Source organism: Microbacterium sp. NPDC090225 (assembly GCF_044772365.1).
In the GTDB taxonomy this organism is placed as follows: domain Bacteria; phylum Actinomycetota; class Actinomycetes; order Actinomycetales; family Microbacteriaceae; genus Microbacterium.
In genome coordinates this window covers 677,297-1,131,082 of record NZ_JBIVYS010000001.1, presented here as the reverse complement: position 1 = coordinate 1,131,082, position 453,786 = coordinate 677,297, and the positions used below count along the sequence as shown (strand labels likewise).

Here is a 453,786-nt window from a genome sequence, read left to right as displayed (position 1 = left end):
AGCAGACCGATCTCCTCCATGGGGGTCACGGTGGCGAACCAGGGCGCGAAGCCCTCGGCCTTCACGAGCGAGAAGAAACGATCGCGCGAGGAGCGGTCCATCACCGACGCCACCTCGGCGTACCGGGCCGCGGCACCGCTCGTGCGCTGCTCGACCGAGGGGGAGGAGGCGAGCAGAGTGGCCGCGGCCACCTGATCGATGTGGCGCATCGCGATGGCCGGCTCGCCGTAGCGGGCGAAGATGACCTCGCCCTGCTCGGTGAGCTTGAAGCGGCCGTCGACCGAGTGCGGCGGCTGGGCGAGGATCGCCGAGTTCGCGGGTCCGCCGCCGCGCCCGAGGGCACCGCCGCGGCCGTGGAACAGCGTCAGCTCGATGTCGGAGTCCTGCGCCCACTGCGCGATCTTCTCCTGCGCCTCGTAGAGCGCGAGGTTCGCGGCGACCGGGCCGACGTCCTTCGACGAGTCGGAGTACCCGAGCATGACCTCGAGGCGGTTGCCCGTCTCGGCCATGCGCGCCCGGAACTCGGGGAAGGTCACGGCCTCGGCGAGGATGCCGGGGGCCGCCTGCAGGTCGGCGAACGTCTCGAACAGCGGCACGACGTCCAGCACCGGGGCGTCGTCGCCGAGCGCGTGGCGGGCGAGGCGGTGCACGTTCGCGAGATCGGAGGCCGCCTGGGTGAACGAGACGACGTAGCGGCCGGCGGCCCGCAGACCGCGGTCGCGCTGGATCTCGGCGATCGCGCGGAAGACCTCGAGCACCTCTTCGGTCTGGGCGCTGATCGGCTCGTCCGACTCCAGCTCGGCCAGGGCCGTGGCGTGCACCTGCGAGTGCTGGCGCACCTCGAGCTCGGTGAGGTGGAAGCCGTACGTCTCGACCTGCCAGATGAGGTGCTGCACCCCGCCGAAGGCGTGGCGGCGCGCGCCGGAGGCGGCGAGCGACGCCTGCACCGCGCGCAGATCGGCGAGCAGTTCCTCGGGCGTGCCATAGCGCTGAGCGCCATCGCCCCGGCGCGTCGCCGCGACCCGGTGCGCGAGCAGTAGCAGCACGCGACGGTGCGGTTCGTCGGGGGAGCGTGTGGCCAGGGCCGCCGCAGCATCGGCATCGGCGCCGGCGAAGTCGTTCCACAGGGCGGTGACCTCGGCGCTGGGCGGCGTGGTCTCGGCGTCGAGCGTGAGCGTGCGGCCGATGCGCTCGAGAGCGCGCTCGAGACCGCGGAGCACGTGGTCCGAGGCGATCTGCGATGCCTCGCGGGTGACGGATGCCGTCACGAACGGGTTGCCGTCGCGGTCGCCGCCGACCCACGACCCGATGCGCACGAACGCCGGGACGACCGGTGCGCTGGCGCCGGACTCCTCGCCGCGGAGGGCGTCGTCGATGCGGCGGTAGACGTGGGGGACCGTCGTGAAGAGGGTCTCGTCGAAGACGCCCATGACCGTGCGCACCTCGTCGGTCGGAGACGGCTTCTGCGAGCGCAGCGGCGCGGTGCGCCACAGGGTGTCGATCTCCTCGAGCATGCGGCGGCGGGCACGGTGCTGCTCGGCTCCGCCCGCGCTCGCCGCATCGTGCTGCGTCAGCAGGTCGGAGAGACGGCGGATGCTCGACGAGACGGCGCGGCGGCGGGCCTCGGTCGGGTGCGCCGTGAAGACGGGGTGGAAGCGGAGACCCGCCAGGCGACGGCGCGCCTCCTCGTCGCCGACCTCGGTGCGCAGACGCGCGTAGGCGGTCGCGACGGTGTCGGCGGCATCCTCACGGCCGGGCTGCCCCGCCCGCTCGCGCAGCACGCGCACGCGCTGGTGCTCCTCGGCGAGGTTCACGAGGTGGAAGTAGCAGGTGAAGGCGCGGGCGACCTCGTCGGCGCGGGAGATCGTGAACGACTCGGCGATCGCCGAGGCCCGCTCGAAGGCGTCCGAGGTCGAGTCCTCGTAGGCCTGGATGGTCGCGAGGCGCAGTCGCTCGACGTCGTCGAAAAGATCGTCGCCGCCCGCCTCGCGCAGCACCTGTCCGAGGAGTCCGCCCAGCATGCGCACGTCGGAGCGCATCGCGTCCGGTATGCCCTGCCCCGCCTCGAAGCGCCCGATGACGCGGATGGCTTCGGTGTTGGTGGGCTCGGTGAAGACGTGTTCGGGGGTCACCCGTCGAGCGTATCCCGGTCGGCGGGGCCACCTCGAACGCATGACGGTCTGCGACGTCATGCAGACGCCTAACATGAGGGTGATGCGCATCTCGGTGAATCCCCTTCGCGGGCAGCAGTTCCCGGCCGTCCTCCTGCTGGTGGCAGCGGGGCTCGGTCTCCTTCTCGCGAATCTGCCGACGCACGACCCGATCGCCGCGGCGCTCGACGTGCATCTCGCGGTTCCGGGCACGAGCCTCGACCTCTCCCTCGCGCACTGGGTGTCGGACGGTCTGCTCGCCGTCTTCTTCTTCGTCGTGGCGATCGAACTGCGCCACGAGCTCACCCACGGCGAGCTCGACTCGCCCCGCAAGGCCCTCCAGCCAGCGATCGCGGCGACGGGCGGAGTGCTCGTCCCGATCGCGATCTACCTGCTGATCGCGGGCGAAGGGGCGACGGCATCCGGCTGGCCGATCCCCACGGCCACCGACATCGCGTTCGCGCTCGGAGTGCTGGCGATGTTCGGGCGTGGACTGCCCTCGAGCGTACGGGTGTTCCTCCTCGCCCTCGCGATCCTCGACGACATCATCGGCATCGTCTTCATCGCGGTGCTGTTCGCCCGAGACGTGCAGTGGGTGCTCCTCGGAGCGGCCGTCGTGGGTGTGCTGCTCTTCTGGCTGCTCAGCCGCCGGCTCGGAGCTCGCGGTCACTTCGCCATCGCCGTGACGATGATCGCCGTGGGCGTGGTGTGCTGGGGCCTCGTCGCGGCATCCGGCATCCACGCCACCATCGCCGGGGTCCTTCTCGGCCTCGTCATGGCCCCGACCCCGGCGTCGCGCAGTCGCCACGCCCTCGAACCCACGGTCAACGGTGCGATCCTGCCGCTGTTCGCCTTCGTCGCGGCGTTCGTCGTGATCCCCGCCGTCTCACCGAACGAGTTGTCCCCGGCGTTCTGGGGCATCGTCGTCGCCCTGCCGGTGGGCAAGATCATCGGGATCGGGGTGTTCGGGTGGCTCGCCATGCGCATTCGGCCACGCGGGACCGAGCCGACGCTCCATCTACCCGACCTCCTCGCCGCCGGGTCGCTCGGCGGCATCGGCTTCACGGTCTCGCTCCTCCTCGCGAACCTCGCCTTCGCCGACGACGCGGGCATCCGCGATCAGGCGATCCTCGGCGTGCTCGTCGGTTCACTGCTCTCACTGGTGGTCGCGGGCTTCACCGTCTCGTCGCGCGCACGCCGCCATCGCCGCCTCGCCGCGGCGTCCTGACCACCCTCCGACGGAACGAGGACACATGACCGGCAGGCCCGAGCAGTCGAACGCCGTCGACCCCCTCCGCGCGGCGGCCGACACCATGCGCGCCGTGCGCGAGCGCTGCGTGTGGTCGCAGCAGATCACGCACCGCGACCTCGTGCCCTACCTGATCGAGGAGTCGCACGAGGTGATCGACGCGGTCGAGAGCGGCACTCGCGACGACCTGCGCGAGGAGCTCGGCGACCTCCTGTGGCAGGTGCTCTTCCACGCGGCGATCGCCGCACAGGACCCCGACGACCCCTTCGACATCGACGATGTCGCCGACACCCTGACCGAGAAGATGGTGCGGCGGCATCCGCACGTCTTCGCGGGCGAGACCGCGACCACGCCCGAAGAGGTGCTCGTGCACTGGAACGCCGCGAAGGCGGCCGAGAAGCGCACGCGCACGAGCGTGCTCGACGGGGTGCCCCGGGGGATGCCGGCGCTGGCGCTCGCGCAGAAGCTCACCGGTCGCGCGGCAGGCGCCGGCGTCGAGGCTCCGGTGGCCGACGGCCCGTCGAGCGAGACCGAGCTCGGAGAGGCGCTGCTCGCCCTCGTGGGGCGCGCACGCGCCGAGGGCTGGGATGCCGAGCGGGCATTGCGCGAACGGCTCCGCGCCCTCGAGCAGGACGTGCGGTCCGCCGAGGGCTGAGCACCCCTGGACCGCTGAGTCGTCCCTGGGTCGCTGAGCAGCCCCCTGGGTCGCTGAGCAGCCCTGGGTCGCTGAGCAGCCCTGGGTCGCTGAGCCTGTCGAAGCGTCCCAGGCCCCGCAAGAGACCTGGAAAGATGGAGTCGTGGCTACTGTGAACCCGCCGCGCGGCATGCGCGACATCCTCCCCGCCGACAAGGCCCGCCGTGAGCGCGTGCTCTCCGTCATCCGCGAGCGCTACCGGGCGCACGGATTCGACGAGATCGAGACGCCGGTCGTCGAGGAGTACGCGCGTCTGCACGCCGGCATCGGCGGCGACAACGAGAAGCTCGCGTACAACGTGCTGCGCCGTGGGCTCGATGCCGACGCCATCCGCGAGGCCGCCGACGACCCCGCCGCGCTGTCCGACCTCGGGCTGCGCTACGACCTGACCGTGCCGCTCGCACGCTTCTACGCCAGCAACCGGGCGCAGCTGCCCGCGGTCTTCCGCTCGATCCAGATCGGCGCGGTGTGGCGGGCCGAGCGTCCCCAGAAGGGGCGCTACCGCCAGTTCGTGCAGTGCGACATCGACATCATGGGCGACGACTCCTCGCGGGCCGAGGCCGAGCTCATGGTCGCCTCGCTCGACGCCGTCGACGCTCTGGGGCTCGAGGGGGCGACGGTGCGCATCAACGACCGTCGCGTGCTCGACTGGATGCTCGAGAGCTTCGGCTTCGCCGAGGACGAGCGCCCCGGCGTGCTCATCACGATCGACAAGCTCGACAAGATCGGTCCCGACGGCGTCGCCGCCGAGCTGCGCGAGCGCTCCGCGACCCCGAGCGCCGTCGACGCCTTCGAGGCGTTCCTGCGCCGCCCGCAGACCCGCGAGTACCTGCCCTACGGCGAGGCGCAGATCCGCAAGGCGCTGCCCGCGGACGCCCCCGACGAGATCGTCGCCCACCTCGTGGGCATCGGTGAGGCCGTCGCGGTCGGCCGCGCGTCGGAAAAGACGGATGCCGCCGGCATCCCGCTCGTGTTCGACCCCTTCCTCGTGCGCGGTATGGGCTACTACACCGGTACGATCTTCGAGCTCGCGCACCCCTCGGTCGGCTACTCGCTGGGCGGTGGCGGTCGCTACGACGGCATGATCGGCCGCTTCCTCGGTCAGCAGGTGCCGGCGGTGGGCTTCTCGCTCGGGTTCGAGCGTCTCGTCGACCTCGTGACAGCGGGCGGCGACGACCGTGAGGAGGCGATCGTGCTGGTGCACGACGCCGACGTCCCGGTCGCCGAACTGCTCGCGCACAAGACCGCGCTGATCGCCGAGGGCGCGCGCGTGCGCCTCGAGCGCCGCACGAAGAACCTCAAGGCACTGCTCGAGCGGGCATCCGCCGACGGCTTCACATCGTTCGCGACGGTGTCGGCCGGTGCGGACGCCGTGGAGCGCAAGCCGCTCGCCTGACGGACCGCTCCGCCGCGTTCACGCGGCGTTCACGTCTTCGGGGTCGAATCGGGGCATGGGACGAACACGCCTCCCCATCCTCCTCGGCGCCACCGCACTGACCGCGGGCGTCGCGGTCGGCGGGCGGATGCTCCTCACCCGCCAGGCGGCGATCGCTCGGCGCCGGATCGGCAAGCCGCTGGGGGAGGACTCGCTGGATGCGGACCGCATCTGGCGACGCTCGCTCGACGGTGAGCCGATCGAACTCCTCGTGCTCGGCGACTCGCTCGCCGCGGGACTCGGTGCGGCGCGGCGCAAGGAGACCCTCGGCGGACGTATCGCCAAGGGCATGGCCCTGCGCCTGCACCGTCCGGTGCGGTTGCGCACCGCCGCGATCGTCGGCTCGGAGTCCCCGGATCTCGACGCGCAGCTCGACGGTCTCGCGGCGGGGTACCGGCCCGATGTCGCGGTGATCGTGGTGGGGGGAAACGACGTGACGCATCGTCTTCCGGTCGCGACATCGGTGCGGCATCTCGATGCGGCCGTCCGGCGGCTGCGGGCGCTCGGCGCGGAGGTCGTGGTGGGCACCTGTCCCGATCTGGGTTCGCTGCGTCCTGTGCCGCAGCCGCTGCGACGGATCGTGTCGAGCCTCTCGCGACGGCTCGCGATCGCGCAGACGGATGCCGCGCGGCTCGCCGGAGCCGAACCCGTCGACCTGCGGCGATCGGTCGGCCCGATGTTCTTCGACGAGCCGGAGCAGATGTTCAGCCTCGACCGATTCCACCCCAGCGCACTCGGCTACCGCCGCACGGCAGAGGCCCTGTTACCGGCGGTCTGCCGAGGAGCGCAGCGGTCGGTCAGGACGCGTCCTCGCTCGGCGTCGGGGTGAACGAGGCGGCCCACTCCGCGACGCGGCGCGAGCTCTCCTCGTCGGAGAGGTCCTCCACACGGCTCATGATCGACCAGCGCACGCCGAACGGATCGCGGATGCTCGCGTAACGGTCTCCCGAGACGAAGTGCGAGGGCGCTTCGCGCACCGTCGATCCGGCGTCGACCGCGCGCCCCACCACCGCATCCACGTCTTCGACGTACAGACCCATCGAATAGCAGTCGTCGTCGCCCTCCGGTGCAGGGACCAGGTGGTAGTCGGGGCTCGGCTCGCCGAGCTGGAGCAACCCCGTGCCGAAGTCGAGGTCGGCGTGCGCGACCACGCCGCCGAACTCGGTGACGTCGACGACGCGCGCCCCGAAGATGTCGCGGTAGAACGCGATGGCGTCGGCCGCGTGCGGGATCGCGAGGAAGGGGGTGAGCGAGGTCGCGCTGTGCGGGCGGCCGGCGGTGGTGTGGGTTCCGGTCACGCCGGTGGTGGGGATGTCGGTGGTCATGCGACGACCATACGGCGGTGCGGATGCTGTGCGCTTGAAGATCCGCGACAACCCGTGCCGGCCACGGGATCTAGGGTGGGCGCATGGTGGATCCGACTCGTGGCGTGCTGTATCCCGAGCGTCTGCCGACGTTCCACCGTCTGGCGCCCGACGGGGAGGAGGCCGAGCTCGTGGAGTGGTTCTGGATCCCGGAGTGGCGGCTCCCCGATGGTGACGTCTCCCGCCAGCACATCGTCGGATATCCCGGGGTGAATCTCGTCGTCGAGTACGACGGCGTCACGGTCTCGGGTGCAACGACCCGGGCGTCGTTCCGAGATCTGCGCGGTGAGGGATGGGCGGTCGGTGCGCTCCTGCGTCCGGCGGCGGTCGGGGCGCTCCTCGACGATCCGGCGGCGTTGGTCGACGGCATCCGCCCGTTCCCCGCGCCGGAGCTGTATGACGCGGTCGCGCAGGCGATGCGCTCGGGCGACGGGCATCGGGAGCGCGCGACCGAGGCGTTCGGTGCCTGGCTCACGGCGCGGGTCGGCGCGCTCGACGACGCCTCGCATCAGGCGAACGCGCTCGCGGTCGAGCTGCTGGGGGAGCACGGTGCGAGCTCGCCCGAGGAGGCGGCGACGCGGCTGGCCGTGTCGGTGCGCACGCTACAGCGGATGGCGCACCGCTACGTCGGGGTCGCTCCCGCGGCGATGATCCGGCGTCGGCGCCTGCAGGAGGCCGCGCAGCGCGTGCGCGATGATCCTTGCGCCGACCTCGCGGGGATCGCGGCCGAGCTGGGCTACGCCGATCACGCGCATCTCACCCGCGACTTCCGTGCGGTGCTCGGGTTCGCCCCGCGCGATTACCGATCGGATGCCGGCGGCTGAACGCGAGGTCCTCTCGTGCGCCGGACACGCAGCACGATGGCTCTCCCACCCACGCCGACGAGTACGACCGCAGTGCCGATGAGCGAGGCCAGCACCGGGAGCGTATTCACCAGCACCAGGCACCCGAGCGCGCCCACGACCTGCAGCGCGCGGGGGAAACGGCGGGCCGCGCCCTCCTGCCGGAAGGCCGCGGCGTTCGCGATCAGGTAGTAGAGCAGCACCCCGAACGACGAGAACCCGATCGCGTCGCGCAGATCGGCCACCAGGACGATCCCGATCACGACCACGCCGATCGTGATCTCGGCCCGGCGGGGCACCTGCCAGCGCGGATCGACCTTCGCGAGCACCGCGGGGAGGTCGTGTTCGCGAGCCATCGCGAGGGTCGTGCGCCCGATGCCCGTGAGCAGCGCCAGGAGCGCGCCCAGCGATGCGGTCGCCGCAGCCACGCGCACCACCGGCGCGAGCCACTCGCCGCCGGTCGCCGCGAGCACGTCGACCAGCGGGGCGGGGCTGGTCGCGGCATCCGCCCCCAGCGTGAGCATCACGACGGCCGCGACCGCGCTGTAGACGACGACCGCGCCGGCGAGCGCGAGCAGGATCGCGCGGGGGATCGTGCGCGCGGGGTCCACGACCTCCTCGCCCATCGTCGCGATGCGGGCGTATCCGGCGAACGCGAAGAACAGCAGGCCCGCGCCCTGCAGCACGCCGTACGCCGTCGCATCGGGAAGGGGAGGGGCAGCGCTGGCGGGCGATGCACCGACCCCCGCGGCGACGACGACCGCGAGCCCGATCAGCGAGACCACCACCAGGATGCGCGTGAGCAGTGCCGTGCGCGTCACCCCGAAGCAGTTCACTGCGACGAAGGCGGTGACGGCGACCACTGCGACGGGCGTCTCCCACCCGGCGGGGGCGGAATAGGCGGCGAACGTCATCGCCATGGCCGCGCAGCTCGCGATCTTGCCGATCACGAAGCTCCACCCGGCGGTGAATCCCCACCAGGGGCCGATCTCGGCGCGGGCGTAGGCGTAGGTCCCTCCCGCGACGGGGTGGGAGGCGGCGAGCTGGGCGGATGCGGTGGCGTTCGCGTAGGCGACGACCGCGGCGATCGCCAGGGCGACGGGAAGGCCCGCGCCGGCGACGCCGATCGCGGGCGCCCAGACCGAGAAGACCCCTGCGCCGATCATCGAGCCGAGCCCGATGAACACGGCATCGGAGAGTCTCAGTCGGCGGGCGAGGGGCATCCGGTCATCGTCGCATCGATCGGTGAACGACGGGTGACTCAGGTCACCGACGCGCCTCGGTGACCCGCTTCTTCTCGCGGATGTAGACCTCGCGCCGCACGCGCGCGACGACATCCCCCTCGCGATCGGTGATCTCGGTCTCGAACCACTCGAGCACCTTGCCGCCGCCGTGCGCCTTTCGCCGGATGTCCTCCGCGCGGGCCTGAGACACCGCGAACTCCGCGGTCAGCACGCCGCGCCCGGGCTTGATCAGGTCGATCTCGCCGCGGGTGTCCCACACGACGTAGTCCCGGCCGAGCTGGTGCATCACCAGCATGAAGAAGTAGGGGTCGGTCATCGCCGACATCGACCCGCCGAAGGCCGTCTTGACGTAGTTGCGGGTGAACACGTTGACGTGCAGCTCGACGGTCGCACGGGTCCAGTCGTCGCTGAAGCGACGGACGCGGATGCCGCTGAACAGATTCGGGGCCCACAGGCTCATGCCGATCGCGAGGCGGCGGGGAGTGATGCGCATGGCGCCAGTGTGGCCGAGTGCGCCCGGACGGACGAAGTTCGCTGGAGGATTGCGACAGTTGTTATAGTTCTCCTATAATTACTAGAGAAACAAGGAGGCGGGATGCTCATCAGGGTCGACATCGACAGCACACGGCCGCTGTACGACCAGGTCGCGGCCTCCGTGCGGGCCGACATCCTCGCGGGCACCCTCCGCCCCGGCGACCGACTGCCCTCCGCGAAAGAGGTCGCGGCGGCCCTCGACATCAACCAGCACACCGTGCTGCACGCGTACCAGGGGCTCCGCGACGAGGGGCTCCTCGACCTGCGTCGGGGGAGGGGTGCCGTCGTCGCCGCGTCCGCCGCGCCCCTCGCTGAACTCGCGAGCGATGTCGCAGAGCTCGTGCAACGCGCCGCCCGGCTCGGCGTCTCCTCCGACACGCTCGCCGCACTGATCCGTTCCCATCGCGCCGGTACGCCCGGCGCCGCAGGCCCCGAGGAGGTCACCCCATGACCACGCACCCATCCGCGCAGGCATCCGAGAGCCGTCGTGCCCGTGCGGCGTTCCTCGCCGTCGGTGTCGCGCTTCCCGTCGCGCTCGTCGCGATCGGCTTCGCCGTCATCGCCGCGTGGCTGCCCTCTCTGCCCGACCCCGTCGTCATCCACTGGGGTACCGCCGGGGCGGACGGGTTCGCCGCGCCGACCTCGTACTTCTGGCTGCTCCTCGCGGTCGGTCTCGTGCTGCCGCTCGCGCTCGCGCTCACCTCGTTCGGCGCGTCCCGCGGCAGATGGGGCGCGACGACGCGTCTCATGGGCGGCTTCGCGGCCGGGCTCTCGGCATTCGGCCTGACGCTGTGCCTCGGGTCGCTCGCCCTGCAGCGCGGACTCGACGATGCAGCCGACACCCCCGACGTGGGGCTCGTCCTCCTGCTCGCGTTCGTCGTGCTGGCCGCGGGGACGGTCGCGGGGTGGGCGGTCCAGCCGCGTGTCGTCGACGAGGGGGCCGGCGTGCTCGAAACCCGGCTCGACGTGCGGGTGGCCGACGGCGAGCGGGTCGTCTGGCTCGGCACCACGACGATGCCGAGGGCGGCGCTGCTGTCGATGGCGGGCCTCGCGCTCCTGCTCGCCGTGCTCGCGGCGTACATGCTCGCGGCGGGTGTCGCCGGCGGGTGGGTCGTCGCGATCAGCGTGATCGTGGTGGGCGGTGCGCTCGCCGCGTGCTCCGCGTTCCGCGTGCGCATCACGCCCTCGGGCTTCGCCGCGCGCTCTCTGGCCGGGTGGCCGAAGTCGGTGATCCCGATCGACCGGATCGTCTCGGCGCGCGCCGTCGATATCTCCCCGTTCGGCGACTTCGGCGGATGGGGATGGCGAATCGCCTTCGACGGCCGTCGGGGCATCGTGATGCGGCGTGGAGCGGCGATCGAGGTCGAGCGTCGCGACGGCAAGCCGTTCATCGTCACGATCGACGGCGCCGAAGAGGCGGCGGCGCTGCTTCAGGCGTACGCCGATCGCCATCGAACCGACCATGACCGATCCGACCGCTGACCGATCCCACCGCTGACCGAGAGGCCCCCTGATGTCCCGCGAGTATCCCTTCCCCACCCGGCGCGTGCCCTGGAGCGCGGTGATCGTGTTCGTCGCGCTCGCCTGCGGTCTCGCGTGGCTCGTCGCGCTACCGCTGTGGCTCGGCGCCGGGCTCGCCTCGCCGCTCACCCCGGTGCTGCTGCCGGTGATGATGTTCACCCCGGCGCTCGCCGCGCTCATCGTGACCTTCGCCCTGCGCGTGCCCGCCCCGGGCGGCCGTGCTCGATTCCTCGGACTCTGGCCGCTCCGCCCGGCGAAACGCGTCGTCTGGCTGATGGTGGCGGGATGGCTGGTCCCGCCCGTGCTCGTCGTGCTCACGATCCTCGTCGCCGCCGCCCTCGGGTTCGTGCAGATCGATCTCGCCTTCGGTGGCTTCGCGGCGCAGGTCGCCGCGCTGCTCCCGCCGGGCACCCCGGTGCCGCCGATCGAGATGCTCGTCATCGCGCAGTTCGCGATGATCCCGGCCGGCGCCCTGTTCAACAGCCTTCTCGCGTTCGGCGAGGAACTCGGGTGGCGCGGGTGGCTCCTCCCCGCATTGAGACCGCTGGGCACCTGGCCGGCCCTCCTCCTCAGCGGAGCGATCTGGGGGCTGTGGCACAGCCCGATCATCCTGCTCGGGTACAACTTCGGCCGCATCGATCTCACGGGCGTGCTGCTGATGGTCACCGGATGCGTCGCCTGGGGCATCGTGCTCGGATGGCTGCGGCTGCGGTCGGCCTCCGTCTGGCCGGCGGTGCTGGCGCACGGCGCGCTCAACGCGGCCGCCGGTCTCGTCGTGGTCGTCGCGGCCTCGACACCCGACATGGCGCTGGCCGGCCCGCTCGGGGTCGCCGGGTGGATCGTGATCGCCGCCGTCGTGCTCGTGCTCGTCGTCACCGGCCAGTTCCGCCATCAGCCCGAACTCGCCGACGCGCACGGCCGACTGCTCTCGGTACCGCGTGAGGAGGGCGTGAACGCACCCTCTTGACGGTGCCGGGTGCGGCGGGTTGGCTGAGGCCATGGAATCCACACCGCAGACCTGGTCGGACGCCGACGTCTTCCTCGCCGACACCCTCGTCGGGCACGACGACGCGCTGGAGGCCGCGCTCGCCGCGCAGCGTGCGGCGGGCCTTCCCGAGATCGAGGTCGCGCCCGTCGGCGGCAAGTTCCTCCATCTGCTCGCGCGCCTCAGCGGCGCGCGTCGGGTGCTCGAGATCGGCACGCTCGGTGGATATTCGACGATCTGGCTCGCCCGGGCGGTCGGCCCCGAGGGGCGCGTCGTGACCGTCGAGGCCGAGTCGGCGAACGCCGCCGTCGCGCGGTCGAGCATCGATGCCGCGGGCGTGGGAGAACGCGTCGACATCCGGATCGGGCGGGGTGCGGATGTGCTGCCGACTCTCGTCGGCGGGTTCGACCTGGTCTTCATCGACGCCGACAAGGAGTCGAACACGATCTACCTCGACTGGGCCGCGAAGCTCGGTCATCCCGGAACCGTGATCGTGCTCGACAACATCGGCCGGGAGGGCGAGATCGTGCGCGAGGACTCGAGCGATCCGAAGGTGGTCGGCACGCGCGAGGGACTGCGGATGCTCGGCACCGATCCGAGATTCGACGCGACCGCGCTGCAGACCGTGGGCATCAAGGGATGGGACGGGGTGGCGATCGCCCTGGTCGTCTGACGTTCGGCTGCCGTTCGCCCCGGGAGGGCTTCGGAGCGTCCGAGGGGGCGGGCTAGACTGAGCCTCGGATCGAAGACGCTCCACAACACTTTTCCCCCTGAACAAGGAGCACATCAGTGGCACTGATCGAGGCTGTAGGCGCACGTGAGATTCTCGACTCGCGCGGAAACCCGACCGTCGAGGTGGAGGTGCTCCTCGACGACGGCATCGTCCAGCGTGCCGCCGTCCCCTCCGGTGCCTCCACGGGTGCGTTCGAGGCGTACGAGCTGCGTGACGGCGACAAGAGCCGCTACGGCGGCAAGGGCGTGCTGAAGGCCGTCGAGTCCATCATCGACGAGCTCGGCCCGGCCCTGGAGGGCGTCGAAGCCAGCGAGCAGCGCATCGTCGACGAGATCCTCATCGAGGTCGACGGCACCGAGAACAAGAAGCGCGTCGGCGCGAACGCCATCCTCGGCGTCAGCCTCGCCGTGGCGAAGGCCGCGGCCGACTCGGCCGATCTGCCGCTGTTCCGCTACCTCGGGGGACCGAACGCCCACGTCCTGCCCGTTCCGCTGTTCAACGTCATCAACGGTGGCGAGCACGCCGACAACGGCATCGACATGCAGGAGTTCTTCCTCGCGCCGATCGGCGCCGAGACGTACTCAGAGTCCCTGCGCTGGGGCGTCGAGACCTACCACGTGCTGCGCAGCGAGCTGAAGGCGGCCGGCTACGCCACGGGCCTCGGCGACGAGGGCGGCTTCGCTCCCGACCTGCCCAGCAACCGCGAGGGACTCGACTTCCTCGTCAAGGCGATCGAGAAGGCCGGTTTCACGCCGGGTCGCGACATCGCGCTCGGCCTCGACGTCGCCGCGACCGAGTTCTTCACCGACGGCGTCTACCGCCTCGACAACAAGGACTGGGACGCCGAAGCCCTCACCGAGTACTACGTGGGCCTCGTCAACGACTTCCCGATCGTCACGATCGAGGATGCTCTCGCCGAGGACGACTGGGACAACTGGAAGCACCTCACCGAGGCGCTCGGCTCGAAGGTCCAGCTCGTCGGAGACGACCTGTTCGTGACGAACCCGGCCCGCCTGGCCGAGGGCATCAAGCGCGGCGTCGCCAACTCGCTGCTGGTCAAGGTCAACCAGATCGGAACGCTCACCGAGACGTTCGACGCGGTCAGCCTCGCGCAGCGCTCGGGCTACACGGCGATGCTCTCGCACCGTTCGGGCGAGACCGAGGACACCACGATCGCCGACCTGGTCGTCGCGACGAACGCGGGTCAGATCAAGGCGGGTGCGCCTGCTCGCAGCGAGCGCGTCGCGAAGTACAATCAGCTTCTGCGCATCGAAGAGGAGCTGGGCGACGCGGCGGTCTTCGCCGGCCGCTCGGCGTTCCCGCGCTACCAGGGCTGATCGCAGCTGAGACATCGACGAAGGAGGAGCCGTGGTACGACGACCGGCTCCTCCTTCGGCGTCTCCGGGGCCGTCCGCGACGGCATCCCCGAAGGGTCCCGTGACGAAGACCGCGAAGCGTCGCGGACGTGCGGCCGAGGCGAAGGTCGACGTGCGGGAGTGGGCCGCCGGCATCCGCCTCTCGGCGTTCTCGGTGATCATGCTCTCGCTCGTGGTCCTGGGGGCCTGGGTGCTCGTGCCGACGCTCGGGACGTTCATCGACCAGCGCCAGAAGATCGCGGCGCTCGAGGCCTCGGTGCAGGTGAGCGAGGAGCAGATCGCCGCGCTCGAGAAGGAGCGCGAACGCTGGGAGGACCCGGCGTACATCACCACGCAGGCCCGGGAGCGCCTCTACTACGTCAAGCCCGGCGAAGTCGTCTTCCTCATCGACAACGACCTCGAGGCCACCGATCTCCCGCGCGAGCAGGGTCCCGTGAGCGACACGCTCGAGGAGAAGCCGGCCGACTGGATGCCGCAACTCCTGCGCACCCTGGTCTCGAGCGGTCTGAGCGACACCGCTGCCGTCACGCAGTGACCCCCGCTCCGAGCATCCTCTCGGCAGCCTCCCCTACGCTGGTGGGGTGACCACGCCGCCTTTCCCCGCGCCCACCGCCGCCGAACTCGCCGTCGTCTCGGCACAGCTCGGGCGCCCCGTCCGCGGCGTCGTCGGCATCGCCGCACGCTGCACGTGCGGTAACCCGACCGTCGTCTCCACGACGCCCCGGCTCCCCGACGGCACCCCGTTCCCGACGTTCTACTACCTGACGCACCCGGCCGCGACGGCCGCGATGTCCACGCTCGAGGCCACGCAGGTGATGCCCGAGTTCGCTGCGCTCCTCGAGAGCGACGACGACGTGGCCGCGGGCTATCTCTCCGCGCACCGGTCCTACCTGTCCGACCGCGCGCAGTTCGGCGAGGTCGCCGAGATCGAGGGGATCTCGGCCGGGGGGATGCCGACGCGCGTGAAGTGCCTGCACGCGCTGGCCGGCCACGCGCTCGCGGCGGGTCCCGGAGTCAACCCGATCGGGGATCTCGCTCTCGCCCGATCGAGCTGGTCGCCCGAGGTGTGCCGCTGCGAGGTGCCCGGAGCGGCGCTCCGCGACAAGACGGATCCGTCGGCGTGACGGTCCGGCGGACGCTGCGCACCACCGCCGCGGCGGCGCTGGTGGCGGTGTCCGTCCTGCTCCTGGGCGCGACGGCGACTCCGACTCCGGGACCGGGCGCCGGTCCCGTGCCCGATGACCCCACGGATCCGGTGCGCGCGCAGGAGTACTGGCTCGACGGTGCACGGATTCGCGAAGCCTGGCAGACCACGCGGGGTGAGGGCGTCACGATCGCGGTGATCGACACCGGGATCGGCAAGGTGCCCGAGGCTTTCGGCGACGCGGTCGTCGGCGGTACGGACGTGTCGGGAACGGGATCGCCCGACGGCCGCACCGCGCTGGGTGCGGTCGACGGCAATCACGGTTCCTGGGTCGCGTCGCTCGCCGCCGCCCGTGGTGCTGCCGACGGCACCGGCATGATCGGGGTCGCCCCCGAAGCGAATCTCCTGTCGATCTCCGTCGGCTTCGGTGCCGCGGCCGCCGTGCCCTTCAGCGAGCAGGTCGCCGAGGCGATGCGCTGGGCGGTCGATCACGGCGCCGACGTGATCAACCTCTCCTTCACCACGAACACGCTCGACTGGGATGAGAGCTGGGACGACGCATTCCTCTACGCCTTCGACCACGACGTCGTCGTCGTGGTCGCGGCCGGCAACCGGGGGAGCGGCACGAGCATCATCGGTGCTCCGGCGACCATCCCGGGCGTGCTCACGGTCGGCGGCGTCGACCAGACCGGCACGGCCAGCGTCGAGGCGTCGACCCAGGGCATCACGATCGGCATCTCGGCCCCGAGCGAGGGGCTGCTCGGAATCTCGGCCGACGGCAGGCTCGCCTCCTGGAACGGCACCAGCGGTGCGGCGCCGATCGTCGCGGGCATCGCCGCGCTGATCCGGTCGGCCCATCCCGACATCAAGGCCATCGACGTGATCAACCGCATCATCAAGACCGCGATCCCGGTGCCCGGTGTCACGGAGGTTCCCGATCCGCTCTACGGTTACGGACTCGTGGATGCCGCGGCGGCGATCTCCGCCGATCTCGCCGCCGTCGACAAGAACCCGATGGGGGATCTCGCCGAGTGGGTGCGGCTGTACCGCCGGGCCGCCGCGACCGATCCCGAGCCGGAACCCGAGGCGACGCCGGTGCAGGTTCCGCCGCTCCCCGCCGCCGATGCGCCGACCGAAGCGGGTTCTCCGCTCCTTCCCAGCGCCGATTCACTGCGCTACGGTACCCTGCCGCTCGTCGCACTCACAGTCCCTGGTATCCTGGTGGGGCTTGGCGTCACCGCAGCTGCCCGGCGCATCCGATCGGCGCGCGTTCGACGTACGCCACATTCCTGACTCCGAGGAGTTGTCCCCCTGTGCCTCAGAACAGCACTGTGCCCAAGATTCTGATCGTCGGTGGAGGCTACGCAGGCTTCTACAGCGCATGGAAGCTCGAGAAGCACCTGCGCAAGGGCGAAGCCGACGTCACCATGGTCGACCCGCTGCCGTACATGACGTACCAGCCGTTCCTGCCCGAGGTCGCCGCAGGCTCGATCGAAGCGCGTCACTCGGTCGTCGCGCACCGTCGCCACCTCAAGCGCACGAACGTGATCACCGCCAAGGTGACCAACATCAACCACGCCGAGAAGGTGGCCACGATCACGCCGCCGTCGGGTGAGCCGTACGAGTTCGCCTACGACCAGATCGTCGTCACCGCCGGTGCCGTGTCGCGCACGTTCCCGATCCCGGGCATCGCCGACAACGCGATCGGCCTCAAGACGATCGAAGAGGCCGTCGCGATCCGTGACCGCGTCATGTCGAACTTCGACAAGGCCGCGTCGCTGCCCGCCGGTCCCGAGCGCGACCGCCTGCTGACGGTCGTGGTCGTCGGTGGCGGGTTCGCCGGTATCGAGGTCTTCGCCGAGCTGCGCTCGCTCGCCTCGTCCCTGGTCGGCAAGTACCCGCAGCTGAGCTTCGAGGACACGCACTTCCACCTCATCGAGGCGATGGGCCGCATCATGCCCGAGGTCTCGCTGCCCACGAGCGAGTGGGTGCTCAAGGATCTCGCCAAGCGCGGCGCGAACGTGCACCTCGACACGCAGCTCACGGGCGCGGTCGACGGCAACGTCGAGCTGTCGACCGGCGAGGTCATCCCGACCGACGTCATCGTCTGGACCGCCGGTGTCATGGCGAACCCGACCGTCGTGCGCGGCGGCGACCTGCCCGTCGAGGAGCGCGGCCGCATCCAGACCCGTGCAGACCTGCGCGTCGGCACCCCGGAGGCCTTCGTCGAGGGCGCCTGGGCCGCCGGTGACGTCTCGGCCGTCCCCGACCTCTCGGGTGGTGGCGTCGGCGGCTTCTGCGTGCCCAACGCCCAGCACGCGGTGCGTCAGGCCAAGCTGCTCGCGAAGAACCTCGTGGCCGTCCTCCGTGGTGAGGACCCCAAGGAGTACTTCCACAAGAACATGGGCGCCGTCGCCGGTCTCGGCCTCTACAACGGTGTCTTCCAGTCCGGGAAGATCGCCCTCAAGGGCTTCGTCGCCTGGGTCGCGCACCGTGGCTACCACGGTCTCGCGATGCCGACGTGGGAGCGCAAGTGGCGCGTGCTGTGGGGCTGGTGGAACAACCTGTGGCTCGGTCGCGACATCGTGAACCTGCAGACCGTGCAGAACCCGCGCTACGTCTTCGAGGAGTTCGCCGCTCGTCCGCGTCCGGCCGCTCCGGCCGCAGCGCCCGCCGCCGAGACGGCTCCGGCCAAGACGGATGCCGCAGCCGAGAAGGCCGACAAGGCTCCGGCTGACAAGGCTCCGGCTGACAAGGCTCCGGCGAAGAAGGCTCCGGCCAAGAAGCCCGCCGCGAAGAAGCCGGCTGCCGAGAAGGCCGCCGAGCCCGCCGCAGCGAAGTAATCCGCGTCATCGAACGCCCCGACTCCCGCCCGGAGTCGGGGCGTTCGTGCGTCAACCCGTATTCGCACGGGGCTCATAGGAGCGATCGCTACTCTCGAGCATGCAAGGGGAGTACTCCCGTCTGCGGTGGTGTCGTCATTACGGACATGTCGATGTGTCCCGGCCCACCGGCCCCGTCCGGGGTGGAGGAGACCTGGCGTCCGCCGTCGCGGACAGCCGTGGATCCCTCGTCTCCTCCCGTCGTGGTTCCCGTGGTCGTCCGCACACGACCCGAAGGAATCGCATCATGGGAAAGCTCTCCCGCCTCATCGGAATGGCCACGCAGGCGCTCGACCTCGACTCCGGTGATCGCCGCCGGGATCAGGCCGCGCCGCAGACCGCGGCTCCGCGACAGCCGGCGCGCGGCCACGACCCCTACTCGCCGCCGCCCGCGCCGGGAGCGTATGCCGACGCTCCGCGTGCCGGCGCCGCGGCCTCCGACGCCGACCGCGCGGCGATCGCGCGCTACGACTACCTGATGCAGACCGCCGACCCGCAGCGCATCGAGCAGATGCATCGCGAGGCGTTCGAGCGCCTCACGCCGGCGCAGCGCGCACAGATCGAGGACCGCATGCGCGCGGAGCTCCCTCCGCACGAGCGCCCGGCATCCGACTCGGTCGACAATCTCGCTCGGGCGGCCGGCCGCGCCGAGGCGGCGAAGCCTGGACGGATGCGCGGGCTGCTCTCGCGCGTCCGCGGTGGCGGTCGCGGGCTCGGCGCGGCGGGTGCCGTCGGTGGCGCGGCGGTCGGTGTCCTCGGCGCGGTCGCGGGCGGTGCAGTGCTGAGTACCGTCGCCGGACCCCTGCTCGACCAGGCGGCGAACCTGGGCGTCGACTTCACGGCTCTCGCCGAGGGCGTCGACCTCGAGGCGATCGCAGCGGGCATCGACGTCGACGGCTTCGCGGGCGCGGCCGAGGGCGTCGTCGGATCGGCCGGAGAGGCGGTCAGCGGGCTGGGCGAGACGGCGAGCGGGTGGGGCGACAAGCTCGGAGAGCTCGGGCTGCCCGACATCCGCGATCTGTTCGGGCGGTGATCCGCGACCACGAGGAGTGCCCCCGCTGGGACTCGAACCCAGACTGAAGCGATTTTAAGTCGCCTGCCTCTGCCATTGGGCTACGGGGGCCTCGTCGTGGCCAGCCTATCGAAGCCTCCGTGTGCGATCCGGTTCCGCGATCCGTGACCCTGAGTCCGAGAAGCCGTAGGGTGGGGGAGTGCTCGACCTCACAGCCGAACTGAGCCCCGATCCGCACCGAGCCGTGGTGGCCCCCGAATGGGAGGACTCCGCGAGGTACTGGCCGCGCCTGTCGGCCGCGACCGCGCATCTGCCGGCTCCGGTCGCGGTGATCGATCGCGACGCGCTCCGCTACAACGCCATGGACATGCTGGTCCGGGCGGGCGGTCTGCCGATCCGGGTCGCGTCGAAGTCGGTGCGCGTGCGAGCCGTACTCGACGCGGTGCTGGCACTTCCGGGATACCGGGGGATCCTCGCCTTCACGCTTGCCGAGGCGCTGTGGCTGGCCGAGACGCACGACGACATCGTCATCGGCTATCCCACGGTCGACCGGGCCGCACTCGCGCGGCTCTTCGCCGATGAGCAGGCGGCCCGGCGCGTCACCCTGATGGTCGACGACCCTGCGCACCTCGATTTCATCGACAGCGTCGCCGGTCCCGGTCATCGGCCGGAGGTCCGCGTCGCGATCGACGTCGACGCGTCGTGGCGCTCGGCCCTGCTCGGTCACATCGGGGTTCGCCGCTCGGCCCTCTTCAGTGCGGGTGAGGTCGCGGCGTTCGCCCGCGAAGTGGCGGCACGCCCCGGGTTCCGGCTGGTCGGGTTGCAGATGTACGACGCCCAGATCGCCGGGCAGGGCGACGACGCAGGGTCGGATGCTCCGCTCATCCGTCTCGTCCAGGCGCGTTCCCGGGCCGAGCTGCGGGAGCGCCGGGCCGCCATCGTCTCGGCGGTCGCCGAGGTTGCCCATCTCGACTTCCTCAACGGCGGCGGCACGGGTTCGCTCGAGTTCACGGCGAGTGACGAATCGCTCACCGAGGCGAGCGCCGGGAGCGGTCTTCTCGGAGGCCACCTCTTCGACGGGTACCGCTCGTTCCGACCCGCTCCGGCCTCCGCGTTCGCGTTCGACGTGGTGCGACGCCCCGCCGCTGACATCGCCACCGTTCTCGGCGGGGGATGGATCGCGTCGGGTCCGCCCGTCGCCTCCCGTCAGCCCCGACCGGTGTGGCCGGAGGGTCTGCGCACCCTGCCGAGGGAGGCCGCGGGTGAGGTGCAGACGCCGCTGCAGGGCCCCGCTGCCGCCGCGCTCAGCGTCGGCGACCGCGTCTGGTTCCGGCATGCGAAGAGCGGTGAGCCGGCGGAGCGCATCGATCGCTATCAGCTCGTCTCGGGCGACGAGATCGTCGACGAGCTGCCCACCTATCGCGGCGAAGGAAAGGCGTTCCTGTGACGAGAATCGGCGGCACCTGGCAGAACTGGGGGCGGTCGGCATCCGTCAAGCCCGTCCGTGTCGAGCGCCCGCGCACGCCCGAAGGGGTGCAGCGCGCCGTCGTGGCCGCCGCCTCGCAGGGGCTGACGATCAAAGCCGTCGGCGCCGGGCACAGTTTCACCGGGATCGCGGTCGCCCCGGGCGTGCTGCTCGAGCTCGACGATCTGCAAGGCCTGGTGTCGGCGGATGCCACGACCGGCCGGGTGACCCTGCTCGCCGGCACCCGACTGCATCGCATCCCGGGTCTGCTCGCACCGTTCGGCCTCGCGATGGAGAATCTGGGCGACATCGATCGGCAATCCATCTCCGGCGCGATCTCCACGGGCACGCACGGCACCGGCACCGGATTCGGCGGGCTCGCGACGCAGGTCGTCGGCGTCACCCTGGTGACCGCCGCCGGTGAGTTCCTCCGGGTCGACGACGAGCAGAACAGTGAGCTGCTGCCCGCCGTCGCGCTCGGACTCGGAGCGCTCGGCATCATCGTCGAGGTGACACTGCAGTGCGTGCCGGCCTTCGTGCTGCACGCCGTCGACGCGCCTGCACCGTTGGCGGACGTGCTGGCGACGCTGCACGACCGTGCGGCGGCATCGGATCACTTCGAGTTCTACTGGTTCCCGCACACCGACGTCGCGCTCACGAAGCGGCAGACCCGTCTCGACGAGTCGGCGGTGCGCAGGCCGCTTCCCCGCGTGGGCAAGTGGGTCGACGAGTCGCTGCTGTCGAACGGCGTCTACCGCGCGGTGTGCGCTGCCGGTCAGGTGGTTCCCGCCGTGACGCCGCCCTTCAGCCGGCTCGCCGTGAAGCTCACGGGCGACCGGGAGTACACCGACCTCTCGCACCGGGTGCTCACGCAGTCGCGCAACGTGCGCTTCCGTGAGATGGAGTATGCGGTGCCGGCGGAGCGGATCGTGCCGGTGTTCCGTGCCGTGCAGGCCCTGATCGCCCAGCGCGGGTGGCGCATCGAGTTCCCCCTCGAAGTCCGTTTCGCGGCGGAGGACGACCGCTGGCTGTCGACGGCCTACGGGCGCCCCAGCGCCTACATCGCGGTTCACCGGTATTGGCGAGCCGACCCCACGGAGTACTTCGAGGCGGTCGAACAGATCATGCACGAGCACGGCGGTCGACCGCACTGGGGCAAGCTGCACACCCTGAGCGCCGATCAGCTGCGCGAGAGGTATCCCCGGTTCGACGATTTCGTCGCGCTGCGCGACAGGCTCGACCCCGATCGGCTCTTCCGCAATCGGTATCTCGACCGCGTTCTCGGAGCCTGAAAGCATTCACAGGTCGGAGACGCGTCATGCCCAGTCCACGTGCAGGAGCGATGGATAGGATGAAGGAAACACGAGGAAGGGTGGGCCTCTGATGGAATGGCTCGTGCCGGTACTGATCATCGTCGGCGTGATTCTGCTGGTCGGAATCTATCTGTGGGCCACGTACAACTCGCTGGTGCAGTTGAACGTCCGCGTCGACGAGGCATGGAGCGGCATCACCGTCCAGCTCAAGCGTCGAGCCGATCTCATCCCCAACCTCATCGAGACCGTCAAGGGCTATGCCTCGCACGAGAAGGCCGTCTTCGAGAACGTGACCCGTGCGCGCGCCGAGACCCTCTCCGCCAGCGGACCCGGTGCCGCCGGGATCGCCGAAGGTCACCTGCAGCAGGCCCTGCGCAGCCTGTTCGCCGTCGCCGAGGCGTATCCGCAGTTGCAGGCCAGCACCAACTTCCTCCAGGTGCAGCAGGCCCTCGTCGACACCGAGGACAAGATCCAGGCCGCGCGCCGGTTCTACAACGGCGGGGTGCGCGAGCTCAACACCAAGATCAAGGTCTTCCCGAACAACCTCTTCGCCAAGGGGCTGGGATTCACTGAGCGCGAGTTCTTCGAAGTCGCCGACAGTGGTGCGATCTCCGAGCCGCCGCGCGTCCAGTTCTGACCGCGTTCCGTTCCCGCTCTCGTGAATGACCCTCACCACACGGTGAGGGTCATCTCGTCTCCGGAGAAGGCCACGTCGCCGCGGACCGCCCAGTTCTCGCTGCGATAGGTGGTCGTGCGGGGCGCACTGCCGTCGTGAGCCGTACCGGTGAGGGTCGCCACGAGCTTCCCGCCAGTCGCGGTGAAGCTCGCGCCATCGTCGGTGAGCACCAGGGTCGGCATCGTCTCGATGCGGAACGCGGCGTCGTCGACCGTGCGGAATTCCGTGCCCCACGGGATGCGGATGCCGCAACCGTCAGCGGGGAGGGCGGTTTCGGCTGCGCACGCCTCGAGGAGTTCGTCGAGTCGCTCCTGCGCTGCTTCCGTCGCTTCGGGGCGCAGCGATGCGTCGACCTCGACGTGGTCGGTTGCGCCCGGAAGCGCCACGACAGCGATCGAGCCCGTCAGATACGCGGTCGGCGCGGCCGCGACCGTGTAGACGGCAGGGATGAGGGAGAGCGCGTCGGAGGCTTCGAGCACTGTGTCTCCGATCGAGACGGCCGAGCCCACGGTCGTCGAGACCGTCACCTCGGCGAGACCCGATCCATCCGGCACCCACCGCCCGTCGGAACGAACGAGCGCGAGGTCGGCCTCGTGCTCGGTCTCTCCCAGCACGAACGACACGTGTGCCGTCGCGCTCGATCCCGTCTGGTCGACCGAGATCACGGTGGCCTCGGAGACGAGCGAATCCGCGCCGTCGAACGCCTGCAGCGCCTCGTCCGACACCTCGACCCCGGTGCCCTGCACGGCCGAGGATTCACCGGACTCCAGCGCACGGAGGTACGCGTGCGCGGCATCCTCGGCGGAGTCGGCCCGCGACTGCGACTGCCAGATCACGATGCCCGCGGCGACGAGGAGCACGAGCACGATCACGACGACGAACCACACCCAGGGCCGGGTGTTCCGACGCTGCGCGCAGGGGCGCCGATCCGTCGTGCTCTGGTCGGTCATCTCACGACCTCCCGTGCGTGGACGTGCCGACGCACGACGCCCCCGAGGGTGTGCAGTGCGTCGTGGATCGCGTCGGAGGCGTCGCCCCAACCCGACACCGACACGTGCTCGAGACCTTGCCAGGCGGCGGCGAGAGCGAGCTCGCGGGCGATCGGTTCGGCATCACCGGGCCGGGCCTGCGGCTCCCACCACACCGACTGCACCTGCAGCGTGGAGGACGAGCGATCGGCCTTGAGGTCGACGCGGGCGACGATGCGGTCGCCGACGACGACGGGAAGCGAGTAGTAGCCGTAGCGACGCTTCTCGGCCGGGACGTAGATCTCGATGCGGTAGTCGAGGTCGAAGGTACGCAGGGCGCGATCGCGGAACCATACGACGGGATCGAACGGGGTGAGCAGGGCGGCGGTCCCGACCGTACGGGGGAGGACGCTGTCTCGATGCCGCCAGGCGGGAAGCGGGCGCCCGGCACGCTCCCACCCGCGGACCTGCACGGGAACGAGCTCCCCGTCATCCGAGAGATCGACGATCGCCTGGGACACCGCGGCCCGGTCGCGGATGCGGTAGTAGTCCGCGAGATCGGACTGCGTCGCGACGCCGGACGAACGGGCGGCCCGTCGCACGAGTTCTCGGATCGCCTCGGAGCGGGGGATCGTCTGCGCGCGCACGTCGGCGGGGATCACGTGCTCGGCGAGGGCGTACGTGCGCTCGAATCCCTTGCGGCCGCTGATCGCCACGTCTCCCGTGCGCCAGAGGTGTTCGAGAGCGAGCTTGACGTCGTCCCAGTCCCACCACGTGCCGCGCTCGCGGGGCGCATCGTCGCGGAGGTCGACGGGACGCAAAGGGCCGCGGGTGCGCAACTCGTCCTGCACCCACGCCAGAGTGCGCGCGTTCTGGCTCGTCCAGGAGTCGGCACCCGACCAGCGTCGCCGGAAGTCGTCCATCCGGAACTGCCAGAGCGGCCAGTCCTCGATCGGGATGAACGTCGCCTCGTGGGCGAGGTACTCGACGTAGTGCGTGGCGCGAGAGAGGAACACGCGGTCGAGGAGGGACGGATCGTAGGCGCCCAGCCGGGAGAACAGGGGCATGTAATGCGACCGGGCGAAGACGTTGACCGAGTCGATCTGCAGCACGCCGAGCCGCTCCATCGCCCGGTGCACGTGCCGCGCGGAGACCGCCGTCGGTCGCGCACGGGTGAAGCCCTGAGCGGCGAGGGCGATGCGTCGTGCCTGGGTGGCGCTGAGGGTTTCGGTCACGACGGAAAGCGTAGCCCCGGCCGCCGACATCGCGAGCGCGCCTGCGCCCGCGAAAGGATGCGCCTGACGGCATACGGCATCGCCGTAGACTTGGGCGATGAGCGACGAGCAGCGACCGCGGTTGAGGGATCTCCTGCGTCCGCGTCCGGTCTCGACCGACCGGACGGTGACGACCGAGGCGGAGGAGGCCGTACCCCTCCCGTTGCGCATCACGGCGGGGTACGCGTGGCGTCTGCTCCTGATCGCCGCGGTCATCGCGGGGTTCATCTGGATCGTCATCCAGCTCAAGCTGCTCGTGATCCCGTTGATGGTCGGCATCCTCATCACCGCCCTGCTGTGGCCCGCGTTCGAGTGGATGCTGCGGCACCGGTTCCCCCGGTGGCTCGCCGTCGCCATCGCGATCCTCGGCACGATCGCGATCGTCACCACGTTGATGTGGCTCGTGGTCTGGCAGATCCGCGCTCAGCTCCCGGATGTGCAGGAGCGCACGGGGGCCGCGGTCGAGCAGTTCCGCCAATTCCTCCTCGAGGGGCCGCTGCATCTGACCGAGAAGCAGATCCAGGGCTACATCGACCAGGGCTTCGCGCTCCTCAACGAGCAGGCCCAGCTGCTGTTCAACGGCGCCCTCGCCGTCGGCACCACGGCCGCGCATGTCGTGACCGGGGCCGTGCTGTCGCTGTTCATCCTCATCTGCCTGCTCGCCGACGGCGCCGGGATCTGGCGGTGGACGCTCCGGCTGTTCCCGCGCAAGGCGCGGCCCGCCGCCGACGCCGCGGCCCGCAACGGCTGGTCGACGATCATCAACTACGCGCGCACGCAGCTGCTCGTCGCCGCGATCGACGCGGTCGGCATCGGCACCGGAGCCGCCCTCCTCGGCGTGCCCCTCGCTCTCCCGGTGGCGGTTCTCGTGTTCCTCGGGTCGTTCATCCCGATCGTCGGTGCCGTCGTCACCGGTGCGATCGCGGTGCTGCTCGCCCTCGTCTACAACGGCCCGTGGATCGCCCTGGCGATGCTCATCGTCGTGCTCGGGGTCCAGCAGCTCGAGGGCCACGTCCTGCAGCCGATCCTCATGGGGTCGGCCGTGAAGGTGCACCCGCTGGCGGTCGTGCTGGTGGTGGCCGGAGGATCCATGATCGGCGGTATCCCCGGCGCGCTGTTCGCCGTGCCGCTGGCCGCATTCGTGAACGTGGCCGCCGTGACCGTCAGTACGGGGTCGTGGCGAACCGGAGACCAACCAGATGCAGATCTGATCTGGAGCACAGTACCGCGACAGCGGAGACGGAGAAATCGATGAGCGCAGTCCCCAGCCTGACCGAGTTCGAGCACGCCGCTCAGAGTCTGGCTGAGGTGATCTCGCACACGCCCACGCTGCCCTCGCGCGCGCTGTCCGACATCCTCGGCGCCCCGGTGCTCCTGAAGATGGAGAACCTGCAGCGCACCGGCTCCTTCAAGATCCGTGGCGCGGCGTACCGCCTGTCGCGATTGAGCGCCGAGGAGCGCTCTCGCGGCGTGGTCGCGGCATCCGCCGGCAACCACGCGCAGGGTGTCGCGCTCGCAGCTCAGGCGCTGGGTATCCCCGCGACGATCTTCATGCCGCTGGGCGTGCCGGTGCCCAAGCTGCTCGCCACGCGCGGTTACGGCGCCGAGGTCGTGCTCGAGGGCGAGACCGTCGCCACCTCGCTGCGACTGGCCGCGGAGTTCTCCGAGCGGACCGGTGCGGTTCTCATCCCGCCGTTCGACCACCGCGACGTGGTGATCGGCCAGGGCACGCTCGGGCTCGAACTGCTCGCCGACGCCCCCGACGTCGATACGATCGTGCTCGGCATCGGCGGGGGAGGGCTCATCGCCGGCGTGGCCGCCGCGGTCAAGGCGCGCGCCGCCGAGCTCGGCCGTGAGGTGCGCATCATCGGTGTGCAGGCCGAGAACGCCGCGGCCGTGCCGCCGTCCCTCGAGGCCGGCCACCCGGTCGACATCGAGACGCGCCCGACCATCGCCGACGGCATCCTCGTCGCCCGGCCCGGTGCGATCCCGTTCGACATCATCAAACACCTCGTCGACGAGGTCGTCACCGTCTCCGACGACGACCTGGCCCGGGCCATCCTCATCCTCCTCGAGCAGGCGAAGGTCGTCGTCGAGCCCGCGGGCGCGGCGGGCGTCGCCGCGATCCTGTCGGGGAAGATCAAGGCCACGGGCACGACCATGGCCGTGCTCTCGGGAGGGAACATCGATCCGCTCCTGCTGCAGCGCGTCGTCTCGCACGGCCTCGCCGCCTCCGGCCGATACCTGACCATCCGCATCCCGCTGCCGGATCGTCCCGGGCAGCTCGCGCGCGTCTCCGAGTTGATCGCCGAGGCGGGTGCGAACGTCATCGAGGCGATGCACACCCGTCATGGGCACGGCCTGCAGATCAGCGACGTGATCCTCGAGCTCAGCGTCGAGACCCGTGGACCGGAGCACTCCGAGCACACGCTCGACACGCTGCGCCGCGAGGGCTTCGAGCCTCTCGTCGTTCCGGACTGACACCTGACGCAGAACGCCCCTCGGCCTACAGGCCGAGGGGCGTTCTGCGTGAGGGGTTATCAGCCGGTGTAGGTCTCGACGTTGACGATCTCGACCGCGATCGAGCGCCCGTTCGGAGCCTCGTACGACGACTTCTCGCCGACCTTCAGCCCGAGGATGGCCTGCCCGAGCGGGCTGGCCTCGCTGTAGACGTCGAAGTCGCTGCCGACCGCGATCTCGCGGCTGCCGAGGAGGAAGACCTCTTCACCGCCGGCGACGAGCGCCGTGACGACCGTGCCGGGCTCGACGACGCCGCGGCTGGCCGGAGCCTCGCCGACCTTGGCGGTCTTGAGCAGGTTCTCGAGGGTGCGGATGCGCGCCTCCTGCTTGCCCTGCTCGTCCTTCGCGGCGTGGTAGCCGCCGTTCTCCTTGAGATCGCCCTCTTCACGGGCGGCCTCGATGCGCTTCGCGATCTCGTCGCGGCCCGTGGTGGAGAGGTTCTCGAGCTCGGCGACGAGCCGGTCGTAGGCTTCCTGCGTGAGGAAGGGAACCTGAGCGTCCGTGGACATGACGAAGCTCCTTCTTTCGGTATCGCTCCCGCTCGCTGCGGGGGATATGCCAAGACGCCCCGGCACTTGCCAGGGCGTCGTCGTTCTGCGTCGAGTCTAAGCGACCCAGCAGGTGTTCACCAAACCTGTCGTGGCCTCGGCCACGGTCGGGATGGTGGCGGCCAGGGCCTGCGCATGGCTGTCGCCGGCGGGGATCTCGACGACCTTCCACCCGACCACGCCGAACTCCTCGTCGAGGGCCTCGACGATGCAGACCACGTCCTTGCCCTGCGCGCCCGTGATCTGGAACCTCACGTCGACGCTGTGCTCGTCGACCAGGGTGTACCCCAGATCGTCGGCGTCGACCTGGTTCATCGACTGCGCCACGATGCCCCAGCCGTAGCCTCCGACGAGCAGGATCGCGACGATCCCGGCGATGATCCAGGGGGTACGTCGCCGACGGGTGCGTCCGTAGCGTTCGTCGAGCTGCTCTGGGGTCGTCACGCTGCAGGTCTCCCGATCGTTAGGCTGGTGATACCAGGTTATGCGACCTGCGTACGAAAGGCCGATTCATGCTCGCTCTGTCCGAGACCCCGATGCCGACGCCCACGATGACCGTCGACCCGGAGTCCGTCACCCCCGGCTTCGTCGGGTTCGCGGCGATCGTCGTCGTCCTGATCGCCGTCATCCTGCTGATCTGGGACATGAACCGCCGCATCCGCCGCGTGCGGTACCGCGAAGAGGTGCGCGACGAGCTCGACGCCGAAGAGGCCGCGCGCGCCGCCGACGAGGCGACCGAGACGGATGCCGACCTGCCGATCGTGCGCGAGGGCGACGACGACCCTGCTGACGACGGCCCTGAGGGCGACGGTCCGCGCCGCGCCTGACCGATCAGGCGGGAACGCCGAGTGACGGCGACAGCGGCGCGAGGGCGATCAGCAGGCACGCCGTCCAGTGGCAGAGGAACGCCAGCACCGTGCACACGTGGAAGATCTCGTGGAAACCGAAGTGGCCCGGCCACGGGTTCGGTTTCTTGAGCGCGTAGACGATCGCGCCGCCCGTGTAGAGCAGCCCGCCCACGATGACGAGCACCATCATGGCGACGTTCACGTTGAGCAGGTCGACGATGTACATCACTGCGGCCCAGCCCAGCAGCAGGTAGAGCGCGACGTAGAGCCACCGCGGGGCGTGTATCCAGAACACTCGGAACAGGATGCCGAGCAGTGCGCCGCCCCACACCAGGAAGAGCAGCAGCGTGCCCTTCTCCGGCGGAAGGGCGAGCGTCGCCAGCGGCGTGTAGGTCCCGGCGATCAGCAGCAGGATGTTGGCGTGATCGATGCGCTTGAGCACGATCTTGGTGCGCGGTCCCCAGTTGAAGCGGTGGTACACGGCGGAGTTGCCGAAGAGCAGCAGCGACGACGCCATGAACACCGCGGCGGCCCACTTGGCGGGCGCTCCCTCCGAGAGCACGATGAGCACGACACCGGCGGCGAGGGCCACCGGGAAGGTGCCCGCATGGATCCACCCGCGCCACGAGGGCTTCACTTCGATCGCGGCATCGGCGGCCGCCGCCTCCATGAGAGGCAGCTGAGGAAGGTCGGGGCCGGAGTCTTCGGGAGTGCTCACGTGCACACTCTATGCGGGGTGGCATTCCGCCCGCCGTACATGTCCACAGCATCCGCTCCGGTGGCACGGAGGAGGACGCTGTAGCGTAGGAAGGTGATGTCACGGGATAACCAGGGGCGTGGGCCGCTGTACCGGCTCTACAGCAACCGGCTGCGCCGCCGCCTCGATCCGGCGTCCGTTCCGCACCACATCGCCATGATGATCGATGGCAACCGTCGATGGGCGCGACAGCTCGGTTACGCCACGGCCGCCCACGGGCATCGTGCCGGGGCGATCAAGATGCGCGAGTTCCTCGGCTGGTGCGACGAGCTCGGCGTGCGCGTCGTCTCGCTGTACCTGCTCTCGAGCGACAACCTCCTCAAGCGGGACTCGGCCGAACTCGCCGACCTGATCGAGATCATCGCCGATCTCGCGGAGAGCCTCTCGTGGGAGGGCAACTGGCGGGTCAAGCACGTCGGGCGCTCCGACATCCTTCCCGCTGACCTCGCCCGCGTCCTCGCCGATGCCGAGGAGCGTACGAAGGACCACACGGGTCTCCACGTCAACCTCGCGGTCGGCTACGGCGGTCGTAATGAGATCGTCGACGCCGTGCGCAGCATCCTGGTGACGCATGAGGCCTCCGGCGGCACGATGGAGGACCTCGCCGCGCAGCTCACGCCGGAGATGATCGGGGAGCACCTCTACACCGGTGGACAGCCGGATCCGGACCTCGTGATCCGCACCAGCGGCGAGCAGCGCCTCAGCGACTTCCTCCTGTGGCAGAGCGCCCACAGCGAGTTCTACTTCGTCGAAGCGCTCGGGCCGGACCTGCGCGAGGTCGACTTCCTCCGGGCGATGCGAGATTTCGCGGATCGCGACCGTCGCTTCGGGCGGTGACGGGGGTCCGAGAGGGAGTCGTCGCCGCGTCGGCATCGTGCCAGACTTACTCGGTGAGCACCATCCACGACTATCTGGCCACGTTCGACGTCGAACCCGGTTATCTCAACTGGGCCGCGTTCGGACCGCTGTCGCCATCCGTGCGCGAAGAAGTGTTCGCCGACGCCGACCTCCTCGGCAGCGGACGCCCCGCCTCGCTCGCGCTCGTCGCGGAACGCGTCGCGCAGGCGCGCGAGGTCGTCGCCGACATCCTGCAGGCGGATGCCGAGGACGTCACGGTGCAGCCCTCGTCGACCCAGGGCCTCGCGCACGCGCTCTACGGTGCGCGTGGCACCGTGATCGCCTCGACCGCCGAATTCCCCAGCGTCAGCCTCACCCTCGACCGCGCGGCGGCCTTCTCCCAGGGCGCGGTCGTGCCGCGCTGGATCAGCCCGGCCGACGGCCGCGTGACCCCGGATGCCGTCGCGGAGGCGCTCGACGACGATGTCACCGCCCTCGCCGTCAGCCACGTCGACTTCCGCACGGGTTACCGTGCCGACCTCACGGCGCTGCGGGACGTGATCGGCCCCGACCGTTTGCTCATCGTCGACGCCGTGCAGTCCTTCGGCATCGTCGACACGGACTTCCGCGTGGCCGACGTGGTCGTGGGTCACGGTTACAAGTGGCTGCGCGCCGCTCGTGGGACCGGCTTCGCCTGGTTCTCGGCTTTGGCGCGCGAGCGCATCGCCCCCGTGCTCAGCGGGATCACCGGCACCGAGGGGGAGGGGCTCGCCGTCGACGAGCGCCCTGCGCCCGCGGCATCCGCTCGTGCCTTCACCACCAGCGGGCCCGACACGCTCGCGGCCGGTCGTCTGGCCGTCGGTGCGCGCACCGTGCGCGATGCGGGCATCTCGGCGATCGAGGAGCATCTCGCGGGCCGCGTCGATGCCGTCATCGAGATCGCCGATCGGCACGCCATCGCCGTCGTCTCACCGCGCGAGCGGGAGCGACGCGCGGGGATCGTCGCCCTCGCGCCGGAGGAACCCGCCCGCCTGGCCGCAGCCCTCGCCAACGCCGGACTCGTTGTCACCGCCCGCGGTTCGGCGGTACGCGTCGCCCCGCACGCCGGCACCGACGACGAGACCATCCGGATGCTCGACGACGCGCTCGCCGGATTCGGCAACGAGACGTTCACCATCGCGTAACACATCGCTGGCGTGTCGAGCCGAGGAAATGTCGGCGGCTGGCCGTACCTTCAAGGCATCGGGCATGGTGCCCGTTCGGGTCGGCCATAGGCAAGCGACTCGTGACCCCCTGGTCGACTCGTTCGAATAGCCGGGATTCCCCGGGTCGGGAGTGGGTCGTGACCACACGTTCAGCGCAGCAGTCCACCAGCACCGCGCAGCAGTCCACCCGTCAGTCGAATCGACGGGCGTCGTCATCGGATCCGGATCAGGATCTCCGCACCTACGTCCTCGACACCTCGGTTCTGCTGAGCGACCCGCAGGCGTTCTTCCGATTCGCCGAGCACTCGATCGTGCTCCCCGTGGTCGTGATCACCGAGCTCGAGGGCAAGCGGCACGACCCCGAGATCGGCTACTTCGCCCGACAGGCGCTCCGGCACCTCGACGATCTGCGGATCGAGCACGGACGCCTCGACTTCCCGGTCGAGGTCGGGGAGGGTGGCACGCTCCGGGTGGAGCTCGCGAACACCGACTCCTCGGTTCTCCCCGCGGGCATCCGCCTCAGCGACAACGACACCCGCATCCTGTCGGTCGCGATGCATCTCGCCCAGGACGGTCAGGACGTCACGATCGTCTCGAAGGACTTGCCGATGCGGGTGAAGGCGGCGTCCCTCGGCCTGCGAGCCGAGGAATACCTCGCCGAGCAGGCGATCGACTCCGGCTGGACCGGCATCTCGACCCTGAATCTCTCGGGCGACGACATCAGCGACCTGTACGAGAGCGAGGTCGGCATCAGCGAGGAGGCCCGCGGTCTTCCGGTGAACACCGGTCTCATCATCCACTCCGAGCGGGGGTCCGCTCTCGGGCGGGTGACCGGGGAGGGCGAGTACAAGTTGGTCCGCGGGGACCGCGACATCTTCGGGATGCACGGGCGCTCGGCCGAGCAGCGGATCGCCATCGACCTGCTCACCGACCCCGACGTCGGCATCGTCTCGCTGGGTGGTCGTGCGGGCACCGGCAAGTCGGCGCTCGCGCTGTGCGCCGGGCTCGAAGCCGTGCTGGAGCGGCAGCAGCAGAAGAAGATCATCGTCTTCCGTCCGCTGTTCGCGGTCGGCGGGCAGGAGCTCGGGTACCTCCCGGGCGACCAGGGCGAGAAGATGGGCCCCTGGGGTCAGGCGGTCTTCGACACCCTCGGCTCGGTGGTCTCGGGCAACGTGATGGAGGAGGTCGTCGAGCGCGGAATCCTCGAGGTCCTGCCGCTCACCCACATCCGTGGCCGCTCGCTGCACGACGCCTTCGTGATCGTCGACGAGGCCCAGTCCCTCGAGCGCAACGTGCTCCTCACGGTGCTCAGCCGCATGGGGCAGAATTCGCGGGTCATCCTCACGCACGACGTCGGGCAGCGTGACAACCTCCGCGTGGGGCGCCACGACGGCATCGCCAGCGTGATCGAGACCCTGAAGGGGCATGATCTGTTCGCGCACGTCACGCTCATGCGCTCCGAGCGCTCCGCGATCGCGGCCCTGGTCACCGAACTCCTCGAGGGCGGTGAGCTGAGCTAACGGTTCGTCCCCGAGCGCCACGCCGTTCCAGTTCGGGGGCCGAGAATGCAGATGTCGGGCCGAATAGACGATTCGGTCCGACATCTGTCATGTCGGCCCCCGGCTTGGCTTGTCCGTCAGGCATGCTCACGAGTGCGAGTGACTGCCGCGACGATCGCAGCCTGCACCCGCGGCCAGTCGTGGATCACCTGGGCGTAGTCGAAGCGAAGAGTCTCCAAGCCGAGCCGTGACGCTGCTGCATCCCGTTGAAGATCTCTATGTCGGTGGGCGCCACTCGCGTGGTTCTCCTCACCGTCTATCTCGAGGATCAATCGGCCATCGATGAGGAAATCGACTCGCCCGACCCCGGATATGTCTACTTGGCACTCCAGAAGGATGTCGAGGAGGTGCAGGCGCAGGCGCACCAGCGACTCGAGACCGCTGTCGGCATCCGGTCGTGCAATGTCCACCAACCACCTCGCGCGTGCGGGGATCGCGGTGCGAATGCGAATGCGAGCCGCAGTGGAAAGCATCCGTTGACGCCATGCGGACTCGTACGCCGCGAAGAAGACCTCTTCGCCACCGCAGTGCAGAACGTGAATCAGAGCGGTCTCCACGTCGACGAGGCCGAGAGGTGGCGTCCCGTGGAAGAAGTGGCTGACGCATCGGCAGCCGAGATGCTCGTGGATTCGCCCGCGACGGCCGACCCAGACGTGCGGATGCTCGTCCTGGCCGAGTATCCAGATGCCGTGTTGGCGCAGCGCAGATCGACAGGTGAGCGCACCGCCGTGCAAGGCGGCCGTGCGGACACTCGCATCGAGCGAGGGAGCGGCGAAAAGTCCCGGACGAAGCCGCTGGATTCTGCCCGCATCGACGGCCTGTCCCAGCGCCGACCTGGTGATGCCGTACTGCTGAAGACGGGTGCCGCGAGCGAGCCCGCCGAGGGTGGTGAGGATGGCGAGGGGCGCAAGCATCCGCCCAGCCTTGCCTGGCGCCCGTCGGGATGAGCCGCGCTGTCGCCGAAACGGGGGAGAAGTCCTGAGCACGTGGTCATGTGCAGAGCACGTCGGGCCGCGCGGGCCGGGGGCCGGGAAGACAGTTGTCGGACCGATTCGGGGATTCTGCCCGGCATCTGTCCTTCGCGCCCCCGGAGTGGAGACGACCACGAGCGGGAACGCAAGAACGCCGGCCCCGAAAGGGACCGGCGTTCTCGCGTGGGCGGGCGGATCAGCCCGGGTGCGTCATCGACAGCAGGTCGAGCTTCTCGTCGAGCTGCTCGAGGGTCAGGTCGCCGCGCTCGACGTAGCCGAGGTCGATCACGGCGTCGCGCACCGTGATGCCCTGGGCGACCGCGTGCTTGGCGATCTTGGCGGCAGCCTCGTAGCCGATCAGCTTGTTCAGCGGCGTCACGATCGACGGGCTCATGCCGGCGAACGCGGCCGCGCGGTCGAGGTTCGCCTGCAAGCCGTCGATCGTCTTGTCGGCCAGCACGCGCGAGGCGTTGGAGAGCAGACGGATCGACTCGAGGAGCGCCGTGCCCATGACGGGGATGGCGACGTTCAGTTCGAACGAACCGGATGCTCCGGCCCAGGCGACGGTCGCGTCGTTGCCGATCACACGGGCGCACACCATCAGCACGGCCTCGGGGACGACCGGGTTGACCTTGCCGGGCATGATCGAGGATCCGGGCTGCAGATCGGGGATGTGCAGCTCGCCGAGACCTGTGTTCGGGCCGGAACCCATCCAGCGCAGGTCGTTGTTGATCTTCGTCAGCGAGACGGCGATCGTGCGCAGGGCGCCGGATGCCTCGACGAGGCCGTCACGGTTGGCCTGGGCCTCGAAGTGGTCCTTCGCCTCGGTGATCGGCAGTTCGGTCTCGGCTGCGAGCAGTGCGATGACCTTCTGCGGGAAGCCGAGCGGGGTGTTGATGCCGGTGCCGGTGGCGGTGCCACCGAGCGGAACCTCCGCGACGCGGGGGAGCGCCGACTGCACGCGCTCGATGCCGAGACGCACCTGGCGGGCGTAGCCGCCGAACTCCTGGCCGAGGGTGACCGGCGTCGCATCCATGAGGTGCGTGCGGCCGGACTTCACGGCGTCCTTCCACAGCTCGGCCTTGGCCTCGAGCGCCACGGCGAGGTGGTCGAGCGAGGGGATGAGCGTGTCGATGAGCGCCTGGGTCACCGCGATGTGCACTGAGGTCGGGAAGACGTCGTTCGACGACTGCGAGGCGTTGACGTGATCGTTGGGGTGCACGTCCGCGCCCAGGATGCGCGTCGCCAGCGTCGCGAGCACCTCGTTCATGTTCATGTTCGACGACGTTCCCGACCCGGTCTGGTAGGTGTCGACGGGGAACTCGCCGTCGTGGGTGCCGGCGGAGACCTGGTCGGCGGCCTGCGCGATCGCGTCGGCGATGGCGCCGTCGAGCGTGCCGAGATCCTTGTTGGCGAGCGCTGCGGCCTTCTTGATCCGGGCGAGGGCTGCGATCTGCGTCGACTCCAGCCCCTTGCCCGAGATCGGGAAGTTCTCGACGGCGCGCTGCGTCTGCGCCCCGTAGAGCGCGTTCACGGGCACCCGCACCTCACCCATGGTGTCGTGCTCGATGCGGTACTCGGTGTCGGTCATTCCGATCCCTCCTGCGTTTCGGGGTCGATCCCCACGGTGATGACGGGCACGGCCGTGCCCTCGGCCAGACGGTAGTTGGCGCCGACGATGCCCAGGCGGCCCTCGGCGACGGCGTTGCTGATGATCTCGGAGGACTGCAGCAGGTCGGCGACGGTGTTGCGCAGGTGCTCCTGGCCGACGAGCTCGGCGTCGATCTCGGCGACCGTCGTGCCGCCGCTCTCGGCGAGCACCTTGCGAGCGGCCGGGACGATCGGAGCGATGAGCTTCCAGATGTGCGGGGGCACGGGTGCCGCGTCGATCGCGGTACCGTCGATCGCGGCGCGCACGGCGCCGCAGGAGTCGTGCGCGAGCACCACGATGAGCGGCACGTTCAGCACGGCCACCGCGTACTCGAGGCTCGCGACGATCGACTCGCCGATCACCTGGCCGGCATTGCGCACGACGAACAGATCACCGAGTCCGAGGTCGAAGATGATCTCGGCGGCGAGGCGCGAGTCCGAGCATCCGAAGAGAGTGGCGACGGGGTTCTGGGCCTCGGCGAGACCTTTGCGGCGGGCGACGTCCTGATTCGGATGCCGCGGCTCCTCGTTCACGAAACGGCGATTGCCGTCGCGCATCTGCTTCCAGGCCGCGGCCGGGGTCAGGTCGTGCGTCATGAGGCCTCCGAGAGGGTGCGGATCTGGGGGGTGAGCGAGGCGGCCAGCTCGGCGGTGGAATCGGCCGACCGCGAGCCGTACAGCAGCACGTAGTCGTCGCCGGCCTGCGTGCCGAGGGCGTAGGAGATGTTCGAGGCCGAGTCGCCGGGGGAGAAGACGTCCCACTCGATGCCGTCGATCGTGACCGTGTCGGTGGGGGCCGTTCCTTCGAGGCGCTGCGGTGCCCAGCGGGAATCGGCATCGAAGGCCTGGGCGACCTTGATGAACCCGCGCTCGTCGTCGGCGGCAGGGGCGAGCGTGATGTCCCACACGACGGTGGCACCGCTCTGCAGCTCGGCCGCGTTCACGCGCCAGAAGTCGCCGAGCTCGGGCACGATCACCACGCTGTCCATCGTGTTCTCGACGTCGGCGGCGATTCCGGTGAGGTCGACGGAGGGCGCGGATGCCGGCTCACCGCGGGGGACGGCGAAGATGATCACGGCCAGCACGGCGAGGGTCGCCAGCAGTGCGGCGATGAGGCTGCGCACGGTCTGGCTCGAGCGGTAGGCCTTGCTCGATGCGGCCTTTCGGGCGGCCGTCTCCTCCGGGGTCTCGGGGCGTCCGAGTTCCGCGACGATGGGAGCGGGCTTGTTCATCGCTCGTCTCCGTCGTCGGCAGCGGCTCGGGCGGCCTCGAGACGGCGCTTGGCGCCGAGGAGCCACTCCTCGCAGCGAGCGGCCAGCGCCTCACCGCGCTCCCAGAGCGCCAGCGACTGCTCGAGCGTCGGCGCTCCCTGCTCGAGCTCGGCGACGACGGTGACCAGCTCGTCACGAGCGGCCTCGAACGTCAGCGTCTCGACAGGGGTATCGTTCAGCGCGCTCACTCCTCCATCCTACGGCGTGCCATCGCGATCGGTGAGCGGCTGCGGGTCGTGCGCGATCAGGACGCCTCGGCGACTTCGCCCTCGGATCGCGCGGCCACCGAACCCCGATCGACGGTGATGGTCAGGGCGCTTCCGGCCGGGGCATCCGCCGCATCGCGCAGGATCACGCCGCCCTCGAGATGCGCGATCGCGTAGCCGCGCGCGAGCGTCGCCGCCGGCGACAGCGCACGCAGGGATGCCCGTAGTTCGCTCGTGCGACGACCGGCCGCATCGAGGTGGCGCGTGAGGGTGTCACGACCGCGCGAGAGCAGCAACCACAGCTCCTGAGAGCGGGACTCGATGATCGGGTCGGGGGAGCGGAGCACGGGGCGCGAGCGCAGCTGTTCGAGCTGCGCGATGTCGTGCGACAGCCGCTGGGTGAGCCGCGTGGTCGCCCGGGAGCGCAGCTGCCCGATCAACGCGCGCTGCTCGCCGACATCGGGGACGACCCGCTTCGCGGCATCCGTCGGAGTCGAAGCGCGCAGGTCGGCGACGTCGTCGAGCAGGGGGTGGTCGTTCTCATGCCCGATCGCGCTCACGACGGGCGTGGATGCGGCGGCGACGGCGCGCACCAGACGCTCGTCGCTGAAGCCGAGGAGGGTCTGCGGATCGCCGCCACCGCGGGCGATGATGATCACGTCAACTTCGGGGTCCGCGTCGAGGCGGGCCAGGGCCGCGAGCGTGTCGGGCACGCAGCGCTCGCCCTGCACCGCCGCGTACTCGGTGCGGAAGCGCACCTGCGGCCAGCGCAGCTCGGCGTTGCGGTGCACGTCCTTCTCGGCGTCGGACCTCTCGCCCGTGATGAGGCCGATCACGTGCGGCAGGAACGGGAGTCGCTTCTTGCGCGACGGGTCGAAGAGGCCCTCCTGCCGCAGCTGCGCGCGCAGCTTCTCGAGGCGTTCGAGCTGATCGCCGAGTCCCACGTGCTTCATCGAGGAGACGGTGAAGCTGAAGTCGCCAGCCTTCACGAAGTAGTCGGCCTTGACGGCGGCGACTACGTGATCGCCGATGCCGAGATCGGAGGGGATGCGTCCTCGCACGCTCGACCACACGCGGATCGAGATCTGCGCGTCGGACTGCACATCCTTCAGACGCGCGAAGACGTTGCCGCCGCGCACGTTCCACGAGGTGATCTCGCCCTCGACCCACACCGTGTTCCAGCGCGCGACGAAATCGCGGATCGTGGCGTTCAGCCGGGCGATCGAGGTCGGTGCATCCACCGTGGAATCCCGGGGCGAGACGGCATCCGCCGGCGGGTTCTCGCCGGGACCGGTGGCTGCTTCGAAGACCGTCATCTGCTCTCGTCCCTGGGGTTGTCGTGCGGGGGAGGATTCCCGGCTTTCTCAGGGTGGACGCCGGTAGAATCGAGGGGTGACCTCGACTGCCGTGCATCTCCCCATCCCTCGCCTCCCACGCGTGCGTGCGGCGGCCGGGAGGCTTCAGGATAACGCGGTGGCCGGACGCAAGCGCGTGCTGCTCGCCGCGCCGCGCGGATACTGCGCGGGCGTCGACCGTGCCGTCGTCGCCGTCGAGAAGGCGCTCGAGCGCTACGGGGCTCCGGTGTACGTGCGCAAACAGATCGTGCACAACATCCACGTCGTCAGCGAACTCGAGGCCAAGGGGGCGATCTTCGTCGAGGAGGTCGACGAGGTTCCGGCCGGATCGCACGTGGTCTTCAGTGCGCACGGCGTCTCGCCGGCCGTCGTGAACGCGGCATCCGACCGGGGTCTGCACGCGATCGACGCGACCTGCCCCCTGGTCACGAAGGTCCACCGCGAGGCCGTGCGCTTCGCCCGCGACGATTTCGAGATCCTGCTCATCGGACACGAGGGCCACGAGGAGGTCGAGGGCACCGCGGGCGAGGCCCCCGATCACGTGACGATCGTCAACTCGCCCGACGAGGCCGACACCGTCGTCGTGAAGGACCCGAACAAGGTCGTGTGGCTGTCGCAGACCACGCTCTCGGTCGACGAGACGATGGAGACGGTCAATCGCCTGCGCACGCGCTTCCCGGAACTCCACAATCCGCCGTCCGACGACATCTGCTACGCGACGCAGAACCGTCAGGTCGCGATCAAGAAGGTCGCCGTCGGTGCCGACCTCGTGATCGTGGTCGGATCCGCGAACTCCTCGAACAGCGTGCGCCTGGTCGAGGTCGCGCTCGAGTACGGCGCGAAGGCCGCGTACCGCATCGACTACGCCGAGGAGATCCAGCAGGAGTGGCTCGACGGCGTCGAGACGGTCGGCGTGACGAGCGGGGCATCCGTTCCCGAGGTCCTCGTGCGCGAGGTGCTCGACGCGATCGGCGATGCCGGATACCGCGACGTCGAAGAGGTGAAGACGGCCGAGGAGGACCTCATGTTCTCGCTGCCGAAGGAACTGCGTCAGGATGCTTCGGGCAAGCGCGACGATCGAGCTCTGGGCGGACGCGCGACCGGAGGAGGCGCATAGCGTTGAGCGCCGCCGAGGCGCCGGAACCCACGCTCATCGGATCGGTGCAGCGGGCTCTCCGTCTGGTCGACATCGTCGCCAACTCCCCCCGTCCGCTGCCGACCAAGATGCTGGCGGCGATCACCGGGCTCACGCCCGGCACCACCTACAACCTCGTGCGCACGCTCATCCACGAGGGATACCTGTCGGCCGAACCCGACGGGCTCGTTCTCGGCGCACGGTTTCCGACCTTTCAGCGCGAGATCGACACGCGAGGCGTCTTCCTCGCCCGCGTGCGCGCGGCTCTGCGGTCGGTCACCGATGAGGTCGGGGCCACCGCCTACCTCTCGCGCTACGACGACGGGGAGCTGCACCTCATCGACATCGTCGATGCCGAGCAGAACCCCCGCGTCGAGTTGTGGGTCGGACTGCAGTCGAGCGGACACGCGACCGCGCTGGGCAAGCAGATCCTGGCGGAGCTTCCCGACGAGGACCGCTTCGACTACCTCTCCCGGCATCGTCTCGAAGAGCTCACTCCTCGGACCATCAGCGATCGCCGCACGCTGTTGACGCAGCTCGAGCACTCACCGGGGTGGACTCTCGACCAGGAGGAGTACGTGATCGGCGCGACGTGCGTCGCGGTCCCCGTGATCGCGCCGAACGTCACCGCCTCGCTGGCGATCTCGCTGCCGTCCGATCAGGCGATCGTCGACCGCGAACTGGTGTCGAAGTTGCAAAGGGCCGCGCGGCGGTTGTCGATGCAGCTCGGGGCGGATGCACTCGGTGGCCTCGAGCCGGGACCCGAGTTCACTATCTGAAAAACCTCAGTGGTGTTGGCTTCCGGCGTTGCCTATCCTTGTAGTCGTAGGCGTCTGTGCATCACGGCACTACGGGTTGCGAGCAGGTTCCCCAGTCCCTCGCGACTGACTGGGATGAGGATGCGTCCCCAGCGCACCTCGTCCGCGGCCCCGAGAAGTCCCCACTTCTCCGGGGCCGCCACCATTTTCGGCGGGATGCTCCGCTGGGAGCCCGGGACAGCCGTGGCCGTTAGCATGGCGGGATGACCGAACAGCGGCCCCAGTACGGCGAGATCGCCACTCCCGAGGAGCAGCGGCGTGCCGCCGGTCTCCCGCCTCTCTCCGAGCTGCCGCCGGTGGAACCCGCCGTCGCCGTGCCGGCCGCTGAGGCTCCGACGGATGCACCCCGGCGCGCGCACCCGGCGGACCGCTTCGTGACGATCGGCCTCCTCGCCTACGGGCTGGTCAACGTCGTGGTCACCGGCCTGCAGTACCTCGACCTTCCGAGCGTGATGAACCAGGTGTTGTCGGTCCTGGGCGCCTCCGGCGAGTTCACCAATTTCGCACAGGGCAGGGTCTGGGGGACGATCGCCTCCGTCGTGCTCATCGCCGGGTGGGCGCTGACGGCCACTCTGTCGATCCGTCGCCTGCGCCGCGGGAAGATCACCTGGTGGCTGCCCTTGGTCGGTGCCGTGGTGACGCTGGGCATCGCCTTGATCTGCATCGCGATCCCGATGATGGGAGACCCCGCGTTCATCGCCTACATGCAGGGCGGCACCGGCTCCTGATCGATCACGTGCTGCCGCTGCACGGACCAAAAAGAACGGGTGCCCCGCCTCGCGGCAGGGCACCCGTTCTCACGTTGCGGTGGGTCAGCTCTTCGACTGTCCGTACGAGCCGAGCTGGCGCGTCGACTCGATGACGCGTGCGGCCATCGCGGTCTCGGCGACCTTGCCCCAGGCGCGCGGGTCGTACTGCTTCTTGTTGCCGACCTCGCCGTCGACCTTGAGCACGCCGTCGTAGTTCTTGAACATGTAGTCGGCGATCGCACGCGTGTAGGCGTACTGCGTGTCGGTGTCGATGTTCATCTTGATGACGCCGTTCGCGACCGCCGTGGCGATCTCCTCGTCGGTCGAGCCGGAGCCGCCGTGGAAGACGAGGTCGAGGGGCTTCGGGCCGGTGCCGTACTTGGCGGCGACCTCTGCCTGGATGTCGCCGAGCAGCTCGGGGCGCAGCTTCACGCCGCCCGGCTTGTAGACGCCGTGCACGTTGCCGAAGGTGAGGGCGGCGATGTAGCGGCCCTGCTCGCCGAGACCGAGCGCCTGGACGGCCTGATCGACGTCGGAGAAGGTCGTGTAGAGGGCATCGTTCGAGCCTTCGTGCTGGACGCCGTCCTCTTCGCCGCCGACGACGCCGATCTCGACCTCGAGGATCGCGTTGATCGCCTTCATGCGGGGGAGGAGATCCTTCGCGATCTCGATGTTCTCGGCGAGCGGCACGGCCGAGCCGTCCCACATGTGCGACTGGAAGATCGGGTTGCGGCCGGCCTTCACCTCTTCTTCGGAGGCGGAGATCAGCGGCTCGACGAAACCGGCGAGGGCGTCCTTCGGGCAGTGGTCGGTGTGGAGGGCGACCGTGATCGGGTAGTTCTTGGCGACCTCGGTCGCGAAGCGGGCGAAGGCGAGGGCGCCGGTCGCGCGGCCCTTGACGGTGTGGCCGGCGAAGTAGTCCGCGCCGCCGGTCGTGACCTGGATGATGCCGTCGGAGCCGGCCTCGGTCAGCCCCTGGAGGACGGAGTTGATCGTCTGCGAGCTCGAGACGTTGAACGCGGGGTATGCGAAGCCGCCGGCCTTCGCGCGGTCGAGCATTTCGGCGTACTGATCCGGGGTGGCGACGGGCATGAGAACTCCTGCGGTAGATGAAGCCTGGGACAGCAGTCACTCTAGCCGGGAGCGCGGACGGATGCCGGGGGCCGACGTTCGACCCCCTCATGTGTCTCCTGCCGTTCTGTTAAGAAACGCGAATCCTTCACTGTCTCGACGGCGAAAACAGGGCACTTCGGCCACGACCGCTGGCTAGGCTGACCTCATGGTGAGTCTTACTGCTGATCTGAGCCCGCTTCGACCCGACCGCAACCTCGCGATGGAGCTGGTGAGGGCGACGGAGGCGGCGGCGATCCGCGCCGTGCCGTTCATCGGGCGGGGAGCGAAGGAGGCCGCCGACGGTGCGGCCGTAGACGCGATGCGCGCCTTCCTCGGCACGGTCGACTTCCAGGGGCGTGTGGTGATCGGCGAGGGCGAGAAGGACAACGCTCCGATGCTGTTCAACGGCGAGGTCGTCGGAACGGGACGCGGTCCGGAGTGCGACATCGCCGTCGATCCGATCGACGGCACCTCCCTCACGGCTGCGGGACGGCAGAACGCCCTCTCGGTCATCGCGGTCTCGGACCGCGGATCGATGCTCGACGCGTCGACCGTCTTCTACATGGACAAGCTCGTCACGGGGCCCGCAGGCGTCGGTGTCGTCGACATCCGCCTCCCGATCGCCGAGAACATCCGCCGCCTCGCCGGCGCTCTCGAGAAGCCCGTCGACGAGATCGTCGTGTCGGTGCTCAACCGACCCCGGCACGAGCAGCTCATCCAGGAGATCCGCGATGCGGGCGCGGGGACGCGTCTGATGAGCGACGGTGATGTCGCCGGTGGCATCAACGCGGCACGCCATGACGCGCGCACCGACATGTGCGTCGGCGTCGGCGGTAGCCCGGAGGGCATCGTCACCGCCTGCGCGATCAAGGCCCTCGGCGGACACATCCAGGGCCGCCTGTGGCCGCGTGACGACGACGAGCGCCAGCGCGGGATCGACGCGGGACTCGAGATGGATCGCGTGTACGAGGCGGACGATCTGGTGCAGGGCAACAACACGATCTTCGTCGCGACCGGTGTCACGGACGGGCAGCTCGTCGCCGGCGTGCGTCGCGAGCGCGGGTACGTCTACACCGAGAGCGTCGTGCTGCGCGGGGCATCGGGAACGCTGCGACGGATCGCCTCGGAGCACCTCGTCTCGAAGTGGTTGTGATCCTCGCTCGGTGAGGCGTCGAGGCTTCCGGCGCGAGTTGGGGGTCTCGGCATCGTTACCGACCCGGTATCCCTCTTGCGCGCCGGATCCTGCGATTCTGCGCGGGTCGTGTCAGACTTGAGCCTGGGTTTGTCGCCGAGGACGGAGCCATCTGGCACCGCAGGCACAGGAGGGCGAACACATGACCACGCCGCAGACACGCAGCTCGAAGGCCGCACCGACGAAGATCGTCACCACCAACACCGGACGCATTCTCCGCGTGAGCGCGGCAGATGCCGAGGGCAGCATCGCGGCGGCCACGCCTGCCGTTCCCGCCGCTCAGCCGGTCGTCGACCCGGCCCGTCGAGCCGATGTGCTCTTCCGCAAGCGCCGTGCCGAAGGTCAGGAGATGAGCTCCTGGTGGATGATCGGAGCCTTCCTCGCGACCAGCGGACTCGTCATCATCCTGCTCAGCGGCGTTCCGGTGTGATCGGAGCATCGATGCGGTCGCGGACCGCACCGATCTCTGCCTGAACGGTCTCTTCTCGTACCGGTTCCTCGACCAGTTCCGATGCCGTGAATCTGCGCGCGCTCGCGGTGATGGGCGCCGGCTGGGAATCCAGTGTGGTCGCGTCGATGCCGGGGAACTGGCGGGCGGTCACCAGGACTCGGGTCTCGAGCGACCCGGCGAAGCGGTTGTAACTGTCGACTGTGCGCTCCAGCGCGCGGCGGAGGTCGTCGGCATGTCCTGCGAGCGTGCCGAGGCGGTCGTACAGCTGGGTGCCGAGGTTCAGGAGCGTGCGGGCCTCGGTCGACACCTCCTGCTGCGTCCACGTGTAGGCCACGGTCTTCAGGACAGCCCAGAGATTGACCGGCGAGGCGAGTGCCACGCGTCGACCGAACGCGTAGTCGAGGAGGGTCGGGTCCTCGTCGATCGCGGCGGCGAGCAGTGATTCGCTGGGGAGGAAGCAGATCACGAACTCGGGGCTCGATTCGAGCCCCGCCCAGTACGCCTTCTTGGCGAGAGCATCGATGTGCGCGCGCACTGCCTTGACGTGCTTCTGCATATGCGCGCGGCGCTGAGCCTCGTGCGCATCGCCAGAGGGTAGCGCTGACGCCTCGAGGTACGCGTCGAGCGGCACCTTGGCGTCGACGGCGATCGAGGCGCCGCCGGCGAGACGGATCACCATGTCGGGGCGGCCCTGCCCGCGATCCGACGAGATCGTGGTCTGCAGGTCGAAGTCGACGTGCCGCGTCAATCCCGCCGCCTCGACCACGCGCCGCAGTTGAGTCTCGCCCCAGACACCACGCGTGGCGGTCGAGCGCAGAGCACCGGCGAGCGACTCCGTCGTCGCGCGCAGCGCCTCATCGGATTCCTGCGCTCGCCGCAACTGCTCGGCGAGCGAGCCGAACTGGGCGTGGCGCTCCTGCTCGATCGTCGCGACCTTCTGCTGCATCTGCTGCAGGCTCTCGCGCACCGGGGCGAGGGCGGTGAGCACGGCGTTCTGCTGCTGCACCCGCTGCGCCTCCGCACGCTGCTCGACGCGCGCGTGCTCGACGGCATCGCGGTAGAGGTCGTACTGGCGATCGCGATCATCACGCGCCGCGGCGAGCTGGGCCTGCACGCGAGCGAATTCGGCGGCGCCACGACCGGCGCGCAGGAACCAGCCCAGTGCCGCCCCGGCGCACAGCGCGGCGATGACGAGGAGAACGATCAGTGGAGCATCCATGTGCTCATGATGCCCTCGGCCTCCGACATTGCCGGGAGGCGGCCCGATCAGGCGACGGCGCGCTCCTCGCGGGCGACCGTTGCGCCGCCGAGCCGGAGCCCGAGCATCTCGGCCAGCATCTCGACGTCCGAGGCCGCGGCGCGACGCGCGGCATCGATCACGATCTGCGCGCAGGCACGTGCATCCGCCAGCGCGTCGTGATGTGAGAACTCGGCGAACCCGGCTGCTGCTGCCGCCTTCGGGAGCCGGTACGAGTCGAGCTGGTAGGTCTTGCGTGCGACCTGGAGGCTGCAGAGCGAGCGGTACGGCGGGCAGACGCCGCCGGTCGCCTCGGAGGCGCGGCGGAGCACGTTGAGGTCGAAGCCGGCGTTGTGCGCGACGAGCACGTCGGAGCCGGCGAAATCGCACAGGCGGTCGAACTGCTCGGCCCAGGTCGCGGCCGTGAGCACGTCTTCGGCCTGGATGCCGTGGATGCGGACGTTCCACTCCTGGAACTCGTCATGCCCGGGCGGGGGCTGGATCAGCCATCCGGCCTGCGCCACGACTTCTCCGCCGCGCACGCGCACGAGGCCGACGGAGCAGGCGGAGGCGGGGCTGGAGTTCGCAGTCTCGAAGTCGATCGCGGTGAAGTCCAGGGGCACGTATCCACTCTCGCCCGCGCGTCCTGTTCGCGGCGGGCGGCGCGCCGTATGCTGACGACATGGCGGACAACAGAGCGACGTCGTTCGGCGCGCAGGCGCAGGACTACGAGGCGGGGCGACCCGAGTACCCCTTCGACGCGGTGGCATGGATGCTCGAGATCCTGCCCGCCGGGGCGCAGCGCGTCGCGGACGTCGGGGCGGGGACCGGCAAGCTCACCCGCGCCATCGCGCACGCTCCGGGGGCGCAGATCGTCGCGATCGATCCCGACCCGGCCATGCTCGCCGCCCTGCGCGAGAACGTGCCGGGCGTGCCCACGTTCCTCGGCGCCGCCGAGTCCCTCCCACTTCCCGGCGACAGCCTCGATGCCGTCGTGCTCGGTCAGGCCTGGCACTGGGTCGACCCGGTCCGCGCCTCCGCCGAGATAGGCCGCGTGGTCCGCGCGGACGGCGCACTCGGACTGATCTGGAACATCCGCGACGAGCGTGTCGATTGGGTGCGCGAACTCAGCCGCATCATGCATCGCAGCGCGGCGGAAGAGGCGCTCGCCGCGGGTAATCCGGAGGTTGGTGCCCCGTTCGGCGCCCTCGAGAGCGGGGTCTGGGAGTGGTCCCGGCCGATGACGCGTGAACAACTGCATCGGATGGCCGCATCGCGCAGCGCCGTGATCGCCTCCGCACCTGAAGAGCAGGAGAACATCCACCGGGAGATGGACGTGCTGTTTGACTCCCTCGACTTCGCGGACGGGGTCATCGATCTCCCGTACATCACGAAGGCTTTCCGCGCGCGTCGCGGAGACAGGTGAACGAGCACGCGGTCGAGGGCGCCGCCCCGACGCGCCGCGACAACTCGGCACACCGGCGCCGTCGCGTGGTCGTGGTGCTCACCGTTCTCGCCGTGGTGATCGGTCTGCTCGTCGCCGACGGCATCCGTCGCTATGCCGAGGGCGAGGCGGAGCTGAGAACGGATCCGACGTTCTACGCGTCGCCGTCGCCGTCGCCGTCGCCGACAGCCGAACCCGGAACCGTCATCCGCAGTGAGGAGATCGCGAGCGCGCCGGCCGGATCGACCGCCTGGCGCGTCCTCTACGCGTCCCGTGATCTCGCCGGTGCCGAGATCACGGTGTCGGGCGTCGTGATCGTTCCGAACAGTCCTGCGCCCACCGACGGGCGCACCGTCGTCGCGTGGGCGCATCCGACCACGGGAGCGGCGACGAAGTGCGCTCCATCACTCGGGCTCGACCCCTTCGAATACATCGCCGGGATGCACGAGCTCCTCGACCAGGGCTACGCCATCGCCGCGACCGACTATCCGGGACTCGGAGTCGACGAAGCATCGTCCTATCTGCTGGCTGTGCCCGAATCGAACAGCGTGCTCGACATCGTGCGTGCTGCGGGTGACATCGAGGATGCGCAGATCGGCGAGAAGTTCGTGCTGTGGGGGCACTCCCAAGGCGGCCAGGCCGCGCTGTTCGCCGCGGAGAGGGCCGCGGCCTATGCGCCGGAGCTGACGCTCCAGGGCGTCGCGGTCGCCGCGCCCGCCGCCGATCTGACGACGCTAATGAGCGATGACATCGACGACGTGTCCGGTGTGACCATCGCGTCCTACGCGATCCCCGCTTACACCGCCGCCTATGCCGATCGCTTCGGGAAGGACGCCATCGAAGCGATCCTCACTCCGGCCGGCGCCGCCGCGACACCGGACATGGCCGCGCTCTGCCTCCTCACCGAGAACGAGAAGATCCACGCGATCGCCGGACCGCTCGTCGGGGGATACGTCACCAGCAATCCTGCGACGACGGAGCCCTGGCAGACGATGCTGCGCGAGAACAGCGCCGGAGGCATGCCCATCACCGTTCCGGTCTTCGTGGCACAGGGGCAGTCCGACGAACTCGTCGCCCCGGCCGCCACCGACGCCTACGTCGAGCATCTCTGCGCGCAGGAGACCGACGTGGCCTTCCATCGGCTTCCCGATGTCGATCACGGCCTCGCCGCTTACGCCGCTCTGCCCGAACTGCTGCTCTGGCTGGGCGAACTCGAAAGGGCAGCGCCCCAGGGCAACTGCCCCTGACCGCGGCGCCGGTCGCGACAGGTAGACTCGTTCCCCGTGGCTCTCACTATCGGAATCGTCGGCCTGCCCAACGTCGGCAAGTCCACCCTCTTCAACGCACTCACCAAGAACGACGTGCTCGCAGCGAACTACCCGTTCGCGACGATCGAGCCCAACGTCGGTGTGGTGAACCTGCCGGACCCGCGGCTAGACAAGCTCGCGGAGATCTTCGGCAGCGAGCGCATCCTGCCCGCTGCGGTGTCGTTCGTCGACATCGCCGGCATCGTGCGCGGCGCCAGCGAGGGGGAGGGGCTGGGCAACCAGTTCCTCGCGAACATCCGCGAGGCCGATGCGATCGCTCAGGTCGTGCGCGGCTTCGCCGACGACGACGTCGTGCACGTCGACGGTGCGGTGAACCCGGCATCCGACATGGAGACGATCAACGCCGAGCTGATGCTCGCCGACCTCCAGACCGTCGAGAAGGCGATCTCCCGGTACGAGAAGGAGGTTCGCGGCAAGAAGATCGACCCGTCGGTCCTCGATGCGGCGAACGCGGCGAAGGATGCTCTCGAGCGCGGTCAGCTGCTCTCGGTCAGCGGCCTCGACCTCGAGCCGATCCGCGAACTCGGGCTCCTCACCGTGAAGCCCGTCATCTTCGTCTTCAACGTCGACGAGGCCGTCCTCACCGACGACGCGCGCAAGGCGGAGCTCGCCGCGCTCGTCGCTCCGGCTCAGGCGATCTTCCTCGATGCGAAGATCGAGTCCGAACTCATCGACCTCGAGCCGGAGGACGCCGCCGAGCTGCTCGCGGCGACCGGCCAGGACGAGTCCGGCCTCGACCAGCTCGCCCGCATCGGCTTCGCCACGCTCGGCCTGCAGACGTACCTCACCGCCGGTCCGAAGGAAGCGCGCGCCTGGACGATCCCGCAGGGCGCCAAAGCTCCGCAGGCGGCCGGTGTCATCCACACCGACTTCGAAAAGGGCTTCATCAAGGCGGAGATCGTCTCGTTCGAGGACCTCGTCGAGACCGGATCGGTCGTCGAAGCCCGCGCCAAGGGCAAGGCCCGCCTCGAGGGCAAGGACTACGTCATGAAGGACGGCGACGTCGTGGAGTTCCGCTTCAACAACTGAGCGGGGTCGGCGCGATCAGCTGACCGCTCCGTGACGCCCGAGGTCCTGTCTCAGCACCTCGGGCCAGGCCTCGATGTCCTCGGGCGTGCGCGCAACCGTCAGGGTCGCGTGCGGGAGAATCTCGACGAGGGCTTCCGCCGTCGACAGCGGATGCCCCGGGTCGTCGGTCCACGCCAGGATCGATGTCGGCACCTCGATGCGGGCGACGGCCTCTGGCGTGGGCAGATCGCTGAATGCCGCACCCCGCAGGACCGACGGCAGAAGCGCCTCGGTGACGTCGGGCCCCGGATCGGGCACGGCCTCGGCCTCGGGCGAGGGTGCGGGGCCGCGCGTGCTCGCAAGATAGGCCTCCATGCCGTCGGAGTCGATGAGATCCGCCGCTGCTCGGTAGTTCGCGGCCTGAGCGGGTCGGGTGCCCCACGCCGTGGGCGGTGCCATGAGTGTGAGCCCGGTGAAGCGTTCCGGCTCGATCGTCGCTGCGTGCAGCAGGGTCGCGGTGCCCATGGAGGGGCCGACGCCGTGAATGCGCTCGCCGGGGAACCAGTGGTCGAGCAGTCGCAGAAGGTCGTCGGCGAGGGTCTGCCAGCGATAGTCCTCGGGAACCTTCCGCCCGGTCGACCGGCCGTGGCCGCGTGCGTCGTAGCGCAGCAGTCGCGTTCCGCTGAGTCCTCGGCCGAGGTCGAGCTCGAGTCCTCGGTCGCGGGCCCGGCTCGCGGTGAGGCCGTGCAACTGGACGACCGGGTGCCCGCCCTCATCGCTCATGGCGACGGCCAGCTCGGCTCCGGGCACCTCGAATGTGGGCATCAGACTCCTCGATCGACGACGGAACGAGTCCGCTCGGGCTGTGGTTGTGAGATCACATTATCCGGAGGATATGGTGCTCCCATGCGCCTGACCAATGTCTCGCACCTCCGTCTGCCCTTCGGACGGCTCTGGGGGTACGACGTCACCGCGTCCGCGCCCGGACGACGTCTCCCCGTGTCGTTCGACCAGCGGCTCCATGTCGGGGCGGGCGATCGCCCCGGATCGTGGATGGCGCTCTCCTTCCGGTTGCCTGCACCGATCCCTCGTGCGTCGATCGCCGACGCCTGGCTGGAGGTGATCGCTCGCCACGGCACGTTGCGCACAGCGTTCGCACCGGGTGCGGACGGCGAGCCGGAACTGCACGAGATAGAGATCGGTCCCGGAAGCTGGGTCGAGCATCAGGTCGGCTCGGGGCAGGCCGTCAACGACGCGTTGCGGGACGTCCTCGATGCGGCATGCTCGCCGTACCGGCATCCGTCGCACCGCCTCTGCGTGTTGGAGACCGCTGCCGGTCTCACGGTCGTGATCGCCGCGGACCATTCGCACGTCGACATGTGGTCGATGCTGGTGATCGCGCGCGACCTGCTGTCCGCGCTCGACGCCGGGCGCGTCGGTGCGAAGCCGACGTCGCGGCCGGCACCGGCATTCGTCGAACACACGCAGACCCTGTTGGATCGGGACGCGGCACCCGACCACGTGCGTCGGCGGTGGGAGGACATCATCGACGGCAGCGGCGGCGTGATGCCGCAGTTCCCGTTGTCGCTGGGTACTCCCGAGCCGCATCGTGAGCGCGTAGAGGTGCGAGATGTGTTCGATGTCGACGACGCCGCGGCATTCGCCGCACAGGCCCGGGACGACGGCGTCTCGACCCTCGCGCGCGCCGTCGTGGCGATGACCGCGGTGACCCGAGAACTGGCGGATGCCCCGCTTCGCGCCGTGTTCCCCGTGCACAGCCGATTCGAGGACACCTGGCACGACTCGGTCGGATGGTTCATCACCAACTCCGTCCTCGAGTCGGACGTCGCAGAACCGCGCGCGGCGGCGGCCGCAGTCAGAGAAGCGGTGCAACTCGGCGCCTGGCCGCTCGCGGACGTCCTCGCGCCGTGGGGCGGCATGCCCGTCGCCCCCGGGATGTTCGCGATTTCGTGGCTGGACCTGCGCAGGCTTCCCGTGCGCATCGACTCCGTCGGCCTCGACGCCCAGTACGTCAGCGCGGCGACCGACACGGACGGAGTCATGCTGTGGTTCATCCTGGATGAGTCGGGCCTGCACCTGAGATGCCGCTACCCCGACACGGCGGAGGCTCGCGCGAACGTCGGCGGATGGCTCGACCTCCTCGTCGCCCGGCTGCAGGCGGATGCGCGGTCGTCCGTGCGGGGACGCCTGCAGGTGGCGGGCCGAGAGTTTCGGCTCGAACGGGCGAATCGAGACGACATCGGGGCCATCGCCGCGCTGCTGCTCGACGATCAGTTCGGCCGGGATCGGGAGAGCGTCGAGCTCGAGCGCTACGAGGCGGCCTTCAGCGCGGTCGCGCGCGACGGATCCAACTACCTGGGGGTCGTCCGCGACAGCGACGATCACCCGGTCGCCACGATGCAGTTGACCGTCATCCCGGGCCTCTCCCGGGGTGGGTCGACCCGGCTCCAGATCGAGGGACTGCGCGTCGCTGCAGGGACGCGGTCACAAGGGCTGGGCGCGGCGATGCTCGAGTGGGCGCACGAATTCGGGCGAGTGCGCGGGGCCCGGCTGTCGCAGGTCACCACCGACGATGCGCGGGAGCGGACGCGCGCCTTCTACACCCGACACGGATACCAGACCGCTCATGTCGGGCTGAAGCGCGAGATCTAGCCGAGCCCTCCGCTAGAGCGTCCACACCGAGAGCATCTGCCAGCCCTCGGGAACCTGCGCCTCGAGCGAGCCCATGTCGTCCGCCGAGATCTCGCGGACGCCGCTCCGGCGATCGAACCGGGCCGTCGCCTCGATACCTTCCGCGCCCTTGAGCATGCGCACGGGAGCCGACACGAGATCGAACCCGTCCGGCGCATGACTCGAGATCTGCGCGTACACATCGTCGAGGGAGGTACCGGCGACCTCGACGGTGTGCGATTCGACGGGACGGATGAGAGCGGCGAGCATCACACCAGCCTAGATCGACGGGCCCGGGCGCACGGTCGTCACGCTGCTGACGGACGTCGCTCGATCTGCGGATGCGGGTATGCCGGGTCGCGGTCCTGGAAGCTGAGGATGCTCGGATTCTGCACCACGCCGTCGCGGATCTCGATCGCGCGGGCGAGCGTACTGCTCGCGTCCCAGGAGGCTTCGCCCTCCATCACCGCACGCAGGAACGGCAGCGTCGCCTCGCTGATCTCCCAGGTCGCCGAGTTCCACAGGTACGAAGGGCTGTGGTCGACGGCGTAGTAGACGATGCCCTCGCCGACGGTGAGTATCGGCTCGTCGAAGGTGGTGGGAGTCGCCCACTCGAATCCCATGCCCTCGTCGCAGGACACGTCGATGATCAGGCTTCCCGCTGCGAAACCGTGCAGATCTTCCGCGCGCAGATAGGTCATCGGTGCGGCGACGTCCTGCAGCGTGCAATTGACGACGATGTCGTGCGACGCCAGGAAGTCCGGCAGCAGCACGTCACCGGCATCCGTGGTGACCATGCTGAGGTGCGTGGCCCCGCTGCCATCGGTGTGCAGCTGTGTCATATGCGCATTGTGGATGGGAGAGCCGACGGCCGCTACTCCGCGCTGCGTGAGCACCTGAATGTCATGGATGCCGTGCGCGTTGAGCGCGGTGACCGCGCCACGCGCCGTCGCGCCGAATCCGATCACGACCGCGCTGAGGCGCGGGCCGTAGTCCCCGGTCGAGCCGACCAGGCTCAGGGCGTGCTGCACCGAGCAGTAGCCGGCGAGCTCGTTGTTCTTGTGGAACACATGCAGGCTCATGTCGCCCTGCGGCGTCCAGTGGTTCATGGCCTCGAACGCGATCAGCGTGAGGCGGTTGTCGATCGCGGTCTGGGTGATCTCGGCATCCTGCACGCAGTGCGGCCAGCCCCAGAGCGTGCGTCCGACCGGGATCGCGGCCACGTCGGCCGCCTGCGGCTTCGGCAGCAGCAGCACGTCGGCGGAGGCGAGGACCTCGGCGCGGTCGGCGACGCGCCCGACTCGCGACTCGATGTACCCGGGGGAGAGCCGGAAGTCGGAACCGTATCCGCGCTCGACGACCATACGAGCGCGCAGATCCGGGTCGATGCGATCGAAGTGGTGCGGGTGGATCGGCAGTCGTCGCTCGTTCTCCATGGAGGAGCCTGCGAGGAGGCCGAGTGAGAGCAAGGCGGTGGAGCGGGGTGCGGCGTCGGACAACGTGATTCCCATCATCGGAGAACCAGGGTCAGTTCCTTCTTTGACAGTACGCCCCGGGGATGCACGGCGGGGCCGCATGTGCGAGACCCGGCTTCGTGACTTCCGCGACCGCCCGGTACGCTGGGTTAGGCCCACCTCACCAAAGGAGACTGCCGCACTATGGCTGACATTCAGATCTTCGAACCCGCTGGACGCGCGATCCCTTTCACCGTCGAAGGTGAGGGCCCCGCACTGATCCTGATCGCCGGGCACGGTCTGAACGTCACCTACCTCGAGCTGCTGTCGCACTCCGTGTCGGAGGAGGACTTCCGGGTCGTGAGCATCGGCTCGCGTCGTCCCTCGGACACCGCGGCCACGATGCACGATCTCGCGCAGGACGTCGTCGACCTCATGTCGCACCTCTCGATCTCGGATGCCTGGGTCGGCGGGCACGCCTTCGGTGGTGCGGTCGCCCGCGTCGTCGCTCTCGACCACCACGATCGCGTCAACGGCGTGCTGCTGCTCGGCGTCGACGAGACCGGTCCCTCGGCCGAGGCGATCGCCGCGATCCCCGCCCCGGCCCGCGACGCCGAGGTCGATGCGTTGCAGGCCGCCGCGTGGGAGACCCCCGCCCCGCTCGCCGAAGGACTCCCGGTGCTCGTGGTGCAGGGAACCGAAGACCCGATCGCCCCGCTCATCAATGGCGAGAAGCTGCAGACCGCGGCCCCCGACCGTGTCAGCGTCGTGCCCGTCGAGGGCGGTGGATACCTCTTCCCGTTCACCCACATGGGGGCGACCTCCTGGGCGATCGAGGATTACCTCGACTGGGACTGACCTCTCGGGCTGAGAGGATGGTCTGATGACCGCCACGCTCGTCGCCCAGAACCTCTCCGGTGGGTACGGCCACCGCATCCTCTTCGAGGGCGTCGACCTGACGGTCGCTCCCGGAGACGTGATCGGCGTGGTGGGCGCGAACGGCGCCGGCAAGTCCACCCTCCTGCGCCTGCTCGCGGGGGCGGACGCCCCGATCGAGGGAAGCGTCGCGCTCGCTCCCTCCGACGCCTTCGTGGGATGGCTGCCGCAGGAGCACGAGCGCGTCGACGGTGAGACCGTCGCGGAGTACATCGCGCGTCGCACGGGCTGCGCCGAGGCGACCAGACAGATGGATACCGCGGCCGAGGCTCTCGGCGATCCCGCGCTCGCGGCACCCGGTGTCGACCCGGCCGACGCCTACTCGACGGCCCTCGACCGTTGGCTCGCGAGCGGCGCGGCCGACCTCGACGAGCGGCTGCCGGCCGTTCTGGCCGACCTCGGGTCGTCGAGCGGGGGAGCGCTGACGCCCGAATCGATGATGACCTCGCTCTCGGGCGGGCAGGCCGCCCGCGTCGGGCTGGCGGCCCTGCTGCTCTCGCGATTCGACATCGTGCTGCTCGATGAGCCCACCAATGACCTCGACCTCGATGGCCTCGATCGGCTGGAGGCGTTCGTGCGCGGGCTCCGCGGGGGCGTCGTGCTCGTCAGTCACGACCGCGAGTTCCTGGCGCGCAGCGTGACGAAGGTGCTCGAGCTCGACCTCGCGCAGGGCACCAACCGCCTCTACGGTGGCGGATACGACGCGTTCATCGAGGAGCGCGCGACGGTCAAACGGCATCTGCGCGAGCAGTACGACGAGTTCGCCGAGAAGAAGGCCGACCTGGTCGCGCGGGCGCGGACGCAGCGCGAATGGTCGAGCCAGGGCGTGCGCAACGCCATGAAGAAGTCTCCCGACAACGACAAGATCAAGCGCAAGGCGTCGATGGAGTCGAGCGAGAAGCAGGCGCAGAAGGTGCGCCAGATGGAGAGCCGCATCGCGCGCCTCGACGAGGTCGAGGAGCCCCGCAAGGAGTGGAAGCTCGAGTTCACGATCGGGTCGGCACCGCGATCGAGCACCGTCGTGTCGACACTGAGCGGGGTGGTCGTGCGGCAGGGGGCGTTCACGCTCGGACCGGTGACCCTGCAGGTCGACGCGGGCGACCGCATCGGGATCACGGGCCCGAACGGCGCGGGGAAGTCGACGCTTCTGCGAACCCTTCTCGGTACGCGCAGCCCCGACGAAGGGAGCGCGAGCCTCGGCAGCAGCGTGCAGATCGGCGAGATCGACCAGGCGCGTTCCCTGCTCGTCGGCGACGCGCCGCTCGCGGATGCCTTCGAACTGCTCGTGCCCGAGATGGCATCGGCCGACGTGCGCACGCTGCTGGCCAAATTCGGGCTCAAGGCCGACCATGTCACCCGCCCCGTCGATGGCCTGTCTCCGGGGGAGCGCACCCGTGCGGCGCTCGCGCTGCTGCAGGCCCGCGGTGTGAACCTGCTCGTGCTCGACGAGCCGACCAACCACCTGGATCTGCCCGCGATCGAGCAGCTCGAGCAGGCCCTCGAGTCGTACACGGGCACACTGTTGCTCGTCACGCACGATCGGCGGATGCTCGACGCCGTCGAGACGAACCGGCGCTGGAACGTCACCGACGGGAACGTCGCCGAACTCTGAGCGTCAGCGCCCCTGGCGCTTCTTGTACGGCTTGGGCTGGCCCTTCACGATCGGGGCGCGGCCTTTGCCCTTCGATGCCTTGGCCTTACCGCCCGCAGGGGCGAGGGTCTTCGCGGCGGGCGGGGGAGCAGCGGCGACGGCCGCTTGCGCCTCGACGAGGAAGAGTTCGCCGACGTGGGTGAGTCGCGGCGTGCCCTCGCGGTTGATCAGCGTGTGCCCGACCTCCTCCTCGAGCTTGTCGAGCGACGTGTAGAGCGAGGCGAGGGGGATACCGAGCGATTCGGCGGCACGCGGGAAGTGGAGCGTGTCGGCGAGGACGACGTAGCGGCGCAGGAGGGCGATCTTCATCAGATGTCGCTGAAGTCGTTGCCACCGGTGCTGACGCTGCTGACAACGTCGTCGGTGATCTTCAGGGTGAGGTACTCGATGCCGACCGCGCCGGGGGTGGTGAGCGATTGTGTTCCCGGCACCTCTCGCATGCCGATCCTGAGGTAGTCGGCGATACCGTCGCCGTTCTCGTCCCAGTCATCCTCCGCCCCGGCTGCCAGCGCTTCGGCTCGGGCGGAGCCGAGGGCGATGCCCTGCTCGGTGGTGAAGACGACCCCGGGAGCCTCGGCCGAGATCGTGAGGGTGGCCCGCGTGTCGGCGACCAATGCGCGAACCGACGCCCAATCGTAGGCGGTGTAAGCGGAGTCGTAGGGGCCGTCGACCGTCGACTCGTCGGGGGCGGTGCCGAACAGGTCGGTGAACGAGGCGACCAGACCGTCCACGTCGTCGAAGGGGACGAGCGCCCCATCATCGACCGACGCCCCGTCGAGGGAGATCACCACCACCTGGACGTCGGGGGTCGCGGATGGGGAGGGCGCAGGTGTCGCCGTCGGCGATGAGGTGGCCGCAGATTCGATCGGCGCGGAAGGTGCGCAGCCCGCGAGCATTCCGTTGGCCGCTGCGAGAGCGACCAACGAGAGGACGAGGCGGGACCGAGGATGCATCATGGCCTCAGATTATCGTCGGATCGGTCGGACACAGCGGATGCCGCGGCTCTGGTGAGCCGCGGCATCCGAAGTCTGTGGGTCAGGCGACCTGGGGCAGGACCGCGAACGACACGGCCCCTTCGTCGTCGACTCCCGCGTCGAGGATCTTGTCGTCGAGGGCGACGGCGGCGGTCTCGTCGAGGAACAGACGCGTTCCCGAGATCTCGACCACCTGGTCCTGCGGCTCGGGATCGGTGGTGACGAGCACGGCGAGGCGGGACTCGCCGCTCGGACCCTGGGCCTCCGTGGAGTGGATGCGGAGACCGGCATCCGGAGCCTCGCTCTGGCGGCTCACGAGCGTGGTGACGATGGCGGAGGCGTTATCGGTGAGGGTGAGCACGAGACTCTCCTTCCGGTTGGGGAACGCCGCGGTCGCGACGTGTCCGGGCCACGATGCCGAAATGCCAACCCGCTTTCAACCTCGACGCGCCGGTTCGGAGGAACCTCTCACCTGGGTAACAGCTTTCGCAGGAACACCTGCTCAGTGCCGTCCCCGTCCGGTATCCGTTCGCTCTCCACGTAGCCGCACGCCTCGTACAGGCGGATGTTCGCCTCGCTGCGGCTGCCGGTGAAGAGTTCGGCCTCCGGGGCCGTCGATGCCTGCTCGGCTGCTTCCAGGAGCGCCCGTCCGATTCCTTCTCCCTGCATATCGGGGGCGATCGCGATCCGTCCGATCAGCAGGAGATCGGAGCTGTCCCGGAATCGGATCGCACCGACCACCCGACCGTCGAGGCGGGCGGCGAAGCCCTCGCCCGCGGCGAGTTCCGCGCGCACCTCATCGAGGGTCTGTGTGAGCGGCGGCATGTCGGCACTGCCGTAGATCTGCGCCTCCGAGACGAACGCGGCGCGCTGAATCGTGAGCACTTCACCGGCGTCCTCCTCCCGAAGAGGGGAGATCTCGAGGGTCGGGCCCTCGTGCGGATGATTCGGCGATGTCTTCTCTCGTGCGGTCACCTGCCCACGTTCGGCGCACCGGGGGTGGAGTGTCAACCCCCTCGGAAAGGCGGACGTTGAACGATACCGTCGCGCTCAGGAGGTCAGAACATGGCAAGCAAGACCACGTCCACGCCGGCCGCGAAGAAGACCGGTACGAGCAAGCGCGGCGCGAAGACGACGCGCACCCAGAACGCGGAGAAGGGCTTCACCGCGTCGCCGACCCTGGCCGCGAACCTGCAATCGGTGCTCGTCGATCTGCTCGAGCTTGCCCTGCAGGGGAAGCAGGCGCACTGGAACGTCGTCGGTCGCAACTTCCGCGACATGCACCGCCAGCTCGACGAGATCATCGACGACGCCCGAGCGTTCAGCGACACCATCGCCGAGCGTATGCGCGCGCTGCATGCCGTGCCCGACGGCCGTAGCGCCACGATCGCGGGGGCGACTTCGCTTCCCGAGTTCCCCGCCGGCGAGGTCTCGACCACCGAGACGGTCGATCTCATCACCGAGCGCCTCGAGGCCACGGTCGGCACCCTGCGCGATGTGCACGATGCCGTCGATGACGAGGACCCGACCTCCGCAGATCTTCTCCACGCCATCATCGAACGCCTCGAGCAGTTCGCCTGGATGGTGAGCGCGGAGAATCGAGAGCCTGCGGGGCGCTGAAGGGAGCGGTCCGCACGGCCGCGCGTCAGGGGAGCGGCGCGTCGGGGTGCGGCCGGGTCAGTCCTTCGGGCTGTCGCCCGGCCGCACCGAGCGTCGGATGACGCGCGGCAGAACGATCCAGAGCGCGGTGACGGCGATGATCGCCGCGACGAGGGCGATGAGTCCCGCGGTGCGATCCACCGTGAAGTCGATGATGAGCGTCGTGACTCCGATCGTCAGCGCGCCGATGACGATGAGATCGATCTTCACGATGCGCGCGGCGATGTGCACGAGTTCGGGTTTGCGTCGTCGGCCGAAGAACACGCGGTGCATCCCCACCGGAGCGAGGGCGAGGATCGTTGCGATCGCGGCCAGCGCCACCAGCACGACGTACAGATCGCGCTGCAGCTCGTCCATGTCGGTGAAGCGCGGCTGGAAGGCGACGGCGAGCAGGAATCCCGTGAGGATCTGCGTGCCGGTCTGCATCACTCGTAGTTCCTGCAGCAACTCGTCCCAGTTGCGGTCGGCGCGTTCGTTGGGGGTCTCGTCGCGGCCGTCGGCGCGGTCGTCGTACTCGGCTGCAGACGCATCGGCACCACTCATGGCCTCAGTCTGTCGACTGCGTCGGATTCCTGTCCAGATGCTTGACCCGGAGGGGAGAATGACTGCATGACTCTTCCACCTATCCACGACTGGTGGCCGCAGCTCTCCGCCGACGCGCAACGCACCCTCCTCGACGGCGACCTGCCGCATCTGACCGACGCCGTGCGCGAGGAGATCCGAGAGATCACCGGTGCGGTGGTCGGCATGCAGGAGACCCTGTCGGATGAGGACCTCGACTATGCGCGCGCCGAGGTCGAGGCATCCGAGCAGTGATTCCTCAGCCGATGGGGGTATCGGTCGGCTGCTCCTCGCGCAGGCGCGGTTCGGTGCGGCGTTCGGGGCGCACGCCCGCCTTGTCGGCATAGAAGGCGCGGATGCGGTCCATGTCGGCGCGCACGTCGCCGGTGACCTCGATCGTCGGACCGAGCCCCGTCGTCATGGTCGTTCGGTCGACGAAGCCGAGCGTCAGCGGCATCCCGGTCTCGGTCGCGATGCGGTAGAAGCCCGACTTCCAGAAGTCGTTGCCACCGCGCGTGCCGTCCGGCGTGATCACCAGTCCGAAGACTTCGCCCGCGTGAACCTGGCCGACGACGTCGGACACGACCCTGCCCGGGTTCTCGCGATCGACGGGGACACCGCCGAGTCGTCGCATGATCGGGCCTTTCCAGCCGCGGAAGAGGCTCTTCTTACCGAGCCAGTGCACGTCGATCCCGAGTCGCCAGGCGATCGCGAGCATGAGGACGAAGTCCCAGTTCGACGTGTGCGGTGCTCCGATGAGGATCGTGGGCCTCGTGGGGACGGCGTTGTTCCCGACGAGCGTCCAACGGCTGAGGGCCCAGAAGAGGCGGGCTATCGAACGCGTGATCATGTCTCCACCGTAGGGGGAGTGGCTATCCCCCTGCTGGCGAGGTGGATGCTTCGGAGTCGCCCGCGAGGCGGATGAGAGCGGCCGCGGTACCCGGTGGAAGCCCCGGCACCGCATCGACGGGCACCGCGAGAGCCTGCAGCGCGCGGCTGAAGTAGTTGCGCAGGGATGCCGCGAGCGTGATGTCGACGATCTGCCGATCCGAGAATCCGAGATCGCGCAGCTCCTGGGAATCGGCATCCGTCATCGCGCGCGGCGCGGTCGAGAGGCGGGCGGAATATCGCACCACCGCCTGCTCGGCCGGGCCGAATCCATGATCGTCGTGGGCCGTGAACGCGGCGAGTCCCGCTTCGTCGAGCACTCCGACAGCGAGAGCACGTCGACCGTGCGCCAGCAGGCAGTGCGTCGAGCCGATCGCGCGTGCCGCGCCGAGTGTCGCGGCCTCGTACACGCGCACGCCGATCGACGGCACGATCGCTCGGATGATTTCCTCGAAGGCGGCGTACGCCTCGGGGTTCATCGCCATCGCCTGCGTATGGGCGTAGACGAAACCGTCTTCAGCGATGTCGTCGGCGTACATCTCGGCGGCGTGCCCTTCGACGGATGCCGCATCCGGGGGAGTGATGATCATCGCTGCTCCTTCGCCTCGGCGCTCGGGTTCACAGCGAACGTTACGCCGCGTGGGCGCGACGCAACACCCGGATCGACGCCGATCCCTCAGGACAGGCGTACGATCGAGGGATGACCGATCAGCAGGGAGACACCACCGAGCAGGACGCAGCCCTCGGGCTGGCGCCTCTGCCCGGAACCCTCAATCTTCTCGACGGGGATGCCGCGGGCCTCTGCAGCGGCGGCGTCTGCCATTTCCCCGCTCCGAAGAGGAGATAAGCGCCAGACGCCGCCACCAGCGTCAGTGACCGCCGTGGAACTCTCCGCCGGCGTCATCGGCCGGCTTCCGGACGAACGGGCTCAGCGCGACCGCCGCGAGCGAGATGATCGCCGCGATCAGGAACGCCATGCGTGCGCCGGGTGCACCCGCCAGAGCGGTCGAAAGCCCCTGCTCCTCGCCCGTGTGCAGGATCGCGGAGTAGGTGACGAGAAGCACGGCCACGCCGGCCGCCCCCGCCACCTGCTGCATGGTGTTGAGCACGGCCGAGCCGTGCGAGTAGAGCGAACGCTGCAATGAACCGAGCGATGCCGAGAACAGCGGCGTGAACGACATGGCGAGGCCGACCGACATCACGGCCTGCACGATCACGAGCACCCACCACTCGGTGTGCTCGCTGACGGTCGAGTAGAAGAAAAGCGCGGCCGAGACCAGGATCGTGCCGGGGATCAGCAGGGGGCGGGTGCCGCGTGCGTCGTAGACGCGACCCATGATCGGTCCGAGCAGACCCATCAGCACCGAACCGGGGAGCAGGATGAGGCCCGCGGAGAAGGACTCGAGGCCCACCACGTTCTGCAGGTACTGCGGGAGCAGAGTGAGCGTTCCGAACATCGACAGCGCGAGGATCGACATGATGATCACCGAGAAGGTGAAGTTCGTCGAGCGGAAGACGCGCAGGTCGAGCAGGGCGTCGTCGACGCGCTGGAGCACGAGCTGACGCCAGACGAACAGACCGAGCGACACGACTCCCACGACGAGCGCGACGACGCCCGTGGTCGCACCGGCGCCGGCGCCTTCGCCACCGAGCTGGCTGATGCCGAACACGATCCCGCCGAAACCGAGAGCGGCGAGGGGGATCGAGACGACGTCGAGGGGCATGCGACGGGTCTCGCCGAGGTTCGTCATCCAGCGGATACCCATGCCGAGGGCGATCAGGGCGATCGGGAGGATGATCGCGAACAGCGCGCGCCAGTTGAACACCTCGAGCACGGCGCCCGCGAGCACGGGGCCGGTCGCGGGAGCGAGCGAGATGACCATGCCGACGCGACCCATCATGCGGCCACGCGACTGCGGGGGCACGACGTTCATGATCGTCGTCATGAGCAGCGGCATCATGATGCCCGTGCCGACGGCCTGGATCACGCGACCGACCAGTAGCACGGCGAAACCGGGGGCGATCAGCGACACCAGGGTGCCGAGTGAGAACGAGATCATCGCGGCGATGAACACCTGCCGCGTCGTGAAGCGCTGCAGGATGAACCCGGTCGTCGGGATGACGACGGCCATCGTGAGCATGAAAGCGCTCGTGAGCCACTGCCCGAGCTCGGGCGGGATGCCGAGGTCGGTGTTGAGGTGCGGGATCGCGATCCCCATGGTGGTCTCGTTGAGGATCGCCACGAACGCGGCGACGAGGAGCAGCCAGATCACCCGCATGTCGGAACGCGCGATCGTCCCGTCGGCGGGAGCGGTGGTCGGGATCGACCCGGTGTCGACGGCAGACATACGGCCTCCAGGGCACAGGAAGAGAGAAAAGGGTGCGCGAGTGCGCCAGGATCATTCAGCGTAACCACAGGGTCGGACATTTCATTCCGAGTCGGCGATATATCTGCTGACGGCCGACACCGCGGCCCCGATGTCCCCGGCGCTGGCTACGCTGACCTCATGAGCATGGGCGGCGGAATGGGTGGGAGGCATCCCGGGGGTTTCCGGGGCGTCGACGAAGACGCGCAGCGCCGGATGAACGCCGAGGCGCCGCGAATCAGCGGCCTCGGTGCCCGCGTGGTGACGCTCTTCCGACCTTACAAATGGCGGATCGTCGTGACCGGCATCCTCGTCGTGCTGGGCGCGGGCATCGCCGTGATCCCGCCGCTGATCGTGCAGCGCGTGTTCGACGACGCGCTCTTCCCCGTCGACGGGGGCGGTCCGCACCTCGAGCTCCTCGTGTGGCTCGTCGTCGCCATGATCGGGCTGTTCCTCGGATCCGCGGCGCTCGGTGTCGGGCAGACGTGGCTCACCTCGACCGTCGGCAACAGCGTCACCGGTGACCTGCGAGTGCGCCTGTTCGAGCATCTGCAGGCGATGGAGCTGGGTTTCTTCACCCGCACCAAGACCGGCGTGATCCAGTCCCGCCTGCAGAACGACGTCGGCGGTGTCTCCGGCGTGCTGACGAACACCGTGACGAGCATCCTCGGCAACGCGGTCACCGTGATCGCCTCCCTCGTGGCGATGATCCTGATCGACTGGCGCCTGACCCTCATCGCGATCGTCCTCATGCCCTTCCTGATCATCGTGCAACGCCGCGTCGGACAGGTGCGCGCACGCATCGCGGGCGAGACCCAGGAGTCGCTCTCGGAGCTCACCTCGATCACGCAGGAGACGCTGAGCGTCTCGGGCATGCTGCTGTCGAAGGCGTTCAACCGGCAGCGCGCGGAGTCGCAGCGCTACCAGGCCGAGAACCGCAACCAGGTGCACCTGCAGGTGCGCCGGGCGATGAGCGGGCAGGGCTTCTTCGCGGTGGTGCAGGTCATCATGGCGAGCGTGCCCGCGATCATCTATCTCGTCTCGGGATATCTGATCGCCGGAGGCACCGGCGCGATCACCGCCGGCACCGTCGTCGCCTTCACCACGGTGCAGGCACGACTCCTGCAGCCACTCATGGGGCTCATGCGCGTCTCGCTCGATCTGCAGACCTCGTCGGCGTTGTTCGCGCGCATCTTCGAGTACCTCGACCTGGTGCCCGAGATCGAGGACGCCCCCGATGCGCTCTCGGTGGCGGAGGCTCCGGGGCCGCGCGGGCGCGTGGAGTTCCGCGACGTCGTGTTCCGCTACCCCGACGCGACCGATGAGGCGAGACCCACGCTCGACGGGGTCTCGTTCGTCGCCGAACCGGGGCAGCACGTGGCGTTCGTCGGTCCGTCGGGGGCGGGCAAGACCACGGTGCTCTACCTCGCTCCGCGTCTCTACGAGGCCCGCGGCGGCGCCGTGCTCTTCGCCGGCGCCGACGTGCGCACGCTCACGCAGGAGTCGATCATCGACAACGTGGGCATCGTGTCGCAGGAGACCTACCTCTTCCACGCGACGATCCGCGAGAACCTCTTGTACGCCAAGCCGGACGCGACCGAGGCGGAGCTGATCGAGGCAACGACGGCGGCGAACATCCACCACATCATCGCCGGATTCGAGAACGGCTACGACACGATCGTGGGCGAGCGCGGCTACCGGTTGTCGGGCGGCGAGAAGCAACGCATCGCGATCGCGCGCGTGCTGCTCAAGGACCCTCCCGTGCTGTTGCTCGACGAGGCGACGTCGGCTCTCGACACGGTTTCGGAGCGCGTCGTGCAGGAAGCGCTCGACGAGGCCGCGAAGGGTCGGACGACGATCTCGATCGCGCATCGCCTCTCGACCGTGATGGGCGCCGACGTGATCCACGTGCTCGAGGCGGGGCGCATCGTCGAGTCCGGCACCCACGCCGAACTGCTCGCACACGACGGTCTCTACGCCGAGCTCGCCGCCCAGCAGGTGGCCGCTTCCCGCGTGCTCGCGACCGAGGCGGCCGTCGAGATGACCGTCACCGGGGGCATGGCCACCGCACTGAGCGACCGTCGGGCCGATCGCGCTCCGGAGGACTCCGTGTCGGCCGACGCGGTCGAGACTCTCACGGCATCCGTCCCGCTGACGGCATCCGTCCCGCTGCTGGATGCCGCGAGCGGCGATCGGGTCTACCCGCCGCAGGAGTGACCGGCCGCGAGCGGATCGCGATCAGTGCGCCGAGAGACCGCCGTCGACGAAGAGTGAGTGCCCGGTCACATAGGCGGAGCCTGCGCCGGCGAGGAAGACCGCGGCGCCGGCGAAGTCCTCGGGCAGTCCGTTCCGACCGATCATCGTGCGCGCCGCGAGGTTCGCGACGGCCTGGGGATCCTGCTGCAGCCGCGCGTTGAGCGGCGTCAGCACGAATCCGGGCACGAGCGTGTTGCTCGTCACACCGGTGCCGCCCCAGGCTTCGGCCTCGGAGCGCATGAGGGATTCCACCGCGCCCTTGGACGCCCCGTAGATGCCGCTCGTGGCGAAGGCCCGGTGCGCCTGTTGCGAGCTGATGTGGATGAGGCGCCCGTAACCGCGCTCCGCCATTCCCGGCGCGTAGCGCTGGCCGAGAAGGAAGGGAGCGAGCGCGTTGACGGTCATGGTCGCGTCCCAGTCGTCCTCCGTGATCTCGGCGAAGGGCGGGCGGATGTTGATCCCGGCCGAGTGCACGACGATGTCCGGCTCGCCGAACGGCCGTGCCGCGTCCTCGGCGGCGGCGCGGATGCCGTCGCGGGAGCTGAGATCCCCGACGACACCGTCCGCGGTTCCGTCCGCGTCGCGCAGCGCGCGAACGGTCTCGGCGATGCGCTCGGCGCCGCGGGCGACGATGACGGTCGACGCGCCGGAACCGGCGAGGGCGGTCGCGATCCCGCGTCCGATCCCGGAACTGCCGCCCGTGACGATCGCCGTGCGTCCGGTGAGCGAGAAGAGGCTGTCGAGATAGGTCATGGGTTCTCCGGTACGCGTCACCAGCTGAGGGCGGCCGTGAGCGAGTGGTCGGGGGCGGCGTCGGCGAACTCGGGCAGCGCCTCGATCTCGGCGACGAAGCCCGAGACGGCCGCCGCGTAGGCGGGGTCGAGGTGCGTGCGGGCGATCTCGTGGAGCGGGGGCAGGTCCATCGCGACGATGAGTGAGAGGCGGGCGGCGACGGCGGCGTGGGCACCGGCATCCTGGAGCACGCGGATGCCGCCACGCAGGGCCGCGAGATAGTCGAGCAGCACGGGGAGTCGTGCTTTGCCCTGGGTGATCGAGGTGCCGTCGGCGCGGACCCGCCAGTGCGCGATCACGTCGGGGATCACGTCGAACGCCGTCGCCCGGGTGTACATCAGCTGTGCCACCACCTGATCCTCGTAGGCGACCCCCTCGGGGAAGCGCAGGTCTCCCCAGAAGTCGGTGCGGGTGAGCTTCGACCAGGCAACGATGTTCGCCGACGCGGCAGGGTGGTCGAGGATCGTCGTGCCGAGGCGCTGCGGATCGGTTGCTGCGGCTACCCACGGCTGCACGCGACCGGCGACGTAGGCGTCGCCCTGCGGGTGGGAGCGCACGTACGCTCCCACCACGAAGTCGCTGCCGCTCTCGACGAGGGTGCCGGTCAGGCGGGCGAGCGCGGTCGGGGCGAGTTCGTCATCGGCGTCGAGGAAGCCGAGGAGCGGCGTGTCGACGAGCTCGAGTCCGGCGTTCCGCGCGGCGCCGAGACCGTGGGCCTCGTCGCGGCGGAGCAGGCGGAAGCGCGAATCGTCGGCCGCTGCAGCTCGGAACACGTGGCCGGTGCCGTCGGTCGACCCGTCGTCGATGAGGATCGCCCGCCAGCGCTGTTCGGTCTGCGCCCGCAGCGAGTCGATCGCGGCGGGGGCGAAGGCGGCGATGTCCCGCCCGGGGACGATCATCGTCACGATCGGGTCGGGTGCGCTCACTCCCCGATTCTATGGCCGCGGGGTCAGGCGAGGACGGCGCGCACCGACTCCGCGACGAGCTGGGCGAGATGCTCCGGGGCGTCGTCGGGAAGCACTCCGCGACCGAAGGTGAAGCGCACCGAGGTCTGTGCGGTGGCGGGAGCGATCCCGCAGGCCAGAAGCACGGGGGAGGGCTCGTCGCTGCCCGCGGCGCACGCCGATCCGCTCGACGAGATGACCCCGCGTCGTTCGAGCTCCAGGAGCACCGACTCCCCGCTCGTGCCGGCGAACGTGAAGCTCGCGACTCCGGGAAGCCGGTGCGCGGGGTCTCCCGTGAGCGCCGCCCGCGGCACCGCCGCGAGGACCGCGGAGATGAACCGCGCCGTCGATCGCCCGACCCGTGCGACGGCGTCGACCCGCTCGGCCTCGGCCAGTTCGAGCGCCGTGGCCAGTGCCACAGCGCCCGCGACGTTCTCGGTTCCCGACCGACGCCCGCGCTCCTGCCCGCCACCGTGCAGCAGCGGTTCGAGCGGTACGCGCCCCCGCACGGCCAGTGCGCCCGTGCCCTTCGGGGCACCGAGCTTGTGTCCGGCGACGGACACGGCATCCGCGCCCAGCGCATCGAGGGGGAGCCACCCGGCTGACTGCACGGCGTCGAGATGCAGGGGAACCCCGGCAGCGCGGGTGACCGCGGCGAGGGCCGCGGCATCCTGCACCGTGCCGACCTCGTTGTTCGCATGGCCGACGCTCACGAGCGCGGTGTCGTCGCGCAGGAGACTCTGCACGTCGGAAGCCGAGATGCTCCCGAATCCGTCGACGGGCAGGAGTGACACCTCGATGCCGTGGAAGCGGTGCAGGAAGTCCGCGGACTCGAGGATCGACTCGTGTTCGATCCGCGAGACCACCAGATGGCGCTTGCCGCCCGCGAGGGCACCGAGCACGATGCCCTTCACTGCCAGGTTGTTCGCCTCGGTGCCGCCGGACGTGAACACGACATCTCCCGCGCGCATGCCGAGCACGCGCGCGACTCGACGTCTCGCGTCGTCGAGTGCGCTCGCCGCGGCCTCGCCCACCGTGTGGTGGCTCGAAGGGTTGCCGAAGACGTCCGTGAGATACGGCCGCATCGCCTCGAGGACCTCCGGGCGCACCGGTGAGGTCGCGGCGTGATCGAGGTAGAGCACCCGCGTCAGCCGATCCGCAGATCCAGACCGAGGTCGAGTGCGCGAGCGGAGTGCGTGAGCGCACCGACCGAGATCACATCGACTCCGGTCGAGGCGATCGCGGCGACCGTGTCGAGATTCACGCCCCCGGACGCCTCGATCGTGGCACGCCCGTCGATCAGGTCGACTCCCGTGCGGAGATCTTCGAGGGTGAAGTTGTCGAGCAGCACGGTGTGCGCCCCACCGTCGAGCACGGCCGGGATCTGGTCGAGGCGATCGACCTCGACGACCACGTGCGCGGTGTGCGGAAGGCGCGCGATCGCACCCCGCAGCGCCGTGGCGGTGTCGGCACCGGAACGGGTGAGGACGGCGAGATGATTGTCCTTCGCCATCACGGCATCCGACAGGGAGTGCCGATGGTTGCTGCCGCCGCCGGAGGCGACGGCATGGCGTTCGAAGGCGCGCAGTCCCGGTGTCGTCTTTCGGGTGTCGGCGATGCGGACGGGCGTCTGCGCGACCGCTCGGACGTAGTCTGCCGTGATCGTCGCGATGCCGCTCATGCGCTGGGTGAAGTTCAGTGCGACGCGCTCGGCGGTGAGGATGCTGCGCGCCGGGCCGGAGACGGAGGCGAGCACGGCACCCGAGGCGAACGCATCGCCGTCGCCGACGTGGAGGTCGACGGCCACCGAGGGGTCAGTGAGGGTGAAGGCTGCGGCGAAGACGGCACCGCCGCTGAAGACGCCGGGCTCCCGCGCGACGAGGTCCGCGGTGGCCGTGGCATCGGCGGGGATCAGCGCCTCACTCGTCAGGTCGCCCCACGGAGCGTCCTCCTCGAGGGCGGCGGCGACGACACGGGTGAGGGTGGCGGCGGTGAGCATCAGACTCCGATCAGGGCGGGTTCGCGGAAGTGGGCGCCGACGGAGGCGGGGCGCAGGAGAGCAGCGGATGCCGTCGCCTCGGCGAGCACCAGCAAGTTCGCGTCCTCGTGCGCGGCGACGTCGGTCGGGACGGCGAGGGCGGTGCGCCAGGAACGGATGGTCGCGAGCGCGTGCCGCAGTCCGTCGTCGGTGCGCAGCAGTCCTACCTCGTCCCACATCAGCCGCTGGAGAGCGGCGCGCGAGAACGGAGGTGCGGAGGGTGTCATTGCACCCTCGACGATCCCGTGCGGTTCCGGCATCCGTTGCCGGGGCCACGGCGCACCGATGGCCGCGGCGGCGCGGGCTCCGAACACGGCACCCTCGAGCAGCGAGTTCGAGGCGAGGCGGTTCGCCCCGTGCACGCCGGTGCGGGCGGCCTCGCCCACGGCGAAGAGACCGGGCATGGTGGTGCGCGCATCGAGATCGGTCACGATCCCGCCCATCAGATAGTGCGCTGCCGGGGTCACGGGAATCGGCTCACGCGCCCAATCGAAGCCGCATTCGCGAGTGACTCGGTCGATCGTCGGGAAGCGCCGAGTCAGGGTCGGGGCGCCGAGCATCGTGGCGTCGAGGCGGACGGGCGAACCCTGCTGGGCGGCCTGCTGCGCGATGGCCCGCGACACGACGTCGCGCGGCGCGAGTTCCCCGTCGGGATGGCTGTCGAACGTGAAGCGGCGGCCCGTGTCGTCGATCAGCGTCGCCCCCTCTCCGCGCACGGCCTCGGAGATCAGGAAGGCGGGATGCGCGTCGAGGATCGTCGGGTGGAACTGCACGAACTCGAGGTCGGCGACCGCCACGCCGACGCGCAGGGCGGCGGCGATCCCGTCGCCGGTGGTGCCCTCGGGGTTGGTCGTGTGCGCGTAGAGGTGCCCGGCGCCCCCGGTCGCGAGCACGACGGCATCCGCCCCGAACTCGCTCGGCTGCCCGTCTCGCAGCAGACGGATGCCGCGCACGGCAGGCCCGTCGACGATCAGGTCGACGAGGAATGCATGCTCGACGACCGTGATCGCGGCGCCGCGCACGGCGGCGGTGAGGGCTCGGGCGATCTCGGCGCCCGTGGCGTCGCCGCCTGCGTGCACGATGCGCGCGTGGCTGTGCGCGGCTTCGCGGCCGAGCAGGAGCGTGCCGTCGGGGGTGCGATCGAAGGCGGTCCCGCGGGCGATCAGCTCGGCGATCCGCGCCGCACCGTCCGCCACGAGCACCCCGACCGCCGCCTCGTCGGAGAGCCCGGCTCCGGCGGTCATGGTGTCGGCGGCGTGCTGAGCAGCCGAGTCTCCCGCCCCGTAGACACCCGCGACTCCGCCCTGCGCGTAGCCGGTGCATCCGTCGCCGAGCGCGCCCTTCGTCACCACCGTGACGGTGTGGCCGGCCTCGTGCGCGTGCAGGGCTGCGGTGAGGCCCGCGACGCCAGAGCCCACCACGATGACGTTCATCGCGCGCTCGCAACCACCGGCGGCTTCGCGGCGAGCATCCGCTCCAACGAGAGGCGCGCGGGGTCGGCGACATCGGATGTGACGGTGATGCGGTTCGGCGTGCGGCCCGCGACGAGCTCCTCGAGCACCCAGGCGAGGTAGCCGGGGTGGATGCGGTACATCGTCGAGCACGGGCACACGACCGGGTCGAGGCAGAAGATCTCGTGCTGCGGGTACTGCGCCGCCAGACGCTTGACGAGGTTGATCTCCGTGCCGATCGCGAACGTCGTGGGTTCGGTGGCCGCGTCGATCGCGCGCCGGATGTAGTCGGTCGATCCCGCCTCGTCGGCCGCATCCACGACCTCCATCGGGCACTCCGGGTGCACGATCACGCGCACGCCCGGGTGCTCGGCGCGCGCCTGCTCGATCTGGCCGACCGTGAACCGGCGGTGCACCGAGCAGAAGCCGTGCCACAGGATCACCCGAGAGTCCTCGAGGGTCGAGGCGCTCGACCCTCCGAGGGGCTTGCGCGGGTTCCACATCGGCATCTGCTCGAGCGGCACACCCATCGCCTTGGCGGTGTTGCGGCCGAGGTGCTGGTCGGGGAAGAACAGCACGCGGCGTCCCCGTTCGAACGCCCACTCGAGCACGGTCTGCGCATTGGACGACGTGCACACGATGCCACCGTGCCGGCCCACGAAGCCCTTGATCGCGGCCGAGGAATTCATGTAGGTCACCGGGATCACGGGTACGCGGCCGTCGTCGTCGGTCGCGTCGAGATCACCCAGCACCTCTTCGAGCTGCTCCCAGCACTCCTCGACCTGATCGATGTCGGCCATGTCGGCCATCGAGCAGCCGGCCGCGAGGTTCGGCAGGATCACGGCCTGATCCGGGCCGGAGAGCAGGTCGGCGGTCTCGGCCATGAAGTGCACGCCGCAGAACACGATCGCCTCGGCATCCGGTCGTCCCTTGGCCGCCGTCGCGAGTTGGAACGAGTCGCCCACGTAGTCGGCGTGACGCACCACCTCTTCGCGCTGGTAGAAGTGTCCGAGCACGACGACGCGGTCGCCGAGGGCATGCTTGGCGGCCCGGATGCGGTCGTCGAGCTCGGCTTCGTCGGCCTCGCGGTAGGCGCGGGGGAGTTCGCCCTGACGCGGGGCTCCGGTGGGGATCACGTCGCCCATCGAGGAGCCGGGGCCGTAGCCGGGGCGGGTGTCGAAGTCCCAGGGGCCGACGGCGAGGTCGGTGGTACAGGTCTCGTCGATCGACGCGCCGGTGACGATCGCCTGGATCGCGTGATCGACCGAGCCGTCGCGCGGGGGAACGGCGGGTGCGGGGACGAAGGTGATGCTCATCGGATGCTCGTTTCTTCGGGACCGAGGGGGCCGCGGGCGGCCAGTTCGACGTCGGTGTTGTCGCGGTACAGGCGGGCGGGACGGTGGCTGCCGGTGCGGAAGCGGTCGGTGGGGATGAGGTTCCCCGTCGCCTCGACCTGGCGCCGGAAGTTGGCGGGATCGAGCTGGCGACCGAGGATCGCCTCGTAGGCCTCGCGCAGGTCTGCCAGCGTGAACTCGGAGGGCAGGAAGCCGTGCGCCACGCGGCTGTAGCCGACCTTGCTGCGCAGGCGCCACAGGGCGTACTCGATGATGTCGGCGTGATCGAAGGCGAGTTCGGGGAGCGCATCGACGTCGAACCATTCGACGTTCTCGGGCGCGCGTCCGGATGCCCGGTGCGCGGCGCTCTGCGCGAGGACCTCGTCCTGACGCAGGAGCGCCCAGTAGACGATCGAGATGACGCGAGTGGGGGAGCGGTCGACGGCGCCGAAGGCGTACAGCTGCTCCAGATAGGACGGGGTGAGACCGGTGGTCTCGGCGAGCGTGCGCGCCGCGGTGTCGATCGGGGATTCGTCCGGAGCGATCCAGCCGCCGGGGAGCGCCCAGCGGTCGGCGAAGGGCTCGCGCGTGCGCCGCACGAGGGGCAGCGCGAGCGCGGGAGTGCCCGACGGCGACGGGCGCAGCGTCAGGATCACGGTGGATCCCGCGACGCGGATGCCGTCAGTTCGAGTCATAGGTACCTTAACCTCCGTGTCGATCTTAGTGTCATCGAGACACTTAGTGCCAATGGATGACGTTGGGTGGCGTCGAGTCCGAAACGTTATGCGAACGCGGAGAGAACTCTTGTCCCCCCGGACGGGGTTTGTTAGGTTACTGTCCTAACAAACCCCGTCGCTCGGCAGAGCAGCCGACGACGGCCACGATCCCCACCCCCGAGGATCGGCTCCACACCCGGAGCACCCCTCCTGCAGTGCAGCACCGAGAGGAATCAAGAATGATCCGTAATGGCAAGCGCAAGATCGCGCTCACCGCGGTAGCGGGGGCATCCGTCCTCGCTCTGGGCCTGACCGCCTGCGGTTCGGGCGGCAGCGGCGACTCCGACGCGAACGGCGACCGCGCCCTCCGTGTCTGGGCGGGCAGCCAGACCCCGATCACGGCCAACTACAACCCCTTCGCGCCCACCGTGCTCCACGGCGCGCTCGGCCCGATCTACGAGCCGCTGTTCTTCTTCAACAAGACCGCGGACACCGAGCCGGTCGGCCTGATCGGCGACACCTACGAGTACAACGAGGACGGCACGGTGATCACCGTCACCATCAAGCCCGACCTCAAGTGGAGCGACGGCGAGCCCCTCACCGCGGCCGACGTCGCGTTCTCGTTCGGGTACGAGGCCAACAGCCCCGACGCCAACGGGCTCGTCTCGGCCGAAGCCACCGACGACACCACCGTCGTGCTCACCTACGACAGCGCGCAGTACACCACCGAGTTCCAGCGGCTCGGTTCGACGTACATCCTCCCCGAGCACATCTGGAAGGACGTCGACGACTACGCCAACTTCGCCAACGAGGATCCGGTCGGATCCGGCGCCTACGTCGTCGACAAGACCACGAGCGAGTCCTACACCCTGGTCGCGAACGAGAACTTCCGCGACGCCGCCGACCTCGGCGTCAAGAAGGTGCAGTACATCGCGGTCGACAACAACCAGACCGCGCAGGACCTGCTCGCGGCCGGAAAGCTCGACTGGACCGGCATGTTCATCCCGAACCCGGATGACGTCACCGCGAACGGCGCGATCGACTGGATCAACACGCCGCAGGACCCGACGGTGCTCTACACCTGCTCCAACGCCGACCTCGGCTGCACCGGTCCGCAGACCGACGTCGCCGTGCGCCAGGCGCTCAACGCCGCCATCGACCGCGGCACCATCAAGGAGAAGGCGTTCGTCGACCTGACCGCCGAGATCTCACCCACCTACGCCCTGCTGCCGCGTGACGAGAAGTGGGTCGCCGACCCCGCGAACGAGCTCAGCCCGCAGGAGGCCAACGCCGCCGAGGCCGGATCGATCCTCGAGGCCGCCGGCTACACGAAGGGCTCCGACGGCATCTACGAGAAGGACGGCGTGCCCGTCGAGCTCAGCCTGACCTCGGTCGACGGCTGGACCGACTACAACGACGCCGCGAAGCTCATCGCCGAGCAGGCCGAGGCCGCGGGTATCAAGATCAACGCCTCGACCGTGCAGTGGCAGGAATTCTCCGACACCCGCCAGAGCGGCGAGTACCAGCTCATCGTCGGGGGAATGATCGGCACCTCGGTCGCCGACCCGTTCCAGATCTACCGCGACTGGTTCGGCGGCACGGCCGTCGCATCGACCGGCCCCGTCGGCGAGGAGATCCCCACCGGGCGCTGGAACTTCAGCCGCTACGACAACCCGACCGTGGACGCCGCGATCCAGTCGGCGATCAGCACGAACGACGAGGCGACGAAGAAGGAGCTGTACGCGACGATCCAGACCGAGATCGTCCGTGACCTCCCGTACATCCCGCTGGTGATCAACGCCACCCAGACCTTCTACAACACGAAGGACTACACGGGCTGGCCGACGGAGGACGACCTGTACGCGTTCCCGCCCTCGTGGGGCGCGATCGCGGCGGGCTACGTCCTGACGCATCTGCAGCCGGTCAAGTAAGCACCGACAACGGGGAAGCAGGAAGTCAAGGAAGACATACATGAAGTTCTATGCACGACGGATCGGGTTCTACGCCTTCACGCTGTGGGCCGCGATCTCCATCAACTTCCTGCTTCCCCGCATGATGCCGGGCAATCCTGCCGACATCATGATCGCCAAGATGCAACGCGCGGGCGGTGACGTCTCGGAGACGACCATCCGCAACATCAAACTCCTCCTCGGCGGCGACGACTCGTCGCTGTGGGAGCAGTACCTCTCGTACTGGGGGCGGATGTTCCAGGGCGACCTGGGCGTCTCGGTGACGAAGTTCCCGACCCCCGTCGCCGAGCTCATCGGTCAGGCGCTGCCGTGGACGCTGATCCTCGTCGGCACCGCCACCGTGATCTCGTTCATCCTCGGCGTCGTGCTCGGCGCCTGGGCCGGATGGAAGCGCGGCACGTGGGTCGATCACCTGATCCCCGCCACGACCGTGCTCCAGTCGATCCCGTACTTCTGGATGGCGCTCATCCTCGTCGCCGTGTTCGCCGTCGGTCTCGGCTGGTTCCCGATCTTCGGCGGCTACGACGTCTTCGACTTCCCGGACGGCCCGGAGCCGACCTGGGCGTTCTTCACGAACGCGGTCTCGCACGCGATCCTCCCGGCGGTCACGATCGTGATCAGCTCGGTGGGCGGATGGCTGTTCGGCATGCGCAACATGATGGTCTCGACCCTCGCCGAGGACTACGTGCTCACGGCCGAGGCGAAGGGGCTGCGTCCCCGGCGCATCCTCACCACCTACGCCGCCCGCAACGCGGCCATCCCGTCGATCGCGGGCTTCTCGATCACCCTCGGGTTCGTGGTCGCCGGGTCCATCGTCATGGAGCAGGTCTTCACCTACCCGGGCATCGGCAAGCTGATGTTCCAGGCCGTCACCAACAACGACTACGCGCTGATGCAGGGGCTCTTCCTCGTCATCACGATCACCGTGCTCGCCGCCAACTTCTTCATGGATCTCATCTACGGATTCATCGACCCGAGGGCTCGCCAGAATGTCTGACACCAAGCTCACCCCGATGCAGATCGTCAAGGAGCAGCCGACCGACGAGCCGGCCACCACCATGACCCTCGCGACCGCGACCGGCCGCCCGAAGCGGGGGCGCGGGCTGATGCCCACCCGCTCGGCGAAGTTCGTCACGGGCCTCGTGCTCGTGCTCGCGATCGCGCTGTTCGCGATCGTCGCGCCGTTCTTCACGCAGAACCCGCGCAGCACCGACAACGCGGCCCTGCAGCCGCCGTCGGCCGAGCACTGGCTCGGCACGACGAAGCTCGGCAACGACATGCTCGCGCAGCTCGCGATCGGCGCGCAGGGGTCCTTGCTCGTCGGGATCACCGCGGGCGGGATCGCGATCGTGCTGTCGCTGCTGTTCGGTGTGCTCGCCGGCTACCTCGGCGGATGGCGCGAAGACGGACTCGCCCTCATCACCAACGTGATGATCGTGATCCCCGGCCTGCCGCTCGTGATGGTGATCGCGTCGTTCGTGCCGCAGCGCAGCTGGCAGCTCGTGGCGTTCGTGCTCGGCATCACATCGTGGGCGGGCGCCGCCTACGTCCTGCGGCTGCAGACGCGTTCGCTCCGCACCCGCGACTACGTGTCGGCCGCGAAGGTGGCCGGTGAGCGGTCGTTCCGCGTGATCCTCGTCGAGATCATGCCGAACCTCCTGCCGCTGCTGACCGCGCAGTTCCTCTTCGCGATCATCTTCGCGATCCTCGGGGAGGCGGGCCTGTCGTACCTGGGACTCGGCCCGAACTCCTCGATCACCTGGGGCACGATCCTCAACGACGCCCAGTCCGGACAGGCGCTCGGCCGCGGAGCCTGGTGGTGGTTCGTGCCGCCGGGCGTGATGATCGCGCTCCTCGGAGCGGGGCTCGCACTCATCAACTTCGCCATCGACGAGATCATCAACCCGAAACTGCGCAATGCACCGGATGCTGCGCGCCGTGTGCGGCGGGCCGCCAAGACGAAGGGGGTCGTGGCATGAGCGACGCCGTCCTCACCGCCCGTGACGTCTCGATCGAGTACGAGGTCGACCCGCCGGTCAAGGCCGTCCGCAACGTCTCGCTGACCCTCCACCGCGGGGAGATCCTCGGACTCGCGGGGGAGTCCGGGTGCGGCAAGACCACCCTCGCGTACGGAGTGAACAGGCTGCTCAAGGCACCCGCGCTCATGACGAGCGGCGAGATCGTCTTCCACGACCGCGACGGATCGGACATCGACATCGTCGGCCTGCGCGACGACGGGTTGCGGGCCTTCCGCTGGGACAAGATCTCGATGGTCTTCCAGGGCGCGATGAACTCGCTGAACCCCGTGATCGATGTGCGGGCGCAGATGTACGACATCTTCGACACGCATCGCCCCGGTATGACGCGCGCCGCGAAGAAGGAGCGCGCCGAGGAGCTGCTCACGCTGGTGGGCGTCGACCCCTCGCGGCTGACGAGCTTCCCTCACGAGCTCTCGGGCGGCATGCGCCAGCGCATGATGATCGCGATGGCCCTCGCCCTCGACCCGCAGGTCATGATCATGGACGAGCCCACGACGGCGCTCGACGTGGTGGTGCAGCGCGGGATCATCCGCGAGATCATGCGGCTGCGCGAGAAGCTCGGTTTCGCGGTGATCTTCATCACCCATGACCTCCCGATGCTGATCGAGATCTCCGACCGCATCGCCGTGATGCTGCAGGGCGAGATCGTCGAGCAGGGAACCGCCGAGGAGATCTACCGCTCTCCCCAGCACGAGTACACGAAGCGGCTGCTGTCGAGCTTCCCCAGTCTGCGCGGAGAGCGCGGGGACTTCGTCCGCACCGGAATGCACGAGAGTCAGGAGCAGGTGCGATGAGCGCCCACACGGATGCCGGTGCCACCGCGCGCACGCTCGAGGCGCGGCACCTCACGAAGGACTTCCACCTGCGGTCGGGCGTCAAGACCAGCATCCTGCACGCGGTGAAGGACGTCTCCTTCACGCTCGAGACGGGCAAGACGATCGCGCTGGTGGGGGAGTCGGGCTCGGGCAAGTCCACGATCGCGCGCATGCTCATGAAGCTCGAGACGCCCACCAGTGGTCAGATCCTGCTCGACGGAACCGAGACCGGCACGCGCGGACAGGCACTCGCCCGCTACCGCTCCGACGTGCAGATGGTGTTCCAGGACCCGTTCGCCTCGCTGAACCCGTTCCACTCGATCGTCCACCACCTCGAGCGACCGCTGCGCATCCACCACCCCGAGCTGAGCGGGGCGCAGGTGCACGAGCGCGCTCTGGAACTGCTGGACCGCGTGCGACTGTCGCCCGCGAAGGGTTTCGCCGAGCGGAAGCCGCACGAGCTCTCGGGCGGGCAGCGCCAGCGCGTCGCGATCGCGCGCGCCCTCGCGCCGGGTTCGCGCTTCATCGTCGCCGATGAGCCGGTCTCGATGCTCGACGTGTCGATCCGTCTCGGGGTGCTCAACCTCCTCGCGGATCTGCAGCGCGAAGACGATCTCGGCGTGCTCTACATCACGCACGATCTCGCCACGGCCCGTCATTTCTCCGACGAGATCATGGTGCTCTACAAGGGCGACGTGGTCGAGCGGGGGCCGGCGGACGAGGTCATCCTGAACCCGCAGCACGCCTACACGAAGACGCTGCTGGGAGCCGCGCCCGAGCCCGAGAACCTCGGCCGTCTGCGCGACGAGGTCAGGCGGGAGCTCGCGGCGGAGACCCGCTAGACTGGGCGCACAATCGAACACGGGCCGAATGACCCCCGCGGGAGAGCCCCGGCGAACGCAGCCGGGCACCGAAGGAGCAAGCCTCCCCGCCAATCTCTCAGGTACGCGTACCGCGCGGTTCCGGCCACTCTGAAAAGCGATCCCGCCGGTCGGGGGATCCGCCGACGGTGAAAGCCCTGCGTCAGCGCGGGCGAAACTCTCAGGCCCATGACAGAGGGGGAGTTCCGAGGAACGGCGATGCCGTCGTTCCGCCCGTCTGCATCCGGGAGAACTCCATGTCCGATCCCCGTTACACCCCGCTCCGCGAGCGCCATGAGGCGCTGGGCGCGTCGTTCACCGACTTCGGCGGCTGGCAGATGCCGGTGCGCTACACCTCCGACCTCGCCGAGCATCACGCGGTGCGTCAGTCGGCTGGTCTCTTCGACATCTCGCACATGGCGGAGTTCCTCGTCACCGGGCCATACGCGGGGGAGTTCCTCGATTACGCGCTCGCCGGCCGCATCTCGGCGATGCCCGTCGGCAAGGCCAAGTACTCGCTGGTCCTGGCCGCCGACGGCGGGATCGTCGACGACGTCATCGCGTACCGCATCGCCGACGATCGATTCCTGGTGATCGCGAACGCCGGCAACCGCGGATTCGTCGACTCCGCCTTCGCCTCGCGCGTGCGCTCGTTCCCCTCGATCATCGAGCGGCAGCAGGAGCGCGCGGAGGGCGAGGAGCGCAGCTTCGCCGGATTCCTGGGCGACCGCGGCGTCGACGTGGAGGACGTCTCGGACTCGTTCGCCCTCATCGCGGTGCAGGGCCCGGCGGCGCAGGCGATCCTGGCCGACACGGCGGGCATCGACGCCCTCAGCGTGCCCTGGGACGAGCAGAAGTACTACGCCTGGGCCCAGGCGACGTTCCTCGATGAGCCCTTGCTCATCGCCCGCACGGGGTACACGGGTGAGGACGGCTTCGAACTCCTCGTGCGCGCCGACGATGCCACGGAGCTGTGGGACGCAGTCCTCGCCGCCGGAGAGCCGCACGGCCTCGTGCCGGCGGGGCTCGCCGCCCGCGACACCCTGCGGCTGGAAGCGGGAATGCCGCTCTACGGGCACGAGCTCACGACCGAGACCAAGCCCGCTCAGGCGGGGCTCGGCCGCGTGGTCGCCGCCGACAAGCCGAGCTTCATCGGCAAGGACGCGGTGGATGCCGCGGCCGATGCCCCCGTGCTCGTGGGGCTCGTCGCCGAGGGCAAGCGCGCGGGCCGTGCAGGCTACGGCGTCGTCGATGCCGCCGGTGCCCCGCTCGGCGAGATCACCAGTGGTGCGCTCAGCCCCACTCTCGGCCATCCGATCGCGATGGCCTACGTGACCCCTTCTTCCGCGGAAGAGGGAACCGCAGTATTCCTGGATGTGCGGGGGACGAGGATCCCCGCGACCGTGACCGCTCTGCCTTTCTACCGGAGGACGAAATGACCGATCTCAGCACCCTGCACTACACCGAGGAGCACGAGTGGATCGCCGTGGACGGCGACACCCTCACCGTCGGCATCACCGACTACGCCGCCGACAAGCTCGGTGATGTGGTCTTCGTCGAACTGCCCGCCGTGGGCACCGAGGTCGCCGCGGGCACCGTCGTCGGCGAGATCGAGTCGACCAAGTCGGTGGGCGAGCTGTACGCGCCCGTGACCGGCACCGTCGTCGAGGTCAACGACGCCGTCGTCGACGACCCGTCGCTCGTCAACGCCGAGCCCTTCGCGGGCGGTTGGCTCATCAAGGTCTCCGTCGCCGGCGGAGCGCCCGACGGACTGCTCGATCGCGACGCCTACGTCGCACTCACGGAGGGCTGATCCGCACGTGGTCTCTTTCGCCGATCGTCATATCGGACCCACGGCCGACGCGCAGCGTCGGATGCTCGACGCGCTCGGCATCGGACCGGACGCCGACCCCGAGGGGCCGCTCGAAGCGCTGATGACCGAGGCGGTGCCGTCGTCGATCTTCACGGCCGCGCCGTCGGAGTCCGCGCTCGCGGGCAGCAGCATCCCCGCCGCCGTCAGCGAGACCGAGGCGCTCGCGGAACTGCGCTCCCTCGCCGCGCGCAACACGGTGAACCGGCCGATGATCGGTCTCGGCTACTACGGCACGATCACCCCGCAGGTGATCCAGCGCAACGTGCTCGAGAACCCCTCGTGGTACACGGCCTACACGCCGTACCAGCCCGAGATCTCGCAGGGCCGCCTCGAGGCGCTCATCAACTTCCAGACGATGGTCGCCGACCTCACCGGGCTCTCGACCGCCAACGCGTCGATGCTCGACGAGTCCACCGCGGTCGCCGAGGGCATGCTCCTCGCTCGCCGCGCGTCGAAGGCGAAGACCGACGTGTTCGCCGTCGACGCCGATGCCCTTCCGCAGACGCGTGCGCTCCTCGAGAACCGCGCGGATGCCGTCGGCATCCGTCTCGTCACGGTGGACTTCGCCGCGGGCGAGCAGCTGCCGGCCGAACTGTTCGGCGTCTTCGTGCAGTACCCCGGTGCCTCCGGTCGCGTGTGGGACCCGTCCGCCGCGATCGACGCGGCGCATCTCGCCGGTGGCCTGGCGGTCGTCGCGGCCGACCTGCTCGCGCTGACCCTTCTCACCTCGCCGGGAGCCCTCGGTGCCGACGTCGCCGTGGGCACGACCCAGCGCTTCGGCGTGCCGATGGGCTTCGGCGGCCCGCATGCCGGATACATGGCGGTGCGTGCCGGTCTCGAGCGTCAGCTCCCCGGCCGTCTCGTCGGTGTGTCGGTCGACGCCGACGGCAAGCCCGCGTACCGCCTGTCGCTGCAGACGCGCGAGCAGCACATCCGTCGCGAGAAGGCGACCTCGAACATCTGCACCGCGCAGGTGCTGCTCGCGGTCATGGCCTCGATGTACGCGGTCTACCACGGGCCCGATGGGCTGACGGCGATCGCCCGGAGCGTGGCCGGCAAGGCCGGGCTGCTGCGTTCCTGGCTCGTCGAGGACGGCGCCGACGTCGTGCACGACGCGTTCTTCGACACGCTGCAGGTGCGTGTCCCCGGGCGCGCGGCCGAGTACGTCGAGCAGGCCCACCACGGCTACGGCATCCTGCTGCACGCGGCGGATGCCGACACCGTGGGCATCTCGGTCGACGAGACCACGACCGTCGACGAACTGCTGCAGGTCGCCCGCGTCTTCGGCGGCCGCACCGAGCGTGCCTTCGCCTTCGTCGGCGACGCGAACGCCCTGCCCGAAGGGCTGCTCCGCCAGGAGGAGTTCCTCACGCACCCCGTCTTCCACGCGCACCGCAGTGAGACGGCGATGATGCGCTACCTCAAGAGCCTCGCCGACCGCGATTACGCGCTCGACCGCGGCATGATCCCGCTGGGATCGTGCACGATGAAGCTCAACGCGGCCACCGAGATGGCGGCGATCACGTGGCCCGAGTTCGCGGGCATCCACCCGTTCGCCCCGGCATCCGACGTCGCCGGGTACCTCGAGCTGATCGATCAGCTCGAGGCGTGGCTGGCCGAGGTCACCGGGTACGACGCGGTGTCGCTGCAGCCGAACGCGGGTTCGCAGGGCGAGCTCGCGGGGCTCCTCGCGATCCGCGGCTACCACCTCGCGAACGGCGACGAGCAGCGCACGGTGTGCCTGATCCCGTCGTCGGCGCACGGCACGAACGCCGCATCCGCCGTGCTCGCCGGCATGAAGGTCGTCGTCGTCGCGTGCGACGAGCTCGGCAATGTCGACCTCGACGATCTGCGGGCGAAGATCCAGGCGCACGCCGGCGAGCTCTCGGCGCTGATGATCACCTACCCGTCGACCCACGGCGTGTACGAGCACGACGTGGTCGAGATCACTTCCGCCGTGCACGATGCGGGCGGTCAGGTGTACGTCGACGGCGCGAACCTCAACGCGCTGCTCGGTTACGCGCGCTTCGGCGACCTCGGTGGCGACGTCTCGCACCTCAACCTGCACAAGACGTTCGCGATCCCGCACGGCGGTGGCGGACCGGGTGTCGGGCCGGTCGCGGCCAAGGCGCATCTCGCGCCCTACCTGCCCTCGCACCCCCTCGCGCAGCGCGCGGAGCACGCGGGAGGCCACGTCTTCGCCGGCGGCGTCGTCTCGGGTGCCCCCTACGGTTCGGCGGGCGTGCTCCCGATCTCGTGGGCCTACGTGCGAATGATGGGCGGTGCGGGCCTGCGGCGCGCGACCGCCGCGGCCGTGCTCTCGGCGAACTACATCGCCGCTCGTCTGGGCGAGCACTACCCGGTGCTCTACACGGGCGAGAACGGGCGGGTCGCGCACGAGTGCATCCTTGACCTGCGCCCGTTGAAGGAGGCGACGGGCATCACCGTCGACGACGTCGCGAAGCGTCTGATCGACTACGGCTTCCACGCGCCGACCATGTCGTTCCCGGTCGCGGGCACCCTGATGGTCGAGCCGACGGAGTCGGAGGACCTGGCCGAGATCGAGCGGTTCATCGAGGCGATGATCCAGATCAAGGCCGAGGCGGATGCCGTCGCGGCGGGTCGCTGGTCGGCCGACGACAACCCGCTCGTGCACGCACCGCACACGGCCGTGTCGCTGATCGCGGGGGAGTGGACGCACGCGTACACCCGCGAAGAGGCCGCCTATCCGGTGCACGCGCTGATCGCCGGCAAGTACTGGCCTCCGGTGCGGCGGATCGACCAGGCGTACGGCGACCGCAACCTCGTGTGCGCCTGCCCGCCGATCGAGGCGTTCGCCTGATCCGATAACACGCCGACGGCACCGTTTCCTCCGGGAGACGGTGCCGTCGGAAGTTTTACGGCGTGTTGCCGTGTGTTTCGGCGATGTTTCAGATGGTCACCACTCAGTAACGGTTGATTAGCCGGGCGCGTCGGGCGCCGGATGCCGAGATACTCTGAAATATCCCTACGTGCTCGACGATGAGCGCGCAGTCAGAAGTACACGTCCTAGGAGGACACATAGTGAAGCGCAACAAGATCGCCCTTGCGGGCACCGCGCTGTTCGCGATCGGCGCCCTGGCGCTCGCGGGCTGCGCGAGCGGTGGTGGAAACGACTCCGACGGCGGCAGCGCCGCGGGCGAGGCGAACCCGGACGCCATCATCACCACGAACGGCTCCGAGCCGGAGAACCCGCTGATCCCGACCAACACCAACGAGGTCGGCGGCGGAAAGATCCTCGACGAGATCTTCGCAGGGCTCATCTACTACGACGCCGACGGCGAGCCCGTCAACGACGTCGCCGAGGAGATCACGACCGAGGATCCGCAGCACCTCACGGTCAAGATCAAGGAAGGCCTCACCTTCACCGACGGTGAAGAGGTCACCGCCGACAACTTCATCAAGGCGTGGAACGAGGGCGCGAAGCTCTCCAACGGCCACCTGTCGAGCTACTTCTTCGAGGACATCGAGGGCTTCAGCTACGACGAGGACTCCGAGCTCACGGGCCTGGAGCAGGTCGACGACTACACCTTCACCATCGCGCTGAACAAGCCGGCCTCCGACTTCGCTCTGCGTCTCGGCTACTCGGCGTTCTACCCGCTCCCGGACGTGGCCTTCGAGGACATGGACGCGTTCGGTCAGAACCCGATCGGCAACGGCCCGTACAAGATCGACGGCGACGACGCGTGGCAGCACGACGTGCAGATCGACCTCGTCCGCAACGACGACTACGACGGCGGCCGCAAGGCAGCCAACGGTGGCCTGACGATCAAGTTCTACGCGACGCAGGAAGCGGCGTACGCCGACCTGCTCTCGAACGAGGTCGACGTCATCGACGCGATCCCGACGAACTCGCTGGCCGTCTTCACCGACGAGCTCGGCGACCGCGCCGTGAACCAGCCCTCGGCCGTGTTCCAGTCGTTCACCATCGGTCAGTTCCTCCCGCACTTCTCGGGCGAAGAGGGCAAGCTGCGTCGTCAGGCGCTGTCGATGGCGATCAACCGCGAAGAGATCACCGAGACCATCTTCTCGGGCTCGCGCACCCCGGCCGCCGACTTCACCTCGCCGGTCATCGCCGGCTGGTCGGACTCGGTCCCCGGTAGCGAGGTTCTCGACTTCAACCCGGAGAAGGCGAAGGAGCTGTGGGCCGAGGCCGACGCCATCGCCCCCTGGGAGGGTGACTTCAAGATCGCGTACAACGCCGACGGTGGGCACGACGCCTGGGTCGACGCGGTGAGCAACCAGATCAAGAACAACCTCGGCATCAGCGCCTCGGGCGACCCGTACCCCACCTTCCAGGACCTTCGCACGAAGATCAACGACCGCACCATCACCACGGCTGCGCGTTCGGGCTGGCAGGCGGACTACCCGGGTCTGTACAACTTCCTCGGACCGCTCTACGCCACGGGCGCCGGTTCCAACGACGGTGACTACTCGAACCCCGCGTTCGACGAGCTCATCTCGGCCGGTATCAGCAACCCCGACTCCGACGCGCAGATCGAGGACTTCACCAAGGCTCAGGAGGTCCTGTTCCAGGACCTGCCCGCCATCCCGCTGTGGTACTCCAACGTGACCGGTGGATTCAGCGAGAACGTCGACAACGTCACGTTCGGCTGGAACTCCGTCCCGCTGTACTACGAGATCACGAAGGCCGGCGAGTAAGATCTAACGGCACTTCACCTGTGAGGCGGTGACGATTTTCGTCACCGCCTCACAGGCTTGTGTTCGCACGGTTTTCTTACTCCCCCTTCAGAAGGGACAGCGGATGCTCGGTTACATCCTGAGACGTCTCCTGCAGGTGATCCCGGTCTTCTTCGGGGCCACCCTGCTCATCTACTTCCTCGTGTTCGCCATGCCCGGCGACCCGATCCTCGCCCTGTTCGGCGACAAGACCCCCAACCCGGCGGTCGTCGAGCAGCTGCGCGAGCAGTACCACCTGAACGACCCGTTCATCGTGCAGTACTGGTACTACATCACCGGTGTGTTCCAGGGTGACCTCGGCAACACGTTCTCGGGCCGTCCGGTCTCCGACGTGCTCGCCGCGACCCTCCCGGTCACCGGCCGTCTCGCCGTCATGGCGATCGGCATCGAGTTCACTCTCGCGATCATCATCGGCACCGTCTCGGCGCTGCGCAAGGGCAAGATCTTCGACAACGTGTCGCTCATGGTCGCGCTCGTCGCGATCGCGATCCCGATCTTCGTCGTCGCCTTCCTCGCGCAGTACTTCCTCGCGATCAAGCTGGGGTGGTTCAAACCGACGGTCGGCGCCGACAACGACTGGGGTGGTCTCTGGCTCCCCGCCATCGTCCTCGGCTTCAGCCTCTATGCCGTGAGCATGCGCCTGATGCGAAGCTCCGTCATCGAGACCCTCAACCAGGATTGGGTGCGCACCGCCTACAGCAAGGGCCTCTCGCGCAGTCGTGTGATCCCCGTGCACGTGCTGCGCAACTCGCTGATCCCCGTGATCACGAACTCCGCCACCAACTTCGGCGTGCTGCTCGTCGGCGCGACCGTCACCGAGGGCATCTTCAACGTGCCCGGTGTCGGAAACACCCTGTTCCAGGCCATCCAGCGCGGTGAGGGGCCGACCGTGGTCTCGTTCGTCACGGTGTTCGTCATCCTGTACGTCCTGGTGAACCTGCTCATCGACCTGCTCTACGGTCTGCTCGACCCGAGGATCCGCTATGCCTGACCCCACGACCCAGAAGCACTACGTCGCTCCGGTCGAGACCGAGTCGATCGCGGTCGACGCGGTCCGTATCTCCGAGAAGCCCAGCAACCTGTGGCGCGACGCCTGGAGCGACCTGCGCCGTCGTCCGCTGTTCTGGTTCTCCGTCGTCCTCGGACTCGTGTTCCTGCTGATGGCGGTGTGGCCGACGCTGTTCACCGCCACCCCACCTGACTCCTGCGATCTGGCGAACAGCAACGGCGGCCCGGCTGCCGGGCACCCGCTCGGCTTCACGTTCCAGGGCTGCGACATCTACGCCCGCATCGCCTGGGGTGCGCAGACGTCTCTCGCGGTCGGACTCATCGCCACTCTGATCTCGTCGTTCCTTGGCCTGATCATGGGCGCACTCGCCGGTTTCTACGGCGGGTGGCTCGACGGTCTGCTGTCGCGCATCGGTGACATCTTCTTCGCGATCCCGTACATCCTCGCGGCCGTCGTCGTCATGACGGTGTTCCGCGACTCGCGTTCGGTCTGGACACTGGCCCTCGCGATCGGCGGGTTCGCCTGGGCCTCCACGGCCCGCGTCGTGCGCGCAGAAGTGCTGCGCGTGCGTCAGGCGGACTTCGTCATGGCCTCGCAGGCGCTCGGCCAGTCGAAGTTCAAGATTCTGCTGAACCACGTCATTCCGAATGCGATCGCGCCGCTGCTCGTCGTCTCGACCCTCGGCCTCGCGGCGGCGATCGTGGCCGAGGCCACGCTGTCGTTCCTCGGTGTGGGCTTGGGCAGCGACGTGATGTCGTGGGGTAACGACATCAGTGATGCCCAGGCGTCGCTCCGTGTCGCCCCGATGGCGCTCATCTATCCGTCGATCGCGCTGACCCTCGCGGTGCTCGCGTTCGTGACCCTGGGTGAGCTCATCCGAGACGCCCTCGACCCGAAGGCGAGGGCACGCCGATGAGCGAGCGCATCACCGATCAGGCGCCCCTGCTGAGCATCCGCGACCTCAAGGTCGCCTTCCGCACCCAGGAGGGTCTGCGCGAGGTGCTCCACGGCATCAGCTTCGACGTCTTCCCGGGCGAGACCGTCGCGATCGTGGGGGAGTCGGGCTCCGGCAAGTCCACGACCGCCACGGCGATCGTCAACCTGCTGCCGGGCACCGGCACGGTGACGGGCGGATCGATCACCCTCGAGGGGCGGGAACTCACGACGCTGAGCCGTACGGCCATCGAGAGCGTGCGCGGCCGCGACATCGGCTTCGTGCCGCAGGACCCGATGTCGAACCTGAACCCGGTGTGGAGCATCGGCTTCCAGGTGAAGGAGGCCATCCGCGCCAACGGCATCGCCCAGGGGCGTCAGGCCGTCAAGGCCCGTGCGATCGAGGTGCTGCAGCAGGCCGGTCTCGCCGACGCCGAGCGTCGACTGCACCAGTTCCCGCACCAGTTCTCGGGTGGCATGCGCCAGCGCGCGCTGATCGGGATCGGCCTCGCAGCCGACCCGAAGCTCCTGATCGCCGACGAGCCGACCTCGGCCCTCGACGTGACGGTGCAGCGCGTGATCCTCGATCACATGGCCTCGCTGACGCGTGACAAGGGCACCTCGGTGCTCCTCATCACGCACGACCTCGGCCTCGCGGCCGAGCGCGCCGACAAGATCATCGTGATGAACGGTGGCAATATCGTCGAGGCGGGGCCCAGCCGGCAGATCCTCGAGGACCCGCAGCACCCGTACACGAAGCGCCTCGTCGCGGCGGCGCCCAGCGTCGCCTCGCAGCGCATCCAGGCGGTCGTGGAGGACAGGGGGATCGAGACCCTCGAGGACCTCTCGGCCCTCCCGCCGACGGTGCGCGTGGCCGGACTCACGAAGGACTACAAGATCCGTCAGGGCGGCTTCCGCAGCGAGGCCTTCCGTGCGGTCGACGACGTGTCGTTCGAGATCCCCAAGGGCAAGACGCTGGCTCTGGTCGGCGAGTCCGGCTCGGGCAAGTCCACCGTCGCGAAGATGGTGCTCAAGCTCGAGGAGCCCACCGCGGGAACCATCGAGATCGACGGGCAGGACGTGTCGAAGCTGTCGAACGCGCAGGCGTTCGGTCTGCGCCGCCGCATGCAGCCCGTCTTCCAGGACCCGTACGGCTCGCTCGACCCGCTGCGCAACATCGGCAATACCATCGCCGAGCCGCTGCAGATCCACGGTGTCGGCGACCGCGCCTCGCACCGCGAGCGCGTGGAGGAGCTGCTCGACCAGGTCGCCCTTCCGCGGGCCCTGGCGACGCGCTACCCGAACGAGCTCTCCGGTGGTCAGCGTCAGCGCGTCGCGATCGCCCGCGCTCTCGCGCTCAAGCCCGACATCATCGTGCTCGACGAGGCCGTCTCGGCCCTCGACGTGCTCGTGCAGGACCAGGTGCTCCAGCTCCTGGCCGAACTGCAGTCGGAGCTCGGCCTGACCTACCTGTTCATCACCCACGACCTCGCGGTCGTGCGCGTGTCGAGCGACCTGGTGTGCGTCATGGAGAAGGGCCGGATCGTCGAGCAGGGCACCGTCGACGAGATCTTCGCCAACCCGCAGGAGGAGTACACGGATCGTCTGCTCCAGGCGATCCCCGGTGCGTCCATCCCGCTCGGCGGAAGCGGCGCGTGACCGCTGCCGATAAGCCCGAGGACGCGCGGATCTTCCGCGCGTCCTCGGGCACGGCCGTGCTCGTGACCTCGGGAGCGCTCGCTCTCTTCCTGCTCGGCGACACGGTCGTGCGCGGCAGCTGGACGCAGATGCTCCTGGTGGCACCCTGGGTGCTGCTCGGGATGTGGGTCGTCTACGAGCTCAGCTTCGTGTCGATGGTGCGCATCGACGGCCGAGGCGTCGTCGTGCAGAACATGCTCCGCCGCACCTCCTTCGGCTGGGCCCGCGTCCGCGACGTGGACTTCCGCTGGCAGCTGGAGTTCTCCCTCGACGACGACTCGCGCGTCAGCGCCTACGGCGGACCCGCCCGCGCGCGTCCCTCTCGTCGTGGTGCGGCCGAGGGTGAAGTATCCAAGGCCCCGGCGGGCATCCGTGATCTCACCGAGATCCGTGACCGCTGGGATGCGGCGAACGGGGCGGATGCTCCGATCCGCCGTGAGTGGGACGCACGTGCTCTCCTCGCCCTCGGTGCCATCGTGCTCTGGGCGATCGGTGCCGTGCTGATCGCGAACGCCGGCTGAGCGCGAGTTCGCGCCGGCCAGAGCCCTCGGGCGGTCAGCCCGGGAGGCCGAACAGCGTCGGCCACGTCGCCGCCGCCCACGGGTAGCCGACGAACACCGTCGCGTCGATGAGGAAGTGCGCGACGAGGAACGGCAGTAGGCGTCCGGTGCGCAGGAACAGCCAGCCGAACAGCAGCCCCATCGCGAGGTTGCCGATGAAGGCTCCCGGTCCCTGATACAGGTGGTAAGACGCCCGCAGCACCGAGGTGGCGATGATGATGGTCCACGGAGACCAGCCCAGCTGCTTGAGTCGGGCGAACAGGTAGCCGAGCACGACGAACTCCTCCTGCAGCGATGCTCGCGCGGCTGCCAGCAGCAGGATGGGGATCGTCCACCAGTGGGTGTCGAGTCCGCCCGGGTTCACCGCGACGAACAGGCCCAGTGCCCGGCCGGCGACGTACAGGCCGAGGCCCGGGATGCCGATGGCCAGCACGAGGAGTGCGCCGCGGCCGATGTCGCCGCCGACGCGGGTGCCGTCGAGGCCGAGACGGGCGAGGTGCGGTCGACGGCGCTGCCAGAGCAGGAAGCAGACGAGCAGCACCGGCACCAGCGAGAATCCGATCGAGAGCACCTGGTAGATCAGGTCGAACACCTCGCGGTCGCTGCGCGAGGGGTTCAGCGTCGCGGTCTGGTCGGCGAGGGGGGTGTCGTCGGTGAGCCGGTAGGCGAGCTGGACGATCGCGTAGATCGCCGACTGGCCGAGACCGAGGGCGAGCACGATCGCGATCTCCCACCACAGCCGCGGCGCGGACGGTGCCGCCGTAGGGTTCCAGAGCGGTCGGTCTGCCTGTTCGTGCCTCACTTTTCCGATGGTACGGCCTCCGTTCAGCCGGGGGTCCTGCGCGTGCGTTATCCTGGAACGTCGGTTTCCCGACTCCTCCCACTCCTCTTCTTAGGATTCCTGCATGGCTCACGCCCTCCGCTCTGACCTCCGCAACGTCGCCATCGTCGCTCACGTCGACCACGGCAAGACCACTCTTGTCGACGCGATGCTCCGCCAGACCGGCTCGTTCGGCGAGCACTCGCACGTCGAAGAGCGTGCGATGGACTCGAACGATCTCGAGCGCGAGAAGGGCATCACGATCCTCGCCAAGAACACGGCGATCACCTACAAGGGCAAGCACGCCGACGGCAAGGAGATCACGATCAACGTGATCGACACCCCCGGCCACGCCGACTTCGGTGGTGAGGTCGAGCGCGGTCTGTCGATGGTCGACGGCGTCGTGCTGCTCGTCGACGCGAGCGAGGGCCCGCTCCCGCAGACCCGCTTCGTGCTGCGCAAGGCGCTCGAGGCCAAGCTCCCCGTCATCCTGCTGGTCAACAAGACCGACCGTCCCGACGCCCGCATCGCGGAGGTCGAGGAGGAGGCCCACGACCTGCTGCTGGGCCTGGCGTCCGACCTCGTCGACGATGTGCCCGACCTCGACGTCGACGCCCTGCTCGACGTGCCGGTGGTCTACGCGTCCGGTCGTGCCGGCGCGGCGTCGCAGAACCGTCCCGCCGACGGCTCCCTGCCCGACAACGACGACCTCGAGCCGCTGTTCGAGGCGATCCTCGAGCACGTCCCCGCTCCGGCCTACGACGATGAGGCGCCGCTGCAGGCCTGGGTCACGAACCTCGACTCCAGCCCCTTCCTCGGCCGCCTCGCGCTGCTGCGCGTGTTCAACGGCACGCTGCAGAAGGGCCAGACGGTCGCCTGGGTGCGCTCCGACGGCACCACCAGCAACGCCCGCATCACCGAACTGCTCAAGACCCGTGCGCTCGAGCGGTACCCGGCCGAGTCCGCCGGCCCCGGAGACATCGTCGCGATCGCGGGCTTCGAGAACATCACGATCGGCGAGACGATCGCCGACCCCGAAGACGTGCGCCCGCTCCCGGCGATCACGGTCGACGACCCCGCCATCTCGATGACGATCGGCACCAACACCTCGCCGCTGATGGGCAAGGTCAAGGGCCACAAGCTCACGGCGCGCATGGTCAAGGACCGTCTCGACAAGGAGCTCATCGGTAACGTCTCGCTCAAGGTCGTCGACATCGGACGCCCGGATGCCTGGGAGGTCCAGGGCCGCGGTGAGCTCGCCCTCGCGATCCTCGTCGAGAACATGCGTCGCGAAGGCTTCGAGCTCACGGTCGGCAAGCCGCAGGTGGTCACGAAGAAGATCGACGGCAAGACCTACGAGCCCTTCGAGCACCTCACGATCGACACGCCGGAGGAGCACCTCGGCGCGATCACCCAGCTCCTCGCGAACCGCAAGGGCCGCATGGACAACATGACCAACCACGGCACCGGCTGGGTGCGCATGGAGTTCATCGTCCCGTCGCGCGGTCTGATCGGCTTCCGCAGCGAGTTCCTCACCACGACCCGCGGCACCGGCATCGCGAACGCGATCTCGCACGGCTACGAGCCGTGGGCCGGCGCGATCACCACGCGTCAGAACGGCTCGATCGTCGCCGACCGCCAGGGTGTCGTCACCCCGTTCGCGATGATCGCCCTGCAGGAGCGCATGTCGTTCTTCGTGCAGCCGACCGCCGAGGTCTACGAGGGCATGGTCATCGGCGAGAACTCGCGCGCCGACGACATGGACGTCAACATCACCAAGGAGAAGAAGCTCACCAACATGCGTGCGGCCAGCTCCGACTCCTTCGAGTCGATGACGCCGCCGCGTCAGCTCACGCTCGAGGAGAGCCTCGAGTTCGCGCGTGACGACGAATGCGTCGAGGTCACGCCCGAGTCCGTGCGTATCCGCAAGGTGAACCTCGATGCGAACACGCGTGCGCGCGAGACCGCTCGTCTCAAGCGTCAGGACGCCAACGCCTGATTCCGATCAGGACGCCGAGTCTTCGGCATCCGAAAAGGGCCCTGGGGCCGCAGAAATGCGACCACAGGGCCCTTTTCTCATGAAAAGCCCAGGTGAGACCTATATTCCTTCCAGCCTCCACGGAGGGTTCGTCCAGAAAGATGACACAGAATCGATGACTTGCGTCCGATGAGTCGGCTCCCGATGAGCCGCCCTGTCCGCAGGTCCGGGCGCTCGACGACCCGAAAGTCGATTCTTTGCTTCACCTTCAGAACACCCGTGCTTCCCGGCGCGCCCTCGAGGCCGCCACCGCCCACTCGGCCGTCCGTTCGCGCCGTCCGTTGCTGCTCCTCGGCACCGCCGTCGGCGCGATGCTCGGCATCACGCTGACCGCCGGACTCGTCGCGGGCCCGGCTGCCGGCGCCACCCACACCGTCGACGCATCGCCCTCGGCGACCACGGGCAACACGCCCGTCGAGGCGTCGGATGACGTCGCCGCGACCGCGACCGCGGCGACCGACGCCATCGACGCGGCCGATGCGCTCTCCGCCGAGATCGACGCCGCCGGCTTCGACCTGAGCGGAGTCGTCCCCGCCGTCGAGACCGCGCAGTTGCAGAGCAACGTCGACTCTCTCGACGGTCGCAAGGTCGTTCCGGCCGTCGAGCTCACGCTCACGACGGTCATCGCCCAGCAGAACACCGAGAAGGTGATCTCCCAGACCGCCGCACTCCAGTCGGCTTTCACCGCCGCGCAGGAGAAGAAGGCGGCGGACGAAGCGGCCGCCGCTGCCGCCGCACAGGCGCAAGCAGAGGCCGAGGCGGCTGCCGCCGCCCTCGCCTCGTCGAACACGGCCGAGGGTGCCAAGGCGACCGCGCGCGTCATGGCGGCCGACCAGTACGGCTGGGGCGACGACCAGTTCTCCTGCCTGAGCTCGCTGTGGCAGAAGGAGTCGAGCTGGAACTACCAGGCCTACAACCCGAGCGGCGCGACCGGCATCCCGCAGGCGCTCCCCGGCAGCAAGATGGCGTCGGCCGGCAGCGACTGGCAGACCAACGCCGCGACGCAGATCGCCTGGGGCCTGGGCTACATCTCCTCGGTCTACGGCACCCCGTGCAGCGCCTGGGGACACTCGCAGGCGATGAACTGGTACTGATCCCGCAGGCACCACCGAACGCCCCCGGCAGACCTCTTCTGCCGGGGGCGTTCGAGCGCTATCGTGGCGATCGACGGCTGGGGCGTCGTCGAACGCGAGGAGAGCCCGTGGACACGGCCGGATGGGACGACGTCCCGCAGCAGGTCTCGACCGGGGCATTGCCCGGGTGGGGAGACGTCGAGCGGCTGGTGGGCGACGCGCACGCACGCTTCGCCGAGGATTCGGACGGCACCGTCGCCGACTACATCCCCGTGCTCGCCGAGGTAGACCCCGAACTCTTCGGACTCGCCGTCATCGAGGTGGGCGGGGGAGTGCACGACGCGGGCGACGCGCAGCATCCGTTCTCGATCCAATCGATCTCGAAGATGTTCGTCTACGCCCTCGCGATCCAGGAGCACGGGCACGAGCGCGTCCGTGAGATCGTCGGCGTCAACAACACGGGCCTGCCCTTCAACTCGGTGATGGCGCTCGAGCTGAACGCCGGGCATCCGATGAATCCCATGGTCAACGCCGGCGCGATCGCGACCACCGCGCTCATGCCGGGTGAGACTTCCGCCGAGCAGTGGGAGCGCGTCCGCGACGGGCTGTCGGCGTTCGCCGGGCGAGCGCTTGGGCTCGACGGCGTCGTCTACGCCTCCGAGGCGCGCACGAACGACCGCAACCGGGCGCTCGGACGCCTTCTCACCAGTTACGGGCGCCTCGAGGGCGACCCCGACGAGGTCGTCGACGTCTACACCCGTCAGTGCGCTCTCGCCGTGACCGCGCACGACCTGGCGGTGATGGGCGCGACGCTGGCCGACGGCGGCGTCAACCCGATCACAGGGCAGCGCGTGGTCTCCGCGGGGGTGTGCCGTGACACGCTCGCCGTGGTCGCCTCCAGCGGCCTGTACGAGCGCTCGGGTGAGTGGCTTTTCGAGATCGGGCTTCCGGCCAAGTCCGGTGTCTCCGGAGGCATCGTCGCCGTCGCCCCCGGCAAGGGTGCCGTCGCGGGCTTCTCACCGCGTCTCGACGGCGCCGGCAACTCCGTCCGCTCGCAGCGCGCGATCGGCTACCTCTCCCGGGCCCTCGGGCTCAACCTGTTCGCGTCCGCCCCTGCCGCTGCACCCTCCGCTGTACTCGCCCCCGAGGAGTCCCGATGACCGAGTCCGTGCCGCAGACGGCATCCGTCGCCGTGAAGTCGTCATGGCTCCCCATGATCAGCCTGTTCATGGCGCAGGTGCTCATGTCGTTCAACGTCGCGGCCCTCCCCATCTCGCTCGGCGGAATGGTGAGCGAGTTCGGCGTGCCGCCCACCGTCGCGAGCACCACCATCGTCATGTACGGACTCGCCGTCGCTGCGCTCGTGATGACCGGTGCGAAGCTCGGCCAGCGCGTCGGGTGGGTGCTGATCTTCCGCGTCGTGATCGCGCTGTTCGCGGCGTCGTCGGTTCTCATGCTGATCGCGCCGAGCATCGGGTGGGCGATCGCGGGGCAGGCGGTGGCGGGAGCCGCGGCCGCGATCATCGTGCCCTCGATCGTCGCGCTCATCGCCGAGAACTACCGCGGCGCGCAGCAGGCGACGGCCATCGGAGCGATCGGTTCGGCGCGGGCGATCTCGGGCGTCACCGCCTTCCTCATCGGCGGCACGCTGGGCACGCTCGTCGGCTGGCGTCCGATGTTCTTCATCGTGCTCGGAATCGCCGTGCTCGTCTTCGCCTTCAGCTTCACGCTGCGCGGCGACCGCGGCGACCCCGGCATCCGCATCGATCTCGTCGCCTCGTTCCTCATCGGCGCGGCGATCGTGCTCCTCACCCTCGGCTTCAACAACCTCAACGGCTGGGGTGCGATCGAGGCGACCGAAGCCGCACCGTTCGACATCCTCGGTCTCTCCCCGGCGCCGCTCTTCATCGTGGCCGGCATCGTGCTGGGCCAGGCGTTCTTCCTGTGGACGCGTCGGCGGATCGCCGAGGGGCGCGTGCCACTGATCGATCTCAGCATCCTCCGCTCGTCGAAGGAGCGCGCGGCGGTGTACGCCATGTTCATCGTGGTCGCGCTCGAGGCATGCGTGAACTTCACGATCCCGCTGTACATCCAGATCGTGCAGGGCCGTACGCCCTTCGACACCTCGATCGCGATGATGCCGTTCAACCTCACCGTGTTCATCACGGCGACCCTCGTGGTGCGGTTCTACAAGCGGTACCCGCCGCGCGTGATCGGGGTGTTCGGGTTCCTGCTCACGACCGGTGCCCTCGTGTGGCTCTCGTACGTCGTGAACAACAACTGGGAGACGCTGCCGACCATTCTCGGGCTCGTGGTCTTCGGCATCGGGCAGGGTGCCCTCGTGACCCTCGTCTTCAACGTGCTCGTCACCTCGGCGCCGTCGTCGCTCGCCGGTGACGTGGGATCGCTGCGCGGGACGACCCAGAACCTCGCGTCGGCGGTGGGAACGGCGGTCGCCGGTGCGCTGCTCGTCTCCCTGCTGGGCCTCAGCGTCGGGCGTGCGGTCGTCGAGCACCCGGAGCTGCCGCCCGCGCTCGTCGCGCAGGTCGATCTCGACAGCGTGAACTTCGTGAGCAACGACGACCTGCGGGTGGTGCTCGAGCGCACCGATGCGACGCCCGCCCAGGTCGACGCCGCCGTGGCCGTCAACGAGGAATCCCGCCTGTCGACACTGCGATTGGGTCTGCTCGTGCTCGCCGGGATCAGCGCTCTGGCGATCCTCCCGGCCTCGCGCCTCCCGCGCTACAAGCCGGAGGAGATCCCGGATCCGTCGCCCGTGGCCGCGTCGGACTGAGCCTCAGCGCAGCTCGGAGATGAGCACGGCGCTCGTGCCCGGGGCCGTGGCCTCGAAGACGTGCGGGGCGTCGCCCGGGTAGGTGAGGTAGTCGCCGGGGTTCAGCAGCGCGGCCGTCTCGGCGGGGCCGACCCTCGCCTGCCCCGACATCAGGACCACGTGCTCGATGGTCCCGGGGTGGTGCGGGTCGGAGCGTCGAGCCTCGCCCGGTTCGGCGGAGATCAGATACAGGTCGCGCCGCGCGCCGGGGGGAGATGCGGCCAGGAGGGTGGCGCTGTATGCGGCGGCCGAGGAGGGCACGCCGGTGAGGTCTTCGCGGCGGATGAGGGTGGGCCCGCTCTGGGGCGGATCCACGAACACGGCGAACGGCACGTCGAGCGCGACGCCCAGCGCCCAGAGCGTTTCGACGCTCGGGTTCCCGGCACCGCTCTCGAGCTGCGAGACCGTGGCCTTCGAGACGCCGGCCCGCCGGGCGAGTTCCGAGACCGAGAGGGTCGCGGCTTCACGCTCCCGGCGCAGTGTGCGGGCGATGCGGGTACGGAGATCCTCCATGTGTTCATCATGTCAAACGATCGTTCGCTTGACTAGCCGTTGTCGGTTGTTCAGAATGATGATCATGTGTTCATCGCAGCGAACGATTTCTGTGGGGATCGCGTCGTGACCGCCGAACGCGAGGTCTGGCGCGAGGCCCTCGGTGTCGTGCTGGCGACGAGCGCGTACGGCATCTCCTTCGGCGCGCTCGCCGTCGCGGCGGGGCTCGACGTCTGGCAGACCTGCGTTCTGAGCCTGCTCATGTTCACGGGAGGCTCGCAGTTCGCCTTCGTCGGCGTCTTCGCCGCCGGCGGTCTCGCGGCGCTCCCTTCGGCGATCGCCTCGGCGGTGCTCCTCGGCGTGCGCAACGTCGCCTACGGCATGCGCATGTCGCCGGTCATCGGGGGAGGGCCCGCGACCCGTGCGCTCGCCGCCCACTTCACCATCGACGAATCGACCGCGGTCGCGATCGCCCAGAGCGATCCCCGCCTGCGTCGGGTCGGGTTCTGGGTCACCGGCATCGGGATCTTCGTCGGCTGGAACATCACCACCCTCATCGGCGCACTCGTCGGCAACGTGCTCGGCGATCCGAAGGATTGGGGCCTGGATGCCGCGGCGGCAGCCGCTTTCCTGGCACTGCTGTGGCCGCGCCTCCAGCGACGCCAGGCGATCGCGGTCGGGATCGCCGCCGCGGTCGTCGCCGCCGCGCTCACGCCCTTCCTCCTCCCGGGGTTGCCGGTGCTCGTCGCGGCCGTCGTCGCCGTGATCGTCGGGTGGTTCAACTGGCTGGGGCGCCCGGCATCCGATGTCGGCGGAGCGGATGCCGATGAGAAGGGGGCCTCATGACCCTGTGGAGCGCGATCCTGCTGGCTGCCCTCGTCTGCCTGTCGCTGAAGGCCGTCGGGTATCTCGTGCCGCCGAAGGTGCTCGAGGCGCCGAAGCCCGCGCGCATCTCCGACCTGCTGACCGTCGCCCTGCTCGCCGCGCTCGTCGCGGTGCAGACGCTCGGCGACGGCCAGGCGATCGTCGTCGACGCCCGCGTGCCGGCGCTGCTCGTCGCGGGAGGCCTGCTGTGGCTGCGGCAGTCGTTCCTCGTCGTGGTGTTCGCGGCGGCGCTCACCGCCGCTCTGCTGCGCCTGTTCGAACTCGCGGCCTGACCGCGCGTAGGATCGGAGGGTGCGGGTGAGTCGGTGGTCGAGAGTTCTGTCGTGGGTCGCGTCGGCCCTGGTCGGCGGCGTCTACGGTGTCGCCGGCACGATCGCGCACAGCCAGACCTGGGGCCCGATCCCGACCGGCATGATCGTCGGAGCGATCGCATGCGCCGCGATCCTCGTCGCCATCCGCGTGCTCACCCATGACCGCGGCTCCGCGGTCGCGGCCGGCCTCGGGATGGTGGGCATGCTCCTCCTGATCTCCGGCCGGGGACCCGGCGGATCCGTCGTCGTCGAGAACACGCTCGCGGGGCAGATCTGGACGTACCTGATCGCCGCGATCGTTCTCGTCGTCATCGCGTGGCCGTCGTTCCGGTCGGTGCCCGTCGCCACGGAGGCGGAGAAGTAGACTGGACGGGTGACGTATGTGATCGCCCTCCCGTGTGTCGATGTGAAGGACCGAGCCTGCATCGACGAATGCCCCGTCGACTGCATCTACGAAGGCGAGCGCTCCCTCTACATCCACCCGGACGAATGCGTCGACTGCGGCGCCTGCGAGCCCGTGTGCCCCGTCGAGGCGATCTACTACGAGGACGACCTGCCCGATGAATGGCAGGACTACTACAAGGCGAACGTCGAGTTCTTCGACGAGGTCGGCTCGCCCGGAGGCGCGGCCAAGGTCGGCGTCATCGCGCACGACCACCCGATCATCGCGGCCCTGCCGCCCCAGGGCGAGTAGGTCGGCGCCCGTGAGTGTCCGCGACCTCGCCGACTACCCCTGGGATGCCGTCGTCCCCTTCCGCGAGCGGGCGTCGGCGCACGCCGGCGGGCTCGTCGACCTCTCCGTCGGTTCGCCCGTCGACCCCACTCCTGAGATCGTCCGGCGTGCTCTCGCCGAGGCGACCGACGCGCACGCCTACCCGCAGACCGTCGGCACCCCGGCACTGCGCGAGGCGATCGTCTCCTGGTACGCCCGCCGGCGCGGCGTCGACGACCTCACGGTCGCGAACGTGCTCCCCACGATCGGCTCGAAGGAGTTCGTCGCGCTCCTACCGACCCTCCTCGGTCTGGGGGAGGGCGACATCGTCGTGCACCCCGAGGTCGCCTACCCGACCTACGACGTCGGAGCGCGCGTGGTCGGAGCGACACCGCTTCCCGCCGATGATCCGGCGGACTGGCCCGAGGGCACAAAGCTGATCTGGATCAACTCCCCGGGCAATCCCGACGGTCGTACCTGGACGGTCTCCGAGCTGGCCGCAGCCGTGCGCCGTGCACGTGAGTTGGATGCCGTCATCGCCAGCGACGAGTGCTACGCCGAGCTCGGCTGGGACGGTGACTGGGCTACCGAGGCGATCCCGTCGATCCTCGATCCCCGCGTGACCGGGGGATCGCGCGCCAACCTGCTCAGTGTCTACTCGCTGAGCAAGCAGTCGAACCTCGCGGGCTACCGCGCCGCGTTCGTCGCCGGATGCGCGCGCATCGTCGGTGACCTGCTGACGGCGCGCAAGCACCTGGGCCTCATGCCGCCCGAGCCCGTGCAGCACGCCATGGCGGTGGCGCTGGGCGACGACGAGCACGTGGCCGTCCAGAAGGAGCTCTACCGCGAGCGACGGGATCTGCTGCGCCCGGCGGTGGAGGCCGCCGGTTTCCGTCTCGACGGCTCCGAGGCAGGTCTCTACCTCTGGGTGACCGAGGGCCGTGACGCCTGGGAGTCGATGGCCCGACTCGCCGACCTCGGCATCCTGGCGGGCCCCGGCCCGTTCTACGGAGCGGCGGCGGCCTCGCACGTGCGTCTCGCGCTGACGGCGCCGACGGACCGCATCGCCGAGGCCGCGCGACGACTTCTCGCCGCCGGATCGTAGAGAATCTGTAGGTTTCCCCCTCTCAGCGTCGATCCGTTTGGCGGATGCGACAGTAGGCGCACGGGCCTACTAGGCTGTAAAGGCGATTCGGTCGTGACCCGACCTGGCGCTGTGCGCCGTGCGATCGCCCGCTCCGATGAGATCAGGTTCCAAGGATGACCGATCTGCTCGGGGCGAGACGAGACAGACTACGGGCAGAAACCCCAAGGAGGTCCGCGTGAGTGCAGCGGCAGACCAGCAGGCCACGGCGAAGCTGACGATCGGTGACACGACCGCCGAGTTCCCCGTGCTGCAGGGCACGGCGGGCCACAACAGCATCGACTTCTCGACGCTGACCCGTCAGACCGGCTACACCGGGCTCGACTACGGGTTCGTGAACACGGCGTCGACGAAGTCCGACATCACCTTCATCGACGGAGACAAGGGCATCCTGCGCTATCGCGGTTACCCGATCGAGCAGCTCGCCGGTCGCACCAGCTACCTCGAGGTCGCCTGGCTGCTCATCTACGGCGAGCTTCCGTCGGAGACCGAGCTGGCCGAGTTCGACGAGAAGATCCGTCGCCACACGCTGCTCCACGAAGACCTCAAGCACTTCTTCTCGGCCCTGCCGCACACGGCGCACCCGATGTCTGTGCTGTCGTCGGCCGTCGCCGCCCTCTCGACCTACTACGAGGGCCAGACCGACCCGCACAACCCCGAGCACGTCGAGATCAACACGATCCGCATGCTCGCGAAGCTCCCGGTGATCGCGGCGTACGCGCACAAGAAGAGCGTCGGCCAGGCCTTCCTCTACCCCGACAACTCGCTCGGCTTCGTCGAGAACTTCCTGAAGCTCAACTTCGGCGTCAACTCCGAGCCGTACGAGATCAACCCGGTCATGTCGAAGGCCCTCGAGCTGCTGCTGATCCTGCACGAGGACCACGAGCAGAACGCATCGACCTCGACCGTGCGCCTGGTCGGCTCGACCGGTGCGAACCAGTTCGCCTCGGTGTCCGCCGGCATCCAGGCGCTCTCCGGGCCCCTGCACGGCGGAGCGAACGAGGCCGTGCTCACGATGCTCGGCCAGATCCGCGACTCGGGTCAGAGCGTCTCGCGCTTCGTCGAGCGGGTGAAGAACAAGGAAGAGGGCGTGAAGCTGATGGGCTTCGGGCACCGGGTGTACAAGAACTACGACCCGCGCGCCAAGCTCGTCAAGGATGCAGCCGACGAGGTTCTCGCCTCCCTCGGCGTCACCGACCCGCTCCTCGACCTCGCGAAGGAGCTCGAGGAGATCGCTCTCGCCGATGACTACTTCCGCGAGCGTCGCCTCTACCCGAACGTCGATTTCTACACCGGCGTGATCTACAAGGCGATGGGCTTCCCCACGCGCATGTTCACGGTGCTGTTCGCCATCGGCCGTCTGCCGGGCTGGCTGGCGCAGTGGCGAGAGCTGCAGCTCGACCCGCAGACCAAGATCGGGCGCCCCCAGCAGCTGTACACCGGGTCGCCGGAGCGCTCCTACCCGAACCGCTGACACCACGCCGATGCCCGTCGTCAGCGCCGAGGCTTTCGTCCCGGTCGATCCGGCGACGGCGTTCGCGGTGTCGCAGACGACCGGTGCGGTGCGCCGGCGCTGGGACGGTTTCATCAGTGAGCAGCATTTCCTCGACGGTGCGCAGAGCGCCGCGAAGGGCGTGCGCACCTTCACGCGCCAGCGGTTCGGTCTGTCGATGGTGAGCCGCTACGTGTCGTACGCTCCGCCCACGAACGTGGGGATGGTCATGGAGGCCGGCCCCTGGTTTTTCGAGAAGCTGGGCGGTGGCTGGCGCTTCGTCGCCGCAGCCGACGGTTCGGGCACGATCGCGACGTGGAAGTACAACTTCTCGTGCCGCCCGGCTTGGCTCGCGCCGGTGGCCGAACGCGTCGGCGGGGTGATCCTCGGTTTCGAGATCCGGCGGCGCCTCGCAGGGTTCGTCGCCGGATGCACAGACCCCGAGGTCATCCGTTCCGTGCGGAACGGGACCCCGGGGTCGTAGACGTGCGGATGCTGCGGGTCAGCGTCCCTGCGAACCGCGGCCGCCCTGGCGGGACTGACCGCCCTGGCCGCCCTGGCGACCCTGGCCGCCCTGGCGGGCGAAACCGCCGCCCTGGCTCTGGCCCTGGCCGCCACCGGAACGGGGGCGACGACGGCGTGCGGGCGGGTTCGCCGCTCCGCTGCGCTCGCCACCGGCGGGACGCTGCTTGGAAGCCTGGCGCTGCGGGGCCTGCACCGGGACGGGGCGCACGTGCGGTGCGCGCTCCGGGACGAGCTCGGTCACGGCGCCGGCGGTGACGTCTTCGAGAGGAGCGACGATCGCGGCCTTGCGGAGCAGGTCCTTGACGTCGCGGCGCTGCTCGGGAAGCACGACGGTGACGACGGTACCGGCGGCACCGGCGCGGGCGGTGCGGCCCGAGCGGTGCAGGTACGCCTTGTGCTCCATGGGCGGGTCGACGTGCACGACCAGGTCGACGTTGTCGACGTGCACGCCACGGGCCGCGACATCGGTCGCGACCAGCACGCGCACGCCGCCGTCGGCGGGATCGGACGAGAACGCGCCGAGGTTGCGCTCACGCGCGTTCTGCGACAGGTTGCCGTGCAGGTCCACGGCGGGGATGCCCGCTGCGGTGAGCTGCTTGGCGAGCTTCTTCGCCTGGTGCTTGGTGCGGGTGAACAGGATGCGGCGACCGGTGCCGGACGCGAGCTCGCGCACGAGGGTCGTCTTGTTCTCGGTGGAGTCGACGACGAGCACGCGGTGCGTCATCTCGCCCACGGGGACGCTCTCCTCGTCGACCTCGTGGCTGACGGGGTTCGAGAGGAAGCGGCGGGCGAGCGAATCGATACCGCGGTCGAGCGTCGCGCTGAAGAGCAGACGCTGGCCGCCGGCCGGTGTCGCGGTGAGGATGCGCGTGACACCGGGCAGGAAGCCGAGGTCGGCCATGTGGTCGGCCTCGTCCAGAACGGCGACCTCGACTGCGCTGAGTCGCACGATCTGCTGCTTCATGAGGTCTTCGAGGCGGCCGGGGCACGCGACGACGATGTCGACGCCGCCGCGGAGCGCCTGCTCCTGCGGGCGCTGGCTGACGCCGCCGAAGACGGTGGTCACACGCAGGCCGGCGGCCTCGGCGAGGGGGGAGATGGTCGCGGCGATCTGCGTCGCGAGCTCGCGGGTCGGGGCGAGCACCAGGCCGCGGGGGAGACCCGCGCGGCGCTGCTTGCCGGACGCGGCGAGGCGGGCGACGAGGGGGAGCGCGAAGGCGATGGTCTTGCCGCTGCCGGTGCGTCCACGACCGAGCAGGTCACGGCCGGCGAGCGAGTCGGGGAGGGTGTCGCGCTGGATCGCGAAGGCTTCGGTCTTGCCGGAATCGGCGAGAACGGCGGCGAGTTCGGCGGGAACGCCGAGTTCGAGGAAAGTAGGCATGGATGACTCCGTCCGTACGCGAGAAGACACGCACGATAGTGGGCTGAGGTGGGCGACGGCGCTCGCAGGGGGCGTGCGCATCGGTTCGCCGTGCGAAAGGCCAGCAGATCGCTGGTGGTGGGAGCCGGGTGACTCGCTTCGGTCCTCAGAGACCCCGTGACGACGACGACGTTGGCGAGCTCGTGCTCGGGCAACGGACACAGTCTATCAGCGCCCGCTCCTCGGCGGCCGCAGGTGGGGATGACCGCGCGTCAGGCGTGCAGCGCCTCGTTGAGGGTGACGCCGACGCCCGCGCGACGCACGGCCTCGACCGCGCCGCTGATCGAGTTGCGGCGGAACAGCAGTCCGTTCTGCCCCGACAGCTCGGCGCCCTTCACGCTGGTGCGGGTGCCCTCGGCCGTCACAGGACCGTCGACGAGCACGATCTTGGTGCCGGCGGTGACGTAGAGGCCCGCCTCGACCACGCAGTCGTCGCCCAGCGAGATGCCGATACCGGCGTTCGCGCCCAGGAGCGTGCGCGACCCGATCGAGACGCGGTGCGAGCCCCCGCCCGAGAGAGTTCCCATGATCGATGCGCCGCCGCCGATGTCGCTGCCGTCGCCCACGACGACGCCCTGCGAGATGCGGCCCTCGACCATCGAGGCCCCGAGGGTGCCCGCGTTGAAGTTGACGAAGCCCTCGTGCATCACGGTGGTCCCCGGCGCGAGGTGGGCGCCGAGGCGCACGCGCGAGGCGTCGGCGATGCGCACGCCCTGCGGCTGCAGGTAGTCGGTCAGGCGGGGGAACTTGTCGAGTCCCTGCACCTGGATTCCCGCGCGCTGGAGCTGCGGACGCAGGCGGGCGGCATCGGCGGGGAGCACGGGCCCGGCGTTCGTCCAGGCGACGTTCGGCAGGTGCCCGAAGATCCCGTCGAGGTTCAGCTCGTTCGGGCGCACGAGCAGGTGCGAGAGCGCGTGCAGGCGCAGGTAGGCGTCGGCGGTCGAGGCCGGAGCGGCATCGAGGTCGATCTCGAGCCGCACGGGCTCGACGGTGACGTTGCGCCGCGCGTCGGGGCCGGTGAGTCCGTCGAGATCTGCCGCGGCATCCGAGGGCAGGGCGCCGGTGCCGAGCGCGGCGAACCAGGCGTCGAGAACCGTGCCGTCGCCGGCGATGGTCGTGAGTCCGATTCCCCACACGGTGCGCGCATCAGTCATGCCTCCACGGTACCGGCTCCCACGATACGCCCCGGCCCGTATGACCACCGTGCGGTTCCAGTGCGTCGAGGTCATAGGCTGGGGGCATGGTGCTCGATCTGACCGCATCCTCTCTCGACCTCACGCGCGCGATCTGCGACATCGCGAGCGTCTCCGGAGACGAGAAGACCCTGGCCGATGCGATCGAGCAGGCGCTCGCGCCGCTCGATCACCTCGAGGTGATCCGGCACGGCAACACGATCGTCGCCCGCACCGATCTCGGTCGCGCTCAGCGCGTGGCGATCGCGGGTCACATCGACACCGTCCCGATCAACGACAATCTGCCCACGCGTCTGATCGACGTCGACGGCGAGGCGTACCTCTGGGGCCGCGGCACGGTCGACATGAAGGCAGGCACGGCCGTGCAGCTCAAGCTCGCCGCCGAGCTCACCGACCCCGTCATCGACATCACCTGGATGTGGTACGACAACGAGGAGGTCGAGGCCTCCAAGAACGGACTCGGTCTGCTCGCCGCCGTGCGTCCCGATCTGTTCGTCGCCGACTTCGCGATCCTCGGAGAGCCGTCCGACGGCGAGGTCGAAGGCGGATGCAACGGCACCATGCGCGCGATCGTGCGCACGAGCGGCGTCCGCGCGCACAGCGCACGCGCCTGGATCGGCGAGAACGCGATCCACCGCGCGGCTCCCATCCTCACCCGCCTGGGAGAGTACCGGGCGCGCGAGGTGCTGGTCGAGGGCCTTCTGTATCGCGAGAGCCTCAGCGCCGTGCGTATCAGCGGCGGCGTCGCCGGCAACGTCATCCCCGATGCCTGCGAGGTCGAGATCAACTACCGGTTCGCCCCGAGCAAGTCGGCGGCGGATGCCGAGGCGCACGTGCGCAGCGTGCTCGCCGGCTTCGACCTCGAGGTCACGGATTCGGCGGAGGGTGCACGTCCCGGCCTCGATGCGCCGATCGCGCAGCAGTTCGTGGCCGCCGTCGGTGCGGAGCCGCGGCCCAAGTACGGCTGGACCGATGTCGCCCGGTTCTCGGCGCTCGGCATCCCCGCGGTCAACTACGGCCCCGGTGATCCCCATCTCGCCCACCACGACGAGGAGCGCGTCCCCGTCGCGCAGATCGACGCCGTCGAGCGGGGACTGCGGGCGTGGCTCAGCTCGCACTGAGCGCCGCGCGTCGGTGGGCGCAGATGCCGCTCCCGCTGCGCATCGCCGTCATCTATCTGCTCGCCCGGCTCGTCACGACGGGCTTCCTGCTGTTCGCGGCATCCGCCTCGACCTCGCTGTCGCGCTTCGGAGCGGATGCCGGTCTGGCCGACTTCGTGCTGGGCTGGGATGCGCAGTGGTACTGGCTGGTCGCGGAGAGCGGCTACCCATCGACGCTCGAGCTGACGGATGCGGGCACCGTCGTCGAGAACCAGTGGGCCTTCATGCCGGTCTTCGCCTACGCGGCGAAGGCGCTCGGGTTCCTCTTCGGTTCGTGGGGGGTCGGGGCGTTCCTGCTCTCGTTCGTGGCCGGATACCTCGCCTGCCTCGCCCTGCATCGGCTACTGCGCGATCGGATCGGATCCTCCGCGGCGCTGTGGGCGGTGGTGTTCTTCGCGGCGGGACCGCTCGCGGCGATGTTCCAGGTGGGATACGCCGAGACGCTGTTCCTGCTCCTGCTCTTCCTCGCGTTGGATGCGGTGATCCGGCGCCGATACGTCTGGCTCTACGTCCTGCTGCCGATCATGGCGTTCACCCGCCCCGGCATCCTCGCCTTCGCGCTGCTGCTGGGCTTGCACGGCATCGCCCGATGGGTGAACCGCCGCCGCGAACCGCTGACGACCGTCGAGATCGTGCACATCGTCTCCACGGCGGCGCTGGCGACCGTCGCCGGGTTCTCGTGGCAGGTGATCGCCGGTCTCGTCACGGGCGACACGGGGGCGTACCTCGCCACCGAGCTCGCCTGGCGGCAGCACTGGATCAGCGGGGGCGTGGCCGGGTTCGTACCCTTCGAGGGCTGGATCCAGGCGTCGCAGTTCTGGTTCGCGCAGTGGGGCATCCCCGCGTGGTGGGGGCCGATCGGACTCGTGGTGATCGTCGTCGCGACCGGGCTCGCGCTCCTGCGCTCGCCGCAGGTGCGGGCGCTCGGGCTCGATCTGCGGCTCTGGAGTGCGAGTTATCTGCTGTATCTGCTGGCCGTGTTCTTCCCGCAGTCGAGCACCTTCCGGCTGCTCCTGCCCATCAGTCCGCTCTGGGGAGCGGTGGCGGTACCGCGCTCACGGATCTGGCGGTTGAGCGTGTTGGCGCTGTGCCTCGTGGGTCAGGGCGTGTGGATCTTCTTCGTCTACGCGCTCGGGAACACGTTCTGGCAGGTGCCGTGAACATGAAGAATCGATGCATTTCTTCACAGGTGACGCTCAGGTCGCGGCGACACCGATAAACTCTTCCCATACCACCGAGGAAAGGAAGCCGCGATGGCAGCGATGAAGCCGAGGACCGGGGACGGCCCCATGGAGGCCGTGAAAGAAGGACGACTCATCATCGTGCGCGTTCCGCTCGAAGGAGGAGGCCGTCTGGTCGTCTCCGTGAACGACGCCGAGGCCAAGGAGCTTCACGACGTGCTGGCAGCCGTCGTGGCGCCGGCCTGAGTCACCCCGATCCGTCTCGACGGATCAACCGAAGGAGGCGGCGGATCATCTGATCCGCCGCCTCCTTCGTCTGTCGGGGAGCGTCAGTCGCGCTCGGCGACGCTGATCAACTGCAGCAGGCCCTCACCGGCGGATGACACGGTCGCCAGCACCGCCGACGACTCCTGGGTCTCCTGGATCAGCGAGCGGTAGCCCGTGGTGACCTCGTCGCGGGCGACCGGGTCGGCCACGCGGCCGCCGGCGAGAACGCGGGGGACGAGCACGATTCCGCCGCGACGGACGAGGCGCAGTCCGTGCTCGACGTAGTCGATGACGTTCTCGGGATCGGCGTCGACGAGAACGATGTCGTAGGCGTCCTCGTTCATGCGGGGGAGCACATCGGCGGCGCGCCCCGTGATGAAGCGGGCGCGGGTGGCCGGGATCTTCGCGTCGGAGAACGACTGGCGGGCCGCGGCGAGGTGCTCGGGCTCGTTGTCGATCGAGGTGAGTACGGCCTGCGGCGCGCCGCGCAGCAGCCAGAGTCCGGAGACTCCGGCACCGGTGCCGATCTCGACGATCGAGCGGGCGGCGGTCGCGGCGGCGAGCACGGCGATCTGCGAGCCGACGGCGGTGCTGATCGGCGCCGCTCCGAGCTCGACACCGTGCGCACGGGCGCGGGCGATCGCATCGGGTTCCCTGAGGGACTCACGGATGAAACGTGCGTTCGCGTCGTGTTCGCTCATGACCTGATCCTCCCGTCCACGCTGTGACTCCTCCCAGCGTATGGGCTCGGTGCGCACGCGGAGCGCAGGCGCGGCGGTAGCCTGGAGAGATGCAGTTCGGGTTGACCTTCGAGAAGCTATTGCTGATCGGTCTCATCGCGGTGCTCATCGTGGGTCCCGAACGTCTTCCGCGCATGGCAGAGGGCTTCGCCAAGGTCGTGCGCCGGGTGGGCGAGTACCTGCGCGATACGCGCACCCGCGTGCGCGATGAGATGGGGCCCGAGATCGACGACGTCGATTGGCGCAAGCTCGATCCCCGTCAGTACGACCCCCGCCGCATCATCCGCGACGCGCTGCTCGAGGAGCCGACTCCTCCGACGCACCCGATGGCAGCAGCCGTGATCGCCGAGCCCGAGCCGCGCACGCCGCCGCAGAGGTTCACTCCCGGCGAGTTGCCGCCCTTCGATCTCGAAGCCACCTGACCACCTGCCGCCGCCCGGCGGCAGGCCTCAGCTCAGCGACATCGGGAGGGGTCGGCCTGCGAGACCGCGTCCCTGTCCTGCGAGCGAGCGCGCGAGCGAGCGGATGGCCGTCGCTGCGGCATCCGGTTCGGCATCCAGCACCACCGGCGAGCCCACGTCGCCGCCGGCGCGCAGCGCGGGGCTGAGCGGGATCGACGCCAGGAGCGCGACGTCGGCACCGTCGGAGGACAGCGCTTCGGCGACGGCCGCCCCACCGCCCGTACCGAACAGATCGACCACGGTGCCGTCGGGAAGGGTGAGACCCGCCATATTCTCGACCACCCCGATCACGCGCTGACCGGTCTGGCGGGCGACGAGTCCGCTGCGGATCGCGACTTCGGCGGCGGCCGCCTGCGGGGTCGTCACCACGAGCACCTCGGCGTGGGGCAGCAGCTGTCCGATCGAGATGGCGATGTCTCCGGTGCCCGGAGGCATGTCGATCAGCAGGATGTCGAGGTCACCGAAGTGCACGTCGGTGAGGAACTGCGACACGGTGCGGTGGAGCATCGGCCCCCGCCAAGCGACGACGCCCTCGCCCTCGCGCAGGAACATGCCGATCGAGATGGTTTTCACACCGTACGCGACCGGCGGCAGCATGAGGTCGTCGATGCGGGTCGGCTGCGTGCCCACGGGGATGCCCAGCAACCCGGGGATCGAGAACCCGTGCACGTCCGCATCGACGAGACCGACCGCGAGGCCGAGGTCTGCGAGGGCGACGGCGAGGTTCGCGGTGACGGTCGACTTGCCGACCCCGCCCTTGCCGCTCGAGACCAGGATCACGCGGGTCAACGAGTCCGGGCCGAAGGGCATCTGCCGGGGCGCCCGGCCGTCGCGCAGCTTCTCGGTCAAGCGCTTGCGCTCTTCAGGAGTCATCACCCCGACCTCGACGTCGACGGCGTCGATGCCGGGAACGGATGCCGCGGCACGGCGCACGTCGGACTCGATCTTCGTCGCGGCGGGGCACCCGACGATCGTCAGGACGATCCCGACCCGGGCGCTACCGCCCTCCACGACGATGTCGCGCACCATGTCGAGGTCGCCGATCGGACGCCGGAGTTCCGGATCCGAGACCGCGGCGACCGCACGACGTACGTCATCGGCGGAGGTCATGCGCGCGGACGACGCGGAGGTCTCGTCGCCACCGGCCCCGTGGTCGGTGCGGGAGCGGGCGCCGACGCCTCGGGCTCCGCGTCGTGCTCGCCGAGGTCGGCGAGCAGCGCCTTGAGCTCCTGTCGCAGCACGTCACGCGTGACGACGTGGGCGTTGCGCTCCTCGAGCGCCATGCGCAGGGCCACGATCTCGCGGGCGAGGTACTCGGTGTCGGCGAGGTTCCGCTCGGCGCGCTGGCGGTCCTGCTCGATCTGCACCCGGTCGCGGTCGTCCTGCCGGTTCTGCGCGAGCAGGATCAGCGGCGCCGCGTACGAGGCCTGCAGGGAGAGCACGAGCGTCAGAGCGGTGAATCCGAGGGCGGCGTCGTCGAACCGGAGGCTCGTGGGTGACATCGTGTTCCACACGATCCACAGGATGCAGAACAGGCTGAGGATCAGCAGGAACGCCGGGGTGCCCATCGCGCGGGCGACCCACTCGGTGAACCGTCCGAACCGGTCGCGCGAGGTCGGACGCTGACGCGTCGTGCCGCGCCCGAGCGGGGCGTCGAGGCGGGGGGAGCGGGCCATCAGCGCACCTCCGTGGTCGTGTCGTCCGACACCTCGTCGACGTCGTGCGTGCGCCAGTCGTCGGGCAGCAGGTAGTCGAGCACGTCGTCGACGCTGATCGCGCCGACGAGCCGGTGCGCGGCATCCACGACGGGCAGTGAGACGAGGTCGTAGCTGGCGAGCAGGCGGGCGACCTCGGCGGCGGAGGCCGTGGCCGACACCGGCTCGAGGCTGTCATCGACGATCGCGCCGAGGCGCTCGTGGGGCGGGTAGCGCAGCATCCGCTGGAAATGCACGACACCGAGCAGGCGGCCCGTCGGCGTCTCGAACGGGGGAAGGGTCACGAACACCGCGGCCGCGAGGGCGGGGTGAAGCTCATGCCGCCGGATCAGTGCGAGCGCTTCGGCGACGGTCGCGTCGGCGGAGAGCACGATGGGCTCGGGCGTCATGAGTCCGCCGGCGGTGTCGGGGCCGTAGCGCAGCAGCATGCGCACGTCCTCGGCCTCCTCCGGCTCCATGAGCTCGAGGAGGTGCTCCAGGCGGTTCGGGGGGAGCTGGGCGAGCAGATCGGCCGCGTCGTCCGGTTCCATCTGGTCGAGGATGTCGGCGGCGCGCTCGTCGCCGAGCCGGTCGAGGATGTGCACCTGCTCGTCCTCGGGCATCTCCTCCATGGCGTCGGCGAGGCGGTCGTCGGACAGCTCTTCGGCGACCTCGATCATGCGCTGCTGCGGCAGATCGAGGAGGGTGTTGGCGAGGTCGGCCGCGTGCAGCTCGGAGTACGACGCGACCAGTTGCTCGGCGGACTGCGACTCCCCGGGTGCGCGCTGCTCGGTGACCTCGCTCCAGGCGGCGAACGTGGTCGACCCCTTCGCGAACGGTGAGGCGCTGGTCTTCGGCTTCCGGAGGAACAGCTGGCTGACGGCCCACTCGCCGAGTCGGTTCGGCTCGATGGCGACGTCTTCGATGACGGCCGTGCCGCTGCCATCGGCGAAGCTGACGCGGCGCCCGAGCATCTCCGCGAGGACGCGCACCTCGCCGGCGCGCGGCGAGAAGCGCCGCACGTTGATGAGGCCGGTGCTGATGACCTGGCCGGAGCGGATCGAGGTGACCCGACCGATCGACAGGAAGACGTGGCGACGGCCCGGGATCTCGACCACGAGTCCGATCACGCGGGGGGCCGCGGTACTTCGGTACACGATGACGACGTCTCGGACCTTGCCGAGCCGGTCGCCCACGGGGTCGAAGACGGCGCAGCCTGCCAGGCGCGCGGCGAATACCCGTTGTGTGCTCACTCGTCCAGCGTAGTCCGCGCGGCCCCCGGCGTCCCGCGGATCGACGCTCCGAGGACGCGCGCATCGCGGCGTGGGACAATGGGCGGATGAGCATGCTCAATCGACCCGTGAACAGCGCCGACACCGGAGAGATGGTCGCGTCGACCCGCGACTACGCGACCGCGCAGAAGACCGTGTCGACGCTGATCGCCGCCGAGATCCCCGCCCGTGACATCGCGATCGTGGGCCAGGGCGTCCGCACGGTCGAGCGGATCACCGGTCGCCTCGGCTACGCGACGGCCGCGCGTTCCGGCGCGGTGAACGGCGTGCTCATCGGGCTCTTCCTCTCGGCGATCCTGGTGATCGGCAACCCCGAGGTCCCGATCCAGCTCTTCCTGGGCTTCGTGCTCATCGGCGTGGCGATCGGCATGATCCTCAGCCTCGTGACGTTCGCGATCGTCCGCCGTCGTCGCGACTTCGCGAGTGTGACGCAGCTGGCGGCCGACCACTACGAGGTCACGGTGCTGCCGGCGTCGCTGGCGAAGGCTCGTCAGGCGCTGGGGACCGCCCGCCAGGCGCCCGTGCGCCCGCCGGTCGATCTCGACGAGCCCCCGCGCTACGGCGAGCGGATCACGCCGGGGAGCCAGGGCCAGGCGCCCGTGCCCTCCGGCGAACCGGTGATCCCGCCGCGGCCCGCCGCTCCGGTCGCTCCCGGAGCAGACGCGCCGACCGCGCCCGAGGGCGCCGAGCCCGGCGACACGGAGCAGGGCAAGCCCGCGAAGCCGGGCGAGGGCGACGCTCCCGCTGCAGGTACGCCCGAGCCCGCCTGATGCTCGCATCCGGACGCTCGTCGTTCGAGGTCGCCCTGCCCGCAGGTGGCACGCAGGTCTCGGTCGAGCGCACCCCGGGCGAGGGTCGTACGACGATCCTGATCGCGCACGGTGCGGGCGCCGGAATGGACCACCCGTTCCTCACCGGGCTCGCCGCGGCGTTGACGGAGGCCGGGTTCTCGACCGCTCGGTTCAACTTCCCCTACGTGGAGCAGGGACGGCGGATGCCGGGCCCCGCCGCGCACGCGATCGCGACGTGGCGCGCCGCCGTCGCCGCGGAGCGGGAGCTCGACCCGACGGCGCGGATCATCGCGGCCGGCAAGTCGTACGGCGGCCGGATGGCCTCGATGGCCGTGGCCGAGGGACTCGACGTCGACGCTCTCGTCTATCTCGGCTATCCGTTGCACCCGCCGGGCGCCCCCGAGAAGCTGCGCGCCGAGCATCTGCCGGCGATCGCCGTGCCCCAGCTGTTCATCGAGGGCTCGAACGACCCGTTCATCCAGCCGCTCACGCAGTTCGAGGAGGTCGTCGAGACCTGCCGGGATGCGCGCGTCGCCTGGATCGACGGCGGAGGTCACAGCTTCGAGGTGAAGGGGCGCAAGCGTCCGGCATCCGATATCGGTGCCGGGCTCGCGCCCCTCCTCGTGGACTTCGCCGCCCGGATCTGACTCCCGAGAGATCAGCTCTGGACGCGGGCGATCCAGGCCTCGATCTCGTCGGCCGTGCGGGGGATGCCGGCCGAGAGGTTGACGGGGCCGTCCTCGGTCATGAGGATGTCGTCCTCGATGCGCACGCCGATCCCGCGGAGCTCGGCGGGGACGGTGAGATCGTCGATCTGGAAGTACAGGCCGGGCTCGATCGTGAACACCATGCCCGGGGCGACGATGCCGTCGTAGTACATCTCGCGGCGGGCCTGGGCGCAGTCGTGCACGTCGATGCCGAGGTGGTGCGAGGTGCCGTGCACCATGTAGCGGCGGTGCTGGCCGCCGGCGTCGGCGTCGAGGGCCTCCTCGGCCGTGACGGGGAGCAGACCCCACTCCGCGACGCGAGCGGCGATCACGGTCATGGCCGCGGCGTGGATGTCGCGGAAGCGCACCCCGACCTTCGCGGCGGCGAAGGCGACGTCGGCCGCTTCGCGCACGGCTTCGTAGACACGGCGCTGCACATCGGTGAACGTGCCGGAGACGGGCAGCGTGCGGGTGATGTCGGCGGTGTAGAGGCTGTCGGCCTCGACACCGGCGTCGACGAGGATCAGATCGCCGGGCACCACGGCGCCGTCGTTGCGGGTCCAGTGCAGGTAGCAGGCGTGGGGCCCGGAGGCGGCGATGGTGTCGTATCCCTCCCCGTTGCCGTCCTCGCGCGCCCGGCGGTGGAACACGCCCTCGACGACGCGCTCGCCGCGCGCGTGCGCCACGGCGGAGGGGAGCTCGCGGATGATGTCGTCGAAGCCGGCGGCGGTGATCTCGACCGCACGTCGCATCTCGGCGATCTCGAAGTCGTCCTTGATGAGGCGCAGCTCGGAGACCGCACGGGTCAGCGCCTCGTCCTCATCGAGCACCAGCTCGCCCTCGGCCGGCGCGAACTCGGCCAGGTGCGCGGTGGCGAGGGCGAGGTCGGCGGCGACACCGGCCAGCGAGGGGCGCGGTCCGATCCAGAACTCTCCGACGGTGGCGTCGGCGTAGAACTCGGTCGTGGTGCGGTCGGCACGCTCGCGGAAGTACAGGGTCACGTCGTGACCGTCGTCGGTCGGGTCGAAGACGAGCACCGAGTCGGGCTCGGTGTCGGATGCCCAGCCGGTGAGGTGCGCGAAGGCGGAGTGCGCACGGAACACGTAGTCGGTGTCGTTGCTGCGCTGCTTGAGGGAGCCCGCCGGGATGACGAGGCGCTTACCGGGGAACGCGGCCGAGAGCGCGGCGCGGCGCACGGCGGCGTAGGGTGCCTGCTCGCGCGCGCCGGGAAGCGTCTCGGGACGCTCGGCCCACCCGGTCGAGATGGTGTCGAGGAAGCCCTGCGGGAACGGCTGCTTGCGATTCGTGTTGCTGTTCTCGACGTCGGGTTCGGCGATCGTGTCGCGTTCTGCTGCGGTGCTCATCCCTCAAGTCTCTCACTCGGGGATGCACGCCGCCTCTCAGCCGGCGGGCTCGAGCTGCACCACGAGGGCACGGTGATCGCTGCCGCCGGCGTCGTCGAGCACGACCGAACCGGTGGGCGTCCAGTTCTGCGAGGCCATCACATGATCGATCGGCGCGCCCGCCAACGGGGGCAGCGAGCTGGGCCAGGTTCCGACGACTCCGTTGCCGGTGCGCGAAGCGACATCGCGGCAGTACCCGATGTCACCGCCCTCGATGCCGAGACCGGCCATGTGGTCGATCGTCGCGTTGAAGTCGCCCGCGAGGATGAAATCGCCCGCGGGGCACTGGTCGGCGATCCACTGGAGATCGGACTGCCACTGCTGCATCTCCTCCACGCGGGGCGCCACGGCGTGCACCGCCACGACCGTCGGCCCGCTCCCATCGACCGGCATCAGCACGACGCTGGGCACCGAGCCGGTGTTGCTCGTGCCGTCCTGCGACGATTCGATGACCGAGTACTCCCCGAGGTCGGGGGAGACCAGGACGGTCGTCTGCCAGGACTGCGGGCCGTCGGGCACGTCGGGGCGGAACTGCACGTGGTGCACCCACATCGGATGCCCCTGCTCCCGCAGCATGAGCGCGATGCGCTCGCCCACGGCCTCGGTCGTCTCGGGGAGGGCGACGATATCGGCGCCCTGACCGAGGATCTCCTCGGCGATCTGATCGGCCGACACCGCCTCCCCGGCGGTGTTCCAGGTCAGAACGCGGACGCTCGTCTCCGTCTTGTCGGGCAGACCGGTCGTGCCGAATCCGCGCGTCGCTCCGATGATGCCTGTCGCTCCGGCTCCGAGCAGCGCGACGATGAGGATCGAGGCGGCGAAGCCGCGCAGGGGCCGGGCGAGGAGGAGCAACAGCGCGAGGAGTGCGATCACGACGAAGATGCCCAGCACGACGCCGCGCGCCGCGACGACCTGCGCGAAGGGATAGGTCTGCTCCAACCGGAAGAACTGCGGCCACACCACGACGGCCGTGGCGGCGGCGAACAGCACGGTGATCAGGATTCCGAGGAGGCGAAACATCCCCTCCAGCCTAGGAGCGCCGCCTGTGAAGTCCCTGCCGCGACAGGCCGGGCTCGGCGCCCGCGCGCCCGGCCTCCGCCGCGCTCGGTACGCTCGGAGGATGTCCCCTGAGCACTCCCGTCGATTCGTCGGTCCCGCCGACCTGCATCTGCACTCGAATCACTCCGACGGAACCGAGGCGCCGGCCGAGGTCGTGCGTCAGGCGCACGCTTACGGACTGCGCACGATCGCGCTCACCGACCACGACCGCACGACCGGCTGGGAGGAAGCGGCCGAGGCGACGGCGGCGCTGGATATGACCTTCCTGCCGGGGATGGAACTGTCTGCGAAGCACGAGTGGCGCAGTGTGCACGTGCTGGGGTATCTGTTCGATCCGGACGACGCGGCCCTGCGGGCGGAGACGGATCGCATCCGCGGCGACCGGATCGGCCGGGCCGAGCGGATCGTCCGCAGCATCGGCCGCGACTACGACCTGCATTGGGACGACGTTCTCGCCCAGACCACGCCGGACGCCACGGTCGGCCGACCGCACATCGCGGACGCACTCGTCGCCCGCGGAATCGTCCGCGACCGCACCGAGGCGTTCGACGGCATCCTGCATCCGCGCGAGGGTTACTACGAACCGCACTACGCGCCCGATCCGCTCACCGCCGTCCGGCTCATCACGGATGCCGGGGGAGTGGCGATCATCGCCCACCCGGTGACCTCCGGTCGCGACCGCATGATGCCGATGTCGTTCCTGGAGCGGCTGATCGATGCGGGGCTCGGCGGTTTCGAGATCGACCACCGCGAGAACACCGAGGCGGGCAAGACCCTGCTGCGTGACCTCGCCGCTCGCCGAGACCTCATCGTCACCGGCTCCAGCGACTACCACGGCAGCGGCAAGCCGAACCGGCCGGGCGAGAACACGACGAGCGACGAGATGGTGGAACGACTGATCGCGCGCGCCTCCGGTACCACACCGCGCTACCCCTGACGGGGCTTCCCGGGATACTGGCGGTCGACTCCCGGCGCTCTCGCCGTCGTCGTCGATACGCTCGCCCGATGCAACGCGCCACCTCGCTCGAGCGCCGCATCGACGCGGCCGCTCATCGACTTCTCCGCGACGCCCCGGCGAACGGCATCCGCTCGTTCCTCGTCGAGTTCGCCGTCTTCGTGCTCAAGCAGGCATGGGCGTGCATCTTCGGCGCGGCGCTCCTCGTCGTGATCGTCGCGGCGCGGCTCTGGTACCCCGATGACGCTCTCCTCGCCCGGAACGACGCCCTGACGATCGCCGCCGTGCTCATCCAGGTCGCGATGCTGGTGTTCCGGCTAGAGAGCGGACGCGAACTCTGGGTCATCCTGCTCTTCCATGTCACCGGCACGGTCATGGAGCTGTTCAAGACCGATGTGGGTTCGTGGGCGTATGCCGCCGACGGCATCCTGCGCATCGGCGGGGTGCCGCTGTTCAGCGGCTTCATGTACGCCGCGGTCGGCTCGTACATGGTGCGCGTCTACCGCCTGTTCGACCTCGGATTCACGCGCTACCCACGACGCTGGCTCACCGCACTCGTCGCCGTGGGGATCTACGCGAACTTCTTCACGCACCACTACTGGTGGGATGCACGCTGGGTGCTGCTGATCGCGGTCGTGGCGTTGTGGCTTCCGACGGTCATGCACGCGCGAGTCCGGCGACGCACGCTGCGAATCCCGTTGCTGCTCGCGTTCGCCGGTGTCGCGGTGTTCATCTACTTCGCCGAGAACATCGGCACCCTCGCCGGTGCGTGGGCGTACCCGGATCAGGCCGACGGCTGGCAACCCGTCTCGCCGAGCAAGCTCGTGTCGTGGTTCCTGCTCATGATTATCTCGGTCGTGCTCGTGACCTGGGTGTATCCGCCGAAGGTCCCGACGCAGGTCCGCGCCGAGAAATGACGAAGGGGCGGATGCCGCAGCATCCGCCCCTTCCTCAGAGAATGACTCAGGCGCCGGCGACCGGTGCCGCGCCCGCTCCGCCGGAACCTCCGCGACGACGACGGCGACGGCGAGCCGGGGCGGGCTTGCCGTCGTGGTGCTCCTTGCCCGCACCATCGTGCGTTCCGGCGCCCTCAGCGCTGCGATCGGCGGCGGGGGCGCTGTCGCCCTCGCCCGAGGCCGCAGGCGCCGCGCCCTCGGTGAACGTCGAACCGACGGGGTTCGATCCTCCGCGACGGCGACGACGGCGGCGCGTGCCGCCCTCGTCGGTACCCTCGGCCGCGGCATCCGCAGCGCGCTCGGGGCGCGGGGTGCGCGGGGGGCGAGTCGACTCCGCCTTCGGCGCCGAGACGAGACGGCCCTTCGTGCCGGCGGGGATGTCGAGGTCCTCGTACAGGTGCGGGCTCGACGAGTACGTCTCGACGGGCTCCGGCTGACCGAACTCGAGGGCGCGGTTGATCAGCGCCCACTTGTGCAGGTCCTCCCAGTCGACGAACGTGACCGCGATGCCGGTCTTGCCCGCGCGGCCCGTGCGGCCCGCGCGGTGCAGGTACGTCTTGTCCTCGTCCGGGATCGTGTGGTTGATGACGTGGGTGACGTCGTCCACGTCGATGCCGCGGGCGGCGACGTCGGTGGCGACCAGGACGTCCTTCTTGCCGGCCTTGAACGCCGCCATCGAGCGCTCGCGCTGATCCTGGCCCATGTCGCCGTGCACGCCGCCGACGTTGAAACCGCGGTCGCCCAGCTCGTCGACCAGTCGCTGGGCCGCACGCTTGGTGCGGGTGAAGATCACGGTCTTGCCGCGGCCCTCGGCCTGCAGGATTCGGGCGATGACCTCGTCCTTGTCGAGCGAGTGCGCGCGGTAGACGAGGTGCTTGATGTTCGCCTGCGTGAGGCCCTCGTCAGGGTCGTTGGCGCGGATGTGGATCGGGTTCGTCATGAAGCGACGGGCCAGCGCCACGATCGGGCCGGGCATCGTCGCCGAGAACAGCTGGGTGTGGCGCACGGCCGGCACCTTCTGGAAGATCTTCTCGATGTCGGCGAGGAAGCCGAGGTCGAGCATCTTGTCGGCTTCGTCGAGTACGACCTCGGTCGCGTTCGACAGGTCGAGCAGACGCTGGCCGGCGAGGTCGATCAGACGACCGGGCGTGCCGACGACGATCTGCGCTCCGGCCTTGAGCTGGTCGATCTGACCCTCGTACGCCTTGCCGCCGTAGATGGCGACGACGCTGGTCGAGCGGTTGCTGGTGAGCAGGTCGATGTCCTCGTAGACCTGCACCGCGAGCTCGCGGGTCGGCACGACGATGAGTGCCTTCACCCCGTGCTCGGGGTCGAGCCCGAGGCGCTGGACGACGGGGATGCCGAAACCGAAGGTCTTGCCGGTACCGGTCTTCGCCTGGCCGATGATGTCCTGGCCCGGGAGGCCGAGGGGGATGGTCTGCTCCTGGATGGGGAACGCGTCGACGATGCCCTTCGCAGCGAGTGCGTCGACGATGTCCTGATCGATCCCGAGGTCGGAGAAAGTAGTCACTGTATTCAGATTGCCTGTCCGGCGGTCGTGCTGAGACCGCCACGTTAACGATCCACGCCGTCTCTTGTGCCACAGGCGCGGGCCCCGCTCCAACGGCGGGGACACGCCCAGCCTACCGGAGGGGGCTCGAAGACCCGAGGAGGGCCCCGCCCCCGGGTATTGTGATCGTCGTGGCGAACTCGGTAGGGAGACCTCGTGGTTAAGTGGTTCTGGCAGCGCGACGACGCGCCGCGACGCACGCTCGCCCTGCGCAGCCGGGGCGATCAGGGCGATGCGACCCGCGTCGACTTCGCCGATCTCGCGCCCGAGCTCCCGCGCTTCCTCGGACAGGCCGCCTACCTGCAGCTGGGGTACTTCGAGACCCTCACCCGTCTCATCCGCGCGACGCCGGAGCTCGCCGAGAAGGAGGCGCTCTCCCGCGCAGCCGGCGCGGCACTCACCAAGCACCGCGGCATCGTCGAGGTGATCGCCGAGCGCGGCGACGACCCCACTCAGCTGATGCTCCCGTTCCGGGAGAACCTCGATGCGTTCCGCCGCAAGACGATCGGCGCGCGGCCGCGCGAGACCCTCCTGGCCGTCTACATCACGGCCGGGATGCTCGACGACTTCTATCTCGCCCTCGCGTCGAGCTATGGCGAGACCGGTCGCCGCATCGCCGAGATCCTGCGCGAGGACGACGCCCGCCACGAGATCGTCTCGATCATCCAGGAGACGATCGAGAGTGACGAGGAGTGGCGCTCGCTGCTGTCGATGTGGGCGCGACGCCTGGTCGGCGACACGATCCTCGTCTGCCGCTCGGCGTTGAAGCCCGAGGTCTTCGTGGCTCCGGACGACGAGCGCATCGAGCCGGTGTACACCGAGCTCATGGGTGCGCACGCGCGCCGTATGGATGCGATGGGCCTCGCGTCCTAGACGCACCCGCCTAGGACGCGCTGCTCTGCAGCTCTGCGCTGCTCTCGTGCATGCGCGTCGCCTCGAGACGGCGCGTGAGCCGCCAGGCGATCACGACGGGGATCGCGCCGATCACCCCGAACGAGATGTCGATCAGCTGCCACCCGAGCGGGATGCCGCGGACGCTGCCCGCGATGAGCGCGAGCGGCACGATGCCGATGCACGCGATCACCCCGAACTGGGTGACCCAGATGTTGCGCACGGGGTCGACGAGCGGACCGATGAACACGATCGCGATGACGAGGTGGGCGTACGCGAGCCAGTCCGTGCCGTAGGCGATGAAGGGGTAGCGTACGTCGGCGTCCGCGAGGGCATCAGCGACGCGATCGACCCAGCCGACGGCATCCGGCAACCACTGGGCTATCGGTGTCGCATGCAGGAGGTCGGAACCGAGGGCGAGTTCCAAGCGGAGGGGGAACGCGGTGACCCCGCTGACCACGAGCCCGAGGATCAGGATGCCGATGCACACCCGGATCCAGAACAGGAGGCGCCGCGCGCTCACGCCGGGCCGCGCCTTCCGCTCAGATGCCGAGGGCCGCGGACTTCGCCGCGTCCGAGCGACGCCGGGCCGCGACCAGAGCGAGCGTCGCGATGACGGCGACCAGGACGCCACCGATGATGCTGGCGAGCCACAGCCACACGTTGTCCTCACCGATTCCCGCCCACTGCAGCCCCGTGTAGAGCGCGGCGGTGACGACCGTCGCGATGCCCGGGGTCAGTGCGGCGCCGCGGAGATCGCGGCCGTCGATGAGGAAGTGCGCGGCGATGCCCAGAGCGCAGGCGGCGACGAGCGCGAGGAGGATGTACATCGCGATCAGGCGACGAAGCCGACCCGGCGCGACTCCTCGGTGCCCAGCTCGATGTAGGCGAGGTTCGCGGTGGGGACGATGTAGGAGTTGCCCTTGATGTCGGTGAAGCTGAGGTGCGCGGTGCTCTGGTCGAGCGCTGCCGCGACCTGGGTGCGGATCTCTTCTGCTGCGGTGGCGGTCTCGAAGCTCAGCTCGCGGCCGGTGTTGATGATTCCGATGCGGATTTCCACGCGTACTCCTTGGAGTGTCAGGACGATGTCGTCGTCCGAGGTCTGCGCCAACTCTACCCCGCAGGTGCGTCGCCGGATCGGCGCGCGGGAGCGGTTTCGCCCTGAGCGCACACGCACCCGACCCGCCGCGGGAGGCGATGTCGGCGCACGCCGCTAGCGTGGAGTGCATGACAGGGGATGCCGCGCAGCGAGCCGTGATCGACGCCGCGGCGACCGCATCCGGAGTCATCATCGGCGGACCGGGAACGGGCAAGACGCGCACGTTGATCGAGCGCATCGGTCGGCTGCTCGATCAGGAGGGTCTGCGGCCGGAGGAGGTGCTGGCCCTCACCCCGAGCAGGCAGGCGGCGACGGCGCTCCGCGACCGCATCGGTGTGCGCGTCCGCCAGGCGACACCGGGTCCGCTCGCGCGCTCCCTCGGCTCCTTCGCCTTCCAGATCGTTCGCGGAGCGATGGTGCACGCGGGTGCCGAGCCGCCCGCGCTGCTCACGGGCGCCGATCAGGACCGCATCATCGCCGAGCTCCTCGCCGGCGATGCCGAGGACGACCGCATTCGATGGCCCGACGCGCTCAGCGCATCGGTGCGCGCGTCGAAGGGGTTCCGTTCCGAACTGCGCGCCCTCATCGCCGAGTGCACCGAGCTGGGCGTGCTCCCGGCCGAACTCAAGGCATCCGGCGATCCGATCTGGGCGGCCACCGCCGACTTCGTCGTCGAGTACCGGTCGGTGCTCGATGCGCTGCGCTCGGCGCATCGTGATGCGGCAGACCTGCTCAGCGAGGCGAGCACGATCCTCCGCGACGCGTCTCCCGGCACGCTCGGCCCCCTGGCGCCGTTGCGCGTGGTGCTCATCGACGACGCGCAGGAGCTGACCCGCGGTGGCGTCGCGGTCGTGCAGGCGCTGCGTGCCCGAGGGGTGGCCGTCCTCGCGTTCGGCGATCCCGACATCTCCTCCGGCGCGTTCCGAGGAGCGAGCCCCGAACTCTTCGCCGATCTCGTCTCGGCGCTCGGGGACGTGCACGTGCTCGACGGCGCCCACCGTCAGCACCCGGCGCTCACCGCGCTCACCCGCACCGTGACGCAGGCGATCGGAGTCTCGGGACGGGTCGAACACCGGCGCGCACCGCAGACCGGCGCGATAGAGGGGGCGGATGCCGCGGTCACGTCCTTCCTCGCCCCGTCACCGCACGAGGAGTTCGATCGCATCGCCGGGGTCATGCGCGAATGGCACCTCATGCAGGGCGTCACGTGGGATCGCATGGCCGTCATCGCGCACGACACGCGTCAGGTGACGCTGCTCGAGACCGAGCTCGCCGCGCGGGAGATACCGACACGTGCCGCGGGCGTGCAGCGTCCTCTCGGCAGTGAGAGCGTCGTCCGTGACATCGTCGGCATCGTGCGCCTGGCGCTCACCCCGACGGCGGACCGCACCTCCGCAGATCTCGAGGAGGCCTTGCGCACCCCGTTCGGCGGCATGGATGCGATCGCGCTGCGTCGTCTGCGCGCACGACTGCGACACCTCGAGCTCGAACAGGGCGGCGCCACGCCCGCTCGCGAGCTCCTGCGCCTGGCGATGGCCGACCCCGAGCACTTCACGCTCATCGACGCCCCCGAGTCGCGCACGGCTCGGCGATTCGCCGAGACGATCGACGCCGTGTCGACCGCCGCGCGATCGGGGGAGACCGTTCACGATCTGCTCTGGCGGATCTGGGAGCAGTCCCGGGCCATCGACGGCCGACGTCTGCACATCGCATGGCGGGAGGTGTCGTCTCAGCCCGGTGGGGCGGAGACCGCGCGATCGCTCGACGCTCTCGTATCGCTGTTCGACGCGGCCAAGCGCTTCGTCGAGCGCACACCGAACGAGCGCCCCGAGACCTTCGTCCGCGACATCCTCGACAGCGAGGTTCCCGAGGACTCGCTCTCGACCCCCGATCGGCCGGGGCGGGTCACTCTGCTCACGCCGGCGACCGCGCTCGGCACCGAGTTCGACGCGGTCGTCGTGGCCGGTCTTCAAGACGGCGTCTGGCCGAACCTTCGGCTCCGAGGAGGGATGCTGCAGACGTGGCGTCTCCCCGACGCCGTGACGTCGATGCGCACGGGGGTCCCCACCGAGATCCCGGGCATCCTCGATCGTCGGCGCGGGGCGCTGCACGACGAGCTCCGACTGTTCGTCCGGGCCATCTCGCGTGCGCGGGCACGACTCCTCGTGACCGCGGTCGATGACGACGACCAGAGCCCGAGCCCGTTCTTCGCTTTCCTGCCGACGCCCGACGCTCCGGAGGATCATGCATCGGCCGAACATCCGCTCACGCTGCGCGGACTCGTCGCGCGCCACCGGCGCAGCCTCACGACGGCGGCCTCCGACCAGACGCGTCGTGTCGCGGCGGAGCAACTCGCGATTCTCGCTGCCGAGGGCGTCGCCGGAGCGGATCCGCGGGACTGGTACGGCGTCACGCCACCGAGCACCGACCACCCCCTGCGGGACCTCGCCGCCGACGGCGCGCGGGTGTCGCCCTCGAAAATGGAGTCCTACGAGGAGTGCGGCCTGAACTGGGTCGTCTCCGCTCTGGGAGGTGACACCGTGATGCCGCCGACCGCAGGGATCGGCACGATCATCCACGAGGCGATGGAGAAGGTGCCGGACGGCGATCTCGAGCAGATGCGGGCGATCGTCGCGGAGCACTGGCCCGAACTGGACTTCGAGACCGAGTGGATCGGGCGCAAGGAGCGGCGCCGCGCCGACCTCTACGTCGACCGGCTGCACACCTATCTCGGCGACGTGCGACGCGACGGCGGGCGGGTCGTCGGCAGCGAGACGCGGTTCGACTTCGCCGTCTCCCTGCCCGACGACGACGGCCTCCCGGTCGTGCACGACATCGACGTCGATGACAGAGGGGCGCGCGCGATCGTGAGCGGGTACATCGACCGGGTCGAGGCCTACCCGCCGGGGGCGGGGGAGCACCCCCCGGCACGAGGGCGAGGATGGACCGAGATGACCGCGGCGGGCGAGGGCGAGCGCGCAGTGGTCGTCGACCTCAAGACCGGACGCACCGACCCGGAGGCCGATGCGGGAGTCCGCGAGCACGCCCAACTGGCGGCCTACCAGGTGGCGGTCCAGCAGGGGCTGATCGAGGGTGCCCCCGCCGACGCACTCGCCGGGGCACGTCTCGTGATCGTCTCGAAGACCCTCGCCAAGAGCGACTACCGCATCGCCCACCAGCACACGCTCGACGACACCGCACGTGAGGCGTTCCTGCGGCGCGTGGCCGGTGCCGCCCGCGGGATGTCGGCCTCGAGCTTCACGGCGCAAGTCGAGTCGCACTGCGCCGACACGCAGCGCCGCATCCACCCCTGTCGGATCCATACGGTCCCGGCGGTGAGCGCGTGACCGGCTGGGGTGGCGGCCTCGGCCTGTCGGCGACCGACGTCGCGGCGGCCCTCGGCCAGCCCTCGCCCACGCCCGCCCAGCAGCGGGTGATCGAGGCGCCGCCCTCGCCGGCCCTCGTGGTCGCGGGAGCGGGCAGCGGCAAGACCGAGACGATGTCGGGTCGCGTGGTGTGGCTCGTCGCGAACGGTCACGTGCGGCGCGACGAGATCCTCGGACTCACCTTCACCCGCAAGGCGGCGGGCGAACTCGCCGAACGCATCGGCCACCGACTCGCCGTGATCGACGAGTTCGGTCGGCGCGGTCTGCTGCCGCACGTGCCGGAGATCGTGGCGTCGCACGCCCTGCGGCGGGTCGAGGAGGCGGTCGCGGGGCGTCAGCGCGACCTCGTGCGGATCCACGTGCTCGACGAGCTCGCGGATCGTTACGACACCGGCTGGGACCCGACGGCTCCCCGTGCCGCTGAGGAACTGATGATCCGCCCGCGGGTGTCGACCTACAACGCCTTCGCCGACGGCATCGTGCGCGAGCATGCCGCCCGGATCGGTCGTGACGCCGATGTCGCCATGCTGAGTCAGGCGGCGTCGTGGATGCTCGCGCGGGAGGTCGTCTTGCGCGCCGACCTCCCGGAGCTCGAGGGGATCGAGTACGCACTCGGCACGGTGATCGACGCGGTGCAGCGTCTTGCGGGGGATGCGCTCGACCACCGTGTCGATCTCGACGCGGCCGAGCGCATCGCACGCGAGACGGCGGATTCGTTCGAGCCGTACCGCGGCAACGGCGACGTCGAGAAGGCGGCGACGAATCTGCTGAGCCTGCCCACCCTCGCCGCCCTCGTGCGCGAGTACATCGCCGAGAAGGGGCGCCGAGGTGTGCTCGACTTCGCCGATCAGGTCGGTGGTGCCTACGACATCGTCGAAGCGGCTCCCGACGTGCGCGCCGAACTGCGCGAGCAGCACCGCGTCGTGCTGCTCGACGAGTACCAGGACACCTCGGTCATCCAGACCCGCTTCCTCGCCGAACTGTTCCACGACAGCGCGGTGATGGCGGTGGGCGACCCGCACCAGTCGATCTACGGCTGGCGCGGGGCGAGCGCCGACAACCTGTACGCGTTCTCGAGCGCCTTCGCACGCGAACAGGAGGCGCAGACCTACAGCCTCATGACCAGCTGGCGCAACGATCGCGGCATCCTCGACATCGCCAACCGCGTGCTCGAGCCGTTGCAGCGGCCGGGCCTCGACGTACCCCCGCTCGAACCGCGTCCCGGAGCGGGCACCGGAACGGTCGACCTGCGCTTCCCGTTCACGGTCGACGACGAGGCCGCCGATGTCGCTCGCTGGTTCGTCGAGCGACGGGCCGCGCACGATGCGCCCGCCGCCGGGCGCCCGCACACCGGTGCGCTGTTGTTCCGCTCCAAACGTCATATGCAGACCTTCGCCGCCGCGCTCGCCGCAGAGGGAGTACCGCACCGCATCCTCGGGCTCGGCGGACTTCTCGCGACCCCCGAGGTGGTCGACGTCGTCTCGACCCTGCGCGTGGTGCACGACCCGACCGCCGGCTCAGCGCTCATCCGCCTGCTCACGGGTCCGCGGTTCGGGGTCGGGGTGCCCGACATGGCCGCGCTCTACGATCTCGGCCGTACCCTCGCCGAACGCGACACCTCGATGATGCCGCTTCCCGAAGAGGTGCGCGTGCGACTGCGTTCGTCGCGCGGCGCCGATGAGGCGGTGTCGATCATCGATGCCGTCGACGTGGTCCGTGCGGTGCGCGACGACTACCGCCTGCTGGAGGGATTCACCCCTGACGGGCGATCGCGCATCCGTGCGGCAGGCGAGATGCTCGAGCGGCTCCGACGTGCGTCGTCGCAGCCGCTGACGGAGCTGTTGCGCCTGATCGAACTCGAGTTGCGCCTCGACATCGAACTGGCGGTGAACGAGACCCGGGGTCCGGCGCGGGTCGCCTCGACGCAACTCCGCGCGTTCTCCGATGAGGTGCGCGCCTTTCTCTCCGCCGACGACCGCGGCACGATCGGCAGCCTGCTCGCGTGGCTCGACAAGGCGGAGAGCACCGACGAACTCATGCCCCGGCCGGAGCCCCCTGAGCCGGGCGTGGTGCAGTTGTTGACGATCCACGGATCGAAGGGTCTGGAGTGGGACGCGGTGGCGGTCGTCCGCCTCGTCGCCGACGAGTTGCCCAGCCGGGTGTCCGACACCTCGGGCTGGTTCGGCTTCGGGGTCGTGCCGTTCGCCCTCCGCGGCGACCGCGACGCGCTGCCGCGATTCGACTGGGATCCCGGCGCCGCGGCCGACGGCGAGCTCGACCCGAAGAAGCGCCAGGCCCTCGCCCAGGCGTCGCTGTCGGGCGGGGCGACGAAGGCCAATCCCCAGGGCGGGGCGATCAAGCGCTTCAAAGACGCGTACCGCGCCTATCAGCAGCAGGAGGAGCGACGGCTCGCGTACGTGGCGTTCACGCGGGCGCGCACAGACCTGCTCCTCAGCGGCGCGCACTGGGCGGGGCAGAAGGCTCCGCGCACGCCGAGTCCGTTCCTGCTCGAGGCGATCGATGTGCTGGATCGCGAGCCCATCGAGCCGGTCGATCCCGACGAGAACCCGTACGACGGTCCCGGGGCGACGATCACCTGGCCGCTCGATCCACTCGGCGCACGTCGTCCGCTCGTCGAGTCGGCGGCGGAGATGGTGACGGAGGCAGCCGCGCGACCCGAGACGCTGGCTCCCGCCGAAGAGCTCGAGCGGCTCCTCGCCGAGCGCGCCGCGCGACTCCGCGGCATCGATGCGACGGCGCCGACGCGCGTCCCCGCCTCCCGCTTCAAGGACTACGTCACCGACTACGGCGGAACGGTCTCGGCGATCATCCGCCCGATGCCGGAACGTCCGTACCGACAGACCCGGCTCGGCACGCTCTTCCATGCCTGGGTCGAGCACCGGTCGTCGATGGTGGGCGTCGGTGCCCGGGTCGACGAGGCTCTCTGGGAGATCGACGAAGACGATGTGAGCGCCGAGATCGGACCGGCATCAGGGGAAGCGCCAGGAGACGCGGCGGATGCCGCCGACCTCGCGATCCTGCAGGCGACGTTCGAACGCAGCGAGTGGGGCACACTGCAGCCGATCGCGGTCGAGATCGAGATCGACTTCGCGCTCGGCGCCGGGCTCGCAGCGCCCGGGCGCGAAGGTGCAGACGAGCCGGCTGACGCGCACATCGTGATCTGTAAACTCGACGCCGTCTACCGCCGCGACGATCGCGGAGGCAGGATCGAGATCGTCGACTGGAAGACGGGCAAGCCGCCGAAGGGCGACGCGGAGCAGGACGAGCGGATGCTGCAACTTGCGCTGTACCGTCTCGCCTACCACCGCCGATTCGGGGTGCCGCTCGACGAGATCGACGTCGCGCTCTACTACGTCGCCGACGACCTCGTCATCCGCGGAGACCGGGTCTACTCCGAGTCGGAGCTCTTCCAACGCTGGAGTGCTGCGCGCGCCGCGCGCTGAGCCTCGTCGTCATCGCGTTCGTCGTCATCCGCATCGTCATCGACATCCGCCGGTGCGGTGAAGATATCGCCGACGCCCGTGAGGTCCTCGGTCTCGACGTCGACCATCGCGGCGCGACGCGCCGCTTCGGAGGTGTTCTCAGCCGAGATCGACTCCTCGTCGGACTCCTGCGCCCAGAGGTCATCGGGGTTGTAGGCATCCGTCTGCATCGAGGTGTCGATCAGCGCGGCGGCCTCCGCGGGAACGCGGTCGAGCGCATCGAGGGCCGAGTCGACGCCCTCGTTCCGTGCCGCGACGACGGCGAGGTCATCGGCGCGGAGTCCCTCGGCGAGAGCCTCGAGAAGGGCGGCTGCGTCGTCGACGATGTCGGGCCGGTGCAGCGAGTCCCCGTGCACCAGCCAGCGCGCGAACTCGAGCTCGGCGAGCATCCGTGCACGCACATCGATCGCGCCGTCCGGCGAACGCTCAGACGACCGGGCGTACGCGGCCTGCACGTCGGCTGCCGCATCGGGGGCGGCCGACAACCAGGCGAGGTCGACGGCCGGGTCGCCGACCGAAAGGCCGTGCCAGTTCAGCAGTCCGGTGACCTGCGGCCCGCGCTCGTCGTGGTCCTCGAGCAGGAAGGAGGTCGACTGCACGCCGTTCAGTGTGACGGTCGACTCGAACCGCCACAGTTCGTCGTCGGCGACGGCATCCCGCCAGCGCGCCGTCAGCCGGGCGGGGACGCGGCCGGTGGAAGCCGCGTCGTCGACCAGGCGCCGGATGTCCTCACGGCTCTCCTCGGCCGAGCGGGACACGAGGCCGGCGCTGCGCACGATCGAGACGGGCAGGCCGTGCACCGCCGCGATGGCGGCGCCCATCGACTCCGCCGTGCCGCGTCCCGCCGGTACGTGGGCCGCCTCGACCTGGAAGCCGGGCAGGAGTTCGGTGACGAGCGCGCGACCATCGCCGACGCGGGTCTCGCCCACGTACTCGGGCGCGCGGAACGGGAGGATGGCCCGCGCTCCGGCCGTCAGAGCGCGCAGCGCCAGGGATTCTGCGGCGAGCTCGCGCGCGGCCTCGTCGTCGTCGGCGACGCGGATCGCGAGTTCGCGCCCGTCGGCCAGCGAGGCGACGGCGGAATCGAAGCGTGCGTCACCGTCGGCGCTCAGCGTGCGAGTTCCCGTGACCTCCGCGCCGGGCAGTGCCGCTGTCACGGCCGCGGCTAGAGTGAAAGGTGAGCGTCCCATGCCCTAAGGGTAGGTCGGCTCAGGGGCGGTCCCGCCTCCGCCACGCCCGTGAGAGAGGGAGTCGATCACCCATGCACCACCCATCTCTCGATCGCGCGGCCGAGCTCCGTGAGGAATCCGGCGTCATCGATCGTCTGCGCGCAGAAGAGCCGACACGGGTGATCGTCGTTCGCGACGGCCGCGTGCGCGTGGCCGATGATCTGCTCGTCCGGGTCGCACCGACCGAGCCCGTCGATGCCACGTGGGCGCTGCTCGGACGCGACGAGTCCGGAACTCCGCTGTTGCTGGCGGCGCTCCCGACCGAGAGCGCATCGATCGATGCGGCCCCCGACGAGACCTGGTTCGGGCTGCGTGATCTCGGAGCGCGGCTCCCGGCGCATGAGAGCGAGATCCTCATCGAGGCGCTGGCGCTCGCCGCCTGGCTGCGAGACGCGCCGTTCTGCTCGACCTGCGGCGGAGGCACCGAGATCCGTCAGGCGGGATGGTCGCGTCGCTGTCTGGTCTGCGGGCGAGAGCACTTCCCGCGCACCGACCCCGCCGTGATCGTGGCGGTCGAGAGCCGCGACGGCGAACGTCTGCTCCTCGGCGCGAACGCGAACTGGGGCGGCCGGATGTACTCGTGCTTCGCGGGCTTCGTCGAGGCGGGCGAGTCGCTCGAGTCGACCGTCCATCGCGAGCTCGCCGAGGAATCGGGGGTGCGTCTCTCCGCGCTGCGTTACGTGTCTTCGCAGGCCTGGCCTTTCCCGCGCTCCTTGATGGTCGGCTTCCGGGCGGTCGTCGACGATGAGGCGGATACCCGCCCCGACGGCGAGGAGATCATCGACGTGCGCTGGTTCACCCGCGCGGAGATCACGTCGTCTCTGGCAGGGGAGGGGCCCGTCGGGCTGCCCGGTCACGCATCGATCGCGCGCGCCCTCATCGTGGACTGGCTCGAGGCGGGCGCGTGAGCGCTCTCGATGCGCTCGACGAACGGCAGCGGCAGGCGGCATCCGTGCTCCGCGGTCCGGTCGCGGTGCTGGCGGGCGCCGGCACCGGTAAGACCCGCGTGATCACCCATCGGATCGCGCACGGCGTCGATACCGGCGCGTACTCGCCGGCGCGCGTCATGGCGGTGACCTTCACGGCGAAGGCCGCGGGCGAACTGCGCGGACGCCTGCGTGCGCTCGGGGTCGAGGGTGTCGCCGCCCGCACCTTCCACGCCGCCGCCCTCGCGCAGCTCAATTTCTTCTGGCCGACGCTCGCCGGACAGCCCGCCCCGTCGATCATCGACAACAAGGTGCGGATGCTGGGACAGGTCGCCGACGCCATCCGTCTGCGTCCCAGCACCGCGACCCTGCGCGACATCGCTTCGGAGATCGAGTGGCGCAAGGTCTCCATGCTCTCCGTCGAGCAGCATGCGGCGCTCGGGCGTTCGGTGTCCGGCGTCGACGCGACCCAACTCGCCGAGCTCCAGCGCGGATACGAGGCCCTCAAGGACGAGCGTCACCAGCTCGACTTCGAGGACGTGCTGCTGGCATGCGCCGGGATGCTCGAGGCCGAGCCTCGCGTCTCGGCGTCGGTGCACGAGCAGTACCGCCACTTCACGGTCGACGAGTACCAGGACGTCTCGCCTCTGCAGAACCGTCTGCTCGACCTCTGGGTCGGCGACCGGCACGACATCTGCGTGGTCGGCGACGCCAGTCAGACCATCTACTCGTTCGCGGGGGCCGAGCAGCGATTCCTGCTCGAATTCGAGCGCCGCCATGCAGACGCGACCGTGGTGCGGCTGGAGACGAACTACCGCTCGCAGGCGCCGATCCTCTCCGCCGCGAACGCGCTCATGAAGGGGCGCCCGGGAGCGCTGGAACTCACTCCCGCCCGCGAGCAGTTCGCGACCGAGCCGCCCACCGTCACGGCTTACGACAGCGAACGCGATGAGGCGGAGGGCATCGCCGCGGCGGTCTCGGCTCAGATCGCCGAGGGTATCTCCCCGGCCGACATCGCGGTGCTCTACCGCGCCCACGCCCAGTCGGCCGCGCTGCAACAGGCGCTCGCCGCGGAGGGGATCGCGACCACGGTGCTCGGCGGCACCCGATTCTTCTCGATGCCGGAAGTGCGTCAGGCGATCCTCGCTCTTCGGGCCGCGGCCGTGGCGCCCGTGGAGCAGGGCTTCGTCCCCGCGGTTCAGCGCGTGCTGCGCGAGCTCGGGCTCACCGAAGAGCCGCCGGCCGCGGGCGGCGCTCAGCGCGACGGGTGGGAGGCGCGACGCGCGATCCTCCGCCTCGCCGAGGAGGCCGGGCCGGAGGCGACCCTGCGCTCGTTCGGTGACGCCCTCATGGCCAGAGCGAAGGACCAGCACGAGCCGACGCTGCGTACCGTCACGCTGTCGACCCTGCACGCCGCGAAAGGCCTGGAATGGTTGCACGTGCATCTCGCCGGCTGGGCGGAAGGGGCGCTGCCGATCTCCTACGCGACGAGCTTCGAATCGATCGACGAGGAACGTCGTCTCGCATACGTCGGGGTCACGCGAGCCGCGCGAACGCTGTCTCTGTCGTGGTCGCGCTCGGCGGGACGAGGCGAACGGGCTCCCTCACGGTTCCTGGCCGAGATCGGGACGACGGGGCGCGGCACAGGCATCCTTCGTGAAACGTCACCGCTCGCGAGTCGCGGGAGCCGTCAGCGCGGAGCGTGACGATCTCGCTCTCCGCCATGGGCGTGGCGGCGAGGAGGCGCGCGGCGATCGCTCCGGCACCCGCGACGAGCACGGCGCGAACCCGCCCGGGGTCGCGAGACACGAGCTGCGTGTGCAGCCGGGGCCACGCCGGGTCGAGATCGCTGGCGTGGAGGTCGCGGCAGGTCAGGCACGGCGTGTGGCCGGGCACTACCATCGGGCCGATCGTCACCTGATCGTGGCCGACGGCGACGGGCAGGTGGGTCGCGTCGTCGCGGAGGTACGGCGCCAGCTGCAGCGCGGCCGCGCTGCCGGCGAGGAGGACCACGGCCGCGTCGGACCGGGAACCGTGTTCACCGACCGGAACACCCTCGTCGGCGAGGCTCTCCCGTAGACGATGCTCCGTGCGCGCATCGGTGACGCCGAGACGCTCGACCCAGGCCGCCCGCGGTGTGGGCGAGTCCTCGATGAGGAAGTGCTCCAGTCGGCCGAGCAGGGCGCGCGCCTCCTCGCGCGGCGCCCCGATGGCGTGCGCGATGACGTCGAAGGAGCCCCGGCGGAAGCCGGAGCTCATCCGTGACAACAGCATCTCGACCCATTCGCCCTCGGCGTCGATGCGCAGATCGCCGCCGAGTCCGAGCTGCAGCGTACGGTCGTCGCGCCAGAGCAGGGGGAGGGTGGGCGTGAGGCGCGTGACTGTCGTCGGTGTGAGCGGAGGCATCCACCGATTCTGGACATTCCACGCCGCCCGTGGGGCGGCGTACAGGCATCCGTGGACAACGCGACTGCTCCTCTCCGATGGGGAGGAGCAGTCGCGGTTCAGACCGGGCGGTCACCCTCCGGGCGCTCTTCCGACTCGTCTCCGTCAGAAGAATCTCCGCCCGGGGTGCCGTCCGAGTCTCCCGAGAAGTCGTCTCCGTCGAGCAGGCGAGCCAGCGCCTCGTCGAACTCGTCTGCGACCGGCTGCTCGCCCCGCGCCGTCGCCTGCAGGCGGGCGACGAGAGCCGTCGGGTCGTCGATGTCGTCGGCGGTCGGCATCAGATCGGGGTAGTCCCAGAGCGCGTCTCGGGCGGCGATGCCCACGGCATCCGTGACCTGCTGCCACATGGCGGCGGCCTCGCGCATGCGGCGCGGGCGCAGCTTCAGTCCCACCAGGGCGCCGAGCGCATCCTCAGCGGGACCGCCGACCGCGCGCCGGCGACGCGCCGCTTCAGCGAGTCGTGCCCCGTCGGGGAGGCGCGAGGTCGCCTGCGTCGTGACGACGTCGACCCAGCCGTCGATGGTCGCGATGAGGTTCTCGAGCCGCGTCAGCGCCTCGCGCTGCGCCTCGGTCTGCGTCGGCAGCAGCGCGCCGCCCTCGATCGCGGCCCGCAGCTCCTCGGGGTTGGAGGGATCGAGGCGGCTCGCCACGTCTTCGAGTGCGTCCACGTCGACCGTCACCCCGCGTGCGAAGTCGGTGATCTGGGCCATCACGTGCAGGTGCAGCCACTTGGCGTGCCGGTACAGGCGGGCGTAGGCGAGCTCGCGCGCCGCGAGGTAGAGGGCGATCTGGTCGTCGGGGATCTCCAGTCCCTCGCCGAAGGCGGAGAGGTTCTGCGGGATGATCGCGGCGGTGCCGGCGGGGAGCACGGGGATGCCGACGTCTCCGCCCGAGACGACCTCGAGCGAGAGGTTGCCGAGCACCTGCCCGAACTGCGCGGCGAAGACCGAACCGCCCAGCCCGCGCATGAGCCTGCCCGCCCCCTGCACGACGTCGCGCATCTCCTCGGGGACCTGCGTGTCGAGTGCGCTGGTGAGCGCATCGGCGATGCTGGTCGAGACGGGACCGGCGATCTCCTTCCACACGGGGAGGGTCTTCTCGACCCATTCGCCGCGGGTCATCGCGACGGGCGCCTGGGCGAGGTCGGAGATCGTGGTCGCCTCGCCGAGCCAGAGCCCGGCCAGGGCGAATGCATCGACGAGCGAGGTACGCGAACCGTCGGTGATTCCCTGCCCGTCGCGGTTCGCGATGTGCAGCGCCTGACGGAGTGCGTTGTCCCAAGCGTCGCCGCCGAACGCGCCCTGCAGCTGCGACATGATCGTCTGCATCATCGCGGGGTCGAGCGCCAGCCCGTCCATGCCCTCGAACGCTCCGCGCAGCGCCTCGGGGTCGATGTCACCGCCCTGGCCTGCGAGCATCCGCCGCAGGAACTCCTGGAAGTCCTCGGGTGTCGGGTCGTTGTCTGCCATGTCGATCGCCCTCTCAGCACGCCTATAGCCGTGCCATCTACGCTAGTCACAGGTTCATGCGAGCGAACCCGATGCGGGCAGATCCCTGTACGCCGCTCGCGAACGACGGAGGATGCTGTGGAACGAACGCGGCCTGTGAAGCTCGGACTCGGCGTCTGGGCGTTGATCGTCGCACTCGTGGCACTGGTCGTCCTCACCTTCCTCCCGACCCCCTACGTCATCCAGCGACCGGGCCCGGTCTACGACACACTGGGCACGGCCGCGGGTGCGGACGGCGAGAAGGTGCCGCTCATCAGCATCGAGGGCGCCGAGACCTTCGAGACCGGCGGCACGCTCGATCTGACCACGGTCCAGGTCGTCGGCAACCGCGAGCGCACCCCCAGCTGGTTCGAGCTCGCACTGGCGTGGACCGACTCCTCGCGCGCCGTCGTGCCGCTCGATTCGGTGTTCCCGGAGGGCGTGACCACCGAGCAGCGCGATGAGCGCAACGCCACCCTGATGGTCGACTCGCAGCACGAGGCGACCGCCGCAGCGCTCGGAGAGCTCGGGTACGACACCGGGGCCGAGGTCGTCGTGGTCGAGGCCGTCGAGGATTCCCCGGCCCAGGGCATCCTCGAACCCGACGACGTGATCACCGCGATCGACGGCGACCCCGTGGTGTCGGCGAAGCAGCTGCGTTCTCGCATCCAGGACATCGGGGGAGCGGAGATCGACCTCACGGTCCTGCGCGACGGCCAGGAGCAGGACGTCACGATCACCCCGCAGGAGTACACCGAGGGCGACACGACCACGTGGCTGATCGGTATCACCCTTCGCACCGACTACGACTTCCCGATCGACGTGACGATCCAGCTCGACAACGTCGGCGGCCCCAGCGCGGGGATGATGTTCGCTCTCGGGATCATCGACCAGCTCACCCCGGGCGAGCTCAACGGCGGCGAGAACGTCGCCGGCACCGGCACGATCGAGGCCGACGGCACGGTCGGCCCCATCGGCGGCATCCGTCAGAAGCTCTACGGCGCGCGCGATGCGGGGGCCGAATTCTTCCTCGCTCCGGCGTCGAATTGCGACGAGGTCGTGGGCCACGTGCCCGACGGATTGCAGGTCATCCGCACTGCGACGCTCGAGGAGTCGCTCGACGCTCTCGAGGTCATCGCGGACGGCGGAGACGTCGCGGCGCTGCCCGCCTGCGCCGCGTCGTGACCTCGCCGTGACCGGGATGACAGCCGCAGCCCAGTAACGCGTGCCTAGGATGGGGGTGTGACCTCGACCTCAGCTCCGAACCCGGCCACTCCTCGAACCTCCCGACGTATATTCGGCATCTCGCTGGTGATCATCGCCGCATTGATCGCGGTGTTCTTCGTCTTCGCGTCGCTCTACACGGAATTCCTCTGGTTCGATCAGGTGGGCTTCACCGGTGTGCTCACGACCCAGTGGGTCGCCACCGTCGTGATGTTCGTCATCGGCTTCCTCGGGATGGCGGTGCCGCTGTTCGTCGTGATCCAGCTGGCGTACCGCCTGCGCCCCGTCTACGTGCGTCTGAGCTCGCAGCTCGACCGCTACCAGGAGGTCATCGAGCCCCTGCGTCGTCTCGCCATGTGGGGTATGCCGATCTTCTTCGGTCTGTTCGCCGGTTTCTCGGCTGCCGGGCAGTGGAAGACGGTGTGGCTCTGGGCCAACGGCGTCGCGACGAGTGACGTCGATCCGCAGTTCGGCATCGACACCGGCTTCTACATGTTCGCGATGCCGTTCTACTCGATCGCGCTCGCGTTCGTCTCGGCGGTGCTGCTGCTCTCGCTCCTGGTCACGGCGCTCGTGTCGTACCTCTACGGCTCGGTGCGCATCGGCCAGGGAGAGCTGCGCATCTCCAAGGCGGCGCGCATCCAGCTCGCGGTCATCGCCGGTCTCTACATCCTGGTGCAGGCGGTCAGCCTGTGGCTCGACCGCTACAAGACGCTGGTCACCCCCGACGACCGCATCACGGGTGCCGCCTACACGGGCGTCAACGCCACGATCCCCGGCCTCGCGATCCTCGCGATCATCGCCGCGCTCGTCGCGATCCTCTTCTTCGTCACGGCCGTGATCGGCCGCTGGCGCTTCCCGCTCGCCGCTACGGCTCTGTTGATCGTCGCCTCGCTGGTCGTGGGTGTCGGATACCCGTGGGTCGTCACGACCTTCCAGGTGAAGCCGAACCAGAACGCCTACCAGGCCGAGTACTACCAGCGGAACATCGACGGCACGAAGGAGGCGTACGGGGTCGCGAACCTCGAGACGACCACTTTCGAGGCCGAGACGGATGCCGAAGCCGGTCAGCTGCGCGCCGATGCCGACACCACGGCTTCGATCCGCATCATGGACCCGAAGGTCATCAGCCCCACCGTGCGGCAGCTCGAGCAATACCGCGCGTACTACCAGTTCGAGGAGACGCTCGACGTCGACCGCTACGAGATCGACGGCGAGATGCAGGACACGGTCGTGGCCGTCCGCGATCTCGACATCACCAAGCTCGGCGAGGGTGACAACTGGAACAACCGCGTGGCCGTCTACACGCACGGCTACGGCCTCGTCGCGGCCGCGGGCAACCAGCGCACGAGCGACGGCGAGCCCGTCTTCCTCGAACGCGGTATCCCGTCGTCGGGCTTCCTGACCGACCGCGAGAACTTCGAGCCCCGCGTCTACTTCGGTGAGAACTCGCCCGAGTACTCGATCGTGGGAGCCCCGGAAGACGCCGACCCGGTCGAGATCGACTACCCGCGCGGCAAGGACGGAGCGAGCGAGACGAAGACGACGTTCGACGGCGAGGGTGGCCCCGCCATCGGCGACACGTTCACGAAGCTGCTCTACGCGCTCAAGTTCCAGTCCGAGCAGATCCTGTTCTCCAACCTGGTGAACGAGGACTCGCAGATCCTCTACGACCGCGACCCGAAGACCCGTGTGGGCAAGGTCGCGCCGTACCTCGAGCTCGACAGCGACCCGTACCCCAGCGTGGTCGACGGACGCATCGTGTGGATCGTCGACGGCTACACGACCAGCTCGACGTACCCCTACGCGACGAGCGTGAGCCTCTCCGACGCGATCACCGACTCGAACACGCGGGCCCCGAGCCTCGCGATCGACGAGATCAACTACATCCGCAACTCGGTCAAGGCGACCGTCGATGCGTACGACGGCACCGTCACGCTCTACGCGTGGGACGCCGAGGACCCGATCCTCCAGACCTGGCAGAAGGTCTACCCGTCGACGGTGAAGCCGATCAGCGACATGTCGGGCGAGCTCATGAGCCACGTCCGCTACCCGACCGACCTGTTCAAGGTGCAGCGCGACATCCTCGGTATCTACCACATCGACACCGCCGGGTCCTTCGCCCAGCAGGACAACCGCTGGCAGACCCCGAACGACCCGCGCAGCGACGCTATGCTGCAGCCGCCGTACTACCTGACCATGCAGATGCCGGGCCAGGACAGCGCGAGGTTCTCGATGTTCTCGACGTTCATCCCGGCGTCGCAGGGCGCCGGCAGCAGCCGAGACGTGCTGATGGGTTATCTGGCAGTGGATTCGGATGCCGGGTCGGAGCAGGGCGTGAAGGCGGAGGGCTACGGTCAGCTGCGCATGCTCGAGATCAACGACGACACGACGGTGCCCGGCCCCGGTCAGGTGCAGAACACCTACAACTCCGACACGGCGGTCGTGCCGCAGCTCAACCTGCTGCAGCAGGGTGAGTCGGAGGTCATCTACGGCAACCTGCTGACGCTGCCCGTCGGTGGCGGTCTGCTCTACGTGCAGCCGGTGTACGTGCAGTCCTCCGAGGGTACGCAGCTCCCACGTCTGCAGAAGGTGCTCGTCGCCTTCGGTGACAGGGTCGCGTTCGAGAACACCCTGACGGAGGCCCTGGATTCCCTCTTCGGCGGTGATTCCGGTGCCACCGGCGGAGATGACGAGGTCGAACCGGTCGATCCTTCCGAGGTCGACCCCGACACCGGTGAGGTGCCGACCACCGAGCCGACCGAGCCCACGACGCCGACCGACGAGCAGGCCGCCGCCCTCGCCGACGCGCGACAGGCGCTCCTCGACCGCGACACCGCTCTGAAGGCCGGTGACCTCGAGAAGTTCGGCGAGGCCGACAAGCGTCTGACCGAGGCCGTGCAGAAGCTCCTCGACATGGAGTCCACGTCGGGGGAGTGATCCTCGGACCGCAATGACGAATGCCGCATCCTCCGGGGTGCGGCATTCGTCATTTCCGGGTGCGGGTGATCGTGTCGGTCCACGCATCCATCGGGCAAAGCGAAAGGCCCCTGATCTGGATTTCTCCCGATCAGGGGCCTTTCGTGTGTCGCATTCTCGTTGCGGGGACAGGATTTGAACCTGCGACCTCCGGGTTATGAGCCCGGCGAGCTACCGAACTGCTCCACCCCGCGGCACGTTGAATAGCCTAACACGGCGATCGGGAGCGCGCGAATCGAGGCGTCCTGCGCGAGGATGCGCGAGGATGAGGGCATGTCCGAGAGCCCCGCCGTTCCCGTCGCCGTCTGCCAGTTCGCGCCCACCGACTCCCGGGAGGGCAATCGCGAGCGCATCGCAGAACTCGTGGCGGATGCCGCGGCTCGGGGCGCGCGTCTGATCGTTCTGCCCGAGTATTCGAGCTACTTCGTGAATCCCATGGACGAGACTCTCGCCGCACACGCGGAGACGCTGGAGGGCGACTTCGTGCAGACCCTGATCGCGCTCGCGGGGGAGTTCGCGGTCGTGATCGTCGCCGGACTCGTCGAGAAGTCGGGCGACACCCATCGCGTCCGGAACACGGTGGTCGCCGTTCGGGGCGACGGCATCCTGGCCGTCTACCGCAAGCAGCACCTCTACGACGCCTTCGGGCAGACCGAGTCTGACTGGGTCGAGCCGGGCGCGGTGGGCGAGGCGGCGACGTTCGACCTCGCGGGCCTGCGCTTCGGTCTGCTGACCTGCTACGACCTGCGCTTCCCCGAGGTGGCCCGCACCCTCGTCGACGCCGAGGCGGATGTCCTGGTGGTGCCCGCCGAGTGGGTGCGCGGCCCGCTCAAGGAGCATCACTGGACGACCCTGCTCGCAGCGCGGGCGATCGAGAACACGGTCTACGTCGTCTCCGCCGACCACCCCGCACCGATCGGCGTCGGCCACTCGCAGGTCGTCGATCCGCAGGGGGTGGTGCTCGCCGGTGTCGGGAGCGCCGAGGGGATCGCCGTCGCACCCGTCGAACGCGCGGTCATCGACCGGGTCCGCGAGACGAACCCGTCGCTGCGGGTGCGCCGGTACGCCGTCGTCCCGCGCTGAACGCACAGCTCCCGCAGGGTGGTGGGGCAGCGAGTCAGTCCCTCAGACGGGCCAGGCGCGAGACGGCCTCCTCGAGGACCGAGACCTTCTTGCACGCGGCGAACCGCACGATGCCCGCGTACTCCGGGTCGGCCCGGTGCGCCGGGGGCAGGAAGGCGGCGAGCGGAATCGCGCCGACGCCGACGCGATCGGGCAGGGTGCGGCAGAACTCCGCACCGTCGACGCCGCCGACCGCCGTGGCGTCGGCGAGGGTGAAGTATCCGCCCTGCGGTGCGAAGACGGTGAATCCCGCAGCCTGCAGCCCGGCGCCGAGCACCTCGTGCTTGTGGGCGAGCGTCGCGGCGGCATCCGCGAAGAAGACGTCTCCGAGGCGGAGCCCGACCGCGACGGCCGGCTGGAAGGGGGCGGCTCCGACATACGTGAGGAACTGCTTCACGGTGATCACGGCGGTGATCAGGGCGGCAGGTCCGTGGATCCACCCGACCTTCCATCCGGTGGCCGAGAAGGTCTTGCCCGCCGAGGAGATCGTGAGGGTGCGCTCCGCCGCGCCGGGCAGGGTCGCGATCGGGATGTGCGGGGCGTGGAACGCCAGGTGCTCGTAGACCTCGTCCGTCACGATGAGCGCATCGTGCCTCTCGGCGAGGCGCACGATCTCGGTGAGCACGTCCGTGCCGAACACGGTGCCGGTCGGGTTGTGCGGATCGTTCACGAGGATGATCCGGGTGCGGTCGGTGACGGCATCCGCCAACCGATCGAGGTCCGGCTGGAAGTCGGGCACGCGCAGCGGCACCGTGCGCAGCGTGCCGCCGGCGAGCGACACCGCGGCCGCATAGGAGTCGTAGTACGGCTCGAAGACGACGACCTCGTCCTCCGGGCCGTCGATCAGGGCGAGGAGCGTCGCCGTGAGGGCCTCGGTCGCTCCGACCGTGACGAGCACCTCGGTGTCGGGGTCGACGTCGAGCCCGTAGAAGCGCTTCTGATGCTCGGCGATGGCGAGCCGGAGGTCGGGGGTGCCGCGCCCCGGCGAGTACTGGTTGACTCCGTCGGCGATCGCTTGCCTGGCGGCTTCGAGAACCTCGGCCGGGCCGTCCTCGTCGGGGAACCCCTGCCCGAGATTGATCGCTCCCGTCGAGGCCGCGAGGGCCGACATCTCTGCGAAGATGGTGGGCGCGACGGCCCCGTCGGGCGAGAGCAGGCCCGCGCCCGCCGCCGTGCGCCGCCATGCACCGGTGATGACACTCATGAAGAACAGGCTATGGCCATAAGGGAAACTCACCTTCGCCATATGAAACGCACAGACTCGGAGAGCACTCTGAAGGGGCGTTGTTGAAGGAGCACACACCATGAACGAAGACAACACCCCCGACCACTCGGCACCCGACGTGCCGTCCACCGAGGCAGCAGAGGTCGCCGACCGTTCGGCGCCGCAGGCAGCCGCTGACATCCCCGCCACGCCGGCCGCGGAGCCCGCCGCCCCCGTGGCCGCCGAGTCCGCTCCCGCGTCGCACCCGACCGCGGGCCACCAGGTGCCCTCGACGTTCGCGTCGCCCGCTCCCGCCGCATCCGCGCCTCTGATCGCCCCGGTCACCGCGCAGCAGTTCGCGGGCTCGACGGCGACCTCGCCGGGAGCAGCATTCGGACTCCACTCCGGTGCCGCTCACACCCAGCCCACCGTTCCTCTCGGCGGAACCGCCCCCATCGGCTTCGGTGACACCCCTGCCGATCCGAACGTGAAGACCAAGGAGCCCAAGCCGCGCGGCGGCGTGCGCCTCGCGGCCATCGTGGTCGCCGCCGCACTCGTCGGAGGTGTCGCGGGCTTCGGCGGCGGCGCGATCTGGAACGCGGTCGGCACCGCGCCCTCGACCGGCGTGGCGGAGGGGCCGCAGACGGTCACCGTCAACAACCCCGGCTCCGTGAACGAGACCACCGCCGTCGCCACCAAGGCACTGCCGTCTGTGGTCACGATCGAGGTCGCCGGCACCAGTGAAGCCGGCAGCGGCTCCGGCGTGATCATCAGCGATGACGGCTACGTGCTCACCAACACGCACGTCGTGACGCTCGGCGGTGCTGTCGCCGACCCGACGATCCGCGTGACCACCTCCGACGGGCGCATCTACTCGGCGACCGTCGTGGGCACCGATCCCATCTACGATCTCGCGGTCATCAAGCTCACCGATGCCACCGACCTCACGCCCATCGAGTTCGCGGACTCGTCCGAGCTGAACGTCGGCGACACGGCGGTCGCGCTCGGCGCGCCCCTCGGCCTGTCGAACTCGGTCACCACCGGCATTGTCAGCGCTCTGAACCGCAGCATCCAGATCGCCTCGTCGGCTCTGCCGGACTCGTCGAGCGAGGACGCACCGCAGGAGCAGACACCCGAAGACGGCCAGCAGGACGGTCAGCAGGGTCCGTTCCAGTTCGACCTGCCGGGCAACGGTCAGCAGCAGACGTCGGAGTCGATCTCGATCGCTGTGATCCAGACCGATGCCGCGATCAACCACGGAAACTCCGGCGGTGCCCTCGTCAACAGCAAGGGCGAGCTGATCGGCATCAACGTCGCGATCGCCAGCTCCGGATCGTCTGAGGAGTCCGGCTCGATCGGCCTCGGCTTCTCGATCCCCTCGAACATCGCCCAGCGCGTGTCCGAGGAGATCATCGCCGACGGTGCGGCCACCCACGGGTTGCTGGGCGCATCGGTGCAGGATGCGGCCTCCGTGCAGGATGCCGACGTCGCCGGGGCGTACATCGCCGACGTGACCAGTGGGGGAGCAGCGGCAGCCGGCGGCCTCAAGGCCGACGACATCGTCACCGCCTTCAACGGCGTGCCGATCACCAGCGCCAGCGACCTCACGGCTCAGGTGCGCGCCGCGGCCGGCGGCAGCGACGCGAAGGTGACCTACATCCGCGGCGGCAAGGAGTACCAGATCGAGGTGACGCTCGGCGAACTCGCCGGCTGATCCCGCCGCCCAGAGAAGGACGCCACCTCCGCGATAGGCTCGCGGGGTGGCGTCCTTCTCTTTCGGGTCCGGCAATGCGGCCAAGCTGCTGAGGATCCCGCTCTCCCTCGCAGGGCGCCTCGGCACGCTCCTCGTGCCTCGCGGTGACCGGTGGGTGTTCGGATGCGGTGCCGGGATCGGTGACGGCGCTCTCGCCCTCCATCGCTACGCGACCGCGCAGGGCCACGACGCCGTGTGGTTGACCCGCTCGCAGCGCGAGGATGACGATGCGGCGGCGCTCGGCATCCGCACGCTTCGCAGATCGAGCATCCGGGGCTGGTGGGCGACCGCACGCGCAGGAGTCCTCGTCGTCACGCACGGCCTCGGCGACATCAACCGGTACGCCGACGGCGGCGCGTTCATCGTCCAGCTCTGGCACGGCATCCCCCTCAAGCGGATCGGACTCGACTCGCCGGCGACGACCCAGGTCCCGAGCGTCCCGGGAGCGGGAATCCTGCGGCGAGCCATCGCGATCCTCTACCGGGCCGCCGCGCAGAGGATCCGCGTGCTCCCGGCCGCTTCCGATCGCTCGCGCGGGCGGCTGGAGTCGGCGTTCGGTCTCCCGAGCGACCGCGTCCTCGTGACCGGGGAGCCGCGCGTCGACGTGCTGTCGGAGGGATTGCCGGAGGACCGTCGCGCGCGGGCATCCGTCCGGTTGCACGCAGCGCTCGATGGCCTTCCCGATGGGTCGCGGACGGTGCTGTACGCGCCGACGTGGCGCGACGGTGCGACGGACCCCGCCGTTCCCTCGTCCGACGACTGGGTGCGGATCATCCGAGTGCTCGAGGAGCGCGATGCGACCCTGATCATCCGATCGCACCCGCTCGGCGAGGGTGGGTACGCCCCACCTCTCCCGAGTCGTCGGGTGCGGATGCTCGGATCCTCCGAGCTCGCGGACGTGACCCCGGTCCTGCCGGCGGTCGACGTGCTGATCACCGATTACTCGTCGCTCGCCTACGACGTCGGACTCCTGGCGATGCCCGTACTCTTCCTCGCCCCCGACGCGGAGGAGTACGCCCGCTCGCGCGGCTTCTACGGTCGCTTCAGCGACGTCGGGGGAGCGGATGCCGCCACCTCTTGGCCGGAGGCTCTGGCGCAGCTCGATCGACTGCTGTCCGACGAGGTGGCGTTCACCGAGCGAGCCGCCCGTTCCGCTACGCTCAGCGCGGAGATGCACGCCTTCCGCGACGGCCGAAACACCGAGCGGGTCTATGGTGCGATCCGCGCGCGGGGAATCCGCGCACCGAAGGGAGCAGTATGACAACGGCCCGGATCGATGAGTCGGCGCAGACGCTGGTCATCGCAGGAACCGGACCGCGCCCGGCGCACGCCGAGCTGGTCGGCCCGCGGGCGCGAGTCGACGCCCGCCTGTCGGGCGGGGGGACGACCTGGAAGGCGGTGTTCGCACTGCAGACCGCCCGGTGGGGCGGCCCCGCACTTCCGCTTCCCGCTGGTGAGTACCACTTGACGGTCGCCGGCACCACGTTCGACGACATCGACGTCGCTCCGGTGCTGCTGCCCGGGCTCCGCGTCGAGGTGGCCGGGGACACCGTGAAGATCGCCGCACCGATCGATCCCATCTACGAGACCGCCGAGGGGCAGGCCACCCTCGAGGAGCGCTACGTCGCCCAGGCCGGCGGCACCGAGAACGCGGTGTTCTTCGAGAGCTTCTACGGCCGGAGCGTGGGGTGCAATCCGCAGGCCATCGACCGCGAGATCGCGAAGCGCGCTCCCGACGTCCGTCGGTACTGGAGCGTGGTGGACTTCTCGGTCCCCGTGCCGGAGGGCGCGATCGCCGTCGTCGAGGGAAGCCCCGAGTGGTGGCATGCCCGGGGGGCGGCGCGCTTGCTCGTCGTGAACGACTGGCTGCGCCGGAGGTTCGCGCGCAAGCCCGGCCAGAAGGTGCTGCAGACCTGGCACGGAACCCCCCTGAAGCGGCTCGCACTGCATCGTCCCGGCTTCGACCCGCGACGGATGGCGGCCGTGGTCAAGGAATCGCGGCGCTGGGACGTGCTGCTCGCGCAGAACACCTACGCCGAGCGCATCCTCAAGAAGGCATATGCGTTCCTCGGGCGTCCGATCTGGGTCGAGGGATATCCACGCAATGACGCTCTCACGACCATCGATCCGGCGGTGATCCGCGCGGCGCTGGGCATCGGCGCCGAGGAGCGCGTGCTGTTGTACGCGCCGACGTGGCGCGACGACCGCACCGAGATGGTCGACTTCGTCGACGCCGAGCGGCTGGCCGAGCAGACCGATGCGGTCGTGCTGGTGCGCGGACACTCCCGTACGCTCGACGCCGGACGCGACCACGCCGGTGCACGCGTGATCGACGTGACCGGGTATCCCGAGACGGCGCAGCTGCTGCTCGCTGCCGACGCCCTCATCACGGACTACTCCTCGGTGATGTTCGACTTCAGCGTCACCGGCAAGCCGATGTACTTCCTCGTTCCCGACATCGACCACTATCGCGGGACCCTGCGTGGCTTCTACTTCGATCTCGAGACTCGCGCCCCCGGGCCGCTCGTGACGAATCAGGACGAGCTCGTGCGTGCGCTCGCCGCGCCCGACCACGAGCAGGTCTACGCCGAACGCTATGCCGCCTGGCGGCGTCAGTTCAACGCGCGCGATGACGGACGGGCTGCCCAGCGCGTCGTGGACCGCATCCTCGACCAGGGCTTCCTGACGGCCTGAGCAGCCACGGCCGTTCCTGGAGCGGTCAGGGCAGGGGAGTGTTGCGGGTGCCGAGGCGGGAGGCATCGACGGTGTCGCGGGCTCCTCGCAGCACGCCACCGAGGAAGCCCCACCCCCAGGCGAGGTGCATCGTCGGCAGTACGAGCAGCGTCCACAGTCGTTGACGGATGCCGCCTCCGCCCGGTGCGGCGGCGACCACGACGACGAGCAACGCGTACGCCGCGAGCGGGGCGTAGACGATCGAGGCGATGAGCGAGGCGAGGCCGCTGAGTACCCCGGTGAGCTGCAGGACGCCGATGATCACCGCGACGATCGTGAGCAGCACCAGAGCGGGCGGGGCGAAGAAGCGGATGCCGTTGCGCCGCCCGAATCGCCGCACCAGCTCTCCGCGCCAGGCGCCCGTCGCACGGAACTGGCGTGCCAGGCGCACCCAGCTCTCGCGGGGCCAGTACGTGACCGCGAGCGTGGGATCGAACCAGACGCGATGACCGGCCTGGCGGATGCGGAGGTTGAGCTCCCAGTCCTCGCCGCGTCGGATGGTCTCGTCGAAGAGGCCGACCTCGTCGAGGACCTCTCGGCGCATCACGCCGAGGTACGCGGATTCCGCTTCCCCCTCGTGCGCACCGCCGTGATAAGCCCCGCCGCCGAGGCCGACGGGGGAGTTGTACAGGCGGGCGACGGCCTTCTGGAAGGGGGCACGCCCCTCGGCGTGCATGACGCCTCCGACATTGGCCGCGCCCGTGCGTTCGAGCGTCTGCATGGCACGGGCGGCATAGCCGGGGGAGAGTTCGGAGTGCGCGTCGACGCGGATCACGGTCGAGTAGCGTCCGGCTCGGATCGCGGCGTTCAGTCCCACCGGGATGTGCGCGGCGGGGTTGCCGACGAGACGGATGCGCTCGTCGGCGGCGGCCAACCGGTTCGCGATCTCGGTGGTGCCGTCGGTCGAAGGGCCGAGAGCGAGGATGAGCTCCACGGGAACGTCGAGATCCTGGGCGAGGGCCGACTGCACGGCGTGCTCGAGATACTCGCGCTCGTTCAACACGGGCATGACGAAGGAGACCCCGACGGGCGGCGCGTGCGAATCGTCATCGTGCATCCGTCGATCATGTCATGGGGCGTCGGACGTTCGCTGATCGAGATCTTGGCCTCGCTCCCGGCTCGGTATCCTGGAGGGATGGGTGCATTCTCCGACGCGAAGAAGGCGTACCGTCTGCTGAAGCGGGCGGTCGCGTCGAGAACGGCCGTGCAGCGCGTGCGCCGCAGCCTCGCTGTCAGCGAGCAGTTCCCCGAGGGGCACTTCAAGATCGCCGTCTACTTCGCCGACGGCGCCGTGAACATGTACCAGATGCGTCAGTGGTACCGGCCGCTCGCCGAGCTGTCGAAGCGCTGGCCGGTCGTGGTGCTCGCGCGGCAGGCGACGGGCGCCGAGAAGCTGCTCGCCGAGGACGCCCCTCCGGTCGCCTTCGTGCCGACGGTGCGCAATCTCGAGAAGTTCGTCGCGGAGCACGACATCCGCATCGTGCTGTACGTCAACCAGAACACCCGCAATTTCCAGATGTTCCGCTACGGACGCCGGTGGCACGTGTTCATCAACCACGGCGAGTCCGACAAGATGTACATGACCACCAACCAGTACAAGGCGTACGACTATGCGATGGTCGCGGGCCAGGCGGCGCGTGACCGTCTCTCCCGCACTCTCTGGGCCTACGACGTCGATCGGCGCACCATCGAGATCGGCCGTCCGCAGGCCGACCACTACTCGGGTGAGCTCCCTTACGCTCCGGACGACCGCACCGTCGTCCTGTACGCACCCACCTGGGAGGGCGACCGGCCGAGCGCGCACTACGGATCGATCGCCACGCACGGCGAGCGTCTGGTGTCGGCGCTACTGGCGACCGGATCGCACCGGGTCATCTATCGTCCGCATCCGCGCAGCGGTGTCGTCGACCACGACTACGGGGCGGCGCACCGACGGATCATCGCCGCGATCGCCGCGGCGAACGCCACCGACCCGCGCGCACAGCACGTCTACGACGACGGCCCCGAGCTCGGATGGCAGCTGTCGGCCGCCGACGTGGCGGTCGTCGACATCTCCGCGATGGTCTACGACCGTCTCGCCTCGGGCAAGCCCCTGATGATCACGCGTCCGGCCGACGAGCGCGCGTCGATCGACACCACGGGCTATCTCTCGGACTGCGAGTGGCTGACCGCGGATGCCGCCGCCGACATCGTGGCGGAGGTCGAGCGGGTCCGGGCGGACGATGCGGCGATCGCCCGTCTGCGCATGTGGGTGCAGCACTACTTCGGTGACACCACTCCCGGCGTCGCGACGGCCAAGTTCCACGCGGGCATCGAGCAGCTCATGGCCAAGTGGGACGACTGGGAGGCGCACGAGATGGGCGCCGTCCGGCCGGATCTCGACGACGACGACGAAGAAGGCGACGAGGAGGAGATCTGACCATGGATCTCCCGCTCGCGCGCGACGTCACCCCCCGGGTCGAGTACGTGCCGGCATCGGCATCCACGAACGCCGATCTGCGGGTGCTCGCCGAGGACCTCGTCGGCTGGCCGCACCTCTCGACCCTGGTCACCCGGAACCAGACCGCCGGCCGTGGGCGGCTGGACCGTGTGTGGACGGCTCCCGATGGGGCGGCGCTGGCGATCTCGGTCGTCGTGCGCGTCTCGGTGGATCCTGCGCTCCGCGGCTGGATCCCGCTGATCGCGGGCATCGCGATGGCGGATGCCGTCGCCGCGCAGCTCCCCGCGCACACGGTCGGCGTGAAGTGGCCGAACGACGTGCTCGTCGACGATCACAAGATCTGCGGCATCCTGGCCGAGGCGACGGTCGATGCGATCATCATCGGTGCGGGGGTCAACACGGCCATGACGGCCGAGCAACTGCCCGTGCCCACCGCGACGTCGTTCGCCGTGCAGGGCGTCGTCGCCGATGAGGATCGGCTGCTCGCGGACTACCTCCGCGAGCTCGACGCGCTCCTCACGGCTCTCGTCGATGCCGGCGACGCGGTCGCCAGCGGGCTGCACGCCGCGGCGACGGATCGGATCACGACTCTCGGTCGTTCCGTACGGGTCTCGTTGCCGGGGGACCGGACACTCGAGGGCACGGCGCGAGAGCTCGACGATGAGGGGCGTCTCGTGGTGCGCCACGGCGGGGCGGACCATCCGATCTCCGCCGGTGACGTCGTGCACGTGCGCCCGCTCCAGGATTGACACGCCGCCCGGCCGCGCGTCGATGTCGGAGATCACGGGCACAATGGTGGGGTGACGCAGCCTGTGACGCTCAGCGGTCGGCCGATGATGCCGCCGCCCGGCGCGCCGTCCGAGGAGCGTCTCATCGCTCGCTTCCGCGGCCATGCGCGTCGGCTCTTCTGGTCGGCGCTCGCGCTGGTGGCGACCTTCGGCGCCACTGCCTACTTCTACGACAACCTCCCGGCGCCGTTCGAGAACTGGATGCTGCTCTCCGCCGCCGGCGGCGTGGTCCTGCTGCTCGTCGTGATTCCGTTCACGGTGTGGCTCGCACGTTCGACGACGGTGACGACCCGGCGGGTGATCGTCCACGGCGGTGTGGGCGCGCGCAACCGTCGCGAGATGTCGCACGCCCGCGGGTACACGATCGGCGTGCGCCGCGGACCGCTGCAGCGTATGTGGGGCGCGGGCACGATCACGCTCTCGAACGGTGTCGACGCCCCGCTGCGACTGGTCAACGTGCCGAACGTCACTCTCGTTCACGAGACGCTTGCGGATCAGATCGAGGTCAGTCAGATCCTCGCCCACCGTGACGCTCAGACCGGTACCGAGGGTTTCGCGCCCGCGTGACCGGCGCTCGTGCTGCCGCGCACCGCGGCTCTCGGGATGTCATCCGCATCGGCGGCGATGCGCGAGAATGGTCGAGACGAAAGGGAGACGGCACATGGCTTTGCGTGTGGGCGTGATCGGCGGCGGACAGCTGGCTCGGATGATGATCGCTCCGGCGGTCGAACTGGGCCTCGACCTCCGGGTCCTCGCCGAGGGCGAGGGCATGTCGGCCCAGCTCGCCGCGACCGCGGTCGGCGACTATCACGACCTCGAGACGGTTCGGGCCTTCGTCGCCGACGTCGACGTCGTCACCTTCGATCACGAGCACGTGCCGCAGGAGATCCTGCGCGCGCTCGTCGCCGACGGCGTGGCCGTGCACCCGGGCCCCGACGCCCTCCAATTCGCCCAGGACAAGCTGGTCATGCGCGCGCGCCTCGCGGATCTCGGAGTTCCCCAGCCCGATTGGGCGGCTGTCACCTCCGAGCAGGAGCTGCAGTCCTTCCTCGACGCCCACGACGGCCAGGGCGTCGTCAAGACGCCGCGCGGCGGGTACGACGGCAAGGGCGTGCGCGTCGTCCGTGCCGCGAGCGATGCCCGCGACTGGTTCGCGGCCGTGCCCGCGGGCGAAGCGCTGCTGGTCGAGGAGCTGGTGCCCTTCGTGCGCGAGCTCGCGCAGCAGGTGGCGCGTCGCCCGAGCGGTGAGATCGCGGCCTACCCCGTTGTCGAGACCGTGCAACGCGACGGCGTCTGCGCCGAGGTGATCGCGCCGGCGCCCGCGGCCGCCGAACGCCTCGTCGAGGTGGCCGAGAGCATCGGTGTGCGCATCGCCGAGGGACTCGGCGTCACCGGGATGCTCGCTGTCGAGCTGTTCGAGACCGACGACGAGCGCATCCTCGTCAACGAGCTGGCCATGCGCCCCCACAACAGCGGGCACTGGAGCCAGGACGGCGCGGTCACCGGCCAGTTCGAGCAGCACCTGCGAGCGGTGGCCGATCTTCCGCTCGGCAGCACGGCACCGCGTGCACCGTGGTCGGTCATGGTCAACATCCTCGGCGGTCCCGCCGAGGGCGGGCTCGGCGAGCGCTTCGCGAGCGCGATGGTCGCGCATCCCGAGGCGAAGATCCACACCTACGGCAAGGAGCCGCGTCCCGGGCGCAAGGTCGGGCACGTCAACGTCTCGTCGAGCGATCTCGACGACGCGGTGTACGTCGCGCGCGCCGCAGCCGCGCATTTCGACTGATTCCTCGCACGAGGCTGCCCGCCGGCCGCGTGCCGTGGGGGCAATCTCCAGCACCAGACCGTAGCCTGTTGTGGTGACCGAGCCACTGCACTCTTCCGCCGCGCCCCTGGTCGGCGTCGTCATGGGATCCGACTCCGATTGGCGCGTCATGAGCGACGCGTCCCAGGCGCTCACCGACTTCGGCATCGCGCACGAGGTCGAGGTGGTCTCGGCGCATCGCACGCCCGACAAGCTCATGAGCTATGCACGCGAGGCTCGTGGCCGCGGCATCCGAGTCATCATCGCCGGTGCCGGCGGTGCGGCGCATCTGCCGGGCATGCTCGCCTCGATGACGCCGCTGCCGGTCGTGGGCGTCCCCGTGCCGCTCGCCTACCTCGATGGAATGGACTCGCTGCTGTCGATCGTGCAGATGCCCGCGGGTATCCCCGTCGCCACCGTGTCGATCGGGGGAGCGCGCAACGCCGGTCTGCTGGCCGCACGGATCCTCGGGACTGCCGATGAGGCACTCGCCGATCGCATCGAGGAGTACGCCCGCGAGCTCGAGGCCCAGGTCGAGGCCAAGAACGAACGGTTGAAGGACTCCCTGTGACCCTCGCGCCGCCGCGGGCGGGCGGGCGGCCGCTGATCGAGACCCGACCGATGCGGCATCCGGACTCCGCCGACGCCGGGGCGATGACGAAGCGCGGCTGGTGGCTCGTCGCGCTGAACGTGCTGCTCCCCGGTTCCGCTCAAGTCGTCGCGGGCAATCGCAAACTGGGGCGCATCGGTCTGCGGGCCACCCTGCTCGCCTGGTTCCTGGTGATCGTCACGGCGGGTTTGGCACTTTTCGCTCGTCCCGTGCTGCTGTGGCTGACCGTGGGTGCGGGATGGTTCTCCGCACTCGTCCTCACGCTCGTGCAGATCCTCCTCGTCGTGTACGTGGTGCTCTGGGCAGTGCTCACCTTCGACGTGCTCCGCATGGTGCGATTGGTGAAGGTTCCGACGGCATCGCGGTTCGCGATCCCGGTCGTCGCGCTGATCCTGCTGGGTCTCGTCGGCGGGGGAGCGGCCTATGCCGCGACGGTCGTGGGGTCGACACGCAACACCATCAGTTCGATCTTCGGGCAGAGCGGGCCGAGCCTGCCGCCCGACGACGGCTACTACAACATCCTGCTGCTCGGAGCCGACAGCGGCGACGGCCGCGACTCCATGCGCTTCGACAGCATCTCGGTCGTCTCGGTCAATGCCGATACGGGAGCGGTGACGATCACCGGTATCCCGCGCGAGCTGCCGAACGCGCCGTTCAGCGAGGGTAGCCCGATGCTCGAGCTCTACCCGAACGGGTTCGAGGGGCACGGCTCGTCGACCTGCGGGTGGAACGGGTGGATGAACCACGTGCGCAACGCCGCAGAGGTGTGCCGCGACGACAACGGCACGGGTCTCTACCCGAACGCGCAGGCTCAGGGATCCGAGCCCGGTATCGAAGCGACGAAGGATGCTGCGGAGGGCGTGCTGGGGATCAAGATCCCCTACTACGTCTTCGTGGACATGCACGGTTTCGCCGATCTGGTCGACGCGCTCGGCGGCGTCGACATCACCGTGACGGAGCGCCTGCCGAAGGGCGGCCCGCCCGAGGGCTGGCACGGGACGGATGTGAACGAGTGGGCGATCGGCTGGATCGAGCCGGGCGCGCAGCACATGGATGGCGACACCGCCCAGTGGTACGCGCGCTCGCGATACACGACCAGCGACTGGGACCGCATGAAGCGGCAGCGCGAGCTGCAGGCGGCGATCCTCGCCCAGTTCACCCCGCAGACCGTCCTCACCCGCTTCAACGAGGTGGCAGCGGCCGGTACGGCACTCATCAGCACGGATCTGCCGCAGGACAAGCTTCCGGAGTTCTTCGATCTGATGATGAAGGCCAAAGAGCTGCCGGTGAACACCATCGAGCTCACGCCGGAACACGGTGTCGACGAGTTCCAGCCGGACTACGCCTACATCCACGAGATGATCCAGCAGGCGCTGCACCCGCCGACACCGACGCCGACACCCGCTCCCTGACGAGAGTGAACCAGGGCGGGAATCTCCGTCTCCGGGCATGAATGTGCCCACGGCCTCCTCGGGAGAGTGTGGAGGAGGCCGTGGGCTTCCGGCGTATCACCGGATTCGCCAGACGACGGTGATCGGAGGGGGAGGGATCACCGTCGTCCAGCCGACCGCCGCACGAGGCGACGATCAGACCTAGGCGCGCTTGCGGCGGGCCGCGCCGATGACCACGAGGCCACTGCCGACCGCGAGTGCCGCAGCACCGCCGCCGATCACCCAGGGCGAGATGCTTCCGCCGGTGAGCGCGAGTTCGATGGAGCCGTCACCCGTGAGCGGCAGTTCGGTGCCTGCAGTCGCGACGCTCGGGTCGTGGGCGCAGCTCGACGTGCCACTGACCGTGATGACGGCGGTGTACTGGCCGATGCCGGCGACTGATGCCGCACGAGCCGCCACGTTGGCGCCCGCGCCCGTGAACGTGATCGCATACGCACCCGAACCGCCGGACGGCGGGCGGAACGAGACCGTGAGGCTACCGTCGGCAGCGGCGGTATTACCCGAGATCTCGGCTTCTTCGGCGCGGAGGCCGGAGACGGAGACGCCGACGACCTCGGAGGGCTGGAACGATCCGGCCCCGAAGACGATGGTCGAGACGTCGCAGATGTCGATGATCGGATCGCTGACCGTCACACTCGGCTTGTCGGCATAGGAATCGGACGCTGCCGCAGAGGCGGCGGTCGGCGCGGCGAGAATGATGACGCCAGCGGCAAGGCTGATAGCAGCCAGTTTCTTCAGCATGATGTTTCCCCAGAATTTCACGCGGAATCGCACCCGGATACACCCCTGCATCCGACTGCGTGGACCCTCCCTGCCCCCACGGCAGGTTTTTAGAGCCCAGATATTCCCCAGTGAGATGAAGGTACCCCATCCCGGGGAGAAAGTCACGACGTGCAGCGCAGTTCTTCGCGTGTCGCCTTCGGTGCATCGATCGTGGGCGTCTGGATGACCGAGTCGATGCGCTCTCCGGCGCCCTCGCCCCGGAACTGCACGGTGATTGTGGTGGACTCGCCGGGGGTGAGCAGAACATCGTGCTGCACGACGGAACGCGTCCCGAGGAGCGTGGTCTGCACGGGTTCCTCGTCGCCGTCACGATCGGCGCGCGACAGCGTCGCTCCCTCCGGGCCGTAGATCGCGACGAGAGTGCGGGTGCTGCCCGGCGGCACGCCGAAGTTCCCGCCGCCCGTGACGTACGGGGGTAGAGAGGTCGCGGCATCCGCCGGCGCATCGTTCGTCCATGTCACGCTGACCTGCGTAGTCGGAGTGCCCGCGCAGCTGCCGATCGCGGTGGCGACCGTGGCATGCGCGTAGAAGTCCATCTTGCCGCCGGTGGTGTCGTTGATCAGCACGCCCACGTGCGTCCCGTCGTCCGTGTCGATCGGGAGCGTGCCTCCGACCGTCGATGCGGCGAGGACGCTCTGTTCGTCCTCGTGCGCGCTCCAGATACGGATCCGTCCCTCGTCCGCCGAGGTGGCGAGCGCGCCGAGCAGCGCTCGCGGATCGCCACCGGCGAGTGCCGCGCCGAAGAGGCCGGTGGCGGCCTGGGCGAACACCTGGTCCTGGACGACCGGATCCGGGATCGCCGCATAGATCTCCGAGAGCAGGATGCTCACCACGTTCTCCGAGTTCGCGGTGAACGGGCCGAAGGTCAGTTCGCCGATCGCCTCGACGAGATGCTTCGCGACGACTGTGTCGACCGCGATCACCCCGTCGACCGGGCCCCCGAACACGCCCTCCCAGCGGGCGGCGACGGCGGGACCCGCCTCGGCGAAGTCCGGGATGCTCGTCAGATTCTGCAGATAGCGGCCGGGGCCGTCTTCGAACAGGGCGACCGTGCTCTCGCTCAACGCGAGAGGGTCCGTCAGGGGAGGGAAGTCCAGAGTGGATGCCTGTCGCTCCAGGGAGATCCTGCCGTTCTCGGCCCGCAGCAGCGCGATCGAACCGATGATGCCGCCGGACGATCGAAGTTCGGCGTTGTTCTGCATCGCGAGGACGTAGGTTCGGGGACCTTCGCCGCCGAGCATCGTGGGCAACAGGATCGCGGCACCGTTCAGCGTGCCGACCACGGTCGCCGCCTCGGTGACGTTCGTGCGCACTTCTCGCACGGCATCCGCCAACGGAGGGAGTGTGGCATCGGCATCGATGCCCTCCGCTCGCACGAGCGCCTCATCCAGGACGCTCGAGGCCTCCGCGAGCGGCTCTCGGATCGTGGCGAACGGGGCGAGATCGATCGCTCCGCCGGAGAGCCCCAGACTCGCCAGATCGACCTCTGCGGCGACGTCGAGCAGAGGCGTGAGCGCGTCCGTCCCGACGCTGTCGGCGATGCTGGCGATGTCGCTCACCGCGCGGAAATTCGGGCCGATGAACGGCACGGCGGCGAAGCCCTGCCACACGAAGTCGGAGGTGAGGTCGTTCGCGGATGCCGCGTGCCGGGCGATGCTGCCGGAGACGTCTGCGGCTCTTTCGAGGTCGCCCTCGGCGATCGCCGCTTTCAGATCCGAGGACTGCTCGGCGATGCGCGTCAGGTTGTCGACCGCTCCGATCCCTCGCACCGTCACCCAGCCGAGGGCGAGGACGAGGAGCGTCAGGACGATGCCGACGGTCCACCCCACCCATCGGCGCCGTCGTGGAAGTCGCCCGTCGCTCACGTGAGCATTCAAGCATGAAGGCCGGGGTGCGGGCGAGGATGCTGAGGAAGCGCTGTCAGTAAGAGCGACGCGTCGGCCGTCCTCCGGGGTCGACGGGTGTTGCAGAGATACTCTGAACACATGGGTGCTCGACTGCGTGTGGTTCTGGATCAGCTGGTGCAGGTGGTCGACCCGGATCACGCCGCCGCTGCGCTCGACCTCACCCGAGGACTCGTCGCCACAGCGCCCTCGGGGTGCGATGTCGAAGCGATCGTCGCGGCAGGCAGCGAGGTGTCGATCCCCGGTGTCTCCGAGGTGCGTACACTCGGCCTGGCGCGCCGGGAACTGGCCGCATCGTGGCAACTGGGGATCGCTGCAGGCGCCAGCGGGGGACTGATCCATTCGCCGACGCTGATGGCGCCGCTCGTGCGGCACGACCGTACCCATGACAACGACCAGACGACGGTGACGCTCTGGGGTCTCGAGGCCTGGGAAGCTCCCGATGGTTTGTCCCGCGCCGCCGTCGCGTGGCAGAAGGCGATGCTGCGCCGCGCAGCGAAGCACGCCGACGCGGTCGTGGTGCCGACCCACACGATCGCGCAGCGGATCCAGGAGATCGCTCGTGTCGGGGATCGTGTGCGGGTGATCGCGGGCGCGGCACCCGAGGGATTCGTCACGCCGTCAGACGCTGCGGCGCGGCGCGATGTGCTCTCCCTACCGGAGCGCTACGTCGTCGTGCACGGCACCTGGGACTCGGTGTCCGAGGGGTTCCGTGGCGCGCTGGCGGCCGGGGCGCATGCGGTGGTGCTGGATGCGGCGGAGGGCACGGAGCCCCGGTACTCCGACATCGCGTCGTCGGCCGGACTGGCGGAATCGCGCGTGCACGTGCGAGGTGCTCTCGATGCGGACGACCGTGCCTCGGTGCTCGCCGGGGCCGCGGCCTACGTCGCGAGCAGCCCGGTCGCCGCTTGGCCCTGGCGTGCGGTGGAGGCTATGCGTCTCGGTGTACCGGTGGTGGGGGCCGACTCGGGAACGCACCGCGACGTCCTCGCCGACGGAGGCCTGCTCGTCGACGCGAGTGACCTGGCGGATGCGGTCGAGAGCGCGACCGGAGGCGAGGGCGCGCGACTCTCGGTACTCGGGGCAGACCGCTCGCGGGCGTTCTCCTGGGCGGGATCGGCCGAACGCGTATGGGGTCTGCACGCTGATCTGTGAGGGTGCGAAGGCGCCTGGGAGATGCCTTCGGATCGGACGGACACGCCGACACGCGGTAGCCGATATTCCGTAACAGTGGCATCATCACGTGACTTCCGTCACACTGGTCACATGTCTCGACGTGCCCCACGCTCGCGAAACAACCGGAAGATCACCCGTCTCCTCACTTGTTTCCTCGCTGTCACCGCTGTTGTCGCCGGAACCGTGCTCCCGGCCGGTGCGGCATCCGCGGCTTCCCCTGTCGCGGCCCCCGCGGCGACGACGGTCTCGAACGCCGTCTCACAGGTCGTGGGAGACCCGGCGGCATCCGGCATCGTGAAGTCCACCCTCGTGGGCTTCAACCCGGGAAACATCATCAGCGACGCCGTGTTCACCAACAAGGGCACGATGACCGAGGCGCAGATCCAGGCGTTCTTCAACAGCAAGGTCTCACGCTGCCTCGGCGGCACCGACGAGAACGGCAAACCGATCGTCTGCCTCAAGGACTTCAAGATCACGTCGGTGACGCGTCCGGCCGATCAGTACTGCAGCGGATATTCGGGAGCTGCGAACGAGTCGGCCGCGCGGATCATCTACCGCGTCTCTCAGGCGTGCAACATCAACCCGCAGGTTCTCATCGTCATGCTCCAGAAGGAGCAGGGGCTCATCACCCACACGTGGCCGAGCGCATGGCGGTACAACATCGCTCTGGGACAGGGCTGCCCCGACACCGCGCCCTGCGACCCGAATTACATCGGGTTCTTCCACCAGATCTACGGCGCCGCGCGTCAGATGCAGATCTACATGGAGGGGCGCTGGTTCCAGTGGTACGCCCCGGGCAAGACCTGGAACATCCTCTACAACCCGACAGCCAGCTGCGGCTCCTCTCCGGTGTACGTCGCGAACAAGGCGACGTCGGCGCTCTACTACTACACGCCCTACCAGCCCAACGCGGCCGCTCTCCGAGCGGGATACGGCAACGGCGACGGATGTTCCGCCTACGGCAACCGAAACTTCTACAACTACTTCACCGACTGGTTCGGTTCGACGCAGGGGATCAAGTACCCGGACGGGCCCATCGTCAACGTCGGTAAGGACATCTACGCGATCTCCAACGGCACGGCGTACCACGTCACCGCGGATGTCTGGCCGGAGTACAAGGCTGCCTACGGCAATCCGGCGGCTACGGTCAGCGCACATATCGCTTCGCTCGGTCAAGGCGGGGCTGCCTCACTGTTCCTCCGCGACGCCACGGCGGGCACCGTGTCCTACCTCAACGGCGGCAAGACCCATCGGTTCGCGAGTTGTGATCTCGTCGCGAAGTGGAAAGGCAACTGCGCATCGCTCACGACATTCGACTCAGATGACTTCCGCAGTCCGGGTGCCGGTGCCGAGATGACGACTCGTGCGAATGTGAAGGGCGATGGCCGTATCTTCGCACTCGAAGGTTCCGCCCTGGTGCCGTATCAGAACGTCGCGGCGATGACGGCGTGGGGACAGCAGACGCCCTCGGCGTTTGCGGCGACCATGCCAGCCGCTCACGCGGCGAAGTATCCGGCGGTGCCGACGCGGTTCGTCCCGGGGCAGCTCATCACGGTGGTCGGATCGGATCGGGTGTTCCTGCCCACCGCTGACGGCCAATTGATCTATCTGCCGAAGTTCGACAATGCTCGGAGCATGGGGCTGTCCACAGACGTCCTCAAAGCAGTGCCGACCGCGTCGATCGTCAATCATCCCGGGCGGTCGAACCTCGGTCGCTACGTCGTCTGCAACGGCGGTACGTACTTCACGGCGAACGGAGCCCTGTACAGAGTGCCCTCCTCGGGCGGGTTCACCGCTGTGACGCCGGACAGTCGTACGTGCGCTCTGCTGAAGATCGCCGACGACGTTCAGGGGCCGCTGTTCGTCAACGCCACGGGCGATTCCACCATCTACATCGCTGACGGAGGTTCGTTCCGCCACGTCGGCAATCCGGCCACCCTCACCGCACTGAACGGACCCGGCGCGACGCGAGTCGTCACCCTCGCTCCCGCCGACCTGGCGGGTCTGCCGAAGGGACAGGTGCTCAGGGCCGACATCGGCTTCGTGGTGACGCCTGCCGATGGCAAGGTCTATCTCGCGGATGCCGGACGACTGCTGTACCTCAACTCCTGGTCGGTGGCCGATGCGCTCGGACTACCTCGCGCGGCGGTCTCCATCTCCGACGCCGCCGGCGAGGCGATGCCCAAGAGCGGCACGGTGACGCCGGTCGTCAAGTGCAACGCGCAGTTGTACTCGGCGGCGGGCGGCACTTTGACGAAGATCACCGACGCGGGAGGTGTGACCGTGACAGAGCTCTCGGCCGCGAACTGCGCGACGCTGCGGCTTCGCTGACGAGCGCCCACGTCGATCTCATAGAGCGGACCCGGGTGCGCTGACGGCTTCCATCCAGCCTGACGGGCTACGATGAAAGACGGTATGCGTGCCGATCGAGGCGCGCGACGAGGAGGCGCGGTGGTAGTCAGGTGAGCACGGTCGACGCACGCTTGTATCAATCTCCGGGGCGTGGCCGTGGAGTGCTCGACATCTTCCGTCGTCGTTATCTCCTGCGCCTGCTCGTGCGCAAGGCGACGGCGACGCGGTACCGCAACTCGGTTCTGGGCTGGACGTGGTCGTACGTCAAGCCGTTGTCGCAGTTCGCGGTCTACTACTTCGTGATGGGGATCATCCTCAACATTCACCGGGACGTGGACAACTTCGCGATCTATCTGTTCTCGGGAATCGTCATCATCAACCTCTTCAACGAGGGGTTCAGCAACGCGACGAACTCCATCGTCGACAACGGGGCTCTGGTGAGGAAGATCTATCTCCCGAGAGAACTGTTCCCGGTCGCCGCGATCATCGTCGCGTTCGTCCATTTCCTGCCGCAAGTGGCGGTTCTGCTGGTGATCTGCCTCCTCCTGGGATGGACTCCGTCCCTGATCGGCCTCGCGGCGATCCTGGGCGCGGTCGCGATCGTCATGGTCTTCGCCATCGGCCTCGGGCTGTTCTTCGGCGGGATCAACGTCCGCTTCCGGGATGCGCAGAACGTGGTCGAGATCATCCGGATGTTCTCGACCTGGACCTCGCCGGTGCTCTACATGTGGACGCTGGTGATCGACAAGATGCCGCCCTGGTTGTTCCACATCTACATGTCGAACCCTCTCACGGTGGCCGCCGAGCTCTTCCACGTCGGTTTCTGGGCGCCGACGGCATCGTCGACGCCCGGGCTCCCGCCGCATTTCATGATCTACACGTTGGCGGCGTGCGTGGTCAGCCTGATCATGCTCGTCGTCGGACAGACCGTCTTCCGGCGCTTCGAGCGCAGCTTCGCCCAGGACCTGTGAGCACCATGCAAGATATGATCACCGTCGAGACCCTCACACCGCCCACGATCATCGTGGAGAGCGCTTCGAAGTTCTTCCTCCGTCGCAACTCGCACTCCTTCAAAGAGGCGTTCATCGGCTGGATCCAGCGCAAGAAGGTCGGGACCGATCACTTTCTCGCGCTCGATGACATCAGCTTCCAGGTGGGTGAGGGCGAGTCCGTCGCGATCCTGGGCATGAACGGCTCGGGAAAGTCCACCACGCTCAAGCTGGTGTCCGGTGTCCTCGAGCCGGATTCGGGGCGGGTGCTCACCCGCGGACGCGTCGCCGGCCTCATCGAGGTGGGTGCAGGATTCCACCCCGATCTCTCCGGGCGCGAGAACGTGTACCTGAACGCCGCGATCCTCGGGATGTCTCGCAAGGAGACCGATGAGAAGTTCGACGACATCGTCGCGTTCTCCGAGATCGGCGATTTCATCGATCAGGAGGTCAAGCACTACTCCTCCGGCATGTTCATGCGCCTGGCTTTCTCGGTGGCCATCCACGTGAAGCTCGACACGCTCCTCGTCGACGAGGTGCTGAGTGTCGGTGATGCGCCGTTCCGAGCCAAGTGCGCTCTCAAGATCAAGGAGCTCACCGCCCGCGGCGTGACGATGCTCGTCGTGAGCCACGACAGCAACATGGTGAAGCAGTTGTGCTCCCGCGGGATCGTGATCGCCAAGGGTAAGAAGGTCTTCGACGGACCGATCGAGGAGGCCGTCGATTTCTTGAAGGCCTGAGCGGCGGTCAGCGGCGACGCAGGCGACGCATTGCGCGGCGCCAGAACGACGAGGCGACGATCTCTGCACGGATGCCGTTCTCGACGTCCACGAAGCGCTGATCGATGAACTTGGTCAGATAGAGCACGAGTCCCGTGCCGTTCTCGTCGACCCAGCTCCGGAGGGCCTCGTCGCGGATGCTCGCGTCGTACTTCGCGTGATCGCTGCGCGCTCCCGCGACGCTGTTCGCCGCGTTGCCAGTCGCTCCGCGGCGCTGATGCCAGTATGCCAACGGCTTGTCGCCGAGGTACTCCAGCGGACCTCGGGACAGAACCTTGAGATTGAAGTCCCAGTCCCCGACGACGGGCAGTTTCTCGTCGTACAGGCCGAGCTCCGCATGCAGGGAGCGACGGTACAGGAAACCGATCGGGACGAAACGGTTGAAGAGCAACGTGTCCGTCAGCAGGGGAGCGGTGAGCTGCGCCTGGAACTCCTCGCGCTCATCCACGACGAAGCGTCCGTTCTCCTCGTGTTCCCACACGATCTCGATGCGGGAGACGACGCCCTGACGCTCTGCATGGGCATCGAGGTACTCGACCGCCCGCGCCAGGAAGTCGCGGTGCCAGGAGTCGTCGTCATCGTGCAGAACGAGGAACTCGCCCGCCGCCGCGAGGACGCCCGCGTTCGCCGAGACCCAACGTCCCCGGGACTCCTCGTGGTCGATGATGCGCATCCGGTCTCGATCGGCCGCCCGCGGCAGCCCGGCGACGACGGCGGCGACCTTCGCGGGGTTCCCGCCGTCGTTGACGATGACCGCCTCCCAGCCCTCGAAGGACTGACCCGTGATGCTGGAGAGGGCGCGCTCGAGGAAGTCCGGTCGGTCCTTCGTCCGGACGACGATGCTGACGCGGGGGGCGCTCACGGTCGGCCCATGCCGTGGTACGTCCATCCCGCCGAGCGCCAGGCCTCGGGGTCGAGGCAATTGCGTGCGTCGATGATGATCCTGGCCGTGGTCGCGGACGATACCGTGGCGGGGTCGAGGTCGCGGAACTCGCGCCACTCGGTCGCTACGACCACGACCTCTACATCAGCGATCGCAGCGATCGCGGAATCTGCGTAGCTCAGATCGGGTGCCACGCGCCGCGCGGTCTCATTGGCAGCGGGGTCGAACGCCCGCACCTCGATGCCTGCGGCGTGCAGACGGCGAGCGACGTCGAGCGCCGGAGAGTCCCGGGTGTCGTCGGAGTCGGGCTTGAATGCGAGCCCGAGAACCGCCACTCGCCGACCATCCGCGGCGCCATCGAGGGCGCCGAGCACGAGATCCGCCACGCGCTGACGGCGGCGCAGGTTGATGGCGTCGACCTCGTGCAGGAAACGGACCGACTCGCCGACGCCGAGCTCCTCGGCGCGCGCGGCGAAGGCGCGGATGTCCTTGGGCAGGCATCCGCCACCGAATCCGATACCCGCGTTCAGGAATCGGCGGCCGATGCGGGCGTCGAAGCCGATCGCATCGGCGAGCTGGGTGACATCCGCACCCGTGACCTCGGCGATCTCGGCCATCGCGTTGATGAACGAGATCTTCGTGGCCAGGAATGCGTTCGCGGAGACCTTGACGAGTTCTGCCGTGGCGTAGTCGGTGACGACCCGCGGTGTTCCCGAGTCGATGGCCGGCCGATAGATCTCGTCGAGTACGGCGACGTCAGCGGACGAGAGATCGTCGCTCTCGACGCCGTAGACGAGGCGGTCGGGTTCGAGAGTGTCCTGGATCGCGAAGCCTTCGCGGAGGAACTCCGGATTCCAGACCAGGCGCGCACCCGTCGACCGGATCGCATCCGCGAGCCGCCGGGCGGTGCCGACCGGAACAGTGGACTTTCCGACCACGAGGTCGCCGGGGGAGAGCACCGCAGTCAGCGATGCGATCGCGCTGTCGACGTAACGGAGATCCGCGCCGTCGCCATCGGAGCGCTGCGGGGTCCCGACGGCGACGAAGTGCACCGTCGCGTCGGACGCGGCGGTGAAGTCCGTCGAGAAGGTCAGCGTTCCCCGGTCGCGCGCCTTCGTGAGGAGATCGTCGAGACCGGGCTCGAAGAACGGAGCCTTCCCCGATGCGAGCGTCGCGATCCGGCTCTCGTCGACGTCGATTCCGACCACCTCATGGCCGAGAGAGGCCATCGCGGTCGCGTGAACGGCGCCGAGGTATCCGCAGCCGATGACGCTGAGCTTCATTCCATCAACCCTTCAGACCTGCGACGTAGGTGCGCAGGGATTCTTCTGCCGGCACGGGGGTGAAGCCCGCCGCGACGATTTTGGCGAGGTCCAGGTGACTGTTCCGGGGACGCGGGGCCACCGGGCTCGTCGCCGAGGCGAAGTACTCTTCGGTGCTGACGGCCGTCACGCGCTCGGGGTCATGGCCACCGAGTCGGAATACCTCGCGAGCGATCTGAGCCCAGGACTGGACGTCGCCCGACCCCGTCACGTTGTAGACGCCGTAGGCGGCATCCGATTCGTAGAGGTGAGCGATCGCGTCTGCGATGTCCGAGGTGAAGGTCAGGCGCCCGAACTGGTCACCCACGACCCGAGGGTCGATCCCGCGCTCGGCGAGCGAATGCATGGTGCGGACGAAGTTGCCGCCCTCGCCGATGACCCAGGAGGTGCGCACGACGTAGTGCCGCGATGCGGTCGAAGCCGCGAGATCTCCGGCGGCCTTGGTCTGTCCGTAGACGCCGAGCGGGCGCAGCGGTGCGTTCTCGTCGTAAGCGCCGTCGAGGGTGCCGTCGAAGACGTAGTCGCTCGAAACGTGCACCAGGGTGATGCCGTGATCGTCGGCGACACGGGCGAGCGCGGCGACGGCGCTCGCGTTCGCTGCCCACGCCTTCTCTCGTCCTTCCGCCGTCTCGGCCGTGTCGACAGCGGTGTACGCAGCTGCGTTCACGATGAGGCCGTAGTCGCGCCAGCGTCGAGCGGACGCGAGGTCCGAAGCGGTCACATCGATGTCGTCGCGCGTGGCGTACTCGATGTGGGCGGCGTCGCCGAAACGAGCGCGCAACGCGAGTCCCAACTGCCCGGAGGCACCGAGGACGAGGATGCGCTTCGGTGGGATCGGGGTGACGTCGGCGAGCCGGGGGTGCGCCTTGTCCTTCTCCGAGATCTCGACCTCGGAGAGCGGAATGGGCCAGGCCACGGCGGCCGTCTCGTCGGCGAGGTTCAGGAAGGAATACGACGCATCGGGGGACCAATGGTCGTTGACGAGGTACGTATAGGCGGTGTCCGCCTCCAGGGTCTGGTACGAGTTCCCCACGCCTCGGGGCACGTAGATTGCGCGCGACGGGTCGATCTCCGTCGTGAACACCGTGCCGAAGGTCGGTCCCTCGCGCAGGTCGACCCAGGCGCCGAAGATGCGCCCCGTCGCGACAGAGACCCACTTGTCCCAGGGCTCGGCATGAATGCCGCGGGTCGTGCCGACGGCGTCGTTGAACGAGATGTTGTTCTGCACGGGGCCGAAGTCCTCGAGCCCCAGCGCCAGCATCTTCTCTCGCTGCCAGTTCTCCTTGAACCATCCGCGCGAATCGCCGTGGACGGGCAACTCGAACACGACGAGGCCCGGGATGGGCGTCTCGATCCGTTCGAGCTGCTTCCCGAACGCGGCGCTCACTGGCCCTTGCCCGCGTAGAACGCCTCGACGGCGTCCTTGGACGGCGCCCACCAGGCTTCGTTGTCGCGGTACCACTGGATCGTCGAGGCGAGTCCGGCTTCGAAGTCCGAGAACTGCGGAGCCCAGCCGAGCTCGTCGCGCAGTTTGCTCGAGTCGATCGCGTAGCGGAGGTCGTGGCCGGCGCGGTCGGTGACGTGGTCGTACGCGTCCGCAGGCTGGCCCATCTCGGTGAGGATCAGTTCGACGACGGACTTGTTGTCCTTCTCGCCGTCGGCGCCGATGAGGTACGTCTCGCCGATCGCACCCTTCTCGAGGATCGTCAGCACGGCCGAGGAGTGGTCGTCGGCGTGGATCCAGTCGCGCACGTTCTGCCCGGCGCCGTAGAGCTTCGGACGGATGCCGCGGATCACGTTCGTGATCTGACGGGGGATGAACTTCTCGACGTGCTGGTACGGGCCGTAGTTGTTCGAGCAGTTCGAGATGGTCGCCTGGACTCCGAACGACCGCACCCACGCGCGCACGAGCAGGTCGCTTCCCGCCTTGGTGGAGGAGTAGGGCGACGAGGGGTTGTAGGGCGTCGACTCGGTGAACCGCTCGGGGTCGTCGAGCTCGAGATCTCCGTAGACCTCGTCGGTCGAGATGTGGTGCAGACGGACGTCGTGACGCCGCGCCGCCTCCAGGAGCGTGTACGTGCCGATGATGTTCGTGTCGAGGAACGGCCGAGGGTCGTTCAGCGAGTTGTCGTTGTGCGACTCCGCGGCGTAGTGCACCACGGCATCCGTCTCGGCGAAGAGGCCGTCGACCAGGCCTGCATCCGTGATGTCGCCGTGGACGAACGTGAGCCGATCCTCGGGGAGCCCCTCGAGCGAGCGACGGTTCCCGGCATAGGTGAGGGCATCGAGCACCGTCACGTGGTGCTCGGTGTTCTCGATCACGTGGTGGACGAAGTTGGAGCCGATGAAGCCGGCCCCTCCGGTGACGAGCAGACGGGTCATGCGTGGCCTCTCTTGAGGATGTCGAGCAGATAGGCGCCGTAGCCGGACTTGACGAGCTTCTCGGCGCGTTCGCGCAGCTCGTCGTCGCTGAGGAAGCCCTGGCGCCAGGCGACCTCCTCCGGCATCCCGATCTTCATGCCCGTACGGCGCTCCATCGTGCGCACGTACTCGGCCGCGTCGGTCATCTGGTCGAACGTTCCCGTGTCGAGCCAGGCGGTACCGCGGGGGAGGACCTCGACCTGGAGCTTTCCGCGCTCGAGGTACTCGCGGTTGATATCGGTGATCTCGTACTCGCCGCGGGCGCTGGGCGCCAGGTTGCGCGCGATCTCGATCACGTCGTTGTCGTAGAAGTAGAGGCCGGGAACGGCGTAGTTGCTCTTCGGGGTGGCGGGCTTCTCCTCGAGGGAGACCGCACGCCCTTCGGCGTCGAACTCGACGACGCCATAGGCCTCGGGCTCGGCGACCCAGTAGGCGAACACCGCTCCACCATCGATGTTCTCGAACCGCTGCAGGCGGCTGCCGAGACCCGGTCCGTAGAGCAGGTTGTCTCCGAGGACCAGAGCGACCGAATCGTCGCCGATGAAGTCCGCGCCGATCGTGAACGCCTGCGCGAGCCCGTCCGGAGACGGCTGCTGCGCGAAGGTCAGGTTCACGCCGAACTGCGACCCGTCGCCGAGGAGGCGCTCGAAATGCGCCGCGTCGTGCGGCGTCGTGATCACGAGGATGTCCTTGATCCCCGCCAGCATCAACGTCGAGAGCGGGTAGTAGACCATCGGCTTGTCGTAGACCGGGATCAGCTGCTTGGAGACGCCCAGCGTGATCGGGTGCAGACGCGTGCCGGACCCGCCGGCGAGAATAATGCCTTTCACGCCTCTATGTTGTCATACCGAGCCTGGATCGCCCGTGTCAGCGACGCTCACGGACGCGCTCACCGAGATCGCAGCCCCACCGGGATATCCTGGGTCGGTTGTCGGTGAGAGGGTCTGGAACACATGGAAATGCTCGAACTGCTCTGGCCTGCCGCCGTGCTTCTCGCGCTGTACGCCGTCTTGGGCGGAACGCTGGCCTGGCTGATCGGACTCCGCGGGCTCTGGGCCGTGGCCGCGGCGCCGGCGTTCGCGATGACGGTCGTGGGGGGCGCGAGTCTGCTCGCCGGCTTCGCCGGCACCGGCTGGTCGATCGTGCCGTGCCTCCTCCTGGCCGCCGTGATCGGGGTGGGGATCCACCTCGTGCGCCGCCGCGGACGGCGAGGCGTCACCTCTTCGCCGTCGACCTCGCGGTGGTGGACCATCGGCGCCGCCGTCGCCGCGGCTGTCGTCATCGGACTGCAGATCTTCGCGGTGATCGGTCAACCGTCGGCGATCTCGCAGACGTTCGACAACGTGTTCCATCTCAACGCCATCCGCTACATCATGGAGACCGGCGCTGCCTCGCCGCTCGAGCTCGGGCAGATGACGAGCCCGAACGGCGGAGTTCCGTTCTATCCGTCGGCGTGGCACGCGACGGCGGCCATCGTCGCGCAATTGAGCGGCGTCGGCATCCCCGCGGTCGTGAACGCGCAGACTCTCGTGATCGCCGCGGTCATCTGGCCCGTGAGCGCGATGCTGCTCGCCCGGACGCTGATGGGGAAGACGGCGACCGTCACCGTCTCCGCAGCGATCGTGAGCACGGCGATTCCGATGTTCCCGATCCTGCCGATGGACTACGGAGTTCTCTACCCCTTCCAGCTGGCTCTCGCGATCGTCCCCTTCACGGTGGCGGCGACGGCATCCGCCTTCGGAATCGGCACGGCGGCGAAGGATCTCGCGCCGGGCTGGTGGGGATTCGTCGCGCTCGGCGCGATCCCCGGCGTGGCGCTCGCCCACCCGGGCGGATTCGTCGCCTGGCTCGCCTTCTCGGTCCCGATCGTGCTGGTCTTCGTGGTGCGCCTGTGGCGCGCGCATCGTTCCGGCCGGGTACGCCTGGCCCTCGCCGCGGGTGTCGTCGTCTACTTCGGCATCGGTGTGCTCCTGCTCATGGTGCTCCGCCCGCCGCTGCCCACCCGAGGATGGCCGACCGAGCGGACTCCCGGCCAAGCCGTGCTCGAAGTCGCGCAGGCGTCGATGTTCTACGGAACGATCGCGATCGGCGTCGCGATCGCCGTGCTCCTCGGCCTCTTCTGGGTGGTGAAGGAGCGCAGTGAGGCGCTCGTCGTCGGAGCATCTCTCTGGGCGATCGGCGCGCTCCTCTTCATCGTCGTCATCTCCCTGCCCATCGGTCCGATCCGCGACGCGTTGACGGGGAGCTGGTACAACAACTGGCCACGCCTCGCCGCGGTCTTCGGGATCGCGCTGGTTCCGCTCGCGGCCCTGGGGATCGCCCGCACGGTCGAGGCGATCGGGCGGGTCTGGTCGCGGCTCCAGCCGGACGGACGTCCCCTGCGCGTGATCGCCGGCGCCGTCGCCGCCGCCATCGGCTTCGCCGTCCTGCCGCTTCCCGCCATCCCGGCCGCTGTCGCGCAGGCGCAGATCCGCTTCGTGCTCGACGAGGGTTCTTCGCTCATCAGCTCCGATGAGATGGCCCTGCTCGAACGCCTTCCGGAGCACGTCCCGGCAGGCTCCGTGATCGCCGGCAACCCGTACACCGGTACGGCTCTCGCCTATGCGATCGGTGGGCGCCAAGTGCTCATGCCGCACATCCTGGTGGATGTCTCGGACGACGCGGCGACGATCAACGACCATCTCGCCGATGCCGAGTCGATGCCCGCGGTCTGCGACGCGGCCGAGGCGCTCGACGTCCGGTTCGTCCTGGACTTCGGCGAGCGGGAGGTCCACGGCGGATCGCATCCGCTCGCGGGCCTCGAGGATCTCGAGGAATCGGGAGCGGTGCGCCTGGTCGACAGCCAGGGCGATGCCAGACTGTACGAAGTGACCGCCTGCGGTCTCGGCTGAACACGGAGAGATTTCCCTCATGAGCGACACCACGCGCATCGATCGCGTCCTCGTCCTCGTTCCCGCGTGGAACGAGGAGCGCAGCGTCGGTGACACCGTGCGCGAGATCCGTGCGGCGTCGTCGCGGTACGACGTCGTCGTGATCGACGACGGCTCGACCGACGACACTGCGGAGGTCGCCCGCGACGCCGGCGCGTCCGTGCTCTCCCTGCCTTTCAACCTGGGGGTGGGCGGCGCCATGCGCACGGGGTTCACCTATGCGGCGCGCGAGGGGTACGGGGCCGCCATCCAGGTGGATGCCGACGGGCAGCACGACCCCGTGGAGATCGACCGGGTGCTGGCCGGTCTGGAGCACGCAGACATCTCGATCGGAGCACGCTTCTCCGACGTCGGCGACTACTCGGTGCGCGGCCCCCGGCGCTGGGCGATGGTCTTCCTGGCGTCCGTGGTCTCACGCATCGCCAAGACCCGGCTGACCGATGTGACGAGCGGCTTCCGCGCGGCGAATACGCGCGCGATCGCCCAGTACGTGCACTACTACCCGGCCGAGTACCTCGGCGACACCCTCGACTCGCTCGTCGCCGCCCTGCACGCAGGGCTCAAGGTCACGCAGGTCGGCGTCGCGATGCGCCCCCGCGCGCACGGCAACCCCAGCCAGGGGCCGCTCGGTTCCACCGTCTACCTGCTGAGGTCGGTGTTCGCGCTGCTGCTGGCCGCGATGCGACGTACAGGTTCGCGGCGGAAGGAGGAACGCGCATGATCGTCTTCGTGGGTATCGCTCTCGCCGTCCTGATCCTCGTGATCGTGCTGTGGATGCTTCTCACACGCAAGCTGCGCGAGAAGTACGCCGTGCTCTGGCTCGTGATCGCCGTCTCGGTGCTCATCGTCGGGCTGTTCCCCGGCCTGCTGGGCGCGCTCACGGCGTTGCTCGGTGTGCAGGTCCCCTCCAACCTGCTCTTCGCGACCGCGATCCTCCTGCTCCTCGGCGTCGCCCTGCACCTCTCGTGGGAGCTCAGCCAGGTCGAGGAGGAGACGCGGCGCCTCGCAGAGGAAGCAGCCATCCTCCGCACGCAACTCGAAAGCGTCGAGAGCCGACTCGCGAAGCTCGAGTCCCCCCGGACGGGGTCGGACGGCGATCCCTCCTGAGGCGTGCGTCAGCGCCGTGGCGCGGTGACCGCCCGAGCGGCGGCGCGTCGGCCGCCGCTGAGTGCTCCGCCGATCCAGCTCGCCCGGTACTCCCAAGTGAAGCGTCCCGGGACGATCTCCCGCGCTCGCCCCGCACGGAGCAGTGACAGTGCGGTGCGCAGGCGGCGCGAGCGACCGAACGCCAGCTCCTGACGGGAGTCGGTCGTCTCGTCGGTACGCCGCGCGGCGAGGGTGTCGACCATGAGTTGGCGCCAACCGACGTAGGCCCAGAATGTCATCCGGAAGATCGACCGAGGGCTGCGTGAACCTTCGAAGCGCTGGGACTGCGCGAGCACGTTGGTGATGGAACTGCGGATGCTTCCGCTGCCCAGTCTGCTCGGGTCGCCGAACACGTTCGCATCGTGCTGGACGTAGTCCTGGACGACGTCATCGATGATGCGCGTGCCCCGGTGCGCCGACGCGACGACGGCGAGCCAGTGATCGTGCGCGGCCGCCCGAGTCGAAGCTCGGGGGAACGGCAGTGCCGTCGGCAGCACTTCGGGGTGGAACACGCAGAGCGAGCCGGTGAACTCGTTGGAGAGGATCGTGAAGATCGCGCCGTGGTCGTGACGCGTCGTACGGCCCGTCTCCACTTCGGAGGGGTACGAGACGAGCCGGGCCTGGGCCGAGACGAGAGAGACCTCGTCGAGGTGCGGGAGGAGCTTCTCGATCTTGTCCGCGTCCCAGCGGTCGTCCTGGTCGCAGAGGGCGATCCATTCGCTGCGCTCGTCGACGGCGAGGAGGCCGCGCTCGAAGTTCAGGTAGAAACCGAGCCGCGAGCCGTCGCCGACGATGCGGAAGCGGGCGTCTCCCTCGGTGATCTCCGCCACCAGCGCCGCGATCGGTTCGGGCTCGCCGTCGACCGAGATCACGCATTCCCATTCACGGACCGTCTGCGCCTGCAGCGATGTCAGCTGGCGTCGGAAGAGCTCCGGATCGGGGGAGTAGGCGGCCAGCACGATCGTGCCGAAGGGATGTGTCGACACAGGCGGCCTTCCGGGTCTGCGGGGATTGAACAGCGAATGAAGCTAGTCTAATTGCGCCATGCTCGTGATTCCCCTCTCCGTTCGTCGTCCGGTGCGTGTCGGATGAGCGCCTTCCCTGTGTGGGCGGTGTTCTCGACGTTCCGCCCCGGTGACGCCGCTCTGGAAGCCGTCTCCTCCGTCGCCGATCAGGTCGCGGGCGTGATCGTCGTCGACGATGGCTCCGGACCTGTCGCCGAGGCGGTGCTCGATCGTCTCGAGAGTGCGGGCGCGATCGTCGTCCGCAGGCCCGCCAACGACGGGATCGCCGCCGCGCTCAACGACGGCATCGAACGTGCGATCGGCGCCGGTGCCGCTTTCGTGATCACCTTCGACCAGGATTCCCGTGTGACGGAGGGGTTCGTCCGAGACCTCGTCGTCGCGCATGAAGCCGCGACCCGCGCCGGGGTCCGCGTCGGTCTCGTCGTGCCGGAGTACTTCGCGGGCGTGCGGCAGCAGGCGGGGCCTGAGGCACCCTACGGTGACGCGGCGAACGTCATCCAATCGGGGATGCTGATCCCGGCAGCCGTGATCGCCGAGGCGGGACTCCTGCGGGAGGATTTCTTCATCGACCTCGTCGATATGGAGTTCGGACTGCGGATCCGCGCTCGCGGCTGGCGCGTGCTCGCGGCCGGGGGGGTGCGCATGGAGCACACGCTCGGCACCCGGTATCGGCGCGAGCTGTTCGGCCGCACGGTGGCGCTGCCCGGGGTTCCCGCCGAGTTCAGCCTGAGCACGCCGTTCCGGTACTTCTACCGCGTGCGCAATCGTCTGATCCTCAACCGTGAGTACTTCTTCTCCGCACCCGGGCAGATCATCCGCGAAACCCTGCTCGACGGCATCCACTTCGTGAACGCCTGGTGGGTCGCGAAGCCGCGCCGCGCCCTGGCGCGCGTGTATCGGGCCGCTCTCGTCGCCGCCGTGCGCGGTCGCATGGGGCGGATGCCGGATGCGCTGATCCCGATCGCCGCCGAGATCCGGTGGGACGCCCCCGTGGTCGCGGAGGGGGAGAAGTGAGCGGCCCCATCCGGACCGCGGTCGGTCGTCTCAGCGGATTCACGATCTCCGTCGGCGTCGTGACGCTGATCGGGATCGTGTCGATGCCGCTCCTGAACCTCGCCCTCGGTGAAGCCACCTGGGGCACCCTCGCACTCGTGCAGACCGTCTCGCAATTCGGCGGTATTCTCGTCGCCTTCGGGTGGGGAGCGACGGGTGCGGCGACCGTCGCCGGCATCCCCATCGGGCAACGCCAGGCCTTCTATCGCACGTCGCTGCGCGCCCGCGCGTTGCTCTACGTGCTCGTGCTGCCGGTCATCGCCGTGATCCTGACTCTCCTCACACGCGGCGACGTGCTGATCTCGGTGCTCGGCGCCGCGGTGTACCTGCTGCCGCACCTCGGTGCGATCTGGTACTTCACGGGTGAGGGGAAGCCGATGCGGCTCCTGCTCTGCGACACCCTCCCGACCGTCGCGGGAGGCATCGCCGGCGTGATCGGCGCCGTCGTCACGGGGGAACTCTGGGTCTACCTCGTCGCGCAGGGAATCGGCTTCATCGGTGCCGTCGTGCTCGATGCCGTCGTCGTGCTGCGAGGTTCGTTCGGGGCCGCGCACACTCCGGTTCCTCTGCGCACCGCACTGAGCGGGCAGCGCCACGCCGTGTCGGCGACACTCGTCAGCGGTCTGTACGTCACCCTGCCGATGGTGGCCGTGCAGGCGTTCCTCCCCGCGCTGCAGCCGATGTACGCCGTCGCTGACCGCCTCTTCAAGTACGCGTCGATCGCGCTGCTCCCCATCCAGCAGTACTTCCAGAGCTGGGTGCCCGACCCCGAGGCGGATTTCCGTCATCGTGCGCGCATCGCGGCTTTCGCCGGCGCGCTCATCGGTGTCGTCGGTGGCGCGTGCATCGCTCTGCTGAGCCCCTGGGCTTCGACGATCCTCTCCGCGGGGAAGATCAGCGTGCCGTGGCAGGTGTCGTTGCCCCTCGGCGTCGCCTTCGTGGGGATCGCCACGGCCGCCATCGTCGGCTATGCGTGCCTGGTCGTCGTCGGGCGCGTGCGCGCGCTCGCCGTGTCGACGCTCATCGGTGCGATCGTCGGAGCGCCGCTGATCCTCGTCTTCGCCGCAGCCGGATCCGTTCCGCTCGTGGCCTGGGCCGTGGCGATCTCCGAGCTCTGCGTCGGCGGCTATCAGGTTCTCGTCCTGCGGCGGGAGCTGCGCAAGCCGATCACGGAGGTGGCGTCATGAGCGCGGTGCGGGTGAGCGTCTGCATGGCGACGTACAACGGCGAGCGGTTCCTCGGCCCGCAGATCGAGTCGATCCTGCGGGAGCTCGAACCCCAGGACGAGCTCGTCGTCGTCGACGACGCCTCGAAGGACGGAACCGTCGCCGCGCTCGAGGCTTTCGACGATCCGCGCATCCGCGTGCACGCACGCCAGGAGAACCGCGGGTACGTCAAGACGTTCGAAGAGGCTCTGGGACGAGCGACCGGAGACATCCTGATGCTGTCCGATCAGGACGACGTGTGGATCCCGGGCCGTCGTGCGCTGTTCGTGGCCGCGCTCGAGGACTCCGCCGTCGCGGCCTCCAACCTGGTGCTGCTCGGTTCGGATGAGCCGTTGCCGAATCCGCTCACGCGTCGCCCGTGGCGGTTGCGCGCGGCGTGGTCGCGTCAGGGGATCCGGAACGCCGTGCGGATCTTCGCGGGCATGGCGCCGTACTACGGGTGCGCGATGGCGATCCGCCGCGACGTGGTGGATCGGGTTCTCCCGTTCCCGAACTACCTCGACGAGAGCCACGACCTCTGGATCGCGCTCTTCGGCAACGCTCACCGCACCATGGCGCACATCGAGACGGCGACGATCCGCCGCCGCATCCACGACGCGAATGCCTCGCCCTCCCGTCCGCGAGGCATCGGGGCCGTGTTGCGCGCGCGTGTGATGCTGCTTCGTGCGTGGGGGAGCGCCCGCCGCCGCTGATCAGCGGAGGATGTGCCGCCAGAGGGCGCGGCGGCCGGCTGCATCGCCGTGGCGCAGTACCGTCGGCACCGTCGTGAGGGCATGGAGCCGCGCGAACAGGCGGGCCCGGGCGGCTCGGGCCGTCGAGCGCCACCCGCGCGCATCGGCGCGCTGGGCGGTCTCGAGGAAGAATCGACGGTCGTCCGTGAAACGGGAGCCGTCGAGGATCGCCTTCTGCGAGGCGCTCTCGGTGTGACGTCGGTAGGCGAAGACCTCGTCCTCGATCACGACCAGCGAGCCGCCAGCGAACGCGATGTCGAGCAGGATCGCGAGGTCGAGCACGATGGGCAGGTCATCGCGGAACTCGTGCGCGCGGATCGCTTCGGTGCGGAAGAGCAGAGAGGGCCAGTACAGCCAGTTCCCCCGCGTGAGGCTGGTCGCGAGGCGTTCGTCCGACAGCACGGTGTCGCCGGCGCGGGTGTCGGGGCGCAGCATCCGCTGCTTCACGCGGTCGACGAGCGGCAGCGACGGCGTGCCGCTCTCATCGATGACCCGCACGCCCGGCTGGAAGACGGCGGCATCCGGATGCCGCTGCACGGCGTCGCGCAGGGCGGCGACGTAGCCCGGGAGGAGCAGGTCATCACTGCCGAGCACCATGAGGTGATCGGCCGTCGCGAGCTGCACGCTGGTGCGGAAGTTCTCGATGATCCCGACGTTCACGTCGTTGCGCACGTACCGGACGCGCGGGTCGTCCAGCTTCGCGAAGTACTCGGCCACGGTCGGATCGGGATACGCGTCATCGATCACCGTCAGCCGCCACTCGGGATCGGTCTGCCCGAGCACGGATTCGACCGTCTGTCGCAGCAGCAACGGATCGCCCCAGAAGGGCAGCATGATATCGATGGTCATCGTGTCTCCAGCATACGAAGGGCTCCGCCGCCGACGGCTCAGCCGCGCGTGAGGAGGTCCAGACGGGCGCGCATCACGCGGTCGAGACCTTCCGGGAGGTTCGTGCCGATCACGGCGTCGAGGTCGGGCCAGACCTCCGACCTCACGCGCAGATCCAGGGCCTGTCCGACCGCAGCGCCCTGCCCGACGAGCGAGAAACCGGAGCGACGTCGCAGCCTCCGCAGCTCGCCGATGATCGCCCCGACCGAGACCGCACGGCCGGTTCCGATGATCTTGGTCACGGTCTCGCCGGCACCGAGCTGGCGCGCTCGTGCAGCGGAAGCGCTGATCACCGCCGCGGCATCGTCTTCGTAGATGTAGTCGCGCAGCGTGTCGAGTGAGACGTAGATCGTGGCCGGCTGCAGGGTGACGGCACTGTTGACCAGCGTGGAGATCAGCCCCTGGCCCTTCGAGAGGTCCTGCCCCGGTCCGTAGAGATTGGTGAGGCGTCCGATGACCGTGCGCCACCCGTGCGCCTCGCCGTATGCGCTCGCGAGCCGTTCCATGTCGAGCTTGGCTTCGCCGTAGGCCGAAGCGGGTGCCGCGGGGCTGTGCTCGGTGAAAGGCCCTCCGACCGCACCGCCGTAGGCGCCGCCGACGGACGAACTCAGGAAGAGCACCACGACGGCATCCGACTCCGCGCTGGTGCGTCCGAGCGCCGCGAGGAAGGATTCGAAGACCGCGACCTCCTGTTGCAGGCGCTCGCGGGGTGTCGACGTCACGCCCTTCCCGGCGCACCAATAGATCTCGTGCACGCCCGAGGGGGCGAGGAAATCGGTCAGAGCGGAGGACAGCGTCTGCTTCGTGCGTTCCGCGTCCGTCCAATCGACGGGCACGGAGAACGGAGTGTCGGACCGGGAGCGCGCGACCGCCTCACCGAGGAGCCCGCGTCCGATGATCCACCTACGCGCCGCGCTCGCCACCCGGTTCCTTCGAGGCAGGCTCGCGGTGCCCCAGAGGGCCGGAAAGGGGATCGCGCACGATCAGGTACGTCGGACGGCCGAGGGCGGAACTCACCGCGACGCCCAGGTACTCGGCGACGATCCCGAGCGCCATGAGGATCGCCCCGATCCCGACGGCGGTCAGCACCATCTGCGACGTCCACCCCGCCGGTATGTCGACCGCGAAGGCACGCATGATCACCAAGTAGAGGGCGAAGAGGATGCCACCGATGAAGAACAGGGCTCCGACGCCGGTGACGAAACGGAGCCCCCGCGTGCCGGAGGTCAGCACCATCCGCCAGAAGTGCGCGAAGAGACGACGATACGAGTAGCCGGAATCGCGGTCGCCCTCCTCGCGGAGGAGGACGGGAGAGGTCACCGTGCGCGCCGAGACCCAACTCAGGGCCACATCGAGGTAGACGCCGGTCCCGGCGTATGCCGCGACGCTGCGCGCGATCTCGCCGAGGATCAGGCGGTAGCTGTTGAACTGCGAGGCACGTCCGCCGCCGAGGAACGACTCGAGCAGCTTCTTCGAACCCTTCGACGCGGTGTTGCGCACGAAGCCGTGGGGCGGACGATTGCTGGGCGCGGCGTACACGAGATCCGCCTGCTCCCGCAGGGCGGTGTCGATCATCCCGCCGATGAAGAGGGGGTCGTGCTGGCCGTCCTCATCGAGCGTCACGACCCAGTCGCCGCCCGAGCTCGCGATCCCGGCGAGAGTCGCCGCGTGCTGACCGTAGTTCCGGCTGAGCCAGACGGGTCGGATCCAGGGCTGGGATGCCGCGAGTCGGCGGATGACCGCACCCGAGTCGTCAGGGCCGCGGTCGTAGCTGAGGATGACCTCGGTGACGATCGCGCGATGACCCTCGGGGGTCGAGAACTCCTGCGTCCAGGGCGCGATGCTCTCGACCAGCGCGTCGAGCGTGCGCTCGCCCTGGTAGACCGGGGTGACCACGCTGATGCGATGGACGTAGGGATCGCTCATCGGTTCCTCCATCTGAGCACTGTGTACGAAAGTCGGCGCAGTCTGGCCATGACGCTCGCGCGGAAGTTTCCGATCCGCAGGTCCCAGGCCGAGACGACCGAGGGATGCTCTTCGCGGAACCAGCGGTGGAAACGGCGCGCCTGGTCGGCCTGCGAAGCGATCAGCACGGCGCTCCACTGGGAGTCGGAGAGGCGGAACGTCGCCCCCACCTCGGAGTCGGGGACGAAAGTGCCGTCGAGGAGGACGCGCGAGTACGTCGCCTGGTCGATCAGGTACGGGAACGTCGCGTCCCACCCGCCAGCACGCTCAAGCGAGTCGCGCCGCATCGTCACGGAGGCCGGCTCCCCGAACAGGTTCGACCCCGCTCGCACGGCCTTCGCCGCCGCGCGTGCGCCGTCCATCGGCGCACCGAGGCCGCGCAGGCCCCATGCCGGCATCAGCACCTTGCCGTCGGCATCCGTCACGTCACGTCGGCAGGCGGTGAGCACTGCACCGCTCGTTCTGAGCAGCGCGACCTGTCGGGCGAGGATGCCCGGTCGCAGAACGTCGTCGCCGCAGACGAGCTTGATGAACTCCCCGTGCGCCTCCGCCGTCACCCGATTCCAGTTCCGCTCCGCGCCGCCGCCGCTCGCGGTGGTGAGAATCGTGACGCGCGCGTCGTCGCGGTAGCCGTCGAGCACCGCATCGGAGCCGTCGGTGGAGGAGTGGTCTGCGACGATCAGCTCGAAGTCGATGCCCTCCTGAGCCAGCACCGAATCTATGGTCTCGGCGAGAGTGCGAGCGTTGTTGTAGGCGGGGATCACCACACTGAGGGGAGGCGTCGTCACGCGGTGGGCTCCTTGCGTCGGAATGAGAAGAGGCTGTGCCCGAAGTAGCTCACCATCGTCGTGACGAAGACGATGAGCGCCTGGGCGACGATGGGCTCGAGATGCGCGAACTCCACGAGGAGCGGCAGGAGCACGGCATTGATGCCGAGCGAGGTCAGATACACCAGCTCGAAGCGCATCAGATCGGTCCAGACATGACCGCGCACCCGGAAGACGAGTCGGCGGTAGAGGACGAATGCGCACAGGACGCTGGCGACGTGTGCGAACAGTAACGTCACCATGTAGCCCCACAACTGACCGACGGTGATGTCGAAGAGGGCGAACCAGCCGAATCCGACGACGGTGTTGATCCCGCCGACGAAGAGGAAGGCGACACGACGATCGCGGAACAGGCGAAGCAGGGGGCCGTCGGGCCCGCGCATACCGCCGACCGAGCGGTCTTCCTCTGTGGTCGGCTCGCCCGCAGCGGTGACGGAATCGGTGCCGCTCGATTCGCTGTCGTCTCGACCGGTGCTCATCGGCTCGCTCACCTGACCTGCGCTTTCGCTCACCACCGCCGTGCCGGTGCCCATCGAGACTACCGCATGGCGCCCCGCCGACCCTGAGCAGGCGGCGGCGTCGTCGCAGGTAGCATGGGTACGCTAACGGCCGCCCACCGACGGGTCCGGTCGCGACGGGTCCCTCGACGGGGATCCAGACAGGAAAGAAGCATCCATGGACCTCCTCATCGTCGGCTCCGGTCTCTTCGGACTCACCATCGCTGAGCGCGCAGCAGCCGCCGGACGCAAGGTGACGATCCTCGATCGACGCCACCACATCGGCGGCAACGCTTACAGCGAGGCCGAGGCGACGACCGGCATCGAGGTCCACCGCTACGGCGCGCACCTCTTCCACACCTCGAATGCGACCGTGTGGGAGTACGTGAACCGCTTCACCACCTTCACGAACTACGTCCACCGGGTGTACTCCGCTCACAAGGGAGTGGTCTACCCGCTCCCCATCAACCTGGGAACGATCAACCAGTTCTTCCAGGCTGCGTACAGCCCCGCCGAGGCGCGGGCGCTCATTCAGGAGCAGGCGGGCGAGTTCGACCCGGCGACGGCGACCAACCTCGAGGAGCGGGGCATCGGTCTCATCGGGCGCCCGCTGTTCGAAGCCTTCATCCGCGACTACACGGCCAAGCAGTGGCAGACCGAGGCGAAGGACCTCCCGGCCTCCATCATCAGCCGGCTCCCGGTGCGCTACACCTACGACAACCGGTACTTCAACGACACCTGGGAAGGGCTCCCCACCGACGGGTACACGGCGTGGCTCGAGCGAATGGCGGATCACCCCAACATCGACGTGCGTCTCTCGACGGACTTCTTCGACGAGGCCCAGCCCCTCAACAAGGCTGCCGTCGTCGGGCAGGTCCCCGTCGTCTACACCGGGCCCGTCGATCGCTACTTCGACTACACCGAGGGCGAGCTGAGCTGGAGGACCATCGACCTCGAGGAGGAAGTCCTCGACATCGGCGATTTCCAGGGCACGAGCGTCATGAACTACCCGGATGCGGACGTGCCGTTCACACGCATCCACGAGTTCCGTCACTTCCACCCTGAGCGGGCAGACCGGTACCCGAAGGATCGCACGGTCATCATGCGGGAATTCTCACGGTTCGCGGGCCGTGACGACGAGCCCTATTACCCGGTGAACACGGCGACCGATCGCGAACGACTTCTCGCCTACCGCGACCTCATGGCGGGGGAGAAGGACGTGCACTTCGGGGGACGCCTCGGCACCTACCAGTACCTCGACATGCACATGGCCATCGGCTCTGCGCTGTCGATGTGGAACAACACGCTCGCCTGACCGGCGGCCGGACGATGCACCTCACACCGGGATGAGCGAGACCTCGATCGGCGCGCCGGGTTCGGCGCGCCGCTACGTGCACTCCCTCTGGCTCCTGTCGGCACGCGATCTCCGCGTGCGCTACGCCACGAGCTGGCTGGGATATCTGTGGTCGGTTCTCGACCCGCTGCTGATGAGCCTGATCTACTGGTTCGTCTTCACCCAGGTCTTCTCCCGTACGGTCGGAGAGCAGCCGTACATCGTCTTCCTCATCTCCGCGCTGCTGCCCTGGGTGTGGTTCAACTCGGCGGTCACCGACTTCACCCGCGCGTTCAGCCGAGACTCCAAGCTCGTGCGATCGACGGCGATCCCGCGCTCGATCTGGGTGAACCGGATCGTGCTGAGCAAGGGGATCGAGTTCCTCTGCTCGCTGCCGGTGCTCGCCGCTTTCGCGGTCTTCGCCGGCGCGACGGTGTCGTGGCAGTTGCTGTGGTTCCCGGTCGCGATCCTGCTGCAGGCCGTGCTGCTGGTGGGGCTCGGTCTTCTCGTTGCGCCGCTCTGCGCGCTGTATGCCGACCTGGAGCGCACCACGCGCCTGATCCTGCGGGTGCTGTTCTACGCGTCGCCGATCATCTACGCGGGATCCGATCTTCCGGGTGCTTTCGGCGAGTTCGCTGCGGCCAACCCGTTGTTCGGTATTTTCGGCCTCTACCGGGTCGCCTTCTTCCCCGACCAGTGGAATCCCACGGAGATCCTGGGCGCGGTGCTGGTCAGTGCCATCGTGCTGGTGCTCGGCATCCTCGTCTTCCGGCGTCTCGAGCCCGCCGTCCTGAAGGAGCTGTGATGAGCGCGATCGAGGTCGTCGATCTGGGCGTCCGCTTCCGTCGCAATCGACGGGGCCGCCGGAGCTTCAAGGATCTCTTCGGAGGCAAGGGCCGTGGCAAGCGTCCCGGCGAGTTCTGGGCGCTCCGGGGCGTCTCGTTCACGGTGCAGCCCGGCGAATCGATCGGCGTCGTCGGCCGCAACGGCCAAGGAAAGTCGACGCTGCTCAAGCTCGTGGCCGGGGTCCTCCTGCCCGACGAAGGACGCGTCGACGTTCACGAGGGGGTCGCTCCACTCATCGAACTCACCGGCGGCTTCGTCGGGGATCTCACCGTGCGCGAGAACGTGCGTCTCACGGCGGGATTGCACGGTATGAGTCGCGCCGAGATCTCGCGTCGTTTCGACGGCATCATCGAGTTCGCCGAGCTGCAGGACTTCCTCGACACCCCGTACAAGCACCTGTCGAACGGCATGAAGGTGCGTCTTGCGTTCTCCGTCGTGTCGCAGCTCGAGGAGCCCATCCTGCTCGTCGATGAAGTGCTCGCCGTCGGCGACAAGGCGTTCCGCGAGAAGTGCTATCGACGTATCGACGAACTGCTCGCCGAGGGGCGCACGCTCTTCTTCGTGAGTCATAACGAGCGGGATCTGCGTCGGTTCTGCGAGCGCGGTCTCTATCTCGACAAGGGTGCGCTCGTGCTCGATGGGCCGATCGGCGACGTGCTCGACCGGTACAACGCCGACAGCGCCCCGGCCTGATCTCAGAGCGGGCCGGGGCAGCTGGTCACTGCGTCGACGGCTCCGGTGTGCGGTACAGGATGAGCTGAGGCCCGCCGTTCGCTCCGCCGGCTACTTTCGCGAGGAAGTCGATGCTCTGCCAGATGCGCACGGGCTCCCACGGTGAGGCGGGGGCGATTCCCACGCTGTTCCACTGCGTGTCGACGGGGAGCTGCTGGATCGCCGAGTACACGGCCTGTTCCTCGGGCATGTTGTCGGCGCGCAGATAGCGGTTGACCATCGACGACGACGTCAGGATGTACGGCAACGAGTCGATCCCCTCACGAGGGGTGACGGCGCCGTCGACGACCATGAGCTCCGCGGCGAGATTTCGGGGACCGTCACTTCGGAACGGTGTGTAGCCGTCGTAAAACGTGTCGTCGGCGTCGATTCCACGATCGGCAAGGTCTGCTGCTGAGGTCTGCCGGGTATCCGGTGCGAGTGCAACGGCGAGTTGGGCGAAGGAAGCCAGGAGGAGCGATGCCGCGGATACCGCCGCCAGGGCGCCCACGATGATCCGCGGCACGCGGCCGCGCGTGGATGTCCAGCGCCAGACGGCATCGAGCCCGACGGCTGCGAGCAGAAGCGGGGTGATGAACATCGGCAGGCCCCAGCGGTCCCAATGGAGGGTGAGCACGGAGATGGCCACCCAGAAGACCAGGCCGGTCAGGAGGGGGGTCATGTCCCATCGTCGTCCGACGACGGCGGCGACGAGACCCGCGGCGGCGAAGAGCACGATGATGATGCCGCCGTTGTTGAGGAACGAGGAAGCGTAGAAGAGCGCGTTCCCCGACCAGTCCAACCCATCGGCGCCGAGGTGCCCCGTCGAGTTCTGCTGGAAGAGCTGGGCGCGGACCTCGGAGAAATTGGTGAACAGCGTCGGCGACAGCGCGAACGTGAAGCCGAGGACCATGACGATCGCCGCGGCCCCACGCACCGGGATCCGCCAGTAGTGGCGGGACCGGATCGAAGCGATGACCACGGCGACCGCGATGGTGGACGTGGCCGCGACGGCCGGATATTTCGCCGTGATGCCGATGGCCACACCGGCCGACGCCAAGACGAGCCAGGGCCAGCTCTCGCGCTGGATGTAGCGCACGGCCCCGAGGATCGTCAGGAGCACCGCGAAGACCAGGGGAACGTCGGGCGTCGCGTAGCGGGAATGCTCGACGAACGGGGGGAAGAACGCGATCGCGAACGCCGACCACAGGCCGGCCGTGCGGGTGTACGAGCTGCCGATGAAGTAGGCGACGACGATGGATGCCGTGCCGAGGGTCGCCGTCGTCGCCCGCGCGAGGGCGTAGAAGGGCGCCGGATCGACCGCGAAGAGCGCTTCGGGGGTTCCGCCTCCGAAGAGGTGAGACCATGCCTGGTAGACGATGTAGCTGAGCTGCGTCTCGAGGTGGTCAGGACGGAAGAAGAACGGCGGGGCGAAGGAGTTCCGTTGCGCCATGTCGATGGCACCCTCGACGACGACCCACTCGTCCGCGTGCAGCGGCAACGGCAGGCCCCATCCGATGCCGCCGAAGCGGACGGCCGCTCCGACGATGACGACCGCGAAGAGCCCCCAACCGATGAGGTCCGGACGATGCAGGCGACGCCGCGCTGCGCGGGCTTCGGTCGCGCTCACCGCCGGCCCTGCGCAGCGAGATCGGCGATCGCGTGATCGAGGAGGATGCGGGCGCGCGCCGCGAACGAGTGCTCTTCTCGGATGCGCTCACTGATGAGCGCCAGAGCGTCGTCCGTCGGGAATCGTGCGTCGAGATCGCTCTCGAGGAACGGCACGATCTCGGATACCGCGTCGTAGGTCTGCACCGCTCCGCCGAAGATCTGGTCGATGCCCGGAACGTCGTCGCTGAACGCGCGCCCTCCAGCCGCAACGACATCGAACAAGCGATTCGAGATGAACCCTTCGCGCTGCATGTCGGCCCAATGATCGTTGAGCACGACCGATGCCGAGGAGTAGAGGCGTCCGAGGTCGGTATTGTCGACCCGTTCGCCGGTGATGGCGCCTTCGGGCAGGAACCGCTCCCAGTCGCCTCCGTAGAGCTCGAGGGGGAGTCCTGCTCGGACGGATTCCATGACGGTCGGTCGCGGAATGCCCCGGCTGTTGCCGACGAAGAGCGGTCCGCCTCTGCCCGTCGATTCCGTGCTGTCCTCCGGGTGGAAGCGCTCGGGATCGGTGCACTGCAGCAGCGCCTCGACAGGGATGCCCCAGCGTTCGGACTGCTGGGCCGACCAGCTCAGGGAAGCGGCGAAGACCCGGTCGAAACGCTGCGCTTCGCCTCTGCTCACCATGTCCGGGTGACTGATCACCCAGAGGTAGGAGAGCGCGGCGGGTGAGGGGGAGTAGATGTCGAGACCACGCAGCTGGATCACGACGTCGTCGAGGTAGTCGGTCTCACGGCGTTGCGCCTCGCGGGCGTCGACGACGGTCTCCTGGCCGAGGGATTCGAGTGCCGCGGCGAGGGACCTCCCGAAGTGGGTGTCGCCCCAGGTCTCGCCCGCAGGTCCTGCCGGCGAGGCGGTCTTGATCGCCCAGCGCAGACGGGGAACAGCACGTCCGTCGATCTCGATGTCCCCCCGGTCGCGCGTCACGACGGGGATGAGCGGAGCGGGCAGTGCGGCTGACTTGCCGATCTCGTGGGGTTCGAGGGGTGCAGGAACCTCTCGGCGCCAGTGTGCGATGCGCAACCCTGCTCGCGCGTAGGCGCTTTCGGCATCGGACGAATCCACCGGGAGAGCGAGGGCTCGCAGAGCATTGTTCGTGCCCGTCGGATCGACGACGGTGAACTCGCGCGGTCGGTCGAGCTGCGTGAACGTGAGATCCGTTCGGGCCGTGAGGTGGCGCCCGGCCAGCCCGCCAGCCAGGCCGGCGAGCTCGTGCTCGTTGTAGAGGAGCGGGTCGATTCCGCCGATCGAATCGAGGAGTTCCCGGGCTATGGCGAAGCTCCGCCCGGAGAGCGCTCTGAGGGCGACCCGCGTACCGAGTCGTCGAGCGTCTTCAGCGGGGTGGCCGCCGAGGATCGCGACGGGAGAACCGTGCGCACCGACCAGCATCGATCCGACGCTCTCGACCGTGCCGTCGGATCCGAGGGTGAGCGGGATGACAGCATCCGAGGCGTTCGAAGCCACCTCGTCGATCAGCGCGAGGAGAGCCTCTTCGCTGAAGGTCGAGCGGGGATCGATCACGGCGAAGACGGCGCTCCTGCTGCGATGCAGCTCCCGGTCGACGACGTACGCGAAGGGCTCGCCGTCCTGATGGAGGGCGGCGGACGTACCGTCGCGGTGAAGCGTCGCAGCCCGGATCTGGCGCCATTCGTCGGGGCGTACACCGACGCCGACGAAACGCACCTCGGTGCCCTGGGGGGCATCTGAGAGACGGGCGAGTTTCGCGTGCAACGTCAAGTCGTGTCGCTGCAGGAGCACCACGATCGTCGCGTCGCCGACGAGGCTGGAGGGTTCGATCGCGGAGTGGCGAAGGCGAACGGACGTGTTCCATCCGATCGCTTCGGTCGTCGAGATGCGGTCGGCAGCGTCCTCGGAGTTGTCGTAGTGCGCGCCGAGCGTCGGGACGTGCGTGATCGGGGAGTGCGCGGCGAGTTTGAGGATCAGGTCGTAGTCCACGGCGCGACGCAGAGTCGGGTCGAATCCTCCGACCTCGAGCACGACGTCCTTCCTCGCGACCAGAGTGTTGAGATCGATCGAGTTTCCGAGGATGAGGCTCTTCGGATCGGGCGACCCGTAGCGGAAACGCACGGTTTCGCCGTCGTCGAGGGCGATCGTGGCGTATGCGCTCGTGAGCGACTCTCGCTTCATCGTCGTGACCATGTCGCGCAGGAAGTGGGGCTTCCACGTGTTGTCGCTGTCGAGGAAGGCGATGAACTCGCCTGTCGCCTCGGCGATGCCCGCGTTGCGCGCGGCACAGACACCGAGGTGATCCTGGCGGATGAGCCGGATACGGGAGTCACGCTTCGACAGGAGCTCGGCGACGGCCACCGTGTCGTCCCACGAACCGTCATCGATGATCAGCAGCTCCCAGTCCTCCCAGGACTGGGCGAGGATCGAATCGACGGCCTTGCGCATCGCTCCGCCACGATTCCACACCGGCATGATGATGCTGGCACGCGCACCCGACGCGCCTTCGGCGACGTCGAGCGATTCCGCGTGCTCGAGTTCCGTGCGCGGATAACGGTTGCGACGATCGCGCTGGAGGGCAGCCCACTCCGCCGTCGCAGCGAACAGGACGGGGTAGATCTCGGACCACGGCATCGAGCGAACGCCGCCCGACTCGACGATGATCTCCGTCTCCGGGTCGCGCGTCACCCGCTCCCAGAGATGTCCCACCGGGCCCGCAGGGTGTTCGAGGGACTCGGGGTGCTCATCCGCATAGCGTCGAACGCTCCATGCCCCGCTCGTGCTCGCATGCCACGCCTGAGAGTTGAAGTAGTCGTAGAGGGCAGGACGGTCCGTGCGGATCATCGCGCGACGGATCACATACGGATCCGTCAGCACGTTGAGCGTGTATCCCCAGCGGAACCCTTCGGCCGCGTAATGTGCCGCCGCCTGCTCGACGGTCAGAGAGGGCACTCCGAGTTGAGCCGCGTAGAGCGCGGCATCGATGATCCCCGTTCGCGCCAGTCGCTCCGCGCGACGGCGCGGGTCTGAAGATTCCAGTACGTCCCGCACGACGGGAACACGCCGGGCGAGGCGCGAGATCTCACGAATCGACGACATCGGACGAGCGTCCTCTCTTGTTCAGGGTCCGCGGGGCGCGGTATCCGAAGACGAGGCGTTCGACGGCGTTCAGGCGCGCGAAGCCGTAGTTCTCGTAACGGCGCTGGCTGTAGTACGGCTGCGTCGCGAGCAGGTACTCGCGCACGCCGTCCATCTGGGCGGGGTACTTCTTCTCGAGATCGTCGAGGAGAGTGCCGGCGCCGAGCCAGTACGGGTCGTACCGCAGCGTGTCGAGCTTGATGAGCGGAAGTCGCCCGTGATCGAGGCTGGAGTCGGCGAACGCACTGGACCAGTTGAGGTTGTCGGCCTGCGCGGGGTCGCGCCACGCTCGCACGTCGAAGTATCCGTCCTCGAGCGTGTCGAACCGTGCGGGGAAGCGCTTCCTACGCTGACGGAGCCAGTGCACTCCGCGACGAGTGGCGCGCAGTCGTTCGTCGCGCGTCGGGTCGAAGTAGGCGCCGAAACGATAGCCGGCTTCGGACATCGCGCGGCTGATGCCGACTTCCTGGAACTGGATGGCGCTCTGCCGGTCCGGAGCCGGCTTCGAGTCCGTCCAGAAACGGCGGAAGGCGAGGGAGTGGAGAGCCTCGCTCGTGAAGTGCAGGTAGTAGCTCTGCACATGCGGCGAGTGTCGTGCGCTCTGCGTGATGCCCCACAGCTCCACCGGCCGCGTGCGCATCGTCTGCATGACCTCACCCAGCGGGCGGAAGAATCCGACGTAGGAGTCGTTGGTCAAGAGGACCTCGTCATAGGACTGTGCCCAATCGAAGCGCTCGAGGCAGTCCCGCCACGATCCGAAGTCGTGCCCGTAGTTCGCGCGCCGGATCAACGTCGCGCGCGAGGAGATCGCCGCTGCCGCGGCCGGGGAGAGGTCGACGGTCGTCGCCAGCACGACCTCGTCGAATTGGGATCCGAGTTCGTCGAGCTGACGGAGGACGTGCGGGGCCGCCTCGCCACGCGGGTCGTAGTGTGCGACGAGCGCGAGCCGTTTCGTCATGCGTCCTCTCCGGTGGTCTTCCGCTCAGCCATGTCCGTATCCTTCGTCCGATCGAAGCGCGTGGGGCGCATCATGCGCAAAAGTGCAGTTTACTGGTCGCTTCGCAGGCCGAAGCCGCATCAGATCCCGAGGAGTCCTCGGAGCGTCTGGAGCCGCTCGCGAGCCGTCGTCACGGAGTCCGCCGTGCTCCCGCCGTTCTCGGCGGTGGAGCGGACCTGGGTCAGCGCGGTGGAGTACTCCGAGACGGCGGTGAACCAGGAGTCCGAGATCGAGGTGGGAGGTGTCGTCTCCGCCAGCCGCTGGGCGTCCTGCTGCAGCTGATCGACGACTCCGACGGCATCCTGCCCGCTGAGCTGGGCGAGCATATCGAGGCCGCGGACGCCGTCATCGAGGCGCGGCTGGACCTGCGCCACGAAGGCGGAGAGGTCGGGCGCCGGCGCAACCGGAGGAGTGCCCGGCTCCTCGGACGGATTCTCGGAGGCTCCCGGATCGGGCTCGCCCGACGGCGAGGGGCTCGCGGTCTCCGAGGACGACGGAGACGGCGACGGGGCGCCGTCCGGGGTCTCGCCGCGGAACAGGAAGAACCACAGCAGTGCCGCGACGATCGCGAGGGCCAGGATCACCGAACCGATGATGATCCAGATACGGGCGCGGCTCTTCGGTTTGGGCGGGATGGGGGCCCAGCGCAGTTCCGGCTGAGGGGTGTTCGACATCACGCCTCCAGGGGCGACATCGGCTGCCAGGAGCGATCCCGGGAGATCTTCCGCCCCTCCTTGAGACCGCGGAACAGATTGCTGGTCCCGCGCACGGTGCGCTCCACGAAGACCAGGCGGATCAGCTCTTTGGCGAAGGTCATCGCCGTGCCCAGGCCGAAGAGCACCGGGTTGTAGTTGTCGTGGATGCGGTAGTAGTGCTTGATGTGGGCGCGGTTGCGCATGATGTAGAAGCGATAGGCGTTGCTCGAGGCGTTCATGTGCCGGATGCCCATGTCCCACTGCTTGATCTCGCGAGTGCGCCGCAGCACGAACTCATCGACGATCACGGCTGTCGTGAGGCGCGAGGCCAGCCACCCGTACATCTGGTCGTCCCAATAGATGAAGAAGCGATGGTCGGGCAAGCCGATCTGCTTCACGATCGAGCGGTGGATGAACATGCCCTCGAAGCATCCGCTGTTCATCTCCTTGAACCCGGACGCGTCGAAGCCGGACGGTGCGAACGGGATCGGGATGCCCATGCGCTCGGCGATCCGGTACTGCCAGTAGAACTCGCTGCCGTCGTAGTCGTAGCGGCGTCCCTGGATGCTCTTGAACCGCGAGGACCAGGTGCCCATCTTCGCGAGACCGTCGGGGATGACCTCGACGTCGTCGTCCATCATCCAGATCCACTCGGAGCCCAGCTCGTACGCCGTGCGCATGCCTTCGCTGAACCCGCCGGATCCGCCGGTGTTCGTCTCGAGGCGGCGGTAGACGATCTCGGTGCCGATGCCCGCTCGGAACGACTCCACGACCTCGGTCGTGTCATCGGCGGATGCGTTGTCGATGATCACGACGTGACCCGGCTTCGGGTCCATCGCCGTGATGCTCTCCAGCAACCCGGTGAGCAGGTGCGAGCGGTTGTAGGTGACGATGACGATCGTCGCCGCGGCCGGGTCGAAGGCGACGGATGCCGCGGTCATGCCTGCTCCTCGAAGATCTGCTCCCAGGATTCTGGCGAGACGAGTCCGGGCAGCGCATCGCGGTACTGCTTCTGCAGCTCCGGCCACCTGCGCTGCAGTTCTGCGTGAAGGCGTACGCTCTCGCGCAGCATCCGACGGTACTTCGCGCGGTCGCGCGTGTAGATGTTCTTGCCCGACCCGTCGGCCGTGCTGACGAGTGCGCTGTCGAAGACCGGAAGGCGCCACCAGTGCGCGTCGTCCTTACCGAACTCCACCTCGGGCTGGGCCACGTTGGCAGGGTTCGGCTTGTGGAGCCAGTGCGCGATCAGCGTCGTGAGTGTGAACTTGCGCAGTGCCAGACCGCTCGGGCTGTCGTACTCGTGCCGCGAGCGCTGCCGCTGGAAGACCTGTCGTCCACGACGGGAGTGCAGCACGGCCGACGGGTCCTTGTGGATGACCGTCTCGGGGTACTCCGACGACAGGGCGCGGGCGGCGGGCATCGCGGTCGCGAGCGTGCGCTGCATGTGGTCCGGACCGGAGAGCACGTCGCGCAGGGCGCGCGCGCGGAGGGCCACGGGGTAGTACTGCATCATCATGAGGTGCTTGAGGTCCACGCGACGGCTGTGACGGATCAGGTGCCCGCCCTTCGGCGCGTTCGAGTGGATGAGCCCTGCCACGATGCGGTTGCGGGCGTGGAAGTATGCCTGCCAGTCGATGGTGTCGTCCTTGTTGACCCACGAGACGTGCCAGAGAGCGACGCCCGGCATCGACACCGTCGGGAACCCCGCTTCGCCGGCACGCAGGCAGAACTCCGCGTCGTCCCACTTGATGAAAGCGGGGAGCGAGAGGCCGACCTTGCGGATCGCGTCGAGGGGGATGAGGCACATCCACCAGCCGTTGTAAGCGGAGTCCATGCGCATGTGCAGGAGGGGAGACTGGCGCAGGTTGGAGACACCGAAGTCGTGCGGCATCTCCTCCTGGTAGAGGTTGCGCCACATGAACGGCGCTTCGTCGACGACCTCGGCCCAGCCGTGAAGCTTGGGTCGGTCGAGCAGATCGAACATGTGGCCGCCCACGAGCACCGGGTTCGTGGCGTACTGCCCGAAGACGACGGAACGACGCAGCGACTCCGGCTCGATGCGCACATCGTCGTCGAGGAGTTGCACGAAGTCGCTCTCCGGGCGCTGGAGGGTCTCGTGCATCGCACGGGCGAAGCCGCCGGACCCGCCGAGGTTCGCCTGCCGGATCACCTGGAGGGTCTCGCCGAGCTCTGCCGCGACCTCCGTGAATCCGTCCTGATCCGCGACGAGCTGGGTGCCCTGGTCGACGAGGAAGATGCGGTCGACGAACTCGAGCGCATCGGGCGATGCGGCGAGAGCCTGCAGGGTCTCGATGCAGTAGTCGGGCTTGTTGTAGGTCGTGATTCCCAGCGAGGCCTTGCCCGTGCGGGCCGGCTCCTGGTCGGTGGTCCACTCCGCGCCCTCGAGGATGACGTTGCTCTCGTCGGCGACGATGTCGAACCAGAGCCATCCGCCGTCGCTGTACTGGGTGAGTTCGAGGTCGAATGTCGTCGACGATTCGCCGGTGACCTCGCTCGTGGCGACGCGCTGACGCACACCGGAGCCGTTCGAGCGGTACACGAGGACGGTGGCGGATCCGCTGGTGCGGACGGTCAGCTGCACCTGGCGGATGCTCGTCCAGTGCTGCCAGTACGAGGCGGGGAACGCGTTGAAGTACGTGCCGAGCGACACGCGTCGACCCGCGACGATGCGGGCGCGGTGGCGGCCGAGGATGTTGCCGAGATGCGCACGGTTCGACACGCGCACCGGCTCGTTCTCGATGACCGACCACGTCTCGGGGTCGGCGTACAGCGGGAGGAGGTCGGGGTCGCGATCGAGCGGGAAGACGACGTTCTGCAGGACGTGGGCCACGGGGGAGTTCTCCGGAGGGGTTTGCGCCGACTGCCGCCGGACGGGCGGAGCAGTGGACTCTGCGAGCAGTGAGTAGCCTACCCTCCGCCACCTCGGGATCCGCGGAGAGCGGCCGCGTCCCGGGTGGTGTCGGGGGCGCGGGATAGGATGGCGGGCGATGAAGGTATTGATCACCGGCGGTGCGGGATACATCGGATCGACTGTCGCGACGGCGTGCCTGGAGGCCGGGATCGAGACGGTCCTGATCGACGATCTGTCGACGGGGCTGCGCGCGTTCGGCGAAGGGCGCGGGCTCTACGTCGGCGACATCGCGGATGCCGCGGTCCTCGACCGGGTGCTGGCCGACCACCCCGACATCGACGCCGTGGTGCACTGTGCTGCTCGGATCGTCGTACCGGAGTCCGTCGACGACCCCCTCGGCTACTACGACACGAACGTGGGCAAGACGGTGCTGCTCCTCGCACGCCTGCGCGCGGCCGGAATCGATCGGATCGTGTTCAGCTCCTCCGCCGCGGTCTACGAGGCCGAGACCGGAGGCGGGGTCGACGAGTCCGGGGCGCTCGCGCCGTCGAGCCCGTACGCCTCGACGAAGGCCATGGTCGAGCAGATCCTCCACGATTCGGCGGACGCCGGCGACTTCCGTGCGATCGCTCTGCGCTACTTCAACCCGATCGGCGCCGATCCCCGTCTGCGCACGGGACTCCAGAACCCGCGGCCGACCCACGCGCTCGGCAAGATCATGCAGGCGAAGGCCGAGGGCGTGCCGTTCACGATCACCGGCACCGACTGGCCCACGCGCGACGGTTCCGGCCTGCGCGACTACATCCACGTCTGGGATCTCGCCCTCGCCCACGTCGCCGCCGTGCAGCGCTTCGATGACATCGTGACGACGCCCGATCCCTACCGGGTGATCAATCTCGGAACGGGCGACGGCGTCACCGTCCGAGAGCTCGTCGCCGCGTTCGAGCGGGTGACGGGGGAGCCGCTCCCGGTCGTCGAAGCGCCGCGTCGCGCGGGGGACCAGGCCGGAGCGTTCGCGATCGTCGAGCGGGCGCACGATCTGCTCGGTTGGCGTGCGGAGCGATCGACCGACGACGGCGTGCGCGATGCCCTCGACTGGGCGGCGAAGCTGCCCGCCGTGCGCGCCGCGTCCGACTCGCTCTGATCGAGCTGAGGCGCCTGATCGAGCTGAGGCGCCTGATCGAGCGCTCGCTCAGCCCTGGGCGCGCAGCGTCGGGATGACCCCCGTCTGCGCGGCATCGATGTTCTCGCGCCACGAGCGCGATTGCCCGGCGCGGAGTGCGCAGAGCACGAGAAGGAACCATCCGGCTCCCACCAGGGTGAAGCTCTCGAAGACCGAGTCGACGGCGAGGGTGATCAGCGTGATGGGTGTCCACGCATAGACGACCGAACGTCTCACGCTCGCGACCAGCCACGACCGCACGAGCGCGACGCCTCCGAGCAGGAGGAACAGGACGAGTCCGGCGGTGCCGAGCTGGAGAAGGACGTCGAAGAAGGCGTTGAGGGCGCTCTGATGACGGTCGTCGAGCAAGAAGTTGATGTACGTGAAGGGGTACTCGCCCCGTGCCCAGGACCCGAACCAGCCCCACCCCTCGATGGGCTTGAGGGCGACGAAGTCCAGGATGGTGTTCCACAGCGTCGCGCGGATCGAGAAGTCGGAACCGGCATCGAGCAGCGCGATGATCTGGTGGCGGAAGGCGAAGGCCACCGCCAGGGCAGCGGTGACGAGCACGCTGAGCGACCATTGCACGATGCTCCGCCGTGCCGGGGGCGAGTGCCGGACCAGTGTCAGCGCCGCCGTCACGATCCCGACCGCGACGGCGAGCACCAGCACGGTCGGGGAGGAGGACAGGACGGCGAGGGCGCCGGCGAGCGCGATCGACGGAATGGCGAGGGCCCGATTCACCGACTGGGTCCGCCACTCGATCACGAAGGTGATGAGGGCGATCACGGCGACGAAGCCGAGCATGTTCCGGCTGCCGAAGATGCCCTGGACGGGGCCGCCGGCCGCGATGCTGCCCTGGATGCCCAGGGCGACGAACGGAACGTCGAGCAGGATGCCGGAGAGGATCTCGAGCACGAGAGAGACGGCGAGGAGCCCGCGCAGCGCATCGCCGAGGGCACGGACGGTCTGCAGCGTGTCGCGGATATGCCCGACGGTGAGGGCGAGGAACGCGTAGCCGAACAGCGACGACCACCCCAGCAGCGTCTCGCCGCGGTCGGTCGTCCACACCAGGCTCACCAGGGCCCAGCCGAGGAAGGCGTAGAGCGAGAACGGCGCCAGGCGCAGGGCGGAGAGCTCCTCGCGCCGCGCCCACAGGATCGCCGCTCCCAGAAGGCAGAGCACGGCGATGATCGTCGCGAGCGTCACGCGCGAGGTCAGCCGCTCGATGGCGAACGATCCGAAGACCGCGGTGATCACCGCGAGCGTGAACGCGCGGGCCATCTCGACCGATCCGAGCAGCCGGACCGTCCGGGTGGTCGACGTCACGGGATCCGCCGGGCGCGCGCGCCGCGGTCGAACAGCTGCTCGCGCTCACCGACGCCGATCAGGGGCACCGACTTGAGCTTGAACGTGAACATCACCAGCAGCATCCATCCCCAGAGCATGATCGGGGTGGACTCGGAGAGGCCCTGCACCAGCAGCACGATCGTGAACAGGATCGGCAGGAGCGTGATCGGCGAGAAGTTGCGCGCGGAGTTGAGGTCCCATCGCGGGCGGTCGACGGCGAAGAACCACGACCGCCAGAGCAGGCTCAGGTAGGAGATGCCCATCAGGATCACGCCGAGGACGCCGAGCTGCATGAGCACGTCGAGCCACATGTTGTGCGCGTGGAAGACGGTGAGACCGTGGTCGACGATCCAGCCGTCGAAGGCGGGGTCCTCGGGAATCCAGGGGCTCGAGAAGCCGTTGCCGAACACCGGATGCCGGGCAGCGCGCTCGAGCACCGCGGTCCAGATCTTGTCGGAACGGCCGGTCAGGTCGGCGCTGCGGCCGACCAGGCCGAGCAGCGGCTCCCGCAGCAACCAGACGGCGCCGGCGAGCACTGCGGAGCCCCCGATCGCGATCACGTAGATGCGCGTGCGCTCCCCGGGCGTGCGAGCGCGTCGCATGAGGAGGGCGACCGCCAGCGCGACACATACGGCCGCGGCGCAGATGAGAGCGGTGGTCGAGGCGGTGCGCACGAGGAAGAACGCGGCGAGCAGCATCCACAGCGCGAGCGTTGTCCGCCAGCGCGCGCGGGCGGCGAACAGCACCCCGAAGGTGAGGATCGCGAACAAGGAGATGATCGCGAGGATGTTCGCATTGGCCACGATTCCTTGGAGCCGGCCGCCGTCGAACAGATTGTCGCGCACCCAGTACAGCTGCGGGTCGATCCCGTCTTCGGGGATGACGACGAAGTTCGGCAGCAACGGGCCGTGGATCACCAGGGATACCCACAGTTCGAGGGCGATCGACAGCCCGAGGATCCACTTGAACGTCGACGAGAGCGCGCGCACGATCTCGTGCCACGTCAACACGTGCGCGACGAACAGGCCGTTGATGGTCACTGCGGCGAGGAGCAGCCAGGTGAGCAGCGTCGGCCCCCGCCACTGCGACCACGCGACCGAGACGAGCGCGAGGGTCGTGTAGGCGAGTGCCGTCCACGGCAGGCGCCGCCAACGGAAGGCCTGAGGGCGGTTGCGCGCCAGCATCGGGACGCCGATCGCGACGGTGGCCAGCGTGAACACGACGAGCACGACGGCCGCGCCGAGCATGCCGAGGAGGTTGTAGACGGCAGTGTGCGCGAACGTGACGAAGAGCGTGAGGATTACGTACCCGCGCAACAGCAGATGCCCCGTCGATTCCCGCTCGGGGGCGGTCGGCGGGGCGCTCACCGGATGCTGGGTGTACTGGGCCATCGCGATCAGGGTATCGCGAGGCGGTCGGGTGCGTCTGTGAGCGGCGTGGCGCGGCTCTACGCTGGGAGCATGCTGCTGCACCTCACCAATGCGCCCCGCGACTACGCCTGGGGATCTGAGACCCTTCTCGCCGAGCTCGAAGGGCGTGCGCCGAGCGGCGCCCCCGAGGCGGAGGTCTGGTTCGGGGATCACCCGGGCGACCCCGCGGACGTCGTGGGCGGCGGCACGCTCGACGCGGTCACCGGTGGAACGCTTCCCTACCTGTTGAAGCTGCTCGCGGCCGCCCAGCCGCTGTCGATCCAGGTGCACCCGACCATGGCGCAGGCGAAGGACGGGTGGGAGCGCGAGAGCGACCTCGCGCTCGACGACCCGCAGCGCAACTACCGCGACGCGAACCACAAGCCCGAGCTGCTGGTCGCGCTGAGCGAGCGATTCGAGTCGCTCAGCGGTCTGCGTCCGGTCGCGCAGACGCTGCGGCTCATCGACGCTCTCGCACCGACAGCCGACGTCGCCGCACTCCGCGAGCGTCTCTCCGCTGAGGGCGATGTCCTTCGCGACACCCTCGAGTGGCTGCTCGACGGGTCGGCCGGCGAAGCCGTGCGCGGCATCATCGACGCCGTCGTCGCTGCGTCACGGGAGGACGCGGGGGAGTGGAACGAGTCTCTGCGCGCGGTCGCTCGGATCGCCGACACCTATCCCGGAGACCCGGGTGTCGTGGTCGCGCTGCTGATGAACCATGTCGTGCTCCGCCGGGGCGAGGGCGTCTTCCTTCGCGCCGGGCTCCTGCACGCCTACCTCTCGGGCCTCGGCGTCGAGATCATGGCTGCAAGTGACAACGTGCTCCGTGGGGGGCTCACGCCGAAGCGGATCGACGTGCCGGAGCTTCTCTCGCTCGTCGACACCACGCCGGGAGTCGTGCCGGTGCTGCGTCCTGCCGAGGACGGGGCGATCACGACCTACGACGTGCCGGTCCCGGACTTCGCACTGCGCCGCATCGTTCTCGACGGCTCGTCGGCGAGCACACCCGTCGACGGCCGGACCATGGTGCTCGTGACGAGCGGCGCGGTCCGCGTCGAAGGAGCGGATGCCGCGGTCGATCTGCCCGTCGGCGCCGTCGCCTATGCGTCGGACGACGAGACCGAGCTGCGCCTGTCCGGCGTCGGCGAGGTGTTCATCGCGTCGCCGGGGCACTGACGCGTCACGCCCCCACCCGAGTCCGCCTCCCACGCGCGACACGCCGATATACCGTCAAGAACCTTCAAGACGGGATTGAGGGTTTACGATCCGCGACTTGACCGGAGCGAATGACACGGGTGTAATTAGTGGTGCACGGCCCGGCGGGGGGCGCGATATGAGGGGTTGGAGGTCGAGATGACGGGATACCGATCCGACGTTCCGGAGAACTGGTTCGTCGACCCGGTCAACCTCGGTGTACCCGGGGTTCGCAAGGTCGAAGCAGACGACGAGAACGCTCTCGCCTGGCAGACCGACGCCCTGTGCTCGCAGACCGATCCCGAGGCGTTCTTCCCCGAGAAGGGCGGATCGACGCGAGACGCTAAACGCATCTGCACCTCGTGCGATGTGCGTGGAGAGTGCCTCGAGTACGCGCTCAACAACGATGAGCGGTTCGGCATCTGGGGCGGACTTTCCGAGCGCGAGCGTCGCAAGCTCAAGCGTCGCGCCAGCTGATTCCGTCCGACGGTTTCTTCGGGAAGCCTTCGCGGGCGCGCCGCACCGGCTGCCTTCCCCCGCGTCGCACCGCGCTTAGGCTGACGATGTCATGCCAGCCCGAGTTCACGCCATCATCGTCGCGCGCCCCGGATCCTCAGCCCGCGCGCAACTGCTCCGCACCCTCGAGGCGCTGAGATCGCAGACCGCACCGGTCGAAGCCGTCACCCTCGTGATCTGCGGCGACGCCGCATCGGCTCGTACCAGTGAGGCCGTCGCGCAGACGGTCGAAGGGATCGTCGAGGCCCGGCACTCCACCTCGTTCGCCGAGGCCGTCGAACTCGCGCGTCCCCGGGTCGCGGAGAACAGCGCCGTATGGCTGCTCGCACACGACACCGCGCCGCATCCTCGGGCGCTGGAACGACTCGTGGGGATGCTCGAGCGATCGCCGTCCGCGGCGATCGCCGCTCCCAAGCTGGTCGCGACCGACAACGATCGAGAGATCGTCTCCCTGGGCGTGAGCATGACCGGCCTCGGTCGCTCGGTCGAGCTCTCGGCCGGTGAGCTCGACCAGGGGCAGCACGACGGCCTCGACGAGGCGCTCGCGGCGGACATCCGCGGCATGCTGATCCGCAGCGAGGTGCGCGATGCCCTCCGCCCCGACCCGGCGCTCGCCGGTGCCGATGAGGGCCTCGATCTGGGCGTGCGCGCTCGACTCGGGGGCGGACGTGTGGTTCTCGCGCCGACCGCCCGGATCTCGGTCTCGCCCGATGGCCCGGCATCCCTTCCGCGCGGCCGCTCCCGGCGTGCCTACGTCACCCGTCTCGCGCAACTGCATCGGCGCCTCGCCTATGCGCCGGCGATCGTCGTGCCGCTGCACTGGATCGCGCTCCTGCCCCTCGCACTGTGGCGCTCGATCGCGCACCTCGTCGGCAAGCGTCCCGAAGAGGTCTTCCCCGAGTTCGGCGCCGCCGTGGTCGCGATGCTCCGATTCGGAGCGCTCGCCCGTTCGCGCGCCGCCATCCGATCTTTCCGCACCTCGTCGTGGGCCAGCATCTCGCCCCTGCGCGTGACGGCATCGCAGCTCCGCCGTCGTCTCGACGACGGCCACGGCAGCGAAGGCGGCGCCGTCAGCGAACTGCACTTCTTCGGCGGCGGTGGCGCGTGGGCCGTGCTGGCCGCCCTCGCCGTGAGCGTCGCGTCGTTCACCTCCCTGCTCGCCTGGCCGTCGCTCGGCGGCGGAGCCCTCCTGCCGCTCCGGCAGACCGTCGCGGGACTCTGGCAGGATGCGGTGTGGGGAGTCCGCGGACTCGGCCTCGAGGTCGTCGGCCCGGCCGACCCCTTCGCCGGCGTGGTCGCCGTTCTCGGCTCGCTCTGGCCGGGATCGCCGTCGTTCGCCCTCGTGCTCCTGTGGGTGCTCGCGCTGCCGCTCGCTGTTCTCGGTGGGTGGTTCGCCGCGACGCGGGTGACGGATCGCGCGGGGCTCCGCATCTTCGCGGGAGTCGGATGGGCTCTGGCGCCGACGTTCCTCACCGCGCTCGTCGACGGCCGCCCGACCGGCGTTCTCGTGCATCTCCTCCTGCCCTGGCTGTTCCACGCGGCGGTGGTCGCCCATCGGTCCTGGGGTGCGGCGGGAGCGGCATCGCTGCTGTTCGCCGCGGTCGGCGCATGCTCCCCGTCACTCGTCCCCGCGCTCCTCGTGCTGTGGGTCGTCGGGCTCGGGATCACCCTGGGAACCGCCCAGTTCCGCGGCGCCGTTCGTCTGCTCTGGACCCCGATTCCGGCCCTCGTACTCTTCGCACCGCTCGCGTACGCGCACTTCGTCGACGGATCGCTCGTCGCCCTCCTGGCCGATCCCGGGGCGATCTGGGCCGGCCCGCAGGCGGCGGCGGATGCCGCAGGACGCCTCGCCCTCGCAACGGGATATCCCACTGCGGATGCCGCAGGGTGGGTGGAGTTCCAGATCGCGCCGCTGGGCGCCTGGGCGGCCGTGTTCAGCGCGCCTCTCGCCCTCCTCGCACTCGGTGCGGCGGTCGCGCCGCGTTGGCGTGCGGGTATCACCCTGCTCGTCGTCTCGCTCGCCGGCTTCGCCACGGCGTTCCTGGCCGTCGGCATCACGGTGAGCTTCGCGCAGGGCACTCCGGTCGCCATCTGGCCGGGTGCCGGGCTCTCGCTCGCGTGGATCGGCATCGTCGGTGGTGCGGTCGTCACCCTCGACACCGCTGTCACGTTGCCGCGACTGCGTACGGTTGTGACCGGCATCGCCGCGGTGGCTCTGGTGGTCGGCGCGGTGCCGGCGCTCACGGCTCTCCACCTCGACGCCTCCGCTCTGCGCAACGGACCAGACTCGACGCTCCCCGCATACGTCGCGGCGCAGGCGGCCGGGGACCAGCAGGTCAGCACACTCGTCCTCACGCCGCAGAACGACGGCGGGCTCGCCGCCGAGGTCGTATGGGGGGCGAGTGAGACCCTGGGTGCGCAGACCACGCTGCTCTCGACGGCGGAACAGCCGCGAGGCACCGACATCGCTGCACTCTCGGTCGACCTGCTGTCCGCACGTGATTTCGACGCTCCCGGTGAGCTCGCCGCGCACGGGATCAGCTACGTGCTCGTCGCGCAGGTGCCGGGCGACGAGGCCGACCAGGCTCGCTCGATGCGGACATCGGCGATCACGGCGATCGATCAGCGTGCCGGTTTCGTGCACGCCGGCACCACGGATCGAGGCGTGCTCTGGAGGGTCGACGTCGACGTCGCCGAACCGGCGACCCTCACGAACGCGCAGGAGCATCAGGCGCGACTCGTCGTCACTCTGCAGCTGATCTTCCTGTTCGCCGCCCTGCTCCTCGCTCTGCCGACACGTTCGTCGCGACGTACGGCGCGTGCGCAGTCGCGCATTGTCGGGCGTGCCCCCGAGGAGCCGCTCGTGCTCCCGCGGCACCGCGAGGAGCTCGCGGAAGCCTCGATCGTCGAGCCGGGTGGCGTCGACGAGCTCGCCGAAGCCGCGATCGTCGGCGAGACGCCGGCCGATGCACTCCACGAGCCGACAGTCTCCGACGGCGAGACCGCCGCACCCGACGCGGTGTCGGGTGGAGCAGATGTCGCTCCGCCGGTGGAGGATGCCGTCAACGCCGAGGATGCGGTCGATGACGTCGACCCCGCCGGAGACCCCGACACCGAGGAGCAGCAGCGATGAGCCGCACGCGAGTCTTCCGAGTGGTCGCCACCGGCGCGCGCGTCGCCGTGGGAGCCGTGGTCGCGGTCGCCTGCGTCACCGGCGTCGTCACGGCGATCCACGCACCGTGGCCGGAGGTCGCGCATGAGCCTGCGCACGTGGAGGTCACGCCGCTTCCCGGAGCGCCGATGCTCGTGTGCAACGGCGACTTCCGCGCGATCGGTCGCGACTCCTCCGACCCGCTGAGCATGCGCTCGGCGGGGTCACCATCGGTCACCGTGGACGGCACCGGTGGTGCTCCGGCATCCGCACCGATCGCCGCCCCCGATCTCATCGGCGGCGCCGAGGTCGACCGATTCACCGGAGAGGTGGTCGACCGGAGCGCGCCACTCATCGCCGCGACCGAGTCGATCTCGGTGTCGGCGACGGACCTGGCGGGCTTCGCCGCCCTGCCGTGCGGCGAGAGCAGGCTGGAATCCTGGCTGGTCGGCGGAAGCGTCGCCACCGGCACCAAGGACATCGTGACCCTCACCAATGCGGCGGCCGTGACATCCACCGTGACCCTGTCGGCCTACGGCGAGTCGCGGAGCAACCGCACCGTGATCATCCCGGCGATGACGCAGGTCGCCCTCCCGCTCAGCTCGATCGCGGCGGGCGACACGGCACCCGTGATCAAGGTGACGGCCGAAGGCGCGCCCGTGCGGGCGGTTCTGCAATCCTCGTTCGTCCGCACGCTCGACCCGGCGGGTATCGACCTGCAGGAAGCGGTCGCGGGGCCGCAGCGGCATCCGGTCATCGTCGGTGTTCAGTCGTTCGACGGCGACGGTGACAATGCCGACATGACGGTGCTCCGGATGCTCTCGGCGGGAGAGGACGGACGAGCGGTCGTGACCGTGCGTGCCGTCGGCTCACCGGATATCGTCGAGGAGTTCACGGTGGATCTCGTGGCCGACACCCCGGCGGAGGCGTCGCTCAGTGCGCTCACGCCCGGGTCCTACTCGGTGTCGATCGAGGCCGATACTCCGGTGGTCTCGGGAGTCCGACAGCAGAGCGGATTCGGTAAGGGCGCGGACTTCTCCTGGATGACGCCGGCGCCGGAGATCGGAGCGGATGCCGTCTTCGCCGTGCCGAACGGACCCGCGCCGGCGCTGTATCTGATGAACGAGGACGGTGCCGACGCGACCATCACGCTCGAGAACCTCGGAAACGGAAACTCCCGCGAGGTCGTCGTGCCCGCCGGTAGCTCGGTGGCGGCGACGCTCAACGGCGACACGGTTTATCGCCTGAGCACTTCCGACGCGGTTCGCGCGGCGGTGAGCCTGGCCGGGGCGGGAGCGCTCGCGACCTGGCCGCTGCAGCCCAGCGCGGGCGCGGAGAAGAGCATCACCGTCTACCCGTAGTCCGGTCGATGCGCTCCGGTCAGTGATCGTGTCCGAGGTCCCACGGTTCGCGGCCGACGTACTCCGCCGCGGCGCGGAACACAGCGCTCTCGATCGCCATCCGTCGATGCGCATTGTCGTCGTGCCCGGGCGGGAGCAGGCGCTCGATCGGCAGGCGGAAGAGCACGATGCGCGCGTGCGTGCGGTCGAGATACCAGCGCGGTACCTCGTCTCCCGACTCGAAGTCGGGCATCGCGCCGATCTCGAACCGCACGTCCTGCAGCTCCGGCCACGTGCCGCGGAGGAACTCGACCGCGGTTCCCACCGAGAGGTCGAACCGGTCGAGGCGTCCATCGAGCGGAGCCAGGGGAGGCCGCACGACCTCGCTGCGGCCGAGACGGCCGTGGCGCCCGTGCCGAGCGCCGCGCCGGGGCGTTTCAGGGGTGCGGGTGGCGCGTCGTCGGGGCATGACGAAAGTCTAGGCCGTGTGCGGAGCCGGACGGCGCGGCATCCCCGTCGGACACGCACCGGACCGTAGCCTGGCACGGATGGACGGACGACTCTGCTCGAAGGTGGGCTGCGCGCGAGAAGCGGTGGCCACGCTCACGTACGACTACGGCGACCAGATGGCCGCGCTCGGTCCGCTCGGACTCGAGCGTCACCCGCATGCGCACGATCTCTGTGCGCAGCATGCTGACCGCTTGTCGGTGCCTGCGGGGTGGATCGTCGTGCGCCACGAGGCGCTGCGCGCCTGAGCGTCAGACCCCGACGCGCCGGCCGGTGAGCCGTTCGGCGCGGGCATCCGAGGCGGTGAGTGCGCGTCGCTCGCGTTCACGCCGGATGACCGTGATCGCGACCAGTGCCCGCTCCGGTGCAGCCTGCGGCAGGGGCGAGACGAAGGCGGATGCCTCGGCGAGCAGTTCGTCCGCGACACGTGCACGGGCCCCGGGCACGAGCTGGTGCGCGGAGGCGAGGAACTGCGAGATCCGTCGGGCGAGACGGTCGGGGAGACGCGCGACGTCGGCGACCTGCGACCAGCCGAGAAGCTCGCCGGGCATGGCCGGAACGTTCTGGGCCAGCGTGGGCGTGCGTACGCGCTGGCTGTAGGTGCCCGCGACGAGATCTCCCAGGCGCTGGGATCGGGCGGTGAGGGCGCCCGAGAGCACGGCGAGGCCGCCGAAGGTCATGTAGATCTCGAGCACTCCGAGAAGAGCGCGGATGAACGCGTGGCGGAATCCGGTCGCTCCGCCGTCGAGCCGGGCGATGCGCCCGCCGACGGCGAACTTGCCGAGGCTGCGACCCTTCGTCAGCATCTCCATCGTCAACGGGAGGATCAAGAAGCTCACCACGAGCGACGCGACGGTTGCGATCCGGTCCGTTGCCTCCGTCAAGATGCCCGCGTCGAGGAGCCAGACCCGCAGGAACAGCCACAGGATGAAGACCCCATAACCCAGCAGCATGTCGATCAGGGATCCGAGCGCCCGGAAGAGGAAACCGACCGGCTGCACATCGATGGCGACGGCTTCTCCGGAGAGCATCTCGTCGGTCGTATCGATCGGCACGGACATGAGTACAGTAAATCAGGTGGATGCCGATGCGTTGACCGATGCACGCCGCGCCGAGTGGGCGCGGCTGGATGAGCTCAGCCGCGCCTCGCTGGACGGCGCGGCTGTCGACGAACTCATTGTGCGTTACCGCGCCGCATCGGCGGACCTCGCTGAGCTCAAGACCTCGGTCGGGGACTCTCCGCAGGGCAACTACCTCTCGACGATCCTCGCGCGCGCCCGCATGCGTCTCACGGGTGCTTCGGACAGCATCTTGACGCAGGCGTCGCGGTTCTTCGTCGATCAGCTTCCGGCGGCACTTTACCGACTCAGGTGGACGACGCTCGTCATCGCCGTCTCCTTCGTCGCGATCGCACTGGGAACCGCCTTCTGGATATCGAACGATCCCGCTTTGATCGCCACACTCGGCACCCCGGACGCGCTGCAGCAGTACGCCGACGAATCCTTCACCGGCTACTACACCGAGAATCCCGCTGCGGTGTTCATGGGGATGGTCTGGACGAACAACGCGTGGATCGCGCTCCAATGCGTGCTCTTCGGCGTCACGGGAATCTGGCCGCTCTACATGATCGTGCAGAACGCTTTTGGTCTGGGTGTGTCCGGTGCCGTGATGATCGCGCACGGCCAAGGTGACGTCATGCTGCTGTACATCCTTCCGCACGGAATGCTCGAGCTCACGTGCATCTTCGTCGCCGCAGCGGCAGGTCTCCACCTTTTCTGGTCGTGGGTCGCGCCAGGGCGTCGCGCGCGCACCGAGTCCTTGGCGATCCAGGGCAGGTCACTCGCAACGGTGGCGTTGGGACTCGTCTTCGCCCTCTTCCTCGCCGGCCTCGTCGAGGGCTTCGTGACCGGCTGGGCTCTGCCGTGGCCGCTCAAAATCGGCATCGGCGCAGCGGCGCTGGCCGTGTTCCTGATCTACATGCTCGTCGTCGGCGGACGCGCATATCGCCGCGGTGAGACGGGCGATCTCGTCGAGTACGAAGCGGGCACGCCGCGACTTCTCGCGGGGTGACGCGGGCGCTCAGAGCCGGCCGGCGGCCTTGAGCTCGAGATAGCGGTCGGCGATCCGGGGTGGGAGATCCTCGGGGTCGGCGGAGATCGCCTCACCGCCCGCTCGACGGATCGCATCCTCCACGTTCTCGGCATCGCGCAGGGTGCGTTCGGCGGCTGCCGCGAGGTAGACCTCCTCGCGCGAGCCGCGCTGCTGCGCGAGCTCGACGATCGACTCGTCGGTCACGGAGCCGACCAGGATCGACGTCGCCCGCGAGGCATCCGGGAACGCGCCGAGGAATCCACGAGCCGATTCCGCGGCATCCTGCGCGGTGAGCACGACGATCAGCGAGGGACGGGTCGTCAACGTACGCACGGCGGCGAACGCACCATGCCAGTCGGTGTCGACGAGGCGCGCGTGCACCGGGGCCATGGCATCGGTCAGCGCGGGCAGGAGGGCGTTGCCCTCGACGCCCGTCACCCGCGCCCGCACGACACGGTCGTACATCAGCAGGTGCACGTGGTCGCCTGCGCGCGCCGCGAGAGCCGAGAGGAGAAGGGAGGCCTCGAGCGCGGCATCCGCTCGTGTTCCATCGCCCACGCGGGCGGCAGCGGTGCGTCCGGTATCGATGATGATGACGACGTGCCGATCGCGTTCCGGTCGCCACGTGCGCAGCATCGTGGTGCCGGCGCGGGCGGTCGCCCGCCAATCGATCGATCGCACATCGTCGCCGCGCACGTACTCGCGCAGCGAATCGAACTCGGTTCCCTGACCGCGCACCTGGATGCTCGTGTTGCCGTCGAGCTCGCGAAGGCGGGCGAGACGGGACGGGAGGTGCTTGCGCGAGGAGAAGGCGGGGAGCACGCGGATCGCTCCCCGCACGCGGTGCACGGCCTGCCGTCCGGCGAGACCGAGGGGACCGCGTGACCGGATCACCACGAACTCGCTCACCAGCTCGCCGCGTCGGCGGGGGAGGAGCGGGATGTCGACCCGCCGGCGTTCGCCGCTCGGGATCTCGAGGGCCTGCCGTGCCGTTCCCGCCCCGGCCGTCGGCTGCCAGGCGTCGCGAAGCAGTGCGTGCAGCTCCCGGGAGCCGTGGTTGTGCACGGCGACGCTCACCGGCACGGCCTCGCCGAGGCGGGCACGGGCGGGCACGCGCCGGCTCACGGTCACGGAGCGCGGGCTCGCGGCGAAGGCGACGTCGATGACGACCAGCACGACGCACACGCCCAGCCACGCGCCGAGCACCGCGTACGGCGGAAAACCCGCGAGCCCGGCGATGACCAGGGGCACGACGCCCGCAGCCACGGCGAGCGCGAGGCGACCCGTGACGAACACTTAGATCGGCACCCGGGTCTGCTGCACGACGGAGGTCAGCACGGCATCCGCCGAGACGCCCTCCATCTGCGCGTCCGGGCGCAGCTGCAGACGATGCCGCCAGACCGGCACGAGCATCGTCTGCACGTGGTCGGGGGTGACTGCCGTCGAACCGTTGAGCCAGGCCCAGGCCTTCGCCGCGGCGAGGAGGCCGGTCGAGGCGCGCGGGCTCGCTCCCAGCTCGACCGACGGGGATTGGCGCGTAGCACGGGCCAGATCGACGACATAGCCGAGCACGTCGTCGGTGACATCGACGCGTCCGGCTGCGGCTTGGGCCGCACGGATCTCCTCGGCGGTCACGACGGCTTCGACTCCGGTGAGCTCGCGCGGCGAGAATCCGGAGGCGTGCTTGCGCAGCACGGACACCTCCGCGTCGCACTCGGGCATCCCGACCACCAGCTTCATGAGGAAGCGGTCGAGCTGAGCCTCGGGCAACGAGTACGTGCCCTCGTGCTCGATGGGGTTCTGGGTCGCCGCGACGAGGAACGGGTCGGGGAGGGCCCGGCTCGTGCCGTCGGCCGACACCTGCCGCTCCTCCATCGCCTCGAGCAGCGCCGCCTGCGTCTTCGGGGGCGTGCGGTTGATCTCGTCTGCCAGCAGGATGTTCGTGAACACGGGACCTGCGCGGAAGTCGAACTCGCCCGTGCGCGCGTCGTACACGAGTGATCCGGTCACGTCACCGGGCATGAGGTCGGGGGTGAACTGCACGCGCTTGGTGTCGAGGCCGAGGGCCCGGGCGAACGAGCGCACGACCAGGGTCTTGGCCACACCCGGAACGCCCTCGAGCAGCACGTGCCCTCGGGCGAGCAGCGACACCAGCAGGCCGGTCACCGTGCCGGCCTGACCGACCACGGCCTTGTCGACCTCGCTGCGCACGCGGTGCATCGCCCCGCGCAGGGCCGTGTCGTCGGCGGGATTGTACTCAGCGGTCACGGGTGTCCTCGGCTTCCGTCGTGGATGGAGTATGTGCGGACGGTGCGTCCGTCGCGCGGGCGGTTCGATGCGTCTTCTCGACGGCCTCCTCGAGGTCGGCGAGGCGTCGAGCGAGCTCGACGAGTGCGGCGTCGTCGGTGGGCAGCGGGCCGGCGAGGAGCGCCTGGAGCGTGCCCCGGGGGATGCGCAGACGATCGGATGCCGCATCTGCCACCTCGTCGGACGTCGCCCGTGCCGTCAGCCCGAGTCCCCGGGCGAGGCGGCGCTGCGCGCCGTCGCGGATCGCGAGCGCCGCGTGCGGGGCATCCGCCGCCTTCGCCGTCAGGCGTGCGCGGCCGTGCATCGTCTCGGAGGCGCGGACCGTGACCGGCAGCGTCTCGGCGACCAGCGGACCGAACCGTCTGCCGCGCCACAGGGCGGCCGCAGCGCCGGACAGGATCAGCAGAATGATCGCCGGGGTGACCCACGGCGGCGTCAGAGTGCCCAGCGTGTCGGGAGACGTCGCCTCGATGTCGGAATCGCCGAGCGAGGGGACGTACCAGACCACGCGATCGGTCTGGCCGAGCAGGGCGAGCGCGAGCGCGGCGTTGCCGTTCTCGGCGAGATAGGCGTTGCTGAACAAGCGGGAGCCGTCGACGATCGAGGTGCGTCGACCATCGCTGTCGTCGATGAGCACGGCCGCGCCCTCTTCGTCGCCGAAGCACCACTCCACGCCGGAGTGAGGAGTCATCAGTCGATCGGGTTCGATCGTGCCGACCTCGGCGAACTCCCCGGCGGTGCACTGCGCGTCGACCTCGGCGAGCGGCGCCGAGGAGTAGGCACCGAGATCGAGGTCGTCGAGCAGATGAGCTCCAACGGACAGGAAGACGACACGGTCGGCCGGCCCCATCAGCTCGGCGAGACCCTCATCGCTGAGTGTGTACGGATTGGTCATGACGAGCGTCGCGTTCTCGTCCAGAGCGGCACGAGCCTCGACGCGCGATCGATACACGTCGACCTCGACTCCCTGGTCCCTCAGGATCTCGGCGAGCGCCAGCGCGCCCGCATCTCCGCGGCCCTCGGGGTCGAGCGAACGGCGCTCGCTCGGGGCGGTCGCGGCGATCTGGAGCCCCACCCACGCCACACCGACGACGAGCGCGGCGACGATCACCCAACCGATGATCGAGCGCAGTCGTCTCGTCGGTTCCGCGGTGGGCGGAGGGGTGATCTGCTCCTCGGTGACGGTCATGGGGTCACCACCGCCGGCCTCCGGGATCGCAGACGCTCGTCGGTGGCGGCCAGGGAGGCATAGGACTCGGGCGTCGCGGGGTGGCGAAGATAGCGGACGTCATCGAAAGCGGTCGCGGCGCTGCGCATCGGCTCGGACTCGTCGGCGAACACGGTGCTGGCCTCTCTGGCGATGGCCTGGGCCGTGGCACCCGGAGCAGGGTCGATGATGTCGCGCTCGAGCAGGTCACGGGCGATCGCGCGGAACCGCAGGATCGTTGCGGCATCCCAGTCCTCGGCGCGGGCGTTCCGCTCCGCATCCGCTCGCAGCTGCGCCGCCGAGCGATCGTCGTCGACTCCGAGGAGATCGGTGCGAGCACGGGCGACGGAGCGGGAGCGTCGCGGTCGCCCCCAGACGATCAGCGCGACGATCAGAGCGGCGCCGATCAGGATGCAGACGATGACGAGGGCCGACGGCCCGACGGCTGCGCCGTTGTCGGAGCTGAAGAGGTTGCCGATGAATCGGCCGATGTCGCGCGCCAGGTAGTCGAACCATGAGGGCTCGGCATCCGCATACCGCGGGTTGCTCAACTCGTCTTCGGCCCACCGGCGCGCGTCGTCGCCGTCCGGGACGAACAGATCGTCGAACGGTCGGGTCATGCCCGGGAATCGCCGTCGCCCGGAGCGGTCCACGGTGAGTCTGCGGGCGGCGCAGCGACAGGCGGTGCCGGGGGAGCGGGAGGCGCGGTGTACGCGGGGGGCGCGGGCGGCGCGGCGTACGGCTGCGGCGCCGGCGTGTACCCGTACTGCTGGGGTTGCGGTGCGGAGTACGGCTGGGGCTGCTGCTGCTGCGCGTAACCGTACGGAGCCGGGTACCCGGGCTGCTGCAGTGTGCCGGTCGGGACGGGGTACGCGTACGACTGCGACATGAGAACGTAGTCGGGAACGGCCTTGGGCGGGGGTGCGCTCGAGACGGCCCGCGCCGGGTCGACCGCGTAGGGGTCACCGAGCTGCTCCTCGTTCCACCCCATGTCGCTGCGCTCCATGTAGGAGACGAGCGTCTGGTCGAGCCCTTCGTAGCGCATGCGGGAGTCGAGGTAGATGAGAGCCGCGCTCGTGCTCTGCACGACCAGAGTGATCGCCTGAAGCACGAGGGTGAGGATCTGCGGGGCGAGGAGCAGGAGGATCATGCCGATGATCGCGCTGGGTTCGGGGTCGCCGGTGGGCACGAGCACCGTGCCGAACATCTGGGCGAACAGCTGCGCGGGCACGGCCACCACGTTCATCGCGATGCCCATGATGAAGCTGATGATGATGCTCACACCGAAGGCGACCCAGAAACGGCCGCGGATCAGCCGCCACGAGCGCACGATCGCGTCCTTGAGCCGCGCGCGCTCGAACACCAGGATCGAGGGCACGAGCATCAGCTTGGTGCTGAGCCAGACGTAGAGCGGGATGCAGGCGAGGAAGAAGACGACCACGACCAGCACGATGAGGCCGACCGTCTCGGGGGAGGCTCCCATCCCGCCCGCGATGCCACCGGCGATGATCCCGAACAGGATGAGCGCGACCACGATGACGAGGCCGAAGACGGCGACCATGACGAGCGCCGAGTACGCGACGAGACGCCAGAAGGCCGGAGTCATCCGGCGCCACAGCATTCGCAGCGTGGCCTTCTTGCCGACCGTCGCATAGCTGACATCGGCGGCGATCACGCCCTGCATGATCGCCGTGACGGCGACCGAAGCGAGACCGACCAGGATGCCGGCGACGATGTTGATCGCGATGGTCCCGGCAGCGATCGCCTCGAAGTCCGGGCTGGCGGTCGACACGGTCTCGAGTCGGGAGAAGGTCGTGAAGAGTACGAGCCCCATCGCGAGCGCTGCGAGGATGAGGACAGCGAGCTGGAGGATGACGGCGAAGCCGAAGAGAACCTTGGGGTTGTGCCGCAGCGCGGCGAACGCCTTCCCGAGCAGCATTCCGAACGTCATCGGATGCAGGGGGATGATGCCCTTCTTCCGGGCAGGGGTCCAGGTCTGGGCGCTCACAGCACTTCCCTCCGTCGTGCGCCTCCATCGTGCCATATCCCCGGTGTTGGCGCGCAGACCTGGGGAACGTGAGACCGAGTGCCATAAGGTAACAGTTATGACCTCACGCATCCTTGTGGTCGATGACGACACCGCGCTCGCCGAGATGATCGGCATCGTGCTGCGCACCGAAGGATTCGAGCCCGTGTTCTGCGCCGACGGAGCACGAGCCGTCGACGAGTGGCGCGCCCAGCGCCCGGACCTCGTCCTCCTCGATCTGATGCTCCCCGGCATGGACGGGATCGAGATCTGCACGCGCATCCGCGCCGAGTCCGGCGTACCCGTCATCATGCTCACGGCCCGCACCGACACCGCTGACGTCGTGCGTGGCCTCGAAGTGGGCGCCGACGACTACATGGTCAAGCCGTTCAACCCGAAGGAACTGGTAGCCCGGATCCGCACGCGGCTCCGCCCCGTGCCGCAGACCACCAGCGAGCAGCTTCGCGTCGGCGATCTGACCGTCGACGTGGATGCGCATGAGGTGCGCCGTGGCACGGCCCCGATCGCGCTCACCCCGCTCGAGTTCCAGCTGCTCGTCGCTCTCGCCTCCAAGCCGCAGCAGGTCTTCTCCCGCGAGATGCTGCTCGAGCAGGTCTGGGGCTACCACTACAAGGCCGATACGCGTCTCGTGAACGTGCACGTGCAGCGCCTGCGCGCGAAGGTCGAACTCGACCCCGACAACCCGCGGATCGTGATGACGGTCCGCGGCGTCGGCTATCGCGCCGGGAGCGCTGTCTGACACGCCCATGGCCGTGACGACAGCGACCACCACGGCGGTCGCCGTCCTGCGCGATTGGCGCGGGTGGCCGACGGTTTTGGGCGCACTGTGGCGCAGATCGCTGCGGTTCCGCACGCTGGCGGTGACCCTGCTCGCGACGTCGCTCGCGATCCTCATCACCTGCGTGACGATGGCGCTCGTGATCCAGAACGACCTCTTCGTCTCGCAGAAGAACCAGGCGCTCGAAGACGCCCGTCGTGCGGTCGACGTCGCCCAGAGCACGCTCGATGTCGCCGAGGTGGGAGACGACCCGGCGGCCCTCGCCGATCTGTGGAACACGATCCAGGCCGGATTCGCCCAGAACTCGAACGCCGATCAGCTCACCGGCATCCGTGTGGACGCCGACGCGAACGGCGTGCGCCTCAACGGCTTCACCGCCGGGCTGAGCGCCAGTCTGCTCAGCGACGGCCTCCGCGCCCGCGTCGTGGAGTTCGACGACCGCCAGGCCTGGCAGTCGGTCGCCCTTCCCGTCGAAGGAGGGGGAGAGGTGCCGGGCATCATCGTCGGACAGCAGGTCGTCGTCCCCGAGGCGGGACCGTTCGAGATCTACTTCGCCTACGACCTCTCCGACGCGGACCAGACGCTGGTGTTCGTCCAGCGGACGCTGTGGATCGCCGGGATCGGCCTGGTCGCGATCGTCGCGGCCATCTCGTGGATCGTCCTGCGCACGGTCTCGACGCCGATCATCCAGGCGGCGGAGACCAGTGCGCGCCTCGCCTCCGGTGATCTGGCCGTGCGCCTGGAGGTGCACGGCGAGGACGAACTCGCGACGCTGGGCCGTTCGTTCAATGCGATGGCCGACAGCATCGAGTCGCAGATCAAGGAGCTCGGGGAGCTGTCGATGGTGCAGCAGCGGTTCGTGTCCGACGTCTCGCACGAGCTCCGCACGCCCCTGACGACGATCCGTCTCGCCGCCGACATGCTCAACGATCAACGGGCGGACTTCGACCCGGTCACGGCGCGGGCCGCCGAACTCATGCATGCGCAGGTGCAGAGATTCGAGACGCTGCTGTCGGACCTCCTCGAGATCAGTCGCTACGACGCCGGTTCGGTCCAGCTGGAGCTGGAGGCGACGAGCCTCGCGCACGTCGCGGAGGACGTCATCGAGCAGATGCGTCCGCTCGCCGATGGACACGGCACGGAGCTGCGACTCGTCGCTCCGGGCGGGTATTCCCCGGTCGACATGGATCCGCGCCGCGTGCGCCGTGTGCTCCGCAACCTCATCGGGAATGCGATCGAACACGGCGAGGGCCGTCCGATCGTCGTCACCGTCGACAGCAACCAGCATGCGGTCGCCGCCGGCGTGCGCGACTTCGGGTTGGGCATGGACCCGGCCGACGCCGAGCGCGTGTTCGACCGCTTCTGGCGCGCCGATCCGTCGCGTCAGCGAACGATCGGGGGCACCGGGCTGGGGCTGTCGATCGCGCTCGGCGATGCCACACTCCACGGCGGCACGCTGTCGGTGTGGTCCGAGCTCGGCGTCGGCACCAACTTCGTGCTCACCCTTCCGCGTCACGGCACGACCCTCGACGGGCCGAGCCCTGTGTCCGTCGAACCCCAGGACTCCCTCGCCGAACTCGGCGACGCCACGCAGCCTCTCTCGCTCACGGACGTGCGGCGCGAGATGCTCGACGGGGGTGAACACCGATGACCGCCCGACGGATGCGGAATCTCCTGCGGGGCATCGCGCTCGCCGCAGCGAGCCTGGTGCTGCTCACCGCGTGCACCGGTCTCCCCACGTCGGGCGACGTGAACGTCGGCCTCGAGCTCGGTGAGTCGCCCGACGACGCGGACTTCCTGCCGCTCGCCTCCGGCCCCGCGCCGGGCGCCGGACCCCGGGAGATCGTCGAAGGATTCATGGAGGCGGCGATCACGCCGGCCGAGAACTGGGAGATCGCCCGCCGGTTCCTCACTCCCGACATGCAGCGATCGTGGCGCCCGAGCACGGGCGTGGCCGTCGACGCCTCCGCCGCCGACCGCGCGATGTCCTCCTCGGTGCTCGACGAGGACATCGACGACGCGGATGCCGCGGACGTCCAGGTGCAACTCGACCAGGTGGCGAGCGTCGACTCCTCCGGGGAGTATTCTTCGGCGGCGGGGCCGGCGAATCTCGCTTTCGCGGTGGAGCGCACCGAGGCGGGGGAGTGGCGAATCTCGCAGGCTCCCGACGGCATCGTGATCGATGAGGAGCGCTTCTCGACCGTGTTCGAGGGGTATCCGCTCCAGTACTTCGACCGCACGTGGTCGCGACTCGTGCCGGACGTGCGCTGGTTCCCGCGTCGTACGAGCATCGCGACGACCGTGGTGCAGGCTCTGATCAGCGGGTCTCCGAGCTCGTGGCTCGAGCCCGCCGTGCAGACGGCCTTCCCCGCCGACGTGCAGCTCGCGCAGGACGCCGTACCGATCAACGCCAACCAGGTGGCCGAGGTCGCTCTGACCCGCCCGGCCGCGGCTCTCGAGACGCAGACGCTCGCCCGGATGCGCACGCAACTGCAGGAGACTCTGCGCGCATCGGGCGTGCACGTCTCGCAGGTGCGCTTCACGGTCGACGGGCGCACGCTCGACGCCGGGGTCGTGAATGTCGTCGCGCCCCCGCAGGAATCCGGTCCACTCGTGCTCACGGACGGCGCATTCGGCACCCTCGTGGGCGACGAGGTCTCTCCGATCGACGGACTCAGCGACGAGATACTCGCCCTCTCCCAGCCGATCACCGCGATCGACGTCGCGGAGGACGACGGAGTGGCGGCGGTGCAGCTCGCCGATGGCCACGCGTACCTGGTCGGCGACGGCCGACTCGATGAACTCGACGTCCGGGGCGGGCTCATCGCTCCGTCGCTCGATCCGTACGGCTATACCTGGACGGTGCCGACGGCGAGCCCCACCGAGGTGTTCGTCTCGGGCAGCGATGTGGTGTCGCACACCGTGGCGAACGCGTGGCCCGACGCCTCGACCGTCCTGCAGATGCGGGTGGCGGCGGACGGCTCGCGGATCGCTGCGGTGATCGAAGTGGGCAGCCAGCGCTGGGTCGTGGTCGCCGCGGTCGTGCGCGACGAGAGCGGTCTCCCGACCGAGCTCGGGCCGATGAAGCAGCAGACCCGTGTCGACGGAGACGTGCAGGGACTGGTCTGGGTCGGCGACTACCGGCTGGCGGTGCTGGCGGACTCGCCGAGCCCCGACCTGCTCACCCAGGTGGTCGGCGGGACCGCGACGGTGGAAGCCGCCCCGGCCGGTGCGACCGCGCTCTCCCGCGCGCGCACGGTGTCGGGTGTGCGGGTGCTGTCGACCGACGGCGCTCTCCTCGCGCACGCCGGATCGGCGTGGCGAGAGGTCGCGACCGGCGTACGGGTGCTGGCCACGCGCGCGGGACAGTGACGCACGTCTCTCCCTGCGCAGCCGTGAGAGATGCGGTTTCTCGTCCGAAACGTGGATGTCCGGCGCGACGAGCAGCCACAGGCACGCGAGCATGGACGGATGTTCGCCCTCTCGACCCTCGCATCCCTCGGTGATGAACTCCTCGCTTTCCTGCTCGCCGCATCGTGCGCGGGCTGCAGCGCGGGAGGGACCATACTCTGCGCAGACTGTCGTGCTGAACTCCGCCCTGCGCCCCGGACGGTGCGCACCCCTGGCGGACTCGAGGTGCGAGCGGCTCTCGAGTTCACGGGTGTCGCCGCACGGTGCATCCGCCGGTTCAAGGGCGAGGGTGAGACTCTGCTCGCCGCCGCGCTCGGCGTCGCACTCGCCGGGGTGCTGACGCCATCGGCGGCGAACGTGCACCACGTCGTACCGGTGCCCACGTCGAGATCGGCCTTCAGGCGGCGAGGCTATCGGGTACCCGAGATGCTGCTGCGCAGGGCTGGCACCGCTCCGGCATCGCTGCTGCGGTCGGCTGCGCGCCGCGTCGACCAGCGCGGACTCGACGCCCGGGAACGAGCCGCGAACGTCCGGAGCAGCATGGCCGCCCGACGGCGTGGCGACGGCGCTCCCGTCCTGGTGATGGACGATGTCGTGACGACCGGGGCGACGCTCGACGAGGCGGCTCGAGCGCTCACCGAGGCGGGCTTTCGGGTCGTCGGCGGCATCGCGCTCGCCGCCACGCCGCGTCACGGGAGACTCATCGAAGACTCTTCCGCGACACGGAGGAACTGACCCGTGACATCCGCACCCAAGCGGACTAGCGTGGGGGGTCACAAGGCGACCACGGTCCGCCCTTGGCCGGGAGGACCGGGACAAGGAGGCAGCAATGGAAACGAGCATCGTTGGCGTCGGAGTGGGTATCACCGATCGCTTCCGAACCGTTGTCGAGGAGAAGATCGCCAGGATCCAGACATTCGCGGCTCGCGCGCAACGCCTGGACGTGAAGGTCACCCACCGGGTCTACCGCAACGGGCAGGTGCCGGAGGAGACCGTCGAGCTCACGCTGGTGAGCAAGGGTCCGGTCGTCCGGGCCGAGGCGACCGACGGCGACAAGTTCGTCGCCCTCGACCTCGCCATCGACAAGATGGCCGAGCAGTTGCGCCGTGCCAAGGAGAAGCGAGTCGACGGTCGCCAGCACCCGCGGGGCGCGCACTTCGAGAAGGGCAGTGGTGCCCTCGAGGGGATCGACGTCGAGCCGGCATCCGTCGACGTCCTACGGGCCGTCGCCACCGGCAACATCCCGGTTCAGAACGACGAGGAGGAGGCCTACTCGCCCGTCGTCATCCGAACGAAGAACTTCGATGCCGAGTGGATGACGGTCGAAGAGGCCGTCGACCGGATGGAGTTGGTCGGACACGACTTCTTCCTGTTCGTCGACGCTCGTACCGATCACCCGAGCGTGGTCTACCGCCGAAAGGGCTGGGACTACGGTGTCATCGCGTTGAGCGCGCAGGCTCCGCCCGCCGAGGCTCTCGCCTCCTGACCGCACGAGAGAGCGGCCCGGTCCCCGAAGGGACCGGGCCGCTCTCTCGTGCGTGGGGGCGTCAGTCGAAGATGCCGTCGAGGAGGCTCCCGATGACGAGACCGCCGAGGATGCCGGAGGCGATGTCGCCGCCGCCCCCTCCGCGTCGGCCGCCGCCCCATCCGCCGCCACCACCCCATCCGCCGTCGCCGCCCCAGCCCTGGTCCTGCGGGCGGGAGGAGTCGATGTCGCGCTGAGCGAGCTGGAGGGCCTCGGATGCGAGGTGCGCCACGCGGCGCGCGGCGGCGAGTGCCTGCTCGCGCGTCTCCTCGGCGGGCAGGAGGTCGCCCAGATCGACCCGCAACCGCTCCGCCTCGGCGAGCCGGGTGCGGGCGTCGGCGCCGATCCATCCGCGGTGACCGGAGATGAGCCCGCGGGCGACTCCGAGCTGGCGGTCGGCGTCATCGATGGCGTGCTGAACCTGGGCGAGCGAGGGAAGCGGGTTCGCGGCGCGATGCTCGGCGGTCGCGATCGCGTCGTCGAGCCCGGTGTTGGCGTCGCGCAGGCGGGAGAGCTCGGCGAAGGGATCGTTCGGAGTCCCCGAGGGGGTGAGAGCGCTCAGTGCCTCCTGGAGGGCGGAGACGGCAGCCGCGACCGCGGGGACCTGCGGTGCGTTGCGAGCGGCGATCAGATCGCCTCGTGAGTCGGCGATGACCTCGGCCAGCGTGGACTCCGCGCGCAGCGCCTCGATCTCGAAGTCCTCGACGGCGTCGAGCAGCGTCGCCGCACGGCGGGTCGCCTCGGTCGCGGTCTCGAGCGCGAGGTTCGCCTCCTCGTTCTGCTTGGCGGCGCGGCGACGTTCCGAGACCGACGCACCGTGCACCGCGAAGGCGATGAGCTGCTCGGCCTCGCGGGCGCTCGCGGTGATCTGCGTCATCGCCGATGGGGCATAGCGGGAGGAGAGGCGCTCGATCGTGGAGGTCGTCGCCGGGATGCGCGCGCTGAGCGACTCGGCATCCGCCCGTACCTTGGCGATCACCTCGGGTGCCCGCCGCACCTTCGCGACCGACTCGGCGAGGACGGCGGTCTTCTCGTCGAGGAGATCCTGCGCCCAGTCGCACAGCTGGATGATGCGCGCGTTGCGCGTGCGCAGCTCCTCCGGGGTGTCGGGGATCTCGTCGTGGTTGAGCTGGTGCAGCTGGAACGCCTCGCGCAGGTGAGTGCGGACGGCGGCGAGCGCCTTCTTCAGATCGCCGGTGAGCGATTCCCCGAGCTCGGCCTCGGCGAACGCCAGCTCGTCGGATGTCGATCGGATCCGCTCATCGGCGGAGACGAGTGCCTGCTCCGCCCGGCGTGCGAGATCTGCGTCCTGGACCGCGAGGGCTTCCTGTTCGCGTTTGCGTCTGCCCCAGATACCTGCCATGACCCGATCCTACTTTCCGCAGACGAGCGGATGCCTGTGCATCCGCTCCAGGCGAACGCGGGTTTCGCGGCCGCGGCTCAGATCAGTACCGCGTCGCCTGTGCTCTTCGACGGGCGACCGCGCTTGGGGCGATCCTGCGTGAGGCCGAGCGCGAGGGCGTGCCGGGGATGGGCCGCGAGTCGCTCCTCGAGATGCGTGAGCCAGCGCTCCTCCGCCTCCGCAGCGAAGATCAGGGAGTCCATGACGAGCGAACGCGCGAGGTGCTCGGCGTCGTCGGTGTCCCCGACCGTCGTCGCTTCCGCGCGCAGGCGGGCGAGGCGTCCGCTCGTCTCGACGCGCTGCGTGCGGATGGCCTCGCGTGCGTCGACACCGGGCAGCGTGGCGGCTACGGCCAGTTTGATCGCGACCTCGTCGCGGACGGCAGCCGTGCGGACGACGGGGGAGGAGAGCCACCGGGCGACCTCGGTGGATCCCTCAGCGGTGATCCGCCAGTAGATGTGCCCCTGGGCATCCGCATCGAGTCTCGCGACGAGCCCGTCACGCTCGAGCCGCTCGAGCGTGTTGTAGATCTGACCGACGTTGAGCGGCCAGCGCGATCCCGTGCGGCGATCGAACTCGTGCCGCAGCTGGTAGCCGTAGCACGGCCCCTGGTCGAGGATGGCGAGCAGGCTCTGCCGTACGGACATCGTGACCTCCTGAAGTGTTTTCCCAGCATATGCATACCTGGAAAAGGGTGGGAGCGCGTCCATGCAGGCGACGTGGAGGTCACGGCCCGGTAACATGACAACATATGCCTGGGGCACGCACCGTCGTGCGCCGGCACTTTACCCACCAACAGGGAGATGACATCCGTGGCCAATCCTCTTGAGAAGCTGCTGCGCGCTGGCGAGGGGCGGGTCATCCGCCGCCTGAACCAGGTGGTCAAAGCCGTGGGAGCGCTGGAAGAGGACATCTCCAAGCTCACCGACGACGAGCTGCGCAACGAGACCGCCGAACTGCGTGCACGCTTCGAGAAGGGTGAGACGCTCGACCAGCTGATGCCCGAGGCGTTCGCCGCCGTCCGCGAAGCGGCCAAGCGCACGCTCGGCATGCGCGCCTACGACGTGCAGATCATGGGTGGCGCCGCGCTCCACCTCGGCAACATCGCCGAGATGAAGACGGGTGAGGGAAAGACGCTCGTCGCGACGTTCCCCGCCTATCTCAACGCGATCGCCGGCAAGGGCGTCCACGTCATCACGGTCAACGACTTCCTCGCGAGCTACCAGGCCGAACTCATGGGACGCGTGTACCGCGCCCTCGGCATGACGACCGGGATCATCGTCTCGGGACAGACACCGGCCGTGCGCCGCGAGCAGTACGCCGCCGACATCACCTACGGCACGAACAACGAGTTCGGGTTCGACTACCTGCGCGACAACATGGCATGGCGCAAGGAGGACCTCGTCCAGCGCGAGCACTTCTTCGCCGTCGTCGACGAGGTCGACTCGATCCTCATCGACGAGTCCCGCACCCCGCTCATCATCTCCGGTCCGTCCTCCGGTGAGGCCAACCGCTGGTTCGCCGAGTTCGCCAAGATCGCCCGCACCCTCGAGGTGGGCGTCGACTACGAGGTCGACGAGAAGAAGCGCACCGTCGGAGTGCTCGAACCCGGGATCGAGAAGGTCGAGGACTACCTCGGCATCGACAACCTCTACGAGTCGGCGAACACCCCGCTCATCTCGTTCCTGAACAACTCGATCAAGGCGCTCGCGCTGTTCAAGAAGGACACCGACTACGTCGTGATGAACGACGAGGTCATGATCGTCGACGAGCACACCGGACGAATCCTCGTCGGACGCCGCTACAACGAGGGCATCCACCAGGCCATCGAGGCGAAGGAAGCGGTGCCGGTCAAGGCCGAGAACCAGACCCTCGCGACCGTGACGCTGCAGAACTACTTCCGCCTCTACGAGAAGCTCGCCGGCATGACGGGTACCGCAGAGACCGAGGCCGCGGAGTTCATGTCGACGTACAAGCTCGGCGTGATCCCGATTCCCACGAACCGGCCGATGATCCGCAAGGACCAGGCCGACCTGGTCTACAAGAACGAGACCGCGAAGTTCGCTCAGGTCGTCGAGGACATCGCCGAGCGCCATGCCGAGGGTCAGCCGGTCCTGGTCGGCACGACGAGCGTGGAGAAGAGCGAGTACCTCTCGCGTCTGCTCGCGAAGAAGGGCGTCAAGCACGAGGTGCTCAACGCGAAGAACCACGCACGCGAGGCCGAGATCGTCGCCCGCGCCGGTCGACTGGGCGCCGTCACGGTCGCGACCAACATGGCCGGTCGTGGTACCGACATCATGCTCGGCGGAAACGCGGAGTTCCTCGCGGTCCAGGAGCTCAAGTCGAAGGGGCTCGACCCCGTCGAGACTCCCGAGGAGTACGAAGCGGCCTGGGATGAGACCTACGCGTCGATGAAGGGCATCGTCGCGGAGGAGGCCGAGAAGGTCACCGAGGCCGGTGGCCTCTACGTGCTCGGAACCGAACGGCACGAGTCGCGTCGTATCGACAACCAGCTGCGCGGTCGTTCCGGCCGTCAGGGCGACCCGGGCGAAAGCCGGTTCTACCTCAGCCTCACCGACGACCTCATGCGCCTCTTCCAGTCGGGGGCCGCCGAGGCGATCCTCTCCCGCACGAACTTCCCGGACGACGTCCCGATCGAATCGGGTCTCGTCTCGCGCGCTATCCGCAGCGCGCAGTCGCAGGTCGAGGCGCGCAACGCCGAGATGCGCAAGAACGTCCTGAAGTACGACGACGTCCTCAACCGTCAGCGCGAGGCCATCTACGCGGATCGCCGGCACATCCTCCAGGGTGACGACATCGCCGGTCGGGTGCAACACTTCATCGAGGACGCCATCAGCGGGGTCGTCCGCGATCACACGGGCGAGGGCCACAACGAGAGCTGGGACTTCGACGCTCTGTGGACCGAGCTCAAGACCCTGTACCCCGTGAGCGTCACGATCGACGAGGTCGTGTCCGAAGCGGCCGGTCGCAAGGGCGGCATCACCGCCGACGGACTGACCCGCGAGCTGCTCTCCGACGCGAAGATCGCGTACGAGACCCGCGAGGAGACGCTCGGCGAGGCGGCGACGCGCGAGCTCGAGCGGCGCGTGGTGCTGCAGGTGCTCGACCGTCGCTGGCGCGATCACCTCTACGAGATGGACTACCTCAAGGACGGCATCGGGCTGCGGGCGATGGCTCAGCGCGACCCGCTCATCGAGTACCAGCGCGAGGGCTACGCGATGTTCCAGTCGATGATGGGACAGATCAAGGAGGAGTCCGTCGGCTACCTCTACAACCTCGAGGTCGAGGTGCGCCGCGCCGGCGACTCCCAGGTGACCGAGGTCGAGGCGAAGGGCCTCGCCGAGGGTGCCACCGAACAGCGTCTCGAGTACTCCGCGGCCAACGACGCCGGCGAGGTCGAGGTCCGCAACGACCGCGGCCAGGTCCAGCAGGCGGCGACCGACCGCCTGCGGCAGGCAGCCGCGCGTACGCAGGCGCCCCAGACCGAGCCCGAGGAGGCCCCGCGCGGAGCCTTCGGACAGCGCACGGATACTCCGGCTCCGGCCGCCGGCAACCGTGAGCAGCGCCGGGCGCAGGGCAAGAAGAAGAAGTAGATCTCACCGGGATCAGGAGGGCCAGTCCGTGTGGATTGGCCCTCTTTCCGTCCCTGTAGGCTTGGGCGATGACACCAACGCGCCACTTCGACCAGTCGTCGAAGCTCAAGAACGTCCTGTACGAGATTCGCGGAAACGCCCTCGTCGAGGCGGCGCGCTTGGAAGCGGAGGGTCACAAGATCCTCAAGCTGAACACCGGAAATCCTGCGATCTTCGGCTTCGATGCGCCGCAGCAGATCGTTCAGGACATGCTCGCTGCGCTGCCGACCGCACACGGGTACAGCGACAGCAAGGGCATCGTCTCGGCGCGCCGCGCGGTCGTCAGCCGCTACGAGGAGATCGAGGACTTCCCGCGCTTCGGACCGGAAGACGTGTTCCTCGGGAACGGCGTCTCCGAGCTCATCACGATGACCATGCAGGCACTCCTCGACGAGGGCGACGAGGTGCTGATCCCCGCACCGGACTATCCGCTCTGGACCGCGATGACGAGCCTGGCCGGAGGGACGCCGACGCACTACCTGTGCGACGAGGACAACGGCTGGCAGCCGGACCTCGAAGACATCCGCTCGAAGATCACGCCGCGCACCAAGGCGCTCGTGATCATCAACCCGAACAACCCCACGGGTGTCGTGTACTCCCGTGAGGTGCTCGAGGGTCTCGTGCAGATCGCACGGGAGAACCAGCTGCTTCTGCTCTCGGACGAGATCTACGACCGCATCCTGTTCGATGACGCGGTGCACATCCCGACCGCGACCCTCGCGCCCGACCTGCTGTGCCTGACTTTCAACGGTCTGTCGAAGACGTACCGCGTGGCGGGTTATCGCTCGGGATGGCTCGTCATCACCGGTCCGCAGGAGCACGCGAAGGGTTTCCTCGAAGGCATCACCCTCCTCGCTTCCACGCGTCTGTGCCCCAACGTGCCCTCGCAGCACGCGGTGCAGGCGGCGCTCTCCGGAGTGCAGTCCATCGACTCCCTCATCGCACCGAGCGGCCGCCTGCATGAGCAGCGCGACGTGGCATGGCAGGGTCTCGAGTCCATCCCCGGTGTCTCGTGCGTGAAGCCCGAGGGTGCGCTCTACGCCTTCCCGCGGCTCGATCCGAACGTGCACGAGATTCGCGACGATGCGCGACTCGTCTACGACCTTCTGGTCTCCGAGCAGATCCTCCTCGTGCAGGGCACGGGCTTCAACTGGCCGACTCCCGACCACCTTCGGATCGTCACGCTCCCCGAACCGCGCGTGCTGAACGAAGCAATCGAGCGACTCGGGAACTTCCTGGCGAGTTATCGGCAGAACTAGTGACCTGCGCGGCGCTCGGCACCATCGAGGTCGCCAGGCGTCGCGCACCGGCGACGAGCGCTGATCGTGGGGTCAGGTCCGACATCGGCCGTGCGTGCAGGAGTGCGGCGTCGGCCGCGCGCTGGTCGTGCGGCAGGAAGATCGGGTCGACGATCCCGGCGAACCGGTCGAGTGTGTTCCGGATCTGCCCGCGCGCATCCAGGCCGAGCGGCCCCGGTCGCACCTGATTCACGACGACCGTGACCGGCGTCGGTGCCGTGAGATTGCGCAGCTCGGCGTAGTCGCGGAGGAACCGGCTGATCCCGAGGGGGTCCGCCGAGGCGACCGCGATGATCGTATCCGCCTCGCTCAGGGCTGCTGTGGTCGCGGCATGCCGGCGAGGTCCGAGAACGTCGTACGTCGCTTCCTCGTCCGCATCGAAGGACCCCGCCACGTCGATGACGGTCTCCTCGGTCCAGTCCCGACAGGTCTGCAGCGCTCGGGTGAGTCGGGAGGCCGAGAGCTCGGGCCAGCGGCTCGGCCGATTGATACCGGGGAGAACGTCGAGATCTCCGGCGCTCGTCGGTACGACGGTGGCGAGACGGGTGAGTTCCGCGCTGTCGAGCCCCCCGAGCTCGGCGCGTCGGCAGGCGGCGGCGATTCCGGGAGCGTCATCGCCGAGTCCCAGGAGCAACGCGAGCGAGGGGGCGACGGTGTCGGCATCGACGAGTGCGGAGCGTCGACCGAGGCGGGCGAGTTCGACGGCCAACAGCATCGCCACGGTCGAGCGCCCGGGGGAGCCGTGCGGTCCCCACACGACGGTCAGACGATGCGGGAGGTCGCCGGGCGCGCGGTCCTGGGACATCGTGGGCGAGCGGAGCGCGCCCGCGATCTGCCATCCGGTGGCGTCGATCGGCAGTCCGGGTCCGAGGCCGAACTTCTGGAGCAGGCGGCTCTCCGCTCCGCCGAGGGCGAGGATCCTGACGCCGGCTCGGTCGCAGGCGGACACCAGCTCCGGCGTGAGGGTCTCCCTGCTCGCGGGGATCACGAGCGCCTGGGCGCCCGCGAGAAACGTCGTGGCCGAGGTCGCCGATGCGATCGCGATGACGTGCTCGCCCTCGAGCTCGAGCTCACGGGCGAGAGCGCTCGCTCTCGGTTCGTCGATCGCGAGGATCAGTCCGGTCATGAGCCCGCACCGACCGGCACGACGGAGAGGGCGGCATCCCCCGAGATCGCCGCGAGCACGTCGGCGACGTCGGCGCGGTCGATCACGATCTCGACGGCGCTGCGCGAAGCGGAGAGCATCCCCTCGGAATCGATCACCTCTGCCACGATCGCGTCGGCGACGAGGATGCGCGGCGCGTCGTGCGCGCGGCCGTCCTCGAGCAGCGGCGCCTGCCAGAGCTCGACGACCGTGCCCGCGTCGACCCCCTCGGGGATGCCGATGCTGCTCTCGACGACGAGCGTCGTGCTGCGGCTGTCAGCGGCCGTGCCGGATGCCGTATGCGGAACGAGCTCGCCCTCCTCGATGGTCCGGGCGGCGACCTGACCAGATCCGAGGTCCTGGGGCTGTAGATAGTCGTCGGTCGATGTGCCCAGGGAGACGTCGACGACACGGAAGTCCGCGGCGGTGATCGTCTCGCCCTGGACGATCGTGCGGTCGGCCTGCAAGACCGGCGTCGCGGAGTCCGCGGATGACACGATCAGCCAGACCCCGGTGATGGAGAGTCCGACGAGGGCGATGCCGATGAGGAAGCGGAGGTCGCCCCAGAAGGCGCGACGCGGCCGAGAGAAAGTGCTCATGGCGACCCATGCTCACAGATATCCGCGAACCGGTCCGAGAGTTATCCACAGTGGGGATGTCCGGATACGGTGCGGATGCCGTGCGGGGCAGAATGGGGTCATGCCCGATTCGTCTCGTGTCGCTCCGCGCTACCTCGCCCCCGCGCAGGTGGCGGAGCTGTTGAGCATCGAGATCGACGAGGTGCTCGAGCTCGTCGTCGCCGGGCACCTGCGTGGCGCACAACTCGGCGTCCCCGCACGATGGCGCATCGAAGAGGCGAGCATCGAAGGATATCTGGCCGCGCAGTCCGAGGAATCCCGTCGGATGGCGCTCTGGCGTCAGTCGCAGGAGGCGAGCTTCCCCGAGATCTGGGGTGCCTCCACCGCTCACAGGCGCTGATCGCCGGCGAGCCGGATGGCGACCAGTGCCTCGAAAGGCACGATTCGGAAGCTCTGCACCGCACTCGCAAGTCTCGCGGTGCCCGCATCGTGCACCGCGAGATCGAGGTGATCGGCGCCCGCACGATCGATGGTCCCGTGCACGTCATCGCCCCTCGTGGTGCTGAGGTGGAGTGCGACGCGTCTGCGCGCCAGATCGCGGAGCACGAATCCGAGCGTCATCCTCTCGCGGAGGACGCTGGGGGGATCGGCCTCCTCCTCGAGGCTGCTCAAGAGCATTCCGTGATCGCTGCTCAGGCTCTGGATCGCACGAAGGGGAACGACGAGCATCGACCGGGCAGCAAGAGCGCCGAGCGCGGTCGAGATCTCGGCCGCGAGCCAGTCGGCGCCCACGGTGCGCAGGATCACCGGCATCCGTCGGCCGTTCGTGAGCTCGATCACGATCGAGGCGCGCCTCGTGCTCATCACGCGGAGGCGAGTTCGCAGCGCGAGCTGTGAGATGCGCACGCGCTCCGACTCCGCATCGAGTGCGGCGCGCTCCGCCTCCCACTCCGACGCGAGCTGACCCTCGAGGTCCTCAAACAGTCTGTCCCAGTTCATCGGATCGAGCGTAGGGGAGTGCGAGGACCGACATACGAGTTATCCACATACCTCTCGCGGATGCCCCTGCGGGCATGCGTCTGCGTGCTCTACTGGCTCGCGTTCCCCCCGACTGAGAGTGTGACGATGACGCTTCATGAGTACTTCGCACGGCAGACGACCCCGACCGTCGAACTGCCCGATCCCGCACCGCTGCTGCGCAGCCTCACCCAGGGAGTACTCGAGGTACTCGCCGGCGTGCGGGAGGTCGACCAGCTCGCACGCTGGTTCAGTGAGGAGGCATACCGCAGCCTGGTCACCCGGTCGAACCTGTCGGCACGCGCGCGGAGCGCACGGGGAGTGGTGCCCGCACGCCCGAGCTTCGAGATCCGCTCGCTGCGCATCTCCGAGCCCGTCGACAGTGTGATCGAGGCCGTCGTCATCGTGGCGGGACCCGGACGCACACGCGCCGTCGCCGTGCGTCTGGAGGGGCTGGACCGGCGGTGGCGCGCGACGTCGCTGGCGATCCTGTAGAGCGAAGGACCGTAGGCTGGTGGGGTGTCGACCCTCACTGATCTCGCCCATGCCCAGGGCCGTCTGAACGACGGCGATGTCGAGTGGCTGCATCGCCTGGCCGGTGACGGCCAACTGCTCGCCGATCTCTCGTCGGCCGACATCGTCGTCTGGGTGCAGACCGACGACGGTTCGTTCATCGCAGTCGCCCATGCCCGCCCCAGCGGTGCGGCGACCCTCTTCTATCGGGACATCGTCGGGGAGCGTGTGCGCCCCCAGTGGCGCACCCAGGTGCAGGGGGCGTTCGACACCGCGGAGATCGTGGACTCGTCTTCGCCCGACTGGTTCGAGGAGACCCCGACGCGGGTGCGCGCCGTGCCGATCGTGAACGTCCGGCGTGCGGGCGATGTCGCTCCGTCCGTCATCGGCGTCGTGACCCGGCACACGAACCTGGGTGAGGCGCGCACGCCGTCCCGCCAGCAGATCACGTTCGACGACTGCGCCAACGACCTGTTCCGGATGATCGCCGACGGCAGCTTCCCGGATCTCGCGGCCCCGACCTCACCGCGCCGCGGCGCTCCCCGTGCCTCGGACGGTCTGATCCGGATCGACGTCGACGGCATCACCACCTTCGCGAGCCCGAACGCGCTGTCGGCGTTCAACCGCATGGGGTTCGATGACGAGCTCGAGGGGGAGTCCCTCGCCGAGGTGACCACTCGTCTGGTCCCGCCGTCCCGACAGGTCGACGAGTCGCTCCCCGTCGTCGTGACCGGTCGGGCGCCATGGCGCACCGACATCGAGGCGCGCGGGGTGACCGTTTCGCTTCGTGCGATCCCGCTGAAGGATCACGGCACACGGATCGGCGCCATCCTGCTCTGCCGCGACGTCTCGGAGCTGCGTCATCAGGAGCAGGAGCTCATCACGAAGGACGCGACGATCCGCGAGATCCATCACCGCGTCAAGAACAACCTGCAGACGGTGGCATCTCTGCTGCGCATCCAGGCGCGCAGGACGCACTCCGACGAGGCCAGGGATGCGCTGACCCAGGCGATGCGACGCGTCGATGCGATCGCGGTCGTCCACGACACGCTCGCCCAGGGGTTGACCCAGAAGGTCGATTTCGACGAGGTCTTCCATCGCGTGCTCAAGCTCGTCGCCGAGGTCGCCTCGGCACCGAACACACGCGCGCAGACGCAGTCGACCGGTCGGTTCGGCGTGCTGCCGAGCGAGTACGCGACGCCGCTGGCGCTGGCGCTCACCGAGGTCGTCACCAACGCCGTCGAGCACGGGCTCGCGGGCCAGGAGGGCCTCGTCACGATCGACGCGGCCCGCACCGAGGAGAACCTGCGGGTCACCGTGCACGACACCGGGCACGGGCTTCCGGAGGGACGGATCGGTCAGGGCCTCGGTACGCAGATCATCCGCACGCTCATCCAGGGCGAGCTCGGCGGCACGATCGAGTGGCGCGGCAGCGAGGGGGAGGGGACCTCCGTGGTCATCGACATCCCACTGCGCTGGCTGCAGAAGTGAGCCTCCGGGCGCACTGAGGGCACACGAAAGCCCCGCCGGACGAGGAGTACTCGCCGGCGGGGCTTTCGTGATGCGTCAGGAGGCGCGGCGGGCGCGCGCGGCACGGCGCTTGAGGGCGCGGCGCTCGTCTTCGGAGAGGCCGCCCCAGACGCCGGAGTCCTGGCTGGACTCGAGTGCGTACTGCAGGCAGATCTCGGTGACCGTGCAGGTGGCGCAGACGGTCTTCGCCTTCTCGATCTGGTCGACGGCCGGGCCGGTGTTGCCGACCGGGAAGAACAGCTCGGGATCGACGGTCAGGCAGGCGGCTTTGTCGCGCCAGTCCATGGGGGCTCCTCGGTGTGGATTTCAGAATCGCGATGCGATGTCTCGATTCGGGTGACGGCTCGGGATCCGTTACCCTGTGTGAGATGCGGACGGTTGCCCGCGAAGTGTGATGCGGGCAAGAGAGCCCGCCCCACGCCGCTGTGGGAGCACATGACTGTTTCTATTGTGTTACAGGAAACCTTCGAAATCAAGGCTTTTCGCCATTCACCCTCGATTCCCAGGAGACTCCGTGCGCGCACCCGGACTCGCTCTCGCCGCCGCGGCGGTTCTCGCCGTCGAGGGAGCCGCTCTCGTGGTGTTCGCCCTGATCGAGCTGATGGGGATCGGCGCCGGTGACGCGGCATCCGTCCCCACGGCCGTCGCGCTGATGGTGCTCACCCTGATCGGTGCGGCAGCGCTCTTCGCTTTCGCCTGGGGCGCACGCGCGGGGCGCTCCTGGGCGCGATCCGGGGGAGTGGTGTTCCAGATCCTCGCGGTCGTGATCGCTCTCGCGTCACTGACCCTGCAGCCGATCCCGTGGGCGTTCGTGCTCGGGGCGGGTCTGCCGGGACTGCTCGGATTCGTGCTCCTGATCGCGAGCACGCGCCGTGAGGCCGACCTGCACGAGAACGACGCCCCCGCGGGCGACTGACACGTCTCAGGCGTCGATACCGAGCAGCTTGCGCAGTCGGGCCACGTGCCCGGTCGCCTTCACGTTGTAGAGGGCGTGCGCGATCACGCCGTCCTCGTCGAGGACGAACGTCGATCGGATGACGCCTTCGATGACCTTGCCGTAATTGACCTTCTCGCCCCAGGCGCCGTAGGCGCTGTGCACGGCGTGGTCGGGGTCGCTCAGAAGGGTGAAGGTCAAGCCGTCGCGCTCGCGGAACGCCGCGAGCTTCTTCGGCTCGTCGCGCGAGATGCCGATCACGCGATAGCCGGCGCCCTGGAGCGACGAGATGCTGTCGCGGAAGTCGCAGGCCTGCGTCGTGCAGCCAGGGGTCATCGCGGCCGGATAGAAGTAGAGAACGGTCTTCTCGCCGCGCAGATCGGTGAGCGAGACGCTCGTGCCGTCCTGGTCGAGAAGGGTGAAATCGGGGGCGGGCGTTCCGGCTTCGAGGCGCTGAGTCACCCGTCCAGCCTATCGGCCGGTCGCCTGCTCCGCCTTGTCGGCGAAGGTCTGCAGCAGGCGCTGGAGCGAGTCGAGACGGGCGAGACCGGTTTCGCTGAGTTCCCCTCGCTCGGCTGCCTCGATGAGGGCGCAGTCCGGGGCATCCGCGAGGTGGGTGCATCCGCGCGGACAGTTCTTCGCGATCTCGGCGAGTTCGGTGAAGGCGGCGAGGATGTTCTCGGGTTTGACGTGCCCGAGGCCGAACGATCGGACACCGGGAGTGTCGATGACCCACCCGTTGCCAGCCGGACCCTGATAGCGGAGCGAGACCGTCGACGACGACGTGTGCCGGCCGCGACCCGTCACCTGGTTCACGTGTCCGGTCGCCCGACCGGCGGTGGGCACGAGCGCGTTCACGAGCGTCGACTTACCCACACCCGAGTGGCCGACGAACACCGTGGAGTGCCCGACGAGCGCGGATCCGATCTCGTCGACGGGCATCACGTCCTGGGCGCTGGTGAAGACGGTCAGATCGAGACCGTCGAAGTGCGAGAGGAAGTGCGCGGGGTCGGCGAGATCGGTCTTCGTGACGACGAGGAGCGGGCGGATGCCGGCATCGAGAGCGGCGACCAGATAGCGATCGACGAGGCGCTCGCGGGGCTCCGGATCGGCGGCCGCGACGACGATGAGCATCTGATCGGCGTTCGCGACGATCACGCGCTCGACCTGGTCGGTGTCGTCGGCGCTGCGCCGCAGGAGGGACGTGCGCTCGACGATCCCGACGATGCGCCCGAGCGTTCCGTCCTCCCCGGAGAGATCTCCGACCACGCGCGCCCGATCCCCCGTGACGATGGGATTCCGGCGCAGTTCCCGCGCACGGGCGGCGGTGATCGTGCGCTCCGACGGGGAGTCCTCGTCGAGGAGCACGGAGTAGCGTCCGCGATCGACGCCGAGCACGCGTCCGATCTCGGCGTCCTCATGCGCAGGGCGACGTTTGGTCCGGGGCCTGTTGGCCTTCGGATTGGGCCGGGTGCGGATCGCGCTCTCGTCGTAGTCCTCGAAGTCGTCTTCGAGGTCGTCGTCGCCGTCGAGCCAGCTCACGCGGCTGTGCCTCCCAGCATCCGCTCCCACAGCAACGTGAACTCGGGGAGCGTCTTCGCGGTCGTACCGATGTCGTCGATCTCGACTCCGGGGACGCGGAGCCCGATCAGGGCGCCGGTGGTCGCCATCCGGTGGTCGTGGTGAGCTGCCCAGGTGCCGCCGTGCAGCGGGCGGGGGATGATCCGCAGGCCGTCGGAGAGTTCTTCCGCCTCGCCGCCCAGCGCGCGGAGGTTGCCGATGAGAGCGGCGATCCGATCGGTCTCGTGCAGACGGATGTGTCCGATCCCGCGGATCGTCGTGGGGCCGTCGGCGAAGGCCGCGAGACCGACGAGGGTCGGGGTGAGCTCACTCGCCGCCGACAGGTCGAGGTCGAGGCCGCGGATGACGCCGCCGGAGCGGACGGTGAGAGCGCCGCCGTGCCGGCTGGCGTGCGCGCCCATCGCCTGGAGGATCTCGGGCAGCAGCGCGCCCGGCTGGGTGGAGTGCGCCGGCCACCCGGTGATCGACACCGCGCCTCCGGTCACCATCGCCGCCGCGAGGAACGGGGCGGCGTTGGAGAGATCCGGCTCGATGGCGATCTCCTTGGCGCGCGGGACACCGGCCTCGACGAGCCACTCACCGGCGGCCGGACGTTCGATCCGGATGCCGCGGCGACTGAGAGCCTCGATGGTCATGTCGATGTGGGGGAGGCTGGGCAGGTGCTCCCCGGTGTGCACGAGGTGCAGGCCGACGTCGAAGCGCGGGGCGGCGAGCAGCAGGCCCGAGACGAACTGGCTCGAGGCGGAGGCGTCGATCTCGACGCGTCCGCCGCGGATGCGTCCGTGCCCGCGGATGGTGAACGGCAACGCCCAGGTGCCCTCGTCGTCGATGTCGACCCCGAGGTCGCGCAGAGCGCTGATCAGGCCGCCCATGGGGCGGTGCAGCGCATTCTCGTGCGCGGTGAGGTGCACGTCGTGGGCCGCGAGGCCCGCGAGGGGCGCGATGAACCGCATGACCGTGCCGGCCTGGCCGCAGTCGACGGTGGTGCCTCCGGCGAGCTTCGCGGGGGTGACGACGAGATCGGGGCCGAACTCGCCCCCTGCATCCACCTCCTCGATGCCGACGCCGAGCGCGCGTAGCGCGTCGACCATCCGACGCGAGTCGTCGGAGTGCAGCGGGCTGATCAGACGACCGGGGCCGTCGGCGATCGCGGCGATGATGAGTTCCCGGTTCGTGAGGGACTTCGAGCCGGGGATCGTCAGCGTCGCGTGGATCTGATCGTCGAAAACCGGCGCGGTGTAGGCGCCCGTGACGGGGGGAGGGGAATACCTTTTGGCGCTCATCGGTTTCCACCTTAGTGAACGGCGGCACACCCGCCGAGGAGGAGAGCAGGATGCTGGCGACGTTGGAGCGTGGGTCGGTGGACATCAGCGGCCTAGACTGGCCGGTGATGGATGACACCGCAACCGCAGCGACCTCGAGCGACTCTCAGCGTGAGTTCGAGGAACAGGCGATCCCGTTCATGGATCAGCTGTACGCCGCCGCCATGCGCATGACGCGCAATCCCGCTGACGCCGCCGACCTCGTTCAGGAGACGTTCGTGAAAGCGTACGGCTCGTGGGCGACCTTCTCGCAGGGGACGAACCTCAAGGCGTGGTTGTACCGGATCCTGACGAACACCTACATCAACATCTATCGCAAGAAGCAGCGCGAGCCGTTCCAGGGCACGATCGACGAACTCGAGGACTGGCAGCTGGGAGGCGCGGAGTCGACGACCGCGTCGCACAGCAGATCGGCGGAGGCCGAGGCGATCGACCACATGCCGGCGTCCGTCGTGAAGGACGCCCTGCAGGCGGTCCCAGAGGACTTCCGGTTGGCGGTCTACCTCGCGGATGTCGAGGGCTTCGCCTACCAGGAGATCGCCGACATCATGAAGACCCCCATCGGCACCGTGATGAGCCGTCTGCACCGTGGCAGACGGATGCTGCGGGAGCTGCTGGCAGATTATGCCGCGGAGCGGGGCATCGCCGCGGCTGAGAAGAGGAGCGGGAAATGAGCGACTGCGGTTGCGACAAAGCGCGTCAGGATCTGGAGGAGTACCTCCGCAACGAGGTGTGCAAGACCGAGCACACCGAGATCCGCGAGCACCTCGAGAACTGCCCGTCGTGCCGCGACGAGGTTCTCGTGGCGACGACGCTCACCGAGGTCATCGCGCGTGCCTGCAAGGAGACCGCTCCCGAAGAGCTGCGCGATCAGGTCTTCGCCCGTCTGCGCGAGGCTCAGGCAGCACAGCACTGACATCTCGGACTCCGATGTCGTCACCCACCCGTAGGGTGGATGCATGACGCTCATCGACGCCCGCGACATTCCCGCCGACGCGACCTCCCGCGGCCGACTGAACGGTTCGGGTCTCGATTATCGTGTGGTCGATCTGAGCGACGACGCGGCCGCGACGCCCTTCCTCCGCGCGGTCGGCCGCGGATTCCTCGGTGAGGAGTCGACCCCCGAGGCACTCGCGCACAGTCGGGCGACCGTCTCGCAGCGCCGCACCACGGGGGTCTTCGAGATCGCCGCGGCCGCCGACGATCTCCCGGTCGCGACCGTCGACTCGTGGGTGACGCCGTTGACGGTGCCCGGGGGAACGGAGATCGAGATGTGGGCGATCAGCGGGGTGACCGTCGCCGCCACGCATCGACGCCGCGGCATCGCTCGTTCCCTCCTCGAGGGCGAGCTGCGGGCCGCTCACGGCGCGGGGATCGCGATCGCCGGACTCACCGTGTCGGAGGCCACGATCTACGGCCGCTACGGCTTCGGGTCGGCCCTGCCCGCCGTACGGTTCACGGTCGACACCCGCCGGGCGGGGTGGGCCGGGTACGAGCCCTCCGGTCGGTTGGAGTACCGCGAGCGCGCACAGCTCGTCGACGACCTCGCCGCGGTGCACGACCGCGCTCGCCGCACGCGCGCCGGGCGCATCGCCGGTTGGCCGGGGCGTTGGGAGCAGTTCGCCGGCACCGCTCCGGGAGAGACCGACCGCGACAAGGTGCGCGGTGTGCGTCACGTCGACGCCGACGGCGAGACCCGCGGTGTGCTCGTGTACACGGTGACCGATCGCAGCGGCAGCTTCCGGTTCGGGCTGACCGTGCGGATGCTGGTCGCCGAGACGGCGGATGCCCGTGCAGCCCTGTGGCGGTTCGCTCTGCAGCACGACCTCGTCGACGAAGTCACCGCCGATCTGCAGGCGGCCGATGACCCGCTGCCCTGGCTGGTGGCCGATCAGCGCGGCGTCACGCAAGAGTTGCACGACCACGGCTGGCTGCGAGTCCTCGACGTCGCTCGCGCGCTGACCGCACGGCAGTACTCGGTCCCCGTCGACCTGGTGCTGCGCATCCATGACCCCCTCGGCTTCACGGCGGGGGACTGGCGACTGCGCGTCGATGGATCGGGCACGGCGACCGTCGAAGCGGCGGACTCCGCCGCGCCGGACGCCGTTCTCGGCGTCGCCGCTCTGTCGTCGCTGTACGCGGGAGCGGTGCGCGCGAACGCACTGGCCGGAGCAGGGCTCATCGACGCCGAGGCATCCGTCGTCGACCTGCTCGACCGTGCCTTCTTCACGTCTCCCGCGCCCTCGCTCGACATCTGGTACTGATCTCGCGCGGTCGCGCCGACCACACGTAGAAGGGCCCCCGACCGGAGTCGGGGGCCCTTCTACGTGTGAGGGAACGTGTCAAGCCGTGGTCAGCGCGTCTCGCAGGAGAGTGGCCTGCTCGGCGGCGTGCACCTTCGACGACCCGGTCGCGGGCGACGCCGACGCGGCGCGAGCGATCGGCCGGAAGGTACGGTCGCCGGGCACGTCCGCGAACGCGAGTGCCAGGAACGGCCAGGCCCCCTGGTTCTCCGGCTCCTCCTGCACCCACACGAGCTCGGCGTTCGGGTACGAGTCGGTGATGGCCTTCAGCTCGTCGATCGGCGTCGGGTAGAGCTGCTCGAGGCGCACGAGGGCGACCTCGGGGTTCGGCTTCTTCTCGAGCTCGGAGCGAAGGTCCCAGTGGACCTTTCCGGAGTGCACGAGCACGCGCTTCACGGCGTTGCGATCGAGGTCGCGGGCGTCGTCGATCACGGGCTCGAAACGTCCTTGAGTGAACGCCTCGACCGGGCTGGTCGCGCCGCGCAGGCGGAGCATCGCCTTCGGGGTGAAGACGATCAGCGGCTTGCGCGGACGGGCGTAAGCCTGACGGCGGAGCAGGTGGAAGTACGAAGCCGGCGTCGAGGGACGCGCGACGATCATGTTCTCCTGGGCGCACAGCTGGAGGAATCGCTCGATGCGTGCCGACGAGTGGTCGGGGCCCTGGCCCTCGTAGCCGTGGGGGAGCAGCAACGTGACGCTGGACTGCTGTCCCCACTTCTGCTCGGCGGCCGAGATGTACTCGTCGATGACGGACTGTGCGCCGTTGACGAAGTCACCGAACTGCGCCTCCCACAGGACGAGCGCCTCGGGCGCCTCGACCGAGTAACCGTACTCGAAGCCGAGTGCGGCGTACTCGCTGAGCAGGGAATCGTAGACGAAGAAGCGACCCTGGGCGTCGGAGAGGTTCGAGAGCGGCAGCCACTCCTGGCCGTTCGCGCGGTCATGGAGGGTGGCATGGCGCTGCACGAAGGTTCCGCGGCGCGCGTCCTGGCCCGCGAGTCGCACCGGGGTGCCCTCGACGAGGAGCGACCCGAACGCGAGCAGTTCGCCGAAGCCCCAGTCGATGCCGCCGTTGCGGCTCATGTCGAGGCGCTTCTCGAGCAGCTGCTGGATCTTCGGGTGCACCGTGAAGCCCTCGGGCTTGTTCACGAACGCATCGCCGATGAGCTGGATGACCTCGCCCGCGACACCCGTGACGTCCGGGGCGCCCACCTGGTCGTCGACCGCGGGCTGCTCGGGCGGGATCGGAGTGGCTCCGGTCTCGGCGGCGTGCGTCTCGGCGAAGGCGATCTCCAGACGGTTCTGGAAGTCGGCCTTGGCCTCGTCGTACTCCTGCTCGGTGATGTCACCGCGGCCGACGAGCGACTCGGTGTACAGGCGGCGAACGGAGCGCTTGGCCTGGATCAGGTCGGTCATCAGAGGCTGCGTCATCGAGGGGTCGTCGCCCTCGTTGTGACCACGACGGCGGTAGCAGACGAGGTCGATCACGACGTCGCGGTGGAAGCGCTCGCGGTACTCGAACGCGAGCTGCGCGACGTGGATCACCGCTTCGGGGTCGTCGCCGTTCACGTGGAAGACCGGAGCCTGGATGGTCTTCGCGACGTCCGTGGCGTACACCGACGTGCGAGCGTCGTTCGGAGTCGTCGTGAAGCCCACCTGGTTGTTGACCACGACGTGGATCGTGCCACCGGTGCGGTAGCCCCGCAGCTGAGACATCTGCAGGGTCTCGACCACGACGCCCTGGCCGGCGAAGGCCGCGTCGCCGTGCACGAGGATCGGCAGCCAGGCGAACGTGCCGATCGGCTTGCGGTCCTGCTTCGCGCGGACGATGCCCTCGAGCACGCCGTCGACGGTCTCGAGGTGCGAGGGGTTGGCGGCGAGGTAGACCGGGAGTTCCGATCCGTCGTCGGCCACGAAAGTGCCCTCGGTGCCGAGGTGGTACTTCACGTCGCCGGAACCGCGCTGGTTGCCGGGGGTCTGGGTTCCCTCGAACTCCTGGAACACCTGGCCGTAGGTCTTACCCGCGATGTTCGTGAGCACGTTCAGGCGGCCGCGGTGCGCCATGCCGATGGCTGCGCCCTCGAGGCCGGCGGTCGCCGCGCCCTGCAGGATCTCGTCGAGCAGCGGAACGAGCGATTCGCCGCCCTCGAGCGAGAAGCGCTTCTGGCCGACGAACTTCGTCTGCAGGAAGGTCTCGAACGCCTCGGCCTCGTTGAGCTTGCGGAGAACCCGCAGCTGCTCGTCGTGGCCGGGCTTCTGGTACTTGACCTCGACCTTCTCCTGGAACCAGCGGCGCTGCTCCGGGTCCTGGATGTGCATGTACTCGATGCCGAGCGTGCGGCAGTACGAGTCGCGCAGCACACCGAGGATGTCGCGCAGCTTCGCGATGCGACGGCCGCCGAAGCCACCGGTGACGAATTCGCGGTCGAGGTCCCAGAAAGTGAGCCCGTGGCTCTCGATCTCGAGGTCGGGGTGCGAGCGCTGGCGGTACTCGAGGGGGTCGATGTCGGCCATGAGGTGGCCGCGCACGCGGAAGGAGTTGATGAGCTCCTGCACGCGGGACTGCTTGTCGACGCGCTCGGCGAGGTCGACGGCGATGTCGGGGTTCCAGTGGATCGGCGCGTACGGGATGCGCAGCGCGGCGAAGATGTCGTCGTAGAAGCCGCGCTGCCCGATCAGGAGCTCGTGCACCTTCTTGAGGAACTCGCCCGATCCCGCACCCTGGATGACGCGGTGGTCGTAGGTGCTGGTGAGGGTGATCGTCTTCCCGATCGCCAGCTCGTTGAGCGTCTTCTCGCTCGCGCCCTGGAACTCGGCCGGGTACTCCAGGGCGCCGGCGCCGATGATGCAGCCCTGGCCCTTCATCAGGCGGGGGACGGAGTGAACCGTGCCGATGCCGCCCGGGTTCGTCAGCGAGACCGTCGTGCCCTGGAAGTCGCCGGCGGTGAGCTTGTTGTTGCGGGCGCGGGTGACGAGGTCCTCGTAGGCCGAGAGGTACTCGGTGAAGGTCATGGTGTCGGCGCGCTTGATGCTCGGCACCATGAGGGCGCGCGTGCCGTCGGGCTTCGGCAGATCGATCGCGATGCCGAGATTGACGTGCGCGGGGGCGACGACGGAGGGCTTGCCGTCGACCTCGGCGTAGAACACGTTCTGGCTGCGGAACTCGTCGAGCGTGCGGATCAGCGCCCAGCCGATGAGGTGGGTGAAGCTGATCTTGCCGCCGCGGGTGCGCGCCATGTGGTTGTTGATGACGATGCGGTTGTCGATCATCAGCTTGGCGGGGATCGTGCGGACGCTCGTGGCGGTGGGGACGGTGAGAGACTCATCCATGTTGGCCGCGAGGGTCTTGGGCATGCCGCGCAGGACGGTGACCTTGTCCGCCTCGGCCTCGTCAGCGGGAGCCGGGGACGGATCCTTCGCGGCGGGCTTGGGGGCCTGCGCCGGGATCGGAGCTGCCGCCGCGGGCTTCGCCGTCGTACGCGCCACGGGCTGCGCGCCGATCACGGGGATCGGGGCCGTCACCGGGTGGGCGGGCTGCTCGGTCGCCGGGGTGCTGGCGGGGGCCGTCGCACCGGCGTTCTCGGAGTGGTACTTCTCGAGGATCGGCCACCATTCCTTGTCGACGGAATCGCGGTTCACCTTGAACTGCTCGTAGAGCTCTTCGACGAGCCAGGAATTGGCTCCGAACCCCCCGTCGCCCCCGACGCCGGTCACCTGGTTCGACACGCTCGATCGCCCTCTTTCATCGCTGAAGATTCACAGTGCTCGCAGGACGCAGGATGCGCCCAGGTCCGCACACTCTCGATCTGCAAGCCTAACGTGTTTCCCGGTGCGATTCTTCGACGCCATGCCCAGGGAGTGCTCGATCTCGATACCGTGGAGTCATGGAGTTCTCAGGTGCGCAGCCGACCGTCGATCTGACCTATTCCGACGTGTTCCTGGTGCCCCGACGATCGTCGGTCACCAGCCGGCTCCAGGTCGACCTGGCGCCGCAGGACGGCACGCCTGCGACACTGCCCCTCGTGGCGTCGAACATGAACTCCGTCACCGGGCCGCGCCTGGCTGCGGTGATGGCACGACGCGGGGGACTCGGGGTGCTGCCGCAGGACATGCCGCTCCAGGATCTCGACGCGGCGATCCGCGATGTGAAGGCGCAGCCGGTGCTGTGGGACACGCCTCTCGTCCTCCCGCCCCATGCATCGGTCGCCGACGCGCTTCGGCTCCTTCCCGCCGCTCCCGGTCACGGGATCGTCGTCGCCCACGGCGCCGCACCGATCGGAGTCGAGGACATCCTCGGCATCCTTCCCGCGAGCCGGCTCGCGACGGCCCTTCCGGATGCGCAGCTGGGCGACCTCGTGCACCGGGGGACCCCGTCGATCGACGCCGACGACATCGGATCCGAACGGCACGCCTTCGACGTGATCACCGAGGCCGGTGCCGAGATGGTCACCGTCGTGCACCACGGGCACCTCGTCGGGACGCTGAGCGCGCGCAGCGCCCTGCGCTCCACCCTCTACCGCCCTGCGCTCGACACCGACGGACGGCTCACGGTCGCCGCAGCGGTGGGCATCAACGGCGACGTCGCCGCGAAGGCGACCGCGCTCGCGGGTGCCGGGGTCGACGTGCTGGTGCTCGACACGGCGCACGGCCATCAGGACGGGATGCTGCGCGCTCTGCGCACCGTGTCGGATCTGAAGCTCGGGCTCCCTCTCGTCGCCGGGAACATCGTGACCGCCGACGGCGTGCACGATCTCGTGGACGCGGGTGCCGCGATCCTCAAGGTGGGCGTCGGCCCCGGCGCGATGTGCACGACCCGAATGATGACCGCCGTCGGCCGCCCTCAGTTCTCGGCGGTGCTCGAGACGGCGCAGGCGGCCCGCGAACTCGGTGCGCACGTCTGGGCGGACGGAGGGGTCCGGTACCCGCGCGACGTCGCCCTGGCGCTCGCCGCGGGCGCGGCATCCGTGATGATCGGCTCCTGGTTCGCCGGGACGATCGAGGCTCCTGGCGAATTGCAGCGCGACACCGAGGGGCGCATCTTCAAGGAGTCCTGGGGGATGGCGTCGACCAAGGCGGTGCAGGCCCGCTTCGGCAGGCTCGACGCCTACGAGCGGGCGCGCAAGGAGCTCTTCGCCGAGGGCATCTCGTCGTCGAAGATCTACCTCGACCCGCTGCGGCCGGGCGTCGAGGACCTGCTCGACATGATCACCTCGGGTGTGCGCTCGTCGTTCACCTATGCCGGAGCCTCCACGGTCCCCGAGTTCCACGATCGTGCGCTCGTCGGCCTGCAGTCCGCCGCGGGCTACGAAGAGGGCAAGGCGCTGCCGGTCAGCTGGTAGCGGAATCGCGCGCGGGCGACGCGACCGTGCGCGAGTGGATTCGGTAGAATCGTCCACACTATGGACGACCCTCCCAGTTGCAGTAGATCGCCCCACCGTCCCCCTCTCTCCCCGGAGAGGAACCTCTGATGGACTACGTCATGTTGGGCGTGGGGCTCCTGCTCACGATCGGCACCGGCCTGTTCGTCGCGAGCGAGTTCGCACTGGTCAATCTCGACCGCGCGGATCTCGAAGCGCGACAGGCACGTGGTGAATCCCGACTCGCTCTCACCATCAGTGCTCTCAAGCACACCTCGACGCATCTCTCGTCGGCCCAGCTCGGCATCACGCTCACGACGCTGCTGACCGGTTACACGATGGAGCCGGCGCTGTCGAACCTGCTGCGGCCGACGCTCGTCGCCTGGCACATTCCGGAGCCCGCGATCGCGCCGATCGCCACGGTCGTCGCGATGTTCGTCGCCACGGTGCTGTCGATGATCCTCGGCGAACTGGTGCCGAAGAACTTCGCGCTCGCCCTGCCGCGCGCGACCGCGAAGCTCGTGATCCCCTTCCAGGTCGCCTTCACGACCATCTTCAAGCCCGCGGTCGTCGTGCTCAACGGCAGCGCCAACGGCGTGCTGCGCAGTATGGGCATCGAGCCGAAGGAGGAGCTCTCCGGCGCCCGCAGCGCCGAGGAGCTGTCCTCGCTCGTGCGCCGATCGGCGAGCGCCGGTGTGCTCGAAGCCGACACCGCGACGCTGCTCGACCGCACCCTCACCTTCTCTCGCCTCACGGCGGCGGACGTCATGACCGCCCGCCCGAGCATGTACGCGATCGCGGCCGGCGACTCGGCCGACGACGTCATCCAGCTCGCCCGCCGCACGGGGCACAGCAGGTTCCCGGTCTACGACGACGACCTCGACGACATCATGGGGGTCGTGCACCTGAAGGCGGCGATCTCCGTGCCGCGCGACCGCCGCACCGAAGTGCCGGTCGGCGCGCTCGCGACCGAGCCCCTGCGCGTTCCCGAGACCGTGCACATCGACGGCCTCATCTCCGAGCTCCGGGCGCGGGGCTACCAACTCGCGGTCGTCGTCGACGAGTACGGCGGGACCGCCGGTCTCGTCACCCTCGAGGATCTCGTCGAGGAGATCGTCGGCGAGGTGTCGGACGAGCACGACCGTACGCGGGCCGGCGTGATCCGGGGCCGCGACGGCCTCACCTTCCCGGGCGAGCTGCGCCCGGACGAGCTGCGCAGCCGCGCGGGGATCGACGTCCCGGAGGGCGATGTGTACGACACGGTCGCAGGCTATGTGATGAGCGTTCTCGAGCGCGTCCCCGCCGTCGGCGACGAGGTGGCGCTCGACAGCGGCATGCTGCAGGTGGTCCGCATGGACGGTCGCCGCGTGGATCGGATCCGCTTCGTTCCGAGCCCCGTCGACGCGGATGAGGAGGTGACCCGATGAGCGATTGGGGAGGACTCGCCTGGCTCGTCGTGCTGCTGGTCGCGAACGCGTTCTTCGTCGGCGCGGAGTTCGCGGTGATCTCGGCACGCCGCTCTCAGATCGAGCCGCGCGCCGAACAGGGTTCGCGCGCCGCGAAGACGGCTCTGTACGCCATGGAGCACGCGACGCTCATGCTCGCGACTTCGCAGTTGGGCATCACCATCTGCTCGCTCCTGATCCTGAACGTCTCGGAGCCGGCCATCCACCATCTGCTGGCCGTGCCGCTGCACGCGCTCGGATGGCCCGATGGCGCCGTCGATGCGGTCTCGTTCACGATCGCCCTGCTGATCGTGTCGTTCCTGCACGTGGTGTTCGGCGAGATGGTTCCGAAGAACCTCGCGTTCTCGGTGCCGGACCGCGCCGTGCTGATCCTCGCGACCCCGCTCGTGTGGGTGTCGAAGGTGTTCATGCCGGTGATCTGGGTGCTCAACGCGGCCGCGAACGGCGTGCTGCGCCTCTTCCGGGTCGAACCCAAGAACGAGGCGGCTTCGACGTTCACGCTCGAGGAGGTCGCGACGATCGTCGACCAGTCGCGCCGCGAAGGTGTGCTCACCGACACGGCGGGGGCCGTCGCGGCCGCCGTCGAGTTCACCGACAAGAAGGCGCGCGATGTCGCGGTCCCGCTGGGCGACCTCGTCACGCTGCCCGCCACGACGACCCCCGACGACATCGAGAAGGCGGTCGCGCGGTACGGGTTCTCGCGCTACGTGATCGTCGATACCGAGGGTGCGCCGATGGGGTACGTGCACCTCAAGGACATCCTCCGAGCCTCGGATGGCCCGGATGCCGAGGTGAAGATGGTCGAGCCCCTTCCCGCCAAGCGCATCCACCACATGGTGCCGGTGCAGGAGGACACCGACCTCGAGGACGCCCTCGCGGTCATGCGCCGTGCCGGCCGTCACCTGGCCAAGGTGCGCGATGCCCGGGGCGAGACCACGGCCGTCCTCTTCCTGGAGGACATCCTCGAAGAGCTGGTCGGAGAGGTGCAGGACGCGACGCGTCGCGTCCGCGGGCACTGAACTCGCACACGACGAAGGCCGCCGACTCGATCACGGGTCGGCGGCCTTCGTCGTTCGCGGGTCGTTCGCGGATCGTGTGCGGGAGATCAGCGCCAGCGCGCGCGGTCGTACTGCGGGGGCCAGGCGACATCGACGCCGAGATCGTGCGCGGCGCGCAGACCGAAGTGGGGGTCGCGCAACCACTCGCGCCCCGCGAAGATCGCATCGGCGGCACCGCTGGAGAGCACCTGCTCCGCCTGCTCGGCGGCGGTGATGAGCCCGACCGCGGATACCGGGATGCGCCCGCCCTGACGGACGGTCTCGGCCAGGGGTACCTGATACCCCGGGAACACGCTGATCTGCTGGTGGGCGACGAGGCCGCCGCTGGACACGTCGATGAGGTCGGCGCCGTGGGCGGTCGCCCACTCGCCGACCTGCGTCGCCTCGTCGGCGGTGAATCCGCCCTCGGCGTGATCGGTGGCCGATATGCGCACGAACAGGGGAACTCCGGGTCCCGCGACCTCGCGCACCGCGTCGAGGATGCGCAGCAGCAGGCGGGCTCGGTTCTCGAGCGGGCCGCCGTAGTCGTCGTCGCGCCGGTTCGACAGCGGGGAGAGGAACTGGTGCACGAGGTAGCCGTGGGCGCCGTGGATCTCGAGCACGTCGAACCCGGCAGCGAGGGCGCGCCGAGCGGCATCGGCGAACCCCGAGACGATGCGGTCGATTCCTGCGGCGTCGAGGGCGTCGGGCTCGGCGTACCCCTCGAACGCGAGGGCGGACGGCGCGGTCGTGGTCCAGCCGCCGTCGGCGACCGGAACGGAACCGCGCAGCTCCGCCCAGGGCCACCAGGTCGAGGCCTTCCGGCCCGCGTGCGCGAGCTGGATGCCCGCGAGTGAGCCGCGCTCGTGGATCGCCCGCACGATCGGCACCCACGCATCGCGCTGCTCGTCGTTCCAGAGTCCGACGTCGCGCGGCGAGATGCGGCCCTCGGGGACCACGGCGGTCGCCTCGGCGACGATCAGGCCGGCGCCGCCCGAGGCGAACTGAGTCAGATGCGTGTGGTGCCACTCCTGCACGACGCCGTCGATCGCGCTGTACATGCACATCGGCGACACCCAGAGACGGTTGGGGAACTGGACGGAACGGATGCTCAGGGGAGAGAAGAGAATGCTCACCGTTCGACGCTACCGTCGCTCGCACGGGCCGAGGGCCGTCGCACTAACGTGGAGTCATGATCGAGGTGCGTGGGTGGTCCCGCAGCGATACGGCGCGGTTGCTCCGGGCTCCGTCTGCGGACGACGACAAGTACTCGCGCGGTGTCGTGGCATTGCGCACGGGTTCTGCGGCGTACCCCGGCGCGGCGGTACTGGGCGTCGAAGCGGCGTGGCGCGCCGGCGCGGGGTTCGTGCGCTTCGTGGGCGAGCGCCGGGTGTCGGATGCGGTGCTCGCCCGTCGCCCCGAGACCGTGACCGGAAGCGATATCGGGCGCACCCGCGTGGATGCCTGGGTGATCGGGTCGGGGACGGATGCCGCGCACCGCACCGCCGACGAGGAGGCAGCGCTCCGCGCTCTGCTGACGGGGAGCGCCCGGGTCGTGGTCGACGCCGGAGCGCTCGACCTCGTCGACCGTCCGACCGCTCCCGTACTGCTCACGCCCCATGCGGGGGAGTTCTCGAAACTGCGTGCACGCCTGCGCGTGACTGCTCCCGAGGGAGACCGCGTCGCGAGCGCCGGCGAGGTGGCCCGCGCTCTCGACGTCACCGTGCTGCTGAAGGGGGCGCGCACACTGATCGCGTCACCCGACGGCGGAGTCATCGCCGTCGCAGCGGGAACCGGCTGGCTCGCCACGGCGGGCACGGGCGACGTGCTGGGTGGAGTGCTCGGTGCGTTGCTCGCCGCGAACCCCGGTGCGCCACTGGAAGAGGCGGCCGCCGCAGGAGCGTGGTTGCACGGCTACGCCGCCCGGATCGCCTCCGGCACCGCGAACGGTGAGCCGGGGCATCCGATCGTCGCGTCGGACGTCGCGCAGGCGCTGCCGCGCGCGATCGCGGACGTGCTGGCGTGAAACGCGGAACGGGGCGGCTCATCGCGCTCTGGGTCGTCTTCATCGCGGTCCACGCGCTGACCGCGTGGCTGGGGTGGGTCTACCCGAGTCAGCCGATGGGCGATGTCGTGCTCGTCTACGAACCCTGGGCGACCGCGGCCGTCAGCGGCGGGCCGATCGTCGGGATCACCGAGACCTGGGTGTACCCGCAGCTCGCCCTCGCCCCGATGCTGTTGGTGAAGGCGATGGCGGTACCGTTCGTCGGTTTCCTCGGCGTCTCCGGGGCGTACCTCGTCGCTTGGGCTCTGTTCGTGACCGCGCTCGACGCACTCGCCTTCGCGGTACTGCTCGGGCGCTCCCCGTCAGCGCCGCGTCGCACCGCCGCCTGGTTCTGGAGCGCCGCCCTCCTGCTGCTGGGACCGATTGCGCTGTACCGGCTGGATGCCGTCACCCTGCCGATCGTGGTGGTCGCCGGCCTCTGGCTCGTCTCACGTCCTGCGCTCGCCGCAGCCCTGCTGACGATCGGCGCGTGGATCAAGATCTGGCCCGGAGCGGTACTGCTCGCGGCGCTGATCGCCGGTCGCCATCGTCTGCGCCTGATCGTCACGGCGCTGGCGGTCACGGCGGCCGTCGTGGCGGGTCTCCTCCTGCTCGGAGCGCGCGAGCATCTTTTCGGCTTCCTCACCCAGCAGGGCGGGCGCGGTCTGCAGATCGAGGCGGTTGCGGCGACGCCCTTCCTGTGGGCGGTGCCCGGCGGGTCCGCGCGCATCGAATACAGCTTCGACATCCTCACGTTCCAGATCGCCGCTCCGGGCGCCGATATCGTCGCCGTGGCGCTCACCGGGGCCATGGTCGTCGTGGTCGCCGGCATCCTCGTGCTCTCGGGCTGGAAGGCGATTCGCGGAGCCGCGTTCGCACGCCTCCTCCCGCCGCTCGCGCTCTCGCTCGTGGCGGCGCTCATCGTGACCAACAAGGTCGGCTCCCCGCAGTTCCAGGTCTGGCTGATCGCGCCTGTGATCCTGTGGCTCGTTCTCGATCGGGTGCGGGCGGTCCTGCCCGCCGCCGTGGTGCTCGTGCTCTGCGCCCTCACCTGCCTCGTCTACCCGATCGGCTACGACGGCCTCTTGCACGGGCAGATCCTGCCGATCGTGGTGTTGTCGGCGCGCAACCTCCTGCTCGCCGTCCTCCTCGTGATCGGCATCCGTGCCGTCGTGCGCACGCCCGCCAACGGCAGTGATCGAAGCCAGAGCCTATGATGCGTCGTGTGGAAGCAGCAGTGGTCGCGCAGGCGGCGGACGGACGAGAGATCTGGATCACACTTCTCGGAGACTCGGAGGGCCTTCCCCTCGTCGTCCTCCCCGGTGGCCCGTGCCGGGACCCCGAGTACCTCGGGGACCTCGCCGGGCTCGCGGAGGTCCGGCCGTTGGCGATCCTGCACGTCCGCGGCACGTCGAGGACCGGGGGAACATCGTCCGGGTGGTGGAGCGATGCGGCGGATGCCGTCGCCGCGCTCGATCGTCTCGGTCTCGACAGCGCCGACGTGCTGGCGCACTCCGCGGGGACGCGACTGGCGCTGTCGCTCGTCGCCCAGCACCCCGCGCGCGTTCGCTCGCTCGCCCTGATCACCCCGCCGTCCACGTGGCTGAGCGGCGTCGAGTACGACGGCGCCGCGCTCGTCGCGGATCGCGCCGAGCCCGAGGTCGCGCAGGCTCTCGCCTCAATGCTCGGCCCGGACCCCGCCGATGAGGACGAGTTTCAGCGGGCATGGGAGCGCGAGCAACCCGCAGGCTATGGGCACTGGACCGAGCGCGAACGACGCCACGCGCCCGTGGGCGGGATGGCGCTCGCCCCCTCCGCGGCCTGGTTCGACGGCATCCCCGCCGATGCCCGCGAGAGAATCCTCCGTGCACCGCTGCCGCCGACCCTCGTCGTCGGCGGTGCGCTCGACATCCTCACCGGCGTCGCCCCCGTCCGCGCCTACGCCGAGCACCTCGGCGCAGAGCTCGCGATGATCCCCGACTCCGGGCACTACCCGTGGGTCGAGCAGCCGACGGCCTTCCGCCGGGTCATCGATCCCTGGGCGACGGCGACCCGCTGAGACCCGCACACCACCATCGAACAGACACGAGGTTTCCCATGCTGATCGCCTTCTCCGTCGCTCCTTCCGGAACCGGTCGCGAAGACGGCTCCGTGCACGTCGCCGTGGCCGCAGCCGTGCGGGTCGTCCGCGAATCCGGGCTGCCGCACCGCACGACGAGCATGTTCACCGAGATCGAGGGCCCCGACTGGGACACCGTGATGGACGTCGTCAAGCGCGCCACCGAGGCGGTCATGCCGTTCGGCTCCCGCGTGTCCCTGGTGCTCAAGGCCGACATCCGTCCCGGCTTCACGGGCGAGCTGGACGGCAAGATCGAGCGGCTCGAGCGCGCGATCGACGACGCGGAGTAGAGCGCGCCTGCTCGGGACGACCCCGGGTGCGGTCGCACCCTCGGCGGGCCGGTAAGCTGAACCGGTGAATCCCTCGACTGAATCGAGGGGTGCGGCGAAGAGGGCGCTCCTCTCTCTCGCCATAGGCAGTTTCGGCATCGGCATGACCGAGTTCGTCGTCATGGGCCTGCTCCCGAACATCGCCTCCGACCTGCTTCCCTCCCTCTGGGCCACGAGCCAGGAGGACGCGCTGAGCCAGGCCGGATGGCTCATCTCGCTGTATGCGCTCGGCGTCGTGGTGGGTGCGCCGACCATCGCCGGTTTCGTGGCACGCTTCCCGCGCCACCGCGTCATGATCGTCCTGGCGATCGCGCTCACCGTCTTCAACGCCCTCACCGTAGTGCTGCCGACGTTCGAGCTCGTCGGGGCGTCCCGCTTCCTCGCCGGCCTCCCGCACGGCGCCTACTTCGGCATCGGCGCGCTCGTCGCGGCCGACGTGATGGGACCGGGCAACCGCGCCAAGGGCGTCGCCTTCATCCTCACCGGCCTCACGGTCGCGAACGTCGTCGGTGTTCCGCTCGGTACGTTCCTCGGTCAGGCATGGGGATGGCGTGCCGCATTCGGCGTCGTCGCCCTCGTCTTCGCGCTCGCGACGATCTGCATCGTGTTCTTCGTGCCCGAACACCCGGGCTCCCCGGGTCGGACCATGCGTCAGGAACTCGGCGTCTTCCGCATCCGGCAGGTCTGGTTCACGCTGGGCATCGGCGCGATCGGCTTCGGTGGTTTCTTCGCCGTGTACAGCTACATCGCCCCGCTCGTGACCGAGGTGGCGGGGTCGCCCGAGTGGGTGGTGCCGATCGTTCTGGTGCTGATGGGCATCGGCATGACGGTCGGAAACCTCGTGGGCGGTCATCTCGCCGACATCGATCTGCGGCGCACGCTGCTGTTCGGGCTCGCGGCGATGGCGGTCGTGTTCGCCCTGCTCGCGGTGTTCTCGTTCTGGATCATCTCCCTGAGCCTGCTGGTGCTGATCGTCGGGTTCGTGTCGTCGGTGCTCAGCCCGACGATCCAGACCCGCCTCATGGATGTCGCCGGAGACAACCAGTCGATCGCCGCCGCGATGAACCACTCGGCGCTGAACATCGGTAACAGCCTCGGGGCGTTCCTCGGCGGCGTCGTGATCGCTGCGGGCTGGGGCTTCATGGCTCCCGCGTGGACGGGGGCGGTGCTCGCGATCGCCGGTCTGCTCATCGCCCTGCTGTCGTACCGCGTCGAGGCCCATCGCCCCGCGGCCCTGGTGGGCGCGCCGTCGTAGGGTGAGGGGATGCACATCCCCGATGTTCTTCCGGTGGCCGGCACGGCCGTGCTGGTGCGCGATTCGACCGGCGGTGTCGAGGTGCTGATGATCCGACGGCCGGAGCGGGGGTCCTTCGCGGACGCGTGGGTGTTCCCCGGCGGCAAGGTGGAGCAGAGCGACCGACGCGAGGGCTCGGAGGAGATCGACGACGCCCGTCGCGCCGCCATCCGCGAGACGCGGGAAGAGGTCGGTCTCGAGATCGACGCCCTGGGGGCGCTGTCGCAGTGGCATCCGCCCGCCGAGGCTCCCACTCGGATCCGGACGTGGTTCTTCGTCGCCCCGGCACCGGATGCGACGCCGGTCCCGTCTCCGGACGAGGTCGTGGCCTACGCCTGGACGACACCGGCCGCGGCTCTGGAACGTCACGCGAGGGAGGAGTGGACGCTGTTCCCGCCGACGTGGATGACGCTGCACGCACTGACCGCGGCCACCGACACCGCATCCATGCTCGCCGCCTCATCGCCGCCCGCCCTGTTCCGGACGCGGGTGATCCCGACGGATGCCGGGCACGACTTCGCCTGGGACCAGGGGCGTCTGCAGACCGGTGGACTCCCGTGGCAATTCATCGAGGCGCCCGTCACCAAGTGAGTCGTTGGGGCGTCAGCTGTCGAGCAGACGGCGCAGGTGCGCTCCCACGGCCTCGTTCTCGATGAGGAACCCGTCGTGCCCGAAGTCACTGGTGAGCACGACCGCGTCCTGACCGTCGAGGGTGTTCGGGATGCTCCGGGCGATGCGGTGCTGCCCGTCGACAGGGAAGAGGCGGTCGCTGTCGATGCCGAGCACGAGCGTCGTCGCGGTGACGGTGCGCAGAGCCTCCTCCACACCGCCACGGTCGCGCCCGACGTCGTGCGAGTTCATGGCCTCGACGAGAGTGATGTAGCTGTTCGCATCGAAGCGGCGCGTGAACTTGTTGCCGTGGAAGTCGAGGTACGACTCGACGGCGAAGCGCCCGCCATGTCCGAGCGGTGAGACGCCCGACTGCCAGGAGCGCTGGAACCGCTGATTGAGTTCGATCGGGCTGCGATAGTTCAGCAGAGCCATCCGCCGGGCGAGGGCCAGCCCCCGGTGCGGGCCGTCTCCGTCGCCGAGGTCGTAGTACTCGCCGCCCTGGAAACGCGGATCCATGCGGATCGTCTCGAGCTGCACGGTGTTGAGCGCGATCTGGTCGGCGGTCGTCACGGGAGGCGACGAGAGCACGGCGAGGCGCTCGACGCGTTCCGGATGCGTCACCGCCCATTCGAGCGCGTGCATGCCTCCCATCGATCCGCCGATGACCGCGGCCCACGTATCGATGCCCAGGGCATCGGCGAGGCGCACCTGAGCTGCGACCTGATCGCGGATCGTGAGGTACGGGAAGCGCGAGGCCCATTCGTAGCCGTCGGGAGCGACGCTCGCGGGGCCGGTGGAGCCCTGGCAGCCGCCGAGCATGTTGGGGGCGACGACGAACCAGCGGTCGGTGTCGAGCGGCGCGCCCGGACCGGTGAGCTCTTCCCACCACCCGGCGGTCGGATGCCCCGCACCGGCCTCGCCGCGCACGTGGCTGTCGCCGGTGAGGGCGTGCAGCACGAGCACAGCGTTGTCGCCCGCGGCGTTCAGTTCGCCCCACGATTCATACGCGATGCGGATGCTCGGGAGCTCGGCACCGCTCTCGGTCCGGAACGCGCCGGAGCGCGCGAAGAGACGCCCGCCCACGGGATCGCCGTCGCGCCAGGCGCCGGTCGCGGGAGGTCGCGCGCGGAGGAGCCGGACGTCGGCCTCCGTCACGAGCGCCGAGGGCACCGTGTCTTCAGAGGTCGTCTGCCAGTCCATGCTTCCATTCTCGCGTGACCTGCGGGCCGGGCGGCGAACGTTACGCCACCGGAAGACACGGATGCCCCGGACTCCGGGAGTCCGAGGCATCCGTGGTGGACGAATCGTCAGGCGCGAGCGGCCTCCGAGACACGACGGGCAGCGGCGAGAGCCTGGTCGAGGTCGGCCTTGAGGTCGTCGACGTTCTCGATGCCGACCGAGAGGCGCACGAGGCCGGGCGTGACGCCCGCCGTGAGCTGCTGCTCGGGGGTGAGCTGCGCGTGAGTGGTCGATGCCGGGTGGATGACGAGCGAGCGCACGTCGCCGATGTTCGCCAGGTGGCTGAACAGCGAGAGGCTGTTCACGAACTCGCGACCCGCCTCGACGCCGCCCTTCAACTCGAACGACAGCACCGCTCCGACGCCCTTAGGGGCGTACTCGTTGGCCTTGGCGTACCAGGGGGAGGACGGCAGCCCCGAGTAGTTGACGGTCGCGACGTCATCGCGTCCGTCGAGCCACTCGGCGATCTCCTGCGCGTTCTGCACGTGACGCTCGATGCGCAGCGACAGCGTCTCGACGCCCTGGATCAGGTTCCACGCGCTCTGCGGGGCGATCGCTGATCCGAGGTCGCGGAGCAGTTGCACGCGCGCCTTGATGATGTAGGCGAGCGGGTCGCCGACCGCGGTCGTGTAGCTGGCGCCGTGGTACGAGGGGTCCGGCACGGTGAGACCCGGGAACTTCTCGACGTTCTTCGACCACTCGAACGAACCGCCGTCGATGATGACGCCGCCGATCGTGGTGCCGTGGCCGCCGAGGAACTTGGTGACCGAGTGGATCACGATGTCGGCGCCGTGCTCGAACGGACGGATCAGGTACGGGGTGGCGATCGTGTTGTCGACGATGAGCGGCACACCGCTGGCGTGCGCGACGTCGGCGACGGCACGGATGTCGAGGACGTTGATCTGCGGGTTGCCGATCGTCTCGGCGAAGAACAGCTTGGTGTTCGGGCGGACGGCGCGGCGCCACTCCTCGGGGTCGTCCTGGTTCTCGACGAACGTGACCTCGATGCCGAGCTTGGCCAGCGTGTACTTGAAGAGGTTGTACGTGCCGCCGTAGATCGAGCTCGAGGCGACGAAGTGGTCGCCGGCCTCGGCGATGTTCAGGATCGCGAAGGTCGATGCCGCTTGACCGCTCGCGAGCACCAGTGCTCCCGTGCCGCCCTCGAGGGCCGCGAGGCGCTGCTCGAGGACATCCTGCGTCGGATTCTGGATGCGGGTGTAGATGTTGCCGAACTCGGCCAGGGCGAAGAGGTTCGCCGCGTGGTCGGCGCTGTCGAACACGTATGACGTGGTCTGGTAGATCGGCGTGGCACGCGCCTTCGTCACCGGGTCGGGTGCAGCGCCGGAGTGGATCTGCTTGGTCTCGAAACGCCAGGTCTCGGGTGCGGACATGTTGTTCCCCCTGGAACGATCGATGGTCGGATGGCGGATGCCGTTTCAGTGACAGTACGGAATATTCCCTGCTGTCAACAATGAGTGGGAAATGTGACGTAACAGTCTCGATCGGCGAAAAGCCGCGGAACATCGTACGGTGGAGGCATGGTGAACAGACGTGCAGTTGTGACGGGAGCGAGCTCGGGGATCGGGGCGGCGACGGTGCGGGAGCTCCGCTCGCGCGGATGGGACGTCGTGGGCGTGGCCCGTCGGGAGGACCGGCTGGCGGCGCTCGTGGCCGAGACCGGGGCATCCGCCATCGCCTGCGACCTGACCGACTCCGTCGCCGTCGACGCGCTCATCGCCGAGCTGGAGGCCAGCGGCCCCGTGCACGCGCTCGTGCAGGTGGCCGGGGGAGCGCGCGGGACCGACCGCATCGAGGATGCCTCGGTCGAAGACTGGCAGTGGATGTTCGACGCGAACGTGCTGTCGACGCAGCGGCTCGTGAAGGGCCTGCTGCCGCTGCTCCGCCGCGCCGCGGCGGCCGACGGCCATGCCGACACCGTGTTCGTGACGTCGACGGCCGCTCAGTCCGCGTATGCGGGCGGCGCCGGGTACAACGCGGCGAAGGCCGCCGAGGCGATGCTCGTGCGGGTGCTCCGTCAGGAGCTGAACGGCGAGCCGATTCGGGTCGTCGAGGTCGCACCGGGAATGGTGCACACCGAGGAGTTCACCCTCAACCGCCTGGGCGGGGACTCCGTCGCGGCCGAAGCCGTCTACGCGGGAGTCGAGGCTCCCCTCGTCGCCGGAGACGTCGCCGACGTCATCGCCTACGCGCTCGACGCGCCGGGGCACGTGAACCTCGACCTCGTCACGATGCGTCCGGTCGCGCAGTCCGCTCAGCATCTGCTGGCACGCGGACCGCTGCGCGTGCGATCCGCCGAGTGACGATGGCACGCACCCTCGCCGAACTCGCCGCGGACGGCGAGATCGACCCGGGATGGGCGGAGGCGCTCGCGCCCGTGCAGCACGACATCACCGCTCTGGGTGATCGTCTGCGCGGCGAGGCGGAGGCCGGCCGCGGATACCTTCCGGACGGGGCGAACGTGCTTCGGGCGTTCCGGCGACCACTTGCCGATGTGCGGGTTCTCATCACCGGTCAGGACCCCTACCCGACCCCCGGTCATCCGATCGGACTCTCGTTCGCGGTCGACCGCGACGTGCGGCCGCTACCGCGCAGCCTCGCCAACATCTATCGCGAGCGGGAGAGCGATCTCGGCATCCCGCCCGCGCCGCACGGCGATCTCGCGGCGTGGAGCGATCAGGGTGTGCTGCTGCTGAACCGGGTGCTCACCGTGCAGCCGGGCGTCGCGGGATCGCATCGGAGGTGGGGCTGGGAGAAGGTCACCGAAGCGGCGATCCGGGCGTTGGTCGCGCGCGATCGCCCGCTGGTGGCGATCCTGTGGGGCAAGGATGCCGAGAACCTGCGCCCCCTCCTGGGGGCGACACCGGTCATCGCGTCGGCCCACCCCTCGCCGCTGTCGGCTCGTCGGGGCTTCTTCGGGTCCCGCCCGTTCTCCCGCGCGAACGAACTGCTCGAGGGCCTGGGCGGGGCACCGATCGACTGGCGGGTAGAGGGCGAACGCCCCGGATCCCTAAGCTGAGCGCATGCAGTTCGAACCGGGGGACCGACGTCGCATCCTGCCGCGCCATCTGCGTCCTGCGGCGGCCCCCGAGATCTTCTCCTACACGATCCGCCCCGCCCGTCCGGGCGATCTGCCCTCCGTCCGCGAGATCTACAACCACTTCGTGAGCAACTCCGCCGTGACGCTCGATGAGAAGAGCAGCAGCATCCCGTACTGGCGCGACAAGTTCGCGCTGCTCGATCGGCTCGGGCTCCCGTTCCTCGTCGCCGTGTCCCCGTCGGGAGTGGTCATCGGATACGCGCTCGCGCAGCCGTGGGCGGGAAAGAACGCGTATCGCTACACGGTCGAGGACTCCATTTATCTGGGCCCGGGAGCCGGCGGCAAGGGCCTCGGCGGCGCGCTGCTCCAGGCACTGATCGATGCCTGCGAACAGTTCGGCATCCGCGAGATGGTCGCGGTCATCAGCGACAGCGGTGCCGAGGCGTCGATCCGTCTGCACGCACGCCTCGGTTTCGTCGAGGCGGGACGAATGGCGCGGGTCGGCCACAAGTTCGGCCGCGAGCTCGGCACCGTGTACATGAAGCGCGCACTGAGACCCGTCGCACGTCGCCGCCGATTCCTCGTCGCCGGTCGCGGTCACTGACCTCGCGGAATCACCGGGATCGCGGCCAGCAGCGCCTTCGTGTAATCGTGCCCCGGGCGCAGGAGCACGTCGTCGGTCGGGCCGCGCTCGACGATCCTGCCGTCCTTCATCACCACGACGGTGTCGCTGAGGTTCTGCACCACGCCGATGTCGTGCGAGACGAGCACGAGGGTGAGATCGGTCGTCCGCCGCAGATCAGCGAGGAGTTCGAGGATCTGCGCCCGCACTGTCACGTCGAGGGCCGAGAGCGGCTCGTCCCCGATGAGGATGCGAGGACCGTGCACGATCGCGCGGGCCAGCGCGATGCGCTGACGCTGGCCACCCGAGAACTCGTGCGGATATCTGTCGCCGGCATCGGGCTCGAGACCGACGCGGGCGAGCACCTCGCGCACGCGCGCCCGATGATCGCCGTCGATGCCGAGGGCCCAGAGCGGTTCGCGCACGATCTGCCCGGCGGTCATCCGGGGATCGAGGGAGGCGTAGGGGTCCTGGAAGACGAGCCCGGTCTGCCGGCGCAGCCACCGGAGCGATTTCGCGGATGCCGACGCGTCGACGCGTCGTCCGTCGACGGTCACGGTTCCCGATGTCGGTCGGTCGAGTCCCAGCAGGAGGCGCACCAGCGTGGACTTGCCCGAGCCGGACTCGCCGATGATCCCCACCGACGAGCCCTCGACGATGTCGAGGTCGGTCGGCTCGAGGGCCGTCTGCCGCCGTGTGCGCTCCAGCGCGGAGCGCTTCGGGACGACGAATTCACGGGTGAGGCCGCGCGCTTCGATGAGACTCATGCGGTGCCTCCATCCGGACGCCACAGCGTCGCCGTCGCGTCGCGGAGAAGTCCCTGCGTGATCGGGGAGCTCGGCGCGGTGAGCAGATGCGAGACAGGGGCCGCTTCGACGACTCGGCCGTGCTCGAGCACGACGCCCTCCGTCGCGACCTGCGCAAGCACGGCGAGATCGTGCGTGATGAAGACGAGCGACATGCCTTCGTCCTGCACGAGGCGCAGCAGGAGTGCCAGGATCTCGGACTGGATGGTGACATCGAGCGCCGTCGTCGGTTCGTCGGCGATCAGCACTCGCGGTCGGCAGGCGAGCGCCATCGCTATCGCGACGCGCTGGCGCTGGCCGCCCGAGAGCTGGTGCGGATAGCGGTCGACGATCGACTCCGGATCGGGGAGGCGCACACGGGCGGCTTCCTGGATCGCGCGTGCGCGAGCCTCGCGTCGCCCGATGCCTTCGTGGATCCGGATCGCCTCGGCGATCTGCCGACCGACCGTGCGGATCGGATTGAGCGCAGTGCGCGGCTCCTGGAACACGATGCCGATCTCGTCTCCGCGCAGGCGAGCGAGCTCGCGATCCGGCATCCCGATCAGCTCCGCGCCGTTCCATCGGATGCTGCCGGCAGCCGTCGCGCCGTCGGGGAGGAGCCCGAGGATCGCGAGAGCCGTGAGCGACTTGCCCGACCCGGACTCGCCGATCAGGCCCAGGCGGGCGCCGTCCGCTACCTCGAATGAGACGCCGTCGACGACGCGACGCCCGTCGATATCGACGGTCAGATCTTCGACGACGAGGCTCATGCGACGACTCCGGGGGTGTGCGTCTCGGCGCGGCGGTGACGCAGCGTGGGGTCGGTCGCTTCGCGCAGCCCGTCGCCCAGGAGGTTCAGGGCGAGGACGGTGAGGGTGATCGTGAGGCCCGGCCAGATGACCGAGAGCGGGTGCACGCCGATGTAGCGCTGCAGGTCGGCGAGCAGCAGGCCCCAGCTGGGCTCGACGACGGATGCACCGAACCCGAGATACGACAGCCCGGCTTCGGCGAGCACGGCGACGGCCATCGACCACGACAGCTGCACGATGAACACCGGAGCGACGTTGGGGAGCAGGTGGCGCAGCAGGCTCTGTGCGGGAGTGAGGCCGGATGCCTTCGCCGCGAGGATGAAGTCGCTCTGCTGCACGCGCCGCAGCTCGGGGCGGGTGACGCGCGCGATGTTCACACCGAAGCCGATGCCCACGGCCCAGATCACGACCCAGAGCGAGCCGCCCCAGACCGAGGAGATCATCATCGCGATGATGAGCACCGGGAAGGCGATCAGGATGTCGACCAGCACCGCGATCGTCTCGCGCAGCCACCGGGCGGTGAGGGCTCCGAGCGCGGCGAGGGCGATGCCGACGACGGTGGCGACGACTCCGGCACCGATGCTGACGAACACCGTCGTGCGCGCCCCCGCCATGATCAGGCTCAGGATGTCGCGCCCGGTGTCGTCGGTGCCCAGCAGGTGCGGCCAGCTCGGACCGAGCCACCGGTCGCTGATGGTCGAGGACTGCGGGTCGAACGGCGTCCAGAAGAGCGCGACGAGGGCCGTCAGACCGATGAGGGCGACGACGATCAGCCCGAAGGCACCTGTCGGGGTCGCCCACAGACGGCGGAGCCACAGCGGGGCCATCATGCCTCCCTCTGGCGCGGGTCGATCGTACGGTGGAGCAGGTCGACCAGGAATCCGATCACGAGCACGAAGCCGGTGAGCACGAGGAGTTCGCTCTGCACCTTGATGAGGTCGCGGGTGCCGACGTCCGCCACCAGCATCCGTCCGATGCCCGGGAGGGTGAACAGCTGCTCGATCACGACGGATCCCACGATGATGCCGGCGATCTGCAGGCCGAGCACAGTGATGATCGACAGCCCGACGGCGGGGATGCCGTGCCGGATCAGCGCCTGCGTGCGGGTGAGTCCCTTGGCGGCGGCCGTGCGGACGAAGTCCTGGCCAGCCGCCTGCAGCGTGGCACTGCGCACGAAGCGCATGAGCATCGCGCCCTCCACGATCCCGATCGTGAGAGCGGGGAGGAGGAGAGCCTGGATGGCCTCGCCGGGAGTGCTCCACCCGGTGCGGGGGAACCCCTGCGGCGGCAGCCACCCCAGCCAGACCGAGAAGACGACGATGAGCATCATGCCGGCCCAGACGACGGGGACGGCGGCGAGGGCCTGTGCGCCGACGCTGAGCGCCGTGCCCGCACGGCGTCCGCGAGCGAGAGCGGCGAGGATGCCGAAGGGGATCGCGATCACGACCGCGATGAGGAGGGACATCAGCCCGAGCGGCACCGTAACCTGCGCCTTCAGCAGGAGCTCTTCGCCGACCGAGGCGCCGGAGAGCAGTGAAGTGCCGAGGTCGCCGCGGAAGATCCCGCCGATCCAGTCGGTGTACTGCGACAGGAGCGGCCGGTTCAGGCCGAGCGATTCGCGCAGCGCCTCGACCTCGGCCGGCGATGCTTGGGTGCCGGCGATGAGCTGGGCGACATCCCCCGGGAAGACGCGCAGGGTGAGGAAGATGAGGGCGCTCGCGACGAGGAGCCCTGCGATGAGCAGGGCTCCTCGGACGAGCGCGTATCGGATCACGGAGGACGAGACCGTCGCTTATTCGGCGGACGAGACCGTCACGCCGGCCAGGTTGATGCGCGAGTTGATCGAGTCCTCGGGGAAGCCGGTGACGATCGGTGCGACCGCGGTGATCGTCTGACCGTTGTACAGCCAGTCGGCCGCGTGGTCCTCCGAGACGATCCGCGCCGCCTGGGCGAGGAGTTCGGCGGACTTGTCGGGGTCGACCTCGGCGAGGGCCTCGGCGTAGAGGCTCTGCACCTCGGCGTTGTCGTATCCGAAGTAGTAGTCCGGGTTCGCGAAGTTTCCGAAGTCGCGCGGCTCGACGTGCAGCACGTAGCTGAGGTCGTAGTCGTGGTTGGTGTAGACGTCTTCGAGCCAGGTGGCGAACTCGACCGAGTCTACGTCGAGGGTGACGCCCACCTTCGCGAAGTCCGAGATGAGCACCTTCGGCACCGTGGTGCCGTAGAACGAGGGGATCGTGAGGGTCAGCTCGAGGTCCTCCTGCCCGGCCTCTGCCAGGAGTTCCTTCGCGCGCTCGGGGTCGTAGGAGACGACGTCGGAGAGGTCTTCGTACCCCGGGTCGAGCTCGGGGATCGGTCCGTAGAGCGGGGTGCCCGCGCCGGCCGCCTCGATGAGCGCGTCGTGGTCGATCGCCAGGCGCAGAGCCTCGCGCACGCGGACGTCGTCGAGCGGCGCCTTCGCGTTGTTGAACGCGAGCGTGGCCTTGTCGGTCGTGCGACCGGTGGTGAGAGTGAAGTCACCTGAATCCTCGAGCTGCGATGCGAGGTTCGGATCGACGGCGGTCAGCACATCGACGTCGCCCGCGATCGCGGCGTTCACACCCGCGGTGAAGTCGGGGATGTACTGGAACTCGACCGATGCGACGCCGGCGGGCTCGCCCCAGTAGGCGTCGCTGCGCGCGAACGTGATCGTGCTGCCCTTGTTCCAGCGGGTGAGGGTGAACGGGCCGGTGCCGTTCTCGGCCGTCTGCAGATCGGTGGTGTCACCGCTCTTGAAGATCAGGCCGGCGGGGCCGGTCAGGGCGAAGAGGAAGTTCTGGTTCGGCTCCGAGAGTACGATCTCGACGGTCTTCTCGTCGGGCGCGGTGATCGAGGCGACCGAGGCGAACTCGGCGTTGCCCTGGATGGTCTCGTCGGTGCGCACCTCCTCGTAGGAGGCGACGACATCGGCCGACGTCAGAGGCGAGCCGTCGTGGAAGACCACTCCGTCGTTGAGGGTGAACGAGTAGGTCAGGCCGTCGTCCGAGACCGAGTAGTCGGAGGCGATGCGCCCTTCGATCTCGTTCTCCTGGGTGCGGGTGACCAGGCCCTCGTAGATGTTGTCGATGAGGATCTGCTCGAGTGCGGCACCGCTCGTGTGCCGGATGTCGAGGTTGGTCGGCTCGAGCACGAGACCCACGTGGAGGGTCGCGTCGGGGTCGACCTCGCCCGTCGAGGTAGCGGCGGGCTGAGGGCTGCCGGAGCACGCGCTGAGGATGACAGCGGTGGCGGCGAGCGCGGAGATGAGCGCTACGCGTCGGGAGCGTCGGAACATGGTGGTTTCCTCTCGGTGCGGCAGGTGCTGTGTGCCGGTTGAACGAGCCTAGGGATGAGCGAGAAATCGAAGGGTGCGGTGTGGAACGCGACGTCACATTCCGTTTCACACCGACGCGGAGGCCGCGGCGACGAACTCGGCGAGCTCGACGGGAGCGGTCTCCTGCACGTTGTGGGTGGCCTCGAACACCACGACACGCGCGTTCGGGACGCGGCGCTGCAGCTCGTCGGCATCCGCTTCGCTGACGAAGCCCCGCGTCGCACGGATGAGGGTCAGGGGAGCGTGGACGGCGGCGAGATCGTCCCACCCGGTCTCGTGCAGGACGGACGGTGCCGCCGGTGTTCCCGGGTCGTGGGATGCGAGAGCCTGTGCGGCGAGGTGCGCGAAGTGGTGCTTCCACTCGATGCGTCCGTCCGGGCGCACCCGGGTGTTCAGGAAGACACCGCGCTCGGTCTCGGGGCGTGTCCCGCCGAACCCGAGCGCGATCGCCTTGTCGACGAGTTCGTCGCGGGTCGCGAAATCCACGGGCCCGGCGTAGAACTCGCGCAAGGCCGCAGGGCCGGCGGAGGTGTCGATGCCGGGGGTGATGTCGACGACGATGAGTTCGGCGACGAGGTCGGGGCGGCTCGCGGCCAGGGCCGCGCCGGTCAGACCGCCCAGGGACTGTCCGACGACGATCTGCGGACCGTCGGTCCAGGCATCGAGCGCCGCGGCCACGTCGACCACGAGGGTGCGCGGCGTGTAGTCGAGGTCGTCGCGCCACGACGAATCGCCGTGCCCGGCGAGGTCGATCGCGAGCAGCGGGATACCGAGGGCGAGCGCCGTCGTGTCCCAGGTGTGGGCGTTCAGGCCGGCGCCGTGCAGGAGCGTCACGCGGGCGGGTTCCGTGCCGAAGCGCAGCGCGCTGACCGTGCGGCCATCCGGCAGGGGGAGGGTGAGCCGTTCGACCGGAGGAACGGGGACGTCGAGCGCCTCGGCCTGCGCGGGAAGATAGCTGAACTCGCTGATGTCGATCACCACGCCCATATTCTGCGCCCCAGCGCGGCCATCGCGAAATGGCGGATCAGTGTGCACGGATAAAATCGCATAAGACTTGTAGATATGATCAGTTTAATCACGTCCAGCCGAGCTTCTTGCATTTCTTGATGACGGAATGCGTCGGCCGTACGCCATCGACAGCCGAATATCATGGAGTCATGAGCGAGACGCGAGTGCACCTCTCCAAGACCGAGCCGACCGCCTACCAGGCCCTCGATGCGTTCTCCCGCACCGTCGGTGAGATCTGCGCCGCCAACGGGATCGACGACCGTCTCAAGGAGCTCGTCATGATCCACTGCTCGCAGCTCAACGGCTGCGCCTACTGCACCCGCATCCACGTCGATCGTGCCGAGGCCGCAGGGATCGATGCCGACACGATGATGCAGATCGCCACGTGGCGCGAGAGCGGGGTGTTCAGCGAGCGGGAGCGTGCGGCGCTGGAGCTCGCCGAGGCGTTCACGTTCATCTCGGACGAGGGTGTGTCCGACGAGGTGTACAACCGCGTCGGCAGTGTGTTCACCGAGAAGGAGTACGCGGCTCTGAGCTGGGCGTGCGTGTCGATCAACGCGTTCAACCGCGTCGTGGTCGCCGGGCGCTACCCCGTGCCGGCGCGTGCACCGCAGGCGCAACCGTGAGCGTGCTCGACGTCGGAGGCGTCAACAACGTCCGCGACGTCGGCGGGATGCCGGCGGTCGGCGGACGCATCCGCCGCGGCATCCTGTTACGTTCCGGGCAGCTCTCCGGCGCGACGGCGAAGGGGGCAGAGGAGCTTCGTGGCCGTGTCGCGCACATCGTCGATCTGCGCGACGGCGAGGAAGTGGCAGCGGAGCCCAGCGGGATCGTCGGGCCGGAAACCACCCACCTCCCACTGTTCCTGGGGTCGGTGCGCTCGTTCTTCGAGACGGACACGAGTCTCGAGGACCTCTATCTGCATCTCCTCGAGGAGAGCGGAGGGAGGCTCGTCGACGCCATCCGGATCATCGCGGAGGGGGAGCCGACCCTCGTGCACTGCACGGTGGGCAAGGATCGCACCGGTGTGACGGTGGCGCTGGCGCTCTCGGCCGTCGGCGCGGATCGCGAAGCGGTGATCGAGGACTACGCGCTGACCGAGTCGCAGCTCCCGCCCGAGCGGAACCGCCGGATCGCCGCGTACCTGACAGAGCTGCACCCCGAAGCCGTGAACGCGGTCGCTCTCGCGACCCAATCGCCCGCCCCGGTGATGCGCCGTCTCCTCGAGATGGTCGACGAACGCTGGGGGTCGGCAGCCGACTATCTCCGCGCCCAAGGGATGACGGATGCCGAGCTGGAGGCACTCACCGCAGCTCTCGTCGAGCCCGCCGGCTGAATCGAATCTCCTAGCAAGGTTAGGCATGCCTTCATCGGTGTTACGATGGAAGAACTATGGAGACCTCGTTCGACACCCGCAGCACGCGCGCAGCGCGCCGTGCCGCTCGTCAGCGCTCGCACCACCTCGTCACGGCAGACGAGACGTCGCTCGTCGACCTCGAGATGTTCCTCTCCACGCTGCCGCTGTGCGCATCGGGTCGGATTTTCATCGAGGTTCCGACCGCCGCCGACATCCAGGTCATCGAGGCGCCCGCACGCATGACCGTGACCTGGCTGGCGCGTTCCGACCGCTCGGGAGTCCCGGGCTCCGGCCGTTCCTGCGCTCCGGGTCAGGCGCTCGCGCGTGCCACGTGCGCCTGGGCCGACGAGATGCTCTGCGACGACGAGGTCTCGACCCGGATCACGCTCCTCGGCGGTTACCTCGGTACCGCCGATATCGTCGACCACCTCACGACGGGCCTCGCGGTCGAGGCGACGTCGATCCACACCCCCGAGCGCTTCGGCCTTCTCCCGATCGATCGCTGACCGTCAGCGGGAGCGGCGCACGTAGTTGCCGTCTTCCAGCCCGGCTTCGATCTCGAAGCGGTTGCGTAGCGGATCTCGCCCCGCGACGAAGTACAGCACCGGCATGAGGAACCCGTAACGCAGCCACTGCGCTTTATGGACCGCCTCGTGGCGCAGCACGGCATCCGTCGGACGAGCGTCTCCGGTGAGGAAGCATCCTCCGACGCACACTCCGCCGCGGTTGAAGGTCCACGAAGGCATGCCCCGGAAGATCCAGAGTCCGGCGCGACGCTCGACGGGACCGGTGCTCCACAGCGACCCCCAGAGCCATCCCACCGCCGTTCCCCAGGCGTAGCCGATGCGGCTCACGGGGGAGCGGAGCAGGAACGCGGGGATGCGGCGGTCGAAGCGTCGTCCGCGCGCCAGCGCCTCCTCCGCGGCGGGTCTCCAGTCCGTCGTCATGCCACGGCGCCGATCAGGCGCAGGATCGCGCCGAGGTCATCCACCGCATCCGCGGGCGTCCGCGGCGCGAAGCCGGAGATGGTCGCCCCCGCGAGGGGGATCTCCTCCCGGAGTCGTCGGATCGCCGAGGCGAGCGCCGCCGGGGTGAGGCCGAAGGGCGCCGGATCGGAGACCCCGGTGATCTCGGCAGGATCGAGAACGTCGACGTCGATGTGCACCCACACCCGTGAGGCGCCGGTCGCGCGCACGGTATCGAGCAGCGCGTCGGTGTCATCGAGATCGGCGACCTGCAGATGGGCGAACGAGGAGATTTCGTCGACCTCGGCGTCGTCGAGAGCGCGCATCCCGACCGTCACGATGCGCTCGCGGGGGAGGGCGGCGGTGAGCGCGAGTTGCGGTTCGCCCTCGCCCAGGATCGCGCGGAGCGCCATGCCGGAGAAGGCCCCGGACGGAGACGTCTCCGGTGTGTTCAGGTCGGCGTGCGCGTCGCACCACACCACGGCCAGGTCTTCGGTGCCGTCGGGCAGCGAATCGAGGGCCGCGACGGTGATGCTGCAGTCTCCGCCGATCAGCACGCTGTACTCGTCGGTGAGATGCTCGCGGATCAGTTCGCGCGTGCGCAGGAGAGCGCTGAGTCGCCGCACACCGGTGCCCAGTGACTCGCCGGCTTCGACCGGCACGTCGAGGGTGGTCGTGCGGGCGCGGGGCAGATCGCCGGCGATGGCCGATGCGCCGTCGACGAGGAGCATCGCGCGGGCGGCCGGCGACCCCTGCCACTGCGGGACGACGAGGAATCGCACCATGAGTGCCTCCCGGGAAAGAGGAAGTGCGGATGCCCCGGACCGCGTGTCCGGGGCATCCGCGGGGTGGGTCAGTTGCCTTCGATGGCCTGGCGCGGAGCCGTGCCGCCGGCCTTCAGCTCGGCGAGACGGGCCTCGACCTCGGTCAGCTCGCCGAGGTCTTCGAGGCTCTCGAACTGGGCGTCGAGGCTCGACGCCGCGAGCTCGATCTTGCCCTGCGCGATGGCCTCCTGACGGCGGACCTTGTCTTCGAAGCGGCCCAGCTCGCTGGTGGGGTCGAGCACGTTGATCGAACCCACGGCGTCCTGCACCTTGGTCTGCGCCTCGGCGACCTTGGCGCGTGCGAGGAGCTCGCTGCGCTTGTTCTTGAGCTCGCCGAGCTTGTCCTTCATGCCGTTCAGGCCGCTCTTGAGCTTGTCGACGATCTCGGTCTGCGCGGCGATCTGCGGCTCGGCGCCGCGGGCCTCGCGCTCGGCGCTGATCTGACGCTGCAGCGCGATCTTCGCGAGGTTGTCGAACTTGTCGGCATCGGTGGCATCGCCGGATCCGCGCATCTCATCGGCCTTGCGGCTGGCGGCGAGGGCCTTGTTACCCCACTCGGTGGCCGACTGCACGTCTTCTTCGTGATCGCGCTCGAGCAGGCGCAGGTTGCCGATCGTCTCTGCGATCGCGGACTCGGCGTCGGCGATGCTGTTCGTGTAGTCGCGCACGAGCTGATCGATCATCTTCTGCGGGTCTTCGGCAGAGTCGAGGAGCGAGTTGATGTTCGCGCGGACGAGGGTGGAGATTCGTCCGAAGATGGACTGCTTGGTCATGCGAGGTTCCTTTCAGAGGGCCGTTGTCGAAGTCTTGCCGAGGAGTCTGTGAAGTTCAGAAGCGCCCACCTCCGGAGCGGCCGCTGCGGCCGCCGCTGGAGCGGCCGCCCCCGAAGCCGGAGCTGCGGAATCCGCCGCCTCCGCTCGAGCGCCAGCCGCTGCTCCGGGAGGAGGACCGGCTGCCGCCGCCACCTCCGCCCGCGAGGAGGCCGCCGATGATGCCGCCGAGGATGTCTCCTCCGAGGCCGGATCCGCCGGACGAGCCGGAGCCCCCGGAACTCCCGAACGGCCCGCTGCCCCAGCCGTCGTAGCCGCGCGAGTTGTACGCGGACACGTCGGCGGAGGCGGAAGAGATCGCCTGGCGCGCGAGGTCGAGAGCTCGGGTGGCCTCGGTGAGTGCGGCGTCGGGAGCCGTGGCGCGCAGGCCGAGTGCCTGCGTCAGGCTCGCATCGGCCTGCGAGAGGCGGGTGCGGGCGGTCGAGCCGACCGTTCCGCGCCGGGTCTCGATGAACTCGCGGGCCGTGCGTATCTCGGAGCCCGCCTGGGTCAGGGTCTGCTCGAGCATCTGCTGCGTACGTCGGGTGCGCTCCAGCGCTTCGCGCCCCTGTGCGATCGCGGCATCGATCTGGGCGTTCGCGGCGGACAGGGCATCGAACGCACGCTGCGGATTGCGAGCGGTACCGCTGAGATCGGACTGCGCAGCCTGCAGATACTGCAGTGTCGTCGAAGCGGCGGCGGAGAGCGCTCCGCCGGCGTCGGGAAGCTGTTGCGCGGCGGCGACATCGGACTGCAGCTCGGCCACGAGGGCCTGTGCTTGTGCTTCGACGGCGGTGAGGTCGGAGCCGAGGGTCGTGATCGCCTGTACGAGCTGGATCGCCTGAGCGACGGACTGTTCGGCCGTGCGGATGGCGAACGCCGCTTCGCCCGTGCGGCCCGCCGCGATCGCCTGGCCCGCGGCGTCGATCGCGTGGTCGGCGAGCGCCGCTCGCTCCTGGGCCTGGGCGGGGTTGTCGGCGACGGTGCTCAGCGCCTCGCCCGCGTAGGTCGCCGACAGCGTCGCCAGGGTCGGGGCTGCTCCGGCGAGCACGGGCGCGAGTGCGGCACGCTCACGGCGCACGCGCTCGAGCTCCTGCGGGGCGTTCTGCTCGAGCTTGCGCAAGGAGTCGAAGGCGTCGGTGTTCGCGTCGAGGAGATCGTCGATCTCATCGGCGATCCGGATGATCCGGATGTTCCAGGCACGCTGCTCGTGCACCGTGTCCTCGATCTCGTCATCGAGCTTCTGCTGGAGGTCGAAGGCCTCCGACAGCTTCGCCTTCGCCTGATCGACGGCGGTCGTGAACTCGGCGGTCGCGCTCTCGCCGAACTGCGCGATGGCGAAGCCCAGCTCCTCGCGACTCGAGGTGATGGCGTCGTCGGCCTGCACGAGTGCCGAACCCGCCTGCGTCTGCACCTGCTCATCGGTCAGCGTCGAGAACGGGTCGGCCGGATCCGGATGCTCCGGCATCGCCCCGCGCTTGCGGACCGCGGCCGCTCGGCGGCTCCGCCGGACGAGGGCGATGACCAGCCACACCACGAGTGCAAGGGCGATGAGGCCGGCCACGACGAGGAACGCCTGTAGCGCTCCCGCGCCGCCGTCGCCCTGGATCTCGTCGGCGGCGAGGAGGACCGCTCCGTCCCAGTCGTCCTGTGCGAGCAGGGGCTGGATCTCCTGCTCGATGTCGTCGAGGCGGGAGTTGCTCAGCGGCCCTCCCTCGGCCGCGGAGATGTAGTAGCTGCGCTGGTCGGTCGCGATCGCGAGCAGGTACTGATCGGGGCCGAGGTTGCTGCGCGTCGCCGTGGTGTCCGCCCATTCGACCCGATCGCTCGGCGAGGTGAACTCGTCGACGAAGACGACGAAGAGATCGGCGGACGAGTTCTCGGTGAGCTCCTGGAGCCGCGTTTCGACGGCGTCCTTCTCGCTCGCGCTGAGGACGCCCGCGGCATCGGTCACGTACCCCGAGTCGAGTGTGAGGGGATCGGTCGCGGAGGCGGCTCCCGCGGAGAGCAGACCCGCCGCTGCGGCGAGCACCGCGGCGCTCAGCGCCAGCCACCGTGTCTTCATCGTTTTCCCTCCGACCGGCAGGCGAGCCCCATGTGCCGAGTCTATTCACTCCGCCCGACACGCGACAGCATCAGGGGGCGGATCGCCGTTCGCCCTCAGCGGAGACGCATACGCTGGAAGGCATGGACGACAGGTACGGATCGGATGTGCTCGCATCGGGCTGGCGCGAGCGCGGGGCGAAGCAGGTGCCGACGGTTCCCGCGGAGGTAGATCTCGTCGTCGAGGTCGCCGACGACGGGTACTGCGGAGCGGTCACGCGCGTGCAGGGCGGAAACGTCGAGCTCGAGGACTGGAAGGGCCGCAAGCGCCTGTTCCCGCTCGGTGGCGGATTCCTCATCGAGGGCCAGCCGGCGCGGCTGGCGCCCCCGGTGCCGAAGACGCAAGCACCGCAGCGCACGGCATCCGGATCGTTCGCCGTCGGAGACCAGCGCGCGCGCATCGCGCTGCCGAGCCGCATCCTCGTCGAGGGCAAGCACGACGCGGAGCTCGTCGAGAAGGTGTGGGGCGCCGACCTCCGCGTCGAGGGCGTCGTGGTCGAGTACCTGCAGGGCGTCGACCTCCTCGACGACCTGCTCGCCGAGGAGCCTCCGTCCGCGAAGCGGCGCTACGGCGTGCTCGTCGACCACCTCGTGCCGGGCTCGAAGGAGTCGAGGATCGCGGATGCCGTCGCCCGGGGTCCGCACGGGCGCCACGTGCGCATCGTCGGGCATCCGTTCGTCGACGTGTGGCAGTGCGTCACCCCACGTGCGCTCGGCATCGCGCGCTGGCCCGAGATCCCGCGCGGCACGGACTGGAAGACCGGCATCTGCCGCGCCTTCGGATGGCCGCACGAGACCCAGGCCGACACCGCGCGTGCCTGGCAGCACATCCTGAGCAAGGTGCACACCTACCGCGACCTCGAACCGGCGCTGCTCGGTCGGGTGGAGGAGCTGATCGACTTCGTGACGGAACCCGCGGGCTGATCCACGCGCAGGACGGGGGGATGCACCCGGCTACCCTGGAAGCATGCCCGAACCCCGAACCTTCCGTGACGAGCCGGTGTCCTTCGTGCGCCGGAGCGGACGGATGTCCGAGGCGCAGGACCGCGCCTTCACCGACCTCGCCCCGCACTACCTGCTCGACGTGCCGCGGGCCGTCGCCTGGACCTCGGTGCACCCGGAGGCTCGCCTCGACGTCGCCGCCGAATACGGTCGTGACGCCGCTCTGATCGTCGAGATCGGATCGGGGCAGGGCCACGCGATCGTCGCCGCCGCCGCCTCGCGACCCGATGACGACTTCCTCGCGGTCGAGGTGTTCCGCGCGGGGCTCGCCCGCACCATGCTCGACGCCGATCGCGAGGGCGCGACGAACCTGCGGGTCATCGAGGCGAACGCGCCAGAGGTGCTCTCGTCGTACCTCCCGGAGGCCGCGGCCGCGGAGACGTGGATCTTCTTCCCCGATCCCTGGCACAAGAAGAAGCACACGAAGCGTCGCCTCGTGCGTCCGGGATTCGCCGACAACGCGGCCAGGGCGCTCGTCGATGGCGGCCTGCTCCGTCTCGCGACGGACTGGGAGGACTACGCGCTGCAGATGCGTGAGGTATTGGATGCCGAACCGCTGTTCGAGCGCGCCTTCGAGGGGGAATGGGCCGAGCGCTTCGACGGACGTGTCATGACGGCGTTCGAGCGCAAGGGCATCGCGAAGGGGCGCGACATCCGCGACCTCGTCTACCGACGTCGCGCGCGGCCGTGACCGACGTACGGAGCGACGTGCGCACGCGGGGCATCGTCCCGGCGGTGCTCGTCTGCGCCGCTGCACCCGCGTTCTTCGTGGCGGAGATCGCCTGGCTCGGATGGGTGCTGTTGGCGGTCGGGATCGGGATCTCCTGGGCGATCGAACGCGGACGGGTGACGGCATCCGCCCCCTCGCTCACGCGCGACCTGTCGCTCATCGCCCTCGGCCTGCTCATCGTGAGCGTGATCCCACTGGCCGCCGAACTCGACAACCTGGCGATGCTGCGCTTCACCCTCGCGCTCGGAGGCGCGGTCGCCGTGCCCTATCTCGTCTCGCGCTTCGTCTATCGCGACCGGGCGATCTCGTTCCCCTGGCGGGCGCATCGCCGCTGGGGACGACTGCAGTGGGGCTGGCTCGTCGCGGTCCTCGTGCTCGGCTGGCTGATCCTGCCGTTCTACTTCATCACGAGCGGCGTCTACGCGAACTGGCCCGTCGTCGACACCCCCGATCTGATCGCACGGCTCTTCGTGGGCGTCGGCGCTGTCGGTATCTGGGACGAGCTGTTCTTCATCTGCACAGTGTTCGCGTTGCTGCGTCGGCACTTCCCGGATGCACTGGCGAACGTGCTGCAGTCGATCGTCTTCGTGTCGTTCCTCTGGGAGCTCGGCTACCGGGAGTGGGGGCCGCTCCTGACGATCCCGTTCGCGCTGCTGCAGGGCTTCATCTTCCTGCGCACCCACTCGCTCGCCTACGTGGTCACGGTGCACCTGCTGTTCGACGCCGTCGTGTTCGCGGTGCTGGTGCACGCGCACAATCCCGGACTGCTGCCGATCTTCCTCGTGTGAGACCGCGCGCGATGGCGCGAGTCTGCGACAATCGGAGGATGCTCATCGCCGGACTCGTCCTCGCCGCGGCCGCTGCCGCCTTCCACGTCTTCATCTTCGCGCTCGAGTCGCTGAAGTGGACCGAGCCCGAGACCCGCAAGATCTTCGGCGTCGCCAGCGAAGCGGATGCCGTCACCATGAAGCAGCTCGCCTTCAACCAGGGCTTCTACAACCTGTTCCTGGCGCTCACGACCCTCTTCGGCATCGGGTTCACGATGTTCGGCTTCGCCACGATCGGGCTGACCCTGGTCTTCGCCGGCACCGGGATGATGCTCGCCGCCGCTCTCGTGCTCGTGCTCTCGGACCGCACGAAGGCTCGCGCCGCCGCGATGCAGGGCACTCTGCCGCTGCTGGCGGTCGTCGTCACCGCGATCGGTGCGTCGCTCGCCTGATCACGTCGCCTGATCGAGGGAGGCCCGTCAGGCGCGTACGACGGCGGCGACGGCGCTGATCTCGATCAGCGCACCCGGAACCCCGAGCGCCGAGACGATCGCGGCGGTCACCAGCGGAGGCTCGCCGTCTCGGGCGAGCCGCGAGGCGACCGCGCCGTAGGCGGCGCGAAGATCCGCATCCTGATGGATCAGCACCGTCCAGCTGATCACGTCGTCGAGCGTCGCCTCGACCGCAGCCAGAGCGATCGCCGCATTCTCGACCGCGCGGATCGACTGCTCGGCAGCATCGTTGGAGACGATCCTCCCGGACTCGTCGACGCCGTTCTGGCCGCCGACGTGGATCGTCGTCGCTCCCGGCGGGACGACGGCGACATGGCTGAACGCAGGACTCCTGACGAGTCCCGCCGGTCTGATCAGTGAGATGTCCATGAACGAAGTATGGGCCGGGTCGCCGACATCGGCGACCCGGCCCACACTCGTCGGAGGGTGTCAGAAGCGCAGCAGCACCTTGCCGACGCGTCCCGGGGTCTTGCTGAGGCGCACGGCATCCGCGATGTCGGCGGCGTCGAAGGTGCCGGCGACCGGGAGGGTGAGCGTGCCGTCGGTGACGCGCTGGATCAGCTCGCCGAACAGGGCGCCGCGGGTGGGGGCATCCATGGTCTGGATGACCTTGCTGCCCCAGAAGCCCTTCACCGTCGCCTGCTTGAAGATCACATCGGACGATGCGATCTCCATGACGGGGGAGTTCATGGCGCCGAAGGCGACGAGTGTGCCGCCCTCGCCGATCAGCGACAGCACGTCGCCCGCCGACGATCCGCCGACCGAGTCGACGCCGGCGACGACCGCGGCACCGCCGGTCAGCGCGGCGGCCTGCTCGCGCCAATCCGCCTGGTCGGTCGCGATGACGTTCTCGATGCCCTGTGCACGCAGTTCGTCGACGCCGGCCGAGCGCCGGACGAGGCCGAGCACGTTCACGCCGCGCGCGGCACCGAGCTGGGCGAGCATGCGCCCGACGGCGCCGTTCGCCGCGTTCTGGACGATCCAGTCGCCCTCGTTCACATCGAGGAACTGCAGCAGGCTGATCGTGCTGAAGGGCATCGAGACCAGCTGCGCGGCGCTCTCGTCGGAGAGGCCGTCGGGCACGGGGATGAGCCCTGCCGCGTTCGCGACGATGTACTCGGCCCACGCGCCGAACGTGCCGCCCGTCGCGACGCGCTGGCCGAGGGTGAGGTGCTCGACCCCCTCCCCGAGGGCGTCGACGACACCGAGCGCTTCCGTGCCCGAGGCTGCGGGGAGCTCCGGCTTGAAGCCGTAGGTACCGCGCACGGTCCAGAGGTCGTGGTTGTGGATGGGGGAGAGGGCGACGCGGAGACGGACCTGACCGGGCCCGGGCTCGGGGACGGGCCGCTCTTCGAGGGCGAGGACGTCTTCGGCTTCGCCGAAGGTGTGGTGGATGAGTGCGTGCATGGGGATGCTCCTTCGGTCTCAGTCGTCGGAGACGGTGATCGTGACGTCGATGTTGCCGCGGGTCGCGTTCGAGTAGGGGCACACCTGGTGCGCGGCATCCGCGAGCGCCTGCGCCTGCTCATGGGGGAGCGTGGGGATCACGACCTCGAGTTCGACGGCGAGGCCGAAGCCGCCCTGGCCGTTCGAACCGATGTGCACGCGCGCGCCGACCGAGGAATCCTCGATCTGGACCTTCTGCGCCCGGGCGACGGACTGCAGCGCGGAGTGGAAGCAGGCGGCGTAGCCGGCGGCGAACAGCTGCTCGGGATTCGCGCCGTCGCCGCTGCCGCCCATCGCCTTCGGGATGGCGAGATCGAACTCGACGCGGCGGTCGTCGGTGGCGACGTGGCCGTTGCGGCCGGCGCCGGTGGCGAGGGCCTCGGCTGTGTAGAGAGCTTCCATGGTGGTTTTTCCTTCCGGGAGAGTGGTCATTCGGATCCGCGGGCGCGTGCGGCAGCGCTGGCGGGAGACGGGGTGGATGCCTGGAGCAGGCGCGTCAGCTCGTGAAGCTCGGAGATCAGTCGCAGCCGGTGCGCGTCGTCGTGGATGCCGGAGAACCCGGCGACCTCTGCGGGGATCTTCGCCAGGTCGCCGCGGAGTGCCTGGCCCTCCACCGTGAGCTGCACCGTGACGACCCGCTCGTCGTCGGAGTTGCGCTGCTTGCGCACGAGTCCCGACTGCTCGAGGCGTCGGACGAGGGGCGAGAGCGTGCCCGAGTCGAGCTGCATCGCCTCGCCGAGGGAGCCGATGGTCTGCTCGCCCTCGTGCCAGAGGATCGCCAGCACGAGGTACTGGGGGTAGGTCAGTCCCCACGGTGCGAGCAGGGCGCGATATGCCTGGGTGGTCGCACGCGCGGCGGAGTACAGCGAGAAGCACACCATCTCATCGGTCACGGCCATGCAACAAGTCTTGCATGCAATTCAATTGTGCACAACCGAATATCTCGCGCGGCGCACTCACGGGGGACGAACGCCGCCGCGCCGCCGCACCTCGGAACCGTCGGGTATGCCCCGAGAGAAGAAGAGGGAGAGGAGGCTGATGACGATCAGTCCGACGAACGAGATGCGCAGTGCCGACAGTTGCGAGCCGCGATAGATGGCGGACAGCCGCTCGGCATCCGCATCGTCGAGGCCGGCCGTCTCGGCGATCTCGACGACCTCCGAAGCCGGGACGATCGTCACCCCGCTCTGCGTCGCCTCGCTGATGGTGGCCCGGGTCGACGCCGGGAGGTCGCTGCTCGCGACCTCGGAGGCGAACGACGTCGTCAGAGCGCCGATGAGTACCGAACCGATCAAGGCGGTTCCCAGCGAGGACCCGAGGTTCTGGAAGACCCCCTGCAGGCCGCCCACCTCGCTGGTCTCCTCGGGGCCCACACTCGACATGTTCACGTTGCCCAACTGCGAGGCGAGGAGACCGAGGGCGGATCCGGAGAGGAACATGCCCGCGGCGAAAAGGCCGCCGCGCAGATCGCTCGTCGCCGAGGCGAGGAGGATGACGGCGCTGAAGACCAGGAGCAGTTGGCCCGCATGCGCGATCCGGCGGGGCGACAGCCGTCGGGAGAGTCGCGTGCCGACGACCGAGAAGAGCACCAGGGCGACCGAGAGCGGGAAGATCCGGAACCCCGTCTGGAGGGCGTCGAACCCCAGCGTCATCTGCAGGTAGACGGGCACCATGAAGAACAGCCCCGCTGTCACGGTGTATTGAGCGCCGAGCACCGCGAGCCCGCTCCGCAGCGAGGCGATCGAGAACATCCCGACGTTGACGAGCGGAGTGCGCTCGGTCCGCACGAGCACGCGCTGTCGCGCCACGAACATCGCGAGCAGGAACACGCCGAGCACGATGAACCACGTGGTGAGGGAGATTCCGAGCGGGGCGACCGCCACGCCGCCGATCTGCGGCGCATGCAGCGGCAGGATCCATCCCCAGGTCTTGCTCTGCAGCATCCCGAGGACGACCGCCACCAGGCCGAGAGACGACAGCACGACGCTGACCGCATCGATGCGGATGCTCGCGCGCACTCTCGTGTCGTCGATGATGCGGGCGAAGAGGACGACCACGACCATGATGACGACCTCGGCCACGAAGACGTAGCGCCAGCTGAAGTACGTCGTGACGAAGCCTCCGATGAGCGGTCCCGCGGCCACGGCTGCACCCGAGACCGCGCCGATCACCGCGAACGCCGTCACCCGGTCGCGGCCGTGATAATTGTCGGCGACGAGTGCGGCGATGGCGGGGATGACCAGGACGGCGCCGAGTCCCTCGATCACCGACCACCCGATGAAGAGCAACTGCACGTTCGGGCTCAGCGCCGTCACGAGAGAGCCCGCCGCGTACACGCACGAACCGATCACGAATGCTCGCCGGCGACCCCAGGCGTCACCCAGCTTCGCACCGAGGAGCATGAACGCCGCCATCGTGAGGGTGTAGAACGTGATGGCCCCCTGCATGGCGGCCACGCTCGTGTCGAGGTCGCCGACGACGGTCGAGATCGACACGTTCATCACCGTGCCGTCGAGCACCATGACGAACTGGGCGCAGCCCAGCACGACGACGACGCGCCACCGCGTCATGAGGCGTCCTCCGCGAGGGGCCGAGCCGATGTCTGCGCGGCGTTTCGCCGACCCGTCCCTTGCATGATGCGGGCGACCGCGGTGATCAGGAACAGCTGACCGGTGATCGCCTCGGTCACCGCGATCGTCTGACCCGTGGTCGTGGCCGGCGCGAGATTGCCGTAGCCGGTGGTGGTGAGCGTCGTGAAGGAGAAGAAGAGCTGGTCGGCCAGCGAGTCGGCGGCGGCATCGCCGAACAGCGGCGCGGGGGAGACCAGGGATGTGAGGTTGTACACGAACGTGAAGAGCAGCCCGACGAGCACGTATGCGGTGATCGTGGCGAGGAGCGCCTCCAGGTTGAACCCTCGACGCCGAGCCTGATGCGCGACGATCGCCGCCGGCGCGATGAGCAGCGCGAGGATCGATGCGCCGGAGAAGGCGATGTCGAGGAGGCGTCCGGTGGCCCCGATCGCCGACGTCACGATCGCGGCCGCGGCAGCGAGCGCGAGGATCCCCCAGGACACGTGTTGGATGGAGGACCGGACGGCGGTGACGCGGAACACGACGGCGACGGTCGCGAGGATCGCGAGGAAGGCGACGGGGCTCGGGTCGGTCGTGCGCTGCGCGCTGCACAGCGCGTAGGAGAGGATCAGGAGGGCGAGTGCGCCGACGTAGCCGGCCGCGCCGTGCCGATCGCGGTGCGCCGGACGTCGGGCGCGGGGCCGAGGACCGGGAGGGTCGGCAACGGCGTTCACCGCCGCGCCTCCGGCGGCGGGGCGGAGAGGCGCCCGGACCGCATCGCGGCGACGAAGGCCCGGTGGTCCTCGGCGTTCTGCACGGCGTAGGTCTCCGCGAACGCGACGACGGCTCGCTCGAATCGGCGCCCGCGGCCCAGATACCCCGCGACCTCCAGCCGATCGCCGCTGCGCGCGTGGGCGCGCGCGAGGGTCTCTCCGCACACTCGCGCATAGAGCGCGGCGCCGCGGGGCTTCATCGTTTCGGCATCGATCCCGCCCTTCCAATCCTGCAGCTGACGCACGTAGAAGTCGCGCGTGCGTCCGTCCTGCCCCCGCAGTCGCTGCCAACCGAGGAAGAGATCGCTGGATGCCTGCATCAGACGCTGTCCGCGGACGACGCGCTCTCCGCCGTTGGCGGAGGCGCTCGGTCCGAGGAACCGCTCGAGCACGGAGGGTTGCGCCTCCTTGGCCTGGAGCAGCAGCGGATCGGAGTCGTCGCGTCCGCTGAGCAGGATCACCCAGGCGCGCGTCCCCACGCTTCCGACGCCGACGACCTTGCGCGCCATGTGGCGGTAGCGATACTCGGCGAGGGGATGCCGATCCCCGGGGAGCGTCCGCCCGTACTCGTCGAGCAGCTCTCGCATGAGCGATGCTTCCGCACCGTCGCGGTCGGACGTCGCCAGGAGGTCCTCGACCGGAACGATCTCCGGCGGGTCCGCGAGGATGCGCAACTGCCCGTCGACGACGCCGACGAGTCGGGCGAAGGAGCGGAAGCGGTCGCGCGTGCGTGCCTTCCGCAGCGCGGCGTCGAGGCGGTCGACGGTGGCATCGTCCGCGCGTTCCCGGCGCCGCTCGGCTCGGACGCGTCGACGCGCACTCTCCTCGTCGAAGCGTTCGTACCAGGCATCGAGCACGGGGGCGTCCGCCGCTCTGTTCATCGCGACCCGATAGCCGTGCACCGCCGCCGTGACGCACGCGCGGATCTCGGAGGCGTCGAACCCGCGCTGCCGCCCCGCGACGGCGAAGCTCGCGGCGAGACGCTTGACATCCCATTCGAAGGGGCCGGGGAACGTCTCGTCGAAGTCGTTGATGTCGAACAGGAGCTGCCGTTCCGGCGTGCCGAACAACCCGAAGTTCGAGAGATGTGCGTCGCCGCAGAGCTGGACGATGACACCGCTGTGGGGAGCCGTGGCGAGATCGGAAGCCATCAGCAGGGCGGAGCCGCGGAAGAACGCGAACTCCGACTGGGCCATGCGCGCGTGACGCAGGGGAACGAGTTCGGCCACGCGTGACGAGGCCTGCTCCTCGAAGAGGGTGATCGGGTCGATGCGATCGGCCGGCGGCGACCACGGGCCCTGAGCGGCGCGCGGAGCACGGGTGCGCGCATCCTTTCCCCGACTCCTGCGGACCACGAACTCCGGCGAGACGGGAGCCGGAGACGCGAGGCGTCCGTGGGACGCGGCAGGCATGTCATCACCTCACCGTCGAGTCAGCTTCGATGTCGGGGGGAGCGTCCGGCGACCCGGGGTCGGCTGCTCCCGGATCCTCCAGCACGGTGAGGATCGCGACGGCGACCGCCGCGACGACGGCCGTCCAGATGATGAGAGCGGGCGAGAGCGGGCGGACGAACAGCACCACGGCCGCGCCGATCACCGCGATGAGCACGCGAAGGAGGGTCCGCTGAGCGTGGAGTCGGCGTCCGCCCCGCCCGCGAGCGAACCCCTGCCGTTCCGCGGCATCCCGCAGCCGCGACGCGGCCGATCGCCCGGCGGCGCGAAGGCGTCGAGGAAGCGGGAAGGGGCCGCTCAGCCAGACGACGATCGCGACAGCCACCGCGAGGACCAGCACCGAGACGGTGATGTCGCGCAGGGGCAGGGCGACGGTCGCGTACATCACGTTCGCGGCATCCGACGGGATCAGGGTCGATCGCAGCGCGGAATCGACGGCCACGCGCCCCACGACATACCCGGCCAGAAGCAGGACCATCGACGACCCCAGCGCGATGGCTGCGGCGAGTGCGGACGCCGAACGACGGTGCGCGGCGAGCACGCCGGCAGCCAGCAGGAGCAGCGAGACCCAGGGCAGCCAAGGCGCGGCCGTCGTGATCAGCCCGTACACCAGGTGCACGGCGGGAAGGGCGTCGGAGGTCGCGATGACGACCGTGCGCTCGACGGACGGGATCGATCCGGCGATTCCCACGCCGCGCTCGACCAGCACATCGGAGACCCGGTCGATGATCGGGCCGAGCTCCAGTCCGATCGTGCCGTCCGCATCGAGCACCACGGCGGCGTCGGGATCGTTCCGCAGCGCACCGGTCACCTGCGTGTGACTGATCCGGAGCGCCGAGGCCCACACCTCGCCGAACGCATCCGATTCGACGAACCGCTCCACCACCGCGCCCACGAGCGACCGGATCCCCTCGGCGGCGGGGCCCTTCAGCAGCTCCAGCGCTCGCGTCGCGCGCTCACCCGTGCCGAGGTCGATGATGCCGTCGATCACATCGGAGGTGAGGGAGGGGATGTCCGTCTGCTCATCGATCGCGGCGACGACCTGATCGATCACCAGTCGCTGCACGGCGGGGTCGTCGGCGAGGGGGGCGAAGGTCTCCACGAACCGCTCGGTGTCGGTCAGCTCCGTGTTCGCCCAGGTCGCCGCGACGGCCACCGGAGCCACGGCCGCGCCGAGAACGATGAGGACCGTGCTGAGAAGCGTTCGCGCCCAGCCGTGCGCGCGTCGCCGAGGCGCGGGGGCGGAGGCCCCGGCCTCCCGGAGGGCTGCGTTCTCGGCCTCCAGAGCGGCGAGACGCTGCTGAAGGCTCTGCAGCTCGCTCATCGTGCCACTGTGCGGCGTCGTGGTGCGGTGCGCGTCACCCTTTCCGGGCGATTCGTCCGACGCGATGCCGCATCGGACGCCGGCCTGCGCGATACCGGGCGAGGGGAGCCTGCCGCGAGCGCTCGTCTGCATCTCCGTCGGGAACCGGCTCATCCGGAGGGGGTGAGGCCGAGATCATCCCCGGAGCGCCTCGCTCAACCAACGGGCGTAGAGGTTCCAGGGTTCGCCCGCGCGACGCAACCCGGCCACATGCGCCGCGAGCGGCGCCGAGAGGGTGAACCACTCGCCCCCTTCCCGCGCGTCGGCGAACTCGACGTGCCGCTGATGCTCGAGCATCCGATCCCCCTGTTCGAACGCGAGGAGCTCGTGGTGGCGGATGCTCGCCAACCGCTGGCGCGGGCGTCTGCTGGTCCCGATCTTCACCCGACGGTCGTAGCGCAGGTAGTAGACGACATCGATGCGGGGGAGGGGCAGGTCGTCGTCGGGGACATCGCCGAAACGCCAACCGCAGACGGCGCACACCCACCCGGCCTCCGAACGGACGCCGACCGCGTTCCCGCACAGGCGGCACGGCGCGGGAAGCCGATCCGATGTCGTCATGCGGGCGACGATACGCGCCGCCTCCGACATCGCAGAGCCGCAGGGCGATGGATACACTCCCTGCTTCGTCGATGCAAGGGGTGATGATCCGGCGGGGCCCTGTGACAGGTTGAGCACATGTCAGCCGTCTGGAGAATCGCATGAGCGACGTCATCGAGCCCGCGCCGGTCACCTCTTCCATCCCCATCCTGACCCAGGAGCCGTTCCCCGACACCCCGGGCAGCCCCGCCCCCGAATGGTTCAAGACGGCGGTGTTCTACGAGGTCCTGGTCCGCTCGTTCAAGGATGGCGACGGCGACGGGTCGGGTGACTTCCGCGGGCTGATCGACAAGCTCGACTACCTGCAGTGGCTCGGGGTCGACTGCCTCTGGATCCCGCCGTTCTTCCCCTCCCCGCTGAGAGACGGCGGGTACGACGTCGCCGACTACACGGGCATCCAGGCCGACCTCGGCACGACGGCCGACTTCCAGGAGTTCCTCGACGCGGCCCATGCGCGCGACATGCGGGTGATCATCGACTTCGTCATGAACCACACCAGTGACGAGCATCCGTGGTTCCAGGCGAGCCGGAACGATCCCGACGGCCCCTTCGGCGACTTCTACGTGTGGAGCGACACCGACGACCTCTACGAGGACGCGCGGATCATCTTCGTCGACACCGAGCCCAGCAACTGGACGTGGGATCCGGTGCGCCAGCAGTACTTCTGGCACCGTTTCTTCTCCCACCAGCCCGACCTCAACTTCGACAACCCGAAGGTGCACGAGGCGATGATCGACGCCATGCGGTTCTGGCTCGATATGGGGCTCGACGGATTCCGCCTCGACGCCGTCCCCTATCTCTACGAGCGACCGGGTACCAACGGCGAGAACCTGCCCGAGACCCACGACTTCCTCAAGAAGGTGCGGCGGATCGTCGACGACGAGTACCCCGGTCGCGTGCTGCTCGCCGAGGCGAACCAGTGGCCGGCCGACGTCGTCGATTACTTCGGCGACCCCGAGGTCGGCGGCGACGAGTGCCACATGTGCTTCCACTTCCCGGTGATGCCGCGGATCTTCATGGCGGTCCGGCGGGAGTCCCGGTATCCGATCAGCGAGATCCTCGCCGAGACCCCCTCGATCCCGTCTGGGTGCCAGTGGGGGATCTTCCTGCGCAACCACGACGAGCTCACGCTCGAGATGGTCACCGACGAGGACCGGGACTACATGTGGAGCGAGTACGCGCAGGATCCGCGAATGAAGGCGAACATCGGCATCCGTCGCCGTCTCGCGCCACTCCTCGACAACGACATCGACCGGATCGAGCTGTTCACGGGACTGCTGCTGTCGCTGCCCGGGTCGCCGGTGCTCTATTACGGCGACGAGATCGGGATGGGTGACAACATCTGGTTGGGCGATCGCGACGGCGTGCGCACACCGATGCAGTGGACTTCGGACCGCAACGCGGGTTTCTCGACCGCCAACCCCGGACGGCTCTCGCGCCCGATCGTGCAGGACCCCGTGTACGGGTACCTCGCGGTGAACGTCGAGGCGCAGCAGGAGGACCGGTCGTCGCTGTTGCACTGGACGCGGCTCATGATCCACGCCCGCAAGAAGCACCCCGCCTTCGGGCTCGGCAGCTTCAACGACCTCGGGGGGTCGAACCCCGCCGTGCTGTCGTACACCCGCGAGCACACCAACGACGACGGCACCGTCGACGTCATCCTCTGCGTCAACAACCTGTCGCAGTTCCCGCAGCCGGTCGAGCTCGACCTCCGCCGCTTCGAGGGGATGGTGCCGGTCGAACTGGTCGGCGGGGTGCCCTTCCCGCGCGTCGGCGAGCTGCCGTATCTGCTGACGCTCGGCGGGCACGGGTTCTTCTGGTTCCAGCTGCAGGAACCCGCCGACGATGCCGATGAACGGGGGATGCTGTGAACGTCGTCGCCCCGGGAGTCCTCGAGGACTACCTCGTACGCACCCGCTGGTTCGCCGGTAAGAGCCGACCGTTCCGCGTCTCGCGGGTGCGGCGGATCGCCGACCTCGATGGCCCGGACCGGGGCGTGCGGGTGGCGGTCTTCCTCGTGACGGTCGACTACTCCGACGGCGAAGCAGGTCACGAGACCTATCAGGTGCCGCTGTCGGTCTACGACGAGCCGCAGGAGGCGATCGCCCACGCGTTCATCGGGGCGGCGGAGGACGAGGGGCACATCCGGCACGTCTACGACGCCGTACACGATCGCTACGCGATGGCGCTCTGGCTCGAGGGGCTCGTGGCAGCGGAGCAGAGCGGGGTGCTCGACAGGGGAGGGCTGCGTTTCCACCGGGTGCGGGGAACCGATCCGCTCGACCCGTCACTGCGCGCATCCCCACTGAGCGGCGAGCAGTCCAACTCGTCGATCCGTTTCGATGACGTCGCGATCATGAAGGTGTTCCGCAAGGTGACCCCGGGCGTGAACCCCGACATCGAGATCCATCGGGAACTCACCCGCCAGCATTCCGAGCACGTCGCCGCGCTCTACGGCTGGGTCGAGGCGGACGTCGACGGGGAGACTGTGCAGCTCGCGATGATGCAGGAGTTCCTGCGCACCGCGTCCGACGGATTCGAACTGGCGACCGGGAGCGTGCGATCACTGCTCGCGGACCCGTCGCAGAGCGTCGAGGAGTCGGGAGCGGACTTCGCCGGCGAGGCTGCCCGCCTGGGCGCTGCGGTCGCCGAGGTGCACGCGGCGCTACGGGGCCTGTTCCCCTCGGAGACGCGTGATGCGGGTGCTGCGCAGGCCCTGGCGCGTGCGCTCGAAGATCGCCTCGACCACGCACTCGGTGTCGTGCCGGAACTCGCGCCGTTCGCCGAGCGTCTCCGTGCGACGTATGCCGCGGTCGCAGCCCTCGATCGGCTCGACGTGCAGCGCGTGCACGGCGACCTTCACCTGGGGCAGACCCTGCGCACCGCGCACGGGTGGCGCATCGTCGACTTCGAGGGCGAGCCGGGGCGCCCGTTCGCGGAACGCTCGCTCCCCGATTCGCCCTGGCGCGACGTCGCCGGGATGCTGCGATCCTTCGACTACGTGCCCGGCACGGTGGCCCTCGCCCAGACGTCGGAGGAGGCATCCGATCCGGATGCCGAAGCCGACCTGCGCGCCGATCGCGCCCGCGAGTGGGCGCGTCGCGCCCGAGGGCACTTCCTCGACGCGTATGTCGGCGCGCTCTGTCGTACCGAGTCCGTCGGGGCGGATGCAGCGGCGCCGGGGGAGGAGGAGCAGATCCTCGCCGACAACCGCACCCTGCTCGACGCGTACGTCGCCGACAAGGCCGTGTACGAGGCGGTCTACGAGAAGCGCAACCGTCCCGCCTGGATCGCGATCCCGCTCGCCGCGCTCGCCGACGTCGTCTGACGACGCGGTCGGTGGGTCGGCTCCGGAGGGATCAGGATGCGGAGAGTACCGCGAGCACATTGCCCGCAGGGTCGGTGAACCAGGCGATGTCCGGCCCACGATCGGGCCCGCCGCGCATGATCCCCTTGGCGTCGGTGCCCATTTCATCGTCGTAGATCTTCGTCACCACGCCCCGTGCGTTCAGGTCGTCGACGGCTGCTTCGACATCGTCGACGGGGAAGTTGAGGATCGTGAAGGTGGCCGGCGTGTGGTCGGGCTTCGCATAAACGAGGATCGATCCTCCGTCCGGCAGCGCGATGTCGAGGAAACCCATCGCATTGGTCGTGACGTCCAGGCCGAGAGTGTCGCCGTAGAAGGCACGGGCCGCGTCGATCGAGTCGACGCTGAACCCGCTGAACGGATGCGTGATCTGGAAAGCGGTCATGGATTCAGCATGCGCTCGCCGCGGGGCGGTGTCCAGAGGTTGAGCGGTGGGCGATTCGCGTGATGTCACTGTTCATCACTCGCTGTATAGTCAGCGTATGCTGACCATTGCTTCCCGAATCGATGTGATGAACCGCCTGGGCCGTGCGATGGCGGACCCCACGCGTTCGCGGATACTCCTGCAACTTCTCGACGGCCCCGCGTATCCGGCACGCCTCTCGGAGTTGCTCGCCCTCTCGCGCACGAACGTGTCGAATCACCTGTCGTGCCTTCGCGGATGCGGGATCGTGGTCGCGACGCCGGAGGGACGGCAGACCCGCTACGAGATCGCCGACCCCCACGTGACGAAGGCGATCACCCTTCTGGTGAACACCGTGCTCGCGGTCGACGACGGCGAACCGTGCACCGACGAGAATTGCGACGTGCCGCTGTGCTGCTCTCCGGTCGAGATCGTCACGACGGAGACCCGATGAGCGAGGAATGCTGCGGCCCCGACGAGCCGCACCCGACGAAGACGATCCGGCGGATCGAACTGCGTCGGCCGCTGACGACCGGCGATGCCTGCTGCGGGCCGGAGGAGATCTGCGCGGGCACGTCGGACGCGGGTGATGCGGCGGAGCAGGACGCGCGCCCAACTCTGTGGCGCGACACCGCACTGCTGCCCTCCGCCGTCTCCGGCGTGACGCTGCTCGCCGGCTACATCCTCGAATGGACTGGGTTCCCGATCCCGGCGCTCCTGTTGCAGGGGATCGCTCTTCTGGCCGGGGCCTACACGTTCGTCCCCGGGAGCATCCGCCGGCTCATGCGCGGGCGCCTCGGCGTCGGTCTGTTGATGACCATCGCCGCGGTCGGCGCGGTCGTGCTGGGCCACGTCGGCGAGGCAGCCGCCCTCGCGTTCCTCTTCTCCCTCGCCGAAGCCCTCGAAGACCGCGCCATGGATCGCGCGAAGGAGGGATTGCGTGCGCTCCTGTCGCTGATCCCCGACACCGTGCGCGTGTCCCGCCTCCACGGCGATGTGACGATCCCGGCCGCGGAGGTTCGTCGACTCGACCTCCTCGTGGTCGGGGCCGGGGAGCGGGTCGCGACCGACGGTGTCGTCGTGGACGGGCGCTCGGGCATCGACCTCTCCGCCGTCACGGGCGAATCGATCCCCGTCGGGGTGGGACAGGGGGACGCGGTGCCGGCCGGGGCGGTGAACGGATCCGGAACACTGCACATCGAGGCGACCGCCGACGGACGTGACAACTCCCTCACCCGGATCGTCGAACTGGTCGAGCGGGCCCATGCCCGGAAGGGCGAGCGTGCGCGCCTCGCCGACCGGATCGCCCGTCCGCTCGTTCCGACCGTGCTCGTCGTCGCGGCGCTCGTCGCCGCCTTCGGCTTCGTCGTCGGTGATCCCGGGCTGTGGATCGAGCGCGCGCTCGTCGTCCTCGTCGCGGCATCGCCGTGCGCGTTGGCGATCGCCGTGCCCGTGACGGTGATCAGCGCCATCGGATCGGCGTCGAAGTTCGGTGTCGTCATCAAATCCGGTGAGGCGTTCGAGCGGTTCGGCACCATTCGGACCGTCGCTTTCGACAAGACGGGTACCCTGACCCGCAACGAACCGGAGGTCGTGGCCGTGGCCACCGGTCGTGGACGCTCTCGGGGGGAGATCCTCGCGTTCGCGGCCGCGTTGGAGAAGACGAGCACGCACCCGCTTGCGGCGGCCATCGCAGCCGCGGCGTTCGACGTGCCCGCAGCGATCGACGTCGTCGAAGTAGCGGGGCACGGGCTCACCGGTCGGGTCGACTCCACGGCGGTGCGGGTCGGGAACGTACGGTGGCTGCCCGAGCTGGGCGATCTCGCGGGGGCAGCCGACGAGATGACCGGCCAGGGGATGACCGTCGTGGTCGTCGAGACCGATGGCCGTGTGACCGGACTCATCGGGGTGCGCGACGAACTGCGTCCCGAGGCGGCGGAGACGATCTCGTCGCTGGACGCTCAGGGCATCCGCACGGTCATGCTCACCGGCGACGACGCACGCACGGCGCATGCTCTCGCCGCGCAAGCCGGCCTCGCCGACGTTCGAGCGGAACAGCTTCCGGCGGACAAGGCCGCCACGATCACCGCGCTCATCTCCGAGGCGCCCACCGCCATGGTCGGCGACGGCATCAACGACGCACCCGCGCTCGCGACCGCGACGGTGGGCATCGCCATGGGAGTCACCGGATCGGCCGCAGCCATCGAGTCCGCCGATATCGCGTTCACGGGCAACGACCTCCGGCTCATCCCCGACGCGCTCGCCCACGCCCGCCGGGGACGTCGCATCATGACCGTCAACATCGCTCTCGCGCTCGCGATCATCGTCGTACTGTTCCCCCTCGCTCTCTTCGGCGTGCTCGGTCTGGCCGGGGTGGTGCTCGTCCACGAGGTGGCCGAGGTCATCGTGATCCTCAACGGTGTGCGGGCCGCCCGCCGCCCGCAGGCGCGTCATCCGCGAAGGCCGACGCGGTGAGCTGACCACGGAACGCGAGCATCTCGCGGATCGTGGCGCACTCGTCCTAGACGCCCGCGCACGACGTCGGCCTTCCCCGCGCGTGATGCAGCGGTCAGTGCACGAAAGCCTTCAGGGCGACGAACACCAGCCCGAACGACGCGGTGCCGAGCGCTCCCAGGATGCGGACGAGCTGAGAGCTCATGCAGCGGGTGGAGAACCTCGGACTCCTCGAATGGGGGATCTGGGCGTACGACCGAACGCCCGCGACGGAGATCATCGCGGAGCGGCCGGATGCGACGGTCGTGAACCTCGGCGGGTTCGAGCATCCGGAAGAGCCATTCGTCGTGGCGCTCTCGATCCTGGAGGACCTGTGGGCGCGGCGTCACGAACGGCGACCGATCATGATCGTCATCGATGAGGCGCACAACTTCTGCGCTCCCGATCTGGAAAGCGAACTCGCCCCCGAGATCCGCTCTCAGATCATCCGCATCGCGGCCGAAGGGCGAAAGTACGGGTTGTGGCTGTTGCTGTCGACGCAGCGTCCATCACGCATCCTGTCGCAGTGCGACAATCTCGCCCTCATGCGGATGAGTTCGTCGGCAGACCTCGACGAACTCCTGAAGACCCTCAGCTATGCGCCCGAAGACATCGCCCGGGTGTCACCGAGCTTCCGCCAGGGCCAAGCGCTGTTCGCCGGAGGGTTCATCGAAGCGCCCCAACGTGTGCAGATGCGCCAGCGGATCACGGAAGAAGGCGGCGCCGACGTGTCCGTCCCGACGTAACTGCGCCGCGAGGATCTGGCCGAAGAGCGCGAGCCTGATCCGGTAGAGAACTCATCAGACGGCTAGGAATCGATCGGAACGAAGAAGGACCGCCCTCACGGACGGTCCTTCTTCACGTATACGTGCCCCCGACAGGAGTCGAACCTGCGACCTACGGTACCGGAAACCGGCGCTCTATCCACTGAGCTACGGAGGCGTACCGAACGACGATATCACTGCTCGGGGGTGGTCTCCGACTCGCCGGCGATCGTGACCGGCGCGCCGCTGAGCGCATCGAGCGCGGCGGCGACGCGTTCGGCGAGGTAACGGTGCCCGGCGGAGGACGGATGCTTGCGCCCCACCTCGACGTCGATGACCTCGAGGTAGTTCTGATCGGTGATCCAGTCCTCGGCGACGGGGGAGACGTACCACCAGCCGCGGGCGGCGGCGAGATCCGCGAGGTCGGCGTCGATGCGCGCGGTGCCGGCACCGACGGGGAGCTCGTGCGGGGCGGGCCCGAGGATCACGATCGTCGCCTCGGGGTACTTCGCCGCCATCGCATCCCAGGCCGCGTTCACGGCCTCGCGGTATCCGGCCGCGCCCTGCTCACGGTCGTTGATCGAGCCCTGCAGGATCACGAGGTCGGGAGACAGCGCGGGATCGAGTGCCGCGATGCGCTCGCCGAAGGCGGGGCCGTCGAGTCCGGGCTTGAGATAGCCGCTGCCGCGCACACCCTTCACGATCGTCTCGCCGTCGAGCAGATCGGCGAGGAGATACGCGTATCCCTCGGTCGGGACGGTGGCGGCCGAGCCGTACGTCCAGGAGTCGCCGAAGACGAGCACGGTCGGGTGCTCCGGCAGGACGAGCGGAGCCGGTGCGATCGCGGCGGCGGGCTCGCCTTCCGCGGCGCCGACGGGGGCGGTCGAGGGGAGCGGTGCCCAGGGGCGCCAGACGCCGAGGACGCCCGCGACGACGGCGACGGCGAGCACGGCGGTGACGCCGGCGAAACGCAGTCGGCGGCGTGCGGGAGCGACGGTCATGGCAAGAGGGTAAGTCACAGATCGGTCTGCGCAAATTCGACACCGTCCCGAGCCGTAAACTTGGTGGTCTATGAATCCTGAAACGCTCGCCGAAGCCCTCCTCGCAGTCCTCGCTCCGATCGCGGACGAGCGACGCCCCGGCGAGCCCCTCGGGCTCTCGGCATCCGACATCGTCCTGGAGCGCCCGCGCAACCGCGACCACGGCGACTGGGCCTCGAACATCGCGATGCGCCTCGCCAAGCCGTTCGGCACGAACCCGCGCGAACTCGCACAGCAGATCGCCGACGGTCTGGTCTCGGTCGACGGCATCGCCACCGCCGAGGTCGCGGGCCCCGGATTCATCAACATCCGTCTCGAGGCCGCTGCCGCCGGCGCGCTGGCGAAGACGATCGTCGACGCGGGCGTCGCCTACGGCACGAACACCTCGCAGCAGGGCGTGAGCGTGAACGTCGAGTTCGTCTCGGCGAACCCGACCGGACCGCTGCACATCGCCCACACGCGCTGGGCGGCGCTCGGTGATGCGATCGTCCGCCTGCTCCTCGCCAGCGGCGCGCACGCCGTGCGGGAGTACTACATCAACGACGCCGGCGCGCAGATGGACCGCTTCGCATCGTCGCTGGTCGCCGCCGCGAAGGGCGAGCCGACCCCCGAGGGCGGATACCCGGGGGAGTACATCACGGCGCTCGCCGGTCGCATCCTGGAGACGCGCCCGGATCTGCTCGACCTCTCCGACGAGGAGCAGCTCGCGGTCGCCGGCGACCTCGGATACGAGTACCAGCTCGCCGAGATCAAGAGCTCGCTCGACCGGTTCAACGTGCCGTTCGACGTGTGGTTCTCGGAGCGCACCCTGCACGCCAAGGACGCGTCGGGCACGAGCCTGATCGACCAGGCGGTCGAGCGCCTGCGCGAGCAGGGCCATGTCTTCGACGAGGACGGCGCCGTCTGGGTGCGCACCACCGACTTCGGCGACGATAAGGATCGGGTGATCCGCCGCTCGAACGGCGAGTACACCTACTTCGCCGCGGATGCCGCGTACTACCTCAACAAGGGCGACCGCGGATTCGAGAACAAGATCTACCTCCTCGGCGCCGACCACCACGGTTACGTGCACCGCCTCAAGGCGGTCGCCGGTGCGGCGGGCGAGGATCCGGAGCGCAACGTCCAGGTGCTCATCGGGCAGATGGTGTCGATCAACGGCGCCCGCCTCAGCAAGCGCGCCGGCAACATCATCGAGATGGACGACCTGCTCGAGTGGCTCGGCGCCGACGCCCTGCGGTATTCGCTCGAGCGCTCGCCCGCGGACTCGCCGCTCGATCTCGACCCCGAACTGCTGCAGAAGCGCACGAACGACAACCCCGTCTTCTATGTGCAGTACGCGCACGCCCGCACGCACAACGTCAGTCGCAACGCGAACGACTCGGGCGTCGACCGCTCCGAGTTCGCCCCCGAGACCCTGACGCACGAGTCCGAGGCCGCGCTGCTCGGTGCGCTCCAGGAGTTCCCCCGCATCGTGGCGTTCGCGGCCGAGGTGCGCGAGCCGCACCGCGTCGCCCGCTACCTCGAGGAGCTCGCGGGGCTCTATCACCGCTGGTACGACAACTGCCGGGTGATCCCGCAGGGCGACGACCCGATCGAGAGCGTGCACCGCACGCGGCTCTGGCTCAACGACGCCGCCGGTCAGGTCTTCCGCAACGGGCTCGACCTACTGGGAGTCACCGCACCGGAGCGCATGTGATCCTCCCCTCCGCACGACCGAGCCAGGGCAGGATGACCTCATGAGCGACGACAACCGCACGCTGCCGTACCCGGAGCCGGATGCCGAGCATCCCACGCTCGTCCTCCCGGACGCCGGGACCGAGGTAGGCGCCCTTGGCGCCCCGAGGCGTCGCCAGCGCTGGCCGTGGGTCGTGCTCATCGTCGTCGTCGTGCTCGCGGGACTCGTGGTCGCGGCGGAGTTCGTCGCCCGTGCGATCCTCCCGGGGATCGTGCGCTCGCTCGTCGTCGATCAGCTCGACCTCCCTGCTGATCAGCAGCTCGACGTCGAGGCCGACGGCATCCTGCTGCCGCAACTGATCGGTGGTCGTCTCGACAGCCTGCACCTGTCGACCGACGCGGTCACCCTCGAAGGGATCACCGGGGCGGTCGACGTGACCGCGACGGGCGTGCCGCTGCGCGGCGGAGACCTCACGAGCGCGTCGGGCACCATCCGCATCGACGAGGATCAGTTCACTTCGCTGCTGGCGACCACCGACCTGCCGGTCGACACGGTGGCCCTCGATGCACCGAACGCCACCGTCAGCGGATCGATCACCGTTCTGGGGCTGGCCGTACCGATCTCGCTCACTCTCACGCCCGGAGCGATCGAGGGCGACCTCGAACTCACACCGGTGTCGCTGAGCGTCGGGGGGATCGAGATCGACGCCTCGCAGGTCGGATCGAACCTGGGCTCGATCGGCGCGGATCTCACCCAGCCCCAGCGGATCTGCATCGCTGATCAGCTCCCGGCGGGACTCACCCTCACGGGGCTGGAGATCGACGGATCGGTCGCCGTGATCGACATCGACGTCGACGGAGCCATCGTCACCGACGAGAGCCTGCTCGAGAAGGGCAGCTGCCCGACCCGCTGACTCAGGCGTCGCGCGCGGCTTCCTGCGCGGCGTGCAGTTCGTCCGTGGCGATCCGCACGTCGATCTCGGCCCGCTGAACGCGGCGCTGGGGGAACGTCGTCGCGCCGAATCGCGCACGCACGCGGTCTCGCCTCTCCTCCTCGCCGGTGACGATGTAGGCGCAGGAGATGAGCATGACCTGAGCCGACAGATTCAGCCAGATCAGCAGGGCGAGGAGCGAGGCGAAGGACGCCAGAAGCGGATTGCTCGTGGCTCCTCCGACGAACAGCGACGACAGCTCCTGCAGGATCAGCAGTCCCACCGCGCCGAGGAGCGCGCCGCTCCAGAGCGAACGCGCCGACGGACGCACCCCGGAGAGCACGAGGAACACGGCGATGAGCAGCGCGGTGTTCAGGGTGAAGACGATCACGAGCGAGAGGATCCGCACCCCCCAGACCGCCAGCGCCGAGTCGGAGGAGACGCCGAGCAGATCGGTCACCCAGTCGACGCCGATGCGTCCGGCGATCGAGAGGAATGCGGCGGCGATGAACGCTGCGCCGATGCCGATCGCGAGTGCGAGGTTGCGCAGCATGACCCAGATGAAGAGGATGTCGCTCTGCGCGGTGCCGGCGATCACACGCACGGCCGTGCGCAGAGAGCCCACGGCGCCGAGAGCGGCGCCAATCAGGGCGACCGCCGAGATGGCGCCCGCGAGAGAGAACGAGATCGGCTCCCGCAGGTCGGCGGGGTCGATCACCCCGTCCTCGCCGATCAGCCCGGGCACCACGGACTGGACCGCGTCGATGATCGCGTTCCAGGCCTGAGGGTTGCCGGCGAGCCAGAGCGCGGCGATGGAGAAGCCCAGGAGCACACCGGCGAAGACGCTGAACAGGGCGCGATAAGTGACGCTGTCCGCGAGCATCGCCCCGCGTCGCTCGCTGTAGAGGAGGAAGGCGCGAACCGGTTTGCGGATCAGCGCCCAACGGGTGACCGCCGCGATGGCACGCGGGATCGGCGCGGGGCGGGCGGGGGCTTCGGACTTCGACGCGGCTTCCACGCTCTCACCCTAGAAGCAGGTGGCGACCGCCGTCACAGGGGTTGCGGGACGGGCGTCACCATGGCTAGGGCGGCATGCGCCGTGCCCTAGAATCGGGGTCAGTCTCGTCGTGCGCTTCCCGCCCGAGTCCCGCTCCACGATTGGTGTCCCTTGCTTCCCGCTGCCGATTCGCTCGCGCCCGAGTGGCTCGCCGTTCCCGATGACGCGAATGATCTCGCGGCCGGTGTCTGGCCCGAACGCGCCGTCCGAGACGCCGACGGCGTCCTGACCCTCGCAGGGGTGGATGCCGCGACCCTCGCCCGCACGTATGGCACCCCGCTGCTGGTGCTCGACGAGGACGAGGTGCGCGCCCGCGCACGGGAGTTCCGCCGGGCCTTCGATCAGGCGGCCTCGGAGCATGGCACGGTCGCGCAGGTGTACTACGCGGGCAAGGCGTTCCTGAGCGCCACCGTCGCCCGCTGGGTCGTCGATGAGGGGCTCCGCGTCGACGTGTGCACCGGGGGAGAGCTCGAGGTCGCGCTGGCGGCGGGAGTGGCCCCCGCATCCATCGGTTTCCACGGCAACAACAAGTCGACGCGCGAGCTCGAACGAGCGGTCGAGGTCGGCGTGGGCAGCATCATCGTCGACAGCGCGATCGAGATCGAGCGCCTCGCTGCCATCACCGCCCGCATGGATGCGGTGCAGCGCGTGCTCGTGCGCGTGATCAGCGGAGTGCACGCCGAGACCCATGACTTCCTCGCCACGGCGCACGAAGACCAGAAGTTCGGATTCCCGCTCGTGGACGCCGAGGCCGCCGTCGCGCGCATCCGCGAGATCCCCGGGCTCGACTTCGTCGGCCTGCACTGCCACATCGGGTCGCAGATCTTCGGTGTCGCCGGGTTCCGCGAGTCCGCCTCGCGCGTGCTCGAACTGCATGCGGCGCTGCTCGAAGGCGGACCCGTTCCGCAGATGAATCTCGGCGGGGGCTTCGGCATCGCCTACGTGCGCACCGACGACCCCACTCCGATCGACGTCCTCGCCGGCGAGATCGTCTCCGCCGTCGCCGAGGGCTGCGCCGCGCGCGGCATCGCGGTGCCCGCGCTCTCGTTCGAGCCCGGCCGGGCGATCGTCGGCACCGCGGGTGTCACGATCTACGAGGTCGGCACGACCAAGGACGTGATGATCGAATCCGGTGCCCTTCGGCGCTACATCAGCGTGGACGGCGGCATGAGCGACAACGCTCGTCCGGCGCTCTACGGAGCGCAGTACTCGGCGCGCATCGCCTCGCGGGTCGGTATCGGCGCACCGCAGCTGAGTCGCGTCGTCGGCAAGCACTGCGAGTCGGGCGACATCGTCGTCGATCACGAGTACCTGCCGTCCGACCTGGTGCCGGGCGACCTGCTCGCCGTGCCGACGACGGGCGCGTACTGCGTGTCGCTGTCGAGCAACTACAACCATGTTCCGCGTCCGCCGGTCGTCGCCGTGCGCGACGGTCGCTCGAGGGTCATCGTCCGCGGTGAGACCATCGACGATCTCCTCTCCCGTGACGCGGGCATCGACGGGGCGAACGCCCCCGAGGGAGAGAAATGACCCACCTCCGAAGGAGCAACAATGGCTGAGTACCGACGACTTCGAGTGGCGCTTCTCGGCGCCGGAGCGGTCGGATCCCAGGTCGCCGACCTCCTGCTGCGACACGGTGACGAGCTCGCCGACCGCGCGGGAGCGTCGCTGGAGCTCGCCGGCATCGCCGTGCGCGATGTCGACGCCCCGCGTGATGTCGACCTTCCCCGGGAGCTCTTCACCACGGATGCCGAGTCATTGATCCTCGGATCCGACATCGTGATCGAACTCATGGGCGGCATCGAGCCTGCGCGCACGAGCATCCTGCAGGCGATCGGCTCGGGCGCCGATGTGGTCACGGCCAACAAGGCACTCCTCGCCACGCACGGCCCCGAGCTCTTCGAGGCCGCCGACCGTGTCGGGGCCTCCGTGCACTACGAGGCCGCTGCGGCCGGTGCCATCCCGATCATCCGCCCGCTGCGCGATTCGCTCGCCGGCGACCGCATCGTGCGCATCATGGGCATCGTGAACGGCACGACGAACTACATCCTCGACCGCATGGACACCGAGGGTGCCGACTTCGCCGATGTCCTCGCCGACGCGCAGCGACTCGGATACGCGGAGGCCGACCCCACGGCCGACGTCGAGGGCTACGACGCGGCGCAGAAGGCCGCGATCCTCGCGAGCCTGGCGTTCCACACGGCCGTGCCGCTCGACGCCGTCTACCGCGAGGGCATCACCACCGTCACCGCCTCGATGATCGAGGAGGCGCGCGCCGCCGGCTTCGTGATCAAACTGCTCGCCGTGTGCGAGCGCCTCGACGTCGACGGAACCGAATCGATCTCGGTGCGCGTCTACCCGGCGCTGGTGCCGCACTCGCACCCGCTCGCATCGGTGCACGGCGCCAACAACGCGGTGTTCGTCGAGGCCGAGGCTGCCGGCTCCCTGATGTTCTACGGCGCGGGCGCCGGCGGGGTCCAGACCGCGTCGGCCGTGCTCGGCGACGTCGTCTCGGCCGCTCGTCGGCACATCGCCGGTGGCGTGGGCGTAGGCGAGTCGACGCGCGCGAATCTGCCGGTCGTGCCCATCGGGCACGTCACGACCCGCTACCAGGTCACGCTCGAGGTCGCCGACGCCCCGGGCGTGCTCGCCACGGTCGCCGGCCTGCTCAGCGACGGCGGCGTCTCCGTCGCCACGATCGTCCAGACGGTCGAGGGCGACGAAGAGCCCACCGCCCGGCTCATCATCGGCACGCACCGCGCCGCCGAGCAGTCGCTCAGCGCAGCGGTTGCGGCACTCGCCGACAGCTCGGTCGTCGAGCGCGTCGTGTCGGTGCTCCGCGTGGAAGGCGAGTGACGGTGGCGGAAGGGCGCACGATCGAGGTCCGCGTTCCCGCGACGAGCGCGAACCTCGGGCCGGGGTTCGACACCCTCGGCCTCGCACTCAGCGTCTACGACTCCCTCGTGGTCACCGAGATTCCGGCGGGTGAACTCGACATCGAGGTGTCGGGTTCGGGTGCCGAGGAGATCCCGCGCGACGCGTCGAACCTGATCGTCCGCACGGTCGCGCACGTCTACGCCGACGCCGGGCGCGAGATGCCCGGCCTGCGGATCGTCGCCGAGAACGGCGTGCCGCACGGCCGTGGTCTCGGATCCTCCGGTGCCGCCGTCGTCGCCGGTGTCCTGATCGCGAAGGGACTCCTCGCCGGAGACGTCGAGATCGGTGACTCCGATCTGCTGCGACTCGCAACCGAGCTCGAGGGGCATCCCGACAACGTCGCGCCCGCCCTCTTCGGCGGCCTGACGATCGCGTGGATGAGCGAGCGCGGCGCGCAGCACAAGAAGCTGCTCGTGCACCGGGGCGTCTCGCCGCTCGTGCTCGTGCCGGCGTACACGATGTCGACGTCGCAGGCGCGCTCTCTGCAGCCGCCGCAGGTGTCGACCGCGGATGCCGTCTTCAACGTGTCGCGTTCGGCGCTGCTGATCGCGGCGCTGACGCAGAGCCCCGAGCTCCTCCTCGACGCGACCGCCGACCGGCTCCACCAGGACTACCGCGCCGAGGCGATGCCCGAGACGCAGCGCCTCGTGCAGGCGCTGCGCGCCGCGGGTTTCGCTGCCGTGGTCTCCGGTGCCGGACCCAGCGTCCTGGTGCTCGCCGACGGGCCGGGAAGCCGTCAGGACGCGGTCGAACTCGCCGGGCGAGTGACCGACACTCCGTGGGAATCCCTCCTGCTCGCCGTCGATGTGCGTGGTGGTACAGTGGGGGATCGAGCGGAGGGCTCCACGTAACGTCTTCGTGAATCTGGCCCCATTGCAACTCTTGCAAGACCCGCACGTCCAACCTCATGGCACAAGTGCCTAGGCCGGCTGGCGCCGAGCGTCAGCCCGTGCGAACGCGCGCAGCACCCGTTGCGCGTGTGGACCGCTCATTACCCCCGAGAAATAGAGGGAGTACTCGTGGAGAACTTCTCCGAGACCCAGAACGATCAGGCCGCCCCGGTCGTCGATGCTCCGGCAGCCGCCGGCACCGACGCATCCGCCCCGGCGGCACCCGCCCGCAAGCGCGCACCGCGACGTGCGACGACGGCGACCGCCGCGGCGAAGGCCGAGAAGGCGGCAGAGTCCGCTCCGGCCGCCGACACGGCGCCGGCCAAGGCCGATGCCGCGGGCGACGCCCCTGAGGACGCTCCGAAGTCCAAGGCGCCCCGCCGCAGCCGGGCCAAGAAGGCCGATGCCGAGGCTCCCGCCGCCGACTCCGCCGGCGAGAAGCCCGCAGCCGACACGTCGGCCGAGAAGGCAGCGCCGTCGAAGTCCGCCGACGAGAAGCAGGCGGAGAAGCCCGCCGACACCGCTCCGGCGGATGCATCCGCCGACGCCGCACCCAAGACCACGGGCCGCGGTCGCCGCGCTCCGAAGAAGGCCGCGGAGTCCGACGCGCCGGTCGCAGATGCGCCCGCCGCCGAGTCCGCTCCCGCCGACAACGCTCCCTCCGCGGACAACGCCGGTGACGGTGGCGACAACGGGGACGAGCAGGGCGGTCGTGGCCGGAGCCGCAACCGCAGCCGCAACCGCGGACGCGGGCAGAACGGCTCGGGCGCCACGCAGGAGCCGCAGGCCCAGCCCGCAGGCGACGACGAGCAGGGCGGGAACGGTCGCAACCGTCAGCGCAACAAGCGCCGCGGCGCAGCGCCGACCGACGAGTTCGACACCGAGATCGGCGAGGACGACGTCCTCATCCCGGTCGCGGGCATCCTCGACGTCCTCGACAACTACGCGTTCGTCCGTACGACGGGCTACCTCGCCGGTCCCAGCGACGTCTACGTCTCGCTCGGCCAGGTCAAGAAGTACAACCTGCGCAAGGGCGACGCGGTCGTCGGTTCGATCAAGCAGCCTCGCGAGGGCGACCAGCAGGGACGCCAGAAGTACAACGCCCTGGTCAAGGTCGACTCGATCAACGGTCTGTCGATCGACGACGCGGCGACCCGCGTCGAGTTCGGCAAGCTCACGCCGCTCTACCCGCAGGAGCGCCTGCGTCTCGAGACGGCTCCCGAGAAGCTCACGCAGCGGATCATCGACCTCGTGGCCCCGATCGGCAAGGGCCAGCGCGGCCTGATCGTCGCTCCGCCCAAGGCCGGCAAGACGATCGTCCTGCAGCAGATCGCGAACGCGATCGCGCAGAACAACCCCGAGGTCCACCTCATGGTCGTGCTCGTCGATGAGCGCCCCGAAGAGGTCACCGATATGGAGCGCACGGTCAAGGGCGAGGTCATCGCGTCGACCTTCGACCGCCCCGCCGAGGACCACACCACGGTCGCCGAGCTCGCCATCGAGCGTGCGAAGCGCCTCGTCGAGCTGGGGCGCGACGTCGTCGTGCTGCTCGACTCGATCACCCGTCTCGGCCGCGCGTACAACATCGCGGCTCCGGCCTCCGGTCGTGTGCTCACCGGTGGTGTCGACGCGTCGGCGCTCTACCCGCCGAAGCGCTTCTTCGGCGCCGCGCGCAACATCGAGAATGGCGGATCGCTCACGATCCTCGCCACGGCTCTCGTCGAGACCGGCTCCAAGATGGACGAGGTCATCTTCGAGGAGTTCAAGGGCACCGGCAACAGCGAACTGCGCCTGTCGCGCTCGTTGGCAGACAAGCGCATCTTCCCGGCCGTCGACGTGAACGCGTCGAGCACGCGTCGCGAAGAGATGCTGCTCTCCTCCGACGAGGTCAAGATCACCTGGAAGCTCCGTCGCGCCCTCGCCGGCCTCGACACCCAGCAGGCCCTTGAGGTCGTACTCGGAAAGCTCAAGGAGACGCAGTCGAACGTCGAGTTCCTCGTGCAGATGCAGAAGTCGATCCCGACCCTGCCTGCCGGCGCGCACGACAACAACATCCGCTGAGCGGAGCGTCCGTGTTCGAGTCCGTCCAGGCTCTGATCGACGAGCACCGCCGGGTCCAGGAGGAACTCTCCGACCCGGCGGTGCACGCCGACGCCGCCCGTGCCAAGCGTGTGAATCGCCGCTACGCCGAGCTGTCGAGGATCGTCGCCGCGTACGAGACGTGGGTCGCGGCATCCGACGACTTGGATGCCGCGCGCGAGCTCGCCCGGGAGGACGAGGCCTTCGCGGCGGAGGTCCCCGGACTCGAGGCCGGACTCCAGGCCGCTCAGGAGAAGCTCCGGCGACTCCTCATCCCGCGCGACCCGGATGACGCCCGTGACGTGATCATGGAGATCAAGGCGGGGGAGGGCGGTGCCGAGAGCGCCCTCTTCGCCGCCGATCTGCTGCGCATGTACGTGCAGTACGCGGCGTCGATGGGCTGGAAGACCGAACTGCTCGAGCGCAACGAGTCCGACCTCGGCGGCTACAAGGACGTCCAGGTCGCGATCAAGGGCTCCTCGAGCGACCCGGCGCAGGGCGTCTGGGCGCACCTCAAGTACGAGGGCGGCGTGCACCGCGTGCAGCGCGTGCCGGCGACCGAGTCGCAGGGGCGCATCCACACCTCGACCACCGGGGTGCTCGTGTTCCCCGAGGTCGACGAGCCGGACGAGATCGAGATCAACCAGAACGATCTCAAGATCGACGTCTTCCGCTCTTCCGGCCCCGGCGGCCAGTCGGTCAACACCACCGACTCCGCGGTGCGCATCACGCACGTCCCGACGGGCATCGTCGTCTCCATGCAGAACGAGAAGTCGCAGCTGCAGAACCGCGAAGCGGGAATGCGCGTGCTCCGTGCGCGGCTGCTCGCGAAGCAGCAGGAGGAGCTCGACGCGGCGGCATCCGATGCCCGACGCTCGCAGATCCGCGGTATGGACCGCTCCGAGCGCATCCGCACCTACAACTTCCCCGAGAACCGCATCGCGGATCACCGCACGGGTTTCAAGGCGTACAACCTCGACCAGGTGATGGACGGCGCGCTCGGACCGATCATCGAGTCGGCGATCACGACGGATGAAGAGGCGCGGCTCGCCGCCGTCGGCACCGAGTCCTGACCCGCACGCACCCGGAGCGCTAGGCTCGGCGCGTGATCACATTCTTCTTCCGCACCCTCATCTACATCGTCTCCGCGGGTCTCGGGTTGATCGTCGCCGATCTCCTGCTCGACGGGTTCCAGATCGAGTGGTCGAAGTGGTGGGGCTTCGTGCTCTGCATCCTGATCTTCGCGCTGCTGCAGAGCATCCTGTCGCCGTGGATCAGCAAGATCGCCGACCGCTACGCGCCCGTGCTGCTCGGCGGCATCGGCATCTTCTCGACCCTGGTCGCCCTGATCATCGTCGTGCTGCTCCCGATCGGCGGTCTGCGCATCGTCGATGTGACCGGCTGGTTGCTCGGTGCGGTGATCGTCTGGCTCATCACCGCGCTGGGCACCGTGCTGCTGCCGCTGATCTTCCTGAAGCGCCGAGTGGGTGACGCGCGCGAGAAGCGCGCACGCTGAGCGGATTCAGATCGAGTAGTCCGGCACGGTGAGCAGCGCTCGCGTATCCTCGCCACCGGCGCGCTGACGCGGTTTCGCCGGGACGCCGACGAGGACGCTCTCGGCGGGTGCATCCCGGGTGACGACGGCGTTCGCTCCGACGAAGGAGTGCGCCCCGATCGTCACCGGTCCGAGGATCTTCGCACCGGCTCCGACGGCGACGCCGTCGCCGAGCGTGGGGTGGCGCTTGCCGGTCGAGCGCGAGCGCCCGCCGAGCGTGACCCCGTGGTAGAGCATCACGTCGTCGCCGATCTCCGAGGTCTCGCCGATCACGACGCCCATGCCGTGGTCGATGAAGAAACGGCGGCCGATCCGCGCCCCCGGGTGGATCTCGATCCCTGTGAACCAGCGGGCCAGCTGCGAGTTCGCACGTGCGAGGAAGCGCAGACGCCGTCGCCACAGTGCATGCGAGACGCGGTGCGCCCAGATGGCATGGAGTCCGGGGTACAGCAGGGCGACCTCCGCGGCGCTCCGGGCCGCGGGGTCGCGCAGACGGGCTGCGGCGATGTCCTCGCGCATTCGACCGATCATGCGGTGGGTGTCAGTCCTCGCGCAGGTCTTCGAAGAGCGCGGTCGACAGGTAGCGCTCTCCGGTGTCGGGGATGATGACGACGATCGTCTTGCCCGCGTTCTCCGGGCGCGCGGCGACCTGGAGGGCGGCCCAGACAGCGGCCCCCGACGACATTCCGACGAGAAGGCCCTCCTGCGACATGACTTCGCGGGCGACGCGGATCGCGTCGTCGAACTCGACGGGGATCACCTCGTCCAGCACGTCACGGTCGAGGATCGCGGGAACGAAGTTCGGTCCGATGCCCTGGATCTTGTGCGGGCCGGGGTGGCCCTCGCTGAGCACGGGGGAGTCCTTCGGCTCGACGGCGATGACCTGCACTCCGGGCTTGGCCGCCTTGAGCGCCTGCCCGGTTCCGGTGACGGTGCCACCGGTGCCGACGCCGGCGATGAAGATGTCGACGTCGCCGTCGGTGTCGCGGAGGATCTCCTGCGCGGTGGTCTCGCGGTGGATCTGCGGGTTGGCGGCGTTCTCGAACTGGCGGATCCAGATCGCACCGGGGGTGTCGTCCACGATCTGCTTCGTGACCTCGATCGCGCCGCTCATGCCCTTGGTGGGGTCTGTGAGCACGATCTCGGCGCCGAAGGCCTTGAGCAGCAGACGCCGCTCCTTCGACATCGACGCGGGCATGGTGAGGATCACCTTGTAGCCTCGCGCTGCCCCGACCATCGCCAGGGCGATACCGGTGTTGCCGCTGGTCGACTCCACGATCGTTCCGCCCGGCTTCAGTTCACCGGATGCTTCGGCGGCGTTGATCATCGCGATGCCGATGCGGTCCTTCACGCTCGACGCGGGGTTGTAGTACTCGAGCTTCGCGAGGACGGTGGCGCCGAGGCCCTCGGTGACGCGGTTCAGACGGACCAGCGGGGTGTTGCCGAACGCGGTCGTGATGTCGGAGTGGATGCCGGGCATGGAGGAGCCTTCCTGTGCGGGTCGCTTCGCTCTCAGCCTATGGGAGGGGCACGGGGGAGAGGGCAATGTGACACCCGCCGGGCGCTCTACGCTGGAGATCATGCCCGACACGTCTTTCTCCGCACTCGTCCGTGCGGCCGCTCAGCGCCTCGCCGATGCCGGCGTGACCGATCCCCTCGTCGACGCGGAGCTGCTGGTCGGCCACGTGCGGGGTCTGCGTCGCGGTGAGGTGCAGGCGGCCGTCGTGCGCGGCGACGCGATGACCGCCGAGGACGCCGAGCGGCTCGCTGCTCTCGTGACGCGTCGGGAGTCCAGGGAACCCCTGCAGCACATCACCGGTACCGCGCCGTTCCGGCATCTCGAGCTCGCCGTGGGCCCTGGGGTCTTCGTGCCCCGACCCGAGACGGAGATGGTGGTGCAGCACGCGATCGACGCGCTCCTGCACGCGCCCGATCCGCAGCCGATCGGCATCGATCTCGGCACCGGCAGCGGGGCCATCGCGCTCGCGATGGCGACCGAGGTGCCGCACGCGCGCATCTACGCAGCCGAGCTCTCACCCGAGGCGCACGTGTGGGCGAGCCGCAACACCGCCGATGCCGAGAACCTGACGCTGGTGCTCGCCGACATGGCGGATGCCTTCCCCGAACTCACGGGTGCCGCGAGCGTCGTCATCTCGAACCCGCCGTACGTGCCGGACGCCGCGATCCCGCGCGACCCCGAGGTGCGCCTCTTCGATCCGGCGATGGCGCTGTACGGCGGGGAGGACGGCCTCGATCTCGTCCGCGCGCTCAGCACCAATGCGCTGCGGCTGCTCCGTCCCGGTGGCCTGTTGGTGATCGAGCACGGCGAACTCCAGGGTGCCGACATCCGCGGCATCCTCGAGCGCGATGGCTGGCGTGCCGCGGCAACGCACCGCGACCTCACCCTGCGGGACCGTGCCACCACGGCCATCCGTCCCTGATCCGCTCTCTCGGCGGCCTCCCGTAGAATCGGAACGACATGTCCTCCATCTTCGACTGCGGCGACGAGGCGCAGCTGCTCGCCGGTATGCGCCACGCACGCCAGGCGATCGGCCGCGGTGAACTCATCGTCCTGCCCACCGATACCGTCTACGGCGTGGCCGCCGACGCCTTCTCGCCCGCTGCCGTGCAGCGGCTGCTCGATGCGAAGGGTCGGGGGCGCGATCAGCCGCCGCCCGTCCTGATCGGCACCAAGGAGACTCTGACGGCTCTCGCGGAGTCGGTGCCCGAGCCGGTTCAACGTCTCGTCGACGCGTTCTGGCCCGGCGGGCTGACCATCGTCCTCCCGGCTCAGCCCTCGCTCGTCTGGGATCTCGGCGAGACCCGGGGAACGGTCGCGGTGCGGATGCCCGAGGGGCGCGTGGCGCTGGAACTGCTGGCCGAGACCGGTCCGCTCGCGGTCTCGAGCGCGAACCTCACGGGTCAGGCCGCCGCGATCTCGGCCTTCGACGCCGAGAAGATGCTCGGTGACAGCGTCGCCGTCTACCTCGCCGACGGCATGAGCCGCGACGGTGTCGCATCGACGATCGTCGATGCGACCTCGCTCGTGCGTCCCGTGGAGGATTCGGATGCCGGACGCGTGCGCATCCTGCGCGACGGGGCGATCAGCCGCGAGCAGCTGGAGGAGGTGCTCGGCGATCTGCTCGAGCCCGCCCCGGAGCCGGATTCCGCGGCGTCCGCGCATCGGCAGGACGGGGATTCGTGAAGCAGTACCTCTTCACGATCATCCTGACCGCCGCGATCACCTTCGTGCTGACCTGGGCGGTCCTGCGGGTGAGCCTGCGTTTCAAGCTGTACCCCGAGATCCGCGATCGCGACGTGCATACGCGGCCCACCCCTCGACTCGGCGGAGTGGCGATCTTCCTCGGTATCGCTGCGGCGATGGGCATCTCGGCAGCGAACCCCTTCTTCCAGAGCATCTGGATGCCTCCGCAGACGATGTGGTCGATCCTCGGCGCCGCGTTCCTGATCGCCGTGATCGGTGTCGTCGACGACCTGTGGGATCTCGATTGGATGATCAAGCTCGGCGCGCAGTTCCTCGCCGCCGGCATCCTCACGATCGGGGGAGGGCTGCAGATCCTGTCGCTCCCGTTCGGTGACCTCATCGTCTTCTCGAGCTGGCTGAGCATCACGATCACGATGTTCGCGATCGTCGTGGTCATGAACGCCGTCAACTTCATCGACGGTCTCGACGGCCTCGTCGCCGGAGTCTGCCTCATCGCCAACGGCGTCTTCTTCGCCTACTCCTACATCTTCACGCGTGACTCCGGTGCGTCGAGCTACTTCAACCTCTCGACCTTCATCGCCGCCGTCCTCATCGGCGCCTGCATCGGCTTCCTGCCCTGGAACTGGAGCCCGGCGAAGCTCTTCATGGGCGACTCGGGCGCACTCGTGCTCGGTCTGCTGATGGCCGTCTCCGCGATCTCCCTCACCGGTCAGATGGACCCCTCCGCGCTCGACCCCGAGCGGCTCGGGCGGTCCCAGCTGCTCGGTGCGTTCATCCCGATCCTGCTGCCGCTGATGGTGGTCCTGCTGCCGTTGCTCGACTTCGGTCTCGCGGTGCTGCGCCGCATGCACGCCGGTAGATCGCCGTTCTCGCCGGACCGCAAGCACCTGCACCACCGGATGCTCGATCTCGGTCACCGCGACCGCGACGCCGTGCTCATCTTCTACGCGTGGACGGCCGTGATCTCGCTCGCGGTGCTCCTCATGTACGTCGGCGCCCGCGAGGACTGGCCGGGACAGTACCTTCCCGGTGTGGGATTCGGGGTGGCCGGCATCGCCGCCTGCCTGGTTCTCACGCTGAAGCCCTCCCGACGTGCGATCACCGCAACCTCCGACTCCGACCCGACCCCCGTGGAGCCCTCATGAGCCCGAACCCCGTTTCCAGCACACCGATCCTGCGGCGCACGCTCATCTGGTCGGCCGTCGCCACCGTGGTCCTCGCGATCGCCGCCGCTGTCGTGGGCTACGTCGTGGGTCAGGAGAACGGACTGATCAGCGGCCTGCTCGGTGTGCTCATCGCCGCGGTGTTCCTCGGGATCACCGGTGCCAGCATCCTGATCGCGAACCGGTGGTTCGGAGAACCGCTGTACGTCCAGTTCTTCTTCGCGATCGTGCTCGGCGGGTGGCTGCTCAAGCTGATCGTCTTCTTCCTCGGTGTCATCGTGCTGAAGGACCAGCCCTGGCTCGACCCCGTGATCTTCTTCGTCGCGATCGTCGCCGGCGTGCTCATGTCCCTGGTCGTCGACGCCGTCGTCCTCATGACGATGCGTCTTCCGAACGTGAGTGACGCGTCGCTTCCCTCGGTCGCTCCCGAGGACGTCGCCCCGGGGGCCGCGGCCACCGATGAAGGGCCCCAGAGGTCTTAGGGCCGCCTCATACTCTGATAGTGTTGAAACGTGCCCGCCGCTCGCCCGCGAGCGCTTGCGCTGTGAAGCACACCGACCATCGTCGCCCCGGTTTTGACCGGTGCCCCGAAGCTGGAGCCCGCGCTGTTTAATCTTGCTGCGACCCTGACGCCACGACTTGCCACCGATGACGAGTTCCACGCTCCGTCGATCGCGGAGTTCTTCCCCGATGCGGTGTTCCAGATCGGCGACCTGGTCATCCACCGCATCCACCTGATCCAGTTCCTGGCCACCATCGCGGTCGTGCTGATCCTCTGGCTCGGAACGCGCAACATGCGCGTCGTCCCCGGGCGCTTCCAGAGCCTCGTCGAGATGGGCCTCGACTTCGTTCGGGTCAACGTCGCCGAAGACCTGCTCGGACGCAAGGACGGCCGTCGGTTCCTGCCGATCCTCGCCACGATCTTCTTCATGGTGCTGTTCATGAACATCACGGGAATCATCCCGTTCCTGAACATCGCGGGTACCAGCATCATCGCGGTCCCGCTGCTGCTGGCCGTGGTCAGCTACGTCACCTTCATCTACGCCGGCATCAAGAAGAGCCCCAAGGGCTTCTTCAAGAACTCGCTGTTCCCGTCGGGCGTCCCCCCGTTCCTCTACATCATCGTGACGCCGCTCGAGTTCCTCTCGACGTTCATCATCCGGCCCGTCACGCTGACCCTCCGACTGCTGATGAACATGATCGTCGGGCACCTGATGCTCGTCCTGTTCTTCTCCGCAACGCAGTTCTTCGTCATCACTCTCGGAGGGTGGTGGACGGCACTCGGCGCGGGCACGCTCGCGTTCGGTTTCGCCTTCACCCTGTTCGAGATCCTGGTGGCGTTCCTGCAGGCCTACGTCTTCACCATCCTCACCGCGGTCTACATCCAGCTCGCGGTCGCAGAAGAGCACTGAGCGGGTCGGCAACAACCGCCTTCCCACCCAACGAAAGGAAAAACCCGTGGACGCAACTACGGTTCTCGCTGAAATCTCCGGCAACATCGGCACCGTCGGCTACGGCCTCGCGGCGATCGGACCGGCCATCGGCGTGGGTATCGTCGTCGGCAAGACGATCGAGGGCGTCGCCCGTCAGCCCGAGCTGGCCGGCCGTCTCCAGGTCCTCATGTGGATCGGTATCGCCTTCACCGAGGCGCTCGCCTTCATCGGCATCGCGACCTACTTCATCTTCCAGTCCTGACAGACACCCTCTGCGATAAGGAGACAGGATGCTGAACGCTCTTGTCACGTACGCGGCGGAGGAGGCGGACCACAATCCGCTCATCCCCGCCTGGTACGACATCATCTGGTCGGCGGTCTGCTTCGTCGTGATCCTGGTCGTCGTCTGGAAGGTGGCGCTGCCGAAGCTCTACACCCTCCTCGACGCTCGCTCCAACGCGATCGAGGGCAACATCGCCAAGGCCGACGAGGCCCAGAAGCAGGCCGAGGCGGCTCTCGAGGAGTACACCCGTCAGCTCGCCGAGGCACGCACCGAGGCCGGTGAGATCCGTGAGGCCGCCCGCGAGGACGGCAAGAAGATCGTCGCCGAGGCCAAGGATGCCGCTTCGTCCGAAGCAGCTCGCATCACGGCGACCGCGCACACGCAGATCGAGGCCGAGCGTCAGACCGCTCTCGTCTCGCTGCGCAGCGAGGTCGGCACGCTGGCCATCGACCTCGCCGGTGGCGTCGTCGGTGAGACGCTCTCCGACGATGCACGCGCGACGGCGGTCGTCGACCGCTTCCTCGCCGACCTCGAAGCATCCGAGAAGGCGGCTCAGTAATGGGCAGCGCGACCACTCAGGCACTCGCGGCATCCATCCAGACGCTTGCCGCAGCGAAGGACGTCACCCTCGACACCGCGCGGGAGCTCTTCGCCGCCGCGCACGCCGTGGGCGATTCGTCTCAGCTGAGCGGCGCGCTGGCTGACCCGGCGGCTCCCGCTGCGGCACGGCAGAACGTCGTGACCGCGGTGTTCGGCGGGCTGTCGGCGAACACGCAGGCCGTGCTCAAGACCGTGGTGTCGGAGCGCTGGTCGAACGCCGACGAACTGGTCGACGGCATCGACGAGCTCGCGATCCGCGCATCGACGATCGCGGACGCGGGCGCCGACATCGAGGGGGAGCTGTTCGGCTTCTCCCGTGTCGTCGCTGCGAACCCCGAACTCGAGCTCGCTTTGGGAAGCCGTCTCGGCGGCCAGGACGCGAAGTCGGCTCTCGTCGACCGTCTGCTCACCGGAACGACCAGCGCCCCGGCGGCTCTGATCGTCTCCTCCCTGGTGCGTCAGCCGCGCGAGCGGCGGATCCGTCAGCTGCTCAACCGCGCCATGCGGATCGTCTCCGACCAGCGCGATCGCGTTGTCGCGACGGTCTACAGCGCGAGTGCGCTCAGCGACGCGCAGCGCGCACGCCTCGGCGAGGCGCTCTCACGGCGTTACGACGGTCAGGTAGCGCTCAACGTCGTCATCGACCCGACGATCATCGGGGGTCTGCGCGTGCAGATCGCCGACGACGTGATCGACGGCAGCATCTCCGCACGACTCGCAGACCTTCGCCAGAAGCTCGCGGGCTAACACGACTTCGCGCGGGGAACCGCGCACCCAGATACAAAGGGAAGACAATGGCAGAACTATCGATCAGCCCCGACGTCATCCGTGACGCGCTGAAGGACTTCGCCGCCGCCTACGAGCCCTCCGGGGCCGCGGCGACCGAGGTCGGCACGGTCATCGACGCCGCTGATGGCATCGCGCACGTCGAAGGACTGCCCGGTGTCATGGCGAACGAGCTCGTGATCTTCGCCGACGGCACCAAGGGCCTCGCCCAGAGCCTCGACGAGCACGAGATCGGTGTCGTCGTCCTCGGCGACTTCGCCGGCATCGAGGCCGGACAGGAAGTCACCCGCACGGGTGAGGTCCTCTCCGTCCCCGTCGGTGATGGCTACCTCGGCCGCGTGGTCGACCCCCTCGGAAACCCGATCGACGGCCTCGGCGCGATCGCGACCGAGGGTGTCCGTGCGCTCGAACTGCAGGCGCCGGGCGTCATGCAGCGCAAGTCGGTGCACGAGCCGATGCAGACCGGCATCAAGGCGATCGACGCGATGATCCCCGTCGGACGTGGCCAGCGTCAGCTGATCATCGGCGACCGCCAGACCGGTAAGACGGCCATCGCGATCGACACGATCATCAACCAGAAGGCCAACTGGGAGTCGGGCGACGTCAACAAGCAGGTTCGCTGCATCTACGTCGCCATCGGCCAGAAGGGCTCGACCATCGCTTCGGTGAAGGGCGCCCTCGAAGAGGCCGGCGCTCTGGAGTACACCACGATCGTGGCCGCTCCGGCATCCGACCCCGCGGGCTTCAAGTACCTCGCCCCCTACACCGGTTCGGCCATCGGCCAGCACTGGATGTACGGCGGCAAGCACGTCCTCATCATCTTCGACGACCTGTCGAAGCAGGCCGAGGCCTACCGTGCCGTCTCCCTCCTGCTGCGCCGCCCGCCGGGCCGCGAGGCCTACCCGGGTGACGTCTTCTACCTGCACTCGCGTCTGCTCGAGCGTTGCGCGAAGCTGTCCGACGAGCTCGGCGCCGGCTCGATGACGGGTCTCCCGATCATCGAGACCAAGGCGAACGACGTCTCGGCGTACATCCCGACCAACGTGATCTCGATCACCGACGGCCAGATCTTCCTCCAGTCCGACCTCTTCAACGCCAACCAGCGTCCGGCGGTCGACGTGGGTATCTCGGTCTCGCGAGTCGGTGGTGACGCTCAGGTCAAGTCGATCAAGAAGGTCTCCGGAACGCTGAAGCTCGAGCTCGCGCAGTACCGCTCGCTCGAGGCGTTCGCGATGTTCGCCTCCGACCTCGACGCCGCGTCGCGTCGTCAGCTGTCGCGCGGTGCACGCCTGACCGAGCTGCTCAAGCAGCCGCAGTACTCGCCGTACCCGGTCGAGGAGCAGGTCGTCTCGATCTGGGCCGGAACCAACGGCAAGCTCGACACCCTCGAGGTCGAAGACGTCCTGCGCTTCGAGCGCGAGCTGCTCGACTACCTGCGTCGCAACACCTCGGTGCTCGACACCCTGCGCGAGACCAACGTCCTCAGCGACGACACCGTCGCAGAGCTCGAGAAGCACACGGATGCCTTCGTCCTGGAGTTCCAGGGTGGCAAGGGACACGCCATCGGCGCCCCGGGTCACGAGGAGCACGCCGCTGCTGAGGCAGACGACGTCAACCAGGAGAAGATCGTCAAGGGTCGTCGCGCGTAATCGCGTGAGGTACTGATTTCATGGGCGCTCAACTCAGGGTCTACAAGCAGAAGATCAGTTCTGCTCAGACGACCAAGAAGATCACGAAGGCGATGGAACTCATCGCGGCTTCGCGCATCCAGAAGGCGATGGCACGCGTCAAGGCGTCCACCCCCTTCGCGCGAGCCGTGACGAGGGCCGTGTCCGCCGTCGCGACGCACTCGAACGTCGACCACCCGCTCACCCGTGAGCCCGAGAACATCAGCCGCTCCGCGGTCGTGATCTTCTCGTCGGACCGCGGTCTCGCCGGTGCCTTCAACTCGCAGATCCTCCGTGAGGGTCTCGAGGTGGCGGAGCTGCTGCGCGGGCAGGGCAAGGAGCCGGTGTTCTACCTCGTCGGTCGTAAGGCCGTCGGCTACTTCCAGTTCCGTCGCATCGCGGCGGCAGCGGAGTGGACCGGCGACACCGACACCCCGTCGTTCCACACGGCCGAAGAGATCTCGTCGACTCTGCTCGACGCGTTCTCTCGCGGCGGTGCGGGCGGCGGCGTCGACGAGATCCACCTCGTGTACAACCGCTTCGTCAGCATGATGACGCAGTCGCCGGAGTCCGTGCGTCTGCTTCCGCTGGAGATCGCGGAGGCCGACGAGTCCGAGGCGGGCAGCGCTGTCTACCCGCTCTACGAATTCGAGCCCGACGCCGAGACCGTGCTCGACGCGATCCTGCCGGTGTACATCCAGAGCCGCGTCTTCAACGCCCTCCTGCAGTCGTCTGCCGCCAAGCAGGCTGCGACGCAGAAGGCGATGAAGTCCGCCAGCGACAACGCCGACAAGCTCATCACCGACTACACCCGTCTGCGCAACAACGCGCGCCAGGCGGAGATCACGCAGCAGATCGCGGAGATCGTCGGCGGCGCCGACGCCCTCTCGTCTGGCAAATAGACCATCAGGAAAGAGACGAAGAAATGACCACCACCGCTACGGCTGACCAGCCCGCGACCGCGGTCGTCGGGCGCGTCGCACGCGTCAACGGTCCGGTTGTCGACATCGAGTTCCCGCACGACTCGATCCCCGGCATCTACAACGCACTGAAGACCACGATCACCATCGGTGAGGAGTCGACCGAGATCACCCTCGAGGTCGCTCAGCACCTCGGTGACGAGCTCGTTCGCGCCATCGCCCTGAAGCCGACCGACGGTATCGTCCGCGGCCAGGAGGTTCGCGACACCGGCGAGGCCATCTCGGTCCCCGTCGGTGACGTCACCAAGGGCAAGGTCTTCAACGTGATCGGCGAGGTCCTCAACGGCGAGCCCGGTGAGACCCTCGAGGTCACGGAGCGCTGGCCGATCCACCGCAAGGCGCCCAACTTCGACCAGCTCGAGTCGAAGACCACGATGTTCGAGACGGGCATCAAGTCCATCGACCTCCTCACCCCGTACGTGCAGGGTGGAAAGATCGGTCTGTTCGGTGGAGCCGGTGTCGGTAAGACCGTCCTCATCCAGGAGATGATCCAGCGCGTCGCGCAGGACCACGGTGGTGTGTCGGTGTTCGCCGGTGTCGGTGAGCGTACCCGTGAGGGCAACGACCTCATCCACGAGATGGAGGAGGCGGGCGTCTTCGACAAGACCGCGCTCGTGTTCGGCCAGATGGACGAGCCGCCGGGAACGCGTCTTCGCGTCGCGCTGTCGGCCCTGACGATGGCGGAGTACTTCCGTGACGTGCAGAAGCAGGACGTGCTGCTCTTCATCGACAACATCTTCCGCTTCACGCAGGCCGGTTCCGAGGTCTCCACGCTGCTCGGCCGCATGCCGTCCGCCGTGGGTTACCAGCCGAACCTCGCCGACGAGATGGGTGTGCTCCAGGAGCGCATCACCTCGACGCGTGGTCACTCGATCACCTCGCTGCAGGCGATCTACGTGCCGGCCGATGACTACACCGACCCGGCTCCGGCGACCACCTTCGCCCACCTCGATGCGACGACCGAGCTCTCTCGTGAGATCGCCTCGAAGGGTCTGTACCCGGCCATCGACCCGCTGACCTCGACGTCGCGCATCATGGATCCCCGCTACCTGGGCGAGGACCACTACCGCGTCGCCACGACGGTCAAGCAGATCCTCCAGAAGAACAAGGAACTGCAGGAGATCATCGCCATCCTCGGTGTCGACGAGCTCTCCGAGGAAGACAAGATCGTCGTGTCGCGTGCACGTCGTATCCAGCAGTTCCTCTCGCAGAACACCTACATGGCCAAGAAGTTCACGGGCGTCGAGGGTTCGACCGTCCCGCTCAAGGAGACCATCGAGTCGTTCGATGCGATCACCCGCGGTGACTTCGACCACGTGGCCGAGCAGGCCTTCTTCAACGTCGGTGGTATCGGCGACGTCGAAGAGCGCTGGGCGCAGATCCAGAAGGAGAACGCCTGACCATGGCGCTCAACGTCAGCCTCGTCTCCGCCGACGCGGAGGTCTGGACGGGAGAAGCGAGCCTCGTGATCGCCAAGACCGTCGAGGGTGAGATCGGCTTCATGTCCGGTCACGAGCCGGTGCTGGCCATCCTCGCCGAGGGTCAGGTCCGGATCACCCAGACCGATGGCACCAAGGTGCTCGCGAACGCTCAGGACGGGTTCCTCTCGATGGAGGGCAACGTCCTCACGATCGTCGCCGGCAACGCGGCGCTCATCGCCTAGCAGTCGACTACATGCGTCCGCCTCGGACCCGGTCACCGGGTTCCGAGGCGGACGCATCTGCATTCCCCCGAGGACTCATGAAGATCCTTCTCCCTCCGTCTGAGACCAAGCATCCCGGCGGTACCGGCGAACCGCTCGATCCCGCCGCCCTGGCACTCCCGAGCCTGCAGGCGCATCGCACGGCCGTGATCGACGCGCTCGTCGATCTCGCCGCCGACGAGGATCACGCTCGACGGGTGCTGAAGCTGAGCGCACGCCAGGCGGGCGACATCGCCCACAATCGGATGCTGCGGACCGCAACGACGATGCCGGCGATCGACCGCTACACCGGTGTGCTCTTCGACGCGCTCGACGCGCGCTCGCTCTCCGCGGCTTCTCGCCGTTGGCTGGGGGAGCACGTGTGGATCCACTCGGCGCCGTTCGGGCCGGTCGGAGCGCTCGACGGCATCCCTCCCTATCGGCTCGCGGCGGGCACCACGCTCCCCGGGCTGATCGCGATGCGCCGGCACTGGGCCGACGCCACCAGCGCCGCCCTCGCCGAAGCGGCGCCGGCGTTCGTCCTGGATCTGCGGAGCGAGGCGTACACCGCACTGGGCCCGATCCCGAGTTCCGTCCCGTCGGCCTACGTCCGGGTCGTCACCGACGACGGCGACGGGGGAGCGCGCGCCCTCAACCACTTCAACAAGAAGTCCAAGGGCCAGCTCGTACGCGCCCTCGCAGAGAGTCGCCCGCGGATCGGTTCCGTGCGCTCGCTCCTCTCTTGGGCGTTGAAGCACGACATCGTCCTCCGGCGGACCGGAGACGACAGGGTGCTCGAGCTGGTCGTCACCGAGTGACGCCCGTCCGCGCAGGGGGAGATGTCCCCGTGCGTGTCGTTGCCGCGTTGTTACCGGCACCGCTATGGTGGGTCTCGCGGCGTGAATCGCGTCCGCTCATTCGGATCCGGAGGGGATCATGAACCCTTACTACGACTCGGGATATTGGGCCGCATTCGCGGGCGCCATCATCTTCGGTATCGTCATCGGGCTGGCCGCATACGTCGTCAGTGCCATCTTCATGATGAAGGTCTTCGAAAAGGCCGGCGTCACGGGCAAGTGGCGGGCCTGGGTGCCGGTCTACAACCAGATGGTGTTCTTCAAGCTCGGTGATCTCAGCCCGTGGCTCGTCCTGTACGGTCTTGCAGGCTCCCTGCTCCTGTCCTGGATCGGGATCGGCGCGCTCTTCTCCCTCGCGGTCGGCGTTCTCTCCGTACTCGCCGCGTGGCGGGTCGGCCTGAAGCTGCAGAAGGATGCCGTCTGGGTCGTCCTCTACATCTTCCTGTCCGTCGTCTGGCTCGGTATCAACGCCTTCGACAAGTCCCGGTGGAACCCGAACATCCAGCCCGCTTCCTGGGCAGGCAATGCCTTCTTCGGAGACCGCACCGTCTGGGAGGGGATTCCTGTCCAGCCCTCCGCGGCGGCCCCGCAGCCCGGCTACGGCGCTCCCGGTTACGGCGCTGCCCCGCAGGGCTATGCACCTCCCGCTCCGCAGGGTTATGCTCCGCCGGCTCAGCCCGGGTACGCACCTCCCGCACAGCCCGGGTACGGAGTTCCCGCGCAGCCCCCGGCATCCGCACCGACGACCCCGCCGGCTCCGCCCGCGCCGCCGGCTCCGGCCGCACCGCCGGCTCCGGCCGCACCGCCCGCGACTCCGCCGGCACCGCCGGCCGCTCCGCCGGCCCCGCCCGCTGCTCCGCCGGCACCGCCGACGGACCCGACGCAGCCTCCGGCCTGATCCCTCCCGTGCGAAGAGCCCTCGACCTCATGGTCGGGGGCTCTTCCCGTCTCACGGCGTCTCGGCCCGTCGCCGAGGACCGGTGCGCGACTGGGATAGCGTGAAGTCATGGTCATGTCACAGCGCCGCGTCGGTGCGTCCGGACTCCTCGTCTCCGCCACCGGCCTCGGGTGCAACAACTTCGGGCGCGCCGGCACCGCCACCGAGGCGATCGAGGGCACGCGAGAGGTGATCTCCGCGGCGATCGCGAACGGCATCACGCTGTTCGACACCGCGGACATGTACGGCGCCGTGGCCGGAACGAGTGAGACTCTCATGGGTGAGGCCCTCCAGGGCCGACGCGACAGTGTCGTGCTCGCGACGAAGTTCGGCCACGAACGCGACATGGGCTATGCGTTCCCCGCAGCACGAGGTTCGCGGCGCTATGTCCGCCGTGCCGTCGAGGAATCCCTGCGTCGTCTGCAGACCGACTGGATCGACCTGTATCAATTGCACCTGCCCGACCCCGAGACGCCGATCGCCGAGACGACCGATGCTCTCGACGAGCTGGTCCGAGAGGGCAAGATCCGCTACTACGGTCACTCGAACTTCACCGGCTGGCAGGTCGCCGAGGCCGAGTTCACCTCGATCGCTCGCTCGAGCGGTCGTTTCGTCTCGGCGCAGAACCACTACTCGCTGCTCGCCCGCGCCGCCGAGAGGGAGGTACTCCCCGCCGTGGAGCGCTACGGGCTGGGCTTCTTCCCGTTCTTCCCCCTTCACAACGGGCTCCTCACGGGCAAGTTCACTCGCGATGGTGGTCCCGCGAGCAGCCGGATCATGTCGTCGCGGCGTCACGTGTGGGAGAACGCGCCGTGGGAGGCGCTGGAGGCGTATCGCGTGTTCTGCGACGAACGCGGGATCACGATGGTCGAGGCGACTTTCGGTTGGCTGCTCTCCCGTCCCGCTGTCTCCAGCGTGATCGCGGGTGCGACGTCGGCTGCGCAGGTGGAGTCGAACGCGCGCGCCGGCGATGCGTGGCGGCCCGATGCCGAGGAGCTCGCCGTGATCGATGCGCTCTTCCCGCTGCCACAGGATCCGGGGGCGCAGGTGTGAGCGCGATCAGCGATTCGACTACGATGTGTGAGTACCTCGCGGCCGTCCGATCCGTCGCGGGACCATCGGAGGCAGCACGTGGCTGAGACGACAACGACGACGCGCAGCGTCACGGTCGCGCAGCGCCCGCTGCTGCTCTCCTGGGCGGGCACGACCGATCAGGGGCGTCGTCGCGACACGAATCAGGATGCTTTCCTCGCGGAGTATCCGCTCTTCATCGTCGCCGACGGAATGGGCGGACACGCCGGAGGCGAGATCGCCAGCCGCAGCACGGTCCAGCGACTGCAGGCACTGGTGGACGACGGCTCCGTCGAGCGCCCGGCGATCGAGAAGGCCCTCGAGCTGGCGGTGGCCGACATCGCCGATCATCCCGAGACGACCGACGAAGGAACCGGCACGACGCTGACCGGCGTTTTCCTGGAGATCCAGGACGGCGAGCCGCATTGGGTCTCCCTGAACATCGGCGACTCGCGCGTATACCTCCTGCGCGATGACCGTCTCGTGCAGGTCACCACCGATCACTCGGTCGTCCAGGAACTCATCACGGCGGGGAAACTGAGTCCGGAGGAAGCCGAAGGGCATCCGTACAGCAACGTGATCACACGCGCCGTCGGGGCGAGCGAGCTGACCCCGCCGGACTATCTGACGATCGAGGTCCGTGCCGGCGATCGGTTCGTGATCTGCTCGGACGGCCTCACCAAGGAACTCACCGACTACGGCATCCAGCACTTCCTGCGCGAGAACGCCGAACCGGGACCGGCCGTCGACGCCATGCTCGCCGCGGCCCTCGAGAACGGGGGTCGGGACAACGTCACGGTCATCATCGTGCAGGTGACGGATCCCGCGGACTCCTCCTCCACATCGGACGAGAACGGCGAATAGCTCCGATCTCCTGTGAGCGGAGTCTCTCCGCTCGTCGCCATGCCGTCGAATGGAGGGCATGGATCCGCTCCCCATCGTGCTGCCTGCCACTCAGGTGCCGCCCCGACGCGCCCCCTTGCCGTTCCTGGCCGCAGGTATGCCCGTCATCGTCGGCGTCGTGCTCTGGCTGATCACCGGCTCGCTCTTCTCGCTCTGCTTCGCCGCGCTCGGTCCACTGATGATGGTGGCGTCGCTCGTGGATTCGTCGCGTGGGCGGCGCAAGGAGCAGCGGCGCATCCTCAGCGAAGAGGAACTGTCGTGGGTGGCGGTGGAGGACCAGCTCTCCTCGCTCCACGCGGAGGAGCGTCGACGCCGCTGGAGCCAGCACCCGGATGCGGCCACCTGTGCGCAGGACCCGCCGCTGCGCGGTACCGAGCCGCCCGAGGGCAGGACCCTCGTCGTCGTCGGTTCCGGTGGCGTCTCCAGCAGCATCCGCACGACCGGTGGCGACGGCGAGCGGGCGCGTAACCTGCAGGAACGCGCGCGCGTGCTCGAGTCCGCACCACTCCCTCTTCCGCTGGGTGCAGGGATCTGCGTGCGGGGCCCGCAACCTCTCACCATCGCGGTGGCGCGTGCGCTGGTGCTCCAGCTCTGCCTGCGGTTCGCGCCCGGCCAGCTGAAGCTCGTCGGTGAGGGGTTCCCCGACGGCGATTATGCCGGTCTTCCGCACGCGTCATCCGTCCGGCGAGGATTCCGTCTCGGTGTCGGGTTTGCACAGGCTCGAGAGGTCGAATCGGATGCGACGATCTGGCTGGCACAGCCGGGCGAGGAGGTACCCGACGGCATCCTCACCGTTCTGGATCTACAGGAACCGCGCGAGGCCACTCTCCGGACCCCGGAGGGCGTGGTCGTGATCGGCGCCGAGGGGATCTCGCGCCAGCAGTTCGAGACACTCGCCTCTGGTCGACTCGCCTCCGACGACGAGACGGATGCTGTACCGGAAACGGTGGAGTTCGCGCAGCTCGTGCAGACTCCGGGCGGATCCGGGCTGCGTGTGGCGATCGGGCGAGGAGCCGGTGCGGACGGCGAGATCGACATCGTGGAGGACGGTCCGCATGCCATCGTCACCGGCACGACGGGAACCGGCAAGAGCGAACTCCTGGTGACCTGGGTCACCGCGATGGCCGCGTCGTACGGGCCGGATCGGGTGAACTTCGTGTTGGCCGACTTCAAGGGAGGAACGGCGTTCGAACCGCTGCGTGCGCTGGCTCAGGTCGCTGCGGTGATGACGGATCTCGACGAGGCGGGAGCGCGACGCGGAGTGGAGAGCCTGCGCGCCGAGCTGCGTCGGCGGGAGGCCGCTCTGGCAGCAGCGGGGGTTCGAGATATCGCCGAGGTGGAGATTCCGCGGCTCCTGATCGTCGTCGACGAGTTCGCGGCCCTTCTCCAGGAACATCCGGACCTCGGCGCGGTGTTCACCGACATCGCCGCCCGGGGTCGCGCGCTGGGGATGCATCTGATCCTCGGCACCCAGCGCGCCTCCGGTGTGGTGAGGGACTCCCTCGCCGCGAACTGCCCGTTGCGACTCAGCCTTCGGGTCAGCGACCCGTCCGACAGCCGCGCGATGATCGGGACGGCGGCGGCGGCAGAGATCCCCGGAGGAGCGAGTGCTCGCGGTCTCTGCCTCGTGCGCCGGCCGCAGGACGATGATGCAGAACCCATTCGTGTTGCGTTGACCCGCGAGGACGACCTGGGCGAAGTGGTGAGGCGCTGGGCTCACGCGCCCCAGCCCTCGAGTCCCTGGCTGCTTCCACTCGCCGAGACGATCCCACTGCCGGAAGAGACGACACGGGCCGGGGCTTCGGAGATCCCCTGGGGGATCGTGGACGTCCCGGAGTCGCAGGCGCAACCACGCCTCGTCCTGCGCGCAGGGAAGGAGCGCGGGGTCGCCGTCATCGGCGCGCCCGGATCGGGGCGCACCTCCGCACTCCGCGTGCTCGCCGCACAGGCGTCGGAGGCTCTCTGGATCCCCGCCGATGCGGAGCGGATGTGGGACGTGGTGCAATCGCTGGTCGAGGGGCGAACACGGATGCCCGCTCTCGTCCTCTGCGACGACCTCGACGCCCGTGTCGCAGAGTTGCCGCCGGAGTACGCGCAGACCCTGCTGCAGCGGTGGGAGCAGATCCTGCGCGATGCGACCGGGAGCAGCGTGGTGATCAGCGCGACGCGGTCGAGCGGCGCCGTCGGGCGCGTGCTCGACGCGCTGCCTCGCCGAGCGCTGCTCCGCGCCGCAAGCAGGGTGGATCACGTCGCCGCCGGCGGAGAGAGCGCGACGTTCGACGAGCGTCGTCCACCGGGGCGCGCTCGTCTCGACGGGCACGAGACGCAGTTCTTCTGGACGCCGGACGGAGGAGCGAGTGACGCGCGGGCAGGAATCGGCGACGATGAGTCGGAGCGCTGGGAGCCGCAGCCTTGGGGGCCGGGAGCAGAGCTCCACGCCATCGTGACGGCCGGGGCCGCGTCGCTCCTCTCCGCAGTCCAGCAGGCGTATCCATCCGCACGGGTGAGTCTGATCGGGTCCACGAGCGGTGCGGGCGCCGGAGCCACGGCCGTTGTCGGTGCCGGTCAGGGCGTGACACAGCCCGGGGGAGGACGCGAGCACGAACCGCTCATCCTTCTCGGCGACGCCGATGCGTGGCAGCGCGAGTGGTCGCTCTGGCAGCGCGTCCGGGCGGAGGGCGAGGTACTGATCCGCGCAGAGCGACCCTCGGATCTCCGGCAGCTGGTCGGGCATCGGGAACTACCGCCCTTCGCGCGACTGCACGCGGGTCGTGTGTGGGCCGTGCGCGGAGCCGAGACACCGCGGCGACTCGTGGTTCCTGCGCTCCTGGGCGAGCGAAGCACGTGGCGGCGCGCGCCAGAGGCCGCGCCAGCGACTGCGACTGCGATTGCGACGAGAGTCAGTGCGCAGCAGTCATCGGATCAGCCACGCACACGGCGGAGCCTGCGCGAGCGGCGGCCGTGAGCCGTCAGATGGCCGGGGAAACGAGAACGCGACCGACCGGCTTGCCGCCACCGAGCACGTCGAGCGAGAGCGCATCGGCGAGGTCGGCGATGTCGCGATCGGCGAGTGCCCCGGCCCTCGCGAGCAGCGTCGCAGCCACGATGGTCGACGCGCGGGCTCCGCCGTCGAGCATCTTCAGGGCGACGGTCGTGCCGTTGGGGGCCACCATGACCATGACGCCCTCGGCGCCTCCCTTGGCGAAGACCCCGAGCTTCTCGATCGCGATCGTGTCGGGTCGGCCAGGGCCCTCGATGGTCCAGGGGTGCTCGCGCACCGCGCGCACCAGGGAGCCGGCGACGCGGTGCAAAGCGAACGGCGAGCGATCCGACGCGGTGCCGATCCGGTGGATCGCGCGCGCGAGGCCGGTCAGAGTCATCGCGTAGACCGGGGCACCGCAGCCGTCGATCGACGTGTGGGAGATCTTCTCGCCGGTGAGGCGTTCGATCACCTCGCGGATGTGCGCCTGCAGAGGATGGTTCTCGTCCAGGTATCCGTCCGTGGGCCAGCCGGTGGCGATGCACGCCCGCAGCATCGCGGCGTGCTTGCCCGAGCAGTTCATCCGCACGCTCGCCTGCTGGCCGTGCTCCCGCACCATCTCGTCGCGCGTCGCCTGGTCGCTCGGCCAGGCCGGCGGGCAAGCCAGCGCGTCTTCGTTCAGACCCCCGGCCGTCAGCATCTCCCGCACGGCGGCTGCGTGCCGATCGGTTCCGACGTGGCTCGCCGTCGACAGGGCGAGGTGCTCGCCCTCGAGCGCTGCTCCCGCCGTGATGCAGGCAACCGCCTGCAGCGGCTTCATACTGGAGCGCGGCAGGATGAGCGCGTCCGCGTTGCCGATGCGGGCGACCACTTCTCCGTCAGCGGAGAGCACCACCGCCGCTCCCGCGTGCCGCGACTCGACGAAGCCGCTCCGCTCTACGACGGCGAGTTCGACGGAATCCTGAACGGTGAGAGTCTCCAGCACCCGTCAAGACTATCCCCGCCGCCCGAGGAGTCACCGAAGCGAGCGCGGCACCGGGAGTGTCGGCGAGCGGTGGCACACTGGGGGCATGGCAGAACACGCAGCACGCATCCTCGGTGAGCACCGCTACGCGCTCACGAGCGTCTGGACCGGCAACAACGGAACCGGCACGAGCGGCTACCGCGATTATCGGCGCGACGTCGAGATCTCCGTCGAGGGGAAGCCGATGCTCCTCGCATCCGCCGACAAGCCGTTCCGCGGCGACCCTGCACGGTGGAATCCCGAGGATCTGCTCGTGGCATCGCTGTCGGAATGCCACCTGCTGTCGTATCTGCACGCGTGCGTCACGGCGGGCGTGGTCGTCCTCTCCTACCGCGACGACGCGACCGGCACGATGCGGGAGGACGGTGCAGGCGGCGGGGCCTTCTCCGAGGTCACGCTGCACCCGCAGGTCGTCGTCGCGGATGCATCGATGATCGAGGCTGCGGAGCGCGCGCACGCGCAGGCCAACGAGTGGTGCTTCATCGCGAACTCGATGAACTTCCCCGTGCGGCACGAGGCCACGGTGACCGCGCTCGGCTGAGCGCTCGACCACGCCTCAGCGGCGCTCGTGGGGCAGCGCCTGCTTGATCTTCTCGATCGCTCCCTGCGCGGGTGCTTCGTTGTACGCGCCCGCGAGTTCCTGGCCGGAGAGCGCATGGATCGCGGCCATGATCTCGTCGGTCGCGAGACGACGCGCTCGTCCGCTCGTCGCCGGACCGTGAGGGGCGAGATCGAGGGGCTCGCCGAAACGCACCGTGATGCGCTCCTTCGTGGTCGGGATCTTCGCTCCGACCGGCATCACCTTGTCGGTGCCGATGAGGCCGACGGGCACGACGGGCGCTCCGGTCTGCAGAGCCAGGAACGCGACGCCCGTGCGGCCCTTGTAGAGCCGACCGTCAGTGGAACGGGTGCCCTCTGGGTAGAGCGCGACGGCGAGTCCCTCATCGAGCAACTGGCGCTGCAGGTCGAGTGCGTCCAGCGCGGCCTGTCCGGCACCGCGGCGTACCGGTATGGCTCCGATGGATTCGAAGAAGGTCTTGCTGAGCCAGCCCTTGGCACCCGTGCCCTCGAAGTAGCTGGACTTCGCGAGGAAGTGCACCGGCCGCGGGGCCGCCACCGGGATCGCGATGGAGTCGATGAAGGACAGGTGGTTGCTGGCGAAGATCACGGCTCCGGTACGCGGAACGTTCTCCTTGCCCTCCACGCGCGGACGGTAGATCAGCCGGGCCAGCGGGCTGATGATGCTGCGCCCCAGCGCGTAGGCGAATCCGGCGTGGCGAGGCTCCGCTGACGTCGAGCCCTCTGCGGTCTCTGCGGGGGACGATTCCGGATCCACGGACGGCTCAGAGGTCATCAGAGAAGGCTACTCCGAGATCCATGCCGGCACTGGAATGAAGCGGTTGTGTCGCGTCTCCCAGCGCGGCCCAAGCGAAATGCGAGAGTATGGAGAGTCCCGCCCGCGATCTCGAAGGCTCAACTGTGCGCAAGCGTCCGCTCCTCCTCCTGTCCACCGTCGCCGCGGCGACCCTTCTACTCGCGGGCTGCTCGGGCAGCGCGGAGCCGGAGAGCTCGGCCACGCCGGAGGAGACCGCAGGGTCGACGTCCTGCCTCGCCGACCTCGCATCCGGCGCCGGATCCGACGCGGTCACGGTCGAGGGCACCGATGCCGACGCGAAGGTCACGGTTCCCGCAGGCACCGAGATCACCGAGCCCGAGCGTTCGGTGATCACCGAGGGCGACGGAGACGAGGTGCTTCCCGGCGACCTCGTCTCGCTGCGCTACCAGCTCGTCGACGCGACGACCAACGAGGTGCTGAGCAGCTCGGACCGCGGCCCGGACGGCATCCTCTCCGCGCTGCTCGCCTCGCAGCAGCAGCAGATCTCGGACCCCACGCAGTCCACCGTCTTCACGGTGGCGGCGGAGTGCCTCCCCCTCGGATCGAGCGTCGTGCTCACCCTCCCGGCTTCGCAGGAAGGCCTGAACCCGAGCGTTCTCTACGTCCAGACGATCGAGAAGCTCCCGACCATCGCCTCGGGTAGCGACGTCGAACCCGAAGCCGGGATGCCCACCGTCGAGCTCGACGCCGACGGCGCCCCCACCATCACGCTCCCTGGCGGCGATGCTCCGGCCGAGACGAAGGTCGCCGTCCTGAAGCAGGGCGACGGCGCGACGGTGGCCGAAGGCGATCTGGTCACGGTTCAGTACCGCGGCATCAAGTGGTCCGACGGCGCGGAGTTCGACTCGAGCTGGAGCCGCGGAGCGGTCCCTGCCCAGTTCCCGACCACCGGTGTCGTCACCGGCTTCAAGAAGGCGCTCGAAGGCCAGAAGGTCGGATCTCAGGTCATCGTGACGATGCCGCCGTCCGAGGCGTACGGCGCGAGCGAGGGCAACGAACTCCAGAACGAGAGCCTCGTGTTCGTCGTGGACATCCTCGCGACCACCCCGCCGGAGCAGGTCCAGCAGTAATCAGCGGAGCCGAGGGCGTGTCATAGGCTGACGACATGCAGCGCATCATCGTCCTCGGCTCCACCGGTTCCATCGGCACGCAGGCGCTCGACGTCATCCGTGCCAACCCCCGTCGCTTCGAACTGGTCGGCCTCGCCGCGGGCTCGAACGCAGAGCTGCTGGGGGAGCAGGCCGAGAGCTTCCACGTCGAGAGCACTGCTCTGGGGGCCGTCGAGGCCGAGCAGCTCGTGCGCGACGTCGATGCCGATGTAGTACTGAACGCGATCACGGGATCGATCGGTCTCGGCTCGACGCTCGCCGCGCTGAAGGCCGGACGCACGCTCGCTCTGGCGAACAAGGAGTCCCTCATCGTCGGCGGGGAGCTGGTGCTCGCCGCGGCACGGCCCGGGCAGATCGTCCCCGTCGACTCCGAACACTCCGCCATCGCGCAGGCGCTCCGCAGCGGAACGCACGCCGAGGTGCGGCGATTGGTCGTCACGGCATCCGGCGGTCCTTTCCGTGGGCGCAGCCGTGAGGAGCTGGCCGAGGTCAGGCCCGCCGAGGCCCTGGCTCACCCGACCTGGGACATGGGGCGGATGGTGACCACCAATTCGGCCACCCTCGTCAACAAGGGCCTCGAAGTCATCGAGGCCCATCTGCTCTTCGACATCGCCTACGACGACATCGACGTCGTCGTGCACCCGCAGTCGATCGTCCACTCGATGGTCGAGTTCATCGACGGATCGACCATCGCCCAGGCGTCGCCGCCCGACATGCGTCTGCCGATCTCCCTCGGACTCGACTGGCCGAACCGCGTCGGCGGGGTCGGGCGTCCCCTCGACTGGAAGACGGCTTCCTCCTGGACGTTCGAGCCTCTCGACGAGAAGGCTTTCCCCTCGGTCGCGCTCGCGAAGACCGTCGGTCGTGCGGGAGCGACGTTCCCCGCCGTCTACAACGCCGCGAACGAGCAGGCGGTCGGTGCCTTCCATGAAGGGCGACTGCCGTTCCTGGGGATCGTCGACACGATCGCCCGGGTCGTCGACGCGCACGTGCCGCCCGAACAGCTCACGGTGGAGTCGCTCGCGGCGGCCGAGCTCTGGGCGCGTCAGAAGGCGGACCGGCTGATCGCCGCCGCCTGAGCCTCAGTCCTCGTCGGGGTAGGGCACGGGCCAGCGCGATTCCGGAACCGGCCATCCGGCGGCGCGAAGAGCGCGACGCGCGAGTTCCCTGGCGGAGTACGGCGTGCGGACCCCGCGGATGTCGCGGTAGTCCTGGTGCCCGGGACCGGCCCAGAGGATCGCATCGCCGTCGCCGACCAGCGCGACCGCGGCGACGATGGCCGTCTCGGGCGGAGAGTACTCGTGGATCTCGGCATCCGGGCGCGCCTTGCGTGCACCCGCCACCAGCGTCGCGCGGATCGACTCGGGATCCTCGAAGCGGGGGTGGTGATCGGTCACGACGAGGATGTCGCTACCTTGCACGGCGGTGCGTGCCATGTCGAATCGCTTGCTCGCATCGCGGTCGCCGTCGGCGCCGAAGAGCATGACGACGCGTCCCGGGGTCACCCGTCGCACGGCAGCCAGCGTCTTCTCGAAGGCGTCGGGGGAGTGTCCGAAGTCGACGAACACGGCGGGGCCGCGTTCACCCGACACGAGCTGCGTGCGCCCGGGCAGGTAGGCACGGATGCCGCCATCGCGCTCGAGGGCCGTGACGATCCGCTCCCAGGCATAGCCGCCTTCGAGGAGCATCACGATCGCCAGTGCGGCATTCGCGGCCATGTGCGGACCGATCACCGGGACGGTCGTGGTCAGGGTCCCCGCCGGGCCCGCCATCGTGAAAGTCGTGCCGGCGGCGCGTTCGTCGTCGATCGTGACGACCCAGTCCCCCTTCGCTGCAGCATCCGGATCGGCCGCGATCAGCGGTGTGCCGACCGTCACGACGGGGATCTCGGCACGCTCGACGACGATCGCACCGGAGGGGGAGTCGAGGCAGATGACGCCGCGCTTCGATCGGTCGGGACGGAACAGCGGGAGTTTCGCCTCGAAGTACTCCTCCATGTCGGCGTAGTCGTCGAGGTGGTCGTGGCTGAGGTTGGTGAACCCGGCCACGTCGAAGTGGATGCCGTCGACGCGGTGGCGCGAGAGCGCCTGGGCGCTCACCTCGACGGCCACGGCCTCGACGTCACGCTCGCGCATGAGCGCCAGGAGCGCGTGGAACTCGGATGCCTCGGGCGTCGTCAGTCGCGAGACGATGACCTCGCCCGCGATGTGCCGCTCGGCGGTCGAGGAGAGTCCGGTGACGACGTCGATCTGGTCGAGGATGCCGGCGAGGAGGTGGGAGACGCTCGTCTTGCCGTTGGTCCCGGTGGTCGCGAAGAGCAGGGGGAGCGGATCGTCGGCGCCGGTGCCGTAGACCCAGGCGCTGAGGTCGCCGAGGACTGCACGGGGGTCGTCGACGATGAGGATCGGAAGCCCCACGGCCTCGGCGATCGCGGCGCCGTCGTCGTCGGTGATGATCGCGACGGCACCCTTCTCGGCGGCGGCCGCCGAGAACTCGGCACCGTGGCGGTTCACGCCGCGGATCGCGACGAAAGCCTCTCCCGCGCGGAGGTCGGCGGTGGCGAGGGTGATGCCGCTGACGGTGACCCCCTGCAGCTCGCCGCGCGTGTCGCGCGCGAATCGGGAGGCGAGTTCGGACAGCTGACGCCGGGGCGGGTTCGCGGGGCGGAGCACGGGAGGCAGGCTCGGTTGTTGTTCAATCGACATGTCTCTTCCATGATCTCACGTGCCGGGCGTATTCCTAGGCTCCAGGCAGTAGCGTTGGCGCGTGGAAACCCTGCTCTATGTGGGTGGCATCCTGTTCATGCTGGTCGGGCTCGCGCTCTCGATCGGACTGCACGAGATCGGTCACCTCCTGCCCGCGAAGCTCTTCGGCGTGCGCGTCGGCCAGTACATGATCGGCTTCGGGCCGCGCATCTGGTCACGCCGCATCGGCGAGACGGAGTACGGGTTCAAGCTGCTGCCGATCGGCGGATTCATCTCGATGTCGGGCATGTACCCGGCCTCGAAGAACTCGCGTGCGGCCACAGGGATCTTCCGATCGCTCGTCCAGGACGCGCGCGCCGCGAACGACGAGACGATCGCGGTCGGCGAGGAGGACCGCGTCTTCTACAAGCTCCCGGTCTGGAAGCGCGTGATCGTCATGCTCGGCGGGCCGTTCATGAACCTCGTCCTGGCGCTGCTCATCTTCACCGTTCTCGCGTCGGGGATCGGACTGCAGCAGGGCACCACCACTATCGCGTCGGTGACGGAGTGCGTGCTGCCGGCCGGTTCGTCGCAGACCGACTGCACGGCCGATGACCCCGCGTCACCGGCGGCCGAAGCCGGGATCCTGCCGGACGACGTCCTCGTCTCGATCGACGGTACCCCCGTCGCGACCTTCGCCGAGGCCACCGCGATCGTGCAGGCGGCGCCGGGCGAGACCCTCGACGTGGTCGTCCGGCGCGACGGCGCCGAGCAGACCCTCGAGATCACCCCGATCACCGCCGAACGCACGCTGACGGATGCCAGTGGCCGGCCGATCCTCGACGACGCCGGGGAACCGGTGGTCAAGGAGGTCGGCTACGTCGGCATGGGCGCGCAGATGGGATTCGTCCCGCAGCCGTTGTCGGTCGGGCCGCAGATGGCGGTCGAGAACGTCGGTCGGGTGGTGAATCTGATCGCGACCCTGCCGGTGCGTCTCTGGGACGTGGGTGTCTCCCTTGTCACCGGCACCGAACGCGACCCGAACGGGCCGCTCAGCGTCGTCGGCGTCGGGCGCATCGCCGGAGAGGTCGCCGCGACCGATGCCCCGGTGCTCAACCGCTTCGCCGTGCTGCTCAACCTGCTCGGCTCACTGAACATCGCCCTCTTCGTCTTCAACATGATCCCGCTGCTCCCGCTCGACGGCGGTCACATCGTCGTCGCGCTGTGGGAGGGGATCAAGCGCGGGTGGGCGCGTCTGTTCCGCCGTCCGCCCCCGGCGCCGGTCGACGCCACGAAGCTGGTGCCGCTCACCGTCGTGGTCGCGGTCCTGCTGATCGGAATGGGAGCTCTGCTTCTGCTCGCCGATCTGTTCAACCCGGTGAACATCCTGCAGTAGCAGGCTCCCTCTCAGCGGAGGGCGTGGGCGACGAGGCGTTCCAGGGTGCGGATGCCGTCGCGAGACAGGATCGACTCGAGGTGCCCCTGCACCGAGGCGTAGCGCGGCCCGCGCAGCGCGTAGACGTCACCGCTGGCGGGGTCGGCTGAGACCTCGGCGTCGCCGACGGCGGTGGTGCCGGGAGAGACCCGCGCGGTGAACGTGTTGTAGAAGCCGATCGACGCGTCCTCGCCGAAGACGGGGACCGACTTCTGCAGGCCCTGGTGGGGTGCATCCAGCGGGGTCAGGGAGATGTCGAGGGAGTCGGCGAGGATCTGGTGGCTGAGGCAGACCGCGAGGAGCGGTGAGCTCGAGGAGCGGCGGCGCGCGACCACGTCGCGCATCCGCGAGATGCGCGGGCTCTCGCTGTCGCGGGGGTCTCCCGGGCCGGGACCCGCGACGACCAGGTCGGCCGCATCGATCTCGGTGTCGTGCACGTCGCTCCACGCGGCGATCCGCACGTCGAGGCCGAGGTGCCGCAGCTGATGCGCGAGCATCGTGGTGAAACGGTCCTCCGCATCGACGACGAGTGCCGTACGCCCGGTGAACGGGCCGGAATCGTCATCGCCCTGCGGGTTCAGCCAGAAGTCCGCCAGGCGCGCGTTCCGCGAGGAGAGCAGGGCGGCGACCGCGGGATCGTCGGCGAGCGAGAGCGGAACGCCCGGGGCATCCGCATCGCTGCGCTCCTCGGCGACGCGGTCGCGATCGATCGCCCCGATGGCGCCGAGTACGCCGGCGGCCTTCCCGTGGGTCTCGCTGACCTCGCCGTGGGGATCGGAGTGGCGCACGAGCGTCGCCCCGACGGGCACCCGTACCTCCCCGTCCTTCAGGTAAACGGTGCGGATGAGGATGGGAGCGTCGAGATCGTGACCCCCCTCGACGTTCGGGGTGAAGAGCGCGGCGACACCGGAGTAGTAGCCGCGCGGTTCGCGCTCGTGTCGGCGGATGACCGCGCAGGCGTTCTGCATGGGCGACCCGGTGACGGTCGGTGCGAACATCGTCTCGCGGAGGATGTCGCGCGGGTCGAGCCGGCTCCGGCCCCTCAGCATGTATTCGGTGTGCGTGAGCCGCGACATCTCTTTGAGGTGCGGCCCGGTGATGCGCCCGCCGTCGGAGCAGACGGCGCTCATCATCTTGAGCTCCTCGTCGACGACCATGAAGAGCTCCTCGGTCTCCTTCGTCGAGGACAGGAAGTCGACCAGCGTCTCCTTCGTCGCGCCGCCGGCGGGATGGCGGAACGTGCCCGAGATCGGATTCATCGTGACGATCCCGTCGCGTGCGACGACGTGCGCCTCGGGGCTGGCGCCGACGGCGATGTGGCCGGGAGTGAAGACGGCGAACGTCCAGTAGGCGCCGCGCTCGTGCGTGAGCAGCGCACGGAACCAGGTGAGAGCGGCGGTGCGCTCGTCGACGTCGATGCGCGCCGTGAAGTCCCGGCGGATGACGAAGTTCGCGCCCTCGCCGCGGCCGATCTCGTCGGCGATGACGCGCTCGACGATCGCGGCGTACTCGTCGTCGGCGATGTCGAAGCCGTCGTCGCGCAGAGGGATCCGTGCCTCGGGCAGGGTGGCGAGCAGCTCGGGGGGCGGGAGGTGCAGGTGCTCGTCGACGACGATGCAGCGCAGTGGCGCCCCGTCGTCCTGCGAGACGAAACCGCGCTCGCGCACCTGGCGATAGGGGACGAGGGCGAAGACCTCGCGGGGCACGCCGTCGACGTCCAGCGGGATATCGGCGAGCAGGTCGACGTCGACGACGTCACCGGTGAGCAGCTCGACGGAATCGGCACCGTCGCGGGCGATCAGCGCGAACGAGGAACTCGGATCGGCGGTGAGCTCGGCGAGTCGTGAGAGGGTCATCGATGTCTCCTGTGCAGGGCTCCGGCTCGGCGCAACGAAAAGACCGCCCCGGAGGCGGTCTGGATTCGTGGGAACGCGAACACACCGCCTAGGAGGCGGGCCACCAGGTGAAGTTCGCGAGCATGGGGCGAAACTACCACACCGGGCGTGCGTCGACCGGGCGCATGACGGTCCGCTCCACCCGCTCCGCTTCCAGCCTGTGCCCATCCTGGCGGCGTAGTCTGGAGCAGTGCCAGCAGTGAACCTCGGAATGCCGAAGATCCCCGAAGTCCTCGCCCCGCGCCGCAAGTCTCGCCAAATCAAGGTGGGCAAGGTGCTCGTGGGCGGGAATGCTCCCGTGACCGTGCAGTCGATGACGACGACGAAGACGACCGACATCAACGGAACCCTGCAGCAGATCGCCGAACTCACGGCGTCCGGCTGCGAGATCGTGCGCGTCGCCGTTCCCCACCAGGACGACGCGGACGCTCTCAAGATCATCGCGATGAAGAGTCAGATCCCCGTGATCGCCGACATCCACTTCCAACCGCGCTACATCTACACGGCGATCGACGCCGGATGCGGCGCCGTGCGCGTGAACCCCGGCAACATCCGCGAGTTCGACGGCAACGTCGGCAAGATCGCCGAGGCTGCGAAGGCCGCCGGCGTCTCCCTGCGCATCGGTGTGAATGCCGGTTCGCTCGACCGGCGCATCCTCGCCAAGTACGGCAAGGCCACCGCCGAGGCGCTCGTCGAGAGCGCGGTGTGGGAGGCGTCGCTGTTCGAGGAGCACGACTTCCACGACTTCAAGATCTCCGTCAAGCACAACGACCCGATCGTGATGGTGAAGGCGTACCGTCAGCTCGCCGAGCGGGGCGACTGGCCCCTCCACCTCGGTGTGACCGAGGCGGGGCCGGCTTTCCAGGGCACGATCAAGAGCGCCACCGCGTTCGGCATCCTCCTCGGTGAGGGGATCGGCGACACGATCCGCGTCTCGCTCTCCGCTCCGCCGGCCGAGGAGGTCAAGGTCGGACACCAGATCCTGCAGTCGCTGAACCTGCGCGAGCGCAAGCTCGAGATCGTCTCCTGCCCCTCGTGCGGTCGTGCACAGGTCGACGTCTACACACTCGCCGAGAACGTCACAGAGGGCCTCAAGGACATGACGGTGCCGCTGCGCGTGGCCGTCATGGGCTGCGTGGTCAACGGTCCGGGTGAGGCGCGCGAAGCCGATCTCGGCGTCGCCTCCGGCAACGGCAAGGGTCAGATCTTCGTCAAGGGCGAGGTCATCAAGACCGTCCCCGAGGCAGACATCGTCGCGACGCTGATCGAGGAGGCGAACCGGATCGCCGCCGACATGGGGCCGGAAGCCCCGCTCGGCACCGCACAGGTCGTCACCGTCTGATCCGGCAGGGAGAAACAGTGTCGTCGACAGTCGTGTCGTTCGCCGAGGGTTCGGTCCGGGGCGAAAGCACCATCACCCGCATCGATCAGGATGACGATGGCGTCGTGGTCGTGATCGAGGCGACGCCCTTCCACCCGGTCGATCACACGTGGCCCGATCAGCCCGGCGATGCCGGATCGATCCTCGTCGGCGAAGAGACAGCGGCGGTGTCGGAGGCGGTCATGGCGGCCGTCAGCGATGAGGGCGACTTTGCAGTCGGCTCGGCGATCCCCGTGCGACGCGGGGCCGACGGGTGGACCTGGTTGGTCGCCCATCGTCTCGACGGCTCTGCACCCTCGGGTTTCACCGAGGGAGCGACCGCACGGCTCGTCGTCGACGAAGCCCGCCGAGCGGGCCTCAGCCGTGGGCACACGGCGTGCCACCTCGCCTCCCTGGCGCTCGACCTGGCCGTCGCCGACCTGTGGCGCAAGGATCCCGGTGCCGATGCGCTCGGCACCCCCGACTTCGAAGGGCGCGCGAATCAGTCGAGCCGTATCCACGAGGACGGCAGCGTCGACGAGTACCGCCTGGGCAAGAGCCTGCGGCGGGCTGGCTTCGACACCGAGACTTTCGCGGCGACGCTCGCCGAGCGGGAGGCGTCGATCAACGCGAAGCTGGCTGCGTGGGTGACGACCGCCGCGCGAAGCACGATCGTCACCGAGGGGCCGACGATCGTCGACCGGCGTCGGTGGCACTGCGAGCTCCCCGAGGGGGAGGCGGTGATCCTGTGCGGCGGTACCCACGTGGATTCGCTGGCGGCCTTCGTATCGATCCGGGTGTCCCTCGATCTGAGCGATCCCCAGCTCCTCGTGATGACGACGACCGTGGTCGCCGCGGACTGACAGCCCGTCAGTCCAGCGAGAACTCGATCTCGCCCGCACCGATGTCCGCGCGCGCGACGCGCAGGCGGACGACTTCTCCCGGGCGCGCATCGATCGGAACGGATGCGGATGCCGTGACGGCGGGGTCGGCCAGCTGAATCCGTGCGCGCTCTCCGCGCAACTCGATGATCGTCGCGTCGACCCAGGTATCGACCAGCGGAGTCATGAGCGCGGCTTCGACGGCGTTCACGGTCGCGGCGTCGAGTCGGGAGGCGCGCTGCGACGACTCCTGCATGAGCCCGGGGAGATCGGCGAGCGAGTCCCGCACCCAGGTGGGGACCGCCTCACCGCGCGAGACGGCGAGGCAGATCGTCAGGGTCCATCGGTCCACGAGCCGGCGCAACGGGGCGGTCGCGTGCGCGTAGGGTGCGGCGATCGCGGCCTGCATCGTGCCGGTCGGCGTCGATCCGTCGAACGTCACGTAGCCGGCACCCCGGAACAGGGTAGCCGCGGCCTGCAGCACGGGAAGGGTCAGCGGGTCGGTGCGGTCCAGGTCTCGGAGGAAGTCTCCGTAGTCGCCCGTGGTCCACGGTCGACCGAGTGCTGCGGCCTGTCGGCGGAACGTGTCGAATGCCGCGTCGTCGGGGCGGGGCATGGTTCGCAGGATCCCCACGCCCGCGTCGAGCATGATCGAGGCGGCCGCCATCCCCGTCATCAGCGACAACTGCGCGTTCCACTCCTCGACGGGGAGCGGGCTGCGGCGGCGGATCGCGTATCCGCCGTCGTCGGTTCGGACGACCTCTTCGTCGGGCAGGTTCAGGCTGGCGCCGCCCCGGGCACGCTCCTGTGCGATGCGCAGCCTGCCGATCTCGGGGAGGAGTGCGGCCGGACCGCCTTCTCCGCGATCGATCGCCTCCTGGACACCGGCGTACTCGAGCTGGTGCCGCGACCGGATCCGGGCCCGCTCGAGTCGGGTGTCGACGACGCTGCCGTCACCGTCCAGGCGGAAGGTCCACACGAGAGCGGGGCGCTCGACGCCGGGGAGCAGGGACGCACGATCCTCGCTCAGCACGGGTGGGTGCAGCGGGATAGAGCCATCGGCGGCGTACAGGGTCTGACCGCGGCGCCGTGCCTCGATATCGACGGAGCCTCCGGGGGTGACGAAGCCGGGGACATCCGCGATCGCGTAACGGACGGCGTATCCGTGGTCATCGCGCTCGAGATGGAACGCCTGGTCGAGATCGCGGGAACCGGCGGGATCGAGCGTCACGAACGGCACGTCGCGCAGATCCAGGTGGGGAGAGGCTGATGTCGAGGACCGAGCCTCGTCGAGCACGTCGGCGGGGAAATCGAGCGGGGCATCGAGATCTGCGCGCAGCGCCGAGAGCGCGACGGCGAGCTCGGTCTGTGCGGCGGAGGAGTCGACGTGCGAACGGCGCTGCGGCATGCGTCCACACTAAGCGGACGACTGCAGCGGTGGATGCCCGCGGCCCGATCGTCGGAGGTTCGCGTTAGCGTGGAGGACATGACCACTTCAGCCAAGGCTCAGACCCTCGTCGACCTCTATGACGCCCCCGAGATCCTCCGCGTGGTGAACGTGTGGGATGTGGTGTCCGCGCGAGCGGTCGCCAAACTCCCCGAGACCAAGGCGATCGCGACGGCCGGGCATGGCATCGCCGCGTCGTTCGGCTATGAAGACGGCACGATCCCTCGCGACATCATGCTCGACATGGTCGGCCGGATCGCGACATCCGTCCACGTGCCGGTCACCGCCGACCTCGACGACGGCTACGACGACGCGGGGGAGACCACGCGTCTCGCCATCGCCGCCGGTGTGGTCGGGGCGAACGTCGAGGATCGCCTCAAGCCCCTCGGCGAGTCCGTCGCCGTCGTGGAAGCCATCGTGAAAGCGGCCGAAGCGGAGGGCGTGCCGTTCGCCCTCAACGCCCGCACCGATGCGTTCGTCCGCGCCGGTGGGCGTCCGGTCGAGCAGAGCATCGCCGACGCGATCCAGCGCGGTCGTGCCTTCATCGATGCCGGCGCCACGTCGGTGTTCGTTCCCGGCATCCTCGATGCCAACGTCACGCGACAGCTGGTCGAGGGCATCGGCGAGCGCAAGGTGAGCGTGATCGGGCTTCCCGGCGCCCTCAGTGCCGCCCAGTACGAGAAGCTCGGCGTCGCCCGTATCTCCTATGGTCCGCTCCCGCAGCGCGCCGCGCTGACGGCGCTGCAGGAGCTCGCGGCAAGCCTCTACAAGGGCGGCGTCGTACCCGAGGGTCTCCCGGCGCTCAACTGAGTCATCCGCCGAAAGACGATGGCCACGGGTCAGTAGACTTGGCCCGTGGTCACTCGTCTTTCGAATTTCTTCCTCCGTACTCTCCGTGAAGACCCTGCAGGCGCAGAGGTCGCGAGTCACAAGCTGCTGATCCGCGCCGGCTACATCCGGCCGCAGGCGGCGGGCATCTTCGCGTGGCTGCCACTGGGACTGCGCGTCAAGTCGAAGATCGAGGCCGTCGTGCGCGAGGAGATGGCCGCGGCCGGCGCGCAGGAGGTGCACTTCCCGGCGCTCATGCCGCGCGAGGCGTACGAGGCGACGGGACGCTGGGACGAGTACGGCGACCTGCTGTTCCGCCTGAAGGACCGCAAGGGCGGCGACTATCTGCTCGCGCCCACGCACGAGGAGGCCTTCACGCAGCTCGTCAAGGACCTCTATTCCTCGTACAAGGACCTGCCTCTGACGATCTATCAGATCCAGGACAAGTACCGCGATGAGGCCCGCCCGCGTGCCGGTCTGCTGCGCGGACGCGAGTTCACGATGAAGGACGCCTACTCCTTCGACGCGTCCGACGAGGGGCTGGAGGCCAGCTACCAGGCGCAGCGCGACGCGTACGAGCGCATCTTCCAGCGCCTGGGGCTCGAGTACGTGATCGTCCAGGCGGATGCCGGGGCGATGGGCGGCTCGCGCAGCGAGGAGTTCCTGCACCCGACCCCGGTCGGCGAGGACACCTTCGTGCGCAGCGCCGGCGGATACGCGGCGAACGTCGAGGCCTTCACCACCGCCGTGCCCGACGCCGTCGCCTTCGACGCCGATGCGGCGCCGGTCGTCTTCGACTCGCCCGACACCCCGACCATCGACACGCTCGTCGCGCACTCCAACGCGGTTCTCGAGGGGGAGTACTCGGCCGCCGATACGCTCAAGAACGTCGTCCTCGCCCTCACGCACCTCGACGGCACGCGCGAGCTGGTCGTGGTCGGCATCCCCGGCGACCGCGAGGTCGACGAGAAGCGTGCCGAGGTGGCCTTCGCCCCGGCCGGGGTCGAGACCGCCACGCCGGAGGACTTCGCGAAGCACCCGCTGCTCGTCAAGGGCTACATCGGTCCGTGGTCTACCACGGGAGCGGTGCTGGGCGAGGAGTCCGCCACCGGGATCCGCTATCTCGTCGACCCGCGGGTCAGCGAGGGCACCAGCTGGATCACCGGGGCGAACATCGATCAGAAGCACGCGCACTCCGTGGTCGCCGGACGCGATTTCGCAGCCGACGGCATCGTCGAGATCGCCAACGTGCGCGCCGGCGACCCCGCGCCCGACGGCTCCGGACCCGTGGAGCTCGCACGCGGCATGGAGATCGGGCACGTCTTCCAGCTCGGTCGCAAGTACGCAGAGGCCCTCGGTCTCAAGGTGCTCGACGTCAACGGCAAGCTCGTCACGGTCACGATGGGTTCGTACGGCATCGGCGTCACCCGCATCCTCGCGATCATCGCCGAGCTCAACAACGACGACAAGGGCCTCATCTGGCCTGCATCGGTCGCGCCGTTCGACGTGCAGGTCGTCGCCGCCGGCCGCGACCAGGTCGCGTTCGACGTCGCCGCGGATCTCGCGTCCACACTGGAGGGCGCAGGGCTCGATGTGCTCTACGACGATCGTCCCAAGGTCTCACCCGGTGTGAAGTTCGGCGACGCCGAGCTCGTGGGCGTGCCGAAGATCGTCATCGTCGGGCGCGGAGCGGCCGAGGGGCAGGTCGAGCTGTGGGATCGCGCCACCGGTGACCGCGACGCGGTTTCGATCGCCGAGGCCGTCGAGCGCCTCTCCCGCTGACGCCCGACGAACGCCGCGTCCCGCAGGGGGCGCGGCGTTCGCGTTCTCGGTGTGGCGGCTCGCGCCCGCTCATCGGGTCGTGACACGCTGGACGCATGATCGACGAACCGCTCCCCGACGCCCTGAGTGCCGAGATCAACGCCGTGCTCGACGAGGCGGGGGTGCACGCGGACCGTCGGCTCGTGATGAGGATGCTGCGCACCGCGATCCTGCTGGGGGAGGACGGCACCGATCGTCTCGATCTCAAGATCGCCTCGGCGGCGCTCGCGGAGATGCGCGATGCGTTCCGGCTGTTCGCGCCCTATCACGGCGTGCCCAAGGTCACGGTCTTCGGATCCGCCCGCACGCGCACCGACGATCCGCTGTACCGGCAGGCCCGCGACGTCGCGGCGGCGCTGGCGACCGACGGGTGGATGGTCGTCACCGGCGCGGGGCCGGGGATCATGCAGGCCGCCGCCGAGGGGGCGGGGCCCGCACTCTCGCTGGGCGTATCGATCCGGTTGCCCTTCGAGGAGAAGGCCAACGGGATCGTGTCGTCGGGGCAGGACCACGTCGTGGCGATGAAGTACTTCTTCACCCGCAAACTGATGCTCATCAAGGAGTCGGAGGGCTTCATCTGCCTGCCCGGCGGGTTCGGCACGCTCGACGAGATGTTCGAGCTGCTCACCTTGCAGCAGACCGGCAAGGCGGAGCCGATGCCGATCGTGCTCCTCGACGAGACCGGGGGGCGATTCTGGGAGGGGTTGCGCAGCTTCGTCGACGAGCACCTCGCGCCGGCGGGGGTGATCTCGGAGGGCGACTTCGATCGCGTGGTGATCACGGATTCGGTCGAGGCCGCGCGTGCGGAGATCACGGGGTTCTGGCGGAACTACGACTCGCTGCGCTGGTTCGGAGACACCCTGGTGTTGCGGCTCCGGGCGGAACCGACGGATGCCGAACTCGCCGACCTCAACGGGCGTTTCGCGACGATGCTTGCATCCGGCGCCATCGAGCGCGCCACCCCGCGATCCCCGGAGGTCGCCGATGGCGACGCCGTCGACCTTCCGCGGCTGGCGCTCCGACTCGATCAGCGGCGCGTGGGCGACCTCTTCCGATTGATCGGCGCCATCAATGCGCTGCCCTCCGCGGATGCGCTGCCGGAGAGGTCGCCGTCGGCCTGACGTGGCGACCCGTGGCGGGGGCGGGGTATCGTTGTACGGATGTCGCGCGTGTGATTCCGCGCGACGAGAGCTGAATAGGGAGCCGTCATGGATATCGAACTGAGCCTGCTGCGTGGAATCGAGAAGGAGAAGGGCATTCCCTTCGACGAACTCGTCGCGATCATCGAACAGGCGATCCTGACCGCCTACTCCAAGCACGTTTCCCCTGAGGGTGACCTCCCCGAGGGCGTGCGCGTCGATCTCGACCGTAAGACCGGTCACGTCGCCGTGCTGCAGGCGGTCTCCGACGACGAGGGTGCCATCATCGGCGAGGAGGACGCGACGCCGAGCGACTTCGGTCGGATCGCCGCGTTCGCCGCCAAGCAGGTCATCAGTCAGCGCCTCCGCGACATCGCCGACGAAGCCGTGCTCGGAGAGTTCCGCGGCAAGGAGGGCGACATCGTCGCCGGCGTCATCCAGCAGGGACCCAACCCGCGGATGATCCATGTCGACCTCGGTTCCGTCGAGGCCATCCTCCCGCCCGAGGAGCAGGTGCCCGGCGAGGAGTACGCGCACGGATCTCGCATCCGCGTCTACGTGACGAGCGTGGCGAAGGGCCTGAAGGGCCCGCAGATCACGGTCTCGCGCACGCACCCCGGTCTCGTCCGCAAGCTGTTCGCGCTCGAGGTCCCCGAGATCGCGGCCGGTCTCGTCGAGATCGTCTCCCTGGCCCGTGAAGCGGGACATCGCTCGAAGATCGCGGTCAAGGCCAACGACCCGTCCATCAACGCCAAGGGCGCCTGCATCGGAGAGCTCGGACGCCGTGTCCGCGCCGTCACCGAGGAGCTGTCGGGCGAGAAGATCGACATCGTCGACCACGACCCCGAGCTCGCTGCCTTCGTCGCGAACGCTCTCTCGCCGGCGAAGGTGACGAGTGCGTTCATCCTCGACGCCAACACCAAGGCCGTGCGCGCCCTCGTTCCCGACTATCAGCTCTCGTTGGCGATCGGCAAGGAGGGTCAGAACGCCCGTCTCGCCGCGAAGCTCACGGGCGCCAAGATCGACATCCAGCCGGACAGCGTCCTGGACTGAGCGCCCACCGTCCGCTCGGCACGCGCGGTCCGCGTGCCGAGCGAGAGGAAACGCAGGTGTAAGATGGAACCCGTACGAACGTGCGTCGGCTGTCGCATGCGTGCTCCCCGCGCCGCCCTCCTCAGGGTGGTGTCCCAGAACGGAATCCTCATCGTCGATGAGCGTGCCGTCCTGCCGGGGCGTGGCGCATGGATGCATCCGACGCAGGAATGCATGGCGGCCGCACTGCGGCGCCGCGCTTTCGGACGAGCACTCCGTGTGTCCACCCCTGTGGACACGCAGACCATCGAGAAACGGCTGAACGGCTATGGAAACAAAGTGAACGGCTCGAAATGAGACCCGTCCGCGACTAATGGTCTGCCCTGTCTGGGCAGACTGCCCCAGACAGGAGAATTGTGGCTGGTAAACCACGCGTACACGAGATCGCCGCCGAACTCGGCGTCGACAGCAAGGTCGCACTTGCAAAGCTGAAGGAACTCGGCGAATTCGTCAAGAGTCCCTCCTCGACCATCGAACCGCCGGTGGCGCGCAAGCTGCGCGCGGCGATCGATGCCGACCCCTCGCTCAAGGCATCCGCCGAGGCTGCTCCGGCAGCGAGCCCCGCCGCCGCGAAGCCGGCAGCGGCCAAGCCTGCCGGCAAGTCGGCACCCACCCCGGGGCCCAAGCCCGGACCCAAGCCCGCTCCCGCCCCGGTCGCCGAGACGCCCGCGGCGGAAGCCCCCGCTGCCGAGGCGCCCGCGCCTGCAGCACCGACCCCCGCGGCCTCCGCACCGGAGGCGTCGGCACCTGCCGCGCCCGCCGGTGACGGCGGTGCGCCCAAGCCCGGTGCTCCGCGCCCGGGCAACAACCCGTTCTCGTCGGCGCAGGGTATGGGCCAGCGTCCCACCGGCCCGCGCCCGGGCAACAACCCCTTCGCCTCGGCGCAGGGCATGGGCCAGCGTCCGACACCGGGCAACATCCCGCGTCCGCAGGCGCCGCGTCCCGGCGCTCCGCGTCCGGGTGCGCCGCGTCCCGGCTCGCCCCGTCCCGGTGCCCCTCGCGGTGGCCAGGGCGGTCGTCCCGGCGCTCCGTTCCAGCAGCGTCCCGGGGGCCCCGGTCGTCCCGGCGGTGCCGGTGGACCCGGTGCCGGTCCCGGTGCACGTCCCGGTGGCGGCTTCGCCGGTCGTCCCGGCGGTGGTGGCGGTCGTGGCCGTGGTCCCGGCGGTGGTACCGCCGGTGCGTTCGGTAAGGGCGGCGGCAAGAGCAAGCAGCGCAAGTCGCGGCGGGCGAAGCGGCAAGAATTCGAGATGCGGAGCGCCCCGGTCGTCGGCGGTGTCAACGTCACCCGTGGAAACGGGGAGGTCATCCGCATGCGCCGCGGCGCGTCGATCGCGGACTTCGCCGACAAGATCGAGACGCTGACCGGTTACACGGTTCAGCCCGGAACCCTCGTCACGATCCTCTTCAACCTGGGTGAGATGGCCACGGCCACCGAGTCCCTGGACGAGGCGACGTTCGAGGTCCTCGGCGAGGAGCTCGGTTACAAGATCCAGATGGTCTCGCCCGAGGACGAGGACAAGGAGCTCCTCGAGGGCTTCGGTCTCAACCTCGAGCAGGAGCTCGAGGAGGAGAGCGAGGACGACCTCGAGATCCGTCCTCCGGTGGTCACCGTCATGGGTCACGTCGACCACGGTAAGACGCGCCTGCTCGACGCGATCCGTCAGACCAACGTCATCGAGGGTGAGGCCGGTGGCATCACCCAGCACATCGGTGCGTACCAGGTCTGGACCGAGCACGAGGGCATCGAGCGCGCCATCACGTTCATCGACACCCCGGGTCACGAGGCGTTCACCGCCATGCGTGCTCGTGGTGCGCAGGTCACCGACCTCGCGATCCTCGTGGTCGCTGCCGACGACGGCATCATGCCGCAGACGGTCGAGGCGCTGAACCACGCCCAGGCGGCGAACGTGCCGATCGTGGTCGCGGTGAACAAAGTCGACAAGCCCGACGCCAACCCCTCGAAGGTGCGTCAGCAGCTGACCGAGTACGGCCTGGTCGCCGAGGAGTTCGGTGGCGACGTCATGTTCGTCGACGTGTCCGCCCGTGCGGGTACCGGCATCCAGGAGCTCCTGGACGCCGTGCTGCTCACGGCCGACGCCGGTCTCGACCTCACCGCCAACCCGAACAAGGGCGCGCGCGGTGTCGCGATCGAGGCGAAGCTCGACAAGGGCCGCGGCTCCGTCGCCACGGTGCTCATCCAGTCCGGAACGCTTCGGGTCGGCGATGCGATCGTCGCGGGTACGGCATACGGCCGAGTGCGTGCGATGGCCGATGAGAACGGCGACGCCGTTCTCGAGGCCTACCCCTCGCGTCCGGTGCAGGTGCAGGGTCTGAACTCCGTGCCCCGCGCCGGTGACGTGTTCATCGTCACCGAAGAGGACCGCATGGCTCGTCAGATCGCTGAGAAGCGTGAAGCGGTCGAGCGCAACGCACTGCTGGCCAAGGCCCGCAAGCGCATCTCGCTCGAGGACTTCACCCGTGCTCTCGAAGACGGCAAGGTCGAGTCGCTCAACCTCATCATCAAGGGTGACGTCTCGGGTGCCGTCGAGGCGCTCGAGGAATCGCTCCTCAAGATCGAGGTCGACGATTCCGTGCAGCTGCGGATCATCCACCGCGGCGTGGGCGCGATCACCGAGTCCGACGTCAACCTCGCGACGATCGACAACGCGATCATCGTGGGCTTCAATGTCCGCCCCGACACGAAGGCGCGCGAGCGTGCCTCCCGTGAGGGCGTGGACATCCGGTTCTACTCGGTCATCTACAACGCGATCGACGAGATCGAGAACTCCCTCAAGGGAATGCTCAAGCCGGAGTACGAAGAGGTCCAGTCGGGTGTCGCCGAGATCCGCGAGGTGTTCCGCTCCTCGAAGTTCGGCAACATCGCCGGTGTCATCGTGCGGTCGGGAACGATCACGCGAAACGCCAAGGCCCGTGTCATCCGCGACGGCGTCGTCCTCGCGGACGGTCTGGCGATCGAATCGCTGCGCCGCTTCAAGGACGATGTCACCGAGGTGCGTACGGACTACGAGGCCGGTATCGGCCTCGGAAAGTACAACGACATCCAGATCGGTGACGAGATCGAGACGACCGAGCTCGTCGAGAAGCCGCGTTCCTGAACGTAGGCTCGACAGAGCGGATGCCCCGACCCGTCAGCGGGGCGGGGCATCCGCATTCCCGTCGTGAGACCGCCGGTGATGATCACCGACGACAAGGAGAAGAGAAATGGCTGGAGAACGACAGGCGCGCCTCGCCGACCGGATCCGCGTGATCCTCGCCGAGCGCCTCGAGAAGGGGCTGCGCGATCCGCGGCTCGGTTTCGTGACGATCACCGACGTGCGCGTGAGCGGTGACCTCCAGCACGCATCGGTGTTCTACACCGTCCTCGGCACCGAGGAGGAGCGCGTCGCCAGCGGTGCGGCGCTCACCTCGGCCACCGGGATGCTCCGCAGCGAGGTCGGACGACAGCTCAGCACCCGTCTGGTGCCCACGCTGGAGTTCATCCCCGATGCGCTCCCGGAGAACGCCGACCACATCTCGGCGCTACTGCGTCAGGCGCAGGAGCGCGACGCGGAGGTGGCGAGGCTCGCTTCCTCCGCCTCTCACGCCGGCGACGCCGACCCGTACGTGCGCCCGGAGGACGACGACTCCGACCGCTGATTCCACCCGCGCGGAGACGCGTTGGGTATATCGGTCGATGACCGCTGCGGTCGCGTTTCTGGTTGCTACCGTCGCACCGGATGAGAAGCGTCTCATCCGGTGCGAGGGGGTGCATCATCGACGGCGCAGTGGTGTCCGGAGGAACGAGTCAGGCGTGGGCGACGGCCGGTCCGTTGCTCGGCGAGCTGGCGGACGAACAGCTCGGCTGCGCGCCGCACGTGCTGGCGCGTCTCCTCGTCGATCTACACGAGGACGCGCTGACGATCCGCCAGGTCGCTGCCGCCCTGACGCGCGGGCAGCGCCAGGGGCTGCTGCCGCTACCGTCTCCTCTTCCGATGGTTCCCGCTGTCGTCGAGGCCTTCGGAGAGCTCGATCTCTCGGCCCGAGATCGCGATCTCCTTTTCGCACTCGCGGTGACGTTGACCGATGAGCTGGAGCCGCTCCTCGTCTTCGACGGACGCGCGGCCGAGGAACTCGCGGCATCGGCGATCGGCGCTCATCTCGATCTGCACGCCGGCCGCATCCGCCTCCGCGATCGGCGAATCGCGATCTGGATCTCCGACGGCATGGGCTCCGGTGAGGCCGCCCAGGTGCACGCGCGTCTGCACGAGGTGTTCGCGCGACGGGGAAGCACGACCGAGGCGGACTGGCACCGAGCGCGTGCGTCACTGGAGATGGATCCCGGATCCGCGCGAGAGCTCACGCGCATCGCAAGAGGACTGTCGGAGACAGGGCACGCGGACGGCGCCCTGATGATCGCGCGCGAGGCCGCCGCGCATGCGGAGGGGCGAGATCTCGACGAGGCCCGCGTGGTCGCCGGGGCCGCTGCGATCGGCGGCGGGTACGCTCTCGAAGCGGCGGCATGGCTGGGGAGCCTCTTCCCGCACGGGACGGAGCGCTATCGTCTGCAGGGTCTCGCCGGCCTGCTCATCGCGCAGGCCCACCTGCAGGGTTCGGTGCCCGTGATCGAGCTGGAGACTCTGCGACCGACCTCGGACGCACCGGAGGACTGGTACTCGATCGCTCGGGGAGCGGCTCTGGCCGTGCCGTTGTGCGCGGAGCGCGGCGATCGACGGGGAATGCGCGCCTGGCGGGAGATTCTGAGGTACGCCTCTGCCCGGGTCGGCGTCGAGTCGAAGCTCCGAGACCCCGCCGTGGCCCTCGCGTGGCTGCTCGTGGGCGAGTCTGAAGAGGATGATGCCGAGGGCACGGGGCCGGTCACGGGTGGACTGCTGCGCGCGCTGACCTCCGCGCTCGACGGACGGATCGACGTCGGACTTCGCCTGCTCGCCCACGAGGAGGCGCTCGCGTCCGGGGTGGACCCGCTCGTGGAGGGGTTCGAGCGGAGCCCTCTCGTCGACGCCTACCGGGTAGTCGCGCACGTGCTCCTCCTGGTCTGGCGCGGTGACTTGGGCGAGGCGCGCGAGCATCTGCTCGCCGCGTCGATGACGCTCCCGGTCAGCATGCCGTTCGCCGGCCTCGGTGTGGTCCTCGCGCGGAGACTCGATCTCGCCGTACTCGGAGAGCTCGGACCGCTCGCTCGTGCGTTGACCTGCGCGCTGCCGTCGGGGCAGCGGATCGATCTACTCGTCGATCAGGGCATCGATGCCTTCCTCGGAGGGGATTTCGACGGAGCCGCCGGGTTCATCCGGCTGTGGCGCGAACTCGGGGCGCCGCAGACGTCCTTCGCCGTTCCCGGGCTCGAAGAGATCCGCCCGGGTGGTGACGAGGAGCCGGCCGTGCGTCTCATCGAGCCGCCGGAGGTCGGTCTCGCTCGATCGCTCCGCACGCGTGTCGCCACCGCTCCCGATGTGCGCTGGCACTCCGAGCGCGATGAGGTCCTGCGCGCGGCGCGCACGCTGCGATCGCCGTTCGCGCGCGCCCGGATCGAGGCGATGCTCGGCACCCGCGCGGCGATCCGCGGCGAGGCGGTCCTCGCTCGCGCGCACCTGCGCACGGCGCTCAGTCTGTTCGAGCTGTCGGGAGCGCACGCCTGGGCACGATCGGTCGTGCGCCGGATCGCGGCTCTCGACGCCGATGACGCCACTTCGGCTATCGACCCACTGGCCGCGTGTCGGGCAGCGTGGTCGCAGCAGCTCACCGCACGCGAGCTCGAGGTCGCGATGCGGGCGGCGGCAGGGGCGAGCAACCGGGAGATCTCGGAGGCGCTCGTCGTGTCGGTGCGCACGGTCGAGGTGCACATCGGACGAGCATTCGCGAAGCTCGGTGTGCGCTCGCGGGTCGAACTCACCGTGCTGGCGCACCGCACGAACCAGCTGCTGTGAGGGGTCAGCGCGGCAGCGCGATCTCACCGTTCCCGGCTTCGGCGAGCCCGTCCGCGACGAGCGAGTCGATCGCACGATCCCGTTGCAACGCGTCCGGCCAGTCCGGCAGTAGATCCTCCAGGGCGATGCCTTCGGGGGCGATCTCCCTGAGCACGCGCAGCACCGCGCCGCGCGCCTGACGATCCGATCCTTCGTAGGCGGCCTGCTTGCGGCGCGTGTCCGCCGTCGCGGGGCTTCCCGCGGCGAGCCATGCGCACCGATCGGCGATCGGGCACTCTTCGCAGACCGGCGTGCGCGCGGTGCACACGGTGGCGCCGAGCTCCATGACGGCGGCGTTGAACACCGCCGCGGCGGAGTCGTCGACCGGCATCTGCGCCTCCATCAGAGCGAGGTCGCGGCGGGAGGGAGGACCGGGGTGCGCGATGCCGTCGACGGCGCGCGCGAGGACGCGTCTCGTGTTGGTGTCGACCACCGGATGCCGGTCGCCGTACGAGAAGACGGCGACAGCGCGGGCGGTGTAGTCGCCGATCCCGGTGAGGGCGAGCAACGCGGGGACATCGCGGGGGACCGTGCCGTCGTGTTCCCGGACGATCTCCGTCGCGGCGCGGTGGAGCCAGAGCGCGCGGCGCGGATAGCCGAGGTTCGCCCACTGCTGCACGACCTCGGCGGGGGAGGCCTTCGCCATGTCCGCCGGCGACGGCCAACGCTCCAGCCACGCATCGAGACGAGGGATGACGCGGGCGACGGGGGTCTGCTGCAGCATTAACTCGCTCACGAGCACGCCCCAGGCGCCGAAGCGCTCGTGGAACTCCGGTCGACGCCAGGGGAGATCGCGGGCCGCGGAACGGTACCAGTCGATGACCGGGGTGGCGATCTCCTGGTCGCGGTCCTCGGGCGTCTCCGGCATCCGACAAGCCTATTCGAGCCTCGATCGCGTGTTCGCCCGTGCGGTCGGGCACCGTAGGCTGGAGGGATGGTTCTGCCCGGCATCCTTCTCGTCGACAAGCCCGCAGGGCTGACCAGCCACGACGTCGTCGCACGCACGCGTCGCGCGTTCGGCACTCGCAAGGTCGGGCACGCCGGCACGCTCGATCCGATGGCGACCGGCCTGCTCGTGATCGGCATCGAGGGCGCCACACGGCTCCTCACGTACATCGTGGGCGCCGGCAAGACTTACGAGGCGACCATCCGTCTCGGGCAGACCACGGGCACCGACGACGCCGACGGAGAGATCACCGCGCAGGCGGATCCCGCTGCCTGGACGGATGTCTCGGATGCGCGCATCGCTGCAGGGATCGCCGCCCTCACCGGAGAGATCTCGCAGGTGCCCAGCGCGGTCTCGGCGATCAAGGTCGACGGACGTCGCGCATACGATCGCGTCCGAGCGGGGGAGGAGGTCGTCCTCGCGCCGCGTGACGTCGTCGTCACGCGTTTCGATGTCGTCGGCGACCGGGCGGGCGACGGTATCCGGGACCTCGATGTGATCGTCGACTGCTCGTCCGGCACGTACATCCGGTCGCTGGCCCGCGACCTCGGTGCCGCGCTGGGCGTCGGTGGGCACCTCACCGCACTCCGGCGCACCCGGGTGGGGTCGTTCGACGTCGCGGATGCCGTTGATATCGACTCCCTCGAGGGGGCTCCGGTCCTCACTCCTGCGCAGGCCGCCGAGCTCATCCTCCCGGTGCTGGCGGTCTCGGCAGAGGAAGCACGCGACCTGCGCCACGGCAAGCGGCTCTCCGGTGAGGCCGGCCGGATCGACGCTCCGCTGGTAGCAGCGATCGACGACGAGGGGACTCTCGTCGGCATCGTCGAGAAGCGCGGGAGCGACCTCAAGAGCGCCATGAACATGCCGGAGAGTGCCCGATGATCCTGTGGTTCACCCTCGTCCAGGTCGTGGTGGCGGTCATCGCCGGCGGGTTCTGCGTCGTGGCGGGAATCATCGGACGGCGCCCGAGCGACTGGTCGGTCGGCGCCGTCGCCCTCGTCGAGGCTCTGCTGGTCGCGCAAGTGATCACTGCGATCGTCGCGCCGCTCGTGGGGAATCCGCCCACGGGTGACCTCCTCGAGTTCTGGGTCTACCTCGTCTCGGCCGTGCTCCTGCCGATCGGCGCCGTTCTCTGGGCGCTGATGGAGCGCAGCCGGTGGAGCACCGTCATCCTCGGGGTCGCCGCACTGGCGATCGCGATCATGGTCTGGCGCATGCACGTCATCTGGACCGTGCAGATCGCGTAACCCGGAGCCGCACACGGACGTCGGTGCCCTCTGGCGCATCTAGGATGGAATGCGCTATGAGCACCACCGCCCCCACCACCAGGATGACCGGAATCGGTCGCGTCCTCGTGATCGTCTACGCCGTCATGGCGCTCGCGGCCACCGGCCGGAGTTTCGTGCAGATCTTCCGACGGTTCGACGAGGCGCCTCTGTCGTACTCGCTCTCGGCCCTCGCGGCCGCCGTCTACATCCTGGCGACGCTGGCGCTCGTGCTCGCGCGGCGACGGGGCTGGTACACGGTCGCCTGGGTGGCGATCGTCTTCGAGCTCACCGGCGTCCTCGTGGTCGGCCTGCTCAGCATCCTGATTCCCGAGCAGTTCCAGCACGAGACGGTCTGGTCGCTCTTCGGACGCGGGTATCTCTTCGTCCCGCTGGTCCTCCCGGTCTTCGGTATCTGGTGGCTGCGCAGCAATCGCCCGGGCGCCGCGCCGGCGGCCGTCGAGGTCGAGGCGTGATCGTCTTCCGCGATCTCGCCGAGGTGCCGGAGGGATTCGGCCCGAGCATCGTGGCGATCGGCAAGTTCGACGGCGTGCACGCCGGGCATCGTGCCGTGATCCGACGGCTCGAGGAGCGAGCGGCCGAGACCGGCGCACGTTCGGTCGCGGTCACTTTCGATCGCAATCCGCTGGCGATCCTGCGACCGGACCGCTGCCCCGAGAACGTCGTGACGGTGGAGCGCAAGCTCGAGCTCCTCGGCGAGCTCGGTCTCGACGCCACCCTGCTGCTCACCTTCGACGAGGAGATGGCCTCGCTCAGCGCCGAGGACTTCGTCACCGGAATCCTGGTCGCGGCTCTCGGCGTCTCGACCGTGCTGGTGGGGGCGGACTTCCGCTTCGGGCACCACGGAGCGGGCACCCCCGAACTGCTGCGCGAGATGGGGCCGAGCCACGGGTTCACGGTCGAGGTCGTCGACGACGTGTACCTTCCCGGTTCCGCACGACGCGTGTCGTCGACGTGGATCCGCGAACTCCTCATCGCGGGTGATGTCACCAGCGCCGCGCGCGTGCTCGGACGCTCGCCCGATGTGCGCGGCGTCGTCGTCCACGGCCTCAAGCGCGGACGCGAGTTGGGGTTCCCGACCGCGAACCTGTCGACCATCGTCGATGCGTTCGTCCCGGCCGACGGCGTGTACGCCGGGTGGTTGATCGATCACGACACCGGCATCCGTCACCCCGCCGCGATCTCCGTCGGCACGAACCCGACCTTCGACGACGTGCTGGAGCGTCAGGTCGAGGCGCACGTGCTCGGCGAGACCGGGCTCGACCTCTACGGGCACGATGTCACCGTCGAGTTCACCGAGCGCCTGCGAGGCATGGTCGCCTTCGAGGGGATCGAGAAGCTCACGGAGCAGATCGCCGCCGACGTGACCAATGCCGAGCGCGTGCTGCGCGAGCACACGGCCTGATCGAGCCCGCTGCGCGCGTCGCCGCGGGGCTACGCGCCCCGGTATGGCGTAGAGTGGTCGCAGTCATCGTCGAATCTTCCGCGTCCTGCGCGCATCGGCGAGATGATCGATCTACTGCCCGCACGGTCCTGGCTCACGCCACACGCGGACAACAGAGCGCCGGAGCCCCTGGGGCGTTCCGGCCTTCACGCTCAGGAGGAGCATGCCGACCACGGCAACCGCCGCCGCACGGCGCAAGAAGTCGTCTCGTCGCGATGACGAGGCGCCCCTCATCCCGATCCTCGCGCGCAAGGTGCGCGAGATCGAGGCCAAGTCCCAGCGCGGAAAGCTGGGACCGACCAACCGCGTCAAGTTCCAGGTGATCGCGTTCCTGGTGCGCGAAGAGCGCGCCAGGGTCAAAGCGGATGCCGACATCGGTGATGCCGCACGCGCCGAGCTGCTCAAGCGGCTCGACGGCGTCGCGACGATCCTCGCCAAGACGGCGGCGCGCGACACGTCGCTCATCCAGCTGCTCGAAGCGGACCAGGCGACCTCGCCGGTCGCCAAGCGCATGCGCCGCGACTGGCTGCTCGAGTCCGGTGCGGAGCTCGCTCCGGAAGAGTTGATCATCGCCGATGCCGCGCCGGTTCAGATCTCCGTCGTTCCCGCGGCCATCGCCGAGCGTCAGGTGACCCCGCCGTCGGTCGAGGCCCGCCAGCTCGCGAACCCGTTCCTCGCCCCCGATCTCACGCCGCGCGTGACCACCACCCCGCGCCGTCGCCTCGACGGCTGGGAGCTGATGGGCCCGCTGTACAAGGCGTTCGAGACCGGTGCGGGCGGCTCGGCCGCCAGCATGGAGCTGCCTCCGGCACCCGAGTACGACCACATCTCGCCGAAGGGTCTCGAGGTGATGGTGCATCAGTCCCGCTTCCTCGAGGCGGTGCGCGACGGGCATCGCAGCTTCCTCCTGGCCGATGAGCCCGGCCTGGGCAAGACCGCCCAGTCGGTTCTCGCCGCCTCGGTCGCGGGCGCCTACCCGCTCCTGGTCGTGGTCCCGAACGTCGTCAAGATGAACTGGGCGCGCGAGGTCGAGCGGTGGACGCCGCAGCGGCGCGCGACCGTGATCCAGGGCGACGGCGACGACATCGACGCCTTCGCCGACATCTTCATCGTCAACTACGAGATCCTCGATCGGCATCTCTCGTGGCTGTCGTCGATCGGACTGCGCGGCATGGTCGTCGACGAGGCGCACTTCATCAAGAACCTGTCGTCGCAGCGCTCGCAGAACGTGCTGTCGTTGGCCTCTCGTGTGCGCGAGCGCACGCCCGGCGGGAAGCCGCTCATGCTGGCCCTGACCGGTACGCCGCTGATCAACGACGTCGAGGACTTCGACGCGATCTGGCGGTTCCTCGGCTGGACCACGGGGGAGAAGCCCGGTCCGGAGCTCATGGAGAAGCTCGACGCGACCGGATTCACTCCGGCGGACAAGGCGTTCTACCCCGAGGCGCGCGACGCCGTCATCTCGATGGGGATCGTCCGCCGCAAGAAGAAGGACGTCGCAGCCGATCTGCCCGACAAGCTGATCGCCGATCTTCCCGTGCAGCTCGACGACGAGTTCGGGCGGAGCATCCGCCAGGCCGAGCGCGAGCTGGGGGAGCGTCTCGCCGCCCGCTACCGTCGGATCATCGAGGCGCGAGGCGATCGCGGCCTGGCCGCCGGGGAGATCGACGACGACATCGTGCGTCTCGTCGCGCAGAACGAGCTCGAGGAGTCGAAGGCCGCGGGAACCGGCGGAGACAACGTCTTCACGATGGTCCGGCGTATCGGCCAGGCCAAGGCTTCTCTCGCCGCCGACTACGCGGCGCAGCTGCAGCGCTCGGTGGGCAAGGTGGTGTTCTTCGCGAAGCACATCGACGTGATGGACCAGGCGGAGGCGCACTTCGCCGCCGCGGGCATCCGTTATGTCTCGATCCGTGGCGACCAGACGACGACGGTCCGCCAGCAGGCGATCGATGACTTCAACGGCGACCCCGAGGTCGGCATCGCGGTCTGCTCCCTCACGGCCGCGGGCGTCGGCCTCAACCTGCAGGCGGCGTCGAACGTCGTGCTCGCCGAACTGTCCTGGACGGCGGCCGAGCAGACGCAGGCGATCGACCGTGTGCACCGCATCGGTCAGGACGAACCGGTCACTGCGTGGCGGATCATCGCCGCGCACACGATCGACACGAAGATCGCAGAGCTCATCGACCAGAAGCAGGGACTCGCTGCGCGCGCGCTCGACGGCGAGGCCGTCGACGACGTGGCGGCCGAGCCGGTGCAGCTCGGAGCGCTCATGCATCTGCTGCGGGAGACACTGCGCAGCGCGTGAAAAGCTGTTAAGAATCGCGGTTCTTGATCGCGATTCGAGGGCCGAGAAGGGCCATTCGGAGAAGTTGTGCCGGATGGTCCTTTTTCGTCGGCAAGATCTCCGGTTTTCGACATGCTCGAATGGCGCTCGACGGGCGCATGGCACTAGTGTCGATCGCAGGCAGCGTCGCCTTTCCCCTTTCCTTCTCCCGAGCGTCTGAGGCAACAGCATGAAGATCGGAATCCTGACGAGCGGTGGCGACTGCCCCGGACTCAACGCGGTGATCCGCGGCGTCGTACTCAAGGGCACCACCACGTACGACATCGAGTTCGTCGGCATCCGCGACGGTTGGCGAGGAGTCGTCGATGGCGACTTCTTCCCGCTCACGCGCCACGAGGTCAAGGGTCTCTCGAAGGTCGGCGGAACGATCCTCGGCACGAGCCGCACGAACCCCTACGAGGGACCGCGGGGCGGCGCCGAGAACATCGCGAAGACGCTCGCGGCCCACGACATCGACGGCATCCTGGCGATCGGCGGAGAGGGCACGCTGGCAGCGGCCAACCGTCTCGCGAATGACGGCATCAACGTGATCGGTGTTCCCAAGACCATCGACAACGATCTGCGCGCGACCGACTACTCGTTCGGCTTCGACACGGCCGTGAACATCGCCACAGACGCGATGGACCGCTTGCGCACCACCGGTGACTCGCATCAGCGATGCATGGTGGCCGAGGTCATGGGTCGCCACGTCGGGTGGATCGCGCTGCACGCGGGTATGGCCGCCGGCGCGCACGTCATCTGCATCCCCGAGGTGCCGATGTCGATCGACGAGATCACCGCGCTCGTGTCGAGCGCGCACGACCGCGGCCGCGCGCCGCTCGTGGTCGTCTCCGAGGGCTTCACTCTCACCGGGATGGACACCGCGTACAGCGACAAGGGGCTCGACGCGTTCAACCGTCCCCGGCTCGGTGGTATCAGCGAGGTGCTCGCCCCCGAGATCGAGCGCATCACCGGTATCGAGACGCGTTCGACGGTGCTCGGACACATCCAGCGCGGAGGGTCGCCTTCCGGATTCGACCGGGTCCTCGCGACACGCCTCGGCCTGCACGCGGCGGATTCGCTCGTCGCCAAGTCCTGGGGTCGCATGGTCTCGCTGCGCGGCACCGACATCGTCGAGGTGCCGTTCGCCGAGGCCCTGGGGGAGCTGAACACGGTTCCCCGCAGCCGGTACGACGAGGCCGCAGCCCTCTTCGGCTGAGCGCGCGGCGTCAGGCGATCGCGAGAGATCAGGCCGTCGCCGGATGGAACGGCCTGATCCTGCCAAACGGCCTGTGCTGAAGGGCACTATCGCGCCGTGATCCGGCGGTCGGCTTCGAGGTGCAGACCCTGAGCGATCGCGGTGAGGATCGCATTCTGGACGTAGCGACCGTCGTGCATGACCTGCTGGTAGTCGAAGCGCAACACGGTGTATCCGCGTAGGGCGAGACGTGCATCCGCGCGAATGTCCCGGCGCCGATCCGCGGGCGCGCTGTGATGGCGGAACCCGTCGATCTGAACGCCGAGACGGTTGCCGATCATCACGTCGAGCGGATGCCCGTCGACCCAGAACTGCTGTTTCACGGTCACGCCGATATCGCGCATCAGGGCGACGAAGGTGCTCTCCGGCCCGGAGTCCGAGCGGCTGCTGACGGATGCCGCGAGAGCGGTGGCCGCAGGCGAGCGCCATCGCACGCGCTCGAGTTCGTCCACCTCGACGGCGCCGGCGCGGATCGCACCTTCCCAGATTGCGGCGGCGTCGACTCGGGGCAGGCATCGGGCGACGTGGAAGAGCACGTTCAACGGATGCTCCTCCACAGCGAACCGCGGCGACGGCACGGGACCTCGTCCGCGGTGCACCCGCACGCCGCTGGACTCGAACCGGGAGGCGGAGTGGGGGAGGGCGACGTGGACGCCGTCCGTCTCCACAGTCCACCACCCGCGGAGAGCTGCCGCGCTGGCGCATGTGACGCGTCCTCCGATGCTCGCGGCGATCGCGCGACGTTCGTCGCATCCGACGCTGATCAGCCAGGAACGCCGGACCCGTCTCAGCCGTCCCTCGGCGATCGACCGGTTGGTCTGGTGGAGCGTGATGCCCGCCGCACGCATGGTCGACGAGTGCGCGACGCCGCCCTGAGAGTGCACCCAGTCCGCCGCATCCGTCGTTCGCATTCGGAAAGGATCGCGCGCGGACTCGGTAGCCGGTGACCGTGGGTGCCGGTTCGGGGAGGAACTTCTGCTCCCCGCGGATCGTGCAGGACAGGTGGAATCAGGCAGTCGCGCGAGATCAGGCCGTTCCTTCAGGAAACGGCCTGATCTCGCGCGCTCGCCTGTTCTTCGCCGCGGTCAGTCGGCCAGCCCGAGCGTGTCGAGCAGCCAGGCGAGCTCGAACGCACGCTCGCGCCAGGAGTTGTAGCGTCCGCTGACTCCGCCGTGTCCCGCGACCATCTCGCACTTGAGGAGGACGTCGGATGCTCCGGCCTCCCGCAGGCGGGCGACCCACTTCGCCGGCTCCACGTAGAGGACGCGGGTGTCGTTGAGTGATGTCACGGCCAGGATGCGCGGGTACCGCACGCCATCACGGACGTTCTCGTACGGCGAGTACGACTTCATGTACGCGTAGACGTCGGCGTCGTGGAGGGGATCGCCCCACTCATCCCACTCGATGACGGTGAGGGGCAGCGACGGGTCGAGGATCGTGGTCAGGGCGTCGACGAACGGAACGGCGGCGAGGACACCGGTGAACAGTTCGGGAGCGAGGTTCGTGACGGCGCCCATCAGGAGCCCTCCAGCGCTGCCGCCCTCGGCGACCAGACGGTCGGGCGCGGTCACCCCGGTGTCGATGAGGTGACGGGCGCTCGCGACGAAGTCGGTGAACGTGTTGCGCTTGTGCAGCAGCTTGCCGTCTTCGTACCACTGGCGGCCCATCTCTCCACCACCGCGCACGTGCGCCACGGCGAACACGACACCGCGGTCGAGTTCCGACAGGCGCGCCACCGAGAAGCCCGGATCGATCGAGTGCTCGTACGAGCCGTAGCCGTAGAGATGCACGGGGCGCGGTGTCTCGCCGGGGGCTCCGAACTCCTTCTTCCAGACCAGTGAGATCGGCACCCGGGTGCCGTCGTCGGCCGTCGCCCAGTCCCGACGCTGACCGTACTGCGTCGGGTCGTAGCCGCCGAGCACGGTGACGCGCTTGCGGAGCAGCAGCTTCTTCGTCGCGATGTCGAGGTCGTACACGGTGCCCGGCGTCACGAACGAGGTGTACCCGAGGCGGAGGAAGGGGGAGTGCCACTCGGGGTTGCCGCTGACCCCGGCCGAGTACAGCGGCTCGTCGAAGGGGATGTCGGTGACGGCATCCGTCGTGTAGTCGAGCAGTCCGACCCGCTCCAGGCCCTCCGCGCGGTATTCGACCGTCGCGAAGTCGCGGAACGCATCGACGCCGAGCAGCCGCCGGCCGGGCTCATGCGGCAGGATGATGCGCTGCGGGCCCTGCGGGGCGTCGGCCGCGACCGAGACCAGCTCGAAGTCGAGGGCGTCGTCGTTGTGCAGGATGAGAAGTCGGTCCTCGCCGTCGACGATCGCGTGCTCGACCGAGTACTCGACGCCCTCGGTGCGCGGCCAGATCATCTGCGGGGCTGCGGTGAGGGGGCCGGAAAGGTCGACCAGGTACTCCTCGCTCGTGATGCTCGAGCCCACGCCGATGACGAGGTACTTCCGGCTACGGGTGATGCCGGCGCCGAGCCAGAACTTCTCGTCGGGCTCGTGGAAGAGCTGCACGTCATCCGACACCGGGGTGCCGAGCGTATGCAGCCAGAGCGTGTCGGGACGCCAGGCGTCGTCGCGCGTCGTGTAGAGGATCGCCGAGCCGTCGGGCGTGAAGAACGCGCCGGCCGTGTTCGGGATCTCATCGGCGAGGGTCTCGCCGGTGGTGAGGTCGCGTACGCGGATCGTATAGACCTCATCGCCCTCGAAGTCGGTCGACCAGAGCAGCTTCGTCGCGTCGTCGGAGGTGTCGAACGCCCCGAGGGAGAAGAACTCGTGCCCCTCGGCCTCGACGTTTCCGTCGAGGAGCACGACCTCGCCCGGAACCGCGATGTTCGGCGCGAGCCGTGGGGGAGTCCAGTCGTCGGAATCGGCCGTCGCTCGGCAGTGGATCGCGTACTGCGCTCCCTCGACCGTGCGGCTGTAGTACCACCAGTCTCCCCGACGCGTCGGCACAGAGAGGTCGGTCTCCTGCACGCGTCCCTTGATCTCCTCGAAGAGGGTTTCGCGGAGTGCGGCGAGGTGCGCGGTCTCGGACTCCGTGTGCGCGTTCTCGGCCTCGAGGTGTGCGACGACCTCGGCGGACTCCTTCTCGCGCAGCCAGTCGTACGGGTCGTCGAACGTGTCGCCGTGGTGCGTGCGGAGGGTCGAACGTCGGTCTGCGATCGGGGCGTTGGTCACCGTTCCACGCTAGCCCAGGTCGAGTTGACCGGCACCGAGGACGGTGGGAGGATTCAACGGGGCCGGTTAACGGAAGTCAAACCCACGGTGAACTCTTCGTTCGTCACGTCGATCTCGTCGACATCTCCCTCTTCCTCAACGACCGAAAGCGAACGGTGGAAACCGCAGCCCTCCTCGTCGTGCTGGTGATCCTGCTGGCACTCTTCTTCGACTTCACCAACGGCTTCCACGACACCGCGAACGCGATGGCCACGCCCATCGCCACCGGTGCTCTCAAGCCCAAGACCGCTGTGCTGCTCGCCGCGGTGCTGAATCTCGTCGGCGCATTCCTGTCGACGGAGGTCTCCAAGACCGTCTCGCACGGCATCATCCACGAGGACGGCATCCAAGCCGCCGTCTTCCTGCCGATGATCTTCGCCGGGCTCATCGGCGCGATCACCTGGAACATGCTGACGTGGCTGCTGGGACTGCCCTCGAGCTCGTCGCACGCGCTGTTCGGTGGTCTCATCGGCGCCACGCTCGTGGGCGTGGGAGTGCAGGGCATCGATTTCGGGATGGTGCTGTCGAAGATCATCCTTCCCGCGCTGATCGCGCCGGTGACCGCCGGGATCATCGCCTTCGTCGCCACGAAGGCGGCGTACTCGATCACTCGTCGTTATGACGGCAAGCCCGACGGCCGCGACGGCTTCCGCTGGGGGCAGATCTTCACGTCCTCGCTCGTCGCCCTCGCGCACGGCACGAACGACGCGCAGAAGACGATGGGAGTGATCACCCTCGCCCTCATCACCGTGGGATGGCAGAACGCCGACCAGGCCGATCCTTACCTCTGGGTGATCATCGCCTGTGCGGTGACGATCGCTCTCGGAACGTACCTCGGCGGATGGCGGATCATCCGCACGCTCGGCAAGGGCCTCACCGACGTGAAGCCGGCGCAGGGCTTCTCGGCCGAGAGCGCGACGGCGGCGACGATCCTCGCCTCGAGCGCATTCGGTTTCGCGCTCTCGACCACGCAGGTCGCCTCCGGTTCGGTGATCGGCTCCGGTCTGGGCCGCCGCGGGTCGACGGTGCGCTGGCGGACCGCCGGCCGCATCGCGATCGGCTGGCTCCTCACCCTTCCGGCGGCCGGTGCGGTCGGCGCGCTGGCCGCGCTCATCGCCCTCTGGCTCGGGGGTTGGGGTATCGCGATCGACGCGGTCCTCGCCCTCGCCGTGATCATCGGACTCTTCCTGCGCTCGCGCCGCGACGCGGTCACGCCCGCGAACGCGATGAGCGATGTCGCGGAGTCCGGTCTCGCGATCGACCTGCCGGACGCTCCGCCGCCCACGCGGCGTCAGCAGCGGATCGAACAGGCGAAGGCCGAGGCGAAGGCGCGCAAGCAGGCGAAGGCGGATGCACGTGCCCAGGGCAAGCCCGGCGCGCGTACGAAGAGCACGACCACGGTCCGCGACGAGACCGGCAGCGAGAAGGGAACGGGCGAATGAGCGTCTCGATCGATTGGCTCGCCTTCCTCCAGGTGTTCGTCGCGGCGCTGGTCGGCGCCGTCGCGATCGTCACGTTCTATGCGTTCGGTCTGCGCCTGCTGGTGCGCAGCGGGCACGCGCCGGTGGTGAGTCCCGCGGAGTTCACGGACGCGATCACGGTCATCACCGAGAAGGACCTCCAGCGGGCCGAGAAGCAGGCCGCGAAGGCGGCTCGCAAGAGCCCGCTGACCGACGCTCAGAAGCGCCTGTCGCTCGTGGGCGCCTATGGATGCTTCGCCCTCTGCGGGCTCGCGGTCATCGCCGGCATCCTCATCATCGTCGTCGGGCACTGACGGGCCGGGGCGCGCGTCCCACCCCCGTCATAGGCTGGTGCCATGCCAGGGCCCTACGTCTTCGGTCGGTATCAGCCGGCGTCGCACACGATCATCCATGTCAGCGACCCGCACTTCCTCGCCGGAGGCGCGCGTCTGGGAGGGCGTTACGACGTCGACGACACGTTCGCCCGCACGCTGGTCGCCATCCGCGCCGTGCATCCGTCTCCGGCCGCGATCGTCCTCACCGGCGATCTGACCGATCTGGGGGAGCCCGACGCATATCGTCGCCTGCGCGCCGCCGTCGAGCCGGTCGCCGAGGACCTCGGGACGCAGGTGATCTGGGTCGCGGGCAATCACGACGAGCGTCCCGCACTGCGGGAGGGACTGCTGGACGCGCCGGCGACGGAGGAGCCCGTCACCGGTGTCTGGGAGATCGAGGGTCTGCGCATCATCGCGCTCGACACCTCGGTGCCCGGCTGGCACCACGGCGACCTCGACGACGGCCAGCTCGCCTGGCTCGCCGACGTTCTGCGGACCCCGGCTCCGCAGGGCACGCTGCTGGCCATGCACCACCCGCCCCTGCCGAGTCACCTGCCGCTGTTCGACATCCTCGAACTGCGCCATCAGGAGAAGCTCGAGTCCGTCATCCGGGGGAGCGACGTGCGGGGTATCCTCGCCGGTCACCTCCACTACTCGTCGACCGGGGTGTTCGCCGGGGTGCCCGTGAGCGTCGCCTCCGCCACCTGCTACACGATGAACGTCGCGCGTCCGGCGGCAGAGGTCAACGGGATGGATGCCGCGCAGGCGTTCAACCTCGTGCACGTCTACCCCGACACCATCACGCATACCGTCGTGCCGGTGACGACGGCGCCCACCGGCGAGTACTTCTCGGAGGCATGGCTCGAGAAGATGGCGGCGCTGGATCCCGAGGCGCGTCTGGAGGCGTTCTCGCGGAAGCCGACGCGCTGATGCGGTGCCCCGAGCGCGGTGAAGGCGCGGGCGTAGACTGGAGTCATCCCCCACTCCACTCATTCGCCACGACCCACAAGGATGTGACATGGCATCTGCCGCGCCGACCCTGACCCGTACTGAGACCGACTCCCTCGGGAGCATGGAGATTCCCGCCGACGCGTATTGGGGCATCCACACCGCCCGCGCCGACGAGAACTTCCCGATCACGAAGCGCCCGATCTCGGTCTACCCGGATCTCGTTCGCGCCCTCGCGATGGTCAAGCAGGCCAGTGCCCGCGCGAATCGCGAGATCGGAGTGCTCGATCCGGAGCGGGCGGATCTGATCGACCGCGCGGCCCAGCGCGTCATCGACGGCGAGTTCCACGACCAGTTCACGGTCGGGGTGATCCAGGGCGGTGCCGGCACCTCGACGAACATGAACGCGAACGAGGTCATCACCAACATCGCGCTCGAGATGGCAGGACGCGAGAAGGGCGACTACGCGTTCCTCTCGCCGATCGACCACACCAACCGCAGCCAGTCCACCAATGACGTGTACCCGACGGCCGTGAAGATCGGCCTGTCGCTGACCCTGCAGGCGTTGCTCGAGGAGCTCGATCTGCTGCGCCGATCGTTCCTGGCGAAGTCGGGGGAGTTCCACGATGTGCTGAAGGTCGGACGCACCCAGCTGCAGGACGCGGTGCCGATGACGCTCGGCCAGGAGTTCCACGGCTTCGCGACGACTCTCGGCGAGGATCACAGCCGACTCACCGAGAACGCCTCGCTCATGTTCGAGATCAACATGGGAGCGACCGCGATCGGCACGGGCATCACGACCCATTCCGACTACGCGCCCGCCGTGCTCAGGCACCTGCGCGAGATCACGGGCCTCGACCTCGAGACCGCCACCGACCTCGTCGAGTCGACGAGTGACACGGGTGCGTTCATGTCGTTCTCGTCGTCGCTCAAGCGCAACGCCATCAAGCTGTCGAAGATCTGCAACGACCTGCGCCTGCTCTCGTCGGGACCGCAGGCCGGTTTCGGTGAGATCAACCTCCCGGCCCGTCAGGCGGGATCGAGCATCATGCCCGGCAAGGTCAACCCCGTGATCCCCGAGGTCGTCAACCAGGTCGCCTTCGCCGTCGTCGGCGCGGACATGACGGTGACGATGGCGGTCGAGGGCGGGCAGCTCCAGCTCAACGCCTTCGAGCCGGTGATCGCGCACTCGATCTTCCAGTCGATCACCTGGATGCGTCAGGCGATGTGGACCCTGCGCGTGAACTGCGTCGACGGCATCACGGCCAACCGCGACCGCCTCGTCACCATGGTCGGCGCCTCGGTCGGCGTGATCACGGCGCTCACGCCCTTCATCGGGTACGCGGCGGCGGCGGCGCTGGCGAAGACCGCCCTGCTCACGAACCGCAGCGTCGCCGACCTCGTCGTCGAGGCCGGGCTCATGTCGCGTGAAGAGGTAACCAAGCAGCTGTCGCCCGCGCGTCTGTCCGGGCTCGAGGCCGTCACGGCGGCGATCCCGATCATCCCGACCGACGATCTCATCGAGATCTGAGCGGATACGGAAGAAGGGCGGATGCTTCGGCATCCGCCCTTCTGCGATTCCGCGCCCCGACGACGGTCAGTCGAGGATGCGGCAGTGCGTCGTGAGCTCTCCGATGCCGTCGATGCCGACGGTGACGCTCGAACGGTCGCGGAGGAAGATCTGCGGATCGCGCGAGTAGCCTGCTCCGCCGGGGCTGCCTGTGGAGATGAGGGTGCCGGGCAGCAGCGTCAGCGACTGCGAGAGGTGCGCGATGAGCGTCGCGACCGACCGCACCATCTGGCCGGTCGTCGCGTCCTGAACGGTGTGCCCGTCGACGACGGTCCAGATGTGCAGATCCTGCGGATCGGCGATCTCGTCGGCGGTGACGGCGAAGGGACCCGTGGGGGTGAAGCCGTCGAAGGACTTGCAGCGCGACCACTGCGCCTCCGCGAACTGGATGTTCCGCGCGGTGATGTCGTTGACGACCGTGTAGCCCCAGACGTGGGAGAGCGCATCGCTCGCCGCGACGTTCTTCGCCGGGGTGCCGATCAGAACTCCGAGCTCCGCCTCGTAGTCGACCGCCTCGCTGAGCGCCCGCGGCCACGAGGTGGTCTGCTGGTGACCGGTCAGCGAGTTCGGCCACAGCGTGAAGACGGTCGGCGCGGCATCGGTCTTGAGCCCCAGCTCGCTCGAGTGGGCCGCGTAGTTCAGTCCCACGGCCAGCACGGCCGGGGGCGCCAGGACGGCCGAGGCGAAGGACCAGTCGCCGAGCGGATGCCGGGGCGCGGCGCCTTCGGCGAGAGCCGAGCGGAGCTGGTCGAGCGCGGCGTCTCCGCGTTCGATGAGCTGCTGCAGCGTCGCCGGAGCGTCGGTGAGGAGGTCGGAGACGAGGATGGCGTCGGCGTCTTCCACCACGGCGAGAACCGCAGAAGGGGAATCCGGACGGCGCAGATGAGCGAACCGCATGCCTCTACGCTACCCGGTGGCCGCGACCTGTCAGCGGAGGCCTCCGGTATACCGGGAACGGCGCCGCTCCGGCCCCTATGCTCGTGGCTATGAGTTTCGGAGGACCGTCCCAGCCGCAGCAGCCCCCGCGGTACACCCCGCCGCCGGCCCCGCAGCCCTCGCACGCGGCGCAGCCATCGCCTCCGGCTCCGCAGCCCGCGCCTCCGCAGTACGCGCCTCCGGCTCCGCCGCAGCCGCCGGTCTACGCACCTCAGCAGCCGCCCGCACCGCAGCAGCCGCCCGCACCGCAGTTCTCCCAGCAGCAGTACGCGCAGTCGGCGTACACGCCCCGGCAGTTCTCGCAGCAGCCGGCCTATGCATCCGCGCTCGCGCAGCCGACGCCGTACACCCCGCCCGCTCCGGCAGCGCCCTCTCCCGCCGAAGGGCTGCCGGCACTCCCCGTGCCGACGCGCAAGGGGCGCAGCGTATCCATCTGGCTCTTCGGGTTCCTCGGCCTGCTGCTCCTGGCGCTGATCGGCTACTTCGTCGTGGCGCTCGGACCCTCGGCATCCGTCATCGGACTGGTTCTCGCGCTCATCCCACTCGCCATCGTCTTCCTCGGCGTCAGACTGATCGACCGGTGGGAGCCCGAACCCAAGAGCCTCGTGATCTTCGCGATCGCGTGGGGAGCGATCGCCGCCGTCGGCCTCACGCTGTTGGTGGATCTCGCGCTCACCTTCGCCTTCGGCTTCCGCTCGGAGGAGCTCGCCGCGGTCGTGCAAGCGCCGATCGTGGAGGAGTTCTGGAAGGGCTTCGGCGTCTTCCTCATCTTCCTCGTGGCCCGTCGCGCGTTCGACGGCCCGATCGACGGCGTCGTCTACGGTGCGCTCGTCGGCGCGGGGTTCGCGTTCACCGAGAACGTCCAGTACTTCGCCATCAGCCTGATCGAGGGCGGGGGAGAGCAGCTGTCGGTGACCTTCGTCGTGCGCGCGCTCCTCTCGCCGTTCGCTCACGCGATGTTCACCTCGCTGACGGGACTCGCGATCGGTCTCGCGGCGCGCCGTCACAGCTCGGCGTGGGCGGCCCTCGGCGCGGGGCTCCTCGGACTGCTGGGCGCGATCCTGCTGCACGCGCTGTGGAACGGATCGGCGACGTACGCCGACTTCTTCCTGCTGTACTTCACGCTGCAGGTCCCGTTGTTCGCCGGGTTCATCATCGGCATCGTCGCGCTGCGTCGGGAGGAGGCGCGTCTGACGAAGGCGCGTCTGAGCGACTACGCGGCCGCCGGGTGGTTCACCCCCGAGGAGGTCACGATGCTCGCGACACCGGCGGGGCGCAAGGTCGGGATGGCCTGGGCCGCGCGGTTGCGCGGGGATCGCCGACCACTCATGCGCGAGTTCATCAAGGACGCGACGACACTGGCATCCGTCCGTCAGCGTGCGATCACCGGGCGTGACCCGCTCGCGTCGGACGACGAGCGCGCGCTCCTCATCCGCACCCGCGCGACGCGCGCCGCGCTGCTCGCTTACTGAACCACGGGGGCGGGAACACCGCCCCCCGGACAGACTCAGCGCCCGGTGCTGCGGCGATGCCTGCATGTCTCCCGGGCGCTGAGTTGGCTTGAAACCAGGGTGCACCCGCCTCCCGGGAGTGTCAAGGGCGACTTCGTCGGGTGTTCGCTGTGAGCAGGTGCGGTCGCGTTGACCGGTCGGCGTCTCCTCGGGTTGGATGGAGTCATGACTGATCGTACGAAGCCCGAGTTCGACGCCCCCACCGGTCCTGCGCCCGCAGAGCTGGTCATCCGCGACATCATCGAGGGTGACGGCACCGAGGCCAAGCCCGGCGACACCGTCACCGTGCACTACGCCGGTGTCGAGTTCGAGTCCGGCGAGGAGTTCGACTCCTCGTGGGGCCGCGGTGAGACCATCCAGTTCCCCCTGCGCGGCCTGATCCAGGGCTGGCAGGACGGCATCCCCGGCATGAAGGTCGGCGGGCGTCGCGAGCTCACCATCCCGCCGCACCTCGCCTACGGTCCGGCCGGGGGAGGACATTTCCTTTCCGGCAAGTCGCTGATCTTCATCATCGACCTCGTCGCCGTCGGCTGATCCGACGACGTTCACGAAGACGCCTCGTCCCGTTCGCGGGCGGGGCGTCTTCCGTTGCACTCAGGAGATTCTTATTCATGGGAATATATCTTTCGAGAGCACGGTTCCTTTTCCTGTCGCTGCAAGAGCGGCCCCCACGTCCTAAGGAGATCCCATGACCAGCATCGACATCCCCGGCTACCGCCCCGGCACCTACGTCCTCGACCCCTCTCACAGCGAGGTCACCTTCAGCGTCCGCCACATGATGATCTCGAAGGTGCGTGGCACCTTCGGAGTGAAGAGCGCGACGCTGACCGCTCCCGAGAACCCGCTCGACACCACGGTCGAGGCGAGCGTCGACGTCTCCTCCGTCGACACGAAGGATGAGGGTCGCGACCAGCACCTGCGTTCGGCCGACTTCTTCGACACCGAGAACTTCCCGACGATGGACTTCATCTCCACCGGTGCCCGCGCCGAGAACGGCGAGCTCTACGTCGACGGTGACCTCACCATCCGCGGTATCACCAAGCCCGTCAGCTTCGAGGTCGACTTCGGTGGCTTCGGCTCCGACCCGTGGGGCAACTACAAGGCCGGCGCTTCGGCCAAGGCCGTCATCAACCGTGAGGACTTCGGCTTGACGTGGAACGCCGCCCTCGAGACCGGTGGCGTGCTCGTCGGCAAGGACGTCACGATCAACCTCGATCTGCAGGCGGCTCTGCAGCAGGACTGATCCGCGTGCGATGAGGACCCCGGGCCGTTCACGGCTCGGGGTTCTCTGCGTCGTAGGAGCGGAAGCGCGGGTTGCGCTGCACGAGGATGGCGACCAGCGCGATCACGAGAACGCCGCCCAGCAAGGGCGGGAACCAGAGGGCCGTGAAGGTCGAGAGGGCGCCCGCGTACAGTGCCCCGACCCGGGGCCCGCCCGCCACGACGACGATGAAGACACCCTGGAGGCGACCGCGCATGGTGTCGGGCACCGCGGCCTGCATCATGGTGTTGCGGTAGATCGCGCTCACGTTGTCGGCCGCTCCCGAGAATGCGAGCGCCACGCATGCCACGACGATGAGGGCGATGTTCGGTGCCGTCTCGGATGCCGGGGGGAGGAAGACTCCCACGAGCAGGACGACCCCGAACGCCAGGATCGATGCCCCGTACGCCTGGACGGCGCGGGCGATGCCGCGTCCGTGCCAGCGGTACTGCACCGCGCGGCCGGAGAACAGGCTCGAGGCGAAGGTGCCCAGAGCGACGGCGGCGGTGAGGAGTCCTGTCGTCACGGCTCCGCCGCCGAGGAGGATCGTGCCGAGGGCCGGGAAGAGCACGAGAGGCTGCCCGAACGTCATCGCGATGATGTCGACGATGTACTGCACGCGGATGTTGCCGGCTCGTCGGAGGAACCGCCACCCGTCGACGAGGGAGGCGAGTCCGGGGCGCACGATGTCGCCCTCGGGGCGGAGAGCGGGCAGGGTCCAGAGTCCGAGGAACATCGACAGCATGAGGACGACGTCGATCGTGTACGTCCAGCCGTACCCGGTGAGCGCGACCAGGACCCCGGCGAGGGCCGGGCCCGCCATGACCGTGAGGCCCATCGAGATCCCGTTCAGGGCGGATGCCGGAGCGAGCAGGTCGCGCGGGATCAGGCGCGGCACGATGGCGGTGCGCGTCGCCATGCCGACCGAGTTCGCGGCAGCGGTGATCATGCTCAGGGCGTAGAGCCACCAGATCGTCTCCGAACCGGTCCAGGTCAGCGTGGCGAGCAGCGCCGTGGAGGCGAAGGTGACCGTCGCGGCGATGAGTGCGACGCGGCGTCGGTCGAACGCGTCGGCGAGCATGCCGCCGTAGAGTCCGGCGAGGATCATCGGGACGAGCCCGGCGACCGCGATCATCGAGACCGCGAAGGTGCTGCCGGTGAGGCTGAAAACGTGCAGCATCACGGTGACGAGAGTCAGCTGCCCGCCGATGCCGGCGAGGGCCGATCCGATCCACATCCGGGCGAACGCGGGGCTCGCCTTCAGGGGGGAGAGGTCGATGAGATGTCCGCGTGATCCACTCATCGCGATGCCTGGCCGTGCTGCACCTCTCGAGCGTATCCGAGGGGAGAGCGGGCGGGCGCGGATCGCGGTCGTCGGCAGGGCCTGGTGGCTGGTAGACTCTTCAGGTTGCCGTTTGATCGGCCGCGGATAAAGAGAGCCCTCGCATCAGGCGTCGGGCGCCGCGCAACAAGCTGAAAGGGGATCGAATCTATGGCACTCGAAGCAGACGTCAAGAAGGCGATCATCGAAGAGTACGCGACGCACCCCGGTGACACCGGATCCCCCGAGGTGCAGGCCGCAATGCTGACGCAGCGCATCAAGGACCTCACCGAGCACCTGAAGGAGCACAAGCACGACCACCACTCGCGTCGTGGTCTGTTCCTGCTCGTGGGTCAGCGCCGTCGTCTCCTCGGCTACCTCCAGAGCGTCGACATCGAGCGTTACCGCTCGCTGATCGCTCGCCTGGGTCTCCGCCGATAAGGCAGAGCACGCCAGCGTACAATCGCGCAGAACATTCTTGAGAAGGCCGCCCCAGGTGTGGGGCGGCCTTCGTCATTCCCGGGACTCGACGTCGCTCCTATCCCCGAGGAGAGCGGGAACGCTGAGGAGACCGTGAGGGTCAGGCGCCTGAGCCCACGAGGTCGGCGTGGTGGATCGCGGCGACGTCGGGGTGGGCGCGCAGTCGCGACTTGAGTGCGTTCTCGCCGTAGAGGGCGTGGATCGGGTTGGTCGGATCCTCGGTCACCCCCGTGGCCGCGGCGGCGAGATCGGCGGGCAGCTCGATCAGCGGCAACCGCTTGTCGAGCGCGGGGTTGAAGAAGAACGGGATCGAGATGCGCTCGTTCGGTGCCTGCGGAGAGACGACGCGGTGGTTGGTGGCCTTGAGGTAGCCACCGGTCGCATACTCGAGGAGTTCGCCGATGTTGACGACGAAGGCTCCGGGAACCGGGGGAGCGTCGACCCACTCGCCGTCGCGCTCGACCTGCAAGCCCCCCTTGCCGGGCTCGACCCACAGCAGCGTGAGTACACCGGAGTCCTTGTGCGCACCGACGCCCTGCTGGGGTTCCGGCTCATGCGTGCCCGGGTAGCGGACGATCTTGATCAGGGTGGAGGGTTCGCCGAAGTGCTCGTCGAAGTACGACGAGTCCGCACCGAGGGTTTCGGCCCAGGCGCGCAGCAGCTTGCGCGCGACCTCCGAGAGGGTCGCGTGCCACTCGGCGACGATCTCCTGCAACTCGGGCTGCGCGGCGGGCCAGAGGTTCGGTCCGATGAGGCGGTTGAACGCCGGGCCGCCGTCGATCGCGTCGCGCTCGGGGCCGATGTCGATCTGCTCGCGCCAGTCGACCTTGCCCTGCGTCCGCTCGCCACCGATGCGCGTGTACCCGCGGAAGTGCGGGCTGTTGACGTTCTCGATCGCCAACTTGTCGGCCTCGGGCAGTGCGAAGAAGTCCAGCGCGGCCCGGTGCAGTCGTGCCTCGAGAGCGGGGGAGATGCCCGTGCCGGTGAGGTAGAAGAACCCGACGTCGTGCGTTGCGGCGCGCAGGTCCTCGCGGAAGCGCGCGGCGGCCGCGGGTCCCTCGTCGAGCTGGGAGAGGTCGAGGATCGGGAGCGAGAGTTCAGCCATGGCACGAGAGTACGTCGCCGCCGCGCCGCGACGGGCGTGTGTTGCGGAGGATTACCGCGGTGCTAAAGTCTCGTAGGTAAGGGATGCCTTACCTCAGTAATATTCTGCAGAGAGATCCCTCCGTGCTCGCCACTTTCCTCATCGGCCTCCGTGAAGGCCTGGAAGCCGCCCTCGTCGTCGGCATCCTCGTCGCCTACCTCGGACGACTCGGCCGGCGTGACGTGCTGCCGCGGCTGTGGGCCGGCGTCGGCCTCGCGGTCGCCCTCGCGCTCGGCATCGGCGCCGTCCTGACCTTCGGGGCGTACGAGCTCACCTTCGTGGCGCAGGAGCTGATCGGCGGCCTGCTCTCGTTGCTCGCGGTCGCCATGGTGACGTGGATGATCTTCTGGATGCAGAAGGCCGGGCGCACCATGAAGGCCACGCTCGAGGGCGGCATCGACCGCGCCCTCACGCAGGGCGGGCTGTGGGCCCTCGTTGCGATCGGCTTCGTCTCGGTCGCCCGCGAGGGGATCGAGACGACCCTGCTGCTGTGGTCGATGGTGCAGTCGTTCGGTGACGCGCCCTCCGCTCTGCTCGGAGCACTCCTCGGACTCGCCGCCGCGGTGGTGATCGGTGCCCTGATCGCGCGCGGTGCCGTGCGCCTCGACCTGCGGCGCTTCTTCGCCTGGACCGGCGGCTTCCTGGTGATCGTCGCCGGAGGCGTTCTCGCCTACGCGTTCATGGATCTGCAGGAGGCCGGGGCTCTGCCCGGCCCGTTCACGGCTGCCGCCCCCATCGAAGCGGTGACCGGTGCCGTGGCCGTGGGCTGGCAAGCCTTCCCCTTCGGCTGGGCGTTCGACGTGACCTCGGCGATCGCTCCCGACAGCGCGTGGGCCGCCGTCCTGCAGGCCACCGTCGGCTTCATGCCGCGGATGACCTGGCTGCAGGTGACCGCCTGGGCCATCTACATCGCGGTCGTCGGCTTCCTCTTCGTGCGCGGTCTCCGCTCGCGTCGTCCCTCGTCATCCGCCCCGGTCGTCTCATCGAACGCCGCGGACGCATCGGTTTCCTCACCCACACAGCAAGGAGCAGCATGACCACCTCTCACCGGATCCTCGGCGCGATCGCCGCGACGGGCGCGGCTGCGCTCGTGCTCAGCGGCTGCGTCGCGAAGAGCGATGTCGCCGCCAGCGCGGCCTTCGACGTGTCGTCCACCGACAGCGCGTGCACCGTTTCGGGCGCCACCGCCGAGAGCGGCACCCTGACCTTCGAGGTCACCAACGACAGCGGTCAGGTGTCGGAGTTCTACCTGCTCGCCGACGACGGTCTGCGGATCGTCGGCGAGGTCGAGAACATCGCGCCCTCCGCCTCGCGCACCCTGACCGTCGTGGCGCAGCCCGGCGACTACTTCACGCTCTGCAAGCCCGGCATGATCGGTGAGGGCATCGGCAAGTCCGCCTTCACCGTCACCGGTGAGCGCGTCACGGTCGACGGTCCCGATGCCGAGCAGAAGCAGCAGGCCGTCGACCTCTACGCCGCCTTCGTCAAGGACCAGGTCGGCCAGCTCGTTCCGGCCGTCGAGGACCTCGTCGCGGCGTACGAGGCGGGCGACGACGACACCGCCAGGAGCCTCTTCCCCCTCACGCGCGCCTTCTACGAGCGCATCGAACCGGTCGCCGAGGCGCTGGGCGACCTCGACCCGCGCATCGACTACCGCGAGGTCGACGCCGTGGCCGAGGGCCTCGATTGGACGGGCTTCCACCGCATCGAGAAGGACCTCTGGGTTCCCGCGCAGGATGCGTTGAACGCCGACGGCGAGACCCCGGCCTGGCAGGATTGGGCGCCGTCGACCACCGAGGAGCGTGCCGACTTCGGCGACCTGCTTCTCGCCGACGTGCAGGAGCTGTACGACTACGTGCACTCCGACGACTTCACCGAGACGCTCGACGACCAGGGGATCGGCGGAATCTCGAACGGCGCCATCGCGCTGCTCGACGAGGTCGCGACGGGCAAGATCTCGGGCGAGGAGGACTGGTGGTCGGGGACCGACCTCTACGACTTCGCCGCGAACGTCGAGGGATCCAAGATGGCGTTCTCGCTCGTGCAGGACTTCGCCGAGGCGCAGGGCGACGACGGTGCGGCGCTCGTCTCGGAGATCGAGGCCGGCTACGCGGCGCTCGAGGAGTCGCTCGCGGCGCACGGGTCGCTGACCGACGGCTTCGTCGGGTACTCCGAGCTCACCGACGCCGACAAGCGCGAGTTCACGGATCTCATCAACGCACTCGCCGAGCCGCTCTCGCAGCTGACCGGCACCGTGCTCGAGTGACCGACCGCATCGACGGAACGGTACGATCACGCTCGTGAACGACAAAGGAACGGATGCCGCGGCCGACTCGTCCTCCGACGAGGCGGTGATCGCGGCATCCGCTCCGAGCGGCCTGAGCCGCCGGGGTCTGCTCGGCCTGGCGATCGGCGGGGGAGTAGCGGGACTGGCCGTCGGGGCCGGCGCGGGACTTGCCGGCGGCGTCGCGCTCGGGCGCTCGCGGGCCGCGGAGGACTCTCTCGCTGCGTACGACTTCTTCGGGGAGCACCAGGCGGGCATCACGACGTCTGTGCAGGATCATCTGCATTTCGCGTCGTTCGACATGATGCCCCGCACGGACCGCGATGATCTCGTCTCGCTCCTGCAGGACTGGACCTACGCTGCGTCACGCATGACCCAGGGCCTCGACGTCAGCGCGACGGGCGCGGTCGGCGGATCGGCCGAGGAACCGCCGGATGACACCGGTGAGGCGCAGGGGCTGCCCGCCGCCGGACTCACGATCACGATCGGCTTCGGCCCCGGTCTGTTCGAGAACGAGGACGGCGATCGGTACGGGATCGCCGCATCCCGGCCCGCTGGTCTCGAGCGGCTCCCCGCCTTCCTCGGCGACGATCTCGACCCGCAGGCCTCGCACGGCGACCTCTGCATCCAGGCGTGCGCCGACGACCCCCAGGTGGCCGTGCATGCCATCCGGAACCTCAGTCGCATCGCCTTCGGGCGCGCGCGCCTGCGCTGGTCGCAACTCGGTTTCGGCAAGACTTCGCGCACGACAGCGGCACAGGCCACTCCGCGCAACCTCTTCGGGTTCAAGGACGGCACCGCGAACATCCTCGCCGACGACACCGCTGCTCTCGACGCCCATGTCTGGGTCGCGGACTCCGACGAGCCGGCCTGGATGGCGGGCGGGTCCTACCTCGTCGCGCGCAAGATCGCGATGCTCATCGAGACCTGGGATCGTGTGCGGCTCTCGGAGCAGGACACCATCATCGGCCGGGACAAGGGAGAGGGCGCGCCGCTCTCCGGGGGCACGGAGTTCACCGAGCCCGACTTCGCCGGCTCCGTCATCGACGCCAACGCCCACGTGCGCCTCGCGCACCCCGAGCAGAACGACGGCATCCGGATCCTGCGCCGCGGGTACAACTACGTCGACGGCAACAACGATCTCGGACGGCTGGACGCCGGACTCTTCTTCCTGTCTTACCAGCGCGATCCCGCGCAGTTCATCACTCTCCAGCGCCGATTGTCGACCGACCTCATGAACGAGTACCTGCGCCATGTCGGCTCGGGCATCTGGGCGATCCCGCGCGGGGCGACCGCCGGGTCGTACATCGGCGCGGAACTCTTCGCCTGATCCGCCGCCTCGGCGGGTGCGGCGGGGCGGGTCACTCCGCGATCATGCGCATGATCGCGGCGGTGACGGCATCCGCCCCGAAGTGGTCCTCGGCGGTGATCGCGACGACCGCGTCGCCGGCGAAGATCAACAGCTGTCCGTATGCGCCGTGCAGACGCCATCCCTCGCCCGGCCCGTCCCACCCGGCGAGGGCGTACCTCTCGTAGCCGGGGCTCTCGCCGCACGTGACCCACTCGGAGTGCATCCGATCGATCCACTCCGCATCGACCAGGCGGCGTCCCTCCCAGATCCCGCGATCGCGGATGAGACGACCGATCCGCGCCATCTCCTCGGTGCGCAGGAGAAGTCCGCCGCCCGCGATGATCCGGCCGTTCGGGCACCGCTCCCACTCCGTGTCGACGATGCCGAGCGGAGTGAACAGGCGCGGTTCGAGGTAGGCGTGCACGTCGCCCACGTGCTCGGCGAGCACGCGCATCGCGGTGTACGTGCTCGCGTTCGAGTACTGGAAGGCCCGCCCGGGCGTCGGTCGGCTCAGGAACTCGACCGCGAGGTCGGGCCAGTCCGTCATCATCGTCTCGGACCACGGGAGATCGATTCCGCTCGTCATGGTGAGGAGGTCGCGTAGGGTGACCGCCTCGACGCCCGCGCCGAGCGACCACCCGGGAAGGGAATCCGCGACGGGTGCGTCGACGGAGATCAGCCCCTCGTCGGCGGCGATGCCCGCAGCGAGCACGCACACGCCCTTGGCGACGGACTGGACATCGATGCGTTCGTCGGGTGCCCAGCGATGCTCGGCGGTCTCGTCACCCGCGAGGACATGGAGTCCGCGAGCGCCGAACCCGCTGGTCTCGATCTCGTGGACGATGCGGTCGCGGAGGATCGAGGCTCGGGTCACGTCGTCCAGGCTATCGCGGCCGTCGCGAGCCGGTCGGGTCGTTCCGCCGTCCCTCGCGCGAGGTCAGTTCGGGGTCGCGGAACAGCCACCCCGGTCGCGGCTCGACGAGAGGGCGGAATACCCGTCGCACGGGTTTCGTGGCGAGCGCGAGCGCGACGACGACCGAGAGCAGCGTGACGAGGGGCAGCCAGATCCACGTCGGTTCGAGATCGCGCAGGATGCCGGACTCGCGGAACGGGTACAGCACGAAGGAGTGCAGCAGGAAGACGTACATCGTGTACTGGCCGAACGTCGTCCACCAGTACGTGCCGCGGGGGATCAGGGCGAAGAACGCCGCGCACAGCAGTACCGCGAGCAGCATCAGCGCGATGCGCACACCGCCGGCCCACCACTGTTCGCCGCCGAGACCGAGGTCGGCGTAGGAGTCCTCGTAGAAGAGCCAGTGGCGCAGGTCGAACTCCTGCCAGAGCGGGAGCCAGTTCCAGGCCGCCCACCCGGTGCCGGCGAGCACGGCGACCGCGACGACCCTGACCCACCAGGGGCGGAAGTCGAGCAGGCGCAGGCGGGCCACGACATCCCGCTCGCGCAGCCACCAGCCGAGAGTGAAGAAGGGGAGGAGACCGAGCGTGCGCGAGAGCGAGAAGGTGCTGTCGATGTTGGGGAGGTAGCCCACGCCGATCGAGATCGCGACGGTCCAGAGCAGCGGCCAGCGCAGCAGCGCGAGGTAGGGGAGGACGAGGCGGAAGATGCCGAGGGCGAGGAGGAACCAGAGCGTCCAGGACGGCTGCGTCGGGTTGGGGTTCGCCTGGCCCTCGACGAGCCACTTCGTCAGCGTCCACAACGTTTCGAAGATGACGTACGGCAGGAGGATGTCGGTGATCACCCGGGCCATCTGGGTCTTGGTCGGTGAGCCCGACTTCGAGAAGTATCCCGAGATGATCGCGAACGCCGGCATGTGGAAGGCGTAGAGGGCGAGGTAGAAGGCGAACGCGATGTCAGAGTCGTAGATGAGACGCTGGATCGCGTGGCCCAGCACCACCAGCACGATGCAGGCGTAGCGTGCGTTGTCCCAGAACGGGACTCGACGGCGGGGGCGCGGAGTGGATCCTGTCGCCGGCGGTGTGGAGTCCGCTCCGGTGGTGCTCATCCTCCGAGGCTACCGCCGGGAATAAAGTTGGTGCGATCGCGTTGACTCATATACATTCAAGTGAATAGAACCGGATGCAATCATCGGGTTCGGAGAAGTTGGAGAGAAATCATGAGCGAGCAGTCAGGGGCACCCGCGATGCAGTTCGGCATCATGTCGGTGAGCGACATCACGCGCGACCCCACCACCGGAGTGACGCCGAGCGAGCAGGAGCGCATCAAGGCGACGCTGGCGATCGCGAAGCACGCCGAAGAAGTCGGCCTCGACGTCTTCGCCGTCGGCGAGCACCACAACCCTCCGTTCTGGTCGTCCAGCCCCACCACGTTCCTCGCGGCGCTGGCCGCGCAGACCGAGCGCCTCATCGTCTCCACCTCGACCACGCTCATCACGACCAACGACCCCGTGCGCATCGCCGAGGAGTACGCGATGCTCCAGCACGTGTCCGACGGTCGGATGGACCTCATGCTCGGGCGCGGCAACACCGGCCCCGTCTACCCCTGGTTCGGCCAGGACATCCGCCAGGGGCTGCCCCTCGCGATCGAGAACTACGCGCTGCTGCACAAGCTGTGGCGCGAGGACGTCGTCGACTGGGAGGGCAAGTTCCGCACGCCGCTGCAGGGCTTCACCTCCACGCCGCGCCCGCTCGACGGCATCGCGCCGTTCGTCTGGCACGGATCGATCCGCACGCCCGAGATCGCCGAACAGGCCGCGTACTACGGTGACGGCTTCTTCGCGAACAACATCTTCTGGCCCAAGGAGCACTACCAGCGCTTGATCGAGCTGTACCGCCAGCGCTACGCCCACTACGGACACGGCACGCCCGAGCAGGCGATCGTCGGTCTCGGTGGACAGGTGTTCATGGCGGCCAAGTCGCAGGACGCGGTGAACCAGTTCCGCCCCTACTTCGACAATGCACCGGTCTACGGTCACGGCCCGAGCATGGAGGACTTCACCGAGATGACGCCGCTCACGGTCGGCTCGCCGCAGCAGGTCATCGACCGCTACGCGGGCATGCGCGACCACTACGGCGATTACCAGCGCCAGCTGTTCCTGATGGACCACGCGGGTCTGCCGCTGAAGACCGTCCTCGAGCAGCTCGACATCCTCGGTGCCGAGGTCGTGCCCGTCCTGCGCACGGAGCTGGCGAAGAACCGTCCGGAATCCGTGCCGGATGCCCCGACCCACGCCGCGCGCGTGACGGCGGAGTTCGGCGACGGACCCACTCGTCAGGCCCGCCCCGGTGCCAACCGCGGCGACAACCTCACCGGCGACAGCCCCTACCAGGACACGCCGGCTCCCGCCGGTGCGTCGTTCGGCCTCGGCCGCAAGGAGGCGTGAGATGACCACGCGTCGCATCGCCGTCGTCTCGGCCGGGCTCTCGAACCCGTCGTCCACCCGGATGCTCGCGGATCGACTCGCCGCGGAGACCGTGAAAGAACTCGCCGCTCGCGAGATCGACGCGACGGTCGACGTGATCGAGCTGCGCGACTACGCGCACGACATCACGAACAACCTGCTCACGGGATTCGCTCCGCCCGCTCTCGAGACCGCGATCAACACGGTCGTCTCGGCGGACGCCCTCATCGCGGTGACGCCCATCTTCTCGACGAGCTACTCGGGACTCTTCAAGTCGTTCATCGACGTGCTCGACCCCGATGCGCTCACGGGCAAGCCGGTGCTCATCGGCGCGAATGCGGGCACGGCTCGGCACTCGCTCGCCATCGACTACGCGATTCGTCCGCTCTTCGCCTACCTGCACGCCGACGCGGTCTCGACCGGCGTCTTCGCGGCCTCGAGCGACTGGGGCGGCGCGGGTGACGACGTCGCCCCGCTCGCCAAGCGTGTCGAGAAGGGTGCGCGCGAGCTGGCCGACGTCATCGCCCGCCGCGAGGCGGCGGTCGCGACCGATCCGTTCGACCCCGCGACCTACCTCGGCGAGGGACGCTCGTTCGGGCACATGCTCGGAGGTCTCGCCGGCGAGTGAGCGCAGGGCATGACGCCATCGACAATGTCCGTGGGGCATCGTACGGTGGCGTCATGTCAGCCTCTGAAGCAATCGCCGCCCTCCGCCGTTCGTTCGCGGGGCGGATGCTGTTGCCCGACGACGCCGGCTTCGACGCCGCACGGGCTCCGTGGAACCTCTCGATCGATCAGCACCCCGCGCTGGTGGCGAATCCTCGGGACGTCGACGACCTCCGGGCGTTGCTCATCGCGGCACGCGAGACCGGGATGCCCCTCGCGGTGCAGCCCGGTGGGCACGGGGCCGGGAGCGATGTGACGGGGGCGATCCTGGTGCGGATGAACGAGTTCGACAGCCTCGAGATCGATTCGGATGCCGGGACCGCCGTCGTCGGTGCCGGAGTGCGGTGGGGGCGCGTGATCGACGCGCTCGAGGGTTCGGGATGGGTGGCTCCGGCAGGGAGCAGCCCGGTCGTCACCGTGGCCGGTTACACGCTCGGCGGCGGTCACTCGCTGTTCAGTCGTACGGCGGGTCTCGGTTCCGACAACCTGCGCGCCGCGTGGGTGCTGCGCACCGACGGGCGTCATGAGCGCGTCGACGATGCGAGCGACCCCGATGTGATGTGGGCCCTGCGCGGCGCGGGCGGGATCGTCGGCATCGTCACCGCCCTCGAGATCGATCTGGTGCCCGCCCCCGCGGTCTGGGGCGCGACGCTGGTGTTCGACGTCGCCGATGCCGAGGCGGTCATCCGCGGCGTGCGCGACCTCGCTTCGACCGCCCCGCCGACCGTGAATGCATCGGTCACCTCGACACGCATGCCCGACGCGCCGCAGCTGCCCGAGGCGATTCGCGGCAAGAGCTTCGTGACCGTGCAGGTGATCTCGACCGCGGGTCCGGCCGATGATGTGCTCGAGGCAGTGCGGGGTGCGGCACCCGTGCAGCGCGAGATCGTGGGGGAGACCTCTCCGGTCGCGGTGGCTGCGCAGTCGGGGGAGCCGACCGACCCCACACCGAGCCGTGGTGCCTCGGCGGCGCTGGCGGTTCTCGACGATGACACGATAGATGCTCTGCTCGCGTTCCATCGGGAGGACGATCAGTGGCCGGTGATCGGAATCGAGTTCCGCGTGCTCGGAGGAGCGCTGTCGTCGCCGCGGCGCGCAGGATTCGCCGGGCTAGAAGCGGCCGGGTGGCTCGTGTACGCGCTCGCCCCGCTGTTTCCGGGTGCTCCGGCGCAGCCGGGCGATGCGAGTCTCGCGCGCTTCCGTGAGCTCGTCGCCCCGGCGTCCGCCGAGCGCACGGTTCCGACCTTTCTCACGCCCGGGCAGACCCTTGCCGGGGCGGCGACCGGCGAGACGCTCGACCGTCTGCGTGCGCTGCGTGAGCGGTTCGACCCCGATGAGATCCTGCATCACGGCCGACTTCCGCGCTGAACGCCGGGTTCACGACAGCCCGCTCACGCTCCGTCGCCTCGTCGCCACCTGTATTCGGTCTCCGGGCGGCCACGGGCGCCATAGCGTGCCCCGCGGTCGGCGAGGCCCTCTCCGGCGAGGTGTTCGAGGTACCTCCGGGCGGCGACCCGCGACATCCCCAGCTCGGCCGCAGCCTCGCTCGCCGAGAGCGGTCCGCTGCGGCGGAGCGCGGCCGTCACCCGGTCCAGGGAGGAGGGCGAGAGGCCCTTCGGCAGCGGGATGCTCCCGGTGGACCGCCCGAGCAACGCATCGATCTCGGCCTGGGTCGCTTCTCCGTCCGTCGTCCGCGCCTGAGCCCGGTGCGCGCCGTACTGCGCCAGCCGCTCCTGGAAGACGGAGAACGAGAACGGTTTGACGAGGTACTGGAAGACGCCGAGCGCCGCCATCTGTCGGACCGTCTCGGCATCGCGCACCGCGGTGATCGCGATCACGTCGACCGCTGCGGAGCGGGCGCGGAGGGTGCGGAGCACGTCGAGCCCGGAGCCGTCCGGCATCGTCACGTCGAGGAGTACGAGATCGAATCCGTCGCCGTCCGCGCGGTCCAGAACCGCCTGCACCGCGGCGCGTGCCCCGGTGCACTCACCCGCGACGACGAAGCCCTCGAGCCGGTCGACGTAGTTCCGGTGCAGCTCGAGGGTGAGCGCGTCGTCGTCGACGAGCAGCACGCGGATCAACGCCTGCTCCGTCCGTGGGCAGCCGGAAGGGTCACGTGGAACGTGGTCGGATCGTGGCGGACCTCGATCCGACCACCGGCATCGAGCACGAGGGCCCGCACGAGCGCCAACCCCACACCTCGGCCTTCGGCGCCGGCCTCCTTCGTCGAGAATCCGGGGGCGAAGATCTCCTCGCGCAGCCGAGGCGGGATGCCGGGGCCGCTGTCGGTCACGTCGAGCTCGATCCCGTCGCTCGCCGAACGACGCAGTGTGACCGACACCCATCGGTCGTCGGCATCCGTCACGGCGTCCATGGCGTTGTCGATCAGGTTGCCCAGCACCGACACGCTGTCGACGGCCGACAGCGGCGTGGGCGGAGTGTCGGGCGCGATGGTCATGCGCCAGTCGATTCCCCGCTCCTTAGCCTGGGATGCCTTACCGAGCAGCAGCGCTCCGACGGCGGGGTCGCCGTGTCGGCGGGCGGTGACCTGATCCACCAGCGATTGGCTCTGCCGTGAGGTCTCGGTGAGGATCTCGATCGCTTCGTCGACGCGGCTCAGTTCGAGAAGAGCGACTGCCGTGTGCATGCGGTTGCCGTGCTCATGGGTCTGGGCGCGGAGCGCGTCACCGAGCGTTCGGATCGACTCGTAGGACGACACGGCGTCTCTCACCTGCCCCGGGGGGAGGTCCCCGGCGATCCGCCGGGTGATCCGCCGCGCAGCCCAGGCGCCGAGAGCGCCCGCGGCGACGAGGGCGGCGGTGATCCCGAGGGAGAGCGGAAGGCGTCGCAGCAGCGTCTCGCTGATCGTCTCGGTGGTGACGCCGGCGGCCACCCAGCCGAGGAGGCTCCCGTCCGCGCCCGTCACCGGGACGATGGTGCGGACCGAGGGGCCGAGCGTGCCGGTGAACTCCTCGGTGAGAGGTTCGGGGCGATCGGGGATCGTACCGAGATAGGGCTTCCCGATCTCGTCGAGATCGGGATGGGTCACGCGGATGCCGGTGGTCGTCATGATCGTGATGAAGTCGAGCCCCGCGGCGTCGATGACGTCCAGGGCGTACGGCTCGAGCGTGCGCGTCGCGCGCTCCCGGTCCGCGTCGGCGAGTGACGACGAGACGTGCGGTGACGCCGCGAGGGCGATCGCGGTCGACGATGTCACCCGTTCGGCCTCCGCACGCGTGGCGCGCTGCGCCTCGACGACGAGGAACAGTGCCACCAGGGCGCCGATGAGGAGGGCGGAGACGAGGAGGACGAGGAACACGCGCGAAGCCGCGCTGCGGGCGGTGCGGGCGTGCGACATCGCGTCTCCCTTCGTCGGCGGTGGCGAATGTGACCAATACGACCACAAATGGTGCCGTCGTGCGAAGTCGGAGAGCGTGGGCACACCGCCGGCGACGATGCCGGCCTCGAACGACGACGTTCATCTCCGAGGAGGAACAATGGCCATCACCACCGGATTCACACTTCCCGGCTTCCACTGGAGGCGCGGCAAGCAGTCCTGGGACCGTCACACCTGGCTCTACGTGTCGGTGATCATCGCGGTCGTGCTCGGCGCACTCGTCGGGCTGATCTGGCCCGAGGTCGGCCAGAGCTTCGAACCGCTCGGCAAGGGATTCGTCGCGTTGATCAAGATGATGATCGCCCCGATCATCTTCTGCACGATCGTGGTCGGCGTCGGGTCGATCGCCAAAGCCGCGACCGTCGGCAAGATCGGCGGGCTCGCCCTGCTGTACTTCATGGTGATGTCGACATTCGCCCTGGCAATCGGGCTGGTCGTCGGCAATCTCATCCACCCGGGATCGGGCCTCGACATGGCCGGTGCCACCTACGACGCCGATACGAGCGAGGCGAAGAGCACGCAGGACTTCATCCTGGGGATCATCCCGGCGACGTTCTTCTCGGCGTTCACCGGAGAGAGCGTGCTGCAGGTGCTCTTCATCGCGCTGCTCACGGGCTTCGCGCTGCAGGGGCTGGGCGACCGCGGCGCACCGATCATGGACGCGGTCAAGAACCTCCAGAAGGTCGTGTTCCGCATCCTCGGCATGATCCTGTGGCTTGCTCCCCTCGGCGCCTTCGGAGCGATCGCCGCGGTGGTCGGCAAGACCGGCATCTCGGCGATCTGGAGCCTGGGCATCCTGATGGTGGCGTTCTACATCACGTGCATCCTGTTCATCGTCGTGATCCTGGGCGTGCTGCTCTACGCGGTGACGCGGGTCAACATCTTCCGGCTGATGAAGTACCTCGCCCGGGAGTACCTGCTGATCGTCGGCACGTCGTCCTCGGAGTCGGCCCTTCCGCGGCTGATCGCGAAGATGGAGCACGTCGGGGTGTCGAAGCCCGTCGTCGGCATCACCGTTCCCACCGGTTACTCGTTCAACCTCGACGGAACGGCCATCTACCTCACCATGGCCTCGCTGTTCATCGCGACCGGCATGGGGCAGCCGATGTCGATCGGCGAGCAGATCGGTCTGCTGGTCTTCATGATCATCGCGAGCAAGGGAGCGGCCGGGGTCACCGGCGCGGGACTCGCGACGCTGGCCGGGGGACTGCAGGCCTACCGTCCCGATCTCGTCGACGGCGTGGGCGTGATCGTCGGCATCGACCGGTTCATGTCCGAGGGACGTGCCCTCACCAACTTCACCGGCAACGCGGTCGCGACGCTCCTGATCGGCACGTGGACGAAGCAGATCGACCGCGAGCAGGTCGAGCGGGTGCTGAGCGGTGAGCTGCCGTTCGACGAATCGCTGTTGGACGGGGTCGACGACCACGGGATGTCCGACGGCAGCGAAGCTGCTGACGTGCAGGAGCTCAAGGAGTCCGCGATCGACGAGATGTCGGCGAAGGAGGAGCGCGCGCGCCGGCGTTCGCTGCAGGGCTGACTCGAACACCGGATGAAGGATGCGGGAGCCGACGGACGTGCCGGCTCCCGCATCGGTGGTCAACCGCTCTTGCGTCGGAACTCGCGCCGCGTCTGCGGGGCCGCGCCGCCGTGGACGGCGGAATCGCCATCCAGGTGCGACTCGCCCTGGCGGTGCTGCGCGTTCTTCTTCTCGAGCGCTTCCTTGAACTTGCGCTTCATCTCCTCGGAGGAGGAGGTGGCGCCTTCTTCGGTGCTCATGTCCGCCAGCCTAGGCCACCGGCGTCTCGTCCGGGAGGTGTCGACTGCTGCGGCGTGTGATCAGGTCGATGAGCAGACCGAGACCGATCGCCACGGCGATCGATACGGGGACCGCCACGATCGGTCCGCCGGGGAGGAGCGCGGCGACGGCCGCGCCGACCGACGCCTGGTACGCGGCCCACCCGAGTGCCGCCACGGTGACGAGGGCGAGATAGCGGGGAGGATGCACGCGGGACGCTCCGGCGACGAGGTTGATCGCGAGACGGGCGAACGGCACGAACCGTGCGGTGAAGAGAACCGTCGCCATCCCGCCGTCCAGTCTGCGGCGGGCCCAGTCGAGCGCCCGTCGTACGCGCGGCGCGCGCATCCAGCCCCAGCGTTCTGTTCCGACGAAGCGCCCGATCAGGTAGCACGCGATGTCGCCGAGAGCCGCCGCGGCCGCAGCACAGGCGATGACGGCCCAGAGCGGGGGAGCGCCGGTGGAGACGGATACCGCGCCCAGAGCCGTCACCGCGACCTCTCCGGGGATCACCACCAGGAAGGCGTCTCCGAACACGAGGAGGCACATGACCACGAGTGCCCAGGGGCCGGAGAGGACATCGGCGAGGAGATCGGTGGGCACGACTCCACGGTGCCCTCCGGCGGTGAACGGCAACTGAAATCCGGATAGCCGGTGACGGGCTTTCGTGCATCCGGTGAACATCTGGTGCGCGCCCCTCGAATCGGCGTCGACGGCCGATCCCTGCCCCCATCCTGGGGGTGTGAGAGTCGCGATCGTGACAGAGTCCTTCCTTCCGCACATGAACGGTGTGACCGGATCCGTGCTGCAGATCCTGCGTCACCTCGAACGACACGGGCACGATGCCCACGTCATCGCCCCCGCCGCGAACGGCATGCCGCAGGAGATGCACGGTGCCTCGATCGAGGCGATCCCGAGCCTCGCGCTCCCGGGGTACCGCAACGTCCGCATCGGCACCTCGCCGGCCTCGCGCCTGGCCGGCTCCCTCCGGAGCTTCCGCCCGGATGTCGTGCACCTTGCATCGCCCTTCGCGCTGGGCTGGCGGGGCGTGCTCGCCGCCGAGCGGCTCGACGTCGCATCCGTCGCGGCCTACCAGACAGACGTCGCGGCCTACACCGAGCGCTATCGGGTCGCCGCGACGACCGGCATCGCGCAGACGCACATCGCCCGCCTCCACCGGCGCGCGACGCTGACCCTCGCCCCTTCGTCGGAGTCGGCCCGGCAGCTCGAGCACCTCGGCGTCGACCGGCTCCGCCGCTGGGGGAGAGGCGTCGACGCGGAGCGCTTCCAGCCCGCTCGCCGCGACGAGAGCCTGCGCGCCCGGTGGGGTGCGGAGGTCATCATCGGCTACTTGGGGCGTCTCGCCCCGGAGAAGCAGGTCGAAGACCTCGTCGCCCTGCGCTCCGTACCCGGCGCGCGCCTCGTCATCGTCGGAGACGGACCGAGCAGGCTTCGCCTGGAGGCGCTGCTCCCGGATGCCGTCTTCCTCGGTCACCTCGACGGCGATGCGCTCGCCGCAGCCGTCGCCTCGTTCGACGTCTTCGTGCATCCCGGTGAGAGCGAGACCTTCGGGCAGACGCTGCAGGAGGCGCACGCGAGTGGTGTGCCCGTCGTGGCCACCGGACGCGGCGGTCCCCTCGACCTCGTCCGAATGGGAATCGACGGCTGGCTGTACCGGCCGGGAGACCTCGACGACCTACGGATGCGGGTGGCCGATCTGGCGGGCGACGCACGCAAGCGCCGGGCGTTCGGTGAAGCCGGCCACGACGCGGTGCAGGCTCGTTCCTGGGCCAGCGTCTGCGACCGACTGATCGAGCACTTCGACGAGGCGTGCGCGCTGAAGGCGGTCGACACCTCGCTGCGCGCTCGCCGCAGCATCCGACCCGAGGTCCCCCTCCCCGTCGAACCTGCGCGCTGGCAGAGGTACATCGCCCTCGGCGACTCCCTGACCGAGGGCCTGTGCGATCCCGCGCCCGACGGCGCGCTGCGCGGATGGGCCGACCGCCTCGCCCTCCTGCTCGCCTCGCGGGGAGGACTCCACTACGCCAACCTGGCCATCCGTTCCAAGCGCGTCGCCGACGTGTGCGGCCCTCAGCTGGAGCGCGCCCTGGAACTCCGCCCGGACCTGGTCTCCGTGCTCATCGGTGCCAACGACCTGGTGAAGCATCGCGTCGACGTCCCCGCGCTCGCCGCGGAACTCGAGCGCGCGATCGTGCGTCTGCGGGCGACGGGAGCCACGGTCGTCCTCGTGACCCCGTTCCTGCCGGGTCGGCGTGCCGCCGCCATCTACACGGCCCGCTTCGCGGCGTTCGCCACGGCGCTCAGCGGCATCGCCGCCCGCACCGGTGCGGTGCTGATCGACACCGACCTCCACCCGGCGCTGCGCGAGCGCGAGCACTGGGGGGAGGACCTCGTCCACCTCAGCAGCAGCGGCCACCGCTTCCTCGCGTATCGCGCGGGCGACATCCTCGGTGTCCCGCACGCCGAGGCGCTCGGCGCCCTCGACGCCTCGCTGCACGAGCAGATCGACATCGGCACCGGTCTGTGGTGGTCTCGCCACGCCCTTCCCTGGGTCTGGCGGCGGCTGCACGGACGCGCCGCCGGCGACGGCCGCGCTGCGAAGCACGACGACTACGTCTATCTGGGACGCTCGACGGCGCAGCGCGGCGTACCGGCTGGGCGGGGGTGAAATCGGGCGTCCCTGGTAGGGTTGAGGAGGCTGACCTGTGTCGGCCGGACAACTTCACATCGACTCATGGAGCGATCGGCGGAGGAGCTGGTCCCCTGTGGTGGGTTCCTCGGCAGACGGCATGTCGGGTGGCTTTCTACTGGTGGCCAGCGCAGGCGACATTCGCGAGAGTGCTCGCGCGCCCTTATCCTGCCGTTCCGCTCCTTCATGAACACGCTCGCGCGTCACACGGATTCGCGAGTCTAAACAAAGAAGGAGAGACCTCTTGGAAGGTCCTGAAATCACCGCCACCGAGGCCGTTCTCGACAACGGCCGCTTCGGCACCCGTACCATCCGCTTCGAGACCGGCCGCCTCGCGCAGCAGGCTCAGGGCGCAGTCGCCGCCTACCTCGACGGCGAGACCATGCTCCTCTCGGCCACCAGCGCCGGCAAGCACCCGCGTGAGGGCTTCGACTTCTTCCCGCTGACGGTCGACGTCGAAGAGCGCTCCTACGCCGCCGGCAAGATCCCCGGCTCGTTCTTCCGTCGCGAGGGTCGTCCCTCCACCGAGGCGATCCTGGTCTGCCGTCTGATCGACCGTCCGCTGCGTCCGTCGTTCGTCGACGGTCTGCGCAACGAGGTCCAGATCGTCATCACCGTCCTCTCGATCGCTCCGGGCGAGTTCTACGACGCTCTCGCGATCAACGCGGCATCCGCGTCGACGCAGATCTCGGGTCTTCCGTTCTCCGGCCCCGTCGCCGGTGTGCGTCTGGCCTTCATCCCCGGCCAGGGCGAGCACGCCGACCAGTGGGTCGCGTTCCCGACGGCCGAGCAGGTCAGCGAGGCCGTGTTCGACCTCATCGTCGCCGGTCGCGTGGTCACCAAGGCCGATGGCACCGAAGACGTCGCGATCATGATGGTCGAGGCCGAGGCGACCGAGGGCAGCTGGAACCTCATCAAGGCGGGTGCGACCAAGCCCGACGAGGCCGTCGTCGCCCAGGGCCTCGAGGCGTCGAAGCCCTTCATCGCGCAGCTCGTCAAGGCTCAGGCCGAGCTCGCCGCCAGCGCGTCGAAGGAGCCGGGCGTGTACCCGGTCTTCCCGCCGTACCAGGACGAGGTCTACGACTTCGTCTCGGAGCGCGCGTTCGCCGAGCTCGGTGACGTGTACCAGATCGCCGACAAGCAGGAGCGTCAGGCAGCCGACGACGCGGTCAAGGACCGTGTCAAGGCCGAGCTGATCGCGGCGACCGAGGCCGGCGAGCTGCCCGCAGCTGCTCCGCTCGAGTTCTCGGCGGCGTACAAGTCGGTCACGAAGAAGATCGTGCGCGGCCGCATCCTCACGGAGAGCGTGCGCATGGACGGTCGCGGCCTGGCCGACATCCGTCCGCTCGACGCCGAGGTGCAGGTCATCCCGCGCGTTCACGGCTCCGCGATCTTCCAGCGCGGTGAGACCCAGATCATGGGCGTCACCACGCTGAACATGCTCAAGATGGAGCAGCAGATCGATTCGCTGTCGCCCACCACGAGCAAGCGCTACATGCACCACTACAACTTCCCGCCCTACTCGACCGGTGAGACCGGCCGTGTGGGTTCGCCGAAGCGTCGCGAGATCGGGCACGGCTTCCTCGCCGAGCGCGCGCTCGTGCCGGTGCTGCCGAGCCGCGAGGAGTTCCCCTACGCGATCCGTCAGGTCTCCGAGGCGCTCAGCTCCAACGGCTCGACGTCGATGGGCTCCGTCTGCGCGTCGACCCTCTCGCTGCTGAACGCGGGTGTGCCGCTGCGCGCAGCCGTCGCCGGCATCGCGATGGGTCTCGTCTCCGACGAGGTCGACGGTGAGACCCGTTACGCGGCCCTCACCGACATCCTCGGTGCGGAGGACGCGCTCGGCGACATGGACTTCAAGGTCGCCGGTACCAGCGAGTTCGTCACGGCGATCCAGCTCGACACGAAGCTCGACGGCATCCCGTCGTCGGTGCTCGCGGGTGCGCTGACCCAGGCGCGCGACGCGCGTCTGACGATCCTCAACGTCCTCAACGCCGCGATCGACGCGCCCGACGAGATGGCGCCGACCGCGCCGCGCGTCATCAGCGTGCAGATCCCGGTCGACAAGATCGGTGAGCTGATCGGCCCGAAGGGCAAGACGATCAACGCGATTCAGGACGAGACCGGCGCGCAGATCTCCATCGAGGAGGACGGCACCGTCTACATCGGCGCGACCGACGGCCCCTCGGCCGAGGCCGCCCGCGCCCAGGTCAACGCGATCGCCAACCCCACCAACCCGGAGGTGGGCGAGCAGTTCCTCGGCACCGTCGTGAAGATCGCCACCTTCGGTGCGTTCGTCTCGCTGCTGCCCGGCAAGGACGGCCTGCTGCACGTCACCGAGGTGCGCAAGCTCGCCGGTGGCAAGCGCGTCGAGAACGTCGACGACGTGCTCTCGGTCGGACAGAAGATCCTCGTGAAGATCACGAAGATCGACGACCGCGGCAAGCTCTCGCTCGAGCCCGTGATCGACGAGGCCCCCGCGGCCGACGCCGCTCCGGCCGAGGAGGCCGCGGCCGAGTAATCGGCTCCGTACGACGAGAGCCCGGTGTCTTCCCGAAGGGGAGGGCGTCGGGCTCTCGTCATGCTCGTGATCAAACCGTTACGGGAAGTTTGCCCGCCGTTCCGCGGATTGGTCGGCGAGTTCGCCGGTTTCGCATACTCTCGAAGTACGCACCGGGGGGTGCATGAATGCAGGTACGAAGATCGGATCGCACCGATCGACGTGGGGGTGAGAGTATGCGATTGTTCGGCGTAGGCGCAGGAGCCCCGGATGATCGCGCGCTCGCGCAGGGCGCGGAGCATCCGTCGGCCCCGATCCCGATCGTGGGCCCAGGGGTCGGCGAGACCATCCGTGTGCCGCTCGGCGAGACCGGGATCGACACGTTCCCCCTCATGCTCGGCGCTGCGGAGTTCGGGTGGAACGTCGATCTCGAGACGAGTCACGGCATCCTCGATCGCTACATCGAGTTCGGAGGTAACGCCGTGCACACCGCCGACGGTTTCTCGGGCGGTCGCAGCGAGCACATCATCGGTCAGTGGCTGCGCTCCCGTGGCCTGCGCGATCAGGTCGTGCTGAGTGCACGCATCGGAGCGCACGCCGACAACCCGGGTCTCGGGTCGGTCAACCTCGTGCGCGCGGTCGAGGGATCGCTGACACGGCTGGGCACCGAACGCATCGACGTGCTCTACCTCGACGCAACGCTCGACGCCACGACGAATCTCGAGGACACCCTCGCGACCGTGGAGTGGCTGGTCGACGCCGGCAAGGTGGCAGCCGTCGGCGCGTTCGGATTCGCTCCGGAACGGCTGGTCGAGGCGCGTATCCTCGCTTCCGCGGGCTACCCCCGTATCGAGGTCGTCGACGCGCCCTACAATCTGATCCGCCGACAGACGTTCGAAGGCGATCTCCGCCTCGTGGCCGGTGCACAGAACCTCGCGGTGACCCCGTCGCACGCCCTCGAGCACGGATTCCTCTCCGGCCGTCACCGCAACAAGTCGCTCGCCTCCCGAGGGGTGCGGGGCGAGCAGTTGCGAGGGAACCTCAACCGTCGCGGCATCCGTATCCTCCGCGCACTCGACCAGATCGCGGAAGAGTTGAGCGTGCCGGTCGCCGCCGTCTCGATCGCCTGGTTGCTCGCCCAGCGGTCGATCGTGGCCCCGATCGTCAACACCTTCGCCGCCGAGCACGTCGACGAGCTCATGCAGGGGGCAGGCGTCGCCCTGTCCCGCACCCAGCTGGCCGACCTCGCGCGCGCGGGCACCTGAGCGGCTTCACACGACTGTCATATGCGTGGCATAGGGTGGAGTGAGAGCCCGGCAGACGCTGGCGATGAAGCGAGCGAGCAGTGACGCACTATATCTATCTGGTCAGACACGGTGAACATCAGGACGCCGAGCACGGCCTGGCCGACGGACCCCTGTCCCCGCGTGGACAGCGCCAGGCCGAATTGATCGCCGACCGCCTCGGCGGACTCCCTCTCGATGCCGTGTGGCATTCCCCGCTGCTGCGCGCGAACGAGACGGCGCGGGCGATCGCGGCCCGCCTGCCCTCGGTCGATCCCAAGCCGACCTCGTTGCTTTTCGACTGCGTCCCCACCGGCATGACCGACGAGACTCCTGCCGCGTTCGAGCCCTTCTTCGGATCGATCACCGACGCCGAGATCGAGGCAGGCGGCGCGCAGATGTCCGACGCAGTCAACGAGTTCCTGGTGCGCAAGACGGGCGAGGTACACGAGGTGCTCATCACCCACAACTTCGTGATCTCGTGGTTCGTGCGCGAAGTGCTCGGAGCGCCGGAGTGGCGCTGGATGACCTTGAACCAGGCCCACTGCGGTCTCACCGTCATCGCGCAGAAGCAGGGCCGTCCGTGGACGCTGCTGAACCACAACGACACCGGGCATCTGCCCATGGAGCTCCGTACGGGTATTCCGGACGCGATCCCGGTCTGAGTCGGCGGGAGTACCGCGCGCCCCGGGCCGTGGTGCGCGGAGCCCGAAATAGACTGGGAACCATGACCACGCAGGTAGCAATCGTCGGTGGGACCGGCAAGCTCGGGGCGATCATCCACGCCGTCATCGACGACCTGGACGGTTTCGAGGTGAGCCGGGTCCTGTCGTCATCGAGCGATCTGGCGGAGCTGGCGGGTGCCGACCTGGTGATCGACGCGTCGACGCCGCAGGTGAGCATCGACGTCGTGCGCTCGGCGGTCGAACGGGGACAGAATGTGCTCGTCGCCACGTCCGGATGGTCGGCCGAGCGCATCGCGCTCGTGCGTCCCCTGGTCGAAGCCGCCGGCACGGCCGCGGTGTTCATCCCCAACTTCTCCCTCGGTTCGGTGCTCGGCTCCGCCCTCGCTGCCGCTGCGGCACCGTTCTTCGACTCCGCCGAGATCGTCGAGGCGCATCGCGAGACGAAGATCGATTCGCCCAGCGGCACCGCCGTGCGCACCGCCGAACTCATCGCGGCCGCGCGTTCCGAGCAGGGGCCGGTGAGCGCCCCGCACGCCGATCAGCGCGCTCGCGGTCAGCAGGTCGGCAGCGTCCCGATCCATTCGCTCCGCCGCCCCGGCGTCATCGCGAAGCAGGAGGTCGTGCTGGCGGGTCCCGGCGAGTCGCTGACGTTCACGCACGACACCGTGGAGCCCGCGCTCGCCTATGCCCCCGGCATCCGTCTCGCCGTTCCGTTCACGCGGGATGCGACGGGCGTGGTCGTCGGTCTCGAGAACATGATCGACATCGGCATCCGCTCATGATCTCCCGCATCGGCGTCGGAGTGATGGCTCTGTGCCTCGCGCTCTACATCGTCGTGGTGGGCTACCGCGCCGTGCTGATGCTCGGCACCGGCGAGCCGATCGCCATCGCGATCGGCATCGCTCTCCTCGTCATGCCGTTGATCGGCGCCTGGGCGCTGATCCGCGAGATGCAGTTCGGCTTCGCCGCGGATCGACTGGGACGCACGCTCGACGCGGAGGGCGGAATGCCGGAGGCGGAGACCGAGCTGACCCCGAGCGGACGCATCGCCAAGGCGGATGCCGACCCGATGATCCAGCGGTACCGGGCCGCGGCGGAGGCTGCGCCGGAGGAGTGGCGCGAGCGCTTCCGCCTGGGTGTGGTGCAGGATGCCGCGGGGCGACGCAAAGACGCCCGCGCGAGCATCCGCGAGGCGATCAGACTCTCGCGCGGCTGATCGCCGGCGACTCAGGCCAGAGTGGCCTCGAGGGTGATCTCGATGCCGGCCAGTGCCTGGGAGACCGGGCATCCGGATTTCGCTCCTTCGGCGATCTCCTGGAACGCCTCGGCGGAGAGCCCGGGCACCACGGCGTTGACGTTGAGGTGGCTGCCAGTGATTCCGACGCCCGGCTTGAAGGTCACCGACGCGCTCGCGTTCACACGCTCCGGCGGGGTGCCGTTCTCGCTCAGGGCGTGAGCGAGAGCCATGCTGAAGCACGATGCGTGCGCGGCGGCGATGAGTTCCTCCGGCGTGGTGGTGGTGTCGCTGCCCTCACTGCGTGCCTTCCAGTCGATGGGGAAGGTGCCGAGCTTCGACGACGAGAACGCGACGGTGCCGGAGCCCTCCGCCAGTGATCCGGTCCAGGTGGTGGTCGCTTCGCTGGTGACGGGCATGATTCCTCCGGTTCTCGCACTGCGGATGCGCAGCGTCGCGTCGTCGCCAGCCTAGCGAGCGGCGCTCTGCGGCGGAACGGCCTCAGGCCGTGCGCGTGCGTCCGAGGAGCCCTGCGCGTTGGAGCAGCAGGTACAGCTGGCAGCCGAGGCACAGGCCGATGGCGGCGTTCAGGAACGCGGCGATGAAGGCGGCGGCGGTGGCGATCGGGAGCGCCCAGGGGACACCGGCGAGCTGGAGCACGAGGCCGATGGTCACGACGAAAAGACCGACGCCCTGCGCGAAACGCGGCGGGCGAGGGTCTTCGAGCTCGGTCGGGGGCGCGAGGCGCGGACGGATGGCGCGGCGGAAGAGCGCTCCCCAGGGAGCGGTCGCGGGGGACAGGATGCTCCAGAGGAAGAGCAGCGCGATCACCACCGTGAGAAGGAAGGCGGGATCGAGTGCGCGCTCGGCGAGAGACGCATGGGTGATCAGCCAGTCGCCGCCGGGAACGAACGTCGCGTCGGCGAGAGGCTGGTAGGCGAACCAGCCGAACGTCGCCGCCGGCCGTGCCGTCGCGAGCCCGGTGAGTCCGAGGAAGGTCGCGATCAGCAGCAGGACGGCCGTGATGGTCGCTGCGAAACGCGGACCGCGGGGATCGATGCCGGCGGGAGAGGACATGGATGCTCCTGACGTCGTCTCAGAGGGAGGCGAGGGCTTCGGTGAGGGCGCGTCGCTGCGGCACGCCGTGGAATCGGGAACGCACGGCGCCGGATTCGTCCACGAGGAACGTGGTCGGCGTCTGGAGCACACGATAGCGCGAGGAGAGGTCGGGGCGATGGGTGAGATCGACCTCGATGTGGCGGAGGCCGTCGCCTTCCTCGGCATAGGAGCGCAGCATCCGGCGGACCTGCGGGCAGCGGGCGCACATCTCGGTGCTGAACTGCACGAGCGTGGCTTTCGATCCGAGCTCGGCGGGAACGGCATCCTGTGCATCGAATCGCAGAGCTCCGCCCGCCCGCCGGCGTCCGTCCCGCCGTTTCGCGACCGCGCCGATCACCAGGGCGACCGCCACGAGCGCGGCGAGGATCGCGAGGGCGGCGACGGGAGACATGCATCGAGGGTAAGGTGCGGGCGCAGGTGGAGGGGCCGATGTGTCCGACGATGACGTCAGCGGGCCGCTGCTCCTCCGCCCGTCTCGTGACGCGGGAAGGTATTCTGGCTCTCATGAGCGCACCCGTCCCGACGCCGTACGAAGACCTCCTCCGCGACGTCCTCGAGAACGGAACGCACAAGTCCGATCGCACCGGAACCGGAACGACGAGCGTGTTCGGACGGCAGATCCGCTTCGACCTGTCGCAGGGCTTTCCGCTGATCACCACGAAGCGTGTGCATTTCAAGTCGATCGCCTACGAGCTGCTGTGGTTTCTGCGCGGCGAGTCGAACGTGCGATGGCTGCAGGAGAACGGCGTGACGATCTGGGACGAGTGGGCGGACGACGCCGGAGAGCTCGGCCCGGTCTACGGCGTGCAGTGGCGTTCGTGGCCGACGCCGGCGGGTGAGAGCATCGATCAGCTGGCGGAGGTCATCGAGCAGATCCGGCGATCGCCGGACTCCCGCCGACTGATCGTGTCGGCCTGGAACCCCGCCGACATCCCCGACATGGCCCTCGCGCCCTGCCATGCGCTCTTCCAGTTCTACGTCGCCGACGGCAAGCTGTCCTGCCAGCTCTACCAGCGCAGCGCCGACATGTTCCTCGGCGTCCCGTTCAACATCGCGTCCTACGCACTCCTCACCCTGATGATCGCCCAGCAGGTCGGTCTCGAGCCCGGCGACTTCGTGTGGACGGGTGGCGACTGCCACATCTACGACAATCACATCGAGCAGGTCACCGAGCAGCTCACCCGAGACCCGTACCCCTATCCGACGCTGCGCTTCGCGCGTACGCCCGAGTCGATCTTCGACTACACGTTCGAGGACTTCGTCGTCGACGACTACCAGCACCACGCTCCGATCCGCGCGGCGGTCGCGGTATGACCTGGGTCGGCCTGATCTGGGCGGAGGCGGCCGGTGGCGTCATCGGCGCCGAAGGCGGCATGCCGTGGCACGTTCCCGAGGACCTCGCGCACTTCAAGGAGGTCACGCTGGGCGCTCCCGTCGTGATGGGGCGCAAGACGTGGGACTCGTTGCCCGAGCGATTCCGCCCGCTGGCCGGTCGCGAGAACATCGTCATCACCCGCCAGCAGGACTGGAGCGCCGAAGGAGCACGCCGAGCGGCGACGGTCGCCGAGGCGGTTCGCGGTCAGGATCGGGTCTGGATCATCGGAGGGGCCGAGATCTTCCGGCAGGTGATCGGTGACGCCGATCGGCTCGAGGTCACCGAGCTGGACCTCGAGGTCGACGGCGACGCGTACGCTCCCGCGAAGACCGGATGGCGCCTGGTCGATGAGGGGGAGTGGCTCACCTCCCGTACCGGTGTGCGGTACCGCTTCCTCGGATACGAGCGCTGATGCCCACCGCGCTGATCACGGGAGCGAGCGCCGGCCTCGGGGCCGAGTTCGCGCGTCAACTCGCGCGGCGCCGCGCCGACCTCGTGCTGGTCGCGCGATCGGAGGATGCCCTCTCGTCGTTCGCGGCTGAGCTGCGTAGCGAGTTCGGCGTCGCCGTCGAGGTGCTCCCGGCCGATCTCGCGATCGAGGAGGGCGTCGAGCGTGTCGAGCAGCGGCTCGAGAACACGGACGACCCGATCGATCTGCTCGTCAACAACGCCGGTTTCGGGCTGCCGCTGACGTTCGCCGAGAACGACATCGCCGACGAGGTGCGTCACCTGCGGGTGCACGTCGAAGCCTCGATGCGACTCATGCACGCCGCGCTGCAGACCATGCGCGGTCGTGGAGGGCGCATCATCAACGTGGCCTCGGTCGCCGGATTCGTCTCGCGTTCGACGTACTCCGCGTGCAAGGCGTGGCTCATCCAGTTCAGCCGGTGGGCCAACACCGAGTACGCGCGGGACGGAGTGAGCGTGACGGCGCTGTGCCCCGGGTTCACGCACACCAGCTTCCACGAGCGCATGGGCCTGGCCCCGGGTCAGGAGGGCGTTCCTGCGATCATGTGGCTCGATGCGCGCGACGTGGTGCGCGAGGGACTGCGAGACGCCGCGCGCGGGAAGGCCGTCTCGGTTCCATCGCTGCGCTACAAGGTGATCGTGGCCGTGACGGGTCTGCTTCCGCGCTCCCTCACCGCGGGGATCGCGCGGCGCGGACGGGTGTGACGATCCGGCTCAGCGGAATCGTCCCAGGCGGATGCCGGCGAGGGCGAGCGCACCGATCGTCTCGCCGTCTCTGATGCGTCCATCGGCGATCATCGCGAGCGCATCGGCGAACGGCACCCAGGACACCTGGTCGATGCCTTCCTCGCGCTGACTCTCCGCAGCCGTCGCCGGGGCCGACGCGGTCAGTCCGCGGGCGAGGAAGACGTGCTCCGGAGCATCCGCGACGCCGTTGAGCGCGTTCATCATGCCGAGCTCGTGCCACTCGGATGCCGCGAACCCGGTCTCCTCGAGAAGCTCGCGCCGCGCGGCGACGAGAGGATCCTCGCCGTCGCTCCCGCCGGCGGGCACCTCGATCGAGGTCCCCGTCGTGTAGCGCTCGAGGGTGACGAGGCAGACGCGCTCGTCGTCGTCGAGAGCGACCACGAAGACGGCGGGATGCTGCATCCGCACGACCCCGTAGATGCCGTCGTCTCCGCCGGGACCGGTGACCTTGTCCTCGCGCACCTCGATCCAGCGGTTGGCGTAGACGGTGTCGGACTCGTGCGTGACCCATGCCATGCCACGAGCCTAGTTCGAGGCCGCGTCCTCGTGAGGTCGGGCCGAGACGATACTCTGGTTGCATGACGCACTCGGGCAACCCTTTCGGACAGGTCCTCGTCGCGCTCGTCACTCCGATGACGGCCGACGGTGAAGTCGACTGGCCCGCCGTCGAGAAGCACATCGATGACGTCATCACCGCGGGTGCTGACGGTGTCGTCGTGACGGGAACGACCGGCGAGACCTCGACCCTGACGGACCCCGAGAAGCTCAAGCTCGTCGAGATCGGCAAGTCCGTCTCCGCCGGCCGCGCGAAGATCATCACGGGCGGTGGTTCGAACGAGACCGCCCACGCGATCGAGCTGTACAAGGCGAGCGAGAAGGCCGGCGCCGACGGCATCATGATCGTCACGCCCTACTACAACAAGCCGACTCAGGCGGGCATCCTCACGCACTTCCGTCTGGTGGCCGACGCCACCGACCTGCCGGTGATCCTCTACGACATCCCCGGGCGCACCGGTGTGCCGATCAAGTACGAGACGATCCTTCGCCTGGCGAAGCACCCGAACATCCTCGCGGTCAAGGACGCCAAGGGCGACTTCTCCGAGGTGAGCCGAGTGCTCAACCAGACCGATCTCATGTACTTCTCGGGTGATGACGCGAACGTGCTCCCGCACCTCGCCATCGGCGCGACGGGCCTGATCGGTGTGACCGCGAACATCACCGCGACTCCGTACCGCACGATCGTCGACGCCGTGAACAGGGGCGATCTCGCCACCGCGACCGCCGAGCACAAGCGTCTCGAGCCCCTCGTGCGCGCCGTGATGACCCACGTTCCCGGTACGGTCGCCGCCAAGTACATCCTCCACGGCCTCGGCCGGATCTCGAGCCCGCGCGTGCGTCTTCCGCTCGTCGGGCCGGAGGAGTGGGAGGCCGCACTCATCGAAGACGAGCTCGATCTCGTCGCGGGCGTCCCGGGCGCCGATTTCTCGAACTTCCGCCCCGACCGCAACGCGGCCGCCGGTGGTGCCCTGCCCAAGGTGCACGGCACGACGCGCTGAGTCGCGTCGCCATGAACGAACGGACGCGCCGAGTGTCCGACTGAGGAGACAGCATGTCCATTCCCCTGGCCGAACCGTCCGCTCTCGACGAAGGAACGCTGCGGGTCATCCCGATCGGCGGTCTCGGCGAGATCGGTCGGAACATGACGATGTTCGAGTACGACGGCAAGATCCTGATCGTCGACTGCGGTGTGCTCTTCCCCGAGGAGCACCAGCCCGGCGTCGACCTGATCCTCCCGGACTTCGAACCGATCCGCGATCGCCTCGACGACATCGTCGGCGTCGTACTCACGCACGGGCACGAGGACCACATCGGGGCTGTTCCGTACCTCCTGCGCCTCAAGGGCGACATCCCTCTGATCGGTTCGGGCCTGACCCTGGCGCTCGTCGAGGCGAAGCTCAAGGAGCACCGCATCAAGGCGTTCACGCTGACGGTCAAGGAGGGGCAGCAGGAGAAGGTCGGCCCGTTCGATCTCGAGTTCGTGGCTGTGAACCACTCCATCCCCGACGCGCTCGCGGTCGCCATCCGGACTCCCGCGGGCATGGTGCTCGCGACCGGTGACTTCAAGATGGACCAGCTGCCGCTCGACGGCCGCATCACCGACCTCCGCGCGTTCTCGCGCCTGGGGGAGGAGGGAGTCGACCTCTTCCTGGTGGACTCGACCAATGCGGACGTGCCGGGATTCACCCCCACCGAACGTTCGATCGGTCCGGTGCTCGACCAGGTGATCGGCAAGGCGCCGCGACGTGTGATCGTGGCGAGCTTCTCGAGCCACGTGCACCGCGTGCAGCAGGTCATCGATGCGGCCCACGCCCACGGGCGGCGCGTGGCGTTCCTCGGCCGCAGCATGGTGCGCAACATGACCATCGCCGAGCAGCTCGGGTACCTGAAGGTGCCGGCCGGCGTGCTCATCGACTTCAAGAAGGCGCGCGACCTCCCCGACGAGCAGATCGTCTACATGTCGACCGGTTCGCAGGGCGAGCCGATGGCGGTACTGAGCCGCATGGCGAACATGGACCACGCGATCGAGGTCAGCGAGGGCGACACCGTCATCCTCGCCTCAAGCCTCATCCCGGGCAACGAGAACGCCGTCTACCGCGTGATCGACGGTCTCACGAAGCTCGGCGCGAACGTGGTGCACAAGGCGAACGCCCGCGTGCACGTCTCGGGACACGCCGCGGCGGGGGAGCTGCTGTACTGCTACAACATCCTCAAGCCCAAGAACGTGCTGCCCGTGCACGGCGAGTACCGTCACCTCATCGCGAACGCCAAGCTCGCGCAGGACACGGGGATCGCCGAGGAGCGCACGATCATCGCCTCCAACGGCACCGTCATCGACCTGCGCGACGGCGTCGCGTCGGTCGTCGGACAGCTCGATCTCGGGTTCGTCTACGTCGACGGCTCGACGGTCGGCGAGATCACGGATGCCGATCTCAAGGATCGTCGGATCCTGGGCGAGGAGGGCTTCATCTCGGTGATCGTGGTGGTGGATGCCGCGACCGGACGGATCATCTCCGGGCCGGAGATCCACGCGCGCGGTGTCGCCGAGGACGACTCTGTCTTCGACGATGTGACGCCGAAGATCATCGCCGCCCTCAAGGAGGCCTCCGGCAACGGCGTGCGCGACACCCACGCACTCTCGCAGGTCGTACGTCGCACGATCGGCCGGTGGGTCAACCAGCGTCTGCGTCGCCGTCCGATGATCGTCCCTCTCGTGATCGAGGCGTGATCAGCGGGATCGGCTGAAAGCCGCGTCGATACGCGGGAATGTCGGCCGCTGGCCGTAACGTGAGGGCATGGCCAGGAGTACGACCAAGTCCGAGCGCGCGTCCGGGAGCACGCCGTCCCGCCCCTCGCGGCGGGCGGCTCCCCAAGCCTCGCCTGCGCCCAAGAAGCCGGCAGCGAAAAAGCCCGTGCCTAAGAAGTACATCGACGAGATCGACAAGCCGCCGGTGGTGGTCCGCGCGTGGACCGGCCTCGCGCATGGCGTCGGGGGACTCTTCCGCGCCTTCGGCCCGGAGACCCTGGAGAAGGACGACCGTCGCGACGGGTTCCCGTTCCTGCTGGTGCTGCTGGCGATCCTCGGTGCCGTGAACGAGTGGTTCTTCATCGGTAACGAGGTCGCCGCCAACATCAGTGCGTACTCGGTGGGCGGGCTCGTCGGACGCATCGCGTTCATCATGCCGGTGCTCCTCCTTCTCCTCGCGGGCTGGCTCTTCCGTCATCCTTCCTCGGTGCATGACAACGGACGCATCGGCATCGGCTTCGGCCTCTTCGTGCTCGCCCTCGCCGGTATCGCTCATGTGGCAGCCGGGGCGCCGGCCGGAGCCGGCGCGGACGGGCGTGCGCATCCGAACATGGGCATGGCCGCGATCAGCGAGGCGGGAGGTGTCTTCGGCTGGTTGGTCGGGGAGCCGCTCGCGCTGGTTTCCCCGGTCCTTGCGTACGTGGTTCTCGGTTTCGTGATCGCCCTGAGCATCCTGATCCTCACGAAGACCCCGCCGAACCGGATCGGCCGCCGTCTCGGCGACCTCTACGCCTGGATGTTCGACGCCGAGCGCCCGGAGCCGAAGGCGGAGACGCCAGATATCGACGACGCCGACAAGACCGACGACGAGAACGTCCTGCCCTGGTGGCGGCGCAACAAGAGCGGGCGCGAGGAGGACCCCGACGAGGGCACCCTCGGGTCCGACGACATCACCGCGCTCCTCTCCACTGCGGAGCCGACTCCGGCGTACGACCAGGCCGTCGTGGTCGAGAACTCCTACGACTCCGCCACCGAGGTTCTGTCCGATGTGCGCTCGGTCGCCGATTCCCTCGCCGAGCAGCAGACCACGGCCCTCCTCGACGACGACGCCGACACCGGTGAGGTGCCCGAACTCCCCGGCCTCGACGGCTTCGGGACCGAGGGCCCGGGAGACCGCGGCCCCCAGGCGCCGGTCGCGCCCTACATCCTTCCGTCGCCGGGTCTCCTGGTCGAGGGGCCGCCCCCGGTCATGCGCTCCGAGGCGACCGACAAGGTGATCGAACAGATCACCAGCGTGCTCACGCAGTTCAAGGTCGACGCGAAGGTCACCGGTTTCTCGCGCGGACCGACGGTGACGCAGTACGAGGTCGAGGTGGGCCACGGCGTCAAGGTCGAGAAGATCCTGCAGCTGAGCAACAACTTCGCCTACGCCGTCGCCTCGAACGACGTGCGCATCCTCTCGCCGATCCCCGGCAAGAGCGCGATCGGTATCGAGATTCCGAACGCCGACAAGGAGATGGTCGCCCTCGGCGACGTGCTCCGTTCGCCCGCCGCGCAGAAGAGTACGCACCCCATGACGATCGGGGTGGGCAAGGACGTCGGCGGCAACATCGTCATCGCGAACCTGGCGAAGATGCCCCATCTCCTGGTCGCCGGTTCCACCGGCTCCGGTAAGTCCAGCTTCGTGAACTCGATGATCACGAGCCTGCTGATGCGTGCGCGCCCGGCGGACGTGCGAATGGTGCTGATCGACCCGAAGCGCGTCGAGCTCACCAGCTACGCCGGTGTGCCGCACCTGATCACGCCGATCATCACCAACCCGAAGAAGGCCGCCGAAGCGCTGCAGTGGGTCGTCAAGGAGATGGACATGCGGTACGACGACCTCGCGTCGTTCGGATTCCGCCACATCGACGACTTCAACCGCGCGGTGCGCGCCGGCGAGGTCGAGCTGCCCGTCGGCAGCGAGCGCGTGCTCAAGCCGTATCCGTATCTCCTCGTCGTGGTCGATGAGCTCGCCGACCTCATGATGGTCGCCCCGCGCGACGTCGAGGACTCGATCGTGCGCATCACGCAGCTCGCGCGAGCATCCGGTATCCACCTGGTGCTCGCAACCCAGCGCCCGAGCGTCGACGTCGTGACCGGTCTGATCAAGGCCAACGTGCCGTCGCGCCTCGCGTTCGCGGTGACGAGCGTCACCGACAGCCGCGTCATCCTCGACAGCCCCGGTGCCGACAAGCTCATCGGTCAGGGTGACGCGCTGTTCTCGCCGATGGGGTCCTCGAAGCCGTTCCGTCTGCAGGGAGCGTGGGTCGACGAGAAGGAGATCGACGCCGTCGTCAAGCATGTGACGCGTCAGGCACGGCCCGAGTACCGCAACGACGTCCAGGAGGCACTGGAGCCGCGCAAGAAGGAGGTCGACGAAGACATCGGCGACGACCTCGAGCTGCTGCTCGCGGCCGCTGAGCTCGTCGTCTCGTCGCAGTTCGGGTCGACCTCGATGCTGCAGCGCAAGCTCCGCGTCGGCTTCGCCAAGGCCGGACGCCTGATGGATCTCCTCGAGTCGCGGGAGATCGTCGGCCCGTCCGAGGGCTCCAAAGCTCGTGACGTCCTCGTCACGGCGGAGCAGCTCGGGGGAGTGATGGCGAAGCTGCGTGGTGAGGACGTTCCGGCGGCACCCGGCGCAGCGCCGGCCGCTCCTGCCGCCGCCCCCGCGGGTCCGACCTCGGCGATGGCCTCCGATCCCCTCGAGGCGCAGTTCGAGGGTCTCCCGGTCGTGGAAGCCGAGGGCGATGAAGACGCCTGGGGTCTGACGGGGCGCGACTGATGGCGATTCCTCGGCAGCTGCCCAATGCGATCACGATCGCCCGCATCCCGCTCGCGGTGGTGTTCTTCGTACTGCTCCTGCTCGGCGGGACCTACGGTGTCCCCGATCTCGGCCTGCGCTGGACCGCGGCGATCCTGTTCATCTTCGCGATCTCGACCGACTGGGTCGACGGCTACCTCGCCCGGCGCTACGAGATCGTCAGCGATTTCGGCAAGCTCTGGGATCCGATCGCCGACAAACTGCTGACGGGGGCGGGCTTCATCGGACTCGCGATCCTGGGCGAGGTCTCGTGGTGGATCGTTGCGATCATCCTCGTTCGCGAGTGGGGCATCACGATCCACCGGCTCATGATCGTCAACGAGCACGTCGTCGCCGCGGCATGGATGGGCAAGGTGAAGACCGCCGCGCAGGGTGTCGCCCTGGCCTGGGCGCTGATGCCGTTGCACGTCGTGATCGGCCTTCCCGCCTGGACCCTCATCACCTTCGTGCTCATGCTCGTGGTGCTGGTGCTGACCATCTGGAGCGGGATCGACTACATCGTCGCCCAGGTGCGGGGAGCGCGACAGAGCCGATGACCGAGCTCGCGGACGCCGTGATCGAGACGCTCGGTCGCCGTGGCTGGACGCTGGGCGTGGCGGAATCGCTCACGGGCGGCGCAGTGATCGCCGACCTCGTCAGCGTGCCCGGTGCATCGTCGGTGGTCCTCGGCGGAGTGGTGGCGTACGCGACGCCGGTCAAGCACACCCTCCTCGGCGTTGACGAGTCGCTCCTCGACCGAGAGGGCCCCGTGCATCCGGAGGTCGCGCGCCAGATGGCGCGGGGTGTCCGCCACGCCGTGAGGGTGGACGGCATCGACGCATCGGTCGGCGTCTCGACGACGGGTATCGCCGGCCCCGTCTCGCCCGACGGGCAACCGGTCGGGACGGTGCACATCGCCGTCGCCACGCCCGAAGGCGTCGAGGCGCGATCATTCCTCTTCCCGGGGGACCGGTCTCGAATCCGCTCGGAATCCGTTCGAGCCGCTCTCGAGATGATCCGAGAACTCTCCCGGGAATAGTCGCCGCCGCGACGCGGTTATGGATTTCGTGCTCACACTCAAACCACAGAGTGCAGTTGTAGATTTTATGAAGGTCGGCGAGGTTATACTGGCCATCACTTCGGGGGAGACTCCGAGAAACCGATTGGGGAGGAGGTTCCGATGATTCTTGTACGACAGGAAATCGGCGATGTGCTGAGGGACTTCCGTCTGCAGAAGGGACGCACCCTTCGGCAGGTCGCGAGCAAGGCTTCCGTGGCGCTCGGCTATCTGAGCGAAGTGGAGCGCGGTCAGAAGGAAGCGTCGAGCGAGATCCTCGCGTCCGTCGCCGATGCGCTCGACGTCCCCATCTCCACCATCATGCGCGAGGTCGGAGATCGTATCTCCGTGCTCGAGGGCATCCAGGTGTTCCCCGACGTCGTTCCCGACGATCTGGTCGCCTCGATCGAGCCCGAGCTCTCGCTCCACTGATCCCACGCACCCCGTCGTTGCGCGATGCGTCGAAGTGAGTTCCTGCGTGCCGTCGAGGACGAGTTCCCCGGACGCACGTCGTCGGTGTTGAACGATCTGGTGCTGAGTCCTCTCGCCGGTCGCACGGCCAAAGAAGCTCTGGCCGCGGGGATTCCCCCGCGTGAGATCTGGTTCGCGCTCTGCGACGAGATGGAAGTGCCCGAGAACCGGCGGCATGGTGCTGGCCGACTGGAGCCGCGTCGGCGCTGAGTTCGCGCATGCGTTCGATGGATATCGAGATCGGATGCCGGGATCCGGCGTGTCGTCGAATATGCGTTCGAAGCGGGCGTAGTCTTCTGCACAGTGGTTCAGACGTTCGTGTTCTCCACTGTTCGCGTGACTCGACGACGCAATGTCGGAGGCTCCTCGTACGGTGAAGACATGGCCACAGAGCCATACGCCTTGTCGGAGAGTTGCTTCCAGCCGGAAGCGCCGCGACAGCCTACAGGCGGCACCACGCGAAGCAGAAGGAGCACGACATGCCATCTCCCGCCGACCGCGAGAAGTCCCTCGAGACCGCCCTCGCCCAGATCGACCGTCAGTTCGGAAAGGGCTCGGTCATGCGGCTGGGCAGCGACGAGCGCGCACCGGTCGCTGTCATCCCCACCGGCTCCATCGCCCTCGACGTCGCTCTCGGTGTCGGAGGCCTCCCGCGTGGCCGCATCGTCGAGATCTACGGCCCGGAGTCCTCGGGTAAGACGACGCTGACGCTGCACGCGATCGCCAACGCCCAGCGCGCCGGCGGTATCGCGGCGTTCATCGACGCAGAGCACGCGCTGGACCCCGACTACGCCGCCAAGCTCGGCGTCGACATCGACGCTCTCCTCGTCTCGCAGCCCGACACGGGTGAGCAGGCGCTCGAGATCGCCGACATGCTCGTGCGTTCCGGCGCCATCGATCTGATCGTCATCGACTCCGTCGCGGCGCTCGTGCCCCGCGCCGAGATCGAGGGCGAGATGGGTGACTCACACGTGGGTCTGCAGGCACGACTGATGTCGCAGGCTCTCCGCAAGCTCACCGGTGGCCTGAACCAGACCAACACCACGATGATCTTCATCAACCAGCTTCGCGAGAAGATCGGCGTGTTCTTCGGTTCTCCCGAAACGACCGCCGGTGGTAAGGCTCTCAAGTTCTACGCATCGGTTCGTCTCGACATCCGTCGTATCGAGACCCTGAAGGACGGCACTGACGCGGTGGGTAACCGTACCCGCGTGAAGGTCGTCAAGAACAAGATGGCCCCGCCCTTCAAGCAGGCGGAGTTCGACATCCTCTACGGCGTGGGCATCTCGCGCGAGGGCAGCCTGATCGACTTCGGCGTCGAGCACGGAATCGTCAAGAAGTCCGGGTCGTGGTACACCTACGACGGTGACCAGCTGGGGCAGGGCAAGGAGAACGCCCGTACGTTCTTGCTGAACAACACCGACGTGGCACTCGCCATCGAGACGCAGATCCTGCAGAAGCTCGGCATCGGCGGCGCAGCCGCTCCCGCGGCTCCGGCGGATGAGCTCGCAGAGCGGCGCCCGGCCTGATCATGAATGGTGAGAACGGGGGCGGTTCGCGTCAGGACATCGGGCGGATCGCCCCCGTCATCCCTCTTTTCGGAGCTCGGAACGCCACTCCGTCGACCCCGAACACGAAGACTCCCGATGCAACGGCGGAGCGGTCTGCCTCCGCTCACGCATCCCCTTCCGTCTCGTCCGTCGACGACGGAGCCATCGGTGACGATGCACTCGATCCGGTCGAGGTTCGTAAAGCGGCCGAAGAGAGTCTGGTACGCAAGCTGCGCACTCGATCGCTGTCGGTCTCCGAAGCCCGGCAGGTCTTGCGGACCCACGGACTCGACGGCACGCAGATCGACGATGTCATCGACGACTTCCTTCGGCGCCGGTATCTCGACGATCACGAGCTCGCGCAGATGCTCGTCGCCGCGGGGGTCGATCGCAAGGGGCAGGGGCGCGTGGCCATCTCCCGCTCGCTCTCGCAGCGGGGGATCCCGCGCGACGTCATCGCTGCGGCGCTCGACGAACTCCCGGACGACGATGCGGAACGAGCGCTGGAGTTCGCTCGCACCAAGGCTCGCTCGCTCAGTCGTCTCGACCACGACACCGCTCTGCGACGTCTGCTCGGACAGCTCGCTCGTCGTGGGTACGGCGGATCCGTCGCGACGAACGCGGCGAAGACGGCGCTGAACGAGGCGTCGTTCGGGACGAAGAGTTCCGGAGTGCGCTTCGTCGAGTCGGACTGACGCGTCAGCCGGAGGAGCCGTCTTCCGCTCGTACAATGGAGAAATCATGACTACTCCGCGCAGTGAACCGACGATCATCAGTTCGTCGTCGGCAGCCGTCGACGCCGACGGTCGTCAGCGATCCTACGAAGTACGCACGTTCGGCTGCCAGATGAACGTGCACGATTCCGAGCGCCTCTCCGGCTCGCTCGAGAGTGCGGGCTACGTGCGCGCCGCAGCCGGTGATGAGGCCGATGTCGTCATCATCAACACCTGTGCGGTGCGCGACAACGCGGCCGGGAAGCTCTACGGAACCCTCGGCCAGCTCGCAGGGGTGAAGCGCCGCAGGGGCGGCATGCAGATCGCCGTCGGCGGATGTCTCGCGCAGATGGACAAGCAGACGGTGCTCGACAAAGCGCCGTGGGTCGATGTCGTCTTCGGCACCCACAACATGGGGTCGCTCCCGCGTCTCCTCGAGCGCGCACGCCACAACGGCGATGCCGAGCTCGAGATCCTCGAGTCGCTCGAAGTGTTCCCTTCCACGCTGCCGACCAAGCGCGACGCGGCGCACAGTGGCTGGGTGTCGATCTCGGTGGGCTGCAACAACACCTGCACGTTCTGCATCGTGCCGAGCCTGCGAGGCAAGGAGAAGGATCGGCGTCCCGGCGACATCCTCAACGAGATCCGACTGCTCGTCGAGGACGGAGCGATCGAGGTCACGCTCCTCGGGCAGAACGTCAACTCCTACGGCGTCGAGTTCGGCGATCGCCAGGCTTTCAGCAAGCTGCTGCGCGCTGCCGGCGAGATCGAAGGACTCGAGCGCATTCGCTTCACCAGCCCGCATCCCGCTGCGTTCACCGATGACGTGATCGATGCCATGGCCGAGACGCCCAACGTGATGCCGCAGCTGCACATGCCGTTGCAGTCCGGGAGCGACCGCATCCTCAAGGCCATGCGCCGCTCCTACCGCAGTGAGAAGTTCCTCGGCATCCTCGATCGTGTGCGCGATCGGATGCCCGACGCTGCCATCACGACCGACATCATCGTCGGTTTCCCCGGTGAGACCGACGAGGACTTCGAAGACACGATGCGCGTCGTCGAGCTCTCGCGCTTCTCCAGTGCCTTCACGTTCCAGTACTCGATCCGTGAGGGCACCCCCGCAGCGACGATGGAGGATCAGGTTCCCAAGGCCGTCGTGCAGGAGCGCTACGACCGCCTGCTCGCATTGCAGGAGCGGATCTCGCTCGAAGAGAACCAGAAGCAGGTCGGCCGGTCGGTCGAGGTGCTCGTCTCGACGGGCGAGGGCAAGAAGGATGCCGAGACGCATCGACTCACCGGACGTGCTCAGGACAACCGTCTCGTGCACTTCGAGGTCACGCCGGGCTCCGACCTTCCCCGGCCGGGTGATGTCGTCACCGTGGCGATCACGCACGCGGCGCCGTTCCATCTCCTCGCCGATGACCCGACCGGTTCGCCGTTGCAGATCCGCCGCACGCGCGGAGGCGACGCCTGGGATCGCGCGCAGTCCGAATCGTGCGCCGTTCCTGCGCCGGCGAGCGACGGCGGCCCCCGCGCCGTGTCGCTCGGACTCCCGACACTGCGCGTCGGAGTGTGAACGACACTTCCGGTTCAACGCCCGAGGCGGCACCGCGCCTCTGGGCGGTGGTCGGAGCCACCGGCACGGGGAAGAGCGAACTCGCTCTGAACATCGCCGAGAATCTGCGGTCTCGCGGGAACCCGGCCGAGATCATCAATGTCGACGCGATGCAGCTGTATCGCGGCATGGACATCGGCACGGCCAAGCTTCCGCTCGGTGAGCGACGCGGGATTCCGCATCACCTCTTCGACGTCCGCGACGTCGATGAGGAAGCGGCGGTCGCCTGGTACCAGCCCGAGGCGAGGGCCGCCGTCCGCGACGTGCAGCGCCGCGGTGGCGACGCGATCCTCGTCGGCGGATCGGGACTCTACGTCTCGAGCGTCGTCTTCGACTTCCGGTTCCCGCCCCGCGACGAGTCCGTGCGCGTGCGCCTCGAGGCCGAGCTCGCCGAGTACGGAGCGGACGCACTGCTCGCCCGGTTGCAGGCGGCGGACCCGGCGACGGCGGCGCGCATCGATCCGAAGAACTCCCGCCGCGTCGTTCGCGCGCTGGAGGTGCTCGAACAGGGGGCCGCCACGCACGGCGCCGCTCTGCCGACAACGCCGACGCTCTGGCAGCAGAACACGCGGGTGATCGGGGTGCACGTCGAACGCTCCGCCCTCGTCGAGCGGCTCGATGCCCGCGTGAATCGGATGTGGGCCCAGGGGCTTCTCGCAGAGGTCGAGGAGCTCCGGGTTCGGGGGCTCGAGAGAGGCGTCACCGCCAGCCGCGCGATCGGATATGCGCAGGCGCTCGGACAGCTGGACGGTCGACTCAGCGAAGCGGAAGCGATCGCCGAGACCCAGGCCCTCACGCGCCGGTACGCGCGTCGACAGGTCTCCTGGTTCAAGCGATACCCCGGAATCGAATGGGTGGAGCATCCGATCGATGTTTCGCCCCTGATCGCCGACTGACCGATGTCGGTGGTCGATGCGACCGTGAGGACATGGCGACGCACTTCTACACGGCCTCGAGCCTCGACGGTTTCATCGCGACGGCGGATCACTCCCTCGAGTGGTTGCTGAGTCAGGACTTCGACCAGGAAGGTCCGATGGCCTACCCGGCTTTCGTCGAGGGAATCGGTGCGCTCGCGATGGGCGCATCGACGTACGAGTGGCTGCTGCGCGCGCAGGGCGAGGAGCCCTGGCCGTATGCGCAGCCCACCTGGGTGTTCACGCATCGCGAGCTCGCTGTTCCCTCTGGCGCCGACGTGCGTTTCGTCCAGGGAGAAGTCAGCGACGCGCACGCGGCTATGCGGCTCGCAGCCGGCGGCGATGACATCTGGGTCGTCGGTGGTGGCGACCTCGCCGGCCAGTTCGCCGACGCCGGCCTGCTCGACGAAGTGTGGATCCAGTTCGCCCCCGTGACGCTCGGGGCCGGGGCGCCCGTGTTTCCCCGCGCCCGGGAGTTCGAACTGCTCGACGTGGCCCGTAATCGCGGCTTCCTGTGCGGCCACTACCGCGTCATCCGGTAGCACCCGCCCCGGATAGGCTCGAGCTTCGGCGTCATCCAGGAGGCGTCGATGAACAGGAGCACCATGAGGTGGAACGCACGCGCATTCGAGCGGTCCGACACCGATGCGGTCATCGAGCTGTGGACCGAGGCCGGGCTCACCCGCCCCTGGAACGACCCCCGCCTCGACATCGAGCGCAAGCTCCGTGTGCAGCCCGAGCTGTTCCTCGTCGCGACGGAGCCGAACAGCGCGACGGTCGTCGGTTCGGTCATGGCCGGGTACGACGGCCATCGCGGATGGCTCTACTACCTCGCTACAGCGGCTTCCCATCGTGGCCGAGGCATCGCGCGTGAACTGATCGCCGAGGCGGAACGGCTGCTGTTGGCACTCGGATGCCCGAAGGTGCAGCTCATGGTCCGCGAGGGTAACGAAGGGGTACTGGGCTTCTACGATGCGCTCGGATACGAGCGGTTCGCGGTAGCGAACACCGGCAAGCGGCTCATCGCCGACGCATAGCCGGAATCCCTAGACTGGGAGCATGGTCGCATTCACCAAGGGTCACGGCACAGGCAACGACTTCGTCATCATCGCCGACCCCGACGGTGCTCTCGATCTCACCGCCGATCAGGTCGCAGCGCTCTGCGACCGCAACTTCGGTATCGGTGCCGACGGTGTGCTCCGCGTCGTCCGCTCCGCAGCGATCGCCGACGGTGCTGCATCGCTGGCCGAGGAGCCGGATGCCGAGTGGTTCATGGACTACCGCAACGCCGATGGTTCGATCGCCGAGATGTGCGGCAACGGCATCCGTGTCTTCGCGCACTACCTCCTGTGGGCGGGGCTCGCCGTCATCGAGGCGGGGTCGACGCTCCCGATCGGAACGCGCGCCCGGGTGCGCGACGTCACCCGCAGCGAGAACGGGTACCAGGTCGACCTCGGCCGCTGGCGCCTCGACGGCGACGATCCACTGGTGACCGCCAGCGGCCTCGCCGTCACCCGGCCGGGGCTGGGAATCGACGTAGGGAATCCGCACGTCGTCGTGGCCGTCGCGAGCGAGGCGGAGCTCGCGTCTCTCGATCTCCACCGACCGCCGCTGCTCGACCCGCTCCCGCCCACCGGCGCCAACGTCGAGTTCGTCGTGCCGGGCGAACCCCTGGTCCGCGATGGTATCGGCCATGTGCGCATGCGGGTCTTCGAGCGTGGGGTGGGGGAGACGCTCAGCTGCGGAACGGGTGTGGCCGCCACGGCTCTCGCCGTTCGCCACTGGGCGGGCGAGCAGGCACCCGACAACTGGCGCGTCGAGGTTCCCGGCGGAACGCTCGGCGTGCGGATGTTCGCCGCCGAGGACGGAGAGCACGTCGCCCTCGCCGGCCCCGCTCAGCTCGCCTTCCACGGCGAGATCGAACTCGCCTGAGCACAGCGCTCCGCCCGCGAGCCGGCGAACGGTCGGTGACGCGTCAGGCGATCGTGATGGGCTCGGTCGGGGGAGACCCGTGCTTGCGCACCTTGAGCACCCGGTATCCCTTGCTGGTCGCCGTGCGATAGACGGTGAAGCCGGGGTGGAACGTCGAGCCGATCCAACGCTGGAGGGAGTCGGCGCCGAGGTTGCGCTGCACGACCAGCCAGGCGTCGCTGCGCTCGTCGAGCCGTGGCACCCACTTCTCGAGCAGATCGTGCAGAACGTTCTTACCCACGCGGATTGGCGGGTTCGAGCGGATCGTCCGGAAGGTCACGTCGGCGGGAACATCCTCGGGCAACGACGCGTTGACATTGGTGAGCCCGAGGGATGCCGCGTTGCGGCGCACGAGATCGAGGGCACGCTCATTGACATCCACGGCCCAGACCTTCGCATGCGGCGCGGCGAGAGCCATCGACAGCGTGATGGGGCCCCAGCCGCTGCCGAGGTCGAGAAGATTGCCCCCCGGAGGAACGGGAGGCATGTTGGCGAGAAGCACTGACGTACCGGCGTCCAGACGATCCGGGCTGAAGACACCGCCGGCGGTGGTGAGTTCGAGCTCGCGGCCTGCGAGCGTCACACGGATCGTTCGCAGGTTCTCAGGACTGGCCGGGGCCGCAGTGAAGTAGTGATCGGACCCCATACGGTGAGCGTACCGGAGAGCGCGGGCTAAGGTTAAGGCTCGAAACGAAAGCAAGAGATCAGGGACGGATGACGGAAACCACCACACAGCACGAAGACGGCGACGCGCTGGATCGCGTGCTCGCGAATGCCGAGAGTCGCTCGGAAGTCCGCGTGTTCGGAGCAGCACAGGCGCTGCAGGATCGGTCGACGGCGGCGCACGCCGCATCGGACGGTGATCAGTGGGACCTGGAGGATCGTCATGCGCTTCGTCGCGTCGGCGGTCTCTCGACCGAGCTCGAAGACGTCACGGAGGTCGAGTACCGGCAGCTCCGTCTCGAGAACGTCGTTCTCGTCGGTGTCTACCCTCAGGGGGCGCAGATGGATGCCGAGAACTCCCTGCGCGAACTCGCGGCCCTCGCCGAGACCGCAGGCGCAGTGGTGCTCGACGGCGTGCTGCAGCGTCGGCCCCACCCCGATGCCGCCACCTATCTCGGTCGCGGCAAAGCCCAGGAGCTCAAAGACATCGTGGCCGCTGTCGGTGCCGACACGGTCATCGCCGACACCGAACTGGCTCCGAGCCAACGACGTGCGCTCGAGGACGTCGTGAAGGTCAAGGTCATCGACCGCACGACCGTGATCCTCGACATCTTCAGCCAGCACGCCAAGAGCCGTGAGGGCAAGGCCCAGGTCGAGCTCGCCCAGCTCGAGTACCTCCTTCCGCGTCTGCGCGGCTGGGGTGACTCCATGAGCCGTCAGGCGGGCGGACAGGTCGGTGCCGGTGGTGCCGGAATGGGTTCGCGCGGTCCCGGTGAGACGAAGATCGAGCTCGACCGCCGACGCATCCGCACGAAGATGGCGCTTCTGCGCCGTCAGATCCGTGACTTCGTTCCGGCTCGCGAGGCGAAGCGCGCGGAGCGCAAGCGCAACACGATTCCCTCCGTGGCGATCGCCGGCTACACGAACGCCGGCAAGTCGAGCTTGCTCAACGCCCTGACGAGTGCCGGCGTGCTGGTCGAGAACGCGCTGTTCGCGACGCTGGATGCGACCGTCCGCCGCTCCGAGACCGCTGACGGCCGCGTGTTCACGCTGACCGACACCGTCGGGTTCGTCCGCAACCTGCCGCATCAGCTCGTCGAGGCTTTCCGTTCGACGCTCGAAGAGGTCGGCGACGCCGATGTGGTGCTCCATGTGGTCGACGGCTCGCATCCCGATCCGGCCGGTCAGTTGCAGACCGTGCGAGACGTGATGGGTGACGTCGGGGTGCGCGACATGCCCGAGCTCGTGGTCTTCAACAAGGCCGACCTGATCGATGACGACGAGCGACTCGTGCTTCGCGGTCTCGAGCCGAAGGCGCACTTCGTGTCGTCGCGCTCGGGGGAGGGCATCGCCGAGCTGCGTGCCGCGATCGAGGAGGCGCTCCCGAAGCCCGCCGTCGAGGTGCACGCGGTCGTTCCGTACGACCGGGGCGACCTGGTCGCCGCGATCCACGAGACCGGGATGCTGCTCGCCGTGGACCATCGAGAAGAGGGAACCGCGGTGCACGCCCGGGTGTCGGAACGTCTCGCCGCCGATCTCGCGCCCTACGCGAGCTGAGGCCGTCCGCCGCGGTCAGGAGGCGATGAAGCGCCCCTCGACCGTGGCGGAGACGACGATCTCCTCCGGCTCGTACTCCATCCCGGGCGATGAGTCCGCCATGGCGAAGGCCGCTCCGCGCGCCTTCAGCATGGGGGCCGCAGGCTGCGCCTCGCGGTTCGAGATCAGTCCGGCGTCGGCGATCTCGACGGGCGTCACCGATTCGCGTCCGAGGGCGCCGGCGTAGGCCTCGGCACGGGTGACGGCGACCCCGACGGCTGCCGCGGCGACCTCGCGCTCGACCCGAGCGCGCGTCTCGGGGGTGAGATGCCAGTTGACCCAGCCGACCTCGACGCCGTCCCAGGCGGAGATGTCGGACACCCAGATCGACAACTCGGATGCTTCGGTGAACGTCGCTGTGAAGTCGATGCTCGCGTAGTAGACCGGAGCAAGTCGCTTTCCCTCGTTGTTCCACGGGCGCTCGGCGCGCACGGAGAGTCGTTTGCTCGACCAGTCGACGACCGTCTGAGCGTCGCTGCGCTCGGTGATGCTCATGCGCAGAGGTTCGGCGAGACGCATGACGGTATCGACGACAGCCGCCCGATCGGGGCCCTCGGAGCGGACGGTGACGCGGATGGTGGCGCGCTCCGGCGCGACCCGCGCCTCGTGCTCGCCGCGGACGGTGACGGTGACATCGCTCATGGGGCCGACTCTACGCCAGGCACCCGACGGGCGGATGAAGGCGACTGATCAGCGCCGGGAATGGCAGGTGCGCAGGATCCGTTGTATCCTGTGAAGCTGGGTGCCACGGCATCCGGATGAAAACTCCACAGTGCGACAGCGGCTCCTTCGAGAGAAGGACCACGGGGCTGATCGGTTTCGACAGCGCCTGTGAATCCACGAGAAGCGGGCCGAGGATGCAGAGTTATCTCGTAAACGCTCTCTGCAAAACAATAGTTGCCGAAACCAAGCGCAACGACTTCGCCCTCGCTGCATAAGCGAGCCCGATAGTCCGTCAGGCCGTATGTGATTCCGATACGGATCCTGGCGTCATCTAGGAATCTTGCTGCGTGGTGGCGTCTGGACGCCACGTGGGACTCTTCCCAGGCTGGGCTCGTCGACTTAGGTGTCTGTGACAAAGGTTGGAGCCGAGCAGAACGTCTTCACAGACTGCGCCCGGAGAAGGCGTGGAGACTCAGCGTTGGACGGGGGTTCGATTCCCCCCAGCTCCACCAGGTCGCTGTCGCGAAGGAGAAGGCCCTCGGGTTTCCCACCGTGTGTGGGAGTCCGAGGGCCTTCTTCGTGGCGCGGTACCGGCTACTTCTCCGCCGACACGTCGTCGCCGTGCGTCGGCGGGACCGTGGGCGGCTCTCCCTTGGCGTCTTCTGCGCCGAGATTGTCGTTGCCCTCAGGGGCCGGGGACTGCTCCGTGCTGATGTCGTTGCGGTCGCTGCCTGCGTTCATGATGTTTATCCCTCCGTCAGTCGGATGATGGTCGAGGCCACTGCCTAGAGCGGAATCGTCGGTTCCTGCGGGTTCGGCGCCAACGGCTCCTCGGGGTTCGGAGCGAGGGGCTCGTCAGGAACGGGGGCGAGAGGCTCGCCCGGTGTGGGGTCGAGCGGCTCGGGCCTGGTGGGCTGCTCGCCCGGTGCGAGCGGAGTGGAGAACGGGTCGGACATGTTCGCTCCTTCCGCGGCGCGGTGTGCGTCGCTGACGTTCAGAGCACCATGTCGAGTCGTCCCCGTCTCCTCCCTTGCCCTTTTTCAGCGGATGTGATGCGTGGCCGTCATCGACGCGTTCAGGAATCCTCGGGGATCGGTGTCTGCACGGGGATCGCTCCGGTGCGCAGACGCTCGACGGTCTCCTTCTCGACGAGCACCGGCACGTAGTCCTGGATGCGCCCGCCGCTGAGGCGTTCATGCTCCTCGTGCGCGATGTGTTCGATGCTCTCCCGCGGGACGTCGGGGAATCGGGTCGCGATCCGGTCGAGCATCGCGTCGGTGTTCGCTTCGTCGTTGCGTTCGCTCATGGGCCGATTGTCTCCCGGCTGACCGGCATCCGCAATGGAGTGCCGTCAGCGGGCGCCTTCGATGAGGATGAGGCCCTGCTTCGTATCGGCGAGTTTCACCCACCCGTCGCCGAACAGGTAGGTCATGCCGTACCCGTCGTCGTCGGTGCCCATCGCGTACTGCGGGTCCTCGGTGATGTACACGCCTTCCGCTCCGTCTTCACGATGCCAGCCGGAGGCCAGGAGCGACGTCTGCGCATCGCTCGCCGCACTCGCACTCATCTCGGCCCAGCCGTAGAGCTGGCCGTGATCGGAGGCGACGGCGTAGTCGCCCCAGAAGCACAGGAGGCCGTCGTCTTCCGGGATCGTGGTGTCACCGATGACGAAGTCCTTGGTCTCGGCCGTCCACCCCGCTTCGGTCAGTGCGGCGACCGTGCCGGACGAGATCATCGACTCGCACGTGAATGCTGCGGAGGTCGGCTCGGGATCCGGCGTGGCGGTGGGCTCGACGCTCGCCTGCGGGGCCGGCGACGCGGAATCGGGCGTCGGGGGCGAAGCGGCCTCGTCGGGGGCGGAGCAGGCCGTCAGAGCGACGAGGAGGAACGCCGCTCCGGCGGTGATGGAAACGATGCGGGGAGGGGTCATCGCGAGCCTCGAGGAGATCAGGGGTGCAGGAAGGTGAGGAAGGCGTCGTGGAGGATGCCGTTGGTGGCGAGTGTCGAGCGCGTCGAGATCGTCTCGGCACCCGCGTAGTCGGTCATCGTGCCGCCGGCTTCGCGGACGATCGGCACCGCCGCCGCGATGTCGTACTCCTTGACGTCGAACTCGGCGACCATGTCGAGGCGGCCTTCGGCCAGGAGCATGTACGAGAAGACGTCTCCGTACGCGCGGTCGCGCCACACCCGGTCGGCGAGGGCGATGAGAGTGTCGACGCGTCCGGCATCCGCCCACTGCGCGATGCTCTGGAAGCTGACGCTGGCGTCGTCGAGTGAGGAGACGGAGGAAACCTGCAAGCGGTGGGGCTCGCTCTCCGTCGCCGTCCACGCGCCCTCGTCGGGAGAGGCCCACCAGCGCCGACCGAGCGCGGGCATGCTGACGACTCCGACCTGCGGCACGCCGTCGACCGCGAGGGCGATCATCGTGCCCCACAGCGGCACGCCACGGAGGAAGTTCGCCGTGCCGTCGATCGGATCGATGATCCACTGCCGGTGCGCGTCGCCCTCGGCGCCGAACTCCTCGCCGAAGATGCCGTCCTCCGGGCGTTCGGTCGCGAGGATGTCGCGGATCGCACGTTCGGTCGCGAGGTCGGCGTCGGTGACGTGGGAGTTGTCGGCCTTGGTCGAGATCTTCAGGTCGGCGGCGTCGAACCGGGGGAGCGACTGCGCGTCGGCCGCGTCGGCCAGGCGCAGGGCGAGCTCGAGGTCGCTGCGGAAGTCGGATGCGCGGGGGATGGCGGTCACGCCACCAGCGTAGTCGCCCGTGCCGAGGGCCTCGATCGGCGCGTGACCTCCGGTGTCGTAGCCGAGAAGACGCGCCCGAAAAGCAGAAAAGCCCCGAAGACTGGCGAGAGTCTACGAGGCTGATCCGTGCACCCCCTCGGACTTGAACCGAGAACCCACTGATTAAGAGTCAGTTGCTCTGCCGATTGAGCTAGAGGTGCGTGGCCCGGGATGACCCCGACCGAGGAATTACATTACCAGGGGATCGACGCGGTGCGAAATCGAGTCCGCACCCCCGGGAGTGTCGCGGCGATCGCGGCGGCGCGACACTCCCGGAGGCATGCTCAGGCGGCGTCGCCGACGAGGATCGCCTGGGCGTCCTCGGCGGCGGGAACCGTGCCGTGGGAGTCGATGTGGGCGAGTGCGCGCCGTCCCAGGAAGACCGCGAGCGCGGCGATCAGGACGGATGCCGCGGCGAACAGGTACGGGACCGTCACGTTGAACGAGTGCCACAGCAGCGCGGCGAGGGGAGGAGCCATCGCGCCGCCGAGGAAGCGCACCGCCGAGTACGACGACGAGGCGACCGAGCGGGGGAGGTCGGTGGCCTCCATGACGGCTTCGGTGAGCACGGTGTTCATGATGCCGAGCAGAAGGCCACCGATGATGATGCACACCACGAGGGTCGAGGGGCTGCCGGCGAGGAAGCCCGCCGCGACGAGGTCGACGGCCAGCAGTGGTAGCACGGTCACGATGATGCGCGTCCGCGGCATCCGGCGCATGAGGAGCGGAGCGACCCAGACGCTCGTGATCGCGAGTGCGACGCCCCAGCCGAAGAACGTGAAGCCGATTCCGAGTGCGCCGAATCCGAGGGGGAACGGCGAGAAGGCCAGGAGCACGAAGAAGCCGATGTTGTAGAACAGGGCGGCGACGGCGAGGATCGCGAGAGCCGGGCGGCGGAGCGCGGTGAAGGGTGCGGAGAACGGCACCGGAGTCCGCTTCTCGGCGGGGCCGCGCAGGAGCACGAGGACGGCGACGAAGGCGATCGCCATGAGGGCGACGACGCCGAAGAACGGTCCGCGCCAGCTCATCTCGCCGAGGAGTCCGCCCAGGAGCGGGCCGATCGCGATGCCGAGGCCCAGTGCCGCCTCGTAGAGGATGATCGCGGCGCTGCTGCCACCGGACGCCGCGCCGACGATCGTCGCGAGGGCTGTGGAGATGAAGAGCGCATTGCCGAGCCCCCAGCCTGCCCGGAAGCCGATGACGGCGTCGACGCTGCCGCTGAGCGCGCAGAGCAGGGCGAACACGACGATCAGTGCGAGTCCGATGAGGAGGGTGGCCTTCGCGCCGATCCGGCTGGAGATCCAGCTCGTGACGAGCATCGCGAGCCCGGTGACGAGCAGATAGCTCGTGAAGAGCAGTTCGGTCTCGACGGGCGAGGCCTGCAGGGACTCCGCGATCGCCGGGAGGATGGGGTCGACCAGTCCGATGCCCATGAACGCGACGACGCAGGCGAAGGCGACGGCCCACACCTGCGCGGGTTGCTTCCAGACGGAGGGGGTGGCGGTCGTGTTCACTGCGAGGAGTCCTTTCGGTCGGTGACGTCGGCGGGGTCGGTGTGTGCGGCGAGGATCTCGGCCGCGCGGGTCAGGGTCGCCCAGTCGACGTCGTCGAGGGCGTGGAACCGCGGCGCGAGCGTGTCGCGGAACTCGTCGCGCCAGGCGGCGAGGGCGCGGGCTCCGGCGTCCGTCGTCTCGACGACCACGGCGCGGGAGTCGGCGGGGTCGGGGGAGCGGCTCACGAGTCCGTCGCGTTCGAGCGCGCCGACCAGGCGGGTCATTCCCGGTTGCGTGGTGCGAGCGGCGGCGGCGAGCTCGCCGACTCTCGAGGCGCCCTGTCGTCCGAGCAGGCTGAGCACGCGCCACTGAGCAGCGGGTGCCTCGTTGCCGGCATCCTGCGCGGCGATGCGACCGAGCGCATAGGCCGAGAGCACGATGGAGGGGATCACTTCCGAACGTTGCATACCAATGAGTATATACCTGATGGTATGCAATGCGAGATCAGTGTCGAGCGCCCGCGATACGTGCCGAGAGTTCGTGGGCGTGGGCGAGGAGGGTACGGCCGAGATGCGCGAGGCGGTCCGGCCCGAAGCGGAACTCCACACCCGTCAGGCTCAGCGCCCACTCCGGGCGGCCGTGGCGATCGAACACGGCTGCGCCGATGCCCCAGCTGCCCTCCACGATGAGGCCCGGATTGACCGCGAAGCCGCGCTCCTTCGTCTCGGCGAGGCGTGCACGTAGCGGCTTCTGCGAGTGCGGGCGGCCCCACGTCGACGAGAGCTCCGGATGCCGACCGAGATACGCATCCACATCGTGGTCGGGGAGGAAGGCCAGGATCGCGAGGCCGGCGCTCGCCACTCCGAGGGGGAAGCGGACGCCCTCGCTGAGCACGAACGAACGGATCGGGAAGGCTCCTTCCTCGCGGAGCAGGCAGACCGTCTCATCGGCTCGTCGTACCGAGAAGAACGCGCTCTCCTCGGTCTTGACGGCGAGCGAGCGCACGATGTCGCGAGCGAGGGCGGTGACGTCGTAACGCGCGGCTGCGGCATTGCCCATGAGGTACAGCTCGGGTCCCGGCATCCAGCGGGCGGTCGTGTCGTCCCGATCGACGAGCCCCTCGGCGCGGAGCGCGCTGAGCAGGCGGTGCGTCGTCGATCTCGACAGGTCGGCGGCATGGGCGAGTTCCTGGAGCGCCATTCCTTCGGGACGCCCACCCGAGACGAGGCGGAGGAGTCCGGCCGCGCGTGCGATGGCCTGCGCTCCCGGCACACTCGTCGATGCTCGTTCCATAATGTGGACGCTACGCGGCGATACGTCCACATCGCAAGCATCCGCTGTCGCTCCCACCGCGCGACGGTCAAGCTGGATCCAACGCCCGTTCGAAGGAGTACGCGTGATCGACAAGCACTGGCCCTCTGCCGCGGAGGCGGTCGCCGACATTCCCGACGGAGCCTCCCTCGCCGTCGGCGGGTTCGGCCTCTCCGGCAACCCCATCGCCCTCATCGAAGCGCTCCTCGCGCAGGGCACGACCGACCTGAGCGTCGTCAGCAACAACTGCGGTGTCGACGACTGGGGCCTCGGCGTCCTGCTCGGAGCGCACCGCATCCGCAAGATGACGTCGTCGTACGTGGGCGAGAACAAGGAGTTCGAGCGTCAGTTCCTCACCGGTGAGCTCGAGCTCGAGCTCACGCCGCAGGGAACCCTCGCCGAGAAGCTGCGTGCCGGGGGATCGGGGATCGCCGCCTTCTTCACGCAGACGGGTGTCGGCACGCAGGTGGCCGAGGGAGGTCTGCCGCGCAAGTACGCGCCCGACGGCACGATCGCCGTCGCCTCGCCCGCCAAGGACGTGCGCACTTTCGGTGAGGGGGACGACGCCCGCGAGTACGTGCTGGAGGAGGCGATCACCACCGACTTCGCCCTCGTGCACGCTGCCGTCGGCGATCGTCACGGCAATCTCGTGTTCACGAAGGCCGCGCGCAACTTCAACCCGCTCGCCGCGATGGCGGGTCGCGTCTGCATCGCGCAGGTCGAGCGCCTCGTCGAACCCGGCGAGATCGACCCGGACAGCGTGCATCTGCCCGGGGTGTACGTGCACCGGATCGTCGAGGTCGGAACCGACATCCCCAAGCGCATCGAGCGACGCACCGTCGCCACGGAAGGAGTCTGACATGGCGCTCACCCGAGACCAGATGGCCGCCCGCGCCGCCGCCGAGCTCGAGGACGGCTCGTATGTGAACCTCGGCATCGGGCTTCCCACCCTCGTCCCGAACTTCGTACCGACGGGCGTCACCGTGGTGCTGCAGTCCGAGAACGGCATCCTCGGCGTCGGCCCGTACCCGACGGAGGATGCCGTCGACCCCGATCTCATCAACGCGGGTAAGGAGACGGTCACCGTGCTGGCGGGATCGGCGTTCTTCGACTCGGCGACGAGTTTCGGCATGATCCGCGGAGGGAAGATCGACGCCGCGATCCTCGGTGCCATGCAGGTGTCGGCTACCGGAGACCTGGCGAACTGGATGATCCCCGGGAAGATGGTCAAGGGTCCTGGTGGGGCGATGGACCTCGTGCACGGCGCCGCACGCGTCATCGTGCTCATGGAGCACGTCGCGAAGGACGGATCCGCCAAGATCGTCGATCGGTGCTCCCTGCCGCTCACCGGTCGGGGGGTGGTCGACCGCATCATCACCGACCTCGCCGTGATCGATGTGACCGAGGCCGGCCTCGTGCTCGTCGAGACGGCCCCCGGAGTCACCGCCGAAGAGGTCATCGCCGCCACCGAGCCCCCGTTGACACTGTCGCCCGCGCTCACCGGTCTGAGAGGCTGAAGGACATGCACGACACCGATATCGTCATCGTCTCCGCCGCCCGCACCCCGCAGGGTCGTCTCAAGGGTCAGCTCGCGGCGTTCACCGCGCCGCAGTTGGGATCCTTCGCGATCCGAGGAGCGCTCGAACAGGCATCCATCGACCCGGGCGACATCGACGCGGTCATCGTGGGGCAGGTACTCTCGGCCGGGTCGGGGCAGAACGCAGCGCGCCAGGCGGCCATCGGCGCGGGGATCGGCTGGGACGTGCCCGCGCACACTGTGAACAAAGTCTGCCTCTCGGGTCTCACGGCGATCATCGACGCCGCTCGCATGATCCGCACCGGCGACGCCGAGGTGGTCGTCGCGGCCGGGATGGAGTCGATGACCCGCGCCCCGCACCTGCTCATGGGGTCACGCGACGGATGGACGTACGGCAGCGTCGAGGTGCTCGACCACATGGCCTACGACGGCCTCACCGATGCGTACGATCGCGAGAGCATGGGCGCATCCACCGAGCGGCACAACGCCCGATACGAGCTCACTCGCGATGCTCAGGATGCCGTCGCCGCGATGTCTCATCAGCGTGCGGCCGCCGCCCAGTCTGCGGGCGTGTTCGACGACGAGATCGTGACGGTCTCGGTGCCCCAGCGCCGCGGCGAACCCGTCCTCGTCACCGCGGACGAAGGGGTGCGACCCGACACCACGGTCGAGTCCCTCGCCGGACTCCGTGCCGCATTCGCGGAAGGGGGCACCATCACGGCGGGCAACTCCTCGCAGATCTCCGACGGAGCCTCCGCCGTCATCGTCACGACGCGGGCGCTCGCCGCGGAGAAGGGTTGGCCCGTCCTCGTGACGGTCGGCGCGAGCGGCCAGACGGCCGGGCCCGACAACTCCCTACAGGCGCAGCCGGCGCGCGCGATCGAACGCGCGTGCGAGAAGCACGGGATCTCACCGTCCGATCTGGATCTGGTCGAGATCAACGAGGCATTCGGCGCGGTGGTCGCGCGCTCGCAGGTCGAACTCGCCCTGGACCCCGCGATCGTGAACATCCACGGCGGAGGGATCGCGATCGGTCATCCCATCGGCGCATCGGGCAATCGCCTTGTCGTGCATCTCGCGCACGTGCTGGCGCGTCGCGGTTCGGGGACCGCGGCGGTCGGCCTGTGCGGCGGTGGCGGTCAGGGTGAGGCGTTGATCCTCACGCGTTGATACTCACGCGCTGATGCGCGGGCTCAGGAGGAGCGGCGGCGCGTGCGCTTCTGCGCCGCCGCCTTCTGCGCCTGCTTCTCGTCTCGGTTCGCGCGCTTCGCCTGCGCAGGGGCGAGGGGCGAATCCAGGGCGACCTCGAGTCCGCGGTCGAAGCGGCGGGTGTCGCGCACGGCACCGATCGCGAGGGCGAAGGTGATGGCCCAGCTGATCCAGGCGAGCGCGGCGCGCCAGGTGACGGGGGACTCGCGGGTGCCGCGGAGGAGCGAGACACCGGTGGTGATCGCTCCGAACAGGCCCGTGCTGAACAGATAGCGCATGCCCCTACGCTACCGCCCGACTCCCGGTCGGGGCGGGGGATTGACACGAACCGCGGATGCCGGGCATACAGCCCCTTCGGATCGGCACTCGCTATCATGGTCTCAGTCGCGGCTCGTCCGCGATCGTAGAACCGTGTATCTACCGGCCGTCGGCACTCCGACGGACAGCGGCGGCACCCGACCACCGCGTCCGCGGGCGCGCGAGAGCCATGACCCAGACACACACCTCCACCGAGCCGAGCCTCCTCCGTCTCGCCGGGTTCCCCTACTTCCTCATCGCTTTCATCGCGAGACTGCCCTTCGCGATGATGGTCGTCGGAGTTCTCACCGTCGTCGTCTCGGCGCGCGGATCGCTGTCGCTCGGAGGGCTCACCTCCGCCGCGGTCGGCCTCGGCACCGCGTGCTTCGGCCCGCTCCTCGGCGCCGCCGCGGACCGCTACGGCCAGCGGACCGTGCTGCTGCTGCTCGCCATCGCGAACGGCACGATGATGGTCGTGTTCACCCTCGTCGTCTACGGCGACGCCGTCGACGGCCTCGTGCTCCTCGCTGCTGCGGGGATCGGAGCGACGGCCCCGCAGGTCTCGCCGCTGTCGCGTGCCCGCCTGGTCACCATGATCAGCGAGCGGATGCCGGAGGCCCGCCGGGCCCGTACGGTCTCGGGCACCATGGCCTACGAGTCCGCCGCCGACGAGACGGTGTTCGTGTTCGGTCCGTTCATCGTCGGCATCCTCGCGTCGCTGATAGCGCCGTGGGCTCCCCTCGTGGGCGCGGCGGTCTTGACGATCGTCTTCGTCGGCGCGTTCGCCCTCCACCCGAGCGGTCGACACGTCGCTGCCGTGCGCGGGGCGGACGGAGCGGCCCCCTCGGCGGTGTCCGAACTCTTCCGCCCGCAGCTCGTCATCGTGGTGATCGGCATCCTCGGCGTCGGCATGTTCTTCGGCACCATGCTCACCTCGCTGACGTCGTTCATGGCGGACCGCGGCGCCTCCGAACAGGCGGGTCTGCTCTACGGTGTGATGGGCGTCGGCTCGGCCGTTCTGGCGCTCGGCGTCGCGTGGCTTCCGGTCCGCTTCTCGCTCCGCGCCCGGTGGCTGGTCTTCTCGGGCATCCTCTTCGCTGGCTCGCTCCTGCTCGGAATCGTGGATTCTCCCGCGATGATGATGCTCGCTCTCGGCATCATGGGAGTCGGCATCGGCCCGACGCTCGTGACGCAGTACAGCTTCGGCGCTGCGCGCAGCCCGCTCGGACGCTCGGCGACGGTCATGACGATGCTCGGGTCGGGGATCGTCGTCGGCCAGTCGATCGGTGCGGCCGTCGCCGGCGAGCTCGCCGAGAACGTCGGCACCTCGGCGGCGCTCGTTCTGCCGATCGTCGCGGCCGGGGTCGCGTTCGCGGCGGGTCTCGTCAACTGGGTGCTCAGCCGCACGCGTGCGCGGAACGTCATCGTCGCGGCGTGACGCGGTGAACCGAGGCCGCGAACCTCGATAGCCTGGGGGTACCCCCTGGTGTGAGGAGCCATCTTGGCCGCTGCAGAGTTCGTCGTCGTCGCCAACCGTCTTCCCGTCGATCGGGTCGAAGGCCCCGACGGGGAGGAGACCTGGCGCACATCGCCCGGCGGACTCGTCGCGGCTCTCGAGCCGATGATGCGCAGCACCCACGGCGCGTGGGTCGGCTGGGTCGGTCAGCCCGATGTCGAGCGCGACCCCTTCGAGGCCGACGGCATCCACCTGATCCCAGTGTCCTTGAGTGCGCAGGAGGTCGCGGAGTACTACGAGGGCTTCGCCAACGACACCATCTGGCCGCTGTACCACGACGTCATCGCGCCCCCGCAGTTCCATCGCGAGTGGTGGGACGCTTATGTCACCGTCAATCGGCGCTTCGCCGAGGCGGCCGCCGCCGCGGTCGCTGAAGGCGGCACGGTGTGGGTCCACGACTACCAGTTGCAGCTCGTGCCGCAGATGGTGCGCGAGCTTCGCCCGGACGTCACGATCGGGTACTTCCACCACATCCCGTTCCCGGCACACGGCCTCTATGCGCAGCTGCCGTGGCGCGACCAGGTGCTGCAGGGCCTGCTCGGAGCCGACGTGATCGGGTTCCAGCGCGCGCAGGACGCCACCTACTTCCTCACCGCGGTGCGGCGCCGCCTGCGTTACGAGGTCAAGGGCGCGAACATCGCCGTCCCGCAGGACGACGGCTCGATCCGGACGGCCGTCGCCCGCGCTTTCCCGATCTCGATCGACACCGCGCCCTACCTGGATCTCGCCGCCAACCCCGCGGTCCAGGCCAGGGCCGCCGAGATCCGTGCGAGCCTCGGCAACCCGAAGCGCATCCTGCTCGGCGTCGATCGCCTCGACTACACCAAGGGCATCCGTCACCGGATCAAGGCATACGGCGAGCTCCTCGCCGAGGGGCGCCTGAGCGTCGACGACGTCACGCTCGTGCAGGTCGCGAGTCCCAGCCGCGAGCGCGTCGACGCCTACGTGCACCTGCGCGACGAGATCGAGCTGGCGGTCGGGCGCATCAACGGCGACAACGACACGATGGGGCACACCGCGATCCGCTATCTGCACCAGGGGTATCCCCGTGAGGAGATGGTCGCGCTGTACCTCGCGGCCGACGTCATGCTCGTCACCGCCCTGCGCGACGGCATGAACCTGGTCGCGAAGGAGTACGTCGCCACGCGCGTCGACAACCGAGGAGTGCTCGTGCTCAGCGAGTTCACCGGCGCCGCCGACGAACTTCGCCAGGCGGTGCGCGTCAACCCCCACGACATCGAGGGCGTCAAGGCCGCGATCATGACCGCTGTCGAGATGACACCGGCGGAACAGGGCAAGCGCATGCGCTCGCTCCGCCGTCGCGTGCTCGAGAACGATGTGGATGCCTGGTCCTCGTCGTTCCTCTCGGCGCTCGACGACGCACGCCGCTGAGCCGAGCCCTCACACTTCCCGCCCACCCGACTGGAGACACCCATGACCAGCCCCTGGACCCCCGGAACCCCCTCGCCCGAGCTGAGCGCGCTCGCACGCACCGAGCGCCTCGTCGTCGCCCTCGACTTCGACGGCGTCGCCTCGCCGCTCGTACCCGACCCGATGGCGGCGCGCGCGCTGCCGGAGACCGTGGAGCAGATCCGTCGGCTCACCGCCCTGCCCGACACGATCGTCTCGTTCGTCTCCGGGCGCAGCCTGCACGACCTCCGCATCATCACCGAGCACGAGGACGACTCCCCGGTCGCCCTCGCGGGCTCGCACGGTGCGCAGTACTGGTTCCCGGGCGAGGGCGAGGCCGCACCGACCGGCGACGCCACCGAGGAGGGGGCCCGCGAGGAGCTGTGGGCGGCCGCCCGTCCGATCATCGACCGTTACGAGGGCGCCGAGTTCGAGCCGAAGACCTTCGGCATGGGCGTGCACACGCGTCGGGCGGACCGGGAGACCGAGGAGAAGCTCTTCGCGGAGATCGACGCGCTCGCGGCCGAGCGGTTCCCGCACTGGCGCCGGCGCTCGGGCCACCGCGTGCTCGAGTTCTCGTCGCGCACCGAGGGCAAGGACGCCGCGATCGGGGTGCTCCGCGAGCGGTTCCACGCCACCGGCATCCTCTTCGCCGGCGACGACGTCACCGATGAGGACGCCATGCGGGTGCTGCAGCCGGGCGATCTCGGCGTGCGCGTCGGCCCGGGGGAGAGTGCCGCGGCGCTGCGCGTCGACGGCCCCGTCGACATCGCACGCCTTCTCGGCGCGCTGGCGGACGAGCGGGCCGCCGGGCGGGAATAGACTGCCTGCATGTCTCCGCACGATCCTGCCAGCGCGTCCATCGACATCAAGCCCCGCAGTCGTGTCGTCACCGACGGCATCGAAGCCACCACCTCCCGAGGCATGCTGCGTGCCGTCGGCATGGGTGACGAGGACTGGGACAAGCCCCAGATCGGCATCGCCTCGAGCTGGAACGAGATCACGCCCTGCAATCTGAGTCTCGACCGGCTCGCGCAGGGAGCGAAGGAGGGCGTGCACTCGGGCGGCGGCTATCCGCTGCAGTTCGGCACGATCTCCGTCTCCGACGGCATCTCGATGGGCCATGAGGGCATGCACTTCTCGCTCGTCTCACGCGAGGTCATCGCCGACTCGGTCGAGACGGTCATCATGGCCGAGCGCCTCGATGGCACCGTGCTGCTCGCGGGCTGCGACAAGTCGATCCCGGGCATGCTCATGGCGAGTGCGCGCCTGGGGCTGTCGAGCGTGTTCCTCTACGCCGGCTCCATCGCCCCCGGCTGGGTGAAGCTCTCCGACGGCACCGAGAAGGACATCACGATCATCGACTCCTTCGAGGGCGTCGGCGCCTGTCGTGCGGGTCGGATGACCGAAGAGGACCTCAAGCGCATCGAGTGCGCCTTCGCCCCCGGCGAGGGGGCCTGCGGCGGCATGTACACCGCCAACACGATGGCCTCGGTGGCCGAGGCGCTGGGGCTCAGCCTTCCCGGCTCCGCGGCGCCGCCCTCGGCCGACCGCCGCCGCGACTATTTCGCCCACCGTTCCGGCGAGGCGGTCGTCAACCTGCTGCGCCAGGGCATCACCACCAAAGACATCCTGACGAAGGAGTCGTTCGAGAACGCGATCGCCCTCGCGATGGCGCTCGGCGGTTCGACCAACGTCGTGCTGCACCTGCTCGCGATCGCTCGCGAGGCCGAGATCGACCTCAGCCTGCACGACTTCAACCGCATCGGCAGCAAGACTCCGCACGTCGCCGACATGAAGCCCTTCGGCAAGTACGTGATGAACGACGTCGACCGCCACGGCGGCATCCCCGTGATCATGAAGGCGATGCTCGACGAGGGCCTCATCCACGGCGACGCGCTCACGGTCACCGGCAAGACGGTCGCCGAGAACCTGCACGACCTCAACCCCGACCCCGTCGACGGCGACGTCATCCACACGTTCGACAACCCCATCCATGCGTCCGGCGGCATCACGATCCTGCACGGTTCGTTCGCCCCGGAAGGCGCCGTCGTGAAGTCCGCAGGCTTCGACGCCGACGTGTTCGAGGGCCCCGCACGCGTTTTCGAACGCGAGCGTGGAGCGATGGATGCCCTGGCGAACGGCGAGATCAACGCCGGTGACGTCGTGGTGATCCGCTACGAGGGTCCGAAGGGCGGGCCGGGCATGCGCGAGATGCTCGCGATCACCGCGGCCATCAAGGGCGCGGGACTCGGAAAAGATGTACTACTCTTGACGGACGGACGATTCTCAGGCGGCACAACCGGCCTGTGCATCGGCCACATAGCACCCGAAGCGGTGGACGCAGGTCCTATCGCCTTCGTGCGCGATGGTGATCTGATACGGGTCGATATCGCAGCTCGCTCTCTCGACCTACTCGTCGACGAGGCGGAGCTCGCCTCCCGCCGCTCTGGCTGGGAGCCGCTTCCCCCGCGCTATACCCGTGGCGTTCTTGCCAAGTACTCGCGTCTCGTGCGGTCCGCCGCCGAAGGCGCGACGACGGGCTGATCCCGACTCGTTCGGCACGCAGCATCGTCGTCTCCGGCATCCGATGCCCTACAGATCACCAGAAGGAAAGTCATGACTGCTGACTCCGTCTCGGCTGTGCCGAGGCCGCCCGCCCGTCAATCCAGCGCACCCGAGATCACCGGCGCCGAGGCCGTCGTCCGTTCGCTCGAGCTGCTCGGGATCACCGACGTGTTCGGTCTTCCCGGTGGCGCGATCCTGCCCGTGTACGACCCGCTCATGGACGCGTCCGACCTGCGTCACATCCTCGTGCGTCACGAGCAGGGTGCCGGCCACGCGGCGGAGGGCTATGCATCCGCCTCCGGCAAGGTGGGCGTCTGCATCGCGACGTCCGGCCCCGGAGCCACGAACCTCGTCACCGCGATCGCCGACGCCTACATGGATTCGGTGCCGCTGCTCGCGATCACCGGACAGGTGTTCTCGACGCTGATGGGAACGGATGCCTTCCAGGAGGCCGACATCGTGGGAATCACGATGCCGATCACGAAGCATTCCTTCCTGGTGAAGGATGCCGCCGACATCCCCGGCGCGATCGCCGCCGCGTACGAAGTGGCCTCGACCGGCCGCCCCGGTCCCGTTCTCGTGGACATCACGAAGGACGCCCAGCAGGCGATCGCGCCGTTCGTCTGGCCGCCCAAGGTCGACCTGCCCGGCTACCGTCCCGTCACAAAGGCGCACGGCAAGCAGATCCAGGCCGCAGCCGCCCTGCTCGCCGAGGCCAAGAAGCCGGTCCTGTATGTCGGTGGAGGAGTGATCCGCGGACGCGCGTCCGCCGAACTGCTCGAACTCGCCGAGTCCACCGGCGCGCCCGTCGTGACCACGCTCATGGCTCGCGGTGCGTTCCCCGACTCGCACCCGCAGCACCTGGGTATGCCCGGCATGCACGGTACGGTTCCGGCCGTACTCGCGCTGCAGGAGGCGGATCTGCTGATCTCGCTCGGTGCCCGCTTCGACGACCGCGTGACCGGCAAGGCCGCGCTCTTCGCGCCGAACGCGAAGGTCGTGCACGTCGACATCGACCCTGCCGAGATCTCGAAGATCCGCATCGCGGACGTGCCGATCGTCGGCGATGTGCGCGACGTGCTCGTCGACCTCGAAGCCGCCTACCGCGGCGCGATCGGCAGCGCGAAGCCCGACACCGAGGAGTGGTGGTCGTACCTCGACGGACTCCGCAACGAGTTCCCGCTCGGCTACACGCCCCCGACCGATGGCCTGCTCGCGCCTCAGCACGTGATCCAGCGCATCGGTGAGCTCACGGGTCCCGAGGGCATCTACGCCGCCGGCGTGGGACAGCACCAGATGTGGGCGGCGCAGTTCATCAAGTACGAGCGCCCCAACGCGTGGCTCAACTCCGGCGGCGCCGGAACCATGGGGTACTCCGTGCCCGCGGCAATGGGCGCCAAGGTCGCCGAACCCGACCGCGTGGTGTGGGCGATCGACGGCGACGGATGCTTCCAGATGACCAATCAGGAGCTCGCGACCTGCGCGATCAACAACATCCCGATCAAGGTCGCGATCATCAACAACTCTTCGCTGGGCATGGTGCGCCAGTGGCAGACGCTGTTCTACGACGGACGCCACTCCAACACCGACCTGAACACCGGGCACGGCACGATCCGCATCCCCGACTTCGTCAAGCTCGCCGAGGCCTACGGATGCCTCGCGATCCGCGTCGAGAAGGAGGACGAGGTCGATGCGGCGATCCAGCTCGCCCTCGAGACGAACGATCGCCCCGTCGTGATCGACTTCGTCGTCAGCGCCGATTCCATGGTGTGGCCGATGGTGCCCCAGGGCGTCAGCAACAGCTACGTCCAGTACGCCCGCGAGCACGCGCCCGCATTCGACGAGGAGGACTGACCATGTCGACCCACGTGCTGAGCCTCCTGGTCGAGGACACCCCCGGCCTCCTCACCCGCGTCGCAGGGCTCTTCGCCCGGCGCGGATTCAACATCCACTCGCTCGCCGTCGGCGTGACCGAGGTGCCGGGCATCTCGCGCATCACCGTCGTCGTCGATGTCGACGAGCTGCCGCTCGAGCAGGTCACCAAGCAGCTCAACAAGCTGATCAACGTGATCAAGATCGTCGAGCTCGACTTCGCCACCTCGGTGCAGCGCGAGCACATGCTCGTGAAGGTGCGCACCGACAACGCCACCCGCTCGAACGTGATCGAGGTCGTGAACCTCTTCCGCGCCTCGGTGGTCGACTACGCCGCCGATGCGCTCGTGATCGAGGTCACCGGTGACAAGGGCAAGGTCGACGCGATGCTCCGCGCGCTCGAGCCCTTCGGTATCAAGGAGATCGCGCAGTCGGGTCTCCTCGCCATCGGCCGCGGCGGCAAGAGCATCACCGAACGCGTCCTGCGCGGCTGACCCAGACCACCCCATCCATCCGCTCCACCGCCGTCCGGCACGGAGCGAGAAGAACCGCCACGAACAAGGAGAAACACACAGTGAGCACCGAGATCTTCTACGACGCCGACGCCGACCTGTCCCTGATCCAGGGCAAGAAGGTCGCCATCGTCGGATACGGCTCGCAGGGCCACGCCCACGCGCAGAACCTGCGCGACTCGGGTGTCGAGGTCGCGATCGCCCTCAAGGAGGGCTCCAAGTCGGCTCCGAAGGCCGAAGAGGCCGGCTTCGCGGTCAAGACCGTCGCCGACGCCACCGCCTGGGCCGACGTCATCATGATCCTCGCGCCGGACCAGCACCAGCGCACGATCTACAGCGAGTCGATCGCCCCCAACCTGACCGCGGGCAAGACCCTTGCGTTCGCGCACGGCTTCAACATCCGCTTCGGCTACATCGACGCCCCCGAGGGTGTCGACGTGATCCTCGTCGCCCCGAAGGCGCCGGGCCACACCGTCCGTCGCGAGTTCGTCGCCGGTCGCGGCATCCCCGACATCATCGCCGTCGAGCGCGACGCCTCGGGCAAGGCCTGGGACCTCGCGCTCTCCTACGCGAAGGCCATCGGCGGCACCCGTGCCGGCGTCATCAAGACGACCTTCACCGAAGAGACCGAGACCGACCTGTTCGGCGAGCAGGCCGTGCTCTGCGGTGGCGTCAGCCACCTCGTGCAGGCCGGTTTCGAGACGCTGACCGAGGCGGGCTACCAGCCGCAGATCGCCTACTTCGAGGTGCTGCACGAGCTCAAGCTCATCGTCGACCTCATGTGGGAGGGCGGCATCGCCAAGCAGCGCTGGTCGATCTCCGACACCGCCGAGTTCGGCGACTACGTCTCGGGCCCGCGCGTCATCGACGCCCGCGTCAAGGAGAGCATGCAGGGTGTGCTCGCCGACATCCAGTCGGGTGCCTTCGCGAAGCGCTTCATCGACGACCAGGACAACGGCGCCGAGGAGTTCCTGGCGCTGCGCGCCAAGGAGGAGCAGCACCCGATCGAGGTCACCGGCAAGGAGCTGCGTTCGCTCTTCGCATGGAAGCAGCAGGACGAGGACTACATCGACGGCAGCGCCGCGCGCTGATCCGCTGATCGAGAAGAGCGGGCGTTCCCTCCGGGGAGCGCCCGCTCTTTCGTCCGCGGGCCTTAGGGGCGCGTGAGCTCCTCGAGTACCTCGACGACGTGGCGGTACGGCTGCCCCGTCGCGCGGGTCATGCCGATCTCGCACGTGCGGTTCGCCGAGACGAAGGCGTCGAAGCCGCCCCGGGCCGCATCCGCCGCACGCACCTCGGCGGATTCGACCTCCGTCGCGCTGGCGGTGAGCTCGGGGTGGAGCATGCCGCGGTCTCCGGCGAAGGCGCAGCATCCCCAGCCGTCGGGAACGAACACGTCCGGCGCGACGGCCGCAGCGATCTCGGTCAGCGCGCCGGTCGCGCCGAGCGCGGTCGTCGAGCAGGTCGGATGCACCGCCACGCTGTCGAGCTTCGCCCGAACGGTCACGCGGGGGAGAACCTCCCGCGCGATGTAGGTCGTCGCGTCCTCGATGACGAGGCCGGCATACTCCGGATACTCGGCGACGGACTTCGCGAGCATCGTGTGAAGGCCTTCCGTGCAGGAGGCCGCGTCGCAGACGACCGGGAGGTCGCCGAAACGGCTCGCCTCCCACAGTGAGGAGAGCACGCGCGTCGTCATGCGGTCGTAGCCGGCGAGGTGCCCCTTCGATTTCCAGGGGGTGCCGCAGCACATCCCGCCGGCATCCTCGGGGATGACCACGGCGATCCCGGCTCGGTCGAGAAGCGCGCGGACCGCGTCCCTCGATCCCTCGCCGTGTCCCTCGGCGCCGAACATGGTGCCGATGCACGCTCCGAAGAACACGGCTCGGGCGTCGGCCGGGTTCTGCGCCGCCGGGGCCTTCGCGCCGCCACGCGGGAGTCCGCCGTCGTAGAGCGGTACGGTGTCGGCGCCGAGGATCGCGCGACCGACCCGGGTCGCCCCGGTCACGATCGGGGCGGGCAGCGCGGCGGCGAACGTCAGTGCGGTGCCGCCCACGCGCGTCACGGCGCCCCAGCCCTTCGCCGCGGCATCCCAGACGCCGTCTTCGACCTTCGACGACTCCTCGGCCCGCAGACGCCGGACGAGGTCGCCGGTGTTGATGTCGACGGGGCACGCGACGCCGCACATGCCGTCGACCGCGCAGGTCTGCACTCCGTCGTAGTCGTAGTCGGCGCGCAGGTCCTCGAGAAGCGCGGTGTCGCCCTGTTCCTCGGCCCAGGCCATGTCGCGTCGCAACACGATGCGCTGGCGCGGGGTGAGGGTGATGCTCTTGCTCGGGCACGTCGGTTCGCAGTAGCCGCATTCCACGCACCGGTCGACCTCCTTCTCGACGGTCGGCACGCGCTTGAGATCGCGGAGGTACGAGTCGGGGTCGTCGGAGAGCACGACGCCCGGGTTGAGGATGCCGGCCGGATCGAAGAGGCGCTTGATCGTCCACATCATGTCGGTCAGCTCGTCACCGTACTGGCGGCGGACGAACGGTGCCATGATGCGGCCCGTGCCGTGCTCCGCCTTCAGCGACCCTCCCTGGCCGAGCACGAGTTCGACGAGGTCGTCGGTGAACCGCCGGTAGCGTGCGACGCTGTCCGGATCGTCGAAGCGCTCGTTGAGGAGGAAGTGGACGTTGCCGTCCTTGGCGTGACCGAAGATCACCGAACCCTCGTAGTCGTGGGCGGCGAACAGCTCGATCAGGCGCTCGCAGGTCACGAGCAGGCGGTCGACCGGCACGACGATGTCCTCGAGCAGCGCGGTGGTGCCGGACGGACGTGCTCCGGCGACAGCCGTGTAGAGGCCCTTACGCACGTGCCACAGCGCCGCGCGCTCGGAGGCGTCGGTCGTCAGCGCCGCGTCGATCGCGAGCGGGAGATCGGCGAAGTGCGCGAGCGCGGTCGCGCTGCCGGCCGCCAACTCTTCGGTGCTGCCGGCATGGACCTCGACGAGGAGCGCCGCGTGCTGATCGACCTCGATGTCGGCGATCGCCGCGGGCACGTCGCCGAGCCCCTGCGCGACGCGGATCGATGCGGCGTCGAGGAGCTCGATCGTGGCGAGGCCGAGGTCGGCGAGGCCGGGAAGGGCGGCCATCGCGTCCGACAGTGTGGCGAACACGAGCAGACCGGTGGCGATCGCGGGGCGGATCGGGATGGTGCGGAAGCGCGCCTCGGCGACGAAGGCGAGTGTGCCCTCCGAGCCGATCACGAGGTGCTCGAGGATGCGCACGGGGGTGTCGAAGTCGAGGAGCGCGTTGATGCCGTAGCCCATCGTGTTCTTCATCGAGAACTGGCGACGCACGAAGGCGACGTTCTCGGGGGAGGACAGCAACTGCTCACGGAGGGTCAGGAGGCCCGCGGCGAGTTCGGGGTCGGAGGCGCGCAGACGCTCGTCGGCATCGGGCAGGGCGGTGTCGAGAATGGTGCCGCTCGGCAGCACGAGAAGGAGGGACTCCACCGTTCGGTAGGAGTTCTCGACGATGCCGCAGGCCATGCCGCTGGAGTTGTTGGCGACGACGCCGCCGATCGTGCAGGCGATCTCGCTGGCGGGGTCGGGGCCGAGCTTGCGGCCGTGGCGCAACAAGCGCGTGTTCACCTGGCGCACGGTGGCGCCGGGACCGACGCGCACCGACGCGCCGCCGTCTTCGACGCGGATGTCGCGGAATCCGCTCCGCGTGTCGACGAGGATGTCGCCGCTCACGCCCTGCCCCGAGAGGCTCGTGCCGCCGGAGCGGAAGGTGAGCGTGCGCCCCGCTGCGCGCACGGCGTCGAACACCCGGGCGACTCCCGCGGCGTCGGTGGGGGAGAGCACGGCATCCGGCACGAGCAGATAGTGGGAGGCGTCGTGCGCGCGGGCGAATCGGTCGATCGAGCGGGCGTGCACCTCGGTCGACGGCCCGAGGATCGTCGGATCGAGTGGTTCGGCGAGAGTGATCGACACGGGAGGCTCCTCGGCACTGATGGAAGATTGTCTGACAAGTGTACCGAGATCGTCGATCTCGCTAATCTGAGTGGGTGAACAGTCCCACGGATGCCTCGCTCGCGGTCGTCGGCGTCGTCGATGCCGTCACGTCACGGCTACGGGGTCGCATCTTGAGTGGGGATCTTCGCTCGGGGTCGGCACTCACCGAAGCGTTCGTGTCGGAGGAGTACGCGGTCGCTCGACCGAGTGCGAAAGCCGCGATCGAGCAGCTCGTCGCCGCGGGGCTCCTCGAACGCACCGCGCATCGCAGCGCCCGGGTCGTGGCGATCGATCCGGAGACCGTCCGCGACGTCTACCGCACGCGGGCGCGGCTCGAGAGTGCGGCGCTGCGCGAGCTCGCCCGTACGCGCACGGTACCGGCTGCGGCGATCGCAGCGAACGCCGAGATCCAGGCGATGCCCGCGGGCCCCGACCCAGCCACCGTCGACCCCGATCTGCGCTTCCATACCGCGCTCATCGACGCCCTCGACAGCCCGCGCACGGGCCGGATGTACCGCAGCGTGCTCGACGAGGCGCGGATGTGCATGGCGCAGGTGCAGGGTCGTCGTCTGCTCGATGCCAGCGTCATCGCCGCCCAGCACACCGAGATCCTCGGCGCCCTGGCCGCAGGCGAGGCCGAACGTGCGACGGCCGTGCTCGGCATCCACCTCTCGTCGGCGCAGGAGCGTCTCGTCGACGCTCTCGGCACGGACTGAGCGAGGAAGCCGGCGATCAGCTCGCCGGCGCCTCCTCGACCACGAGCGGCGCCTCCGCCGGGTCCGCCCAGACCGGAGCGGGCAGGACGGTGTCGACCTGTCCGGCCTGGATCGCGCGAAGAGCCTCGGTGATCTCCTCGTCGTTCTCGGGAACCGGCAGGCCGCAGGCGCGCAGCTCGGAGCCGAACTGGAGGGTGAGGCGGATCTTGCCGGCCTCGACCGCTTCGGCGGTGGTGCCGGTGCGGATCTCACTGCCCGTCTGGATCGCCGAGACCTCATCGCAGACGTGATAGACGGCGCCGCCGTCGACCCACACGACCTCGTCTTTGCCGAGGAGCTGGATCACCGCGGACTGATCGGCCGTGTACTGCTCGACGGAGGGCGGGTCGAAGTCGATGCCGATGAACACCGCGATCGCGGCGAGCACGATGCCGACGATGCCCGCCGTCGTCTTCTGGCCCTTGTCCATGTCCTTGTTGAGGAAGACCAGGATGATCAGGGGGAGGAACGCCACGACCGCGATGATCGCGCCGAGCTGGTTCTGCACGAAGAAGCGCACGGTGTCGGACTTGCGTGCGGGGTCGAGCCGGTTGGCCTTCTTCCAGAGCACCGAACCGGTGATCGACAGGGCGGCGATCACGACGAGCAGCACGAGCAGCGCGATGAACGCCCACTGCGGGAACTGGGCCGTGACGCCCTGCTCCTCGAGCAGACCGGTGTCGGGGTCGCGGACGAAGGTGCCGTCCTCGCCGACGAACACGCGCTGACGGAGCAACCAGAAGATACCGACCGCCTCGCCGACGATCGCGAGGAGCCAGAGCACGCCGGCGATCCAGCGGAACCGCGTGGCCTTCGCCTTCGCCTCGGGGGTCGGCTTCCAGTTCGCGGGCGGTTCGGCGCCCTCGGCATTCGTTGTGCTCTGCTCAGCCACGATGGCCCCCTCCTCGGTTTTCACGCCGAGCCTAGTGGACGGGGTGTCCTACGCTGGATACATGACCTCCGATTCCGATGACGCCCTGAACTGGGACGGGGATGACGACGCGTCGCACGCGCGTCCGGCTCCGGTGAAGCGCGAGAAGATCGCCGCCGAAACGCCTGCCCCCGTCGTCGCCGATCGCGTCGAGGGTCCGTCGCAGGACGCCGCGCCCCTCGGGCACGACCGAGCGGAAGAGGAAGACGAGCATGCACCCCTGAGCACGGCGATGCTGCTCATCACCGGTGTCGTCGGCGGTGTGTATCTGCTCTACTCGATCGGCTGGGTCGTCGGCGGCCTGAGGCTCAAGCCGCTCGCCAACTTCTTCGTCGCCGACGAGATGTTTCTCCCGTGGTTCGTGCTGGCGGTGGCCGCACCCGCGCTGTGGTTCCTGGCCACGTGGGTGCTCACCCGTGGGCGAGCGTCGTGGGTGCGCGCATCCCTGCTCCTGCTCGGTGTCGTGCTCCTCGTTCCGTGGCCGTTCGTGACCGTGGGGGTGATCGGAGCATGAGCGCCGAGCAGAGCATCGAGAGCACGCGCATGTCGCCGCGCTGGATCACCGGGCTCGTCCTGGGGCTGGCCGGGCTGTTCTACGCCTATGCGGTGTGGAACGCCGTCGCGCACCTGATCCAGATGGCACAGGGCGGGCTGAGCGGGGGAGGGTGGATCACGCTGCTGTTCGGTGTCGTGTTCCCCGCGATCGTCTTCGTGTTCGCGTATGCGATCGGACGTCGGCGCCGCGCGGGTGAACTCGCGCTGGCGCTGCTCGCCGGCCTCGGGATCGTGGCGGTGTTCTGGCTCTGCGTGCTCTCACTGAGCCTCGGGCTCATCGCCGCCTGACGCACGTCACACGGTAAAGCCGAGCGATCCCCTCGGGTACAGTGGAGGAGATCGCGCCCCCGAAGGCGTGCGGCGCATCGGCCCCTATTGTGTTGCCCCGAAGGATCCACTGTGCCGAAGCCCGTAGTGCTCATCGCCGAAGTTCTCTCTCCTGCCACGATCGAGGCCCTGGGCCCGGACTTCGATGTCCGCAATGTCGACGGCACCGATCGCGAGGCGCTGTTCTCGGCGCTGTCGGAGGCGGATGCCGTGCTCGTGCGATCGGCGACTCAGATCGATGAAGAGGCGCTGACGCACGCGCCGAAGCTGAAGGTCGTCGCCCGCGCCGGCGTCGGACTCGACAACGTCGACATCAAGGCAGCCACCGCGGCCGGCGTCATGGTCGTCAACGCCCCGACCTCCAACATCGTCTCGGCCGCCGAACTCACCGTCGGCCACATCCTCAGCCTCGCGCGCCGCATCCCCGCCGCGCACGCCTCGCTGTCGGCCGGAGCCTGGAAGCGCAGCTCCTTCACCGGAGCGGAGCTCTTCGAGAAGACCGTCGGCATCGTCGGCCTCGGCCGCATCGGTGCGCTGGTCGCCGCGCGTCTGGCCGCGTTCGACATGCGCGTCGTTGCCTACGACCCCTACGTCACCTCCGCGCGTGCGCAACAGCTGGGCGTGCAGCTCCTCTCGCTCGACGAGCTCGTCGCCGAGTCGGACTTCCTGACGATCCACATGCCGAAGACGCCCGAGACCACGGGAATGATCGGTGCGGAGCAGTTCAAGGCCATGAAGCCGACCGCCTTCGTCGTGAACGTCGCGCGTGGTGGGCTCATCGACGAGGTGGCGCTGCGCGAGGCTCTCGTCGCGGGCGAGATCGCCGGTGCCGGACTCGATGTCTTCACCTCCGAGCCCCCGGTCGAGGGCGGGAGCGCCCGCGCACTCCTCGACCTGCCGAACGTCGTCGTCACCCCCCACCTCGGTGCCAGCACCGAGGAGGCGCAGGAGAAGGCCGGCGTCTCGGTCGCCCGTTCGGTGCGCCTCGCGCTCGGCGGCGACCTGGTGCCCGACGCGGTCAACGTGGCCGGTGGTGTGATCGATCCTTACGTGCGTCCCGGCATCTCGCTCGTCGAGAAGCTCGGGCAGATCTTCGCCGCCCTCGCGACGTCGCCGCTCACGAGCCTCGACGTCGAGGTGCACGGCGAGCTGAACGAGTACGACGTGAGCGTCCTCAAGCTCGCGGCTCTCAAGGGCGTCTTCACGAACATCGTCAGCGAGACGGTGTCGTACGTCAATGCTCCGCTGCTCGCCGAGCAGCGCGGCATCGCGGTGCGTCTGCTCAAGGACGATGTCAGCGCCGAGTACCGCAACGTCATCACCCTCACCGGTGCTCTCTCCGACGGTTCGCAGCTCTCGGTGTCGGGCACTCTCACCGGGCCGAAGCAGGCCGAGAAGCTGGTCGGCATCAACGACCACGCGCTCGAGCTCCCGATCGAGAAGCACCACGTCGTGATGCTCTACACCGACCGTCCTGGAATCGTCGCGGTGTACGGACAGAAGTTCGGCGAGGCCGGCATCAACATCGCCGGCATGCAGATCGCGCGCGAGGCCGCCGGTGCTCAGGCGCTGAGCGTTCTCACGCTGGACTCGCCTGTCTCCGACGAACTGCTCGACGACGTGCGCGATGCGATCGACGCCGACCTGTTCCGTCAGATCGAGATCACCGACATCTGATCACGACGGGGGATTCGAGGGCGGGGCGCGCGAGCGCCTCGCCCTTCGTCGTCGACGGGGCGCCGATCACGGAGCCGTCGTGCGGAGGACCAGCGCGATCAACGCGGAGAGTTCGTCGGGCTGGGGGACGAGGTGCTCGGAGCCGTTCACGTCGAGGGAGTTGTTGAAGTAGAGGCCGTCGCTGAGGAGCATCACGAGGTCGAGGCCCGCCTGGTCCCGCACGTGCGGGCGGATGGTGTCCTCCCAGCGCCTCCGCGAGTCCCGGAGGGCGTCGGCGGCGGCTACCGAGCCGCCCTGCGCGAGCCGTGAAGCGGTGACGAGCGCCCGATCGAGGGCGTCGTCCTCCATGACCGAGGTGCGGACGTAGTACGAGACGGGGCCTTCGTCGGCGGCGTTCATGCGCGCGAGGTCGGCGGTCGTCAGTTCCTCGAGGCGCTGCAGGAGCCCGGCGATGAGCTCGTCCTTCGAGCCGAAGTGGTAGAGCAGGCCGCCCTTCGAGACGCCGGCGGCCTTGGCGGTCGCCTCGATGGTCGCGGCTCGCTCACCCTCTGCCAGGACGAGTTCTTCGAAGGCGTCGAGCACGCGCTCGCGGGCGAGGGGCGGTCGGGGCATCGGGTCCTCTGCTCAGTCGTCGATCAGGGCGGATTCTGTTACTATACCAGCCGGACGGTTTAGTAATGCCGCCGCAGAAAGTGAGAGGTGTGACATGACCCGGACCGCGTCGATCCCGACGGCAGGAACGGATGCCCCCCGCGTCGGAGCCCGCGGATGGGCCGCGCTCATCGTACTGATGCTGCCGGTGCTGCTGGTTTCGGTCGACAATACGGTGCTGAGCTTCGCGCTGCCCGAGATCTCCATCGCGCTCGCCCCCTCCGGCGCCGAGCAGCTGTGGATCATCGATGTCTACCCGCTCGTGCTGGCGGGGCTCCTCGTGACGATGGGGACGCTGGGCGACCGGTTCGGCCGTCGACGGATGCTGCTGATCGGCGCGAGCGGATTCGCCGCCGTCTCGGTGCTCGCCGCCTTTGCTCCGACCGCCGGCCTACTGATCGCCGCCCGTGCGCTGCTGGGATTCTTCGGCGCGATGCTGATGCCCTCGACCCTCTCGCTGCTGCGGTCGATCTTCGTGAACCGTGATCAGCGTCGCCTCGCGATCGCCGTGTGGGCATCCGCGTTCTCGGCGGGCTCTGCACTCGGCCCGATCGTCGGCGGGTTCCTGCTCGAGCATTTCAGCTGGGGCTCGGTGTTCCTCATCGCCGTGCCGGTGCTCATTCCGCTCCTCATCGCCGCACCGCTGCTCGTGCCCGAGAGCCGCGACCCGAACCCCGGCCGCATCGATCTGCTCAGCATCGCCCTGTCGATGGCCGCGATGATCCCGGTCGTGTACGCGATCAAGTCGCTCGCGGTCGACGGACCCTCGGTCGTCGCCGGCGCATGGGCGCTCCTCGGCATCGTGATGGGGGTGCTGTTCGTGCGCCGCCAGCTCCGCGCGGAGATCCCGATGCTCGACATGGCGCTTTTCCGGCGAGGCACGTTCTCGGGCGCGATCCTGGTGAACCTCTTGAGTGTCGTCGCGCTCGTGGGATTCCTCTACTTCGTGTCGCAGCATCTGCAGCTCGTGCTCGGCCTGTCGCCGATGATGGCCGGTCTCGCCCTCGTGCCCGGCATGGCCGTGATGATCGTCGCGGGACTCGGCGTGGTGCCCATCTCGCGGCGGGTGGCGCCGCACCTCGTCGTGCCGATCGGTCTCGCATTCTCGGTGGCGGGGTACCTGATCGTGGCGTTCACCACCCACGAGCACGGTGTCGCACCGCTCATCATCGCCTTCGTGGTGCTCGGCATCGGTATCGGCGCTGCCGAGACGATCTCCAACGAGCTCATCCTCTCGAGCGCGCCGGCCGAGAAGGCGGGGGCGGCCAGCGCGGTTTCGGAGACCGCGTACGAACTCGGTGCGGTGCTGGGAACCGCGGTACTGGGTGGCATCATCACCGCCTTCTACCGCTCCGCGATCGTGCTTCCGGCTGGGCTTCCCGCAGAGACGGCGGACGCCGCGCGCGAGACCCTCGCCGGCGCCTACACCGCGTCGAACGAGCTCTCGGGCACCCTGGGCGACGAGCTGTGGCAGGCGGCGGCGGACGCCTTCGGCTCGGGCGTCTTCATCACCTCGCTCATCGGCGCGGGACTCGTCGTCGTCGCGGGCGTCATCGCCGCCGTCACACTGCGCACGCGCACCCCGCGCTGACCAGTACGCTGGGGGAACCGAGCCGTCGACACCGACTCGCGGCTCGGTTCCCGAAGCAAGGAGTGTCATGTCGCGTGTCGTGAAGCTGGCCGTCATCCCGGGTGACGGCATCGGTCCCGAGGTCATCGCCGAAGCCGAGAAGGTGCTCGACGCGGTCACGGCCGAGACGGACGTGACGTTCGACAGGACCCGCTTCTCCCTCGGAGCCGCACGGTTCCTCGAGACCGGAGACACCCTCACCGACGACGACCTCGCCGCGATCTCCGCGCACGACGCGATCCTGCTCGGCGCGGTCGGCGGAACGCCGGGCGACCCGCGGCTCAAGAACGCGAACATCGAGCGCGGTCTGCTCCTCAAGCTCCGCTTCACGCTCGACCACTACGTGAACCTGCGCCCCTCCAAGCTCTTCACGGGCGCCGCGGGACCGCTCGCGAACCCCGGTGACATCGACTTCGTCGTCGTGCGCGAGGGCACCGAAGGTCCCTACGTCGGCAACGGGGGAGCGATCCGTCAGGGCACCCCGCACGAGATCGCCAACGAGACCTCGGTGAACACGGCGTTCGGCGTCGAGCGCGTGGTCCGCTACGCGTTCGAGCTCGCGGAGCGCCGTCGTCACAAGCTCACGCTCGTGCACAAGACGAACGTGCTCGTGCACGCCGGTGCCATCTGGCAGCGGATCGTGAACGAGGTCGCGGCCGAGCATCCCGATGTCGCCGTCGACTACCTCCACGTCGATGCCGCCACGATCTTCCTCGTGACGGATCCCGCGCGTTTCGACGTCATCGTCACCGACAACCTCTTCGGTGACATCCTCACCGATCTCGCCGGTGCCGTCACCGGTGGAATCGGACTCGCCGCCTCGGGGAACATCAACCCCTCGGGCGCCTTCCCGTCGATGTTCGAGCCGGTGCACGGTTCGGCGCCCGACATCGCGGGGCAGCAGAAGGCCGATCCGACCGCTGCGATCCTCTCGATCGCGCTGCTGCTCGACCACCTCGGCCTCACGGCCGAATCCGCACGCGTCAGCGCGGCGGTCGAGGCGGACATCGCGAGCCGTGACGGCGCGCGCACCACCGCCGAGATCGGCTCCGCGATCGCCGCACGCCTCTGATCCGCAGGCGTAGGCTGGAACCGCGCGAGGACGCGTACACCCCTCAGAACGGAACATCACCATGACGACCATCGACGCACAGGCAGCAGTGGCTCCGCTCGATTTCGCTGTGACCAAGAACCTCGCCGCGGCATCGCCCGCACGGGTCGCCGAAGTGCTGGAGAACCCCGGCTTCGGCGTCGTCTTCACCGACCACATGGTCGACATCTGCTGGTCGCTCAAGGGCGGCTGGCACCGACCGCGCGTGCAGCCCTACGGCCCGATCCCGCTCGACCCCGCGGCATCCGTGCTGCACTACGGGCAGGAGATCTTCGAGGGCATCAAGGCCTACCGCCACGCCGACGGGTCGATCCACACCTTCCGCCCCGACCGCAACGCCGCTCGCCTGCAGGCCAGCGCGCGTCGTCTGGCGCTCCCGGAGCTCCCGACCGACTACTTCATCGAGTCGCTGCGTCAGCTCATCGCGGTCGACGGCCGCTGGGTGCCCTCCGGCGCCGATCAGAGCCTTTACCTGCGGCCGTTCATGTTCGCGAAGGAGGCCTTCCTCGGCGTGCGAGCCGCGCAGAAGGTGGCCTACTACGTCATCGCGAGCCCGGCGGGCGCGTACTTCACCGGCGGCGTGAAGCCCGTCCGCATCTGGCTCTCCGAAGAGCACTCCCGCGCAGGGCGCGGAGGTACGGGCAAGGCGAAGACCGGTGGTAACTACGCATCGAGCCTGCTGCCGCAGGCGCTGGCGAGCTCGAAGGGCTGCGATCAGGTCGTCTTCCTCAACGAGAAGAACGACGTCGAAGAACTCGGTGGCATGAACGTCGTGTTCGTGTTCAAGGACGGGCGCATCGTCACCCCCGAGTCCGACAGCATCCTCGATGGCATCACGCGCGACTCGCTGCTGCAACTCGCCGAGGATCGCGGGTACACGGTCGAGCGTCGTGCGATCTCGATCGACGAGTGGCGCGAGGGTGTCGCCTCGGGCGACATCACCGAGGTGTTCGCGTGCGGCACGGCGGCCGTCGTCACCCCGATCGGTGCGCTCGTGGGCGAGGGGTTCGATGAGCCCCAGCCGATCGGCGAGCTCGCGCTGTCGCTGCGCGAAGAGCTCACCGACATCCAGTACGGGCGCCGCGAGGACCGCCACGGCTGGTTGCTGCGCCTCGACGCCTGACCGCGCACACACCACCTGAGACCCCGCTTTGCAGAACCGGCAAAGCGGGGTCTCGTCGTCGGGGCCGCTGGATAGGCTGGAGTCATGAAGATCGCCCGATTCAGCCATGACGACGCAATCCTCTTCGGGATCGTCGACGAGAAAGATCTCGTCGTCCTCTCGGGCGACCCGCTCTTCGCCGGCTACGAGCCGACGGGTGACCGGGTGCCGATCGCGGATGCCGTGATCCTCGCGCCGGTGATCCCGCGATCGAAGATCGTCTGCGTCGGCAAGAACTACCACGACCACGCCGCCGAGATGGGGGGAGAGGCCCCCGAGGAGCCCCTGCTCTTCCTCAAGCCGAACACCGCCGTGATCGGCCCGGGCGACACGATCGTGCGCCCGGCGATCTCGGAGCAGACCGAGTACGAGGGCGAACTCGCCGTCGTGATCGGCAAGGTCGCGAAGAACGTCTCGGCAGCGGATGCCCTCGACTACGTGCTCGGGTACACCATCGGCAACGACGTGACCGCGCGCGATCTGCAGCGCAAGGACGGCCAGTGGGCGCGCGCGAAGGGCTTCGACACCTTCTGCCCGCTCGGCCCGACGATCAACACCGACTTCGATCCGTCCGTGGCGACGATCCAGACGCGCGTCAACGGAGAGGTCCGCCAGAAGGCGCCGCTGACCGACATGATCCATTCCGTCGAGGAGATCATCGCCTACGCGTCGGCCGTCTTCACACTGCTCCCGGGCGATGTCATCCTCACCGGAACGCCCGCGGGCGTGGGCACCTTCACGGCCGGTGACACGGTCGAAGTCGAGATCACGGGTCTCGGCATCCTGCGCAGCGCCGTGCGCGACGCCGTCCCCGCGGCATGAGCGCGCCGGCCCTCACCGTCGCGCAGCAGTCGGCGGTGCAGCGCCGCACGGTCCTCGTCCTCTCCCTCGGGCAGGTGCTCGGAGGGATCGCCTTCGGTGCGACGGTGTCGCTCGGCGCGCTCCTGGCCGCCGACATCTCGGGCGACGACGCGCTGTCGGGACTCGCGACGGCATCGGTCACCCTCGGCGCGGCGCTCTGCGCGATCCCGCTCGCGCGTCTCGCCGCGCGGGTGGGGCGTCGGAGGGCGCTGACCCTCGGGAACCTCTTCGCGCTCGTCGGCATCGCGGTCGTCATCCTGGCGGCATCGCTGCGCGTCTTCCCGCTGCTGCTCGCCGGGATCCTCATGATCGGCGCCGGCAATGCCGGAAACCTGCAGTCGCGCTTCGCCGCGACCGATCTCGCCGCCCCGGCCCATCGCGGCCGCGACCTGTCGATCGTCGTCTGGGCGACGACGATCGGCGGCGTCGCCGGCCCGTTACTGCTCGGGCCGGGGGAGATCGTGGGCGCGGCGATCGGGATGCCGCCGCAGACCGGGTCGTACGTCTTCTCGTTCGTCGCGCAGTCGGCAGCCCTCGTGCTCTACCTCGTCGCGCTGCGCCCCGATCCGCTGCTGGCCGCGCAGCGCCTCGCGACCGTCGCGGCGGCGACCTCGAGCGTCCAGGTCGCCGACCGCCCCGTCGTGGCGCGCTACGCGATGTTCGCGATCGCCGGGTCCCACGTCGTGATGGCCTCCGTGATGGCGATGACACCGATCCATCTCTCGCACATGGCGCACAGCATGCACGCGGGGCACGATGCGGCGACCGCGGCGGCCGATGTCTCGCAGCTCGTCGGGATCACGATCGCGCTCCATGTCGCCGGCATGTACGCGCTCTCGCCGGTCTTCGGCGTCCTCGCCGACCGCTGGGGGCGGCTGCAGGTCGTGCTGTTCGGTCAGGTGCTGCTCGGTGGATCGTTGATCTTCGCGATCTTCGCCAACGACCAGGCCTGGGGCGTCATGGTCGCTCTCATCCTCCTCGGCCTCGGCTGGAGCGCCGCCACCGTCGCCGGTGCCGCGCTGCTGACCGAGTCGAGTGCGCCCGCGCTTCGCACTCGTCGCCAGGGTCGCAGCGACTCCCTCATGAGTCTGTCGGCGGCCGCCGGCGCCGTGCTGGCCGGCGTGATCCTGTCGAACTTCCAGTACGCGGGACTCGGCATCGCGGCATCCGTCCTGGTCCTGATCATCGTCGCGCTGTCACCTCTCGGCCGCCGCGCACGCCCGTGAAGTCCTGGGCGGGAGTGGGGGCGGCGTATGCGGCCTCGTACGCTTCGCTCTGCGCGGGCACGGTCGACACCCTGCTCGACGCGCTCGGGCCGGCTCGGGGACGCTCGCTGCTCGATGTGGGCGCGGGAACGGGAGAGCTGGTCGCCCGCGCGACAGGAGCCGGGTGGAGGGTGACCGGTTGCGAGCCCGAGCCGACCATGCGGGAGGTCGCCGCGCGCGCCCATCCCGGACTGTCGTTCGTCGCCGCGGCGCTCCCCGAACTCCCGTTCCCGCCAGCGTCGTTCGATGCGGTGACGGCGAACTTCGTGCTCAACCATGTCGTCGATCCGCGAGCATCGGCTCTGGAGATGACTCGGGTGGCGTCGCGCGACGGTCTGCTCGCCGGGACGATCTGGACATCGTCTCCGTCGTGGTTCTGGCTCGAGGTGTGCGAGCGCGCAGGCGTGACGCCTGCCGCTGGCGAGCGGCTTCCGCCGCACAAGGACTTCGAGCGCACCGTCGACGGATTCTCCGCGATGCTGACGGATGCCGGTTGGCGGGACACCTCGACGACCGAACAGACATGGACGTGGGAGGCTGCGCCGGAGACCCTGTGGAGCTCGGCGGAAGGCGGCGTCGCTTCGGCGGGCCAGTTCTACCGCAGCCTCGATCGCGACGACCGTGCGCGCTTCCGATCCGGCTTCGATGAGGCATGTGCGGTCCACGCGCGCGCCGGGATGGTTCCCCTGCGTCATTCGGCGGCAGTGGCCGTGGGGCGCGCGCTCTAGAATCGAAGGGCTATGGCTACTCCTCACCCCCTCACCACGACCGCCAGCGGTGCCGACGTCCGCGTCCGCTTCTGCCCGTCGCCCACCGGCCTGCCGCACGTCGGCATGGTCCGCACCGCTCTCTACAACTGGGCGTACGCGCGCCACAACGGCGGCAAGCTCGTCTTCCGCATCGAAGACACCGATGCGGCACGCGACAGCGAGGAGAGCTTCCGTCAGCTCGTCGACGCCCTCACGTGGCTGAAGATCGACTGGGACGAGGGCGTCGAGGTCGGCGGACCGCACGAGCCGTACCGCCAGTCGCAGCGTCACGACATCTATCGCGGCGTCATCGACAAGCTCATCGCCTCGGGGGCGCTCTACGAGAGCTACTCGAACGCCGAGGAGATCGACGCCCGCAACGAGGCCAACGGCCGCGCGAAGCAGCTCGGCTACGACAACTACGACCGCACGCTGACCGAGGAGCAGAAGGCCGCCTTCCGCGCCGAGGGTCGCCAGCCCGCTCTGCGCCTGCAGGTGCCGGACGAAGATCTCACCTATGTCGACCTCATCCGCGGGGAGGTCACGTTCCCCGCGGGTTCGTTCCCCGACTTCGTCGTGGTGCGCCCGAACGGCATCCCGCTCTACACGTTCGTGAATCCGGTCGACGATGCGCTCATGGGCATCACGCACGTGCTGCGCGGCGAGGACCTCATGCCGTCGACCGCACGTCAGCTCGCGCTGTACGCCGCGCTCATCGACGCGGGCGTCACGACGTTCGTGCCGCGCTTCGCCCACATGCCGCTCGTGCTGGGGGAGACGGGCAACAAGAAGCTCTCGAAGCGCGACCCGCAGGCCGACCTGTTCCTGCACCGCGAGCGCGGGTTCATCCCCGAGGGGCTGCTCAACTATCTCGCCCTGCTCGGCTGGTCGATCGGCCACGACCGCGACGTGTTCTCGCTCGACGAGTTCATCGCCGCATTCGACATCGAGAACGTCAACCCGAACCCGGCCCGCTTCGACCAGAAGAAGGCCGAGTCGATCAACGGCGACCACATCCGCATGCTCGATGTGAAGGACTTCGCCGAGCGCACGATCCCGTATCTCGCCGCGGCCGGGCTCTTCGACGAGCCGACCCACGAGCAGCTCGTGCTGGCGTTCCGGGCCGCTCCGCTCGTGCAGGAGCGCGTGCAGCTGCTGGGCGAGGTGCCGGGCATGCTCGGCTTCCTCTTCACCGACGACGTCGCGTACGAGGCCGATGCGCTCAAGGGCCTCCCGGCGAATGCCGGCGAGGTGCTCGATGCGTGCGTCGCCGCGCTCGAACCGGTCACCGAGTTCACGCCGGAGAAGATCCAGGATGCTCTGGCGACGGCGCTCGTCGAGAACCTCGAGCTCAAGCCTCGTGTCGCCTACGGCCCGCCCCGCGTCGCGATCACCGGGCGCCGCGTGTCGCCGCCGCTCTTCGAGTCGATGGAGCTGATCGGCAAGGACGAGACTCTTCGTCGCCTGCGTCTGCTTTCGGAGACGCTCGCGGGCTGAGACACCCGCCGCACCGCCTGGAGGAGGACCCCGTTCGCGGTGGTCCTCCTCTTTGCGTTCGGGGCGCGCGTACGGGAGCGCGACACGCGCGGAGGGAGCCGCTCCATTTGGCGCTTCCCGATCCGTCCGGTAGGCTTGACTCTCGGTGCGAGGCTCCGGTTTCGCCCTTGGGGTATGGTGTAATTGGCAACACGGCGGTTTCTGGTTCCGTTGTTCTTGGTTCGAGTCCAGGTACCCCAGCAAGACGAAGAGGCCCGGAATTCCGCGAGATGCGGAACCCGGGCCTCTTGCTTTACCCGCGGGGAGCGGGCCCCGAAGGGCCTACTCGCACTCTCCGATGAACTCGAGGTAGCAGACGGCCTCGTGGGTGACGGCGGGCTCGTAGTCGTCGTTCGACACCTGTCGGGTCGAGGTCTCGGCGGTCTTCGTCAGATGCCCGAACGAGCCGAGCGACGAGACGTACATGCCCTCCTGGTCGAGGCCCCGCATGCGGTCGATCTCGGTGCGGTGCTGCGTGCAGAGCAGAGTCGCCGCACCCGTCAGCTCGACATCGGCGCAGGCGCCGGCGTACTGCGCTTCCATGAGGCCGATGCAGTCGGTCCAGTCCTGGTTGACCGTGCACGGGCTCACGCCGTCGTCCGCGACGTTGTAGAGGCCCGTCTCGTACTCCTCGGTGTAGAACGTCTCGGGCTTCTCGGCGACATCGGTCTTGGTCCAGTGGCGCGCGGTCGTGAAGGCGATCACGACGACGATGATCGCGGCGATCAGCAGGGCGCCCACGATCGAGAGGGTGATCCACAGGCCGGTGCGCTTCTTCTTGGTGGGTGGTTCCCCTCCCGGCGTTCCATACGGCGCGGTGGCCGCGTACGGATCCCCGGTTCCGGCGTAGGGCGCGCCCGTCTGGCCGTCGTGCGGCGCGGTCGCAGCGAATGCGGCCGGCGCGGCGAACGCAGCGGGTGCGGTGCCATAGGCGGCGGTCGGAGCATCGGATGCCGGTGCCTGCTCAGCCGGCACCGCAGCCGGCGGGGGAGCCGCGGCGAACCCGCCTACCGGTGCGCCGGTATACCCGTCGGGCACAGAAGAAGGTGCGGGCGCGGCCTCGTGCACGGGTGCCGGTGCCGCGGCCTCCGGCGCCGGGGGCGCGGGCGCGGGCTGGCTGATCGACTGCCAGTACCCGTACCAGCTCTGGCTGGCCTGGGGATCGGCGACGACCTGCTGGGCCTCGGCATCCGAGAGCTGGATGCCCAACGACTGGCGCGCCTGCGCATTCAGGAGATACGAACGGAATTCATCGAGTGACAGGCCCATGCTGGCGATGATGGCAGAAACCCGCAGCGCGCGACAATCCGAGGGGGATTCCTCCCCATGCGCGCAGGGCCTAGCAGAGCGCACGCGAACGTGACCAGCCCCTTCTCGCGCAGCGCTCCGGCGGGCAGAGTGCTCGTATGGCAGCTCTCGTGCGTGTGATCCCCGGTGAGGACCTCGGCTTCCGGAGGATCCGATCGGGAAAGGGCTTCCGGTATGTGGACCAGGAGGAGCATCCGGTCCCGGAGGCAGACCGCGAGCGCATCCACGATCTCGTCATCCCGCCGGCGTGGTCGGACGTCTGGATCGCCGTCGATCCGCTCGCGCATATCCAGGCCGTGGGCGTCGACGGTGCAGGCCGCAAGCAGTACCTCTACCACCCGTTGTGGCGCGTGAAGCGGGACCGGAAGAAGTTCGGGCGCGCGCTCGCCCTGGCCGAGGCGCTTCCGCATGCCCGCGGGCGCGTGACGCGGGCGCTGCGGGAAGAGACGCTCTCGAAGCGCAAGGTCCTCGCGACGGCCTTCCGGCTTCTCGACGACGGGGCGCTGCGGATCGGATCGGAGCGATATCTCGCGCGGCACGGGAGTCGCGGTCTCACCACCCTTCGTCGCCGCGACGTACGCGTGGACGGCAGTGCCGTGTCGCTCTCGTTCCCGGCCAAGAGCGGGCAGACGGCCGCGATCGAGATCACCGACGACGTGCTCGCGGCTGTTCTCGACGACCTCTCGGCCGGCCCGGATCGCGCGCCGCTCCTGGCTTACCGGCGCGGTCGCCGCCGCGTCAAGATCACGCCGGCTCAGGTCAACGACTACCTGCGTGACGTCACCGGCGCGGCGTTCACGGCGAAGGACTTCCGCACACTCCACGGCACGATCCTCGCGGCCGATGCCCTCGCACGGATCGGCCCGCTCGACAAGCGACGGGATCGCGCGAAGGCCGAACGTCTGGCGGTGCAGGCGACGGCCTCCGCGTTGGGCAACACGATCGCGGTCGCGCGCGACAGCTACATCGATCCGCGGGTCTTCCAGCTCTACGGGCGGGGGAAGATGCTCGATCTCTCGGTCTCACCGGAGAGCGCGATCCGGAGCCTGCTCCTCGACGACAAGCCACGGCGCTGATCAGCCGAGCATGTGCAGCGACACGGCTGCGATGATCAGCGGCACGAGGGGTGTCATCACGGCGAGCACGACCGGCCACACGCGCGTGCGGGTGGCGAGAGTTCTCGCCTGCGCCGCGAGTGTGTCACCAGCGCGTCGGTACGCGGTCGGATCGAGGGAAGCGGCGCGGTCGTCGCGGTAGAGAGCCGTGCGGCGGGCGAATCGTTCGTGCAGAGCGGCGATGGCCGTGAGGAACCGACGCGCCTCCCGCGGGTCGGTCAGGTCGATCGCAGGGAAGTAGACGTGCAGGGTGTTGTCGACCAGCTCGAGGTCGAGGTCGGGACAGGCGTCCAGCAGAATCGCCATGAGGTCGGGCGTGAGCAGGTACAGCGCGTCCGTCTCGTAGCCGGCCGGGACGGAGACCTCGAACACGTCGCTGAAGTTCCCCTCGAGAGTGAGTTCGCTTCGACCGCGGGGTCTGCGGGGGAGCAGACTCAGCGCACCGCCGCCACGTCGCGAGCGCAGGGAGATGCGGGGGGCCTCGGCGGCGAGCGGGATGCGCACCGCTCGGAGGCGATGCACCGTCGCTCCCTCCCTGTCTCCCACCACGACGGTCCGTTCGACCGAGTCGAACGGAATCTCTGCGTCACGCGCGTCGAGCAGATCGCGTGAGGAACGCGCCGTCCGTTCGATCTGCTCGTCGACCGAGCCGCCCCATACGCGATCGCTCACGTCCTCTCCATAGCTCCACCCCATTCCCGCGGCGAGTGTCCGGAGCCTGGCCCGACGATTCTCGTCCCGGCGGAGCATGACTGCGGAGTACGCCACCGCCGCCGCGCCCCCCACGAACACGGCGACCTGAGCGACGAGCAGCGGCAGCCCCCGTAGGCCCGAACCTGCCGGAAGGAGATACAGCGAGATCGGTGCGGCGATGGCGGCGTACGCGATCGACAGCAGCGCGAGCTGCAGTCCGGTGCGACCTCGCAGGTGATTCGTCGAGCGGGGCATCCGTCAGGGCTTGTAGACGATAGCGGTGTTCAACCGACCGTTCTCGCGCACCCAGGCGAGCCAACGCGGCTCGCTGTACAGCCGCTGGATCGGGATGACGAAGATCCCGGCGTCAGGGCGGCTGAGTGCCCGGAACTCCGGCTTCTTCGAGATCCAGATCGTGCCTCCGCCGTCCCACGGCTCGAGCTGGTTGTAGACGTAGCCGTGCTCGCGCAGGTTGATGCGATCCGCGAGTGCCTCGGCCTCGGCCGCCAGCTCGCGCCGGATATCGGCGGGAACCGTGCCGTCGAGCGTGAAGGCGGCGACGTCGTAGATGTTGCCGTCGCCGTAGTCGCGTGTGGTGAGGATGCTGAGCTCCGTCACTCCTTTTTCCGCATTACGCGTCCAGAGCGCGTGCGAGTTCTTCGCGCGCTTGTTCATCAGGAATCCGCCGAAGTTGACTTTCTGGAAGGCGAAGTCGTCGAGCTTCGCGGTGATCTCTGCGCGTGTGGTCATGAGTTTCTCCCGGTGAGTGCAGGCACGGGTCGCCTGCTGATCGGCGAGCCTAGAAGGCGTTCGGGGGCGGGTGTCGGAGTCCGAACGATCCCGAACGCGGCGCGTCCGCGCGGGCGGCGCTGTCCTAGGCTCGAGGCATGCCCGAGCCACGCACCTTCGATGACCTGTGTGCGCGTCTGAACGACCTGCGCGCAGCCGATGGCGGCACATCGTTCTCGGAGATCGCTCGTCGGATCGGTGTCTTGCGCGGAGGTGCTGAGCCGGCGAAGGTCACCGTCTACGACTGCTTCCGTCCGGGGCGTCGACGCGTCGACGAGCAACTCGTCGGCGACATCGTCCGCGTCCTCCGCGGCGACGACGCCGAAGCTGCGCGTTGGGCGGAAGCCGCACGTTCGCTCAACGGCATCCGTTCGGGTGTACGCATCGACGTCGGCGTCGGCGTCCGCGCGGTCGAGAGCGCGGAGGTCGGGCGCGAGGGCCTCCTGCTCGCCCTGCCCGCGGTGGACGTCCTCCTGCTGACCGGGCTTCCGGGCGTCGGGAAGAGCACGCTCGCGACCGCCGTCCTCGGCGGGGCGCCCGCGCTGACGGTGGACCTTCGCGCCTCCGATCCCGGTCGTCCGTCTGCGGATCCGGTCGATGTGCTGCGGCGGATGCTCGGAGCGTGGGGCAACCGGTCGGTTCCTTACGACATCGCGCGGCTGCGCGAACGTGTGCGGGCCGAAGCATCGGGAATGGTCGTCGTCCTCGAGGATGCGGGCTCCGGAGAGCAACTCATACCGCTGGTCGTACCCGGCGTGCGCTACATCGTCACCTCGCGCGTGGATCTCGAGGTTTTCGCCGCGCGGCTGAGGAGCGAGGGGATCAGCGCCGCGCATCAGCCGGTCCGTCCTCTCGACGATGCCGGATCGCGGCGCCTCCTCGCACGGCTGCTCTCGGATGCCACGGGTTCGCCCGACGAGGCGGGCCGGGGGATCGACGACCGAGCGCTCGACCGCATCGTCGCCGTGGGCGGAGGGCTCCCGCTGGATCTCGCGATGCTGGCGGGAGTGGTCGCCGAGCATGCGGGCTGGACGTTCGACGATCTCGCCTCGCGTTTCGAGACGGAGCCCCGCGATGCGCGGATGCGTCCCGTTCTCGAGGCGGCTACGAGATCGCTGTCCGCACCCGATGCCGACCTCCTCGCAGATCTGGCGCTCATCGACCGCGAGTTCGAAGAAGGAGTGCTTCTCGCGACCGGCGACCAGCGTGTCGTGCGCGGACTGGAGCGTCTGCGCTCACGCCACCTGCTCGAACGCGTCGACGGACGCATCCAGGTGCATGCCACCGTCTTCGCCTTCGCGTCGGAGCGCTCGCGAGCGCTGAGGCCGGCGTCGAGACGCCGGGCGTTCGTCGCGCGCGTCACGCAGACGGTGCTCGATCGCATGGCCGTGGACGACGACTATGCGGCGCGCGAGGTGGGCACGGTTCTGGCGGTGGCGGATGCCGCGCGCGAGCACGGACTGGACGCGGAGCTGGTGCGCCTGGTGACCACGGCGCATCCCGCACTCGTGCGCTGGTCGCTCTGGGGTGAGTCCCTCCGCCTCCACGAGGTGGCTGCTCCAGGGGCCGGTGCGGACCCGGCGCCCGAGCTCGCTCTCGGCATCGCTCAGTGCGCCGAGAAGCTCGGCCGGTACGACGAGGCGTTGATCACGCTGCACCGCGTGCGACGGACGGCGGTCGGCACCGCCCTCGCCCGCACATGGAACCAGATCGGCAACGTGCAGCGCTGGATGAGCCACCACGACGAGGCCCTGGAATCGTATGCGACGGCGATCGCGCATGCCCGCGATGCGGGGGATCGGATCGTCGAGGGGCGAGCGCAGGGAAACCATGCCGACACCCTGAGGATCCTCGCCCGGTACGCCGAGGCGGATGCCGGATACGAACGAGCGCTCGCGATGGCGATCGCAGAGCGCGACGTGCTGAACACGACGATCGTGCGCGGCAACCGCGCGCTGCACCTGCTCGCGATCGGGCGTCTGGATGATGCGGAGCGATCCCTCGACGTCCTCGATGAGGCATCTGCCGAGCCCACGCCGCCCTTCGCTCTGCGCACCCGGGCCCTCATCGCCGAGGCTCGCGGTGACGACATTTCGGCTCGCGCCTGGCTGACGAGGGCCGTTCGACCGGACGGCGAGTACGGGACTGAAGCGGATGCCGCTCTTCTCGCCGCGCGGATCGACGCACGAGACGGACGATCCGTGGAGGCGCGGGATGCGGCGGAGAGCGTGCTGCACGCGGCGGTGGCGGCAGGGTCGCCCCTGATCGCGACGGAGGCCGGGAACTCGCTGGCCGAGATCCTCCTGCGCATTGCGAGCGAGAGCGGCGACACCGCGAGCGTGCTCCTCGCCGAACGTCGCGCGCGGGATGCTCGGGGGATCGCGGAGGCGACAGGAGATCGAGCGGAGGTCGCCCGCAGCGACGGCATCCTCTCCGCGGCCGCCGCCGCGCGCGGTGATGCGGACGCCGCAGTCATCCTGTCCGCGGCGTCCCGCGACCTCTACCGCGAGCTCGGACACCGGTGCGCGGGCGCGGGAGTGCGGGCGGCCGTTCCCGCGGTGGAACGGCCGCCCGCGGTCGCGGATCAGTTCTCGCGAGGGTAGGTGTAGAAGCCTTCACCGGTCGCGACGCCGAGCTTGCCCTGGTCGATGTAGCGCTCCTTGATCAGGTCGGCGAAAGCCTGCTGCTTCGCGTCACCCATGCGGGAGATGTTGTAGGCGGTCGTGAGCCCGACGATGTCGTAGATCTCGAAGGGGCCGGCGGGCGCGCCGGTGCCGATCCGCCAGGTGGCGTCGATCGCCTCCGGCTCGGCGATGCCGTCGACGAGCAGTTCGCCTGCGGCCTGCAGGAAGGGGACCAGGAGGGAGTTGAGGAGGTAGCCCGCCTTCTCCTTCTTGATCTCGATCGGGACCATGCCGATTCCACGGGCGAACTCGACGACCTCGGCGTACACCGCGGGGTCGGTGGCGGGAGTTCCCATCACCTCGGCCGTGTTGTGCGACCAGATCTCGTTGGCGAAGTGCAGGGCGAGGAAGCGGTCGGGGCGGCCGGTGGCGTCGGCGAGAGCGCTCGGGAGAAGGGTCGACGAGTTCGTCGCGAAGATCGTCGACGACGGCGCGGCCCCCGCCATGCGCCGATAGAGGCCCTGCTTGAGTTCGAGGTTCTCCGGCACCGCCTCGATCACGAGATCGGTTGCGGCGACGGCATCCTCGAGGGAGGTGGTCAGACGGATGCGCCCGATCGCCGCGTCCGCGCCTCCGTCGGCTGCGCCCTCCACCGCGTCCGTGACGTATCGCGCGGCGAGTCCGCGGAAACGCTCGGCTGCTCGCTCGAGGGCGGCGTCGTCGATGTCGTAGGCGGTGACGTCGAATCCGTGGAACGCGGTCTGGAACGCGATCTGCGATCCGAGGACGCCGGTGCCCAGGACGGTGATGTTCTTCATTTCTCTTCCTTCTTCTGCGGCCTCGTGGGCCGATCTCGTGGACGATGCGTCCGGGTCAGGACGCGTCGGCCGTGCGGTCGAATCTCTCGAGATCGTGCGCGAAGCGGGCGACCTCGTCATCGGACCATGGGGCGAGATGCGCCTCGACAATCCGCTGGAGCGACGTGAGTGCGCGCTGGAAGGCGTCTGCGCCGTCCTCCGTGAGTTCGAGCGGGCGTCCGCGTCCGGTGTCGTTCGGTGTCTCGCGGACGAGTCCGAGACGGATCAGCGCCGCGAGCTGGCGTGAGACCGTCGATCGGTTGAGGCGGAACATGCGGGCGATGTCGGTCGAGCGGATGCCGGGCTGCTCGGCGATAGTCATCATGATCGACTGCTCGGTCATCGACAGGGGAGTGTCGCCCTCGCGAGCGTCGGCCAGGCCGCGACGGGTGATCGCGACGAGGGAGCGGAGCACCTGAGTGCTGTGGCCGTGGCGTTCGGTGTCCATCTGATCCTCCTGTTGCCTGATGCAACGCTACACCGCACTGTTGCATTCCGCAACATGACAGGAGATGGCCTGCGCCCCGTCGGGCCGGATGGGAGGATGGAGGGATGGAAACCGCCAACCTCACCCGTGACGAGACCGCGGCGCGATCCGCCGTGGTCACCGCACATCGGATCCGTGTCGAGCTCGATCTCGCCGGTGCCCCCGAGCGTGCGCGAACGGGATTCCGTACCCTGACGACGCTCGAGTTCGACGCCACGGCGACCGAGACCTGGCTCGACTTCATCGGCGAATCGGTCGAACGTGTCGTGATCAACGGTGAGGAGGTGGCCGTGGATTACGACGGTGCCCGCATCGCTCTGCGCGGCCTCGCCGCCACGAACACGGTCGTCGTCGACGCCGTCGGTGCGTACAGTCGCTCGGGCGAGGGGTTGCACCGGTTCCACGACCCCGCCGATGGTGAGACCTACCTGTACACGCAGTACGAGCCGGCGGACTCGCGCCGAGTGATGGCCTGCTTCGAGCAGCCCGACATCAAGGCGTCGTACACCTTCGTCGTCGATGCGCCGGCCGGGTGGGAGGTCCTCTCCAACCAGGCCGCCGTGCGCACGGAGGCGGGTGTCGGCATCCAGCGCGTCGAGTTCGCGCCGACGCTGCCCCTGTCGAGTTACATCACCTCGGTCGCGGCGGGACCGTACGCCCGTGTCGACGGGGAGTGGCAACGCGACGAGCAGCGCGTCGCGCTCGGGGTGTTCGCCCGCCGCTCCCTTGCACAGCACCTGGAAGCGGACGAGATCCTCGAAGTCACGCGTCAGGGGCTGGACTTCCTCGCCGAGGCGTTCGCCTATCCGTACCCCTGGGGCAAGTACGACCAGATCTTCGTGCCCGAGTACAACCTCGGGGCGATGGAGAACCCGGGGCTGGTCACCTTCACCGAGGCGTACCTCTCCCGCGGCGCGGCGACCGATGCCCAGCGCGCGGCACGTGCGAACACGATCCTCCACGAGATGGCGCACATGTGGTTCGGCGACCTCGTGACGATGCGCTGGTGGGACGACCTCTGGCTCAAGGAGTCCTTCGCCGACTACATGGGCGCGCACGCGTCGGCCGCGGCGACGCGGTACACGGACGCCTGGGTGACGTTCGCGGCCCGGCGCAAGGCCTGGGCCTACCAGCAGGATCAACTGCCGACCACGCATCCGATCGTCGCCGACATCACCGATCTCGAGGCCGCCAAGCTCAACTTCGACGGCATCACCTACGCCAAGGGCGCTTCCGTGCTGAAGCAGCTCGTGGCCTTCGTGGGGGAGGACGCGTTCTTCGAGGGAGCGCGCCGCTACTTCGCCGCGCACGCGTTCGGCAACACGACGCTGGACGACCTGCTCGTGCAGTTGAGCGCCGTCTCGGGCCGCGACATGGGCGAGTGGTCCCGGGCATGGCTCGAGACCACGGGCATGTCGACGCTGTGGCTGGAGGAGGCGGACGAAGCGGATGCCGCAGCCCGGGTGCTCGTGCAGACCGACCCGCGTCCCCACCGACTGCGCATCGGGCTGTACGTCCGTGAAGGAGAGCGGCTCGTGCGGCGCGAGCAGATCGCCGTCGACATCAGCGAGGAGCGCACGTCGATCATCGTTCCCGACGCAGATCTCGTGCTGCTCAACGATGACGACCTCACCTACGCCAAGGCGCGTCTGGACGAGCGATCACTCACCACCGTCGAAGAGTCGCTCTCGGCGATCGACGACCCGCTCGCGCGTGCACTCGTCTGGTCGTCGCTGTGGAACGCCACTCGTGACGGCGATCTCGACGCCCGGCGGTATCTCGGCATCGTGCGCGCGCACGCCCCGCTCGAATCCAACAGCGGCCTCCTTGCCGGCGTCCTCGCTAACGCGGCGTTCGCGATCCGTCACTTCGTCGCGGACGCGCATCGTGACGCGGAGCAGCGGTCGTGGCTGGCCGCGTCGCTCGTCGCACTGTGGGACGCGGATGCCGGCAGCGACGCACAGCTGTCGTGGGCTCGCGCCTTCGCCGGGGCATCCGCCTACGACGATCACCATGCCGCGCAGGTGCGGGAGCTGCTGGGCGGACATGTGCCGGATGGCCTCGTCGTCGACCCCGACCTCCGTTGGCAGCTGCTGACCGCACTGGCGACCACCGGGCACGCCGATGCGGAGGAGATCGCCGCCGAGCTCGAGCGCGACGACACGGGAAGCGGACGGACGGCCGCGCGTCGCGCGCTCGCCTCTCGCCCGGAGATCGACGTCCGTGCTGCTGCCTGGGAGGCGGCCTGGAACGACCTTTCCCTCAGCAACGACCACCTCGATGCCGAGATCGGCGGGTTCCGCGCCGGCGGGCGCCGTGACCTCATCGCGGACTTCGACGCGGAGTACTTCCGCCGCATCGTCGATGCCTGGCGCACCCGGAGCATCGAGCTCGCGCGGCGCCTCGTGCTCGGGCTGTTCCCTTCGGCGGACACCACCGAGGCGGCCGACACCTGGCTGGCGGAGAACGCGGAGGCGCCGGCAGCGCTGCGCCGACTCGTGATCGAGCAGCGCGATCACCTCGCCCGCGAGATCCGCGTGCGGACGGCGCAGGGCTAGACCGTTCGCGGTTCGAGCGCCATCCCCATCACCGTGCGCTCGATCCACGGGTACGCCCTGTCGTCGTCGATGTGGGTCATGCCCAGGTTCTCGGCGACGCCGCGTGACGCACGGTTCTCAGGGTGGATGATCGCCGTCAGCACGATCGGTGCGTAGCGCTGCCGGGCGAGGTCGACGCACGCGCGGGCAGCTTCGGTGGCGTAGCCTCGCCGTTGCATCGCCCGTCTCACGTGGTATCCGACCTCGAGCACGCGCTCGCCGTTCGCCGATTGCCAGGTGAGCCCGCAGTCGCCGACGAACTCGCCCTCGTGCGTCTCGACGATCCACAGGCCGTGACCGTCCTCCGCATAGCGCGTCTGCATGCGGGCGATCCAGTCGGCGCTCTCCGTCAGCGTCTTCGGCGCCGGGTAGTAGGCCATGACATCGGGGTCGCCGAGCATTGCGGCCATCCGGTCGAGGTCGTTCTCGGCCATCTCGCGGAAGCGGAGGCGTGCGGTCGGCTCCGGGAGGAGTCGGGGCGCCGTCGGCATCAGATGTCGAGCGACTGGCCGGGCTCGAGCACGAAGAACTCGCCACCGTCCTGCTGCGTCGCCCACTCCAGTCGCTGGCGGTGCATGGTCTTGCCCGCCACCGAGAGCGTCATGTCGTGCGTGCCGAAGGCGCGGCGCGGTTTCACCGCGAGGACGTAGTCGATCGCCTCGCCGATCTTCAGCCAGGGCGCGCCCAGGGGAGCGGCGAGGGTGCCGACCTCGACGCCCTCCGGTACGGCATAGGAGTCGCCCGGGTAGTACAGCTCCTCGTTCACCAGGACACCGACGTTGTCGATGACCGGGATCGACGAGTGGATGATCTCGTGAGTGCCGCCGAAGAATCGCAGAGTGAACTCGCCGACCGTGCGGGTTTCGCCGGGGGAGACGATCGTGATCTCGTAGCCGTCGGCGGCGCGGGCGACACCCGCGGGCGCGAAGATCGGGATGCCGGGCACGACGCGCAGGATGCGGTCGAGATGCTCCGGCGTCCAGTGATCGGGATGCTCGTGGGTGAGCACGACCGCGACGACGTCGCCGAGATCGTTCAGGGGTGTCGTGAAGGAGCCCGGATCGATGAGGAGGGTCTCGCCGTTCTGATCGATGCGGAGGCTGGCATGTTCGAACTTGGTCACGCGCATGGGTCGAGTCAACTCCCTCTCCGGGCAGCGTGCAAACCCTTGACTTTCCCTGCGCCACGCCCGGGCGACACGATGCCGGGGCCTCGATTTGGCGTCGTGAGAAATGCCGTGGCATACTTGAACGGTTGTCGCGCGACGGAAACGAAGCGCAGACGGCCCCATCGTATAGCGGCCTAGTACGCTGCCCTCTCACGGCGGTAACGCGGGTTCGAATCCCGCTGGGGTCACAACAAGAGAAGGCCCCCGGTTCTCCGGGGGCCTTCTTCGTGCGTCGGCGCCGATGCTCAGGCCGTGCGCTTCGCGCCGGTGAGCCACAGCGCGACCGCCGTCGTCACCAGGGCTGCCGCGGCGAGCGGGAAGTCGAGTCCGTACATCGTGATGCCGACCACCGGGGCGACGAACACGATCACCGCAATGACCGTCGCGGTCGGGGAGGGGAAGCGCGGGGGCGTTTGCCGCGGAGCCTTCTCGAAGCGCACCAGCCACAGGGATGCCACCCAGACGGTGGCGAGGACGATCGCGAAGAACAGCGGACGCGTCCACCACCATGTTGCGCTTCCGGGCGCCGGCATCGGCAGGGGCAGCAGCAGTTCGACCCCGATGAGCACGAGGATCACCGGAAAGTGCCAGAGGTAGATCGTCATCAGACGGGAGCCGATCAGGAAGACCGCGCCCTGCGCCGGCCGCGTGCGCATGAGGGCCGTCAAGGGTCGGTGCAGGAGCGTCAACCCCGCGGCCTGCACGATCGCCAGGAGCGCCATGGGCACAGTCGGTGGCCACTGGTTCGTGAGCATGCTCGCGGGGTACCCCGCCAGCGCGACGAGCGCCCAGAGCACGCCGTAGCCCGCCACGAAGAGCGCCAAGAGCTGCCACCATCCGCGCCGCGCGAACCAGCCGTCGTACAGGAAGAAACCCACCTGCTGCGCGAACAGCCAGATGAAGACGATGTTCGGGATGCCGAAGATCTCCTGGCCGAAGCCGTACCCCGTCGGCGGTACGCGATCGATGCCCAGCGCCTCGCCGACGAACAGGAAGCGGAAGGCGTCGACCGCGAAGCCGGCGAGCAGCAGCACGACGAGCACTCGCATGCCGTACCGCTCGTGAAGCCGCATCATGAACGGCGCGCACGCCTGCGCGATGAGATACGCGGCGAGGAACCACAGCGGTGATCCGACGCCGATCGCGATCGAATCCACGAAGGCGGGGTCGAGGTCGATCAGTCGTGTGATGCCCAGGGCGAGTGTGAAGAAGACGAAGACCGGCAGCGCAGGACGCGCGAGGCGGGCGAGCCGCACGCGCACGAAACCGTCGGCCGTCTCGCCGCGGGCGGTCGCAGAGCGCCATCCCGCGCGTGCCGCGTATCCGCCGACGACGAAGAACAGCGGCATGATGTTGACGACCCAGGTGCCGGCGACGAACCAGGACTGCAGTTCGACGGTCTTCTCGATCACGAGAGATCCGTCGGAGCCCCGGCCGACGCCGGTGAACAGGATGTGCACGAAGACCACGAGCAACACGCAGGCGACGCGCGCGAGGTCGAGTGTGAGATCTCGTCCGGCGGGGACGGTGCGGGTCGTCGTGTCGGCGGCGGCGCGGGTCATGCCGAAGACTCTAGCGCTGCGCGGTCGTCGCCCAGGTGGTCCGCCGCGACCTGTGGAGAAAAGCTCGAAGGGGCGCCCGCAGAGTATGCGGACGCCCCTTCGGGCTCGAGCGTCGGTCAGACCTCGACGTCGGATGCCGCAGCCGTCGCGGTTTCTCGTCGCATCCGGCGCGCCCGGCGGATGAGCCAGATCACGAGCACCACGACGCCGGCGATCGCGGCCCAGGGGAGCAGGAAGCCGACGGCGATCACGAGAGCGTTGAGTGACACGATGAGGCCGTTCCACCCCGCCCACAGGCCGTCGCCGAACCCGGCGGGGTCTGCGGTCGTCGTCGTGGCCGTCCGCGTCAACTGCACCTGGAGGCTGGACATCGCGACCTGGTCGTCGAGGGCGGCGAGCTGCTGCTCGTAGGACTCCAGTTGCGCCTGGCGGTCTGTCAGCGCGACCTCGGCCTCGATGAGCTCCGACACCGATCCCGTCTGCGCCATGAGTTCGGTGAGCCGCTGCACCGACGCCTTCGTCGCATCGACGCGCGCCCGGAGATCCACGGCGACGTCGGTGACGTCCTGGCGGGAGATCGACGACGAGAGCACCTCGCCGGACTCGTCGAGTTCGGCGATGACCTCGGAGAGGTCCGCGGATGGCACGCGGATGCTGATCCAGCCGTATCCGGAATCCGCGGGAGCGGGCTCCGTCGTGCCGTCGACGGTCAGAGCCTTGCCGATCTCGGTGCTCTCGACGTATCCGCCGTGCTTCTCGGCCAGCGCGGCGATGGCGTCCGCGGCATCCGCGATGTCGTCCACCTCGAGAGTGGCGTTCGCGTTCGCGATGATCTCGCGGTCGGTCGTGGCGACGTCTCCGCTGGCGAGCGAACTCGATTCCGCGGCACTGTCGAGGCTCGCACTGCGATCGCCGGAGACACCCTGATCGGGCATCGCGACGCCCGGGATGGGCGCATCGACGGCGGGCGAGCTGAAGCCGCCGGCTGTGCTCGACGCTCCTCCCGAACCGACGACGCCGAGGATCGGGGGCGTCACCAGCACGCCGACCGCAAAGGCCGCGGCGACACCGACACCGGTCAGCCAGCGGCGGCGACGGACACCTGCACGCGCAGGTGCTACGTGCGGGGCGGGGCCGGGAGCACGCTCCTCGGCGATCTGGGCGAACACGGCGTTCTCGATGCGCGTGACCGCCTCGTCCGTCAGCTCGGGCAGCTCTTCCGGGGTGGTCTGGTCGTTCATGCGTCTCTCACTTCCTGGACGGCGCCCCGCAACTGGGTGCGCACTCGGGAGAGACGGTTCCGAACGACGGCGTGACTCACGCCCAGCTCCTCCGCGGCCGCCTGGTACGCGTACCCCTCAGTGGCGCAGAGGCGGAAGATCTCGCGATCGATCTCGCTGAGGGTGCCCACCTCGTCCGCGATCCGGGCGGCGAGCGCCGCCGTGATGACCTGCTCCTCGACGTTCACCGTGTCGGGGAGCGAATCGTCGAGCGCGTCGGAGGTGTGCGCCTGATCCCGCCGTCGTTGCCGCAGGCGATTCGCCGCTTGGAAGCGGCAGATCGTCGCGAGCCAGGGCAGGATCGACTCGCCCTGCAGATCGAGCGCCGGGAGTTTGCGCCAGGCGACGAGGAAGGTCTCCTGGGCGATGTCCTCGGCATCGGCGGAGGAGGCGAGGATGCCGTAGGCGATCCAGTACACGGGCCTGACATGTGCGCGGTACAGCTCGCGGAAGGCGCTCTCGTCGCCCGCCGCGGCCTGGGCCGCCCATCTCTGATCACTCGTCTGCGTAGGCATCCTGATTCCGTTCGGTGTCTCTCACCCGGAGAGTGTCGAGGGATGCCCCATCGTCTCAGAATCTCCGGCGCGCCGATATCGTCGGCGCTCCGATAGCATTACGTCTGCGAGGGGGAGTATCCCGGATCCGCGCGTAACGTCATCACGAGCACCATGGTCGCTGCTCCGGGCGCGCGACGCACCGTGTGCGGGGGAGAGACTCTCGATCCTTCTAGACCCTTCGCGAAAGCTGTCGTTCCCCGTGGAAATCCCTCTCTGGTTCGAGATCACCTCGATGATCGTGCTCACGGTCATCCTCATCGGCGACCTCCTGCTCATCCGGCTCCGGCCGCACATCCCGTCCACGAAGGAGTCGACCCTGTGGGTCGTCTTCTACGTCGGGCTCGCCCTGCTGTTCGCCCTTCTGCTCGGCAACGTCGGCGGGTGGCAGAACGCCGGCGACTTCATCACCGGGTGGGCGCTGGAGTACAGCCTCTCCGTCGACAACCTCTTCGTCTTCGTGTTGATCATGGCCCAGTTCGCCGTGCCGCGGCGCCTCCAGCAGCAGGTGCTCATGGTCGGCATCATCATCGCGCTGCTCCTGCGCGGCGCCTTCATCCTCGTCGGCGTCACGATCATCGAGAACTTCTCGCCGATCTTCTACATCTTCGGAGCCTTCCTCGTCTGGACGGCGATCCGTCAGGCGATGCCCGAGGGCGACCACGACGGCGAGGTGCAGCGCGAGAACTTCATCGTGCGCCTGCTGCGCCGCCGCATCGACATCAGCGAGACCTACGACGGATCCAAGATCCGCACGACGGTCGACGGCAAGCGTATGTGGACCCCGATGATCATCGTGTTCATCACGATCGGCGTCACCGACCTCATCTTCGCGATCGACTCGATCCCCGCGATCTTCGAGATCACCACGAACGGCTTCCTCGTCTTCTCGGCGAACATCTTCGCGCTCATGGGCTTGCGTCAGCTGTACTTCCTGCTCGGTGACCTGCTCGACCGCCTGCGCTACCTCCACTACGGCATCGCGGTCATCCTCGGGTTCATCGGCATCAAGCTGATCCTGCACGCGCTGCACGTCAACGAGCTGCCGTTCATCAACGGCGGCGAGCACGTGGAGTGGGTGCCCGACATCGACAACATGGTCTCGCTCGGAGTCATCCTGGTCTCGATGACCGTGGCGACCGTCGCCAGCTTGATCGCGGCCTCGCGGGAGAAGCGGGCTCAGAAGGTGGCACCGCCCGCCGAGTGACGTCGGCGGGCGGTGCCCCCGGCCCGGATCACTCCACCGACCAGAGGATCTCGGCGTCGAGGGTGGCGTCGATGGTCTGACGGAGCAGCGCACCGACCGATTCCGACTGCAGGAGCGAGTAGCGGTCGTACTCGCCGAGCGGGGCGATCGCGGCGAGTTGCCACGACGCGGCGAGGGGATCGTCGGAGAGTTCGGTATTCGCGTCCCATCGCGCCTCGGGTGCGCGCGCGAGCACGCGCCGCACGATCGACTCGCCCTCGGCGAGCAGCGGCGCCAACCCGTCGTGCCACTCCAGATCCGGGAGTGGGGTCAGCTCGGCACGCGGATGCGGGTCGTCGTCGAGCCAACTGTCGACGATGAACCGCTCCGTGCCGACGGCGAGTGCATGCAGCATCTGGGTCTCGGCGGACACGCTGACGAGTCGCGCCAGGGTTCCGACGCGACTGCGCTGATCGCCTCCGCCCGCCTCGGCGCCGCGCTCGATCAGCACGACGCCGAACTCCGGATCCTCCTCATCGAGGAGTCGCCCGATCATCGTGAGGTAACGGGTCTCGAACACGCGGAGCGGGAGCGGGGTGTAGGGGAACAGCACAGAGCCGAGGGGGAACATCGGCGTCGCGTTCATGGGCTCAGTCAACACCGCGTGCCGCACGGACGCCAGCGACGTACAGTGAACGCATGCGCAGACCACTTCCCATCACGCCGAGGCCGGGTCAGGAATCCGTGTGGGACTATCCGCGGCCGCCACGGATGGAAGCGGTGCCGGAGCGCGTCACCATTCGGCTCGGCGGTGAGCTGATCGCGGATACGCACGGGGCGATGAGAGTGCTCGAGACGAGTCATCCGCCCGTCTATTACATCCCGATCGCGGATTTCGTGCCGGGGGCGCTCACCGACGCACCGGGCTCCTCGTTCTGCGAGTTCAAGGGCGCGGCGCGCTATCTCGATGTCCATGGCGGAGGGGTCGTGCGAGCGGGCGCCGCATGGAACTACCCGGATCCGACGCCGGGCTTCGAAGCGCTCGAGGATCGCGTCGCCGTGTACGCCGGGCCGATGGACGAGTGCACGGTCGGCGAAGAGACCGTCGCCCCTCAGCCGGGTGGGTTCTACGGGGGCTGGGTCACGTCTGGCGTCGTCGGCCCGTTCAAGGGGATTCCGGGTTCGATGGGCTGGTAGCCCCGCCCGCGGGCGGTCAGAACGCCCGCAGGTTCGCCTGCAACCCGCCGTCCGCGTAGTCGCGACGCAGGATGCCCCGCCGACGGAGGATCGGCACCAGCTCGTCGAGCGTGCGGTGCAGGGTAACCGGGTGGAAGTCGCCCCAGAGCAGCACACCGTCGTTGCCCCACTCGCCGAGCTCCTCGATCAGATCGGCGAACTCCTCCGCCGTACCCACGAAGCCGCTTCGATCGCTGATGCGTCCGGCGCGGACGAGTGCGGTGAGGTGCGCGCGGAGCGGTGCGTCCTCTCCGCGGTCGCCGATCAGTCGCTGGATGCTTCCGCGCGACACGTGAGCGCCGAAGATCGACAGGTCGAGCGGGCGATCCAGGTCCAGTGAGGTGAGATCGGTCTCGAGATCGCTCGACTGCTTGCGGGCGATCTGCTCCAGGGCGGCGTCGTCGGGATGCGCCGAGGCGGCGACGATGCGGTCGGCCTCCTCCGGCGAAGAGACGATGACGGGCTGGATCGCGAAGAGGATCTTGATGTCCTCCGGCCGGCGTCCGCGTTCGATCGCCGCATCGTGGATCTTCGTGCGGTACGCCCGCACCGACTTCTCGTTCAGCGGTGCGAGCGCGAGCTGCACATCGGAGTTCGCGCCCGCGAAGCCGAGGCCGCGACCCGATCCACCCGGCGATACGATCGCCGGTTCGCCGTCGGTGAAGGGGATCGCGTTGAGCGGCCCGTCGAAGGAGTAGTACTCGCCGCGGTGCTGCACCGGGCGCAGCTTCGAACCGTCGGCGTACACGTCGGTCTCGCGGTCGAGCACGAGAGCGCCGTCGTCCCAGCTGCGCCAGAGCGCGCGAATGCCGTCGAGCCATTCCTCGGCGCGGTCGTAGGCTTCGTCGTGCCCGAGCTGCGCCGCACCGGAGAAGTGACGGGCGCTCCCGGTGTCGGTGACGACGTTGAGACCGAGGCGGTGTCCGCTCAGATGCTGGAGCGTGGCGAACTGGCGGGCTGACGTGAACGGCAGGGACGCCGCGGGATTCACCGTGGGCACCACGCCGAGATGCTTCGTCGCCTGGAACAGGTAGGGGGCGAGCAGGAGAGGGTCGTGCTTGGGGCCGCCGAAGGCGTGGCGCACCCGCAGGTCGATCGTCGAGGGTGAGCCGAGCGAAGGGCCGTCCTCGATGATCACCAGATCGAAGCCGGCCTGCTCGAGCGTGCGCGCCGCTTCCTGGTAGATCTCGGGTCGGGTCCAGTCATAGTCCCAGTCGAGCGAGGGATAGCCCCACCCCTGCGGCCCGAAGCCGCGAGCGAGGAACCAGCCGAAGTGCTGCGGGCGGCTCATGCGACGACCTCCCGGACGGTCTCCAGTACGCGTGACAGATCGCCGATGAGGTCGTCGATGTCCTCGATGCCGATAGAGAGACGCACGGTACCGGGGTGCACGCCGAGGGCGAGACGCTCCTCCTCGGTCCGGTGGGAGTGGCTGGTCGTGCCCGGATGCAGCACCAACGAGCGCACGTCGCCGATGTGCGTCATGTGGATGAAGACGTCGACGCTCTCGACGAAGTCCCGTGCGGCGGGCAGGCCCCCGCGGAAGGTGACGGTGAAGATGGAGCCGAAGCCGCCCCGGAGGTAGCGCGTCGCGGTCGCATGGTCGGGGTGCGAGGGGAGACCGGCGTAGTCCACGCTCTCGACGTCGGGATGCTTCGACAGCCATTCGGCGACGGCCTGGGCGTTTCGCGACTGGCGTTCGACCCGCAGCCCGAGCGTCTCGACTCCCTGGCCGATGAGGAAGGCGTTGAGAGGGGAGGGGGAGGCGCCGAACCGGGGAGCCACGGTCTCCCGAGCGTAGGCGATCCGCGCGTTCCCGCCGTGCCGTGCGGCGACACTCGGCTCGCCGTTCCGCCCCGGGAGCACGAGGTGCGGCGCATTGTGGCCGGCGACCGTCGCGTCGAATCGGCCGTCGTCGACGATCACGCCGCCGAGCACCGAGCCGTGCCCGGCGAGGAACTTCGAGGCGGAGTGCACCACCATCGCCGCGCCGTGCTCGAGTGGACGCACGAGGAACGGCGTCGCGAGGGTGTTGTCGACGACCAGCGGGATCGCGGATTCGTCGGCGACCGCGCTCACCGCGGCGATGTCGAGGATGTCGTTGCGGGCGTTCGCGATCGACTCGGCGAACAGGGCACGGGTGTTCGGACGGATGGCGTCGCGCCAGGCATCCGGATCGGCGATGTCGTCGACGAACGTCGTCTCGATCCCCAGCCGCGACAGGTTGTCGAGGAAGAGGCCGCGACTGCCCTCGTAGATGTGCGTCGACGAGACGATGTGATCGCCGGCGCCCGCGACCGTGAGCAGAGCCGTGACGACGGCCGCCTGGCCGCTCGCGACGAGCAGCGCATCGGCCCCGGACTCGAGAGCCGCGATCTGCCGCTCCACGGCCCGCACCGTCGGGTTGCCCGTGCGGGTATAGCCGAAGCCGGCGCCGGTGCCGAAGTGATCGGCGGCGTGATCGAAGTCCTCGAACTCGAAGCCGGCGGTCAGGTAGATCGGCGTCGCGCGCGCCGCGGCGGTGTCTCGCGTCCTCACGGCGTGCAGGGCACGCGTCGCGAAGCGGGCGTTCTCGGCGGTCATGCGATGCCTCTCGATGGTTCGGGTGAACAGTAGAGTGTCACGCCGCGTCATCGGGCGCCGAAGCGGTGGTAATCTGACGTCATGCGGATCGTGCTCCTTCTTAGCGGCCGCGACGAGACCTCGTTCTGAGCCCTTCCTCGTCGCGGAGTCCATCGTGGGCCGAACCGCCAGCTTCAGGAGAAGAGCCATGAACACCCCCGCAGTCGACGTCGATTCCTCACGCCCGAGAACCCTGGCCGAGAAGGTCTGGGACGACCATCTGGTCGTCAAGGGCGAGAATGGCGAGCCGGATCTCATCTACATCGACCTGCACCTCGTGCACGAGGTGACCAGTCCTCAGGCCTTCGATGGGCTGCGTTCGGAAGGGCGTCCGCTGCGTCGCCTCGACCTCACGATCGCCACGGAGGACCACAACACCCCGACCTGGGAGATCGACAAGCCGATCGCCGACCTGACGAGTCGCACGCAGATCGAGACCCTGCGTCGTAACGCCGCCGAGTTCGGGGTGCGCCTGCACTCGCTGGGTGACGCCGAGCAGGGCATCGTCCATGTGGTCGGCCCGCAGCTCGGACTCACCATGCCCGGCATCACGGTCGTCTGCGGTGACTCGCACACCTCGACCCACGGAGCTTTCGGGGCGATGGCCTTCGGTATCGGCACGAGCGAGGTCGAGCATGTCATGGCGACCCAGACGCTGCCCCTCAAGCCGTTCAAGACGATGGCGATCAACGTCGAGGGCACGCTGCGCCCGGGCGTCACCGCGAAGGACATCATCCTCGCCGTGATCGCGAAGATCGGCACCGGCGGCGGCCAGGGCTACGTGCTCGAGTACCGCGGCAGCGCGATCCGCGCCCTCTCGATGGAAGGGCGCATGACGATCTGCAACATGTCGATCGAGGCCGGTGCCCGTGCCGGCATGGTCGCGCCCGACCAGACGACCTTCGACTACCTCGAGGGGCGCCCGCACGCTCCGAAGGGCCAGGACTGGGAGGACGCCGTCGCCTACTGGCGCACGCTGCCCTCCGACGACGGCGCGACCTTCGACGCCGAGGTGTTCATCGACGCCGATGACCTCGAGCCCTTCGTCACGTGGGGCACCAACCCCGGACAGGGCAGCTCGCTCTCGGCTACGGTGCCGGATCCCGCAGCGATCACCGACCCGAACGAGCGCGCCGCCGCGGAGCGGGCGCTCGAGTACATGGACCTCACGCCCGGAACGCCTCTCAAGGAGGTGCCGGTGGATGCCGTCTTCATGGGGTCGTGCACGAACAGTCGCATCGAGGACCTGCGCGCTTTCGCCTCCATCATCGAGGGCAAGAAGAAGGCCGACGGGGTGCGCGTCATGGTGGTCCCGGGCTCCGCGCGTGTGCGCCTCGAGGCCGAAGCCGAGGGCCTCGACCGGATCATCAAGGACTTCGGTGCCGAGTGGCGTTTCGCCGGGTGCTCGATGTGCCTGGGAATGAACCCCGACCAGCTGGCACCGGGGGAGCGCTGCGCGTCGACCTCGAACCGCAACTTCGAGGGTCGCCAGGGCAAGGGCGGGCGCACGCACCTCGTGTCGCCCCTCGTGGCGGCGGCCACGGCCATCCGCGGAACCCTGTCGAGCCCGAGCGATCTGGAGGTCTGATCATGGAGAAGTTCACCACCCACACCGGCATCGCCGCTCCGCTGAAGCGGTCGAACGTCGACACCGACCAGATCATCCCCGCCGTGTTCCTCAAGCGGGTGACGAAGACCGGCTTCGAGGACGCGCTGTTCCACGGATGGCGGCAGGATCCCGCGTTCGTCCTGAACCAGGCGCCGTACCAGGGCGCTTCCGTGCTTCTGGCCGGCCCTGACTTCGGCACCGGCTCCAGCCGAGAGCACGCGGTGTGGGCGCTGCGCGACTTCGGCTTCAAGGTCGTGCTCAGCCCGCGCTTCGCCGACATCTTCCGAGGCAATTCGGGCAAGCAAGGCCTGCTCGCGGCGACGATCTCGGAAGAGGATCTCGAGCGTTTCTGGGCCGAGATCGAGCGGAATCCCGGGGTGCAGATGACCGTCGACCTCGAGGCGCGCACCGCCTCCATCGGTGACATCCAGGCCGAGATCGATATCGACGATTACACTAGATGGCGGCTCCTCGAAGGGCTCGATGACATCGGGCTCACGCTGCGCAACGAAGACAAGATCGCGCAGTTCGAGGCCCGTCGCGAGTCGTGGCGGCCCCGGACCCTTCCCGTTCAGTAACGCGGTGGGGGCGGGTGGCTGAGGGGCACCCGCCCCGAACACAGTGAACTGAAGTGAGGCTCCGAATGACGACACCCGTGCGCGACGCTCTTCCGGACGGAGTCCCCGCACTCACCGGAGACGTCCTCGCGATTCGAGGCGGACGCCCCCTGCGCGGCCGCGTCGACGTCAAGGGGGCGAAGAACCTCGCCACAAAGGCGATGGTCGCCTCCCTCCTCGGTGAGACGGTCAGCACCCTCCGCGATGTGCCGGCGATCAGCGACGTCGCCGTCGTCCGCTCCCTCCTCGAGGTGCACGGTGTGCGCGTGTCCGAGGGCGACGAGCCCGGCTCGCTCGTCTTCGACCCGAGCGACGTCGAGTCGGCCCACTTCGAGGAGATCGACGCTCACGCCGGTGCATCGCGCATCCCGATCCTCTTCTGCGGTCCGCTCCTGCACCGTCTCGGCCAGGCGTTCATCCCCGACCTCGGCGGCTGCCGCATCGGCGACCGCCCCATCGACTTCCACCTCGACGCGCTCCGCAAGTTCGGTGCCGTGGTGGAGAAGCTCCCCAGCGGCATCCGCCTGTCGACCCCCAACGGTCGCCTGCACGGCGCGAACATCCACCTCCCGTACCCCAGCGTCGGCGCGACCGAGCAGGTCCTCCTGACGGCTGTGCGCGCCGAGGGCGTGACGGAGTTGCGCAACGCGGCCATCGAGCCCGAGATCATGGATCTCATCGCGGTCCTGCAGAAGATGGGCGCGATCATCTCGTACGAGCCCAACCGGGTCATCGTGATCGAGGGCGTCGAGAAGCTCCGCGGCTACGATCACCGGTCGATCTTCGA

Annotated in this window: 426 protein-coding genes, 6 tRNA genes, 1 other RNA gene and 1 riboswitch (2 of these 434 only partly in view); of the genes, 262 read left to right on the top strand and 171 right to left on the bottom strand. The window is 69.1% G+C overall.

Going from position 1 to position 453,786, the window contains the following annotated elements; genetic code table 11:
• Positions 1–2,132 carry the 5' portion of a phosphoenolpyruvate carboxylase gene (locus ACIQTT_RS05535; protein ID WP_402787132.1) on the bottom strand. It extends 565 nt beyond the left edge of the window, so only the first 2,132 of its 2,697 coding nucleotides appear in the window; its start codon is at positions 2,130–2,132; the stop codon falls past the left edge of the window.
• Between the two features lie 82 nt (positions 2,133–2,214).
• Here ACIQTT_RS05535 and ACIQTT_RS05530 point away from each other — a divergent pair, with 82 nt between their 5' ends.
• The 4 genes from ACIQTT_RS05530 to ACIQTT_RS05515 all read left to right on the top strand — a co-directional run bounded on the left by ACIQTT_RS05530 (position 2,215) and on the right by ACIQTT_RS05515 (position 6,357).
• Positions 2,215–3,378 carry a Na+/H+ antiporter NhaA gene (locus tag ACIQTT_RS05530; RefSeq protein ID WP_402787129.1) on the top strand — a complete coding sequence of 388 codons (1,164 nt, stop codon included), beginning with the start codon at positions 2,215–2,217 and terminating at the stop codon, positions 3,376–3,378.
• Positions 3,379–3,403: 25 nt separating this feature from the next.
• On the top strand, positions 3,404–4,054 hold the full coding sequence (locus ACIQTT_RS05525) for a MazG family protein (protein ID WP_402787126.1): 651 nt from the start codon (positions 3,404–3,406) through the stop codon (positions 4,052–4,054).
• Between the two features lie 169 nt (positions 4,055–4,223).
• Entirely contained in the window at positions 4,224–5,489 is a 1,266-nt protein-coding gene (gene hisS, locus ACIQTT_RS05520) for a histidine--tRNA ligase (RefSeq protein ID WP_402791112.1), read from the top strand.
• Positions 5,490–5,544: 55 nt separating this feature from the next.
• Positions 5,545–6,357 (top strand): SGNH/GDSL hydrolase family protein, encoded by an 813-nt coding sequence (locus ACIQTT_RS05515; protein ID WP_402787123.1) that lies wholly within the window; start codon positions 5,545–5,547, stop codon positions 6,355–6,357.
• On the opposite strand, the gene ACIQTT_RS05510 is transcribed toward ACIQTT_RS05515, so the two are convergent.
• Complete coding sequence (locus ACIQTT_RS05510) at positions 6,326–6,853, bottom strand: VOC family protein (RefSeq protein WP_402787120.1); 528 nt, start codon at positions 6,851–6,853, stop codon at positions 6,326–6,328. The genes ACIQTT_RS05515 and ACIQTT_RS05510 overlap by 32 nt on opposite strands.
• Positions 6,854–6,936: 83 nt before the next feature.
• Between ACIQTT_RS05510 and ACIQTT_RS05505 the strand changes: the two genes are divergently transcribed.
• Positions 6,937–7,716, top strand: coding sequence for a helix-turn-helix domain-containing protein (locus ACIQTT_RS05505; protein WP_402787117.1), 780 nt, complete (start codon positions 6,937–6,939; stop codon positions 7,714–7,716).
• Here the strand turns inward: ACIQTT_RS05505 and ACIQTT_RS05500 are convergent.
• A complete protein-coding gene (locus ACIQTT_RS05500; protein WP_402787114.1) occupies positions 7,692–8,957 on the bottom strand; it encodes an APC family permease in 1,266 nt (421 codons plus the stop codon). The genes ACIQTT_RS05505 and ACIQTT_RS05500 overlap by 25 nt on opposite strands.
• Positions 8,958–9,000: 43 nt before the next feature.
• Positions 9,001–9,471, bottom strand: a complete 471-nt coding sequence (locus ACIQTT_RS05495; protein ID WP_402787111.1) for a PaaI family thioesterase — start codon at positions 9,469–9,471, stop codon at positions 9,001–9,003.
• A 102-nt stretch (positions 9,472–9,573) separates the two neighbouring features.
• On the opposite strand from ACIQTT_RS05495, the gene ACIQTT_RS05490 reads away from it, so the two are divergent.
• The 10 genes from ACIQTT_RS05490 to ACIQTT_RS05445 all read left to right on the top strand — a co-directional run bounded on the left by ACIQTT_RS05490 (position 9,574) and on the right by ACIQTT_RS05445 (position 19,186).
• Positions 9,574–9,963 carry a GntR family transcriptional regulator gene (locus ACIQTT_RS05490; RefSeq protein WP_402787108.1) on the top strand — a complete coding sequence of 130 codons (390 nt, stop codon included), beginning with the start codon at positions 9,574–9,576 and terminating at the stop codon, positions 9,961–9,963.
• A complete protein-coding gene (locus ACIQTT_RS05485; protein WP_402787105.1) occupies positions 9,960–10,994 on the top strand; it encodes a DUF1648 domain-containing protein in 1,035 nt (344 codons plus the stop codon). The genes ACIQTT_RS05490 and ACIQTT_RS05485 overlap by 4 nt, the downstream gene beginning before the upstream one ends.
• 31 nt (positions 10,995–11,025) lie before the next feature.
• Positions 11,026–12,000, top strand: coding sequence for a CPBP family intramembrane glutamic endopeptidase (locus ACIQTT_RS05480; RefSeq protein ID WP_402787102.1), 975 nt, complete (start codon positions 11,026–11,028; stop codon positions 11,998–12,000).
• A 31-nt stretch (positions 12,001–12,031) separates the two neighbouring features.
• Positions 12,032–12,691, top strand: a complete 660-nt coding sequence (locus tag ACIQTT_RS05475) for an O-methyltransferase (protein WP_402787099.1) — start codon at positions 12,032–12,034, stop codon at positions 12,689–12,691.
• 116 nt (positions 12,692–12,807) lie between these two features.
• Positions 12,808–14,088 (top strand): phosphopyruvate hydratase, encoded by a 1,281-nt coding sequence (eno, locus tag ACIQTT_RS05470; protein WP_402787096.1) that lies wholly within the window; start codon positions 12,808–12,810, stop codon positions 14,086–14,088.
• A gap of 100 nt (positions 14,089–14,188) precedes the next feature.
• The gene (locus tag ACIQTT_RS05465; RefSeq protein WP_402787093.1) at positions 14,189–14,662 is read left to right on the top strand and encodes a septum formation initiator family protein; all 474 of its coding nucleotides are present in this window, start codon (positions 14,189–14,191) and stop codon (positions 14,660–14,662) included.
• Between the two features lie 46 nt (positions 14,663–14,708).
• Positions 14,709–15,251, top strand: a complete 543-nt coding sequence (locus ACIQTT_RS05460) for a DUF501 domain-containing protein (RefSeq protein ID WP_402787090.1) — start codon at positions 14,709–14,711, stop codon at positions 15,249–15,251.
• On the top strand, positions 15,248–16,564 hold the full coding sequence (locus ACIQTT_RS05455; protein ID WP_402787087.1) for a S8 family peptidase: 1,317 nt from the start codon (positions 15,248–15,250) through the stop codon (positions 16,562–16,564). Before ACIQTT_RS05460 ends, ACIQTT_RS05455 begins: the two co-directional genes overlap by 4 nt.
• A gap of 38 nt (positions 16,565–16,602) precedes the next feature.
• The gene (locus ACIQTT_RS05450; protein WP_402787084.1) at positions 16,603–18,114 is read left to right on the top strand and encodes an NAD(P)/FAD-dependent oxidoreductase; all 1,512 of its coding nucleotides are present in this window, start codon (positions 16,603–16,605) and stop codon (positions 18,112–18,114) included.
• Between the two features lie 286 nt (positions 18,115–18,400).
• The gene (locus ACIQTT_RS05445; protein ID WP_402787082.1) at positions 18,401–19,186 is read left to right on the top strand and encodes a cation-transporting ATPase; all 786 of its coding nucleotides are present in this window, start codon (positions 18,401–18,403) and stop codon (positions 19,184–19,186) included.
• A 17-nt stretch (positions 19,187–19,203) separates the two neighbouring features.
• On the opposite strand, the gene ACIQTT_RS05440 is transcribed toward ACIQTT_RS05445, so the two are convergent.
• A tRNA-Leu gene (locus ACIQTT_RS05440) sits at positions 19,204–19,276 on the bottom strand.
• An 88-nt stretch (positions 19,277–19,364) separates the two neighbouring features.
• Here ACIQTT_RS05440 and ACIQTT_RS05435 point away from each other — a divergent pair.
• The 3 genes from ACIQTT_RS05435 to ACIQTT_RS05425 all read left to right on the top strand — a co-directional run bounded on the left by ACIQTT_RS05435 (position 19,365) and on the right by ACIQTT_RS05425 (position 22,580).
• On the top strand, positions 19,365–20,612 hold the full coding sequence (locus ACIQTT_RS05435; RefSeq protein ID WP_402787080.1) for an alanine racemase: 1,248 nt from the start codon (positions 19,365–19,367) through the stop codon (positions 20,610–20,612).
• Positions 20,609–21,922, top strand: a complete 1,314-nt coding sequence (locus ACIQTT_RS05430) for a D-arabinono-1,4-lactone oxidase (protein ID WP_402787077.1) — start codon at positions 20,609–20,611, stop codon at positions 21,920–21,922. Before ACIQTT_RS05435 ends, ACIQTT_RS05430 begins: the two co-directional genes overlap by 4 nt.
• Before the next feature lie 91 nt (positions 21,923–22,013).
• Positions 22,014–22,580 (top strand): LemA family protein, encoded by a 567-nt coding sequence (locus ACIQTT_RS05425; protein WP_247623022.1) that lies wholly within the window; start codon positions 22,014–22,016, stop codon positions 22,578–22,580.
• A 32-nt stretch (positions 22,581–22,612) separates the two neighbouring features.
• Here ACIQTT_RS05425 and ACIQTT_RS05420 read toward each other — a convergent pair whose 3' ends face one another.
• Positions 22,613–23,569, bottom strand: a complete 957-nt coding sequence (locus ACIQTT_RS05420) for a hypothetical protein (protein ID WP_402787074.1) — start codon at positions 23,567–23,569, stop codon at positions 22,613–22,615.
• On the bottom strand, positions 23,566–24,822 hold the full coding sequence (locus ACIQTT_RS05415; protein WP_402787071.1) for a winged helix-turn-helix domain-containing protein: 1,257 nt from the start codon (positions 24,820–24,822) through the stop codon (positions 23,566–23,568). The genes ACIQTT_RS05420 and ACIQTT_RS05415 overlap by 4 nt, the downstream gene beginning before the upstream one ends.
• A 97-nt stretch (positions 24,823–24,919) precedes the next feature.
• Here ACIQTT_RS05415 and ACIQTT_RS05410 point away from each other — a divergent pair, with 97 nt between their 5' ends.
• Positions 24,920–26,116 carry an AI-2E family transporter gene (locus ACIQTT_RS05410; protein ID WP_402787068.1) on the top strand — a complete coding sequence of 399 codons (1,197 nt, stop codon included), beginning with the start codon at positions 24,920–24,922 and terminating at the stop codon, positions 26,114–26,116.
• Positions 26,113–27,342, top strand: coding sequence for a threonine ammonia-lyase (ilvA, locus tag ACIQTT_RS05405; protein WP_402787065.1), 1,230 nt, complete (start codon positions 26,113–26,115; stop codon positions 27,340–27,342). Before ACIQTT_RS05410 ends, ilvA begins: the two co-directional genes overlap by 4 nt.
• A 59-nt stretch (positions 27,343–27,401) precedes the next feature.
• On the opposite strand, the gene greA is transcribed toward ilvA, so the two are convergent.
• Positions 27,402–27,890, bottom strand: a complete 489-nt coding sequence (greA, locus tag ACIQTT_RS05400) for a transcription elongation factor GreA (protein ID WP_402787062.1) — start codon at positions 27,888–27,890, stop codon at positions 27,402–27,404.
• A gap of 96 nt (positions 27,891–27,986) precedes the next feature.
• Positions 27,987–28,373 (bottom strand): DUF4307 domain-containing protein, encoded by a 387-nt coding sequence (locus ACIQTT_RS05395; RefSeq protein ID WP_402787059.1) that lies wholly within the window; start codon positions 28,371–28,373, stop codon positions 27,987–27,989.
• Positions 28,374–28,441: 68 nt separating this feature from the next.
• Between ACIQTT_RS05395 and ACIQTT_RS05390 the strand changes: the two genes are divergently transcribed.
• Positions 28,442–28,756, top strand: a complete 315-nt coding sequence (locus ACIQTT_RS05390) for a hypothetical protein (protein WP_402787056.1) — start codon at positions 28,442–28,444, stop codon at positions 28,754–28,756.
• Between the two features lie 4 nt (positions 28,757–28,760).
• Here the strand turns inward: ACIQTT_RS05390 and ACIQTT_RS05385 are convergent, their stop codons facing one another.
• The gene (locus ACIQTT_RS05385; protein WP_402791109.1) at positions 28,761–29,447 is read right to left on the bottom strand and encodes a hemolysin III family protein; all 687 of its coding nucleotides are present in this window, start codon (positions 29,445–29,447) and stop codon (positions 28,761–28,763) included.
• Positions 29,448–29,591: 144 nt separating this feature from the next.
• On the opposite strand from ACIQTT_RS05385, the gene ACIQTT_RS05380 reads away from it, so the two are divergent.
• The 3 genes from ACIQTT_RS05380 (at position 29,592) to ACIQTT_RS05370 (ending at position 33,096) form a co-directional block, all read left to right on the top strand.
• On the top strand, positions 29,592–30,371 hold the full coding sequence (locus ACIQTT_RS05380; RefSeq protein ID WP_402787053.1) for an isoprenyl transferase: 780 nt from the start codon (positions 29,592–29,594) through the stop codon (positions 30,369–30,371).
• Between the two features lie 53 nt (positions 30,372–30,424).
• The gene (locus ACIQTT_RS05375) at positions 30,425–31,555 is read left to right on the top strand and encodes an aminotransferase class V-fold PLP-dependent enzyme (protein ID WP_402787050.1); all 1,131 of its coding nucleotides are present in this window, start codon (positions 30,425–30,427) and stop codon (positions 31,553–31,555) included.
• Positions 31,556–31,713: 158 nt separating this feature from the next.
• The gene (locus tag ACIQTT_RS05370; RefSeq protein ID WP_402787047.1) at positions 31,714–33,096 is read left to right on the top strand and encodes a PhoH family protein; all 1,383 of its coding nucleotides are present in this window, start codon (positions 31,714–31,716) and stop codon (positions 33,094–33,096) included.
• 116 nt (positions 33,097–33,212) lie between these two features.
• Here the strand turns inward: ACIQTT_RS05370 and ACIQTT_RS05365 are convergent, their stop codons facing one another.
• The 6 genes from ACIQTT_RS05365 to xseA form a co-directional block, all read right to left on the bottom strand.
• The gene (locus tag ACIQTT_RS05365) at positions 33,213–34,049 is read right to left on the bottom strand and encodes a DUF559 domain-containing protein (RefSeq protein WP_402787044.1); all 837 of its coding nucleotides are present in this window, start codon (positions 34,047–34,049) and stop codon (positions 33,213–33,215) included.
• A gap of 253 nt (positions 34,050–34,302) precedes the next feature.
• Entirely contained in the window at positions 34,303–35,697 is a 1,395-nt protein-coding gene (locus ACIQTT_RS05360) for a class II fumarate hydratase (RefSeq protein ID WP_402787041.1), read from the bottom strand.
• The gene (locus ACIQTT_RS05355) at positions 35,694–36,353 is read right to left on the bottom strand and encodes a carbonic anhydrase (RefSeq protein WP_402787038.1); all 660 of its coding nucleotides are present in this window, start codon (positions 36,351–36,353) and stop codon (positions 35,694–35,696) included. The genes ACIQTT_RS05360 and ACIQTT_RS05355 overlap by 4 nt, the downstream gene beginning before the upstream one ends.
• A complete protein-coding gene (locus ACIQTT_RS05350) occupies positions 36,350–36,988 on the bottom strand; it encodes a DUF4245 family protein (RefSeq protein WP_402787035.1) in 639 nt (212 codons plus the stop codon). Before ACIQTT_RS05350 ends, ACIQTT_RS05355 begins: the two co-directional genes overlap by 4 nt.
• Positions 36,985–37,215 (bottom strand): exodeoxyribonuclease VII small subunit, encoded by a 231-nt coding sequence (locus tag ACIQTT_RS05345; protein WP_391477250.1) that lies wholly within the window; start codon positions 37,213–37,215, stop codon positions 36,985–36,987. Before ACIQTT_RS05345 ends, ACIQTT_RS05350 begins: the two co-directional genes overlap by 4 nt.
• A gap of 56 nt (positions 37,216–37,271) precedes the next feature.
• Complete coding sequence (xseA, locus tag ACIQTT_RS05340) at positions 37,272–38,549, bottom strand: exodeoxyribonuclease VII large subunit (protein ID WP_402787031.1); 1,278 nt, start codon at positions 38,547–38,549, stop codon at positions 37,272–37,274.
• Between the two features lie 121 nt (positions 38,550–38,670).
• Between xseA and ACIQTT_RS05335 the strand changes: the two genes are divergently transcribed.
• From ACIQTT_RS05335 to ACIQTT_RS05325, 3 genes are all read left to right on the top strand, one after another.
• Positions 38,671–39,705 (top strand): 4-hydroxy-3-methylbut-2-enyl diphosphate reductase, encoded by a 1,035-nt coding sequence (locus ACIQTT_RS05335; RefSeq protein WP_402791106.1) that lies wholly within the window; start codon positions 38,671–38,673, stop codon positions 39,703–39,705.
• A 2-nt stretch (positions 39,706–39,707) separates the two neighbouring features.
• Positions 39,708–40,502 (top strand): IclR family transcriptional regulator, encoded by a 795-nt coding sequence (locus ACIQTT_RS05330; protein WP_402787028.1) that lies wholly within the window; start codon positions 39,708–39,710, stop codon positions 40,500–40,502.
• 242 nt (positions 40,503–40,744) lie between these two features.
• Positions 40,745–41,269, top strand: coding sequence for a DUF6264 family protein (locus ACIQTT_RS05325; protein WP_402787025.1), 525 nt, complete (start codon positions 40,745–40,747; stop codon positions 41,267–41,269).
• An 84-nt stretch (positions 41,270–41,353) separates the two neighbouring features.
• On the opposite strand, the gene fbaA is transcribed toward ACIQTT_RS05325, so the two are convergent.
• Complete coding sequence (gene fbaA, locus ACIQTT_RS05320) at positions 41,354–42,382, bottom strand: class II fructose-bisphosphate aldolase (RefSeq protein WP_391477256.1); 1,029 nt, start codon at positions 42,380–42,382, stop codon at positions 41,354–41,356.
• A 187-nt stretch (positions 42,383–42,569) separates the two neighbouring features.
• On the opposite strand from fbaA, the gene glpX reads away from it, so the two are divergent.
• Together glpX and ACIQTT_RS05310 are read left to right on the top strand one after the other, a co-directional pair.
• Positions 42,570–43,556, top strand: a complete 987-nt coding sequence (gene glpX, locus ACIQTT_RS05315; RefSeq protein ID WP_247632612.1) for a class II fructose-bisphosphatase — start codon at positions 42,570–42,572, stop codon at positions 43,554–43,556.
• Positions 43,557–43,737: 181 nt separating this feature from the next.
• On the top strand, positions 43,738–44,025 hold the full coding sequence (locus tag ACIQTT_RS05310; protein ID WP_402787022.1) for a hypothetical protein: 288 nt from the start codon (positions 43,738–43,740) through the stop codon (positions 44,023–44,025).
• Here the strand turns inward: ACIQTT_RS05310 and ACIQTT_RS05305 are convergent.
• Together ACIQTT_RS05305 and ACIQTT_RS05300 are read right to left on the bottom strand one after the other, a co-directional pair.
• The gene (locus ACIQTT_RS05305) at positions 44,006–45,265 is read right to left on the bottom strand and encodes a DNA recombination protein RmuC (protein ID WP_402787019.1); all 1,260 of its coding nucleotides are present in this window, start codon (positions 45,263–45,265) and stop codon (positions 44,006–44,008) included. The two genes, ACIQTT_RS05310 and ACIQTT_RS05305, sit on opposite strands and share 20 nt — an antisense overlap.
• Before the next feature lie 47 nt (positions 45,266–45,312).
• Positions 45,313–45,906 (bottom strand): 3'-5' exonuclease, encoded by a 594-nt coding sequence (locus ACIQTT_RS05300; RefSeq protein ID WP_402787016.1) that lies wholly within the window; start codon positions 45,904–45,906, stop codon positions 45,313–45,315.
• Positions 45,907–45,965: 59 nt separating this feature from the next.
• Between ACIQTT_RS05300 and ACIQTT_RS05295 the strand changes: the two genes are divergently transcribed.
• From ACIQTT_RS05295 to ychF, 3 genes are read left to right on the top strand one after another with little or no spacing between them, the layout of a single operon-like run.
• Positions 45,966–46,709, top strand: coding sequence for a class I SAM-dependent methyltransferase (locus ACIQTT_RS05295; protein WP_402787013.1), 744 nt, complete (start codon positions 45,966–45,968; stop codon positions 46,707–46,709).
• On the top strand, positions 46,706–47,974 hold the full coding sequence (locus ACIQTT_RS05290; RefSeq protein ID WP_402787010.1) for an alpha/beta fold hydrolase: 1,269 nt from the start codon (positions 46,706–46,708) through the stop codon (positions 47,972–47,974). The genes ACIQTT_RS05295 and ACIQTT_RS05290 overlap by 4 nt, the downstream gene beginning before the upstream one ends.
• Positions 47,975–48,010: 36 nt before the next feature.
• Positions 48,011–49,084 carry a redox-regulated ATPase YchF gene (gene ychF / locus ACIQTT_RS05285; RefSeq protein WP_402787007.1) on the top strand — a complete coding sequence of 358 codons (1,074 nt, stop codon included), beginning with the start codon at positions 48,011–48,013 and terminating at the stop codon, positions 49,082–49,084.
• Positions 49,085–49,099: 15 nt separating this feature from the next.
• On the opposite strand, the gene ACIQTT_RS05280 is transcribed toward ychF, so the two are convergent.
• Complete coding sequence (locus ACIQTT_RS05280; RefSeq protein ID WP_402787004.1) at positions 49,100–49,888, bottom strand: alpha/beta fold hydrolase; 789 nt, start codon at positions 49,886–49,888, stop codon at positions 49,100–49,102.
• Between the two features lie 81 nt (positions 49,889–49,969).
• Here ACIQTT_RS05280 and ACIQTT_RS05275 point away from each other — a divergent pair, with 81 nt between their 5' ends.
• Positions 49,970–51,736 carry a GNAT family N-acetyltransferase gene (locus ACIQTT_RS05275; protein WP_402787001.1) on the top strand — a complete coding sequence of 589 codons (1,767 nt, stop codon included), beginning with the start codon at positions 49,970–49,972 and terminating at the stop codon, positions 51,734–51,736.
• A gap of 12 nt (positions 51,737–51,748) precedes the next feature.
• On the opposite strand, the gene ACIQTT_RS05270 is transcribed toward ACIQTT_RS05275, so the two are convergent.
• Positions 51,749–52,024 (bottom strand): hypothetical protein, encoded by a 276-nt coding sequence (locus ACIQTT_RS05270; protein WP_402786998.1) that lies wholly within the window; start codon positions 52,022–52,024, stop codon positions 51,749–51,751.
• Between the two features lie 38 nt (positions 52,025–52,062).
• Positions 52,063–53,190 carry a N(5)-(carboxyethyl)ornithine synthase gene (locus tag ACIQTT_RS05265; protein ID WP_402786995.1) on the bottom strand — a complete coding sequence of 376 codons (1,128 nt, stop codon included), beginning with the start codon at positions 53,188–53,190 and terminating at the stop codon, positions 52,063–52,065.
• A gap of 222 nt (positions 53,191–53,412) precedes the next feature.
• Between ACIQTT_RS05265 and ACIQTT_RS05260 the strand changes: the two genes are divergently transcribed.
• Positions 53,413–54,066 carry an alpha/beta fold hydrolase gene (locus ACIQTT_RS05260; protein WP_402786992.1) on the top strand — a complete coding sequence of 218 codons (654 nt, stop codon included), beginning with the start codon at positions 53,413–53,415 and terminating at the stop codon, positions 54,064–54,066.
• 25 nt (positions 54,067–54,091) lie between these two features.
• Positions 54,092–55,756, top strand: coding sequence for an ABC-F family ATP-binding cassette domain-containing protein (locus ACIQTT_RS05255; protein ID WP_402786989.1), 1,665 nt, complete (start codon positions 54,092–54,094; stop codon positions 55,754–55,756).
• Positions 55,757–55,759: 3 nt separating this feature from the next.
• On the opposite strand, the gene ACIQTT_RS05250 is transcribed toward ACIQTT_RS05255, so the two are convergent.
• From ACIQTT_RS05250 to ACIQTT_RS05235, 4 genes are all read right to left on the bottom strand, one after another.
• On the bottom strand, positions 55,760–56,104 hold the full coding sequence (locus ACIQTT_RS05250; protein WP_402786986.1) for a LysR family transcriptional regulator: 345 nt from the start codon (positions 56,102–56,104) through the stop codon (positions 55,760–55,762).
• Positions 56,104–56,586, bottom strand: coding sequence for a hypothetical protein (locus tag ACIQTT_RS05245; RefSeq protein ID WP_402786983.1), 483 nt, complete (start codon positions 56,584–56,586; stop codon positions 56,104–56,106). The genes ACIQTT_RS05250 and ACIQTT_RS05245 overlap by 1 nt, the downstream gene beginning before the upstream one ends.
• 244 nt (positions 56,587–56,830) lie before the next feature.
• A complete protein-coding gene (locus ACIQTT_RS05240) occupies positions 56,831–57,130 on the bottom strand; it encodes a Fe-S cluster assembly protein HesB (RefSeq protein ID WP_247622988.1) in 300 nt (99 codons plus the stop codon).
• 107 nt (positions 57,131–57,237) lie between these two features.
• The gene (locus tag ACIQTT_RS05235; RefSeq protein ID WP_402786979.1) at positions 57,238–57,744 is read right to left on the bottom strand and encodes a GNAT family N-acetyltransferase; all 507 of its coding nucleotides are present in this window, start codon (positions 57,742–57,744) and stop codon (positions 57,238–57,240) included.
• Positions 57,745–57,834: 90 nt separating this feature from the next.
• Here ACIQTT_RS05235 and ACIQTT_RS05230 point away from each other — a divergent pair, with 90 nt between their 5' ends.
• Positions 57,835–58,389 carry a Dps family protein gene (locus ACIQTT_RS05230; protein WP_402786976.1) on the top strand — a complete coding sequence of 185 codons (555 nt, stop codon included), beginning with the start codon at positions 57,835–57,837 and terminating at the stop codon, positions 58,387–58,389.
• A gap of 57 nt (positions 58,390–58,446) precedes the next feature.
• Here the strand turns inward: ACIQTT_RS05230 and ACIQTT_RS05225 are convergent, their stop codons facing one another.
• Positions 58,447–58,971 (bottom strand): DUF6328 family protein, encoded by a 525-nt coding sequence (locus tag ACIQTT_RS05225; RefSeq protein ID WP_402786973.1) that lies wholly within the window; start codon positions 58,969–58,971, stop codon positions 58,447–58,449.
• A 66-nt stretch (positions 58,972–59,037) separates the two neighbouring features.
• On the opposite strand from ACIQTT_RS05225, the gene ACIQTT_RS05220 reads away from it, so the two are divergent.
• Positions 59,038–59,244, top strand: a complete 207-nt coding sequence (locus ACIQTT_RS05220) for a hypothetical protein (protein WP_402786970.1) — start codon at positions 59,038–59,040, stop codon at positions 59,242–59,244.
• A 4-nt stretch (positions 59,245–59,248) separates the two neighbouring features.
• Here the strand turns inward: ACIQTT_RS05220 and ACIQTT_RS05215 are convergent, their stop codons facing one another.
• Positions 59,249–59,839 (bottom strand): 1-acyl-sn-glycerol-3-phosphate acyltransferase, encoded by a 591-nt coding sequence (locus ACIQTT_RS05215; protein ID WP_402786967.1) that lies wholly within the window; start codon positions 59,837–59,839, stop codon positions 59,249–59,251.
• A gap of 22 nt (positions 59,840–59,861) precedes the next feature.
• A complete protein-coding gene (locus ACIQTT_RS05210) occupies positions 59,862–60,467 on the bottom strand; it encodes a carboxymuconolactone decarboxylase family protein (RefSeq protein ID WP_402786964.1) in 606 nt (201 codons plus the stop codon).
• 110 nt (positions 60,468–60,577) lie between these two features.
• Between ACIQTT_RS05210 and ACIQTT_RS05205 the strand changes: the two genes are divergently transcribed.
• On the top strand, positions 60,578–60,724 hold the full coding sequence (locus ACIQTT_RS05205) for a hypothetical protein (protein WP_402786961.1): 147 nt from the start codon (positions 60,578–60,580) through the stop codon (positions 60,722–60,724).
• A gap of 22 nt (positions 60,725–60,746) precedes the next feature.
• Here ACIQTT_RS05205 and ACIQTT_RS05200 read toward each other — a convergent pair whose 3' ends face one another.
• Positions 60,747–62,225 carry an MDR family MFS transporter gene (locus ACIQTT_RS05200; RefSeq protein WP_402786958.1) on the bottom strand — a complete coding sequence of 493 codons (1,479 nt, stop codon included), beginning with the start codon at positions 62,223–62,225 and terminating at the stop codon, positions 60,747–60,749.
• Positions 62,226–62,390: 165 nt separating this feature from the next.
• Between ACIQTT_RS05200 and ACIQTT_RS05195 the strand changes: the two genes are divergently transcribed.
• A complete protein-coding gene (locus tag ACIQTT_RS05195) occupies positions 62,391–64,460 on the top strand; it encodes an ABC transporter ATP-binding protein (RefSeq protein ID WP_402791104.1) in 2,070 nt (689 codons plus the stop codon).
• Positions 64,461–64,481: 21 nt separating this feature from the next.
• Here the strand turns inward: ACIQTT_RS05195 and ACIQTT_RS05190 are convergent, their stop codons facing one another.
• The 7 genes from ACIQTT_RS05190 to ACIQTT_RS05160 are packed head-to-tail and all read right to left on the bottom strand — an operon-like array spanning position 64,482 to position 71,753.
• Positions 64,482–65,252, bottom strand: a complete 771-nt coding sequence (locus tag ACIQTT_RS05190) for an SDR family NAD(P)-dependent oxidoreductase (RefSeq protein ID WP_402786955.1) — start codon at positions 65,250–65,252, stop codon at positions 64,482–64,484.
• A gap of 17 nt (positions 65,253–65,269) precedes the next feature.
• Entirely contained in the window at positions 65,270–66,217 is a 948-nt protein-coding gene (locus ACIQTT_RS05185; RefSeq protein ID WP_402786952.1) for a glycosyltransferase family 2 protein, read from the bottom strand.
• Positions 66,218–66,240: 23 nt separating this feature from the next.
• Positions 66,241–67,377 carry a cysteine desulfurase family protein gene (locus tag ACIQTT_RS05180; RefSeq protein ID WP_402786949.1) on the bottom strand — a complete coding sequence of 379 codons (1,137 nt, stop codon included), beginning with the start codon at positions 67,375–67,377 and terminating at the stop codon, positions 66,241–66,243.
• A gap of 5 nt (positions 67,378–67,382) precedes the next feature.
• Positions 67,383–68,234, bottom strand: coding sequence for a carboxylating nicotinate-nucleotide diphosphorylase (gene nadC, locus ACIQTT_RS05175; RefSeq protein WP_402786946.1), 852 nt, complete (start codon positions 68,232–68,234; stop codon positions 67,383–67,385).
• A complete protein-coding gene (gene nadB / locus ACIQTT_RS05170) occupies positions 68,234–69,706 on the bottom strand; it encodes an L-aspartate oxidase (protein WP_402786943.1) in 1,473 nt (490 codons plus the stop codon). The genes nadC and nadB overlap by 1 nt, the downstream gene beginning before the upstream one ends.
• Positions 69,703–71,040, bottom strand: a complete 1,338-nt coding sequence (gene nadA, locus ACIQTT_RS05165) for a quinolinate synthase NadA (RefSeq protein ID WP_402786940.1) — start codon at positions 71,038–71,040, stop codon at positions 69,703–69,705. The genes nadB and nadA overlap by 4 nt, the downstream gene beginning before the upstream one ends.
• Positions 71,037–71,753 carry an NUDIX hydrolase gene (locus ACIQTT_RS05160; RefSeq protein WP_402786937.1) on the bottom strand — a complete coding sequence of 239 codons (717 nt, stop codon included), beginning with the start codon at positions 71,751–71,753 and terminating at the stop codon, positions 71,037–71,039. The genes nadA and ACIQTT_RS05160 overlap by 4 nt, the downstream gene beginning before the upstream one ends.
• A gap of 260 nt (positions 71,754–72,013) precedes the next feature.
• On the opposite strand from ACIQTT_RS05160, the gene ACIQTT_RS05155 reads away from it, so the two are divergent.
• The 13 genes from ACIQTT_RS05155 to ACIQTT_RS05095 all read left to right on the top strand — a co-directional run bounded on the left by ACIQTT_RS05155 (position 72,014) and on the right by ACIQTT_RS05095 (position 88,232).
• A complete protein-coding gene (locus ACIQTT_RS05155) occupies positions 72,014–73,705 on the top strand; it encodes an ABC transporter substrate-binding protein (RefSeq protein ID WP_402786934.1) in 1,692 nt (563 codons plus the stop codon).
• A gap of 40 nt (positions 73,706–73,745) precedes the next feature.
• Positions 73,746–74,741, top strand: a complete 996-nt coding sequence (locus ACIQTT_RS05150) for an ABC transporter permease (protein WP_402786931.1) — start codon at positions 73,746–73,748, stop codon at positions 74,739–74,741.
• Positions 74,734–75,723, top strand: a complete 990-nt coding sequence (locus ACIQTT_RS05145; protein WP_402786928.1) for an ABC transporter permease — start codon at positions 74,734–74,736, stop codon at positions 75,721–75,723. Before ACIQTT_RS05150 ends, ACIQTT_RS05145 begins: the two co-directional genes overlap by 8 nt.
• On the top strand, positions 75,720–76,577 hold the full coding sequence (locus ACIQTT_RS05140) for an ABC transporter ATP-binding protein (RefSeq protein ID WP_402786925.1): 858 nt from the start codon (positions 75,720–75,722) through the stop codon (positions 76,575–76,577). The genes ACIQTT_RS05145 and ACIQTT_RS05140 overlap by 4 nt, the downstream gene beginning before the upstream one ends.
• Positions 76,574–77,440: an ABC transporter ATP-binding protein gene (locus tag ACIQTT_RS05135; protein ID WP_402786922.1), complete on the top strand. Its 867-nt coding sequence runs from the start codon at positions 76,574–76,576 to the stop codon at positions 77,438–77,440. The genes ACIQTT_RS05140 and ACIQTT_RS05135 overlap by 4 nt, the downstream gene beginning before the upstream one ends.
• A gap of 28 nt (positions 77,441–77,468) precedes the next feature.
• Positions 77,469–77,563, top strand: a riboswitch (glycine riboswitch).
• A 152-nt stretch (positions 77,564–77,715) separates the two neighbouring features.
• The gene (locus tag ACIQTT_RS05130; protein WP_402786919.1) at positions 77,716–78,897 is read left to right on the top strand and encodes a glycine cleavage system aminomethyltransferase GcvT; all 1,182 of its coding nucleotides are present in this window, start codon (positions 77,716–77,718) and stop codon (positions 78,895–78,897) included.
• Positions 78,894–79,271 (top strand): glycine cleavage system protein GcvH, encoded by a 378-nt coding sequence (gcvH, locus tag ACIQTT_RS05125; protein ID WP_402786916.1) that lies wholly within the window; start codon positions 78,894–78,896, stop codon positions 79,269–79,271. The genes ACIQTT_RS05130 and gcvH overlap by 4 nt, the downstream gene beginning before the upstream one ends.
• Before the next feature lie 61 nt (positions 79,272–79,332).
• On the top strand, positions 79,333–82,173 hold the full coding sequence (gene gcvP, locus ACIQTT_RS05120) for an aminomethyl-transferring glycine dehydrogenase (protein ID WP_402791101.1): 2,841 nt from the start codon (positions 79,333–79,335) through the stop codon (positions 82,171–82,173).
• A 221-nt stretch (positions 82,174–82,394) separates the two neighbouring features.
• Entirely contained in the window at positions 82,395–84,032 is a 1,638-nt protein-coding gene (locus ACIQTT_RS05115) for an ABC transporter substrate-binding protein (RefSeq protein WP_402786913.1), read from the top strand.
• A 103-nt stretch (positions 84,033–84,135) separates the two neighbouring features.
• Entirely contained in the window at positions 84,136–85,062 is a 927-nt protein-coding gene (locus ACIQTT_RS05110; protein ID WP_402786910.1) for an ABC transporter permease, read from the top strand.
• A complete protein-coding gene (locus ACIQTT_RS05105; protein WP_402786907.1) occupies positions 85,055–85,996 on the top strand; it encodes an ABC transporter permease in 942 nt (313 codons plus the stop codon). The genes ACIQTT_RS05110 and ACIQTT_RS05105 overlap by 8 nt, the downstream gene beginning before the upstream one ends.
• The gene (locus ACIQTT_RS05100; protein ID WP_402786905.1) at positions 85,993–87,672 is read left to right on the top strand and encodes a dipeptide ABC transporter ATP-binding protein; all 1,680 of its coding nucleotides are present in this window, start codon (positions 85,993–85,995) and stop codon (positions 87,670–87,672) included. The genes ACIQTT_RS05105 and ACIQTT_RS05100 overlap by 4 nt, the downstream gene beginning before the upstream one ends.
• Positions 87,669–88,232, top strand: a complete 564-nt coding sequence (locus tag ACIQTT_RS05095) for a PH domain-containing protein (RefSeq protein WP_402786902.1) — start codon at positions 87,669–87,671, stop codon at positions 88,230–88,232. Before ACIQTT_RS05100 ends, ACIQTT_RS05095 begins: the two co-directional genes overlap by 4 nt.
• Positions 88,233–88,266: 34 nt before the next feature.
• On the opposite strand, the gene ACIQTT_RS05090 is transcribed toward ACIQTT_RS05095, so the two are convergent.
• Positions 88,267–89,073 (bottom strand): CPBP family intramembrane glutamic endopeptidase, encoded by an 807-nt coding sequence (locus tag ACIQTT_RS05090; RefSeq protein ID WP_402786899.1) that lies wholly within the window; start codon positions 89,071–89,073, stop codon positions 88,267–88,269.
• A gap of 103 nt (positions 89,074–89,176) precedes the next feature.
• On the opposite strand from ACIQTT_RS05090, the gene typA reads away from it, so the two are divergent.
• From typA to ACIQTT_RS05070, 4 genes are all read left to right on the top strand, one after another.
• Complete coding sequence (gene typA / locus ACIQTT_RS05085; RefSeq protein ID WP_402786896.1) at positions 89,177–91,090, top strand: translational GTPase TypA; 1,914 nt, start codon at positions 89,177–89,179, stop codon at positions 91,088–91,090.
• A gap of 236 nt (positions 91,091–91,326) precedes the next feature.
• Positions 91,327–92,223, top strand: coding sequence for a phospholipase (locus tag ACIQTT_RS05080; RefSeq protein WP_402786893.1), 897 nt, complete (start codon positions 91,327–91,329; stop codon positions 92,221–92,223).
• Positions 92,224–92,330: 107 nt separating this feature from the next.
• Complete coding sequence (gene glsA / locus ACIQTT_RS05075; protein ID WP_402786890.1) at positions 92,331–93,362, top strand: glutaminase A; 1,032 nt, start codon at positions 92,331–92,333, stop codon at positions 93,360–93,362.
• Entirely contained in the window at positions 93,359–94,996 is a 1,638-nt protein-coding gene (locus tag ACIQTT_RS05070) for an MFS transporter (RefSeq protein ID WP_402786887.1), read from the top strand. The genes glsA and ACIQTT_RS05070 overlap by 4 nt, the downstream gene beginning before the upstream one ends.
• Positions 94,997–94,999: 3 nt before the next feature.
• Here ACIQTT_RS05070 and ACIQTT_RS05065 read toward each other — a convergent pair whose 3' ends face one another.
• Positions 95,000–95,548, bottom strand: coding sequence for a helix-turn-helix domain-containing protein (locus tag ACIQTT_RS05065; RefSeq protein ID WP_402786884.1), 549 nt, complete (start codon positions 95,546–95,548; stop codon positions 95,000–95,002).
• Positions 95,549–95,653: 105 nt separating this feature from the next.
• On the opposite strand from ACIQTT_RS05065, the gene ACIQTT_RS05060 reads away from it, so the two are divergent.
• From ACIQTT_RS05060 to ACIQTT_RS05030, 7 genes are all read left to right on the top strand, one after another.
• Positions 95,654–96,373 (top strand): AzlC family ABC transporter permease, encoded by a 720-nt coding sequence (locus ACIQTT_RS05060; protein ID WP_402786881.1) that lies wholly within the window; start codon positions 95,654–95,656, stop codon positions 96,371–96,373.
• Positions 96,370–96,684, top strand: coding sequence for an AzlD domain-containing protein (locus ACIQTT_RS05055; RefSeq protein ID WP_402786878.1), 315 nt, complete (start codon positions 96,370–96,372; stop codon positions 96,682–96,684). Before ACIQTT_RS05060 ends, ACIQTT_RS05055 begins: the two co-directional genes overlap by 4 nt.
• Positions 96,685–96,709: 25 nt before the next feature.
• The gene (locus ACIQTT_RS05050) at positions 96,710–97,087 is read left to right on the top strand and encodes a histidinol dehydrogenase (protein WP_402786875.1); all 378 of its coding nucleotides are present in this window, start codon (positions 96,710–96,712) and stop codon (positions 97,085–97,087) included.
• 9 nt (positions 97,088–97,096) lie between these two features.
• Entirely contained in the window at positions 97,097–97,417 is a 321-nt protein-coding gene (fdxA, locus tag ACIQTT_RS05045; RefSeq protein WP_042542002.1) for a ferredoxin, read from the top strand.
• A 10-nt stretch (positions 97,418–97,427) separates the two neighbouring features.
• The gene (gene dapC / locus ACIQTT_RS05040) at positions 97,428–98,540 is read left to right on the top strand and encodes a succinyldiaminopimelate transaminase (protein WP_402786872.1); all 1,113 of its coding nucleotides are present in this window, start codon (positions 97,428–97,430) and stop codon (positions 98,538–98,540) included.
• A 217-nt stretch (positions 98,541–98,757) separates the two neighbouring features.
• Positions 98,758–100,053: a citrate synthase gene (locus tag ACIQTT_RS05035; RefSeq protein ID WP_402786870.1), complete on the top strand. Its 1,296-nt coding sequence runs from the start codon at positions 98,758–98,760 to the stop codon at positions 100,051–100,053.
• 10 nt (positions 100,054–100,063) lie between these two features.
• Positions 100,064–100,555 (top strand): SRPBCC family protein, encoded by a 492-nt coding sequence (locus tag ACIQTT_RS05030; RefSeq protein WP_402786868.1) that lies wholly within the window; start codon positions 100,064–100,066, stop codon positions 100,553–100,555.
• Between the two features lie 18 nt (positions 100,556–100,573).
• Here the strand turns inward: ACIQTT_RS05030 and ACIQTT_RS05025 are convergent, their stop codons facing one another.
• On the bottom strand, positions 100,574–101,977 hold the full coding sequence (locus ACIQTT_RS05025) for a DEAD/DEAH box helicase (protein ID WP_402786865.1): 1,404 nt from the start codon (positions 101,975–101,977) through the stop codon (positions 100,574–100,576).
• Positions 101,978–102,228: 251 nt separating this feature from the next.
• Positions 102,229–103,170 carry a 2,3,4,5-tetrahydropyridine-2,6-dicarboxylate N-succinyltransferase gene (gene dapD, locus ACIQTT_RS05020; RefSeq protein ID WP_402786862.1) on the bottom strand — a complete coding sequence of 314 codons (942 nt, stop codon included), beginning with the start codon at positions 103,168–103,170 and terminating at the stop codon, positions 102,229–102,231.
• Between the two features lie 86 nt (positions 103,171–103,256).
• On the opposite strand from dapD, the gene dapE reads away from it, so the two are divergent.
• The 3 genes from dapE (at position 103,257) to ACIQTT_RS05005 (ending at position 105,796) form a co-directional block, all read left to right on the top strand.
• On the top strand, positions 103,257–104,330 hold the full coding sequence (dapE, locus tag ACIQTT_RS05015) for a succinyl-diaminopimelate desuccinylase (RefSeq protein WP_402786860.1): 1,074 nt from the start codon (positions 103,257–103,259) through the stop codon (positions 104,328–104,330).
• Positions 104,312–105,529, top strand: coding sequence for a hypothetical protein (locus ACIQTT_RS05010; RefSeq protein ID WP_402786857.1), 1,218 nt, complete (start codon positions 104,312–104,314; stop codon positions 105,527–105,529). Before dapE ends, ACIQTT_RS05010 begins: the two co-directional genes overlap by 19 nt.
• A gap of 93 nt (positions 105,530–105,622) precedes the next feature.
• Positions 105,623–105,796 (top strand): DUF3117 domain-containing protein, encoded by a 174-nt coding sequence (locus ACIQTT_RS05005; RefSeq protein WP_017203323.1) that lies wholly within the window; start codon positions 105,623–105,625, stop codon positions 105,794–105,796.
• An 83-nt stretch (positions 105,797–105,879) separates the two neighbouring features.
• On the opposite strand, the gene ACIQTT_RS05000 is transcribed toward ACIQTT_RS05005, so the two are convergent.
• On the bottom strand, positions 105,880–106,518 hold the full coding sequence (locus tag ACIQTT_RS05000) for an O-methyltransferase (protein ID WP_402786854.1): 639 nt from the start codon (positions 106,516–106,518) through the stop codon (positions 105,880–105,882).
• Between the two features lie 89 nt (positions 106,519–106,607).
• Between ACIQTT_RS05000 and ACIQTT_RS04995 the strand changes: the two genes are divergently transcribed.
• Positions 106,608–106,979, top strand: coding sequence for a Sec-independent protein translocase TatB (locus ACIQTT_RS04995; RefSeq protein WP_402786851.1), 372 nt, complete (start codon positions 106,608–106,610; stop codon positions 106,977–106,979).
• 27 nt (positions 106,980–107,006) lie between these two features.
• Here the strand turns inward: ACIQTT_RS04995 and ACIQTT_RS04990 are convergent, their stop codons facing one another.
• The 3 genes from ACIQTT_RS04990 to ACIQTT_RS04980 are packed head-to-tail and all read right to left on the bottom strand — an operon-like array spanning position 107,007 to position 109,965.
• Positions 107,007–108,128 carry an Mrp/NBP35 family ATP-binding protein gene (locus ACIQTT_RS04990; protein WP_402786848.1) on the bottom strand — a complete coding sequence of 374 codons (1,122 nt, stop codon included), beginning with the start codon at positions 108,126–108,128 and terminating at the stop codon, positions 107,007–107,009.
• On the bottom strand, positions 108,125–108,694 hold the full coding sequence (locus ACIQTT_RS04985) for a DUF1003 domain-containing protein (protein WP_402786845.1): 570 nt from the start codon (positions 108,692–108,694) through the stop codon (positions 108,125–108,127). Before ACIQTT_RS04985 ends, ACIQTT_RS04990 begins: the two co-directional genes overlap by 4 nt.
• Entirely contained in the window at positions 108,694–109,965 is a 1,272-nt protein-coding gene (locus ACIQTT_RS04980) for a magnesium transporter MgtE N-terminal domain-containing protein (RefSeq protein WP_402786843.1), read from the bottom strand. The genes ACIQTT_RS04985 and ACIQTT_RS04980 overlap by 1 nt, the downstream gene beginning before the upstream one ends.
• An 86-nt stretch (positions 109,966–110,051) precedes the next feature.
• Here ACIQTT_RS04980 and ACIQTT_RS04975 point away from each other — a divergent pair, with 86 nt between their 5' ends.
• Both ACIQTT_RS04975 and ACIQTT_RS04970 read left to right on the top strand, forming a co-directional pair.
• The gene (locus ACIQTT_RS04975; RefSeq protein ID WP_402786841.1) at positions 110,052–110,774 is read left to right on the top strand and encodes a general stress protein; all 723 of its coding nucleotides are present in this window, start codon (positions 110,052–110,054) and stop codon (positions 110,772–110,774) included.
• Positions 110,774–111,442 carry an alpha/beta family hydrolase gene (locus ACIQTT_RS04970; RefSeq protein WP_247955870.1) on the top strand — a complete coding sequence of 223 codons (669 nt, stop codon included), beginning with the start codon at positions 110,774–110,776 and terminating at the stop codon, positions 111,440–111,442. Before ACIQTT_RS04975 ends, ACIQTT_RS04970 begins: the two co-directional genes overlap by 1 nt.
• Before the next feature lie 11 nt (positions 111,443–111,453).
• Here ACIQTT_RS04970 and ACIQTT_RS04965 read toward each other — a convergent pair whose 3' ends face one another.
• Positions 111,454–112,866, bottom strand: a complete 1,413-nt coding sequence (locus ACIQTT_RS04965) for an aminopeptidase P family protein (RefSeq protein WP_402786838.1) — start codon at positions 112,864–112,866, stop codon at positions 111,454–111,456.
• 36 nt (positions 112,867–112,902) lie between these two features.
• Entirely contained in the window at positions 112,903–113,925 is a 1,023-nt protein-coding gene (locus ACIQTT_RS04960; protein WP_402786835.1) for an endonuclease/exonuclease/phosphatase family protein, read from the bottom strand.
• A 100-nt stretch (positions 113,926–114,025) separates the two neighbouring features.
• Between ACIQTT_RS04960 and ACIQTT_RS04955 the strand changes: the two genes are divergently transcribed.
• Complete coding sequence (locus ACIQTT_RS04955) at positions 114,026–114,901, top strand: PHP domain-containing protein (protein ID WP_402786832.1); 876 nt, start codon at positions 114,026–114,028, stop codon at positions 114,899–114,901.
• A gap of 68 nt (positions 114,902–114,969) precedes the next feature.
• Complete coding sequence (locus ACIQTT_RS04950; RefSeq protein ID WP_402786829.1) at positions 114,970–115,836, top strand: DUF817 domain-containing protein; 867 nt, start codon at positions 114,970–114,972, stop codon at positions 115,834–115,836.
• A 46-nt stretch (positions 115,837–115,882) separates the two neighbouring features.
• On the opposite strand, the gene ACIQTT_RS04945 is transcribed toward ACIQTT_RS04950, so the two are convergent.
• A complete protein-coding gene (locus ACIQTT_RS04945; protein WP_402786826.1) occupies positions 115,883–117,406 on the bottom strand; it encodes a DEAD/DEAH box helicase in 1,524 nt (507 codons plus the stop codon).
• A gap of 195 nt (positions 117,407–117,601) precedes the next feature.
• On the opposite strand from ACIQTT_RS04945, the gene ACIQTT_RS04940 reads away from it, so the two are divergent.
• Entirely contained in the window at positions 117,602–118,318 is a 717-nt protein-coding gene (locus ACIQTT_RS04940; RefSeq protein ID WP_247622933.1) for a ferritin-like fold-containing protein, read from the top strand.
• A 10-nt stretch (positions 118,319–118,328) separates the two neighbouring features.
• Here the strand turns inward: ACIQTT_RS04940 and ACIQTT_RS04935 are convergent, their stop codons facing one another.
• From ACIQTT_RS04935 to ACIQTT_RS04925, 3 genes are read right to left on the bottom strand one after another with little or no spacing between them, the layout of a single operon-like run.
• Positions 118,329–118,859: a hypothetical protein gene (locus tag ACIQTT_RS04935; RefSeq protein WP_402786822.1), complete on the bottom strand. Its 531-nt coding sequence runs from the start codon at positions 118,857–118,859 to the stop codon at positions 118,329–118,331.
• Positions 118,860–118,878: 19 nt separating this feature from the next.
• Positions 118,879–119,166: a hypothetical protein gene (locus tag ACIQTT_RS04930; RefSeq protein WP_402786819.1), complete on the bottom strand. Its 288-nt coding sequence runs from the start codon at positions 119,164–119,166 to the stop codon at positions 118,879–118,881.
• 5 nt (positions 119,167–119,171) lie between these two features.
• Entirely contained in the window at positions 119,172–119,396 is a 225-nt protein-coding gene (locus ACIQTT_RS04925) for a DUF3107 domain-containing protein (RefSeq protein WP_247622931.1), read from the bottom strand.
• A gap of 167 nt (positions 119,397–119,563) precedes the next feature.
• Here ACIQTT_RS04925 and ACIQTT_RS04920 point away from each other — a divergent pair, with 167 nt between their 5' ends.
• On the top strand, positions 119,564–122,782 hold the full coding sequence (locus ACIQTT_RS04920; RefSeq protein ID WP_402786814.1) for an ATP-dependent helicase: 3,219 nt from the start codon (positions 119,564–119,566) through the stop codon (positions 122,780–122,782).
• Positions 122,779–126,285 carry a UvrD-helicase domain-containing protein gene (locus ACIQTT_RS04915; protein WP_402786811.1) on the top strand — a complete coding sequence of 1,169 codons (3,507 nt, stop codon included), beginning with the start codon at positions 122,779–122,781 and terminating at the stop codon, positions 126,283–126,285. Before ACIQTT_RS04920 ends, ACIQTT_RS04915 begins: the two co-directional genes overlap by 4 nt.
• Here ACIQTT_RS04915 and ACIQTT_RS04910 read toward each other — a convergent pair.
• The gene (locus ACIQTT_RS04910; protein ID WP_402786808.1) at positions 126,231–127,514 is read right to left on the bottom strand and encodes a hypothetical protein; all 1,284 of its coding nucleotides are present in this window, start codon (positions 127,512–127,514) and stop codon (positions 126,231–126,233) included. The genes ACIQTT_RS04915 and ACIQTT_RS04910 overlap by 55 nt on opposite strands.
• Positions 127,515–127,585: 71 nt before the next feature.
• Between ACIQTT_RS04910 and nudC the strand changes: the two genes are divergently transcribed.
• Both nudC and ACIQTT_RS04900 read left to right on the top strand, forming a co-directional pair.
• A complete protein-coding gene (nudC, locus tag ACIQTT_RS04905; RefSeq protein WP_402786805.1) occupies positions 127,586–128,461 on the top strand; it encodes an NAD(+) diphosphatase in 876 nt (291 codons plus the stop codon).
• On the top strand, positions 128,458–130,185 hold the full coding sequence (locus tag ACIQTT_RS04900) for an ATP-dependent helicase (RefSeq protein ID WP_402786803.1): 1,728 nt from the start codon (positions 128,458–128,460) through the stop codon (positions 130,183–130,185). Before nudC ends, ACIQTT_RS04900 begins: the two co-directional genes overlap by 4 nt.
• 798 nt (positions 130,186–130,983) lie before the next feature.
• On the opposite strand, the gene ACIQTT_RS04895 is transcribed toward ACIQTT_RS04900, so the two are convergent.
• Positions 130,984–132,393 carry a zinc-dependent metalloprotease gene (locus ACIQTT_RS04895; RefSeq protein WP_402786800.1) on the bottom strand — a complete coding sequence of 470 codons (1,410 nt, stop codon included), beginning with the start codon at positions 132,391–132,393 and terminating at the stop codon, positions 130,984–130,986.
• 117 nt (positions 132,394–132,510) lie between these two features.
• Here ACIQTT_RS04895 and ACIQTT_RS04890 point away from each other — a divergent pair, with 117 nt between their 5' ends.
• Both ACIQTT_RS04890 and ACIQTT_RS04885 read left to right on the top strand, forming a co-directional pair.
• Positions 132,511–133,596: a PDZ domain-containing protein gene (locus ACIQTT_RS04890; RefSeq protein ID WP_402786797.1), complete on the top strand. Its 1,086-nt coding sequence runs from the start codon at positions 132,511–132,513 to the stop codon at positions 133,594–133,596.
• Between the two features lie 57 nt (positions 133,597–133,653).
• Positions 133,654–136,575: a UPF0182 family protein gene (locus ACIQTT_RS04885; protein ID WP_402786794.1), complete on the top strand. Its 2,922-nt coding sequence runs from the start codon at positions 133,654–133,656 to the stop codon at positions 136,573–136,575.
• A gap of 159 nt (positions 136,576–136,734) precedes the next feature.
• Here the strand turns inward: ACIQTT_RS04885 and ACIQTT_RS04880 are convergent.
• Positions 136,735–136,808 (bottom strand) — tRNA-Met (locus tag ACIQTT_RS04880).
• A gap of 79 nt (positions 136,809–136,887) precedes the next feature.
• On the opposite strand from ACIQTT_RS04880, the gene ACIQTT_RS04875 reads away from it, so the two are divergent.
• A complete protein-coding gene (locus ACIQTT_RS04875) occupies positions 136,888–137,697 on the top strand; it encodes a carbon-nitrogen hydrolase family protein (protein WP_402786791.1) in 810 nt (269 codons plus the stop codon).
• Positions 137,698–137,731: 34 nt separating this feature from the next.
• On the opposite strand, the gene ACIQTT_RS04870 is transcribed toward ACIQTT_RS04875, so the two are convergent.
• Positions 137,732–138,940 carry an aminotransferase class I/II-fold pyridoxal phosphate-dependent enzyme gene (locus ACIQTT_RS04870; protein WP_402786788.1) on the bottom strand — a complete coding sequence of 403 codons (1,209 nt, stop codon included), beginning with the start codon at positions 138,938–138,940 and terminating at the stop codon, positions 137,732–137,734.
• Positions 138,941–139,040: 100 nt separating this feature from the next.
• Here ACIQTT_RS04870 and ACIQTT_RS04865 point away from each other — a divergent pair, with 100 nt between their 5' ends.
• From ACIQTT_RS04865 to ACIQTT_RS04855, 3 genes are read left to right on the top strand one after another with little or no spacing between them, the layout of a single operon-like run.
• A complete protein-coding gene (locus ACIQTT_RS04865) occupies positions 139,041–140,654 on the top strand; it encodes a S1C family serine protease (protein ID WP_402786785.1) in 1,614 nt (537 codons plus the stop codon).
• A gap of 46 nt (positions 140,655–140,700) precedes the next feature.
• The gene (locus ACIQTT_RS04860; protein ID WP_402786782.1) at positions 140,701–141,954 is read left to right on the top strand and encodes a CDP-glycerol glycerophosphotransferase family protein; all 1,254 of its coding nucleotides are present in this window, start codon (positions 140,701–140,703) and stop codon (positions 141,952–141,954) included.
• Positions 141,951–143,387, top strand: coding sequence for a CDP-glycerol glycerophosphotransferase family protein (locus ACIQTT_RS04855; RefSeq protein ID WP_402786779.1), 1,437 nt, complete (start codon positions 141,951–141,953; stop codon positions 143,385–143,387). The genes ACIQTT_RS04860 and ACIQTT_RS04855 overlap by 4 nt, the downstream gene beginning before the upstream one ends.
• 25 nt (positions 143,388–143,412) lie before the next feature.
• Here the strand turns inward: ACIQTT_RS04855 and ACIQTT_RS04850 are convergent, their stop codons facing one another.
• Positions 143,413–144,483: a glycosyltransferase family 2 protein gene (locus ACIQTT_RS04850; protein WP_402786776.1), complete on the bottom strand. Its 1,071-nt coding sequence runs from the start codon at positions 144,481–144,483 to the stop codon at positions 143,413–143,415.
• A gap of 78 nt (positions 144,484–144,561) precedes the next feature.
• Here ACIQTT_RS04850 and ACIQTT_RS04845 point away from each other — a divergent pair, with 78 nt between their 5' ends.
• The 6 genes from ACIQTT_RS04845 (at position 144,562) to ACIQTT_RS04820 (ending at position 150,480) form a co-directional block, all read left to right on the top strand.
• The gene (locus ACIQTT_RS04845; RefSeq protein ID WP_402786773.1) at positions 144,562–145,845 is read left to right on the top strand and encodes a CDP-glycerol glycerophosphotransferase family protein; all 1,284 of its coding nucleotides are present in this window, start codon (positions 144,562–144,564) and stop codon (positions 145,843–145,845) included.
• A gap of 2 nt (positions 145,846–145,847) precedes the next feature.
• On the top strand, positions 145,848–146,615 hold the full coding sequence (locus tag ACIQTT_RS04840; RefSeq protein WP_402786770.1) for a biotin--[acetyl-CoA-carboxylase] ligase: 768 nt from the start codon (positions 145,848–145,850) through the stop codon (positions 146,613–146,615).
• 51 nt (positions 146,616–146,666) lie between these two features.
• Complete coding sequence (locus ACIQTT_RS04835) at positions 146,667–147,221, top strand: PH domain-containing protein (RefSeq protein ID WP_402786767.1); 555 nt, start codon at positions 146,667–146,669, stop codon at positions 147,219–147,221.
• Positions 147,222–147,288: 67 nt separating this feature from the next.
• Positions 147,289–148,440, top strand: a complete 1,152-nt coding sequence (locus tag ACIQTT_RS04830; protein WP_402786764.1) for a 5-(carboxyamino)imidazole ribonucleotide synthase — start codon at positions 147,289–147,291, stop codon at positions 148,438–148,440.
• A gap of 121 nt (positions 148,441–148,561) precedes the next feature.
• The gene (gene purE / locus ACIQTT_RS04825) at positions 148,562–149,029 is read left to right on the top strand and encodes a 5-(carboxyamino)imidazole ribonucleotide mutase (RefSeq protein WP_402791099.1); all 468 of its coding nucleotides are present in this window, start codon (positions 148,562–148,564) and stop codon (positions 149,027–149,029) included.
• A complete protein-coding gene (locus ACIQTT_RS04820) occupies positions 149,026–150,480 on the top strand; it encodes an LCP family protein (RefSeq protein WP_402786761.1) in 1,455 nt (484 codons plus the stop codon). Before purE ends, ACIQTT_RS04820 begins: the two co-directional genes overlap by 4 nt.
• Positions 150,481–150,660: 180 nt before the next feature.
• On the opposite strand, the gene ACIQTT_RS04815 is transcribed toward ACIQTT_RS04820, so the two are convergent.
• Positions 150,661–151,260, bottom strand: coding sequence for a hypothetical protein (locus tag ACIQTT_RS04815; protein WP_402786758.1), 600 nt, complete (start codon positions 151,258–151,260; stop codon positions 150,661–150,663).
• Between the two features lie 143 nt (positions 151,261–151,403).
• Positions 151,404–153,167, bottom strand: coding sequence for a DUF4012 domain-containing protein (locus tag ACIQTT_RS04810; protein ID WP_402786755.1), 1,764 nt, complete (start codon positions 153,165–153,167; stop codon positions 151,404–151,406).
• A gap of 120 nt (positions 153,168–153,287) precedes the next feature.
• Here ACIQTT_RS04810 and ACIQTT_RS04805 point away from each other — a divergent pair, with 120 nt between their 5' ends.
• From ACIQTT_RS04805 to ACIQTT_RS04790, 4 genes are all read left to right on the top strand, one after another.
• Positions 153,288–154,361 carry a glycosyltransferase gene (locus tag ACIQTT_RS04805; RefSeq protein WP_402786752.1) on the top strand — a complete coding sequence of 358 codons (1,074 nt, stop codon included), beginning with the start codon at positions 153,288–153,290 and terminating at the stop codon, positions 154,359–154,361.
• 111 nt (positions 154,362–154,472) lie between these two features.
• Positions 154,473–156,713, top strand: coding sequence for a hypothetical protein (locus ACIQTT_RS04800; RefSeq protein WP_402786750.1), 2,241 nt, complete (start codon positions 154,473–154,475; stop codon positions 156,711–156,713).
• Positions 156,714–156,844: 131 nt separating this feature from the next.
• A complete protein-coding gene (locus tag ACIQTT_RS04795; RefSeq protein WP_402786747.1) occupies positions 156,845–157,705 on the top strand; it encodes an ABC transporter permease in 861 nt (286 codons plus the stop codon).
• Positions 157,706–157,719: 14 nt separating this feature from the next.
• Positions 157,720–158,463, top strand: a complete 744-nt coding sequence (locus tag ACIQTT_RS04790; protein WP_402786744.1) for an ABC transporter ATP-binding protein — start codon at positions 157,720–157,722, stop codon at positions 158,461–158,463.
• Positions 158,464–158,470: 7 nt separating this feature from the next.
• Here ACIQTT_RS04790 and ACIQTT_RS04785 read toward each other — a convergent pair whose 3' ends face one another.
• Genes ACIQTT_RS04785 through rfbA form a run of 5 tightly spaced genes read right to left on the bottom strand, consistent with a single transcriptional unit; the run spans position 158,471 to position 163,958 of the window.
• Positions 158,471–159,364, bottom strand: coding sequence for a glycosyltransferase family 2 protein (locus ACIQTT_RS04785; protein WP_402786741.1), 894 nt, complete (start codon positions 159,362–159,364; stop codon positions 158,471–158,473).
• Entirely contained in the window at positions 159,361–160,668 is a 1,308-nt protein-coding gene (locus ACIQTT_RS04780; protein ID WP_402786738.1) for a UDP-glucose dehydrogenase family protein, read from the bottom strand. Before ACIQTT_RS04780 ends, ACIQTT_RS04785 begins: the two co-directional genes overlap by 4 nt.
• Before the next feature lie 4 nt (positions 160,669–160,672).
• Positions 160,673–162,094, bottom strand: coding sequence for a sugar nucleotide-binding protein (locus ACIQTT_RS04775; RefSeq protein ID WP_402786735.1), 1,422 nt, complete (start codon positions 162,092–162,094; stop codon positions 160,673–160,675).
• On the bottom strand, positions 162,091–163,089 hold the full coding sequence (gene rfbB, locus ACIQTT_RS04770) for a dTDP-glucose 4,6-dehydratase (RefSeq protein WP_247632530.1): 999 nt from the start codon (positions 163,087–163,089) through the stop codon (positions 162,091–162,093). The genes ACIQTT_RS04775 and rfbB overlap by 4 nt, the downstream gene beginning before the upstream one ends.
• Positions 163,086–163,958, bottom strand: a complete 873-nt coding sequence (gene rfbA, locus ACIQTT_RS04765; RefSeq protein WP_402786732.1) for a glucose-1-phosphate thymidylyltransferase RfbA — start codon at positions 163,956–163,958, stop codon at positions 163,086–163,088. The genes rfbB and rfbA overlap by 4 nt, the downstream gene beginning before the upstream one ends.
• Positions 163,959–164,081: 123 nt before the next feature.
• Between rfbA and ACIQTT_RS04760 the strand changes: the two genes are divergently transcribed.
• From ACIQTT_RS04760 to ACIQTT_RS04750, 3 genes are read left to right on the top strand one after another with little or no spacing between them, the layout of a single operon-like run.
• Positions 164,082–166,019, top strand: a complete 1,938-nt coding sequence (locus tag ACIQTT_RS04760) for a DUF6541 family protein (RefSeq protein ID WP_402786729.1) — start codon at positions 164,082–164,084, stop codon at positions 166,017–166,019.
• Positions 166,020–166,038: 19 nt separating this feature from the next.
• Positions 166,039–166,779: a glycosyltransferase family 2 protein gene (locus tag ACIQTT_RS04755; protein ID WP_402786726.1), complete on the top strand. Its 741-nt coding sequence runs from the start codon at positions 166,039–166,041 to the stop codon at positions 166,777–166,779.
• Positions 166,776–167,165, top strand: coding sequence for a DUF2304 domain-containing protein (locus tag ACIQTT_RS04750; RefSeq protein WP_402786723.1), 390 nt, complete (start codon positions 166,776–166,778; stop codon positions 167,163–167,165). The genes ACIQTT_RS04755 and ACIQTT_RS04750 overlap by 4 nt, the downstream gene beginning before the upstream one ends.
• An 8-nt stretch (positions 167,166–167,173) precedes the next feature.
• On the opposite strand, the gene ACIQTT_RS04745 is transcribed toward ACIQTT_RS04750, so the two are convergent.
• Complete coding sequence (locus ACIQTT_RS04745; RefSeq protein ID WP_402786721.1) at positions 167,174–168,190, bottom strand: glycosyltransferase; 1,017 nt, start codon at positions 168,188–168,190, stop codon at positions 167,174–167,176.
• Positions 168,191–168,292: 102 nt separating this feature from the next.
• On the opposite strand from ACIQTT_RS04745, the gene ACIQTT_RS04740 reads away from it, so the two are divergent.
• Genes ACIQTT_RS04740 through ACIQTT_RS04730 form a run of 3 tightly spaced genes read left to right on the top strand, consistent with a single transcriptional unit; the run spans position 168,293 to position 171,200 of the window.
• Positions 168,293–169,243, top strand: coding sequence for a glycosyltransferase (locus ACIQTT_RS04740; RefSeq protein ID WP_402786718.1), 951 nt, complete (start codon positions 168,293–168,295; stop codon positions 169,241–169,243).
• Entirely contained in the window at positions 169,240–170,469 is a 1,230-nt protein-coding gene (locus tag ACIQTT_RS04735) for a lipopolysaccharide biosynthesis protein (RefSeq protein WP_402786715.1), read from the top strand. The genes ACIQTT_RS04740 and ACIQTT_RS04735 overlap by 4 nt, the downstream gene beginning before the upstream one ends.
• Positions 170,466–171,200 carry a glycosyltransferase gene (locus ACIQTT_RS04730; protein WP_402786712.1) on the top strand — a complete coding sequence of 245 codons (735 nt, stop codon included), beginning with the start codon at positions 170,466–170,468 and terminating at the stop codon, positions 171,198–171,200. Before ACIQTT_RS04735 ends, ACIQTT_RS04730 begins: the two co-directional genes overlap by 4 nt.
• On the opposite strand, the gene ACIQTT_RS04725 is transcribed toward ACIQTT_RS04730, so the two are convergent.
• Genes ACIQTT_RS04725 through ACIQTT_RS04705 form a run of 5 tightly spaced genes read right to left on the bottom strand, consistent with a single transcriptional unit; the run spans position 171,201 to position 175,398 of the window.
• Positions 171,201–172,088 (bottom strand): glycosyltransferase family 2 protein, encoded by an 888-nt coding sequence (locus ACIQTT_RS04725; protein WP_402786709.1) that lies wholly within the window; start codon positions 172,086–172,088, stop codon positions 171,201–171,203.
• A gap of 38 nt (positions 172,089–172,126) precedes the next feature.
• Positions 172,127–173,050: an NAD-dependent epimerase/dehydratase family protein gene (locus tag ACIQTT_RS04720; RefSeq protein WP_402786706.1), complete on the bottom strand. Its 924-nt coding sequence runs from the start codon at positions 173,048–173,050 to the stop codon at positions 172,127–172,129.
• The gene (locus tag ACIQTT_RS04715; protein ID WP_402786703.1) at positions 173,031–174,053 is read right to left on the bottom strand and encodes a glycosyltransferase; all 1,023 of its coding nucleotides are present in this window, start codon (positions 174,051–174,053) and stop codon (positions 173,031–173,033) included. The genes ACIQTT_RS04720 and ACIQTT_RS04715 overlap by 20 nt, the downstream gene beginning before the upstream one ends.
• A complete protein-coding gene (locus ACIQTT_RS04710; protein WP_402786700.1) occupies positions 174,050–174,880 on the bottom strand; it encodes a glycosyltransferase family 2 protein in 831 nt (276 codons plus the stop codon). The genes ACIQTT_RS04715 and ACIQTT_RS04710 overlap by 4 nt, the downstream gene beginning before the upstream one ends.
• Positions 174,877–175,398 (bottom strand): GtrA family protein, encoded by a 522-nt coding sequence (locus tag ACIQTT_RS04705; protein ID WP_402786697.1) that lies wholly within the window; start codon positions 175,396–175,398, stop codon positions 174,877–174,879. The genes ACIQTT_RS04710 and ACIQTT_RS04705 overlap by 4 nt, the downstream gene beginning before the upstream one ends.
• Before the next feature lie 196 nt (positions 175,399–175,594).
• Here ACIQTT_RS04705 and glf point away from each other — a divergent pair, with 196 nt between their 5' ends.
• The 3 genes from glf to ACIQTT_RS04690 are packed head-to-tail and all read left to right on the top strand — an operon-like array spanning position 175,595 to position 178,288.
• Positions 175,595–176,731 (top strand): UDP-galactopyranose mutase, encoded by a 1,137-nt coding sequence (gene glf, locus ACIQTT_RS04700; RefSeq protein WP_402786694.1) that lies wholly within the window; start codon positions 175,595–175,597, stop codon positions 176,729–176,731.
• 31 nt (positions 176,732–176,762) lie between these two features.
• On the top strand, positions 176,763–177,554 hold the full coding sequence (locus tag ACIQTT_RS04695; protein ID WP_402786691.1) for an ABC transporter permease: 792 nt from the start codon (positions 176,763–176,765) through the stop codon (positions 177,552–177,554).
• Positions 177,554–178,288 carry an ABC transporter ATP-binding protein gene (locus tag ACIQTT_RS04690; protein ID WP_402786688.1) on the top strand — a complete coding sequence of 245 codons (735 nt, stop codon included), beginning with the start codon at positions 177,554–177,556 and terminating at the stop codon, positions 178,286–178,288. Before ACIQTT_RS04695 ends, ACIQTT_RS04690 begins: the two co-directional genes overlap by 1 nt.
• Before the next feature lie 25 nt (positions 178,289–178,313).
• Here ACIQTT_RS04690 and ACIQTT_RS04685 read toward each other — a convergent pair whose 3' ends face one another.
• The 6 genes from ACIQTT_RS04685 to ACIQTT_RS04660 form a co-directional block, all read right to left on the bottom strand.
• Positions 178,314–179,936 (bottom strand): ArnT family glycosyltransferase, encoded by a 1,623-nt coding sequence (locus ACIQTT_RS04685; RefSeq protein ID WP_402786685.1) that lies wholly within the window; start codon positions 179,934–179,936, stop codon positions 178,314–178,316.
• Positions 179,933–183,043 carry a glycosyltransferase gene (locus tag ACIQTT_RS04680; protein WP_402786682.1) on the bottom strand — a complete coding sequence of 1,037 codons (3,111 nt, stop codon included), beginning with the start codon at positions 183,041–183,043 and terminating at the stop codon, positions 179,933–179,935. Before ACIQTT_RS04680 ends, ACIQTT_RS04685 begins: the two co-directional genes overlap by 4 nt.
• Positions 183,027–184,040 (bottom strand): rhamnan synthesis F family protein, encoded by a 1,014-nt coding sequence (locus tag ACIQTT_RS04675; protein WP_402786679.1) that lies wholly within the window; start codon positions 184,038–184,040, stop codon positions 183,027–183,029. Before ACIQTT_RS04675 ends, ACIQTT_RS04680 begins: the two co-directional genes overlap by 17 nt.
• A 119-nt stretch (positions 184,041–184,159) precedes the next feature.
• Positions 184,160–184,753 carry a hypothetical protein gene (locus tag ACIQTT_RS04670; protein ID WP_402786676.1) on the bottom strand — a complete coding sequence of 198 codons (594 nt, stop codon included), beginning with the start codon at positions 184,751–184,753 and terminating at the stop codon, positions 184,160–184,162.
• The gene (locus ACIQTT_RS04665; protein WP_402786674.1) at positions 184,753–185,715 is read right to left on the bottom strand and encodes a glycosyltransferase; all 963 of its coding nucleotides are present in this window, start codon (positions 185,713–185,715) and stop codon (positions 184,753–184,755) included. The genes ACIQTT_RS04670 and ACIQTT_RS04665 overlap by 1 nt, the downstream gene beginning before the upstream one ends.
• Entirely contained in the window at positions 185,712–187,625 is a 1,914-nt protein-coding gene (locus ACIQTT_RS04660; protein WP_402786672.1) for a glycosyltransferase, read from the bottom strand. Before ACIQTT_RS04660 ends, ACIQTT_RS04665 begins: the two co-directional genes overlap by 4 nt.
• A 157-nt stretch (positions 187,626–187,782) precedes the next feature.
• Between ACIQTT_RS04660 and galE the strand changes: the two genes are divergently transcribed.
• Complete coding sequence (gene galE / locus ACIQTT_RS04655) at positions 187,783–188,790, top strand: UDP-glucose 4-epimerase GalE (RefSeq protein WP_402786669.1); 1,008 nt, start codon at positions 187,783–187,785, stop codon at positions 188,788–188,790.
• Between the two features lie 48 nt (positions 188,791–188,838).
• On the opposite strand, the gene ACIQTT_RS04650 is transcribed toward galE, so the two are convergent.
• Positions 188,839–190,137 (bottom strand): O-antigen ligase family protein, encoded by a 1,299-nt coding sequence (locus ACIQTT_RS04650; protein ID WP_402786666.1) that lies wholly within the window; start codon positions 190,135–190,137, stop codon positions 188,839–188,841.
• Positions 190,134–191,549, bottom strand: a complete 1,416-nt coding sequence (locus tag ACIQTT_RS04645; RefSeq protein WP_402786663.1) for an O-antigen ligase family protein — start codon at positions 191,547–191,549, stop codon at positions 190,134–190,136. Before ACIQTT_RS04645 ends, ACIQTT_RS04650 begins: the two co-directional genes overlap by 4 nt.
• Positions 191,550–191,618: 69 nt before the next feature.
• On the opposite strand from ACIQTT_RS04645, the gene manA reads away from it, so the two are divergent.
• From manA to ACIQTT_RS04625, 4 genes are all read left to right on the top strand, one after another.
• Entirely contained in the window at positions 191,619–192,743 is a 1,125-nt protein-coding gene (gene manA / locus ACIQTT_RS04640; protein WP_402786660.1) for a mannose-6-phosphate isomerase, class I, read from the top strand.
• Between the two features lie 177 nt (positions 192,744–192,920).
• Positions 192,921–193,238, top strand: coding sequence for a WhiB family transcriptional regulator (locus ACIQTT_RS04635; protein WP_402786657.1), 318 nt, complete (start codon positions 192,921–192,923; stop codon positions 193,236–193,238).
• Positions 193,239–193,329: 91 nt separating this feature from the next.
• Positions 193,330–196,410: a glycosyltransferase family 2 protein gene (locus ACIQTT_RS04630; RefSeq protein WP_402786654.1), complete on the top strand. Its 3,081-nt coding sequence runs from the start codon at positions 193,330–193,332 to the stop codon at positions 196,408–196,410.
• Positions 196,407–197,789 carry a DUF5719 family protein gene (locus ACIQTT_RS04625; protein WP_402786651.1) on the top strand — a complete coding sequence of 461 codons (1,383 nt, stop codon included), beginning with the start codon at positions 196,407–196,409 and terminating at the stop codon, positions 197,787–197,789. Before ACIQTT_RS04630 ends, ACIQTT_RS04625 begins: the two co-directional genes overlap by 4 nt.
• A 19-nt stretch (positions 197,790–197,808) precedes the next feature.
• On the opposite strand, the gene ACIQTT_RS04620 is transcribed toward ACIQTT_RS04625, so the two are convergent.
• Positions 197,809–198,237 (bottom strand): hypothetical protein, encoded by a 429-nt coding sequence (locus tag ACIQTT_RS04620; RefSeq protein WP_402786648.1) that lies wholly within the window; start codon positions 198,235–198,237, stop codon positions 197,809–197,811.
• Positions 198,238–198,316: 79 nt separating this feature from the next.
• On the opposite strand from ACIQTT_RS04620, the gene ACIQTT_RS04615 reads away from it, so the two are divergent.
• A complete protein-coding gene (locus ACIQTT_RS04615) occupies positions 198,317–198,523 on the top strand; it encodes a DUF3499 family protein (RefSeq protein WP_247622872.1) in 207 nt (68 codons plus the stop codon).
• Positions 198,524–198,526: 3 nt separating this feature from the next.
• Here the strand turns inward: ACIQTT_RS04615 and ACIQTT_RS04610 are convergent, their stop codons facing one another.
• Positions 198,527–199,336 (bottom strand): RDD family protein, encoded by an 810-nt coding sequence (locus ACIQTT_RS04610; RefSeq protein ID WP_402786643.1) that lies wholly within the window; start codon positions 199,334–199,336, stop codon positions 198,527–198,529.
• Between the two features lie 16 nt (positions 199,337–199,352).
• Between ACIQTT_RS04610 and ACIQTT_RS04605 the strand changes: the two genes are divergently transcribed.
• The gene (locus ACIQTT_RS04605; RefSeq protein ID WP_402791097.1) at positions 199,353–200,345 is read left to right on the top strand and encodes a stage II sporulation protein M; all 993 of its coding nucleotides are present in this window, start codon (positions 199,353–199,355) and stop codon (positions 200,343–200,345) included.
• A gap of 9 nt (positions 200,346–200,354) precedes the next feature.
• Here ACIQTT_RS04605 and ACIQTT_RS04600 read toward each other — a convergent pair whose 3' ends face one another.
• The 5 genes from ACIQTT_RS04600 to ACIQTT_RS04580 are packed head-to-tail and all read right to left on the bottom strand — an operon-like array spanning position 200,355 to position 205,888.
• Positions 200,355–201,662: a DUF58 domain-containing protein gene (locus ACIQTT_RS04600; protein WP_402786640.1), complete on the bottom strand. Its 1,308-nt coding sequence runs from the start codon at positions 201,660–201,662 to the stop codon at positions 200,355–200,357.
• Positions 201,663–202,586 (bottom strand): AAA family ATPase, encoded by a 924-nt coding sequence (locus tag ACIQTT_RS04595; RefSeq protein WP_402791094.1) that lies wholly within the window; start codon positions 202,584–202,586, stop codon positions 201,663–201,665.
• 37 nt (positions 202,587–202,623) lie between these two features.
• Complete coding sequence (locus ACIQTT_RS04590) at positions 202,624–203,862, bottom strand: DUF4350 domain-containing protein (RefSeq protein WP_402786637.1); 1,239 nt, start codon at positions 203,860–203,862, stop codon at positions 202,624–202,626.
• On the bottom strand, positions 203,859–204,500 hold the full coding sequence (locus ACIQTT_RS04585; RefSeq protein WP_402786634.1) for a DUF4129 domain-containing protein: 642 nt from the start codon (positions 204,498–204,500) through the stop codon (positions 203,859–203,861). The genes ACIQTT_RS04590 and ACIQTT_RS04585 overlap by 4 nt, the downstream gene beginning before the upstream one ends.
• The gene (locus ACIQTT_RS04580) at positions 204,497–205,888 is read right to left on the bottom strand and encodes a hypothetical protein (RefSeq protein ID WP_402786631.1); all 1,392 of its coding nucleotides are present in this window, start codon (positions 205,886–205,888) and stop codon (positions 204,497–204,499) included. The genes ACIQTT_RS04585 and ACIQTT_RS04580 overlap by 4 nt, the downstream gene beginning before the upstream one ends.
• 97 nt (positions 205,889–205,985) lie before the next feature.
• Here ACIQTT_RS04580 and mtrA point away from each other — a divergent pair, with 97 nt between their 5' ends.
• The 5 genes from mtrA (at position 205,986) to hpf (ending at position 211,602) form a co-directional block, all read left to right on the top strand.
• Positions 205,986–206,666 carry an MtrAB system response regulator MtrA gene (gene mtrA, locus ACIQTT_RS04575; RefSeq protein WP_400439912.1) on the top strand — a complete coding sequence of 227 codons (681 nt, stop codon included), beginning with the start codon at positions 205,986–205,988 and terminating at the stop codon, positions 206,664–206,666.
• A gap of 7 nt (positions 206,667–206,673) precedes the next feature.
• Positions 206,674–208,356 (top strand): MtrAB system histidine kinase MtrB, encoded by a 1,683-nt coding sequence (gene mtrB / locus ACIQTT_RS04570; RefSeq protein ID WP_402786628.1) that lies wholly within the window; start codon positions 206,674–206,676, stop codon positions 208,354–208,356.
• The gene (locus tag ACIQTT_RS04565) at positions 208,353–210,077 is read left to right on the top strand and encodes an LpqB family beta-propeller domain-containing protein (protein WP_402786625.1); all 1,725 of its coding nucleotides are present in this window, start codon (positions 208,353–208,355) and stop codon (positions 210,075–210,077) included. Before mtrB ends, ACIQTT_RS04565 begins: the two co-directional genes overlap by 4 nt.
• 240 nt (positions 210,078–210,317) lie before the next feature.
• Positions 210,318–210,851 carry a ComF family protein gene (locus ACIQTT_RS04560; RefSeq protein WP_402786622.1) on the top strand — a complete coding sequence of 178 codons (534 nt, stop codon included), beginning with the start codon at positions 210,318–210,320 and terminating at the stop codon, positions 210,849–210,851.
• Positions 210,852–210,945: 94 nt separating this feature from the next.
• Complete coding sequence (gene hpf, locus ACIQTT_RS04555; RefSeq protein WP_402786619.1) at positions 210,946–211,602, top strand: ribosome hibernation-promoting factor, HPF/YfiA family; 657 nt, start codon at positions 210,946–210,948, stop codon at positions 211,600–211,602.
• 61 nt (positions 211,603–211,663) lie between these two features.
• Here hpf and ACIQTT_RS04550 read toward each other — a convergent pair whose 3' ends face one another.
• Both ACIQTT_RS04550 and ACIQTT_RS04545 read right to left on the bottom strand, forming a co-directional pair.
• Positions 211,664–213,004 carry a hypothetical protein gene (locus ACIQTT_RS04550; RefSeq protein ID WP_402786616.1) on the bottom strand — a complete coding sequence of 447 codons (1,341 nt, stop codon included), beginning with the start codon at positions 213,002–213,004 and terminating at the stop codon, positions 211,664–211,666.
• 77 nt (positions 213,005–213,081) lie between these two features.
• A complete protein-coding gene (locus tag ACIQTT_RS04545) occupies positions 213,082–213,690 on the bottom strand; it encodes a PadR family transcriptional regulator (RefSeq protein ID WP_402786613.1) in 609 nt (202 codons plus the stop codon).
• A gap of 165 nt (positions 213,691–213,855) precedes the next feature.
• On the opposite strand from ACIQTT_RS04545, the gene secA reads away from it, so the two are divergent.
• Together secA and ACIQTT_RS04535 are read left to right on the top strand one after the other, a co-directional pair.
• A complete protein-coding gene (secA, locus tag ACIQTT_RS04540; RefSeq protein WP_402786610.1) occupies positions 213,856–216,657 on the top strand; it encodes a preprotein translocase subunit SecA in 2,802 nt (933 codons plus the stop codon).
• Positions 216,658–216,725: 68 nt separating this feature from the next.
• Positions 216,726–217,955 carry a pyridoxal phosphate-dependent aminotransferase gene (locus tag ACIQTT_RS04535; RefSeq protein ID WP_402786607.1) on the top strand — a complete coding sequence of 410 codons (1,230 nt, stop codon included), beginning with the start codon at positions 216,726–216,728 and terminating at the stop codon, positions 217,953–217,955.
• Here the strand turns inward: ACIQTT_RS04535 and ACIQTT_RS04530 are convergent.
• Together ACIQTT_RS04530 and ACIQTT_RS04525 are read right to left on the bottom strand one after the other, a co-directional pair.
• On the bottom strand, positions 217,876–219,120 hold the full coding sequence (locus ACIQTT_RS04530; protein ID WP_402786604.1) for a CpaE family protein: 1,245 nt from the start codon (positions 219,118–219,120) through the stop codon (positions 217,876–217,878). The genes ACIQTT_RS04535 and ACIQTT_RS04530 overlap by 80 nt on opposite strands.
• Entirely contained in the window at positions 219,117–219,737 is a 621-nt protein-coding gene (locus tag ACIQTT_RS04525; protein ID WP_402786601.1) for an SAF domain-containing protein, read from the bottom strand. The genes ACIQTT_RS04530 and ACIQTT_RS04525 overlap by 4 nt, the downstream gene beginning before the upstream one ends.
• A gap of 100 nt (positions 219,738–219,837) precedes the next feature.
• Here ACIQTT_RS04525 and ACIQTT_RS04520 point away from each other — a divergent pair, with 100 nt between their 5' ends.
• Positions 219,838–220,116, top strand: a complete 279-nt coding sequence (locus tag ACIQTT_RS04520) for a helix-turn-helix domain-containing protein (protein WP_402786598.1) — start codon at positions 219,838–219,840, stop codon at positions 220,114–220,116.
• Here ACIQTT_RS04520 and ACIQTT_RS04515 read toward each other — a convergent pair.
• On the bottom strand, positions 220,104–220,715 hold the full coding sequence (locus tag ACIQTT_RS04515; RefSeq protein WP_402786595.1) for a hypothetical protein: 612 nt from the start codon (positions 220,713–220,715) through the stop codon (positions 220,104–220,106). The genes ACIQTT_RS04520 and ACIQTT_RS04515 overlap by 13 nt on opposite strands.
• Before the next feature lie 126 nt (positions 220,716–220,841).
• Here ACIQTT_RS04515 and ACIQTT_RS04510 point away from each other — a divergent pair, with 126 nt between their 5' ends.
• The gene (locus tag ACIQTT_RS04510; RefSeq protein WP_402786592.1) at positions 220,842–221,228 is read left to right on the top strand and encodes an Rv3235 family protein; all 387 of its coding nucleotides are present in this window, start codon (positions 220,842–220,844) and stop codon (positions 221,226–221,228) included.
• Between the two features lie 24 nt (positions 221,229–221,252).
• Positions 221,253–222,737 (top strand): sensor histidine kinase, encoded by a 1,485-nt coding sequence (locus ACIQTT_RS04505; RefSeq protein ID WP_402786589.1) that lies wholly within the window; start codon positions 221,253–221,255, stop codon positions 222,735–222,737.
• Positions 222,738–222,812: 75 nt separating this feature from the next.
• Here ACIQTT_RS04505 and ACIQTT_RS04500 read toward each other — a convergent pair whose 3' ends face one another.
• On the bottom strand, positions 222,813–223,061 hold the full coding sequence (locus ACIQTT_RS04500; protein ID WP_028503730.1) for a WhiB family transcriptional regulator: 249 nt from the start codon (positions 223,059–223,061) through the stop codon (positions 222,813–222,815).
• 229 nt (positions 223,062–223,290) lie between these two features.
• Between ACIQTT_RS04500 and ACIQTT_RS04495 the strand changes: the two genes are divergently transcribed.
• The gene (locus ACIQTT_RS04495) at positions 223,291–223,692 is read left to right on the top strand and encodes a hypothetical protein (protein ID WP_402786586.1); all 402 of its coding nucleotides are present in this window, start codon (positions 223,291–223,293) and stop codon (positions 223,690–223,692) included.
• 6 nt (positions 223,693–223,698) lie between these two features.
• Here ACIQTT_RS04495 and bcp read toward each other — a convergent pair whose 3' ends face one another.
• From bcp to aroA, 3 genes are read right to left on the bottom strand one after another with little or no spacing between them, the layout of a single operon-like run.
• Positions 223,699–224,172: a thioredoxin-dependent thiol peroxidase gene (gene bcp, locus ACIQTT_RS04490; RefSeq protein ID WP_402786583.1), complete on the bottom strand. Its 474-nt coding sequence runs from the start codon at positions 224,170–224,172 to the stop codon at positions 223,699–223,701.
• Positions 224,173–224,181: 9 nt separating this feature from the next.
• Positions 224,182–225,252: a ribosome small subunit-dependent GTPase A gene (rsgA, locus tag ACIQTT_RS04485; protein WP_402786580.1), complete on the bottom strand. Its 1,071-nt coding sequence runs from the start codon at positions 225,250–225,252 to the stop codon at positions 224,182–224,184.
• A complete protein-coding gene (gene aroA, locus ACIQTT_RS04480) occupies positions 225,249–226,574 on the bottom strand; it encodes a 3-phosphoshikimate 1-carboxyvinyltransferase (RefSeq protein ID WP_402786577.1) in 1,326 nt (441 codons plus the stop codon). Before aroA ends, rsgA begins: the two co-directional genes overlap by 4 nt.
• 50 nt (positions 226,575–226,624) lie before the next feature.
• Between aroA and ACIQTT_RS04475 the strand changes: the two genes are divergently transcribed.
• The 3 genes from ACIQTT_RS04475 to ACIQTT_RS04465 are packed head-to-tail and all read left to right on the top strand — an operon-like array spanning position 226,625 to position 228,877.
• A complete protein-coding gene (locus ACIQTT_RS04475; protein WP_281731228.1) occupies positions 226,625–227,287 on the top strand; it encodes a sigma-70 family RNA polymerase sigma factor in 663 nt (220 codons plus the stop codon).
• Complete coding sequence (locus ACIQTT_RS04470; RefSeq protein WP_402786572.1) at positions 227,284–227,529, top strand: zf-HC2 domain-containing protein; 246 nt, start codon at positions 227,284–227,286, stop codon at positions 227,527–227,529. The genes ACIQTT_RS04475 and ACIQTT_RS04470 overlap by 4 nt, the downstream gene beginning before the upstream one ends.
• 43 nt (positions 227,530–227,572) lie before the next feature.
• On the top strand, positions 227,573–228,877 hold the full coding sequence (locus ACIQTT_RS04465) for a GNAT family N-acetyltransferase (protein ID WP_402786569.1): 1,305 nt from the start codon (positions 227,573–227,575) through the stop codon (positions 228,875–228,877).
• A 78-nt stretch (positions 228,878–228,955) separates the two neighbouring features.
• On the opposite strand, the gene ACIQTT_RS04460 is transcribed toward ACIQTT_RS04465, so the two are convergent.
• A complete protein-coding gene (locus tag ACIQTT_RS04460) occupies positions 228,956–232,642 on the bottom strand; it encodes a multifunctional oxoglutarate decarboxylase/oxoglutarate dehydrogenase thiamine pyrophosphate-binding subunit/dihydrolipoyllysine-residue succinyltransferase subunit (RefSeq protein ID WP_402786567.1) in 3,687 nt (1,228 codons plus the stop codon).
• A 158-nt stretch (positions 232,643–232,800) separates the two neighbouring features.
• Here ACIQTT_RS04460 and ACIQTT_RS04455 point away from each other — a divergent pair, with 158 nt between their 5' ends.
• The 3 genes from ACIQTT_RS04455 to ACIQTT_RS04445 all read left to right on the top strand — a co-directional run bounded on the left by ACIQTT_RS04455 (position 232,801) and on the right by ACIQTT_RS04445 (position 236,758).
• Entirely contained in the window at positions 232,801–234,255 is a 1,455-nt protein-coding gene (locus ACIQTT_RS04455; RefSeq protein ID WP_402786564.1) for a GuaB1 family IMP dehydrogenase-related protein, read from the top strand.
• Between the two features lie 128 nt (positions 234,256–234,383).
• Positions 234,384–235,700, top strand: a complete 1,317-nt coding sequence (locus ACIQTT_RS04450) for a hemolysin family protein (RefSeq protein ID WP_402786561.1) — start codon at positions 234,384–234,386, stop codon at positions 235,698–235,700.
• Positions 235,697–236,758 carry a hemolysin family protein gene (locus ACIQTT_RS04445; protein WP_402786559.1) on the top strand — a complete coding sequence of 354 codons (1,062 nt, stop codon included), beginning with the start codon at positions 235,697–235,699 and terminating at the stop codon, positions 236,756–236,758. Before ACIQTT_RS04450 ends, ACIQTT_RS04445 begins: the two co-directional genes overlap by 4 nt.
• A gap of 86 nt (positions 236,759–236,844) precedes the next feature.
• On the opposite strand, the gene ACIQTT_RS04440 is transcribed toward ACIQTT_RS04445, so the two are convergent.
• On the bottom strand, positions 236,845–237,912 hold the full coding sequence (locus tag ACIQTT_RS04440) for an NADH:flavin oxidoreductase/NADH oxidase (RefSeq protein WP_402786556.1): 1,068 nt from the start codon (positions 237,910–237,912) through the stop codon (positions 236,845–236,847).
• Positions 237,913–237,968: 56 nt separating this feature from the next.
• Here ACIQTT_RS04440 and ACIQTT_RS04435 point away from each other — a divergent pair, with 56 nt between their 5' ends.
• From ACIQTT_RS04435 to ACIQTT_RS04410, 6 genes are all read left to right on the top strand, one after another.
• Entirely contained in the window at positions 237,969–238,802 is an 834-nt protein-coding gene (locus ACIQTT_RS04435) for an NAD(P)H-hydrate dehydratase (protein ID WP_402786553.1), read from the top strand.
• A complete protein-coding gene (locus ACIQTT_RS04430) occupies positions 238,799–240,037 on the top strand; it encodes a hypothetical protein (protein ID WP_402786550.1) in 1,239 nt (412 codons plus the stop codon). Before ACIQTT_RS04435 ends, ACIQTT_RS04430 begins: the two co-directional genes overlap by 4 nt.
• An 8-nt stretch (positions 240,038–240,045) precedes the next feature.
• Positions 240,046–240,879 carry an alpha/beta fold hydrolase gene (locus tag ACIQTT_RS04425; RefSeq protein WP_402786547.1) on the top strand — a complete coding sequence of 278 codons (834 nt, stop codon included), beginning with the start codon at positions 240,046–240,048 and terminating at the stop codon, positions 240,877–240,879.
• Positions 240,880–240,917: 38 nt separating this feature from the next.
• Positions 240,918–241,229 carry an MTH1187 family thiamine-binding protein gene (locus tag ACIQTT_RS04420; protein WP_402786544.1) on the top strand — a complete coding sequence of 104 codons (312 nt, stop codon included), beginning with the start codon at positions 240,918–240,920 and terminating at the stop codon, positions 241,227–241,229.
• 64 nt (positions 241,230–241,293) lie between these two features.
• Complete coding sequence (locus tag ACIQTT_RS04415; protein ID WP_402786541.1) at positions 241,294–242,523, top strand: MFS transporter; 1,230 nt, start codon at positions 241,294–241,296, stop codon at positions 242,521–242,523.
• A gap of 9 nt (positions 242,524–242,532) precedes the next feature.
• Positions 242,533–243,153, top strand: a complete 621-nt coding sequence (locus tag ACIQTT_RS04410) for an NUDIX hydrolase (RefSeq protein ID WP_402786538.1) — start codon at positions 242,533–242,535, stop codon at positions 243,151–243,153.
• A gap of 12 nt (positions 243,154–243,165) precedes the next feature.
• On the opposite strand, the gene ACIQTT_RS04405 is transcribed toward ACIQTT_RS04410, so the two are convergent.
• Both ACIQTT_RS04405 and ACIQTT_RS04400 read right to left on the bottom strand, forming a co-directional pair.
• Complete coding sequence (locus ACIQTT_RS04405; RefSeq protein ID WP_402786535.1) at positions 243,166–244,374, bottom strand: homoserine O-acetyltransferase; 1,209 nt, start codon at positions 244,372–244,374, stop codon at positions 243,166–243,168.
• A 107-nt stretch (positions 244,375–244,481) separates the two neighbouring features.
• Entirely contained in the window at positions 244,482–245,804 is a 1,323-nt protein-coding gene (locus ACIQTT_RS04400; RefSeq protein ID WP_402786532.1) for a bifunctional o-acetylhomoserine/o-acetylserine sulfhydrylase, read from the bottom strand.
• Between the two features lie 147 nt (positions 245,805–245,951).
• Here ACIQTT_RS04400 and ACIQTT_RS04395 point away from each other — a divergent pair, with 147 nt between their 5' ends.
• Genes ACIQTT_RS04395 through ACIQTT_RS04385 form a run of 3 tightly spaced genes read left to right on the top strand, consistent with a single transcriptional unit; the run spans position 245,952 to position 248,075 of the window.
• Positions 245,952–246,734, top strand: coding sequence for an SDR family oxidoreductase (locus tag ACIQTT_RS04395; protein ID WP_402786529.1), 783 nt, complete (start codon positions 245,952–245,954; stop codon positions 246,732–246,734).
• 2 nt (positions 246,735–246,736) lie between these two features.
• Positions 246,737–247,450, top strand: coding sequence for a uracil-DNA glycosylase (locus tag ACIQTT_RS04390; protein ID WP_402786526.1), 714 nt, complete (start codon positions 246,737–246,739; stop codon positions 247,448–247,450).
• A gap of 4 nt (positions 247,451–247,454) precedes the next feature.
• Positions 247,455–248,075 (top strand): GNAT family N-acetyltransferase, encoded by a 621-nt coding sequence (locus tag ACIQTT_RS04385; RefSeq protein ID WP_402786523.1) that lies wholly within the window; start codon positions 247,455–247,457, stop codon positions 248,073–248,075.
• Here the strand turns inward: ACIQTT_RS04385 and ACIQTT_RS04380 are convergent.
• The 6 genes from ACIQTT_RS04380 to ACIQTT_RS04355 form a co-directional block, all read right to left on the bottom strand.
• Positions 248,069–248,860 carry an ABC transporter ATP-binding protein gene (locus ACIQTT_RS04380; protein ID WP_402786520.1) on the bottom strand — a complete coding sequence of 264 codons (792 nt, stop codon included), beginning with the start codon at positions 248,858–248,860 and terminating at the stop codon, positions 248,069–248,071. The genes ACIQTT_RS04385 and ACIQTT_RS04380 overlap by 7 nt on opposite strands.
• Positions 248,857–249,648: an ABC transporter ATP-binding protein gene (locus ACIQTT_RS04375; protein WP_402786517.1), complete on the bottom strand. Its 792-nt coding sequence runs from the start codon at positions 249,646–249,648 to the stop codon at positions 248,857–248,859. The genes ACIQTT_RS04380 and ACIQTT_RS04375 overlap by 4 nt, the downstream gene beginning before the upstream one ends.
• Positions 249,645–250,517: an ABC transporter permease gene (locus ACIQTT_RS04370; RefSeq protein ID WP_402786514.1), complete on the bottom strand. Its 873-nt coding sequence runs from the start codon at positions 250,515–250,517 to the stop codon at positions 249,645–249,647. The genes ACIQTT_RS04375 and ACIQTT_RS04370 overlap by 4 nt, the downstream gene beginning before the upstream one ends.
• A complete protein-coding gene (locus ACIQTT_RS04365) occupies positions 250,514–251,461 on the bottom strand; it encodes an ABC transporter permease (RefSeq protein ID WP_402786511.1) in 948 nt (315 codons plus the stop codon). Before ACIQTT_RS04365 ends, ACIQTT_RS04370 begins: the two co-directional genes overlap by 4 nt.
• 18 nt (positions 251,462–251,479) lie before the next feature.
• A complete protein-coding gene (locus ACIQTT_RS04360; protein WP_402786508.1) occupies positions 251,480–252,997 on the bottom strand; it encodes an ABC transporter substrate-binding protein in 1,518 nt (505 codons plus the stop codon).
• 105 nt (positions 252,998–253,102) lie between these two features.
• Complete coding sequence (locus ACIQTT_RS04355) at positions 253,103–254,023, bottom strand: alpha/beta fold hydrolase (RefSeq protein ID WP_402786505.1); 921 nt, start codon at positions 254,021–254,023, stop codon at positions 253,103–253,105.
• 170 nt (positions 254,024–254,193) lie between these two features.
• On the opposite strand from ACIQTT_RS04355, the gene ACIQTT_RS04350 reads away from it, so the two are divergent.
• The 3 genes from ACIQTT_RS04350 to ACIQTT_RS04340 are packed head-to-tail and all read left to right on the top strand — an operon-like array spanning position 254,194 to position 255,907.
• Complete coding sequence (locus tag ACIQTT_RS04350) at positions 254,194–254,670, top strand: carboxymuconolactone decarboxylase family protein (protein WP_402786502.1); 477 nt, start codon at positions 254,194–254,196, stop codon at positions 254,668–254,670.
• Positions 254,667–255,380, top strand: a complete 714-nt coding sequence (locus ACIQTT_RS04345) for a tyrosine-protein phosphatase (protein ID WP_402786499.1) — start codon at positions 254,667–254,669, stop codon at positions 255,378–255,380. Before ACIQTT_RS04350 ends, ACIQTT_RS04345 begins: the two co-directional genes overlap by 4 nt.
• A 56-nt stretch (positions 255,381–255,436) precedes the next feature.
• The gene (locus tag ACIQTT_RS04340; RefSeq protein ID WP_402786496.1) at positions 255,437–255,907 is read left to right on the top strand and encodes an SIP domain-containing protein; all 471 of its coding nucleotides are present in this window, start codon (positions 255,437–255,439) and stop codon (positions 255,905–255,907) included.
• Between the two features lie 3 nt (positions 255,908–255,910).
• Here ACIQTT_RS04340 and ACIQTT_RS04335 read toward each other — a convergent pair whose 3' ends face one another.
• The 4 genes from ACIQTT_RS04335 to ACIQTT_RS04320 form a co-directional block, all read right to left on the bottom strand.
• Positions 255,911–256,348, bottom strand: coding sequence for a Fe-S oxidoreductase (locus tag ACIQTT_RS04335; RefSeq protein ID WP_402786493.1), 438 nt, complete (start codon positions 256,346–256,348; stop codon positions 255,911–255,913).
• Positions 256,345–257,151, bottom strand: coding sequence for an arginase family protein (locus ACIQTT_RS04330; RefSeq protein ID WP_402786490.1), 807 nt, complete (start codon positions 257,149–257,151; stop codon positions 256,345–256,347). The genes ACIQTT_RS04335 and ACIQTT_RS04330 overlap by 4 nt, the downstream gene beginning before the upstream one ends.
• A 68-nt stretch (positions 257,152–257,219) precedes the next feature.
• A complete protein-coding gene (locus ACIQTT_RS04325) occupies positions 257,220–257,963 on the bottom strand; it encodes a PspA/IM30 family protein (RefSeq protein WP_402786487.1) in 744 nt (247 codons plus the stop codon).
• A gap of 55 nt (positions 257,964–258,018) precedes the next feature.
• Positions 258,019–260,064 (bottom strand): TPM domain-containing protein, encoded by a 2,046-nt coding sequence (locus ACIQTT_RS04320; RefSeq protein ID WP_402786484.1) that lies wholly within the window; start codon positions 260,062–260,064, stop codon positions 258,019–258,021.
• 122 nt (positions 260,065–260,186) lie between these two features.
• On the opposite strand from ACIQTT_RS04320, the gene ACIQTT_RS04315 reads away from it, so the two are divergent.
• From ACIQTT_RS04315 to ACIQTT_RS04300, 4 genes are read left to right on the top strand one after another with little or no spacing between them, the layout of a single operon-like run.
• Complete coding sequence (locus tag ACIQTT_RS04315) at positions 260,187–261,026, top strand: DUF3097 domain-containing protein (protein ID WP_402786482.1); 840 nt, start codon at positions 260,187–260,189, stop codon at positions 261,024–261,026.
• Between the two features lie 43 nt (positions 261,027–261,069).
• Positions 261,070–261,795 carry a tRNA (guanosine(46)-N7)-methyltransferase TrmB gene (gene trmB / locus ACIQTT_RS04310; protein WP_402786479.1) on the top strand — a complete coding sequence of 242 codons (726 nt, stop codon included), beginning with the start codon at positions 261,070–261,072 and terminating at the stop codon, positions 261,793–261,795.
• Positions 261,792–262,622 (top strand): CPBP family intramembrane glutamic endopeptidase, encoded by an 831-nt coding sequence (locus ACIQTT_RS04305; RefSeq protein WP_402786476.1) that lies wholly within the window; start codon positions 261,792–261,794, stop codon positions 262,620–262,622. The genes trmB and ACIQTT_RS04305 overlap by 4 nt, the downstream gene beginning before the upstream one ends.
• A gap of 38 nt (positions 262,623–262,660) precedes the next feature.
• A complete protein-coding gene (locus ACIQTT_RS04300; RefSeq protein WP_402786473.1) occupies positions 262,661–263,053 on the top strand; it encodes a DUF1304 domain-containing protein in 393 nt (130 codons plus the stop codon).
• Positions 263,054–263,080: 27 nt separating this feature from the next.
• Here the strand turns inward: ACIQTT_RS04300 and ACIQTT_RS04295 are convergent, their stop codons facing one another.
• The 9 genes from ACIQTT_RS04295 to ACIQTT_RS04255 form a co-directional block, all read right to left on the bottom strand.
• Entirely contained in the window at positions 263,081–263,482 is a 402-nt protein-coding gene (locus ACIQTT_RS04295) for a RidA family protein (protein WP_402786470.1), read from the bottom strand.
• Between the two features lie 60 nt (positions 263,483–263,542).
• Positions 263,543–264,520: a zinc-binding dehydrogenase gene (locus tag ACIQTT_RS04290; RefSeq protein WP_402786467.1), complete on the bottom strand. Its 978-nt coding sequence runs from the start codon at positions 264,518–264,520 to the stop codon at positions 263,543–263,545.
• An 18-nt stretch (positions 264,521–264,538) separates the two neighbouring features.
• Positions 264,539–264,961 (bottom strand): organic hydroperoxide resistance protein, encoded by a 423-nt coding sequence (locus ACIQTT_RS04285; RefSeq protein ID WP_247622809.1) that lies wholly within the window; start codon positions 264,959–264,961, stop codon positions 264,539–264,541.
• Between the two features lie 26 nt (positions 264,962–264,987).
• The gene (locus tag ACIQTT_RS04280; protein WP_402786462.1) at positions 264,988–265,458 is read right to left on the bottom strand and encodes a MarR family winged helix-turn-helix transcriptional regulator; all 471 of its coding nucleotides are present in this window, start codon (positions 265,456–265,458) and stop codon (positions 264,988–264,990) included.
• Positions 265,459–265,515: 57 nt separating this feature from the next.
• Complete coding sequence (locus tag ACIQTT_RS04275; protein ID WP_402786459.1) at positions 265,516–267,129, bottom strand: MFS transporter; 1,614 nt, start codon at positions 267,127–267,129, stop codon at positions 265,516–265,518.
• A complete protein-coding gene (locus ACIQTT_RS04270) occupies positions 267,126–267,863 on the bottom strand; it encodes an ion channel (RefSeq protein ID WP_402786456.1) in 738 nt (245 codons plus the stop codon). The genes ACIQTT_RS04275 and ACIQTT_RS04270 overlap by 4 nt, the downstream gene beginning before the upstream one ends.
• Positions 267,860–269,314, bottom strand: coding sequence for a DUF2252 domain-containing protein (locus ACIQTT_RS04265; RefSeq protein ID WP_402786453.1), 1,455 nt, complete (start codon positions 269,312–269,314; stop codon positions 267,860–267,862). The genes ACIQTT_RS04270 and ACIQTT_RS04265 overlap by 4 nt, the downstream gene beginning before the upstream one ends.
• 4 nt (positions 269,315–269,318) lie before the next feature.
• Positions 269,319–270,677: a hypothetical protein gene (locus ACIQTT_RS04260; protein ID WP_402786450.1), complete on the bottom strand. Its 1,359-nt coding sequence runs from the start codon at positions 270,675–270,677 to the stop codon at positions 269,319–269,321.
• 174 nt (positions 270,678–270,851) lie between these two features.
• Positions 270,852–271,277 carry a GIY-YIG nuclease family protein gene (locus ACIQTT_RS04255; RefSeq protein WP_402786447.1) on the bottom strand — a complete coding sequence of 142 codons (426 nt, stop codon included), beginning with the start codon at positions 271,275–271,277 and terminating at the stop codon, positions 270,852–270,854.
• A gap of 140 nt (positions 271,278–271,417) precedes the next feature.
• Here ACIQTT_RS04255 and treS point away from each other — a divergent pair, with 140 nt between their 5' ends.
• A complete protein-coding gene (treS, locus tag ACIQTT_RS04250) occupies positions 271,418–273,187 on the top strand; it encodes a maltose alpha-D-glucosyltransferase (protein ID WP_402786444.1) in 1,770 nt (589 codons plus the stop codon).
• On the top strand, positions 273,184–274,644 hold the full coding sequence (locus ACIQTT_RS04245; RefSeq protein WP_402786440.1) for an aminoglycoside phosphotransferase: 1,461 nt from the start codon (positions 273,184–273,186) through the stop codon (positions 274,642–274,644). The genes treS and ACIQTT_RS04245 overlap by 4 nt, the downstream gene beginning before the upstream one ends.
• A 31-nt stretch (positions 274,645–274,675) precedes the next feature.
• Here the strand turns inward: ACIQTT_RS04245 and ACIQTT_RS04240 are convergent, their stop codons facing one another.
• On the bottom strand, positions 274,676–275,068 hold the full coding sequence (locus ACIQTT_RS04240) for a VOC family protein (RefSeq protein ID WP_402786437.1): 393 nt from the start codon (positions 275,066–275,068) through the stop codon (positions 274,676–274,678).
• 97 nt (positions 275,069–275,165) lie between these two features.
• On the opposite strand from ACIQTT_RS04240, the gene ACIQTT_RS04235 reads away from it, so the two are divergent.
• From ACIQTT_RS04235 to ACIQTT_RS04225, 3 genes are all read left to right on the top strand, one after another.
• Entirely contained in the window at positions 275,166–275,540 is a 375-nt protein-coding gene (locus ACIQTT_RS04235) for an ArsR/SmtB family transcription factor (protein WP_402786434.1), read from the top strand.
• Positions 275,537–277,561 carry a heavy metal translocating P-type ATPase gene (locus tag ACIQTT_RS04230; protein ID WP_402786431.1) on the top strand — a complete coding sequence of 675 codons (2,025 nt, stop codon included), beginning with the start codon at positions 275,537–275,539 and terminating at the stop codon, positions 277,559–277,561. The genes ACIQTT_RS04235 and ACIQTT_RS04230 overlap by 4 nt, the downstream gene beginning before the upstream one ends.
• A 182-nt stretch (positions 277,562–277,743) precedes the next feature.
• A complete protein-coding gene (locus tag ACIQTT_RS04225; protein WP_402786428.1) occupies positions 277,744–278,325 on the top strand; it encodes an ATP-binding protein in 582 nt (193 codons plus the stop codon).
• Positions 278,326–278,448: 123 nt separating this feature from the next.
• Here ACIQTT_RS04225 and ACIQTT_RS04220 read toward each other — a convergent pair.
• Positions 278,449–278,521, bottom strand: a tRNA-Arg gene (locus ACIQTT_RS04220).
• A gap of 16 nt (positions 278,522–278,537) precedes the next feature.
• Positions 278,538–279,344, bottom strand: coding sequence for an SGNH/GDSL hydrolase family protein (locus ACIQTT_RS04215; RefSeq protein WP_402786425.1), 807 nt, complete (start codon positions 279,342–279,344; stop codon positions 278,538–278,540).
• A gap of 70 nt (positions 279,345–279,414) precedes the next feature.
• Between ACIQTT_RS04215 and argS the strand changes: the two genes are divergently transcribed.
• Positions 279,415–281,079, top strand: a complete 1,665-nt coding sequence (gene argS, locus ACIQTT_RS04210; RefSeq protein ID WP_402786422.1) for an arginine--tRNA ligase — start codon at positions 279,415–279,417, stop codon at positions 281,077–281,079.
• Positions 281,080–281,119: 40 nt separating this feature from the next.
• The gene (locus tag ACIQTT_RS04205) at positions 281,120–281,971 is read left to right on the top strand and encodes a DUF2993 domain-containing protein (RefSeq protein WP_402786419.1); all 852 of its coding nucleotides are present in this window, start codon (positions 281,120–281,122) and stop codon (positions 281,969–281,971) included.
• Position 281,972: 1 nt separating this feature from the next.
• Here the strand turns inward: ACIQTT_RS04205 and ACIQTT_RS04200 are convergent, their stop codons facing one another.
• A complete protein-coding gene (locus ACIQTT_RS04200; RefSeq protein WP_402786416.1) occupies positions 281,973–283,007 on the bottom strand; it encodes a YihY/virulence factor BrkB family protein in 1,035 nt (344 codons plus the stop codon).
• Between the two features lie 150 nt (positions 283,008–283,157).
• On the opposite strand from ACIQTT_RS04200, the gene lysA reads away from it, so the two are divergent.
• The 6 genes from lysA to ACIQTT_RS04170 all read left to right on the top strand — a co-directional run bounded on the left by lysA (position 283,158) and on the right by ACIQTT_RS04170 (position 290,468).
• Positions 283,158–284,576: a diaminopimelate decarboxylase gene (gene lysA / locus ACIQTT_RS04195; protein WP_402786413.1), complete on the top strand. Its 1,419-nt coding sequence runs from the start codon at positions 283,158–283,160 to the stop codon at positions 284,574–284,576.
• 21 nt (positions 284,577–284,597) lie between these two features.
• Complete coding sequence (locus ACIQTT_RS04190) at positions 284,598–285,902, top strand: homoserine dehydrogenase (protein ID WP_402786410.1); 1,305 nt, start codon at positions 284,598–284,600, stop codon at positions 285,900–285,902.
• The gene (thrB, locus tag ACIQTT_RS04185; RefSeq protein ID WP_402786407.1) at positions 285,899–286,834 is read left to right on the top strand and encodes a homoserine kinase; all 936 of its coding nucleotides are present in this window, start codon (positions 285,899–285,901) and stop codon (positions 286,832–286,834) included. The genes ACIQTT_RS04190 and thrB overlap by 4 nt, the downstream gene beginning before the upstream one ends.
• A 168-nt stretch (positions 286,835–287,002) precedes the next feature.
• A complete protein-coding gene (gene rho, locus ACIQTT_RS04180; RefSeq protein ID WP_402786405.1) occupies positions 287,003–288,934 on the top strand; it encodes a transcription termination factor Rho in 1,932 nt (643 codons plus the stop codon).
• A gap of 11 nt (positions 288,935–288,945) precedes the next feature.
• The gene (gene prfA, locus ACIQTT_RS04175) at positions 288,946–290,025 is read left to right on the top strand and encodes a peptide chain release factor 1 (protein ID WP_402786402.1); all 1,080 of its coding nucleotides are present in this window, start codon (positions 288,946–288,948) and stop codon (positions 290,023–290,025) included.
• Between the two features lie 32 nt (positions 290,026–290,057).
• The gene (locus tag ACIQTT_RS04170) at positions 290,058–290,468 is read left to right on the top strand and encodes a hypothetical protein (protein WP_402786399.1); all 411 of its coding nucleotides are present in this window, start codon (positions 290,058–290,060) and stop codon (positions 290,466–290,468) included.
• 6 nt (positions 290,469–290,474) lie between these two features.
• Here the strand turns inward: ACIQTT_RS04170 and epsC are convergent, their stop codons facing one another.
• Both epsC and cysK read right to left on the bottom strand, forming a co-directional pair.
• Entirely contained in the window at positions 290,475–291,038 is a 564-nt protein-coding gene (gene epsC / locus ACIQTT_RS04165; RefSeq protein WP_402786397.1) for a serine O-acetyltransferase EpsC, read from the bottom strand.
• 10 nt (positions 291,039–291,048) lie between these two features.
• A complete protein-coding gene (gene cysK, locus ACIQTT_RS04160; protein ID WP_402786394.1) occupies positions 291,049–291,987 on the bottom strand; it encodes a cysteine synthase A in 939 nt (312 codons plus the stop codon).
• A gap of 100 nt (positions 291,988–292,087) precedes the next feature.
• Between cysK and prmC the strand changes: the two genes are divergently transcribed.
• The 17 genes from prmC (at position 292,088) to ACIQTT_RS04075 (ending at position 309,059) form a co-directional block, all read left to right on the top strand.
• A complete protein-coding gene (gene prmC / locus ACIQTT_RS04155) occupies positions 292,088–292,948 on the top strand; it encodes a peptide chain release factor N(5)-glutamine methyltransferase (protein WP_402786391.1) in 861 nt (286 codons plus the stop codon).
• Between the two features lie 38 nt (positions 292,949–292,986).
• A complete protein-coding gene (locus tag ACIQTT_RS04150; RefSeq protein WP_402786388.1) occupies positions 292,987–293,712 on the top strand; it encodes an L-threonylcarbamoyladenylate synthase in 726 nt (241 codons plus the stop codon).
• A complete protein-coding gene (locus ACIQTT_RS04145; RefSeq protein ID WP_402786385.1) occupies positions 293,709–294,878 on the top strand; it encodes an MraY family glycosyltransferase in 1,170 nt (389 codons plus the stop codon). The genes ACIQTT_RS04150 and ACIQTT_RS04145 overlap by 4 nt, the downstream gene beginning before the upstream one ends.
• Entirely contained in the window at positions 294,875–295,378 is a 504-nt protein-coding gene (locus tag ACIQTT_RS04140; protein ID WP_402786382.1) for a hypothetical protein, read from the top strand. Before ACIQTT_RS04145 ends, ACIQTT_RS04140 begins: the two co-directional genes overlap by 4 nt.
• 123 nt (positions 295,379–295,501) lie before the next feature.
• Positions 295,502–296,308, top strand: coding sequence for a F0F1 ATP synthase subunit A (atpB, locus tag ACIQTT_RS04135; RefSeq protein WP_372491578.1), 807 nt, complete (start codon positions 295,502–295,504; stop codon positions 296,306–296,308).
• A gap of 46 nt (positions 296,309–296,354) precedes the next feature.
• Complete coding sequence (gene atpE, locus ACIQTT_RS04130; RefSeq protein ID WP_045258877.1) at positions 296,355–296,591, top strand: ATP synthase F0 subunit C; 237 nt, start codon at positions 296,355–296,357, stop codon at positions 296,589–296,591.
• A 28-nt stretch (positions 296,592–296,619) separates the two neighbouring features.
• On the top strand, positions 296,620–297,171 hold the full coding sequence (locus ACIQTT_RS04125; protein ID WP_247622780.1) for a F0F1 ATP synthase subunit B: 552 nt from the start codon (positions 296,620–296,622) through the stop codon (positions 297,169–297,171).
• Entirely contained in the window at positions 297,171–297,959 is a 789-nt protein-coding gene (locus ACIQTT_RS04120) for a F0F1 ATP synthase subunit delta (protein ID WP_402786377.1), read from the top strand. The genes ACIQTT_RS04125 and ACIQTT_RS04120 overlap by 1 nt, the downstream gene beginning before the upstream one ends.
• Before the next feature lie 47 nt (positions 297,960–298,006).
• Complete coding sequence (atpA, locus tag ACIQTT_RS04115; RefSeq protein ID WP_402786374.1) at positions 298,007–299,647, top strand: F0F1 ATP synthase subunit alpha; 1,641 nt, start codon at positions 298,007–298,009, stop codon at positions 299,645–299,647.
• 20 nt (positions 299,648–299,667) lie between these two features.
• Complete coding sequence (locus tag ACIQTT_RS04110; RefSeq protein WP_247622777.1) at positions 299,668–300,567, top strand: F0F1 ATP synthase subunit gamma; 900 nt, start codon at positions 299,668–299,670, stop codon at positions 300,565–300,567.
• Between the two features lie 23 nt (positions 300,568–300,590).
• Entirely contained in the window at positions 300,591–302,045 is a 1,455-nt protein-coding gene (gene atpD, locus ACIQTT_RS04105; protein WP_402786370.1) for a F0F1 ATP synthase subunit beta, read from the top strand.
• 2 nt (positions 302,046–302,047) lie between these two features.
• On the top strand, positions 302,048–302,308 hold the full coding sequence (locus ACIQTT_RS04100) for a F0F1 ATP synthase subunit epsilon (protein ID WP_247622775.1): 261 nt from the start codon (positions 302,048–302,050) through the stop codon (positions 302,306–302,308).
• A 77-nt stretch (positions 302,309–302,385) separates the two neighbouring features.
• Complete coding sequence (locus ACIQTT_RS04095; RefSeq protein WP_402786367.1) at positions 302,386–303,144, top strand: YaaA family protein; 759 nt, start codon at positions 302,386–302,388, stop codon at positions 303,142–303,144.
• 118 nt (positions 303,145–303,262) lie between these two features.
• Positions 303,263–304,081 (top strand): large exoprotein, encoded by an 819-nt coding sequence (locus ACIQTT_RS04090; RefSeq protein ID WP_402786364.1) that lies wholly within the window; start codon positions 303,263–303,265, stop codon positions 304,079–304,081.
• A gap of 108 nt (positions 304,082–304,189) precedes the next feature.
• Positions 304,190–305,173, top strand: coding sequence for an aldo/keto reductase (locus tag ACIQTT_RS04085; protein WP_402786361.1), 984 nt, complete (start codon positions 304,190–304,192; stop codon positions 305,171–305,173).
• A gap of 78 nt (positions 305,174–305,251) precedes the next feature.
• A complete protein-coding gene (locus ACIQTT_RS04080; protein WP_402786358.1) occupies positions 305,252–306,055 on the top strand; it encodes a PP2C family protein-serine/threonine phosphatase in 804 nt (267 codons plus the stop codon).
• Positions 306,056–306,113: 58 nt separating this feature from the next.
• Positions 306,114–309,059 carry an FtsK/SpoIIIE domain-containing protein gene (locus ACIQTT_RS04075; RefSeq protein ID WP_402786355.1) on the top strand — a complete coding sequence of 982 codons (2,946 nt, stop codon included), beginning with the start codon at positions 306,114–306,116 and terminating at the stop codon, positions 309,057–309,059.
• A gap of 4 nt (positions 309,060–309,063) precedes the next feature.
• Here ACIQTT_RS04075 and ACIQTT_RS04070 read toward each other — a convergent pair whose 3' ends face one another.
• Positions 309,064–310,059 carry an asparaginase gene (locus ACIQTT_RS04070; RefSeq protein ID WP_402786352.1) on the bottom strand — a complete coding sequence of 332 codons (996 nt, stop codon included), beginning with the start codon at positions 310,057–310,059 and terminating at the stop codon, positions 309,064–309,066.
• A gap of 85 nt (positions 310,060–310,144) precedes the next feature.
• Here ACIQTT_RS04070 and ACIQTT_RS04065 point away from each other — a divergent pair, with 85 nt between their 5' ends.
• Positions 310,145–310,639 (top strand): OsmC family protein, encoded by a 495-nt coding sequence (locus ACIQTT_RS04065; protein ID WP_402786349.1) that lies wholly within the window; start codon positions 310,145–310,147, stop codon positions 310,637–310,639.
• 15 nt (positions 310,640–310,654) lie between these two features.
• Here the strand turns inward: ACIQTT_RS04065 and ACIQTT_RS04060 are convergent, their stop codons facing one another.
• The gene (locus tag ACIQTT_RS04060; protein ID WP_402786346.1) at positions 310,655–311,452 is read right to left on the bottom strand and encodes a lysophospholipid acyltransferase family protein; all 798 of its coding nucleotides are present in this window, start codon (positions 311,450–311,452) and stop codon (positions 310,655–310,657) included.
• A gap of 125 nt (positions 311,453–311,577) precedes the next feature.
• On the opposite strand from ACIQTT_RS04060, the gene ACIQTT_RS04055 reads away from it, so the two are divergent.
• Together ACIQTT_RS04055 and dxr are read left to right on the top strand one after the other, a co-directional pair.
• The gene (locus ACIQTT_RS04055; protein WP_402786343.1) at positions 311,578–312,564 is read left to right on the top strand and encodes an FKBP-type peptidyl-prolyl cis-trans isomerase; all 987 of its coding nucleotides are present in this window, start codon (positions 311,578–311,580) and stop codon (positions 312,562–312,564) included.
• 35 nt (positions 312,565–312,599) lie between these two features.
• On the top strand, positions 312,600–313,682 hold the full coding sequence (dxr, locus tag ACIQTT_RS04050) for a 1-deoxy-D-xylulose-5-phosphate reductoisomerase (RefSeq protein ID WP_402786340.1): 1,083 nt from the start codon (positions 312,600–312,602) through the stop codon (positions 313,680–313,682).
• A gap of 3 nt (positions 313,683–313,685) precedes the next feature.
• Here dxr and ACIQTT_RS04045 read toward each other — a convergent pair whose 3' ends face one another.
• Positions 313,686–315,308 (bottom strand): Mur ligase family protein, encoded by a 1,623-nt coding sequence (locus ACIQTT_RS04045; protein WP_402786337.1) that lies wholly within the window; start codon positions 315,306–315,308, stop codon positions 313,686–313,688.
• Positions 315,309–315,369: 61 nt separating this feature from the next.
• Here ACIQTT_RS04045 and ACIQTT_RS04040 point away from each other — a divergent pair, with 61 nt between their 5' ends.
• On the top strand, positions 315,370–316,683 hold the full coding sequence (locus tag ACIQTT_RS04040) for a M50 family metallopeptidase (RefSeq protein WP_402786334.1): 1,314 nt from the start codon (positions 315,370–315,372) through the stop codon (positions 316,681–316,683).
• An 11-nt stretch (positions 316,684–316,694) separates the two neighbouring features.
• Here the strand turns inward: ACIQTT_RS04040 and ACIQTT_RS04035 are convergent, their stop codons facing one another.
• On the bottom strand, positions 316,695–318,578 hold the full coding sequence (locus ACIQTT_RS04035; RefSeq protein WP_402786331.1) for a chorismate-binding protein: 1,884 nt from the start codon (positions 318,576–318,578) through the stop codon (positions 316,695–316,697).
• A 229-nt stretch (positions 318,579–318,807) separates the two neighbouring features.
• Between ACIQTT_RS04035 and ispG the strand changes: the two genes are divergently transcribed.
• Positions 318,808–319,959, top strand: coding sequence for a flavodoxin-dependent (E)-4-hydroxy-3-methylbut-2-enyl-diphosphate synthase (ispG, locus tag ACIQTT_RS04030; protein ID WP_402786328.1), 1,152 nt, complete (start codon positions 318,808–318,810; stop codon positions 319,957–319,959).
• 17 nt (positions 319,960–319,976) lie between these two features.
• Positions 319,977–320,840, top strand: a complete 864-nt coding sequence (locus ACIQTT_RS04025) for a hypothetical protein (RefSeq protein ID WP_402786325.1) — start codon at positions 319,977–319,979, stop codon at positions 320,838–320,840.
• Positions 320,841–320,847: 7 nt separating this feature from the next.
• On the opposite strand, the gene ACIQTT_RS04020 is transcribed toward ACIQTT_RS04025, so the two are convergent.
• Positions 320,848–322,266 carry an RNB domain-containing ribonuclease gene (locus tag ACIQTT_RS04020; protein ID WP_402786322.1) on the bottom strand — a complete coding sequence of 473 codons (1,419 nt, stop codon included), beginning with the start codon at positions 322,264–322,266 and terminating at the stop codon, positions 320,848–320,850.
• A gap of 78 nt (positions 322,267–322,344) precedes the next feature.
• Between ACIQTT_RS04020 and ACIQTT_RS04015 the strand changes: the two genes are divergently transcribed.
• The 8 genes from ACIQTT_RS04015 (at position 322,345) to ACIQTT_RS03980 (ending at position 333,127) form a co-directional block, all read left to right on the top strand.
• On the top strand, positions 322,345–323,115 hold the full coding sequence (locus ACIQTT_RS04015; protein WP_402786319.1) for an isocitrate lyase/phosphoenolpyruvate mutase family protein: 771 nt from the start codon (positions 322,345–322,347) through the stop codon (positions 323,113–323,115).
• 45 nt (positions 323,116–323,160) lie between these two features.
• Positions 323,161–324,915, top strand: a complete 1,755-nt coding sequence (locus ACIQTT_RS04010) for a proline--tRNA ligase (RefSeq protein WP_402786316.1) — start codon at positions 323,161–323,163, stop codon at positions 324,913–324,915.
• 95 nt (positions 324,916–325,010) lie between these two features.
• The gene (locus tag ACIQTT_RS04005) at positions 325,011–326,075 is read left to right on the top strand and encodes a TIGR00730 family Rossman fold protein (RefSeq protein WP_402786313.1); all 1,065 of its coding nucleotides are present in this window, start codon (positions 325,011–325,013) and stop codon (positions 326,073–326,075) included.
• Between the two features lie 87 nt (positions 326,076–326,162).
• A complete protein-coding gene (gene nusA, locus ACIQTT_RS04000; protein WP_402786311.1) occupies positions 326,163–327,146 on the top strand; it encodes a transcription termination factor NusA in 984 nt (327 codons plus the stop codon).
• Positions 327,147–327,209: 63 nt separating this feature from the next.
• The gene (locus ACIQTT_RS03995) at positions 327,210–327,482 is read left to right on the top strand and encodes a YlxR family protein (protein WP_402786309.1); all 273 of its coding nucleotides are present in this window, start codon (positions 327,210–327,212) and stop codon (positions 327,480–327,482) included.
• 59 nt (positions 327,483–327,541) lie between these two features.
• Positions 327,542–330,301: a translation initiation factor IF-2 gene (gene infB, locus ACIQTT_RS03990; RefSeq protein WP_402786306.1), complete on the top strand. Its 2,760-nt coding sequence runs from the start codon at positions 327,542–327,544 to the stop codon at positions 330,299–330,301.
• A 106-nt stretch (positions 330,302–330,407) separates the two neighbouring features.
• On the top strand, positions 330,408–330,842 hold the full coding sequence (rbfA, locus tag ACIQTT_RS03985) for a 30S ribosome-binding factor RbfA (protein WP_402786303.1): 435 nt from the start codon (positions 330,408–330,410) through the stop codon (positions 330,840–330,842).
• A 131-nt stretch (positions 330,843–330,973) separates the two neighbouring features.
• Positions 330,974–333,127, top strand: a complete 2,154-nt coding sequence (locus tag ACIQTT_RS03980; RefSeq protein WP_402786300.1) for a LuxR C-terminal-related transcriptional regulator — start codon at positions 330,974–330,976, stop codon at positions 333,125–333,127.
• A gap of 4 nt (positions 333,128–333,131) precedes the next feature.
• Here the strand turns inward: ACIQTT_RS03980 and ACIQTT_RS03975 are convergent, their stop codons facing one another.
• The gene (locus ACIQTT_RS03975; protein ID WP_402786297.1) at positions 333,132–334,034 is read right to left on the bottom strand and encodes an A/G-specific adenine glycosylase; all 903 of its coding nucleotides are present in this window, start codon (positions 334,032–334,034) and stop codon (positions 333,132–333,134) included.
• Between the two features lie 66 nt (positions 334,035–334,100).
• Here ACIQTT_RS03975 and truB point away from each other — a divergent pair, with 66 nt between their 5' ends.
• The 6 genes from truB (at position 334,101) to ACIQTT_RS03945 (ending at position 340,387) form a co-directional block, all read left to right on the top strand.
• Entirely contained in the window at positions 334,101–334,994 is an 894-nt protein-coding gene (truB, locus tag ACIQTT_RS03970; RefSeq protein ID WP_402786294.1) for a tRNA pseudouridine(55) synthase TruB, read from the top strand.
• A complete protein-coding gene (locus tag ACIQTT_RS03965; protein ID WP_402786291.1) occupies positions 334,991–335,359 on the top strand; it encodes a hypothetical protein in 369 nt (122 codons plus the stop codon). Before truB ends, ACIQTT_RS03965 begins: the two co-directional genes overlap by 4 nt.
• 56 nt (positions 335,360–335,415) lie before the next feature.
• Positions 335,416–335,853, top strand: coding sequence for a hypothetical protein (locus ACIQTT_RS03960; protein ID WP_402786288.1), 438 nt, complete (start codon positions 335,416–335,418; stop codon positions 335,851–335,853).
• Positions 335,850–336,803 (top strand): bifunctional riboflavin kinase/FAD synthetase, encoded by a 954-nt coding sequence (locus tag ACIQTT_RS03955; RefSeq protein WP_402786285.1) that lies wholly within the window; start codon positions 335,850–335,852, stop codon positions 336,801–336,803. The genes ACIQTT_RS03960 and ACIQTT_RS03955 overlap by 4 nt, the downstream gene beginning before the upstream one ends.
• A gap of 202 nt (positions 336,804–337,005) precedes the next feature.
• Positions 337,006–339,150, top strand: a complete 2,145-nt coding sequence (locus ACIQTT_RS03950) for a DEAD/DEAH box helicase (protein ID WP_402786282.1) — start codon at positions 337,006–337,008, stop codon at positions 339,148–339,150.
• 208 nt (positions 339,151–339,358) lie between these two features.
• Positions 339,359–340,387, top strand: coding sequence for an ATP-dependent 6-phosphofructokinase (locus ACIQTT_RS03945; protein ID WP_402786279.1), 1,029 nt, complete (start codon positions 339,359–339,361; stop codon positions 340,385–340,387).
• Positions 340,388–340,473: 86 nt separating this feature from the next.
• On the opposite strand, the gene ACIQTT_RS03940 is transcribed toward ACIQTT_RS03945, so the two are convergent.
• Positions 340,474–341,337, bottom strand: a complete 864-nt coding sequence (locus tag ACIQTT_RS03940; protein ID WP_402786276.1) for a DUF559 domain-containing protein — start codon at positions 341,335–341,337, stop codon at positions 340,474–340,476.
• 174 nt (positions 341,338–341,511) lie between these two features.
• The gene (locus ACIQTT_RS03935; protein ID WP_402786273.1) at positions 341,512–343,608 is read right to left on the bottom strand and encodes a S9 family peptidase; all 2,097 of its coding nucleotides are present in this window, start codon (positions 343,606–343,608) and stop codon (positions 341,512–341,514) included.
• Positions 343,609–343,763: 155 nt separating this feature from the next.
• On the opposite strand from ACIQTT_RS03935, the gene ACIQTT_RS03930 reads away from it, so the two are divergent.
• From ACIQTT_RS03930 to ACIQTT_RS03915, 4 genes are all read left to right on the top strand, one after another.
• The gene (locus tag ACIQTT_RS03930; RefSeq protein WP_402786270.1) at positions 343,764–345,089 is read left to right on the top strand and encodes an anion permease; all 1,326 of its coding nucleotides are present in this window, start codon (positions 343,764–343,766) and stop codon (positions 345,087–345,089) included.
• The gene (locus ACIQTT_RS03925; RefSeq protein WP_402786267.1) at positions 345,086–345,421 is read left to right on the top strand and encodes a peptidase; all 336 of its coding nucleotides are present in this window, start codon (positions 345,086–345,088) and stop codon (positions 345,419–345,421) included. Before ACIQTT_RS03930 ends, ACIQTT_RS03925 begins: the two co-directional genes overlap by 4 nt.
• A 42-nt stretch (positions 345,422–345,463) precedes the next feature.
• The gene (locus tag ACIQTT_RS03920) at positions 345,464–346,372 is read left to right on the top strand and encodes a phosphodiesterase (RefSeq protein ID WP_402786264.1); all 909 of its coding nucleotides are present in this window, start codon (positions 345,464–345,466) and stop codon (positions 346,370–346,372) included.
• Positions 346,373–346,460: 88 nt separating this feature from the next.
• Positions 346,461–347,921 (top strand): aspartate ammonia-lyase, encoded by a 1,461-nt coding sequence (locus ACIQTT_RS03915; protein ID WP_402786261.1) that lies wholly within the window; start codon positions 346,461–346,463, stop codon positions 347,919–347,921.
• A gap of 66 nt (positions 347,922–347,987) precedes the next feature.
• Here ACIQTT_RS03915 and ACIQTT_RS03910 read toward each other — a convergent pair whose 3' ends face one another.
• Entirely contained in the window at positions 347,988–348,857 is an 870-nt protein-coding gene (locus ACIQTT_RS03910) for a fumarylacetoacetate hydrolase family protein (protein ID WP_402786258.1), read from the bottom strand.
• Positions 348,858–348,946: 89 nt separating this feature from the next.
• Here ACIQTT_RS03910 and ACIQTT_RS03905 point away from each other — a divergent pair, with 89 nt between their 5' ends.
• The 3 genes from ACIQTT_RS03905 to ACIQTT_RS03895 all read left to right on the top strand — a co-directional run bounded on the left by ACIQTT_RS03905 (position 348,947) and on the right by ACIQTT_RS03895 (position 351,650).
• A complete protein-coding gene (locus ACIQTT_RS03905) occupies positions 348,947–350,368 on the top strand; it encodes a PrsW family intramembrane metalloprotease (protein ID WP_402786255.1) in 1,422 nt (473 codons plus the stop codon).
• 204 nt (positions 350,369–350,572) lie between these two features.
• On the top strand, positions 350,573–350,941 hold the full coding sequence (locus tag ACIQTT_RS03900; RefSeq protein WP_247622738.1) for an FKBP-type peptidyl-prolyl cis-trans isomerase: 369 nt from the start codon (positions 350,573–350,575) through the stop codon (positions 350,939–350,941).
• 154 nt (positions 350,942–351,095) lie between these two features.
• Positions 351,096–351,650, top strand: coding sequence for a YceI family protein (locus ACIQTT_RS03895; protein WP_402786250.1), 555 nt, complete (start codon positions 351,096–351,098; stop codon positions 351,648–351,650).
• 28 nt (positions 351,651–351,678) lie between these two features.
• Here the strand turns inward: ACIQTT_RS03895 and ACIQTT_RS03890 are convergent, their stop codons facing one another.
• A complete protein-coding gene (locus tag ACIQTT_RS03890; protein WP_402786247.1) occupies positions 351,679–352,971 on the bottom strand; it encodes an MFS transporter in 1,293 nt (430 codons plus the stop codon).
• A 189-nt stretch (positions 352,972–353,160) separates the two neighbouring features.
• Here ACIQTT_RS03890 and rpsO point away from each other — a divergent pair, with 189 nt between their 5' ends.
• Positions 353,161–353,430 carry a 30S ribosomal protein S15 gene (gene rpsO / locus ACIQTT_RS03885; RefSeq protein ID WP_017203073.1) on the top strand — a complete coding sequence of 90 codons (270 nt, stop codon included), beginning with the start codon at positions 353,161–353,163 and terminating at the stop codon, positions 353,428–353,430.
• Between the two features lie 139 nt (positions 353,431–353,569).
• On the opposite strand, the gene ACIQTT_RS03880 is transcribed toward rpsO, so the two are convergent.
• Positions 353,570–354,574 (bottom strand): isopenicillin N synthase family dioxygenase, encoded by a 1,005-nt coding sequence (locus tag ACIQTT_RS03880; protein ID WP_402786244.1) that lies wholly within the window; start codon positions 354,572–354,574, stop codon positions 353,570–353,572.
• Positions 354,575–354,696: 122 nt separating this feature from the next.
• Between ACIQTT_RS03880 and efeU the strand changes: the two genes are divergently transcribed.
• From efeU to efeB, 3 genes are read left to right on the top strand one after another with little or no spacing between them, the layout of a single operon-like run.
• Complete coding sequence (efeU, locus tag ACIQTT_RS03875; RefSeq protein ID WP_402786240.1) at positions 354,697–355,650, top strand: iron uptake transporter permease EfeU; 954 nt, start codon at positions 354,697–354,699, stop codon at positions 355,648–355,650.
• Entirely contained in the window at positions 355,647–356,879 is a 1,233-nt protein-coding gene (efeO, locus tag ACIQTT_RS03870) for an iron uptake system protein EfeO (protein WP_402786237.1), read from the top strand. The genes efeU and efeO overlap by 4 nt, the downstream gene beginning before the upstream one ends.
• A gap of 34 nt (positions 356,880–356,913) precedes the next feature.
• Positions 356,914–358,227, top strand: a complete 1,314-nt coding sequence (gene efeB / locus ACIQTT_RS03865; protein ID WP_402786234.1) for an iron uptake transporter deferrochelatase/peroxidase subunit — start codon at positions 356,914–356,916, stop codon at positions 358,225–358,227.
• A 31-nt stretch (positions 358,228–358,258) separates the two neighbouring features.
• On the opposite strand, the gene ACIQTT_RS03860 is transcribed toward efeB, so the two are convergent.
• Positions 358,259–359,122 (bottom strand): serine hydrolase domain-containing protein, encoded by an 864-nt coding sequence (locus ACIQTT_RS03860; RefSeq protein WP_402786231.1) that lies wholly within the window; start codon positions 359,120–359,122, stop codon positions 358,259–358,261.
• A gap of 10 nt (positions 359,123–359,132) precedes the next feature.
• Positions 359,133–360,269 (bottom strand): acyltransferase family protein, encoded by a 1,137-nt coding sequence (locus ACIQTT_RS03855; RefSeq protein ID WP_402786228.1) that lies wholly within the window; start codon positions 360,267–360,269, stop codon positions 359,133–359,135.
• Positions 360,270–360,380: 111 nt separating this feature from the next.
• Between ACIQTT_RS03855 and ACIQTT_RS03850 the strand changes: the two genes are divergently transcribed.
• The 3 genes from ACIQTT_RS03850 to ACIQTT_RS03840 are packed head-to-tail and all read left to right on the top strand — an operon-like array spanning position 360,381 to position 363,659.
• A complete protein-coding gene (locus ACIQTT_RS03850; protein WP_402786225.1) occupies positions 360,381–361,607 on the top strand; it encodes an LLM class flavin-dependent oxidoreductase in 1,227 nt (408 codons plus the stop codon).
• A 1-nt stretch (position 361,608) separates the two neighbouring features.
• The gene (locus tag ACIQTT_RS03845) at positions 361,609–362,253 is read left to right on the top strand and encodes an FMN reductase (RefSeq protein WP_247632393.1); all 645 of its coding nucleotides are present in this window, start codon (positions 361,609–361,611) and stop codon (positions 362,251–362,253) included.
• A 53-nt stretch (positions 362,254–362,306) separates the two neighbouring features.
• Positions 362,307–363,659, top strand: a complete 1,353-nt coding sequence (locus tag ACIQTT_RS03840; RefSeq protein WP_402786221.1) for an FAD-binding oxidoreductase — start codon at positions 362,307–362,309, stop codon at positions 363,657–363,659.
• 23 nt (positions 363,660–363,682) lie between these two features.
• Here ACIQTT_RS03840 and ACIQTT_RS03835 read toward each other — a convergent pair whose 3' ends face one another.
• On the bottom strand, positions 363,683–364,372 hold the full coding sequence (locus tag ACIQTT_RS03835) for a response regulator (RefSeq protein WP_402786218.1): 690 nt from the start codon (positions 364,370–364,372) through the stop codon (positions 363,683–363,685).
• On the bottom strand, positions 364,369–365,649 hold the full coding sequence (locus ACIQTT_RS03830) for an ATP-binding protein (RefSeq protein ID WP_402786215.1): 1,281 nt from the start codon (positions 365,647–365,649) through the stop codon (positions 364,369–364,371). Before ACIQTT_RS03830 ends, ACIQTT_RS03835 begins: the two co-directional genes overlap by 4 nt.
• Positions 365,650–365,788: 139 nt before the next feature.
• Between ACIQTT_RS03830 and ACIQTT_RS03825 the strand changes: the two genes are divergently transcribed.
• Entirely contained in the window at positions 365,789–367,228 is a 1,440-nt protein-coding gene (locus ACIQTT_RS03825; RefSeq protein WP_402786212.1) for a cation:dicarboxylate symporter family transporter, read from the top strand.
• 59 nt (positions 367,229–367,287) lie between these two features.
• Here the strand turns inward: ACIQTT_RS03825 and ACIQTT_RS03820 are convergent, their stop codons facing one another.
• Together ACIQTT_RS03820 and ACIQTT_RS03815 are read right to left on the bottom strand one after the other, a co-directional pair.
• Positions 367,288–367,467, bottom strand: coding sequence for a DUF5302 domain-containing protein (locus tag ACIQTT_RS03820; protein WP_247622721.1), 180 nt, complete (start codon positions 367,465–367,467; stop codon positions 367,288–367,290).
• Between the two features lie 10 nt (positions 367,468–367,477).
• Positions 367,478–368,089, bottom strand: a complete 612-nt coding sequence (locus tag ACIQTT_RS03815) for a DedA family protein (protein WP_402786209.1) — start codon at positions 368,087–368,089, stop codon at positions 367,478–367,480.
• Between the two features lie 154 nt (positions 368,090–368,243).
• On the opposite strand from ACIQTT_RS03815, the gene ACIQTT_RS03810 reads away from it, so the two are divergent.
• From ACIQTT_RS03810 to ACIQTT_RS03785, 6 genes are all read left to right on the top strand, one after another.
• The gene (locus ACIQTT_RS03810; RefSeq protein ID WP_402786206.1) at positions 368,244–370,175 is read left to right on the top strand and encodes a GDSL-type esterase/lipase family protein; all 1,932 of its coding nucleotides are present in this window, start codon (positions 368,244–368,246) and stop codon (positions 370,173–370,175) included.
• 265 nt (positions 370,176–370,440) lie between these two features.
• Positions 370,441–372,717, top strand: coding sequence for a polyribonucleotide nucleotidyltransferase (locus ACIQTT_RS03805; RefSeq protein ID WP_402786203.1), 2,277 nt, complete (start codon positions 370,441–370,443; stop codon positions 372,715–372,717).
• A gap of 215 nt (positions 372,718–372,932) precedes the next feature.
• Complete coding sequence (locus tag ACIQTT_RS03800; protein ID WP_402786200.1) at positions 372,933–373,961, top strand: aldo/keto reductase; 1,029 nt, start codon at positions 372,933–372,935, stop codon at positions 373,959–373,961.
• Between the two features lie 80 nt (positions 373,962–374,041).
• A complete protein-coding gene (locus ACIQTT_RS03795) occupies positions 374,042–374,644 on the top strand; it encodes a histidine phosphatase family protein (RefSeq protein WP_402786197.1) in 603 nt (200 codons plus the stop codon).
• Positions 374,645–374,706: 62 nt separating this feature from the next.
• Positions 374,707–375,447: a 4-hydroxy-tetrahydrodipicolinate reductase gene (dapB, locus tag ACIQTT_RS03790; protein ID WP_402786194.1), complete on the top strand. Its 741-nt coding sequence runs from the start codon at positions 374,707–374,709 to the stop codon at positions 375,445–375,447.
• Positions 375,444–375,881, top strand: a complete 438-nt coding sequence (locus tag ACIQTT_RS03785; protein WP_402786191.1) for a hypothetical protein — start codon at positions 375,444–375,446, stop codon at positions 375,879–375,881. Before dapB ends, ACIQTT_RS03785 begins: the two co-directional genes overlap by 4 nt.
• An 11-nt stretch (positions 375,882–375,892) precedes the next feature.
• On the opposite strand, the gene ACIQTT_RS03780 is transcribed toward ACIQTT_RS03785, so the two are convergent.
• From ACIQTT_RS03780 to ACIQTT_RS03770, 3 genes are all read right to left on the bottom strand, one after another.
• Positions 375,893–376,318, bottom strand: a complete 426-nt coding sequence (locus tag ACIQTT_RS03780; protein WP_402786188.1) for an OsmC family peroxiredoxin — start codon at positions 376,316–376,318, stop codon at positions 375,893–375,895.
• A gap of 82 nt (positions 376,319–376,400) precedes the next feature.
• On the bottom strand, positions 376,401–376,976 hold the full coding sequence (locus ACIQTT_RS03775; protein ID WP_402786185.1) for a DUF4395 domain-containing protein: 576 nt from the start codon (positions 376,974–376,976) through the stop codon (positions 376,401–376,403).
• A gap of 19 nt (positions 376,977–376,995) precedes the next feature.
• Positions 376,996–377,409, bottom strand: a complete 414-nt coding sequence (locus ACIQTT_RS03770) for a thioredoxin family protein (protein ID WP_402786182.1) — start codon at positions 377,407–377,409, stop codon at positions 376,996–376,998.
• A gap of 113 nt (positions 377,410–377,522) precedes the next feature.
• Between ACIQTT_RS03770 and ACIQTT_RS03765 the strand changes: the two genes are divergently transcribed.
• From ACIQTT_RS03765 to ACIQTT_RS03755, 3 genes are read left to right on the top strand one after another with little or no spacing between them, the layout of a single operon-like run.
• Complete coding sequence (locus tag ACIQTT_RS03765; RefSeq protein WP_402786179.1) at positions 377,523–378,332, top strand: thymidylate synthase; 810 nt, start codon at positions 377,523–377,525, stop codon at positions 378,330–378,332.
• Entirely contained in the window at positions 378,329–378,805 is a 477-nt protein-coding gene (locus tag ACIQTT_RS03760) for a dihydrofolate reductase (protein WP_247632380.1), read from the top strand. The genes ACIQTT_RS03765 and ACIQTT_RS03760 overlap by 4 nt, the downstream gene beginning before the upstream one ends.
• Positions 378,805–379,566, top strand: a complete 762-nt coding sequence (locus ACIQTT_RS03755) for an SDR family NAD(P)-dependent oxidoreductase (protein WP_402786175.1) — start codon at positions 378,805–378,807, stop codon at positions 379,564–379,566. The genes ACIQTT_RS03760 and ACIQTT_RS03755 overlap by 1 nt, the downstream gene beginning before the upstream one ends.
• A 9-nt stretch (positions 379,567–379,575) precedes the next feature.
• Here the strand turns inward: ACIQTT_RS03755 and ACIQTT_RS03750 are convergent, their stop codons facing one another.
• Complete coding sequence (locus tag ACIQTT_RS03750; protein WP_402786172.1) at positions 379,576–380,124, bottom strand: NUDIX domain-containing protein; 549 nt, start codon at positions 380,122–380,124, stop codon at positions 379,576–379,578.
• Positions 380,125–380,186: 62 nt separating this feature from the next.
• Between ACIQTT_RS03750 and dapA the strand changes: the two genes are divergently transcribed.
• From dapA to dapF, 14 genes are all read left to right on the top strand, one after another.
• On the top strand, positions 380,187–381,164 hold the full coding sequence (dapA, locus tag ACIQTT_RS03745; RefSeq protein WP_247622706.1) for a 4-hydroxy-tetrahydrodipicolinate synthase: 978 nt from the start codon (positions 380,187–380,189) through the stop codon (positions 381,162–381,164).
• A gap of 53 nt (positions 381,165–381,217) precedes the next feature.
• On the top strand, positions 381,218–382,894 hold the full coding sequence (locus ACIQTT_RS03740) for a ribonuclease J (RefSeq protein ID WP_402786168.1): 1,677 nt from the start codon (positions 381,218–381,220) through the stop codon (positions 382,892–382,894).
• Positions 382,895–382,961: 67 nt separating this feature from the next.
• The gene (locus ACIQTT_RS03735; protein WP_402786165.1) at positions 382,962–385,736 is read left to right on the top strand and encodes a DNA translocase FtsK; all 2,775 of its coding nucleotides are present in this window, start codon (positions 382,962–382,964) and stop codon (positions 385,734–385,736) included.
• Positions 385,736–386,311: a CDP-diacylglycerol--glycerol-3-phosphate 3-phosphatidyltransferase gene (pgsA, locus tag ACIQTT_RS03730; RefSeq protein WP_402786162.1), complete on the top strand. Its 576-nt coding sequence runs from the start codon at positions 385,736–385,738 to the stop codon at positions 386,309–386,311. The genes ACIQTT_RS03735 and pgsA overlap by 1 nt, the downstream gene beginning before the upstream one ends.
• On the top strand, positions 386,308–386,793 hold the full coding sequence (locus ACIQTT_RS03725; RefSeq protein WP_402786160.1) for a CinA family protein: 486 nt from the start codon (positions 386,308–386,310) through the stop codon (positions 386,791–386,793). The genes pgsA and ACIQTT_RS03725 overlap by 4 nt, the downstream gene beginning before the upstream one ends.
• Positions 386,794–386,934: 141 nt before the next feature.
• Positions 386,935–387,243 (top strand): helix-turn-helix domain-containing protein, encoded by a 309-nt coding sequence (locus ACIQTT_RS03720; protein ID WP_060925763.1) that lies wholly within the window; start codon positions 386,935–386,937, stop codon positions 387,241–387,243.
• A gap of 24 nt (positions 387,244–387,267) precedes the next feature.
• Entirely contained in the window at positions 387,268–387,492 is a 225-nt protein-coding gene (locus ACIQTT_RS03715; protein ID WP_402786157.1) for a DUF3046 domain-containing protein, read from the top strand.
• A 269-nt stretch (positions 387,493–387,761) separates the two neighbouring features.
• Positions 387,762–388,811: a recombinase RecA gene (gene recA, locus ACIQTT_RS03710; RefSeq protein WP_247622700.1), complete on the top strand. Its 1,050-nt coding sequence runs from the start codon at positions 387,762–387,764 to the stop codon at positions 388,809–388,811.
• Positions 388,812–389,104: 293 nt separating this feature from the next.
• Positions 389,105–389,527, top strand: a complete 423-nt coding sequence (locus tag ACIQTT_RS03705; protein ID WP_402786153.1) for a regulatory protein RecX — start codon at positions 389,105–389,107, stop codon at positions 389,525–389,527.
• Positions 389,528–389,573: 46 nt separating this feature from the next.
• The gene (gene miaB / locus ACIQTT_RS03700) at positions 389,574–391,121 is read left to right on the top strand and encodes a tRNA (N6-isopentenyl adenosine(37)-C2)-methylthiotransferase MiaB (protein ID WP_402786151.1); all 1,548 of its coding nucleotides are present in this window, start codon (positions 389,574–389,576) and stop codon (positions 391,119–391,121) included.
• Positions 391,118–392,056, top strand: a complete 939-nt coding sequence (gene miaA, locus ACIQTT_RS03695) for a tRNA (adenosine(37)-N6)-dimethylallyltransferase MiaA (RefSeq protein ID WP_402786149.1) — start codon at positions 391,118–391,120, stop codon at positions 392,054–392,056. Before miaB ends, miaA begins: the two co-directional genes overlap by 4 nt.
• Before the next feature lie 32 nt (positions 392,057–392,088).
• Positions 392,089–392,616, top strand: coding sequence for a dihydrofolate reductase family protein (locus tag ACIQTT_RS03690; protein WP_402786147.1), 528 nt, complete (start codon positions 392,089–392,091; stop codon positions 392,614–392,616).
• A 63-nt stretch (positions 392,617–392,679) separates the two neighbouring features.
• Positions 392,680–393,111 carry a GNAT family acetyltransferase gene (locus tag ACIQTT_RS03685; protein WP_402786145.1) on the top strand — a complete coding sequence of 144 codons (432 nt, stop codon included), beginning with the start codon at positions 392,680–392,682 and terminating at the stop codon, positions 393,109–393,111.
• Between the two features lie 22 nt (positions 393,112–393,133).
• Positions 393,134–394,006, top strand: a complete 873-nt coding sequence (dapF, locus tag ACIQTT_RS03680; protein WP_402786143.1) for a diaminopimelate epimerase — start codon at positions 393,134–393,136, stop codon at positions 394,004–394,006.
• A 43-nt stretch (positions 394,007–394,049) separates the two neighbouring features.
• Here dapF and ACIQTT_RS03675 read toward each other — a convergent pair whose 3' ends face one another.
• A complete protein-coding gene (locus ACIQTT_RS03675) occupies positions 394,050–394,691 on the bottom strand; it encodes a class I SAM-dependent methyltransferase (protein WP_402786141.1) in 642 nt (213 codons plus the stop codon).
• A gap of 68 nt (positions 394,692–394,759) precedes the next feature.
• On the opposite strand from ACIQTT_RS03675, the gene hflX reads away from it, so the two are divergent.
• Complete coding sequence (hflX, locus tag ACIQTT_RS03670) at positions 394,760–396,265, top strand: GTPase HflX (protein WP_402786139.1); 1,506 nt, start codon at positions 394,760–394,762, stop codon at positions 396,263–396,265.
• 15 nt (positions 396,266–396,280) lie between these two features.
• Here the strand turns inward: hflX and ACIQTT_RS03665 are convergent, their stop codons facing one another.
• Complete coding sequence (locus ACIQTT_RS03665; RefSeq protein ID WP_402786137.1) at positions 396,281–396,946, bottom strand: SIMPL domain-containing protein; 666 nt, start codon at positions 396,944–396,946, stop codon at positions 396,281–396,283.
• A gap of 163 nt (positions 396,947–397,109) precedes the next feature.
• On the opposite strand from ACIQTT_RS03665, the gene ssrA reads away from it, so the two are divergent.
• Positions 397,110–397,479: a transfer-messenger RNA gene (ssrA, locus tag ACIQTT_RS03660) on the top strand.
• Between the two features lie 82 nt (positions 397,480–397,561).
• On the opposite strand, the gene ACIQTT_RS03655 is transcribed toward ssrA, so the two are convergent.
• The 9 genes from ACIQTT_RS03655 to ACIQTT_RS03615 all read right to left on the bottom strand — a co-directional run bounded on the left by ACIQTT_RS03655 (position 397,562) and on the right by ACIQTT_RS03615 (position 402,537).
• Complete coding sequence (locus ACIQTT_RS03655; protein ID WP_402786135.1) at positions 397,562–397,708, bottom strand: hypothetical protein; 147 nt, start codon at positions 397,706–397,708, stop codon at positions 397,562–397,564.
• A gap of 44 nt (positions 397,709–397,752) precedes the next feature.
• Positions 397,753–397,923 carry a hypothetical protein gene (locus tag ACIQTT_RS03650; RefSeq protein WP_247622689.1) on the bottom strand — a complete coding sequence of 57 codons (171 nt, stop codon included), beginning with the start codon at positions 397,921–397,923 and terminating at the stop codon, positions 397,753–397,755.
• A gap of 119 nt (positions 397,924–398,042) precedes the next feature.
• Positions 398,043–398,273, bottom strand: a complete 231-nt coding sequence (locus ACIQTT_RS03645) for a three-helix bundle dimerization domain-containing protein (protein WP_402786132.1) — start codon at positions 398,271–398,273, stop codon at positions 398,043–398,045.
• A gap of 45 nt (positions 398,274–398,318) precedes the next feature.
• The gene (locus ACIQTT_RS03640; RefSeq protein WP_402786129.1) at positions 398,319–398,897 is read right to left on the bottom strand and encodes a hypothetical protein; all 579 of its coding nucleotides are present in this window, start codon (positions 398,895–398,897) and stop codon (positions 398,319–398,321) included.
• Between the two features lie 17 nt (positions 398,898–398,914).
• Positions 398,915–399,712 carry an inositol monophosphatase family protein gene (locus tag ACIQTT_RS03635; protein WP_402786126.1) on the bottom strand — a complete coding sequence of 266 codons (798 nt, stop codon included), beginning with the start codon at positions 399,710–399,712 and terminating at the stop codon, positions 398,915–398,917.
• Between the two features lie 127 nt (positions 399,713–399,839).
• Positions 399,840–399,912: transfer RNA gene (locus ACIQTT_RS03630), tRNA-Lys, on the bottom strand.
• Between the two features lie 123 nt (positions 399,913–400,035).
• Positions 400,036–401,265, bottom strand: coding sequence for an MFS transporter (locus ACIQTT_RS03625; RefSeq protein WP_402786123.1), 1,230 nt, complete (start codon positions 401,263–401,265; stop codon positions 400,036–400,038).
• Complete coding sequence (locus ACIQTT_RS03620) at positions 401,262–401,711, bottom strand: MarR family winged helix-turn-helix transcriptional regulator (protein WP_402786120.1); 450 nt, start codon at positions 401,709–401,711, stop codon at positions 401,262–401,264. The genes ACIQTT_RS03625 and ACIQTT_RS03620 overlap by 4 nt, the downstream gene beginning before the upstream one ends.
• 37 nt (positions 401,712–401,748) lie before the next feature.
• On the bottom strand, positions 401,749–402,537 hold the full coding sequence (locus ACIQTT_RS03615) for an IclR family transcriptional regulator (protein WP_402786117.1): 789 nt from the start codon (positions 402,535–402,537) through the stop codon (positions 401,749–401,751).
• 103 nt (positions 402,538–402,640) lie between these two features.
• Between ACIQTT_RS03615 and ACIQTT_RS03610 the strand changes: the two genes are divergently transcribed.
• Genes ACIQTT_RS03610 through ACIQTT_RS03600 form a run of 3 tightly spaced genes read left to right on the top strand, consistent with a single transcriptional unit; the run spans position 402,641 to position 405,262 of the window.
• Entirely contained in the window at positions 402,641–403,414 is a 774-nt protein-coding gene (locus ACIQTT_RS03610; RefSeq protein WP_402786114.1) for a CoA transferase subunit A, read from the top strand.
• 1 nt (position 403,415) lies between these two features.
• Positions 403,416–404,072, top strand: a complete 657-nt coding sequence (locus tag ACIQTT_RS03605) for a 3-oxoacid CoA-transferase subunit B (protein WP_402786111.1) — start codon at positions 403,416–403,418, stop codon at positions 404,070–404,072.
• 5 nt (positions 404,073–404,077) lie between these two features.
• Positions 404,078–405,262: an acetyl-CoA C-acetyltransferase gene (locus ACIQTT_RS03600; protein WP_402786108.1), complete on the top strand. Its 1,185-nt coding sequence runs from the start codon at positions 404,078–404,080 to the stop codon at positions 405,260–405,262.
• A 23-nt stretch (positions 405,263–405,285) separates the two neighbouring features.
• Here the strand turns inward: ACIQTT_RS03600 and ACIQTT_RS03595 are convergent, their stop codons facing one another.
• Positions 405,286–405,579 (bottom strand): hypothetical protein, encoded by a 294-nt coding sequence (locus tag ACIQTT_RS03595; protein ID WP_247622673.1) that lies wholly within the window; start codon positions 405,577–405,579, stop codon positions 405,286–405,288.
• Positions 405,580–405,788: 209 nt separating this feature from the next.
• Between ACIQTT_RS03595 and ACIQTT_RS03590 the strand changes: the two genes are divergently transcribed.
• The 7 genes from ACIQTT_RS03590 to ilvC all read left to right on the top strand — a co-directional run bounded on the left by ACIQTT_RS03590 (position 405,789) and on the right by ilvC (position 414,567).
• Positions 405,789–407,036, top strand: coding sequence for an MFS transporter (locus tag ACIQTT_RS03590; RefSeq protein ID WP_402786103.1), 1,248 nt, complete (start codon positions 405,789–405,791; stop codon positions 407,034–407,036).
• A 63-nt stretch (positions 407,037–407,099) separates the two neighbouring features.
• A complete protein-coding gene (locus tag ACIQTT_RS03585) occupies positions 407,100–408,506 on the top strand; it encodes a trehalose-6-phosphate synthase (protein WP_402786100.1) in 1,407 nt (468 codons plus the stop codon).
• A 42-nt stretch (positions 408,507–408,548) separates the two neighbouring features.
• Positions 408,549–409,346 carry a trehalose-phosphatase gene (otsB, locus tag ACIQTT_RS03580; RefSeq protein WP_402786097.1) on the top strand — a complete coding sequence of 266 codons (798 nt, stop codon included), beginning with the start codon at positions 408,549–408,551 and terminating at the stop codon, positions 409,344–409,346.
• 9 nt (positions 409,347–409,355) lie between these two features.
• Positions 409,356–411,071, top strand: coding sequence for a dihydroxy-acid dehydratase (ilvD, locus tag ACIQTT_RS03575; RefSeq protein WP_402786094.1), 1,716 nt, complete (start codon positions 409,356–409,358; stop codon positions 411,069–411,071).
• A gap of 72 nt (positions 411,072–411,143) precedes the next feature.
• Positions 411,144–412,946 carry an acetolactate synthase large subunit gene (locus tag ACIQTT_RS03570; protein ID WP_402786090.1) on the top strand — a complete coding sequence of 601 codons (1,803 nt, stop codon included), beginning with the start codon at positions 411,144–411,146 and terminating at the stop codon, positions 412,944–412,946.
• A 2-nt stretch (positions 412,947–412,948) separates the two neighbouring features.
• Positions 412,949–413,458: an acetolactate synthase small subunit gene (ilvN, locus tag ACIQTT_RS03565; protein WP_247622667.1), complete on the top strand. Its 510-nt coding sequence runs from the start codon at positions 412,949–412,951 to the stop codon at positions 413,456–413,458.
• Between the two features lie 80 nt (positions 413,459–413,538).
• A complete protein-coding gene (ilvC, locus tag ACIQTT_RS03560; RefSeq protein ID WP_402786086.1) occupies positions 413,539–414,567 on the top strand; it encodes a ketol-acid reductoisomerase in 1,029 nt (342 codons plus the stop codon).
• A gap of 62 nt (positions 414,568–414,629) precedes the next feature.
• Here the strand turns inward: ilvC and ACIQTT_RS03555 are convergent, their stop codons facing one another.
• Positions 414,630–417,464: an FAD-binding and (Fe-S)-binding domain-containing protein gene (locus tag ACIQTT_RS03555; RefSeq protein WP_402786083.1), complete on the bottom strand. Its 2,835-nt coding sequence runs from the start codon at positions 417,462–417,464 to the stop codon at positions 414,630–414,632.
• Between the two features lie 74 nt (positions 417,465–417,538).
• On the opposite strand from ACIQTT_RS03555, the gene ACIQTT_RS03550 reads away from it, so the two are divergent.
• Positions 417,539–418,201, top strand: a complete 663-nt coding sequence (locus tag ACIQTT_RS03550; RefSeq protein WP_402786080.1) for a GntR family transcriptional regulator — start codon at positions 417,539–417,541, stop codon at positions 418,199–418,201.
• A gap of 16 nt (positions 418,202–418,217) precedes the next feature.
• On the opposite strand, the gene ACIQTT_RS03545 is transcribed toward ACIQTT_RS03550, so the two are convergent.
• Positions 418,218–419,132: a hypothetical protein gene (locus tag ACIQTT_RS03545; protein WP_402786077.1), complete on the bottom strand. Its 915-nt coding sequence runs from the start codon at positions 419,130–419,132 to the stop codon at positions 418,218–418,220.
• Between the two features lie 61 nt (positions 419,133–419,193).
• Between ACIQTT_RS03545 and ACIQTT_RS03540 the strand changes: the two genes are divergently transcribed.
• The 3 genes from ACIQTT_RS03540 (at position 419,194) to serA (ending at position 421,730) form a co-directional block, all read left to right on the top strand.
• Positions 419,194–419,685, top strand: coding sequence for a hypothetical protein (locus tag ACIQTT_RS03540; RefSeq protein ID WP_402786074.1), 492 nt, complete (start codon positions 419,194–419,196; stop codon positions 419,683–419,685).
• Positions 419,682–420,014, top strand: coding sequence for a hypothetical protein (locus ACIQTT_RS03535; RefSeq protein ID WP_402786071.1), 333 nt, complete (start codon positions 419,682–419,684; stop codon positions 420,012–420,014). Before ACIQTT_RS03540 ends, ACIQTT_RS03535 begins: the two co-directional genes overlap by 4 nt.
• Positions 420,015–420,125: 111 nt before the next feature.
• On the top strand, positions 420,126–421,730 hold the full coding sequence (serA, locus tag ACIQTT_RS03530; RefSeq protein WP_402786068.1) for a phosphoglycerate dehydrogenase: 1,605 nt from the start codon (positions 420,126–420,128) through the stop codon (positions 421,728–421,730).
• A gap of 66 nt (positions 421,731–421,796) precedes the next feature.
• Here serA and ACIQTT_RS03525 read toward each other — a convergent pair whose 3' ends face one another.
• Entirely contained in the window at positions 421,797–422,342 is a 546-nt protein-coding gene (locus tag ACIQTT_RS03525) for a TetR/AcrR family transcriptional regulator (RefSeq protein WP_402786065.1), read from the bottom strand.
• Positions 422,343–422,436: 94 nt separating this feature from the next.
• On the opposite strand from ACIQTT_RS03525, the gene ACIQTT_RS03520 reads away from it, so the two are divergent.
• The 8 genes from ACIQTT_RS03520 (at position 422,437) to ACIQTT_RS03485 (ending at position 430,896) form a co-directional block, all read left to right on the top strand.
• Positions 422,437–423,972, top strand: a complete 1,536-nt coding sequence (locus tag ACIQTT_RS03520; protein ID WP_402786062.1) for an MFS transporter — start codon at positions 422,437–422,439, stop codon at positions 423,970–423,972.
• Between the two features lie 67 nt (positions 423,973–424,039).
• A complete protein-coding gene (locus ACIQTT_RS03515) occupies positions 424,040–425,083 on the top strand; it encodes a 3-isopropylmalate dehydrogenase (RefSeq protein WP_402786059.1) in 1,044 nt (347 codons plus the stop codon).
• 61 nt (positions 425,084–425,144) lie between these two features.
• On the top strand, positions 425,145–426,245 hold the full coding sequence (locus ACIQTT_RS03510) for a branched-chain amino acid aminotransferase (protein WP_402786056.1): 1,101 nt from the start codon (positions 425,145–425,147) through the stop codon (positions 426,243–426,245).
• A gap of 84 nt (positions 426,246–426,329) precedes the next feature.
• Positions 426,330–427,106, top strand: coding sequence for a fumarylacetoacetate hydrolase family protein (locus ACIQTT_RS03505; protein ID WP_402786053.1), 777 nt, complete (start codon positions 426,330–426,332; stop codon positions 427,104–427,106).
• The gene (locus tag ACIQTT_RS03500) at positions 427,103–428,371 is read left to right on the top strand and encodes an MFS transporter (RefSeq protein WP_402786050.1); all 1,269 of its coding nucleotides are present in this window, start codon (positions 427,103–427,105) and stop codon (positions 428,369–428,371) included. Before ACIQTT_RS03505 ends, ACIQTT_RS03500 begins: the two co-directional genes overlap by 4 nt.
• Positions 428,368–429,138, top strand: a complete 771-nt coding sequence (locus ACIQTT_RS03495) for a class I SAM-dependent methyltransferase (RefSeq protein WP_402786047.1) — start codon at positions 428,368–428,370, stop codon at positions 429,136–429,138. The genes ACIQTT_RS03500 and ACIQTT_RS03495 overlap by 4 nt, the downstream gene beginning before the upstream one ends.
• 12 nt (positions 429,139–429,150) lie before the next feature.
• Positions 429,151–430,656, top strand: coding sequence for a glutamate--tRNA ligase (gltX, locus tag ACIQTT_RS03490; protein ID WP_402786044.1), 1,506 nt, complete (start codon positions 429,151–429,153; stop codon positions 430,654–430,656).
• Between the two features lie 168 nt (positions 430,657–430,824).
• A tRNA-Gln gene (locus tag ACIQTT_RS03485) sits at positions 430,825–430,896 on the top strand.
• An 81-nt stretch (positions 430,897–430,977) separates the two neighbouring features.
• Here ACIQTT_RS03485 and ACIQTT_RS03480 read toward each other — a convergent pair.
• Positions 430,978–431,964, bottom strand: a complete 987-nt coding sequence (locus ACIQTT_RS03480) for a hypothetical protein (protein WP_402786041.1) — start codon at positions 431,962–431,964, stop codon at positions 430,978–430,980.
• A gap of 137 nt (positions 431,965–432,101) precedes the next feature.
• On the opposite strand from ACIQTT_RS03480, the gene ACIQTT_RS03475 reads away from it, so the two are divergent.
• Complete coding sequence (locus ACIQTT_RS03475) at positions 432,102–433,079, top strand: DNA topoisomerase IB (RefSeq protein ID WP_402786038.1); 978 nt, start codon at positions 432,102–432,104, stop codon at positions 433,077–433,079.
• Here ACIQTT_RS03475 and ACIQTT_RS03470 read toward each other — a convergent pair whose 3' ends face one another.
• Together ACIQTT_RS03470 and ACIQTT_RS03465 are read right to left on the bottom strand one after the other, a co-directional pair.
• On the bottom strand, positions 433,080–434,066 hold the full coding sequence (locus tag ACIQTT_RS03470; protein WP_402786035.1) for a hypothetical protein: 987 nt from the start codon (positions 434,064–434,066) through the stop codon (positions 433,080–433,082).
• A gap of 3 nt (positions 434,067–434,069) precedes the next feature.
• Positions 434,070–434,561 (bottom strand): hypothetical protein, encoded by a 492-nt coding sequence (locus tag ACIQTT_RS03465; protein WP_402786032.1) that lies wholly within the window; start codon positions 434,559–434,561, stop codon positions 434,070–434,072.
• Positions 434,562–434,698: 137 nt separating this feature from the next.
• On the opposite strand from ACIQTT_RS03465, the gene ACIQTT_RS03460 reads away from it, so the two are divergent.
• Entirely contained in the window at positions 434,699–437,203 is a 2,505-nt protein-coding gene (locus ACIQTT_RS03460) for a tetratricopeptide repeat protein (protein ID WP_402786029.1), read from the top strand.
• Here the strand turns inward: ACIQTT_RS03460 and ACIQTT_RS03455 are convergent.
• Together ACIQTT_RS03455 and ACIQTT_RS03450 are read right to left on the bottom strand one after the other, a co-directional pair.
• A complete protein-coding gene (locus ACIQTT_RS03455; RefSeq protein WP_402786026.1) occupies positions 437,185–438,042 on the bottom strand; it encodes a 3-hydroxyacyl-CoA dehydrogenase in 858 nt (285 codons plus the stop codon). The two genes, ACIQTT_RS03460 and ACIQTT_RS03455, sit on opposite strands and share 19 nt — an antisense overlap.
• Before the next feature lie 55 nt (positions 438,043–438,097).
• Positions 438,098–438,529, bottom strand: coding sequence for a MarR family winged helix-turn-helix transcriptional regulator (locus ACIQTT_RS03450; protein WP_402786023.1), 432 nt, complete (start codon positions 438,527–438,529; stop codon positions 438,098–438,100).
• Positions 438,530–438,633: 104 nt separating this feature from the next.
• On the opposite strand from ACIQTT_RS03450, the gene pepN reads away from it, so the two are divergent.
• Positions 438,634–441,126 carry an aminopeptidase N gene (gene pepN / locus ACIQTT_RS03445; RefSeq protein ID WP_402786020.1) on the top strand — a complete coding sequence of 831 codons (2,493 nt, stop codon included), beginning with the start codon at positions 438,634–438,636 and terminating at the stop codon, positions 441,124–441,126.
• On the opposite strand, the gene ACIQTT_RS03440 is transcribed toward pepN, so the two are convergent.
• Together ACIQTT_RS03440 and ACIQTT_RS03435 are read right to left on the bottom strand one after the other, a co-directional pair.
• Positions 441,123–441,656 carry a GNAT family N-acetyltransferase gene (locus ACIQTT_RS03440; protein WP_402786017.1) on the bottom strand — a complete coding sequence of 178 codons (534 nt, stop codon included), beginning with the start codon at positions 441,654–441,656 and terminating at the stop codon, positions 441,123–441,125. The two genes, pepN and ACIQTT_RS03440, sit on opposite strands and share 4 nt — an antisense overlap.
• Entirely contained in the window at positions 441,656–442,294 is a 639-nt protein-coding gene (locus tag ACIQTT_RS03435; RefSeq protein ID WP_402786014.1) for an MBL fold metallo-hydrolase, read from the bottom strand. The genes ACIQTT_RS03440 and ACIQTT_RS03435 overlap by 1 nt, the downstream gene beginning before the upstream one ends.
• Positions 442,295–442,448: 154 nt before the next feature.
• Between ACIQTT_RS03435 and ACIQTT_RS03430 the strand changes: the two genes are divergently transcribed.
• Positions 442,449–442,521, top strand: a tRNA-Glu gene (locus ACIQTT_RS03430).
• 57 nt (positions 442,522–442,578) lie between these two features.
• Here the strand turns inward: ACIQTT_RS03430 and ACIQTT_RS03425 are convergent.
• The 3 genes from ACIQTT_RS03425 to ACIQTT_RS03415 all read right to left on the bottom strand — a co-directional run bounded on the left by ACIQTT_RS03425 (position 442,579) and on the right by ACIQTT_RS03415 (position 445,690).
• The gene (locus tag ACIQTT_RS03425; protein WP_402786011.1) at positions 442,579–443,895 is read right to left on the bottom strand and encodes an acyltransferase family protein; all 1,317 of its coding nucleotides are present in this window, start codon (positions 443,893–443,895) and stop codon (positions 442,579–442,581) included.
• Positions 443,896–444,011: 116 nt separating this feature from the next.
• Positions 444,012–445,136, bottom strand: coding sequence for a DUF4349 domain-containing protein (locus ACIQTT_RS03420; protein WP_402786008.1), 1,125 nt, complete (start codon positions 445,134–445,136; stop codon positions 444,012–444,014).
• Complete coding sequence (locus tag ACIQTT_RS03415) at positions 445,133–445,690, bottom strand: RNA polymerase sigma factor (RefSeq protein ID WP_402786005.1); 558 nt, start codon at positions 445,688–445,690, stop codon at positions 445,133–445,135. Before ACIQTT_RS03415 ends, ACIQTT_RS03420 begins: the two co-directional genes overlap by 4 nt.
• Before the next feature lie 241 nt (positions 445,691–445,931).
• Between ACIQTT_RS03415 and ACIQTT_RS03410 the strand changes: the two genes are divergently transcribed.
• Positions 445,932–446,936: a TerC/Alx family metal homeostasis membrane protein gene (locus tag ACIQTT_RS03410; protein ID WP_402786002.1), complete on the top strand. Its 1,005-nt coding sequence runs from the start codon at positions 445,932–445,934 to the stop codon at positions 446,934–446,936.
• 28 nt (positions 446,937–446,964) lie between these two features.
• On the opposite strand, the gene ACIQTT_RS03405 is transcribed toward ACIQTT_RS03410, so the two are convergent.
• Positions 446,965–447,561 (bottom strand): LON peptidase substrate-binding domain-containing protein, encoded by a 597-nt coding sequence (locus ACIQTT_RS03405; protein ID WP_402785999.1) that lies wholly within the window; start codon positions 447,559–447,561, stop codon positions 446,965–446,967.
• Positions 447,562–447,614: 53 nt separating this feature from the next.
• Between ACIQTT_RS03405 and ACIQTT_RS03400 the strand changes: the two genes are divergently transcribed.
• On the top strand, positions 447,615–448,112 hold the full coding sequence (locus ACIQTT_RS03400; protein WP_402785996.1) for a DUF427 domain-containing protein: 498 nt from the start codon (positions 447,615–447,617) through the stop codon (positions 448,110–448,112).
• A gap of 16 nt (positions 448,113–448,128) precedes the next feature.
• Here the strand turns inward: ACIQTT_RS03400 and ACIQTT_RS03395 are convergent, their stop codons facing one another.
• Together ACIQTT_RS03395 and ACIQTT_RS03390 are read right to left on the bottom strand one after the other, a co-directional pair.
• Complete coding sequence (locus tag ACIQTT_RS03395) at positions 448,129–449,442, bottom strand: LLM class flavin-dependent oxidoreductase (protein WP_402785993.1); 1,314 nt, start codon at positions 449,440–449,442, stop codon at positions 448,129–448,131.
• Positions 449,439–450,734, bottom strand: coding sequence for an O-acetylhomoserine aminocarboxypropyltransferase/cysteine synthase family protein (locus tag ACIQTT_RS03390; RefSeq protein ID WP_402785990.1), 1,296 nt, complete (start codon positions 450,732–450,734; stop codon positions 449,439–449,441). The genes ACIQTT_RS03395 and ACIQTT_RS03390 overlap by 4 nt, the downstream gene beginning before the upstream one ends.
• A gap of 187 nt (positions 450,735–450,921) precedes the next feature.
• Between ACIQTT_RS03390 and leuC the strand changes: the two genes are divergently transcribed.
• The 3 genes from leuC to murA form a co-directional block, all read left to right on the top strand.
• Positions 450,922–452,361, top strand: coding sequence for a 3-isopropylmalate dehydratase large subunit (leuC, locus tag ACIQTT_RS03385; protein WP_402785987.1), 1,440 nt, complete (start codon positions 450,922–450,924; stop codon positions 452,359–452,361).
• A 2-nt stretch (positions 452,362–452,363) separates the two neighbouring features.
• Positions 452,364–452,960, top strand: a complete 597-nt coding sequence (gene leuD / locus ACIQTT_RS03380; RefSeq protein ID WP_402785984.1) for a 3-isopropylmalate dehydratase small subunit — start codon at positions 452,364–452,366, stop codon at positions 452,958–452,960.
• A 65-nt stretch (positions 452,961–453,025) separates the two neighbouring features.
• Positions 453,026–453,786, top strand: the 5' portion of a protein-coding gene (murA, locus tag ACIQTT_RS03375) for a UDP-N-acetylglucosamine 1-carboxyvinyltransferase (RefSeq protein ID WP_402785981.1). The gene runs 607 nt beyond the window's last position; only the first 761 of its 1,368 coding nucleotides appear in the window; the start codon lies at positions 453,026–453,028; the stop codon falls past the right edge of the window.

Excerpts from the sequence above, each read along its gene's own strand:
- ACIQTT_RS05530 (WP_402787129.1), top strand. The coding sequence starts at position 2,215 with ATGCGCATCTCGGTGAATCCCCTTCGCGGGCAGCAGTTCCCGGCCGTC.
- ACIQTT_RS05525 (WP_402787126.1), top strand. The coding sequence starts at position 3,404 with ATGACCGGCAGGCCCGAGCAGTCGAACGCCGTCGACCCCCTCCGCGCG.
- hisS (WP_402791112.1), top strand. The coding sequence starts at position 4,224 with ATGCGCGACATCCTCCCCGCCGACAAGGCCCGCCGTGAGCGCGTGCTC.
- ACIQTT_RS05515 (WP_402787123.1), top strand. The coding sequence starts at position 5,545 with ATGGGACGAACACGCCTCCCCATCCTCCTCGGCGCCACCGCACTGACC.
- ACIQTT_RS05510 (WP_402787120.1), bottom strand. The coding sequence starts at position 6,853 with ATGACCACCGACATCCCCACCACCGGCGTGACCGGAACCCACACCACC.
- ACIQTT_RS05505 (WP_402787117.1), top strand. The coding sequence starts at position 6,937 with ATGGTGGATCCGACTCGTGGCGTGCTGTATCCCGAGCGTCTGCCGACG.
- ACIQTT_RS05500 (WP_402787114.1), bottom strand. The coding sequence starts at position 8,957 with ATGCCCCTCGCCCGCCGACTGAGACTCTCCGATGCCGTGTTCATCGGG.
- ACIQTT_RS05495 (WP_402787111.1), bottom strand. The coding sequence starts at position 9,471 with ATGCGCATCACTCCCCGCCGCCTCGCGATCGGCATGAGCCTGTGGGCC.
- ACIQTT_RS05490 (WP_402787108.1), top strand. The coding sequence starts at position 9,574 with ATGCTCATCAGGGTCGACATCGACAGCACACGGCCGCTGTACGACCAG.
- ACIQTT_RS05485 (WP_402787105.1), top strand. The coding sequence starts at position 9,960 with ATGACCACGCACCCATCCGCGCAGGCATCCGAGAGCCGTCGTGCCCGT.
- ACIQTT_RS05480 (WP_402787102.1), top strand. The coding sequence starts at position 11,026 with ATGTCCCGCGAGTATCCCTTCCCCACCCGGCGCGTGCCCTGGAGCGCG.
- ACIQTT_RS05475 (WP_402787099.1), top strand. The coding sequence starts at position 12,032 with ATGGAATCCACACCGCAGACCTGGTCGGACGCCGACGTCTTCCTCGCC.
- ACIQTT_RS05445 (WP_402787082.1), top strand. The coding sequence starts at position 18,401 with ATGGGAAAGCTCTCCCGCCTCATCGGAATGGCCACGCAGGCGCTCGAC.
- ACIQTT_RS05425 (WP_247623022.1), top strand. The coding sequence starts at position 22,014 with ATGGAATGGCTCGTGCCGGTACTGATCATCGTCGGCGTGATTCTGCTG.
- ACIQTT_RS05420 (WP_402787074.1), bottom strand. The coding sequence starts at position 23,569 with ATGACCGACCAGAGCACGACGGATCGGCGCCCCTGCGCGCAGCGTCGG.
- ACIQTT_RS05410 (WP_402787068.1), top strand. The coding sequence starts at position 24,920 with ATGAGCGACGAGCAGCGACCGCGGTTGAGGGATCTCCTGCGTCCGCGT.
- ilvA (WP_402787065.1), top strand. The coding sequence starts at position 26,113 with ATGAGCGCAGTCCCCAGCCTGACCGAGTTCGAGCACGCCGCTCAGAGT.
- greA (WP_402787062.1), bottom strand. The coding sequence starts at position 27,890 with ATGTCCACGGACGCTCAGGTTCCCTTCCTCACGCAGGAAGCCTACGAC.
- ACIQTT_RS05390 (WP_402787056.1), top strand. The coding sequence starts at position 28,442 with ATGCTCGCTCTGTCCGAGACCCCGATGCCGACGCCCACGATGACCGTC.
- ACIQTT_RS05385 (WP_402791109.1), bottom strand. The coding sequence starts at position 29,447 with ATGGAGGCGGCGGCCGCCGATGCCGCGATCGAAGTGAAGCCCTCGTGG.
- ACIQTT_RS05380 (WP_402787053.1), top strand. The coding sequence starts at position 29,592 with ATGTCACGGGATAACCAGGGGCGTGGGCCGCTGTACCGGCTCTACAGC.
- ACIQTT_RS05365 (WP_402787044.1), bottom strand. The coding sequence starts at position 34,049 with ATGCTTGCGCCCCTCGCCATCCTCACCACCCTCGGCGGGCTCGCTCGC.
- ACIQTT_RS05360 (WP_402787041.1), bottom strand. The coding sequence starts at position 35,697 with ATGACCGACACCGAGTACCGCATCGAGCACGACACCATGGGTGAGGTG.
- ACIQTT_RS05355 (WP_402787038.1), bottom strand. The coding sequence starts at position 36,353 with ATGACGCACGACCTGACCCCGGCCGCGGCCTGGAAGCAGATGCGCGAC.
- ACIQTT_RS05350 (WP_402787035.1), bottom strand. The coding sequence starts at position 36,988 with ATGAACAAGCCCGCTCCCATCGTCGCGGAACTCGGACGCCCCGAGACC.
- xseA (WP_402787031.1), bottom strand. The coding sequence starts at position 38,549 with ATGACGGTCTTCGAAGCAGCCACCGGTCCCGGCGAGAACCCGCCGGCG.
- ACIQTT_RS05325 (WP_402787025.1), top strand. The coding sequence starts at position 40,745 with ATGACCGAACAGCGGCCCCAGTACGGCGAGATCGCCACTCCCGAGGAG.
- fbaA (WP_391477256.1), bottom strand. The coding sequence starts at position 42,382 with ATGCCCGTCGCCACCCCGGATCAGTACGCCGAAATGCTCGACCGCGCG.
- glpX (WP_247632612.1), top strand. The coding sequence starts at position 42,570 with ATGGTGAGTCTTACTGCTGATCTGAGCCCGCTTCGACCCGACCGCAAC.
- ACIQTT_RS05310 (WP_402787022.1), top strand. The coding sequence starts at position 43,738 with ATGACCACGCCGCAGACACGCAGCTCGAAGGCCGCACCGACGAAGATC.
- ACIQTT_RS05305 (WP_402787019.1), bottom strand. The coding sequence starts at position 45,265 with ATGGATGCTCCACTGATCGTTCTCCTCGTCATCGCCGCGCTGTGCGCC.
- ACIQTT_RS05295 (WP_402787013.1), top strand. The coding sequence starts at position 45,966 with ATGGCGGACAACAGAGCGACGTCGTTCGGCGCGCAGGCGCAGGACTAC.
- ACIQTT_RS05280 (WP_402787004.1), bottom strand. The coding sequence starts at position 49,888 with ATGCCCACATTCGAGGTGCCCGGAGCCGAGCTGGCCGTCGCCATGAGC.
- ACIQTT_RS05275 (WP_402787001.1), top strand. The coding sequence starts at position 49,970 with ATGCGCCTGACCAATGTCTCGCACCTCCGTCTGCCCTTCGGACGGCTC.
- ACIQTT_RS05270 (WP_402786998.1), bottom strand. The coding sequence starts at position 52,024 with ATGCTCGCCGCTCTCATCCGTCCCGTCGAATCGCACACCGTCGAGGTC.
- ACIQTT_RS05265 (WP_402786995.1), bottom strand. The coding sequence starts at position 53,190 with ATGGAGAACGAGCGACGACTGCCGATCCACCCGCACCACTTCGATCGC.
- ACIQTT_RS05260 (WP_402786992.1), top strand. The coding sequence starts at position 53,413 with ATGGCTGACATTCAGATCTTCGAACCCGCTGGACGCGCGATCCCTTTC.
- ACIQTT_RS05255 (WP_402786989.1), top strand. The coding sequence starts at position 54,092 with ATGACCGCCACGCTCGTCGCCCAGAACCTCTCCGGTGGGTACGGCCAC.
- ACIQTT_RS05250 (WP_402786986.1), bottom strand. The coding sequence starts at position 56,104 with ATGAAGATCGCCCTCCTGCGCCGCTACGTCGTCCTCGCCGACACGCTC.
- ACIQTT_RS05230 (WP_402786976.1), top strand. The coding sequence starts at position 57,835 with ATGGCAAGCAAGACCACGTCCACGCCGGCCGCGAAGAAGACCGGTACG.
- ACIQTT_RS05225 (WP_402786973.1), bottom strand. The coding sequence starts at position 58,971 with ATGAGTGGTGCCGATGCGTCTGCAGCCGAGTACGACGACCGCGCCGAC.
- ACIQTT_RS05220 (WP_402786970.1), top strand. The coding sequence starts at position 59,038 with ATGACTCTTCCACCTATCCACGACTGGTGGCCGCAGCTCTCCGCCGAC.
- ACIQTT_RS05215 (WP_402786967.1), bottom strand. The coding sequence starts at position 59,839 with ATGATCACGCGTTCGATAGCCCGCCTCTTCTGGGCCCTCAGCCGTTGG.
- ACIQTT_RS05210 (WP_402786964.1), bottom strand. The coding sequence starts at position 60,467 with ATGATCATCACTCCCCCGGATGCGGCATCCGTCGAAGGGCACGCCGCC.
- ACIQTT_RS05205 (WP_402786961.1), top strand. The coding sequence starts at position 60,578 with ATGACCGATCAGCAGGGAGACACCACCGAGCAGGACGCAGCCCTCGGG.
- ACIQTT_RS05200 (WP_402786958.1), bottom strand. The coding sequence starts at position 62,225 with ATGTCTGCCGTCGACACCGGGTCGATCCCGACCACCGCTCCCGCCGAC.
- ACIQTT_RS05195 (WP_402791104.1), top strand. The coding sequence starts at position 62,391 with ATGGGCGGCGGAATGGGTGGGAGGCATCCCGGGGGTTTCCGGGGCGTC.
- ACIQTT_RS05190 (WP_402786955.1), bottom strand. The coding sequence starts at position 65,252 with ATGACCTATCTCGACAGCCTCTTCTCGCTCACCGGACGCACGGCGATC.
- nadC (WP_402786946.1), bottom strand. The coding sequence starts at position 68,234 with ATGCTCACCGCCGCCACCCTCACCCGTGTCGTCGCCGCCGCCCTCGAG.
- nadB (WP_402786943.1), bottom strand. The coding sequence starts at position 69,706 with ATGAACGTCATCGTGGTGGGCTCTGGCGTCGCGGGCCTCACCGCAGCC.
- nadA (WP_402786940.1), bottom strand. The coding sequence starts at position 71,040 with ATGAGCATCACCTTCGTCCCCGCACCCGCCGTTCCCCCGCGCGACGGC.
- ACIQTT_RS05160 (WP_402786937.1), bottom strand. The coding sequence starts at position 71,753 with ATGACTCGAACTGACGGCATCCGCGTCGCGGGATCCACCGTGATCCTG.
- ACIQTT_RS05155 (WP_402786934.1), top strand. The coding sequence starts at position 72,014 with ATGATCCGTAATGGCAAGCGCAAGATCGCGCTCACCGCGGTAGCGGGG.
- ACIQTT_RS05150 (WP_402786931.1), top strand. The coding sequence starts at position 73,746 with ATGAAGTTCTATGCACGACGGATCGGGTTCTACGCCTTCACGCTGTGG.
- ACIQTT_RS05145 (WP_402786928.1), top strand. The coding sequence starts at position 74,734 with ATGTCTGACACCAAGCTCACCCCGATGCAGATCGTCAAGGAGCAGCCG.
- ACIQTT_RS05140 (WP_402786925.1), top strand. The coding sequence starts at position 75,720 with ATGAGCGACGCCGTCCTCACCGCCCGTGACGTCTCGATCGAGTACGAG.
- ACIQTT_RS05135 (WP_402786922.1), top strand. The coding sequence starts at position 76,574 with ATGAGCGCCCACACGGATGCCGGTGCCACCGCGCGCACGCTCGAGGCG.
- ACIQTT_RS05130 (WP_402786919.1), top strand. The coding sequence starts at position 77,716 with ATGTCCGATCCCCGTTACACCCCGCTCCGCGAGCGCCATGAGGCGCTG.
- gcvH (WP_402786916.1), top strand. The coding sequence starts at position 78,894 with ATGACCGATCTCAGCACCCTGCACTACACCGAGGAGCACGAGTGGATC.
- gcvP (WP_402791101.1), top strand. The coding sequence starts at position 79,333 with ATGCTCGACGCGCTCGGCATCGGACCGGACGCCGACCCCGAGGGGCCG.
- ACIQTT_RS05110 (WP_402786910.1), top strand. The coding sequence starts at position 84,136 with ATGCTCGGTTACATCCTGAGACGTCTCCTGCAGGTGATCCCGGTCTTC.
- ACIQTT_RS05105 (WP_402786907.1), top strand. The coding sequence starts at position 85,055 with ATGCCTGACCCCACGACCCAGAAGCACTACGTCGCTCCGGTCGAGACC.
- ACIQTT_RS05100 (WP_402786905.1), top strand. The coding sequence starts at position 85,993 with ATGAGCGAGCGCATCACCGATCAGGCGCCCCTGCTGAGCATCCGCGAC.
- typA (WP_402786896.1), top strand. The coding sequence starts at position 89,177 with ATGGCTCACGCCCTCCGCTCTGACCTCCGCAACGTCGCCATCGTCGCT.
- ACIQTT_RS05070 (WP_402786887.1), top strand. The coding sequence starts at position 93,359 with ATGACCGAGTCCGTGCCGCAGACGGCATCCGTCGCCGTGAAGTCGTCA.
- ACIQTT_RS05065 (WP_402786884.1), bottom strand. The coding sequence starts at position 95,548 with ATGGAGGATCTCCGTACCCGCATCGCCCGCACACTGCGCCGGGAGCGT.
- ACIQTT_RS05055 (WP_402786878.1), top strand. The coding sequence starts at position 96,370 with ATGACCCTGTGGAGCGCGATCCTGCTGGCTGCCCTCGTCTGCCTGTCG.
- ACIQTT_RS05030 (WP_402786868.1), top strand. The coding sequence starts at position 100,064 with ATGCCCGTCGTCAGCGCCGAGGCTTTCGTCCCGGTCGATCCGGCGACG.
- ACIQTT_RS05025 (WP_402786865.1), bottom strand. The coding sequence starts at position 101,977 with ATGCCTACTTTCCTCGAACTCGGCGTTCCCGCCGAACTCGCCGCCGTT.
- dapD (WP_402786862.1), bottom strand. The coding sequence starts at position 103,170 with ATGACTGATGCGCGCACCGTGTGGGGAATCGGACTCACGACCATCGCC.
- dapE (WP_402786860.1), top strand. The coding sequence starts at position 103,257 with ATGGTGCTCGATCTGACCGCATCCTCTCTCGACCTCACGCGCGCGATC.
- ACIQTT_RS05005 (WP_017203323.1), top strand. The coding sequence starts at position 105,623 with ATGGCAGCGATGAAGCCGAGGACCGGGGACGGCCCCATGGAGGCCGTG.
- ACIQTT_RS05000 (WP_402786854.1), bottom strand. The coding sequence starts at position 106,518 with ATGAGCGAACACGACGCGAACGCACGTTTCATCCGTGAGTCCCTCAGG.
- ACIQTT_RS04995 (WP_402786851.1), top strand. The coding sequence starts at position 106,608 with ATGCAGTTCGGGTTGACCTTCGAGAAGCTATTGCTGATCGGTCTCATC.
- ACIQTT_RS04990 (WP_402786848.1), bottom strand. The coding sequence starts at position 108,128 with ATGACCTCCGCCGATGACGTACGTCGTGCGGTCGCCGCGGTCTCGGAT.
- ACIQTT_RS04985 (WP_402786845.1), bottom strand. The coding sequence starts at position 108,694 with ATGGCCCGCTCCCCCCGCCTCGACGCCCCGCTCGGGCGCGGCACGACG.
- ACIQTT_RS04975 (WP_402786841.1), top strand. The coding sequence starts at position 110,052 with ATGAGCATGCTCAATCGACCCGTGAACAGCGCCGACACCGGAGAGATG.
- ACIQTT_RS04970 (WP_247955870.1), top strand. The coding sequence starts at position 110,774 with ATGCTCGCATCCGGACGCTCGTCGTTCGAGGTCGCCCTGCCCGCAGGT.
- ACIQTT_RS04965 (WP_402786838.1), bottom strand. The coding sequence starts at position 112,866 with ATGAGCACCGCAGCAGAACGCGACACGATCGCCGAACCCGACGTCGAG.
- ACIQTT_RS04960 (WP_402786835.1), bottom strand. The coding sequence starts at position 113,925 with ATGTTTCGCCTCCTCGGAATCCTGATCACCGTGCTGTTCGCCGCCGCC.
- ACIQTT_RS04955 (WP_402786832.1), top strand. The coding sequence starts at position 114,026 with ATGTCCCCTGAGCACTCCCGTCGATTCGTCGGTCCCGCCGACCTGCAT.
- ACIQTT_RS04950 (WP_402786829.1), top strand. The coding sequence starts at position 114,970 with ATGCAACGCGCCACCTCGCTCGAGCGCCGCATCGACGCGGCCGCTCAT.
- ACIQTT_RS04930 (WP_402786819.1), bottom strand. The coding sequence starts at position 119,166 with ATGTACATCCTCCTCGCGCTCGTCGCCGCCTGCGCTCTGGGCATCGCC.
- ACIQTT_RS04920 (WP_402786814.1), top strand. The coding sequence starts at position 119,564 with ATGACAGGGGATGCCGCGCAGCGAGCCGTGATCGACGCCGCGGCGACC.
- ACIQTT_RS04910 (WP_402786808.1), bottom strand. The coding sequence starts at position 127,514 with ATGGGACGCTCACCTTTCACTCTAGCCGCGGCCGTGACAGCGGCACTG.
- nudC (WP_402786805.1), top strand. The coding sequence starts at position 127,586 with ATGCACCACCCATCTCTCGATCGCGCGGCCGAGCTCCGTGAGGAATCC.
- ACIQTT_RS04895 (WP_402786800.1), bottom strand. The coding sequence starts at position 132,393 with ATGGCAGACAACGACCCGACACCCGAGGACTTCCAGGAGTTCCTGCGG.
- ACIQTT_RS04875 (WP_402786791.1), top strand. The coding sequence starts at position 136,888 with ATGTCCGAGAGCCCCGCCGTTCCCGTCGCCGTCTGCCAGTTCGCGCCC.
- ACIQTT_RS04870 (WP_402786788.1), bottom strand. The coding sequence starts at position 138,940 with ATGAGTGTCATCACCGGTGCATGGCGGCGCACGGCGGCGGGCGCGGGC.
- ACIQTT_RS04865 (WP_402786785.1), top strand. The coding sequence starts at position 139,041 with ATGAACGAAGACAACACCCCCGACCACTCGGCACCCGACGTGCCGTCC.
- ACIQTT_RS04855 (WP_402786779.1), top strand. The coding sequence starts at position 141,951 with ATGACAACGGCCCGGATCGATGAGTCGGCGCAGACGCTGGTCATCGCA.
- ACIQTT_RS04850 (WP_402786776.1), bottom strand. The coding sequence starts at position 144,483 with ATGCACGATGACGATTCGCACGCGCCGCCCGTCGGGGTCTCCTTCGTC.
- ACIQTT_RS04845 (WP_402786773.1), top strand. The coding sequence starts at position 144,562 with ATGGGTGCATTCTCCGACGCGAAGAAGGCGTACCGTCTGCTGAAGCGG.
- ACIQTT_RS04840 (WP_402786770.1), top strand. The coding sequence starts at position 145,848 with ATGGATCTCCCGCTCGCGCGCGACGTCACCCCCCGGGTCGAGTACGTG.
- ACIQTT_RS04830 (WP_402786764.1), top strand. The coding sequence starts at position 147,289 with ATGGTCGAGACGAAAGGGAGACGGCACATGGCTTTGCGTGTGGGCGTG.
- purE (WP_402791099.1), top strand. The coding sequence starts at position 148,562 with ATGGGATCCGACTCCGATTGGCGCGTCATGAGCGACGCGTCCCAGGCG.
- ACIQTT_RS04815 (WP_402786758.1), bottom strand. The coding sequence starts at position 151,260 with ATGCTGAAGAAACTGGCTGCTATCAGCCTTGCCGCTGGCGTCATCATT.
- ACIQTT_RS04805 (WP_402786752.1), top strand. The coding sequence starts at position 153,288 with ATGGGTGCTCGACTGCGTGTGGTTCTGGATCAGCTGGTGCAGGTGGTC.
- ACIQTT_RS04800 (WP_402786750.1), top strand. The coding sequence starts at position 154,473 with ATGTCTCGACGTGCCCCACGCTCGCGAAACAACCGGAAGATCACCCGT.
- ACIQTT_RS04790 (WP_402786744.1), top strand. The coding sequence starts at position 157,720 with ATGATCACCGTCGAGACCCTCACACCGCCCACGATCATCGTGGAGAGC.
- ACIQTT_RS04780 (WP_402786738.1), bottom strand. The coding sequence starts at position 160,668 with ATGAAGCTCAGCGTCATCGGCTGCGGATACCTCGGCGCCGTTCACGCG.
- rfbB (WP_247632530.1), bottom strand. The coding sequence starts at position 163,089 with ATGACCCGTCTGCTCGTCACCGGAGGGGCCGGCTTCATCGGCTCCAAC.
- ACIQTT_RS04760 (WP_402786729.1), top strand. The coding sequence starts at position 164,082 with ATGGAAATGCTCGAACTGCTCTGGCCTGCCGCCGTGCTTCTCGCGCTG.
- ACIQTT_RS04755 (WP_402786726.1), top strand. The coding sequence starts at position 166,039 with ATGAGCGACACCACGCGCATCGATCGCGTCCTCGTCCTCGTTCCCGCG.
- ACIQTT_RS04750 (WP_402786723.1), top strand. The coding sequence starts at position 166,776 with ATGATCGTCTTCGTGGGTATCGCTCTCGCCGTCCTGATCCTCGTGATC.
- ACIQTT_RS04740 (WP_402786718.1), top strand. The coding sequence starts at position 168,293 with ATGAGCGCCTTCCCTGTGTGGGCGGTGTTCTCGACGTTCCGCCCCGGT.
- ACIQTT_RS04730 (WP_402786712.1), top strand. The coding sequence starts at position 170,466 with ATGAGCGCGGTGCGGGTGAGCGTCTGCATGGCGACGTACAACGGCGAG.
- ACIQTT_RS04725 (WP_402786709.1), bottom strand. The coding sequence starts at position 172,088 with ATGACCATCGATATCATGCTGCCCTTCTGGGGCGATCCGTTGCTGCTG.
- ACIQTT_RS04715 (WP_402786703.1), bottom strand. The coding sequence starts at position 174,053 with ATGAGCGATCCCTACGTCCATCGCATCAGCGTGGTCACCCCGGTCTAC.
- ACIQTT_RS04705 (WP_402786697.1), bottom strand. The coding sequence starts at position 175,398 with ATGAGCACCGGTCGAGACGACAGCGAATCGAGCGGCACCGATTCCGTC.
- glf (WP_402786694.1), top strand. The coding sequence starts at position 175,595 with ATGGACCTCCTCATCGTCGGCTCCGGTCTCTTCGGACTCACCATCGCT.
- ACIQTT_RS04695 (WP_402786691.1), top strand. The coding sequence starts at position 176,763 with ATGAGCGAGACCTCGATCGGCGCGCCGGGTTCGGCGCGCCGCTACGTG.
- ACIQTT_RS04690 (WP_402786688.1), top strand. The coding sequence starts at position 177,554 with ATGAGCGCGATCGAGGTCGTCGATCTGGGCGTCCGCTTCCGTCGCAAT.
- ACIQTT_RS04680 (WP_402786682.1), bottom strand. The coding sequence starts at position 183,043 with ATGTCGTCGATTCGTGAGATCTCGCGCCTCGCCCGGCGTGTTCCCGTC.
- ACIQTT_RS04675 (WP_402786679.1), bottom strand. The coding sequence starts at position 184,040 with ATGACGAAACGGCTCGCGCTCGTCGCACACTACGACCCGCGTGGCGAG.
- ACIQTT_RS04670 (WP_402786676.1), bottom strand. The coding sequence starts at position 184,753 with ATGTCGAACACCCCTCAGCCGGAACTGCGCTGGGCCCCCATCCCGCCC.
- ACIQTT_RS04665 (WP_402786674.1), bottom strand. The coding sequence starts at position 185,715 with ATGACCGCGGCATCCGTCGCCTTCGACCCGGCCGCGGCGACGATCGTC.
- galE (WP_402786669.1), top strand. The coding sequence starts at position 187,783 with ATGAAGGTATTGATCACCGGCGGTGCGGGATACATCGGATCGACTGTC.
- ACIQTT_RS04645 (WP_402786663.1), bottom strand. The coding sequence starts at position 191,549 with ATGGCCCAGTACACCCAGCATCCGGTGAGCGCCCCGCCGACCGCCCCC.
- manA (WP_402786660.1), top strand. The coding sequence starts at position 191,619 with ATGCTGCTGCACCTCACCAATGCGCCCCGCGACTACGCCTGGGGATCT.
- ACIQTT_RS04635 (WP_402786657.1), top strand. The coding sequence starts at position 192,921 with ATGACGGGATACCGATCCGACGTTCCGGAGAACTGGTTCGTCGACCCG.
- ACIQTT_RS04630 (WP_402786654.1), top strand. The coding sequence starts at position 193,330 with ATGCCAGCCCGAGTTCACGCCATCATCGTCGCGCGCCCCGGATCCTCA.
- ACIQTT_RS04625 (WP_402786651.1), top strand. The coding sequence starts at position 196,407 with ATGAGCCGCACGCGAGTCTTCCGAGTGGTCGCCACCGGCGCGCGCGTC.
- ACIQTT_RS04620 (WP_402786648.1), bottom strand. The coding sequence starts at position 198,237 with ATGCCCCGACGACGCGCCACCCGCACCCCTGAAACGCCCCGGCGCGGC.
- ACIQTT_RS04615 (WP_247622872.1), top strand. The coding sequence starts at position 198,317 with ATGGACGGACGACTCTGCTCGAAGGTGGGCTGCGCGCGAGAAGCGGTG.
- ACIQTT_RS04610 (WP_402786643.1), bottom strand. The coding sequence starts at position 199,336 with ATGTCCGTGCCGATCGATACGACCGACGAGATGCTCTCCGGAGAAGCC.
- ACIQTT_RS04595 (WP_402791094.1), bottom strand. The coding sequence starts at position 202,586 with ATGCACCGCGTGCGCAGCGAGGTCGACAAGGCCGTGGTCGGTCAGGCC.
- ACIQTT_RS04590 (WP_402786637.1), bottom strand. The coding sequence starts at position 203,862 with ATGACCGTCACCGAGGAGCAGATCACCCCTCCGCCCACCGCGGAACCG.
- ACIQTT_RS04585 (WP_402786634.1), bottom strand. The coding sequence starts at position 204,500 with ATGACCCGACCGTTCGACGATCTGTTCGTCCCGGACGGCGACGACGCG.
- mtrA (WP_400439912.1), top strand. The coding sequence starts at position 205,986 with ATGACCTCACGCATCCTTGTGGTCGATGACGACACCGCGCTCGCCGAG.
- mtrB (WP_402786628.1), top strand. The coding sequence starts at position 206,674 with ATGGCCGTGACGACAGCGACCACCACGGCGGTCGCCGTCCTGCGCGAT.
- ACIQTT_RS04565 (WP_402786625.1), top strand. The coding sequence starts at position 208,353 with ATGACCGCCCGACGGATGCGGAATCTCCTGCGGGGCATCGCGCTCGCC.
- hpf (WP_402786619.1), top strand. The coding sequence starts at position 210,946 with ATGGAAACGAGCATCGTTGGCGTCGGAGTGGGTATCACCGATCGCTTC.
- ACIQTT_RS04550 (WP_402786616.1), bottom strand. The coding sequence starts at position 213,004 with ATGGCAGGTATCTGGGGCAGACGCAAACGCGAACAGGAAGCCCTCGCG.
- ACIQTT_RS04545 (WP_402786613.1), bottom strand. The coding sequence starts at position 213,690 with ATGTCCGTACGGCAGAGCCTGCTCGCCATCCTCGACCAGGGGCCGTGC.
- ACIQTT_RS04535 (WP_402786607.1), top strand. The coding sequence starts at position 216,726 with ATGACACCAACGCGCCACTTCGACCAGTCGTCGAAGCTCAAGAACGTC.
- ACIQTT_RS04530 (WP_402786604.1), bottom strand. The coding sequence starts at position 219,120 with ATGACCGGACTGATCCTCGCGATCGACGAACCGAGAGCGAGCGCTCTC.
- ACIQTT_RS04525 (WP_402786601.1), bottom strand. The coding sequence starts at position 219,737 with ATGAGCACTTTCTCTCGGCCGCGTCGCGCCTTCTGGGGCGACCTCCGC.
- ACIQTT_RS04520 (WP_402786598.1), top strand. The coding sequence starts at position 219,838 with ATGCCCGATTCGTCTCGTGTCGCTCCGCGCTACCTCGCCCCCGCGCAG.
- ACIQTT_RS04515 (WP_402786595.1), bottom strand. The coding sequence starts at position 220,715 with ATGAACTGGGACAGACTGTTTGAGGACCTCGAGGGTCAGCTCGCGTCG.
- ACIQTT_RS04510 (WP_402786592.1), top strand. The coding sequence starts at position 220,842 with ATGACGCTTCATGAGTACTTCGCACGGCAGACGACCCCGACCGTCGAA.
- ACIQTT_RS04500 (WP_028503730.1), bottom strand. The coding sequence starts at position 223,061 with ATGGACTGGCGCGACAAAGCCGCCTGCCTGACCGTCGATCCCGAGCTG.
- aroA (WP_402786577.1), bottom strand. The coding sequence starts at position 226,574 with ATGAGCGCCAAAAGGTATTCCCCTCCCCCCGTCACGGGCGCCTACACC.
- ACIQTT_RS04475 (WP_281731228.1), top strand. The coding sequence starts at position 226,625 with ATGCTGGCGACGTTGGAGCGTGGGTCGGTGGACATCAGCGGCCTAGAC.
- ACIQTT_RS04470 (WP_402786572.1), top strand. The coding sequence starts at position 227,284 with ATGAGCGACTGCGGTTGCGACAAAGCGCGTCAGGATCTGGAGGAGTAC.
- ACIQTT_RS04465 (WP_402786569.1), top strand. The coding sequence starts at position 227,573 with ATGACGCTCATCGACGCCCGCGACATTCCCGCCGACGCGACCTCCCGC.
- ACIQTT_RS04455 (WP_402786564.1), top strand. The coding sequence starts at position 232,801 with ATGGAGTTCTCAGGTGCGCAGCCGACCGTCGATCTGACCTATTCCGAC.
- ACIQTT_RS04450 (WP_402786561.1), top strand. The coding sequence starts at position 234,384 with ATGGACTACGTCATGTTGGGCGTGGGGCTCCTGCTCACGATCGGCACC.
- ACIQTT_RS04445 (WP_402786559.1), top strand. The coding sequence starts at position 235,697 with ATGAGCGATTGGGGAGGACTCGCCTGGCTCGTCGTGCTGCTGGTCGCG.
- ACIQTT_RS04435 (WP_402786553.1), top strand. The coding sequence starts at position 237,969 with ATGATCGAGGTGCGTGGGTGGTCCCGCAGCGATACGGCGCGGTTGCTC.
- ACIQTT_RS04420 (WP_402786544.1), top strand. The coding sequence starts at position 240,918 with ATGCTGATCGCCTTCTCCGTCGCTCCTTCCGGAACCGGTCGCGAAGAC.
- ACIQTT_RS04410 (WP_402786538.1), top strand. The coding sequence starts at position 242,533 with ATGCACATCCCCGATGTTCTTCCGGTGGCCGGCACGGCCGTGCTGGTG.
- ACIQTT_RS04405 (WP_402786535.1), bottom strand. The coding sequence starts at position 244,374 with ATGGACTGGCAGACGACCTCTGAAGACACGGTGCCCTCGGCGCTCGTG.
- ACIQTT_RS04400 (WP_402786532.1), bottom strand. The coding sequence starts at position 245,804 with ATGTCCGCACCCGAGACCTGGCGTTTCGAGACCAAGCAGATCCACTCC.
- ACIQTT_RS04395 (WP_402786529.1), top strand. The coding sequence starts at position 245,952 with ATGGTGAACAGACGTGCAGTTGTGACGGGAGCGAGCTCGGGGATCGGG.
- ACIQTT_RS04390 (WP_402786526.1), top strand. The coding sequence starts at position 246,737 with ATGGCACGCACCCTCGCCGAACTCGCCGCGGACGGCGAGATCGACCCG.
- ACIQTT_RS04385 (WP_402786523.1), top strand. The coding sequence starts at position 247,455 with ATGCAGTTCGAACCGGGGGACCGACGTCGCATCCTGCCGCGCCATCTG.
- ACIQTT_RS04380 (WP_402786520.1), bottom strand. The coding sequence starts at position 248,860 with ATGAGTCTCATCGAAGCGCGCGGCCTCACCCGTGAATTCGTCGTCCCG.
- ACIQTT_RS04375 (WP_402786517.1), bottom strand. The coding sequence starts at position 249,648 with ATGAGCCTCGTCGTCGAAGATCTGACCGTCGATATCGACGGGCGTCGC.
- ACIQTT_RS04370 (WP_402786514.1), bottom strand. The coding sequence starts at position 250,517 with ATGATGGCCCCGCTGTGGCTCCGCCGTCTGTGGGCGACCCCGACAGGT.
- ACIQTT_RS04360 (WP_402786508.1), bottom strand. The coding sequence starts at position 252,997 with ATGTTCCGACGCTCCCGACGCGTAGCGCTCATCTCCGCGCTCGCCGCC.
- ACIQTT_RS04355 (WP_402786505.1), bottom strand. The coding sequence starts at position 254,023 with ATGGGCGTGGTGATCGACATCAGCGAGTTCAGCTATCTTCCCGCGCAG.
- ACIQTT_RS04350 (WP_402786502.1), top strand. The coding sequence starts at position 254,194 with ATGAGCGAGACGCGAGTGCACCTCTCCAAGACCGAGCCGACCGCCTAC.
- ACIQTT_RS04340 (WP_402786496.1), top strand. The coding sequence starts at position 255,437 with ATGGAGACCTCGTTCGACACCCGCAGCACGCGCGCAGCGCGCCGTGCC.
- ACIQTT_RS04335 (WP_402786493.1), bottom strand. The coding sequence starts at position 256,348 with ATGACGACGGACTGGAGACCCGCCGCGGAGGAGGCGCTGGCGCGCGGA.
- ACIQTT_RS04330 (WP_402786490.1), bottom strand. The coding sequence starts at position 257,151 with ATGGTGCGATTCCTCGTCGTCCCGCAGTGGCAGGGGTCGCCGGCCGCC.
- ACIQTT_RS04325 (WP_402786487.1), bottom strand. The coding sequence starts at position 257,963 with ATGACCAAGCAGTCCATCTTCGGACGAATCTCCACCCTCGTCCGCGCG.
- ACIQTT_RS04320 (WP_402786484.1), bottom strand. The coding sequence starts at position 260,064 with ATGAAGACACGGTGGCTGGCGCTGAGCGCCGCGGTGCTCGCCGCAGCG.
- ACIQTT_RS04315 (WP_402786482.1), top strand. The coding sequence starts at position 260,187 with ATGGACGACAGGTACGGATCGGATGTGCTCGCATCGGGCTGGCGCGAG.
- trmB (WP_402786479.1), top strand. The coding sequence starts at position 261,070 with ATGCCCGAACCCCGAACCTTCCGTGACGAGCCGGTGTCCTTCGTGCGC.
- ACIQTT_RS04300 (WP_402786473.1), top strand. The coding sequence starts at position 262,661 with ATGCTCATCGCCGGACTCGTCCTCGCCGCGGCCGCTGCCGCCTTCCAC.
- ACIQTT_RS04295 (WP_402786470.1), bottom strand. The coding sequence starts at position 263,482 with ATGGACATCTCACTGATCAGACCGGCGGGACTCGTCAGGAGTCCTGCG.
- ACIQTT_RS04290 (WP_402786467.1), bottom strand. The coding sequence starts at position 264,520 with ATGCACGCACTCATCCACCACACCTTCGGCGAAGCCGAAGACGTCCTC.
- ACIQTT_RS04285 (WP_247622809.1), bottom strand. The coding sequence starts at position 264,961 with ATGGAAGCTCTCTACACAGCCGAGGCCCTCGCCACCGGCGCCGGCCGC.
- ACIQTT_RS04280 (WP_402786462.1), bottom strand. The coding sequence starts at position 265,458 with ATGGCCGTGACCGATGAGATGGTGTGCTTCTCGCTGTACTCCGCCGCG.
- ACIQTT_RS04275 (WP_402786459.1), bottom strand. The coding sequence starts at position 267,129 with ATGACGCGGTGGCGCGTCGTCGTCGTGCTGGGCTGCGCCCAGTTCGTC.
- ACIQTT_RS04265 (WP_402786453.1), bottom strand. The coding sequence starts at position 269,314 with ATGCCTGCCGCGTCCCACGGACGCCTCGCGTCTCCGGCTCCCGTCTCG.
- ACIQTT_RS04260 (WP_402786450.1), bottom strand. The coding sequence starts at position 270,677 with ATGAGCGAGCTGCAGAGCCTTCAGCAGCGTCTCGCCGCTCTGGAGGCC.
- ACIQTT_RS04255 (WP_402786447.1), bottom strand. The coding sequence starts at position 271,277 with ATGACGACATCGGATCGGCTTCCCGCGCCGTGCCGCCTGTGCGGGAAC.
- treS (WP_402786444.1), top strand. The coding sequence starts at position 271,418 with ATGAGCGACGTCATCGAGCCCGCGCCGGTCACCTCTTCCATCCCCATC.
- ACIQTT_RS04240 (WP_402786437.1), bottom strand. The coding sequence starts at position 275,068 with ATGACCGCTTTCCAGATCACGCATCCGTTCAGCGGGTTCAGCGTCGAC.
- ACIQTT_RS04235 (WP_402786434.1), top strand. The coding sequence starts at position 275,166 with ATGCTGACCATTGCTTCCCGAATCGATGTGATGAACCGCCTGGGCCGT.
- ACIQTT_RS04230 (WP_402786431.1), top strand. The coding sequence starts at position 275,537 with ATGAGCGAGGAATGCTGCGGCCCCGACGAGCCGCACCCGACGAAGACG.
- ACIQTT_RS04225 (WP_402786428.1), top strand. The coding sequence starts at position 277,744 with ATGCAGCGGGTGGAGAACCTCGGACTCCTCGAATGGGGGATCTGGGCG.
- ACIQTT_RS04215 (WP_402786425.1), bottom strand. The coding sequence starts at position 279,344 with ATGACCGTCGCTCCCGCACGCCGCCGACTGCGTTTCGCCGGCGTCACC.
- argS (WP_402786422.1), top strand. The coding sequence starts at position 279,415 with ATGAATCCTGAAACGCTCGCCGAAGCCCTCCTCGCAGTCCTCGCTCCG.
- ACIQTT_RS04205 (WP_402786419.1), top strand. The coding sequence starts at position 281,120 with ATGAGCGACGACAACCGCACGCTGCCGTACCCGGAGCCGGATGCCGAG.
- ACIQTT_RS04190 (WP_402786410.1), top strand. The coding sequence starts at position 284,598 with ATGGCTGAGTACCGACGACTTCGAGTGGCGCTTCTCGGCGCCGGAGCG.
- epsC (WP_402786397.1), bottom strand. The coding sequence starts at position 291,038 with ATGATCGGTCGAATGCGCGAGGACATCGCCGCAGCCCGTCTGCGCGAC.
- cysK (WP_402786394.1), bottom strand. The coding sequence starts at position 291,987 with ATGCCCGGCATCCACTCCGACATCACGACCGCGTTCGGCAACACCCCG.
- prmC (WP_402786391.1), top strand. The coding sequence starts at position 292,088 with ATGCCCGACACGTCTTTCTCCGCACTCGTCCGTGCGGCCGCTCAGCGC.
- ACIQTT_RS04150 (WP_402786388.1), top strand. The coding sequence starts at position 292,987 with ATGTCCTCCATCTTCGACTGCGGCGACGAGGCGCAGCTGCTCGCCGGT.
- ACIQTT_RS04140 (WP_402786382.1), top strand. The coding sequence starts at position 294,875 with ATGAGCCCGAACCCCGTTTCCAGCACACCGATCCTGCGGCGCACGCTC.
- ACIQTT_RS04125 (WP_247622780.1), top strand. The coding sequence starts at position 296,620 with ATGCTGAACGCTCTTGTCACGTACGCGGCGGAGGAGGCGGACCACAAT.
- ACIQTT_RS04120 (WP_402786377.1), top strand. The coding sequence starts at position 297,171 with ATGGGCAGCGCGACCACTCAGGCACTCGCGGCATCCATCCAGACGCTT.
- atpA (WP_402786374.1), top strand. The coding sequence starts at position 298,007 with ATGGCAGAACTATCGATCAGCCCCGACGTCATCCGTGACGCGCTGAAG.
- ACIQTT_RS04110 (WP_247622777.1), top strand. The coding sequence starts at position 299,668 with ATGGGCGCTCAACTCAGGGTCTACAAGCAGAAGATCAGTTCTGCTCAG.
- atpD (WP_402786370.1), top strand. The coding sequence starts at position 300,591 with ATGACCACCACCGCTACGGCTGACCAGCCCGCGACCGCGGTCGTCGGG.
- ACIQTT_RS04100 (WP_247622775.1), top strand. The coding sequence starts at position 302,048 with ATGGCGCTCAACGTCAGCCTCGTCTCCGCCGACGCGGAGGTCTGGACG.
- ACIQTT_RS04095 (WP_402786367.1), top strand. The coding sequence starts at position 302,386 with ATGAAGATCCTTCTCCCTCCGTCTGAGACCAAGCATCCCGGCGGTACC.
- ACIQTT_RS04090 (WP_402786364.1), top strand. The coding sequence starts at position 303,263 with ATGAACCCTTACTACGACTCGGGATATTGGGCCGCATTCGCGGGCGCC.
- ACIQTT_RS04085 (WP_402786361.1), top strand. The coding sequence starts at position 304,190 with ATGGTCATGTCACAGCGCCGCGTCGGTGCGTCCGGACTCCTCGTCTCC.
- ACIQTT_RS04075 (WP_402786355.1), top strand. The coding sequence starts at position 306,114 with ATGGATCCGCTCCCCATCGTGCTGCCTGCCACTCAGGTGCCGCCCCGA.
- ACIQTT_RS04065 (WP_402786349.1), top strand. The coding sequence starts at position 310,145 with ATGGCAGAACACGCAGCACGCATCCTCGGTGAGCACCGCTACGCGCTC.
- ACIQTT_RS04060 (WP_402786346.1), bottom strand. The coding sequence starts at position 311,452 with ATGACCTCTGAGCCGTCCGTGGATCCGGAATCGTCCCCCGCAGAGACC.
- dxr (WP_402786340.1), top strand. The coding sequence starts at position 312,600 with ATGCAGCGCATCATCGTCCTCGGCTCCACCGGTTCCATCGGCACGCAG.
- ACIQTT_RS04045 (WP_402786337.1), bottom strand. The coding sequence starts at position 315,308 with ATGTCGATTGAACAACAACCGAGCCTGCCTCCCGTGCTCCGCCCCGCG.
- ACIQTT_RS04035 (WP_402786331.1), bottom strand. The coding sequence starts at position 318,578 with ATGACCCTCTCACGACTCGCCGAGCTCACCGCCGATCCGAGTTCCTCG.
- ACIQTT_RS04020 (WP_402786322.1), bottom strand. The coding sequence starts at position 322,266 with ATGCCGCAGCGCCGTTCGCACGTCGACTCCTCCGCCGCACAGACCGAG.
- ACIQTT_RS04015 (WP_402786319.1), top strand. The coding sequence starts at position 322,345 with ATGACCACTTCAGCCAAGGCTCAGACCCTCGTCGACCTCTATGACGCC.
- ACIQTT_RS04005 (WP_402786313.1), top strand. The coding sequence starts at position 325,011 with ATGATCGACGAACCGCTCCCCGACGCCCTGAGTGCCGAGATCAACGCC.
- nusA (WP_402786311.1), top strand. The coding sequence starts at position 326,163 with ATGGATATCGAACTGAGCCTGCTGCGTGGAATCGAGAAGGAGAAGGGC.
- ACIQTT_RS03995 (WP_402786309.1), top strand. The coding sequence starts at position 327,210 with ATGGAACCCGTACGAACGTGCGTCGGCTGTCGCATGCGTGCTCCCCGC.
- rbfA (WP_402786303.1), top strand. The coding sequence starts at position 330,408 with ATGGCTGGAGAACGACAGGCGCGCCTCGCCGACCGGATCCGCGTGATC.
- ACIQTT_RS03975 (WP_402786297.1), bottom strand. The coding sequence starts at position 334,034 with ATGCCGGAGACGCCCGAGGACCGCGACCAGGAGATCGCCACCCCGGTC.
- truB (WP_402786294.1), top strand. The coding sequence starts at position 334,101 with ATGGTTCTGCCCGGCATCCTTCTCGTCGACAAGCCCGCAGGGCTGACC.
- ACIQTT_RS03965 (WP_402786291.1), top strand. The coding sequence starts at position 334,991 with ATGATCCTGTGGTTCACCCTCGTCCAGGTCGTGGTGGCGGTCATCGCC.
- ACIQTT_RS03960 (WP_402786288.1), top strand. The coding sequence starts at position 335,416 with ATGAGCACCACCGCCCCCACCACCAGGATGACCGGAATCGGTCGCGTC.
- ACIQTT_RS03950 (WP_402786282.1), top strand. The coding sequence starts at position 337,006 with ATGCCGACCACGGCAACCGCCGCCGCACGGCGCAAGAAGTCGTCTCGT.
- ACIQTT_RS03945 (WP_402786279.1), top strand. The coding sequence starts at position 339,359 with ATGAAGATCGGAATCCTGACGAGCGGTGGCGACTGCCCCGGACTCAAC.
- ACIQTT_RS03940 (WP_402786276.1), bottom strand. The coding sequence starts at position 341,337 with ATGCGAACGACGGATGCGGCGGACTGGGTGCACTCTCAGGGCGGCGTC.
- ACIQTT_RS03925 (WP_402786267.1), top strand. The coding sequence starts at position 345,086 with ATGAGCGTCTCGATCGATTGGCTCGCCTTCCTCCAGGTGTTCGTCGCG.
- ACIQTT_RS03920 (WP_402786264.1), top strand. The coding sequence starts at position 345,464 with ATGCCAGGGCCCTACGTCTTCGGTCGGTATCAGCCGGCGTCGCACACG.
- ACIQTT_RS03915 (WP_402786261.1), top strand. The coding sequence starts at position 346,461 with ATGGCATCTGCCGCGCCGACCCTGACCCGTACTGAGACCGACTCCCTC.
- ACIQTT_RS03910 (WP_402786258.1), bottom strand. The coding sequence starts at position 348,857 with ATGCGGTTCGCTCATCTGCGCCGTCCGGATTCCCCTTCTGCGGTTCTC.
- ACIQTT_RS03905 (WP_402786255.1), top strand. The coding sequence starts at position 348,947 with ATGAGTTTCGGAGGACCGTCCCAGCCGCAGCAGCCCCCGCGGTACACC.
- ACIQTT_RS03900 (WP_247622738.1), top strand. The coding sequence starts at position 350,573 with ATGACTGATCGTACGAAGCCCGAGTTCGACGCCCCCACCGGTCCTGCG.
- ACIQTT_RS03895 (WP_402786250.1), top strand. The coding sequence starts at position 351,096 with ATGACCAGCATCGACATCCCCGGCTACCGCCCCGGCACCTACGTCCTC.
- ACIQTT_RS03890 (WP_402786247.1), bottom strand. The coding sequence starts at position 352,971 with ATGAGTGGATCACGCGGACATCTCATCGACCTCTCCCCCCTGAAGGCG.
- rpsO (WP_017203073.1), top strand. The coding sequence starts at position 353,161 with ATGGCACTCGAAGCAGACGTCAAGAAGGCGATCATCGAAGAGTACGCG.
- ACIQTT_RS03880 (WP_402786244.1), bottom strand. The coding sequence starts at position 354,574 with ATGGCTGAACTCTCGCTCCCGATCCTCGACCTCTCCCAGCTCGACGAG.
- efeO (WP_402786237.1), top strand. The coding sequence starts at position 355,647 with ATGACCACCTCTCACCGGATCCTCGGCGCGATCGCCGCGACGGGCGCG.
- ACIQTT_RS03855 (WP_402786228.1), bottom strand. The coding sequence starts at position 360,269 with ATGAGCACCACCGGAGCGGACTCCACACCGCCGGCGACAGGATCCACT.
- ACIQTT_RS03850 (WP_402786225.1), top strand. The coding sequence starts at position 360,381 with ATGAGCGAGCAGTCAGGGGCACCCGCGATGCAGTTCGGCATCATGTCG.
- ACIQTT_RS03845 (WP_247632393.1), top strand. The coding sequence starts at position 361,609 with ATGACCACGCGTCGCATCGCCGTCGTCTCGGCCGGGCTCTCGAACCCG.
- ACIQTT_RS03840 (WP_402786221.1), top strand. The coding sequence starts at position 362,307 with ATGTCAGCCTCTGAAGCAATCGCCGCCCTCCGCCGTTCGTTCGCGGGG.
- ACIQTT_RS03830 (WP_402786215.1), bottom strand. The coding sequence starts at position 365,649 with ATGTCGCACGCCCGCACCGCCCGCAGCGCGGCTTCGCGCGTGTTCCTC.
- ACIQTT_RS03825 (WP_402786212.1), top strand. The coding sequence starts at position 365,789 with ATGGCCATCACCACCGGATTCACACTTCCCGGCTTCCACTGGAGGCGC.
- ACIQTT_RS03820 (WP_247622721.1), bottom strand. The coding sequence starts at position 367,467 with ATGAGCACCGAAGAAGGCGCCACCTCCTCCTCCGAGGAGATGAAGCGC.
- ACIQTT_RS03800 (WP_402786200.1), top strand. The coding sequence starts at position 372,933 with ATGCGATTGTTCGGCGTAGGCGCAGGAGCCCCGGATGATCGCGCGCTC.
- dapB (WP_402786194.1), top strand. The coding sequence starts at position 374,707 with ATGACCACGCAGGTAGCAATCGTCGGTGGGACCGGCAAGCTCGGGGCG.
- ACIQTT_RS03785 (WP_402786191.1), top strand. The coding sequence starts at position 375,444 with ATGATCTCCCGCATCGGCGTCGGAGTGATGGCTCTGTGCCTCGCGCTC.
- ACIQTT_RS03780 (WP_402786188.1), bottom strand. The coding sequence starts at position 376,318 with ATGCCCGTCACCAGCGAAGCGACCACCACCTGGACCGGATCACTGGCG.
- ACIQTT_RS03775 (WP_402786185.1), bottom strand. The coding sequence starts at position 376,976 with ATGTCCTCTCCCGCCGGCATCGATCCCCGCGGTCCGCGTTTCGCAGCG.
- ACIQTT_RS03770 (WP_402786182.1), bottom strand. The coding sequence starts at position 377,409 with ATGTCTCCCGTCGCCGCCCTCGCGATCCTCGCCGCGCTCGTGGCGGTC.
- ACIQTT_RS03765 (WP_402786179.1), top strand. The coding sequence starts at position 377,523 with ATGAGCGCACCCGTCCCGACGCCGTACGAAGACCTCCTCCGCGACGTC.
- ACIQTT_RS03760 (WP_247632380.1), top strand. The coding sequence starts at position 378,329 with ATGACCTGGGTCGGCCTGATCTGGGCGGAGGCGGCCGGTGGCGTCATC.
- ACIQTT_RS03755 (WP_402786175.1), top strand. The coding sequence starts at position 378,805 with ATGCCCACCGCGCTGATCACGGGAGCGAGCGCCGGCCTCGGGGCCGAG.
- ACIQTT_RS03750 (WP_402786172.1), bottom strand. The coding sequence starts at position 380,124 with ATGGCATGGGTCACGCACGAGTCCGACACCGTCTACGCCAACCGCTGG.
- dapA (WP_247622706.1), top strand. The coding sequence starts at position 380,187 with ATGACGCACTCGGGCAACCCTTTCGGACAGGTCCTCGTCGCGCTCGTC.
- ACIQTT_RS03740 (WP_402786168.1), top strand. The coding sequence starts at position 381,218 with ATGTCCATTCCCCTGGCCGAACCGTCCGCTCTCGACGAAGGAACGCTG.
- ACIQTT_RS03735 (WP_402786165.1), top strand. The coding sequence starts at position 382,962 with ATGGCCAGGAGTACGACCAAGTCCGAGCGCGCGTCCGGGAGCACGCCG.
- pgsA (WP_402786162.1), top strand. The coding sequence starts at position 385,736 with ATGGCGATTCCTCGGCAGCTGCCCAATGCGATCACGATCGCCCGCATC.
- ACIQTT_RS03725 (WP_402786160.1), top strand. The coding sequence starts at position 386,308 with ATGACCGAGCTCGCGGACGCCGTGATCGAGACGCTCGGTCGCCGTGGC.
- ACIQTT_RS03720 (WP_060925763.1), top strand. The coding sequence starts at position 386,935 with ATGATTCTTGTACGACAGGAAATCGGCGATGTGCTGAGGGACTTCCGT.
- ACIQTT_RS03715 (WP_402786157.1), top strand. The coding sequence starts at position 387,268 with ATGCGTCGAAGTGAGTTCCTGCGTGCCGTCGAGGACGAGTTCCCCGGA.
- recA (WP_247622700.1), top strand. The coding sequence starts at position 387,762 with ATGCCATCTCCCGCCGACCGCGAGAAGTCCCTCGAGACCGCCCTCGCC.
- miaB (WP_402786151.1), top strand. The coding sequence starts at position 389,574 with ATGACTACTCCGCGCAGTGAACCGACGATCATCAGTTCGTCGTCGGCA.
- ACIQTT_RS03690 (WP_402786147.1), top strand. The coding sequence starts at position 392,089 with ATGGCGACGCACTTCTACACGGCCTCGAGCCTCGACGGTTTCATCGCG.
- ACIQTT_RS03685 (WP_402786145.1), top strand. The coding sequence starts at position 392,680 with ATGAGGTGGAACGCACGCGCATTCGAGCGGTCCGACACCGATGCGGTC.
- dapF (WP_402786143.1), top strand. The coding sequence starts at position 393,134 with ATGGTCGCATTCACCAAGGGTCACGGCACAGGCAACGACTTCGTCATC.
- ACIQTT_RS03675 (WP_402786141.1), bottom strand. The coding sequence starts at position 394,691 with ATGGGGTCCGATCACTACTTCACTGCGGCCCCGGCCAGTCCTGAGAAC.
- hflX (WP_402786139.1), top strand. The coding sequence starts at position 394,760 with ATGACGGAAACCACCACACAGCACGAAGACGGCGACGCGCTGGATCGC.
- ACIQTT_RS03665 (WP_402786137.1), bottom strand. The coding sequence starts at position 396,946 with ATGAGCGATGTCACCGTCACCGTCCGCGGCGAGCACGAGGCGCGGGTC.
- ACIQTT_RS03655 (WP_402786135.1), bottom strand. The coding sequence starts at position 397,708 with ATGAACGCAGGCAGCGACCGCAACGACATCAGCACGGAGCAGTCCCCG.
- ACIQTT_RS03650 (WP_247622689.1), bottom strand. The coding sequence starts at position 397,923 with ATGTCCGACCCGTTCTCCACTCCGCTCGCACCGGGCGAGCAGCCCACC.
- ACIQTT_RS03645 (WP_402786132.1), bottom strand. The coding sequence starts at position 398,273 with ATGAGCGAACGCAACGACGAAGCGAACACCGACGCGATGCTCGACCGG.
- ACIQTT_RS03640 (WP_402786129.1), bottom strand. The coding sequence starts at position 398,897 with ATGACCCCTCCCCGCATCGTTTCCATCACCGCCGGAGCGGCGTTCCTC.
- ACIQTT_RS03620 (WP_402786120.1), bottom strand. The coding sequence starts at position 401,711 with ATGCAACGTTCGGAAGTGATCCCCTCCATCGTGCTCTCGGCCTATGCG.
- ACIQTT_RS03615 (WP_402786117.1), bottom strand. The coding sequence starts at position 402,537 with ATGGAACGAGCATCGACGAGTGTGCCGGGAGCGCAGGCCATCGCACGC.
- ACIQTT_RS03605 (WP_402786111.1), top strand. The coding sequence starts at position 403,416 with ATGGCGCTCACCCGAGACCAGATGGCCGCCCGCGCCGCCGCCGAGCTC.
- ACIQTT_RS03600 (WP_402786108.1), top strand. The coding sequence starts at position 404,078 with ATGCACGACACCGATATCGTCATCGTCTCCGCCGCCCGCACCCCGCAG.
- ACIQTT_RS03595 (WP_247622673.1), bottom strand. The coding sequence starts at position 405,579 with ATGCGCTATCTGTTCAGCACGGGCCTGTTCGGAGCGATCACCACCGGT.
- ACIQTT_RS03590 (WP_402786103.1), top strand. The coding sequence starts at position 405,789 with ATGACCCAGACACACACCTCCACCGAGCCGAGCCTCCTCCGTCTCGCC.
- otsB (WP_402786097.1), top strand. The coding sequence starts at position 408,549 with ATGACCAGCCCCTGGACCCCCGGAACCCCCTCGCCCGAGCTGAGCGCG.
- ilvD (WP_402786094.1), top strand. The coding sequence starts at position 409,356 with ATGTCTCCGCACGATCCTGCCAGCGCGTCCATCGACATCAAGCCCCGC.
- ACIQTT_RS03570 (WP_402786090.1), top strand. The coding sequence starts at position 411,144 with ATGACTGCTGACTCCGTCTCGGCTGTGCCGAGGCCGCCCGCCCGTCAA.
- ilvN (WP_247622667.1), top strand. The coding sequence starts at position 412,949 with ATGTCGACCCACGTGCTGAGCCTCCTGGTCGAGGACACCCCCGGCCTC.
- ACIQTT_RS03540 (WP_402786074.1), top strand. The coding sequence starts at position 419,194 with ATGACCTCCGATTCCGATGACGCCCTGAACTGGGACGGGGATGACGAC.
- ACIQTT_RS03535 (WP_402786071.1), top strand. The coding sequence starts at position 419,682 with ATGAGCGCCGAGCAGAGCATCGAGAGCACGCGCATGTCGCCGCGCTGG.
- ACIQTT_RS03525 (WP_402786065.1), bottom strand. The coding sequence starts at position 422,342 with ATGCCCCGACCGCCCCTCGCCCGCGAGCGCGTGCTCGACGCCTTCGAA.
- ACIQTT_RS03520 (WP_402786062.1), top strand. The coding sequence starts at position 422,437 with ATGACCCGGACCGCGTCGATCCCGACGGCAGGAACGGATGCCCCCCGC.
- ACIQTT_RS03515 (WP_402786059.1), top strand. The coding sequence starts at position 424,040 with ATGTCGCGTGTCGTGAAGCTGGCCGTCATCCCGGGTGACGGCATCGGT.
- ACIQTT_RS03510 (WP_402786056.1), top strand. The coding sequence starts at position 425,145 with ATGACGACCATCGACGCACAGGCAGCAGTGGCTCCGCTCGATTTCGCT.
- ACIQTT_RS03505 (WP_402786053.1), top strand. The coding sequence starts at position 426,330 with ATGAAGATCGCCCGATTCAGCCATGACGACGCAATCCTCTTCGGGATC.
- ACIQTT_RS03500 (WP_402786050.1), top strand. The coding sequence starts at position 427,103 with ATGAGCGCGCCGGCCCTCACCGTCGCGCAGCAGTCGGCGGTGCAGCGC.
- gltX (WP_402786044.1), top strand. The coding sequence starts at position 429,151 with ATGGCTACTCCTCACCCCCTCACCACGACCGCCAGCGGTGCCGACGTC.
- ACIQTT_RS03480 (WP_402786041.1), bottom strand. The coding sequence starts at position 431,964 with ATGGGCCTGTCACTCGATGAATTCCGTTCGTATCTCCTGAATGCGCAG.
- ACIQTT_RS03475 (WP_402786038.1), top strand. The coding sequence starts at position 432,102 with ATGGCAGCTCTCGTGCGTGTGATCCCCGGTGAGGACCTCGGCTTCCGG.
- ACIQTT_RS03470 (WP_402786035.1), bottom strand. The coding sequence starts at position 434,066 with ATGCCCCGCTCGACGAATCACCTGCGAGGTCGCACCGGACTGCAGCTC.
- ACIQTT_RS03465 (WP_402786032.1), bottom strand. The coding sequence starts at position 434,561 with ATGACCACACGCGCAGAGATCACCGCGAAGCTCGACGACTTCGCCTTC.
- ACIQTT_RS03460 (WP_402786029.1), top strand. The coding sequence starts at position 434,699 with ATGCCCGAGCCACGCACCTTCGATGACCTGTGTGCGCGTCTGAACGAC.
- ACIQTT_RS03455 (WP_402786026.1), bottom strand. The coding sequence starts at position 438,042 with ATGAAGAACATCACCGTCCTGGGCACCGGCGTCCTCGGATCGCAGATC.
- ACIQTT_RS03450 (WP_402786023.1), bottom strand. The coding sequence starts at position 438,529 with ATGGACACCGAACGCCACGGCCACAGCACTCAGGTGCTCCGCTCCCTC.
- pepN (WP_402786020.1), top strand. The coding sequence starts at position 438,634 with ATGGAAACCGCCAACCTCACCCGTGACGAGACCGCGGCGCGATCCGCC.
- ACIQTT_RS03440 (WP_402786017.1), bottom strand. The coding sequence starts at position 441,656 with ATGCCGACGGCGCCCCGACTCCTCCCGGAGCCGACCGCACGCCTCCGC.
- ACIQTT_RS03435 (WP_402786014.1), bottom strand. The coding sequence starts at position 442,294 with ATGCGCGTGACCAAGTTCGAACATGCCAGCCTCCGCATCGATCAGAAC.
- ACIQTT_RS03425 (WP_402786011.1), bottom strand. The coding sequence starts at position 443,895 with ATGACCCGCGCCGCCGCCGACACGACGACCCGCACCGTCCCCGCCGGA.
- ACIQTT_RS03420 (WP_402786008.1), bottom strand. The coding sequence starts at position 445,136 with ATGAACGACCAGACCACCCCGGAAGAGCTGCCCGAGCTGACGGACGAG.
- ACIQTT_RS03415 (WP_402786005.1), bottom strand. The coding sequence starts at position 445,690 with ATGCCTACGCAGACGAGTGATCAGAGATGGGCGGCCCAGGCCGCGGCG.
- ACIQTT_RS03405 (WP_402785999.1), bottom strand. The coding sequence starts at position 447,561 with ATGAACGCGACGCCGATGTTCCCCCTCGGCTCTGTGCTGTTCCCCTAC.
- ACIQTT_RS03400 (WP_402785996.1), top strand. The coding sequence starts at position 447,615 with ATGCGCAGACCACTTCCCATCACGCCGAGGCCGGGTCAGGAATCCGTG.
- ACIQTT_RS03395 (WP_402785993.1), bottom strand. The coding sequence starts at position 449,442 with ATGAGCCGCCCGCAGCACTTCGGCTGGTTCCTCGCTCGCGGCTTCGGG.
- ACIQTT_RS03390 (WP_402785990.1), bottom strand. The coding sequence starts at position 450,734 with ATGACCGCCGAGAACGCCCGCTTCGCGACGCGTGCCCTGCACGCCGTG.
- leuC (WP_402785987.1), top strand. The coding sequence starts at position 450,922 with ATGAACACCCCCGCAGTCGACGTCGATTCCTCACGCCCGAGAACCCTG.
- leuD (WP_402785984.1), top strand. The coding sequence starts at position 452,364 with ATGGAGAAGTTCACCACCCACACCGGCATCGCCGCTCCGCTGAAGCGG.